The organism is Bradyrhizobium guangdongense (genome assembly GCF_004114975.1).
Classification (GTDB): Bacteria; Pseudomonadota; Alphaproteobacteria; order Rhizobiales; family Xanthobacteraceae; genus Bradyrhizobium; species Bradyrhizobium guangdongense.
In genome coordinates, this window is sequence record NZ_CP030051.1 from 3,641,207 (window position 1) to 4,083,300 (window position 442,094).

Annotated in this window: 454 protein-coding genes, 6 tRNA genes and 6 pseudogenes (2 of these 466 running past the window's edge); 256 read left to right on the forward strand and 210 right to left on the reverse strand. The window is 63.9% G+C overall.

What is annotated here, in order from left to right:
• Positions 1 to 44, reverse strand: partial view of a DUF2161 domain-containing phosphodiesterase gene (locus X265_RS17320; protein ID WP_128965898.1) — the 5' portion only. It extends 643 nt beyond the left edge of the window; the window shows 44 of its 687 coding nt (coding positions 1-44); the start codon lies at positions 42 to 44; the stop codon falls past the left edge of the window.
• A 127-nt stretch (positions 45 to 171) separates the two neighbouring features.
• Here X265_RS17320 and X265_RS17325 point away from each other — a divergent pair, with 127 nt between their 5' ends.
• On the forward strand, positions 172 to 519 hold the full coding sequence (locus X265_RS17325; RefSeq protein WP_128965899.1) for a GrlR family regulatory protein: 348 nt from the start codon (positions 172 to 174) through the stop codon (positions 517 to 519).
• On the opposite strand, the gene X265_RS17330 is transcribed toward X265_RS17325, so the two are convergent.
• Both X265_RS17330 and X265_RS17335 read right to left on the reverse strand, forming a co-directional pair.
• A complete protein-coding gene (locus X265_RS17330) occupies positions 520 to 1,200 on the reverse strand; it encodes an SDR family oxidoreductase (RefSeq protein ID WP_128969314.1) in 681 nt (226 codons plus the stop codon).
• A gap of 27 nt (positions 1,201 to 1,227) precedes the next feature.
• On the reverse strand, positions 1,228 to 1,971 hold the full coding sequence (locus X265_RS17335) for a tyrosine-protein phosphatase (RefSeq protein ID WP_128969315.1): 744 nt from the start codon (positions 1,969 to 1,971) through the stop codon (positions 1,228 to 1,230).
• Positions 1,972 to 2,057: 86 nt separating this feature from the next.
• Between X265_RS17335 and X265_RS17340 the strand changes: the two genes are divergently transcribed.
• Positions 2,058 to 2,366 carry an MliC family protein gene (locus X265_RS17340; RefSeq protein WP_128965900.1) on the forward strand — a complete coding sequence of 103 codons (309 nt, stop codon included), beginning with the start codon at positions 2,058 to 2,060 and terminating at the stop codon, positions 2,364 to 2,366.
• 113 nt (positions 2,367 to 2,479) lie between these two features.
• Here the strand turns inward: X265_RS17340 and X265_RS17345 are convergent, their stop codons facing one another.
• On the reverse strand, positions 2,480 to 2,683 hold the full coding sequence (locus X265_RS17345) for a DUF2735 domain-containing protein (RefSeq protein WP_128965901.1): 204 nt from the start codon (positions 2,681 to 2,683) through the stop codon (positions 2,480 to 2,482).
• A gap of 534 nt (positions 2,684 to 3,217) precedes the next feature.
• Here X265_RS17345 and X265_RS17355 point away from each other — a divergent pair.
• The 6 genes from X265_RS17355 to X265_RS17380 all read left to right on the forward strand — a co-directional run bounded on the left by X265_RS17355 (position 3,218) and on the right by X265_RS17380 (position 7,731).
• A complete protein-coding gene (locus tag X265_RS17355; RefSeq protein ID WP_128965902.1) occupies positions 3,218 to 4,252 on the forward strand; it encodes a glutamine synthetase beta-grasp domain-containing protein in 1,035 nt (344 codons plus the stop codon).
• Between the two features lie 196 nt (positions 4,253 to 4,448).
• Positions 4,449 to 5,132, forward strand: a complete 684-nt coding sequence (locus X265_RS17360; protein WP_128965903.1) for a substrate-binding domain-containing protein — start codon at positions 4,449 to 4,451, stop codon at positions 5,130 to 5,132.
• 32 nt (positions 5,133 to 5,164) lie between these two features.
• Positions 5,165 to 5,986, forward strand: a complete 822-nt coding sequence (locus X265_RS17365; RefSeq protein WP_164939015.1) for a tetratricopeptide repeat protein — start codon at positions 5,165 to 5,167, stop codon at positions 5,984 to 5,986.
• 87 nt (positions 5,987 to 6,073) lie between these two features.
• On the forward strand, positions 6,074 to 6,541 hold the full coding sequence (locus X265_RS17370; protein ID WP_128965904.1) for a hypothetical protein: 468 nt from the start codon (positions 6,074 to 6,076) through the stop codon (positions 6,539 to 6,541).
• 71 nt (positions 6,542 to 6,612) lie between these two features.
• Entirely contained in the window at positions 6,613 to 6,762 is a 150-nt protein-coding gene (locus tag X265_RS17375) for a hypothetical protein (RefSeq protein ID WP_007609497.1), read from the forward strand.
• A 267-nt stretch (positions 6,763 to 7,029) separates the two neighbouring features.
• The gene (locus X265_RS17380; protein ID WP_128969317.1) at positions 7,030 to 7,731 is read left to right on the forward strand and encodes a GrlR family regulatory protein; all 702 of its coding nucleotides are present in this window, start codon (positions 7,030 to 7,032) and stop codon (positions 7,729 to 7,731) included.
• A gap of 153 nt (positions 7,732 to 7,884) precedes the next feature.
• Here X265_RS17380 and X265_RS17385 read toward each other — a convergent pair whose 3' ends face one another.
• Both X265_RS17385 and X265_RS17390 read right to left on the reverse strand, forming a co-directional pair.
• Positions 7,885 to 8,850, reverse strand: a complete 966-nt coding sequence (locus tag X265_RS17385) for an alpha/beta hydrolase family protein (RefSeq protein WP_128965905.1) — start codon at positions 8,848 to 8,850, stop codon at positions 7,885 to 7,887.
• 156 nt (positions 8,851 to 9,006) lie between these two features.
• Entirely contained in the window at positions 9,007 to 9,894 is an 888-nt protein-coding gene (locus tag X265_RS17390; protein ID WP_128965906.1) for a dienelactone hydrolase family protein, read from the reverse strand.
• Between the two features lie 419 nt (positions 9,895 to 10,313).
• Between X265_RS17390 and X265_RS17395 the strand changes: the two genes are divergently transcribed.
• From X265_RS17395 to X265_RS17435, 9 genes and pseudogenes are all read left to right on the forward strand, one after another.
• The gene (locus X265_RS17395; RefSeq protein ID WP_128965907.1) at positions 10,314 to 12,089 is read left to right on the forward strand and encodes a thiamine pyrophosphate-requiring protein; all 1,776 of its coding nucleotides are present in this window, start codon (positions 10,314 to 10,316) and stop codon (positions 12,087 to 12,089) included.
• Positions 12,089 to 13,195, forward strand: a complete 1,107-nt coding sequence (locus tag X265_RS17400) for an enolase C-terminal domain-like protein (RefSeq protein ID WP_128965908.1) — start codon at positions 12,089 to 12,091, stop codon at positions 13,193 to 13,195. Before X265_RS17395 ends, X265_RS17400 begins: the two co-directional genes overlap by 1 nt.
• Complete coding sequence (locus X265_RS17405) at positions 13,192 to 14,157, forward strand: hypothetical protein (protein WP_128965909.1); 966 nt, start codon at positions 13,192 to 13,194, stop codon at positions 14,155 to 14,157. Before X265_RS17400 ends, X265_RS17405 begins: the two co-directional genes overlap by 4 nt.
• A complete protein-coding gene (locus X265_RS17410; RefSeq protein WP_128965910.1) occupies positions 14,150 to 14,800 on the forward strand; it encodes a gluconate 2-dehydrogenase subunit 3 family protein in 651 nt (216 codons plus the stop codon). The genes X265_RS17405 and X265_RS17410 overlap by 8 nt, the downstream gene beginning before the upstream one ends.
• A complete protein-coding gene (locus tag X265_RS17415; RefSeq protein ID WP_128965911.1) occupies positions 14,790 to 16,493 on the forward strand; it encodes a GMC family oxidoreductase in 1,704 nt (567 codons plus the stop codon). Before X265_RS17410 ends, X265_RS17415 begins: the two co-directional genes overlap by 11 nt.
• Positions 16,494 to 16,498: 5 nt before the next feature.
• Positions 16,499 to 17,581 (forward strand): SDR family oxidoreductase, encoded by a 1,083-nt coding sequence (locus X265_RS17420; RefSeq protein ID WP_373291665.1) that lies wholly within the window; start codon positions 16,499 to 16,501, stop codon positions 17,579 to 17,581.
• Between the two features lie 47 nt (positions 17,582 to 17,628).
• Positions 17,629 to 18,066: a hypothetical protein gene (locus X265_RS41410; RefSeq protein ID WP_244659369.1), complete on the forward strand. Its 438-nt coding sequence runs from the start codon at positions 17,629 to 17,631 to the stop codon at positions 18,064 to 18,066.
• A 258-nt stretch (positions 18,067 to 18,324) separates the two neighbouring features.
• Positions 18,325 to 19,728 (forward strand): annotated as a pseudogene (locus tag X265_RS41415) (outer membrane protein); the annotation flags it as partial.
• A 970-nt stretch (positions 19,729 to 20,698) separates the two neighbouring features.
• Positions 20,699 to 21,424 carry an outer membrane protein gene (locus X265_RS17435; protein WP_164938640.1) on the forward strand — a complete coding sequence of 242 codons (726 nt, stop codon included), beginning with the start codon at positions 20,699 to 20,701 and terminating at the stop codon, positions 21,422 to 21,424.
• A gap of 29 nt (positions 21,425 to 21,453) precedes the next feature.
• Here X265_RS17435 and X265_RS17440 read toward each other — a convergent pair.
• Positions 21,454 to 22,042, reverse strand: a pseudogene (locus X265_RS17440) (Isoquinoline 1-oxidoreductase subunit).
• Between the two features lie 34 nt (positions 22,043 to 22,076).
• Positions 22,077 to 22,401, reverse strand: a pseudogene (locus X265_RS17445) ((2Fe-2S)-binding protein); the annotation flags it as partial.
• Between the two features lie 169 nt (positions 22,402 to 22,570).
• Between X265_RS17445 and X265_RS17450 the strand changes: the two are divergent.
• Positions 22,571 to 22,933 carry a multicopper oxidase domain-containing protein gene (locus X265_RS17450; protein WP_308421696.1) on the forward strand — a complete coding sequence of 121 codons (363 nt, stop codon included), beginning with the start codon at positions 22,571 to 22,573 and terminating at the stop codon, positions 22,931 to 22,933.
• A gap of 146 nt (positions 22,934 to 23,079) precedes the next feature.
• On the opposite strand, the gene X265_RS17455 is transcribed toward X265_RS17450, so the two are convergent.
• Complete coding sequence (locus X265_RS17455) at positions 23,080 to 24,315, reverse strand: hypothetical protein (RefSeq protein WP_128965915.1); 1,236 nt, start codon at positions 24,313 to 24,315, stop codon at positions 23,080 to 23,082.
• Positions 24,316 to 24,414: 99 nt separating this feature from the next.
• Between X265_RS17455 and X265_RS17460 the strand changes: the two genes are divergently transcribed.
• The gene (locus X265_RS17460) at positions 24,415 to 24,615 is read left to right on the forward strand and encodes a hypothetical protein (protein WP_128965916.1); all 201 of its coding nucleotides are present in this window, start codon (positions 24,415 to 24,417) and stop codon (positions 24,613 to 24,615) included.
• On the opposite strand, the gene X265_RS17465 is transcribed toward X265_RS17460, so the two are convergent.
• A complete protein-coding gene (locus tag X265_RS17465) occupies positions 24,596 to 25,417 on the reverse strand; it encodes an LpxL/LpxP family acyltransferase (protein WP_128965917.1) in 822 nt (273 codons plus the stop codon). The two genes, X265_RS17460 and X265_RS17465, sit on opposite strands and share 20 nt — an antisense overlap.
• Before the next feature lie 224 nt (positions 25,418 to 25,641).
• On the opposite strand from X265_RS17465, the gene X265_RS17470 reads away from it, so the two are divergent.
• Complete coding sequence (locus tag X265_RS17470; RefSeq protein ID WP_128965918.1) at positions 25,642 to 27,264, forward strand: ABC-F family ATP-binding cassette domain-containing protein; 1,623 nt, start codon at positions 25,642 to 25,644, stop codon at positions 27,262 to 27,264.
• A 6-nt stretch (positions 27,265 to 27,270) separates the two neighbouring features.
• Here the strand turns inward: X265_RS17470 and X265_RS17475 are convergent, their stop codons facing one another.
• The 3 genes from X265_RS17475 to X265_RS17485 form a co-directional block, all read right to left on the reverse strand.
• Complete coding sequence (locus X265_RS17475; RefSeq protein WP_128965919.1) at positions 27,271 to 28,680, reverse strand: S8 family serine peptidase; 1,410 nt, start codon at positions 28,678 to 28,680, stop codon at positions 27,271 to 27,273.
• A gap of 37 nt (positions 28,681 to 28,717) precedes the next feature.
• Entirely contained in the window at positions 28,718 to 29,461 is a 744-nt protein-coding gene (locus X265_RS17480; protein WP_244659372.1) for a phosphatase PAP2 family protein, read from the reverse strand.
• Between the two features lie 140 nt (positions 29,462 to 29,601).
• A complete protein-coding gene (locus tag X265_RS17485) occupies positions 29,602 to 31,461 on the reverse strand; it encodes an adenylate/guanylate cyclase domain-containing protein (RefSeq protein ID WP_244659373.1) in 1,860 nt (619 codons plus the stop codon).
• Between the two features lie 596 nt (positions 31,462 to 32,057).
• On the opposite strand from X265_RS17485, the gene X265_RS17490 reads away from it, so the two are divergent.
• Positions 32,058 to 32,933, forward strand: a complete 876-nt coding sequence (locus X265_RS17490; RefSeq protein WP_128965921.1) for an MBL fold metallo-hydrolase — start codon at positions 32,058 to 32,060, stop codon at positions 32,931 to 32,933.
• Between the two features lie 21 nt (positions 32,934 to 32,954).
• Here X265_RS17490 and X265_RS17495 read toward each other — a convergent pair whose 3' ends face one another.
• The 3 genes from X265_RS17495 to X265_RS17505 all read right to left on the reverse strand — a co-directional run bounded on the left by X265_RS17495 (position 32,955) and on the right by X265_RS17505 (position 35,630).
• On the reverse strand, positions 32,955 to 34,007 hold the full coding sequence (locus X265_RS17495; protein WP_244659374.1) for a type II asparaginase: 1,053 nt from the start codon (positions 34,005 to 34,007) through the stop codon (positions 32,955 to 32,957).
• Between the two features lie 288 nt (positions 34,008 to 34,295).
• On the reverse strand, positions 34,296 to 34,544 hold the full coding sequence (locus X265_RS17500) for a hypothetical protein (RefSeq protein WP_128965923.1): 249 nt from the start codon (positions 34,542 to 34,544) through the stop codon (positions 34,296 to 34,298).
• Positions 34,545 to 34,667: 123 nt separating this feature from the next.
• Positions 34,668 to 35,630 (reverse strand): alpha/beta hydrolase, encoded by a 963-nt coding sequence (locus X265_RS17505; protein WP_128965924.1) that lies wholly within the window; start codon positions 35,628 to 35,630, stop codon positions 34,668 to 34,670.
• A gap of 125 nt (positions 35,631 to 35,755) precedes the next feature.
• On the opposite strand from X265_RS17505, the gene X265_RS17510 reads away from it, so the two are divergent.
• Both X265_RS17510 and X265_RS17515 read left to right on the forward strand, forming a co-directional pair.
• Positions 35,756 to 36,433: a nitroreductase gene (locus tag X265_RS17510; protein ID WP_128965925.1), complete on the forward strand. Its 678-nt coding sequence runs from the start codon at positions 35,756 to 35,758 to the stop codon at positions 36,431 to 36,433.
• 133 nt (positions 36,434 to 36,566) lie between these two features.
• A complete protein-coding gene (locus X265_RS17515) occupies positions 36,567 to 36,770 on the forward strand; it encodes a hypothetical protein (protein WP_128965926.1) in 204 nt (67 codons plus the stop codon).
• 61 nt (positions 36,771 to 36,831) lie between these two features.
• Here the strand turns inward: X265_RS17515 and X265_RS17520 are convergent, their stop codons facing one another.
• A complete protein-coding gene (locus X265_RS17520) occupies positions 36,832 to 37,146 on the reverse strand; it encodes a PilZ domain-containing protein (RefSeq protein ID WP_128969319.1) in 315 nt (104 codons plus the stop codon).
• The gene (locus tag X265_RS17525) at positions 37,143 to 38,240 is read right to left on the reverse strand and encodes a DUF2336 domain-containing protein (protein WP_128965927.1); all 1,098 of its coding nucleotides are present in this window, start codon (positions 38,238 to 38,240) and stop codon (positions 37,143 to 37,145) included. The genes X265_RS17520 and X265_RS17525 overlap by 4 nt, the downstream gene beginning before the upstream one ends.
• A gap of 299 nt (positions 38,241 to 38,539) precedes the next feature.
• Between X265_RS17525 and X265_RS17530 the strand changes: the two genes are divergently transcribed.
• Both X265_RS17530 and X265_RS17535 read left to right on the forward strand, forming a co-directional pair.
• Positions 38,540 to 39,487 (forward strand): AraC family transcriptional regulator, encoded by a 948-nt coding sequence (locus X265_RS17530; protein ID WP_128965928.1) that lies wholly within the window; start codon positions 38,540 to 38,542, stop codon positions 39,485 to 39,487.
• Positions 39,488 to 39,538: 51 nt separating this feature from the next.
• On the forward strand, positions 39,539 to 40,129 hold the full coding sequence (locus X265_RS17535) for an NADPH-dependent FMN reductase (protein ID WP_128965929.1): 591 nt from the start codon (positions 39,539 to 39,541) through the stop codon (positions 40,127 to 40,129).
• 121 nt (positions 40,130 to 40,250) lie between these two features.
• Here the strand turns inward: X265_RS17535 and X265_RS17540 are convergent, their stop codons facing one another.
• Both X265_RS17540 and X265_RS17545 read right to left on the reverse strand, forming a co-directional pair.
• A complete protein-coding gene (locus X265_RS17540; RefSeq protein WP_128965930.1) occupies positions 40,251 to 42,332 on the reverse strand; it encodes a methyl-accepting chemotaxis protein in 2,082 nt (693 codons plus the stop codon).
• Between the two features lie 96 nt (positions 42,333 to 42,428).
• Positions 42,429 to 42,869, reverse strand: coding sequence for a DUF1810 domain-containing protein (locus X265_RS17545; RefSeq protein WP_128965931.1), 441 nt, complete (start codon positions 42,867 to 42,869; stop codon positions 42,429 to 42,431).
• A gap of 189 nt (positions 42,870 to 43,058) precedes the next feature.
• Here X265_RS17545 and X265_RS17550 point away from each other — a divergent pair, with 189 nt between their 5' ends.
• The 3 genes from X265_RS17550 (at position 43,059) to X265_RS17560 (ending at position 45,686) form a co-directional block, all read left to right on the forward strand.
• Complete coding sequence (locus tag X265_RS17550) at positions 43,059 to 44,021, forward strand: DUF2778 domain-containing protein (protein ID WP_164939016.1); 963 nt, start codon at positions 43,059 to 43,061, stop codon at positions 44,019 to 44,021.
• A 78-nt stretch (positions 44,022 to 44,099) separates the two neighbouring features.
• Positions 44,100 to 44,357 carry a hypothetical protein gene (locus X265_RS17555; RefSeq protein WP_128965933.1) on the forward strand — a complete coding sequence of 86 codons (258 nt, stop codon included), beginning with the start codon at positions 44,100 to 44,102 and terminating at the stop codon, positions 44,355 to 44,357.
• 237 nt (positions 44,358 to 44,594) lie between these two features.
• The gene (locus tag X265_RS17560; protein WP_128965934.1) at positions 44,595 to 45,686 is read left to right on the forward strand and encodes a TRAP transporter substrate-binding protein; all 1,092 of its coding nucleotides are present in this window, start codon (positions 44,595 to 44,597) and stop codon (positions 45,684 to 45,686) included.
• A gap of 150 nt (positions 45,687 to 45,836) precedes the next feature.
• On the opposite strand, the gene X265_RS17565 is transcribed toward X265_RS17560, so the two are convergent.
• From X265_RS17565 to X265_RS17590, 6 genes are all read right to left on the reverse strand, one after another.
• Positions 45,837 to 46,619, reverse strand: coding sequence for an ABC transporter ATP-binding protein (locus X265_RS17565; protein ID WP_128965935.1), 783 nt, complete (start codon positions 46,617 to 46,619; stop codon positions 45,837 to 45,839).
• A complete protein-coding gene (locus tag X265_RS17570; RefSeq protein ID WP_128965936.1) occupies positions 46,607 to 47,662 on the reverse strand; it encodes a dihydrodipicolinate synthase family protein in 1,056 nt (351 codons plus the stop codon). Before X265_RS17570 ends, X265_RS17565 begins: the two co-directional genes overlap by 13 nt.
• Before the next feature lie 6 nt (positions 47,663 to 47,668).
• A complete protein-coding gene (locus X265_RS17575) occupies positions 47,669 to 48,490 on the reverse strand; it encodes a GNAT family N-acetyltransferase (RefSeq protein ID WP_128965937.1) in 822 nt (273 codons plus the stop codon).
• The gene (locus tag X265_RS17580) at positions 48,477 to 49,514 is read right to left on the reverse strand and encodes an NAD-dependent epimerase/dehydratase family protein (RefSeq protein ID WP_128965938.1); all 1,038 of its coding nucleotides are present in this window, start codon (positions 49,512 to 49,514) and stop codon (positions 48,477 to 48,479) included. The genes X265_RS17575 and X265_RS17580 overlap by 14 nt, the downstream gene beginning before the upstream one ends.
• Before the next feature lie 14 nt (positions 49,515 to 49,528).
• Entirely contained in the window at positions 49,529 to 50,299 is a 771-nt protein-coding gene (locus tag X265_RS17585) for an ABC transporter permease (RefSeq protein ID WP_128965939.1), read from the reverse strand.
• An 82-nt stretch (positions 50,300 to 50,381) separates the two neighbouring features.
• Entirely contained in the window at positions 50,382 to 51,029 is a 648-nt protein-coding gene (locus X265_RS17590; RefSeq protein ID WP_128965940.1) for a TetR/AcrR family transcriptional regulator, read from the reverse strand.
• Between the two features lie 100 nt (positions 51,030 to 51,129).
• Between X265_RS17590 and X265_RS17595 the strand changes: the two genes are divergently transcribed.
• From X265_RS17595 to X265_RS17615, 5 genes are all read left to right on the forward strand, one after another.
• Positions 51,130 to 52,134 (forward strand): ABC transporter substrate-binding protein, encoded by a 1,005-nt coding sequence (locus X265_RS17595; RefSeq protein ID WP_164938641.1) that lies wholly within the window; start codon positions 51,130 to 51,132, stop codon positions 52,132 to 52,134.
• A 374-nt stretch (positions 52,135 to 52,508) separates the two neighbouring features.
• Complete coding sequence (gene minC, locus X265_RS17600) at positions 52,509 to 53,207, forward strand: septum site-determining protein MinC (RefSeq protein ID WP_128965942.1); 699 nt, start codon at positions 52,509 to 52,511, stop codon at positions 53,205 to 53,207.
• A 19-nt stretch (positions 53,208 to 53,226) separates the two neighbouring features.
• Complete coding sequence (gene minD, locus X265_RS17605) at positions 53,227 to 54,042, forward strand: septum site-determining protein MinD (protein ID WP_128965943.1); 816 nt, start codon at positions 53,227 to 53,229, stop codon at positions 54,040 to 54,042.
• Positions 54,039 to 54,320: a cell division topological specificity factor MinE gene (gene minE / locus X265_RS17610; RefSeq protein WP_063683855.1), complete on the forward strand. Its 282-nt coding sequence runs from the start codon at positions 54,039 to 54,041 to the stop codon at positions 54,318 to 54,320. The genes minD and minE overlap by 4 nt, the downstream gene beginning before the upstream one ends.
• A gap of 173 nt (positions 54,321 to 54,493) precedes the next feature.
• Positions 54,494 to 54,679 (forward strand): hypothetical protein, encoded by a 186-nt coding sequence (locus X265_RS17615; RefSeq protein WP_128965944.1) that lies wholly within the window; start codon positions 54,494 to 54,496, stop codon positions 54,677 to 54,679.
• A gap of 18 nt (positions 54,680 to 54,697) precedes the next feature.
• Here X265_RS17615 and X265_RS17620 read toward each other — a convergent pair whose 3' ends face one another.
• Entirely contained in the window at positions 54,698 to 54,949 is a 252-nt protein-coding gene (locus X265_RS17620; RefSeq protein WP_128965945.1) for a hypothetical protein, read from the reverse strand.
• A 101-nt stretch (positions 54,950 to 55,050) separates the two neighbouring features.
• On the reverse strand, positions 55,051 to 55,443 hold the full coding sequence (locus X265_RS17625; RefSeq protein WP_128965946.1) for a hypothetical protein: 393 nt from the start codon (positions 55,441 to 55,443) through the stop codon (positions 55,051 to 55,053).
• Positions 55,444 to 55,564: 121 nt separating this feature from the next.
• Between X265_RS17625 and X265_RS17630 the strand changes: the two genes are divergently transcribed.
• On the forward strand, positions 55,565 to 56,350 hold the full coding sequence (locus tag X265_RS17630; protein WP_128965947.1) for an SDR family NAD(P)-dependent oxidoreductase: 786 nt from the start codon (positions 55,565 to 55,567) through the stop codon (positions 56,348 to 56,350).
• Here X265_RS17630 and X265_RS17635 read toward each other — a convergent pair whose 3' ends face one another.
• Together X265_RS17635 and X265_RS17640 are read right to left on the reverse strand one after the other, a co-directional pair.
• Positions 56,351 to 56,581 carry a DUF6894 family protein gene (locus tag X265_RS17635; RefSeq protein ID WP_128965948.1) on the reverse strand — a complete coding sequence of 77 codons (231 nt, stop codon included), beginning with the start codon at positions 56,579 to 56,581 and terminating at the stop codon, positions 56,351 to 56,353.
• A gap of 383 nt (positions 56,582 to 56,964) precedes the next feature.
• Complete coding sequence (locus X265_RS17640; protein ID WP_128965949.1) at positions 56,965 to 58,026, reverse strand: hypothetical protein; 1,062 nt, start codon at positions 58,024 to 58,026, stop codon at positions 56,965 to 56,967.
• A 337-nt stretch (positions 58,027 to 58,363) separates the two neighbouring features.
• Here X265_RS17640 and X265_RS17645 point away from each other — a divergent pair, with 337 nt between their 5' ends.
• On the forward strand, positions 58,364 to 58,960 hold the full coding sequence (locus tag X265_RS17645) for a L,D-transpeptidase (RefSeq protein WP_188637405.1): 597 nt from the start codon (positions 58,364 to 58,366) through the stop codon (positions 58,958 to 58,960).
• 82 nt (positions 58,961 to 59,042) lie between these two features.
• On the opposite strand, the gene X265_RS17650 is transcribed toward X265_RS17645, so the two are convergent.
• The gene (locus X265_RS17650) at positions 59,043 to 59,477 is read right to left on the reverse strand and encodes a COG4315 family predicted lipoprotein (RefSeq protein WP_128965951.1); all 435 of its coding nucleotides are present in this window, start codon (positions 59,475 to 59,477) and stop codon (positions 59,043 to 59,045) included.
• A 166-nt stretch (positions 59,478 to 59,643) separates the two neighbouring features.
• A complete protein-coding gene (locus X265_RS17655; protein ID WP_128969320.1) occupies positions 59,644 to 60,108 on the reverse strand; it encodes a MarR family winged helix-turn-helix transcriptional regulator in 465 nt (154 codons plus the stop codon).
• Between the two features lie 102 nt (positions 60,109 to 60,210).
• Here X265_RS17655 and X265_RS17660 point away from each other — a divergent pair, with 102 nt between their 5' ends.
• The 5 genes from X265_RS17660 to X265_RS17680 all read left to right on the forward strand — a co-directional run bounded on the left by X265_RS17660 (position 60,211) and on the right by X265_RS17680 (position 64,486).
• Entirely contained in the window at positions 60,211 to 62,133 is a 1,923-nt protein-coding gene (locus tag X265_RS17660; RefSeq protein ID WP_164938642.1) for an FAD-binding monooxygenase, read from the forward strand.
• 140 nt (positions 62,134 to 62,273) lie between these two features.
• Positions 62,274 to 63,236, forward strand: a complete 963-nt coding sequence (locus X265_RS17665) for an SH3 domain-containing protein (protein WP_128965953.1) — start codon at positions 62,274 to 62,276, stop codon at positions 63,234 to 63,236.
• 170 nt (positions 63,237 to 63,406) lie between these two features.
• Positions 63,407 to 63,685 carry a hypothetical protein gene (locus X265_RS17670; protein WP_128965954.1) on the forward strand — a complete coding sequence of 93 codons (279 nt, stop codon included), beginning with the start codon at positions 63,407 to 63,409 and terminating at the stop codon, positions 63,683 to 63,685.
• 221 nt (positions 63,686 to 63,906) lie between these two features.
• The gene (locus tag X265_RS17675; RefSeq protein WP_128965955.1) at positions 63,907 to 64,086 is read left to right on the forward strand and encodes a hypothetical protein; all 180 of its coding nucleotides are present in this window, start codon (positions 63,907 to 63,909) and stop codon (positions 64,084 to 64,086) included.
• Between the two features lie 70 nt (positions 64,087 to 64,156).
• Positions 64,157 to 64,486, forward strand: coding sequence for a hypothetical protein (locus X265_RS17680; RefSeq protein ID WP_128965956.1), 330 nt, complete (start codon positions 64,157 to 64,159; stop codon positions 64,484 to 64,486).
• Positions 64,487 to 64,531: 45 nt separating this feature from the next.
• Here X265_RS17680 and X265_RS17685 read toward each other — a convergent pair whose 3' ends face one another.
• Both X265_RS17685 and X265_RS17690 read right to left on the reverse strand, forming a co-directional pair.
• Positions 64,532 to 64,876: a DMT family transporter gene (locus tag X265_RS17685; RefSeq protein ID WP_128965957.1), complete on the reverse strand. Its 345-nt coding sequence runs from the start codon at positions 64,874 to 64,876 to the stop codon at positions 64,532 to 64,534.
• Between the two features lie 187 nt (positions 64,877 to 65,063).
• Positions 65,064 to 65,729 (reverse strand): O-methyltransferase, encoded by a 666-nt coding sequence (locus X265_RS17690; protein ID WP_128965958.1) that lies wholly within the window; start codon positions 65,727 to 65,729, stop codon positions 65,064 to 65,066.
• 91 nt (positions 65,730 to 65,820) lie between these two features.
• On the opposite strand from X265_RS17690, the gene X265_RS17695 reads away from it, so the two are divergent.
• The 3 genes from X265_RS17695 (at position 65,821) to pdxY (ending at position 68,057) form a co-directional block, all read left to right on the forward strand.
• The gene (locus X265_RS17695; protein WP_128965959.1) at positions 65,821 to 66,465 is read left to right on the forward strand and encodes a TetR/AcrR family transcriptional regulator; all 645 of its coding nucleotides are present in this window, start codon (positions 65,821 to 65,823) and stop codon (positions 66,463 to 66,465) included.
• A gap of 89 nt (positions 66,466 to 66,554) precedes the next feature.
• Complete coding sequence (locus tag X265_RS17700; RefSeq protein ID WP_128965960.1) at positions 66,555 to 67,196, forward strand: FMN-binding negative transcriptional regulator; 642 nt, start codon at positions 66,555 to 66,557, stop codon at positions 67,194 to 67,196.
• 48 nt (positions 67,197 to 67,244) lie between these two features.
• The gene (pdxY, locus tag X265_RS17705) at positions 67,245 to 68,057 is read left to right on the forward strand and encodes a pyridoxal kinase (RefSeq protein ID WP_128965961.1); all 813 of its coding nucleotides are present in this window, start codon (positions 67,245 to 67,247) and stop codon (positions 68,055 to 68,057) included.
• A 7-nt stretch (positions 68,058 to 68,064) separates the two neighbouring features.
• On the opposite strand, the gene X265_RS17710 is transcribed toward pdxY, so the two are convergent.
• A complete protein-coding gene (locus tag X265_RS17710; protein ID WP_128965962.1) occupies positions 68,065 to 69,369 on the reverse strand; it encodes a M15 family metallopeptidase domain-containing protein in 1,305 nt (434 codons plus the stop codon).
• Between the two features lie 212 nt (positions 69,370 to 69,581).
• Here X265_RS17710 and X265_RS17715 point away from each other — a divergent pair, with 212 nt between their 5' ends.
• Both X265_RS17715 and X265_RS17720 read left to right on the forward strand, forming a co-directional pair.
• A complete protein-coding gene (locus X265_RS17715) occupies positions 69,582 to 69,785 on the forward strand; it encodes a hypothetical protein (protein ID WP_128965963.1) in 204 nt (67 codons plus the stop codon).
• A 147-nt stretch (positions 69,786 to 69,932) separates the two neighbouring features.
• Entirely contained in the window at positions 69,933 to 70,187 is a 255-nt protein-coding gene (locus X265_RS17720; RefSeq protein ID WP_128965964.1) for a hypothetical protein, read from the forward strand.
• Positions 70,188 to 70,233: 46 nt separating this feature from the next.
• Here the strand turns inward: X265_RS17720 and X265_RS17725 are convergent, their stop codons facing one another.
• Positions 70,234 to 70,461: a hypothetical protein gene (locus tag X265_RS17725; RefSeq protein ID WP_128965965.1), complete on the reverse strand. Its 228-nt coding sequence runs from the start codon at positions 70,459 to 70,461 to the stop codon at positions 70,234 to 70,236.
• On the opposite strand from X265_RS17725, the gene X265_RS40525 reads away from it, so the two are divergent.
• Positions 70,460 to 70,606 (forward strand): hypothetical protein, encoded by a 147-nt coding sequence (locus X265_RS40525; protein ID WP_164938643.1) that lies wholly within the window; start codon positions 70,460 to 70,462, stop codon positions 70,604 to 70,606. The genes X265_RS17725 and X265_RS40525 overlap by 2 nt on opposite strands.
• Here the strand turns inward: X265_RS40525 and X265_RS17730 are convergent.
• Positions 70,587 to 71,174, reverse strand: a complete 588-nt coding sequence (locus X265_RS17730) for a bifunctional transcriptional activator/DNA repair enzyme AdaA (protein ID WP_164938644.1) — start codon at positions 71,172 to 71,174, stop codon at positions 70,587 to 70,589. The genes X265_RS40525 and X265_RS17730 overlap by 20 nt on opposite strands.
• Before the next feature lie 129 nt (positions 71,175 to 71,303).
• On the opposite strand from X265_RS17730, the gene X265_RS17735 reads away from it, so the two are divergent.
• Positions 71,304 to 71,720 carry a nuclear transport factor 2 family protein gene (locus X265_RS17735; RefSeq protein WP_128965967.1) on the forward strand — a complete coding sequence of 139 codons (417 nt, stop codon included), beginning with the start codon at positions 71,304 to 71,306 and terminating at the stop codon, positions 71,718 to 71,720.
• A 324-nt stretch (positions 71,721 to 72,044) separates the two neighbouring features.
• On the opposite strand, the gene X265_RS17740 is transcribed toward X265_RS17735, so the two are convergent.
• Both X265_RS17740 and X265_RS40530 read right to left on the reverse strand, forming a co-directional pair.
• Positions 72,045 to 72,395: a zinc ribbon domain-containing protein YjdM gene (locus tag X265_RS17740; protein WP_128965968.1), complete on the reverse strand. Its 351-nt coding sequence runs from the start codon at positions 72,393 to 72,395 to the stop codon at positions 72,045 to 72,047.
• 44 nt (positions 72,396 to 72,439) lie between these two features.
• Positions 72,440 to 72,613, reverse strand: coding sequence for a hypothetical protein (locus tag X265_RS40530; protein ID WP_164938645.1), 174 nt, complete (start codon positions 72,611 to 72,613; stop codon positions 72,440 to 72,442).
• Between the two features lie 135 nt (positions 72,614 to 72,748).
• On the opposite strand from X265_RS40530, the gene X265_RS17745 reads away from it, so the two are divergent.
• The gene (locus tag X265_RS17745; protein ID WP_164938646.1) at positions 72,749 to 73,108 is read left to right on the forward strand and encodes a c-type cytochrome; all 360 of its coding nucleotides are present in this window, start codon (positions 72,749 to 72,751) and stop codon (positions 73,106 to 73,108) included.
• Between the two features lie 217 nt (positions 73,109 to 73,325).
• Here the strand turns inward: X265_RS17745 and X265_RS17750 are convergent, their stop codons facing one another.
• Complete coding sequence (locus X265_RS17750; RefSeq protein ID WP_128963081.1) at positions 73,326 to 74,297, reverse strand: IS110 family RNA-guided transposase; 972 nt, start codon at positions 74,295 to 74,297, stop codon at positions 73,326 to 73,328.
• 411 nt (positions 74,298 to 74,708) lie between these two features.
• Here X265_RS17750 and X265_RS17755 point away from each other — a divergent pair, with 411 nt between their 5' ends.
• The 4 genes from X265_RS17755 to X265_RS17775 all read left to right on the forward strand — a co-directional run bounded on the left by X265_RS17755 (position 74,709) and on the right by X265_RS17775 (position 78,029).
• Entirely contained in the window at positions 74,709 to 75,527 is an 819-nt protein-coding gene (locus X265_RS17755) for an FkbM family methyltransferase (protein WP_128965970.1), read from the forward strand.
• A gap of 180 nt (positions 75,528 to 75,707) precedes the next feature.
• Complete coding sequence (locus tag X265_RS17760; protein WP_128965971.1) at positions 75,708 to 75,983, forward strand: hypothetical protein; 276 nt, start codon at positions 75,708 to 75,710, stop codon at positions 75,981 to 75,983.
• A 44-nt stretch (positions 75,984 to 76,027) separates the two neighbouring features.
• The gene (locus X265_RS17765) at positions 76,028 to 76,681 is read left to right on the forward strand and encodes a cell envelope biogenesis protein TolA (RefSeq protein ID WP_128965972.1); all 654 of its coding nucleotides are present in this window, start codon (positions 76,028 to 76,030) and stop codon (positions 76,679 to 76,681) included.
• A 391-nt stretch (positions 76,682 to 77,072) separates the two neighbouring features.
• Positions 77,073 to 78,029 carry an acyl-CoA desaturase gene (locus X265_RS17775; RefSeq protein ID WP_128965974.1) on the forward strand — a complete coding sequence of 319 codons (957 nt, stop codon included), beginning with the start codon at positions 77,073 to 77,075 and terminating at the stop codon, positions 78,027 to 78,029.
• 15 nt (positions 78,030 to 78,044) lie between these two features.
• Here X265_RS17775 and X265_RS17780 read toward each other — a convergent pair whose 3' ends face one another.
• Positions 78,045 to 78,560 carry a ParB N-terminal domain-containing protein gene (locus tag X265_RS17780; protein WP_128965975.1) on the reverse strand — a complete coding sequence of 172 codons (516 nt, stop codon included), beginning with the start codon at positions 78,558 to 78,560 and terminating at the stop codon, positions 78,045 to 78,047.
• A 149-nt stretch (positions 78,561 to 78,709) separates the two neighbouring features.
• Here X265_RS17780 and X265_RS17785 point away from each other — a divergent pair, with 149 nt between their 5' ends.
• Positions 78,710 to 79,978 (forward strand): cation:proton antiporter, encoded by a 1,269-nt coding sequence (locus tag X265_RS17785; protein WP_128965976.1) that lies wholly within the window; start codon positions 78,710 to 78,712, stop codon positions 79,976 to 79,978.
• A gap of 834 nt (positions 79,979 to 80,812) precedes the next feature.
• On the opposite strand, the gene X265_RS17795 is transcribed toward X265_RS17785, so the two are convergent.
• The 5 genes from X265_RS17795 to X265_RS17815 all read right to left on the reverse strand — a co-directional run bounded on the left by X265_RS17795 (position 80,813) and on the right by X265_RS17815 (position 86,904).
• On the reverse strand, positions 80,813 to 81,028 hold the full coding sequence (locus X265_RS17795; protein ID WP_128965978.1) for a hypothetical protein: 216 nt from the start codon (positions 81,026 to 81,028) through the stop codon (positions 80,813 to 80,815).
• A 136-nt stretch (positions 81,029 to 81,164) separates the two neighbouring features.
• Positions 81,165 to 81,380, reverse strand: a complete 216-nt coding sequence (locus X265_RS17800; RefSeq protein WP_128965979.1) for a hypothetical protein — start codon at positions 81,378 to 81,380, stop codon at positions 81,165 to 81,167.
• Between the two features lie 548 nt (positions 81,381 to 81,928).
• Positions 81,929 to 82,291, reverse strand: coding sequence for a hypothetical protein (locus X265_RS17805; RefSeq protein ID WP_188637440.1), 363 nt, complete (start codon positions 82,289 to 82,291; stop codon positions 81,929 to 81,931).
• A 135-nt stretch (positions 82,292 to 82,426) separates the two neighbouring features.
• The gene (locus tag X265_RS17810; RefSeq protein ID WP_164938647.1) at positions 82,427 to 82,963 is read right to left on the reverse strand and encodes an Abi-alpha family protein; all 537 of its coding nucleotides are present in this window, start codon (positions 82,961 to 82,963) and stop codon (positions 82,427 to 82,429) included.
• Between the two features lie 170 nt (positions 82,964 to 83,133).
• Positions 83,134 to 86,904: a vitamin B12-dependent ribonucleotide reductase gene (locus tag X265_RS17815; RefSeq protein WP_128965982.1), complete on the reverse strand. Its 3,771-nt coding sequence runs from the start codon at positions 86,902 to 86,904 to the stop codon at positions 83,134 to 83,136.
• A 766-nt stretch (positions 86,905 to 87,670) separates the two neighbouring features.
• Here X265_RS17815 and X265_RS17820 point away from each other — a divergent pair.
• Positions 87,671 to 88,567 carry a DMT family transporter gene (locus X265_RS17820; RefSeq protein WP_128965983.1) on the forward strand — a complete coding sequence of 299 codons (897 nt, stop codon included), beginning with the start codon at positions 87,671 to 87,673 and terminating at the stop codon, positions 88,565 to 88,567.
• On the opposite strand, the gene X265_RS17825 is transcribed toward X265_RS17820, so the two are convergent.
• The 3 genes from X265_RS17825 to X265_RS17835 form a co-directional block, all read right to left on the reverse strand.
• Entirely contained in the window at positions 88,533 to 90,809 is a 2,277-nt protein-coding gene (locus X265_RS17825) for a CHASE3 domain-containing protein (protein ID WP_128965984.1), read from the reverse strand. The genes X265_RS17820 and X265_RS17825 overlap by 35 nt on opposite strands.
• Complete coding sequence (locus X265_RS17830) at positions 90,806 to 91,225, reverse strand: response regulator (protein ID WP_128965985.1); 420 nt, start codon at positions 91,223 to 91,225, stop codon at positions 90,806 to 90,808. Before X265_RS17830 ends, X265_RS17825 begins: the two co-directional genes overlap by 4 nt.
• Before the next feature lie 338 nt (positions 91,226 to 91,563).
• Positions 91,564 to 92,178 (reverse strand): BA14K family protein, encoded by a 615-nt coding sequence (locus X265_RS17835; protein ID WP_128965986.1) that lies wholly within the window; start codon positions 92,176 to 92,178, stop codon positions 91,564 to 91,566.
• Positions 92,179 to 92,427: 249 nt separating this feature from the next.
• Between X265_RS17835 and X265_RS17840 the strand changes: the two genes are divergently transcribed.
• The gene (locus X265_RS17840) at positions 92,428 to 92,835 is read left to right on the forward strand and encodes an NADH:ubiquinone oxidoreductase subunit NDUFA12 (protein ID WP_128965987.1); all 408 of its coding nucleotides are present in this window, start codon (positions 92,428 to 92,430) and stop codon (positions 92,833 to 92,835) included.
• A gap of 514 nt (positions 92,836 to 93,349) precedes the next feature.
• Here X265_RS17840 and X265_RS17845 read toward each other — a convergent pair.
• Positions 93,350 to 94,036 (reverse strand): DJ-1/PfpI family protein, encoded by a 687-nt coding sequence (locus tag X265_RS17845; RefSeq protein ID WP_128965988.1) that lies wholly within the window; start codon positions 94,034 to 94,036, stop codon positions 93,350 to 93,352.
• A 91-nt stretch (positions 94,037 to 94,127) separates the two neighbouring features.
• On the opposite strand from X265_RS17845, the gene X265_RS17850 reads away from it, so the two are divergent.
• The gene (locus X265_RS17850) at positions 94,128 to 95,066 is read left to right on the forward strand and encodes a GlxA family transcriptional regulator (protein WP_128965989.1); all 939 of its coding nucleotides are present in this window, start codon (positions 94,128 to 94,130) and stop codon (positions 95,064 to 95,066) included.
• Between the two features lie 15 nt (positions 95,067 to 95,081).
• Here the strand turns inward: X265_RS17850 and bla are convergent, their stop codons facing one another.
• Positions 95,082 to 95,810, reverse strand: a complete 729-nt coding sequence (gene bla, locus X265_RS17855) for a class A beta-lactamase (protein WP_347339903.1) — start codon at positions 95,808 to 95,810, stop codon at positions 95,082 to 95,084.
• A gap of 257 nt (positions 95,811 to 96,067) precedes the next feature.
• Between bla and X265_RS17860 the strand changes: the two genes are divergently transcribed.
• Complete coding sequence (locus X265_RS17860; protein ID WP_128965991.1) at positions 96,068 to 96,970, forward strand: LysR family transcriptional regulator; 903 nt, start codon at positions 96,068 to 96,070, stop codon at positions 96,968 to 96,970.
• 42 nt (positions 96,971 to 97,012) lie between these two features.
• On the opposite strand, the gene X265_RS17865 is transcribed toward X265_RS17860, so the two are convergent.
• Positions 97,013 to 98,026 carry a Na+-dependent transporter gene (locus X265_RS17865; RefSeq protein WP_128965992.1) on the reverse strand — a complete coding sequence of 338 codons (1,014 nt, stop codon included), beginning with the start codon at positions 98,024 to 98,026 and terminating at the stop codon, positions 97,013 to 97,015.
• A gap of 191 nt (positions 98,027 to 98,217) precedes the next feature.
• Here X265_RS17865 and X265_RS17870 point away from each other — a divergent pair, with 191 nt between their 5' ends.
• Positions 98,218 to 99,258: a DUF2155 domain-containing protein gene (locus X265_RS17870; RefSeq protein ID WP_164938648.1), complete on the forward strand. Its 1,041-nt coding sequence runs from the start codon at positions 98,218 to 98,220 to the stop codon at positions 99,256 to 99,258.
• A gap of 37 nt (positions 99,259 to 99,295) precedes the next feature.
• Here the strand turns inward: X265_RS17870 and aat are convergent, their stop codons facing one another.
• The 10 genes from aat to X265_RS17920 all read right to left on the reverse strand — a co-directional run bounded on the left by aat (position 99,296) and on the right by X265_RS17920 (position 109,164).
• Positions 99,296 to 99,976 carry a leucyl/phenylalanyl-tRNA--protein transferase gene (gene aat / locus X265_RS17875; RefSeq protein ID WP_128965994.1) on the reverse strand — a complete coding sequence of 227 codons (681 nt, stop codon included), beginning with the start codon at positions 99,974 to 99,976 and terminating at the stop codon, positions 99,296 to 99,298.
• Between the two features lie 61 nt (positions 99,977 to 100,037).
• On the reverse strand, positions 100,038 to 101,141 hold the full coding sequence (locus X265_RS17880; RefSeq protein WP_128965995.1) for a sensor histidine kinase: 1,104 nt from the start codon (positions 101,139 to 101,141) through the stop codon (positions 100,038 to 100,040).
• A complete protein-coding gene (locus tag X265_RS17885) occupies positions 101,138 to 101,578 on the reverse strand; it encodes a response regulator (RefSeq protein ID WP_128965996.1) in 441 nt (146 codons plus the stop codon). Before X265_RS17885 ends, X265_RS17880 begins: the two co-directional genes overlap by 4 nt.
• Positions 101,575 to 103,101 (reverse strand): sensor histidine kinase, encoded by a 1,527-nt coding sequence (locus X265_RS17890; protein ID WP_128965997.1) that lies wholly within the window; start codon positions 103,099 to 103,101, stop codon positions 101,575 to 101,577. The genes X265_RS17885 and X265_RS17890 overlap by 4 nt, the downstream gene beginning before the upstream one ends.
• Before the next feature lie 104 nt (positions 103,102 to 103,205).
• On the reverse strand, positions 103,206 to 104,564 hold the full coding sequence (accC, locus tag X265_RS17895) for an acetyl-CoA carboxylase biotin carboxylase subunit (protein WP_128965998.1): 1,359 nt from the start codon (positions 104,562 to 104,564) through the stop codon (positions 103,206 to 103,208).
• Positions 104,565 to 104,595: 31 nt separating this feature from the next.
• On the reverse strand, positions 104,596 to 105,078 hold the full coding sequence (accB, locus tag X265_RS17900; RefSeq protein WP_128965999.1) for an acetyl-CoA carboxylase biotin carboxyl carrier protein: 483 nt from the start codon (positions 105,076 to 105,078) through the stop codon (positions 104,596 to 104,598).
• Between the two features lie 38 nt (positions 105,079 to 105,116).
• Positions 105,117 to 105,584 carry a type II 3-dehydroquinate dehydratase gene (gene aroQ, locus X265_RS17905; RefSeq protein ID WP_128966000.1) on the reverse strand — a complete coding sequence of 156 codons (468 nt, stop codon included), beginning with the start codon at positions 105,582 to 105,584 and terminating at the stop codon, positions 105,117 to 105,119.
• A 224-nt stretch (positions 105,585 to 105,808) separates the two neighbouring features.
• Entirely contained in the window at positions 105,809 to 106,657 is an 849-nt protein-coding gene (locus X265_RS17910; RefSeq protein ID WP_128966001.1) for a DUF1236 domain-containing protein, read from the reverse strand.
• A gap of 239 nt (positions 106,658 to 106,896) precedes the next feature.
• Positions 106,897 to 107,664 (reverse strand): DsbA family protein, encoded by a 768-nt coding sequence (locus tag X265_RS17915; RefSeq protein WP_128966002.1) that lies wholly within the window; start codon positions 107,662 to 107,664, stop codon positions 106,897 to 106,899.
• Between the two features lie 96 nt (positions 107,665 to 107,760).
• Positions 107,761 to 109,164, reverse strand: coding sequence for a M48 family metalloprotease (locus X265_RS17920; protein WP_128966003.1), 1,404 nt, complete (start codon positions 109,162 to 109,164; stop codon positions 107,761 to 107,763).
• A 174-nt stretch (positions 109,165 to 109,338) separates the two neighbouring features.
• On the opposite strand from X265_RS17920, the gene X265_RS17925 reads away from it, so the two are divergent.
• The 3 genes from X265_RS17925 to X265_RS17935 all read left to right on the forward strand — a co-directional run bounded on the left by X265_RS17925 (position 109,339) and on the right by X265_RS17935 (position 112,592).
• A complete protein-coding gene (locus tag X265_RS17925; protein ID WP_128966004.1) occupies positions 109,339 to 110,526 on the forward strand; it encodes a pyridoxal phosphate-dependent aminotransferase in 1,188 nt (395 codons plus the stop codon).
• Positions 110,527 to 110,616: 90 nt separating this feature from the next.
• Complete coding sequence (locus tag X265_RS17930; RefSeq protein WP_128969321.1) at positions 110,617 to 111,174, forward strand: biotin transporter BioY; 558 nt, start codon at positions 110,617 to 110,619, stop codon at positions 111,172 to 111,174.
• A gap of 83 nt (positions 111,175 to 111,257) precedes the next feature.
• Positions 111,258 to 112,592, forward strand: coding sequence for a dicarboxylate/amino acid:cation symporter (locus X265_RS17935; protein ID WP_128966005.1), 1,335 nt, complete (start codon positions 111,258 to 111,260; stop codon positions 112,590 to 112,592).
• A 28-nt stretch (positions 112,593 to 112,620) separates the two neighbouring features.
• Here the strand turns inward: X265_RS17935 and X265_RS17940 are convergent, their stop codons facing one another.
• Positions 112,621 to 113,505, reverse strand: a complete 885-nt coding sequence (locus X265_RS17940; RefSeq protein ID WP_128966006.1) for an SDR family oxidoreductase — start codon at positions 113,503 to 113,505, stop codon at positions 112,621 to 112,623.
• 91 nt (positions 113,506 to 113,596) lie between these two features.
• Between X265_RS17940 and X265_RS17945 the strand changes: the two genes are divergently transcribed.
• Both X265_RS17945 and X265_RS17950 read left to right on the forward strand, forming a co-directional pair.
• Positions 113,597 to 114,424, forward strand: coding sequence for a helix-turn-helix transcriptional regulator (locus X265_RS17945; protein ID WP_128966007.1), 828 nt, complete (start codon positions 113,597 to 113,599; stop codon positions 114,422 to 114,424).
• Positions 114,425 to 114,489: 65 nt separating this feature from the next.
• Positions 114,490 to 116,574 carry a tetratricopeptide repeat protein gene (locus X265_RS17950; protein ID WP_164938649.1) on the forward strand — a complete coding sequence of 695 codons (2,085 nt, stop codon included), beginning with the start codon at positions 114,490 to 114,492 and terminating at the stop codon, positions 116,572 to 116,574.
• Here the strand turns inward: X265_RS17950 and X265_RS17955 are convergent.
• From X265_RS17955 to X265_RS17965, 3 genes are read right to left on the reverse strand one after another with little or no spacing between them, the layout of a single operon-like run.
• Positions 116,571 to 117,803 carry an NAD(P)/FAD-dependent oxidoreductase gene (locus tag X265_RS17955; protein ID WP_128966008.1) on the reverse strand — a complete coding sequence of 411 codons (1,233 nt, stop codon included), beginning with the start codon at positions 117,801 to 117,803 and terminating at the stop codon, positions 116,571 to 116,573. The genes X265_RS17950 and X265_RS17955 overlap by 4 nt on opposite strands.
• Positions 117,804 to 117,818: 15 nt before the next feature.
• The gene (locus X265_RS17960; RefSeq protein WP_128966009.1) at positions 117,819 to 119,033 is read right to left on the reverse strand and encodes an MFS transporter; all 1,215 of its coding nucleotides are present in this window, start codon (positions 119,031 to 119,033) and stop codon (positions 117,819 to 117,821) included.
• A gap of 56 nt (positions 119,034 to 119,089) precedes the next feature.
• Positions 119,090 to 120,586, reverse strand: coding sequence for an amidase (locus X265_RS17965; RefSeq protein ID WP_128966010.1), 1,497 nt, complete (start codon positions 120,584 to 120,586; stop codon positions 119,090 to 119,092).
• 209 nt (positions 120,587 to 120,795) lie between these two features.
• Between X265_RS17965 and X265_RS17970 the strand changes: the two genes are divergently transcribed.
• Positions 120,796 to 121,476 (forward strand): helix-turn-helix domain-containing protein, encoded by a 681-nt coding sequence (locus X265_RS17970; RefSeq protein WP_128966011.1) that lies wholly within the window; start codon positions 120,796 to 120,798, stop codon positions 121,474 to 121,476.
• Between the two features lie 66 nt (positions 121,477 to 121,542).
• On the opposite strand, the gene X265_RS17975 is transcribed toward X265_RS17970, so the two are convergent.
• Positions 121,543 to 123,681: an Rne/Rng family ribonuclease gene (locus tag X265_RS17975; RefSeq protein WP_283815007.1), complete on the reverse strand. Its 2,139-nt coding sequence runs from the start codon at positions 123,679 to 123,681 to the stop codon at positions 121,543 to 121,545.
• On the opposite strand from X265_RS17975, the gene X265_RS41965 reads away from it, so the two are divergent.
• The 7 genes and pseudogenes from X265_RS41965 to X265_RS18005 all read left to right on the forward strand — a co-directional run bounded on the left by X265_RS41965 (position 123,604) and on the right by X265_RS18005 (position 133,156).
• Complete coding sequence (locus tag X265_RS41965) at positions 123,604 to 124,737, forward strand: hypothetical protein (protein WP_283815008.1); 1,134 nt, start codon at positions 123,604 to 123,606, stop codon at positions 124,735 to 124,737. The two genes, X265_RS17975 and X265_RS41965, sit on opposite strands and share 78 nt — an antisense overlap.
• A gap of 613 nt (positions 124,738 to 125,350) precedes the next feature.
• Positions 125,351 to 126,646: an N-acetylmuramoyl-L-alanine amidase gene (locus X265_RS17980; RefSeq protein ID WP_128966013.1), complete on the forward strand. Its 1,296-nt coding sequence runs from the start codon at positions 125,351 to 125,353 to the stop codon at positions 126,644 to 126,646.
• A gap of 227 nt (positions 126,647 to 126,873) precedes the next feature.
• A complete protein-coding gene (locus X265_RS17985; protein WP_128966014.1) occupies positions 126,874 to 129,384 on the forward strand; it encodes a penicillin-binding protein 1A in 2,511 nt (836 codons plus the stop codon).
• A 109-nt stretch (positions 129,385 to 129,493) separates the two neighbouring features.
• Positions 129,494 to 130,625 (forward strand): peptide chain release factor 2 gene (gene prfB / locus X265_RS17990; RefSeq protein WP_128966015.1). Its coding sequence is split into 2 segments (ribosomal slippage): positions 129,494 to 129,562 and positions 129,564 to 130,625, totalling 1,131 coding nucleotides; the frame shifts between segments, so codons are not numbered across the junction.
• Positions 130,626 to 130,671: 46 nt separating this feature from the next.
• Positions 130,672 to 131,048, forward strand: a pseudogene (locus X265_RS41420) (NAD(P)-dependent oxidoreductase); the annotation flags it as partial.
• A 105-nt stretch (positions 131,049 to 131,153) separates the two neighbouring features.
• The gene (locus X265_RS41425; protein WP_244659469.1) at positions 131,154 to 131,507 is read left to right on the forward strand and encodes an NAD-binding protein; all 354 of its coding nucleotides are present in this window, start codon (positions 131,154 to 131,156) and stop codon (positions 131,505 to 131,507) included.
• 416 nt (positions 131,508 to 131,923) lie between these two features.
• Positions 131,924 to 133,156: an ABC transporter substrate-binding protein gene (locus X265_RS18005; RefSeq protein WP_128966016.1), complete on the forward strand. Its 1,233-nt coding sequence runs from the start codon at positions 131,924 to 131,926 to the stop codon at positions 133,154 to 133,156.
• On the opposite strand, the gene X265_RS18010 is transcribed toward X265_RS18005, so the two are convergent.
• The 5 genes from X265_RS18010 to X265_RS40535 are packed head-to-tail and all read right to left on the reverse strand — an operon-like array spanning position 133,150 to position 138,632.
• Positions 133,150 to 134,409 carry an O-antigen ligase family protein gene (locus X265_RS18010; RefSeq protein WP_128966017.1) on the reverse strand — a complete coding sequence of 420 codons (1,260 nt, stop codon included), beginning with the start codon at positions 134,407 to 134,409 and terminating at the stop codon, positions 133,150 to 133,152. The two genes, X265_RS18005 and X265_RS18010, sit on opposite strands and share 7 nt — an antisense overlap.
• A gap of 11 nt (positions 134,410 to 134,420) precedes the next feature.
• Entirely contained in the window at positions 134,421 to 135,800 is a 1,380-nt protein-coding gene (locus X265_RS18015) for a glycosyltransferase family 4 protein (protein ID WP_164938650.1), read from the reverse strand.
• Positions 135,797 to 136,537, reverse strand: a complete 741-nt coding sequence (locus X265_RS18020; protein ID WP_128966018.1) for an ABC transporter ATP-binding protein — start codon at positions 136,535 to 136,537, stop codon at positions 135,797 to 135,799. The genes X265_RS18015 and X265_RS18020 overlap by 4 nt, the downstream gene beginning before the upstream one ends.
• 3 nt (positions 136,538 to 136,540) lie before the next feature.
• On the reverse strand, positions 136,541 to 138,463 hold the full coding sequence (locus X265_RS18025) for a glycosyltransferase (protein WP_128966019.1): 1,923 nt from the start codon (positions 138,461 to 138,463) through the stop codon (positions 136,541 to 136,543).
• A gap of 7 nt (positions 138,464 to 138,470) precedes the next feature.
• The gene (locus tag X265_RS40535; protein ID WP_164938651.1) at positions 138,471 to 138,632 is read right to left on the reverse strand and encodes a hypothetical protein; all 162 of its coding nucleotides are present in this window, start codon (positions 138,630 to 138,632) and stop codon (positions 138,471 to 138,473) included.
• Positions 138,633 to 138,757: 125 nt separating this feature from the next.
• On the opposite strand from X265_RS40535, the gene X265_RS18030 reads away from it, so the two are divergent.
• The gene (locus tag X265_RS18030; RefSeq protein WP_164938652.1) at positions 138,758 to 139,657 is read left to right on the forward strand and encodes a DUF6502 family protein; all 900 of its coding nucleotides are present in this window, start codon (positions 138,758 to 138,760) and stop codon (positions 139,655 to 139,657) included.
• The gene (locus tag X265_RS18035) at positions 139,657 to 140,817 is read left to right on the forward strand and encodes a DUF5666 domain-containing protein (RefSeq protein WP_128966020.1); all 1,161 of its coding nucleotides are present in this window, start codon (positions 139,657 to 139,659) and stop codon (positions 140,815 to 140,817) included. Before X265_RS18030 ends, X265_RS18035 begins: the two co-directional genes overlap by 1 nt.
• 4 nt (positions 140,818 to 140,821) lie before the next feature.
• On the opposite strand, the gene X265_RS18040 is transcribed toward X265_RS18035, so the two are convergent.
• On the reverse strand, positions 140,822 to 142,183 hold the full coding sequence (locus X265_RS18040) for a M23 family metallopeptidase (RefSeq protein WP_188637441.1): 1,362 nt from the start codon (positions 142,181 to 142,183) through the stop codon (positions 140,822 to 140,824).
• A gap of 111 nt (positions 142,184 to 142,294) precedes the next feature.
• Positions 142,295 to 142,996 (reverse strand): peroxiredoxin, encoded by a 702-nt coding sequence (locus X265_RS18045; protein ID WP_128966022.1) that lies wholly within the window; start codon positions 142,994 to 142,996, stop codon positions 142,295 to 142,297.
• A 204-nt stretch (positions 142,997 to 143,200) separates the two neighbouring features.
• Here X265_RS18045 and X265_RS18050 point away from each other — a divergent pair, with 204 nt between their 5' ends.
• Positions 143,201 to 147,001, forward strand: coding sequence for a YhdP family protein (locus tag X265_RS18050; RefSeq protein WP_164939017.1), 3,801 nt, complete (start codon positions 143,201 to 143,203; stop codon positions 146,999 to 147,001).
• 62 nt (positions 147,002 to 147,063) lie between these two features.
• Here X265_RS18050 and X265_RS18055 read toward each other — a convergent pair whose 3' ends face one another.
• From X265_RS18055 to tyrS, 4 genes are all read right to left on the reverse strand, one after another.
• Positions 147,064 to 148,758: a methyl-accepting chemotaxis protein gene (locus X265_RS18055; protein ID WP_128966024.1), complete on the reverse strand. Its 1,695-nt coding sequence runs from the start codon at positions 148,756 to 148,758 to the stop codon at positions 147,064 to 147,066.
• Positions 148,759 to 149,120: 362 nt separating this feature from the next.
• Positions 149,121 to 149,567 carry a DoxX family protein gene (locus X265_RS18060; protein WP_128966025.1) on the reverse strand — a complete coding sequence of 149 codons (447 nt, stop codon included), beginning with the start codon at positions 149,565 to 149,567 and terminating at the stop codon, positions 149,121 to 149,123.
• 219 nt (positions 149,568 to 149,786) lie between these two features.
• Entirely contained in the window at positions 149,787 to 151,031 is a 1,245-nt protein-coding gene (locus X265_RS18065; protein WP_128966026.1) for an MFS transporter, read from the reverse strand.
• A gap of 56 nt (positions 151,032 to 151,087) precedes the next feature.
• Positions 151,088 to 152,341, reverse strand: coding sequence for a tyrosine--tRNA ligase (tyrS, locus tag X265_RS18070; RefSeq protein WP_128966027.1), 1,254 nt, complete (start codon positions 152,339 to 152,341; stop codon positions 151,088 to 151,090).
• Between the two features lie 165 nt (positions 152,342 to 152,506).
• On the opposite strand from tyrS, the gene X265_RS18075 reads away from it, so the two are divergent.
• The 3 genes from X265_RS18075 (at position 152,507) to X265_RS18085 (ending at position 154,730) form a co-directional block, all read left to right on the forward strand.
• On the forward strand, positions 152,507 to 153,610 hold the full coding sequence (locus tag X265_RS18075; protein ID WP_128966028.1) for an anhydro-N-acetylmuramic acid kinase: 1,104 nt from the start codon (positions 152,507 to 152,509) through the stop codon (positions 153,608 to 153,610).
• 95 nt (positions 153,611 to 153,705) lie between these two features.
• Positions 153,706 to 154,401 (forward strand): glutathione S-transferase family protein, encoded by a 696-nt coding sequence (locus X265_RS18080; RefSeq protein ID WP_128966029.1) that lies wholly within the window; start codon positions 153,706 to 153,708, stop codon positions 154,399 to 154,401.
• 5 nt (positions 154,402 to 154,406) lie between these two features.
• Positions 154,407 to 154,730 (forward strand): DMT family transporter, encoded by a 324-nt coding sequence (locus tag X265_RS18085; RefSeq protein WP_128966030.1) that lies wholly within the window; start codon positions 154,407 to 154,409, stop codon positions 154,728 to 154,730.
• Here X265_RS18085 and X265_RS18090 read toward each other — a convergent pair.
• From X265_RS18090 to X265_RS18100, 3 genes are all read right to left on the reverse strand, one after another.
• The gene (locus tag X265_RS18090; protein ID WP_128966031.1) at positions 154,727 to 155,239 is read right to left on the reverse strand and encodes a DUF1697 domain-containing protein; all 513 of its coding nucleotides are present in this window, start codon (positions 155,237 to 155,239) and stop codon (positions 154,727 to 154,729) included. The two genes, X265_RS18085 and X265_RS18090, sit on opposite strands and share 4 nt — an antisense overlap.
• 7 nt (positions 155,240 to 155,246) lie before the next feature.
• Positions 155,247 to 155,894: an alpha/beta hydrolase gene (locus tag X265_RS18095; protein WP_024337874.1), complete on the reverse strand. Its 648-nt coding sequence runs from the start codon at positions 155,892 to 155,894 to the stop codon at positions 155,247 to 155,249.
• Positions 155,895 to 156,245: 351 nt separating this feature from the next.
• Positions 156,246 to 157,058, reverse strand: a complete 813-nt coding sequence (locus tag X265_RS18100; RefSeq protein ID WP_244659466.1) for a LytTR family DNA-binding domain-containing protein — start codon at positions 157,056 to 157,058, stop codon at positions 156,246 to 156,248.
• A 179-nt stretch (positions 157,059 to 157,237) separates the two neighbouring features.
• On the opposite strand from X265_RS18100, the gene X265_RS18105 reads away from it, so the two are divergent.
• The 9 genes from X265_RS18105 to X265_RS18145 all read left to right on the forward strand — a co-directional run bounded on the left by X265_RS18105 (position 157,238) and on the right by X265_RS18145 (position 166,057).
• Complete coding sequence (locus X265_RS18105) at positions 157,238 to 158,434, forward strand: acyltransferase family protein (RefSeq protein WP_128966033.1); 1,197 nt, start codon at positions 157,238 to 157,240, stop codon at positions 158,432 to 158,434.
• A 51-nt stretch (positions 158,435 to 158,485) separates the two neighbouring features.
• Positions 158,486 to 159,625 carry a cysteine desulfurase family protein gene (locus tag X265_RS18110; protein WP_128966034.1) on the forward strand — a complete coding sequence of 380 codons (1,140 nt, stop codon included), beginning with the start codon at positions 158,486 to 158,488 and terminating at the stop codon, positions 159,623 to 159,625.
• A 112-nt stretch (positions 159,626 to 159,737) separates the two neighbouring features.
• Positions 159,738 to 161,234, forward strand: coding sequence for a Fe-S cluster assembly protein SufB (gene sufB, locus X265_RS18115; protein WP_128966035.1), 1,497 nt, complete (start codon positions 159,738 to 159,740; stop codon positions 161,232 to 161,234).
• Between the two features lie 64 nt (positions 161,235 to 161,298).
• Complete coding sequence (gene sufC / locus X265_RS18120) at positions 161,299 to 162,048, forward strand: Fe-S cluster assembly ATPase SufC (RefSeq protein WP_128966036.1); 750 nt, start codon at positions 161,299 to 161,301, stop codon at positions 162,046 to 162,048.
• A gap of 12 nt (positions 162,049 to 162,060) precedes the next feature.
• On the forward strand, positions 162,061 to 163,383 hold the full coding sequence (gene sufD / locus X265_RS18125; RefSeq protein ID WP_128966037.1) for a Fe-S cluster assembly protein SufD: 1,323 nt from the start codon (positions 162,061 to 162,063) through the stop codon (positions 163,381 to 163,383).
• Complete coding sequence (locus tag X265_RS18130; protein ID WP_128966038.1) at positions 163,380 to 164,627, forward strand: cysteine desulfurase; 1,248 nt, start codon at positions 163,380 to 163,382, stop codon at positions 164,625 to 164,627. The genes sufD and X265_RS18130 overlap by 4 nt, the downstream gene beginning before the upstream one ends.
• Positions 164,624 to 164,995, forward strand: coding sequence for an SUF system Fe-S cluster assembly protein (locus tag X265_RS18135; RefSeq protein ID WP_092229105.1), 372 nt, complete (start codon positions 164,624 to 164,626; stop codon positions 164,993 to 164,995). The genes X265_RS18130 and X265_RS18135 overlap by 4 nt, the downstream gene beginning before the upstream one ends.
• A gap of 49 nt (positions 164,996 to 165,044) precedes the next feature.
• Complete coding sequence (locus X265_RS18140) at positions 165,045 to 165,443, forward strand: HesB/IscA family protein (RefSeq protein WP_083514086.1); 399 nt, start codon at positions 165,045 to 165,047, stop codon at positions 165,441 to 165,443.
• A 185-nt stretch (positions 165,444 to 165,628) separates the two neighbouring features.
• Complete coding sequence (locus X265_RS18145; protein WP_128966039.1) at positions 165,629 to 166,057, forward strand: TfoX/Sxy family protein; 429 nt, start codon at positions 165,629 to 165,631, stop codon at positions 166,055 to 166,057.
• A 55-nt stretch (positions 166,058 to 166,112) separates the two neighbouring features.
• Here the strand turns inward: X265_RS18145 and fabA are convergent, their stop codons facing one another.
• From fabA to X265_RS18165, 4 genes are all read right to left on the reverse strand, one after another.
• Positions 166,113 to 166,643 (reverse strand): bifunctional 3-hydroxydecanoyl-ACP dehydratase/trans-2-decenoyl-ACP isomerase, encoded by a 531-nt coding sequence (gene fabA, locus X265_RS18150; protein ID WP_128966040.1) that lies wholly within the window; start codon positions 166,641 to 166,643, stop codon positions 166,113 to 166,115.
• 84 nt (positions 166,644 to 166,727) lie between these two features.
• Positions 166,728 to 167,795, reverse strand: coding sequence for a GGDEF domain-containing protein (locus X265_RS18155; RefSeq protein ID WP_128966041.1), 1,068 nt, complete (start codon positions 167,793 to 167,795; stop codon positions 166,728 to 166,730).
• A gap of 131 nt (positions 167,796 to 167,926) precedes the next feature.
• The gene (locus tag X265_RS18160) at positions 167,927 to 169,411 is read right to left on the reverse strand and encodes a DEAD/DEAH box helicase (RefSeq protein ID WP_128966042.1); all 1,485 of its coding nucleotides are present in this window, start codon (positions 169,409 to 169,411) and stop codon (positions 167,927 to 167,929) included.
• Positions 169,412 to 169,693: 282 nt separating this feature from the next.
• Positions 169,694 to 170,656, reverse strand: a complete 963-nt coding sequence (locus X265_RS18165) for a helix-turn-helix transcriptional regulator (RefSeq protein ID WP_128966043.1) — start codon at positions 170,654 to 170,656, stop codon at positions 169,694 to 169,696.
• Between the two features lie 188 nt (positions 170,657 to 170,844).
• Here X265_RS18165 and X265_RS18170 point away from each other — a divergent pair, with 188 nt between their 5' ends.
• The gene (locus X265_RS18170) at positions 170,845 to 172,365 is read left to right on the forward strand and encodes a caspase family protein (RefSeq protein ID WP_128966044.1); all 1,521 of its coding nucleotides are present in this window, start codon (positions 170,845 to 170,847) and stop codon (positions 172,363 to 172,365) included.
• A gap of 37 nt (positions 172,366 to 172,402) precedes the next feature.
• Here X265_RS18170 and X265_RS18175 read toward each other — a convergent pair whose 3' ends face one another.
• A complete protein-coding gene (locus X265_RS18175) occupies positions 172,403 to 172,687 on the reverse strand; it encodes a hypothetical protein (RefSeq protein WP_128966045.1) in 285 nt (94 codons plus the stop codon).
• Positions 172,688 to 172,806: 119 nt separating this feature from the next.
• On the opposite strand from X265_RS18175, the gene X265_RS18180 reads away from it, so the two are divergent.
• Positions 172,807 to 174,075 carry an FAD-dependent oxidoreductase gene (locus X265_RS18180; RefSeq protein WP_128966046.1) on the forward strand — a complete coding sequence of 423 codons (1,269 nt, stop codon included), beginning with the start codon at positions 172,807 to 172,809 and terminating at the stop codon, positions 174,073 to 174,075.
• Between the two features lie 163 nt (positions 174,076 to 174,238).
• Positions 174,239 to 175,003, forward strand: a complete 765-nt coding sequence (locus tag X265_RS18185; protein WP_128966047.1) for an outer membrane protein — start codon at positions 174,239 to 174,241, stop codon at positions 175,001 to 175,003.
• Between the two features lie 92 nt (positions 175,004 to 175,095).
• On the opposite strand, the gene X265_RS18190 is transcribed toward X265_RS18185, so the two are convergent.
• The 5 genes from X265_RS18190 to parE all read right to left on the reverse strand — a co-directional run bounded on the left by X265_RS18190 (position 175,096) and on the right by parE (position 181,343).
• Positions 175,096 to 175,866, reverse strand: a complete 771-nt coding sequence (locus tag X265_RS18190; protein ID WP_128966048.1) for an SDR family NAD(P)-dependent oxidoreductase — start codon at positions 175,864 to 175,866, stop codon at positions 175,096 to 175,098.
• Between the two features lie 21 nt (positions 175,867 to 175,887).
• Positions 175,888 to 176,073 (reverse strand): hypothetical protein, encoded by a 186-nt coding sequence (locus X265_RS18195; protein ID WP_128966049.1) that lies wholly within the window; start codon positions 176,071 to 176,073, stop codon positions 175,888 to 175,890.
• A 198-nt stretch (positions 176,074 to 176,271) separates the two neighbouring features.
• Complete coding sequence (locus tag X265_RS18200; RefSeq protein WP_128966050.1) at positions 176,272 to 177,843, reverse strand: outer membrane protein; 1,572 nt, start codon at positions 177,841 to 177,843, stop codon at positions 176,272 to 176,274.
• 242 nt (positions 177,844 to 178,085) lie between these two features.
• Positions 178,086 to 178,868, reverse strand: a complete 783-nt coding sequence (locus X265_RS18205) for an outer membrane protein (RefSeq protein WP_164938653.1) — start codon at positions 178,866 to 178,868, stop codon at positions 178,086 to 178,088.
• 426 nt (positions 178,869 to 179,294) lie between these two features.
• Positions 179,295 to 181,343: a DNA topoisomerase IV subunit B gene (gene parE, locus X265_RS18210; protein WP_128966052.1), complete on the reverse strand. Its 2,049-nt coding sequence runs from the start codon at positions 181,341 to 181,343 to the stop codon at positions 179,295 to 179,297.
• A gap of 5 nt (positions 181,344 to 181,348) precedes the next feature.
• Between parE and X265_RS40540 the strand changes: the two genes are divergently transcribed.
• The 4 genes from X265_RS40540 to argC all read left to right on the forward strand — a co-directional run bounded on the left by X265_RS40540 (position 181,349) and on the right by argC (position 184,016).
• Entirely contained in the window at positions 181,349 to 181,504 is a 156-nt protein-coding gene (locus tag X265_RS40540) for a hypothetical protein (RefSeq protein ID WP_164938339.1), read from the forward strand.
• Positions 181,505 to 181,615: 111 nt separating this feature from the next.
• Entirely contained in the window at positions 181,616 to 182,146 is a 531-nt protein-coding gene (locus X265_RS18215; RefSeq protein ID WP_128966053.1) for a DedA family protein, read from the forward strand.
• Positions 182,147 to 182,370: 224 nt separating this feature from the next.
• A complete protein-coding gene (locus X265_RS18220; RefSeq protein WP_128966054.1) occupies positions 182,371 to 183,036 on the forward strand; it encodes an FMN-binding negative transcriptional regulator in 666 nt (221 codons plus the stop codon).
• Complete coding sequence (argC, locus tag X265_RS18225; protein WP_128966055.1) at positions 183,033 to 184,016, forward strand: N-acetyl-gamma-glutamyl-phosphate reductase; 984 nt, start codon at positions 183,033 to 183,035, stop codon at positions 184,014 to 184,016. Before X265_RS18220 ends, argC begins: the two co-directional genes overlap by 4 nt.
• 143 nt (positions 184,017 to 184,159) lie before the next feature.
• Here argC and X265_RS18230 read toward each other — a convergent pair whose 3' ends face one another.
• Together X265_RS18230 and X265_RS18235 are read right to left on the reverse strand one after the other, a co-directional pair.
• Positions 184,160 to 184,558 carry an MAPEG family protein gene (locus X265_RS18230; protein ID WP_128966056.1) on the reverse strand — a complete coding sequence of 133 codons (399 nt, stop codon included), beginning with the start codon at positions 184,556 to 184,558 and terminating at the stop codon, positions 184,160 to 184,162.
• A gap of 62 nt (positions 184,559 to 184,620) precedes the next feature.
• Entirely contained in the window at positions 184,621 to 186,363 is a 1,743-nt protein-coding gene (locus tag X265_RS18235) for a PHA/PHB synthase family protein (protein WP_244659467.1), read from the reverse strand.
• Between X265_RS18235 and X265_RS41430 the strand changes: the two genes are divergently transcribed.
• The 6 genes from X265_RS41430 (at position 186,329) to X265_RS18260 (ending at position 191,710) form a co-directional block, all read left to right on the forward strand.
• Positions 186,329 to 186,691 (forward strand): hypothetical protein, encoded by a 363-nt coding sequence (locus X265_RS41430; RefSeq protein ID WP_244659468.1) that lies wholly within the window; start codon positions 186,329 to 186,331, stop codon positions 186,689 to 186,691. The two genes, X265_RS18235 and X265_RS41430, sit on opposite strands and share 35 nt — an antisense overlap.
• Positions 186,692 to 186,703: 12 nt before the next feature.
• Complete coding sequence (locus X265_RS18240; RefSeq protein ID WP_128966058.1) at positions 186,704 to 186,979, forward strand: hypothetical protein; 276 nt, start codon at positions 186,704 to 186,706, stop codon at positions 186,977 to 186,979.
• Positions 186,980 to 187,195: 216 nt separating this feature from the next.
• Positions 187,196 to 188,416 (forward strand): LL-diaminopimelate aminotransferase, encoded by a 1,221-nt coding sequence (locus tag X265_RS18245; RefSeq protein WP_128966059.1) that lies wholly within the window; start codon positions 187,196 to 187,198, stop codon positions 188,414 to 188,416.
• Between the two features lie 29 nt (positions 188,417 to 188,445).
• Positions 188,446 to 189,762 (forward strand): homoserine dehydrogenase, encoded by a 1,317-nt coding sequence (locus tag X265_RS18250; protein ID WP_128966060.1) that lies wholly within the window; start codon positions 188,446 to 188,448, stop codon positions 189,760 to 189,762.
• A 98-nt stretch (positions 189,763 to 189,860) separates the two neighbouring features.
• Entirely contained in the window at positions 189,861 to 190,862 is a 1,002-nt protein-coding gene (glpX, locus tag X265_RS18255) for a class II fructose-bisphosphatase (protein ID WP_128966061.1), read from the forward strand.
• 128 nt (positions 190,863 to 190,990) lie between these two features.
• The gene (locus X265_RS18260; RefSeq protein ID WP_128966062.1) at positions 190,991 to 191,710 is read left to right on the forward strand and encodes a haloacid dehalogenase type II; all 720 of its coding nucleotides are present in this window, start codon (positions 190,991 to 190,993) and stop codon (positions 191,708 to 191,710) included.
• Between the two features lie 16 nt (positions 191,711 to 191,726).
• On the opposite strand, the gene X265_RS18265 is transcribed toward X265_RS18260, so the two are convergent.
• Complete coding sequence (locus X265_RS18265; RefSeq protein ID WP_164938654.1) at positions 191,727 to 192,602, reverse strand: ABC transporter substrate-binding protein; 876 nt, start codon at positions 192,600 to 192,602, stop codon at positions 191,727 to 191,729.
• A gap of 96 nt (positions 192,603 to 192,698) precedes the next feature.
• Here X265_RS18265 and X265_RS18270 point away from each other — a divergent pair, with 96 nt between their 5' ends.
• On the forward strand, positions 192,699 to 193,625 hold the full coding sequence (locus X265_RS18270) for a LysR family transcriptional regulator (protein ID WP_164938655.1): 927 nt from the start codon (positions 192,699 to 192,701) through the stop codon (positions 193,623 to 193,625).
• A gap of 17 nt (positions 193,626 to 193,642) precedes the next feature.
• Here the strand turns inward: X265_RS18270 and X265_RS18275 are convergent, their stop codons facing one another.
• Positions 193,643 to 194,308 carry a GntR family transcriptional regulator gene (locus tag X265_RS18275; protein ID WP_128966065.1) on the reverse strand — a complete coding sequence of 222 codons (666 nt, stop codon included), beginning with the start codon at positions 194,306 to 194,308 and terminating at the stop codon, positions 193,643 to 193,645.
• A 117-nt stretch (positions 194,309 to 194,425) separates the two neighbouring features.
• Here X265_RS18275 and X265_RS18280 point away from each other — a divergent pair, with 117 nt between their 5' ends.
• From X265_RS18280 to X265_RS18320, 9 genes are all read left to right on the forward strand, one after another.
• Positions 194,426 to 195,220 carry an enoyl-CoA hydratase/isomerase family protein gene (locus X265_RS18280; RefSeq protein WP_128966066.1) on the forward strand — a complete coding sequence of 265 codons (795 nt, stop codon included), beginning with the start codon at positions 194,426 to 194,428 and terminating at the stop codon, positions 195,218 to 195,220.
• 9 nt (positions 195,221 to 195,229) lie between these two features.
• Complete coding sequence (locus tag X265_RS18285) at positions 195,230 to 196,489, forward strand: CaiB/BaiF CoA transferase family protein (protein ID WP_128966067.1); 1,260 nt, start codon at positions 195,230 to 195,232, stop codon at positions 196,487 to 196,489.
• Positions 196,490 to 196,543: 54 nt separating this feature from the next.
• Positions 196,544 to 197,536 carry a Bug family tripartite tricarboxylate transporter substrate binding protein gene (locus X265_RS18290; protein WP_128966068.1) on the forward strand — a complete coding sequence of 331 codons (993 nt, stop codon included), beginning with the start codon at positions 196,544 to 196,546 and terminating at the stop codon, positions 197,534 to 197,536.
• A gap of 15 nt (positions 197,537 to 197,551) precedes the next feature.
• A complete protein-coding gene (locus X265_RS18295) occupies positions 197,552 to 198,034 on the forward strand; it encodes a tripartite tricarboxylate transporter TctB family protein (RefSeq protein ID WP_128966069.1) in 483 nt (160 codons plus the stop codon).
• 9 nt (positions 198,035 to 198,043) lie between these two features.
• A complete protein-coding gene (locus X265_RS18300) occupies positions 198,044 to 199,573 on the forward strand; it encodes a tripartite tricarboxylate transporter permease (RefSeq protein ID WP_128966070.1) in 1,530 nt (509 codons plus the stop codon).
• Positions 199,570 to 200,577: a 4-hydroxythreonine-4-phosphate dehydrogenase PdxA gene (locus tag X265_RS18305; RefSeq protein ID WP_128966071.1), complete on the forward strand. Its 1,008-nt coding sequence runs from the start codon at positions 199,570 to 199,572 to the stop codon at positions 200,575 to 200,577. The genes X265_RS18300 and X265_RS18305 overlap by 4 nt, the downstream gene beginning before the upstream one ends.
• Before the next feature lie 94 nt (positions 200,578 to 200,671).
• Positions 200,672 to 201,682 carry a L,D-transpeptidase family protein gene (locus X265_RS18310; protein ID WP_128966072.1) on the forward strand — a complete coding sequence of 337 codons (1,011 nt, stop codon included), beginning with the start codon at positions 200,672 to 200,674 and terminating at the stop codon, positions 201,680 to 201,682.
• 108 nt (positions 201,683 to 201,790) lie between these two features.
• Positions 201,791 to 202,012, forward strand: a complete 222-nt coding sequence (locus X265_RS18315) for a hypothetical protein (protein ID WP_128966073.1) — start codon at positions 201,791 to 201,793, stop codon at positions 202,010 to 202,012.
• Between the two features lie 166 nt (positions 202,013 to 202,178).
• Positions 202,179 to 202,406 (forward strand): DUF6894 family protein, encoded by a 228-nt coding sequence (locus X265_RS18320; protein WP_128966074.1) that lies wholly within the window; start codon positions 202,179 to 202,181, stop codon positions 202,404 to 202,406.
• A gap of 7 nt (positions 202,407 to 202,413) precedes the next feature.
• On the opposite strand, the gene X265_RS18325 is transcribed toward X265_RS18320, so the two are convergent.
• Positions 202,414 to 202,620: a hypothetical protein gene (locus X265_RS18325; protein WP_128966075.1), complete on the reverse strand. Its 207-nt coding sequence runs from the start codon at positions 202,618 to 202,620 to the stop codon at positions 202,414 to 202,416.
• Positions 202,621 to 202,789: 169 nt separating this feature from the next.
• Here X265_RS18325 and X265_RS18330 point away from each other — a divergent pair, with 169 nt between their 5' ends.
• Positions 202,790 to 203,131, forward strand: a complete 342-nt coding sequence (locus tag X265_RS18330; RefSeq protein ID WP_128966076.1) for a response regulator — start codon at positions 202,790 to 202,792, stop codon at positions 203,129 to 203,131.
• A gap of 47 nt (positions 203,132 to 203,178) precedes the next feature.
• Here X265_RS18330 and X265_RS18335 read toward each other — a convergent pair whose 3' ends face one another.
• The gene (locus X265_RS18335) at positions 203,179 to 203,391 is read right to left on the reverse strand and encodes a hypothetical protein (protein ID WP_128966077.1); all 213 of its coding nucleotides are present in this window, start codon (positions 203,389 to 203,391) and stop codon (positions 203,179 to 203,181) included.
• A gap of 311 nt (positions 203,392 to 203,702) precedes the next feature.
• Here X265_RS18335 and X265_RS18340 point away from each other — a divergent pair, with 311 nt between their 5' ends.
• Positions 203,703 to 205,067: an IS1182 family transposase gene (locus X265_RS18340; RefSeq protein ID WP_128966078.1), complete on the forward strand. Its 1,365-nt coding sequence runs from the start codon at positions 203,703 to 203,705 to the stop codon at positions 205,065 to 205,067.
• A gap of 87 nt (positions 205,068 to 205,154) precedes the next feature.
• Here X265_RS18340 and X265_RS40545 read toward each other — a convergent pair whose 3' ends face one another.
• Together X265_RS40545 and X265_RS18345 are read right to left on the reverse strand one after the other, a co-directional pair.
• Positions 205,155 to 205,310, reverse strand: a complete 156-nt coding sequence (locus tag X265_RS40545; protein ID WP_164938656.1) for a hypothetical protein — start codon at positions 205,308 to 205,310, stop codon at positions 205,155 to 205,157.
• A 166-nt stretch (positions 205,311 to 205,476) separates the two neighbouring features.
• Positions 205,477 to 206,868, reverse strand: coding sequence for a serine hydrolase domain-containing protein (locus X265_RS18345; protein ID WP_128966079.1), 1,392 nt, complete (start codon positions 206,866 to 206,868; stop codon positions 205,477 to 205,479).
• A 466-nt stretch (positions 206,869 to 207,334) separates the two neighbouring features.
• Between X265_RS18345 and X265_RS18350 the strand changes: the two genes are divergently transcribed.
• Positions 207,335 to 207,544, forward strand: a complete 210-nt coding sequence (locus X265_RS18350) for a hypothetical protein (protein WP_128966080.1) — start codon at positions 207,335 to 207,337, stop codon at positions 207,542 to 207,544.
• A 257-nt stretch (positions 207,545 to 207,801) separates the two neighbouring features.
• Here the strand turns inward: X265_RS18350 and X265_RS18355 are convergent, their stop codons facing one another.
• Positions 207,802 to 208,362 carry a serine hydrolase gene (locus X265_RS18355; protein ID WP_128966081.1) on the reverse strand — a complete coding sequence of 187 codons (561 nt, stop codon included), beginning with the start codon at positions 208,360 to 208,362 and terminating at the stop codon, positions 207,802 to 207,804.
• 516 nt (positions 208,363 to 208,878) lie between these two features.
• The gene (locus X265_RS18360) at positions 208,879 to 209,955 is read right to left on the reverse strand and encodes a methyl-accepting chemotaxis protein (RefSeq protein ID WP_128966082.1); all 1,077 of its coding nucleotides are present in this window, start codon (positions 209,953 to 209,955) and stop codon (positions 208,879 to 208,881) included.
• A 274-nt stretch (positions 209,956 to 210,229) separates the two neighbouring features.
• Between X265_RS18360 and recJ the strand changes: the two genes are divergently transcribed.
• The 3 genes from recJ (at position 210,230) to X265_RS18375 (ending at position 213,815) form a co-directional block, all read left to right on the forward strand.
• Positions 210,230 to 212,071, forward strand: a complete 1,842-nt coding sequence (gene recJ, locus X265_RS18365; protein WP_164938657.1) for a single-stranded-DNA-specific exonuclease RecJ — start codon at positions 210,230 to 210,232, stop codon at positions 212,069 to 212,071.
• Positions 212,072 to 212,114: 43 nt separating this feature from the next.
• Positions 212,115 to 212,924: an SDR family NAD(P)-dependent oxidoreductase gene (locus X265_RS18370; protein WP_164938658.1), complete on the forward strand. Its 810-nt coding sequence runs from the start codon at positions 212,115 to 212,117 to the stop codon at positions 212,922 to 212,924.
• A 96-nt stretch (positions 212,925 to 213,020) separates the two neighbouring features.
• Entirely contained in the window at positions 213,021 to 213,815 is a 795-nt protein-coding gene (locus X265_RS18375) for an aldolase (RefSeq protein ID WP_164938659.1), read from the forward strand.
• A gap of 6 nt (positions 213,816 to 213,821) precedes the next feature.
• Here the strand turns inward: X265_RS18375 and X265_RS18380 are convergent, their stop codons facing one another.
• Positions 213,822 to 215,051 carry a lytic murein transglycosylase gene (locus tag X265_RS18380; RefSeq protein ID WP_128966086.1) on the reverse strand — a complete coding sequence of 410 codons (1,230 nt, stop codon included), beginning with the start codon at positions 215,049 to 215,051 and terminating at the stop codon, positions 213,822 to 213,824.
• Between the two features lie 125 nt (positions 215,052 to 215,176).
• Here X265_RS18380 and X265_RS18385 point away from each other — a divergent pair, with 125 nt between their 5' ends.
• Both X265_RS18385 and X265_RS18390 read left to right on the forward strand, forming a co-directional pair.
• Positions 215,177 to 215,431: a hypothetical protein gene (locus X265_RS18385; protein WP_128966087.1), complete on the forward strand. Its 255-nt coding sequence runs from the start codon at positions 215,177 to 215,179 to the stop codon at positions 215,429 to 215,431.
• Between the two features lie 62 nt (positions 215,432 to 215,493).
• Positions 215,494 to 215,745, forward strand: coding sequence for a hypothetical protein (locus X265_RS18390; protein ID WP_128966088.1), 252 nt, complete (start codon positions 215,494 to 215,496; stop codon positions 215,743 to 215,745).
• Between the two features lie 16 nt (positions 215,746 to 215,761).
• On the opposite strand, the gene X265_RS18395 is transcribed toward X265_RS18390, so the two are convergent.
• The gene (locus X265_RS18395; RefSeq protein ID WP_128966089.1) at positions 215,762 to 216,292 is read right to left on the reverse strand and encodes a MarR family winged helix-turn-helix transcriptional regulator; all 531 of its coding nucleotides are present in this window, start codon (positions 216,290 to 216,292) and stop codon (positions 215,762 to 215,764) included.
• A 54-nt stretch (positions 216,293 to 216,346) separates the two neighbouring features.
• Between X265_RS18395 and X265_RS18400 the strand changes: the two genes are divergently transcribed.
• Positions 216,347 to 216,814, forward strand: coding sequence for a carboxymuconolactone decarboxylase family protein (locus X265_RS18400; RefSeq protein ID WP_128966090.1), 468 nt, complete (start codon positions 216,347 to 216,349; stop codon positions 216,812 to 216,814).
• Between the two features lie 21 nt (positions 216,815 to 216,835).
• A complete protein-coding gene (locus X265_RS18405) occupies positions 216,836 to 217,339 on the forward strand; it encodes a cupin domain-containing protein (RefSeq protein ID WP_128966091.1) in 504 nt (167 codons plus the stop codon).
• A 59-nt stretch (positions 217,340 to 217,398) separates the two neighbouring features.
• On the opposite strand, the gene X265_RS18410 is transcribed toward X265_RS18405, so the two are convergent.
• Positions 217,399 to 219,024: a M23 family metallopeptidase gene (locus X265_RS18410; RefSeq protein ID WP_128966092.1), complete on the reverse strand. Its 1,626-nt coding sequence runs from the start codon at positions 219,022 to 219,024 to the stop codon at positions 217,399 to 217,401.
• 17 nt (positions 219,025 to 219,041) lie between these two features.
• The gene (gene efp, locus X265_RS18415; RefSeq protein WP_092301496.1) at positions 219,042 to 219,608 is read right to left on the reverse strand and encodes an elongation factor P; all 567 of its coding nucleotides are present in this window, start codon (positions 219,606 to 219,608) and stop codon (positions 219,042 to 219,044) included.
• Between the two features lie 162 nt (positions 219,609 to 219,770).
• Between efp and epmA the strand changes: the two genes are divergently transcribed.
• Genes epmA through X265_RS18430 form a run of 3 tightly spaced genes read left to right on the forward strand, consistent with a single transcriptional unit; the run spans position 219,771 to position 222,208 of the window.
• The gene (gene epmA / locus X265_RS18420; RefSeq protein WP_128966093.1) at positions 219,771 to 220,823 is read left to right on the forward strand and encodes an EF-P lysine aminoacylase EpmA; all 1,053 of its coding nucleotides are present in this window, start codon (positions 219,771 to 219,773) and stop codon (positions 220,821 to 220,823) included.
• Positions 220,820 to 221,914, forward strand: coding sequence for a lysine-2,3-aminomutase-like protein (locus X265_RS18425; RefSeq protein WP_128966094.1), 1,095 nt, complete (start codon positions 220,820 to 220,822; stop codon positions 221,912 to 221,914). The genes epmA and X265_RS18425 overlap by 4 nt, the downstream gene beginning before the upstream one ends.
• Before the next feature lie 45 nt (positions 221,915 to 221,959).
• Positions 221,960 to 222,208: a hypothetical protein gene (locus X265_RS18430; protein ID WP_128966095.1), complete on the forward strand. Its 249-nt coding sequence runs from the start codon at positions 221,960 to 221,962 to the stop codon at positions 222,206 to 222,208.
• 64 nt (positions 222,209 to 222,272) lie between these two features.
• Here the strand turns inward: X265_RS18430 and X265_RS18435 are convergent, their stop codons facing one another.
• From X265_RS18435 to X265_RS18455, 5 genes are all read right to left on the reverse strand, one after another.
• Positions 222,273 to 223,358, reverse strand: a complete 1,086-nt coding sequence (locus tag X265_RS18435; RefSeq protein WP_128966096.1) for a 3-deoxy-7-phosphoheptulonate synthase — start codon at positions 223,356 to 223,358, stop codon at positions 222,273 to 222,275.
• Between the two features lie 235 nt (positions 223,359 to 223,593).
• Positions 223,594 to 224,172, reverse strand: a complete 579-nt coding sequence (locus X265_RS18440) for an HdeD family acid-resistance protein (RefSeq protein WP_128966097.1) — start codon at positions 224,170 to 224,172, stop codon at positions 223,594 to 223,596.
• Between the two features lie 71 nt (positions 224,173 to 224,243).
• Positions 224,244 to 225,284, reverse strand: a complete 1,041-nt coding sequence (locus X265_RS18445) for a PrsW family glutamic-type intramembrane protease (RefSeq protein WP_128966098.1) — start codon at positions 225,282 to 225,284, stop codon at positions 224,244 to 224,246.
• 250 nt (positions 225,285 to 225,534) lie between these two features.
• A complete protein-coding gene (locus tag X265_RS40550) occupies positions 225,535 to 225,777 on the reverse strand; it encodes a hypothetical protein (protein WP_164938660.1) in 243 nt (80 codons plus the stop codon).
• A gap of 102 nt (positions 225,778 to 225,879) precedes the next feature.
• Positions 225,880 to 226,506, reverse strand: a complete 627-nt coding sequence (locus tag X265_RS18455) for a PilZ domain-containing protein (protein ID WP_128966099.1) — start codon at positions 226,504 to 226,506, stop codon at positions 225,880 to 225,882.
• Between the two features lie 405 nt (positions 226,507 to 226,911).
• On the opposite strand from X265_RS18455, the gene X265_RS18460 reads away from it, so the two are divergent.
• The 15 genes from X265_RS18460 (at position 226,912) to X265_RS18525 (ending at position 237,455) form a co-directional block, all read left to right on the forward strand.
• Entirely contained in the window at positions 226,912 to 228,201 is a 1,290-nt protein-coding gene (locus X265_RS18460; protein ID WP_128966100.1) for a tyrosine-type recombinase/integrase, read from the forward strand.
• A gap of 19 nt (positions 228,202 to 228,220) precedes the next feature.
• Positions 228,221 to 228,814, forward strand: coding sequence for a hypothetical protein (locus tag X265_RS18465; protein ID WP_128966101.1), 594 nt, complete (start codon positions 228,221 to 228,223; stop codon positions 228,812 to 228,814).
• Between the two features lie 100 nt (positions 228,815 to 228,914).
• Positions 228,915 to 229,136 carry a DNA-binding protein gene (locus X265_RS18470; protein WP_208764252.1) on the forward strand — a complete coding sequence of 74 codons (222 nt, stop codon included), beginning with the start codon at positions 228,915 to 228,917 and terminating at the stop codon, positions 229,134 to 229,136.
• A gap of 2 nt (positions 229,137 to 229,138) precedes the next feature.
• Positions 229,139 to 229,426, forward strand: a complete 288-nt coding sequence (locus X265_RS18475; RefSeq protein WP_128966102.1) for a hypothetical protein — start codon at positions 229,139 to 229,141, stop codon at positions 229,424 to 229,426.
• Positions 229,423 to 229,977 (forward strand): hypothetical protein, encoded by a 555-nt coding sequence (locus X265_RS18480; protein ID WP_244659331.1) that lies wholly within the window; start codon positions 229,423 to 229,425, stop codon positions 229,975 to 229,977. The genes X265_RS18475 and X265_RS18480 overlap by 4 nt, the downstream gene beginning before the upstream one ends.
• Positions 229,974 to 231,413 (forward strand): phage/plasmid primase, P4 family, encoded by a 1,440-nt coding sequence (locus tag X265_RS18485; protein WP_128966103.1) that lies wholly within the window; start codon positions 229,974 to 229,976, stop codon positions 231,411 to 231,413. Before X265_RS18480 ends, X265_RS18485 begins: the two co-directional genes overlap by 4 nt.
• Before the next feature lie 576 nt (positions 231,414 to 231,989).
• Positions 231,990 to 232,625: a hypothetical protein gene (locus X265_RS18490; RefSeq protein ID WP_128966104.1), complete on the forward strand. Its 636-nt coding sequence runs from the start codon at positions 231,990 to 231,992 to the stop codon at positions 232,623 to 232,625.
• Positions 232,585 to 232,752 carry a hypothetical protein gene (locus X265_RS40555; RefSeq protein ID WP_164938661.1) on the forward strand — a complete coding sequence of 56 codons (168 nt, stop codon included), beginning with the start codon at positions 232,585 to 232,587 and terminating at the stop codon, positions 232,750 to 232,752. Before X265_RS18490 ends, X265_RS40555 begins: the two co-directional genes overlap by 41 nt.
• A 98-nt stretch (positions 232,753 to 232,850) precedes the next feature.
• Entirely contained in the window at positions 232,851 to 233,510 is a 660-nt protein-coding gene (locus X265_RS18495) for a hypothetical protein (protein ID WP_128966105.1), read from the forward strand.
• The gene (locus tag X265_RS18500; protein WP_128966106.1) at positions 233,507 to 233,944 is read left to right on the forward strand and encodes a hypothetical protein; all 438 of its coding nucleotides are present in this window, start codon (positions 233,507 to 233,509) and stop codon (positions 233,942 to 233,944) included. Before X265_RS18495 ends, X265_RS18500 begins: the two co-directional genes overlap by 4 nt.
• Positions 233,937 to 234,116, forward strand: coding sequence for a hypothetical protein (locus X265_RS18505; protein WP_128966107.1), 180 nt, complete (start codon positions 233,937 to 233,939; stop codon positions 234,114 to 234,116). The genes X265_RS18500 and X265_RS18505 overlap by 8 nt, the downstream gene beginning before the upstream one ends.
• 17 nt (positions 234,117 to 234,133) lie before the next feature.
• On the forward strand, positions 234,134 to 234,433 hold the full coding sequence (locus X265_RS18510; RefSeq protein ID WP_128966108.1) for a hypothetical protein: 300 nt from the start codon (positions 234,134 to 234,136) through the stop codon (positions 234,431 to 234,433).
• Positions 234,433 to 234,696, forward strand: coding sequence for a hypothetical protein (locus X265_RS18515; protein ID WP_128966109.1), 264 nt, complete (start codon positions 234,433 to 234,435; stop codon positions 234,694 to 234,696). The genes X265_RS18510 and X265_RS18515 overlap by 1 nt, the downstream gene beginning before the upstream one ends.
• A 2-nt stretch (positions 234,697 to 234,698) precedes the next feature.
• A complete protein-coding gene (locus tag X265_RS18520) occupies positions 234,699 to 234,890 on the forward strand; it encodes a hypothetical protein (RefSeq protein ID WP_128966110.1) in 192 nt (63 codons plus the stop codon).
• A gap of 387 nt (positions 234,891 to 235,277) precedes the next feature.
• Positions 235,278 to 237,455 (forward strand): glycosyl hydrolase family 28-related protein, encoded by a 2,178-nt coding sequence (locus X265_RS18525; RefSeq protein ID WP_164938662.1) that lies wholly within the window; start codon positions 235,278 to 235,280, stop codon positions 237,453 to 237,455.
• A 14-nt stretch (positions 237,456 to 237,469) separates the two neighbouring features.
• Here the strand turns inward: X265_RS18525 and X265_RS18530 are convergent, their stop codons facing one another.
• The gene (locus X265_RS18530) at positions 237,470 to 238,279 is read right to left on the reverse strand and encodes a hypothetical protein (RefSeq protein WP_128966112.1); all 810 of its coding nucleotides are present in this window, start codon (positions 238,277 to 238,279) and stop codon (positions 237,470 to 237,472) included.
• A 584-nt stretch (positions 238,280 to 238,863) separates the two neighbouring features.
• Here X265_RS18530 and X265_RS18535 point away from each other — a divergent pair.
• Together X265_RS18535 and X265_RS18540 are read left to right on the forward strand one after the other, a co-directional pair.
• Positions 238,864 to 239,817, forward strand: coding sequence for a hypothetical protein (locus tag X265_RS18535; protein ID WP_128966113.1), 954 nt, complete (start codon positions 238,864 to 238,866; stop codon positions 239,815 to 239,817).
• Between the two features lie 672 nt (positions 239,818 to 240,489).
• Positions 240,490 to 240,756: a hypothetical protein gene (locus X265_RS18540; RefSeq protein WP_128966114.1), complete on the forward strand. Its 267-nt coding sequence runs from the start codon at positions 240,490 to 240,492 to the stop codon at positions 240,754 to 240,756.
• Between the two features lie 247 nt (positions 240,757 to 241,003).
• Here the strand turns inward: X265_RS18540 and X265_RS18545 are convergent, their stop codons facing one another.
• The 6 genes from X265_RS18545 to X265_RS18565 all read right to left on the reverse strand — a co-directional run bounded on the left by X265_RS18545 (position 241,004) and on the right by X265_RS18565 (position 243,185).
• On the reverse strand, positions 241,004 to 241,288 hold the full coding sequence (locus X265_RS18545; RefSeq protein WP_128966115.1) for a hypothetical protein: 285 nt from the start codon (positions 241,286 to 241,288) through the stop codon (positions 241,004 to 241,006).
• A gap of 126 nt (positions 241,289 to 241,414) precedes the next feature.
• Positions 241,415 to 241,768, reverse strand: a complete 354-nt coding sequence (locus X265_RS18550) for a type II toxin-antitoxin system RelE/ParE family toxin (protein ID WP_128966116.1) — start codon at positions 241,766 to 241,768, stop codon at positions 241,415 to 241,417.
• Between the two features lie 3 nt (positions 241,769 to 241,771).
• On the reverse strand, positions 241,772 to 242,212 hold the full coding sequence (locus X265_RS18555; RefSeq protein WP_128966117.1) for a hypothetical protein: 441 nt from the start codon (positions 242,210 to 242,212) through the stop codon (positions 241,772 to 241,774).
• A gap of 3 nt (positions 242,213 to 242,215) precedes the next feature.
• Positions 242,216 to 242,542, reverse strand: a complete 327-nt coding sequence (locus X265_RS18560) for a hypothetical protein (protein WP_128966118.1) — start codon at positions 242,540 to 242,542, stop codon at positions 242,216 to 242,218.
• A 369-nt stretch (positions 242,543 to 242,911) separates the two neighbouring features.
• A complete protein-coding gene (locus tag X265_RS40560; protein ID WP_164938663.1) occupies positions 242,912 to 243,064 on the reverse strand; it encodes a hypothetical protein in 153 nt (50 codons plus the stop codon).
• A gap of 46 nt (positions 243,065 to 243,110) precedes the next feature.
• Positions 243,111 to 243,185: transfer RNA gene (locus tag X265_RS18565), tRNA-Glu, on the reverse strand.
• Positions 243,186 to 243,412: 227 nt separating this feature from the next.
• Between X265_RS18565 and X265_RS18570 the strand changes: the two genes are divergently transcribed.
• The gene (locus X265_RS18570; protein ID WP_128966119.1) at positions 243,413 to 243,667 is read left to right on the forward strand and encodes a PilZ domain-containing protein; all 255 of its coding nucleotides are present in this window, start codon (positions 243,413 to 243,415) and stop codon (positions 243,665 to 243,667) included.
• 53 nt (positions 243,668 to 243,720) lie between these two features.
• Positions 243,721 to 243,969 (forward strand): porin, encoded by a 249-nt coding sequence (locus X265_RS18575; RefSeq protein ID WP_128966120.1) that lies wholly within the window; start codon positions 243,721 to 243,723, stop codon positions 243,967 to 243,969.
• Between the two features lie 122 nt (positions 243,970 to 244,091).
• Here X265_RS18575 and X265_RS18580 read toward each other — a convergent pair whose 3' ends face one another.
• The 4 genes from X265_RS18580 to X265_RS18595 form a co-directional block, all read right to left on the reverse strand.
• Positions 244,092 to 244,730, reverse strand: coding sequence for a glutathione S-transferase family protein (locus tag X265_RS18580; RefSeq protein WP_128966121.1), 639 nt, complete (start codon positions 244,728 to 244,730; stop codon positions 244,092 to 244,094).
• Between the two features lie 191 nt (positions 244,731 to 244,921).
• Positions 244,922 to 245,107 carry a hypothetical protein gene (locus X265_RS41075; protein WP_128966122.1) on the reverse strand — a complete coding sequence of 62 codons (186 nt, stop codon included), beginning with the start codon at positions 245,105 to 245,107 and terminating at the stop codon, positions 244,922 to 244,924.
• Positions 245,074 to 245,526: a VOC family protein gene (locus tag X265_RS18590; protein WP_128966123.1), complete on the reverse strand. Its 453-nt coding sequence runs from the start codon at positions 245,524 to 245,526 to the stop codon at positions 245,074 to 245,076. Before X265_RS18590 ends, X265_RS41075 begins: the two co-directional genes overlap by 34 nt.
• A gap of 116 nt (positions 245,527 to 245,642) precedes the next feature.
• Positions 245,643 to 246,206: a hypothetical protein gene (locus X265_RS18595; protein ID WP_128966124.1), complete on the reverse strand. Its 564-nt coding sequence runs from the start codon at positions 246,204 to 246,206 to the stop codon at positions 245,643 to 245,645.
• A gap of 593 nt (positions 246,207 to 246,799) precedes the next feature.
• Between X265_RS18595 and X265_RS18600 the strand changes: the two genes are divergently transcribed.
• Together X265_RS18600 and X265_RS18605 are read left to right on the forward strand one after the other, a co-directional pair.
• The gene (locus X265_RS18600) at positions 246,800 to 247,303 is read left to right on the forward strand and encodes a hypothetical protein (protein ID WP_128966125.1); all 504 of its coding nucleotides are present in this window, start codon (positions 246,800 to 246,802) and stop codon (positions 247,301 to 247,303) included.
• On the forward strand, positions 247,304 to 247,882 hold the full coding sequence (locus tag X265_RS18605) for a hypothetical protein (protein WP_128966126.1): 579 nt from the start codon (positions 247,304 to 247,306) through the stop codon (positions 247,880 to 247,882).
• A 79-nt stretch (positions 247,883 to 247,961) separates the two neighbouring features.
• On the opposite strand, the gene X265_RS42315 is transcribed toward X265_RS18605, so the two are convergent.
• Positions 247,962 to 248,501, reverse strand: coding sequence for a tannase/feruloyl esterase family alpha/beta hydrolase (locus X265_RS42315; RefSeq protein ID WP_373291649.1), 540 nt, complete (start codon positions 248,499 to 248,501; stop codon positions 247,962 to 247,964).
• Between the two features lie 54 nt (positions 248,502 to 248,555).
• Positions 248,556 to 249,704 (reverse strand): annotated as a pseudogene (locus X265_RS42320) (tannase/feruloyl esterase family alpha/beta hydrolase); the annotation flags it as partial.
• On the opposite strand from X265_RS42320, the gene X265_RS18615 reads away from it, so the two are divergent.
• Positions 249,703 to 250,335 (forward strand): hypothetical protein, encoded by a 633-nt coding sequence (locus X265_RS18615; protein ID WP_128966127.1) that lies wholly within the window; start codon positions 249,703 to 249,705, stop codon positions 250,333 to 250,335. The pseudogene X265_RS42320 and the gene X265_RS18615 overlap by 2 nt on opposite strands.
• A 355-nt stretch (positions 250,336 to 250,690) precedes the next feature.
• Entirely contained in the window at positions 250,691 to 251,026 is a 336-nt protein-coding gene (locus tag X265_RS18620) for a GYD domain-containing protein (RefSeq protein WP_128966128.1), read from the forward strand.
• An 89-nt stretch (positions 251,027 to 251,115) separates the two neighbouring features.
• Here the strand turns inward: X265_RS18620 and X265_RS18625 are convergent, their stop codons facing one another.
• Both X265_RS18625 and X265_RS40565 read right to left on the reverse strand, forming a co-directional pair.
• Positions 251,116 to 251,433 (reverse strand): PilZ domain-containing protein, encoded by a 318-nt coding sequence (locus X265_RS18625; RefSeq protein ID WP_128966129.1) that lies wholly within the window; start codon positions 251,431 to 251,433, stop codon positions 251,116 to 251,118.
• Positions 251,426 to 251,566, reverse strand: a complete 141-nt coding sequence (locus X265_RS40565) for a hypothetical protein (RefSeq protein WP_164938665.1) — start codon at positions 251,564 to 251,566, stop codon at positions 251,426 to 251,428. The genes X265_RS18625 and X265_RS40565 overlap by 8 nt, the downstream gene beginning before the upstream one ends.
• An 86-nt stretch (positions 251,567 to 251,652) precedes the next feature.
• Between X265_RS40565 and X265_RS18630 the strand changes: the two genes are divergently transcribed.
• Positions 251,653 to 251,850: a hypothetical protein gene (locus X265_RS18630; RefSeq protein ID WP_128966130.1), complete on the forward strand. Its 198-nt coding sequence runs from the start codon at positions 251,653 to 251,655 to the stop codon at positions 251,848 to 251,850.
• A 169-nt stretch (positions 251,851 to 252,019) separates the two neighbouring features.
• Here X265_RS18630 and X265_RS40570 read toward each other — a convergent pair whose 3' ends face one another.
• Positions 252,020 to 252,196 (reverse strand): hypothetical protein, encoded by a 177-nt coding sequence (locus X265_RS40570; RefSeq protein WP_164938666.1) that lies wholly within the window; start codon positions 252,194 to 252,196, stop codon positions 252,020 to 252,022.
• Positions 252,193 to 252,423 carry a DUF3072 domain-containing protein gene (locus X265_RS18635; RefSeq protein WP_128966131.1) on the reverse strand — a complete coding sequence of 77 codons (231 nt, stop codon included), beginning with the start codon at positions 252,421 to 252,423 and terminating at the stop codon, positions 252,193 to 252,195. Before X265_RS18635 ends, X265_RS40570 begins: the two co-directional genes overlap by 4 nt.
• Positions 252,424 to 252,527: 104 nt before the next feature.
• Between X265_RS18635 and X265_RS18640 the strand changes: the two genes are divergently transcribed.
• The 3 genes from X265_RS18640 to X265_RS18650 all read left to right on the forward strand — a co-directional run bounded on the left by X265_RS18640 (position 252,528) and on the right by X265_RS18650 (position 253,426).
• Entirely contained in the window at positions 252,528 to 252,758 is a 231-nt protein-coding gene (locus X265_RS18640; protein ID WP_128966132.1) for a hypothetical protein, read from the forward strand.
• On the forward strand, positions 252,755 to 252,982 hold the full coding sequence (locus X265_RS18645; RefSeq protein ID WP_128966133.1) for a globin family protein: 228 nt from the start codon (positions 252,755 to 252,757) through the stop codon (positions 252,980 to 252,982). The genes X265_RS18640 and X265_RS18645 overlap by 4 nt, the downstream gene beginning before the upstream one ends.
• A 234-nt stretch (positions 252,983 to 253,216) precedes the next feature.
• Entirely contained in the window at positions 253,217 to 253,426 is a 210-nt protein-coding gene (locus tag X265_RS18650; RefSeq protein WP_128966134.1) for a hypothetical protein, read from the forward strand.
• 111 nt (positions 253,427 to 253,537) lie between these two features.
• Here X265_RS18650 and X265_RS18655 read toward each other — a convergent pair whose 3' ends face one another.
• Positions 253,538 to 253,765, reverse strand: a complete 228-nt coding sequence (locus X265_RS18655; RefSeq protein WP_128966135.1) for a hypothetical protein — start codon at positions 253,763 to 253,765, stop codon at positions 253,538 to 253,540.
• A 281-nt stretch (positions 253,766 to 254,046) separates the two neighbouring features.
• Between X265_RS18655 and X265_RS40575 the strand changes: the two genes are divergently transcribed.
• Positions 254,047 to 254,211 (forward strand): hypothetical protein, encoded by a 165-nt coding sequence (locus X265_RS40575; RefSeq protein WP_164938667.1) that lies wholly within the window; start codon positions 254,047 to 254,049, stop codon positions 254,209 to 254,211.
• Between the two features lie 45 nt (positions 254,212 to 254,256).
• Here the strand turns inward: X265_RS40575 and X265_RS18660 are convergent, their stop codons facing one another.
• Together X265_RS18660 and X265_RS18665 are read right to left on the reverse strand one after the other, a co-directional pair.
• Entirely contained in the window at positions 254,257 to 254,559 is a 303-nt protein-coding gene (locus X265_RS18660) for a hypothetical protein (RefSeq protein ID WP_128966136.1), read from the reverse strand.
• Positions 254,560 to 254,705: 146 nt separating this feature from the next.
• Positions 254,706 to 256,262: a carboxylesterase/lipase family protein gene (locus X265_RS18665; protein WP_128966137.1), complete on the reverse strand. Its 1,557-nt coding sequence runs from the start codon at positions 256,260 to 256,262 to the stop codon at positions 254,706 to 254,708.
• Between the two features lie 97 nt (positions 256,263 to 256,359).
• Between X265_RS18665 and X265_RS18670 the strand changes: the two genes are divergently transcribed.
• The 3 genes from X265_RS18670 to X265_RS40580 all read left to right on the forward strand — a co-directional run bounded on the left by X265_RS18670 (position 256,360) and on the right by X265_RS40580 (position 258,101).
• On the forward strand, positions 256,360 to 257,151 hold the full coding sequence (locus X265_RS18670) for an AraC family transcriptional regulator (protein WP_128969328.1): 792 nt from the start codon (positions 256,360 to 256,362) through the stop codon (positions 257,149 to 257,151).
• Between the two features lie 177 nt (positions 257,152 to 257,328).
• Entirely contained in the window at positions 257,329 to 257,625 is a 297-nt protein-coding gene (locus X265_RS18675; protein ID WP_057754729.1) for an HU family DNA-binding protein, read from the forward strand.
• 335 nt (positions 257,626 to 257,960) lie between these two features.
• Positions 257,961 to 258,101: a hypothetical protein gene (locus X265_RS40580; RefSeq protein WP_164938668.1), complete on the forward strand. Its 141-nt coding sequence runs from the start codon at positions 257,961 to 257,963 to the stop codon at positions 258,099 to 258,101.
• 232 nt (positions 258,102 to 258,333) lie between these two features.
• Here the strand turns inward: X265_RS40580 and X265_RS41970 are convergent, their stop codons facing one another.
• Together X265_RS41970 and X265_RS41435 are read right to left on the reverse strand one after the other, a co-directional pair.
• Positions 258,334 to 258,459: a hypothetical protein gene (locus X265_RS41970; RefSeq protein WP_283814992.1), complete on the reverse strand. Its 126-nt coding sequence runs from the start codon at positions 258,457 to 258,459 to the stop codon at positions 258,334 to 258,336.
• A 72-nt stretch (positions 258,460 to 258,531) separates the two neighbouring features.
• Positions 258,532 to 258,996: a hypothetical protein gene (locus tag X265_RS41435; RefSeq protein ID WP_244659332.1), complete on the reverse strand. Its 465-nt coding sequence runs from the start codon at positions 258,994 to 258,996 to the stop codon at positions 258,532 to 258,534.
• A 45-nt stretch (positions 258,997 to 259,041) separates the two neighbouring features.
• Here X265_RS41435 and X265_RS18685 point away from each other — a divergent pair, with 45 nt between their 5' ends.
• Positions 259,042 to 259,326, forward strand: a complete 285-nt coding sequence (locus X265_RS18685) for a hypothetical protein (protein ID WP_128966138.1) — start codon at positions 259,042 to 259,044, stop codon at positions 259,324 to 259,326.
• Positions 259,327 to 259,399: 73 nt separating this feature from the next.
• On the opposite strand, the gene X265_RS40585 is transcribed toward X265_RS18685, so the two are convergent.
• Positions 259,400 to 259,564 carry a hypothetical protein gene (locus X265_RS40585; protein ID WP_164933808.1) on the reverse strand — a complete coding sequence of 55 codons (165 nt, stop codon included), beginning with the start codon at positions 259,562 to 259,564 and terminating at the stop codon, positions 259,400 to 259,402.
• A 268-nt stretch (positions 259,565 to 259,832) separates the two neighbouring features.
• Here X265_RS40585 and X265_RS18690 point away from each other — a divergent pair, with 268 nt between their 5' ends.
• The 4 genes from X265_RS18690 (at position 259,833) to X265_RS18705 (ending at position 262,232) form a co-directional block, all read left to right on the forward strand.
• Complete coding sequence (locus tag X265_RS18690) at positions 259,833 to 260,594, forward strand: SIR2 family NAD-dependent protein deacylase (protein WP_164938669.1); 762 nt, start codon at positions 259,833 to 259,835, stop codon at positions 260,592 to 260,594.
• Positions 260,595 to 260,793: 199 nt separating this feature from the next.
• Positions 260,794 to 261,426, forward strand: a complete 633-nt coding sequence (locus X265_RS18695; protein ID WP_164938670.1) for a cold-shock protein — start codon at positions 260,794 to 260,796, stop codon at positions 261,424 to 261,426.
• Positions 261,427 to 261,577: 151 nt separating this feature from the next.
• On the forward strand, positions 261,578 to 262,063 hold the full coding sequence (locus tag X265_RS18700; protein WP_128966139.1) for a DUF192 domain-containing protein: 486 nt from the start codon (positions 261,578 to 261,580) through the stop codon (positions 262,061 to 262,063).
• Between the two features lie 92 nt (positions 262,064 to 262,155).
• Positions 262,156 to 262,232, forward strand: a tRNA-Pro gene (locus tag X265_RS18705).
• A 72-nt stretch (positions 262,233 to 262,304) separates the two neighbouring features.
• On the opposite strand, the gene X265_RS18710 is transcribed toward X265_RS18705, so the two are convergent.
• The 3 genes from X265_RS18710 to X265_RS40590 all read right to left on the reverse strand — a co-directional run bounded on the left by X265_RS18710 (position 262,305) and on the right by X265_RS40590 (position 263,720).
• A complete protein-coding gene (locus X265_RS18710) occupies positions 262,305 to 262,730 on the reverse strand; it encodes a hypothetical protein (RefSeq protein WP_128966140.1) in 426 nt (141 codons plus the stop codon).
• A 252-nt stretch (positions 262,731 to 262,982) separates the two neighbouring features.
• A complete protein-coding gene (locus X265_RS18715; RefSeq protein ID WP_128966141.1) occupies positions 262,983 to 263,204 on the reverse strand; it encodes an RNA-binding protein in 222 nt (73 codons plus the stop codon).
• A 15-nt stretch (positions 263,205 to 263,219) separates the two neighbouring features.
• Positions 263,220 to 263,720 carry a hypothetical protein gene (locus tag X265_RS40590; protein WP_164938671.1) on the reverse strand — a complete coding sequence of 167 codons (501 nt, stop codon included), beginning with the start codon at positions 263,718 to 263,720 and terminating at the stop codon, positions 263,220 to 263,222.
• Between the two features lie 881 nt (positions 263,721 to 264,601).
• Between X265_RS40590 and X265_RS18725 the strand changes: the two genes are divergently transcribed.
• Positions 264,602 to 264,796: a hypothetical protein gene (locus X265_RS18725; protein ID WP_128966143.1), complete on the forward strand. Its 195-nt coding sequence runs from the start codon at positions 264,602 to 264,604 to the stop codon at positions 264,794 to 264,796.
• Positions 264,797 to 264,812: 16 nt separating this feature from the next.
• On the opposite strand, the gene X265_RS18730 is transcribed toward X265_RS18725, so the two are convergent.
• Both X265_RS18730 and X265_RS18735 read right to left on the reverse strand, forming a co-directional pair.
• Positions 264,813 to 265,238, reverse strand: coding sequence for a translational machinery protein (locus X265_RS18730; RefSeq protein WP_164938672.1), 426 nt, complete (start codon positions 265,236 to 265,238; stop codon positions 264,813 to 264,815).
• 151 nt (positions 265,239 to 265,389) lie between these two features.
• Positions 265,390 to 266,568 carry an OpgC domain-containing protein gene (locus X265_RS18735; protein WP_128966145.1) on the reverse strand — a complete coding sequence of 393 codons (1,179 nt, stop codon included), beginning with the start codon at positions 266,566 to 266,568 and terminating at the stop codon, positions 265,390 to 265,392.
• A gap of 316 nt (positions 266,569 to 266,884) precedes the next feature.
• On the opposite strand from X265_RS18735, the gene X265_RS18740 reads away from it, so the two are divergent.
• The 3 genes from X265_RS18740 to X265_RS18750 all read left to right on the forward strand — a co-directional run bounded on the left by X265_RS18740 (position 266,885) and on the right by X265_RS18750 (position 268,292).
• Positions 266,885 to 267,190 carry an ETC complex I subunit gene (locus X265_RS18740; RefSeq protein WP_128966146.1) on the forward strand — a complete coding sequence of 102 codons (306 nt, stop codon included), beginning with the start codon at positions 266,885 to 266,887 and terminating at the stop codon, positions 267,188 to 267,190.
• A 97-nt stretch (positions 267,191 to 267,287) separates the two neighbouring features.
• Positions 267,288 to 267,782, forward strand: a complete 495-nt coding sequence (locus tag X265_RS18745; protein ID WP_128966147.1) for an Lrp/AsnC family transcriptional regulator — start codon at positions 267,288 to 267,290, stop codon at positions 267,780 to 267,782.
• Between the two features lie 213 nt (positions 267,783 to 267,995).
• Complete coding sequence (locus X265_RS18750) at positions 267,996 to 268,292, forward strand: DUF3551 domain-containing protein (RefSeq protein WP_128966148.1); 297 nt, start codon at positions 267,996 to 267,998, stop codon at positions 268,290 to 268,292.
• Between the two features lie 93 nt (positions 268,293 to 268,385).
• Here the strand turns inward: X265_RS18750 and X265_RS18755 are convergent, their stop codons facing one another.
• Entirely contained in the window at positions 268,386 to 269,423 is a 1,038-nt protein-coding gene (locus X265_RS18755; protein WP_128966149.1) for an AraC family transcriptional regulator, read from the reverse strand.
• Between the two features lie 169 nt (positions 269,424 to 269,592).
• Between X265_RS18755 and X265_RS18760 the strand changes: the two genes are divergently transcribed.
• From X265_RS18760 to X265_RS18775, 4 genes are read left to right on the forward strand one after another with little or no spacing between them, the layout of a single operon-like run.
• Positions 269,593 to 270,720 (forward strand): isovaleryl-CoA dehydrogenase, encoded by a 1,128-nt coding sequence (locus X265_RS18760; RefSeq protein WP_128969332.1) that lies wholly within the window; start codon positions 269,593 to 269,595, stop codon positions 270,718 to 270,720.
• Positions 270,721 to 270,744: 24 nt separating this feature from the next.
• Complete coding sequence (locus X265_RS18765; RefSeq protein ID WP_128966150.1) at positions 270,745 to 272,349, forward strand: carboxyl transferase domain-containing protein; 1,605 nt, start codon at positions 270,745 to 270,747, stop codon at positions 272,347 to 272,349.
• 4 nt (positions 272,350 to 272,353) lie between these two features.
• Positions 272,354 to 274,357 (forward strand): acetyl/propionyl/methylcrotonyl-CoA carboxylase subunit alpha, encoded by a 2,004-nt coding sequence (locus tag X265_RS18770; RefSeq protein ID WP_164938674.1) that lies wholly within the window; start codon positions 272,354 to 272,356, stop codon positions 274,355 to 274,357.
• Between the two features lies 1 nt (position 274,358).
• Entirely contained in the window at positions 274,359 to 275,270 is a 912-nt protein-coding gene (locus X265_RS18775) for a hydroxymethylglutaryl-CoA lyase (RefSeq protein WP_128966152.1), read from the forward strand.
• 96 nt (positions 275,271 to 275,366) lie between these two features.
• Here X265_RS18775 and X265_RS18780 read toward each other — a convergent pair whose 3' ends face one another.
• From X265_RS18780 to X265_RS18790, 3 genes are read right to left on the reverse strand one after another with little or no spacing between them, the layout of a single operon-like run.
• Positions 275,367 to 276,725 (reverse strand): TRAP transporter large permease, encoded by a 1,359-nt coding sequence (locus X265_RS18780; protein ID WP_128966153.1) that lies wholly within the window; start codon positions 276,723 to 276,725, stop codon positions 275,367 to 275,369.
• Entirely contained in the window at positions 276,722 to 277,276 is a 555-nt protein-coding gene (locus X265_RS18785) for a TRAP transporter small permease (protein WP_128966154.1), read from the reverse strand. The genes X265_RS18780 and X265_RS18785 overlap by 4 nt, the downstream gene beginning before the upstream one ends.
• A complete protein-coding gene (locus X265_RS18790) occupies positions 277,273 to 278,295 on the reverse strand; it encodes a TRAP transporter substrate-binding protein (protein WP_128966155.1) in 1,023 nt (340 codons plus the stop codon). The genes X265_RS18785 and X265_RS18790 overlap by 4 nt, the downstream gene beginning before the upstream one ends.
• A 324-nt stretch (positions 278,296 to 278,619) precedes the next feature.
• Between X265_RS18790 and X265_RS18795 the strand changes: the two genes are divergently transcribed.
• A complete protein-coding gene (locus X265_RS18795; RefSeq protein ID WP_128966156.1) occupies positions 278,620 to 278,862 on the forward strand; it encodes a pentapeptide MXKDX repeat protein in 243 nt (80 codons plus the stop codon).
• Between the two features lie 161 nt (positions 278,863 to 279,023).
• Here the strand turns inward: X265_RS18795 and X265_RS18800 are convergent, their stop codons facing one another.
• Positions 279,024 to 279,371: a DUF6481 family protein gene (locus tag X265_RS18800; protein ID WP_128966157.1), complete on the reverse strand. Its 348-nt coding sequence runs from the start codon at positions 279,369 to 279,371 to the stop codon at positions 279,024 to 279,026.
• A gap of 265 nt (positions 279,372 to 279,636) precedes the next feature.
• On the opposite strand from X265_RS18800, the gene X265_RS18805 reads away from it, so the two are divergent.
• The 5 genes from X265_RS18805 (at position 279,637) to X265_RS18825 (ending at position 283,479) form a co-directional block, all read left to right on the forward strand.
• A complete protein-coding gene (locus tag X265_RS18805) occupies positions 279,637 to 279,873 on the forward strand; it encodes a hypothetical protein (RefSeq protein WP_128966158.1) in 237 nt (78 codons plus the stop codon).
• Positions 279,874 to 279,941: 68 nt separating this feature from the next.
• Complete coding sequence (locus X265_RS18810) at positions 279,942 to 280,178, forward strand: DUF2273 domain-containing protein (RefSeq protein WP_128966159.1); 237 nt, start codon at positions 279,942 to 279,944, stop codon at positions 280,176 to 280,178.
• Between the two features lie 197 nt (positions 280,179 to 280,375).
• Complete coding sequence (locus X265_RS18815; RefSeq protein ID WP_164938675.1) at positions 280,376 to 281,158, forward strand: hypothetical protein; 783 nt, start codon at positions 280,376 to 280,378, stop codon at positions 281,156 to 281,158.
• 639 nt (positions 281,159 to 281,797) lie between these two features.
• Positions 281,798 to 282,016: a hypothetical protein gene (locus X265_RS18820; RefSeq protein ID WP_128966160.1), complete on the forward strand. Its 219-nt coding sequence runs from the start codon at positions 281,798 to 281,800 to the stop codon at positions 282,014 to 282,016.
• Positions 282,017 to 282,201: 185 nt separating this feature from the next.
• Entirely contained in the window at positions 282,202 to 283,479 is a 1,278-nt protein-coding gene (locus X265_RS18825; RefSeq protein ID WP_128966161.1) for a hypothetical protein, read from the forward strand.
• Positions 283,480 to 283,534: 55 nt separating this feature from the next.
• Here the strand turns inward: X265_RS18825 and X265_RS18830 are convergent, their stop codons facing one another.
• Positions 283,535 to 283,744, reverse strand: coding sequence for a hypothetical protein (locus X265_RS18830; protein ID WP_244659333.1), 210 nt, complete (start codon positions 283,742 to 283,744; stop codon positions 283,535 to 283,537).
• 207 nt (positions 283,745 to 283,951) lie between these two features.
• Positions 283,952 to 284,028: transfer RNA gene (locus tag X265_RS18835), tRNA-Arg, on the reverse strand.
• A 403-nt stretch (positions 284,029 to 284,431) separates the two neighbouring features.
• Here X265_RS18835 and X265_RS18840 point away from each other — a divergent pair.
• From X265_RS18840 to X265_RS18865, 6 genes are all read left to right on the forward strand, one after another.
• Complete coding sequence (locus X265_RS18840; RefSeq protein WP_128966163.1) at positions 284,432 to 289,636, forward strand: alpha-2-macroglobulin family protein; 5,205 nt, start codon at positions 284,432 to 284,434, stop codon at positions 289,634 to 289,636.
• An 8-nt stretch (positions 289,637 to 289,644) separates the two neighbouring features.
• Positions 289,645 to 291,777, forward strand: a complete 2,133-nt coding sequence (gene pbpC, locus X265_RS18845) for a penicillin-binding protein 1C (protein ID WP_244659334.1) — start codon at positions 289,645 to 289,647, stop codon at positions 291,775 to 291,777.
• Between the two features lie 50 nt (positions 291,778 to 291,827).
• Positions 291,828 to 293,570, forward strand: a complete 1,743-nt coding sequence (locus X265_RS18850) for an ArnT family glycosyltransferase (protein ID WP_128966164.1) — start codon at positions 291,828 to 291,830, stop codon at positions 293,568 to 293,570.
• Position 293,571: 1 nt separating this feature from the next.
• The gene (locus X265_RS18855; RefSeq protein ID WP_128966165.1) at positions 293,572 to 294,405 is read left to right on the forward strand and encodes a phosphatase PAP2 family protein; all 834 of its coding nucleotides are present in this window, start codon (positions 293,572 to 293,574) and stop codon (positions 294,403 to 294,405) included.
• A 66-nt stretch (positions 294,406 to 294,471) separates the two neighbouring features.
• On the forward strand, positions 294,472 to 295,206 hold the full coding sequence (locus tag X265_RS18860) for a glycosyltransferase family 2 protein (RefSeq protein ID WP_128966166.1): 735 nt from the start codon (positions 294,472 to 294,474) through the stop codon (positions 295,204 to 295,206).
• Positions 295,203 to 295,541, forward strand: coding sequence for a lipid-A-disaccharide synthase N-terminal domain-containing protein (locus X265_RS18865; RefSeq protein ID WP_128966167.1), 339 nt, complete (start codon positions 295,203 to 295,205; stop codon positions 295,539 to 295,541). Before X265_RS18860 ends, X265_RS18865 begins: the two co-directional genes overlap by 4 nt.
• 9 nt (positions 295,542 to 295,550) lie before the next feature.
• Here X265_RS18865 and X265_RS18870 read toward each other — a convergent pair whose 3' ends face one another.
• Together X265_RS18870 and metC are read right to left on the reverse strand one after the other, a co-directional pair.
• Complete coding sequence (locus X265_RS18870; RefSeq protein ID WP_128966168.1) at positions 295,551 to 297,239, reverse strand: Na/Pi cotransporter family protein; 1,689 nt, start codon at positions 297,237 to 297,239, stop codon at positions 295,551 to 295,553.
• Between the two features lie 133 nt (positions 297,240 to 297,372).
• On the reverse strand, positions 297,373 to 298,557 hold the full coding sequence (gene metC / locus X265_RS18875) for a cystathionine beta-lyase (RefSeq protein WP_128966169.1): 1,185 nt from the start codon (positions 298,555 to 298,557) through the stop codon (positions 297,373 to 297,375).
• A gap of 396 nt (positions 298,558 to 298,953) precedes the next feature.
• Between metC and X265_RS18880 the strand changes: the two genes are divergently transcribed.
• The 4 genes from X265_RS18880 to X265_RS18895 are packed head-to-tail and all read left to right on the forward strand — an operon-like array spanning position 298,954 to position 303,469.
• Positions 298,954 to 299,970, forward strand: a complete 1,017-nt coding sequence (locus X265_RS18880; protein WP_128966170.1) for an amino acid ABC transporter substrate-binding protein — start codon at positions 298,954 to 298,956, stop codon at positions 299,968 to 299,970.
• 24 nt (positions 299,971 to 299,994) lie between these two features.
• Positions 299,995 to 301,200, forward strand: coding sequence for an amino acid ABC transporter permease (locus tag X265_RS18885; RefSeq protein ID WP_128966171.1), 1,206 nt, complete (start codon positions 299,995 to 299,997; stop codon positions 301,198 to 301,200).
• Positions 301,197 to 302,720 (forward strand): amino acid ABC transporter permease, encoded by a 1,524-nt coding sequence (locus X265_RS18890; RefSeq protein ID WP_128966172.1) that lies wholly within the window; start codon positions 301,197 to 301,199, stop codon positions 302,718 to 302,720. Before X265_RS18885 ends, X265_RS18890 begins: the two co-directional genes overlap by 4 nt.
• An 11-nt stretch (positions 302,721 to 302,731) precedes the next feature.
• A complete protein-coding gene (locus tag X265_RS18895) occupies positions 302,732 to 303,469 on the forward strand; it encodes an amino acid ABC transporter ATP-binding protein (protein ID WP_128966173.1) in 738 nt (245 codons plus the stop codon).
• 54 nt (positions 303,470 to 303,523) lie between these two features.
• Here X265_RS18895 and X265_RS18900 read toward each other — a convergent pair whose 3' ends face one another.
• Positions 303,524 to 304,558: a cysteine synthase A gene (locus X265_RS18900; RefSeq protein ID WP_128966174.1), complete on the reverse strand. Its 1,035-nt coding sequence runs from the start codon at positions 304,556 to 304,558 to the stop codon at positions 303,524 to 303,526.
• Between the two features lie 83 nt (positions 304,559 to 304,641).
• Positions 304,642 to 305,871, reverse strand: a complete 1,230-nt coding sequence (locus tag X265_RS18905) for an SAM-dependent methyltransferase (RefSeq protein WP_128966175.1) — start codon at positions 305,869 to 305,871, stop codon at positions 304,642 to 304,644.
• 629 nt (positions 305,872 to 306,500) lie between these two features.
• On the opposite strand from X265_RS18905, the gene X265_RS18910 reads away from it, so the two are divergent.
• The 7 genes from X265_RS18910 (at position 306,501) to X265_RS40595 (ending at position 317,310) form a co-directional block, all read left to right on the forward strand.
• Complete coding sequence (locus X265_RS18910; protein ID WP_244659335.1) at positions 306,501 to 307,943, forward strand: efflux transporter outer membrane subunit; 1,443 nt, start codon at positions 306,501 to 306,503, stop codon at positions 307,941 to 307,943.
• Positions 307,933 to 309,351: an efflux RND transporter periplasmic adaptor subunit gene (locus X265_RS18915; RefSeq protein ID WP_128966177.1), complete on the forward strand. Its 1,419-nt coding sequence runs from the start codon at positions 307,933 to 307,935 to the stop codon at positions 309,349 to 309,351. Before X265_RS18910 ends, X265_RS18915 begins: the two co-directional genes overlap by 11 nt.
• Before the next feature lie 36 nt (positions 309,352 to 309,387).
• Positions 309,388 to 312,534 (forward strand): efflux RND transporter permease subunit, encoded by a 3,147-nt coding sequence (locus X265_RS18920; protein ID WP_128966178.1) that lies wholly within the window; start codon positions 309,388 to 309,390, stop codon positions 312,532 to 312,534.
• The gene (locus X265_RS18925; RefSeq protein ID WP_128966179.1) at positions 312,534 to 315,638 is read left to right on the forward strand and encodes an efflux RND transporter permease subunit; all 3,105 of its coding nucleotides are present in this window, start codon (positions 312,534 to 312,536) and stop codon (positions 315,636 to 315,638) included. Before X265_RS18920 ends, X265_RS18925 begins: the two co-directional genes overlap by 1 nt.
• A 38-nt stretch (positions 315,639 to 315,676) precedes the next feature.
• Positions 315,677 to 316,417: a tRNA-uridine aminocarboxypropyltransferase gene (locus X265_RS18930; protein WP_128966180.1), complete on the forward strand. Its 741-nt coding sequence runs from the start codon at positions 315,677 to 315,679 to the stop codon at positions 316,415 to 316,417.
• A 483-nt stretch (positions 316,418 to 316,900) separates the two neighbouring features.
• A tRNA-Cys gene (locus X265_RS18935) sits at positions 316,901 to 316,974 on the forward strand.
• A gap of 189 nt (positions 316,975 to 317,163) precedes the next feature.
• On the forward strand, positions 317,164 to 317,310 hold the full coding sequence (locus X265_RS40595) for a hypothetical protein (protein ID WP_164938676.1): 147 nt from the start codon (positions 317,164 to 317,166) through the stop codon (positions 317,308 to 317,310).
• Between the two features lie 50 nt (positions 317,311 to 317,360).
• Here X265_RS40595 and X265_RS18940 read toward each other — a convergent pair whose 3' ends face one another.
• Positions 317,361 to 317,552: a hypothetical protein gene (locus tag X265_RS18940; protein ID WP_128966181.1), complete on the reverse strand. Its 192-nt coding sequence runs from the start codon at positions 317,550 to 317,552 to the stop codon at positions 317,361 to 317,363.
• 255 nt (positions 317,553 to 317,807) lie between these two features.
• Between X265_RS18940 and X265_RS41440 the strand changes: the two are divergent.
• The 11 genes and pseudogenes from X265_RS41440 to X265_RS18995 form a co-directional block, all read left to right on the forward strand.
• Positions 317,808 to 318,062, forward strand: a pseudogene (locus tag X265_RS41440) (hypothetical protein); the annotation flags it as partial.
• Between the two features lie 400 nt (positions 318,063 to 318,462).
• The gene (locus X265_RS18950) at positions 318,463 to 319,626 is read left to right on the forward strand and encodes a PspA/IM30 family protein (RefSeq protein WP_128966182.1); all 1,164 of its coding nucleotides are present in this window, start codon (positions 318,463 to 318,465) and stop codon (positions 319,624 to 319,626) included.
• Between the two features lie 10 nt (positions 319,627 to 319,636).
• Positions 319,637 to 320,305 (forward strand): OB-fold-containig protein, encoded by a 669-nt coding sequence (locus tag X265_RS18955; protein ID WP_128966183.1) that lies wholly within the window; start codon positions 319,637 to 319,639, stop codon positions 320,303 to 320,305.
• 11 nt (positions 320,306 to 320,316) lie between these two features.
• Positions 320,317 to 322,014: a flotillin family protein gene (locus X265_RS18960; RefSeq protein ID WP_128966184.1), complete on the forward strand. Its 1,698-nt coding sequence runs from the start codon at positions 320,317 to 320,319 to the stop codon at positions 322,012 to 322,014.
• A 213-nt stretch (positions 322,015 to 322,227) separates the two neighbouring features.
• On the forward strand, positions 322,228 to 322,596 hold the full coding sequence (locus X265_RS18965; RefSeq protein WP_128966185.1) for a hypothetical protein: 369 nt from the start codon (positions 322,228 to 322,230) through the stop codon (positions 322,594 to 322,596).
• 135 nt (positions 322,597 to 322,731) lie between these two features.
• Positions 322,732 to 322,806 (forward strand) — tRNA-Asn (locus X265_RS18970).
• 193 nt (positions 322,807 to 322,999) lie between these two features.
• On the forward strand, positions 323,000 to 323,179 hold the full coding sequence (locus X265_RS18975) for a hypothetical protein (protein WP_128966186.1): 180 nt from the start codon (positions 323,000 to 323,002) through the stop codon (positions 323,177 to 323,179).
• A gap of 137 nt (positions 323,180 to 323,316) precedes the next feature.
• Positions 323,317 to 323,979, forward strand: coding sequence for a protein-L-isoaspartate O-methyltransferase family protein (locus X265_RS18980; protein ID WP_164938677.1), 663 nt, complete (start codon positions 323,317 to 323,319; stop codon positions 323,977 to 323,979).
• Between the two features lie 205 nt (positions 323,980 to 324,184).
• On the forward strand, positions 324,185 to 325,576 hold the full coding sequence (locus X265_RS18985; RefSeq protein ID WP_128966187.1) for a TolC family outer membrane protein: 1,392 nt from the start codon (positions 324,185 to 324,187) through the stop codon (positions 325,574 to 325,576).
• 303 nt (positions 325,577 to 325,879) lie between these two features.
• Positions 325,880 to 326,641 (forward strand): PopZ family protein, encoded by a 762-nt coding sequence (locus X265_RS18990; RefSeq protein ID WP_164938678.1) that lies wholly within the window; start codon positions 325,880 to 325,882, stop codon positions 326,639 to 326,641.
• Positions 326,642 to 326,768: 127 nt separating this feature from the next.
• The gene (locus X265_RS18995; RefSeq protein WP_128966189.1) at positions 326,769 to 329,645 is read left to right on the forward strand and encodes a valine--tRNA ligase; all 2,877 of its coding nucleotides are present in this window, start codon (positions 326,769 to 326,771) and stop codon (positions 329,643 to 329,645) included.
• A gap of 2 nt (positions 329,646 to 329,647) precedes the next feature.
• Here X265_RS18995 and X265_RS19000 read toward each other — a convergent pair whose 3' ends face one another.
• Positions 329,648 to 330,250 carry a DNA-3-methyladenine glycosylase gene (locus X265_RS19000; RefSeq protein WP_128966190.1) on the reverse strand — a complete coding sequence of 201 codons (603 nt, stop codon included), beginning with the start codon at positions 330,248 to 330,250 and terminating at the stop codon, positions 329,648 to 329,650.
• Positions 330,251 to 330,380: 130 nt separating this feature from the next.
• Here X265_RS19000 and lipA point away from each other — a divergent pair, with 130 nt between their 5' ends.
• Positions 330,381 to 331,337, forward strand: coding sequence for a lipoyl synthase (gene lipA, locus X265_RS19005; RefSeq protein WP_128966191.1), 957 nt, complete (start codon positions 330,381 to 330,383; stop codon positions 331,335 to 331,337).
• Between the two features lie 6 nt (positions 331,338 to 331,343).
• A complete protein-coding gene (locus X265_RS19010) occupies positions 331,344 to 331,814 on the forward strand; it encodes a type II toxin-antitoxin system RatA family toxin (RefSeq protein ID WP_128966192.1) in 471 nt (156 codons plus the stop codon).
• A 115-nt stretch (positions 331,815 to 331,929) separates the two neighbouring features.
• On the opposite strand, the gene X265_RS19015 is transcribed toward X265_RS19010, so the two are convergent.
• From X265_RS19015 to X265_RS19035, 6 genes are read right to left on the reverse strand one after another with little or no spacing between them, the layout of a single operon-like run.
• Positions 331,930 to 332,745 (reverse strand): c-type cytochrome, encoded by an 816-nt coding sequence (locus X265_RS19015; protein ID WP_164938679.1) that lies wholly within the window; start codon positions 332,743 to 332,745, stop codon positions 331,930 to 331,932.
• Positions 332,745 to 334,367, reverse strand: a complete 1,623-nt coding sequence (locus X265_RS19020; RefSeq protein ID WP_128966194.1) for a b(o/a)3-type cytochrome-c oxidase subunit 1 — start codon at positions 334,365 to 334,367, stop codon at positions 332,745 to 332,747. The genes X265_RS19015 and X265_RS19020 overlap by 1 nt, the downstream gene beginning before the upstream one ends.
• On the reverse strand, positions 334,354 to 334,920 hold the full coding sequence (locus X265_RS19025) for a cupredoxin domain-containing protein (RefSeq protein ID WP_128966195.1): 567 nt from the start codon (positions 334,918 to 334,920) through the stop codon (positions 334,354 to 334,356). The genes X265_RS19020 and X265_RS19025 overlap by 14 nt, the downstream gene beginning before the upstream one ends.
• Positions 334,917 to 335,093, reverse strand: coding sequence for a hypothetical protein (locus X265_RS40600; RefSeq protein ID WP_164938680.1), 177 nt, complete (start codon positions 335,091 to 335,093; stop codon positions 334,917 to 334,919). Before X265_RS40600 ends, X265_RS19025 begins: the two co-directional genes overlap by 4 nt.
• An 18-nt stretch (positions 335,094 to 335,111) precedes the next feature.
• Positions 335,112 to 336,386 (reverse strand): cytochrome c, encoded by a 1,275-nt coding sequence (locus X265_RS19030; RefSeq protein ID WP_244659336.1) that lies wholly within the window; start codon positions 336,384 to 336,386, stop codon positions 335,112 to 335,114.
• A 10-nt stretch (positions 336,387 to 336,396) separates the two neighbouring features.
• The gene (locus tag X265_RS19035; protein WP_128966196.1) at positions 336,397 to 337,104 is read right to left on the reverse strand and encodes a c-type cytochrome; all 708 of its coding nucleotides are present in this window, start codon (positions 337,102 to 337,104) and stop codon (positions 336,397 to 336,399) included.
• 272 nt (positions 337,105 to 337,376) lie between these two features.
• On the opposite strand from X265_RS19035, the gene X265_RS19040 reads away from it, so the two are divergent.
• Positions 337,377 to 338,156, forward strand: a complete 780-nt coding sequence (locus tag X265_RS19040; protein WP_128966197.1) for a mechanosensitive ion channel family protein — start codon at positions 337,377 to 337,379, stop codon at positions 338,154 to 338,156.
• Between the two features lie 77 nt (positions 338,157 to 338,233).
• A complete protein-coding gene (locus X265_RS19045) occupies positions 338,234 to 338,659 on the forward strand; it encodes a GFA family protein (protein ID WP_128969337.1) in 426 nt (141 codons plus the stop codon).
• A gap of 18 nt (positions 338,660 to 338,677) precedes the next feature.
• Here the strand turns inward: X265_RS19045 and X265_RS19050 are convergent, their stop codons facing one another.
• Complete coding sequence (locus tag X265_RS19050; RefSeq protein ID WP_128966198.1) at positions 338,678 to 339,289, reverse strand: CinA family protein; 612 nt, start codon at positions 339,287 to 339,289, stop codon at positions 338,678 to 338,680.
• Between the two features lie 3 nt (positions 339,290 to 339,292).
• Positions 339,293 to 340,474 carry a bifunctional 2-C-methyl-D-erythritol 4-phosphate cytidylyltransferase/2-C-methyl-D-erythritol 2,4-cyclodiphosphate synthase gene (locus X265_RS19055; RefSeq protein ID WP_128966199.1) on the reverse strand — a complete coding sequence of 394 codons (1,182 nt, stop codon included), beginning with the start codon at positions 340,472 to 340,474 and terminating at the stop codon, positions 339,293 to 339,295.
• A 280-nt stretch (positions 340,475 to 340,754) separates the two neighbouring features.
• Here X265_RS19055 and dusB point away from each other — a divergent pair, with 280 nt between their 5' ends.
• Genes dusB through ntrC form a run of 3 tightly spaced genes read left to right on the forward strand, consistent with a single transcriptional unit; the run spans position 340,755 to position 344,374 of the window.
• The gene (gene dusB / locus X265_RS19060; RefSeq protein WP_188637381.1) at positions 340,755 to 341,756 is read left to right on the forward strand and encodes a tRNA dihydrouridine synthase DusB; all 1,002 of its coding nucleotides are present in this window, start codon (positions 340,755 to 340,757) and stop codon (positions 341,754 to 341,756) included.
• A complete protein-coding gene (locus X265_RS19065) occupies positions 341,753 to 342,922 on the forward strand; it encodes a two-component system sensor histidine kinase NtrB (protein WP_128966200.1) in 1,170 nt (389 codons plus the stop codon). Before dusB ends, X265_RS19065 begins: the two co-directional genes overlap by 4 nt.
• A 9-nt stretch (positions 342,923 to 342,931) precedes the next feature.
• A complete protein-coding gene (ntrC, locus tag X265_RS19070) occupies positions 342,932 to 344,374 on the forward strand; it encodes a nitrogen regulation protein NR(I) (protein ID WP_128966201.1) in 1,443 nt (480 codons plus the stop codon).
• 190 nt (positions 344,375 to 344,564) lie between these two features.
• Here the strand turns inward: ntrC and X265_RS40605 are convergent, their stop codons facing one another.
• A complete protein-coding gene (locus X265_RS40605; RefSeq protein WP_164938681.1) occupies positions 344,565 to 344,711 on the reverse strand; it encodes a hypothetical protein in 147 nt (48 codons plus the stop codon).
• Positions 344,712 to 344,893: 182 nt separating this feature from the next.
• On the opposite strand from X265_RS40605, the gene X265_RS19075 reads away from it, so the two are divergent.
• The 4 genes from X265_RS19075 (at position 344,894) to hflX (ending at position 350,520) form a co-directional block, all read left to right on the forward strand.
• Positions 344,894 to 347,242, forward strand: coding sequence for a sensor histidine kinase (locus X265_RS19075; protein WP_128966202.1), 2,349 nt, complete (start codon positions 344,894 to 344,896; stop codon positions 347,240 to 347,242).
• Positions 347,243 to 347,259: 17 nt separating this feature from the next.
• Positions 347,260 to 348,630: a nitrogen assimilation response regulator NtrX gene (gene ntrX, locus X265_RS19080; protein WP_128966203.1), complete on the forward strand. Its 1,371-nt coding sequence runs from the start codon at positions 347,260 to 347,262 to the stop codon at positions 348,628 to 348,630.
• Positions 348,631 to 348,877: 247 nt separating this feature from the next.
• Positions 348,878 to 349,126: an RNA chaperone Hfq gene (gene hfq / locus X265_RS19085; RefSeq protein WP_007591126.1), complete on the forward strand. Its 249-nt coding sequence runs from the start codon at positions 348,878 to 348,880 to the stop codon at positions 349,124 to 349,126.
• 11 nt (positions 349,127 to 349,137) lie between these two features.
• The gene (gene hflX, locus X265_RS19090) at positions 349,138 to 350,520 is read left to right on the forward strand and encodes a GTPase HflX (RefSeq protein ID WP_164938682.1); all 1,383 of its coding nucleotides are present in this window, start codon (positions 349,138 to 349,140) and stop codon (positions 350,518 to 350,520) included.
• A 167-nt stretch (positions 350,521 to 350,687) separates the two neighbouring features.
• Here hflX and X265_RS19095 read toward each other — a convergent pair whose 3' ends face one another.
• A complete protein-coding gene (locus X265_RS19095; RefSeq protein WP_128966205.1) occupies positions 350,688 to 351,146 on the reverse strand; it encodes a GNAT family N-acetyltransferase in 459 nt (152 codons plus the stop codon).
• Between the two features lie 14 nt (positions 351,147 to 351,160).
• Positions 351,161 to 351,979 carry a nucleoside triphosphate pyrophosphohydrolase gene (gene mazG / locus X265_RS19100; RefSeq protein ID WP_128966206.1) on the reverse strand — a complete coding sequence of 273 codons (819 nt, stop codon included), beginning with the start codon at positions 351,977 to 351,979 and terminating at the stop codon, positions 351,161 to 351,163.
• A gap of 124 nt (positions 351,980 to 352,103) precedes the next feature.
• Here mazG and queC point away from each other — a divergent pair, with 124 nt between their 5' ends.
• Positions 352,104 to 352,817, forward strand: a complete 714-nt coding sequence (queC, locus tag X265_RS19105; protein WP_128966207.1) for a 7-cyano-7-deazaguanine synthase QueC — start codon at positions 352,104 to 352,106, stop codon at positions 352,815 to 352,817.
• Positions 352,818 to 352,958: 141 nt separating this feature from the next.
• Here queC and X265_RS19110 read toward each other — a convergent pair whose 3' ends face one another.
• From X265_RS19110 to nthA, 3 genes are read right to left on the reverse strand one after another with little or no spacing between them, the layout of a single operon-like run.
• A complete protein-coding gene (locus tag X265_RS19110) occupies positions 352,959 to 353,336 on the reverse strand; it encodes a nitrile hydratase accessory protein (protein WP_164938683.1) in 378 nt (125 codons plus the stop codon).
• Entirely contained in the window at positions 353,336 to 353,995 is a 660-nt protein-coding gene (gene nthB, locus X265_RS19115) for a nitrile hydratase subunit beta (RefSeq protein WP_128966209.1), read from the reverse strand. Before nthB ends, X265_RS19110 begins: the two co-directional genes overlap by 1 nt.
• Entirely contained in the window at positions 353,992 to 354,618 is a 627-nt protein-coding gene (nthA, locus tag X265_RS19120) for a nitrile hydratase subunit alpha (protein WP_128966210.1), read from the reverse strand. The genes nthB and nthA overlap by 4 nt, the downstream gene beginning before the upstream one ends.
• A 122-nt stretch (positions 354,619 to 354,740) precedes the next feature.
• Between nthA and X265_RS19125 the strand changes: the two genes are divergently transcribed.
• From X265_RS19125 to X265_RS19140, 4 genes are all read left to right on the forward strand, one after another.
• Positions 354,741 to 355,547: an enoyl-CoA hydratase/isomerase family protein gene (locus X265_RS19125; protein ID WP_128966211.1), complete on the forward strand. Its 807-nt coding sequence runs from the start codon at positions 354,741 to 354,743 to the stop codon at positions 355,545 to 355,547.
• A gap of 102 nt (positions 355,548 to 355,649) precedes the next feature.
• Positions 355,650 to 357,122 carry a DASS family sodium-coupled anion symporter gene (locus X265_RS19130; protein WP_128966212.1) on the forward strand — a complete coding sequence of 491 codons (1,473 nt, stop codon included), beginning with the start codon at positions 355,650 to 355,652 and terminating at the stop codon, positions 357,120 to 357,122.
• A gap of 232 nt (positions 357,123 to 357,354) precedes the next feature.
• Positions 357,355 to 358,476, forward strand: coding sequence for a methionine ABC transporter ATP-binding protein (locus X265_RS19135; protein ID WP_188637379.1), 1,122 nt, complete (start codon positions 357,355 to 357,357; stop codon positions 358,474 to 358,476).
• Complete coding sequence (locus tag X265_RS19140) at positions 358,466 to 359,131, forward strand: methionine ABC transporter permease (RefSeq protein ID WP_128966213.1); 666 nt, start codon at positions 358,466 to 358,468, stop codon at positions 359,129 to 359,131. Before X265_RS19135 ends, X265_RS19140 begins: the two co-directional genes overlap by 11 nt.
• On the opposite strand, the gene X265_RS19145 is transcribed toward X265_RS19140, so the two are convergent.
• On the reverse strand, positions 359,132 to 359,695 hold the full coding sequence (locus X265_RS19145) for a helix-turn-helix domain-containing protein (RefSeq protein ID WP_128966214.1): 564 nt from the start codon (positions 359,693 to 359,695) through the stop codon (positions 359,132 to 359,134).
• A 173-nt stretch (positions 359,696 to 359,868) separates the two neighbouring features.
• Here X265_RS19145 and X265_RS19150 point away from each other — a divergent pair, with 173 nt between their 5' ends.
• Both X265_RS19150 and ftsH read left to right on the forward strand, forming a co-directional pair.
• Positions 359,869 to 360,684, forward strand: a complete 816-nt coding sequence (locus X265_RS19150; RefSeq protein ID WP_128966215.1) for a hypothetical protein — start codon at positions 359,869 to 359,871, stop codon at positions 360,682 to 360,684.
• A 64-nt stretch (positions 360,685 to 360,748) separates the two neighbouring features.
• The gene (ftsH, locus tag X265_RS19155; protein WP_430648575.1) at positions 360,749 to 362,641 is read left to right on the forward strand and encodes an ATP-dependent zinc metalloprotease FtsH; all 1,893 of its coding nucleotides are present in this window, start codon (positions 360,749 to 360,751) and stop codon (positions 362,639 to 362,641) included.
• Between the two features lie 44 nt (positions 362,642 to 362,685).
• Here the strand turns inward: ftsH and X265_RS19160 are convergent, their stop codons facing one another.
• From X265_RS19160 to X265_RS19190, 7 genes are read right to left on the reverse strand one after another with little or no spacing between them, the layout of a single operon-like run.
• Positions 362,686 to 363,681 carry an FAD:protein FMN transferase gene (locus tag X265_RS19160; RefSeq protein WP_128966217.1) on the reverse strand — a complete coding sequence of 332 codons (996 nt, stop codon included), beginning with the start codon at positions 363,679 to 363,681 and terminating at the stop codon, positions 362,686 to 362,688.
• The gene (locus X265_RS19165) at positions 363,678 to 364,247 is read right to left on the reverse strand and encodes a nitrous oxide reductase accessory protein NosL (protein WP_128966218.1); all 570 of its coding nucleotides are present in this window, start codon (positions 364,245 to 364,247) and stop codon (positions 363,678 to 363,680) included. Before X265_RS19165 ends, X265_RS19160 begins: the two co-directional genes overlap by 4 nt.
• Positions 364,244 to 365,071 (reverse strand): ABC transporter permease, encoded by an 828-nt coding sequence (locus X265_RS19170; RefSeq protein ID WP_188637380.1) that lies wholly within the window; start codon positions 365,069 to 365,071, stop codon positions 364,244 to 364,246. Before X265_RS19170 ends, X265_RS19165 begins: the two co-directional genes overlap by 4 nt.
• Positions 365,068 to 365,988, reverse strand: a complete 921-nt coding sequence (locus X265_RS19175; protein WP_128966220.1) for an ABC transporter ATP-binding protein — start codon at positions 365,986 to 365,988, stop codon at positions 365,068 to 365,070. The genes X265_RS19170 and X265_RS19175 overlap by 4 nt, the downstream gene beginning before the upstream one ends.
• Complete coding sequence (locus X265_RS19180) at positions 365,985 to 367,343, reverse strand: nitrous oxide reductase family maturation protein NosD (RefSeq protein WP_128966221.1); 1,359 nt, start codon at positions 367,341 to 367,343, stop codon at positions 365,985 to 365,987. Before X265_RS19180 ends, X265_RS19175 begins: the two co-directional genes overlap by 4 nt.
• A 13-nt stretch (positions 367,344 to 367,356) precedes the next feature.
• Positions 367,357 to 369,300 carry a TAT-dependent nitrous-oxide reductase gene (gene nosZ / locus X265_RS19185; RefSeq protein ID WP_128966222.1) on the reverse strand — a complete coding sequence of 648 codons (1,944 nt, stop codon included), beginning with the start codon at positions 369,298 to 369,300 and terminating at the stop codon, positions 367,357 to 367,359.
• Positions 369,301 to 369,323: 23 nt separating this feature from the next.
• Positions 369,324 to 371,624 carry a NosR/NirI family protein gene (locus X265_RS19190; protein ID WP_128966223.1) on the reverse strand — a complete coding sequence of 767 codons (2,301 nt, stop codon included), beginning with the start codon at positions 371,622 to 371,624 and terminating at the stop codon, positions 369,324 to 369,326.
• 171 nt (positions 371,625 to 371,795) lie between these two features.
• On the opposite strand from X265_RS19190, the gene X265_RS19195 reads away from it, so the two are divergent.
• From X265_RS19195 to X265_RS19210, 4 genes are all read left to right on the forward strand, one after another.
• Positions 371,796 to 372,671: a ferritin-like domain-containing protein gene (locus tag X265_RS19195; protein WP_128966224.1), complete on the forward strand. Its 876-nt coding sequence runs from the start codon at positions 371,796 to 371,798 to the stop codon at positions 372,669 to 372,671.
• 562 nt (positions 372,672 to 373,233) lie between these two features.
• Positions 373,234 to 374,253 carry a TRAP transporter substrate-binding protein gene (locus tag X265_RS19200; RefSeq protein ID WP_128966225.1) on the forward strand — a complete coding sequence of 340 codons (1,020 nt, stop codon included), beginning with the start codon at positions 373,234 to 373,236 and terminating at the stop codon, positions 374,251 to 374,253.
• 45 nt (positions 374,254 to 374,298) lie between these two features.
• Positions 374,299 to 376,158, forward strand: coding sequence for a TRAP transporter large permease (locus X265_RS19205; protein WP_373291650.1), 1,860 nt, complete (start codon positions 374,299 to 374,301; stop codon positions 376,156 to 376,158).
• A 23-nt stretch (positions 376,159 to 376,181) separates the two neighbouring features.
• A complete protein-coding gene (locus X265_RS19210) occupies positions 376,182 to 377,831 on the forward strand; it encodes an acyl-CoA synthetase (protein ID WP_164938684.1) in 1,650 nt (549 codons plus the stop codon).
• A 55-nt stretch (positions 377,832 to 377,886) separates the two neighbouring features.
• On the opposite strand, the gene X265_RS19215 is transcribed toward X265_RS19210, so the two are convergent.
• The 9 genes from X265_RS19215 to X265_RS19255 all read right to left on the reverse strand — a co-directional run bounded on the left by X265_RS19215 (position 377,887) and on the right by X265_RS19255 (position 387,613).
• Positions 377,887 to 378,864 carry a TRAP transporter substrate-binding protein gene (locus X265_RS19215; protein ID WP_128966228.1) on the reverse strand — a complete coding sequence of 326 codons (978 nt, stop codon included), beginning with the start codon at positions 378,862 to 378,864 and terminating at the stop codon, positions 377,887 to 377,889.
• A 32-nt stretch (positions 378,865 to 378,896) separates the two neighbouring features.
• A complete protein-coding gene (locus X265_RS19220) occupies positions 378,897 to 380,210 on the reverse strand; it encodes a TRAP transporter large permease (protein ID WP_128966229.1) in 1,314 nt (437 codons plus the stop codon).
• A gap of 2 nt (positions 380,211 to 380,212) precedes the next feature.
• A complete protein-coding gene (locus X265_RS19225) occupies positions 380,213 to 380,809 on the reverse strand; it encodes a TRAP transporter small permease (RefSeq protein WP_128966230.1) in 597 nt (198 codons plus the stop codon).
• Positions 380,810 to 380,957: 148 nt separating this feature from the next.
• On the reverse strand, positions 380,958 to 381,755 hold the full coding sequence (locus X265_RS19230; protein ID WP_128966231.1) for an MBL fold metallo-hydrolase: 798 nt from the start codon (positions 381,753 to 381,755) through the stop codon (positions 380,958 to 380,960).
• A 13-nt stretch (positions 381,756 to 381,768) separates the two neighbouring features.
• A complete protein-coding gene (locus tag X265_RS19235) occupies positions 381,769 to 382,545 on the reverse strand; it encodes a TatD family hydrolase (protein WP_128966232.1) in 777 nt (258 codons plus the stop codon).
• A gap of 12 nt (positions 382,546 to 382,557) precedes the next feature.
• On the reverse strand, positions 382,558 to 384,513 hold the full coding sequence (gene metG, locus X265_RS19240; protein ID WP_128966233.1) for a methionine--tRNA ligase: 1,956 nt from the start codon (positions 384,511 to 384,513) through the stop codon (positions 382,558 to 382,560).
• Positions 384,514 to 384,618: 105 nt separating this feature from the next.
• Complete coding sequence (locus X265_RS19245) at positions 384,619 to 385,665, reverse strand: DNA polymerase III subunit delta' (protein ID WP_128966234.1); 1,047 nt, start codon at positions 385,663 to 385,665, stop codon at positions 384,619 to 384,621.
• Positions 385,662 to 386,348 carry a dTMP kinase gene (gene tmk, locus X265_RS19250; RefSeq protein WP_128966235.1) on the reverse strand — a complete coding sequence of 229 codons (687 nt, stop codon included), beginning with the start codon at positions 386,346 to 386,348 and terminating at the stop codon, positions 385,662 to 385,664. Before tmk ends, X265_RS19245 begins: the two co-directional genes overlap by 4 nt.
• 2 nt (positions 386,349 to 386,350) lie before the next feature.
• Entirely contained in the window at positions 386,351 to 387,613 is a 1,263-nt protein-coding gene (locus X265_RS19255; RefSeq protein WP_164938685.1) for a D-alanyl-D-alanine carboxypeptidase family protein, read from the reverse strand.
• 151 nt (positions 387,614 to 387,764) lie between these two features.
• On the opposite strand from X265_RS19255, the gene X265_RS19260 reads away from it, so the two are divergent.
• On the forward strand, positions 387,765 to 388,736 hold the full coding sequence (locus X265_RS19260; RefSeq protein ID WP_128966237.1) for an alpha/beta fold hydrolase: 972 nt from the start codon (positions 387,765 to 387,767) through the stop codon (positions 388,734 to 388,736).
• Positions 388,737 to 388,744: 8 nt separating this feature from the next.
• Here the strand turns inward: X265_RS19260 and X265_RS19265 are convergent, their stop codons facing one another.
• The 3 genes from X265_RS19265 to X265_RS19280 all read right to left on the reverse strand — a co-directional run bounded on the left by X265_RS19265 (position 388,745) and on the right by X265_RS19280 (position 391,044).
• Positions 388,745 to 389,671 carry a septal ring lytic transglycosylase RlpA family protein gene (locus X265_RS19265; protein WP_128966238.1) on the reverse strand — a complete coding sequence of 309 codons (927 nt, stop codon included), beginning with the start codon at positions 389,669 to 389,671 and terminating at the stop codon, positions 388,745 to 388,747.
• 695 nt (positions 389,672 to 390,366) lie between these two features.
• Positions 390,367 to 390,654 carry a hypothetical protein gene (locus X265_RS19275; protein WP_128966239.1) on the reverse strand — a complete coding sequence of 96 codons (288 nt, stop codon included), beginning with the start codon at positions 390,652 to 390,654 and terminating at the stop codon, positions 390,367 to 390,369.
• 60 nt (positions 390,655 to 390,714) lie between these two features.
• Entirely contained in the window at positions 390,715 to 391,044 is a 330-nt protein-coding gene (locus X265_RS19280; protein WP_164938686.1) for a DUF1476 domain-containing protein, read from the reverse strand.
• A 239-nt stretch (positions 391,045 to 391,283) separates the two neighbouring features.
• Here X265_RS19280 and X265_RS19285 point away from each other — a divergent pair, with 239 nt between their 5' ends.
• Positions 391,284 to 391,511 carry a hypothetical protein gene (locus X265_RS19285; RefSeq protein ID WP_128966241.1) on the forward strand — a complete coding sequence of 76 codons (228 nt, stop codon included), beginning with the start codon at positions 391,284 to 391,286 and terminating at the stop codon, positions 391,509 to 391,511.
• Between the two features lie 21 nt (positions 391,512 to 391,532).
• Here X265_RS19285 and X265_RS19290 read toward each other — a convergent pair whose 3' ends face one another.
• Together X265_RS19290 and X265_RS19295 are read right to left on the reverse strand one after the other, a co-directional pair.
• Positions 391,533 to 391,724 (reverse strand): hypothetical protein, encoded by a 192-nt coding sequence (locus tag X265_RS19290; RefSeq protein ID WP_092290343.1) that lies wholly within the window; start codon positions 391,722 to 391,724, stop codon positions 391,533 to 391,535.
• Between the two features lie 192 nt (positions 391,725 to 391,916).
• Positions 391,917 to 393,188 (reverse strand): hypothetical protein, encoded by a 1,272-nt coding sequence (locus X265_RS19295; RefSeq protein ID WP_128966242.1) that lies wholly within the window; start codon positions 393,186 to 393,188, stop codon positions 391,917 to 391,919.
• A gap of 704 nt (positions 393,189 to 393,892) precedes the next feature.
• On the opposite strand from X265_RS19295, the gene X265_RS19300 reads away from it, so the two are divergent.
• From X265_RS19300 to X265_RS19375, 16 genes are all read left to right on the forward strand, one after another.
• Positions 393,893 to 395,167: a tyrosine-type recombinase/integrase gene (locus X265_RS19300; RefSeq protein WP_128966243.1), complete on the forward strand. Its 1,275-nt coding sequence runs from the start codon at positions 393,893 to 393,895 to the stop codon at positions 395,165 to 395,167.
• Positions 395,164 to 395,700, forward strand: coding sequence for an alpha/beta hydrolase (locus tag X265_RS19305; RefSeq protein WP_128966244.1), 537 nt, complete (start codon positions 395,164 to 395,166; stop codon positions 395,698 to 395,700). Before X265_RS19300 ends, X265_RS19305 begins: the two co-directional genes overlap by 4 nt.
• 98 nt (positions 395,701 to 395,798) lie before the next feature.
• Positions 395,799 to 395,996: an AlpA family transcriptional regulator gene (locus tag X265_RS19310; protein WP_128966245.1), complete on the forward strand. Its 198-nt coding sequence runs from the start codon at positions 395,799 to 395,801 to the stop codon at positions 395,994 to 395,996.
• A gap of 3 nt (positions 395,997 to 395,999) precedes the next feature.
• Positions 396,000 to 396,317, forward strand: a complete 318-nt coding sequence (locus X265_RS19315) for a hypothetical protein (protein ID WP_128966246.1) — start codon at positions 396,000 to 396,002, stop codon at positions 396,315 to 396,317.
• A complete protein-coding gene (locus X265_RS19320; protein WP_128966247.1) occupies positions 396,314 to 396,628 on the forward strand; it encodes a TSCPD domain-containing protein in 315 nt (104 codons plus the stop codon). The genes X265_RS19315 and X265_RS19320 overlap by 4 nt, the downstream gene beginning before the upstream one ends.
• A gap of 14 nt (positions 396,629 to 396,642) precedes the next feature.
• Entirely contained in the window at positions 396,643 to 396,852 is a 210-nt protein-coding gene (locus X265_RS19325; protein ID WP_244659338.1) for a hypothetical protein, read from the forward strand.
• Positions 396,849 to 397,862, forward strand: a complete 1,014-nt coding sequence (locus tag X265_RS19330; protein WP_128966249.1) for an AAA family ATPase — start codon at positions 396,849 to 396,851, stop codon at positions 397,860 to 397,862. The genes X265_RS19325 and X265_RS19330 overlap by 4 nt, the downstream gene beginning before the upstream one ends.
• Positions 397,863 to 398,344: 482 nt before the next feature.
• A complete protein-coding gene (locus X265_RS19335; RefSeq protein ID WP_128966250.1) occupies positions 398,345 to 398,956 on the forward strand; it encodes a hypothetical protein in 612 nt (203 codons plus the stop codon).
• Positions 398,946 to 400,280, forward strand: a complete 1,335-nt coding sequence (locus X265_RS19340) for a DNA-packaging protein (protein ID WP_128966251.1) — start codon at positions 398,946 to 398,948, stop codon at positions 400,278 to 400,280. Before X265_RS19335 ends, X265_RS19340 begins: the two co-directional genes overlap by 11 nt.
• A gap of 19 nt (positions 400,281 to 400,299) precedes the next feature.
• Positions 400,300 to 400,566, forward strand: coding sequence for a hypothetical protein (locus X265_RS19345; protein WP_128966252.1), 267 nt, complete (start codon positions 400,300 to 400,302; stop codon positions 400,564 to 400,566).
• A 2-nt stretch (positions 400,567 to 400,568) separates the two neighbouring features.
• The gene (locus X265_RS19350) at positions 400,569 to 401,174 is read left to right on the forward strand and encodes a hypothetical protein (RefSeq protein ID WP_128966253.1); all 606 of its coding nucleotides are present in this window, start codon (positions 400,569 to 400,571) and stop codon (positions 401,172 to 401,174) included.
• Positions 401,175 to 401,184: 10 nt separating this feature from the next.
• On the forward strand, positions 401,185 to 401,610 hold the full coding sequence (locus X265_RS19355; protein WP_128966254.1) for a hypothetical protein: 426 nt from the start codon (positions 401,185 to 401,187) through the stop codon (positions 401,608 to 401,610).
• A 264-nt stretch (positions 401,611 to 401,874) separates the two neighbouring features.
• Complete coding sequence (locus X265_RS19360) at positions 401,875 to 402,117, forward strand: hypothetical protein (protein WP_128966255.1); 243 nt, start codon at positions 401,875 to 401,877, stop codon at positions 402,115 to 402,117.
• A gap of 38 nt (positions 402,118 to 402,155) precedes the next feature.
• On the forward strand, positions 402,156 to 404,096 hold the full coding sequence (locus X265_RS40970) for a hypothetical protein (RefSeq protein ID WP_167506282.1): 1,941 nt from the start codon (positions 402,156 to 402,158) through the stop codon (positions 404,094 to 404,096).
• Positions 404,097 to 404,109: 13 nt separating this feature from the next.
• Positions 404,110 to 404,727: a hypothetical protein gene (locus X265_RS19370; RefSeq protein ID WP_128966256.1), complete on the forward strand. Its 618-nt coding sequence runs from the start codon at positions 404,110 to 404,112 to the stop codon at positions 404,725 to 404,727.
• A gap of 17 nt (positions 404,728 to 404,744) precedes the next feature.
• Positions 404,745 to 405,695, forward strand: a complete 951-nt coding sequence (locus X265_RS19375; protein WP_128966257.1) for a hypothetical protein — start codon at positions 404,745 to 404,747, stop codon at positions 405,693 to 405,695.
• Here X265_RS19375 and X265_RS19380 read toward each other — a convergent pair.
• Together X265_RS19380 and X265_RS19385 are read right to left on the reverse strand one after the other, a co-directional pair.
• Positions 405,652 to 406,290: a PEPxxWA-CTERM sorting domain-containing protein gene (locus tag X265_RS19380; protein ID WP_164938687.1), complete on the reverse strand. Its 639-nt coding sequence runs from the start codon at positions 406,288 to 406,290 to the stop codon at positions 405,652 to 405,654. The genes X265_RS19375 and X265_RS19380 overlap by 44 nt on opposite strands.
• Before the next feature lie 298 nt (positions 406,291 to 406,588).
• The gene (locus tag X265_RS19385) at positions 406,589 to 407,179 is read right to left on the reverse strand and encodes a hypothetical protein (RefSeq protein ID WP_128966259.1); all 591 of its coding nucleotides are present in this window, start codon (positions 407,177 to 407,179) and stop codon (positions 406,589 to 406,591) included.
• Between the two features lie 486 nt (positions 407,180 to 407,665).
• Here X265_RS19385 and X265_RS19390 point away from each other — a divergent pair, with 486 nt between their 5' ends.
• Positions 407,666 to 407,965 carry a hypothetical protein gene (locus X265_RS19390; RefSeq protein ID WP_128966260.1) on the forward strand — a complete coding sequence of 100 codons (300 nt, stop codon included), beginning with the start codon at positions 407,666 to 407,668 and terminating at the stop codon, positions 407,963 to 407,965.
• Between the two features lie 143 nt (positions 407,966 to 408,108).
• Here the strand turns inward: X265_RS19390 and X265_RS19395 are convergent, their stop codons facing one another.
• Positions 408,109 to 408,657 carry a hypothetical protein gene (locus tag X265_RS19395; protein ID WP_128966261.1) on the reverse strand — a complete coding sequence of 183 codons (549 nt, stop codon included), beginning with the start codon at positions 408,655 to 408,657 and terminating at the stop codon, positions 408,109 to 408,111.
• 322 nt (positions 408,658 to 408,979) lie between these two features.
• Here X265_RS19395 and X265_RS19400 point away from each other — a divergent pair, with 322 nt between their 5' ends.
• Positions 408,980 to 409,534 (forward strand): hypothetical protein, encoded by a 555-nt coding sequence (locus tag X265_RS19400; RefSeq protein WP_128966262.1) that lies wholly within the window; start codon positions 408,980 to 408,982, stop codon positions 409,532 to 409,534.
• A gap of 402 nt (positions 409,535 to 409,936) precedes the next feature.
• The gene (locus tag X265_RS19405) at positions 409,937 to 410,167 is read left to right on the forward strand and encodes a DUF6894 family protein (RefSeq protein WP_128966263.1); all 231 of its coding nucleotides are present in this window, start codon (positions 409,937 to 409,939) and stop codon (positions 410,165 to 410,167) included.
• 817 nt (positions 410,168 to 410,984) lie between these two features.
• Here X265_RS19405 and X265_RS19415 read toward each other — a convergent pair.
• The 15 genes from X265_RS19415 to pncA form a co-directional block, all read right to left on the reverse strand.
• The gene (locus tag X265_RS19415; protein WP_128966264.1) at positions 410,985 to 411,821 is read right to left on the reverse strand and encodes a hypothetical protein; all 837 of its coding nucleotides are present in this window, start codon (positions 411,819 to 411,821) and stop codon (positions 410,985 to 410,987) included.
• Positions 411,822 to 412,058: 237 nt separating this feature from the next.
• Positions 412,059 to 412,148: transfer RNA gene (locus tag X265_RS19420), tRNA-Ser, on the reverse strand.
• Between the two features lie 581 nt (positions 412,149 to 412,729).
• The gene (locus X265_RS40610) at positions 412,730 to 413,053 is read right to left on the reverse strand and encodes a hypothetical protein (RefSeq protein WP_164938688.1); all 324 of its coding nucleotides are present in this window, start codon (positions 413,051 to 413,053) and stop codon (positions 412,730 to 412,732) included.
• A 224-nt stretch (positions 413,054 to 413,277) separates the two neighbouring features.
• On the reverse strand, positions 413,278 to 415,128 hold the full coding sequence (gene ilvD / locus X265_RS19430; protein ID WP_128966266.1) for a dihydroxy-acid dehydratase: 1,851 nt from the start codon (positions 415,126 to 415,128) through the stop codon (positions 413,278 to 413,280).
• Between the two features lie 159 nt (positions 415,129 to 415,287).
• Complete coding sequence (locus X265_RS19435; RefSeq protein ID WP_128966267.1) at positions 415,288 to 416,145, reverse strand: ABC transporter permease; 858 nt, start codon at positions 416,143 to 416,145, stop codon at positions 415,288 to 415,290.
• Positions 416,142 to 417,071, reverse strand: a complete 930-nt coding sequence (locus X265_RS19440; RefSeq protein WP_164938689.1) for an ABC transporter permease — start codon at positions 417,069 to 417,071, stop codon at positions 416,142 to 416,144. Before X265_RS19440 ends, X265_RS19435 begins: the two co-directional genes overlap by 4 nt.
• Positions 417,071 to 418,057, reverse strand: a complete 987-nt coding sequence (locus X265_RS19445) for an ABC transporter ATP-binding protein (RefSeq protein WP_128966269.1) — start codon at positions 418,055 to 418,057, stop codon at positions 417,071 to 417,073. Before X265_RS19445 ends, X265_RS19440 begins: the two co-directional genes overlap by 1 nt.
• Positions 418,054 to 419,037: an ABC transporter ATP-binding protein gene (locus tag X265_RS19450; protein WP_128966270.1), complete on the reverse strand. Its 984-nt coding sequence runs from the start codon at positions 419,035 to 419,037 to the stop codon at positions 418,054 to 418,056. The genes X265_RS19445 and X265_RS19450 overlap by 4 nt, the downstream gene beginning before the upstream one ends.
• A gap of 3 nt (positions 419,038 to 419,040) precedes the next feature.
• Positions 419,041 to 420,678: an ABC transporter substrate-binding protein gene (locus X265_RS19455; protein WP_128966271.1), complete on the reverse strand. Its 1,638-nt coding sequence runs from the start codon at positions 420,676 to 420,678 to the stop codon at positions 419,041 to 419,043.
• A gap of 30 nt (positions 420,679 to 420,708) precedes the next feature.
• The gene (locus X265_RS19460) at positions 420,709 to 421,524 is read right to left on the reverse strand and encodes a sugar phosphate isomerase/epimerase family protein (protein ID WP_128966272.1); all 816 of its coding nucleotides are present in this window, start codon (positions 421,522 to 421,524) and stop codon (positions 420,709 to 420,711) included.
• Between the two features lie 440 nt (positions 421,525 to 421,964).
• On the reverse strand, positions 421,965 to 423,251 hold the full coding sequence (locus X265_RS19465) for a DUF1236 domain-containing protein (RefSeq protein ID WP_128966273.1): 1,287 nt from the start codon (positions 423,249 to 423,251) through the stop codon (positions 421,965 to 421,967).
• Positions 423,252 to 423,357: 106 nt separating this feature from the next.
• Positions 423,358 to 423,741 carry a GrlR family regulatory protein gene (locus tag X265_RS19470; protein ID WP_128966274.1) on the reverse strand — a complete coding sequence of 128 codons (384 nt, stop codon included), beginning with the start codon at positions 423,739 to 423,741 and terminating at the stop codon, positions 423,358 to 423,360.
• Between the two features lie 36 nt (positions 423,742 to 423,777).
• Positions 423,778 to 425,811, reverse strand: a complete 2,034-nt coding sequence (locus tag X265_RS19475; RefSeq protein WP_128966275.1) for an NAD(+) synthase — start codon at positions 425,809 to 425,811, stop codon at positions 423,778 to 423,780.
• Between the two features lie 129 nt (positions 425,812 to 425,940).
• Positions 425,941 to 427,056 carry an alpha/beta fold hydrolase gene (locus X265_RS19480; RefSeq protein ID WP_128969340.1) on the reverse strand — a complete coding sequence of 372 codons (1,116 nt, stop codon included), beginning with the start codon at positions 427,054 to 427,056 and terminating at the stop codon, positions 425,941 to 425,943.
• A gap of 16 nt (positions 427,057 to 427,072) precedes the next feature.
• The gene (gene pncA / locus X265_RS19485; protein ID WP_128966276.1) at positions 427,073 to 427,711 is read right to left on the reverse strand and encodes a bifunctional nicotinamidase/pyrazinamidase; all 639 of its coding nucleotides are present in this window, start codon (positions 427,709 to 427,711) and stop codon (positions 427,073 to 427,075) included.
• Positions 427,712 to 427,948: 237 nt separating this feature from the next.
• Here pncA and glk point away from each other — a divergent pair, with 237 nt between their 5' ends.
• The 3 genes from glk (at position 427,949) to X265_RS40615 (ending at position 429,567) form a co-directional block, all read left to right on the forward strand.
• Entirely contained in the window at positions 427,949 to 428,917 is a 969-nt protein-coding gene (gene glk, locus X265_RS19490; RefSeq protein WP_128966277.1) for a glucokinase, read from the forward strand.
• A 143-nt stretch (positions 428,918 to 429,060) separates the two neighbouring features.
• The gene (locus tag X265_RS19495; protein ID WP_128966278.1) at positions 429,061 to 429,264 is read left to right on the forward strand and encodes a hypothetical protein; all 204 of its coding nucleotides are present in this window, start codon (positions 429,061 to 429,063) and stop codon (positions 429,262 to 429,264) included.
• 147 nt (positions 429,265 to 429,411) lie between these two features.
• Entirely contained in the window at positions 429,412 to 429,567 is a 156-nt protein-coding gene (locus tag X265_RS40615) for a hypothetical protein (RefSeq protein WP_164938690.1), read from the forward strand.
• A 62-nt stretch (positions 429,568 to 429,629) separates the two neighbouring features.
• On the opposite strand, the gene X265_RS19500 is transcribed toward X265_RS40615, so the two are convergent.
• Both X265_RS19500 and X265_RS19505 read right to left on the reverse strand, forming a co-directional pair.
• Entirely contained in the window at positions 429,630 to 430,007 is a 378-nt protein-coding gene (locus X265_RS19500) for a response regulator (protein WP_128966279.1), read from the reverse strand.
• A gap of 110 nt (positions 430,008 to 430,117) precedes the next feature.
• The gene (locus X265_RS19505; RefSeq protein ID WP_128966280.1) at positions 430,118 to 430,912 is read right to left on the reverse strand and encodes a Spy/CpxP family protein refolding chaperone; all 795 of its coding nucleotides are present in this window, start codon (positions 430,910 to 430,912) and stop codon (positions 430,118 to 430,120) included.
• Between the two features lie 482 nt (positions 430,913 to 431,394).
• Between X265_RS19505 and X265_RS19510 the strand changes: the two genes are divergently transcribed.
• From X265_RS19510 to X265_RS40620, 6 genes are all read left to right on the forward strand, one after another.
• Entirely contained in the window at positions 431,395 to 432,735 is a 1,341-nt protein-coding gene (locus tag X265_RS19510; RefSeq protein ID WP_128966281.1) for an ABC transporter substrate-binding protein, read from the forward strand.
• Positions 432,736 to 432,875: 140 nt separating this feature from the next.
• Positions 432,876 to 433,814 (forward strand): carbohydrate ABC transporter permease, encoded by a 939-nt coding sequence (locus X265_RS19515; protein ID WP_128966282.1) that lies wholly within the window; start codon positions 432,876 to 432,878, stop codon positions 433,812 to 433,814.
• Complete coding sequence (locus X265_RS19520; protein WP_128966283.1) at positions 433,814 to 434,719, forward strand: carbohydrate ABC transporter permease; 906 nt, start codon at positions 433,814 to 433,816, stop codon at positions 434,717 to 434,719. The genes X265_RS19515 and X265_RS19520 overlap by 1 nt, the downstream gene beginning before the upstream one ends.
• Before the next feature lie 20 nt (positions 434,720 to 434,739).
• Complete coding sequence (locus X265_RS19525) at positions 434,740 to 435,840, forward strand: ABC transporter ATP-binding protein (RefSeq protein ID WP_128966284.1); 1,101 nt, start codon at positions 434,740 to 434,742, stop codon at positions 435,838 to 435,840.
• 33 nt (positions 435,841 to 435,873) lie between these two features.
• Positions 435,874 to 436,863: a hydroxyacid dehydrogenase gene (locus X265_RS19530; protein ID WP_128966285.1), complete on the forward strand. Its 990-nt coding sequence runs from the start codon at positions 435,874 to 435,876 to the stop codon at positions 436,861 to 436,863.
• Positions 436,864 to 437,029: 166 nt separating this feature from the next.
• On the forward strand, positions 437,030 to 437,497 hold the full coding sequence (locus tag X265_RS40620; protein WP_164938691.1) for a hypothetical protein: 468 nt from the start codon (positions 437,030 to 437,032) through the stop codon (positions 437,495 to 437,497).
• Between the two features lie 59 nt (positions 437,498 to 437,556).
• Here X265_RS40620 and X265_RS19540 read toward each other — a convergent pair whose 3' ends face one another.
• Positions 437,557 to 438,054 (reverse strand): DUF1993 domain-containing protein, encoded by a 498-nt coding sequence (locus tag X265_RS19540; RefSeq protein ID WP_128969342.1) that lies wholly within the window; start codon positions 438,052 to 438,054, stop codon positions 437,557 to 437,559.
• Between the two features lie 124 nt (positions 438,055 to 438,178).
• Between X265_RS19540 and X265_RS19545 the strand changes: the two genes are divergently transcribed.
• From X265_RS19545 to X265_RS19560, 4 genes are all read left to right on the forward strand, one after another.
• Positions 438,179 to 438,961 (forward strand): transporter substrate-binding domain-containing protein, encoded by a 783-nt coding sequence (locus tag X265_RS19545; protein ID WP_128966286.1) that lies wholly within the window; start codon positions 438,179 to 438,181, stop codon positions 438,959 to 438,961.
• A gap of 10 nt (positions 438,962 to 438,971) precedes the next feature.
• Positions 438,972 to 439,463, forward strand: a complete 492-nt coding sequence (locus tag X265_RS19550) for a hypothetical protein (protein WP_128966287.1) — start codon at positions 438,972 to 438,974, stop codon at positions 439,461 to 439,463.
• A gap of 173 nt (positions 439,464 to 439,636) precedes the next feature.
• The gene (locus tag X265_RS19555) at positions 439,637 to 440,482 is read left to right on the forward strand and encodes a DUF2147 domain-containing protein (protein WP_128966288.1); all 846 of its coding nucleotides are present in this window, start codon (positions 439,637 to 439,639) and stop codon (positions 440,480 to 440,482) included.
• A 175-nt stretch (positions 440,483 to 440,657) separates the two neighbouring features.
• The gene (locus X265_RS19560; RefSeq protein ID WP_128966289.1) at positions 440,658 to 441,014 is read left to right on the forward strand and encodes a hypothetical protein; all 357 of its coding nucleotides are present in this window, start codon (positions 440,658 to 440,660) and stop codon (positions 441,012 to 441,014) included.
• A gap of 10 nt (positions 441,015 to 441,024) precedes the next feature.
• Here the strand turns inward: X265_RS19560 and X265_RS19565 are convergent, their stop codons facing one another.
• The gene (locus tag X265_RS19565; protein WP_128966290.1) at positions 441,025 to 441,429 is read right to left on the reverse strand and encodes a (R)-mandelonitrile lyase; all 405 of its coding nucleotides are present in this window, start codon (positions 441,427 to 441,429) and stop codon (positions 441,025 to 441,027) included.
• 17 nt (positions 441,430 to 441,446) lie between these two features.
• Positions 441,447 to 442,094, reverse strand: partial view of a ribonuclease activity regulator RraA gene (locus X265_RS19570; RefSeq protein WP_128966291.1) — the 3' portion only. 51 nt of this gene lie beyond the right edge of the window; 648 of the gene's 699 nt are visible here — the last part of the coding sequence; its start codon lies off the right edge, out of view; it ends in the stop codon at positions 441,447 to 441,449.

Genomic DNA, 442,094 nt, shown 5'->3' on the forward strand with positions numbered 1-442,094 from the left:
CCTTCGAGGAATCGTTTGACGGGGAGATAGAGAGCGGTTTCCACGGCGAGTGTCCGATCGGAGAATCAGTTGCGGGCAGTCTAGCCCGGATTGGACTCGGGGCTGATCGCATTTGCCCGCACGCGGCCAAGCCAGCTATATCTCCGCGTGGGGAACAGGGCGCTTGCGGCGATGACGATCAGGAACGGGCTTTATCATATCCGGATTGAGTTCCTGGATAGCGTCCAGGGCGGCAATCAGGGTGTCATGGTGCTGCGCGATGGCACCATGCGCGGCGGCGATTCCTTTTTCTTCGCCCACGGCAGCTACACGTCCGCCGATGGCAAGTGGAAGGGCGAGCTGACCAATGAGGAGCATTCGCCCTCGTTCGACGAGCGCCCGGTGTGGGGCCGCAAGGTCGTGACCATCGGCTTCAGCGGCACCTACACCGATGAGACCGCCTATGGCGAGGGCATTGCGCTCGCCGGCAAGCAGAGCATCCGCTTCAAGGGCAATTTGCGCCTGCTTGTGCCGGATTGATCACACCCGTCCGCTCACCGGAATCAGCGCACCGGTGACGCCGCTCGCGGCGTCGCTGACGAGGAACAGGATGACCTCGGCGAGCTCCTGCGGCGTCACCCATTTGGAGAAGTCGGCTTTCGGCATGTCGGCGCGGTTGGCCTTGGTGTCGATGATCGACGGCAGCACGGCGTTGACGGTGACCTTGCCCTTCCACTCGTTGGCGAGCGCCTCGGTGAGACGGTGCACGCCGGCTTTCGATGCCGCGTAAGGACCCATGCCGGACCCGGCCTGGAGCGCGCCCATCGCGCCGATATTGACGATGCGGCCTGCCTTCGACGCAGCAAGATGCGGCAATGCCGCGTGCGCGGTGTTGAGGGCGGTCAGTACGTTCAGCGCGTGCATGCGCTGCCACGTCGTGATGTCGCCGTCAGCAATGGTCTCGAAGGCAAAGCCGCCGGCGATGTTGACCACGGCATCGAGCCTGCCGAAATGCTTCACGGCGGCCTCGACCGCCGTCTTGGCTTGCACCGCAGCCGACAGGTCGACGCCTCCGATCTCGATCCGCTCGGCCGTCGCCGGCGTTTGAGAGGGGGCGTGATCGATGCCGGCGATGCGCGCGCCACGCGCCAGCGCGGCGTCGGAGACCACCTTGCCGAGCGCGCCGAGCGCACCGGTCACGATCAGAACCTTGCCTTGCATCATCGATCTCCTGAGCGGCGCGACCGCCTACGATTGCAGATAACGTTCCCTTAGCGCGGAGCGCTCCGCCGGCCCAAGCTTGAGGCCATCGCGCAAATAGGTTTCGACATCGCCATAGTCGCGGCTGACGGCATCAAAGGCGGCATCGAGAAACGATGCCTCGACCGAGCCGATGGCGTCGAGCACGTCGGCGGGCAGATCGGAGACGCTCGAGACGTCGCGCTTGTAGTGGCTGTTGGTCAGCAGATAATCTTCCGCAATCACGTCATCGGGTACGCCCAGCGCATGCAGGATCAGGGCGCTGGCAAAACCGGTGCGGTCCTTGCCGGCGGTGCAGTGAATCACGAGCGGCGCGCGGTCTTCCAGGAGATGGCCGAACAGCGCGCGAAAGCTGTGCGTGTTGTGGCGGACGTAGTTGCGGTAGGACTCGCGCATGAGCTCGAGCGCGACCGGTCCGGTCAGCGCGCCCCTGGCGAGTTCGGCGCGCAGCGCGGCAATAACCGTCGGCTCGATCGGCAGCGAATACACGGTGATCTCGCTCACGGCGCAGATGCCGGTCGCACGCTCCTCGACCCCGCGGAAGTCGAATGCGCTTCGGACGCCGAGCGCGCGGACGATCTCGACGTCCGCCGCGGTGAGCTGGCCGAGATGGTTGGAGCGGAAGATGTGGCGCCAGCGCGTGGTACGGCCGTCATGTGTGACGTAGCCGCCGAGATCGCGAAAGTTGCTGGCGCCTTGCAGAGCGAGGTGGCGGGCAGGGGAGTCGTTCAGGGAAGAGTCTTGCATGGGCTCAGCTTGGGTTATGGTTCCGCTAGACGCACGGAGGGCATCCTTCAAGTCTATTACAGGGGGCGAGCATGGACGGGCACAAGGCCATTCTTTTGGGGATCGCAATGCTGGCTGGGATGACCGGTGCACGGCAGGCCGATGCGCAGACATTCCGGAACTACCATTGTGCTGATGGTACGCAGTTCATCGTGGGATTTTATGACTACGACAACCGCGCCTTCCTCCAGATCGACGGCGGGCCGGTGACGCTCGCCAAACGGCTGACGGTCTCAGGCACGCGCTATTCGGGGGCGGGAATTACTCTCGTTATCGGCAAGAGCGGGGCCACCACGGTCAAGCATCTGAAGCGGCCGGTCACGGCCTGCAGCGTGATTTGATCATCGCAACGAGGTCGAGGAATCAAAAAGGATCGAAACGTCGTTGTTTCGACCCTTTTTCAAACTTCCGGCGGGCCCTTGCAAAAGCGCGGCGGCCTTAAACCGGACTGGCATCAGCGATCCCATTTCGGCTTTGCTTCGTCGACCGCATCCTGATGGTACCAGCTATCGCTGCAGATCGAGGCATTCGCAGGGAGCGAAGCATGATCGGCAGCGAGGCGGGTCTCACCGTAGCGACGTCCGCCGAGAGCCGCGCGGCCGCCGACGGGGAATTGGTAGATCGTTGCCGATCCTTGACTTAGACCATTGTACATCATTGCGATTGCTCCTTGGTCGAAGCGCCTTGGCCTCCATGGTGCGCCCGACTCGTTCGGATGTGGTTACTGGAGTCCCCATATCGGTCGGGCCTGCCGGATTGGAAAGTGCTGAAAAGGAAATCAGTTTCCGCCTATTTTTTGGGCAGGAGGCCTTCTGCATCCCTTTGGGCACGCCGCCGATGACCAACGTCTCGGCCATTCCAAAGGTTGCTAGGCAGGGGCGGGGTGCTTTGCGAAAGTTGCCGGACGTTGCTGCGCGTTTCATCGGCAACCTCCGGGAGGAGCCTGCCTGCTCCGGAATCAGGCGATTTCCGCGGGATTTTGCGGTGCAGCCTCACGGGAAGGTGCGCGGCTATGACGCATGTCCTTTTGGAGGTTTCCTTGGCTGCCGGCCGGACCCGGCGGCGGTGGAAAACCTCCCGCACTGCGGCTTTTTGGCACGCAAAATGCTTATAAAGCGCCGGCCGATGATGGCCGGGTACAAACGTGCGGGGCTCTCAACCCCACCTTTCGCATCATCTACAGAGAGGCTCAATGACCAAGTATAAGCTCGAGTACATCTGGCTCGACGGATATACGCCGACTCCGAATTTGCGCGGCAAAACTCAGATCAAGGAATTCGCGTCGTTCCCGACGCTCGAGCAGCTTCCGCTCTGGGGCTTCGATGGCTCCTCCACGCAGCAGGCCGAAGGCCACAGCTCGGATTGCGTGCTGAAGCCGGTTGCTGTGTTCCCGGACGGCGCCCGCACCAACGGCGTGCTCGTGATGTGCGAAGTCATGATGCCCGATGGCAAGACCCCGCATCCATCCAACAAGCGCGCCACCATCCTCGACGATGCCGGCGCCTGGTTCGGCTTCGAGCAGGAATACTTCTTCTACAAGGACGGCCGTCCGCTCGGCTTCCCCGAGTATGGCTATCCGGCGCCGCAGGGCCCGTACTACACCGGCGTCGGCTACAAGTTCGTCGGCGACGTCGCCCGCAAGATCGTCGAAGAGCATCTCGACCTGTGCCTCGCTGCCGGCATCAACCATGAAGGCATCAACGCGGAAGTCGCGAAGGGCCAGTGGGAATTCCAGATCTTCGGCAAGGGCTCCAAGACCGCTGCCGATCAGATGTGGATGGCCCGCTATCTGATGCTGCGCCTCACCGAGAAGTACGGCATCGACATCGAGTTCCACTGCAAGCCGCTCGGCGACACCGACTGGAACGGCTCGGGCATGCACGCCAACTTCTCCACCGAGTACATGCGCAACGTTGGTGGCAAGGAGTACTTCGAGGCGCTGATGGCCGCCTTCGACAAGAACCTGATGGACCACATCGCCGTCTACGGCCCGGACAATGACAAGCGTCTGACCGGCAAGCACGAGACCGCGCCGTGGAACAAGTTCAGCTACGGCGTGGCTGATCGTGGTGCCTCGATCCGCGTTCCGCACTCCTTCGTCAACAACGGCTACAAGGGTTATCTGGAAGACCGCCGTCCGAACTCGCAGGGCGACCCATACCAGATCGCTTCGCAGATCCTGAAGACGATCGCGTCCGTGCCGACCGACAAGAAGGCCGCGGCCTAAGATCCTCCCGGCCCGGGCTGGGGGCTGGCCCGGGTTGGCTTTCAAATCCGCCGGAGCTGCAAGGCTCCGGCGGATTTTTGCATCTGGATGGCAGCGGCCGTGCCGGAAGCAACCGTGCTGGCCGGCAAGCGCAACCCGCGCTTGACCGCCACGCTCAAACTGATGCATCGCGACTGATCGCAAGGGGACATCGCCCATGGAAAAAGTTCGCATGCTCTCGACGCTCGGTCTGTTGGGCGCGATGCGCAGCCTGTCCGCCGCCTTCGAGGCCGCAACAGGCATTCACGTCGAAGCCGACTTCGCGCCAACTCTGGCTCTGCTCAAGCGGCTGCGCGCCGGCGAGGCCGCCGATCTCGTGATCCTCACGCGCGAGGGGCTCGATGAGGTGATCGGCGAGGGTCGCGTGATCGCGGACAGCGCAGCGGACCTCGCGCGCTCCTATGTCGGACTTGCCGTGCGGAAAGGCGCACCGCTTCCCGACATCGCAACTCAGGCTGCGCTGCGCCAGACGCTGCTTGCGGCGCGATCGGTCGCCTATTCGCGGCTCGGTGCGAGCGGGGTGTACTTCGCCCAGCTGATCGTGCGGATGGGCGTTGCTGATGAGATCAACACCAAGGCCACCATCGTCGAGCAAGGCTTTACCGCGGAGCGGCTCGTCAGCGGCGAGGCCGACCTCGCCGTGCAGCAGATCAGCGAGCTGAAGCAGGTTGATGGCATCGAGGTGATCGGCCCGGTGCCGCACGACTTGCAGACAGCGGCCGTGTTCTCCGCGGGTCGCATGGCGAATGCGAAGCAGGCCGACGCCGCCGACCGGCTGTTGCGCTATCTGGCGTCGCCGGAAGTCGTGCCCGTGCTGCGGCAATCGGGACTCGAGCCTTGAAATCGCCGGGACGCGGACGCAACGTGATGTCCATGCGGACTTTCCTCTGTGCCATCTTCCTCGCGCTCACCTTGCCGGTTGCCGCGCATGCGCAATCGGCCGATCTCGTCCTGTGCGACCGTGTTGCCGCGGACCCGAGCGATCCCGACAAGCCGGCCGACGTGAAGGGCGTGCCTGACATCGCAGCCTCCGACATCGCGACCGCGATCAAATTCTGCAGGCAGGCGGCATCATCCTCGCGCCGCGCGATGTTCGCGCTCGGCCGCGCCTATGCGGCCAACCGGCAGACGGCGGAGGCGATCGCGGCCTGGCGCAAGGCGGCGGACAAGGGCTCGAGTGCGGCGATGGTCGAGCTCGGCGTCGCCTACGGCACCGGCTCAGGCGTCGCCCAGGACGAGGCGCAGGCGCGCAAATTGTTCGAGAAGGCGGCGCAGGCGGGCAATCCTCGTGGCGTCTCCAACCTTGCGGCAATCGGCAGTGCCGGCGGCGGTGCGCCCGCCGATCCCGCGCAGGCGCGCGCGCTGCTCGGCAAGGCCGCCGAGACCAACGCGGAAGCGCAGTACCAGCTCGGCCTGATGCTTTCCAATGGCAATGGCGGCGAGAAGGACGACGTTGCGGCGCGCGCGCTGTTCGAGAAGGCGGCCGCGCAAAACCATCCCGGCGCGCTGGAGCGGATGGGCGCCTTCGCGGAAGAAGGCCGCGGCGGCCCGAAGGACAAGGACGCAGCCAAGGCCTATTACGAGCGCGCTGCTGCGCTCGGCGACGAGGACGCCAAGAAGGCGCTGGAACGGCTGCGCTGCCCCTACGCGATCAAGGACAAGCAGGGCAAGCTCGTCACTACGCTGTGTTTCTAGCGCACCTGCGAGACCGGGCTTGATCGAGCGCAAGGTGGCTCGGCCCGGCCGGCCTAGATTGCGTCTCCATTGGAATGGAGACGTGCGATGACACTGCGGCATTGGATGATCGTGTTGGCCGGCCTGGGAGCAGCCACGGCGGTGGCGGCGCAGGATCTCAAATCGCCCTCGGCGGACCAGTACGTGCCCCGGCTCGGCGACATCATGACCGCCGCGCAGACGCGCCATCAGAAGCTGTCTCTAGCCGGCAAGGCGCAGAACTGGGAGCTCGCCGCCTACGAGCTGCGCCAGCTCAAGGCGAGCCTGGTCGAGGCCGCCTTGCTCTATTCGGGCATCCCCATCAGCAACGTCACGACGTTGGAGCCATCGCTGCAAGCGACGTCCGACGCGATCACGGCGAAGGACGGCCGCAGATTCACGAAAGCCGTGGGTGATCTGACCGAGGGCTGCAATTCATGCCACCGCTCGATGGGACGCAGCTTCGTCGTGATGAAGGTTCCCTCCGATCCGCAGCCTTTCGCCAATCAGCAGTTCGCGCCGCAGGCCAAGCCTTGACCGCCAAGCCCTGACGGAACGCGCCGCGTGGGAAGCGGGTTGACCTGCAAGGCACGACAGGAGGCGCAACCATGATCCGCAAGCTCGCATCCGGCGAATACCGGCTCTATTCGCGCAAGGTGAATCCCAAGACCGGCAAGCGCCGCAATCTCGGCACGTTCAAGAGCCGCGCGGCGGCCGAGAAGCACGAGCGCGAGGTACAGTACTTCAAGCGGCATTAATGTCTGGCGCATGTCGGCCAAGCCGACACGCCGAAAACAACCCCATGCACAGTAGCCAAGTGGTTGAAATTCAAAGCGGCGAGGGCGGCCGGCCCGCTACTGCGGATTTTGCGAAATTGACTTGACCCGTCGGGCAAAACAGGTGCATGCTGACATGATGGCACCATCGGCTCCGTAAGCGCCTCTGCGCGGATAAGCCGGATGGTCTTGATCCCGCGACGGTGCTATGTGGCCTGCGATTCTTTTTGAATTTGCGGGTTCATGACTTTGCTCGACGGACTCTACAGAGTTGAATACGGCATCAACGGCGCGTTCGGCCGCAGCATCATGTGCCTGCACGACGGCAAGATGCTCGGCGGCAATTCCGCCTTCGCGCATCTCGGCACCTATCGCGTCACGAACGGCGCCATCGAAGCCGAGGTCATCACCGAGCGCCACAATGACGATCCCAACTATCGGCCGTTGATGGGGGCCGACGTCACCTCGATCAAGGTGCGCGGCCGCACCGAGGGATCGACCATCCTGCTGGAGGGCAGGGCAGATGCGATGCCCGACCGCGTGTTCTGGGCCAATCTCGCGCCGCTCGACGAGGCGTTGCCGCCGCGCGGCGCGATCGGACAGGGCAGCATCGCTAACGGGCTCTATGCGATGCAGCTGCGCGCGCTCGACGGCGTCGAGGCCTCACTCTCCGGCGTGATGCTGTTGATCGACGGCCGCATCCTCGGTGGCGATGCGTTCTTCTACTATCTCGGCGCCTATTCCTCGGCGGACGGTCGCTGGAAGGGCGAGATGCTCAACCAGGAGCACACGCCGGCGAGGGGCGACAATCCCGTGTTCGGCGGCATCGAGGTGGGGATCGGCTTCTCCGGCACCTGCACGGAAGACAGCGGCGAGCTCGAAGGCATCGCGCTCGCCGGCAAGCGCAGCCTGCGGCTGGCGGCATCGCTGAAGCTGATGCGGCGGGCGTAGGGGCGGCGGGCTATGAGTTTGTTGTGCAATCGACCGCCTTGGTCAAAATCGGCGGTGGACGTGCAGCCTGCCGTTTGTCTGGTCTACCGCAAAGAGCAGAGGCGACGACAATCAGGCTCAAGGGCAGCAACGGGCAAGAAGGCGTGGTAGCCGTCAGTTGCCTTCAGTCAAATGCTCATGGAAGAATCGCGCAACGCTCCCGTTGAATTCGCGATGAAACGCCAACCTATCGAATTCGGCGGGCTTGTCGGTGCAGATGCGAGGCAGCACGGCTTTGAGCTCCGGCGAGCATGGTGCTACGAACGCAAAGTGACCGGCAGGCACGCTGTGAACCTCCGGCTTTCCCGGTAGCGCACGGGCGACCCGGGCCGTGCCTTCCGGGTCGATGATCCCGATTCCGATCTCCGCTCTCCAGAACTGCACCGGAATCCTGATCGCGGCCAGATTGGATTGCGTGAAGAAACCTGGTATCGGATCGGCGATCACAGCGGCGCGAATGCGCGCATCCTGCGCCACGGCGGGAATGTCGCCGCTTCTGAGTTGCTCGCACAATTTCGACGCATCGGTGCAACCGCGCGCATACCGGCCAAAGTCCGGTGCTGCCCCGATCAGCGCCAGTCCAGTGTACCCGCCCTTGGAGAATCCGAACAGTCCGATCTTCGCGGGATCGATGACGGCTCCATCTTTCCATTCTTGCAGCACAAAATCGAGTAGACGGACCATGTCTGTCGGACGCGACAAGAAGGAGGATAGATCGTCTTTTCTTGAGGAATCGTTCGCGTTGTCGCCTGGATGATTGATTGCCGCGACGACAAATCCGGCATCGGCTAATGCTGCTGCCGTGTCATGATGTCCACCGAACCAGCCGACATAACCGTGGGAGACGATGACCAGCGGCAGTTTCGTCCCGGTGACGGGGCAATCCTTCACACCGACGAGGCCATAGTCGACGCCCACTCCAAGCTCGCCGAGCTCCACGTCTTTCGGTTTGCCCTCGCATGGATACCAGATCGCGCCGGTCAAGTTGGGGCCATAGTTGATAAGCTGAATACCAGCGGCATTGACGGGAGAAGCCAAGCAAAAAAGCACGGCAATTGCAGACCAAAACGCCTTGCGCACGTAAGTCTTCCAAGCGTTGACGGAGGGAACAAGCGGAGAGACGCAGGCTAAATTATGTCGGCTTCGGGTCTTGGTTGTGCAAACGAAATAGGAGGCGCCTTGGCCGCGGTCGCCGGTCGATGTCCTCGCCGCAATCCACGGGCTGTTGCTCTCCGATCAGTTCTTCGCCTTCCTGGCCTCGTTCAACATATCGATGATCGCCTTGATCGTGCCTTCCGCAGCCGCGGCATTGTACCCGATGTGGTAGCCATGGAAGACGTGAATCGGCTCGTGATCTTCGAAGCTGTGGCTGGCGCCTTTCCACAGCACCGACGTCACGGGGATCGAGCGTTTGCTCTCGGCCATCTGGCCGCAGAGAACAGGACTGGTGGCCTCGTCCTTCTCCGCCAGGAAGAGATGAACCGGAGCGTAGAACTCGACGTTCTTCATCAAGTAGCAGGACGGCTGCATCGCGAAGCCGCCCGCGAACATGTGCTCGTGCAGGTCGCCGATCGCACGGTTCATGATCATCAAGGTCGTGGTCGTTCCGTTGCTGCGGCCGAGGACGTAGACCTGCTTGGGATCGGCGATCTTCTGGGCGATGAGCCAATCCAGCGCCGAATAGGCATCATCGGCGCGGCGTCGCGCCCAGGTCAGTTGGCTGGGATCGGCGCAGACCCCGTCGGGTCCCAAGCCGCGGCTGCCGAAGCTGTCGAGCAGCAGCACTCCATAGCCGGCGCCGACCAATCGGCCGCCGTAGTCGCGCCCCCACGCCTTCTCGACCCGGCCGAACCCGTCGCAGCCGTGCAGCATGATCACGAAGGGGATCAAACCTTTGGCGCCTTGCGGCCGCATCAAGTCGGCCTGCAGCTCGCCCTCGGCCTTGACCTTGCGCTTCTCCTCGACGGTGCCGTCCATGAAGTTCTTCGACCAGCCGTCGATGTAGTCGTTGCCGGGAATCCAGGGAGAGGATTGCGCCGGGGTATGCCAGGGTATCTTGACCACCTCGGCCTGTGCAGACGAGAACGACAAAACAGCGACGAGTGAGAAGATGATCATCCTCATTGAAAAATTGCGCCCCTTGCTTCCCTGATTCCAATCGACAGCATATCCGAGTTAGGGGCGCTGGCATGGCTCGCTCGCACCGGAGTGCTGCTCAAACGGTTGATCCTGCGGTGCTCTCGCGGCAGTGAAGGGGCAGGGCGCTTCTCGTATTCGACCTTTCTCCGATCCGGTTCATAGGAACATTCGCGCGCCTGCGCGGTAGGCGTCTCGCGAAGCTTCACGATGTTCCGCTTCGCCGAGGTTTCCAATCGATCCCGTCGCGCCGCGCAGGGAGAAGGTGCCGCACGTCCGTATCTTCGGCCGTCAATCGCGCCAGCTCTCAACCTAAACATTCATTAATCCTGCAACGTTCGACGTTCTTTCCTGTTGGATTCCGTACCAGCCGCACAACGTCACGAATGACATACGGGACGCTTCCGATGAATGTTAGCGAATATGTTTGGCATCGCCTGTCCGAATGGGGTTTGAAGCGCGTCTATGGTTATCCCGGCGACGGTGTCGGCGGCCTCGATGTCGCTCTCGAAAAAGCCAAGGACAGAATGGAGTACGTGCAGGTTCGCCACGAGGAGATGGCAGCCTTCATGGCCTCGGCCCATGCGAAGTTCACCGGCGAAGTCGGCCTTTGCTATGCCACCTCCGGTCCCGGTGCGATCCACCTCCTCAACGGGCTCTATGACGCGAAGATGGACCACGTTCCCGTAGTCGCGCTCGTCGGTCAGCAGGCACGAAGCGCGATCGGGGCAAGCTACCAGCAGGAGGTCGATCTCCAGACCTTGTTCCAGGGCGTGACCGAATATGTCGCGATGGCGAGTGTGCCCGAGCAGGTCCGTCATCTGATCGACCGGGCGGTTCGCATCGCACACACCAAGCGGGCCGTGACCTGCGTGATCCTGCCGAACGATCTGCAGGAACTCGATTACAAGGATCCGCCGCTCGCGCATGGCGCCACCCACACCGGCGTCGGCTATGCCGGACCGGCGAAGCTGCCGGATCAGGCCGCACTCCGCGCCGCCGCGGATGTCCTCAACGCGGGCAGCAAGGTTGCCATGCTCGTCGGTGCCGGTGCACTGGATGCAACGGATGAGGTGATCGAAGTTGCCCAGCGCCTGCAGGCCGGGGTCGCCAAGGCGCTGCTGGGCAAAGCGGCGGTGCCGGACGATTTGCCGTTCGTGACCGGTTCGATCGGCCTATTGGGAACGCGGCCAAGCTGGGACCTGATGAAGAACTGCGACACGTTTCTGATGGTGGGCTCCGCCTTTCCTTACAGCGAGTTCCTGCCAAAGCCGGGGGCCGCGCGCGGCGTCCAGATCGACATCGACGGCAGCCGCCTCAGCCTGCGCTATCCGATGGAAGTGAACATGGTCGGCGATAGCGCCACGACACTGCGCGCGCTGTTGCCGCTGCTCACGCAAAAGAAGGACTCATCCTGGCGGCGCGACATCGAGAAGGGCATGGCCGATTGGTGGGAGACGCTGAAGGAACGGGCGATGAATTCCGCCGAGCCGCTCAATCCGCAGCGGGTGTTCTGGGAGCTGTCGCCGCGTCTGCCCGACAACGCCATCGTCACCGCCGATTCCGGCTCGGTGGCGAACTGGTACGCGCGGGACCTCAAAATGAGGCGCGGCATGAAGGCGTCGCTGTCCGGCGGGCTTGCCTCGCTCGGCGCGGGCACGCCTTACGCGCTTGCGGGGAAGATGGCTTATCCCGATCGCACCGTGATCGCCTGCATGGGCGACGGCGCGATGCAGATGAACGGGCTCAACGTCATGATCACCATCTCCAAGTATTGGAAGCGGTGGTCGAATCCGCGGCTGGTCGTGCTGGTGCTCAACAATCGCGACCTCAACCAGGTGACGTGGGAGGAGCGCATCCAGCTCGGCGCGGGCAAGACCTTATCGACCCAAAGTATTCCTGATTTCCCCTATCACCGCTACGCCGAGCTGCTTGGCCTGAAGGGCATCTTCGTCGACAATCCCGACCGGGTCGGCGCGGCATGGGAAGAGGCGCTCGCGGCGGACCGGCCTGTCATCCTCGAGGCCTATACCGATCCCAACGTGCCGCCGCTGCCGCCGCACATCACTCTGAAGGAGGCCAAGAATTTCGTCAGCATGATCCCGTCCGAGCCGGAGCTGGGCAGCGTGCTCAAGAACAGCGCCAAGGAATTGCTGACGAGCGTTCTACCCGGGAAAGACTGATGCGGTGCGAGGTCCCAATCCGCAGCGTGCGCGCCGAGGCGTACACGGTGCCGACCGATCGCCCCGAGGCGGACGGCACAATCGCCTGGAATTCGACGACGATGGTGCTCGTCGAGGTCGAAGGTGGAGGCCGGGTCGGGCTGGGCTACACCTATGCGAGCGCCTGCCTCGTCGGGCTGATCCGGGACAAGCTCGCCGCGGTGATCAAGGGCAGAGACGCCATGGCGCCCCAGGCCTGTTTCGAGGCGATGCAGCGGGCCGTCCGCAATCTCGGACGTGAGGGCCTTGCGGCGACGGCGATCTCCGCCGTCGACACCGCCCTGCATGATCTCAAGGCGCGTCTGCTCGATTTGCCGCTCGTCGTCGTTCTCGGCGCGCGCCGGACCTCCATCCCGATTTACGGCAGCGGCGGCTTCACCACCTATTCGGATGCAGAGCTGGAGCAACAGCTCGGCGGCTGGGTCGCGCAGCAGGGCTGCGCCTATGTCAAGATGAAGATCGGCTCCGAGCCCGAGCGGGATCCTCATCGCGTCGCAGTGGCCAAGCGCGCAATCGGCGGTGCGGCCCTGTTCGTCGATGCCAACGGCGCCTGCAACGCCAGGCAAGCGATCCGGCTCGCCCATGTGTTCGCCGAGCAGGACGTCAGCTGGTTCGAGGAGCCGGTGTCGTCAGACAATCTACCTGGGCTCGCCATGGTGAGGCAGCATGCCCCTGATGGGATGGACGTGGCCGCGGGCGAATACGCCTATACGCTCGATTACGTGCGCGGCATGCTCGAGAGCGGTGCCACGGATGTGCAGCAGGCGGACGCGACGCGGTGCGGTGGCTTCACCGGCTTTCTGCAGATTGCGGCGCTGTGCGAGGCCTTTCACGTCGACCTCTCCGGGCATTGTGCGCCGGCGCTACATCTCGCCATCGCCTGCGCGGCGCCCCGCATGCGCCATCTCGAATGGTTTCACGACCATGTCCGCATCGAGCGCATGTTCTTCGACGGCGCGCCGCAGCCGCGCGAGGGGCGGATCGCGCCCGATCTGTCGGCGCCGGGACACGGGCTGGTCTTCAAACGGAGCGATGCCGCCGCTTACGCCGTGTCGGAGGCCGCATGACCAGGCCCGCCGAACGCGATCTGATTGCCTTGGCCGGGATCGCAGCATCGGGCCTGGCCCTGGTCTCAGTACTTTCGAACGTCCGGCGCGCGCGCCCCTCGCGATCGCGCCTTGCCGCGCCGATACGCAATCGCTCCGGCCAGACGGAAACGGTGACGACCGCGCGACGGCTCAACAGGGCCGCGGGAACGCTTGCGGCCTCGGTGCTCGCCGATTCCGGCGTCGAGCACTACCGCGGCTCGTTCAAGAACAAGGCCATGTACACTCCGCTGCTGGTTTCGGCGCTCACGCTGGCAACGAGCCTGCACGGCACCGCCGACATGCGTCCGCTGGCGCACAAGGCGCGCGATGCGACCTACCTGCTTGCGGCCGCCACCGGCCTCGTCGGCTCCGGATTCCATCTCTACAACGTCGGCAAGCGCGTCGGCGGCTTCAGCTGGCAGAACGTGTTTTACGGCGCGCCGATCGGCGCCCCCATGGCGATCCTGCTGTCCGGCTTGCTCGGCTTCTGTTCGGAACGGGTGCGCGAAGCGCACCGAACGCGCCCGCGCATTTTCGGTCTGCCGGCGGGACGCATGATCGCCGCGGTCACCGGTGCGGGCCTGCTCGGCACCACCGGCGAGGCCGGCCTGCTGCATTTCCGGGGCGCCTACCACAACCCGTTCATGCTTCTGCCGGTCACGCTGTCGCCTGTCGGCGCGGCGCTGCTGATGTCGGCGGCCGGAGGTGGTCCGGGCAGGGCGCATCGGTTCACCCGCTGGTGGATGCGCCTGCTGACCGTGATGGGCTTTGCCGGCGTCGGTTTCCACGCTTACGGCGTGTCGCGAAACATGGGGGGCTGGCGCAACTGGAGCCAGAACATTCTGAACGGACCGCCGATCCCTGCGCCGCCGAGCTTTGCCGGCCTCGCGCTGGCGGGTCTGGCTGCACTTGGTCTCATGAAGGCGCATCCCAATGCATGAACGAAGCGACCGCTACCCCGGATATGACGTGCTCGCCAAATGGTCGGGTCCGTCCTGGAACGACAAGACGCGCGAGGTCATCACGCGGCGGCTGTCGATCGCGCCCGAGCCGCGCTTCTTCACCGCGGACGAATACGAGACCGTCGTGGCGATCGCGGACCGTATCGTTCCGCAACCGGCCGACCGTCCGCCCGTGCCGATCGCCGCGCTGGTCGATCGCAAGCTGGACGACCAGATCATGGACGGGTTTCGCAGGCCCGGTGTGCCCAGGGACGGCGAGGCGTGGCGTCTCGGCCTGAAGGCGCTGAACGCCGAGGCCGCCGCAGCGTACGGCAAACGTTTTGCCGAATTGCCGGAAGCTTTGCAGGACAAGCTGCTGCGCGCCGCGCAGTCAGGTGAATTGGCATCAGGCGAATGGGGCGGCTTGCGCTGCGAGGTTTTCTTCAGGCATCGCCTGGGACGCGACATCGTGCTTGCCTATTACGCACACCCGACCGCCTGGAGCGAGATCGGCTGGGGCGGGCCCGCAAGCCCGCGCGGCTATGTGCGCCTTGGTCTTGACGAGCGCGATCCCTGGGAAGCCGCCGAGGCGACAGACGGCGGTGACGCGACAGCTTTCCGGAGCAATCGCCGTGTCCGATGATCCGCTGCATATGCCGCGCGCGTGCGATGGTCGGGCTCCCGACGTTTTCCGTCCGGGCGGCTGGGTGCCCATGCGGCAATATCGCGAGAGCGAGCCGGTCGATTTCGCCATCGTCGGAACGGGCGCGGGCGGCGGCACGCTCGCCTGCAAGCTCGCCGAACACGGTTTCTCCGTCGTCGCCTTCGACGCGGGCCCTTATTTCAGGCCGCTGGAGGATTTTGCCTCCGATGAATCCGAGCAGACCAAGCTCTATTGGACCGATGACCGCATCGTTGACGGCGACAATCCGCTCCAGCTCGGTAGCAACAACAGCGGCAAGGCGGTGGGCGGCTCGACGGTGCACTTTGCGATGGTCTCGCTGCGCTTCCGGCCCGAATGGTTCAAGTCGCGTAGCGTGCTCGGCTACGGCGCCGACTGGCCGCTCGACTGGCGCGAGATGTGGGACTACTACGCCGAAGTCGAGCAGGCGCTGAAAATAGCAGGTCCGGTGACCTATCCCTGGGGGCCGCGGCGTCCGCGCTACCCGTATCGTGCCCACCCGCTGAACGGCGCGGCGCGGGCGCTGGCGAAAGGCTGCGAGGCGCTGGGCATCAAATGGACCGAGACGCCGCTGGCGACGCTGTCCGCGCCGCGCGGACTGGCCCATCCTTGCGTCTATCGCGGCTTCTGCGTCACCGGCTGTTCGACCAATGCCAAGCAGAGCGCGCTCGTCACATGGATCCCGCGCGCGATCGCGGCGGGTGCGGAAATCCGCGATCTTGCGATGGTCGGGCGCGTCGAGGTCGAGCCCTCAGGCCTGGTGTCCGGCGTACACTATCACCGGGACGGTAGCTGGCGTTTTCAGCGCGCGCGCAACGTGGTCGTTGCAGGCTATGCGATCGAGACACCACGGCTCCTGCTCAACTCCGCGACAGCCCGCTTTCCCGACGGTCTTGCCAACAGCTCGGGCCTGGTCGGAAAGAACCTGATGGCGCAGTCCAATCAGGCGGTTTGGGGACGGTTGGAGCAGGAGGTCCGTTCCTACAAGGGGCCGCCCTCGCTCGCCATCACCGAGCACTGGAACTACGAAGACAAGGGCAAGGATTTCTTCGGCGGCTATTCCTACATGAGCCAGGGACCGTTGCCGCAGCTGTGGGCCAACACGCTGTTCAGCGCGCGCGGTCTGTGGGGGGAGAGCCTCGTCGAGGCCATGAAAGACTACAATCACGTGGTCGGCCTCAAGATCGTCGGCGAGATGCTGCCGCAGGAATCCAACCGGGTGACCCTGTCCGATGAGGTCGACCAGTACGGATTGCGGATTCCCCGGATCACCTATTCCTGGTGCGACAACGACAAGCGTCTGATCGATCACTCCCTCAAGTTCATGCGGCGTGCGCTGGAGGCGGTGGACGCAAGCGATATCTGGATCCAGGACGACGACACCTGTCATCTCAACGGAACCGCGCGCATGGGCAGCGATGCCCGCAGCAGCGTCGTCGATGCCGACTGCCGCAGCTGGGACATTCCGAACCTGTGGATCTGCGACGGCTCGGTCTTCCCGACGGTTGGAGGCGCCAATCCGTCGCTGACGATCCAGGCGATCGCGTGCCGGACCGCGGACCGCATTCGCGCTTTGGCAAGCCGAGGCGAACTCGAGGCCGGTTCATCACGGCCATCCATTCAGCGGCGATCAATCGAGGTGCAGAGATCATGAGCGTGGTGCCAATTCATTCAGGCGGGGTTGTCGTCATCACTGGAGCTTCGGCGGGCGTCGGGCGCGCCACCGCGCATCGCTTCGCCCGCGACGGCTGGCGTATCGGTCTGATCGCGCGCGACGCCGAGGCGCTGGAGGAGACCCGTCGCGAGGTCGAGCAGCTGGGTGGAACGGGGCTGGTGTTACCGGCCGATGTAGCCGATGCGGAGGCCATGTTCGCCGCGGCGGACCGCGTAATCAGAGACTTCGGCACGATCGATGTCTGGATCAACGATGCCATGGTCACGGTATTCTCGCCGGTGTGGAAAATGAGTGCCGAGGAGTTTCGCCGCGTGACCGAGGTGACCTATCTCGGCTTCGTGCACGGCACCATGGCGGCGCTGCGTCATATGCGTCCGGCCGATCGCGGCCACATCATCCAGATCGGGTCCGCGCTAGCCTATCGCGGCATCCCGCTGCAATCGGCTTATTGCGGCGCCAAGCATGCCATTCGCGGCTTCACCGATTCTCTGCGCACCGAGCTGATCCACGACAGGAGCCGCATCCATCTTACCATGATGGAGCTGCCGGCGGTCAACACGCCGCAATTCGATTGGGCCCGGACCCACATGCCGCGGCAACCGCGTCCGGTCGCCCCGGTGGTGCAGCCCGAGGTGATCGCGAATGCAGTGTATCAGGCTGTCCGCCGTCCCTGCCGCGAATCCTGGATCGGACTGAGTACGCTCAAGGTCATCCTGGGCAATGCCGTGCTTCCGGCCTGGCTCGATCACTATCTGGCCAAAGCGGCGTTCGCGGCGCAGGAGACGGCGGAGCCGGTGGGAGAAGAACGCGCCGACAATCTGATGAGCTCCGTGCGATCTCTGCATCGCACGCGCGGGCGTTTCGGCGCGGAGGCGGACGATCACGCCCTCGTCGTCGATGGACCCATGGCTCGTATCGTGCCGCTGGCCGTCGGCGCTCTCGCCGCTTTCGCAGCCGGCCTTCTGGTCGGCACACGGACCGGCGCATTTGCACACACGCGCCCCGTGCGGAGCCGAGCAGATCGCGCTAGAAAATTCCTAGGAACGATCGGCGCGGCACGACGATAACGCGTATCTCTCAACCCAGGAGAACGCTCATGAAACCAACTCTCGCCATGGCAACATTGCTGGCATTTCTCGGCTCGCCGGTGCTTGCGCAAACGTCCGCTCCCGTCAACAGCTCGCAGATGGACGCAGCATCGAGCAAGAACGACCAGGGCAGCCCGGCCGACGCTTCCCCGAGCGGCGGCCAAACGCAGGATACAGATGCAATCCAGAAAATCCGCCATGATCTGGAGAAGGCCGGCTTCACCGACGTGAAGGTGGTCGCCCGTTCGTTCGTCGTGCAGGCCAAATCGAGCGACGGCAATCCCGTGCTCATGACAATCGGTCCGCACGGGATGTCCGTGTTTGAAGCGATGAGCGGAGCAGGGAGCAATTCAGGGACGGTCGGCACGGGCTCAGGTTCGGCGGGATCCGAATCCAATCCATCCGCCTCTCCTCGTCAGAATAGCGGGGCTTCGGGCAATCAGCAGAGCGGATCTCAACAATAGCAAGGGGCGCGGGCCGGAGAGGAGAGTCGAGTGCCGCCGGCGCCGGGTGGTTGGTCCGGCAACGGCGGCCTCGCGAATCCGGCCGCGACGTATGTAAACCTGCGTTGATCTCGCAAGCGCTGCGCAAACTTGAACTTCCGCGATCGCAGGCTACTACTTCAGAGGGGGAACGACAGATTCCGCAAAGATGCAACGCCAGGCGACTCTCGCAGGCATCTTGCGGAAAACACGTCGGTCAGGTTGCGCTTCGCGGCTGCCATGGTCTGTCCCCGCCGCGGGGAATTTGGGGTTGGTCAATTGAAACGTCGAGCTCTTTACGCGACCGTCTCGCTGGTTGCGCTTGCATCGGGCATCTCCGCCGCACGTGCCGCTAATCTGTCGGTTAATCCGCCGTCGCCGCCGATCGCTTCCTGGACCGGCTGGTACGTGGGAACGCACCTTGGCAGTGGTTGGGGCTACGATGGCTGGCGCAGCGGTAGCGGCGCGCTGGCGCCCCTCACGCCGTTCTTCGGCGAAGCTTCGAGCGGCGGCACCATCGCTGGCGCCCAGATCGGCTATAACAAACAATTCGGCCGTTGGGTGCTCGGCGCCGAGGCGGACGCGAGCTTTGCGGATCTGCAGGGTATCGCCGAATGCGCGAATGGCCTGTGGCTGTGCCGGACCCGCACCAATGCGCTCGGCACCGCGACGGCGCGGCTTGGTTTGACGGTCGACCAGTTCCTGCTCTACGGCAAGGGCGGTCTTGGCTGGGCGCACGAGCAGTTCGCGATGTTGCCTTACCCGTCGTTCGGAATCCCGAACCAGTTTTCCGGGGATGCGATGCGCCTTGGCTGGACCGCCGGTCTCGGGCTCGAATATGCCTTCTCGCCCGCGCTGTCTGCCAAGGTCGAGTACGACTGGCTCGACTTCGGCAACAAGACCACGCGGATGACCGACCAGTTCGGCAATCAGTCCGATGTCGTGGTGGGGAGCCACGCGCAGCTCGTCAAACTTGGGCTGAACTATCATCTCGGCAACGGCCTTCCCGCGTTTGCAACCGGGGCCGGCCCAGCGTTCATGTCCGCGCCGGCGCCATCAGGCAATCGCAACTGGACCGGCTTCTATGTCGGCGTCCATGGCGGTGGCGGCTGGGGGCGCACCGACTGGAAGCAGGCCGATGGCGTGTTCAACACCTTCGCCGACAGCATCTTTGCCGGCAGTGGGGAAGCGGGCGGGATGATGGTCGGCGGCCAGGCCGGCTATGCCTGGCAATTCGGCCGCTGGGTGACGGGCATCGAGGGCGAAGCCAGCTGGGCTGATGTCGACAGCAACGCCAAATGCGCCGTGAGCGAGGTGGGGCCCACGAGCTTCAACTGCCACACCCGCATCGACGCGCTCGGTGTGCTGACCGGACGTCTCGGCACGACCTATGGCAATCTGCTCATCTACGGCAAAGCAGGCGCAGCCTGGGCCCACGAGACCCACGACGCCGTCAATCCGCAGGCTGCCTTTGGCGCTCTTCCGACCAACCGTTTCACGGCGGACGACACCCGCTGGGGCTACACGATCGGCACCGGCCTCGAATACGCCTTCTCGCCCGCCTGGTCGGCCAAGGTTGAATACGATTACGCGAACTTCGGCAGCAAGACCGTCGCCTTCACGGACCAGTTCGGCAACGTTTCGAATGTCGGGCTTTGGCAGGACCTGCACAGTGTGAAGATGGGCGTGAACTACAAGCTCGGCGCCGATCCGGCAGCCGCAGCCTACGCGTCGGCCGTGCCGTCGAAAGCGTATGTCAAGGCGCCGGAGCCCTTCGCCGACTGGAGCATCGAGGCGGGCGCGCGTGCATTCGTGAGCAGTGGCCGCAAGGCTCAGGATCTCGGCGCCATCCCAGGTCAGGACAATATCGTCTCGCGCCTCAGCTATCGCGGCATGACCGGCTATGCGGCCGAACTGTTCGCGCGGCTCGATCACCGCGACGGCATCTTCGTCAAAGGCAATCTCGGGCTCGGCGACTTCGCCGGCGGCACGATGAACGACGAGGATTTCGTGCCCGGCGTGACACCGTATTCGAACACGCGTCACCAACAACGAGACGGCCGTCTCCGCTATGGAGCGCTCGATGTCGGATATGACGTCATCAAGGGGCCGGCCGGAGAGCTCGGCCCCTATGTGGGCTATCGCTCGTTCTACGAAAGCGGCCCGACATTCGGCTGTGTCCAGGTCGCGAACGGCGGCATCTGCGCGCCGCCGACCACGCAGGACACGTCGCTGTTGGCTCTCAGCGAAACCGAGACATGGCGCGGCGTTGCAATCGGCTTGAATACGCGCGTTCCACTGAGCGATCGCTGGAAGCTCGAGCTCGATGCCGCCTATCTGCCCTATGTCAATTTCCAGGGGCATGACCAGCACTGGAACAGGCCCGATATCAACCCGGGCCCGGAGCACGGCGACGGCTGGGGCACAGATCGAGGCGATCGTCTCCTACGCGATGACCGATCGCTGGAATGTCGGTGTGGGCGGCCGTTACGTGTATCTCGCCACCAACAACGCCTACACGCAGTTTCCGGCCGTCTCGCCCAACCAGCTCGAGAAGTTTTATACCGAGCGTTGGGGTGGATTTGTGCAGACCTCGTATCGCTTCGGAGGGGACATGCGCGCGCAAGCGTCGGCCGCGTCGTCTCCGGCGGCACCGCGGGACTGGACCGGCGTTTATATCGGCGGGCATCTCGGCGCCGGTGCCGGGACCAGCGACTTTGCCGATCCGTATCCGTCGTTCGGCTTCGGCGATCGGGTGCGCACGGCCGGCGCGGTCGCCGGTGCGCAGATCGGCGTCAACTACCAGCGCGGGCACGCGGTCGTCGGGCTTGAAGCCGCCGGCTCATGGTCGCGGGTCGAAGGCACCTTCACGTGTTTCACCGGCTTCCCCGATCCCTTCGCCGCAGGAATGAACTGCGGCTCGACGTTGGACCGGCTCGCAACGTTCACCGGCCGCCTTGGCTACGCAGCCGACAGCACGCTCTATTACGTCAAGGCCGGCGCCGCCGTGGGCCACACCAACGTCATGCTCAATGCCGACCCGGTGCTCAATGCGATGGGGCTCGGCAACACCGGCGGGGTCCTCAACAGCAGCACGACTGCATGGGGCTGGACTGCGGGGGCAGGCATCGAGCACGCGCTGGATGCGCACTGGTCGGTCGTAGGCGATTACAAATATGTCGACCTCGGCAGCACCCCGGCCAGCTTCGCCAACGCGCCGGACCCGCTCGCCGCGGTTCAGTCGGAAACGATCAAGCAGCGCTATCACGTGATGACGCTCGGCGTGAACTACAAGCTCGACTGGACTCAGTTCGCTGGGCGAGGCGCGACAGCACATTAGGACCGCGGAGGGCGCGGCGCGTTCGCGCCTCACGGCGCAGGGCAGGCCGCTCCCGTCTTCACCCACGCTTCGACGAGCGCACCGGCCTGCGCTTGCGTGCCCGGGACGGGCGAGCGGCCGAAGCCGGGTTTCCAGGCCCAGCCGACCAGTGTGTCCTTGCCGATGTGATCGATGAGATATTCCACCTTGCGGCCGCCATTGCGCGCGGGGTCGCGGATCTGCTCGCAGATCTCGCCGATCGTCTTGCCTTCCCAGGCCATCTCGCGCGGGGCGAGATGCCATTCGGGATGGCCGGGAATGCGGCCGGGCTCGAAATTGGCCTTCTGGTGGCAGGAGTGGCAGCGCATCGCTTCAAGGCCATGGCCATCAGTGCCGCGCGTCACCGGCGGCTGATGCAGGCGGGGATTGTCGCCCTGGCGCGGGCTGTCGCAGGCCGGATGGCAGTTGGTGCGGCGCGGATGCGTCAGCACCTTGCCCAGCTCGGTGAATCGCGGCCGAGCGCTTCTCGGTGTCGGTGATGTCGGCAAAGCTCTCGGGCGAGGCAAGGCCGTGGCTCGTCGTGTCGGAGGCGGCGTAGCCGGCGCAAAGGCTGCTCGTCAGCGCTGCCATCACGGCCATGATCTGACGCGCGCGGTGATCATGACTGGCGCACTCATTTGGCGGCGACCAGATAGCGGCTGGAATCGGCCAGGATTACGTCGCGCACCGCGTCGTGGTACTTGATGTAGCCGGTGCAGCGGCAGAGATGGCCGTCGAGCGCATCGGCGATGGTCTGCTCCAGCGCTTCGCGGGTCACAGGGCTGCGCGCGAGGCGTTCGAGCAGCACCTGGCCTTCGCCAAGCCGGCAGTGCAATAGCCGCACTGGAAGGCGAAGTGATCGATAAAGGCCTGTTGCAGGCCGAGAGCTGGCCTTCCTTGGCATGGCCTTCGACGGTGCGGATCGAATTGCCGTCGAAATTGACGGCCGGTGCGGTGCAGACGCGGAAGCGGAAGCAGCTCCTGATCGCACCCGGCCAGCGCGCGGACATCCTGGTGAAGGCGGACGCGCCCGGAACTTATGCCTTCAACGCTGCGCCCTACGACCAGGGCCACCCGTCACCGGTCGGGCCGCTGGCGCGGGTCGTGGTGTCAGGCGCGCCGATGGAGATGAAGCTGCCGGCGCCGCCGCCCGCGAGCATCAAGGACAGCGAGATCACGGGGCGGCGCAAGGTGGTGCTGTCGGCGACTGCGCCGGACGCCGATGTGGAGGAGTGGACCATCGTCAATACGCATGAGCATGACGACCACGTATTCCACATCCAAACCAACCCTTTCGAGGTGGTCTCGGTCAACGGCAAGGCGCTGGCGACCCCGGAATGGCGGGATTCCGTCATCGTCGAGCGCAAGGGCGGCGAGCTCGTGTTCCGCTCGCGCTTCCTCGATTTCACTGGAATCTTCATGCTCCACTGCCACATGATGAACCATGAGGAGATGGGCATGATGCAGACGGTCGAGGTCTACAGGGGCTGACCAAATCAGCATCGCCGTGGAGGTGCAAAGCCGGGTGTCGCGATCAGCCGAGTGACTGCGACACCGGCGTTCTTCGAAGCATCTGGAGCGTCAACGCGATCCGAGGCTTACCGATCAGGAAATACCACGACCCATGCGTCCATGGACTATGGGGTAACGCGTATCGTGGGGGTAGCATTGAGATCGGAAGCGGAAATATTCGTCGCGAGAACCGCGCGCAGCAAAGTGAAGATCTGCTTTGTATTTTCAGCCCCCTCCATCGGTACGCAATAGTTTGCGCCGTGATACCAGGCTTCGGCGAAGCAGCTCGCTCCGGATCCCGAGATGATCGTCAAGACCTGGGCTCTTCCCGCATCATCATTGCCGCGCTCACGTCCCTTCAGCGCCACCCGATACTGAGATTCGCTCGCGACGATACGTCCGAGATACTGAAAGATCGCGAAGGGAGAGCGCATTCGCAGCTCCACCCCCTTCAGATTTCCGGGACCCATGATCGAGAAATGAGCAGCCTCAAGGGAAGCTTGGCTTCCGCAGACCCTCAATCCCGGAATGAATTTCTTGTGCGCATATTCCCGGAACCAGGCTGGATCGTAGCAAGTGACGACTTTCGAGATGGTCTTGGGTTCTGTCGTGCTGTCCTTGGTCCACTTGGGATTCGGCACGGCAATCGTTTCGGTGCGAAGGCCATACTTGACGGCGAGATCGATCAGGAATCTGAACTTCTCAAAACGGCAATCGTTTTCGTGAAGCCCGTACCAAATCGCGATGTCACTGTATTGCGTCGATCTACCGCGACCGCTGTTGGCTGGCATGCACATCGCGCTGTTGTGCTCCACCTCGCTTTGCGAACTGTGCCAGTCGTTGTCTTCCGGATCGTTGCGGTATTCATACACCGCTCCATCCATGCCGGTTGTTCGGATCGAGGCAATCAGGACGTAGAACACCAACTCGCGACTGAGACCTTGACTGAACCAGGTGTTGGTTTGAGTGGCGTCCATTCCCCTAAGCAGACCGGTGTAGAAGTCTTTCGTCTCAAGCACATTGAGGTCGAACGAGCCGCTGATCTGTCCATTGATGTTGTTTGGACCGAACTGGCTCGCTGGGTGCGTAACGTTGGCGACGTAAGTAAATTGACTTGCCTGAGATGTGAGCCCGAGCTGTCCCGACCCCGTATACTTGGCGATGGCGACGAAGTTCAGCGGTTCGGATTGTGACGCCCTCAGGATGTTCAGAAGTATGGTGTTGTTCAGGACCGCATCGGCCCCCTCGTTGACGGAGTACGTCCTCGGCGATAGGGCGTTGTCGACAAGGCCGCAGCCGCTGACCATGGTTAGGACGGCGAGGGCCGCGATGGCCCGCAATGAGCTAAGGTTGCAAAACATTCTTTCCCCCCTAGACGAAAATTGTCCGAGGGTAGTACGTTGACATGATTAGCGCTATGGTTGATTGCGCCGGAGCGCGGGGTCAGTGGGAGGGGCAATATGGCTACCTACAAGGATGCCTTCGAAGTCTTGAGAGCTGCCATCAATAATCCGGACGATCCTGAGAGGCTGCGGCACGCCAAGCAGCACCCAAAGCTCAAGAAGACTTTGGTCGGCTTCACTCAGAATGACCTTCAAGTTCTTGCGAAGGTGCTGAAGGCGGCGCCAGGCGCTAAGGCATTCAAGTGTGACGAGCAATAGTATGCCGCCATTCCAGTGCATCGAGAGCGAAGGAGAAGGCCCTCTCTCGCGCCGACAAATCCGATAGCAGGATGGAATTGCTCCAGGCGTATTGTTCCGGTTGGGCGAGAATGATGTCCTCCAGAAAGCCGAGGAGCGTTTGCGTGCAGTCTTTGGTGGACGGTTTTACAACATCGCCCATCGTGTAGCCGAGAAGAGCCCTGGACTCTACCCGGGTCGCAAGAGGCAGTAGCGATGCGCGGCTGTGCCGCGCATATAGCCAAGGCATCGACGACACCGCGACTTGGTAGCCCAGGAATGGATAACTCCGGCGCGAAGCGAACGGAGCGTCTATCATGAGCACGATGTATCGGCCGCTCATCCTCAATTCGTCGAACGCATCGAAAATCCTTCGTACGCTCGACACTTGGTCGAGATCGACGAGCGCGACGCCACTGCGACCCAGTGCATCAATGTAAGTCCTGGAAGCCGAGCGGTAGCATGCGGCCAAAGGTACGCCCGCGCGCGAAAAGGCGCTAAGGAATGCCACAAAATGTCCGTGATGAGCGGTGGCAATAGCCAGATCGCTCGGCGATGTGATCGAGAGCGTCCGAAGCAGATCGTCGAGCTCGGATATCCCAATGCGATCGCTTTGTGCGGCCAGTTGCTGATCGAGCCTCCTGCAATCGCTCTGGAACTTGGCTGCTCTCCCATAGAGGGTCATGATCTCTGCTTTGGGGCGAAGGTTCGCAAGGCCTGCGGAAAGCAGCACCGCTCGCTCCAGGAGCTTCGCGCCCTCCGAGGCTGGGTCCGGTATGGTCAAGTGAAGATCCCTTCATCGCCGCTGATGGCAAAGGGTCGATCCACATTTTGTGCAAGTCAAGGTTGCCGAGCTCCTCGTATGCGGCGGACGAGCCTGCCGGGGCCGGTGCTGACACGGGAAGGCAGCCCAGCTTGACTAGGACGGAATCCGTACCCCGCCGGGCTTCCCTTGGGCGTGGCCATGGCCTATTACGCTGCAACGCAAAATTCCCCCCAAAAGACCCCATGATCCGCCTCGACAACGTCAGCAAGCAAGCCGGCCACCAGATCCTGTTCATTGAAGCCTCCGCCGCCCTCAACAAGGGGGAGAAGATCGGCCTCGTCGGCCCGAACGGGGCCGGCAAGACCACTCTGTTCCGGATGATCGCCGGCGAGGAGCTGCCTGACGAAGGGCAGGTGTCGACCGATCGCGGCATCACCATCGGCTATTTCAACCAGGACGTCGGCGAGATGTCTGGCCACAGCGCCGTGGCCGAGGTGATGAACGGCGCAGGCCCCGTCAGCGAGGTCGCGGCCGAGCTGCGCCAGCTCGAGGCCGACATGGCCGACCCCGACAAGGCCGACCAGATGGACGAGATCATCGCGCGTTACGGCGAGGTGCAGCACGCCTTCGAGGAGCTCGACGGATATGCGCTCGACGGCCGCGCGCGCGAGGCGCTGTCGGGCCTCGGCTTCAGCCAGGAGATGATGGACGGCGACGTCGGCAAGCTCTCGGGCGGCTGGAAGATGCGCGTGGCACTGGCGCGCATTCTGCTGATGCGGCCCGACGTGATGCTGCTCGACGAGCCGAGCAACCATCTCGATCTCGAAAGCCTGATCTGGCTGGAGAAGTTCCTGCACGATTACGAAGGCACGCTGCTGATGACCTCGCATGACCGCGAGTTCATCAACCGCGTGATCTCGAAGGTGATCGAAATCGATTCCGGTTCGCTTACCACCTATACCGGTGATTACGAGTTCTACGAGCAGCAGCGCGCGATGGCCGAGAAGCAGCAGCAGGCGCAGTTCGAGCGCCAGCAGGCGATGCTCGCGAAGGAGATCAAGTTCATCGAGCGCTTCAAGGCGCGCGCCTCGCACGCCGCGCAGGTGCAGAGCCGGGTGAAGAAGCTCGACAAGATCGAGCGGGTCGAACCGCCGCGCCGCCGCCAGAGCATCGCCTTCGACTTTCCGCCGGCGCCGCGCTCGGGCGAGGACGTCGTCGCGCTCAAGAACGTGCACAAGGGCTATGGCAACAAGCGCATCTATGACGGGCTGGATTTCATGATCCGCCGCAAGGAGCGCTGGTGCGTGATGGGCGTCAACGGCGCCGGCAAGTCGACGCTGCTCAAGCTGGTGGCGGGCGCGAGCGAGCCCGATGAAGGCACCGTCGCGCTCGGCGGCAGCGTCAAGATGGGCTATTTCGCCCAGCATGCAATGGACCTGCTCGATGGCGAGCGTACCGTGTTCCAGTCGCTGGAAGACCAGTTTCCGACCGCGGGGCAGGGCAGCCTGCGTGCGCTCGCCGGCTGCTTCGGCTTCTCCGGCGACGACGTCGAGAAGCGCTGCCGCGTACTCTCAGGCGGCGAGAAGGCGCGCCTGGTGATGGCCAAGATGCTGTTCGATCCGCCGAACTTCCTGGTGCTGGACGAGCCGACCAACCATCTCGATCTCGCCACCAAGGAAATGCTGATCAACGCGTTGTCCGATTTCGAGGGCACCATGCTGTTCGTCTCGCATGACCGGCACTTTCTGGCGACGCTGTCCAACCGCGTGCTGGAGCTGACGCCTGATGGCATCCACCAGTATGGCGGCGGCTACACGGAATACGTCGCGCGCACCGGGCAGGAGGCACCGGGATTGCGGAGCTGAACGCGCTCACGGAATGATGCCCAGACTTTGCCCGGCCGCCACCGGCCTGATGATCCCGTAGCCGTAATCGTAGTTGGGCACCGCGCCGCCCATGAGGTGCGCTGTCGCCTGCAACACTCTAATCATGGCTGCAGGATCCGTCGCCGTGGGCGGCTGCGCGGTTCGCAGCGCGGCGACGCATCCGGATGCGACGGCACATGCGGCCGACGTTCCCGTGTCGGGCTCAAAGCCGCGCGGGCCGCGCAGGACCTTCGAGCCGAGAAACTGCGTATAGGCGGTGATGTCCGGTTTCTGCTGAGGCATTCCCGCGATCGACGGTCCTTGCGAGGAATAACAGACGCGCAAATCGTGGATGTCGCAGCCGGCGAGCGTCAGCACTTCGTCGTACGCGTTGGCGCCCATGATCATTCCCGTCGTCCGCTGCAGACACACGGCATTGGGGCAGCCGTCGCCGCAATTGCCTGCGGCGAAAAGGACGTCGGCTCCGAATGCCTTGAGCAGGGCGATGTAGAGTCTGAAGGGATGGCCGGGATTGTCGATGTAGCGCCGGGGATCACCAGGCGCAAAGTCGTCGAGGCTCGGATGGAAGATGCCCCAGCTGTTGTTGACCACGAGCGCGCTCTGCGGAATGACTGCAGTAAGCGCCCAGCGCCAGATCAGCACCAGGTAACCGCGCATCATTTCTCCGATCGTGGCGCTGACGGTGTGCTCCCCGGCCGGACGTCCAAGCAGCAAAGGATAGTCGAGCAGCGTCACGTTCGGGGCCACCGAAAGCACGCCATAGGCGCACATTGTACCGTGACCGATGCGATGAAGGCCCGGCATCGTCGCCACGGTCGGTGGCGTCCACGAATTGCTCACATCCAGGGCCGGATTGAAGCCGAGCCGCCTCGCCAGATGTGATCTGCAGATGCCGGTATCGACGATAGCGACGGCAATGTCCGTTCCATAGAGGCCGTTGTCCTGCAGCACCGAGGTGTTGAGGTCCTGCCGTACCGTTTCGGTATCGCCCGTTGCCTGGTTGGCAGGCGGCAGGGCAAGTAAACCGCGCACATCGGAATCCAGCCAGACCGGCTCCCCGTCATTGAAATCCGGCTTGGACAGAGTCGCTGGAGAAACGTATGCGCGGACGAGGAATTTCTTCGATTTCTCGAGCTCGAGAAGCGAGAACGCTTTTTCGCCTCTGTCCTTTGGCGAAACTGCAGGTCGCTGATCGACGCCATCCCAAATCGGTAAGGCGCCGAACTCGCCGTCGATCAAAAAGTCCGGCGCCGCGTTCTCGTGGACGTAATCGCGCATCGTGCCCACCGGACTATCGCCCTTGAGCAGGTCGTTCGCCGCCCCAATGAGCACGCTATTTTGATCACGCTGCACCAGCACTCGCACATAGCCGGTTGGCATTTCCCAAGGCGTCATCGCTGCCTCCGCTGCCGTGGTCAGGTTGCGCGCAAGCTCATTTCCATTCAGCCTGCGCGAGCTTGAATGTCGCCGCGTAGAACGGGCAAGCCGTCAGAAACGGCTTCAGCGCGACCGCGGCCTTGGCGCCCGCGTCAATGTCCTCGCGATAATGCAATCCTGCGATGACCCGGTTCATCGCGACTCGCGCGGCCAATGCCCGCAGCGGCTGCTTGTATTGGGGCAGCAGGTCGGCCAGGCACTCGGAGGTGAGCGTGCCAATGAGCGCGTGTCCGGCCGGATAGGACGGGTGGCCCGGAACCTGGACGGGCGGATACAGCGTCGGGCAGACCTGGCTTGGTCGCGGCTGGTACCAATAGGGTGGAGGCGCGGCGCCGCTCACGTTCGAATACTGGAGCTTGAGCGTGACCATCGCGAATTCGCCGACGCGGGCCACGATCTTCATCAGCAGGAACGTGTGCGGGTAGGCCGTGGCGCTCATGTTGAGAAGCTGCAGCCAGCGCAGTTGAAAATTCTGATCCTCCTCGACGATTTCGCCGAGCGCTTCCGGCCGCTCCGCAACTGCAAGCACCAGGACCTCGTCGACCATCTTCGCAGTGACAGGGTAGGTGGGCGGTGGCAGCGCGACGGCCGCCTGCCATTGCTTGCCCTTGATGGTCTGTGCCAGAAACTCCGGGAGGATCGTGACTGCGCGCAGATCCGGGTCCCACTCCGCGTCTCGGAACTTGGCGTCATAGGACCGCGTTATTGCGATCTCGGCGAGCGGCCGATCGGCCCGCATCGCGAACACGGGAGTGCCGCTGCCGCCCGACCCGCCTGCCCAGTTTCCTCCGAACCAATTGCCACCAAACCAGTTGCCTCCGAACCAATTTCCCCCCATGGCGGAATCCTCCTGTGGTTCGCTGCAAATGCAGCATGGTTTCAATCCGGCAGGCCAGCCTCTCGCAAATGGTCGATGAAGCGGTCCCGCAAACCCGCCTTGAACGGGCACCGCTCGCGATAGGCCGAAAGCTTGAATCGAGGCTGGATATCCGAAAGCATCCTGGTGACGCCCCGGGCCTCCTCGTGCTGGCCCTTTGCAACATAGGCAGCCGCCAGAACCCGCAGGTTGGCGGAGAGCCGACCGTTCAGAGCTGCGGTCTTGCGGGCCCACACGACCGCCTCATCGTAGTTACCATTGATGTAGTGGGCTTGGCCGAGGAACATCAGGTAAAAATAGGCCTGCGTGTCGGCTGGTGACAGACGCAATCCCTGTTCGGCGCGCGTAATCGCCGATTGGCCGTCCTCAAGATAGCCGTACACGCCACTGCTAAGGGTCCAAGCCATCGCATTGCCCGGCGATGCGCTCAAGGCTCTGTCAAACAAATCGAGCGCCGCGTTATAGTCCTTAAACAACAGCGCCTTGGTGTGTCCGAGAACGGCCAACGCGAAGCCGTCTGCCGGCGCCCGGTCGACCGCCGCGGTGGCAAGGCGCGCCGCTTCTGCCGCATCGGGCCCGCCCTCGGCGCCCCAACCTTGCGCGACATTGTGAATGTGCCACAGTGCCGCATAGGCATAGGGAGTTGCGTAGCTCGGATCCGAAGCGATTGCGGCCTGCAGCAGCTCGCCGGCTCGTCCGAAGTCGAAGAAATTCATGCGATACATGAAGTCGATCGCCTTCATGAGCAGCTCGTAAGCATTGAGGTTGTCCGAGCGTTTTTGTAGCGCACGCCTCAGTTCTGCCTCGCGGACCTGGGGGGCGATGCTCCATACGATGCGTGTCGCAATACGGCTCTGAAAATCAAATAGTTCCGAGACATCGCCATCGTAGTGATCTGCCCAGAGCACGACCCCCGCTTCGACGTCCTGCAATTCGACTCCAATTCGTAGCCGCTTGTCGGCTCGCCGGATGCTGCCGCTCAAGACGTATCGGACGCCGAGTTCTTGGCCGATCCTCTGGCTGTCGACCGGGCCGCTGCGATAGGGGGACGTCGACATGCTTGAAATAACGAACAGCCCACGGAGGTTCTGGAGCGCAACGACGATTTCGTCGGCCGTCCCATCGCCGAAGTAATCGTCTTCCGAGTTCGCGCCCTGCGTACGAAATGGCAATACCGCGATGTAAGGCACCTTGGCCTGACGGCTTGCTCTGCGGCCACCGCCCGACGGCAGCCGTTCGGCCTCTGGCAGCAGAAGAGAATAAGCGTGAACGGGGCGCGCAAGGTGCTTGAGCCGAAGGACGCCGAGGTCTTGGACGGGTACGTCGAGCCGATCCTTGATCTGCTGGAACATCTCGTCTGAAAGCACCACGCCGCCAGCCGGCGCGGACTGCTCGAGTCTCGCGGCTATGTTGACTCCCTTTCCGAAGATGTCCTCCGATTCGACGATGGTCTGCGCGACGTTCAGACCGATTCGGAATTGTATCTTCCGATCGTATCCTTCTCGGGTCTGTGCAGCGGAGACTTCGTGCTGCAAGGCGACCGCACAACGCGCCGCATCGAGCGAGGAATCGAAAGAGGCGAGAAAGCCGTCCCCCGTATTCTTCACGATCCTGCCGCGGAAGGAGACAATGCACGGGTTGATCACGCCGAAACGAAGCGCGCGCAGTCGCACGTGCGTTGCTTCCTCGGCCACCTCTGTCAGGCGAGCATAGCCCACGACGTCTGCAGCCAAGATCGCAAGTACGCGGCGCGCGGGCAGGGCTTCTGCAACATCGATCCCCGGATGATTCACCTCGGCCGCCCCGCTGTTTTGCAGAACAGGGGCAGGATAACATAACGCGAGGTCATTGATAGCGCCCACCGCGCACCTCCGACTCTGAACAAAGTCAGCCCCGCCTACGCGCGCCGACATTTTGGTGAACGAAGCGGCTCCCAAATCATATGCAGCAACCTCTCCAGGTGAGCGGCCGTGTCGGACGAGGCACAATTATCCCTTCCGCGAACCTGGGAAACTCGCTCCCCGCAGCGGATGGTCGGACTGATCGTTGCGGCCTTTTCGGCTCAATCTGCAAAGAGCTACAATCGATTTTCAGCAATTTGACTGCGAGACTGAAGGCCCGAGAGCCACAGTGTCGCGCGGCTGCATGTTACAGACGAACTGGAGGGGCGCTGTGAATTAGATCATACAGACGCGCAATTTCGTGTCACGAGCCCGGCGGTTGTACTTTGGTGATTTGCTCGCGTCGGTCGAGGGTGTTGAGGCCCCGCGGTCTACTGGAAATGAGGTGGCGAGCCGGAGCTTGGGATCGCGGCCGCGCGCGCGCCGTAGAAACCATGCGTCGACCGTGCCGCGGTGGCCGTCGTGAATGGCTCGTCGCCTCGGGCGGCAGGCCTGCGCCGACCCGCCTTGAACGCCGCATGTTCGCTCGTTACGCTCGAGAAAAACCGGAGATACGCATGAAACAACTTCGGATCGGCGATATCACCATCGATGCGGTGATCGAGCGGGAAGGGCCGTGGCGGCGGCCGCAGGATTTTTTCCATGGCTACGACGAGGGCGTGTTCAAGCAGCATCTGCCGACGATGGAGCCTGAGGTGTTCGACGCGGCCCGCGGCATGATGGTCATCACCTATCAGACGTTCGTCGTGCGTACGCCGCGCTACACCATTCTGGTCGACACCTGCACCGGCGAGCACAAGGGCCATCCGCCGCCGTTCGACTTTCCCGGCAAGGAGCGCTGGCGCAACGAATTGTTCGCGCTCGGCATCGGCTTCGAGCAGATCGACTACGTCTTCTGCACGCATCTGCACATCGACCACACCGGCTGGAACACGAGCTTGCGCGACGGCCGGTGGGTGCCGACGTTCCCCAACGCGAAATACGTCTTTCACAAAGGCGAGTACGCAGCCTGGGAGGCGGAGAATGCCAAAGGCAGCAACCCGCCCGGGACTGTGTTTCGCGACAACTGCCTGCCGATCGTCGAGGCGGGGCAGGCGCTGCTGGTCGACGACGACTATGCGCTGGACGATACCGTCACGCTGACGCCGACGCCGGGGCATTCGCCCTGTCATTGCTGCGTCAACATCTTCTCGAAGGGCCAGCGCGCGGTGGTCGCCGGCGATCTCATGCATCACCAGATCCAGTGCCGCGAGCCGGAGTGGTCGTCGAAGCCGGACTGGGATGCGAAGCAGTCAGCGGTGTCGCGGCGGAAGTTCTTCGCTTCCGTCGCCGACACCGACACGTTGATCCTGCCGATCCATTTTCCGGCGCCGACGGTCGGACTGATCAAACCGTTCGGCGCCGCGTTCGACTATCGCTTCAAACGGGAATAGGGCGACCGCCTCTCGGACGCTCTAATAGGTGTAGAACATCCGCTGGATTTCCTTGCTGTCGCTCGTCTTGGTCAGTGCCAGCATCAGCAGGATGCGCGCCTTCTGCGGATTGAGCGTATCCGAGACGATGAAGTCGTGTTCGTCGTCCTTGGCTTCGCCGTTGCGCGCCACAATGCCGTTGCCGACACGGCTGCTGCGAACGATGGCGACGCCTTTTTTGTGGGCCTCGTCGAGTGCCGGCTCGACCGCCGGCCGGGCCAGGCTGCCGTCACCCACGCCGGCATGTACGATCCCCTTGGCCCCGGCGGCGACGAACGCGTCGATCGCGACGCGGTTCATGTTGGCATAGCCGTAGACGATGTCGACTTGCGGCAGGGTATCGAGGTTGGACACGTCGAACTCGGAGTCCGCCGTATGCCGGCGGGTCGATTGACGATAGAAGTAGGGCTTGTTGCCCTGCATGTAGCCGAGAAAGCCGAGCTCGGGCGTGCGGAAAGTGTCGGCCGTCGAAGTGTTGTTCTTGGTGACGTCGCGCGCCGCATTGATCTGATCGTTGAGAGCGACGAGCACGCCCTTGCCGACCGCCTCTTCGCTGCCTGCGAGGATCACCGCATTGAAGAGGTTGATCGGGCCGTCCGCGCTGATCGCCGTCGAGGGGCGCATCGCGCCGACGACGACGACCGGTTTCCTGCTCTTGACCACCAGGTTCAGGAAATAGCTGGTTTCCTCGATCGTGTCGGTCCCGTGCGTGATGACGATCCCGTCCACGTCGTCCTGCGCGAGCAGCGTGTTGACGCGCTTGGCGAGCTTCAGCCAATAGTCATTGTTCATGTTCTCGCTGGCGATCTGGAAAACCTGCTCGCCCTTGACGTTGGCGACCGTCTTCAGCTCGGGGACGGCATTCAGGAGAGTCTCGATGCCAACCGTGGCTGCGGTGTAACCGACCACGGTGGTGCTGCTCGCGCCGCTGCCGGCGATCGTGCCGCCGGTGGCCAGAACCACGACATTGGGCAGACCGGGGCCCCTCGCATTTGCGACGTCAAGACTGATGAGCAACGCAAAGAGAACGCCCATTGTCGCCATCATGTGATCACGCACTCGGAACTGCCACATCTCGACCACCCTTTTCTACAAGCCTTGTCGATGTGCCCCGTTTCGCTCAGCGCTCTATGATCCGTCAGCGGCGGCGTTCTGTCTAGGGTGGCGTTGGCTGTTGTTTGCGCGCCCCGCGGGTGCGGACAGATGGCGATGGTCCTCCTTCTCTCGTGCTCAAACAACAAACGTCAATGCCCGGGACATGCCCGGGCACGACGAATTCGTGGAGCAATTGCTCGTTACAGAGGCAGCGAATCCGGAAGCCCCTTATGCGCCCATCTCGCACTTCTTCATGAAGCTGTTCTTGGCGGCGCCGGCCAGCGGCTTGCCATCGGAGCCGACAGCCTTGGGCGCGCAGGCGTCTTGCTTGCACTTCTTCATGAACGAGGTCTTGGCCGCGCCGGCAAGCGCCTTGCCATCCTTGCCGACCGCCTTGCTCTCGCAGGTGTCGTCCGCAAGCGCCGAGCCCGCTGCAAAGGTGGCAACGATCGCAGCCAGGAAAATCCGTTTCATCATTGGGTGTCTCCCTAAACCAAAATGGCGTTCCGGATTGGAGCCCGGAATCGTGGCGCATTCAAGCAGCGCCATCCGCGAGGGGCCAAATTTTCCGGCGGTTCAGCCGTCCCGGTTGCAATGCGATCAGACCCCGCGCGCCAGCAACGCCTTGAAATCGGCGCGCGCACGCTGCGCCTCGGCGCGGGCGACCTCGGAGGCCTCGCCCATGCCGAAATAGCCGTGGATCAGGCCGGCGCCCTCGTGATGCTTCACGCGCACGCCGGCGGCCTCCAGCGCTTTCGCGTAGGCCGCGCCTTCGTCGCGCAGCGGATCGAACCAGGCTGTGGTCACGATGGCGGGCGCGAGGCCTTTGAGCGACGCGGCCCGCAGCGGCGACACCCGCCAGTCGGAGGCATCGGCGGGATCGGCGAAATAGTGGCCGCAGAACCATTCCATCGTGGCGCGCGTGAGGAAATAGCCGTCGGCATTTTCCGAGCGCGAGGGAAAGCGCGCGTTCTCGCGCGCGTCCGCATAGAGGCCGACCGCGTCGGTGACGGGGTAGACCAGCAATTGTGCGGCGAGCCTGATGCCGGCATCGCGCGCCGCGATCGCGGTCGTGGCCGCAAGATTGCCGCCCGCACTGTCGCCGGCAACGCCAAGGCGTTTGGGATCGCCGCCAAATTCCGCGACGCGGTCGAAGATGTCGCTCGCGGCAGCAAACGCGTCCTCGAAGGCGCCGGGAAAGCGCGTCTCCGGCGGGCGGCGATAGTCGACGGAGACGACGACCGCGCCGGTCTCGATCGCGAGATTGCGCGCCTGTCTGTCGTGGGTCTCGAGATCGCCAGCTACCCAGCCGCCGCCATGGAAGAACACCACGGTCGGTGCGGGATCGGTGCCGACGCGATAGACGCGGGCATCGAGCGGGCCGGCGCCGCCCTTCACCTTGATGTCGAGCACGGCATCGACCGGCGGCGGCGGCACCGCGGCGCGCGCGGCAGCCAGTGCGCGCAAGGAATCGCGGGCGCTCTGTGGCGTCATCGTTGCGGGATCGCGCAGCGGCAGCAGCGGAATGATCTGGGCGACGACGGGATCGAGCGGCGCGGGCATCGGCGGGTCCTCACGGGGTTCTTGGTCTTGGTTGGCCGTTAGCATAGATTTGGCGCGCCGCATCGGCAACCGGCCGAGCGCTACAGTTGCAGTGCCGGCGAATGAACGGGCAGGGAGGCCTTGAGGTGGAATTCGAAACGCTGGTCCAGTCGCGCCGCAGCGTGCGCGGTTTCAAGACCGAGAAGGTGCCGCGCGCGGTGATCGAGGCGATCATCGAGAGCGCCAAGCGCGCGCCGTCGTCGATGAACACCCAGCCCTGGCATGTGCACGTGCTGACCGGCGCACCGCTCGAAGAGGTTCGCCGCCGCAACATGGAGGAGATGGCGGGCGGCGCCAAGGTCAAACGCGACATCGTCAGCCACGGCGAATACCAGGGCGTGCATCGCACCCGTCAGGTCGACATCGCCAAGAAGCTGTTCGGCGCGATGGGGATCGCGCGCGACGACAAGCCGATGCGGCAGGACTGGGTGCTGCGCGGCTTTCGCCAGTTCGACGCGCCGGTCTCGCTGGTGCTGACCTATGACCGCGTGCTCGATCCCGGCGCGGTCTGCCATTTCGATCTCGGCGCACTCTGCTACGGCATCGTGCTGGCGGCCTGGGACCGCGGGCTCGGCTCTGTCATCAACGGGCAGGGTATCATGCGGAGCGACATCGTGCGCGAGGTGGCGGGAATTCCCGAGGACGAGGTCATCATGACCTGCGTTGCGATGGGCTATCCCGACGACAATTTTGCCGCGAACGCCGTGCGCTCGGACCGCGAAGGTAACGAGGAGTTCGTCCGCTATGTCGGCTTCGCCGAGTGACTGAAGGAGGGAGAGGAGATTATTCCATCGCGAAATTTTTCGTGCGGACTCCTTACGACCCCTTGCAATCTTCACCGCGCAGGAGGAACAATATGCGGACTCGAAGGTTTGTTGCTGGCGCGAGGGAATTGACATGCGGCGGCTGGCTAGCCTGGTTCGATGGTTCTTCGGCCCGCGGATGCGGCGCCCGATCGATGACGATCCCACCCTTCCTTTTACTCCTGAAGAGTTCGGCAGATTGATCCGCAGCGGCAAGCGCGAGGACATGAAGCTGCTTGCCGAGGGGTTGAGCTGTCGCTCGATCCCGCACCGCATCAAGTACCGCGCGACGCACTAGGCGCGAGCGCACCACCATCGCGCAATTGCAGCGGGTGGGATGATGCCTGGGGCCGAGGTGCTTACTTGCTCTTCGCTGCGACTGCGCTAGCCGTTTTCTTTTTGCTGTCCGCGTTGACGAAGTGCACGCCGGCCGTGGTGCCGTCGATCCAGACCAGCTCGCAGCGCCGATAAGCCAGTCCGGTCGATGACAGCACCATAAAGAATTCCTTGGCCTGCAGCACGTCGAGTGTGCCTTCCACCTCGATCTTGGCGCCGGTGTTCGACACGTCGATCAGAACGCAGCTGCGCCGCCAGGTGCCGTCCGCTCCCATCAAATTCACGGGTTGCCGGTGATCCATTCTGACACGAGAGTCCTTGCGGCTGTCGAGCTTCATCGGCTGGTCCCCATTGCTGCGGTGCGATCGCGCGTGCCGGCGCTGGCCGCGATTTCCCCCCAGCGCACCGTCCATTGGCTGGTCGACAGGAGGAGCGTTTCGAACATCAGCTGCGCGCGTTCGCGTTGGGCGAAGGAGAGCCGTGCGCTGCTGCGGTTGCTCAGGATCGCAAGCGTCGTCGCCCAGTTCAGGCGTGACGCCCGGCAGGCCATCACCAGGCCTTCGCAATCGTCGTCGCTCATGACTTGCTCGATGATCTCGACCGGAGCCCCTGACAGCACCGACAGAGCGGTGAACAGATTGGCGGTCTCGCCGCGGATCGCGAAGCGGTTCACGGTGGAATCGCCGAGCTTGCCAATTCGGTTGAGCGCGACGATCTCGGGTCTTGCCTTGGCATAATCGGTCGAGGAGGGCCGGTTCCGCAGAGCCGGTAGTGCGTCCTGCGCGGGCGAAACGGAGGCTGCGTCGGGTTTGGCCGGCGCGGCCGTGCAGGAGGAAGTGGAGAGCAACTTGCGGACGACCAGGTCGGGTGTGTCGGGCCGGAGCGCCAGCGCCTTCGCGATCTCGCCGTCCTGGTCGGCCGTGGCGATCAGGGTGGCATAAGCCGTCTCGGAGAATTTTGTCCCGGGGTTCTTGATCAGCGCAAGGCAGATCCGCTCGCCGCGCTTGATCAGCGTCTCGGTCACTTCGGGCTCGATGCACTCGCGCGCTGCGATCGCGCGTTGATGCCGCTCGCCGCACGAGGCCGCCACCGACACGAGATCGGCCGTAGGGAGTGCCTGCGATTTGTGCAGGACAGGACACGCCACGTCCGGGTCGTCATGCATCGCAAGACGGCGCAATGTCTCGGGCGGAGCGACCGCAAGCGCGGCAAGCGCCGTGCTGAGCTGGATCAGCGCGCCGGCTGTTACCCGTTCGGTCAGGCGCAGCAAGACGCGGTCGGCCACGCCGGCCAGCAAATGCTGAGGCCGGTCGCGGTTGGCACTGAGCAGGTTGACGACGCCTTCGAGAATGCGTGCGCAGCGCTCCGGGGGGCACGCAGCGACCGCGTCTTCCAATTCGACAAGGCTGTCGGCAGGCGAATTTGCCATCATGGCAGGAGCCTGAACTGAAATAAATTGCAACGATCCAACGGTCGTCATTGCGCCTCGTAGGCGTTAATTTGGATTTTAGGCGTCACGCTTCCGGGTATCGGCGCACCGCTGGCGCTGCCGGAAACGATATCGAAATTTGGCAGGACACGAACCCTTGGCTTGTCCTTCGGACGAAATACTCGCCAATTGGTTGCGTGGGGCTAGTATGATTCTTTCGGTCTAACGGGCACCCGAAGGGACAGAAATCAGACCGGTATCGTGTCGGCGCGTCGCGTTGCGACGCGGCTTTTCAACTTGTCATGACCAGCATTGATGATGCGCCTGGGTTGGCGCCAAAGATATTTCGTTTTGCAGACGTCGATGAGTTTCGCTACGCGATCCGCGGCCTGAATTTCGATTTCACGCCGCTTGGACGGGGGATTGCGACCGAGCAGATCATTCTGCAATTACCCGGCTGCGACGTGAACATGACGCGGGCATTTCCGCGCGTGGTCGATGCGCAGCTGGGCGCGGATTGCACCGCCGTCGGCTTTGCGATGGACGACCTCGACGTGCCGATCCGCTTCAACGGCACGCGGCGGGACCGCGCGGCCATCGTTGTCGGCAGCAGCGGGGCGGCCTACAACACCATCCAGGAGGTGGAGCGGCAGATTGCTTCGGTCGTATTCCGGCCGGAGGTGAAGGATCGCGGCTGGCCCGAGACGAATTCCAGCTTCAAGATATTCGAGACCAGTCCGCCTGCGCTGCAATGGCTGCGAGCGGTGGTGAGGGAGGTGATGGCGGCCGCGTCCGAGCCGATCGATTCCGCGGAGGTGCCGCTGAAGGGGGCGGCGATGAAGGAATCGCTGCTCGGTGCGGTCGATGTCGTCTTCGCCAATGTCATGCCCGCGCGCTGGACGCTGCGGCCGAACGACGAGCGGCAGTTCAAGCTCTTCCAGGACATCCGCGCGCTGCTGTCCGAGGATCTCGGCCAGCCCATCTACAGCGAGGAGATTGCGCGCAAGCTCGGCCTGTCCGTCCGGACCATGCACGATGTCGTTCTCCGCTATCGCGGCATGAGCCTGCACCGCTATTTGCGCCTGCGGCGGCTCTGGCTGGTGCGCCAGCGGCTGCTCGCCGGCGCCGACAGCGTGAAGGCCGTCGCGCTCGCCTTCGGTTTCTGGCATCTCAGCGATTTCTCCCGCAGCTATCGCGACCAGTTCGGCGAGACGCCGTCGGAGACGCTGGAGCGCGGTCGGCGGCGATAGCGCGACAAAGCGATTGGGGCGGCGCTTCGGTTTCGTGCTAGTGTGCTGGCCATGAGCAATCGCATCCTCGTTCTCTACGGTTCCTACCGTTCCGACCGCATGGGCATCCGCCTTGCGAATTTCGTCATTGATCGTCTGCGTAGTCGCGGCGAGGAGGTCGAGTTGATCGACGCCAAGGCCATCGGCCTGCCGATGCTCGACCGCATGTACAAGGAATATCCCAAGGGTACGGCGCCCGAGGGGCTGGAGAAGCTGGCAGGCCAGATCCGCGGCGCCGATGGTTTTGTCTTCGTCACGGGCGAATATAATTGGGGCATTCAGCCCGGGCTGAAGAACCTCACCGACCATTTCCTGGAGGAATGGTTCTGGCGGCCGGCCGCGATCGTGAGCTATTCCGCCGGACGTCTGTCGGGCGCGCGGGCTTCAACCGCCTGGCACGGCACCCTGTCGGAAATGGGCATGGTGGTGATCTCGAGCACCATCGGCGTCGGACCGATCGCGCAGACGCTGTCGGTCGAAGCCGAGCCGATCGGCGAGGGCGGCAAGGCGCTGGAACGCTCGTTCCCGCGCTTTGCGGACGATCTCTCGTGGTGGATCGAGGCGGCCAAGGCGCAACGGGCGCGCAAGGTGCCGCCGTACTGATCTCATTCTCCGCGAATATGGTCCGCAGTCCGAATGCAGCGAAGCGCAATCCGGGGCGGTGCCGATGAGGTGCGAGATCCCGGATTTCGTTGTCGCTCCATCCGGGCTACGATGCCTCTGCCTAAGCAGCCCTGACTTCACCGAGGAAGCGGTCGAACTGGCCGGCGAGGTCGCGCGACTGGGTCGAGAGCTGCTCGGCGGCGCCGAGAACCTCTCTCGCGGCCGCACCGGTGTCGTCGGCGGCGCGCTGCACGCCGGATATGTTGGTGTTGACCTCCTGGGTGCCGCGGGCGGCTTCCTGGACGCTGCGGGCGATCTCCTTGGTCGCCGAGCCCTGTTCTTCGATCGCGGCCGCAATCGCGGTGCCGATCTGGTCGATCTCGCCGATGACGTCGGCGACGTTGCGGATCGCGGCCACGGTCTCGTCGCTCGCGGTCTGGATTGCGGTGATCTGCTCGGAGATTTCCGTCGTGGCCTTGGCGGTCTGGCCGGCCAGCGATTTCACCTCTGACGCGACCACGGCAAAGCCGCGACCGGCATCGCCGGCGCGGGCGGCCTCGATGGTCGCGTTGAGCGCGAGGAGGTTGGTCTGCTCGGCAATGCTCTGGATCAGCGTGACGACGTCGCCGATCTTCTGGGCACCCTCGGCCAGCGCGCGCGCGGTGTCGCCGGTGCGGCGGGCGTTGTCGACGGCGCGGGCCGCGATCTCGGTCGATTGTGCGACCTGGCGGCCGATCTCGGCGATCGAGGAGGTCAGCTCTTCCGTGGCGCTGGCCACGGTCTGAACGTTGGTCGAGGTCTGCTCGGAGGCGGCCGCGACGACCGCGGCCTGGCTGTTGGTCTGCGCCGCCGTCGAGGTCATCGACTGGGCCGTGCTCTCCATGGTAGCGGACGCCTGCGAGAGCCCGCCGACAAGCTTCGTGATCTTGGCTTCGAAGGAACGGGTCAGTTCGTCGAGCGCCTGGGCGCGCCGCATCTTGCCGTCGTTCTCGGCCTGCTTCTCGGCCGCGAGCCGGTCGGCCCGGATCATGTTGTCCTTGAACACCTGGACGGCTGCGGCCATCGCCCCGATCTCGTCGGAGCGTTCGGCGCCGGGGATGTCCTCGGCAACGTTGCCCTCGGCGAGTCGCGACATCCGGGTCGTCAGGTTGACGATCGGGGCGCAGACGCGGCGGCGGACCATCACGATGAGGCCGACGCTGGCGACCAGCACGGCGAGGAGGCCGACGAGCGCGATCGTGAAGCTGGTGCGTGCGGCGCTGGAGGCGCTGGCGAGAATCTGCTCGGCATTGTCGTAGAAAGCATCGCGGACGTCGATGATGGTGCCGAGGCCGCGCTGCGTGGCGGCGTAATAAGTCTCCATGTCGTGTTCGTACTTGCCGCTGACGGCACCGTCCTTGACCATCTTGAGCTCGCGGCCGAACTCCTCGACATAGATTGCGTTGAACTTCTCCAGCGCGGCGGCGACGTTCGCCGGTGTCGTCGGATTGCCGCGCAGTTCCTGCAGCGACATGACGAGCTGGTCGTTGCGGCCCTGGGAGCGGCTGATGTCGGCCTTCTCGGCGTCCGTTGCCGGTTTCTTGCCGCCGACGAGATTCTTGTGCAGGCTGGAGTTGAATCCGCCGACGTCGCGCAGCGTCATCGCGATGTTGGCATAGCTTGCTTGGCGATAGGCATCGCCATTGAGAATCGCCATGCGGCGGACCTGCTCGTTGAGCAGCGCGGTGACGCCGGCGTTGAGCACGGCGTTGTCGGCGACGATCTTCTTGGCCGCGTCCTTGCGCGCCTCTGCCGGCCCGGCCATCGCCTTGTCGATGGCCTCGCGCAGCGCGCTGAATTTCGAATTGATTCCGTCGATGTTGCTGCCGATGGTCGCGCCATCATCGAACGAGCCGGGCAGCTCCTTGCGCACCGCATTCATCTTCTCGCGCGCGCCGTCGGTCTGCTGGCGCAGTCTGCCTTGTTCGGCGAGCTGCGCCGGATCGATCGTCGCCGGCCCGTACAGGATGTTGGTGGAGAAGCCGCGCTCGGGATTGAGATAGCGCGGGATGTCGCTGACGGCGCGAACGATCGCGAGCCGGCCCTGTGCCTCGGTGACACGCTCGATCGTCTGGTATTTCGTCACGGCGACGTAGACGGCGAGACCGCCGCCGACAGTCGAGAGCGAGACGATGGCGGTGGTCAGGAGCGTACCGATTTTCATGATTTGTCCGGCATTGACGCTGGGAGAAAGATATTCTCCAAAAATAGAGGTGGCGTATTAATCCCGGGTTTACGCTGCCGGCCGCCGCTGTCGCGGTCACCCGGCCTGTTGATCGAGCGAGGCGAGAATCTCCAGCGTCGCGCCATCGGGCTCGCCTGCGAAATAGCGAGCAAGCGCCTCGTCGAAAACAGGCTCATCGGAGACCGCGCCGAACAGCGTCATCGACGAGCGGAATTTGGCGTCGTCGGGCGCGCCGAGGATCGCATTGATGCTCCGCCCCTGGACGGCAAGCACGAGGCGGGTGCATTCGATCAGGCGTGGACCGAGAATGGGGTGGGCCAGATAGGCCTTGGCCTCTGCCCGCGAGCCGATGGCGTAGCGCTGGGACATGGCGCTGAAGCCGAGGCCGGCGATCTGCGGGAAGACGAACCACATCCAGTGAGTCTGCTTCCGTCCTTGGGCGAGCTCCCCCAAAACGGCGCGAAAAACCGGCTCCTGGGCCCTGACGAAGCGCTTTAGATCGAAAGGATCGGTCATTGGATACCTCAGGCGGGCTTGCCGGCCGCGATTATGCCTAACTTTTGGCTCCCAATGTGGTAGCTGGTATAGAGTCTCCGGGTGGGGGTTGGGTCCCCCGGGGGTCGATTTGGGGATCTGATGGTTTCCGACCGCGCAAGCGCCGAGAGGCTATTGTCGCGCCGCCGTATTGGGCGAGCCGAGACGATATTGCTGTCGATGGCCGCCATCGCGCTGGCGCTGGGCGCCGCCGCATGGGTCGCTGATATCGGCGACTCGACCCCGCTCGTGTCAGCCGCGCTGCCGCCGGCCAATGCTCCCTCGTTCGAGGACCGTTTCGCCTCGCTGTCGGGTAATCCGTCCGCTCGCGATCTTGGCTTGCGGACGATGGAGCGGTCCGCGCTGAATGCGGTCCAGCTCAAGCTTCGCGATGCCAAGGCGATGCTCGCCCAAAAACTCCAGGGCGACGACTGGCGCTCGATCCTGACCGAAGATGACAACAACAAGCCCGCCGCCGAAGAGGCCAAGCCGACGCAGCGCGCCGATGCCGTCCCGATGCCGCGCTCGCGGCCGGTCCAGGCCGACTTCTCCGCGCAGATCGCCTCGAGCCAGGCCTATGCCGACACCAATCCCAGGGTCGACAATCGCAACTTCTTCGAAAAGTTCACCGACAAGATCAGGCTGGCTTCGCTGACGCCCGGCGACGGCCTGCTCGGCAGGGCGCCGGATCTCGCCGCGCTCGGTTACGATTCGAAGACGGCGGTCTATGATATCAAGGCCAAGGCGCTTTACTTACCGAGCGGCGTCGCGATCGAGGCTCATTCGGGCATGGGCGCGCTGATGGACGATCCTGATCATGTCGACCAGCGCATGGTCGGTGCGACCCCGCCTGCGACCTACGACCTCAAGCCGCGCGAAAAACTGTTCCACGGTGTTCGCGCCTTGCGCATGACGCCGACCGACGGCACCAGCGCGCTCGGCCGCGTCGGCCTGCTCACGCACACCTACATGCTCGGTCCGCGCGGCGATTCCAACGGTTGTGTCTCGATCAAGGACTATGACCGCTTCCTCAAGGCCTACGACAATGGCGAATTCAACCGCCTGGTCGTGGTGCGAAGCCTGGGCGAAGCGGCGACTGCCTCGCAGCGCACCGCCAATAACACCGATTCCTGAAACGCGACGTGACGTTTGCCTGCTGCGGCGGGGCTGCCGTTTTCCCTTCGTTAAGCCGTTGTCGTCCAGAAGCAGCCCATGAGTGATCCAGCAAGCTCCGAGACCCCGCTGCGCACGACGTTCAAGATCAAGCTGAACGGTGACACGCTGGCGATCGCGACCGTCGGCCAGGCCTATCAATTCCTCACCAACTTCAAATCGGTCGAGTGGATGGAATTCCGCTCGCTGCATGAGGAGGCGGTCCAAGCGCTTGAGGGTGCCGCCGGCAACGCCATGCTCGCCGTCCAGGCGACGAATGCGGTGCGGGCGCTGTTCGTGAGCGCGAAGCTGCTCTGAAGCAGGCGTTCTCCTGCTGCTCGCATCAACCGGCAATCCCTGGGGCCGCGACGAAGTCGTAGCGCGTGTCGGGGCGAGGCCCACACCTCGTCACCGCAACCTCGCGGCTGGCTGGCTCGGCGGCCGGACCCTCCTTTATCATGGCTTGAACTGCATGACAGGAACGGGCAAACGGTCCGCGAAGACCGTGGCTGACGCCACTCGTTTCAAGTCTGACGCCAAGAAAGGGAGCCCATCATGAAACGCCGTACATTCCTCAGGGGCGGCGCGATCGCCGGCGCGACGACGCTGGTTGCCGCCCCCGCGATCGCGCAGAGCGCGCCCGAGATCAAATGGCGCCTGACCTCGAGCTTCCCGAAGTCGCTCGACACCATCTACGGCACGGCGCAGACCTTTGCGAAATATGTTGCCGAAGCCACCGATAACAAATTCCAGATCCAGACCTTCGCGGCGGGCGAGATCGTCCCCGGTCTCCAGGCACTGGATGCCGTAAGCGTTGCGACCGTCGAGATGGCGCAGACGCCGCTCTATTTCTACATCGGCAAGGAGCCGGCACTGGCCTACGCCACGGGTGCTCCGTTCGGCATGAACCATCGTCACCAGGAGTCCTGGTGGTACTTCGGTGGTGGCGCCGACCTCGCCAACGAGGCGCTGAAGCCGTTCAAGGCGCACGCCATTCTCTGCGGCAATTCCGGTACCCAGATGGGCGGCTGGTTCCGCAAGGAGATCAAGACGGTCGACGATCTCAAGGGCCTCAAATTCCGCATCGCCGGCATGGGCGGTCATGTGCTGGCGCGGCTCGGCGTCGTCCCGCAGCAGATCGCGGGTGGCGACATCTATCCGGCGCTGGAGAAGGGCACGATCGACGCGGTCGAGTTCGTCGGCCCCTATGACGACGAGAAGCTCGGCTTCCACAAAGTCGCCAAGTACTACTACTTCCCCGGCTGGTGGGAAGGCGGCGCCATGCTGCACATGATCGTCAACGACGAGAAGTGGGCCAGCTTGCCGAAGCAGTACCAGGCGATCGTCAACCAGGCGGCCTCGGCCGCCGGGGCTTGGATGCTCGAGAAATACGACAGCGTGAATCCGGCGGCGTTGAAGCGGCTGATTGCAGGCGGCGCGGAGCTGAAGGCATTCCCGCAACCCGTGATGGAGGCCTGCTACAACGCGACCCAGGAACACCTGAACGAACTCGCCGCCAAGAGCGGCCTGTTCAAGCGCACCAAGGACAGCCACGACACGTACATGAAAGAGCTGCTGTTCTACACGCAGATCGCGGAGAATTTTTACGACAACTATCTGCTCAGCAAGATGCGCAACAAGAGCTGAGCCCGAGACGGGCGGGGCTGTCTTTGCAGCAGCCTCGCTCGCGTAGGGTGGGCAAAGGCGCTCTTGCGCCGTGCCCACGTTCTGCCGCTTCATCGGCAATGATGGGTACCGCTTGCGCTCTGCCCAGCCTACGTGGTCTGAGCGCGTGGCTCAGGCCGCGCCCAACCCCAGCTTCGCGTAAATCCGCCGCGCATATGCGCCAAACGCGTCCGTCGTCTTCAACGGCAGGTCGCGCGGGAAGGGCAGGTCGATGGGGAAGTAATCGGCCATCTTCGCGGGTCCCGCGGTCAGCACCGCGCAGTGCGACGACAGGAACACCGCCTCCTGGATCGAATGCGTGACGAAGACGATGGTCTTGCCGCTCTCGCGCCAGATCCGCAGCATCTCCAGATTCATCTGCTCCCGCGTCAGCGCATCCAGCGCGCCGAACGGCTCATCCATCAGGATCAGTTTTGGGTCGTGGATGAAGGCGCGCGCGATGGCGGTGCGCTGCTGCATGCCGCCGGAGAGCTCTCGCGGATATTTCTGCTCATAGCCGGCAAGTCCGACCAGCTTGAGCAGATCGTGCGCCCGCTCGCGTGCAGCCTTCATCGGCAGACCGACGATCTCGGCGGGCAGCAGCACGTTGTCCAGGATGGTGCGCCATTTCAAGAGCAGCGCCTGCTGGAACACCATGCCGATGTCGCGGCTCGGATCGAACGGACTTTTATCATTGCCGATTGTCACCGTGCCGCCGTCGGCGCCGTGCAGGCCGGCCAGGATCTTCATCACCGTGGTCTTGCCGCAGCCGGACGGGCCGACCAGCGAGACCAGCTCGCCTTCCTGCACGTCCATCGTGACGTCGGACACCGCCAGAAATTCGGCGCCGCCACTGCGATAGACCTTTCGGACGCCTTGCAGGCTGATGAAGGGTCTTGAGCTCATGAAAGCCATTTGCTCAAATTGGCGGCGACGAAGGCATCGTCGCTGAGGTCGGCGTGCTCGCGCGTGACGCGATCGATCTCGTCTTTCTGACCGGGGCTGAGGCCTTCGTTCGGATCGAGGCACCACAGGCCCTGCATCAAGCCCTGACGCCGCAGGATTTCGTGGCAGCCTGCGATGCAGCCATGGAAATTGTTGGCGACGTCGAAGAAGGCGCTGTTGCAATCGGTGATGCGGGCATCGAGCGCGAGCAGATCGGCCGGCACGCTGTCCTTGTGCCGCACTGCCTTGCAGCGCTCGAACTGCTTGACGGCGCTCGCCGTCCAGACCGACCAGTGGCCGAGCAGGCCACCTTTGAAATAGGTGCGCGTGGTGACGCCCTTGTCGCGAAGGTCAAACGGCAGCATGAGGTCGAGCAGGATGTGATCGTCGTTGCCGGTGTAGAGCGCGACCCGGTCGAGCGCGCCGGCGGCTGCGACGCCGCGCAGCACATCGAGCGTACGATAGCGGTTGAACGGGGCGATCTTGATCGCGATCACGTTGTCGATCGCGGCAAAGCGCTGCCAGAAGCCGCTCGACAGGAGGACGCCGCCGACGGCGGGCTGCAGGTAGAAGCCGACCAGCGGGATCTCGGCGGCGATCGCCGTACAATGCGCGATGATCTCGTCTTCGGAGGCACTCTTCATCGCGGCGAGGCTGAGCAGGCCGGCGTGATAGCCGATGTCGCGCGCGGTGCGCGCTTCAGCAAGGGCCTGCTTGGTCGGACCGGCAAGGCCCGCCACCATCGCCAGCGGACGCTTCGTCCAGTTCGCGGCGGTCTCCGCAGCAAGCTCCAGCACGGGACGATAGAGACCGACGTCGCGGATCGCGAACTGCGTGGTGTGGACGCCGACGGCAAGGCCGCCGGCGCCAGCATCGAGGTAATAGCGCGTGAGCGCACGCTGATGCGTCTTGTCGAGCTGCCGCTCGGCGGTGAGCGCGAGCGGATGCGCCGGCAGCACGGTGCCCTCGGCAATCAGCTTGCGGATGTCGCTGTCGATCTGGCTGTGGTGCATGGTGTCCTATCCGAATTCGGGGCCGGCGACGGCGAATGGCAATTCCTCGCCCGCTGAAGTGGCGGGGCCGAACCGCATGCGCTGGAACGGGCGCTCGATGGTCCAGCCAGATGCGGTCAATCCTTCGAGGAAGGCTTGCTGCGGGGCGACCGCGTCGAGCAGAAGAGGACCGGTCTCGGAGCGTACGATCGCATCGATCAGGGTCAGCGCTGCCGCGGCATTGTCGGCGAATAACGGGCCGACGTGACGGGCGGTCCGGCCATCGCGAACCAGCGCGATGGCTCCGTTCGCGGAGACGATGCGCGAGCCGGAGCGCTGAGCGAAAGCTGAGAGCAGAGCGGTGCGATCGAGCCCGGTGGCCCGCCGGTCGCGCGCGCGAAGCGCATCGATGCTCGCGGAGGACGATGGTGGCGCTTCGGCCCGCGCGGACTTCGCGAGCTTCAGCCGGCGCAACTGCAGCGTCGGCGTGAATCCGAGCGGGCCATAGACCGCGACGCCGTCAGGCGTCGCGTCGAGCCAGCTGGTCAGGCCGTTCTTGCGTGCCGTCTCCAGGCAGGCATCGACGAGGCGCGTCGCGAGGCCGCGCCGGCGGTGGCTTGATGTCACCAGCACCATGCTGATCCAGGCGTTGTTGCCGGAGTAGGGCAGCAGCGCGGCGGTTGCCACCAACAGCACGCCGGTGCGTATGCCGAAGACGATGCCGTCGCGCAGGAAGATGCGCCAATCCTCTTCGGTCTGGTTCCAGTGTGCTTCCGTCGACAGCACAAGCCCCGCCATCGCATCTTCGGGGCCGAGCTTGATGACGGCAGGTCGGTCAGTAGCGGCCATCGCGCACCTCGTATTTGGTCGGCTTGCCGAGGCTCGGCATGGCGCGGGAGACCCAGTCGGCGGTCCAGGCGATCAGCTGCTCGGTGTCCACCACGGGCAGACCGAATAGCTTCACGGCCTGCGAGGTATCCGTCAGCCACGCCGTCGGCTCTTCCTTGCCCGTCAGTACCGGCGCGCGGCCGAAGCGGTCGCCGAACTTTTGTGCGAGATCGCGAACGGCCAAAATCTCGTGGCCGCTGACATTGATCGGCGAAGTTGGCGCCGTGCAGTGCGCCAGACACCGCAGTGCCTGCGCGGACGCGTCGCCCTGCCAGATGAAATTGACATGGCCGAGGCTGACGTCGATCGGCGTGCCTGCGAGCACCTTTGTCGCGATGTCGTGCAGCACGCCGTAGCGCATGTCGATGGCGTAGTTGAGCCGGAACAGCCGGCCCGGCGTTCCGAACTTGTGCGAGAAATACTCGAACATGCGCTCGCGCCCCACGCAGGACTGGGCGTATTCGCCGGGCGGGTTCGGCGCCATCTCCTCGGGCGAGCCTGTGCCGTTGACCGGGACGAAAGGGTAGACGCAGCCGGTCGAGAACGCGACGATCCGCGACGATGGGAAGGCCTGGGCGACCAGCGCCGGCACATGCGCGTTCATCGCCCAGGTCAGCGACAGATCGCCCTCGGCGCCGAACTTGCGGCCGGCCATGAAGACGATGTTCGGCGCTTTCGGCAGCGTGTTGATCGCGGCCTCATCCAGCAGGTCGCAATTGATGGTCTCGATGCCACGCGCTTGCAGCCAGTGCTTGACGCTTGCGTCAGTGAAGCGGGCGACCCCGATGACGCGTCGTTGGGGCGCGGCCGCTTTCGCAAGACCTGCCAGCGTCGGGCCCATCTTGCCGGCGACGCCGAGGATCATGATGTCGCCCTCGACCTTGTTCAGACCGTCGATCAGCTCCTGCGTCGGCCGGCAGAGGAGATCGTCGAGGGCGGCGATGTCGGGGATGGTTTTCGGCAGCGTCTGGCGGGTGAGGAGCATCGATTGATCCTTGGTCAGGTTTGCCTGGCGTCGCCCACGACGAACATGCGTTCGAGGGCGAGCACCAGGCCGTAGAGGGCGACGCCCAGCAGGGTCAGCAGCACGACGGCCATCACCATCGCGGGCGTGTCGAGCGAGGATTGCACCTGGATCATGAGGTAGCCGAGCCCGCGTTCCGAGGCGATGAACTCGCCGACGATGGCGCCCGCGACCGCGAGGATGGCGCCGACCTTCATGCCGGAGAAGATGTAGGGCAGCGACCCCGGCAGCTGGATCTTGCGGAACAGGGTCCAGCGCGAGCCGCGCAACGATTTGACGAGATCGAGCAGATCGGGCTCGACCTCGCGCAGCCCCCGCGCGGTGGTGAGCAGGATCGGAAAAAAGCAGATGCTGAAGGCGATCAGGATGTTCGGCAGGATGCCGTAGGAGAACCAGACGATGAAGAGCGGGCCGAGCGCGACCTTCGGAATCATGTTCAAGGTCACGAACAGCGGCAGCAGGACGAGGCTGACGAGGGGGGCCCAGCTGAAGATCACCGCGAGCGCGACGCCGACGAAAGCGCCGAGCGCGAAGCCCCCGAGGATCTCGATTCCGGTCACCAGCGTATTGGCGCCCCAGGCATAGCTTGCGGTGCCCAGCGTCTGCACCGTCGCGAGCGGCGAGGGCAGGATGAATTTCGGCACGTGGAAGGCGTCAACCGCGACCTGCCAAAGCACGAGCACGGCGAGGTGCACGATCAGGACGATCGCAAAGCTGCGCGCCGGATTTGCTCCGCGAGCTGCCACCTGTTGCTCCTAATTGCCGCGGCTACCCTGCCACGTCGGCGAGCCTAACCGGCCTTGCGCCAAGTTTCAACCAGTTGGTTGATTACGGCCGGAGCGACTGCAGCACCAGATCGACGACATGGCGGCGGCGGGCGCGACGCGCGGTGCGGCTCGACAGGTCCTTGCCGAAGATTGCCGACAGCGTCGGCGTGTTGGAGAAGAAGAAATAACTGAGGCCCGCGATGGAGATGTAGAGCTGGACAGGGTCGATCCCGTTGCGGAACAGGCCCGAGCGCACGCCCTCGTGAAGGATGTGGGAGACGCTCTTGACCAGCGGCGAATGCATGGCCTCCAGCCGCGTCGAGCCGCGGACGTGGCGGGCACCGCCACGGTTCTCGTCGTTCAAAAGCACGATAAAATCAGGGTTCGCCGCCAGATGATCGAACGAGGCCTCGATCAGCCGGCGTATTGCCTTGTCGGGCGGCAGGCCCTCGAGATTGAGCCTGCGCTCCTGCTCGCGGATGTCCTCGTAGACCCATTCGAGCACGGCGAGGTAGAGCGCGTCCTTGTCGCCGAAATAGTGGTAGACCAACTGCTTGTTGACGCCGGCGCGCTCGGCGATCTCGTCTACGCGGGCGCCGGCAAAACCGTGCCGGGCAAATTCCAGGCGCGCCGCAGTGAGCAGTTTCTTGCGAGTAGCGACGGGGTCGCGCCGCTGCGGCGCGGTGTCGCCTGATCGTTTTGCCGACATTTCCAACCAAACAGTTGACAAGTTGAGGGCGGGCTTGTTGCATTGGTAGCCTCAGATGGGGAGAGCGACAAGCCGGGTCGCGGGATCGAGGAGAGATGCGATGAAGCATTTGCAGGCGGCTTTCGTGGCCCTGATGCTCGGTGTATCGGCACCGCCGGCGAGCGCGGGCGAGGCGGTCAACCTGATCCTGAACTGGACGCCGACGGCCGACCACTCTCCCTATTATTATGCCAAGGCGCAGGGCTGGTACGAGAAGGCCGGCATCGACCTCACCATCGAGACCGGCAAGGGCTCCGGCGTCTCCGCGGCCAAAGTGGGCTCGGGCGGCTCGCCATTCGGCGTCTCCGATCTCGCCACCATGCTGGTGGCGAGGGGCAAGGGCGCCGACGCGGTGGCTGTGATGAGCGTCTACGCCAACACCGGGCAGACGTTCTACTGGCTGAAGAGCTACGGCGTGAACGGCGTGAAGGATTTTGCCGGCCACAAGATAGGCAATCCGCCGGGCGACGCCTCGCGCGTGATGTGGCCAGCCTTTGCCAAGGCTGCAGGGCTTGCGCCTGACTCCGTCAGCTTCGTCAACATCGGGCCGACCGCGAAGATCGCCGCGCTGAAGAGCCACACCGTCGACATCATCAGCGACTTCTACAACGAGCATGATCTGAAGGTGATCGAGTTCGGGCAAGATCTCGGCTACATCAATTGGAAGGACATCGGCCTCAATCCTTACGGCAATTCGTTGATCGTCAACGGCGCCTATTTGCAGAAGAACCCGAAGCTGGTCGAGGCGTTCGTGCGCGTGACGCAGAAGGCCTTTGCGGCCTGCGTCGCCGACGTCACGCCCTGCCTGAAAGCGTTGCTCGACCAGGTCTCCGGCCTCGACAAGGAGAACCAGGAGCGCCAGTGGGAGCGCATCAAGGTCTTGATGACGGACGAGTTCACGACGACAAAGGCGCTGGGCTGGATCGACGGCGAGCGAATGAAGAAGGACTATGAGCTGGTCCAGACCTATCTAGGCATGGAGAAGCCGTTCGACGTGACGACGGCGTTCACGACAAACATGCTGGATCCCGCCATCAAGATGGATGCGAGCAAGGTGAAGAAGTAGGGGGCGCAACGCCACCGCTTCCTCATTCCGAGCGCAGCGAAGCAATCCAGAGTCTCTCCGCGGAGGCAGCCTGGATTGCTTCGCTGCGCTCGCAATGACGATTTGGATACAGCGAACACTTATCCATTCCCGTCAGCTTGAGGTGGCCGCTTCTTCAGCGGCCCTCGAAGGGCGACGGCCCGGCGGCAACTGGGCCGTACGTCCTCCGAGGTCCCCATCCGGCGCTTGGCGCCGGACGTCTCGCGCCTCAGGATGACAGGGCGAGAGAAGACTAGAGGCGGCCCATCCACGTAGCCCCACGGAGAAATTAACCGGCCATTAACCATATCGGCGCCATCGTTAACCATTCAATAACAGGGAACGAGTCGGCCGCCATGGAGGCCCTAGCAAAACCTCAACGCCAGATGGTGCGCCTGCGCGGTCGCTCCTATGTGGCTTTCGTGTTCGTGCCGACGGTCCCGATCCAGGACTGGCTGCTGGAGATCGACGCCACCATCGCCCGCTCGCCGGGCTTCTTTGCCGGCCGGCCCGTGGTGGTCGACCTGTCCTCGGTCGATCTCAGCCAGTCTGGCATCGGCCATCTGCTCACCAGCCTGCAGGACCGCAACATTCGCGTGCTCGGCATCGAGGGCGTGGAGGAGGGCCGGTTGACGCCATCCATGCCGCCGCTGCTCTCGGGCGGGCGGAGCTGCGTGGTCGAGCAGAGTGCCCCCAAGAAATCCGAGGCGAAGGCCGAGAGCAAGCCGACCTCGCTGCTGCTCGAGAGCCCCGTGCGCTCCGGGCAGACCGTGATCTTCCCCGACGGCGACGTCACCATTCTGGGCTCGGTCGGCTCCGGCGCCGAGGTCGTGGCCGGCGGCTCCATCCACATCTACGGCGCGCTCCGCGGCCGCGCCATGGCCGGTGTGAACGGTCACACGAGCGCGCGCATCTATTGCCAGAAGATCGAAGCCGAACTGCTTGCAATCGATGGGTTTTATCAGACTGCCGACGACATCGATTCCGCTCTTCGCGGCCGGCCGGCCCAGGCCTGGCTGCAGGGCAACACCATGCGAATTACCGCGCTGAACTGACCAGAAGGAGATATTTGAGATGGCCAAGGTACTGGTCGTGACATCAGGCAAGGGCGGGGTCGGCAAGACCACGACAACCGCCGCACTGGGAGCGGCGCTGGCGCAACGCGGCGACAAGGTCGTCGTCGTCGATTTCGACGTCGGCCTGCGCAATCTCGACCTCGTGATGGGCGCCGAACGCCGCGTGGTGTTCGACCTCATCAACGTGGTGCAGGGCGTGGCAAAGCTCCCGCAGGCGCTGATCAAGGACAAGCGTCTGGAGAATTTGTGGCTGCTGCCGGCCTCGCAAACCCGCGACAAGGACGCACTGACGGAAGAGGGCGTCGGCAAGGTCATCGCCGACCTGCGCAGCCGCTTCGACTGGGTGATCTGCGACAGCCCGGCCGGTATCGAGCGCGGCGCCTCGATGGCGATGCGCTTTGCGGACGAGGCCGTGATCGTCACCAATCCGGAAGTCTCCTCGGTGCGCGATTCCGACCGCATCATCGGCATGCTGGATTCCAAGACCGTGCGGGCCGAGAAGGGCGAACGGGTTGAAAAGCACATTCTCATCACCCGCTACGATCCCGCGCGCGCCGCTCGCGGCGAGATGCTGACCATCGACGACATCCTCGAAATCCTCGCAACGCCCTTGCTCGGGATCATCCCGGAGAGCCAGGACGTGCTGAAGGCCTCCAACGTCGGTACGCCGGTGACGCTGTCGAACGCCGAAGGCGCACCCGCCCGGGCCTATATCGACGCCGCTCGGCGGCTGTGCGGCGATACCGTGCCAATGCAGGTGCCGACCGAGCGTAAGGGCTTCATGGATCGTCTGCTGCGACGGAGGGCTGCATGAGCATGGGTCTGCTTCGGCTTCTCCGCGGCAACAAGGCCACTGCACCGGTCGCGCGCGAACGGTTGCAGATCCTGCTGGCCCATGAACGCGGAATGCGCGGTCAACCCGATCTGCTCGGGGTGCTGCGTGAGGAAATTCTCGCGGTCGTCTCCAAGCACGTCACGCTGGACCCGACCAAGGTCATCGTTCGGCTGGAACGGGGCGACGAAGTCTCGACCCTGGAGGTCGACATCGAGGTGCCAAACGACTTCGAGCGCAAGAAGGCGGCGGTGGCGTAGGAGACGCGGCCGACGATTTCAGTTTCGGGGTGGGTGAGAAGGCGGTCCGTTGGGCATGGCGGGCCGCCTTTGCATGTTGCCGTCTACGCCACGGAACGATATCCGGGGCTCAATCGTTGTGAGACACCCCGCGCGGGCGATGCCGCGCGGGAGCGTCAAACCGGAGAGCGCCCATGATGTCCGAGGTCCAGGTTCATACCGTCGCCCGGCAGATGCTGGAACAGCATGGTTTCGCTGCAATTGCGAGGGCCGCCGAGCAGGCTCAGCTCTGCGAGGGCCGCGGCGAGGCTGATGAGGCCAAGGAGTGGCGCCACATCGCCGACGCCATGAAGATCATGCGCGGGCCCGCCCATAGCTAGGGTGCGCTGGCAGACAACTTAGCGCTCCTCGTGATCGGTTCCCTGGGTGGCGGCCCGGTGCTGCGTTTGTGGCTGTGCACGCTCGCCAGTCTCCTTGCAGGGGAGCTGCTCCCACGAGCCGTCCGGGCCTTGCTGATAGGCGCTGCAGGATGGCGACGAGGTGGATTTGTCGTCGCTCCTCTGGGCGTCGTTGTTCCTCGCCACGGCCGGAGCGGTCAGCGCAGCACCGATCGCGAGAGCACCGGCGAAAACAAGATAGGCATTCCGCATGGGGTTCTCCTTTCAAAGAGGCCGCATGCTGGCGATGATTGTGACGATTATTTGCCGCCGCGCGGGTTCCGGCGCGGCAGCCTTAATGTCTGGAAAACCCGCTAGCCGCCCTTGCTGCGGATCAGGCCGGCGAGGCTGGTCTTCTGCTTTTCGCACCAATTGCTCATGCCGAGCCGGCGCTGGTCGAGATCGGTCATCTGGGTCGCGACCGCGACCTCTGCCATGATGTCGTCGGCCTGCTTCTCGCCCATCTTGCCGCCGGTGTGCATCCAGGCAATGGCCTTGCGCACCTGCTCGGTGGTGCCGTCGGGAAGCTGCATCTGCTGCGCCCTCTGCACCAGATCCTGGTAGGCGACGTCTGTACCAGGGCATTCGACCTTGGCGGCAAAGGCCTGCAAGACCATCGTCACATAGGTCGAGCGCGTGTGGTCGTCAGCCGCCTGGGCGGGAGCTGCGATCAGCAAAAGGCCTGCCATCAGCAAGGGGTAGCGCATCCTTGGGTCCTCCACGTTTTTTTGGGAGGCTAGCGCCCGGCGGGCCGCTCTGCAATGGTTGCCGGGGCGGATTGTCGCGCCTTCGTCGGGCGCGCCAAATTGAGCCTGGTCCGGAGGGGATATGAGCCTGTTCAGCATGCCATTCGATCCCGCGCGCGACAGGGCACTCGTCACCGGCGCCGGCAACGGTATCGGCCGCGCCATCGCGCTGGGTCTGGTCGGTGAGGGCGTGCGGACCTTGTTTGCCGATGTGAGTGCCGAGCGCGTCGCAGCGGCCGTCGCGGCGAGCAAGGCGCCCGAGTTGGCGCGGCCCTGGGTCGGCGATCTCGCCGGGCTGGATGGGTGTGACGCATTGCTTGCCGCCGCCGATGCCGAACTGGGCGAGGTCACGCATTTCGTGCACAGCGCCTCTCCGCCGCGGCGCGAGGCCGATCACGCGCTCGCGGTCGACCGCCGGACCTGGCAGGAGATGCATGCCGTCAATCTCGATGCCGGCTTTCATCTGGCGCGCGAGATCGCAAAACGGCTGATCGCAGCGAAGCGATCAGGCTCGTTCCTGTTTCTCACCTCGCTGCATGCGGGTACGCCGCGCAACCTGCCGCATTATTCGACGGCGAAGGCGGGGCTCGCGATGCTGGTGAAGGAGCTCGCGAAGACTTTCGGTCGTCACGGTATTCGCGTCAACGCGCTGGTGCCGGGCGCGATCGCGGCCGGCGGTTTCGTCGCGGATGCTTCGCTGGCGAAACACATTCCGCTCGGACGTCTCGGCGAGGCCAACGACCTCGTGCCGGTGGCACTCACCGTGCTGTCGAACAAGCTTTCAGGTTACGTCACCGGTGCGGCCTTCGTGGTCGACGGCGGATTGTCGCTGACGAACTGGTTCGAAGCGCCTGACCTGGACGATTAGCTAGCGCTGCCAGGCCGGCACGGGATCCAGCGGCGTGCGATAGACCTCGTTGTGATCGCGATCGGTGACGCGCACCGCGCAACCCTTCCGCTGCAACTCGGGCTTCACTTGCGACAGCTCGCTGGCCAGTTGGACGGCGCGATCGGAGGCAACCTCGATATCCTCGAGGATGATTCCGCCCTGGTTCTTGAACTCTTCACCAACCACGAGATCGAAGGAGTAGTAAGGCATCCGAATTCCCCCGGTGTGACGACCCAAAGTCTCGAAACAAGCCTTCAATGGAGTTCTTCAAGACATGATGGATCGTACCACTGAGTCGATCTCTATCCGATGAACGGACCGCGCAATCTCTGTGCTTATGGCGCAGAAATGATGTGCAACCGGAATGTGCTTTAAGATTTAATTAAACATATCGGCCTGATGATAAGGCATGGAATTGCAGCAGAACCGGGCTCCGGGAACCGGCAGCTGCAAGAGAAGGCCGGCGGCATAGATCCCGACGGCCTTTTCTCTTTGCGCGCGAGTTGCGCATCACCGTAGTTGCACGGACTCAACTGAACACATCGAGTCGGACAGCCTGCGTTCTCGCTTGATGCGAGTTTCTCGACGAAGCTCTAGTGCACCGGCATCGGCGGACGCACGACAGGTCCGTCATCATCGGCAACAGTTTGCGTCGTCGCAACCGGCGGCGCTGGCGGCGGCGGGACCGCAGTGGCTTGCGAAGGCGGCGGCGGAGGTGCGAGCGGCGGCGGCGAATAAGCCGGCATGTAGGTGTGCGACACGACCGGCTTCGGTTTGCGAACCGGCGGCGCCGGTGCCGGAGCGCGCGGCGACAGCGCAGACGCGCGTGCGGGCGAATTGACCGGTGGTCGCGCCTCAGCGACCGGCCTTGGCGCCGGCGGCTTCGCCATCTCGCGGATCATCTGCTCCTGACCGGCCTTCAACTCGGCGATGTTCGCCTTGAGCTGCTCGATCTGCTGCGCCATCGCGGCGATGTCGCGCGTCATGGCTTCCACCGCAGGCGCGGTATCGGTTTGTGTGGCTGTTGGCGACGCCGCGGCCGTGGTGACTGGCTCTGCGGGCGTGCCTGCAGTTTGAGGCGCGGCAGATTGATCGGCGATCTGATCCTGCGCGGCAGGCGGCGTGACCTGCGCGGCTGCGACGGGCGCGGTCTGTGACGTCGAAGGCAGCAGCGAGGCCAGGACCGGTGTCCATTCGGCGACCATCTGCTTGGCCGTGTCGCCGTGCTTCTCCCAGGCAATGGTGGCGGCGGCGCTGCCGCCGGCAAACAGGAAGGTGACGAATGCGCCACGCAGCCACTTGCCGGCGGCCGATCGCTTTGGCCGGCTGCGCTCATCGCTCGCAGTCACGCGCACGGCGGTGTCGACCGATGGCGCGGCAGCTTGCGGCTCTGCGACCGGAGTTAACTTCGGCTCGACCGGATTTAACTTCGGTTCGAAATGAGTTCTCGGCTCCGCTGCGAGTTTTGGCTCCGCTGCGAATTTCGGCTCCGGCCGCGCCGTGAGCTCCGGTGCGAGCGTTGGCGCCTCGCTACCGGCGCGCGAAGCCCTGATCACGTCGGGCGCAATCTGGATGGCGTCGTGCGGGTCGTTGTCCTTGACCGTGTCTTTCACGATCTCATCGACAATTTGCCGGCTGTTCAGCGTCGCGAGCATTGCAGCTCCCCTGAAGCATTGGTCGTTCGCATTGGCGCGAGCCGATCGGTTGAATGGCCCATCCAAGTCTGAGGCGGTTGGCCGATGGCGCACGAGTCCAGCCGGGTTTGACCAAAGCAAGGCGAGGCGATGGAGAGACTGCGACGTCTTCCGCCAGATGTGGTGATGGAACCGGATCGGCCGAACACGGGCACGTGTTCCACGCTGCCTTGTTTTAAGCACGATTTGGGCAGCATCTCGCGGTGCTGGGGGCGCTGCTATCCGCTATCGGGGGCCGGCGGTGCCAAGAGTTTCGATCGCAGTTTTCCTTGCCGCCTTGCTGCCGCTTGGCGGCTGCATGCAGGCGACGTTGTCGCCGTCGACCGACGCGAGCATGACGCCGCGCGATCGGCAATTGCTGGCCCATGCGCCTTACGCCCAGGCGAATGTGCCTGAGCAATATCTCCGTCACGTCGTCGATTATCCGCGCAAGGAGCAGCCGGGCACCATCCTGGTCGATACCGACGCGCGCTATCTCTACTACGTGCTGCCCGATGGCAAGGCGATCCGCTACGGCGTCGCGGTCGGCGAAGAGGCCATGGCCTTCTCGGGCGTTGCGCGCGTCGGCCGCATGGCGGAATGGCCGGATTGGGTGCCGACCGCCGAAATCCAGGCGCGGCTCGGGCCTTATCCGGCGCGCGTGCCCGGCGGCCCCGCCAATCCGCTGGGGGCGCGCGGCATCTATCTCTATGTCGGCAACAAGGACACGCTTTACCGCATCCACGGCACCAACCAGCCGGAATATATTGGCCAGGCGATCTCGTCGGGTTGCATCCGGATGCGTAACGAGGACGTCATCGACCTGTTCGACCGGGTGAAGCTCAACGCCACCGTCGTGGTCCTGCCGCCAGGGCAGAGCGCGCAGGTCGAGGCGGGACCGAGCTGGCGCGGGTGAAGCCCTTCGCGAGCGCTGCCGCTGCAGCCCAGGCCAAGCTCGCGGGTGCGCGCTACGGTGACGGACGCGCGCCGCTCCGGCCTTAATTTTCAGGTCGCGCGATGCGCCATTGCAGAGTTGTGGCGTTGCCATTGGCATCGCCGGGCGCCTTGTCGGCAGGCGATGTGTAGAGCGGCCGATAGCGGTACGCCCACATCTTGCTGCCATCGTTGCGGCTGATCACGGTGAAGTCGCCGACGGCCTTGGCGTCGACGGTCGCGGCCAGGGGAACCCAGCTCTCGGTGCACTTGCCGTTGCAGTTCGAGGTCTTGCCGTTGGTGTCGCGCTCGTAAGTGTAGAGCGTCATGCCTTTGAGATCGACCAGCTTGGGACCCTGCTTGGTCAGGACCACCTTCGCCGGCGCGGTCGTTGCCTCGGGCTTGGGCGGAGGAGGGGCGTCGCCGCCGCCATGGCCGTTGGCAAGCACAGGAACGGTCGAGAGCGCGATGGCCGCGGCCGCGATGGTGAACCTGAACATCCTGATCTCCCGAACCGGCAAAGTTAATGGCGCGTTAAGCGCAGAATGTTGCCGACCCTAACAGCCGAAGGTTAGCTCCAGGTTACGCGGATCCGCGACAAAATACCGATAGAAATACGGAGGCCGGCTTCTTGATGCGAAGCAGGACCCATATTCCCGAAGCGCTCTAAGCCTCCGCCTGGCGCAGCGGGGCACGGCTGAGCTCATTGCCGGCCGCGATCGCCTTGCGGAGCAGCCGCATCAATTCCTCGCCCTCCCTGGCATTGAGACCCCGCAGCATGATGCGCTGGGCGGACTCCACCGCCGGCGTGATGTTGCGCAGCGTGCGGCGGCCCTCGTCGGTGATTTCGAGCTCTCTTGCGCGCCGATCGCGCGGACTGGCGCGGCGCTCGATCAGACCTTTCTGCACCAGACGGTCGATCACGCCGGTGATGGTGGTGCGGTCGTAGGCGATCAGGCCTGCGAGGGTCACCTGGTCGAGTCCCGGATTGGCCTTGATGGTCGCAAGCGCTGCGTATTGCACCGGAGTGAGGTCGAAGCCGGCGTCGCCGACCTCGGCCAGGAACACTGCGACCGCGATCTGCTGGAAGCGCCGCGCCAGATGGCCGGGCATGTCGATGTTGTCTTTCACCGAATTCTCCTTCGCGATGCGGACGGTGCCGATCATTGACAAGTATACTGATAGTCAGCATACTGAGCAATATCGAACAACGCGTCAGCGGGGGAGGTGCTCATGCAATTCCATCTCAATGGATTCCAGCCGGGCGATCCCGAGATTGCCGATCCCGCCGAGCGCATTCCGGCGCCCGGTGCTTTGGGCGCTGTCCCCGACGAGGTCGACGTCCTCATCGTCGGCTGTGGCCCCGCCGGTTTGACGCTGGCCGCCCAGCTCGCGCAATTCGGCGACATCAAGACCTGCATTGTCGACCAGAAGCCGGGCCGTCTCCTGGTCGGCCAGGCCGACGGCATCGCCTGCCGCACCATGGAGATGTTCCACGCCTTTGGCTTCAGCGAGCGGGTGCTGAAGGAAGCCTATTGGGTCAACGAGACGACGTTCTGGAAGCCGGACGAGCGGGCGCCGGAGAAGATCGTCCGCAGCGGCAGGGTGCAGGACGTCGAGGACGGCCTGTCGGAATTTCCGCACGTCATCCTCAACCAGGCGCGCGTTCATGACGGCTTTCTCGACCTCATGCGCAAATCACCGGCCAAGCTCGAGCCCTATTACGGAAGGCGCCTGATCGACCTCCAGATCGATGCGGCCGCAGGTCCCGCCGATCACGCCGTGACCGTGCGCCTCGAACGCGTCGATGGCACTGATGAGGGCAAGGTCGAGACCATCAAGGCGCGCTATGTCGTCGGTTGCGACGGCGCGCGCAGCACGGTGCGCAAGTCGATCGGCCGCGAGCTGCACGGCGATTCCGCCAACCACGCCTGGGGCGTGATGGACGTGCTGGCGGTGACCGACTTTCCCGATATCCGCTTCAAGACGCTGATCCAGTCGGCGAAGGACGGCAGCCTTCTCATCATCCCGCGCGAAGGCGGCTACATGGTCCGCATCTATGTCGAGCTGGCCAAGCTCGACGTCGGCGAGCGCGTCGCCAACCGCAACATCACGGCCGACGACGTGATTGCGAAGGCGCAGCGGATCCTGAAGCCTTATACACTCGAGGTGAAGGAGATCGCCTGGTGGTCGGTCTACGAGATCGGTCAGCGCCTGACAGACAAGTTCGACGACGTGCCGGAATCCGAGATCGCAACGCGGCAGCCGCGCATCTTCATCGCCGGCGATGCCTGCCATACGCACAGTCCCAAGGCCGGGCAGGGCATGAACGTCTCGATGCAGGACGCCTTCAATCTCGGCTGGAAGCTCGCCGCCGTGCTGCGGAAGCAGTCTGCGCCGAGCCTGCTGCATTCCTATTCGGCGGAGCGGCAGGCGGTGGCGAAGGAGCTGATCGACTTCGATCGCGAATGGGCCGGCATCCTGGCCTCCGCGGCCAAGGCCGGCGGCGCCGACGCGGCGAAGACGCAGGACTATTTCGTCAGGCACGGCCGCTACACCGCGGGCACCGCGACGCATTACGCGCCGTCGATCCTGACCGGCGCGGCGTCGCATCAGCATCTCGCGCCAGGTTTCGTCATCGGCAAACGATTCCACTCCGCGCCCGTGATCCGGCTCGGAGATGCCAAGCCGGTGCATCTTGGCCACGCGGGGACGGCCGACGGGCGTTTCCGCATCTACGCGTTTTCGCCTGCCGAGAATCCCGCGTCGTCGAGCTCGGCCATTCGCGCCTTGTGCAATTTCCTCGCCGAAGCCAGGGAATCGCCGATCCTGCGATACACGCCTGCGAGCTCCGACATCGATAGTGTCATCGATCTGCGCGCGGTGTTTCAGCAGGATCATCGTGAGATCGAGCTCGAGAAGATGCCGTCTCTGCTGCTCCCGAGCAAGGGCCGCTACGGCTTGTCCGACTACGAGAAGATGTTTTGCCCGGATCTCAAGAGCGGCCACGACGTTTTCACGATGCGCGGTATCGATCGGAAGGTCGGCTGCATGGTCGTGGTGCGGCCGGATCAATATGTGGCCCAGGTGCTGCCGCTCGAGGATTTTACGGCGCTGACAGCCTATTTCGACGCCTTCATGCTGCGGGTGAAGTGAGCCTTTGCTCCGCCGATGAATGGCGGATGAATATTGAACCACGCGCCGCATCCTGTCTCAATCTTTAGGCTGAAGCGATGATCGTGAGCGGAACGCTTTATTCCGCTCGCGCGTTCCGCCTCCCAAAGGAGGACTTCGCCATGAGACTGAGAACCGCTTTAGTTGCAGCATTGCTGCTCACCCCGACGGCCGCATTGGCCGCGCCGGGTATCGTCACCGTCTCCACCGGTCTGCGCGCCGGGCCGGGACCGGGCTTTCCGCTGGTCGATCGCATTCCCGAGGGCGCTCGCGTCAACATTCATGGTTGCCTGCGCGGCGATGCCTGGTGCGATGTGAGCTTCTCCGATGATCGCGGCTGGGTGTCTTCGCAATACCTCGAATATCTCTATCGCAACCACTATGTCTACCTGCCCGACTATGCCGATGAGATCGACGTGCCGGTCGTTCCTTTCGTACTGAGCTCGTACTGGTCGAGCTATTACGAGGGCCGTCCCTGGTATCGTCGCCACGCCTACTGGAATAGCTACTGGACGTCCCACGAACGCTTCGCGACGCGGATGACGATCGACCCGCACGCTGCCCGGATCGGTCGTGCGGCCACGCGTGACGCGGCGGTCGCGCTCGACCGCGAAGGCATCCACGGCAAGGGCAATGTCACCGGCGCTGCCGCGATCTCCGGCCGAGATGCCACGGTTTCGCGGCGCGATGCGGCCATCGCAAAGCGCGACGCCGCAGCGACAGCCGACCGGACGGGAGCCCGGCCAGGCGAACGCATCGCGCATGAGCGTAGCGCCGTCCAGACGCGCAATCCCCGTGATGCGCAGGCGCGCATGATGCACGAGCCGACCTCGGCCCGGGCCGCGGTACACGCGCAGCCGATGGCACGGGCGCATGAGGCGCCACGAATGTCTGCCGCGCCGGCGGCCCGGCCTGCGATGCCGCATATGGCCCAGCCGAACGTCAGCCGTGGTGCGCCGATGAATGCGCATGCGCAGATGCCGGCACCGCGCGCGGCCGCACCTGCGATGCCGCATCCGGCGGGCGGTGGCGGCGCTCCGCACATCAACGCCGCCCCGCATGGCGGCGGGCCACAGAAGCACTAGCGACGCTGAAAAGCCCGGCCTTCGTGCCGGGCTTTTTGCTGGCAACTGGCTTCGGTTCCGTGCGCGTAAAATTTAAGAAGGTTCTTCGCTGGCAGATTTCATTGATCGTAAGATGTCTACCCAAAGCTGTAAGCATTCCACTCGGGGCAGCGGGGCACGGGAGGATGAAGATGAGACAGAGCCAGGCGGAGTCGCGCCGCCAGAATGTTGCGAAGCGTTCGATGACCAAAGAGGCCAAGCAGCTGGCCAGCCTGATTGCCGGCTTGCGCAAGTCTCTCGAGGGCATCCACAAGGAGCGGACGAGCAAGAAACTCTCCGGCGCCGAGATGGGCCTGCTCGATGAGCGTCGCAACAATTTGTTGCTCACCATTGCCGCTCTCGACGACCGCCTGTCGGCCGTGCAGGGCCTGATTGATCTCGGCCGGCCACATGTGATCCGCGTCCACTGAGCGGATCCCCCGAGCGCTATCGGTTCCGTCGCGGCGGCGATGGGCCGGAGCCCGGCTGGCGGTTTCTGCGCGGTCTTCGGATCTCTATCACATTCGGCGGTTCGTCCGGACGCTGCGCGGGTAGGCAGCGAACGGCACCAAATTGCCACGCTCCCGGCGAATTGCCGCCAAAGCCCGCTGCCACGACGAGAGCGGGTGCAGGGCAACGCAGGGGATGCGAATTGGCCTATAAAATGGTCGCAGAACGCGACAATGAGAAGTACAGTTTTGCCCGCGAGAGCCGGTTGCTCATCGTGGCGAAGGCGAAAGTTTGGGCCAGCGAAGGCTGGCGGGTCGTCATCACCGATCAGGACGGCAAGGCCTATGCGCCGCCGGAGTTCGATCAGTTGCTGGCGGCGTGATCGCAAGACGGGCTTGGGGACGATAGTGAGATCGCTTATCCGACGGGGGCACGAAGTTGTCGCGCCTCTGATGATTCTCGGGACCATTGCTGCAGCAGGCGTCGTACTGACGGCGCCGCCTGCCTCCGCGCAAAATCTCGACGCCGGCAAGTCGCCCGAAAAGCTCTTCGCGGATGGCTGCGCGAGTTGCCATCGCAGCCCGCGGGGGCTGGCGAAGGGGCGCTACAGCCTGACGCTGTCCTGGTTTCTCCAGGACCATTATTCGGCCGGCCCCGACACCGCCAAGGCACTCGCTGCGTACCTGGTGTCGGTCGATACGCCGCCGCCAAATGCTCCGGCGAAGTCTGGCGCAAAATCCAGATCCAAGCCGCATCCGCCCAAGCCGGTACAAGGTCAGTAGCACCGATTTCGGCTAGCCGCGTAGACGTGGCGAAGCTTGCCGACCTCAATGCGCCGTCGTTTGCGAGAACAGGTTGATGACCACGACGCCTGATACGATCAGGGCGATGCCGACGAAGGCCGCGGCGTCCAGCATCTGGCGGAACAGCACGAAGGAGACGGTGGCGGTCAGGATGATGCCGACGCCGCCCCAGATCGCATAGGCGATGCTCAGCGGGATGACGCGGATCGCGACCGACAGCGCATAGAACGAGGCGACATAGAACAGCACCATCGCCAGCGTCGGCCAGGGCCGGGTGAACTGGGCGGATTGCTGCAGGAAGGCGGACGCCGTCACCTCCAAGACGATGGCGAGGGCAAGCGCGGCATAAGAGGTGAAAGCGGACGGCATGGAGCTCTCGGGCGTGGCGCGCGAAAGAACCCGCGCGGTTCGTAGATTCAGCACGCGACATGGCCTTGCCGGCTATCACGCCCGAGTGACGACGCTGCGACAGGGGAGAACCCTGATCATTCCAGGGGCGAAACGGTGAAGCCGCCTCGCGGCGGCTCCGAAGGGTCGCGAGGGGTTCGACCTGGTCCTAATTGATCCGGACGGAAAGCTCGACGTCGTCGGCGAAGGGCGTGGACATGTAACCGGAGCCGGGATCGCGGACGCGCGCCAGGTAGTCGGGGCTGAAGTCCGCATTGTCGGCGACGATGATCGCGCCTGGCTTCAGGCGATCTTCGACCAGATCGAGGATATCAGGGTAGAGCGCCTTGGCGCCGTCGAGCAGGATGAGATCGATCTGATCCGGCAGAGCGGTGCTCAGCGTCTTCAGCGCATCGCCTTCGCGGATTTCGACGAGATCCATCAGCCCGCCGGCCGCCAGGTTTTCGCGGGCCCGCGCCGCCTTGGCCGGCTCGAACTCGCTGGTGATGAGGCGGCCACCGCCATTGTCGCGCAAGCCTGCGGCGAGGTGCAGGGTCGAGATACCGAAGGAGGTGCCGAACTCGACGATCGCCTTCGCGCGCGAGCTGCGCGCTAGCATGTAGAGCAACTGGCCGGTCTCGCGCGAGACCGCGAGCGGCGCGTCCTTCAGGCGTGCGTAGAGGTCGCGGTAATCGGTTTTGCTTCGCATCATCCGCGCGCGGTCAGCGTCGCTCAAATCGGCGACGGCAGCTTGCGTTGCGCCATCTGCTGCTTCGGCCTGGTCGAACAGGCGATCCAGCAGCGGCGCAAGCGAGGTGATTGTGGGGGTGATCATGGGCGTCTCCAGAGTCCAAAGCGCGTGCTTGCGCAGGAGCTGAAATACGACTAATTCGTCGCATTTCCTATTCGCATTCCCCGGACGCGCCATGGCCGATCGTCGAACTCGTTCAGTTTCCTCACGAAAACAGCCGCAGCAGGCCCGCTCCAACGAACTGGTGGCCGCCATTCTGGATGCGGCTGTTCAGGTCTTGGCGAAGGAGGGCGCGCAACGCTTCACCACCGCGCGCGTTGCGGAGCGAGCCGGGGTGAGCGTCGGATCGCTCTACCAATATTTTCCGAACAAGGCGGCGATCCTGTTCCGCCTGCAGAGCGATGAATGGCGCAGCACGAGCGAGCTCCTGCGCGGCATTCTCGCGGATCGAACGAAGCCACCGCCGGCGCGGCTGCGCGCGCTGGTTCACGCTTTCGTTCGCTCCGAATGTGAGGAAGCCGCGATCCGTGGCGCGCTGAGCGACGCGGCGCCGCTCTATCGTGACGCGCCCGAGGCGCAGGAGGCGCGGGCGGCCGGCGAGGGCATCATCGCAGTCTTCATGGGCGAGGCACTGCCGGAGGTCCCGGATGCGACACGCGAGCTTGCCGGCGAGCTGATCAAGACGACGTTGGCATCGGTGGGAAAACGGTTCTCCGAGACGCCGCGCAGCGAGGCGGAGATCATGCGCCACGCCGAGGGGCTAGCCGACATGTTCTGCGCCTATCTCGATGAGCTGGTCCGCCGCGGCGGGCATTCCTGACCTGTGCATTTGCGGCTCGATATCGTTTCGGAATCGGCGGCAGCATAGATTAGCATTGCATCGCCTTCGTCCGGATCGAGTACGGCACCATGCATATCCTTCGCCCCCAGTTTCGCATCGAGGAGCAGCGCGCGCTGGAATTTGCGCGCCGGCGCGGCTTCGGCGTGATCGTCACGGCAGATGCGACAGGCCCGCGCGCTTCGCACGTACCCTTCGTGCTGTCCGAGCGCGACGGGCATGCGATCGTGCAGATCCATTTCACGGCAAGAAATCCGCTGGTCGAGCTTGCCGACGGCGTCAGGCGGTTCCTGCTGGTCGTCGCGGGCGACGATGCCTACATCTCCAACGACTGGTACGCCTCGCCAGACAACGTCTCGACCTGGCTTTATGAAGCCGTGCATCTGTCGGGTGTGGCGCATCTGCGCGGTCACGAGGAGAATCGCGGCCATGGTGATGCGCTGCTTGCCGTCGCCGAGTCGCGGCTGCCGAAAGAGCCGTGGACTCTTGCGCAGATGGAGGCAGGCAAGCGCGAAAGCATGCTGGCCGCAATCCGCGTCGCCGAAATCGTGGTCGACCAGATCGAAGGGCAAGCCAAGCTCAATCAGCACAAGGGCGATGCCGACCATGTCGCGGTTGCAAATCAGCTGGCACGATCGGAGGAGACGGGACACCGGCGTTTGGCGCGGAAGATGCAGGCGCTGCGGCCGGGGCTCGGCTACGACATCTCGTGATCCCCGCTAGGCTTGCCCCGCGTCACGATTGGTTTTACGGACCTCTGCATGCTGGTCATCTCCATTCAAAGCCAGGTGGTCCACGGCCATGTCGGCAACAGCGCGGCGGTCCACGCCATTCAGGCGGAGGGCGTAAATGTCGCCGCTGTGCCCACCACACTGCTGTCGAACCATCCGCGCTACCCGACCTTGCGCGGGCGGGTGCTCGATGCCGGGTTCGTCGCGGATCTGCTTACCGGCGTCGAAGAGCGGGATCTTGTCGATGAAGCCGCTGTGCTCGTTACCGGCTATCTCGGCTCGCCTGACAACGCCGTCGTGGTCGCTGATTTCGTCGAGCGCGCGCTGTCGCGCAATTCGAAGCTCATCTATCTCTGCGATCCCGTCATCGGGGATGACGGCCGCATCTATGTCGCCGACGGCATTCTCGACCTGGTGCGGCACCGCCTGTTGCCGGCGGCACACCTGGTCACGCCGAACCAGTTCGAGCTCGAGATGCTCTCCGGCGTCACGATCGCGGACACGGACAGCTTGCGCGCCGCGGCGGCCGGGCTTGCTGGGCACCGGCGGATCGATGTCGTCGCCACCGGCTGCGCGCTGGCCGATACGCCGGCAGGGCAGGTGGAGACGATCCTGTGCGCGGATGGGCAATTGTCACGATTTGCAACGCCGCGGCTGCCGATCCGCCCCTACGGCACCGGCGACCTGCTCACCGCTCTGATTGCGGCGCATCTTGCCAAGGGGGCGGCGATCGAGGCGGCGGTGCGGCTTGCGGCCGAGACGATCTTCGCGGTGCTCGTTCGCACGCAGCAGGCTGGATCGGCCGAGATGTGCCTGGTGCCGTTGCCGGCATCGGGCAGGTAAGCCTGGATCAGGTCGTCCGCTTCGCAGCCGACTGCGCCGACTTCTGCGGCTTTGCCAAGCTCTTCTGCAGCCGGGCGGCCTGCGCCTTCGACGGCTTGGCGCTGGCGACTACGCGAGCCTTCTTTGGTTTGACGTTGGCGGCTTCCTTGCGGTCGGTCGCAAGGCCGCGCTTGGAGATGTATTCCTGGCCGTCGATGGGGCCGACATGCGGCGGATCCCGGCCGAGATAGGGCCGGCCGATGCCAAGCGCCTTGGCGTTGGCGTCCACCCATTTCCACAGCACTTCCGTGGAGGCCCAGCGCTGCGCGCGGTTATCGCCCTTGATGCTGACGATGTCGGCTGCCATGCCGTGACCGTAGCCGCCGCGAGAGCTGCCGCCATGATAGGAGCGATCGGAGGCCGCCTTCAAGCCGCTCGCGATCGACTGCCGGTAATCGTCGCGGAACGCGCTGGTGATGCCCGGCGACAGGCCGGCAGCCTCGGCGGCGAGCAGCGTGCGAAACAGCTTCTGCTTGAAGCTCTTGTCCATTCCGCCGATGACGTAGTCCATCAGCGGCATGTTGGCGTGCTCGGCCGCCTTCGGATCCTTCCAGGCAAAATCCTCGTCGACGAGTTTTGTGTAGCTGCGCATCACCGTGACCATCTTGCCCTTGCGCTTGATGGTGACGGCACGGCGGTCCTCGACCTTGATCGAGTCTTCCTTCGGCGTGCGCTGATAGAGTGTCCAGAGATAGCGGTCGATGCAGGCATCCATGGAGAAGCATTCGTCGAGCACGGCGACGGTGTCGGCGGGTGGCGATGCCTTGCTCTCGACCGCGGGGCCGGTTGCAAGCGCTGCGGGCGACAGCGTTTCCGACGGCACGACATCGCCGGGATCGGCGGACGCGAGCTTGACGGGAGGCGCGGGCGCGGGCTCAGCCTCGGCCTCGCTGGCCGCGGCTGCAGGTTCAGGTGCAATCTGAGGGGCGGGGGCGGCCGGCGGCACGATGTCGGTCGGATCCGCCGAGGCGAGCTGGACGGCGGGGACGGGCACTTCGGGCGGTGGCGCTTCGATGATCGCCACGCTCGGCGTCGCAGCCGCGGCGGCGGCGATGTCAGCGGTCAGCGCGATGCCATCGTCTATGGTCGCTGCGCGCGGGATGTCGGCGAGGTCGAGACGCGTGAGGTCTTTCGCGCGGGAGACCGCGGTTGCGTTGGCTCCGCTGTTTTCGATCAGAGCCGGGGCGTAGGCAGAGAGGGAGAGCGCCAGCCAGCCGACCATCACGGCCGAGGGGCATGAGACCGCCACAAGAAGAGACCGCCGATCATTCATGATCCCTGCCTCCAAGGTTCGCCAGCGAACCAGATTGCACAGCCAAGCACGCGGCGCGTCAATTGTTCGGAGGATGATATGGCGGCGCAATGGCGCAAATTCCCCGGAATGGGCTTTTCGAGCCAGTGTTGCCCCAATACAACGCCGGTTCCCGCTGGATAGCTGTACCGGCGCACGCGGCAACCTTGCCCGCGCTACTGCGTTGGTCGGCCATGACGCATTCCTCGCTCCGTCCCATGGACGCCTTCGATCCCACTGAGCCCGCCATTCTGCACGATCGCGTCTCCGGCACGATCATCACCTGGACTGCCGACCAGGCCGAGGATTATCGCCGGGCCAGCCGGTCACGCGGAGATGGGACCGTGGCCTGGAGGGCCTACGTCTTTGACGGCTGGGGCAACGTCATGGGCGGCTGACTCCCAGCGCTTGGCGATTCGTCCAAGTCTTTGGACACGTTAAATATATTGCCATGCGCGAGGCGCGTTATTGCGATGCAGCAATGCATGTCGCAATGCAGCAAATCGGGCTTACATTGGCTCCGAACTTCTCTTTGGAGCATCACCATGAACAAGAAGACTTTGTCGATCGCAGCCGCTGTCCTCGCCATCGCGAGCTCGACTGCCACCTTCGCGGCCGAGCTGCCGGCCTATGAGGCCAATGGCATTCCGGCCTCTCCTGTGCAGGTCCGCGTGCTCGGCGCCGCCCATGTCGAGCAGCAAGTGACGGCGCCCGCCACCAGCGTGACGGCGCTCCAGGCCAGTGTCCTGGCGCCGCGCAAGCTGAAGACCGCGACGGTGACCACGGGTTCCGCCCGTTAAGTTGCTGCCGCGCCGGGCTGAGCTCGGTGCGAAGCTTTTCACGACATCATGGCCGGGCTCGTCCCGGCCATTTTTTTGCATGGCCCGCAAAGCGTCTCGCCTTGATGCGCGGACTGAGAAATCCGTCGGCAGAAAATCCCTCGTGATGCGCGAGTTGTGTATCGCGGTTCAAAACGAGTGTGATCTCCTTAACAGTTGGTTTGCCGATCAACGTGCTTGATGCGGGCGCCGCATATTGGCGGCCAAGAATCGTTTTCATAATGGAGACTGTCATGCCCGTTGCGCAGAAAGCTGTTGTTGTCGTCACCTCGTCGCGTGCATTCATCCTGCGGCATCTCGTATTGTTCGCCGCCGCCGCGCTGTTCGTGTTCGTGCTGAGCCTGACCTATGGGCTCGATCTCAGTCCCGGGTTTTTCTGAGCGATGATGTCCTGCGCATCGCGCGCAGGCTCGACGGCGATCGGCCGTAGAGCTCGGCGAAGGCGGCGTTGAAGCGGCGCAGGCTGCCGAAGCCGGATTGGAATGCGATGTCCGTCATGGTGTGATCGCCGGCGTCGACCAGACGCTTGGCGCGCTGGACGCGCAAGGTCTTGGCGAGCTGCTGTGGCGTTGCGCCGACATGGCGCTCGAACAATCGCGCCAGATGACGCGACGAGATGCCGAGGCGCGCTGCGAGCGCCACCACGCTATCTTGGTCGAGCGCGCCCGCATTGATGAGCTTCACCGCGCGCGCGACCGTCGAGCGCGTGCCATTCCAGGCCGGGCAGAACGGCGCGGTCTCGGGACGGCAACGCAGACAGGGTCGAAATCCGGCCGCCTCCGCTGCGGCTGCCGTCGGATAATAGGTGACGTTGCGCGTCAGCGGATGCTTGGCCGGGCAGACCGGACGGCAATAGATCCCCGTCGTCTTCACCGCCGTGAAGAAGCGCCCGTCATAGCGGGGATCGCGGCGCAGTCGCGCGGCATTGCAGATCTCGAAGGTCAACATGGATGGATGATAGCGCATGCCTGCGGCGGTGGAACAGCCGTGGGATGACCGAGTCCGATTATGGCGAGCCGCATCGCGCGGCGGGGCCTAGAACGCCGCTTCAGATCTCGCAAGCCGAGGGAGCGCATCGTGATCAGCCCAAAGGACATCGTCCTCAACGCCTGGAAAACCTTCTCGTCACGCGATGTGGATCGCATTGCGGCGCTGTTCACGGACGATGCCGAATGGATCGCGCCGAAAGGCAACGCGACGGCGGTCGCGCTCGATCACACCGACCACATGGTCGGGGCGAGGCAGATCGCGCGCTTCATCGCGCAGGAGATGCACAAGATGTTTGGTGGGATCGATATCGCCTTTCGCGGGGTCTACGCCGACGGCGATACCGTGATCGTGGAAGAGCGGATGCGCGCGACTCTCCCCGGTGGCAAGCCCTATGAGAACGACTATTGCTTCGTGTTCACGGTTGCCGGCGACCGCATCCGCGAGGTCCGGGAATACATGGATACGCGCAAGGGATGGCGCATGGTGTTCGGCGAGGAAGCTTGATGTGCGCCTTCCGCATTCGCCGGCGCGCTTCAGACCTGCAAGCGCGTGGGGTGAGCTGATCTGGGCGCTGACCTCTGCGAGCCGCCGACGTCATTGCAGGCCGCAGGCCTCGTGACGGTGCTGTGCGGTTTCTACCTCGCACAAAGGCAGCGCTAGGAGAATCGCGAAAACAACCCCATGCACAGTAGAAATGCCTGCGCCTTTTTCGGATTTCGGCGATCCCGAATAGCGGTTGACCCGTCGGGCAAAACAGGCGCATGATGCCATGGTGAACGGCTGCGCGGATCAGCCCAGTGTCATCACCGGGGCCGCATCCGCTGCGCCTCACGCCTTCTTCACGAACTCCGATTTCAGGTTCATGGCGCCGATGCCGTCGATCTTGCAGGCGATGTTGTGGCCGTCGGTTGCGTCCTGGAGACGGATGTTGCGGACCTTGGTGCCGCCCTTGACCACGGAGGAGGAGCCCTTGACCTTGAGGTCTTTCATGACGATGACGCTGTCGCCGTCGCTGAGCAGATTGCCATGGGCGTCGCGCACGCCGGCCTCTTGTGGCACCGCGGCGGCCGCATCGCCGGCCGCGCTCCATTCATGGGCGCATTCCGGGCAAACCCAGAGATCGCGATCCTGGTAGGCGTGCTCCGATTGGCAGTTCGGACATTTGGTGGCGTCGGTCATAATGGTCTCGATCTCGAAGCTAGAGAGTGGAAAGCGGCGGAGCGTCAGCGAAACAGCGCGACGAAGATTACGTAGAGCCAGCCCAGGAGCCCGTGGATGATCGCCCACAGGATCGAGTGGTTGTTGGTGTAGGAGATCGCGATGGCGAGCGCGGAGCCGAAGCCCACGCCGTATTTCGCGCCTTCGACGCGGACGCCGTAGTAGCGATTGCCGTTCATGATCATCCTTTCCGAACGTTTGCGCTGCATCTCTTCCTACGCGCATCGCGCCGCCCACTTGATGCAGATCAATTGGCCGCCGCGCGCTCCGACTTACGCTTATCAAGTCATGCAAGCGAAGGCGAGGGCGGAGCGATGTCGCGCAGCATTCGAATTTACCTCGGCCTCGCCGTCCTGATCGCGCTGTCGATCCTGTTTCTCTTCGGCGTCATCCACACCGCGGCCGGCGCCTCCAGGCCTTCGCTGCGCAAGGTCTCGGAAGGACATCGCCTCGCGCAGGCCTGGTGTCAACCGTGCCACGCCATCGAGCCGGGCATGTCCGGCTTCTTCGACCTCGCTCCGAGCTTTCAGGCCGTCGCGGATCGCAACGGCACCACCGCGCTCTCGCTCAAGGTGTTCTGGCGAACCAGTCATCACGATATGCCGAACCTCGTGATCGCGCCCGATCAGGCCGATGCGCTGTCGGAGTACATCCTGAGCTTGCGGGGCAATTGACAGCGCCGTGTAGCCAGGGCTTTCGTAGCAACCATTAAGTCGCCCCCGATGGCCTTGATGGTGACGCCGCGCTTGCGCCCATCAAGGCGTGGCCTGGCAGCAGCTGATGTAAGGCGGGAGCAGAGCGACGGCCAGCCTTGACGGCCGCCGCGCGCGGCGTCTTTGTTGCGGCAGGTCGGGACGAAGAAACGGTCGCCTAGTCGAACAAAGAAACGGGTCAGGCGGCGGGCCGCTTGGCGAGTTGAGGCAGCTCTGCCACCCAGGGAGTTCCGCGGGCGACGACGGCGTTGATCGTGACGAGCAGCTTTCTGGCGCAGGCGATGAGCGCGCATTTGTGGCCTTTGCCGGCGGCGATCAGGCGGGCGTACAGAGCCTTGAGCTGCGGATTCCAGCGGAAGGATGCCGCAAGGGCCGCGGTGTAGAGCGCCCGGCGCAGGCGTTCGCGGCCACCCTCGATGTGACGGGCGCCGGCGCGATTGCCGCTGTCGTCGTCGTAAGGCGCCAGCCCGCCGAGAGCTGCAGCGGGCCCACGCGTGATGTTGCCGACCTCGGGCATCCTGACCAGGACGGCAACCGCGGTCGGCAGGCCGCAGCCGGCGACGCTATAGATCAGATCGAGCCGTGCGGCCAGATCAGGGTGCTTGCGGATCGTCGCCAGCAGCGCTTTGAGTTCAGCTCGTTTGGACTTGGTCAGGAGCGCGATCTGCGCCTTCCAAACCCCTTGAATCCGCGTGTCGCGGCAACTCTCAAGCCGGTTCTTCAGTCTTGCGATGTCCTCCGTGATCTGGTCGATCATCGTCAGATGCTCGGCAAAGGGCTGCAGACGCGGATCCGGAGCGGGATGGATCGTTTTGACCGCAGCAGTGCACATCGCGATCAGCGCCGCGTCGATCGTATCGTTCTTGGCCAGCAGCTGATGGAACGTGGCATAGGCACGGACCTGCTTGGGCTGAAACAGGACGACGACGAACCGCTTGCGTCGCAGCTCAGCGACGACAGCCCGCTCATAGCCTCCGCTTGCCTCGATCCCTATCCGCTTGACCTTGTGGCCCTTCAGCCACTCCACCAGCTCCTGGCGGCCTTCTACCGTATTGTCGACCTGCAATCGCTCCGAGCTGCCGTCGACCGCCACGTCGAGCTTGTCTTTGCCGGTATCGATCCCGGCACAGATCATGATATGCTTGGCCATCTTCCTCGACCCTCCCTTGTGAATGCGAACCTGAAGTTCGTTCAACCATGCGGGTCCCGCTGAAGTGCCGACCGCGATCTTGCTACGAAACGCAGCCCTTCAGGGCTTCGGTGGGCATCGATCCGATCGATCGGCGGCCCAGCTCGGGCGGCCACCCGGGCTGGGCCATTCCTCACGGAACGTGGCCATCCTAACCCGGCGCGCTAATACAAGGGTGGGCAAAGCGACTTGTCCGCCGTAGCTCGAAGGGCGAAGGCGGAAGCGTGCCCACGCATTGTTTGCCAACGGAGAGAGATGGTGGGCACGGCGCCTGGCGCCTTTGCGCACCCTACGGCCCTACGGGTCGGGCAAGCCTCGCATAAGCGCTCCCTGCGATATCTGCATCGACGCAAGGTGCGGGGAGATTCTGCAATGCCGATCGCGGGGCAAAAGCTGGCCTTTGTCATGACGTCGTCCAGCCATGGCACGATGATAGTCAATCGGTTCGACTATCGCATGGTCGGTCCTGATCGCGGCTACGGCGTCGGCTATCAGATCCTGGAGGCCGCCGCCTTCGATCCCGGCGAGGTCAAGATCGCGCTCGAACTGCTGGCCCTGCGGCGCAAGCACCATGGCGAGGGCGTGATCGCGATCGACTGCGGCGCCAATATCGGCGTCCACACGATCGAATGGGCATCGGTGATGACGGGCTGGGGCTCGGTGATCGCGATCGAGGCGCAGGAGCGCATCTACTACGCGCTCGCGGGCAACATCGCCATCAACAACTGCTTCAACGCGCTGGCGGTGCATGCGGCCGTATCTTCCGAATCAGGCACGATGCAGGTTCCAAATCCGGATTACTTCACGCCGTCGAGCTTCGGCAGCCTGGAGCTGCGTCCACGCCCCAGCAACGAATTCATCGGTCAACCGATCGACTACACCAATAACACCGTCATCGTGCGCAAGATGACGCTGGATGAGCTCAATCTGCCGCGGCTCGATTTCATCAAGATCGACGTCGAGGGCATGGAGCTGGAGGCTCTTGCGGGTGCGCGCGAGACCATCAAGACATACTGCCCGATGCTGCTGATCGAGAAGATCAAGACCGATCCGAGGCAGCTCGAGCAATGGCTGGTGGACAATGGCTACCAACTGATGACGCTCGGCATCAACATTCTCGCGATCCATCACAGCGATGTGTGCCTGAAGGATATCACCGCGCCGCAAGCCGCGGGCAAGCACGCGGCCTGAGCCGCAGCGAAGGTCTCGGAGGATGGGCAATAGCGGAGCGTGCCCACGGATTTCAGCAGCCGAGAGAGATGGGGCGCGGCGCAAACCCCACTGCACGGCGTGTCATTCAAGAAGTTGAAGGCGAAATCGCTTGCCTTGGCTGGCGTCCTCCCGCACTCTTGGCGGGAAGGAGACCATCGCATGAAGATCATGACTGTCGCCTGCGCGCTCGGAACGGCCCTTGTGCTGCTGGGGTCATCAGGCACTGAAGCCCGGACGCGGAAGGCTGTCGTCGTTCGCGCGCCGCAGGAGCGGCTCATCGTCACCGCGCCCGTGCTGAGGCCCACGCCGTGGGATTACAACGTCGTTCCCCGCTATCGGTATCGCCCCGAAGACGATCGCGTCGATCCTTACGGTCCGCCGCTGGTGCCGTCGTACATTCGCTATGAGGGATGGCGCTGGCCGTATTGGTGGTGAAGACCGCCGAGGGACACGAGATCGCTGCGGCCGCCTGAGGCGACATGCCGAAAAAGCCATCAAGGAAGCTGAAGACGTTTCAGACCTCGCTCGGCTTCTACGACCAGGCGGTCGCCGCACCCTCGATGAAGGCGGCGCTGGAGGCCTGGGGCGCCAAGTCCAACCTGTTCCATCAGGGCATCGCCAAGGAGACCGACGATCCTGACATCGTCGCCGCGACCATGGCGGCGCCCGGAATCGTGCTGAGGCGTCCGGTCGGAACGGACGGCCCGTTCACCGAGCATGCCCAACTGCCGACCGACCTCGCTGGCGACGAGGACACGGCGAGATCCAGGTCGAAGTCCAGATCGAAACCGAAGAAGCGCCCGGCCAAAAGCGCGACCAAGCGTGCCGCGAAGCCTGAGATCGACGCGGCGCAAGCGCGCAAAGCCGCCGCGGCCTTCGCCAGGGAAGAGCAGCGCCGCGAACGTGAGCGCCGCAAGGAAGAGGCCGCCCGCGCCAAGGCGCGCGAGCGCCGGGACAAAGCGGTCGCGGCCGCGCAAGCCGCGCTGGACAAGGCGCGGCAGGAGCATCAGGCGCGCCTGGACGAGATCGAAGCGGAGCTGGCCGCGCTCGACGAACGTGCGGCGGCGGAGGAGGCGCGCTGGGACAAGCAGCGGATCAAGCTGGAGGATGCGGTGCGCCGGGCGCGGGATTGAAGCGGGATGAATTTTTGGTCGAGTCGATGCTCCGGCAAGCCGACCAGCTAGAGCATGATGAGATCAGGTTCATCTGCTGCGACAAGAAAGGTGCGCTCCCTCCCCCGCTTGCGGGGGAGGGTCGGGGAGAGGGTTTTTCCGCAAGGGGACACTCCCCCAGAGGAGAGAACCCTCACCCGGCGCGTTCTGCCGACCTCTCCCGCAAGCGGGAGAGGTGTACCGAGGCCGCGGCGACTTGATTCAACCCCATCTCAAGCGCTTTAGCACGCGTCCCGATCGTTTCAGATCATGACTCCGCGCTTCTACGGCCGCCCGGGTCCTTGCGGGACGCTGGCGGCGTCTGTACCCTGCGTTGCAGCACAATGACTTTTCCATCCATGGACTGGCTGAAATGACCGTAATCGAGGGCGTGGTGCCGGAGCAGGGCGCGAGGCCGAAAATGCCGCCGGGCGTCCTTGTCGAAGGGCCCGTCGTCGACGCCAAGTTTCGCGATTCCTACATCTCCTTCGCGCTGATGATCGGAGGCTCGATCGGCGCGTTGGTCTGGGCTTTCACCCAAGGCATCGGGCGGGTGGAGATGTCCGTCTTCGCCGGCATGTTCGTGCTGAGCACGATCGGGATCGGCTTCATGCATCGTTATTTCGTGCATCGCAGCTTCCGCTGCGGTCCGGTGATGCGGACGATCCTGGCGGCGGTCGCCACGATGGCAGTGCAGGGCTCGATCCTGAAATGGGTCAGCAACCACCGCCGCCACCATCTTCACTCCGACAAGCCCGGTGACGTTCACAGTCCCTATTATGACGGCTTCGGCAGCCGCATCGCCTCCTTCGCCAAGGGGATGGGGCACGCACAGGGCGGCTGGGTGTGGGATCAGGCGACCACCGATGCCGAATACTATGCCAGGGATGTCCTGGCCGACCCGATCGCCATGTTCTTCACGCGGACGCGCTGGTACTGGTACGCGCTGTCGGCGCTGATCATTCCGGGCGGCATCGGCTACGCCTTCGGCGGCGTGCACACCATGATCGGCTGCGTGCTGTTCTCCGGCCTGTTCCGCAGCTACCTCATGACCATGGCCACCTCATTGGTCAACTCGGTCTGCCACAGCGACGGCCGATGGGGCTATCGCCGCTACCAGCTCGACGACGGCACCACCAACGAACTGGTCACGACGCTGCTGACCTTCGGCGAAGGCCTGCACAACAACCATCACCGCTTCCCGCGCGATGCTTATCTCTCGCACGCCTGGTACGAGATCGACATCAATGGGCTGATCATTCTGGGCTTGGGGAAGCTCGGGCTGGTGCATGATATCTTCATGCATCCTGACAACGAGCGGCGGCGATAGGCGGACGGCCCGCAATCAATAGCGGCCGCCGCTGCTCTTCTGCTCCGTGATCCAGTCCGACAATGTTTTCGGTGTCGATTTCACAGTCCGGCCCGCTGATGCCTTCGGATTGTCGCGGACGCCTTTCGCCGAACGGGTGCGCGGCGCGTCCATTGCGCCAGCGCGCTTTGTGGCCGCCATCGCGGCCTCCGCGGCTTCCTTCTCGAGGCGCAACTGTTTCAATCGCGCCATTTTGAGGCGCTCAGCCTCGACTTCGGGGCGTTCGGCGAGCTGCGGCTTGTGTTGCGCAAGCTCGGCCGTCACAAGGAGACCGAGAATGGTCGTCTCGCCGAGCGCCCTGCAGGCCTCTAACCGATGCAGTCCCTCGACCAGAACGAGGCGGTCTCCGTCGCGCCTGATGGAAATGGGTTCCTGCTGTCCGATCTCCATGATGCTTTCCGCGACCTCCGCGACGGTCTCGGGCCTGATGGCCTTCTTCTGCTTCGTGGGAACGAAGATCTTTTCGATCGGGAAGCTTTCCGGCTTGGACATAGCTTCTCCTCCGCGTCTAATGAGTTCCGCTGCAAGTCTGTGGGGTGGGGAATTGTAGGGGGAAAACGCACGGTCGCAAAGGCAATTTCGAGGGACTGCAGGAGACCCGCTCCAGCGTGGTAGGCTCGTGACCGGAACAAGGAGTTTTCGTGCTTTCGATCATGGATGTCGCGGCCGTGTTGCTGACGTTGTCGGCGCTGTTCGGCTGGCTCAATTACAAGTTCCTGCCGCTGTCGCACAGCGTCGGATTGCTGGTGATGAGCGTCGTCACGTCGCTGGTGCTGATCGGCGCGGATACGCTGTTTCCAGGACTGCGGCTGCTCGAGCAGCTCAGGGAGGGCATGCAGCAGATCGATTTCACCGAGATCGTCGTCAACGGCATGCTGGCCTTCCTGCTCTTTGCCGGTTCGCTGCACGTCGATCTGGATATGCTGCGCAGCCGGGCGGTGCCGGTTTTCCTGCTGGCGGTGTTCGGCACGATCATCTCCACTGCGGTTGTCGGCGTGCTGTTCTGGGGCGTCGCGGCGGTGGCCGGTTTCCACGTCCCGTTCGCATGGGCGCTGGTGTTCGGCGCCCTGATCAGCCCGACCGATCCGGTTGCGGTTCTCAGTACGTTGCGCAACGCGAACGTTCCGAAAGACCTGCAGGTCGAGACCGAAGGCGAGGCGCTCTTCAACGACGGCGTCGGCATCGTGCTGTTCACGCTGCTGCTGCGGTTCGCCTCGTCGGGCGAGGGCGCTTCGGTCTCGGTGGGCGACGTCGCCGAGCTGCTCTTGCGCGAAGCCGTCGGCGGCATCCTGCTCGGGATCGTCACCGGCTACGTCGCCTACCGCGCGATGCGCCTGATCGACGATTACGCGGTCGAGGTGCTGATCTCGGTGGCCCTGGTGACCGGGACCTACGCGTTGGCCTCGCACCTGCATGTCAGCGGCCCGCTGTCGATGGTCGCCGCCGGTCTTCTGATCGGCGATCGCGGACCGCGCTATGCGATGAGCGAGCGCACCCAGCGCTACGTGTTCGCACTCTGGACCGTGGTCGACGAGATCCTCAACTCGGTGCTGTTCCTCCTGATTGGCCTCGAAACGCTGGTGCTGCGCTTCGATCCCAGAACATTGCTTCTCGCCACGGCCGCCGTTCCGATCGTGCTGGTGGCAAGGTTCGTCTCGGTCGGCGTGCAGCCGCTGCTGTTCGCCTGGACAAAGATGCTCTCATGGGCGAACGCGCCGTTCCTGACCTGGGCCGGCGTCCGCGGCGGCATCTCGGTGGCGCTGGCGTTGTCCCTGCCGGATCATCCGGCGAAGCCGCTGATCCTGGCGGCCACTTACGCGGTGGTGCTGTTCAGCATCATCGTGCAGGGATCGACGCTGGGGTGGGTGGTGAAGCGGACGGTGGGGACGGGAAGCAAGTCGAATGCCTGAGAGGCAGCGCGAAGAATGAGGTGCGCCTGTGAGTGCCCATCCTGTCACCGGATGGGTTGAGCCGTTGCGGCCATCGCTTTGTTCAATGACGTTGACGGACGCTTCGCTCAATCGGCCCCAAAAAAGTCATACCGCAATGTGAATTGCGCCACAGACGGCGGCCGTCCGGTCTGTTTACCTGCCGCCATCAGGCCTCTCATGCGCGCGTTTGGCATTGCGCATCGGACGCCATCGCATTTCGAAATTTTGGAGTGATCGCTATGGGCGTTTTGCATCGCACGATCAGCATTTGCAGCTGGTTCATCGAGACCACCATGAGCGGGGGTACCGAGAGATTTCGCCTGCGCTGAACAAAGCGCATAGAGATTTTCCGGAAGGCCCCGCCGGTGACGGACGGGGCTTTTTCATGTTCGCAAATCAGCCCATTGCCGCCCGGCGGAGCCTTCGCGAGAAGGAGGCAGGGTCATGTGGGAATACTTTGGACCCGATTTCGCTTTCGACGTGATGAAAGGAATGGTCGCTGGAATAGCCTCTTTGGCATTCCAAGTCGTCGCGCCACGAACCTTTCGTGCCGCAAAGCAGTTTCGCGCGCGCTGGGCTGCGAGGCGGGCGGCGAGACGGGCTGCACGACAAGCGCGACGAAATGCGGTGGCGAATGATGAGCCTTCAGGAACTGATGGCTCGGATGCAACGGGTAGGGTGGGTTAGCGCAGCGTAACCCACCTCTTTGTTCTTCGCAGGCAAAAGTGGTGGGTTACGCCTTCGGTTAACCCACCCTATGCACTGGCTCAATGACGAGGGCACTGAATCCGGCCCCGGCCATGCGGTAGAAGCTCATCGTTTGGCTGGCAGGCGCGTCCGGCTCGCGGATTTGGGAGCGATCAGCCGCAACGCGATGCCATGCTGCCATGCGCGTGCCCTCACGGCCTTTTCGCTTCGCTTCAGCTTGCTGGCGATCTCGTCGGGGCGCAGGCCGGCCTCCGCCATCGACTTCAGCCGTTCGTGGTCCTCGGCCGTCCAAAGTCTGACCAACGGCCAGTTCGACTGCATCAGCCCGTCTCTCCCCCAATCGATTGCTTCGAATCGCGGTGCTGAAGAAGCGGATAGCGGCCGGCGGCCGGAGCGTATGTGCACTTGTGAACAGGATCTATCGGCAGCGCAAGTTCTCGGCGACCGTCGCCGGAATTCACTTCTGCACCATGGCTTGCGTACCTGAGGAGGCCGGGGCGGGCTCCCAGGGAGCCGGGAGGATCACGCGGACCGGGCGGGAGTCGCCTGCATGGTCGGTCGTGCCCGCGGCAATCCTCGCAGGCTGGTCCTGCGCGCCCTCGGCCGCAGCCACCGCGATGGATGCCAGCACGAGGCTCGCTGCAATCACCACGGCCCGCAAATCAAAGCTCATTTTCGTCGTCCTCCATGGGCACAGAGAACGGACGAGCATCGAAAAAGTTCAGGGGAGCGCGGGTTAGAGTGCGTAGGATGGGCTGAGCGACAGCGAAACCCATCCCGGGGGCTGCCACCGCACTTGAAATGCTCAACCCATCCTATGGGCTACGTGATAACTTTCCCACAACCAAAGGGAGGGTGTGGTGAGCAACGGCATAAGCAAGTCAGATGGCGGTGGCAACTCGGCCTATTTGCAAATGGGTGCTTGGTACGATCAAAAGACTAGGCACATACATCTAACGATCCCCGGAACCGGATGGTTTCACACCACGGTCACGGATGACCCGAAGAGTGTTCGGGGTAATCCAAACCTCTACGCGAAACTGGCTCGCGCACTTAAGGAAGCCGGTGTGCCGGGGCCTGACTTCGATGCATCCGAAGCCTCTGACTAGCGCGTAGGATGGGTTGAGCCCTTCCGAAATGCATCATCGTATTAGTTGTGGTCGATGGGTTTCGCTTCGCTCTACCCATCCTACAACCTACGGCCGTCACTGCAATTCCGGCTCAGTCCGCAAGAAGGGCTGCAATCTCATCTGCCTCGACTCGCTTTTTCTCGATAACTGTCTTTGCCAACCGATCAATCTTTCCTCGATGCAGTGAGATCAAATCAAAGGCGCGTTTGTGCCCTCGGTGCATCCATTCAATCTGTCTTTTTTCTTCTCGATTTGCCAGTAACACTACCATCTTGCCGTAATCGCCCCAGCCCGCTCCGTCATGCGTAGGAGCATCGAACAGCTTTTGAGCCTCCCGACCGGCAGCACAGATAGCGAGTCGATCGAGCAGATCGAGCGTCGGGTCGTCCTCAATTTCAGCGGCGCCTTTGGCATCATCAGAATCAACGGCTATCTCAACACGCCTGACAACCAATCCCAACGCCCAAGCTACGACAGCGTGCCCAGCCTCATGGTATGCAGCGCCTCGCTGATCTCTTTCTGACTCCCACATTTCAGGCAAACTGCTCACCATGTCAAAAATTGCGATGTTGCATTCAACTCATTCGAGCTAAGGGCTGAGAGCTTTCAGCAACGCGATTCCACGTGGCGAGGTCTTGTAGGCGGAAGTGCCACTAGGTGCCTGCTCTACACATTTGAGTTCGAGCAGATAGAGAATCGAAGTTGCCGTGTCATTGGTGTCTAGGTGATGGGCCTGTGCAAGTTGATGCGGGTTAATGAAATTGCCAGCCGCCGTAAGTCGCTGGAGGACCAGTGCGTCGAGCGGATTGAGTTGCTTCAATACTGCCACAAATTCTATGCGCACCATGCTTTGGGTGGTTCCATCCACCGCATTTGCCAGCAGTTGTGCCCAGAGTTCTCGCAGTTCATCACGGGTCTCGTCTTGAGCCGCTTCGAGGATTTCCAGTGCAATTCGTGGCGGTGCGCCCTTCAGCTTCTTTCCGTCGCGCTTCGCAAGGATTTCGTCGACGCGCCTGCTGTACCAGTCAAGAGATAGAGTGCGAACGAAACGCAGGGGGTCGCCTAAAGTAATTCCGACGACGTCAACAATGGGATTTCCGAGCACGCGGTTAAAAAAACAGGCCAATTCGCGCGTCGCATCAATCGCGTTATTCGCAGTTTTCGCTATTTCTTGAACAGCTTTGGCTGTCTCGCTGCGGAATGGCTCTGGCCGTCCATCTGGCGTGCTCCTGCAAAAGAGCCCGCACTTGGTGAGTGCGGGCTCTTGATGATGCCATTACTCTCGTAGGGTGGCTCTCACGAACACCCCGTCGTGCTTCCACACGTATCGCACTTCATGCAGGTGCCATTCCGCACCAGCGTGAAGTTGCCGCACTCGCTGCACATCTCACCCTCGTAGCCCTTGGCCTTGGCTTCGGCGCGGCGCTCGGCCTTGCTGGGGGCGGCAACCGCGGCGCTGCCGGCCTTGCTCCACTGCAGCGCCTCGAGCTTCTCGGTCGGCGAGAGGTCGTGCTGGGCTTCCTGCTTCAGGGCGACGGCGCCCTCCAGGGCGTCGCCGACGCGGGCACTGGCGCCGTGGGAGGCGAGCGCGGTGACCTTGCTGCCGCCTGATGGCGCGCTGTCGTTACCTTGGGCAACCGCGGTCGTGCCGCCGCGCATCACGACGAGGTTGTCCGTCCGCGAGCGGGTGAGGCCGCGCGAGACCAGCTTGGTCGCGTGGTGGCTCGGCTCGTCGTCCGGCTCCTTGCCTTCCTCGACGCCCTTGCCGAGCGCATCAAAACCCGTCTCGTTGGGATCGACATGGGCGAGGTCGAAGCGGGAGAGGTAGCTCACCGCCAGCTCGCGGAAGACGTAGTCGAGGATCGAGGTCGCGTATTTGATGCTGTCGTTGCCCTGCACGGGGCCCGCCGGCTCGAAGCGGGTGAAGGTGAAGGCGTCGACATATTCGTCCAGCGGCACGCCGTATTGCAGGCCGAGCGACACCGCGATGGCGAAGTTGTTGATGAAGGAGCGCAGCGCCGCGCCTTCCTTGTGCATGTCGATGAAGATCTCGCCGAGACGGCCGTCGTCATATTCGCCGGTCCGCAAGTACACCTTGTGGCCGCCGACGACCGCCTTCTGGGTGTAGCCCTTGCGGCGATCCGGCATCTTCTCGCGCTCGCGCATCACGATGATGCGCTCGACCAGCTTCTCGACGATCTTCTCCGAGACCTGGGCGGCGCGCGCCGCCATCGGCTTCTCGTAGAGATGGTCGACCGCATCGTCCTCGTCCTCATCGTCGCTGATGAGCTGCGAGTTGAGCGGCTGGCTGAGCTTCGAGCCGTCGCGATAGAGCGCGTTGGCTTTCAATGCGAGCTTCCACGACAGCATGTAGGCGGACTTGCAGTCCTCCACCGTGGCGTCGTTCGGCATGTTGATGGTCTTGGAGATCGCACCCGAGATGAAGGGCTGCGCCGCCGCCATCATGCGGATGTGGCTCTCGACCGACAGATAGCGCTTGCCGATCTTGCCGCAGGGATTGGCGCAGTCGAACACCGGATAGTGCTCGGCCTTGAGGTGCGGGGCACCTTCCACCGTCATCGCGCCGCAGATGTGGACGTTGGCCGCCTCGATCTCGCGCTTGGTGAAGCCGACGGCCTGGAGCAGGTCGAAGCCGGGGGCTGCGATCGCTTCGGCGCCGATGCCGAGCTGGTCGCGGATGAAGTCTTCGCCGAAGGTCCACTTGTTGAAGGCGAACTTGATGTCGAAGGCGGTCGGCAGGGCCTTCTCGACCTTGGCGATGGCTTCATCGGTGAAGCCTTTTGCCTTGAGGGTCGAGGCGTTGATGCCGGGCGCGTTGGACAGCGAGCCGTGGCCGACGGCGTAGGCCTCGATCTCGGCGATCTCGCTCTCGCGATAGCCGAGCGCGCGCAGCGCCGCGGGCACCGCACGGTTGATGATCTTGAAGTAGCCGCCGCCGGCGAGCTTCTTGAACTTCACCAGCGCGAAGTCGGGCTCGATGCCGGTGGTGTCGCAATCCATGACGAGGCCGATCGTGCCTGTGGGCGCGATCACCGTGGTCTGGGCGTTGCGATAGCCGTGCTTCTCGCCGAGCTCGAGCGCGGCGTCCCACGCCAGCTTGGCACGCTCGACGATGTCGGCCTGCGGGCAGGAGGCGTGGTCGAGCGGCACCGGGTTGACGGAGAGCGCCTCGTAGCCGCCAGGCTCGCCATGCGCGGCGCGGCGATGGTTGCGGATGACGCGCAGCATGTGCTGGGCGTTCTTCTTGTAGCCGGGGAAGGTGCCGAGCTCGGCCGCGATCTCGGCCGAGGTCTTGTAGGTGATGCCGGTCATGACAGCGGTCAGCGCGCCGCAGAGCGCACGGCCTTCCTTGCTGTCATAGGACAGGCCCATGGTCATCAGGAGGCCGCCGATATTGGCGTAGCCGAGGCCGAGCGTGCGGAACTCGTAGGAGAGCTCGGCGATCGCGCGGGACGGGAACTGCGCCATCATCACGGAGATTTCGAGCACGATGGTCCAGAGCTGGCAGAGGTGCTCATAGCCCCTGACGTCGAACTGCTTGGTCTCGGTGTTGTAGAAGGTCAGCAGGTTGGCGGAGGCGAGGTTGCACGCCGTGTCGTCCAGGAACATGTATTCCGAGCACGGATTGGACGCGCGGATGTCGCCGGAGGCCTTGCAGGTGTGCCAGTCATTCATGGTGGTGTTGAAATGCAGGCCCGGGTCGGCCGACGCCCAGGCGGCGTAGCCAATTTTTTCCCAGAGGTCGCGCGCCTTCAGCGTCTTCGTCACCTTCTTCGAGGTGCGGGCGTTCAGATTCCAGTCGCCGTCGGTCTCGACGGCGCGGAGGAAGTCGTCCTTCAACGAGACCGAGTTGTTGGAGTTCTGGCCCGAGACCGTGAGATAGGCTTCGCTATCCCAGTCGGTATCGTAGGTGTCGAACTGGATGTCCTTGTAGCCCTGCTTGGCGAACTGGATCACGCGCTTGATGTAGTTGTCAGGCACGAGGCTGCGGCGCGCGAGCTTGATCTCGCGGCGGAGCGCTGGGTTCTTCTCGGGGTCGAAGCAATCGTCGCCCGAGCCTTCGCAGTTGACGCAGGCCTTCAGCACCGCCTTGAGGTGCTTCTGGTTGATCTTGGAGCCGGTGACGAGAGCGGCGACCTTCTGCTCCTCCTTCACCTTCCAGTCGATGTAGGTCTCGATATCGGGGTGATCGACGTCGACCACGACCATCTTGGCGGCGCGGCGCGTGGTGCCGCCGCTCTTGATGGCGCCGGCGGCGCGGTCGCCGATCTTGAGGAAGCTCATCAGGCCGGACGAGCGGCCGCCGCCCGACAGCTTTTCGCCTTCGCCGCGCAGGCGCGAGAAGTTGGAGCCGGTGCCGGAGCCGTATTTGAACAGGCGGGCTTCGCGGACCCAGAGGTCCATGATGCCGCCTTCGTTGACGAGGTCGTCACCGACGCCCTGGATGAAGCAGGCGTGCGGCTGCGGATGCTCGTAGGCGGACTTCGACTTGGTCAGCTTGCCGGTGAACGGGTCGACGTAATAGTGGCCCTGGCCGGGGCCGTCGATGCCATAGGCCCAGTGCAGGCCGGTGTTGAACCATTGCGGCGAGTTCGGCGCGACCATCTGCATGGCGAGCATGTAGCGGAGCTCGTCATAGAAGGCCTGGGCGTCTTCGTCCGACGTGAAGTAGCCGCCCTTCCAGCCCCAATAGGTCCAGCAGCCGGCGAGACGGTCGAACACCTGCTTGGAGGAGAGCTCGCTGACATAGCGCTCTTTCTCGGGCAGCTGGCTGAGCGCCTCGGTGTCGGGCACGGAGCGCCACAGGAAGGAGGGGACGGATTCCTCCTCGACCTTCTTCAGGCGCGCGGCAACGCCGGCCTTGCGGAAATACTTCTGGGCGAGCACGTCGGAGGCGACCTGCGACCATTCGGCCGGGACCTCGACGCCGTCCATTTTGAACACGACCGAGCCGTCGGGATTCCTGATCTCCGACGTGGTCAGGCGGAATTCGATTCCCGCATAAGGTGACTGTCCCGAAGTGGTGTGGCGCCGCTCAATCCGCATGGTCTTGCCCCGTCCTTATCTTTGACCGGACTGCCTCCGTTCAGGCATCCGGGTCGTCATTGCATTTCGCGTTTCCCACCCAGGCCCTCATCAGGCCCCTGGGCACCGCAGTTCAGCCGGTGGATCCGGCCCAGTTTCTCCCGACGTGATCCATCGATGCGCGCACCGATCATCCGCCGGCATGCCCCTGGCACCATCCGCCCCCAAGGGGATGAGCCCGACATGCGTTCAACGCCCCACTGTCACAACGCCTAGCGATGCCATCCGAGCCTGTTGCCGGCCCGTTCTGGCGCCCGAAAAGTCCGCTTATCGCGGGCAGACAAGCCCTTATTCCGCTACCTCGGTCGGTTGGCGGAGTTAAGATTTGCGAGACCCTTTGGGGGAGTGCCGGCGGGACGCAAACTCACTCGCGCCGAACGGATCGAAAGCTAGGACTCTCCAAAGCGCCCGTCAAGAACTAGTGCGAGTTCCTGAATCAAATACTAAATATGGTGGATTGCGGGGGATAACAGGGGGCAAGCCCACACCTGTTGTGGAGGCAAGTATCAGTGAGTCCTCAGGGATTCCCAACCGAAAAAATTTGCATCCCGTGGGGATGGCGACCCTTCATCCCGCTGTTCACAGGGCAGGTATATTTTTCGGGACCGGGATTGCGTCAGGCAGACTCACGTAGTGGTACGGAAGGTGAGGGCAGGCATGCCTGCCGAGGTGGTGGTCGTATCGGCGAATCCGCGCCAAGCTGACCCCGATTTTGCCGGATACCCCCATGCTTGATTCGACCAGGCCGGTGCAGCGCCCGCGCATCGCCCCGGCCGGCCTGATGTTCCTCGCGATCACCTCGATCGGGTGGGGCTTCAACTGGCCGGTGACGAAATTCCTCCTCGGCGAGCTGCCGCCGCTCACCCTTCGCGGCGTCACCGGCGTGCTCGGGGCCGTGCTGCTGGCCGCGCTCGCGCTGCTGCGCGGCGACAGCCTGAAAATCCCCGACGCGATCTGGCCGCGGCTGATCACGGCCGCCGTGCTCAACGTCACCGGCTGGATGGTGCTGATGGGGCTGGCGCTGCTCTGGCTGCCGGCGAGCGAGGCGGCGTTGATCGCCTACACCATGCCGGTGTGGGCCTCGATCATCGCCTGGCCTGTTCTGGGGGAGCGGCCGACCGTGCTGCGCACGCTGGGTCTGGTGATGGCCTTTGCCGGTCTTGCCTCGATCATGGGCGGCAACGGCATTGCCGCCAGTGCCGAGAAGCTGCCCGGGATCATCATGGCGCTGTGCGGCGCGCTGGGCTTTGCGATCGGCACGGTATTCTCGAAGAAGTACCCGATCCATCTGCCGCCGATCACCGCCGCAGCCTGGCAGATCGGGATCGGCTGCCTGCCGATCTCGATCATCGGCCTCCTCGTCGAGACCTCGCATCTGGACAAGGTGACGCCAACAGGCTGGTGGCTGCTGGTCTATTCGACCGTGGTGCAGTTCTGCATCGCCTATGTCAGCTGGTTCGCCGCGCTCGCCCGGCTGCCGGCCTCGGTCGCGGCGATCGGCACCATGGCGGTGCCTGTGATCGGTGTCGTGGCGTCCGCGATCGCGCTGCACGAGCCGCTCGGGCCAGGCCAGATCGCCGCGCTGATCTTCACGTTGGCGGCGGTGGTGCTGGCGACGCGGTAGCCCCGCCGCCCAGCGCCTTCCTGATCATCTCGGCGAGCTGGTTGCGGCGGTAGGGCTTGGTCAGCAGCATCACGCCGTCGTCGAGCTTGCCGTGATGGACGATGGCGTTGTCGGTGTAGCCGGAGGTGTAGAGCACCTTGACCCCCGGCCGACGCTTGGCGATCTCGTCGGCGAGCTCGCGCCCGCTCATGCCGCCGGGGATGACGATGTCGGTGAAGAGCAGGTCGAAGGCCTGGCCGGCGTCGATCAATTCGAGTGCAGCCTTGCTGTCGGCGGCAGCGACGGTCTTGTAGCCGAGACTCTGGAGCTGCGCGGTGACGAAGTTGCGCACCAGCGCATCGTCCTCGACGATGAAAATGGTTTCGGCCCCGCCTTCGGCCTGGGGCGCCGCGGACGCCGTGGCCACGCCGGCGCCTTCGCCCGGCGGCAGATAGAGCTTGATCGTGGTGCCGTGGCCTTCCTCGCTGTAGATCTTGATGTGGCCGCCGGATTGCTTGACGAAGCCGTAGACCATGGAGAGGCCGAGACCGGAGCCCTTGCCGACCTCCTTGGTGGTGAAGAACGGCTCGAACGCCTTCTCCTGGACGCTCTGCTCCATGCCGGTGCCGGTATCGCTGACAGCGAGCATCACGTAGGGACCGGGCCGCACGTCGACATTGGCCTGCGCGTAGGCCTCGTCGAGCACGACCCGGTGAGTCTCGAGCAGGAGCTTGCCGCCGTTCGGCATCGCATCGCGGGCGTTGATCGCCATGTTGAGCACGGCATTGGCGAGGCGGGATGGATCGATATGCGCGGTCATCGGTCCCTGTTCCAGGACCGTCTCGATCTGGATCTGCTCGCCGAGGGTGGGACGCAGGAGCTTTGCGATGTCGGCGATGGCGGCGTTGATCTCGACGTCGTGCGGCTGCAGCGGCTGTTTTCGCGCGAAGGCGAGCAGGTGCTGAATCAATTCCGCACAGCGTTCGGCGGCATCGTCGATCAGGCGCGCCGTGCGCTGCAGCTCGGGCTGCTCCTTCAGGCTCGCCACCAGCGTCTCGGTGTTGCCCGAGATCACCGTCAGCATGTTGTTGAAGTCGTGCGCGACGCCGCCGGTCAGCTTGCCGATCGCATCGAGCTTCTGCGACTGCTGCAGCTGGCGCTCGGTTTCGCGCGAGGCGGTGGCATCGTGATAGACCAGCACGGCACCGGAGATGTTGCCTTGCCCGTCGCGCATCGGCCGGCCGCTGACCATCAGATGGCGCACGTCGTTGCCGCTGTGCGGGCGGACGATCATCTCCAGGTCCTCGAACTCATCGCCGCGCAGCACCCTGACGGATGGCAGCTCGTCGGCCTTGAGCGGCGTGACGCCGTCGCCGTGGAAGACGTCGGACAGCGCGCTGAGATTGCGCAGGTTCATGCCGGCGCGGTGCAGCAGCATGCGCTCCGCAGCCGGATTGGACAGCAGGACGTTGCCGTCGTCGTCGATCACCAGCACCGCTTCGGCCATGCTGCGGAACGTGCTCTGGAGCACGTTGATCGAAAGCCGCAGCTCGTCATGGGCGGCAACGAGATGCTCGGTGCGTTCAGCGACGGCGGCTTCCAGGGCTTTCTTGGCAGCCCGCGTCTCGTGCAGCGAACTCGTGAGTGCGACCTGGGCGCGCTGGCTTTCGCGCATCAACATCACGACCAGCAGCAGGATCACCAGGGCACCGACCACATCGATGCCGAGCAGCACGATGCCTGTCCGGCGGGAGTCCGATGTCCGCGCAGCCAGCAGGCTCTGCTCTTCCGCGGCCAGACGATCGAGATTGACCATCACCGTGTCCATCAGGCCGCGGCCTTCGGCCTTGCCCTGGAGCGCGGTGATGCCGGCCGGGTCTTTCTCGGCGCTTAGCCGCATCGCTTCGGCCGCGATCTCGATCCGGCGCATCGCCAGGGGTTCTGTGCCCTCCATGAGCGCAATCTGATCGGGGTTGTCGCGAACGGATCGCTTGAGATCGGCGAGCGCGGGCGCAAGCTCGGCGCGGGCCGTCTGGAACTCGTCGGTGAAGTTCGGGCTGCGATAGAGCTCGAACCCGCGCGCGGCGCTTTCGGCGCGGCGCATCAGAACGCGCAGATCCGAGATCTTCTTCAGCACTTCGACCGTGTGATTGACCCAGGCCGTATCCGACCGCGACTTGACATCGAGGCCGATCGAGGCGGCGGTGATGATCAGGAGGATTGCAAGTCCAGCACCGAGAATGACGCGCTGCGAGGGGATCAAGGGGCCTCTTTCTTGTCCTTCTCTGCGCTCTCGCCGGAACCGGCGAGGCATTCCCGGATCGTCGTCAACAATGCCTCGGGCGTGAACGGCTTGCGCAGGCAGCGCGTCGCGCCGAGCTCGAGTGCCATGCGAAGGAAGTCGGGAGAGGGCGAGGCGGCTGAGGCGAAGGCGTAACCCGACATGGCGATCAGCGGAATCGCCGGCGCGCGCTCGTGAAAGATGCGGATGGATTCGAAGCCGCGCATATGCGGCATGAAGATATCAACCAGCATCACGTCGAAAGTCTGCGCTTCAAGCGCAGCAAGCCCCGCTTCGCCGCCGTCAGTCAACGTGACGTCAAAGCCCTGACGCTGGAGGAGGACCTCGATAGTCGCGCCGACCATCGGATCGTCGTCTACCACGAGGATGCGCGGCATGACATTTCCCAGTAAATCGAAGTCCCCACAGTAGTTGGTGATATAGGCGAATCGTGTGCCGGGTCAATTTTGGATTGGGCCGGAAGAGATATGCACGGCGCAATGCATAGCGACCCTGTGAGTTCCGAACGTCAGGGGCGGAGACGGGGCGGTGATTTCCTCCGGGTTTCAATGACAGGTTGAGGCAAATCCGTGCGACCTACGAAATCCTCGCCGGGCCGTGCACGACCGGCGAGGAAGGCCATTCCCGTCCGACACCGACAGCAAACCCGAGGCAGCCAAATGAAAGGCGGCGCCCCTGGTCGGGCGCCGCCCAAGAAGATGGTCTTCAGGCCACGTTACGGGCAGGGATGGCGCAAGCCGTCATAGCCGAGATAGGTGCCGGACGCCGGGTCGTAGGACCGGTAGCGCTGGGCACAATAGGCCGACGAATCGCCGCCAGAGTCGGGCACCACGGCGACGGCTGCACCATCGTCGTAATAGCCGTCGTCATAGTAGGAATCGTCGTAGTACGGACCGCCGTAATAGGCATAGGAGCCGAGCCCGCCGATCGCGGCGCCCGCCGCGAATCCCGGCCAGAATCCGCCATGGTGATGGTGGTGCCAGCCGCCGTGCCAATTGCCGCCGTTCCAGGTGCCTGATGAGGCGGTCGAGAAGCTGCGGGTGCCGGGGCCGAAGGTTGGCGAGCTGCTGCCCAAGGTGCGCGTGCCGCTAAAGGTCGGTGCCGTGCCACCGGGGCGCATGGCTGCGCTGGAGGTGAAACTGCCGCCGCCCATGCGGGCGCCACCAAAGCTGCCGCCGCCGAAGTGGGCACCGCCTCCGCCGCCACCGCCGAAGTGGGCTCCGCCGCCACCGCCGGCATGGCCGGCGCCAGGCTGGGCAAAGCTCGGCGTCGCCATGGGCAGAGCCAATGCGAGTGCTGCAGCCGTGCTCAAAATTTTCAGACTTGTCATGATCAAACTCCTTTCCCGCGAGCCAACCCCAGGATGATGCGGTGGTTCCTGGGATCACGCCGGTTTGCGCATGAGGTGCAGACTTCCTCACCGACGCTGTACCCGTCATGAATGGATCACGTCGGATTTGGGGCGGCAGCTTCACATGCCCTTGGATCGTCGTTCGGGCGGGGTACCACCGCGCCCGCCGAACTGGACATTTGGCCGTCCGGATGGCATCAGGACCCCACGAAGCAGGGCCCTTGCCGCATGAAACAATTCTTCCTGAAGCTCTTCACCTGGTGGAATGGCCAGACCTTTGGCACCCAACTCTGGACCTCCAGGTTCGGCGAGTTGGTCGGCCAGGACGAGCAGGGCAACCGCTACTACCGCACCGCCGGCGGCAAGATCGACCCGACGCTCGGTTTCGAGCGGCGCTGGGTGATCTATAACGGCTATGCGGAAGCCAGCCGCATTCCGCCGGCCTGGCATGGCTGGATCCACCACGTCGTCGACGTGCCGCCGACCGAGCTCAACTATCAGCCGCGCGAATGGGAGAAGCCGCACCAGCCCAACCTCACCGGCACGGCGAAGGCCTACAGGCCCTCCGGCTCGACGCTCGCCAGCGGCAAGCGGCCGAAGGCGACCGGCGACTACCAGCCCTGGACGCCGGGTTAGTCGCGCACTTCGATCACCGGATTGGATGCATACGCATCTGCATCACGTCGCTGTGGACAACTGGAACAGCGGGGATGCCGGCTGCGTGGACGTTGCGCTTGCGCCAGCGATGCGGCTCAATGAACCCATCTTACGGAGATGGGAGACCATCGCGTTCGGTTCGGGCAACAGTTCGCGACTGTCCCGAAATGCAGCGGCTGCCGAGGAAGGACACTCGATCGGGAGATAGGCCCCCGGTCTGGAGCTCCGAAATCGCCCGATGAGAATGTGCGCCGCCGTGAGACAGGAAAGGCCGCTCGGGAAACCGAGCGGCCTTTTTCTGTTGGAGGCTTGATGAGCCGGAGGCTCCGTCATTGCGAGGAGCCCTTGCGACGAAGCAATCCAGAAATGTATCCGTGGAAAGATTCCTGGATTGCTTCGCTGCGCTCGCAATGACGCGCTGGATGGGGTTGTGCACCGAACTTCTGGCTCGTGTCTCGCACCCTGCAGCGCGTCCGGGACACGAGCGCCGCGTTTACATCACCCGCTCGGCCGCCAGCTTGGCGGCATCCAGGCGCCGGGCCTGCGATGGTGCGACCCGCTCTTTCATGAGCGCGAGCACCTCGGCTGGGGCGGTCTCCGGCGAGCCGGCATTGAAGGGCGGCGCGGGATTGTATTCGAGGCGGAGCTGAATGGCCTCTGCTGTGGTGCGATCGACCAGCAGCGAGACCAGCGTAAGTGCGAAATCGATTCCCGCGGTGACGCCGCCGCCGGTCACACGGTTGCGATCGATGCAGACGCGCGTCTTCGTCGGCGTCGCCCCGAACAGCGGCAGCATCTCCATCGCGCTCCAATGGGTGGCGGCATTGTAGCCCTTCAACAGCCCCGCCGCCCCCAGCACCAGCGATCCCGTGCAGACGGACGTGATGAACTTGGCGCCAGCAGCCTGCTTGCGCACGAAGTCGAGAGTCTCCTCATCGTTGAGGAGGGCATCGGTGCCGAAGCCGCCGGGAATGCAGATCACATCCAGCTGAGGGCAATCGGTAAAGGTCACGGTCGGCGTCAGCATCAGGACGGAATCGCTCGGCACCGGTTCCAGCGTCTTCCAAATCAGGTGCACCGTCGCGCCCGGGACGGATGAAAACACCTGCAGCGGCCCAGTGAAGTCGAGTTGGGTGACGCGCGGGAACACCAAAAGTCCGATCTGGAGCGATGCCGGCATGAGAGCCTCCGATGAAGAGCTTGACGGACGCAAGATGGCATGATGGCATCCTGTCCAAAATGGCGTATTTCCCTCACTTTCGGACATGAGCATGATCGGCATCCTGATCTTCCCCGATTTCCAGTTGCTCGATGCGGCGGGCCCGATCTCGGTGTTCGAGATCGCCGCACGCGCCAGCGGCAAGCCGCTTGCGCTGCGGGTGCTGGCATTGAACGCGGGCGCCGTGCCCTCGTCGTCGGGCGTCGAGATGATGGCGCGCGATTTCAAATCGGCGAACGCGATCACGACGCTGGTCGTGGCGGGCGGCGCGGGCGTATCGGCATCGGCGAGCTGTCCTGCAACGCTCGCCTTCGTGCAGCGGCTGGCGAGGCGCGGCGTGCGGATCGCCAGCGTCTGCTCGGGCGCCTATGTGCTTGCGGAGGCCGGCCTGCTCGATGGCCGCCGCGCCACCACGCATTGGGGCCGGACGCGCGATTTTGTCGCGCGCTATCCGCAGATCAAGTTCGAGCCGGACCAGATCTTCACCCGCGACGGCAATGTCTGGACGTCGGCCGGGATCAGTGCCGGCATCGACCTCGCGCTCGCGATGGTCACCGAGGACCATGGCGAGGAGATCGCGCAGGCGACCGCGCGCCAGCTCGTGCTCTACCACCGCCGCAGCGGCGGTCAGTCGCAGTTCTCGTCGTTGCTGGAATTGAAGACGCCGAACGGCCGCTTCGGTGCGCTGCTGTCATGGGCGCGGGAGAATCTCGACGCACGGCTGACGGTGGAAGACCTCGCCGATCGCGCCGGCATGAGCGCGCGGCACTTTGCCCGCGCCTTCGCCGCCGAGACCGGCACGACGCCGTCAAAGGCGATCGAGCGATTGCGGATCGAAGTTGCCCGCGAGCGCGTGCAGTCATCTCGGGAAGCCATCGAGCTCGTCGCCGAAACCACCGGCTTCGGCGACCCCGAGCGCATGCGCCGCGCCTTCATCCGCGCCTTCGGCCAACCGCCGCAGGCGCTGCGGCGCGCGGCAAGGGCGGGGTAGGACGAGCTACGGTTGTTAGGAGAACGCCTTGCCGACTTCCCGACCGACCGATGCGATCACATCATTTCGTCCATTCGGGTCGAGCGTTGCGCCGGTGAGGTAGACCGCGATGATGAGCGGCGAGCGCTCGCGCGGCCATACGATGGCGACGTCGTTGCAGGTTCCATGCTCACCTGCGCCGGTCTTGTCGCCGACACGCCAGCCTTGCGGCAGGCCGGCGCGCAAACGCGTATCCCCGGTCTTGTTGGCAATGAGCCATTTGCCGAGTTGATCGCGCCCTTCCGGGGGCAGGACGTCGCCGAGCAGCAAGCGCCGATAATTGGCGGCCATCGCATTCGGGGTCGTCGTGTCGCGGGGATCGTCCGGCGTGGCTTCGTTCAGCTCGGTTTCGGTCCGGTCCAATCTGGTGATGTCGTCGCCAAGGCTCCGCGCGAAGCTGGTCAAGCCGGCCGGACCGCCGATGTTTTTCAGAAGCGCGTTACCGGCGGTGTTGTCGCTCATGGTGATGGCGGCATCGCAAAGCTCGCGAAGCGTCATTCCGTCGCCGCCGACATGCTTGCTCGTGACGGGCGAGGAGGCGACGAGATCGGCCTGCTCGATACGAACGCGCCGTTCAAGGCCTTCCAACTTGCTGCCTACGTCTTTGAGGATTGCTGCCGCCGCAAGCACCTTGAATGTGCTACACATGGGAAAGCGTTCGTCTCCCTTGTGATGGATCGGAATGCCCGTCGTCGTGTCGAGCACGGAGACGCCCAGCCGGCCTCCGCTCTTCGATTCCAACTGTTTGAGGGCTTCAATGAGCGGTGCAGTTCCGCCCGAGGCAGCACGCGAAACGTTCGGCAGGACGAGACTTCCCGCGACCGCAAGTGCAGATGAACCGAATTGACGTCGTGTGAGCATGGAGCACTCCCGTGAATTGCGGGACGGTTTTTGCGTCGCGCTCCGGCAATTGACAAACGATGCTTCGTAAGGCCATCCATAAGTAAAACTTGGATCGGGAAATGGCCCGCCGCCCTGCCAATATTTCGAATCTGCCGCTGAACGCGCTCCGCTCGTTCGAAGCGGCCGCGCGCCATCTCAGCTTCACCAAGGCCGGTCTGGAACTTCGGGTGTCGCAGGCTGCCGTGAGCCAGCAGGTGCGGACTCTGGAAGAGAGTCTGCGCGTCAAGCTCTTCAAGCGGCTGACCCGCGGGCTTGCTCTCACGGAAGAGGGTGAGGCGCTCCAGCCCGTCATATCGAGCGCCTTCAGCCAGATCAATCAGGTCCTGGATCGGTTCGAGAATGGCCGCATGCGCGAGAGTCTGGCCATCGGCGTGGTCGGAACGTTCGCCTCCGGCTGGCTGCTTCCGCGCCTCGGCAGCTTCACCTCGAGCCATCCGCATATCGACGTCAGGATCTTCGCGAACAACAACCGCGTGGATCTCGGCGGCGAAGGATTGGACTACGCCATTCGATTTGGCGACGGCGCGTGGCACGGAACGAGCGCCGAGCCCTTGGTCGAGGCTCACTTCACACCGATGTGCGCGCCCAACGTCGCCAAGCGCCTTAAAGCTCCAATCGATCTCCATAAGGAGGTGCTGTTGCGCTCGTATCGGCCGGGCGAATGGGCGCATTGGTTCGACGAGGTCAAATGCAGGCAACCGCGGATGACGGGCCCGACCTTCGATTCATCGGTTTCCCTGGCGCATGCGGCGGCGCAAGGCGCTGGCGTGGCGCTGCTGCCCGTCGCGTTGTTTGCTGACGATCTGTCGCGCAAGCGGCTGGTTTGCCCCTATGACCGTCAGGTCTTTCTGGGATCCTATTGGCTCACGTCTCTGAAATCAAAACGGCTCTCGCATGCGATGAAAGCGTTTCGCGACTGGATTTTGGAAGAGTGCAAGAAGAAGAGATCGCGTAACGCGTAGCCTGCGTCTGCTCGCCGACGGGTATTGGCGAGGTCCATGCGGCTAGCCTGGACTGGCCCTGCCAGCGGTCGCTTTGGTGGAGGTTTCCGCCCGCGCCGTCAGGCGCCGTGCGATCGGCGTCAGCAGGTATGGCGACAGATGGATCGGAAACTGCGTCATCGCGAAGTACAGCCAGGTGGTGGGTGGCAGCGCGCCTGATGTCGCGGCCAGCATCAGCCCGAGATTGCGTTGCGACACCATCAGCCCGAGCGCCAGCGCGCGCTCGGTGCCGATGCGGCGAAACAGCAAGGTGGTGACGGCGAGCAGTGTGAAATAGACCGCAAAGGCAAGGAGGGCGAGGCTGATGGTGAAGACCGGCTGTGCCATCAGATCGGTTACGACGTCGCCCATGATGGCCGATGCGAAGATGAAGAGGATGACGATGTTGAAGCCGTCGATCGGCTGCTTGTGGCGCTGGATGGCGTCCGCGCCGAACAGCCAGCGGATGACCGTTGCAGCCAGCAGCGACGCGGCGAGGATGCCTGATAGCTTCAGGCCGAGCGTAAGCGGCGATATGCTGAGCAAGCCATCGAGAAAAAAGCTCGCGAACAGCGACGCGGTAAAGGGCACGATCGCGGTTGCGGTGACCAGCGTGACCAGCACGAGCGTGGCGTCGAGACCCATCAGCGCCGCGAGAGCGGGCGAGGCCATCATCGGCGAGGCCATGCTCTGGAGCATCAGCGCCAGCATCAGGCCGGGCGCGCGGTCGGTCAGCCCGGTCGCGTGCGCGATCAATCCGACGATGACGGGCACGCCGATCGTGGTCCAGGCCGTCGCCGTCGCCACCAGCGCCGGCCGGCGCAAATGGCCGTACAGCGCCACGAGGTCCACCCGCATGAAGGAGATGCAGAGCAGAACGAGGATCGCCTCGGTGACATAGGGCCGCAAGAGCGCACCAAGGGGCGGCACGGCGGCAGCGATGAAAACCACCGATGCCACCGCACGCGTGCCCTGGCCGCCAAGCCAGGTCAGGCCGCGGAGCGGAAGGGCGAACATGGTTCGGAGAGCGGGCGGCATTGGGATAGGGGCGACGCTAAACAGGGCGGCCGGCGTCCTGGAACGCCTTGGGAGGGAGAAGAACCCCTGGGACTATTCCATCCGCGGCCCGCTCTGGCCAGCCGGCGCCGGGCAGGGCAGGAATGCCGCCCTTTCCCCGCCGTATTCGGCGTGTTAACCGGGGGCCTGCGAGCGGCGGTATCCCCTGTAGAATGTCCAACAAGCCCGATTCGCTGTTGAAGCCGCGCGAGATGTTCAAAACCTTTACCCTGACAGGCCTTGCGGCGCTGCTGGCCGCCACCGCGCTGACGGTTGCGACGCCCGCGCAGGCGCAGATCGGGACGATCTTCTCCGATCCGCCGCCGCTGCGGCCGCCGGGGACCATCCCCCGTGGCGGGCAGCCGATGCCCCAGCCGACGCCCGACGACGACGAAGAGGTGCCCGAGCTGCCGCCGCAGGGACGGGTGCTGCCGTCACGTCCGATGCCGCCGCCAGGTCGCCAGGGCAACGTCATGCCGGGGCCGGTCGAGAGCCAGCCGCTGGCGCCGCCGCCGGGCTCCACCGTTGCGCCGCAGAACCAGCCGCCGGCCGTCGCCGTTGCGCCGCCGGGTGGGCCCGCCCAACCTGGTGCTGTCCCTGGCCAGCGCCAGCCCCAGCAGAAGGGCGCCCCGCAGCCGGGCGCCGTGCCGCAGGCCCCCGCGAGCCTCCAACCCGGCGATGAGGTCGTCACCGAGCCGCCGGCGCAGAAGATCGTGAACAAGAAGGCGACCTTCTCCGGCCTCGACAAGATCACCGGGCGCATCATCAATTTCGACGAGGATATCGGCGAGACAGTGCAGTTCGGCGCGCTGCGGGTGAAGACCGACGCCTGCTACACGCGGCCGGCGACGGAAGCGGCCAACACCGATGCTTTCGTCGAAGTCGACGAGATCACCTTGCAGGGCGAGGTGAAGCGGATCTTCTCCGGCTGGATGTTTGCCGCAAGCCCCGGTCTGCACGGCGTCGAGCACCCGATCTACGATATCTGGCTCACCGACTGCAAAGAGCCGCAGCAGACCATTGCGACCGCAGCTCCGGATCCTGCGAGCAAACCCGCGCCGCCACCGCCGCCTGCGGCACAGAAGAGGGCGGCCCCAAAGCAGGTGCAGCAGCGTCCGCCGCAGCCTCTGCCGCCGCCGCCACAGCCGCAGGCCGCCCCGCCGCCACCCGAGCAGCGGCCGGGTCTGTTCGGTATCCCCGGGTTTGGCCGCTAGGCCAAATCCCGCGGGATTTGGCAGCCGGTAAACCCGGCTATTGCCGCGAGGCGATGATCTTGAGCGCGCGTGCGCCGGGGATCGCTTCACCATTGGACAGGCGCAGGAAATCGCCGGGCTCGCCGGCGAGCGCCTTGTCGAGCAGCGCGGTGTAGCGCCGCCGCGAGATCTCGGTCGCACCAAAGCTCTTCAGATGCTCGGTGACATATTGCGTGTCGAGCAGCTCGAAGCCGCCATGGATCAGCCGGGCGACCAGATGCACCAGCGCCACCTTGGAGGCATCGCGCGCGGTGTGAAACATGCTCTCGCCGAAGAAGGCGCGCCCCAAGCTGACGCCATAGAGGCCGCCGACGAGGTCGTCGCCCTGCCAGGCCTCGACGCTGTGGCAATGGCCGAGCTCGTAGAGGCCGCCATAGAGGTCGCGGATGCGCTTGTTGATCCAGGTGTCCTCGCGTCCCGGCTGCGGCGCCGCGCAGCCGGCGATGGTGGCCTTGAACGCGGTGTTGACGGTGACGCGAAACACGTCCGAGCGCACGGTGCGGGCCAGCCGCGAAGCGACGCGAAAACCGTCGAGCGGGATCACGCCGCGCATTTCCGGCTCGACCCAGAACAGGGTCGGGTCGTCTGCGCTCTCGGCCATCGGAAAGATGCCGCAGGCGTAAGCGCGCAGCAGCACGGCCGGTGTGATTTCAGATGAAGCGGAGTCGCGCGAAGTCATGGCGTCCGATCATAGCAGGATCGCAATGCGCGTGCGATGGGGGCAATTTCCGGATGCGGGATCAACCCGCTGCAGCGCTGTTCGTCTTGCCGGGCGCGGCCGGGGTGCAGGGGAACCGCAGGATGATGCGGGTTCCGGAATGCGCGGGATCGCGCTCCACACAGGCTTCGAGCTTGGAGGCCATGGCCGCGACGATACGCTGGCCCATGCCGGTGGAGCGCGGATCGGCCTTGGCGTTGTCGCCGACGCCGTTGTCGGTGATCGACAGCAGCAGATCGTCTCCCTTCGAGATCAGCTCGACGTGAATGGGGCCGGCACCATCAGGATAGGCGTACTTCACCGCGTTCATCACCAGCTCGTTGACGATGATACCGACGGCGACGGCCCGGTCCGGGTCGATCTCGATCGGCTCGGCTTTCACCGTCAGGCGCGACATCCGGTTGCCTTCGGCGGAGCGGCGCAGATCCTCGAGCAGGGAGTCCAGATATTGGTTGAGCACCACGCTCTTCAGGTCCTGCGAGGTATAGAGGCGGCGGTGCACCTGCGCGACGGCGGCGACGCGGCCCATCGCGTTGGTCAGTGCGGCCTTGACCTCCTCCTGGGCGGCTGAGCTCGCCTGCAAATGCAGGAGCGAAGCGATGATCTGGAGCGAATTGCCGACGCGGTGATTGACCTCGCGCAGCAACAGCTCGCGTTCGGCGGCAAGCGCAGCGTAGCGATCGCGCGAGGCATGGATCTCGGCCTCGGCTTCCTCGCGCGCCCGCTGCAATTCGGCCTGGCGCAGCGCGCCTTCGGCCGCGACGTGCAGCAGCGGGATGAAGTCGCCCTTGACGTCCTTGACCAGGTAGTCGGCCGCGCCTGCCTTCAGCGCGGTGACGGCAATGCTGGAATCCTGCGAGGCCGTGACGAAGACCACCGGCGGCGCGTCCGGAATCGCCATGATCTGCTCGAGCGTCTCCAGCCCGTCGAGCCCGGCCATATATTGATCGAGCGCCACCACATCGATGCAGCCCGCAGCTCCGGCATTGCGGATGCGCTCGAGGCCTTCCTCGCCGCTCGCGGCGTGAATGACCTTGTAGCCGCGCCGCGTCAGGCCGCGGTCGACAAGGCGCGCCAGCGCATCGTCGTCATCGATGTAGAGCAATGTCGGCGTGTGCTGTGTCATGGGGCGGCGGGCGGGACCTGAATGACGGAGAAGAACAGGCCGAGTTGCCGGATGGCATTGGCGAAATTCTCGTAGTTGACCGGCTTGGTGATGTAGACGTTGCAGCCGAGCTCGTAGCAGCGCTTGATTTCCTGGCTGTCGTCGGTGGTCGTCAGCACGACCACCGGCGAAGCCTTCAGGTATTTGTTTTCCTTGATCTGCTTCAGAATGTCGATCCCGGTCATGTCGGGCAGATTGAGGTCGAGCAGGATCAGGAGCGCATTGCCCTTCTGCACGAGGCCGCTGCCGTCGGCGCCGAACAGGTGCTTCATCGCATCGGTGCCGTTGGCGAAGGCGACGATCTCGTTGTTGACGCCCGACCTGCGGATATTGCGCTCGATCAGGCGGGCGTGGCCCTCGTCGTCCTCGATCATGATGATGCTGACAGGCTGGGTCATTTGTCCGCGTTCCGGTTGCTCACATTCCAGGCGATCGGCAGCGTGATGGTGAAGGTGCTGCCCGCGTTCAGTTCCGATGATACCGACATGGTGCCGCCGAGGCGACGCACAAGTGCGCGCACGTGCGCAAGACCGATGCCCTGGCCGGGCTTGTCCTGGGTTCCCGCGCGGCGAAACAGGTCGAAAATGCGCTGATGGTCCTTGGGATCGATGCCACGGCCATTGTCGCTGACCTCGAAAATGGCGTAGCCGAGCTTGGTGCGCCCGCGAATTCTGATTTCGCCGGCGACGCCGTTCTTCAAATATTTGATCGCGTTATCGATCAGATTGGAGAAAATCTGTTCCAGCGCAAGGCGGTCGCTGACGATATCGGGCAGCGCCTCGACATGGATCTCCGCCTGAGCCTCGACGGCCTGATGCGCCAGCGTCGAGACGATGGCCTCGACGAAGGCGCGGGTGTCGATCTTCTCCGGCTGAAATTCGCGTCGGCCTTCGCGGGTGAGGTTGAGGATCGCCGAGATCAGGCGGTCCATCTTCGCGATCGAAGACTTGATGAAGCCGAGCGCCTCGGAAAAATCGGCTGACAATTGCCGGTCGGCGTCTTCCAACGCGATCTCGCCGGGGGGGCCGGGCACCAAAGAGGGCCCGTCGGCCGGAACGTGGGTGAGGCTGCTGATGCGGCGGAAGATGTCGCCGCCAAGCTCTTCGAGTTCGCTGGTGAAGCCCATGATGTTGACGAGCGGCGAGCGCAGATCGTGGCTTACGATATAGGCAAAGCGCTGGATTTCGTCGTTGGCTTCGCGCAGGTCTGAGGTACGTTCGTCGACCAAGGCCTCCAGATTGACGTTGGTATCGCGCAGGCGCGCTTCGGCCTCGTCGCGGGCCAGCGATGAGCGCCGCACCAGCCAGATCGAGATCAGGGCCAGCAGCACGACGAAGCCTGAGCCGATGCCGGTCATCGACGCCGACAGGGTCTGGCTGCGGTCGGAGTTCTCGGAGCGGATCCGGAACAGCCGCTCCTCTTCGCGCATCATCGCGTTGGCGAAATTGCTGATCGTCGTGGTGGTGTTGCCGGCGGCCGCCTCGCGGACGAGCGCCTTCGCCTGGTCGAGCTCGTTTTGCTTGACGAAGTTCATCTCGCGCGAGAACTGGTCGAGCCGGGCCTCGATCGCCGCGCTCAGTTTCTCGATGTTCTCACGTTGCGCCGGATTGTCGCCGATCTGGCGCGTGAGCTTGTCGAGCGCCGGGATGATCGCCGCGACGGCCTTCTCGTGATCCGATTGAAAATCGGGGCCCCCCGTCAGGAGAAAGCCCCGGGCGCTGCTCTCGGCCCGTCGGATTTCGAGGAGGAGAGAGTTGATCTCGTTCTCCGTCTCGATTGTATGGACGACCCATTTGCTGTCGTCCCGCGCCTTGTTGACGAGGTAGACCGAGCCTGCGCTGATCACGGTCAGCACCAGCAGACCCGCTGAAAGCAGCAGGATCTGCCAAAATACGCGCCGCCGCTGCGACACGGCCGTCACCACGGTCTCGCGCTGTCAGGCTGAGTGGAATTCAAAACGCCCCCTTGGAACTGGCCCCATCGGCAGAACGCGACTGGGGCCAACGGGTTCCGCAGGCGAAACGATTATTTTGCGCCGGGTTCCGCCTTGCCGGCCAGGTACTGCTCCAGCCAGTGGATGTGGTAGTCGCCGTTGATGATGTCGTCCTGGCGCACCAGGTCGCGGAACAAGGGCAGCGTGGTCTCGATGCCCTCGACCACCATCTCGTCCAGCGCCCGGCGCAGCCGCATCAGGCATTCGGCGCGGGTCTTGCCGTGGACGATCAGCTTGCCGACCAGAGAATCGTAATAGGGCGGGATCTGGTAGCCCTGATAGACCGCGGAATCGATGCGCACGCCGAGGCCGCCGGGCGGGTGGTATTGCTGGATGCGACCGGGCGAGGGGCGGAAGGTCTGCGGGTTCTCCGCATTGATGCGGCACTCGATCGCGTGCCCGATGATCTGGACCTCGTTCTGCTTCGCCGGCAATTCGCCGCCGGCGGCGATACGGATCTGCTCCAGCACGAGGTCGATGTCGGTGATGCTCTCGGTGACGGGATGCTCGACCTGGATTCGAGTGTTCATCTCGATGAAGTAGAACTCGCCGTCCTCGTAGAGGAATTCGATGGTGCCGACGCCGAGATATTTCATCTCGCGCATCGCCTTCGCGCAGGTCTCGCCGATCTTGGCGCGCGCAGCGGCGGCCAGCACGGGCGAGGGGCCTTCCTCCCAGACCTTCTGGTGGCGGCGCTGCAGCGAGCAGTCGCGCTCGCCGAGATGGATCGCGCCGCCGCGGCCGTCGCCGAGGATCTGGATCTCGATATGGCGCGGCTTCTGAAGGTACTTTTCCAGATAGACGGAGGCGTCGCCGAATGCCGACTTCGCCTCGTTAGCCGCCGTCGACAGCGCCACCTGCAGATCCGCCTCGCTTTGCGCGACCTTCATGCCGCGGCCGCCGCCGCCGGCCGCCGCCTTCACCAGCACGGGGAAGCCGATCTTCTTCGCGATCGCCATCGCGTCGTCATTGGGGCCGACCGCGCCGTCCGAGCCGGGCACCACGGGGATGCCGAGTCGCTTGGCGGTCTTCTTGGCCTCGATCTTGTCGCCCATCAGGCGGATGTGCTCGGCCTTGGGGCCGATGAATTGCAGGTTGTGCTCGCTGAGGATCTCGGCGAAGCGTGCGTTCTCCGACAGGAAGCCGTAGCCGGGATGAACGGCATCGGCGCCGGTGATCTCGCAGGCCGCGAGCAGCGCCGGAATGTTGAGATAGCTGTCCTTGGACGGCGGCGGTCCGATGCAGACGCTCTCGTCCGACAGGCGCACGTGCATGGCGTCGGCGTCGGCGGTGGAGTGTACGGCGACGGTCGCGATTCCGAGCTCCTTGCAGGCGCGCAGGATGCGAAGGGCGATCTCGCCGCGATTGGCTATGAGGATCTTGTCGAACATGTTGCCTCAGCGGGCGAAATTCGCCACTCGCTTATTCAATGATGACCAGCGGCTCGCCGAACTCGACCGGCTGGCCGTCTTCGACCAGGATCTGCGTCACCGTGCCTGCGCGAGGCGAGGGGATCTGGTTCATCGTCTTCATGGCTTCGATGATCAGGAGGGTCTGGCCGACCGAGACCTTCGCGCCGACTTCGATGAACGGCTTGGCGCCAGGCTCCGGCGCCCAATAGGCGGTGCCGACCATCGGAGAAGTCACCGCGCCCGGATGCTTGGAGACGTCCGACGCGGCTGCGGCCGCGGGCGCTGCGACCACCGGGGGGGCTGCGGTTGCGACCGGCATGGGCATGGTTGCGGCGACGCTGACGTTGCGGGCTACGCGAAGACGCAGGCCGGCGCGTTCGATCTCGATCTCGGTGAGGCTGGTCTCGTCGAGCAGCAGAGCGAGCTCGCGGACAAGCGCGGAATCGTCGCTGGAAAATTTTGCGGCTGCTTTGTCGTCTGGCTGGCGCGCCATTGTTCTTTGATCCGAATGTTCTGGGTGAAGAGGGAGCGTCAGGCTTTGGGCTTGATGCCGAGCTTGGCGGCAAGGCCCTGGATGGCGAGGCGGTAGCCCTCGATGCCGAAACCGCAGAGCGAGGCGAAGGCCGCGCGCGCGGTGTAGGAGTGGTGGCGGAAGCTCTCGCGGGCGTGGATGTTGGTCACGTGCACTTCGACGGTCGGGATCTGCACCGCGAGTAGCGCGTCGTGCAGGGCGATTGAGGTATGCGAATAGCCGCCGGCGTTGATGATGATGCCCTTCATCTTGCGGGCATGCGCCTCGTGGATGAAATCGATCAGCTCGCCCTCGCGGTTGGACTGGCGGCAGTCAGCCTTGAGGCCAAAAGTCGCCGCCGCGTCCCGGCACAGCGCCTCGACGTCGGCCAGCGTCGCATGGCCATACTTCTCGGGCTCGCGCGTCCCCAGCATGTTGAGGTTCGGTCCGTTGAGAACGAGGATCGTGTCGGTTGCTGGTTCGGCCATTCCTGTCCCGGAAGGTGTTTCGGCGTGGCGGGGTTATAGGTAACAAAGCGCGTAAGGGGAAGCCTGAAGGACCTCCGGGTGGGCTTCAGGTACCTCATCCGGTGTGCAAAAACCTGTGCGGAAGCTACGGAAATTGCTTGTTAACCAGTCCAAATCATGGCTTCCGGCCCAACGCGAAGGGGCGGGCATCGCTGCCCGCCCCCTGAAGCCTGCCGGATATCGCCTTAGGTGTTCAGGACAGCCACGATCTCATAGGTGTCCGGATTGATGATCACGATCTCGTCCTTGACCAGGACGTAGCGGTAGGTCCGCCATTCCGGATAGATCGTCACGACCCGGGACGGCAGGGCGTGCAGCTCGATACCTTCGCGCGGAATACGGGTACCGACCGCGATCGAGAAGTTCACGTTGGTCACCGGACGCACGTGCTCCTCGCGGATCACCGAGGTGATCTGGGTGCGCTGCTCGGTCGAGAGCTTGGCGCCGGCGCCGGCCTGTCCGACGGTCGTGTTGGTGTTGGTCTGACCCTGCGCGCTCTGGTTGGTGCTGGTTCCGGGCTGGCCCTGCGCGTTCTGGTTGGTGCGCGTCTCGGTGCCCTTCTGGTTCTCGGCATTGTTGGTCGGGGCGCCGTTCTTGCTGCCCTCAGCCTTCATGTCCTTTTGGTCCTTGGCGCCGGACTTGCTGGTGTCCTGGCTCATGCTCTTGGACTTGTCCTGCTGACCCTGCGCGCGTTCGTCAGTGCGCTGGCCCTTGGTGGCGCCGGACTTCTCCTCAGCCGCGTTCTTGTTCATCTCGCGGCCGGAATGTTCGTCCTTGCCCGAGGACTTTTCCTCGGCCGACGTGCCGGACTTCATGGTGCTGGAGCCGCCGGCCTGGCCAACGGTGCCCTTCTCACGGGTGGATTCCTTGCCCATCGCGCCGCCGCGCTCGGCAGCGCCGCCGGAGGACTGCGAGTGCTGCGTCGGCTGCGCGCCGGCGCCGCTCTCGTTCTTCATCGTGCCTTGTGCGTTGGCCAGACCGGTGCCTGCGACGAGTGCGAGTGCGGCAACCGAGACCATAAAGCGGTTCAACATCGTATTCTCCTCACGTGTTTCTTTGCGTCATTGCCCGCGCCACCAACGAAAGGAGATTTGAGTTGTTCCGGAACATCTGATGTTCCCGGGCATTTGTTTCTTAAACGCGCGATGAACGCGCGCGCCGGATTCGCGCCCCAGTTCTTGGCCAACGAAAAAGGCCGGCATTTCAGCCGGCCCTGTTGCGAGTGTGAGTTGCAAAAGTCTGATCAGCAAGTCGCTTGTCGGCAAGTCGCCTGTCAGCAGGTCGCCTTGCCGCAGCGGGCAACGCCGATCTTTTCCTTCAGGCCGTCGAGACCGACGGCGCCGACCACGATCTGTTTGCCGATCACGTAGCTCGGCGTGCCGTTCATGCCCATCGCTTCGGCGAGCTTGAAGTTTTCCTCGATGGTGGCGCGGACCTCCGGGCTTCCGATGTCCTTCTCGATCTTGGCGACGTCGAGCCCGGCTTCCTTGGCCGCCTGGAGCGCGCGTGCCTTGTCGGCGGCGCCACGGCCGCCGAGCAGCCTCTGGTGGAAGTCGAGATATTTTTTCCCGGAGGGATCCTGCATGCGCACGGCGACCGCCACCTGGGCGGCCTCGACCGAGCCCTGGCTCAGCACCGGAAACTCCTTCAGCACGACCTTCAGCTTGGGATCGGATTTCAGGAGGTCGAGCATGTCGCTCATCGCGCGCTTGCAGTAGCCGCAATTGTAATCGAAGAACTCGACGAAGGTGACGTCGCCGTCCTTGTTGCCGAGCACGACCTGGCGCGGCGAATTGAAGATCGCATCCGAGTTCTGCGTAACGCTGGCTTCGTGCTTCTTCGCTTCCGCATCAGCCTGGCGCTTGCTGAGCTCGGTCATGGCTTCCTCGAGCACCTCGGGATGGGCGACGAGGTAGTTCTTGATGATCGCCTCGATATCGGTGCGCTGGGCATCCGAGAAGCTGTCGGCCGAAGCCGGTCCCGTTGCGCCGAAAATGGCGAGCGCAAACAGCGCGGGAGCAAGCAGGCGCAGCGAAGGCATTGGCAAATCCTCTATCCAGAGCAAGTTTCAAAAAACGTCGCGGCGGACTTAAGCAGGTGTCGTGACGTCAAAGTGGCGGTCGTCAAGTTCAGGCGTCTAGTTGCGCGGCGGCTTAGACGCCACGATGTCGTCGGCCTTGACCCATCCGGGCGTGCCGACTGCGAAACGGGTTTTCGCGCGCGTGGCGAGCTCGCGAGCGGTCTTGTTGTCGCCGCGCAGATACGCGGCCTGGGCGGAGGCGAGATCCGCCTCGGCATAGTCTCCCTTCCGGCCATAGGCCATCGCGAGCTGGGTGTAGCCGATCGGCGCCTCGGGCTCGCGTGCCACTGCGGCACGGAGAATCCTGATCGCGTCGTCCGTGTAGGCCTTATTATCGGTTCCAACCAGAGCCTGCCCAAGTAACATCTCGATGAGGGCGGCATTGTTCGAGAGTGCGACAGCCTTGCGCAGGGGAGCGATCGCCTCGGCAGGCTTGCCGCTCTCCAGCAGGGCCTGGCCGCGGACCTCGTAGAAATACGGGTTGTTCGGCTGGACCGCGATCAGCGCGTCGATCTGGGCCAGCGCGCTGCGCAAATCGCCGTGCAGATAGGTGCTGATGGCGCGGGCATAGCGTGCCGGCAGGCTGTCATTGGTCAGGGGATAGCGGCGGTAGACCGTCTCCGGCCGCTCCATGAAGGCCGAGATCTTGGCGCGGACCATGTCGTGACGGAGCTGGAGCGCGGGATCGTCCTTCTTGTCCCAATAGGGACTGGTGCTGGCGAATTCCTGGAGCGCGGCGACGCGCTCGGCGGGCATCGGGTGCGATTGGAGATAGGGATCGGCGCCGCGCGAGGCGAACAGGCTCTCGCTGGTGAAGCGCTTGAAGGTCTCGTACATGCCCTTCGGCGACTGCTGGGTCGCGGTCAGGAATTTCACGCCCGCACGGTCGGCGTTTTCCTCCTGCTGGCGCTGGTAGGAGAGCAGCGAACGACGGATCATCTCCTGCGGCCCCGTGAGCGCCGCCGCACCGGCATTGGCGAGGCCGTTGTTGCCGCTGTTGCCGCCGCGGCTGGCACCTGCGGCGAGCGCGCCTGCGCCGAGCAGCATGGCGATGATCATCTGGGTCTGGGCGTTGGCGAGCTGCTCGCGCAGCTTGGACAGATGGCCACCGGCGAGATGCCCGGTCTCGTGCGCGAGCACGCCGATCAGCTGGTTCGGCGTCTCCGATTGCAGGATCGCGCCGTAATTGACGAAGATGCGGCGGCCATCGGCGACGAACGCGTTGAACGAGCTGTCGTTGATGATGACCATGTTGATGTTCTGCTTCTCCAGACCGGCGACGCGCAGGATCGGGCGCGTATATTCGCGCAAGAGCTGCTCGGTTTCGGTGTCGCGCAGGATCGGCGGCCCTTTGCCCTCCTGCGCCCGTGCCGTGGAGAACGGTGCCAGCGCCATCGCCGCTGCCGTGACGAGGGCGGTCAGCGCCGAGGCTTTCTTGCGCAATGCGATCTGGAGCGACATCAAACGGTCTGGGTCAAACGGGCTTTGAAGCAGTGTTGTGATTGGTTTTGGCGATTGGCGGCGGACCGGATAAGCGATATGCCCTTATGAGCCGTATATTGCGGCTAGTCTGGGGCGCAAGCGCCCTGTTTCCGGACCGCACAGGCCGGTCCACCAGCGAAATAGCAGAAATCGATGCACGATGCGACATTGAGGAACCGGGTAGGGCAGTGGCTCGAGCCCTCCCGCCGCAGCGATGTTCCCCCGTTCATGGTGATGGACGTCATGGCGGCGGCGGCCCGAATCGAGGCGGCCGGCGGCCATGTCATTCACATGGAGGTCGGCCAGCCCGCGGCCGGGGCGCCGAAGACCGCGATTGCTGCGGCGCAGGCCGCGCTTTCTGCGAGCCGGATCGACTACACCTCGGCGCTGGGCATTCCGTCCTTGCGCGAGCGCATCGCACGGCATTATCGCGATGCGTATGGCTGCGCCGTCAGCCCGGACAGGATCGTGGTGACCACGGGCTCCTCCGGCGGGTTCGTCCTGGCGTTCCTGTCGATGTTCGAGCCGGGCGCTCGCGTTGCCGTCACGGTGCCCGGCTATCCGCCATACCGTCACATCCTCACCGCGCTCGGCTGCGAGCCGGTGCTGATCGAGACCAGCAACGAGACGCGCCATGCGCTGACCGGGGAGGCGCTGCTTTCCGCCCACCGCAAGGCGCCGCTGAAGGGCGTGCTGGTCGGCAGCCCGGCCAATCCGACCGGAACGATGATGTCCCGCGAAGCGCTCGCCGGCCTCATCACGGCTGCGGAAGATGCGGGCATCCGCTTCATCTCCGACGAGATCTATCACGGGCTCGACTACGCGTTTCCGGCGGTGACGGCGACGGCGTTGTCCGAGCACGCAGTCGTGATCAACTCGTTCTCCAAGTATTTTTGCATGACGGGCTGGCGCGTCGGATGGATGGTGGTGCCCGAGATTTTGGTGCGGCCCATCGAACGGCTGCAACAGAATCTCTCCATCTCCGTGCCGTCGCTGTCGCAGATCGCTGCAGAGGCCGCGTTCGACGGTGCGGCCGAGATGGAGGAGATCAAGCACGGCTATCAGGAGAACCGGCGCATCCTGATCGAGGGATTGCCTCGGGCGGGCCTGGGCAAGTTCTTGCCTGCGGACGGTGCATTTTATCTCTATGCCGACGTCTCGGATTTCACCGCCGACAGTTACGACTTCGCCAAGCAAATGCTGGAGCAGGCCCATGTTGCGGCAACGCCGGGCGTTGATTTCGATCCGATCCATGGCCGCTCGTTCATCCGCTTCTCCTATGCGCGATCGGCCGCGGAGATGCGGGAGGCAGTTGACCGGATCGCTCACTGGCTTAAATAGCCGCCAGTTTTCGCCAGCCTTCCGGAGTGCATCTTGTCTGACCCAATCGTCCAGTCTGCCGCCACATCGCGTTCTCCTCTTGCCGCAGTGATGTGGCCGACCCGGCCGGGCGAAGCCGTCGGCGCGTTGCGCGCGTTCGTGCTCATCGCGCTCGGCTCCGCATTGATGGCGCTATCAGCCAAGGTGAACCTGCCGCTGCCTTACGTGCCCATGACGTTGCAGACGCTGGTCGTGCTGACGATCGGCGCGGCCTATGGCTGGCGCCTTGGCAGCGCAACCATGATTGCCTACCTCGCCGAGGGCGCGATGGGGCTTCCGGTCTTCGCCGGCCCTGTCGGTGGAATTGCACCGCTGGTCGGGCCGACCGCTGGCTATCTCTATGGCTTCGTGGCGGCTGCCTTCATCACCGGCTGGCTGGCGGAGCGCGGCTGGGATCGCAATGTCGTGCTGCTGTTTGCGGCCATGGCGTTCGGCCATGTCGTCATTTTCATCGCCGGCTTCGGCTGGCTGGCGTACGGCATCGGGCTTGGTGGAACCAAGGCTTGGGCGGTCGGCGTCGCACCGTTCATCGCGGCCTCCGTCATCAAGAACGCGCTCGGCGCTGTCCTGATGCCGGCGATGCGCCGGATCGTCGACCGGCGCGGCTAGATTTCACTGTACGGAATGTTCCAATTGACAGAGCCGGCCAAGTTGCTCTTGGCTGGCTCTGAGTTTTGAGGGGGAGTGAAACAATGACGACGACAACGATGGCCGGGGTGCCGGCTGCACCGGCTGCGGCCAAGCCGTGGTATAAAATTCTCTACGTCCAGGTGCTGATCGCCATCGTGCTCGGTGCAATCGTCGGCTCGTTCTGGCCGTCCGTCGCCACCAACGATTGGATCAAGGCGCTCGGCGACGGCTTCGTCAAGCTGATCAAGATGGTGATCGCCCCGATCATCTTCTGCACCGTGGTCTCCGGCATCGCCCACATCCAGGATGCCAAGAAGGTCGGACGCATCGGCGTCAAGGCTCTGGTCTATTTCGAGATCGTCTCCACCTTCGCGCTCGTCATCGGTCTCATCATCGGCAACGTCGTGAAGCCGGGCGCGGGCTTCGGCAGCGCGGCTGCCAACGCGCAGGCCGTCGCCAACTATGCCAAGCAGGCCGAAGGCCAGAAGTCGGTCGACTTCATCCTGCACATTATTCCCGACACCGTGGTCGGCGCGTTCGCCCAGGGCGAGATCCTGCAGGTGCTGTTGTTCTCAGTGCTGTTCGGCTTCGCCATCATGAGCTTGGGCGAGCGCGGCCACACCATCCGCAGCTTCATCGACGATGCCGCCCATGCCGTGTTCGGCGTCATCTCCATCGTGATGCGCGCGGCGCCGGTTGGTGCGTTCGGCGCGATGGCCTTTACGATCGGCAAGTTCGGCACCGGCGCGATTCTCAATCTGATGGGCCTGATCGCGACGTTCTACCTCACCGCGGCGCTGTTCGTCTTCGTCGTGCTCGGCATCATCGCGCGCCTCGCCGGCTTCTCGATCTTCAAGTTCCTGGCCTATATCAAGGACGAACTGCTGATCGTGCTCGGCACCTCGTCCTCCGAGAGCGCGCTGCCGTCCTTGATGGAAAAGCTGGAACGGCTCGGCTGCTCCAAATCGGTGGTCGGCCTCGTGGTGCCCACGGGTTATTCCTTCAACCTCGACGGCACCAACATCTACATGACCCTGGCGACGCTCTTCATCGCCCAGGCGCTTGGCTTCGATCTGACCTTCGGCCAGCAACTCACCATTCTGGTGGTGGCGATGCTGACCTCGAAGGGCGCCTCCGGCATCACCGGCGCCGGCTTCATCACGCTGGCGGCGACCCTTGCGGTGGTCGATCCGCGACTCGTGCCGGGCATGGCGATCGTGCTCGGCATCGACAAGTTCATGAGCGAGTGCCGCGCCCTGACCAACCTCTGCGGCAACGGCGTCGCCTGCGTGATCGTCGCCTGGTGGGAGGGCGAGCTCGATCGTGACAAGCTCAACGCGCGGCTGAGCCGGCAGATCGATCCGACCGACATGGAAACGGCGATCACGACGGACTGATCAGGATTTGACAGCGCGACGCGCGCTGTCAAACCTTGAAGTAATAGGGCTGGTCGAGATCCTCGATCAGCCCTTTTTCTTTCGGCTCCCAGCCGAGCAGGGCGCGGGTCTTCGCGCTCGATGTCGGCACGTCGATGCCGGTAAATTGCGCGAACCAGCCGAAATGGCCGGCCGCTTCCTCCGGTGATTTCGAGACCACGGGCACGCCGAGCCTTTTGCCGATCACCTCGGCAATGGCCTTGAACGGCACGCCTTCCTCGGCGATCGCATGATAGCGCGGTGCATTTGCGCCTTGCTCGAGCGCCAGCCGATAGACACGCGCGGCATCGAAGCGGTGCCCGGCAGGCCAGCGGTTCATCCCGTCGCCGATATAGGCCGACACGCCTTTCTCGCGCGCGATGTTGATCAGGATGGGGACGAAGCCGTGGTCGCCTTCACCGTGGGTCGACGGCGGCAGACGCACCACCGCCGTGCGCAGGCCCTGCGCAGCCAGGTCCTCCGCGACGGCTTCCGATACGCGCGGAAAGCGACGCGCGGATGGGTCGTCTTCGGTCGCAAGGCGCCCGGGCGCGAGCAGCGCGACGCCGCCTGTAACGATCAATGGACGGTCGGATCCCCTAAGCTCCTCGCCGAGCGCGAGAATGGCGCGGCGGTCGAGCTCGCAATTCTCCAGGAATTTCGAGAAATCGTGGTTGAAGCCGAGATGCAGCACGCCATCGGAGCCGGCCGCGCCGCTGCGCAAGGACGCGTGGTCCTCGAGCGAGCCGCGCTGAACCTCGGCACCCATGGCAGCGAGTGCTGCAGCACCTGACTCGGAGCGGGCAAGTCCGAGCACGCTGTGGCCGGCCGCGATCAGATCCCGAACGACGGCGGAGCCGACGAAGCCGGTGGCGCCAGTGACGAAGACACGCATGAGCAATTCTCCAGGGTTGGTGGAGACGACCATCTGCGCTAGAATTATCCGGGTAAAGTTGTGAGTTTATCAGGGTATAATGGCTAACAGGATGGCTGCCACCGCCAGCGAGAATCCGCTCGGGACCTATTTGAAAGACCGCAGAACCCGGCTTGACGCGGCCGCGTTCGGCTTTGGCGGCAGCCGCAGGCGCACGCCGGGGCTGCGACGCGAGGAGGTGGCGCAGCGGGCCAATATCAGCCCGACTTGGTACACTTGGCTGGAGCAGGGGCGGGGCGGTGCGCCCTCGGCCGACGTGCTCGACCGGATCGCGCGCGCACTGATGCTCACCGACGTCGAGCGCGAGCATCTGTTCCTGATCGGTCTCGGCCGTCTGCCCGAGGTCCGTTACCAGGCAAGCGAGGGCGTCTCGCCGCGCCTCCAGCGCGTGCTCGACGCGCTCGAGACCAGTCCGGCCATCATCAGGACCATGACGTGGGATGTCGTGGCGTGGAATCGTGCGGCCACGATCGTGCTGACCGACTACTCGAAACTACCGCCGGAACGGCGCAACATCCTGCGTTTGATGTTCTGCGAGCCGCATGTGCGGGCCGCGCAACATGATTGGAACAGCGTGGCTCGCTTCGTCGTGGCAGCCTTTCGCGCGGACGCGGCGCGTGCCGGCGCGGTCTCGCACGTCGCTGAATTTGTCAACGAGCTCTGTCGCCTCAGCCCGGAGTTCGCGAAGCTGTGGGCCGACAACGACGTCCGCTCCCATGGCGAAGGCGTCAAGCATCTGCGCCATCCCGTGCTCGGCCCGATCGCGTTCGAATATTCCGCCTTCGCGGTCGACGGCCGGCCCGATCTCGGCATGGTCGTCTACAACCCGGCGACACCCGAGGACGCTCAGCGCATCAAGGCTGTGCTCGCCAAAGGCTGACTGACGGATTTCGCAGCTTCGCCCGTTTAACCCGCATCTCTGACGTTGAAGAGCGGGGCGCTATCTTGGGCAATGCGGCAGTAGATCGGATCGTACGGGAGGCGGCGGAGTATTTTGCGGCGGGTCGGCCGGATCAGGCGGAGGTCCTCTGCACGGAGCTCTTGAAGGCAAAGCCGGATCATGTGCCGGCGCTGCATCTGGCCGCCGTTGCGGCTTTCGTCAGCGACCGTGCCGCCGACGGCGCGGCGCTGCTCAATCGGGTCTTCAACATCGATCCCGACCACGCGCCTGCGCTGATGACGCTCGGCGATGCGCTTGCCGTGAAAGGCGAGCACGAGGGCGCCGTGGCAGCGTTCCGGCGCGCGCTACGCGGGCGGCCCGATGATGCCGGCCTGTACAACAAGCTCGGCGTGGCGCTGGGCGAGCTTGCGCGTTTCGGCGAAGCCGAGACGGCCTATCGCCGCGCGATCGCGCTCGACGCTCATCTGACGCGCGCGTGCTTCAATCTCGCCGTCGCGCTTGCGGAGCAGGGACGGCTGATCGAGGCTGAGGAGGCGTATCGCGCGGTGCTCGCGCGCGACCCCGTCTTTCGAGGGGCCTGGCTCAATCTCGGCAACGTCCTTGCGGACCAGAACAGGCTTGACGAAGCCGCGGCCGCGTACCGCCGCGGGCTCCAGCTGGATCCTGACGATGTCGGTTTGATCTGCAATCTCGGCGCGGTGCTGTATCGGCAAGGATTGCTCGAGGGAGCCATCGCACAATACCGCTGCGCCATCGCGCTCGCGCCCGGCAATGCCGCGACGCTGCGCCTGCTTGGTCTGGTCCTGCATGAAGCCGGTCATTTGCAGGAGGCCGCGGAGATCTACCGGCAGACATTCGCGCTTCAGCCTGGCGATCACATGATTGCCACCAATCTCGGCGCCTGCCTCTCAGATCTCGGCGAACTCGACGACGCCGTTGCGGCCTGTGAGCACGCCTTGCGGCTCAAGCCCGATCACGCGCCGGCCCATACCAACCTCGGCATCATCTTCGAGAAGCAGCAGCGCATCGCCGATGCGGTGGCCGCGCATCGCCGTGCGGTCGCAGCCGATCCATCCTATGCCAAGGGGCACGCCAATCTCGCGGTCGCATTGCGCAATGCCGGCGAGATCGACGAGGCGCTTGCAGTCTCGGCGCATGCGGTCGCGCTCGATCCGGAGCAGCCGCTCGCGCAATATAATCACGCGCATTTCCTGCTGATGAACGGCCATTTTGCCGAGGGTTTCGAAGCCTACAGATGGCGCCGCAAATGCAAGACGCTGTCGGACGGTGATCCCAGTTTCAGCGAGCCGGAATGGCACGGCGATCCGCTCGAAGGCCGCACCTTGCTGGTGTTCGCCGAATACGGCCTCGGCGATGCCCTGCATTTCGCGCGTTATCTGCCAATGGTGACGGCCATGGGCGGCAGGATCATTCTCCAGGTACAGCCTGCGCTCGCCTCGCTGCTGCGGCAATTGCCCGATGTCACCGTGATGTCGCGCGGTGAAGCGTTGCCGCCATTTGATTTGCAAGTGCCGTTGATGAGCCTGCCGCGCCTGTTCGGCACCACGCTCGCTAATTTGCCCGCTGACGTTCCTTATCTGCGTCCGGATCCCGAGAGAGTGTCGCGCTGGCAGACCGCACTCGGCCGCGAGACGCGGCTGAAGGTCGGCGTGATCTGGGCCGGCAATCCCAGGCACAAGGGCGACGGGCAGCGTTCGCTGTCAGCCGAGGCCTTGCTGCCGCGGCTCGTGATGCCCGATGTGCAGCTCTATAGCCTGCAAAAGGAACCACGAACGGAGGACGGCGCCGTGCTCGCGGCACTTGGCGACGCGGTCATCGACCTCGCGCCTGCGCTCGGTGATTTTGCCGATACTGCGGCGGCGGTGGCGGCGCTTGATCTCGTCATCGCCGTCGACACGTCGGTTGCGCATCTTGCCGGCGCTCTCGGCCGCCCGGTATGGATGCTCACGCCATACGCGCTCGACTGGCGTTGGCTGCGCGATCGCGAGGACAGCCCGTGGTATCCGACCATGCGGTTGTTTCGTCAGCGTAGGCCCCGCGAATGGAGCGACCCGCTGATGCGCTTGACCGCAGCGCTTGCGGTTCTCGCGGCGAAGAGCACGAGCTAGAACCGCTCCGGCCGGTACGGCGTCGGGTCGATAGACGGCGTATCGCCGTTCATCATCTCCGCGAGCAGTCGTCCCGTGGCGGGGCCGAGCGTAAAGCCCTGGTGACCGTGGCCGAAATTCATCCAGAGGCCGGGATGGCGTGGGGCGCGGCCGAGCACAGGCACCATGTCGGGCGTGCAGGGCCGGGTGCCGAACCACGGCTCCGGTTCGGCGCGCTTGCCGAGATCGATCAGCTCGCGCGCGGAGGCTTCGGCGCTGGCGAGCTGCACCGGCGTTGCCAGCGCATCCGGTGCCGTCAGCTCGGCGCCGGTGGTGATGCGGATCCCCTTGGTCATGGGACCCATGGCGTAGCCGCCGCCCTTGTCGACCAGCGGCAGATCGAGCGAGGCGCCTCCGGTGTAGTGCATGTGGTAGCCGCGCTTGCGCACCAGCGGAATCCGATAGCCGAACTTGTGCAACAGATCCGGCGACCACGGCCCGAGCGTGACGACGGCGTTGGCGGCATCGATGCGGCCATTGTCGGTCTCGACCGACCATCCGGTCGCGGTCTGCTGAAGCGACTGCGCATCGCCGAGCACGATTCTGCCGCCCGATCGTTCGAACAGATCGGCGTAGGCCGTGACCAGGGCGCCGGGATCCGACACCGTCCAGGTGTCGAGCCAATGGATCGCGCCGGGAAGGTCGTCGCGCAGGATCGGCTCGGCCTTGGTCAGCTCGCTGCCGGAGAGCACGCAAAAATTCACGCCGAACTCGCGGCGGTCGTCCTCCGCCGTCTTGACCGCCTGGTCGAAGGAGGCGGCGTCACGATGCAGCACGCGATAGCCGGCGCGGCGGATCAGATTGTCGGCATGGGCCTCGCGGATGAGGATATCGTGCTCGGGCGTCGCATAGGCGATCAGGCGCGCCCAGGCCTCGATCGCTTCGCGATGCCGCTTCGGCGCCGAATGCCACCAATAGCGGAGCAGGGGCTCGACGTGACGATGCAGCGACGAAAGGCTGTATCGCACGTCGTTGGTGCGGCCGGTCGCGATATTCACGAGCGACGTGAGGTCGCGCGGCATCGGGTAGGGCCGCACCGCCTCCGCCTGGATCATGCCGGCGTTGCCGTAGCTGGTCTCGCGGCCCGGCTCCCTGCGGTCGACGAGCGTCACGCTCCAGCCGCGCTGCTTCAAATGCAAGGCGGCGCTCACGCCCACCATGCCACCGCCGAGAACGATTGCGCTTTGCATCGCAGATCTCTCCTGTCAGGCCGGCTCTAGCGCGAGCTTGGGCTGCGCCGTGTTGATGGTCGTCGCGACGACCACGGACAGCGCCGTCATCGCGACCAGGAATCCGAAGGCCGCGTCGAATGATCCGGTCCCGGTCACGATGAATCCCATGAGGGCCGGCGCAACGAAGCCCGCGCTCTGGCCGCCGAGATTGACCATGCCGACGCCCGATCCGATCTGATCGTCGCGGAGCAGCTTGGTCGGGAGCGCAACCACCGCAGCCAGCACGAAGGATTTGAAGAAATAGACCAGCGACTGAAACACGATCAGCACCGTGATCGTCTGCGCCTTGTACATGGCGTAGAGGAAGATGCCGGTCAATGTCGAGCTGCCAATCAGCAGATATTTTTCGCGTTCGGCAAAGAAGGTCGTCATCACCCAGCCGCCGATCGCGGTCGCGATCGTCGCCATCACGAACGGGATCGGCGCCACGATGCCGACGGTCTTGAGGTCAAGTCCGCGCTGCTGCAGCAGATAGAGCGGCATCCAGGAATCCAGGCCCTTGTTGACGCAGCTCAGGCCGAACCACACCACCATCAACTGCCAGAGCAGCGGATTCTTCATCAGCTCGCGCATCGGCGCCCGCGGCTTCGCCGTCACGGGTCCGACGCCGATACGCGAAAGATGCGGAACGAAGACGAAGTAGACCACCGCGAACACGACGCCGGCGATGCCGATGGTATTGAAGGCATGACGCCAGCCCAGCCAGAGGATCAGGGGCGCCATGATCAGCGGCGCGATCATGCTGCCGGCATAGTTCGACGAGAGCAGCAGCGCCGACATCTTTGGCCGGCTGTCCTTCTTGAACAGTTCCGCGATGGCGCGGATGCTCGCCGGCGGAAAGCCGCCCTCGGCGATGCCGAAGATGAAGCGGATCGCGATCAGCGAGGTCAGCGACCAGGCCAGGCTGGTGAAGGCCGTGAAAATCGACCACATCACGATCGTGATGATCACCACATATTTCGAACCGAAGCGATCGGACAGCCATCCGCCCGGCACTTGCATCGCGGCATAGCCCAGGAAAAATGCGCTGATGACGATGCCGAGGTCGGCGGCCTGGAGATTGAAGTCCTTCCCGATCTGCGCCAGCGCCAGCGAGATCGCCGCGCGGTCGATGTAGGAGATGCAGTAGGCAATGTAGAGCAGGACGAACGCGACGATTCCGGTTTTCCGCTGCGACAGTTCAGTCATGCTCGTCTCCGGTTTGCCGGCGATCACGCCTGCTCGTGGTGGTCTGATTCCGAGGTCTATTCCCAGGTCAGGAAGCCGGGGGTCGACGACAGCGGCGGCGCCGTTGCAAGTTTGGCCAAATCAGGCACCGGCCGGCACATCTGCGGGTCGCCCGCAAATGCAGCCTCGAGGCTCGCTGCGACCGAAAGCACGATCGCGTCGCCGCCGCGGGGGCCGACGATCTGGAGGCCGAAGGGCAGGCCGGCTTCGTCGCGGCCGAGGGGAATGCTGATCGCGGGATGCCCGGGGAGTGTCACGGCGTAAGCGAGCGCGAGCCAGTGGAAGTAGGATTTCGTCGGCACGCCATCGATCTCCGCAGGATAGAGCTCTGACCACGGCCGCGGGCTGAGCGTTATGGTCGGGCTGATCAACACGTCGCAATTTTCGAAGAAGCTCTGATAGGCACGATAGATCCGCGTTTGCGTCGTCGCCGCGCGGACGTGGTCTTCGAGCGAATAGGTGAGTCCTTCCTCGACATTGGCGCGGACATTGGGGCCGAGCATCTCGGGCCGTTCCTTGTAGTTCTTGCCGTGCATCGCCAGGAAGAGGCCGGCGCGCAGCACGGCGAAGGCATCGTCCGCACCGGTGCAGTCGGGGGTCGCCTCGCGACATTCGGCGAACAGCGGCGCAAGCCTCGCTACACGATCGCGGAAGACGCGGCGGATAGCCTGCTCCGTCGGCGCAAAGCCGAAGTCCTCGGTGAAAGCGAGGCGCAGCTTGCCGAGCTTCGCCGGGCGCGGCGCGGCCCAACGCTCGGCGCGTGCGCGCACGGGCTCGCTTGGCAGCGTGTAGGCGAGCGGATCGCGGGCATCGTCGCTCGCCATCACGGACAGCATCAGTGCGGTATCGGCGACGTTGCGCGCCATCGGTCCGTCGGTCGACAGGTTGGACCAGCCGAAGGCGCGCTTCTCACTCGCAATGAGGCCATAGGAGGGACGCATGCCGACGATGCCGGCATAGCCCGCGGGATTGCGCAGAGATCCCCCGGTGTCCGAGCCCGAGGCAAGCGGAGCCATGCCGCAAGCGAGCGCGACCGCCGAGCCGCCGGACGAGCCGGCCGCGGAGCGCGAAGGCTCAAAGGGATTGCCGGTCGCGCCGAACACGGGATTGCGGGTGTTACCGCCTGCGGCCCATTCCGGCGTGTTGGTCTTGCCGAAGATGATGGCGCCGGCCGCGCGCAACCGGGCGACCGAGCCCTGGTCCGCGACCGGTACATGGTCGCGCAACACCGGGCTGCCATAGGTGGAGCGCATCCCGGCGGTGTCCTGGGTATCCTTGATCAGGACGGGAAGTCCGTGCAGCGCGCCGCGATCCTCTCCGCGCAGGATAGCGGCCTCCGCCTCGTTCGCGGCGGCGCGCGCCCCGGCCTCGTCAAGTGTCACGACGGCGTTGACGGCGGCATTGGTGGTGGTGATGCGTGACAGGCAGGCATCGAGTAGTTCGACAGGGGAGATCGCCCGCGCGGCCAGCAGCCGGCGCAGCTCGACGGCATCAGTGTCACAAAGCTCGGGCAACGCCAGTCCCTTTCAGATTATGAAAACGATTTAGCATATCGGAAACTAAGACCCGCGCACCAATATTCGTCAGACAGGGACGATTCTTGCACAAATCTTGGCTTTTTTGACCCGGAAAGGCCCCCGAGAGGCGATCCGCGGGCGCCTTTCGCCGAAACGATTAGATGGATAGGCCAACAACTTTTCTGCAGTCATGGTAGGATTGCTGCATGAGCGAAACCACCACGCCCGAAGGCGCCAACTCCCAGCTCGGCCAATGCCTCAAGGCCGCGCGCCAGGCGCGTGGCCTGACGCTCAAGCAGGTGGCGGAACGGACCGGCATGGCGCTGTCGACCCTCTCGAAGGTCGAGAACGGCCTGATGTCGCTCACCTACGACAAGCTGCTTCAGCTCACCTCGGGCCTGAAGATGGAAATCGCGGAGCTGTTCAATCCGGCGGTCGCGGCGCCCGCGCAGGGCCGTCCGGTCACCGCGCGGCGGAGCATCAGCCGGGCCGGGCAGGGGCAGCTGATCAATACGAAATTCTACACCTATACCTATCAATGCACCGATCTGATCGGCAAACGGATGGTGCCGATCGTGGCAGAAGTCCGCGCGCGCTCGCTGGATGAATTCGGTCCGCTGCTGCGCCACGCCGGCGAAGAGTACTTCCTGGTGACGAGCGGGCGAGTCGCTGTCCATACCGAGTTCTACGCGCCGGAGATCCTTGGCGAGGGCGACGGCATCTATCTCGACAGCACCATGGGCCATGCCTACCTCAACGCCGGCGAGGCAGCATCGGCGAAGGGCGTCTGCCTCTGCACCAGCGAGGCGCCGGATCTCTACGACCAACTTCGCCAGATCGCATCGCGCGAGGAGGCGCCGCTCGGCGCTGACGAGTCGTCGCCGTAGCATTCGGCAAGGCATGAAGCGAAAAACGCCCGGCTTTTGCCGGACGTTTTCATTTTGTGCGTTTGCTTATTCGCCGCCGCCGAAACGGCGGGACCACCAGCCGGCCCGACGCTGGGCTGCCGGCGTCTCCGCTGCCGCGTCCGGCGCGGGTTCCGGCGCAGGCGCGGGCGCTGCAACGGGTTCAGCTGCAACCGGGGGCGCAGGCTCGCTCGGGCTGCTCGTCAGGAAGCTCACCTTCTCGCGAACGGTCGAGCGACGGCGTGTGGCCCTGTCATCGGCCGCGGGCTCTTCTTCCGCGACAGCAACGGGCGCAGGCTGAACTGGCGTTTGAACGGGTGCCTGAGGCTCGGCCTGCGACGTTTCAGCGGAGGGCATGTGCTTCGCATGCGCAATCGACGGAGCGGACTCGCTGGCAGACGAGCCGTCGAAGTCGGCCACTGCCTCGGTTGCTTCCGGCGGTGGATTGCTGCCGCCAATTTCGTCGCCGATGGATCCGGCGAGGCCTTCCTCATTGCCGCCGCGCCGACGACGTCCACCCCTGCGACCGCGCCGGCGCCGGCGCTCGCCGCCACCCTGCTGCTCGCCACGGGCGGCCTGTTCCTCGCCTTCCTCACCGTCTTGCTCGGACTCGGCATCCTCGTCGCCTTCGCCGGCGGTCATTGCCGGCTCGGGAAGCGTGGCTGGGCTGTCCTCGCGAAGCTCGCCGTCGCGCTGACCGCCGCGACCTCGACGACGGCGGCGGCGCTTGCGGCGCTGCCCGTCACCTTCGGACGCGGCTTCACCTGAGGCCTGCTCATCGCCGAGACCCTCAGTTTCGTCGGTCTCGACCTCGGATTCGGTCTCGAGGTCGAAAAGGTCCTCGTCGTCATAGGCCTCTTCGGGCAGTGGCGGCGGGCTTGCGGCAGCCTGGGCTGCGAGCAGCGCCTTGGCGGCTTCCAGCGTGTGGACCTGCTCGCCGCGGTCGATGACGTAGGCCTGCGGGCCGCTGACGGACTGATCGGCGATGACCGACAGCGTGACCTTGAAGCCGTTTTCGAGGTCGCGCAAATGGCCGCGCTTGTGGTTCAGCACATAGAGCGCGACGTCGGTGCGGGTACGGACCACGAGATTGTGGGTGGCGCCCTTCATCAGGATCTCTTCCAGCCCGCGCAGCAGTTGCAGCGCCACCGAGGACACCGACCGGACATGACCGGTGCCGCCGCAGTGCGGGCAGGGGTCGGTCGAACTCTCCAGCACGCTGGCGCGGATACGCTGGCGCGACATCTCCAAGAGGCCGAAATGCGAGATGCGCCCGACCTGGATGCGCGCGCGATCCTGCCGCAGGCAATCGGACAGCTTGCGCTCGACCGAACGGTTGTTGCGCTTCTCGTCCATGTCGATGAAGTCGATGACGATCAGGCCAGCGAGGTCGCGCAGGCGAAGCTGGCGGGCGACCTCTTCGGCCGCTTCCAGATTGGTCTTGAGCGCAGTGTCCTCGATGTGGTGCTCGCGGGTCGATCGTCCGGAGTTGACGTCGATCGAGACCAGCGCCTCCGTCTGATTGATGACGATATAACCGCCCGACCGCAGCTGCACGGTCGGCGAGAACATCGCATCGAGCTGGCTTTCGACGCCCATCCGCGAGAACAGCGGCTGGCCGTCCCGATATTGCTTCACCGCGCTGACATTGGCGGGCATCAGCATCTTCATGAAATCGCGTGCTTCGCGGTAGCCGGCTTCGCCGGCAACCTGGATCTCGTCGATCTCCTTGTTGTAGAGGTCGCGCAGCGAGCGCTTGATCAGCGAGCCCTCTTCGTAGACCAGGGTCGGAGCCTGCGACTTCAGCGTCAGGTCGCGCACCGTCTCCCACATCCGGATCAGGTATTCGAAGTCGCGCTTGATCTCGGGCTTGGTGCGGGCCGCGCCCGCGGTGCGCAGGATGATGCCCATGCCCTCGGGCACGTCGAGATCCTGCACCACTTCCTTCAGGCGCGAGCGATCCTGCGCCGAGGTGATCTTGCGGCTGATGCCGCCGCCGCGCGCGGTGTTCGGCATCAAGACGGCGTAGCGGCCGGCGAGCGACAGATAGGTCGTCAGCGCCGCGCCCTTGTTGCCGCGCTCTTCCTTGACCACCTGCACCAGCATCACTTGGCGGCGCTTGATGACTTCCTGGATCTTGTACTGGCGGCGCGGCCGGAAGGTGCGCTCCGGCACTTCTTCCAGCACGTCGTCACCGCCCACGGATTCGACGACTTCCTCTTCGGCTTCCTCGCCGTCTTCTTCGTCCTCGTCGTCTTCACCGGCAGCTTCCGCGGCCTCGCCATGTGGCGCCTCCGTCGGCTCCCCAGCGGCGTAGACGGCATCGGCCGGCTCGGCGGCCGAGGTCACGACTTCGGCAAAGTCCTCGCCATGCGCTTCAACGGACGGAGCCTCCTGAGGCTCGGCAACGGTCTCGGCCGCAACTACGGGCTCCGCGCCGATCGCCGCGACGGGCGCGGGCGCCTCGTCGGCGTGATGATCATCGCCATGATGATCGTGTTCGTGATCATCGCCATGGTCGTCATGATCATGATCGTGCGCGTGCTCGTCATGGGTGCGAGGATGATCATCGTGCTCATGATTGTCATGGCCGTGATCGTCGTGGTCGTGATGATCGTGGTCTTCGTGCTCGCCGTGGTGTTCGGCGTCGGCGTGCAGGTGCTCGCCCTCATGCGACGTGGCGTCGGCGAACTCCGGCTGAACGTCGCCCTCGACCGGCTGGGCCGCGGGATCGGCGCCGGCCTCGAGACCTTCGACGATGTCGCTGCGGACGCGCTCGCCATGGCCACGCCGGCGGGCGTTGCGGTGGCGCGAGCGACGACGGCCGTGGGAGCGGTTCTCGCTCTCTTCCTCGGCTTCGCGATGGGCCTGCTCCTCGGCCTCGATCAGCGCCTGCCGGTCGGCGACCGGGATCTGGTAGTAGTCGGGATGGATTTCGCTGAAGGCGAGGAAGCCGTGGCGGTTGCCGCCATATTCGACGAAGGCGGCCTGGAGCGAGGGTTCGACCCTGGTGACCTTGGCGAGGTAGATATTCCCGCGCAGTTGCTTGCGTTGCGCGGTCTCGAAGTCAAACTCTTCGACGCGATTGCCGCGGACCACGACGACCCGGGTCTCTTCCGGGTGGGTGGCATCGATCAACATCTTGTTGGGCATGTCTTAACTCTTGGCGGCGGCGGGCGCGGTTCACCGTGGGCGCGAAGAGCGCTGCCGGGTGACGCGACGGTCCACCTGATTCGGGGGTGAGGGGAAGGCCGAAACGCCGTCTCTCGCGCCTTGCCGGACCGGAAGCTTCAGGACCGAAGCGGCGTGCGGGATTTTCACTCCGCAGCGTCGCGAATGATCCTTCAGAATTGGTCGGCACAGTCTGGCGCATCAAGCGTCGGCCCGTATGAAACATTGGGCGGCGGGGCCGCCCCTAATCAGTTGCTGCTGGCCAGGCATGGCGCGTGTGCGCTCGCCCTGGATCGAGAACCGCCCCCTTTGGATTAAGGGGATGGGTAACTGGCTGCGTCGCTGTCAAAAACTGTCCCGGAAACAGTGTGGTAACCGGAAACCGTCCGCCGCCGGGGCTTGCCCCGTTCCGCCTCGCTGCCGCGCACCGCGCTGGCCGTTGGGGGAACAGAAAAACGCTGGAATTCCCAAACCTTGGGAGCTCCGGCGCTGCACCGGGAGGCTGAATGCGACACAACCGGAAATCATTGGCCGTCAGCAATCCGTACATACGAGGAATGGGCCACCGGTGCAAGGGAGCGTCGCACGCCGGTCACAGTCGGAGAGTTTCGCGTCCCTGTCATTAAGGATCGATTAACCCTGTGGTTCTATTGCGTTAAAGAGGCTGCTCGGAGGCACGGATTCGGTGGCGAGCCGCACAAATCAACGGGTTCTGCTGGGATTTGCGCTGCTGTGCGCTGCAGCATTGCCGTGCGCCGATTCCTCGCGCCTGATCGCCGCCGAAAGCCCATCGCCACCAGCTGCCGCAGCGGCGAGTTTCCCGGTGGCCACCGCCGCGCGCCTGGCCGGTGACAGCAAGCAGACTCGCTTCATTCTCGATCTCGACCAGACCGTCAGCTTCCGCACCACGACGCTTGCCGATCCCTATCGAGTCGTGGTCGATGTGCCCCAGGTGAATTTTCAACTGGCGCCGGGCACCGGGGCCGGGCGAGGGCTGGTCAAGGCCTTCCGCTACGGGCTGGTGATGCCCGGCGGCTCCCGAATCGTGTTCGATCTCACCGGACCGGCCAAGGTCGCCAATTCCTATGTGCTCGAGGCGGCCAATGGTCAGCCGGCCCGGCTGGTGCTCGAGCTGGAGGAAGTCGATCGCGCGGCGTTCGCGCAGACGCCCGCGCCGGAGATTCGACCCGAGCTGCGTTCGACGATTGCGGCAGTGCCGCCGGCAACGGTTCCTGCCTCTGAACCGTCGGCGCCAAAGCCGGGAACGCCGTCCGATGGGCGTCCGGTCGTGGTGATCGATCCCGGCCATGGCGGTATCGACAACGGCACCCAGTCGAGCGGCGAGAGCGAGAAGAGCCTGGTTTTGGCCTTCGGCCTGGCGCTGCGCGATCGGCTGGAAAAATCAGGCAAATACCGGGTGGTCATGACCCGCGACGACGATACCTTCATTCCGCTCAACGATCGCGCCAAGGTCGCCCGCAATCTGAACGCAGCGCTGTTCATCTCCATCCATGCCGATGCACTGCCGAAGGCCGAGGGCGATGCGCAGGGTGCGACCATCTACACGCTCTCGGACAAGGCCTCCGACGCCGAGGCCCAGCGCCTGGCTGATGCCGAAAACCGTGCGGACGCCATTGCCGGCTTTAATTTGTCGGAGGAGCCGACCGATGTGGCCGATATCCTGATCGACCTGACGCAGCGGGAAACCCGCACCTTTTCAAACCGTTTCGCCCATCTGCTGATGGGCGAAATGAAGTCGACGGTGCGGATGCACAAGCATCCCCTGAAGTCGGCCGGGTTCAGGGTGCTGAAGGCGCCCGACGTGCCCTCGGTGCTGGTCGAGATCGGCTACGTCTCCAACAAGGGCGACCTCGAGCATCTCGTCTCCGAGGGCTGGCGGTCCAAGGCTGTGGGCTCGATGGCCCAGGCGATCGACACGTTCCTGGCCAAGCGGATGGCGACGGCGGGACCTGGGAATTGAGAAGGGAATGCCGTATCGGCTGTTAAGCCCTAGTTTGGCCACAGCGGGCGCTTTATAAAAACTCCGCAGGGGGTTCCGGAATCGACGAGAATCCCGTTCGGCAAGCGTCTTTTGGTCCGGCATTGATGGTATTGAGTAGGCCGGTGAATTCGCGACGTGAGGACGGCGCCTCTTTTTCTGGTTTGGGCGCCTTGGGCTGATCCTGGGATTGAACGGATAAATACATAATGCGCTTGCTTGTGCGGTTCATGGGCTTCCTGTTCGCCGCGGGAACGGTGGTGTTCCTTGTCGGTGTCGGCGCCGTGGCAGGCCTGATCTGGCATTTCTCCAAGGACTTGCCCGATTACTCTCAGCTTCAGGATTACGAGCCGCCGGTGATGACCCGCGTGCACGCGGTCGACGGCTCGCTGCTCGGCGAATACGCCAAGGAGCGCCGGCTCTATCTGCCGATCCAGGCGGTGCCGAAGCTCGTGATCAACGCGTTCCTGGCTGCCGAAGACAAGAACTTCTACGAGCATGGCGGCATCGACTACACCGGCATGGCCCGCGCGGGTCTGCTCTATCTGCAGAACTACGGCTCCAACCGTCGTCCGCAAGGCGCCTCCACCATCACCCAGCAGGTTGCCAAGAACTTCCTCTTGACCAACGAAGTCTCGTTCGCGCGCAAGATCAAGGAAGCCTTGCTGGCGATGCGCATCGAGAAGACCTATTCGAAGGACAAGATCCTCGAGCTGTATCTGAACGAAATCTACCTCGGCCTCGGCGCCTACGGCATCGCCGCCGCTTCGCTGGTCTATTTCGACAAGTCGGTGAACGAGCTCACCGTGGCGGAAGCCGCCTATCTGGCGGCGCTGCCGAAGATGCCGGCGACGCTGCATCCGGTGCGCAACCGCGACCGTGCCATCGAGCGCCGCAACTATGTGATCGACCGTCTCCAGGAGAACGGCTGGATCAAGCAGGCCGACGCCGAGAAGGCGCGCAAGGAGCCGCTGGTCGTCACCAACCGGTCCAACGGTGCCCACACCTTCGCCGGCGAATATTTCGCCGAGGAAGTCCGCCGCGACATCTTCGAGCGCTATGGCGAGAAGAAGCTGTACGAGGGCGGTCTTTCGGTTCGCACCACGCTCGATCCGAAGATCCAGGTCATGGCGCGCAAGACCATGGTCGCAGGCCTCGTGAACTATGACGAGCAGCAGGGCTATCGCGGCGCCATCAGCAAGCTCGATATTTCGGGCGATTGGGGCGTGAAGCTCGCCGAGATCAAGTCGCTCTCGGACATCTCGCCGTGGCGCATGGCGGTGGTGCTGGAGACCAGCGACCAGTCGGCACGGATCGGCTTCCAGCCGAACCGCGAGCTCGGCGGCGCCGTCAGCAAGCAGCGTGAGACCGGCCTCGTCACGCTCGACGGCGTGCGCTGGGCGAGGGCGGCGCAGGGCAACGCCAAGGGCAAGACGCCGACGTCGGTAGCGCAGGTGCTGCAGCCCGGCGACGTGATCTATGCCGACCCGCTCTACACCAAGGAGGGACAACCGGTCGAAGGTCAGTACCGGCTGCGCCAGATTCCCGAAGTGTCGGGCGCGATGGTGGTGATGGACCCCTGGACCGGCCGCGTGCTGGCGATGGTCGGCGGCTTCTCGTTCGACCAGAGCCAGTTCAACCGCGCCACGCAGGCTTATCGGCAGCCGGGATCGTCGTTCAAGCCGATCGTCTACTCGGCCGCGCTCGACAACGGCTATACGCCCTCGACCGTCGTGCTCGACGCCCCGATCGAAATCGACCAGGGCCAGGGCGCCGGCGTATGGCGGCCTGAAAACTTCTCGGCGAACAAATATCAGGGTCCGGTGACGCTGCGGAACGCGCTGCGGCAGTCGCTCAACACGGTGACGGTGCGCCTCGCGCAGGACATCGGCATGCCCCTGATCGGCGAATATGCCCGTCGCTTCGGCGTCTATGACGAGCTGCCGAACTATCTCTCCTACGCACTCGGCGCCGGCGAAACCACGGCGATGCGCATGGTCACGGCCTATTCGATGCTCGCCAACGGCGGGCGCCGGGTGAAGCCGACCTTGATCGACCGTATCCAGGACCGCTACGGCCACACCATCTTCAAGCACGACCAGCGCGAATGCCGCGGCTGCGACGCGCCCGGCGGCTGGAAGAACCAGCCCGAGCCCCAGCTGATCGACCGCCGCGAGCAGGTGCTGGATTCCATGACCGCCTATCAGATCACCGAGCTGATGGAAGGTGTGGTCCAGGCCGGTACCGCGACCGTGGTGAGGGAAGTCGGCAAGCCGATCGCCGGCAAGACCGGCACGACCAACGAGGCCAAGGACGCCTGGTTCGTCGGCTTCTCGCCTGACATCGCCGTCGCCATCTACATGGGCTACGACAAGCCGCGCCCGCTCGGCAAAGGCAACGCCGCGACGGGCGGCCATCTGGCCGCGCCCATCGCACGCGATTTCCTCAAGCTCGCGCTCGCCGACAAACCCGCCGTTCCGTTCAAGGTGCCTGCCGGCATCAAGCTGATCCGCGTCGTCGCCAAGACCGGCATGCGGGCCGGCCCGGGCGAGACCGGTGGAACCATCTTGGAAGCCTTCAAGCCGGGCACGGCACCGCCGGATAATTACTCCGTAATCGGCGTCGCCGACGCCGACGGGCGCATGGGCGTGCCGGCCTCGCAGCAGCAGCAGCCGGATTCCGGCTTCTTCATGCGGCCGGGCACCGGCGGGCTGTACTAAGGTTTAGGACAAGACAGACGTTCTTCGCGGCGGCGGTTGCGCTTTGCAGCCGCCGCCGCTACATCCCCATCACAATCGCACGCGGGATTCCGCGAGATCAGAGAACGACATGCGCGCCGAAATCGAACGGTTGGTAGAAGAGATCAAGCAGTCAGTCGGGCTGCTGAGGAGGCATCTTTGACGTCGAGAAATCGACGGCGCGCCTCGCCGAGCTGAACAAGCTCGCAGAAGATCCCAATCTCTGGAACGATCCCCAGAAAGCCCAGAAGCTGATGCAGGAGCGAACCTCGCTGGAGGATTCGCTCTCGGGCATCGGCAAGGTCGAGCAGGAGCTCGAAGACGACATCGGCATGATCGAGCTCGGCGAGGCCGAGGGCGATACCGGTGTCGTGGTCGAGGCTGAAGCGGCGCTGAAGAACCTCAAGAAGGAAGTGGCGCGGCGCGAGCTCGAGGCGCTGCTGTCGGGTGAAGCCGATCGCTTCGATTCCTATCTCGAGGTCCATGCCGGCGCCGGCGGCACCGAGAGCCAGGACTGGGCGCAGATGCTGCTGCGCATGTACACGCGCTGGGCCGAAACGCACGGTTTCAAGGTCGAATTCCTCGAAGAGTCCGAGGGCGAAGAGGCCGGCATCAAGTCCGCAACCATCCAGGTCTCCGGGCACAACGCCTATGGCTGGCTGAAGACGGAGGCCGGCGTGCACCGCCTCGTGCGCATCTCGCCGTTCGATTCCAACGCGCGGCGACACACCTCGTTCTCGAGTGTGCAGGTGTTTCCCGTCATCGACGATAGCATCAAGATCGACATCAAGGAATCCGACGTCCGCACCGACACCATGCGGTCGGGCGGCGCCGGCGGCCAGCACGTCAACAAGACCGAATCCGCGGTTCGCCTGACGCACATTCCGACCGGCGTTGCGGTGGTCTGCCAGGCCGGCCGTTCCCAGCATAAGAACCGGGCGCAGGCCTGGGACATGCTGCGCGCGCGCCTGTACGAGATCGAACTGAAGAAGCGCGAGGAAAAGGCCGCCGCCGACCAGGCCGCCAAGACCGATATCGGCTGGGGCCACCAGATCCGCTCCTACGTGCTGCAGCCCTATCAGATGGTGAAGGACCTGCGCACGGGCGTGCAGACCTCCGATACATCGGGCGTGCTCAACGGCGAACTCGACGAGTTCATGGCGGCGACCCTGGCGCAGCGCGCCTTCGGCACCACCGCCGGTGACGTCGAGGACGTCGACTAGCATGCCCCGCGTTGCCTTCATCGGATTGGGGCGCATGGGCCATGGCATGGCCGGCCGTTATCTCGATGCCGGCTTTACGGTGACGCTATGGAATCGCAGCAAGGCGAAAGCGGAAGACCTGATCGCGCGCGGCGCGACATGGGCGACCTCGCCTGAGGATGCCGCGATCGATGCCGACGCCGTCGTGACCATGGTCGCCGATGACGGGGCCTCGCGCGCGGTCTGGCTCGGTCCCAAAGGGGCGGCCAAGACGGCGAAAGCAGGCACCATCGCGATCGAATGCTCGACCGTCTCCTATGACCACGTCCGCGAGATGGGGCGCGAGCTCAATGCACGCGGGCTCATCTATGTCGATTGCCCGTGACGGGATTGCCGGATGCAGCGGCCGCCGGGAAGCTGACGCTGCTCGCCGGCGCGGATCCGGCCGACCTCGAGCGCGCACGGCCGTTCCTCGAACCGATCGGTTCGACCATCCGCCATTTCGGCGCGGTCGGCTCCGGCACGGTCTACAAGCTCATCAACAACCTCATGGGCGCAATCCAGATCGCAGGTCTCGCCGAGGGCCTCGCCATCGCGGAGCAGGCCGGACTCGACATGAAGCTGGTGCTGGAATCGATCCAGACCGGCGTGGCCGCAAGTCCGCAGGTGCTACGGCACTCCAAGCGCATGGTCGCCCGCGATTTCAGCGGTGCGACGTTTACGACGGCGCTTCGGCACAAGGATGCCGCCTATGCCGTGAGGCTCGCGGAGAGCCTGCTGGCGGAGAAGCCGCGGGTCTCGCGCGCCGCCGTCGATGCTTATGCGCAAGCCAAGGCCGCGATGCCCGACGAGGACGAAGGTCGGATGATCGAGCTGGTGTCGCGACCGAAGACGCCGTCTTAGCCGGGAAGTTCGACTTAACCAGAATTTTCATGGGGCGGCCTCGATCGGAACGCGGTCTCGGCATTGCCCTCGTTGCTGCAGCGGCGACGGCTTAGCACGGCGCCGTTCGTCACGCGTCTCTTGCCGTCAGGGCAAGCCTCCCTGATCGCCACGCTGGAGACGCCGCTGATGGCGTTCTGGATTTGGCTAGGATTCGGCGAAGTGCCGGCCGTGCATGCGCTGGTTGGTGGGGCGCTGGTAATTGGGGCAGTCGTAGCCGATGTTGTCGGGGAGGCCAGGTCGCGCGAGCGGTCGTGATCCTGCCTATCCTGCCTTGGTTCCGTTTCACTTCGCGGAAAATCCTGCCGCTTGCCAGCGACCGGCGGCCGCGCGACACTCTCCTCAAAACAAGAACGACAAAGATAGGGGAGAGACCAATGCCGGGTCGTCGCGGACACCTTGCCCTCGCCATGCTTGCTGCCGGCGTGCTCGCCACGACACCGGCTTCGGCGCAGAAGAAATACGATCCCGGCGCCAGCGACACTGAAATCAAGATCGGCAACATCATGCCCTATAGCGGACCGGCATCGTCCTACGGCGTGATCGGCAGGACCGAAGCCGCATTCTTCAAAATGATCAACGACCAGGGCGGCATCAACGGGCGCAAGATCAATTTCATCAGCTATGACGATGCCTATTCGCCGCCGAAGGCGATCGAGCAGGCGCGCAAGCTGGTGGAGAGCGACGAGGTGCTGTTGATCTTCCAGTCCCTCGGCACACCCTCGAATTCCGCGATCATGAAGTACATGAACGCCAAGAAGGTGCCGCAGCTGTTCGTTGCCTCCGGCGGCACCAAGTTCGGTGACCCCAAGAACTTTCCCTGGACCATGGGTTTCCAGCCGAACTACCAGAGCGAGGGGCGGATCTACGCAAAATACATTCGCGATAATTTCCCTGATGGCAAGATCGCGGTGTTTTGGCAGAACGACGACGCCGGAAAAGACCAGTTCAAGGGCCTGAAGGACGGCCTCGGCGATAAGGCCAACATGATCATCGCCGACAAGTCCTACGAGGTCAGCGATCCCTCGATCGACTCGCAGATCGTCGCCTTGCATGATTCCGGCGCCGACATCTTCTTCTCATGGGCCGCGCCGAAAGGCTCGGCGCAGGCGATCCGCAAAGTGGGCGAGCTCGGCTGGAAGCCGAAATTCTTCCTGGCCAACACTGCGACCTCCATCGCATCGGTGCTCAAGCCGGCTGGTCTCGACTATTCCAAGGATATCATCTCGACCGCGTATCTGAAGGATCCGACCGATCCGACCTGGGACAAGGATCCGGCGGTGATCGCATGGCGCGCTTTCATGGACAAATATTACCCCGAGGGTGACAAGGCCAATGCCAACAATGTCTATGGCTATGTGCAGGCCGAAGCGATGGCGCAGGTCTTGAAGCAGTGCGGCGACAATCTCACGCGCGACAACGTCATGAAACAGGCCGCTAACCTGAAGAACTTCCACACGGACCTGATGCTGCCCGGCATCATGGTCAACACCTCGCCGGACGATTACTTTCCGATCGAGCAGATGCAGCTGATGCGCTTCAATGGACAGGCTTGGGAGCTGTTCGGCGACGTCATAACCGGCGAGGTCGGCCACGAGCACAGTCAGTAGTCGGGGCTGGCCTTGGTTTTCAGAGCCATGCCGCCGGCGACGCCGACGCCGAGCACATAGATCCAGCCCTCGTGGAAATCGGTGAGATGCGAGTTCAGGAGTGAACTCGCGATGTTCTGCACGACGACCACGAGGCCGATCCAGGCGGCAAGACCATCGTCCATGAACAGGCGAAGGTGGGCGATCCACAGGGCGTAGAGCAGGGCGACGCCCAACAGTCCCCATTGCACCGCAACGTGCAGGGTCTGGTTATGCGGATTGCTGACGATCTCGGCGTCGAGACTGCTCTCCTGGGAAGCGGCGCGCTCGAACTGCCGCTTGATCGACCCCGTGCCGTGGCCGAACAGCGGCGCCTTGGCAAAGGCGGTCGCCGCTTTGCGCCAATACGTCAGGCGCTGTGCGGTCGAGGCGCGACTGATGTCCTCGCGCCCGTGCTGATATTCGACGACGATATCGGTGATGCGCTGGCGCAGATAGGGTGACGACGTCCAGGCCAGTGCGCTTGCGGCGATAACGCCTGCGAGCAACAGCAGCGCTGCGCGCCGGCTCAGGTGCCGCCAGGCGAACAACGTCAGCAGGACGGCGATGCAGAGCAGCGCCGTCCGAGCGAAGGCGACGAAGACCATGTTGGTCAGGAACAGTCCGATCAGCGCGAGGCAAGCGATCGTCGCGATGGTGCTTCCGCCGCGCCAGAAGCTGAGCGCCGGCAATGCGAGCGCAAAGACGCACAGCGTGAACTCCTGGCTCTGGTCGATGTAGTTCTTGACGGGAACGCCTGACGATGCCGTCGCGGTCAGCTTGAGGGTGGGATCGAACAGCACGATCCAAGAGTACACCGCAAGCAGCGCGCAGGACACGAGGAAGGCGAGACAAACCTGATAGCCGCGTACCGATCGACTGAAATGATAGAGGAGCGGCGGAATCAGCACGAGCTTTGCGACCGGCTTGACCGCATGCAGCCGGTCGGCCCAATCACCGTCCGACCAGAGCATGCCCATAACCGCTAGCAGCAGCATGAGGAAGGGCAGGGCATAAGCCGGCTGCGTGAGGCGGCGCCCATAATCCCGCCAGTCGATGGTCGGCGTCACCGCGAGCAGCCAGAGCCCAACGAAGACCGAGGGCGCCGTGGTCGACCACGGCAGTGATGCTGCGATCAGTGCAGCGAGAACATCGGCGGCCCGCATCAAGATGGCCGAGCCTTGTCTCGCCGGAGCGGCGGGGGCACCTGCGCACGCGAGGGATTCGGTTTTCATGCTCACGCAGCCTATTGCGCCGCGACCAGCCGTTCCGGTGGTGCGGCCAGCCCGAGGAAATCGCGGGCCTGGGTCTGATAACCGAAGCGCTCCGAAAGCTCTCGGCGGCGGGCGCGGATTTTGCCGCGGCATTCCTCCTGTCGCGCCAATACGCGCGTGACGGAGGCGACGATCGACTCTGGTGTGAAGGGGTCGAAATAATCCGCGAGCTCGCCGGCGACTTCGCGGAACACGGCGATGTCCGAGCACAGCACGGGCGTATTGGCGGCGAGCGCTTCGATGATCGGGATGCCGAACCCCTCCGCCAGGCTCGGCATGATCAGGCCGTGCGCCTCCGCGATCAGGGCGGCCTTCTCCTGCTCGTCGACATAGCCGACGAAACGGACGTTCCCGGGAATGTCGCGCATCCGGCTGATCTGTCCGGCATAGCCGATCACCACGAGATCGGCCTGTGGGAGGTTGCGGAAGGCGCGAAGGACGGTAGTGACGTTCTTGCGCGGTTCGTTCGACACGATGACGACGAAGTTCGGCCGCCCCGGAGGCCCTGACGGGGCTGGTAGGTGCAGGACATCCGGAGCGTCGAACCGGGTGCGGGGATATACGACCCGCGCCGGTAGGTGTGCAAATTGCGGCAGCAATTCCCTGAACCGCATCATGCTATAGTGTGAAACGAAGGCGAGTTCGTCGGCATGACGCAGACTGGTGCGCATTCGCGCCAGGAACTGCCGCGTGGAGATGTCGCTGAGCTTGAGATCGGTAAGCGGCAACAAATCGTGGATCACGCAGATCACCTTGGCGCCCGGCCTCCGCCTGATCGCCACCCTCGTCGGGGTATCCACGACGATGAGGTCGTAGTCGCGGGCGTCGATCCGTGGCGGCGGCAGCAGAAAGAAGGCCGAGGAGTCCTGATAATTGAAAAAGCCGGGCTCGAGCTGAAAGTCGCGGAACAGTTCGAGATGGCGGAGATCCGGCGGAATGTATTCGAGTGCGGCGGTCCGGTTCTCGATCAGCTCGGCGCCAAGGCCGCGCAAGCCGATGGCACGCAGGAGGCAGAGGAGGTTATCGCGCGACAGCAACATACTGCCCCTGCGGCGAAGCCAGTCGAGCTTCTGGCGAGTGCCGCTGAACGTCACCGGCCCGCCGACATTGACTTCGTCCAGAAAGCGATAAAGCGCGAGCAATCCGATGGTGCGTGACTGCGTCGGGAACAACTTTGTGCGCTGCTCGCGCCGGCACAGTTTGCGATAGCGTTTCGAGGTCTCCACGAGAAGCGTGAGCTGATGGCCTTCCGAGGCGAGCGAACGCGTCAATTCCCGGGTGAAGTGGAAGATGCCCCGCTTGTGGTTGGGTTGTCCGAGCGACTCGGACACGACGAGGATGTTCAGCTTCATGCGCTGATCTCGCGGAGCTCGAAGGGAAGAGCCGAAGGTTGCTCGACGGTGACGGTCGAGGCGATGCGGCCGTGATCCAGATGGATGATGCTGGTGCAGGTGCGACGCAGGAGCGGCTGGTCGTGCGAGGCGATGATCACGATCGCGGCTTGCGAGACCAGATTTTGCAGCCTCCGCTCAGCCTTCTCTGCAAACTGTTCGTCGACCACGCTCAGCCATTCGTCGAGCAGGAGGATGTCGGCCGGAAAGGCGGTCGCAGTCGCGAACAGCACGCGCATCAACATGCCCGAGGAGAACATCCGCAACGGCAGCCGCTGCATCCGGGCTTCGAGCTCGGTAAAGGCCCAGATCTCGTCGATGACGGCACGGGTCGGCTTGCGGCCGCTGATCCGTAGCAGCAGCGCAATGTTGTCCTCGGCGACGAAGTCGAGGTTCACGCCGGCATTGAGGCCGAGCAGAGGGACGACTTTGCCACGGATCGAGAGCTGGCCGCTGCTTGGCGGGTAGACTCCTGCGATCAGCCGCAGCAGCGTCGACTTGCCGGATCCGTTGGGGCCGGCAAGCCCGATGCGCGCGCCGGCCTCGGCCATGATGGTGATGTCGTCGACGGCGCGGATGACCCGCGTCTCGCCCTTCTCGCGGATGAGGTGGCCAATCAGACGCCGCTTCAGCGAGAAGTCGTAGGCGCCGTAGAGGGGATAGTCGAGACAGACATTACGCAAGGAGATGAATGCCATCGGTCAGATCCAGAAGGCGGCTTTGCGCAAATGGCCCAGGGTCAGCACGCTGGCACCAAGCAGCAGCGCCAGCATCACCAGGACATAGGTGATGCTGGTCGCCCCGACATGGCCGCCAGTCAGCGGCTCTCTCCACACTGCAAACAGATGCGTCAGCGGATTGAGCCGCATCACGGTCGAGCGATGATTGACCATATCGGCGGACCAGATCACGGGCGAAGCGAGGAAGGCGAGCATCAGCGTGGATTCGATGATTGGCTTGAGGTCGCGATACCGGGTCGCCAGCGCGCCGAGGACGAGGCTGAGGGCGAAAGTGCAGACCACGAAGAGCGACAGGCCGGGTAACGCTGCGAGTGCTCCAGAGAGATTGTGCGGTGTGAGCAATAGCCAGAGCGCGAGCGGCACGCAGGCGTTATGCAACGCGAACAGCCCCTGACGGAACGTGCATTGCAGAAGGAAGATCACCGGCGGCAGCGCACGGTCGCGGATCAGGCTTGCGGAGTTCTGGAGCGCGGTGGTTGCATCGAGCACGACGCTGTTGAGAAAGGTCCAGGCCGTCATCGAGAGAGCCAGCATGGGCAGGCGCGCCAGCATGTCGCCATTCGACATCTGCCCGATCACCGAGCCGAGCACCGCAACCACGATCGCCATCTGCAGCGACATCCAGAATGGACCGAGCAGCGAGCGCACATAGCGGTGGCGCATGTCGGACCAGGCGAGTATGGCGGCGATCCCGATGCTGTCGAACCAGCCGGTTTCCTTCTGATGATCGTCCGCGGGCTGGTCGCGGGAGGCGGCGAGGGCCGCGCGGTAGACCGATTCCATGCCGTCCTTGAAAGTCGCGGTGGAATAGCGGCTCACGGCTCGCGTCCGCGCGGACAGTCCCATGCGGCGGCGCCGCCCGGGATCGCTGATCAGGGTGTCGATGGCCTCACCGAGCGCCTCGGCGTCGCCGGGCGGAACGGTGAGTGCTTCCATGCCGTGGCGCGCCACGCGCGGCACCGCGGTGTCGAGCGCGGTATTTACCACGCGACGGCCCGCTGCCATGGCCTCGAGTTGGACGAGGCCGAAGGTCTCGGCATTGGTGACTGACGGCATCACGAAGACGTCGGCAAGGCACATCAACTTGATGCGCTCGCAATCACTGACGGAGCCGAGCAGGCGGACGCGCTCGCCGAGGCCGAGCTCGCCGATCAACTGCTCGAGCCGGGTGCGTTCGACGCCTTCGCCGATGATCCAGACCTCGAACGCACGGTTGACGGCGGCGCGGATCAGCACGTCGAAGCCCTTGTACGGCACCAGCCGGCCGCAGGCGAGCACGAGGCGGCCGCGATCGTTGACATGGTGAGGCTCGATCTTCGGCCAGTCATAGACGTCAGTATCGATGCCGAACGGCACGACGTGACATTTGTCTTCGAATTCCCGCAGCAGCGGCGTCTTATCGACCAGCACGCGATCGGACACGATGATCGCCTTGGCCTGGCGCAGCGTCCGCCGCATCAAGGGCTCGATGAACCAGCGCAGGCCCGCATGAGTAACGATGTCGGCGTGCCAGTGGACCACCATCGGCCTCCTGCGGCCGAGTCCAAAGGCGAACACGAGGTCAGCGAGCGGGAAGGGCGCATGCAGCGCTAACAGGTCGTGGTCGGCGATCTTCTGCCACAGCCGCCAGGGGTAGGTTGGGGCGGCGGGCAGCGACAGCACATCGCCGAACGAGCGGACCCGCTCGACCGGCACATCGTCGACGACGATCTCCCGCTGCTCGGCCGATTGCGAGCAGACCAGCACGGCGGAGGCGAAGGCGTCCTTTAGGCTGGCGCAGATATCCCGGATTACGGTGAGCGTGCCGCCGAACAGGTCGGGGTAGTAGATCTTGAAGATGTGCAGCACCGACGGGCGGCGCGGAGAGTGGCAGGTGTGATGCATAGTGGCTTCAGCCCGCGATCAGTGCTGCGACGAAAGGCGCTGCGAGTACCGCGATGAAGATCACGCCGCGCAGCAGGGCCGGCAGCATCGGCATTGTCCCTCCGTGTTCCCAACGGGGAATCGCCACCGCGCGCGGTGAAGTGGAAATGCGGACCAAGCGGTCTGCCATGGGTCAAGTCCCTTTACGTCGCGCCCTCAGTAGCGCGTCGTATATGTGGGAAAATTTACCACGTCAATCGCGAGCTGCGAAATTGTGGGATTGTGTCCCACATGTTTCCCGCATACAATTCAGACATGAATGCCAAGTCCGGGCCCAAAGCGGCGGCTCCGCAGCCGAATGCCGCAGCAAAGCTGCATGCGCCGCTGGCGCGGCTGCTGCGCCCGCTCGTGCGGCTCTGCATTCGCAGCGGCATGACTTTTCCGGCCCTGGCGCAATTGCTCCGCGAGCTCTTCGTCAATGTCGCCGAGCATGATTTCGCGCTTGAGGGCAAAGAGCAGACCGACAGCCGCGTAAGCCTGCTCACCGGCATCCACCGCAAGGAGGTGGCACGGCTGCGCGGTGCCGGCGCGCCGGTACACGAAACGCCGGCTGCGGTCTCGCTGACGAGCGCGGTGATCGCGCGCTGGCTCGCCGCGCCCGAGTTCACCGATGCGAAAGGCGAGCCGCTGGCTTTGCCGCGCACGGCCGAGGGCGATACGCCGTCATTCGAACAACTCGTCGCCTCCGTCACCAAGGACGTGCGCCCGCGTGCGGTGCTCGACGAATGGATCGACCGCAAGCTCGTCACCATCAACGCGGCCGATGAGATCGAGCTGGTCGAGGCGGCGTTCGTTCCCAGTGGCGCGGACGACAGCAAATGGCATTATCTCGGCCGCAATCTGCACGACCATATCGCCGCGGCCGCGGCAAACGTATCAGGACCGGCACCGCGCTTCCTCGAGCGAGCGGTCCATTACAACAATATCTCCCCCAAGCTTGCGCGGCGTCTCGAGGCGCGCTCGCGCGAGCTCGCGATGGATGCGCTGAAGACCGCCAACCGCGAGGCCAACCGCGCGCTTGCCAAGGACAAGGGCGGCGACGCCCGCTGGAATTTCGGCATCTACATTTACAGCGAGGCTGCCGATGAAGAGGGCGAGGCCAAGGAGGTCGGCAAGGAAAACAGCAAGGAAAACGGCAAGGAAGGCAGCTCCTGATGAGCCGACTGCCGCTAATCTCACGTCGCCTGCTGTTGACCGGAATCTGGCTCGCTGGCACCGCGATCGCACGCGCGCAGGTCAAGCGCGGCACGGATCAAGGCATCGGCGGCACCGGCATCACGCGGGGTGACGATCATGGCATCGGGGGCACCGGCATCGTCGGCGTGATCCAGCGATTTGGCAGTATCTACGTCAATGGCGAGCGCATCACCTATGCGAGCGACGTGCCGGTGCGCATCGACGGTCGGGCGGCGACCTCGAGAGATCTGCGCATCGGCCATCTCGCACGCGTGGTCGCAACGCGGCAGGCCGACGGCACGCTGGTCACCCCCTACATTTCGATCGCGAGCGAGGTCTCCGGTCCGGTCGAACAGGTGAAGGGCAACGAGTTGACGGTGCTCGGCCAGAAGGTGGTGACGGGCGGCAAGGACAGCAAGCTCCGCGCCGGCACCCAGGTGGCGGTCTATGGCCTGCGCCGGACCGACGGCGTGATCGTCGCGAGCCTGGTCGAACCGCGCAAGGAGGCAATTGAACATGTCACGGGTCTGGTCGAGCGCAACTCCGACGGTCTGCATATCGGGGCCTTGAAGCTGAACGGCGTCGATCCCTTGCTGGTCGGCCAGCGCGTCCAGATCGAGGGCCGTGCGAGCCAGGGCGCGATGCAGGCCACGCGCACGCGCATCGAGGATTTCTCGGATCTCGTCGGCGCGAGCCGCCTGTCGATCGAGGCCTACGTGCAGCGCGCGGGCTCTGGCCTCCGGCTCGGCTCGGGGCTCGTCGCCCACGATGGCTCGCGCTTCGGGCCCGCGGCGGGCGAAGCGCGCATGGTCGTCAACGGGGTGTTCGATGGCTCGCACGGGCTCCAGGTGGAGTCGACCCGGGCGATCGGTCCAGGACCGGGTGCGCCTCCATCCGACGGGGGTGGTCCCGGCAAATCACGCGGCGGTTCGATCATGCATCCCGATCGCCCCACACCGAGCCCGAGCAACAATCAGCCGGGTAGGCCGGGTGCGCTTGGACCTGACCCCGGTGGTCATTCCGGCTTCCCGCCGCCTGAACCAGGCGGCGCGCCGGGCGGAGGTCCGATGGGTCCCGGCGGCGGAATGGGCGGCGGCTTTGGAGGTCCCGGAGGCAGGATGGGCGGTGGCCGGCGCTGACGGCTTAGCCTGCGCTGAGGCGCACGCCCGCGCGCAAGAATTTCTGCGGGTCGACGGCCTCGCCATCGATCCGGGTTTCGTAATGCAGATGAGGGCCGGTCGAACGGCCGGTCGAGCCGACGAGGCCGATGACCTGGCCGATCCTGACGATCTCGCCGACCTTCACGTTGATCTCCGAAAGATGGCCGTAGCGGGTCGACAGGCCATTGCCGTGATCGACCTCGACCATGCGGCCGTAACCACCGGACCAGCCGGCCGAAACCACCTTGCCGTTGGCAGTGACGCGCGCGGGATCGCCGGTCGCGGCACGGAAGTCGAGACCGGTGTGCATCGCCGGCCGGCCGAGGAACGGGTCGCTGCGCACGCCGAAGCCCGAAGTGAACTCGACCTCGCCGACGACGGGCTTGCGATAGGGGACCTGCGCCAGCGTGCGGTTGAGCCGGTCCATCTCGGCGCGCGTGACATTGATGCGATAGAGCTGCTTCTCGAACGGCCCCGCATTCGCGGTGAGCTTGACCGGCACGAACGGACCGCCCATCGCGGCGCGGGGCACGGCGGCCTCCAGGCTGGCGAGGTTCAGGCCAAGGTCGCTGACCACCCCGCGCATCCGCCGCATCCGCGAATCCATGCCTTCCTCGACGGCATTGAGCGCCGCAACCTGGCGGCGCTCAACCTGGTCGAGTGAATTTGTCAGCCGGACCAGAACATTGTCGAAACCCTGGTTCTTGGCGAACTGATTGGCCGGCGGCGCCATCACGGCCGGCGCGCGCGATTCGAGCCGCGCTTCGCGATCGGGCGGGGCCACGAAGATGACGGTGTCGCTGATCGGCGACGGCTTGGGCGTGCCTTGCGTTGTCGTCTGTGGCGCCTCGCCACGTTGCGGCGCTGCGCGGGGAATCGATCCCGTAATGTCGGGCATGGCGCCGAGCGCCGTCGCCCGGGACTCCAACGCCGTCTGGCGCTTCATGATCTGGTCGAGCTTCTGGTCGAACTGCTCCTGGTCGAGCAGCTGCCGGCTCGTCGCGCGGTCGACCTTGGCGCGCAGCTCGGCGATGCGGTCCTCGTAGGCGTATTGCATCTCGGCCTGGCGCGCGATCAACCGGGTCAGGACGTCGTCGCGGAATGCGAAATAGGTGGCCGTCGCCGCCGACCACAGGCCGAGCAGAACGACGGTGCCAACCACGATCCAGAACACCACCGGCCCCAAGCGGACCTGCTTGCCGTGATGCTGGATGGTGTAGGCGTGGTCGCTATCGGGGAGTGGGATCGCCGCCGCTGCTGCAGTGGGACGACGATGGAAGGCACGTCCGCGGTCGTGGGGGTGATGCTGGGGGTACTGCGAATATTGGGCAGAACTTTTCGACATCGGCACTCCCGCGCCGGTCGGAACGGTTCCTTGCGGCCTAATTGCCGCGGCAATCTGGGCCGGTCATGGTTAATTTTCAGGAAACGGGAACGCTCGATTTTGACGGGCTGGTTAAAGACTTCTTGCAGCTTCCAGCACCTCGTCGGCATGACCATCGACCCGGACATTGCGCCAGAGCTTGGCCACTTTGCCGTCGCTACCGATCAGCACCGTCGTGCGAAGAATTCCAAGGAAGCTTCTGCCATACATGGATTTTTCGCCCCAGGCGCCATACGCCTCCAGCATCTCATGCGCTTCATCCGAGATCAGCGGAATACCGAGGCTGTGCTTGTCGCGGAACTTCTCCTGGGCCCTTAACGGGTCGGCCGAGATGCCGAGCACCGCGGTGCCCGCAGCGGCAAAGGCGTCCTTGAGCCGGGTGAAGTCGATCGCCTCGCGCGTGCAGCCCGGCGTATCGGCGCGCGGATAGAAGAACAGGACCAGCTTCTGGTCGGTATAATCCGACAGGGTGACCACCTTGCCGCCATCGCGGGGCAGGCGGAACGCCGGGGCCTTCTGCCCCTCGCCCAGGGCGGATTTGGCGCCGGACGGCGAGGGGGCGGGCTTGGTGGTCTTTTCAGAAGATTTTAACCGTTTCGATGCGGCCTTATGCGATGCTGTCTGCGCCCCCGGCTGGCCTGATTTGGCAGCCGACGCCGGCTGTGTTTTCGCGCTGCGTGTTTGAGTCGATGCCCGTGTTTTCAGGGTCTTCTTTTTAGCGGTCGGACTGCCGGAGGGCGTTTTGGACGATTTCTTTCGGGATTTCTTGGACATACGCCTTCCTTTCGTCGCTTTCGGCGGGTCAACCAAAGCGGTATTGCAGCTCTCGTCCGGTGTGCCGGATTCGCGCCCTCGGCTGGGCAAGTTTGGCGGCGACCCGGTATGGTTACAAGGAATTCCACGCACCACCCCACTGCTCGTTGAACGCGCTCCCGGGGCGAAATGACGAACAGCAGGAACATCAGAGGTATGGCGGCAATGCCGGGGCGGGGTGCGTCGATCCCTGTCGATGGCTGCGGTCCCGGCGGCGCCAAGTCGTACGACGGGCGCCTGTATCGAGAGGCAATGGCAAGGAATACGTCGCCCCAGGACCACATCAAGGATTTCGATCGGCACGGCGGCTATCACGAGCAGCCGGAATGGGACGAGGCCGACTGGGATCAAGATCAGGAGGAGGAGGCGGGCCATCGCGCGCGCCGCCTGTTGTCGCGCTCCGGCTCGCGCTTCCGGCTCGGCGGCGGCTTCTCGGCGCTGCGGCGGGCGCTGCCGAGCGGACGCTGGGTTCGCCGGATGTCCATCGTCCTCGGCGCCTTGATCGTCATCTTCGTCGGCTGCTTTGGAGCGCTGTGGTGGCGGCTCGGTGCCGGTCCCATCAATCTCGATATGGCAACGCCCTGGCTCGCGGCCGCGATCGAGGACAATATCGGACACGGCAACACCGTGGAGGTCGGTGGCACCCAGATCGAGCGCGCCGGCCGGATCGGAATTGCCGTGCGCATCCGCGACATCATCGTTCGCGATCATGAGCACGCCATCGTCGCCAGTGCACCGAAGGCCGAAGTGAGGCTGTCCGGGGTCGCGCTCCTCACCGGGCATCTGCGCGCCGAAAGCCTCAACCTCGTCGATGCCGAACTCGCGATCCGGATCGCACCTGACGGGACCGTCACGGTGTCCGCCGGTGACACGGCGAAGCCGCTCGCAACCGGCGTCGCATCCAAGAAGGAAGCGGGCCTGCCACCGACGTTCCCGCGTAACGGCGTGCCGCCGCCGCCTTTCGGGATGGCGCCCGCGACCCCGGATGCGCCTCAGGCCGCACCTCAGCCCGTCGCGCAGAGCGGAATCCTTCAGGGGCTCGACTGGCTCGACAGCCTGAGCATGACCGGCCTCGACGGCCAGAACCTCAACGAGATCGGTCTCAAGAACGGCAACCTGATCGTCGACGACCAGCAGCGCGGCAGCAAATGGACGTTTGAGAACATCACGCTCGGTCTGCGTCGGCCGAGCCATGGTGGCGTGACGCTCAGTCTCGGCGAGGAGGGCGCCCATCCGTGGTCACTGCGCGCCACGATCGGACCCGCCGAGAATGGCGTGCGGTCGGTCGATATCCGCGCGGACAAGGTCTCGACCTCCAACATCCTGCTGGCGCTACGCGTCAAGGACCTGACCTATACGGCTGACCTGCCTCTGACCGGCGAGCTGAAGGGCGAGCTCGGCCGCGATGGCGTGCCGACGTTCTTCCGCGGCAAGATCGCGGTCGGCGCGGGCAACATCATCGACACCGATACGCCCGATTATCCGATGGCGATCGACTCGGCCGAGATCAATGTCGAGTGGGATGCGGGACGCCGGGTGCTGGTGGCGCCGTTCAAGATTCTCTCGGGCGCCAATCGCATGACGCTGCTGGCCCATCTCGAGCCGCCAAACGGCACTATCAATGACTGGCAGCTCGGCTTCAGCGGCGGTTCGATCCTGCTCGGCGGCATCGACAACGAGCCGCCGCTGGTCTTCAACCGCATCGCGATCGGCTTCCGCTTCGACACCGACCACAAGCGCCTGCTGCTGACGCAGGCGGATATCAGCAATGGCGAGATCGGCGTCGCCGGCACGGGCGCGATCGACTATTCGGGCGAGCCGCGCCTGACGCTCGGCTTTGCGGGGACGCCGATGTCGGCCTCCGCCCTGAAGCGGATGTGGCCGACGCTGGTCGTGCCGGAATTGCGCCAATGGGTCATCGAGCGGATCGAGCGCGGCACGCTCCAGCGCATCGAGGTCGGCATCAATTCGCCGACCCGTAACCTGCCGCGCAAGGGGCCGCCGATTCCCGATGACGGCCTGTCGGTCAACATCGTGGCGAGCGGCGTCGCGGTCCGGCCCGTGGACGGCATGCCGGTCGTGCACGATGCCGACCTCAAGGCGCACGTAACCGGTCGCACCGCCACCGTGAATATCGGCCAGGGCATTGCCGACACGCCCGCGGGCCGCAAGATTACCATCTCGGACTTTACCTTCGAGGTGCCTGACATGGCGCCCAAGCCGTCGCCGTCGCGGACCCGATTCCGTGTCGACGGTCCGGTGCCCGCGGCGGCCGAAATGCTCTCCAACGATCGGTTGAGCGATCTGTCGTCCACCGTCGTCGATCCCAACACCAGCAAGGGAACGTTCACGGCCAGCATCCAGCTCGGCATGCCGGTCAAGGGCGAACTGACCAAGGCGGACACGACGTACGCCGTCACCGCCGATCTCAACGGCTTTGCCGCCGACAAGCTGGTGATGAACCAGAAGCTCGAGGCCAACAACCTCAAGATCGTCGCCAACAACGGGGGTTACCAGGTCAAGGGCGACGTCAAGATCAACGGGCAGGCGGCCTCGCTTGACTACCGTAAGGCCACCGATGGCGATGCCGACGTCAAATTGCAGACGACGCTGGACGATGCCAGCCGTGCACGCCTCGGCTTCGATCTCAGTCCGGCCGTTAGCGGTTCAGTCCCGGTCAAGGTCTCGGGCAAGATTGCCGGCGGTCCTGACGCGACGACGAAGCTTGGCATCGAGGCAGACCTGACCTCGGTCAAGCTCGACAACATCCTTCCCGGCTGGGTCAAGCTGCCGGGCAAGTCGAGCAAGGCGACGTTCAAGGTGGTGCCGACGGCACAATCGACGCGGCTCGAGGACATCGTCATCGAAGGCGGCGGCGCTTCGATCAAGGGCTCGCTCGAAGTCGATCCGAACGGCGACCTCATGAACGCGAACTTCCCGACCTATGCGCCGTCCGACGGCGACAAGACGTCGTTGAAGGTCGAGCGCGGTCAGGACGGGGTGGTCCGAGGCACGATGCGCGGCGACGTGTTCGACGGCCGCGGCTTCCTGAAGTCGGCCATCTCCGGCAATTCCAAGGACGACAGCAAGAGCAAGCTGAAGAACGTCGATTTCGACATCGACGTGAAGCTCGGCGCCGTCATGGGTTTCAACGGCGAGGCGATGCGCAGCGTCGACGCCAAGATGTCGAAGCGAAGCGGGGCGATCAAGGCGTTCTCGCTGAGCGGAAGGATCGGTCAGAATACGCCTGTTGCGGCGGACTTGCGCGGCGGGCGTGCGCAGGGCAGCCGAGAGGTGATCTATCTCCAGACCAACGATGCCGGCGCGCTGCTGCGTTTCACCGACACCTATACCAAGGCGGTCGGCGGCCAGATGGTGGTTGCCATGGAGCCGCCGACCTCAGAGCCGAATACGGCTCGCGAGGGCCTCATCAACGTGCGCGACTTCACGGTGAAGGGCGAGGCCCAGCTCGAGCGCGTTGCAGCCGGCGCTCCGAATGGCACCGGCAATGGCGTCTCCTTCAGCGCGCTCCGCGCCGAGTTCATCCGTCAGAACGGCGCGCTGACGGTCCGTGACGGCGTGGTCAAGGGCCCGATGATCGGCGCCACCATCGAGGGCTCGATCGACTATCCCGGCAACCAGGTGTGCATGAGTGGCACCTTCGTGCCGATGTACGGGTTGAACAACATGTTCGGACAAATTCCGGTGCTCGGGTTGTTCCTGGGGGCCGGCGACAAGGAGGGACTGATCGGCGTGACCTACGAGGTCGTCGGCACACCGGCGGCGCCCGTGATGCGCGTCAATCCGATCTCGGCGATCTTTCCCGGCGTGACCCGGAAGATCATGGAGTTCAACACCGGCAAGCAGAACACGCCGATCGACGAGCTGCCGTCGTCGCAGTCCGGTGACAGCCCCACGGGTACGGCGAGACAATTGTCGAATGGTTGCAGCCTCGCGCGGCGTTAGCCGCGGCGTCCTTGCCCGGATGTACCCGGCATGACCCTTTCCCGCTGAAACTCCCGTACCGCTTAAGCTGCGCGCACGCCCGCCAGGAATGTGCCGACCTCGCCCGAGAGCTGTTCGGCCTGCTTGGAGAGGTTCGAGGCGGCCGCGAGCACCATGCCGGCGGCGTTGCCGGTCTCGTTGGCGGCGGTGCTGACGCCGCCGATATTGGTGGTGACCTCCTTGGTGGCCTCGGCGGTCTGCGAGACGCTGCGGGCGATCTCGGCGGTAGCGGCGCCTTGCTCCTCGATTGCGGCGCCGATCGAGGTGGCGATCCGGCTGACCTCCTCGATGGTGGTGGTGATGCCGCCGATGGCGTCGACGGCCTCCTTCGTCGCGCCCTGGATCTGGGCGATCTTGTCGCCGATCTCACGGGTTGCTTCCGCGGTCTGGCTCGCCAGCGACTTTACCTCGGAGGCGACGACGGCAAAGCCGCGGCCGGCTTCACCGGCGCGGGCAGCCTCGATGGTGGCGTTGAGCGCGAGCAGGTTGGTCTGCGCCGCGATACTGGAGATCAGCTCCGCGACATGCTCGATCTGCTGGGCCCCGTCCGAGAGTGCGCGCACGATGGTGTCGGTGCGGCGAGCGCTCTCCACGGCGCGCCCTGTCACTTCGGCCGATTGCGCGACCTGGCGGCTGATTTCGGTGATGGAGGAAGAGAGCTCCTCTGCGGCTGCCGCCACCGTCTGGACGCGCTGGCTGGCTTCGATTGCGGCGGAGCCGACCACGGTGGCTCGCTGGTTTGTGCCCGTCGCGGTCGAGGACATCGACTTGGCCGTGGCTTCCAGCTCGCCGGAGCCCGAAGCCATCATGCCCACGAGCTGACCGACCGACGCATCGAAGCGATCGGCGAGCGAGATCAGGGCGTCGCGCTTCTCCTGCTCGCTGCGCGCCTTGGCTGCGACTTGCTCTGCCTCCAGGCTACGGGCCGTCAGGGCGGTTTGCCTGAGCACTTCGAGTGTCTCGGCCATGCGGCCGATCTCGTCACCGCGATCGGTCTCCTCGACCTTGATGTCGATGGCCCCGTTGGCGATGTCCTGCATGCGGGTCTTCTGGCGGTCGAGTGCGCCAAGCACGTCGCGGGCGATCAGCCAGGACAGCGTCGCCATCAGCAGCATCAGGCCGGCGCCGATCGCGGCGAGCTCGAGCGTGAGTGCACGAACGTCCGCGTCGATGTCGTCGACATAGAGGCCGTAGCTGATCGTGGCGTTCCAGGGCGTGAACTGGCGGACGAACACGGTCTTGCGGACCGGCTCGGTCTGGCCGGGGCGCGGGTAGAGATAGGATGTGATGCCGCCCTGGGGCGCCTGCCGGGCGGCGTTCAGCTGTGCATCGGCGATCAAGACGCCATTCGAATCCGTGGCGCCTGTGATCTTGCCTTCGAGCTGCGGATTGGCGCCATTGACCAGGATGGAGGTATCGGGGTTGTAGACGACGGGATAGCCCTGGCCGCCGCCGAACTTCATGGTGCGGGCACGCTGGCGAAACTGGAGCTTGGCGTCGTCCAGGCTCATCTTGCCGGCGGCGACGTCATCCTGGAAAGTCTGTGCGAGGCCGTGGAGCAGATCGACCGCGGCCTTCATCTGCTGGACCCGATCGTTCATCATGCGGTTCTTGCTGAGCACGGCCGATACCGCGATGATGGCGGTGACTGTGAGGGCCGCAAGGCAGACCATGCTTGTGAGCTTGGTGCGGATCTTCAGATGGCTCAGCAGCTTCATCACAGCCCCTACGACATGTTTGTTATTGCTCCCATCGCTAGCATGAAGTTCTTACCAATCATGAAGATAGCCGTGCGGGCACCTGCCGTGCGCGGGCAGTTTCGCGGCTCCATGCGCACAAGAGCAGGCAAGCGCCGATGTGCAGACGCGGGCCGGTACTCTTGTGCCGGGAGGTGGAAATTGAAATTTGGCGGCTATCGCGCCTGGCCGGACCTGCAATGAACCGATTCGTTCACCGCCTCATCATGTCCGTGCTGCTTGCAGCGGCCCTCGTCCTGATCTGGAACGTGCTGGGCTCTCGCTGAGGCGGCGCCGGCAAATTGCCGACGCCGTCCCGTGACTCAATGTCGATTGCGTGTGCGTCAGCGCCGCGCGAAAGCACCGCTCGTCGCCTCGCTCTCCTTGCCCATCAGCGCATCGACGCTGACCGCGCCGCCGCCCGCTGCCGCGAGATAGAGGCAGGCGAAGCAGAACAGGATGGCGGCGGTGCCGCCATTGAGCAGCGGCAGGAACACCGGCGGGCCTTCCTTGGAAATGTGGAAGACGTGGCCAAGGAAGTAGGCGAAGGCCATTTCGCCGGAGAGGACGAAGGCCGAGAGGCGGGTGAACAATCCGAGCATGAGTGCCGCGCCAAGCACGAGTTCGATCAGGCCGGCCGTCCAGATCAGCGGCGGAGGATTGGCGAACATGGCCACTTGCGGAATGTGGAAGAGCTTGGTCATGCCGTACTGGAACAGCAGCAACCCGGTGATGAAGCGAAACAGGCTCAAGAGAACCGGTTGATAGCGAGAGAGATAAGGAAAGTTCATTGGTTTGTGCCCTCCATCCGATGCTGCGACTAGGACCGCATTCGGTTCCGTCTCGCAAGCTGCGCCAGGTCAATTCACGCTGACATTTTTGTCATGTCGGACAAAACACCGCAGGCCGTGATTTCAGCCGCGAGTCATCCGGATTTTTTTAGCACATAAGCGCCGTGCCCGCCGTAGTTTCCCGGTGACACGAATGAGATCAGGTTACCTCCGGGAGACCTATCGCCGCAAGGCGGGCACGATCAGGAACGGGATCATTCCAAGCACCACGCTCGCAAGTGCGAACACGAGCAGCGCATTATAGCCGTGAGTCGCGTCGTGGATCAGGCCACCGCTCCAGGAGCCGAACGCCGAACCCAGCCCGCTGCCGATGGAGATGGTGCCGTAGATGGTTCCGACCCGCTTGCCCCGGAAGATCTTCATCGCAGTCGCCGTGATCAGCGGTCCGCGCGAACCCATCATGCTGCCGAAGCAAACGACGAAGCCGGTGAGCAGGATGAGGTTGGGGGAGTACTGCAATAGCCAGAGCAGGGCGATGCCGAGGATCGAGATCGCGTAGCTCAGCAGCACCGATGGCCGTCGTCCGATCAGCCCGTCGAGCGCGGAGACGCCCAGCATCCCGAACACCAGTACCACGCCGGAAAAACCCCAAGCGGTCGCGGCCTGGAGCGGCGGGAAGCCCGCATCGATCAGGTAAGCGACGATCTGGGCTGCGATCGCATACATGCCGACCGCGGTAAAGAAGAACGTGGAGAACAGCGCCCAGAAGGCGTGATGGCGCATCGCGCTGGGAAGCGTCCACCCGTCGTCGATGAAATCAGGATCGGTCTTCTTCACCACGTGCGGCGAGCCGGCCGCGAACAGCCGCCATGGCAGCAGCATCAGCGGCACCAGCAGGCCCAATGCGGCGAAGCCGTAGACCTGATAGGTCGCGCGCCAGCCGAGATGATCGATCAGGAGCTGCGAAGCCGGCAGCAGCGCCAGCACGCCGCCGCCCATGGCGGAATAGACCACCGCCATCGCGGTCGGCAGCTTTGGACCGAACCAGCGGCCGAGCAGGATCGAGTTCGGCACGTTCCCGATGAAGGCGACGCCGATGCCGACGCAGAGTCCGATCGAGAGCTGGAATTGCCAGAGCGCCTGCGCGTGGCCTGCGATCAGGAACGCCGAGCCCAGCAGCAACAGGCCGAGCGCATAGACGATGCGTGGTCCGGAATGATCGAACAGCCGGCCGACCAGCGGCGCCGTCAGTCCGCTGATGAGCCAGGTCAGCGAATAGATCGAGACGACTTGCGCGCGGTCCCAGTGAAAAGTTTCGGAGATCGGCTTGAGAAAGACGGTGAAGCTTTCACTTAAGCCCCGGCCGAGGACGGCCAGCGTGAAGCACAGCGCGAGCACGACAAGCGCGGTGCGCACCGCGCCTTGCTGTGTGCCGTCACGTTCCCTGGCCGTCTTCTGATCCATTGCTCATCAGGGAGCGCGCTTCGGTGCGATCTGACAAGCATCAAAAGCTCATACGCCTATGCAGGCCGGATGAGGACGTGCTTCTTCTTGCCGAAGGACAACTTGATCACGCCCTCGGGCGTCAGATTGGCCGGCGTGAGCGCCATCTTTTCGTCAGTCACTGGCTCGTCGTTGACGCGCAGCCCGCCGCCCTTGATCTGGCGCCGCGCCTCGCCGTTGGAGGCGACGAGACCGGCCTTGACGAAGGCGTTGAGCACGCCGAGACCGGTCTCCAGTTCGCCGCGCGGAATTTCCACGGTCGGCAGGCTCTCGGCGAGTGCGCCTTCCTCAAAGGTGCGGCGCGCGGTCTCGGCGGCTTCGTTCGCAGCCTCGCGGCCGTGCAGGAGCGCGGTCGCTTCTGTTGCGAGCACCTTCTTGGCTTCGTTGATCTCCGAGCCACCGAGCGCCTCGAGCTTCTTGATCTCGGCCATCGGCAGCGTCGTGAACAGTTTCAGGAACTTGCCGACATCGGCGTCCTCGGTGTTGCGCCAGTACTGCCAGAAGTCGTAAGGGCTGAACTGGTCGGCGTTGAGCCACACTGCGCCTTGTGCGGTCTTGCCCATCTTGGCGCCCGATGCGGTCGTCAGCAGCGGCGTCGTCAGCGCGAACAGCTGATGCGTGCCCATGCGGCGGCCGAGATCGACCCCCATGATGATGTTGCCCCACTGGTCCGAGCCGCCCATCTGCAATTTGCATCCGGTGCGCTTGGCCAGTTCGACGAAGTCGTAAGCCTGGCAGATCATGTAGTTGAACTCGATGAAGCTCATCTCCTGCTCGCGCTCGAGGCGCAGGCGCACGGAGTCCATCGTCAGCATGCGGTTGACCGAGAAATGCTTGCCGACATCGCGCAGCATCTCGATCCAATTCAGCCTGGTCAGCCATTCTGCGTTATCGAGCATGATGGCGTCGCTCTTGCCTTCGCCATAGCGCAGCACCTTCGCGAACACGCCGCGGATCGAAGCCTTGTTGGCCTCGATCTCGGCGACGGTGCGGATCGCGCGCGTCTCGTCCTTGCCGGAGGGATCTCCGACCATGGTGGTACCGCCACCCATCAGCGTGATCGGCTTGTTGCCGGACTGCTGCAGCCAGTGCAGCATCATCATGGTCAAATAGTTGCCGATGTGGAGCGAGGGAGCGGTACAGTCGTAGCCGACATAGGCGGTTGCCTCGCCCTTGGCGGCGAGCGCGTCCAGCCCCTCGAAATCGGAGCATTGGTGGATGAATCCACGTTCCTGCAGGGTGTTGAGGAAATCCGATTTAAATGCAGTCATCTGTCGGCGTGCCTGACAATTCTTGGTTTACTGTTTCGGGAGCAATTTAAGAGTCTTGGGTGGGAACCCGATTGCTGCCCGCCACTTGGCGCTGTGGCATTATAAGATGTGTCCCTCTGGCACAAGATCGGCATGCCGGAGCGGGTCTTTGAGGATGCTGATCCCATGATGTTGACGGCACTCGGCTTGATGAGCGGCACCTCGCTGGACGGGGTGGACGTTGCGCTGATCGAAACCGACGGCAAGCAGGTGAAGGCGTTCGGACCCTCCGGCTACCGGCCCTACAGCCCGGCCGAGCGTAGCCTTTTGCGCCAGGCGTTGTCGGAGGCCGTGAACCTGTCGCAACGCGACGCCCGGCCGGGAATCCTGGCCGAGGCCGAGCGCGCGGTGACGCAGGCGCATGCTGAGGCGGTGGCCGCCTTCGTCGCCCAGAACCGGATGAAGCCGGAGGAGATCGACATCGTCGGCTTCCACGGCCAGACCGTGCTGCACCGGCCCGAGCGGCGGCTGACGGTCCAGATCGGGGATGCGCCGGCGCTGGCAAAGGCGATCCATATCCCCGTCATGTACGACTTCCGCGCCGCCGACGTCGAGGCCGGCGGGCAGGGGGCGCCCTTCGTGCCGGTCTACCACCGGGCGCTCGCCAATTCGCTCGCGCGCGAGGGGCCGATCGTCGTGGTCAATATCGGCGGCGTCTCCAACATCACCTATATCGACGGCAACGACACGCTGATCGCCTGCGACACCGGCCCCGGCAACGCGCTGCTCGACGATTTCATGTACCGCACCATGAACCAGGCGTTCGATGCGGAGGGCAAGTTCGCAGCCCTCGGCAAGGCCGACGAGGCCTGGATCGCGCGGGCGCTGGAATTGCCGTTCTTTGCAGCCCCGCCGCCGAAATCGCTCGACCGCAACGACTTTGCGGCCTTGAAGCTTGGCGACGTCGCACCGGCCGACGGCGCGGCCACACTCACGGCCTTCACCGCAAGCGCGATCGCTCGCGTCATTCCGCTGCTGCCGCGGCGGCCGCGCAGCTGGATCGTCTGTGGCGGCGGCGCCCGCAACCTCACCATGCTGCGGATGCTGCGCGAGCGGGTGGGATCGGCCACCGTCGAAGCCGCCGAGACGCTCGGCTGGGCGTCCGACGCCATCGAGGCCCAGGCCTTCGGCTTCCTCGCCGCGCGGGGCCTGAAGGGCTTGCCGCTGTCCTATCCGACCACCACGGGCGTGCCGATGCCGATGACCGGGGGCGTGATCGCGCGACCCTGAATGTCCCGCTCGGTCAATGCAGACGCATCGACTTGACTGATGCATGCAAATGCATCTATCTTGGATGCAGTTGCATCAAACAGCCGGATCGCGCCATGACGTCTTCGCTTGAAACGCCCGCCTCACTCAAACTGATCAGCCACAAGCTTTGTCCCTACGTGCAGCGGGCCGTGATCGCGCTGAAGGAAAAGGGCGTGCCGTTCGAGCGTATCGATATCGATCTCGCCAACAAGCCGGACTGGTTTCTCAAACTGTCGCCGCTCGGCAAGGTGCCGGTGCTGGTGGTGACGACCGACAAGGGCGAGGTCGCGCTGTTCGAAAGCAACGTGATCTGCGAGTACATCGAGGAGACCCAAAGCGGGACGAAGCTGCATCCGAGCGATCCGCTGAAGCGTGCCGAGCATCGCGCCTGGATGGAGTTCGGCTCGGCGATCCTCGGCGATCTCTGGGGCTTGGAGACCACGACCGACGCGGCGATATTCGAAAGCAAGAGACAGGCGCTCGCAGCGAAGTTCACGCGCGTGGAAGGGGCCCTCGGTACCGGCCCGTTCTTCGCAGGCAACCCGTTCAGCCTCGTCGATTCCGTATTTGCGCCGGTCTTCCGCTATTTCGACCTGTTCGACGATCTGACCGATCACGGCATCTTCCGCGACGTGCCGAAGGTCCGCGCCTGGCGCGCGGAGCTTGCGAAGCGTCCGAGCGTTCGCACCGCTGTCGGCGCCGACTATCCGCAATTGCTGCATGCCTTTCTCGTGCGCCACGACGCGCATCTGCTCAAGCTCGCGGCCTGACTCTGATGTCGCAATCCTTGGCCTGGCTGATGCTGATGATCGCCGGCGCGCTCGATGTCGGCTGGGCGATCTCGATGAAATATGCGGAGGGCTACACGCGCGCGGGGTGGAGCATCGCTTCGCTCGTGCTGCTGGCGGCGTTCGTGTTCCTGCTCGGACGCGCATTGAAGGTGCTGGAGGTCGGCGTTGCCTATTCGGTCTGGACCGGCATCGGTGCCGCCGGCACCTTCGTCATGGGCGTCGTGCTGTTCGGCGAGACCTTGAGCGCGATGAAGCTTGCCGGGATCGCGCTCGTGCTGATGGGAATTATCGCGTTGAAACTGGCCTAGAGCTCGGCGGCCATCTTCGCCAACGTCGCGATCGTATTGATATTGCGCGCGGTGCCGGTCTTTGCGGCGGGGATCACGAGTTTTGACGTTCCCATGCCGTCGCCATAATGCACGTAGATCTCGCGGCGCCCGAGGCGCACTTCTTCGTTCTTCTGGCCGCGGATGCCGGCGAGCGCGTCGGTCGGCGGCGGCTTGTCGAGGAAAATCGCGACTGTGCGATTGGGCGCGGCCTTCGGGAACGGATTGTCGGCCAGAACCTCCGCCATCTCGGCAGCGCTGCGCACGAGGACACCGACCGGTGCGCCGGCATAGGCGTGCAGACGCTTTTCCAGCGCCACCCTGATTGCTGATTCTGATTTGCGGCTGGTGAAGACGACATTGCCGCTGGCGATGTAGGTGCGCACGGCGGCAAAGCCGAGCTCCTCGCACATCGCCTTGAGCTCGGTCATCGGCAGCTTGCCGGTGCCTCCGACATTGACGGCTCGCAGCAAGGCTACGAACGCGGCCATGTCATCCTTACCGCACGTTGGCCAGACGCATGTCCAGATACGCCGTGATGGTCTCCATCAGGGGCTCGAGCTTGGCGTCGAAGAAATGGTTGGCGCCGGGGATGATCTGCTGGTCGATCACGATACCCTTCTGGGTCTTCAGCTTCTCGACCAGCGTGTTGACGTCCTTGGGCGGCACCACGGCGTCCTTCTCGCCATGCACGATCAGGCCCGAGGAGGGGCAGGGCGCCAGGAACGAGAAGTCGTAGAGATTGGCCGGCGGCGCGATCGAGATGAAACCCTCGACTTCGGGGCGGCGCATCAAGAGCTGCATGCCGATCCAGGCACCGAAGGAGAAGCCGGCGACCCAGCAGGCGCGCGCCTCGGGATTGATGGTCTGCGCCCAGTCGAGCGCGGCCGCCGCATCCGACAATTCGCCGGTGCCGTGGTCGAACGAGCCCTGGCTGCGGCCGACGCCGCGGAAATTGAAGCGCAGCACCGAGAAGCCGCGATGCGCAAAGGCGTAGTAGCACTGGTACACGATCTGGTGGTTCATCGTGCCGTGAAACTGCGGATGCGGATGCAGGATCATCGCGATCGGCGCGTTCTTCTGCTTGGCCGGGTGATAGCGGCCTTCGAGACGGCCGGCGGGGCCGGTGAAAATAACTTCAGGCATCGATGATCTCTTGATTGATGTGCTGGAGAGCTGGTCCTGGGCAATCAACCGATTGTGGCCTCGCCGGCGGATGCCGACGAAAGCGCGAATGGAAGGGTGAGAAGGCGTGCGCCTCGCGGTGATGCGCTGATGGCGCGCGGTGACTTGACGGTGCGCGTTCTAACATAGGCGGCGGGGCAAAAAGCAAGCATCTTCGACATCTATCAATGCGCTCAAGAGCTTAGCCGGCCAGCCCGGCGTCCGGCCGATCGTGGGTGGGATCAAGGCGGGGATGATCCGGGGGCGGTGCCGGGTCCGCAAGCGATTGGAATCACGATCGTTTATCCGCCGCCGGGTCATCCGGAGAGCGATTCACACGGGCGCGGCGCTGCCTCCGAGGGAGGCGACCGCGGGCCGGTAGCGGCGGCTGCCTCCCAGCGTCTTGCCGTTGTCGAAGGTAAGCTCGAAATCTCCCGACGGCTTGAAATCCACGCCGCTCACCCGGTCGAGATTGGCAAGCCGGGTGCGGTGAACGCGCACGATGGCGAAGCGGGCGAGCTCGCTTTCGGTCGCAGCCAGCGTGCCCCGAACGAGGTGCTGGGTGCCGTTGGCGAGGCTGTATTCGATGTAGTTGCCGGCGGAGGCCACCCAAAGGATATCACGCGGTACGACGCGGATGCGGCTGGTGCCGTCCCGGAGCCAGATCAGATCGGGCGATTGCTCCGGCGGGGCGGCCGGCATGGACTGGGCGGCGCGCGCCGCATTGCGCAGCTCGCGACGGCTTTCGATCAGCCAGAGCGTTGCGCCGATCAGCGAGGCCGTCACCACGTCCTTGCGGAACTCGTAGAGAATTGTCGTCAGCGAAAAATGGAAGTCGTAGGCGCCGCCTGCGAGCCAGAGCATCGACTTCCGCAGCCCCACCATTCCGGCGATGTGGAGGGCCGAGAAACCGAGGAGGGCGGCTGCGCCTATACCGGTCCGTGCCCCGAGGCCAGTCGTCCGGCGCATGCGCCGGACCGCGAGCATCAGCAGCGGCACCAGCAGCAGGATGACGATGATGCTTGTCGTCTCCCAGAACAGCCGCAGGCCGACCTCGGCATGCTCGCCACGCCAGGTGGCATCCTGTGCGCCGGAGAGGGCGTTGACGACGCCGATGCCGAGCGCGACGGCCGCGATGATGGCCAATGTCGTCCGGTCGCCGCTGATCCCACCACGCCAACCGCTTGTCCCTAACGCCGACGCTTCGTCCCCTCGCGGTCGATCCCGATCCCAAACCGTCTCGACGCGCTCCGTCTCCGGCGCATTTTGGCCGTCAGCCATGGCCCGAAAACCACTGATGTCGTCCCGTTACGGAGCAGAAACCCATGTCAACACCACAGCAAGCATCAAACCAGGAACGACGTATCGATCTGGACTGGGTGCGGATTTTAGCCTTTGGACTGCTGATCTTCTACCACGTCGGCATGCTCTACGTGTCCTGGGGATTTCACATCAAGAGCGCGCACCGGCTGACCTGGCTCGAGCCGGTGATGCTGGTGCTCAATCCCTGGCGGCTGTCGTTGCTGTTCCTGGTCTCCGGCGTCGCGAGCCGCTTCATGCTGGGCACGGTCCGGCTCGGCGCCTTCGCGCGGGCGCGGTCGGTGCGCCTGTTGATACCCCTGATGTTTGGCATGCTCGTGATCGTGCCGCCGCAATCTTATCTCCAGATTGTCGAGGCGCTCGGCTATCCCGCCGGTTTCGCCGATTATTACCTTCACCATTATCTGCTGTTCAGCGCGCAATTCTGTCCGAATCCCTGCATCGTGCAACCAACCTGGAACCATCTCTGGTTCGTGGTCTATCTCTGGGTCTACACGATGGCCCTGACTGGCGTGCTATTGCTCTGGCCAGCGGCCGCCGACTGGATCGGTGAGCGGTTGGCGGCCGTCCTTACCGGGCGATGGCTGCTGGTGCTGCCGTGCCTGTTGTTCGCGGCCTGGCGGCTCTTCCTCGCGCCGATCTTCCCCTCGACACACGCACTGTTCGGTGACTGGTACAACCACGCGGACTATGCAAGCGCGTTCCTGATCGGCTTCCTGCTCGCGCGCCAGGAGGGCTTTTGGCACGACGTCGAGCGGCAGCGGTGGCTGGCGCTGACAATCGCGGCCGCTTGTTTCGGCATCTTCGTCCTCGTCTATGCCGGCTTGCTCGCGCCGTCGTCGGTGCCGAAATGGTTCGCCGGCTCGGCCTATGGCTCTTACCAATGGCTGGCGATGGTCGCGGTGCTCGGCGTTGCGCGGCGCCATCTGACGGCCGATGATGGCCCCGTGCGCCGCTATCTGACCGATGCGATCTTTCCCTATTACATCGTGCACCAGACCGCGATCATCATGATCGCGCATGCTCTGCAGGGCAGCGGGCTCTCCGCCGCAAGCGAGGCCGCGATCGTGATCTCAGGCACCGCGCTGACCTGTGCGGCGACTTACGAGATCGTGCGGCGGATCGGCTGGCTGCGTCCGCTGTTCGGGCTACGGATGGTGTTGCGTTCCCCGGCAGGGATTGCGCAGCAACAGCCGGCCTGACGTGCAGCGGCGCGCGATTGGCGCGGGGGCAAAAGGTGCTAAGAGGGCGCCATGTCAAGCCGCGTCTATCTCGACTGGAATGCGACCACACCGCTGCGCGCCGAAGCACGCGCGGCGATGCTGGCCGCCTACGAGCTGATCGGCAATCCGTCCTCGGTCCATGCCGAGGGACGGGAGGCGCGGCGGTGGGTCGAGGAGGCCCGCGCTACGCTGGCAGCGGCGGTCGGCGCGCGGCCGCGGAACGTCGTCTTCACGTCCTCCGGAACCGAGGCCAATGCGCTGGCGCTGTCGCCCGGCCTGCGCGGCCGGTCGGGCGAGCCGGTGCAGCGGCTCCTGGTTTCTGCAATCGAGCATGCCTCCGTGCTGGCAGGCGGCCGGTTTCCCGCAGAGAGCATCAACCAAATCCGGGTCACACGCGCCGGCGTGGTCGATCTGGATCACCTGCGGGAACTGCTCGCGGGCGGCTCTCCGGCACTCGTCTCGATCATGGCCGCCAACAACGAAACCGGAGCGCTCCAGCCGGTGGCGGACGCTGCGCTGGTTGTCCACGAGGCCGGAGGCCTCCTGCACGTCGATTCGATCCAGGCACTCGGCAAAATTGCGTTCAATATTAACCAGGTGGGCGCGGACCTTGCGAGCTTCTCTGCGCACAAGATCGGCGGCCCCAAGGGCGTGGGCGCGTTGGTGGTCAGCGAAGGGCTCGCCGGGTTGGAGCCGATCCTGCGCGGCGGCGGGCAGGAGCTCAATCGGCGCGCCGGAACCGAGAATGTTGCCGGGATTGCAGCCTTCGGCGCGGCGGTGAAAGCTGCCCTTCAGGCTCTGCCGGAGGATGCGAAACGGATGTCAAGCCTAAGATATGACTTGGAAAAAGGCCTTTGCGCGATCGCTGGCGCAACGATCTTGTCAAAGGACGTGGATCGGTTGCCAAATTCCGTTCTGTTCACGGCTCCCGGCCTGAAGGCCGAAACCGCCGTGATCGGCTTCGACCTCGAAGGCGTGGCGGTGTCGTCCGGGTCGGCCTGTTCCTCCGGAAAGGTCCAGCCATCCCACGTGCTCTCGGCGATGGGATTTGACCCCGCCGTGGCCCAGGGAGCGGTGCGTCTCAGTCTGGGCTGGTCCACGGAACCTGAGGACATCAATAGGGCGTTAGAGGCTTGGCGAAAGCTCGGTAATAGCCTACTTAAGCCCTAAGCGACGAAACACGGCTTGAACGGTTCTAAGCCGTGCTTTCCGCACAGAAACATCGTAATATTAGTCCGAGTTTGATCCACCGCGGTCCTTGAAACCGCGAGCGGAGGATGGAATGCCAGCCGTACAAGAGACGGTCGAGCGCGTGAAGCGCATCGACGTCGACCAGTATCGTTATGGGTTTGAGACCCTGATCGACTCCGAGAAGGCCCCCAAGGGGCTGTCGGAAGAGATCGTCAAGTTCATCTCGCAGAAGAAGAACGAACCCGACTGGATGCTCCAGTGGCGGCTGGAGGCTTACAGGCGCTGGCTGACCATGCAGGAGCCGACCTGGGCCCGCGTCGACTATCCCAAGATCGATTTCCAGGATCTCTACTATTACGCGGCGCCGAAGCCGAAGAAGACGGTCTCGTCACTGGATGAGATCGACCCGGAGATCCTGAAGACCTACGAGAAGCTCGGCATTCCCTTGCGGGAAGTCGCCATGCTCGAAGGCATCGAGCCCAAGGTGGGCGAGGAAGACCCGGCCCGTCGCAAGATCGCGGTCGATGCCGTGTTCGATTCGGTCTCGGTTGCGACCACCTTCAAGGCCGAGCTGAAGAAAGCCGGCGTGATCTTCATGCCGATCTCGGAAGCCATCCGCGAGCATCCTGAACTCGTGCAGAAATATCTGGGTTCGGTGGTGCCGACCTCTGACAATTTCTACGCGACGCTGAACTCGGCGGTGTTCTCCGACGGCTCGTTCGTCTACGTGCCGCCGGGCGTGCGCTGCCCGATGGAGCTGTCGACCTATTTCCGCATCAACGAGCGCAACACCGGCCAGTTCGAACGCACGCTGATCATCGCCGACAAGGGCGCCTACGTCTCCTATCTCGAAGGCTGCACCGCGCCGCAGCGCGACGAGAACCAGCTGCACGCCGCCGTGGTCGAGCTCGTCGCCCATGACGATGCCGAGATCAAATATTCGACGGTGCAGAACTGGTATCCCGGCAATTCGGAAGGCAAGGGCGGCATCTACAATTTCGTCACCAAGCGTGGCGATTGCCGCGGTGCCAATTCCAAGATCTCCTGGACCCAGGTCGAGACGGGGTCGGCGATCACCTGGAAATATCCGAGCTGCATCCTGCGCGGCGATAATTCACGTGGCGAGTTCTACTCGATCGCGATCTCGAACGGCTTCCAGCAGGTCGATTCGGGCACCAAGATGATCCATCTCGGCAAGAACACGTCGAGCCGCATCATCTCCAAGGGCATCGCCGCCGGGAAGTCGCAGAACACCTATCGCGGTCTCGTCACCGCGCACCGCAAGGCGCTAGGGGCGCGCAACTTCACCGCCTGCGACTCGCTGCTGATCGGCGACAAATGCGGCGCACACACCGTGCCCTACATCGAGGCCAAGAACTCCTCGGCGACGTTCGAGCACGAGGCGACGACCTCCAAGATCTCCGAGGACGTGCTGTTCTACTGCATCCAGCGCGGGCTCAGCCAGGAAGAGGCCGTCGGCCTCGTCGTCAACGGCTTCGTCAAGGACGTGCTGCAGCAACTGCCGATGGAGTTCGCGGTGGAAGCGCAGAAGCTGATCTCGATTTCGCTTGAAGGGTCGGTCGGCTGATTGCCGACCACCCGGCGGCGCGCGCCTCGCGCTCCAACATCATCTGAATAAACTGGATACCAAGATGGCTTTGCTTGAAGTGAAAGACCTCAAGGTTCGTGTCGAGGAGCGTGAGATCCTCCACGGACTGACGCTGACCGTGAACGAAGGCGAGGTGCACGCGATCATGGGGCCGAACGGCTCCGGCAAGTCGACGCTCTCGCACGTCATCGCCGGCAAGCCTGGTTATGAAGTCACCGACGGCCAGATCCTGTTCAAGGGCGAAGACCTCCTGGAGATGTCGCCGGACGAGCGCGCCGCCAAGGGCGTGTTCCTGGCGTTCCAGTATCCGGTCGAGATTCCCGGCGTCGCCACCATGAATTTCCTGCGCACGGCGCTGAACGCCCAGCGCAAGGCGCGCGGGGAGGATGAATACTCCACCCCGGACTTCCTCAAGAAGGTCCGCGAGGTCTCGAAGTCGCTGAACATCCCGCAGGACATGCTCAAGCGCGGCGTCAATGTCGGCTTCTCCGGCGGCGAAAAGAAGCGCAACGAGGTGTTGCAGATGGCGCTGTTCGAGCCGAGCCTGTGCATCCTCGACGAGATGGATTCGGGCCTCGACATCGACGCGCTGCGCATCGCGGCCGACGGCGTCAACGCGCTGCGCTCGCCAAAGCGCGCGATGGTCGTCATCACCCACTATCAGCGGCTGCTCAACTACATCGTGCCCGACGTGGTGCACGTGATGTCCAAGGGGCGGGTCGTGAAGAGCGGCGCCAAGGATCTGGCGCTGGAGCTGGAAGCGTCCGGCTACGCCCAGTTCGAGGACGCGTAAGGATTGGTTGCAATGAACGTTGCTGTGGCAAAGACCGGAAAGGGCCGCGCCGTGAGCGATTTCTTCGCCAGCGCCGAAGGCCGCCTGCCGGGTTCGCCGGGAGTGGCAGCAGTGCGCCGCGAGGCGTTCGAGACCTATGAGCGTCTCGGTCTGCCGCATCGCCGAATCGAGGAATGGAAATACACCGACCTGCGCGCGCTGGTCGGCGAGGTGCTGCCGCTGGCAGCGGTGCCGGATACAGCCGCGCTGAAGCTCGCCACTGAGGCCGTGAAGGCGCATGCGATTGCCGGCGCCCGCAAGCTGGTGCTGGTCGACGGCGTGTTCGCAGCCGATCTGTCTGACGTCAGGGCGCTCGCATCCGAGGTCAGCCTCAAGACGCTGCGCGAGATGCTCGCGAATGAGGCCAATCCCTCCGCCGGCGATCTCCTCCGGACCACGTCGACCGATGCGATGATTTCGCTCAATGCGGCCATGGCGACCGACGGCGTCGTGGTCTCGGTGGCCGACGGCACCCGTCTATCGGCGCCGATCCAGCTCATGCATATCGCGACGGCGGCGGGCGCGTCCGCCTTCACCCGCTCGCATCTGCGGATTGGCAAGGGCGCCCGCGCCACTGTTGTCGAGACCTTCGTCGCGGCCGGCAAGGCGAGCGGCTACCAGGTCAACGACGCGGTGATCCTCTGGATCGGCGACGATGCCGACGTCGCGCATATCCGCCTGATGGATGATGCGCCTGACGCGGTGAATGTCTCCTCGCACTTCGTCACCGTCGGCGCCGCCGTGAAGCTGAACTTCTTCAACATGACGACGGGCGCAGCCGTCAGCCGCCTGCAGGGCTTCATCACGCTGGCGGGCGAGGGCAGCGAGCTCTCGGCCAACGGCGTCAACCTTCTGCAGAAGACCGAGCATGGCGACACCACGCTGGTGGTCGATCACGCCGTGCCGAACTGCGTCAGCCGCGAGACTTTCCGCGCTGTCATCGACGATCGCGCCCATTCGGTGTTCCAGGGCCGCATCATCGTCCGTCCCGATGCGCAGAAGACCGACGGCAAAATGATGACCCGGGCGCTTCTGCTCTCGGACGAAGCCGAGGCCGACAACAAGCCCGAACTCGAGATCTTTGCCGACGACGTCTCCTGCGGCCACGGCGCCACCGCCGGCGCGCTGGACGACAGTCTGCTGTTCTACCTCAAGGCTCGCGGCCTGCCGGAGAAGCAGGCCCAGGCGCTGCTGATCCAGGCCTTCGTCGGTGAGGCGATCGAGCAGATCGCGGACGATGGCCTCCGTGAGCACGTGATCGGCATCGCCGAGCGCTGGCTGGAGCGGCGGTCATGAGCACGCATCCTGCGGTCGAGAACGGGGCCTATGACGTCGCGCGCGTGCGCCAGGATTTTCCGGCGCTCGCCATGCAGGTCTACGGCAAGAAGCTGGTCTATCTCGACAACGCCGCCTCCGCGCAAAAGCCGAGCGCCGTGCTCGAGCGCATGACGCAGGCCTATACGAGCGAATACGCCAACGTGCATCGCGGCCTGCATTACCTCGCCAATGCCGCGACGGAAGCCTATGAGGGTGGTCGCACCAAGGTGGCGCAGTTCATCAACGCGCCCCGTACGGAAGAAGTGATCTTCACCCGCAATGCCACCGAGGCGATCAACCTGGTCGCCTCGTCCTGGGGCGGGCCGAACATCGGGAAGGGCGACGAGATCGTCCTTTCGATCATGGAGCACCACTCCAACATCGTGCCCTGGCATTTCCTCAGGGAGCGCCAGGGCGCCGTGATCAAGTGGGCGCCCGTCGACGACGAGGGCAATTTCCTCATCGACGAGTTCGAGAAGCTGCTGACCTTGAAGACGAAGCTGGTCGCGATCACGCAGATGTCGAACGCGCTCGGCACCATCGTCCCGGTCAAGGATGTCGTGAAGATCGCCCACGCGCGCGGCATTCCCGTGCTGGTCGACGGCAGCCAGGGTGCGGTGCATCTGCCGGTCGATGTCCAGGACATCGGCTGCGACTTCTACGTCTTCACCGGGCACAAGGTGTACGGTCCGACCGGCATCGGCGTGCTCTGGGCCAAGTACGATCACCTCGTCGCAATGCGCCCCTATAATGGCGGCGGCGAGATGATCCGCGAGGTCTCGCGCGAGATTGTCACCTATGGCGATCCTCCGCACAAATTCGAGGCGGGCACGCCCGCGATCGTCGAAGCGGTAGGTCTTGGTGCCGCCATCGACTACGTCAATTCGATCGGCAAGGAGCGCATCGCCGCGCACGAGCACGATCTCACGGCCTATGCCCAGGATCGCCTGCGCGAGATCAATTCGCTGCGGCTGATCGGCACGGCCCGCGGCAAGGGACCGGTGATCTCCTTCGAGCTCAAGGGCGCGCACGCCCATGACGTCGCGACCGTGATCGATCGTCAGGGTATCGCTGTTCGCGCCGGCACCCATTGCGTGATGCCGCTTTTAGAACGGTTCAACGTGACCGCGACCTGCCGGGCCTCGTTCGGCATGTATAATACGCGGGAAGAAGTCGATCATCTGGCACAGGCGCTGCTCAAGGCGCGGGATTTGTTCGCATGAGTGACACGGCCGAAATCAAAGCCAATCCGATGGAAACCCATTCGGCGTTGCCGCCGGAGGAGACCGAGCGGCTGACGCGTGAGATCATCGCCGGGCTCAAGACCGTTTTCGACCCGGAAATCCCGGCGGACATCTACGAGCTCGGCCTGATCTACAAGGTCGAGATCAAGGACGATCGTTCCGTCGACGTGCAGATGACGCTGACGACGCCGAACTGTCCGGCTGCCGGCGAGCTGCCGACCATGGTCGAGAATGCGGTCGCCAGCGTCCCCGGCGTCGGCGTGGTCGACGTCAAGGTCGTCTGGGAGCCGGCCTGGACGCCGGAGCGCATGAGCGACGAGGCCCGCCTCGTACTCAACATGTGGTGACGGTCTCTGCTCGCATTGAATTCGCTTCGGAACGGACCAAATAAATAACATGACCCAGGCGACACCAGCTTCGACACCAAAGCCCCGGCGTCCGCGCCCTCAGGTGATGCGGCTAACGGACGCCGCAGCCCAGCGCATCAGCGAGCTGACGCAGCGTGCGGACTCCGAGATCGTCGGCCTGCGCGTCGGCGTGAAGAACGGCGGCTGTGCCGGCCAGTCCTACACGGTCGAATATGCCCACGAGATCCGCCCGACCGACGAGGTCGTCGAGGACAAGGGCGTCAAGATCCTGGTCGATCCCAAGGCCGTGCTGTTTCTGCTCGGCACCGAGATGGACTACAAGGCCGACAAGATGCAGGCCCAGTTCGTCTTCAACAACCCCAACCAGATCTCCGCCTGCGGCTGCGGCGAGTCTGTCGAACTGCGTCCCGCCAAGATCGACGGGTAGGCCTCGTCTCACGCTTCTTCGCTCCGCCGTCGTCCCTGCGAACGCAGGGACCCATTACCGCGTGGTCTCTCCGTGACATGCGGTGTGAGCACTATGCTGGCGCGACTACCAGTCTTCGCTAAACTGCTCCCTGTGGTTATGGGTCCCTGCGTTCGCAGGGACGACGATGGGGGGAGAGTTGGGCCATGGACCGCGAATTCCTGATCGACCTGTTCGCCGATTTTGGCCCGGTTACAATCCGCAAGATGTTTTCCGGTTACGGCATCTCCGCCGACGGCATCAATTTCGCGCTGTCCCTGCGTGCCGGCCTGTTCCTCCGCGCCGACGAGCAGACGATCCCCGACTTTGAAGCGGAAGGCTCAAAGCCGTTCCAGTATTCGACCCGCGCCAAGACCGTGCTGGTGAATTCCTATTGGGAGCTGCCGGCGCGTCTGTTCGACGATTCCCAGGAGCTGGCGCAATGGGCGAGGGCGGCGCTTGCCGCCGCCCAGCGCGCCAAGGTGAAGAAGCGGCCGAAGAAGAAAGCTGCGGCGAAGAAGTCCTTAGCGAAGAAGGCTGCCAAGAAGACGGTGCGTAGGGTGGGTAAAGCGAAACGTGCGCACGGTTCGAAATAATCAGGTCGAGATCGCGGGCACGGCGCTTGCGCGCCTTTGCCAACGCTACGAGATCTCAATCCGCGGCCTTGGTCAGGCCAACACGCATGTCCTTTGCGACGAAGACGCAGACACCGTCCGCAACCACGCGACCGTCGGCAATTCCGAGCACGAGCTTGCCGCGCCGGACCATGCGCATGGCGACCTCGTAGCGCACTGATCGTGTTTCCGGCGTGACCGCTCCCGTCACCTCGACCTCGCCGACGCCGATGGCGCGGCCCTTGCCCGGCGAACCCGACCAGCCGAGCCAATAGCCGATCATCTGCCACATCGCGTCCAGGCCCAGACTTCCCGGCATCATCGCGTCACCGCGATAGTGGCAGTCGAAGAACCAATGATCCGGCACGATGTCGAGCTCGCCGACGATGTGGCCCTTGCCGAATTCGCCGCCATTCAGGCTGATCTCGGTGATCCGGTCCATCATGAGCATCGGCGGCGCCGGCAATTGCGCGTTGCCCGGCCCGAAATAGCCGCCTTCGCTCGATCTCAGCAGCTCGTCCTTGCTGTAGGACGGCTGCGGCGTGTGAAAATCATGGGGATTGGGCACGACGATGGTCCTCGCTGCGCAGGCGGCGAGGAAGATGTTGCTCGTCAGGTTGCAATGTCAAGCGGCGGCGGTGCGCCGCGCGCGTCATGCCACCTGGTTATGCGTCTCGACCGCGTATTCCGGATCGGCTTCGCAGATCACGCGGTTGCGGCCATTGCGCTTGGCCGCGTAGAGGCAGGCATCGGCGCGCTCGATCAGCGCGTCGGTGTCGTCGCCCTGCTTCAGCATCGATACGCCAACGGAAATGGTGACGCGGCCGAGGATCTCGCCGGTCGACTTCTTCTTCAACTCCTTCGCCATTACGGCGCGGCGGATGTGGTCGGCGACGGTGAGAGCCTGGCGCAGCGCGGTGTTGGGCAGCACCACCGCGAACTCCTCGCCGCCGTAGCGCGCCGTGATGTCCTGGCCCTTGATGGTCTGCTTCAGCGACAGGCCGACCAGCCGCAGCACCTGATCGCCGGTGAGGTGGCCATAGGAATCGTTGAACGACTTGAAATGGTCGATGTCGAGCAGCAGCAGCGAGAGCGGCTCGTCGCCGGCAAGCGCGCTCTGCACGGCCATGCCGATCATGCGGTCGAAATATTTACGGTTGCCGAGACCGGTCAAGGGATCGGTCAGGCTCTCGGCGCGGATCGCTTCCAGGCTCTGCTGGAGATTGCTGATCTCGTTCTTCGACAGGGTCAGCCGGTCTTCCAGCGCCTTGTTGGTCTCGCGCATTTCGCCGGTCGAGCGCAACAGCGCTTCGACGATCGCCTTGATCTGCTCGCGGCTGCTCGCCGAGGAGAGTTGCTCGCTGGCGCCCGACAGGCTGGCGTCGTAGGTGCCGGTCATGCCGAGTGCGTTGCTTAACACCGTCATGACGTCGTCGATCTCGCCGATCACGCGCGCGCCGACCTTGTCGATACGGTCGGTCGTTTTGATATGGGAGAGATAGGTGTCGTAGATCTGCTCGAGATCGGCTTCGGTCAGCTTGCCGTGGCGCGCGAGCGTCTCGTTGATGATCTTGTTGAGCGGTGCGTTGTAGCCGGTCGCGTAGACGTACCAGATCTCGTAATTGCGGGGAATTGCGGTCTGCTTCAGCGACCGGATCTGACCGAGCGCCACCTCGGCGAACGCCATCGTGCGTTCGTGTTCATCGAGCACTTTGACCACAGAACATACCCCACGGCGGTCGATGCGCCCATCGACCGCAGCAATGCTTTTAAATTATGTTCGTAGGCTAACGGACGATGATGAACGGTCGGTAAACGTTCGGCCGTTCAACTCAGGCGTGTATCGCGGTGTCAGGCGCCGGCCGGGGAGCGGACCGGGCGCAGCAGAAACGCGGGGAGATGCGAATGATCGCCGGGCTCGGTGTCGGCCTCGCGTTGGCGGCGCGGCTCGGGGCGACCGATCGACGGCACATGCGAATGATTGCCCTGGGGGCGGGAGCCGTGACGTGGCTCCGACGACGGCCTCGCCTCGCGTGCCGGCCGCGCTTCGGTTGAAGACCGGGTCTCGCCGCGCGGCTCGTGGCTGCGTTCACGATCGTGGCCGCGCTGGCCGCGTTCACGGGGCGACTTGCCGCGTCCGCCGCGGGAACGCTCACGGCCGCGCTGCTCGCGCGGGCGCTCGGCCGAATCGCCGGCTTCCGCGTGGATTTCGTAGTCGCCCTCGGCGCGCGGGATGCTCTGGCCGATCAGCTTCTCGATCGCGGCCATGGACTTCTGGTCGAGCGGCGTCACGATCGAGATCGCGGTGCCGGTACGGCCGGCGCGGCCGGTGCGGCCGATCCGGTGCACATAGTCGTCCGCATGATGAGGGACGTCGAAATTGAAGACGTGGCTGACCTCGGGAATGTCGAGGCCGCGGGCGGCGACGTCGGAGGCGACGAGGAGGGGCAGCTCGCCCTTGCGGAACTGGTCGAGCGCGGCCATGCGGGCGGGCTGGTCCATGTCGCCGTGCAGCGCGCCGACGCTGAAGCCGTGCTTCTGAAGCGATTTGTGAACGATCGCGACCTCGCGCTTGCGATTGCAGAAGATAATCGCGTTCTTGAGATCCTTGGCCTCGCGCAAGAGGCGGCGCAGCAGCTCCCGCTTCTCATGCGCCTCGCGGCCGGCGGGCACCTGCGACTGCGTCACGGTGACGGCGGTGGTGGCGGGCTTGGAGACCTCGACCTTCTGCGGATTGTGCAGGAAGGCCTCGGTGATGCGCCGGATTTCCGGCGGCATGGTCGCGGTGAAGAACAGGGTCTGCCGCGTGAACGGGACGAGCTTGCAGATGCGCTCGATGTCGGGGATGAAGCCCATGTCCAGCATCCGGTCCGCTTCGTCGATGACGAGCAGCTCGACGCCGGTGAGCAGCAGGCCGCCGCGCTCGGTATGGTCGAGCAGACGGCCCGGGGTGGCGATCAGCACGTCGACGCCGCGCGTCAGCTTGGCATCCTGGTCGCCGAAGGAGACGCCGCCGATCAGCAGGGCGACGTTGAGTTTCTGGCCTGCGCCGTAGCGGTCGAAGTTTTCCTTCACCTGCGCCGCAAGCTCGCGGGTCGGCTCCAGGATCAGCGTGCGCGGCATACGCGCGCGGGCGCGACCCTTCTCGAGGATGGTGAGCATCGGCAGCACGAAGGCTGCGGTCTTGCCGGTGCCGGTCTGGGCGATGCCGAGCACGTCCTTGCGTGCGAGGACGTGAGGGATCGCCTGTTCCTGAATAGGGGTGGGGTTGGTGTAACCGGTGGCCGCCACTGCGGCGAGGACTTTTTCGGACAGTCCGAGATTGGAAAAGGACATTGAGCCTCTGGTCGAAACCGCCGTTCGGAATCGAGGGTAAAAAGGCTGTCGCGTTCCACCCCGAAACGGCGCGCTCTCAAAGAAGCTGGGGGTGCTGACTCACGCGAACAAAGCGCAAGGCTCAGGAATCGCTCTTCGATCTGAGCCGCGTCGACCCGGAACATAGGGAGGAATCCGCCAAAGTCAATGGAGCGGGCGCGGGAAGACCCTAAAAACCCTAAGGTTTTCGCTCAAATCACGGGCGCGGCTTGGCTTTTCGGCAGCAAGCGGCCGGGCGGGTGGTTAACGCAACCCTGCGGCCTTGGTCCGAAAATCGCCGGGCGCCATGCCATAGGCGGCGTTGAAGACCCGGTAATACGTCGCCAGGCTCTCGAAGCCGCAGGCGGCGGCGATGTCGGCGATCAGCCGCTCCGGCGCTTCGCGCATCAAGAGGCGGCTTCGCTTCAGCCGCTCCTCGGTCACCGTCTGGGAGAAGCTGCGCTCCGCCGCCTCGAACAGCATGTGCAAATGGCGCACGGAAACGCCGAGCAGATCGGCCACTCGCGTCGGCGCCAGATCGGGGTCCTGCAAATGGCGGGCGATCAGGCGCCGCGCCAGCGACAAGCGGGCGGTCCGGAGCGCGGCCTGTCCGCGCCGGCTGCCCGGCCTGACGATGCCGCGCTCGATCAGCGCCAAATGTCCCAGCGCCTGCACCAGCGGCGCGGAGTCGGAGGAGGCTTCGTTCGCGGCCGCCTCGCCGAGATCGGCAAAGCAGGCATCGAGCAGGGCGTGCAGAGCGGGATCGCTAAAAGGTTTTGGTGCAAGCTCGCGCATGCGCTTGTCCTGGGTTGCAAGGCCGCGGACGGGGATCTTCAGGATGCGCAGGTGGAAGCCTGAAGCGCCCAACGGCCTGGTGCGGTAGGGCAGGTCGGTGTGGCTGGTTGCGAAGCTGCCATTGGCGATCGCGAAATCGCTGGAGCGCATGCCGCCGAACCAGCCGCCGCCACCGAGCTGCTGGTAGACGCAGATGCTGTCACCCGGCGCGCGGTCGATGTCGGCATGGCTCCGTTCGACCGCGTATGACGAGGCTTTCAGCTCGACCAGTCCGCCGCCGCCGACCTGGCTCAGCGAGAACTCACCATGGAAGTCGCCGCGCCGTTCGCGATCGAGTTCCGCCGTAACCCCGAACAGCCCCTTGGCGCGAACCTCGCGCCAATAATCGAAGCGTTCGAGCGGCTCGACCTCGTCGGTGCACCAGCGATACACGGTAGCCCCTCGTCCCCAATGGAATGCCCGCAAGAATGAGCAGATTCCGCGGGAATCTGCCATAGGCGAGATGGCGAATGGACAAGCTCCGCGCGGTTGAACCCTCGATGCAATTGGACCGACTATCACATCGACGGCGCAGGGTTCCGCCGGGAAGCGGGCGAGCCGTTCTGAAGGGGAATGTCACGATGACGCGGCGGTTTTTGAGGACTCTGGCAGTGCTCGGCCTGGCGGCGAGCCTCAGCGGTGTCACAGGCGCCGCACATGCCGAAAAGCGCGTCGCGCTCGTCGTCGGCAACAACGACTACAAGAACGTTCCAAAACTCCTGAAGGCCGTGAACGACGCCCGCACCATGGGCGACACGCTGAAGCAGCTCGGCTTCCAGGTGATGGTCGCCGAAAACCAGAACCGTCAGCAATTTACCGAGACGCTGCTTGCCTTCGACCGGGCCATCGAGCCCGGCGACACCGCGTTCTTCTTCTATGCCGGCCACGGCTTCGAGATCGCGGGCCAGAACTATCTGCTGCCGACCGACGTGCCGGCGGCGACCGAAGGCCAGGAAGAGCTGGTGCGCGATGCCTCCATTCTGGCGGATCGCGTGGTGGAGCGTCTCCAGAACAAGAAGGCACGCACCTCGATCCTGGTGTTCGATGCCTGCCGCAACAATCCGTTCGAACGATCGGGTACGCGCGCGGTCGCCGGCGGCGGCGGGCTTGCGCCGATGACGCAATTGCCCGAGGGCGTGTTCTCGGTGTTCTCCGCCGGCCCGCGCCAGACCGCGCTCGATCGGCTTTCCAACGACGATTCAAATCCCAATTCGGTGTTCACGCGCACCTTCGCCAAGGAGCTGCTGCAGCCCGGCGAAAACCTCGTGCAGGTCGCGCAGCACACGCGCCGCCTGGTCAGCGAGATGGCCGACACCGTCAAGCACAAGCAGGTGCCGGTTTATTTCGACCAGATGGTCGACGACGTTTTCCTCAGCGGTGCGGCCAAGGACGCAGCAACCGCTGCGCGACCGGCCGATTCGCCGCCGCAGAAGGTCGCCGCGCTGCCGCCGGTCTCGGTGCCGCGCGTGCCGCGGGAGGAGACCACCAACGCGCCGATCGCGAGCTTCTCGCGCCACAACGGCGGCTGGAGCGTGACGTTCTCCTTCGCCGATCCCACGGTCGGCATTTCCTGGCGCATGGCAGGCAATAGCGATTTCCGCGAGACCGGTTTCATGGACACCCTCGATCCGCGCACACGCAAGCGGATGCCGAACCCCTCGATCGAGCTGCCTGCGGATGCGCAGGCCGGCACCATCGAGGTTCGCTACGTCGACGCCGCCGGCGACATGCAGGGCCCGTTCCCGATCAAGTTCGACCCTGAAGCCGCGCTGATCCGCGATCAGCGCAAGATCCTCGACATGACCGCCACGAGCTGGCTCTCGTTCCGCCAGTTCAACGGCCTGCTGGTCTATTATTCCCATCTGCTGTCGTATCGCTGCGCGATCCGCGAAGCGCGGATCGGCATCGACACGGCGGTGCCTGACAAGGTGCTGAAACTGCCGCCCTGCGATCTGCGCGATCCGTCTGCCATCACTGCCGGCATGCAGCTCTATGAGAAGCTGCCAGCAGCGACGCAGTTCATGTCCGTCGAACTGACTTATCGGGACGGCAGCGTATCCGAGGTCAAGACGTTCCGGACCGCGAACCGCAGCAACAATTGAGCCGTGCCTGGAACCCGGGCAGGCGGATGCCGCCCCGTTATGCGCGAGGCTTGCGCAAGAAGCGCTTGAGCCAGTCGAAGGCCTCGATCAAAGGCGGCGCGAGCGAGAAAAACGCTCCCATGGCGATCGAGATGATGACGTGGCTGAGCAGGAACTTCTCCTGTTCCTCAAAGGGAGAGCCGCGCTGATCGATCGGCACCGGCGCAAGCGCGCCGGTTTTGCGCGGATACGGACCGCGCGACCTGCGCGGCGGCAGCATGATCACGACAAAAAGCACGTTGATCAGCAACCAGATGCCAAGCACTATGAGCAGGGTGCGCACTGCAAGATCATCCTCAAGTCAGCCGAAACTGTCGACGACGGGACGGTCACTCGGAAACCCAGTCAACCAGCTCGGACTTGTTCTATCGCAGGCGGACAAGGGTCGTAGGCGAGGATCGGATGGAAGCAGATACGCCACAGCGGACCCCGCGTCACTCCGTGAGAACCCGGTGTTGCATCGTTGGCGGGGGCCCCGCCGGCATGATGCTCGGCTATCTCCTCGGACGGGCCGGCATCGATGTCGTGGTGCTGGAGAAGCACGCCGATTTCTTCCGCGACTTTCGCGGCGACACCGTGCATCCTTCGACGCTTCAGGTGATGGACGAACTCGGCTTGATCGACGGCTTTCTCAGGCTGCCGCATCAGCGCCTGCAGACCTTGGACGGCCTGATCGGCGGCAGCAAGGTACGGATCGCCGATTTGCGCCGGCTACATACGAAGTACCCGTTCATCGCCTTCATGCCGCAATGGGATTTCCTGAATTTCCTGCGCGAGGCCGGTAAGCGCTTCACCTCGCTCAAGGTGCTGATGAACACGGAAGCCGTCGACCTGATCCTCCACGGCGAGGTCATCGCCGGCGTGCGCGCCACGACGCCCGATGGCATCGTCGACATCGAGGCCGATCTCACCATCGCCTGTGACGGCCGGCACTCGACGGTGCGCGAGCGTGCGGGGCTCAGCGTGGAGGAGATCGGCGCGCCGATGGATGTATTGTGGTTCCGGGTGGGACGAACGCCCGACCAGAGCGAGAATTTGTTCGCGCGTGTCGAAACCGGCAAGATGATGGTCACCTTCGATCGCGGCGACTATTGGCAATGCGCCTATGTCATCGCCAAGGGGCAATATGATGCGGTGAAGGCGAGGGGGTTGCCGGCGCTGCTCGACGACGTCGTGCGCATGGCGCCGATCCTCAAGCAGGGCATCGCCGAGGTGAAGAGTTTTGACGACGTCAAATTGCTGACGGTCGCCATCAATCGCTTGAAACGCTGGACGCGACCCGGATTGCTTCTGATCGGCGATGCCGCGCATGCGATGTCGCCGGTCGGCGGCGTCGGCGTCAATCTGGCTGTGCAGGACGCGGTCGCGACCGCGAACCTGCTTGCGGACAAATTGAGCCGCGGTTGCCCCACCGAGGATGAGCTCGATGCCGTCAGGCGACGCCGCGCGTTCCCCGTGAAGATGACGCAGGCCATGCAGGTGGTCGTGCAGAACAACATCATCAGCGGCGCGCTGAAGGGTGGCGATCGGCCGCTCAAGGTGCCGCTGATCGTGCGGCTGATCACCGCCCTGCCGTGGCTTCAGCGTATCCCGGCGCGCTTCATTGCGATCGGCGTCCGGCCCGAGCACGTGCATTCGCCGCGCCGCAATCCCAGCGCAGGGATCCGGTAGGGATAATGTCGCGTTAAATTGCGCTTTCCGCGTTGCGCGCGAGCAACAGCGCAGACGGATTCTAGGAACGTCCCCGGCCAATCCGGCGCCTTAACTTTCTTGATTCAAATTTGAGTAAGAACTGCGTGTGAGCGTGCGCCCATCAAAGGACACGGGGTGTACCATGCGTAACAAATTGATTGCCGCCTTCGCCTGCACGACCGCTCTGGTTACGACCGGTGCTGCTTCCGCCGCCGATCTCGCCGCGCGTCCCTACACCAAGGCTCCCGCCTATATCGAGCCGCTGTTCAACTGGACCGGCTTCTATGTCGGCGGCCATATCGGCGGCGCCTGGACCAACGAGCAGTTCATCAACAACGGCACGGGTGCGGCGTTCGGCGATCTGACGCCGGGCCAGGGCTATCGCCAGCGCAACTCGGGTGTCATGGGCGGCGCCCAGATCGGCTACAATTGGCAGGCCAACAACTACGTGTTCGGCATGGAAGGGACGATCTCCGGCCTCGACAACAAGGGTTCGTTCAGGAACACTGCTTTCGGCCCCGCCAACGATGTCTTCTCCTGGCGCGCCAACGTTCTTGCCACCGTCGTCGGTCGCGCCGGCTTCGCGGTTCAGAACAACCTCTTCTACATCAAGGGCGGCTACGCCGGCGTGAACAACAGGCTCTCGGTGACCGACCCCGTCGTGACGGGCACCGGCGGTCAGACTCACTGGGCCAATGGCTGGACCGTGGGCGCCGGCTGGGAGTACGGCATCACCCGCAACTGGATCGTCGGCCTCGAGTACAATTACGCGGCGTTCGGCAGCCAGACCTATCAGCTCGGCGGCACCGCGGGTAACTACACCTTCGATGCCAAGCCGCGCGATATCCAATGGGCCGTCGTGCGCGCCAGCTACAAGTTCGACGCGCCAGTGATCGCGCGCTACTGAGCAACAAACGACCAATCGAAGAAAAGTCACGACCACATTAAAAGCCCCGGCTTCCACCGGGGCTTCTTTTTTGTGTGCGGCGCGGTTGCGCCTCAGGCCATGATCGAGAAGCCGCCATCGACGGGGATCGCGGTCCCCGTGACGAAGTTCGAGGCTGGGGAGGCGAGGAACACGGCGATGCCGGCGAAATCGTCGATGTCGCCCCAGCGCCCCGCGGGCGTGCGCGCCAGCACGCGCTCGTGCAAGCCCGACACCTGCTTGCGCGCGCCCCGGGTGAGATCGGTGTCGATCCAGCCCGGCAGGATGGCATTGACCTGGATGTTATCGGGTGCCCAGGCATTGGCACAGGCGCGCGTGTACTGCACGATGCCGCCCTTGCTCGCGGCATAGGCGGTCGCAAAGCTCGCACCGAAGATCGACATCATCGAGCCGATATTGATCACCTTGCCGTTGCCGGATGCCTTGAGCGCCGGATACGCCAGTTTCGAGCAGACGAAAGCGCTGGTGAGGTTGGTGTCGATCACCTTGTTCCACTCGTCGAGCTCGAGCTCGTGCGGCGGCTTGCGGATGCTCATGCCGGCGTTGTTGATCAGAACGTCGATGCGGCCGAGCTCCCTGACGACGCGGTCGATCATGGCGGCGACCGCCGCCTTGTCGGTGACGTCGGTGGTGACCGATATCGCCTTCACACCGCGTGCCCTGAGATCGGCGACGGCTGCCGCCGATTTGGCTTCATTGCGTCCGATCACGGCGATATCGGCGCCGGCGTCGGCCAGCCCATGCGCGAGCCCGAGCCCAATGCCGCCATTGCCGCCTGTGACGATCGCGACTTTGCCGCGGAGATCGAACCGGTTGGATGTCATGCTTTCACGTCCTGGTTTCTTCTATTGGTTGCTTTGCCAGATCAGCACCAGCCCGAAGCCTGCCATGGCGGCGCCGTAGCCGGCCCATTGCAGCTGGTTGATCATGAAGCTCGATCGCGGCCAGGCGATGGTGCCGGTGCCCTGTCCGATCCAGAGCAGCCCGACGGCGAGGGCAAACAGGCCTGCGACAAGCAGAAATCTGCGCATGCATTCCTCCCCATTGGACGGCTTCTGTCGCGGCCTGCGGCAAGCGATCGCCGCAGGTCACGAAAACTTCCGCAAGACTAGCCGTAGCTTCGGTGCAGATACAATGCTGGACCTAGGGCCGCGAAAGGCAGTGTGGCCGATCGAGTCAAGAAAAAGCCCCGGACCGGGCCGGGGCTTCCGCTGTTCAGGCTGACCGGCTCAATACTTCGCGACCACTGGCCCGGCGTTGAAGCGATACACAAGCGAGGTGCTGATGGTCTGCACCCAGGGTTTGAAGGTGACGGACATGCCGCTCGGAGCGCCGCCGAAGTTGGGTGTGAACGTCAGTGGCAGCGAAGTGCGATCATAATAGGCGCTCCGGTACTCCGTCTTCATGAACCAGCCCGGCGTGGCTATGCCGAAGATGTTCAGGCTGTTCTCCACGCCGCCGCCGACGAACCAGCCGTCGCGATGGAACGAAGGAGCCGTGTACAAGGGCGTGGTGGGCAGGAACAGCGAGTTCAGCGTGGTGCCCGACCACTCCGAGCCCGTATAGCCCGCATTGACGTAGGACAGGACGTTCGGAGCGGCGAGATAGCCGAGCCGCAGGCCGGCTGCGTAGCTGGTGCGAAGCTTCTCGGTCCCCTCTGCATTGGCCATGAAGGTTTGGGTGAGGGAGCCTCTGATGTCGCCGAACTGGCCGTCCGCAAACGCGCCCGCGACCCAATTGCCGGCGAATTGCCAATCGTAACCGGCGCCGACCGTTCCGAACCAGCCGCTGCCGCCGAGGCGTTGATCGCGCATGATCTGCATCACGGGCGGCGCGGTGGTCTCGATGCTGCTGTCCGCCGCCCAGAGTCCGCCGCCGGCGCCGCCGAAGATGTAGAACCCGGTCCAGTTCGGGCCGGCAAAGGTCGCGGGAGCCTTGGCGTAGAGACGCGGAGCGAGGTCTTCTGCAGTCGCAGGCATGCCCTTGTCGTTGAAGCGGTAGACCAGCGACGTGCTGATCGTTTGCACCCACGGTTTGAAGGTGAGGGCAGCGCCCGCTGGCGCCCCGGCAACCCCGCCTCCGCAGCCGAGCGCAGCGCCGGCGGCCGTGCAGGTCTCCGCCAACGTGGTGCGGTCGTAGAAGGCGGATCGATATTCAGTTTTCATGAACCAACCCGGCGCATTGATGCCCAGGATGTTGAGATTGTTCTCGACGCCGCCGCCGACGAAGAAGCCATTGCGATGGAACGAGGGGGTGGAGGTGAGCGGGTCGGTCGTGGTTCCCGGGAGGACGGACAGAGACGACAAGCCCACGCCGGACCATTCAGAGCCGGAATAGCCGGCGTTCACATAGGACAAGACGTTCGGGGCCACGAGGTAGCCGAGTCGCGCGCCTGCGGCGTAGCTCGTGCGGAGCTTCTCGCGGCCTTCGAAGACCCCGTTGGTATCAGACAGCGAGCCGCGGATCTCTCCGAACTGGCCGTCAGCGAACACGCCGGCGACCCAGCGGCTGCCAAATTGCCAATCGTAACCGAGGCCGACGGTGCCGAACCAACCGCTGCCACCGAGCCGCTCATCACGGGTCAGCGGCGTTCCGATACCAAACCCGGCTCCGTTGTCGACCACATTGCTGTCGGCATTCCAGAGACCGCCGCCACCGCCGCCGAAGACGTAGAAGCCGGTCCACGCGGTCGGAGACGCGATGGGAGCCTTCACATAGGGCCTGGCCGCGAGATCGGCCGCCTCGGCGGATCCTGAACAAGCCGCGATTGCCGCGAGTGCGACGACGAACTTCTGTCTCATTTCCAATTCCCTGCCTTCCACAGCCGATGTGCGGGAACCATAGGAAGATTCCGTCGAAATGGCTGTTACCGGCCGGCAACAAGACGAGAAGCGGGGTAGGGGCTGTTGCGACGTCTTTCGACTTTGCCCGCCGGTGTCACCATGGGGGCGCGAGGGCGCGTTTCGGTGTCGATGCCCGCAACAACGCAAAAGCCCCGGGCGATGCCCGGGGCTTTGACGTCTGAAGTGAAATTCAGTTCAGCTCAGTACTTGGCGACGACCGGACCGGTCCAGTTGAAGCGATAGACCAGCGAGGTCGAGATCGTCTGGTTCCAGCTGTTGGCGCGGATGTCGCGACCGACCAGGGCGTTGGTGCCGTCGACCAGCTCGTTCGAGGTCTTGGCGTTGTAGAAGGCCGAACGATACTCGGTCTTCATGAACCAGCCGGGCGAGGTGATGCCGAAGATGTTCAGGCTGTTCTCGACGCCGCCGCCGATGAACCAGCCGTTGCGGTTGTAGCCGTTCAGGTGGATGCCGGCCGGAACGCCAGCCAGGGTCATGAAGCTGGTGCTGCCGAAGTGAGCGCCAGAGTAACCGCCGTTGACGTAGGAGAGAACGTTCGGGGCGACCAGCCAGCCGAGGCGCACACCGGCGGCCCAGGAGTCTTCCAGCTTCTGGTTGCCGGTGATGCCGACGGTCGGATCCTGGATGGTGGCGCGGATGCTGCCGAACTGACCGTCAGCGAACACGCCGGCGACCCAAGTGCTGTTGAACTGCCAGTCGTAACCGAGACCGACGGTGCCGAACCAGCCCGAACCACCCTGGCGCTGGTCGATGGTCAGCGCGGTGTTGGTGCCGGTGGTCTGGACATGCTGGTCGGCGTTCGAGAGACCGCCGCCGCCGCCGCCGAAGATGTAGAAGCCGGTCCAGTTGGCGACGGGAGCCGCCATCGGAGCCTTCACGTACGGACGGGCCGCAAGGTCAGCCGCCGAGGCCGAACCGGTCAGCGCAGCAACCGCGGTCAGTGCGAGCACAATCTTCTTCATGATGAAATCCCCAACCTTGGTTCGTAGCAGGCGCGAGCGCACTGAAGTCCGTGTGATCTGATGCCTGAACTATAGACGGTTCTCGCCGAAATGCTGTTGCAGGGCAGGCACAGTCGCCGGAAAACGCCCGCCGGCCGGGTTTGGCGACGCTGTGGCGTCACCCTGTAAATTGCACGAAATTTCAATGACTTGTGCAATTTCTCGACTCCCTTGTCCGGGTAAGTCTTCGTTAGGAAGTCGCCCTTGTTCGAAACGGAGGCAATCCGGCTTCAGCCCATTCTCCGAGGTCGATCCCGTGAGTCGTTGGCCGAGTCGCGCCAGAGAGCGGATCATTTGCGGATCAGAATTACCCGCAAGCGGCAGTCTCGGCCCTCAAACGAAAAAGCCCCGGACGCGGGCCGGGGCTCTTGAGCGCAAATCCTGCCTTCAGACGTCCAGTAATTCCTCGCTGGCAAATTCAGCCTTGTCGGAGATGAAGGCAAAGCGCGCCTCGGCCTTGGTGCCCATCAACCGCTCGACCGAATCCGCGGTGGTGTCACGGTCATCCGCAAGCAGCACCACCTTGAGCAGCGTCCGCTTGGACGGATCCATGGTGGTTTCCTTCAGCTGCGCCGGCATCATCTCGCCGAGGCCTTTGAAGCGGTTCACCTCGACCTTGGCGTTGGCGTTGAAGGCGCTCTTGATCAACTCGTCCTTGTGCTTGTCGTCGCGCGCGTAGACCGATTTGGTGCCGTGGGTCAGCTTGTAGAGCGGCGGCACCGCGAGGAAGAGGTGGCCCTCGTCGATCAGGCGCGGCATCTGACGGTAGAAGAAGGTGATCAGCAGCGAAGCGATATGCGCGCCGTCGACGTCGGCATCCGTCATGATGATGATGCGCTGATAGCGCAGATCCTCCTCACGATACTGCGCGAGCGTACCGCAGCCGATGGCCTGCACGAGATCGGAGAGCTGGGCGTTCGCCGTCAGCTTGTCCTTGCCCGCGGAAGCGACGTTGAGAATCTTGCCGCGCAGCGGCAGCACGGCCTGGGTCTTGCGGTCGCGCGCCTGCTTGGCGCTGCCGCCGGCCGAGTCGCCCTCGACAATGAAGAGCTCGGAGCCTTCGGTGCCGGCATCGGTGCAATCGGCGAGCTTGCCGGGCAGGCGCAGCTTCTTGCCGGCGGTCTTGCGCGCGGTTTCCTTTTCCTGGCGCCGGCGCAGCCGCTCCTCGGCGCGGTCGATCACGAAGTCGAGCAGCCGGTTGGCCATGTTCGGATTGCCCGACAGCCAGTGGTCGAACGGATCCTTCATCGCCTGTTCGACGATGCGCTGTGCTTCGGCGGTGGCGAGGCGATCCTTGGTCTGACCCTGGAATTCAGGCTCGCGCACGAACACCGAGAGCATCACGGCCGCGCCCACCATCACGTCTTCGGAGGTGATCGACGAAGCGCGCTTGCCCTGGCCGACGCGTTCGGCGTGGTCTTTCAGGCCACGCAACAGCGCGCTGCGCAGGCCGGATTCGTGCGTGCCGCCATCCGGCGTCGGCACCGTGTTGGTGTAGGAGGAGAGGAAGCCGTCTGCGTCCGCGGTCCAGGCCACGGCCCATTCGCAGGCGCCGTGCGCGCCGTTGCGGCCGGACTTGCCGGAGAAGATATCGGGATGCACCAGCGTGTCGGCGTGGATTGCGGCGGCCAGATAGTCCTTGAGGCCGCCGGGGAAGTGGAACGTGGCTTCCGCCGGCACGTCCTCGATGCCCTTGAGCAGCTCGGGTGCGCAGTTCCAGCGAATTTCGACGCCGCCGAACAGATACGCCTTGGAGCGCGTCATCTTGAACAGGCGCTGCGGCTTGAACACGGCCTTCGCGCCGAAGATGTCGGTGTCGGGCTTGAAGCGGACGCGGGTGCCGCGGCGGTTGTTGACCTTGCCGAGATCCTCGAGCTTGCCCTTCGGGTGCCCACGCTCGAACGACATGCGGTAGAGCTTCTGGCTGCGCGCGACCTCGACCTCGAGGCGCGAGGAGAGGGCGTTCACCACGGAGATGCCGACGCCGTGCAGACCACCCGAGGTCTCGTAGACCTTGCTGTCGAACTTGCCGCCCGAATGCAGCGTGCACATGATGACTTCGAGCGCCGACTTCTTCGGGAACTTCGGGTGCGGATCGACAGGAATGCCGCGGCCGTTGTCGGTGACGGTCAGGAAGCCGTCTGCGGAGAGCTCGACACTGATGAAGGTCGCATGTCCGGCCAGCGCCTCGTCCATCGAGTTGTCGATCACTTCCGCGAAGAGGTGATGCAGCGCCTTTTCGTCGGTGCCGCCGATATACATGCCGGGACGGCGCCGCACCGGTTCCAGGCCCTCGAGCACCTCAATGTCGGCTGCGGTGTAGTCGGCTTCTCCGCCGCTCGCGCGCGGCGCCGCCTTCGCGCTGCTGGCGCGCCCCTTCGGCTCATTGCCGTCGAATAAATCGTCTTTAGCCTTGGTTTTCAACCGCTTGGACATATATCTTGATGCGTTTTGAGGGCCGCGCGGGCGGCGAATCGGTTCGCGCGACTATGCCATGGCTGGCCGGCAAAGGTCACCGCCGGGCCGCCACCGGGGCGTCGTTGGGAGCCAATGCCGGCGATTTTACGCTGCTGGCCGAGCTATTCCCGGCAATTTGACGTCCTGGTCCGGCCCGGGCCGGATTTTGTGACTTGATGTCACACAAGTGCTTGGCTTACCAGTCCTTTTTATCGCAGCACCTTGGGACAGGGCGGGAAGGCTAATTCGGAATGGAGCAGTTTGCGCACGCCCTGGCCGACTTCGTGCGTGCTCACCAGGCCTGGGCAGCTCCGATCGTGTTCCTGCTCGCCTTCGGGGAGTCGCTCGCCTTCATCTCGCTGCTGATCCCGGCCTGGGGCGCCCTGGTCGCCATCGGCGCGCTGATCGGGGCAAGCGGCATCAGCTTCTATCCCGTCTGGATCGCCGGCGGCCTCGGCGCGGCGCTGGGCGACTGGGTCTCGTACTGGTTCGGCTTTCGCTACAAGGAGCGGGTCGCCCAGATGTGGCCGCTCTCGCGCTATCCGGAACTGTTGCCCAAGGGCGAGGCTTTCGTGCGGAGCTGGGGCGTACCCAGCATCTTCATCGGCCGCTTCTTCGGCCCCTTGCGCGCCTCGGTGCCGCTGGCAGCCGGCATCTTCGAGATGCCTTATTGGACCTTCCAGGCCGCCAATTTCGTCTCGGCGCTGGTCTGGTCGGCGGCGCTCCTCGTGTTCGGCGACGTGATCGCGAAGATCACGGAATGGATCTGGCGGGTGATCTGACGCCAAAACTTGACGGGAACCGCCACTGGCCTTATCACCCCACGCCATGATCAACGCCGCGACCATCCTGTTCGCCCGTCGCCGCCGCCGCAGTCTTGCGGTTTGGGCGGTCGATCGCGTTTGAGATCATCGTCTTTGCCGCTGGATCCGATCCGCGGCATTCTCTCTCCTGTCAGCGCGATCTGATCCGGCGGCTCCCCAAGGAGGCCCAGCAGGAGACCACGATGTACACGCCACCCCATTTCAAGCAGGACCGCGCCGCGAGCCTGAAATTCGCCGACGAGCGCGGCTTCGGCACCATGTGTGCCTTTGACGGCAGGAAGCCGGTCGCATCGTCGCTGCCGTTCTATCTGAGCTATGCCGATGACGGCACGCCGCACGCGGCCTTTCATGTCGCCCGTCACAATCCGCTGATAAAGCTGGCGGACGGCGCGACGTCCTGGCTGCTCGCGGTCAACGGCCCCGATGCCTATGTCTCGCCGGACTGGTACGTCTCGCCGGATCAGGTGCCGACCTGGCTCTACCAGTCGGTGCATTTGACCGGGCCGGTGCGGCTGTTGTCGGACCAGGAGCTGTCGGCGCAGGTCGACACGCTCAGCGACAAGTTCGAGAACTGGCTGCTGCCGAAGAAACCCTGGACGTCGGGCAAAATGACCGCGGGCCGGCTCGAGGCGATGAAGAAGGGAATCGTGGGTCTGGTGATGACGGTTGAAGAGGTCGAAGGCAGCTTCAAGCTCAACCAGCACAAATCCGATGCCGACTATGCAGCGATCGCGAATGCGCTCGGCGATGGCGATGCCGACGCGAAGCAGATCTCGAGCTTGATGCGGCAGATCCGGCCGCAGGTTTTTGCAGACGACACGAACACGCTCGAAAGGAGCGCACCATGAGCCTCACGGAAACCATGAAAGCCCCGACATCAGGCGCGGGCGCCAAGCCCGCCACCGTCTTCGTCGACGGCGGCTCCGGCACCACCGGTCTCGGCATCAACGAGCGGCTGAAGCTCCAGAGCGACGTCGTCGTGAAGACGATTGCCGACGACAAGCGCAAGGATCCCGCGGCGAAGAAGGCACTGATGGAGGAGGTCGATCTCGTGATCCTCTGCCTGCCCGACGATGCCGCCAGGGAAACGGTTGCCCTGGTCGACAGCATGGGCGCCTCCGCGCCGAAAGTGCTGGACGCCTCGACCGCCTACCGGGTTGCGCCCGACTGGGCCTATGGCTTTCCCGAGCTGACCCCGGACCAGGCCGGCAAGATCAAGGCCGCCAAAAAGGTCTCAAATCCCGGTTGCTATCCGACCGGTGCGATCGCGCTGTTGCGTCCGATCGTGGATGCCGGCCTGCTGCCGCACGACTATCCCGTCACCGTCAATGCGGTGAGCGGCTATTCCGGCGGCGGCAAGTCGATGATCGCGAGCTTTGAAGACGGCAGCGCGCCGTCGTTCGAACTCTACGGCCTCGGCTTCGAGCACAAGCATTTGCCGGAGATGCAGCTCTATTCGAACCTGACGCGACGGCCGATCTTCATTCCCTCGGTCGGCAACTACCGGCAGGGCATGCTGGTCTCGGTGCCGCTCCAGCTGGACACGCTGCCGGGGAAGCCTGATGGTGCCGATCTGCAAGCCGCAATGGCAAAGCGCTACGCCGGCTCGAAATACGTCTCGGTGATGCCGCTTCAGAACGAAGCGGCCAAGGGCGGCCGGCTCGAGCCGGAAGCACTCAACGAGACCAACATGCTCGAGCTCTATGTCTTCGCCAGCGACAAATATCACCAGGCCGTCCTGGTCGCCCGGCTCGACAATCTCGGCAAGGGCGCCTCCGGCGCGGCCGTGCAGAACATGCGCCTGATGCTGGGATTGCCGGAAGAGTAGGGCGAGCGTCTATCCTCCGTCATCGCGAGCGAAGCGAAGCAATCCAGAATTCCCACTGCGGAGACAGTCCTGGATTGCTTCGTCGCATCAGCGCAAGCTTGGCAACTTTGTCGCGAACTCCTCGCGAGACGGTGAAACTTACGTCAAAACACCCCGAAGATCGCCAGCGCCAGAACGGCCTGCGCCAGGAATCCGACGGTGAAGGCGAGGGTGCGGAACACGGGAATGCCGAGCGCATAGACGATCAGATGCGCGACGCGCGCCCAGAAATAGACCGCGCAGGCGAGCACCGTCCATTTCGAGGAATATTCGATCGCATTGAGGATCAGCACCAGCGGCGCGAACAGCACGAGGTTCTCGACCGCGTTGTCATGGGCGAACATCAGACGGTTGGCCCAATCGGCCTGGGGCTTGTCGCCGCGCGAAGGGTTGGCCATCGCGCCGCTGAGGCCCCGAACCTGGCAGCGATTGATGGTGTAGGGAATCCAGAGGATCCCGGTCAGGATCACCGTGCACGTCAGCCAGAACAATTCACGCGTCATAACCCGATCCCCTCTGTCGTCGCTGCCTTGAGAGTGAGCTTATACAAGCGCGGGAGATTCCGCTACGCGCGAACCCTGACATAGCTGCCGGGTGCGTCCTCGATCGGAGGCAGCGCCTCGGTGCCGACGCTGCGCGCAGGCACTTCCTCCGGATCCAGGCTGCCCAGCCATTCGCGCCAATCCGGCCACCAAGAGCCCTTGTGCTCCACCGCGCCCTTCATCCACTCGGCGACATTGGCGGCCTTGATGTTGTCGTTGGTCCAGTACTGGTATTTGTTCGAGGCAGGCGGATTGACGACGCCGGCGATGTGGCCGGAGCCGGACAACACGTATTTCACGGGGCCGCCGAAGAACTGCGAGCCGTACAGCACCGATTCCGCCGGCGCGATGTGGTCTTCGCGCGTTGCGAGATTGTAGACCGGCACCTTGACCTTGGAGAGGTCGAGCAGGGTGTTGTCGAGCACCATTGTGCCCGTCGACAGCCGGTTCTCCAGATAGCAGTTGCGCAAATAATAGGAATGGTTCGCCTGCGTCATCCGTGTCGCGTCGGAATTCCAGTGCAACAGGTCGAACGCGCTGGGCTGCTGGCCCTTGAGATAGTTGCTGACGACGTAGGACCAGATCAGATCGTTCGAGCGCAGCATGTTGAAGGCCATCGCCATCTTGGAGCCTTCGAGCACGCCTGAGGCCTTCATGTCCTGCTCGAGCGCCGCGATCTGTTCCTCGTCGACGAAGACCAAGAGATCGCCGGCATGGGTAAAGTCGACCTGGGCGGCAAAGAACGTTGCCGAGCTCACGCGCTGGCGCCGCTTCTCGGCGAGCCAGGCCAGCGTGGTCGCGAGCATGGTGCCGCCGACGCAATAGCCGGCGGTGTGCACCTTCATCTCGCCGGTGACCTTCTCGATCACGTCCATCGCCGTGAGCGGGCCTTCCTTCATGTAGTCTTCCCAGCTCTTGGCGCCCAGGCGCTTGTCGGGATTGACCCATGAGATCACGAACACGGTGATGCCCTGGTCGACGCACCACTTGATGTAGGATTTCTCCGGCTTGAGATCGAGAATGTAGAACTTGTTGATCCAGGGCGGCACGATCAGGAGGGGGGTGCGCAGCACCTTCTCCGTGGTCGGAGCATACTGGATCAGCTGCATCATCTCGTTCTGGTAGATCACCTTGCCGGGCGTGGTCGCCATGTTGACGCCGACGACGAGGTTGTCAGGGTTGGACTGGCGGATCTTCAGCATGCCCTTGCCGGCAGCGATGTCCTCCGCCAGCATCGTCAGGCCGCGCGCGAGGTTCTCGCCGCTGCTTGCGACGGTCTCGCGCAGCACCTCCGGATTGGTCAGCACGAAGTTCGACGGCGAGATCGCGTTGGTGATCTGCTGGATATAGAATTCGGCCTTGCGGCGCGTGTGGACATCGAGCTCGGCGTCGCGCACGAGTTCCTGCGCCCATTTGGTCGTGAGCAGATAGAGCTGCATCATGAAGTCGAAGAACTGGTTCGACTTCCATTCCGGATCGGCAAAGCGCTTGTCGCGCGGCGAGGGCGCGATTGCGGGCGCGGCGTCTTGTCCGGCCATGCGGCGCGCCGCCGAGCCCCAGAGATCGAGATAGTCCTTGGCGAGCTTGGTCTGGAGGTCGGACGATCGCGACTGGTCGGACAGCCAGTATTCGGCGACCGAGGTGAACGTCTTGACGACTTCGGTGAGTTCGGTCGGAGGACGGTCCTGCACCTCGCCGCTCTCGCGCGGCTTCAGGAACGCGGCGAGCGCCTTGCCGCCGCTCTCCATCGCCCGCGCGACGTTCATCGCGAAGGCTTCCGCATCGAACTTCGTTTCAGACTTTGTCCCGGACGTTGTCCCGGGCGTGCGCGTGTCGGTCGTGACGGTACTCATGAAGAGGACAGTAACGATTCATTCCGTATTCGTCACCGCGAAGCTCGCTGGTTTCGCGTTAAACAGGCGCGAAGATGTGCTGCACTGCGACAAGGCTTCTTGCTTTTGTCACAATCGACGTGCACCTCTCGTGCTGTGGGCCTCGGAAGATTTCTCGCTCGTGCCATTTGTGGGCAGCAATGGTTTGAGCTTGGGCAGGTTGTTGATTAAGCTATCGGCAGCCTTGCGTTGGGACGAGTAGGGGATTTCCCAAGTGTTGGCGTTATGGGACCTGCAAAAGACGCGGCTTGCGTGCTGCGTGCTGCTGATGGCGGCATTTGCGTTGGGCGGCTGCTCGAGCCAGCTCGCGGACATGTCGGCCGCCGATACGCCGGCCCATCCCAAGGAGCCCGCCGGCTACCTGCCGGTGCACGATTTGCCGCCCGATCGTGACCAGGCAATTATCCCGCCCGACCAGCGTGCCAAGATCGAGGCGGAGCTGGCCGCCGCGCGCGACCGCCAGGCCATTGCCGCCAAGGACGCGAAATAGCGCAGCGCAAGGTAATCGCTGGCGCCCTCGTCTTGCCGTGCTAAAAGACCTCAGTTCAGCCGAGAGTCAGGGCGAACGACTTCAGCCGCCGCCGTCGCAGATTGCTCTAAGTATCTGATTTTGAGCGATTTTGATGCGTGGGGCCGATGCCTGTCGGAATGGCCCAATTGGCCAGGTCGATTCTGTCCTGACCGGTTGCCCGGAGCCCAGAGAGCCATGGAAGAATTTTACCGCATCCGCCGCCTTCCGCCTTACGTGTTCGAACAGGTCAACCGGGCCAAGGCGGCCGCGCGGAACGCCGGCGCCGACATCATCGATCTCGGCATGGGCAATCCGGATCTGCCGGCCCCGCCGCATGTGCTGGAGAAGCTGAAGGAGACGCTCGGCAAGCCGCGCACCGACCGCTACTCGGCGTCCCGCGGCATCCCCGGCCTGCGCCGGGCCCAGGCCGGCTACTACGCGCGCCGCTTCGGCGTGAAGCTCAACCCTGACACGCAAGTGGTGGCGACGCTCGGCTCCAAGGAGGGCTTTGCCAACGTGGCGCAGGCGATCACCGCGCCCGGCGACGTCATCCTCTGCCCGAACCCGAGCTACCCCATTCACGCCTTCGGCTTCCTGATGGCGGGCGGGGTGATCCGCTCGGTGCCGTCGGAGCCGACGCCGCAATTCTTCGAGGCGGTGGAGCGGGCGATCGTGCACTCGATCCCGAAGCCGCTGGCGCTCGTCGTTTGCTATCCGTCGAATCCGACCGCCTATGTCGCGAGCCTCGACTTCTACAAGGACCTCGTTGCCTTCGCGAAGAAGCACGAGATCCTGATCCTGTCGGATCTCGCCTATGCGGAAGTCTATTTCGACGAGCATAATCCGCCGCCCTCGGTGCTTCAGGTGCCCGGCGCGATGGACGTCACCGTCGAGTTCACCTCGATGTCCAAGACCTATTCGATGGCCGGCTGGCGCATGGGCTTTGCCGTCGGCAACGAGCGCGTGATCGCCGCGCTCGCCCGTGTCAAATCCTACCTCGATTACGGCGCCTTCACGCCGGTGCAGGTCGCAGCCACCGCCGCGCTGAATGGCCCCAACGACTGCATCAAGGAGATGCGCGACACCTATCGCAAGCGCCGCGACGCGCTGGTGGAATCGTTCGGCCGGGCGGGGTGGGAGATTCCGCCGCCGGAAGCCTCGATGTTCGCATGGGTGCCGCTGCCGGAAGCATTCCGCAGCGTCGGCAGCATGCAGTTCGCGACCCTGATGGTAGAAAAATCCGGCGTCGCGGTCTCGCCTGGCGTCGGCTTCGGCGAGCATGGTGAAGGATATGTCCGCATCGCCATGGTGGAAAACGAGCAACGGATCAGGCAGGCCGCGCGCGGCGTGCGCCGCTTCCTTGAAAGCGGCATCGAAACGTTGCACAACGTCGTTCCGCTCGCCAACAGGCGCTGATTTCTCTTCGACAGGTTCTCTCAAGCATCATGGTTGCACCCCTGAAAGTGGGCATAGCGGGGCTCGGCACCGTGGGCGCCGAAGTTGTCCGTTTGATCGAAACGCAGGCGCGCGTGCTCGCGGGTCGCAGCGGCCGCGGCATCCGCGTCGTCGCCGTCACCGCGCGTTCGAAAGCGAAGAAGCGTGGCATCGATCTGCGCGGCGTCGAATGGGCTAGGGATCCGATGGCGCTCGCCACGCACCCCGAGGTCGACTGTTTCGTCGAACTGATGGGCGGCGCCGGCGATCCCGCGCTCTCCGCCGTCGAGGCGGCGCTGAATGCCGGCAAGTCGGTCGTTACCGCCAACAAGGCGCTGCTCGCCAAGCACGGCATCAAGCTGGCCAAAGCAGCCGAAAAGCACGGCGGTGCGCTGAATTTCGAGGCAGCCGTCGGCGCGGCGATCCCCGTCATCAAGACGTTACGCGAAGGACTTGCCGGAACCGGCATCGACCGCGTCTACGGCATTCTCAACGGCACCTGCAATTACATCCTGACCCGGATGGAGCAGGAGGGCTTGTCGTTCGCCGAGTGCCTCAAGGATGCGCAGCGGCTCGGTTATGCCGAGGCCAATCCGTCCTTCGACGTCGATGGCCACGACACGGCACAGAAGCTCGCCATTCTCGCCAGCCTCGCTTTCGGCACGAAAGTTGCTCAAAGCGCGGTGTATGTCGAAGGCATCTCCTCCATCGCGCCGGAAGATCTGCGCGCAGCCGCGGATCTCGGCTACCGCGTCAAGTTGCTCGGCGTTGCCGTTCGCACTGCCAAGGGCATCGAGCAGCGCGTGCATCCGACCATGGTTCCCAAAACCTCTTCGATCGCGCAGGTGATGGGTGTCACCAACGCAGTCACGATCGATGGCGAAGGCATTCCGCCGATCACGCTGGTCGGCCCCGGTGCAGGCGGTGCTGCGACGGCATCCGCCGTCGTCGCCGATATCGCCGACGTCGCGCGCGGCATTCGCGCCAATCCGTTCGGCCGGCCGATCGCGCAACTCCGCGACACCAAGAAGGCGCCGATGGAGCGGCACGAAGGCGGATATTACATCCGCCTGCTGGCGCGCGATTTCCCGGGCACCGCGGCTGCGATCGCGACGCGGCTTGCCGAGCAGAAGATTTCGATCGAGTCGATCGTGCAGCGCCATCCCAATGGCGGCGTTGCGCCGGCAAGCGGCAAGGCGGTGCCCGTGCCCGTCATCCTGATCACCTATGCCACACACGAGGACGCCGTGCGTCGCGCGCTCGCCGCCGTGCAGAAGGACAAGGTCATCAGCGGACGGCCGCAGGTCATCAGAATCGAGAAGAACTAGCGCATGCTTAAACAATGACACGGTTCGAACGAACTGTGGGTGTTACGAGTTGATGCGGACGGAGATGTCCGTCCCAAACGTTTCGAAGGAGTTAGCCGATGTCGACCCATATTTCAGTGCCGCCGCAAGCATTGCTCGAGCGCATTCTCACGCTGGAGATCGTGCGCGTGACGGAGCGGGCGGCGGTGTCGTCGGCGCGCTTGCGTGGGCACGGAAATGAGAAAGCGGCCGACCAGGCCGCCGTCGACGCCATGCGCCGCGAGCTCAACAAGCTGCCGATCCAGGGCACCATCGTGATCGGCGAGGGCGAACGCGACGAAGCGCCGATGCTCTTCATCGGAGAGAAGGTCGGTGTCAACGCCGGCCCCGAGGTCGACATCGCGGTCGACCCGCTCGAGGGGACCACGCTGTGCGCCAAGAACATGCCGGGCTCGATCGCCACCATGGCGATGGCCGACGGCGGCACGCTGCTGCACGCGCCCGACGTCTACATGCAGAAGCTCGCGATCGGTCCCGGCTACGACAAGGGCGTCGTCGAGCTCGATGCCAGCCCCGCCGACAACGTCCGCCGCCTGGCCAAGGCCAAGGGCGTCAAGCCCGAGGGCATCACCGTGCTCGTGCTCGATCGTCCGCGCCATGCCAGCATCATCGAGAGCGTGCGTTCGACCGGCGCCGCGGTGCGTCTCATCACCGACGGCGACGTCGCCGGCGTGATTCACTGCGCCGATCCCGACAACACGGGTGTCGACATGTATCTCGGCACCGGCGGCGCGCCGGAAGGCGTGCTCGCCGCGGTGGCGCTGCGCTGCATCGGCGGGCAGATGCAGTGCCGGCTGATCCTCGATTCCGGCGAGAAGGTCGAGCGCGCCGCCAAGATGGGGGTCAACGATCCCAAGATGATCTACGGCATCGAGGACATGGCGCGCGGCGACTGCCTGTTCGCCGCCACCGGCGTCACCACGGGCTCGCTGCTGTCGGGCGTGAAGTTTCGCAAGGACGGCGTGATCGAGACCGAGACGGTGGTGATGCGCTCCGTCACCGGCACTGTGCGCTACATCAAGGCCGAGCACCGCGAGCTCGCGAAGTTCCATCTGGACTAAGTCACGGGTGTCGTTCCGGGGCTCGCGAAGCGAGAGCCCGGAATCCGCTTCGCCTTGGACTCTGCCGCCCAATGGATTCCGGGTTCGCGCTCCGCGCGCCCCGGAATGACAACAAGAGGGAAGCGCCCATGTCCGATCTCACAGCCGTCAAAGCCCTGATCTTCGACGTGTTCGGCACCGTCGTCGACTGGCGCACCAGCCTCATCACCGACTTCATGTGGTGGGGGAAGGGCCGAGGCATCAGTGCCGACTGGACAGCCTTGGTGGACGGTTGGCGCGGCATGTACATGGCCTCGATGGACGATGTGCGCAAACATCCCGAGCGCGGCTATGTCATGCTCGACGATCTGCATCGCCGCTCGCTGGAGAAGCTGGTCGAGCAGTTCGCGATCAAAGGCCTGTCCGAGGCCGATCTCGACTACCTGACCAAGGGCTGGCACCGCCTCAATCCCTGGCCCGACAGCGTCGCCGGCCTGACCCGGCTCAAGACCAAATTCGTGATCTCGCCCCTCTCGAACGGCAACGTCGCGCTGCTTACCAACATGGCGAAGTTTGCCGGGCTGCCCTGGGATCTCATCATGTCGGCCGAGCTGTTCGAGCACTACAAGCCCGATCCCGAAACCTATCTCGGCGCCGCCAAGCTGCTGTGCCTCAAGCCGGAAGAGGTGATGATGGTCGCCGCCCATAACGGCGACCTCGCCGCCGCGCAGAAGAACGGTCTGAAGACCGCCTTCGTGGCGCGGCCGACCGAGTACGGCCCGCTGCAGAAGGTCGACTTCGAAGCCACCGGCGCCTGGGACATCGTCGCCAAGGATTTCGGCGGCATCGCCGACAGGCTGGGGTGCTAGCGCGGCTTCACCGAGCTCAAATCCTTCCGAATGCGACCGTCGCCTTGTCGTAGGCGCCGTCACCCATCGTGCCGGCCTTGAAGATGCCGTGCTTCTCGATCCACTCGAACGACTGCTCGTAGACCTCGCGCGAATAGGGTTCGAACACGATCCGCTCGCCGGGGCCCCAGCGCCTGGTGTCCATGGCCTCATGGAAGCGATCCGGAAATTCGTTCTTGTAGTAGTGCGTGAAAAGCTCCGGACGCAGGTCGATATCGCGCTGGGCCTTCTTCAGCGCCCGGAAGTAGCGCTTGATGTCCTCTGGCGCCGGATCGCCGTTGATCATGGAGGCGATCATGAAAGTGGTGTCGATGATCTTGCGGTAGCCGAGCTGCTCGGCGAAATAGTAGGGGCCATTGAACAGCGAAGCTGCCTCGCTCTTGCCTTCGAACAGCAGCTCCATCCGGCGGAACAGCATGCCGTCCTCGAAGGTGAGGTTGATCTGGCTCGGCGCCAGATAGGGCTCGAGCGCCTGGATGGTCGAATAATGGCTGCCTGACTGGAAGCCGACCGAGATCGGCACTCCGGCAAGATCGGCAGGCGTGCGGATATTCGAATCCGCCGGAACGAAGATGCCCGACGGCGCGACCGAGTAGACGTCGGCGTAGAGCTTGGCGTGCCCGTTCGAAGCGGCGATGTTGACGGTCCAGTGGCAGGCGCAGCTGACGTCGGCTTTGCGCCCCTTTTCGATGCTCTGGAAGGCGCCTTCATTGACCTTGTTGTGGTGCTGGCCCCCGCTCGAGCGGATCAGCTCGCGAAACTCGTAGTCGAGCCCTTCGTCGCGGAAGTAGCCCTTCTCCTCGGCCACCCATTCCTGCAGGCGAAAATGCGGTTCGATCGCGAATTTCGTCATGGCGTCCTCCGTATCCGCGTGGCCGTTCGGCCGTTCGATTGACGACACGATAGCAAAGGACGAAGCTCGATCCATGGCCACGCGGGAATGTTTCACATGCCCAGGATGGAATCTTCCGGGATCGACTTGCGCGATCTCCGCGTGCTCGACGCGCTGATCCGCGAGGGCAGTATCACGCGGGCAGCCGTGAGCCTCGAGACCACGCAGCCGGCGATCAGCAAGCTGCTGGCGCGCTTGCGGCTGCGCTTCGACGATCCGCTGTTCGTGCGGCGCGGCAGCGGCGTTCAGCCCACCGCGCGCGCCGTCGAAATGGCGGCGCAAGTCCGCGCGCTGCTCGAAATGGCCGACCGGCTATGGCAGGAGCGGTTGCCGTTCGACCCCACGAAGTCAGAGAAGACCTTCAGTCTGCTCTTGACCGACGTCGGCATGGTGCGGTTCCTGCCGCCTTTGGTCGCGCGCCTCGCCGAGCTCGCACCGCGCATTCAATTGCGCGCGATCCCGCTCGACTCCCGGCATTTCGCGGTCAAGCTGGAGTCGGGCGAGGCGGACCTTGCGCTCGGTGCGCTGCCGCGTGCGGCGGGGCATCTTCGCCGCCAGCGGCTTTATTCGGACGGCTACACCAGCGTTGTGAGACGGAACCATCCAAGGCCGGCAGCGGTGCGGACCCGGCGGGGATTTGTCGAGGAGAAGCATGTCCTGGTCACGGCGTCCGAGACCGGTCACGCGGCCCATCTGGAAACCCAGCGCGTGCTGACTCGCGCGATTGCGCGCACAAACATCCTGTTGCAGGTGCCGAGCTTCATCGCGGGCGCGATCGTGGCCTCTCAAACCGATGGCGTCGCGACCTTGCCCGCCAACCTCGCTGCCATCGTCGCCGAACCGCTCGGAATGACGGTGTTCAGGACGCCGGTGATATTGCCGCGGATCGAGATCGCGCAATATTGGCATGAGCGCTACCATCGCGATCCCGCCCACCGCTGGCTGCGATCGATCACGGTCGATCTGTTCGGCAGTCGTGCCTAGCCTGCGGGAGAGCCCGCTCACGCGCTCTTCAATGTAAGCTCGCTTCCTTCCGTCTCCGCAAAGCCTGCCTGCAACACCTCTTCGCGCTTGTGGCGCAGATGCGCGCGCAGTATGTGGGCGAGGCCGGTGCCGTCGCGGCGCTGCAGCGCGTTCAGGATGGCCTCGTGCTCGCTGACGGCGAGCGCCCAGCGCTGCGGCGTCATCGGCGTGACGTAGCGCGCGCGGCGGATGCGCGCGGTCACGGAGGCGTAGAGCCCTGACAACACGGGATTGCCGGCGGCGTTGACGATCCCCTCGTGAATGGCGCGGTTGCCGCGATAATACTGGATCAGATCGCCCTCGCGATAATGCTGCACCATCGCGGCGTGGGCCGCGGCGATCTCAGCGATCTCAACGTCGCTGATGCGCTCGCAGGCGAGCTCGCCGGCCAAAGCCTCGAGACCCTGGCAGACCTCGAACAGGTCGCGCATGTCCTTGTCAGTCAGCTTTGCCGCGCGCGAGCCGCGATGGGGCAGGAGCTGCACCAGGCCTTCCGCGGCCAGCACCTTGAGCGCTTCACGCAGCGGCGTGCGCGAGATGTCGAGCCGTTCGCACAGCTCGCGCTCGGGAATCCGCGCGCCCGGCGGGATCTCACCATCGAGCAGAATGTCGCGGATGCGGCCGACGACCTCCTCATGCAGCATGGGCGCTCTCAGTTTTTGAATGCAAAAATGGCTCAATAGACGAAAGTTCGGTATTTATATCTTGAAAATCTCACATTTTGCATTCAAAAAAGCAAAAAACAGACAGGGATCGAGGAAATGGATCAGGCCGTAGCGGCGGACGACCTTGTTTTTGAATGCAAGGACGGGATCGGGCGGATCACTTTCAACCGTCCGCAGGCGCGCAACGCCTTCACCTTCACCATGTATGAGCGGCTCGCCGCCATCTGCGAACAGGCTAATCACGACCTGTCGATCAAGGTGCTGGTGCTGCGCGGGGCCGGGGATAAGGCCTTTGCCTCCGGCACCGACATCAACCAGTTCCGCGCTTTCAGGACGCCGCAGGACGCGATCGACTACGAGAACCGCATCGACCGGGTGCTGACCACGCTCGAACAATGCCGGGTGCCGACGATTGCGGCGATCAACGGCTTTTGTACCGGCGGCGGAGCGGGCATTGCGGCGGCCTGCGACCTGCGCATCGGCACGCGTAGTGCGAAAATCGGATTTCCCATCGCGCGGACGCTCGGCAATTGCCTGTCGATGTCCAATGTCAGCCGTCTCACGGCGCTGATCGGGGCGGCCCGGGTCAAGGACCTCATCTTCACCGCGCGCCTCGTCGATGCCGCGGAGGCTGCCAGCGTCGGCTTGCTCGGTGAGGTCGTGGACGATCTCGCTGCGCTCGACCGGCGCGCTGACGAGATCGCGCGCCTCGTCGCCAGCCACGCGCCGCTGACGCTGACCGCGACCAAGCAGGCCGTGGCCCGGCTGCAACGGCGGCTGACGCGGGACGAGGGCGAAGACCTCATCCTGATGTGCTACACGAGCCAGGATTTTCGCGAAGGGCTCGATGCTTTCCTCAGCAAGCGCGCCCCGCAGTGGCGCGGTCAATAGGACGCTCCGATGCCAAGCGATCGATCGCAATCCACCTCGCGCCGCTCCGGTCCGCTCGCCGGCCTCAAGGTCGTCGATCTCACCCATGTCATGGCGGGGCCGACCTGCACCTTGATGCTGGCCGACATGGGCGCCGACGTCATCAAGATCGAGAAATGGCCAAACGGCGATGACACCCGCCATTCGGTGCCGCCGAAGATCGGCGATGAGGCCGCGTCGTTCCTGATGATGAACCGCAACAAGCGCGGCATCGTGCTGGATCTCAAGACCGACGGCGGCAAGGAGGTGCTGCGTCGCCTGATCGCGGACGCCGACGTGCTGGTCGAGAACTTTGCGCCGGGCGCGATGGAACGTCTCGGCTTCGGCTACGAGGAGCTGCACAAGCAGTTTCCATCGCTGATCTACTGCTCGCTGTCGGGTTTCGGCCGCACCGGACCCTACAAGCACCGTCGCGGTTTCGACCTCGTCGCGCAGGCCATGAGCGGCATCATGAGCTTTACCGGCGAGCGCCCCGATGGACCACCGGTGAAATGCGGCCCGCCGCTGTCCGACATCACCGCCGGCCTGCTCGCGAGCATGGGCATTCTCGCCGCCTACACGCACCGTCTCAAGACCGGGGAGGGGCAGTGGGTCGAGACCTCGCTCTACGAGGCCGCCCTGGTGCAGACCTATTGGCAGTCGACCATCGCGCTGGCCGCGGGCACCGCGCCGCGCGCGATGGGCTCGGCCCATCCGCTCAACGCGCCGTACCAGGCGTTCGAAGCCTCCGACGGCTGGCTCGTGGTCGGCGGTGCCAACAAGAAGCACTGGCTGTTGATGCTGGAAGCGCTCGGCGCGAGCGAGCTTGCCGCCGATCCGCGCTTCGTCACCGGCGCCGACCGCATGGCCAATCTGAAGGAGCTCGAAGCCGTCCTGAGCGAACGCTTCCGCACCCAGACGCGCGCGCATTGGCTCGCCGCGCTTGACGAGAAGGGCGTGCCGTGCGGCCCCGTGCACAACATGCTGGAGGCGCTGAGCGATCCGCAGACGCTGGCGCGCGAGATGGTCGTCGAGGTCGAGCATTCCACGCTGGGCCCGGTCAAGACGATCGGCCTGCCGATCAAGTTCTCGGAAACGCCGGGCAAGGTCGCATCAGGCGCGCCGGTCTACGGCGAGCATACGCGCGAGGTGCTGGCCGAGCACGGCTTCGACCAGAAGCAAATCGAAGCGCTCGAACAAGAAGGCGCCATCGTCTCGGCATCGGGGACGCGCGAGGAGCGCGTGGCCTGAACGGACTTCGGCACGACTGATCAAGCAAAACAGAAAAATCGATCGGAGGAAATCATGCGTGGGACATCTCTCTTCCTGTTGTCGGTCAGCCTCGCAGCGCTCGCAGGCAGTGCGCCGGCATTCGCGGCCTGGCAGCCGCAGAAGCCGATCGAGTTCGTGGCAACCGCGGGGCCGGGCGGCGGCACCGACAATCTCGCCCGCGCGGTGCAGAACGTCATCACCAAGCACAAGCTGACCGATCAGCCGATCGTCGTCGTCAACAAGGGCGGCGGCAGCGGCGCCGAAGGCTATGTCTACGGCAAGGCCTCCGCCGGCGATCCCTACAAGGTGATCTTCGGCACCTCGAACGCCTGGCAGCAGCCGCTCGTCTCCAAGGTCGCCTTCAACTACACCGATCTCACCCCGATTGCGGCGATGGCGCAGGACGAATTCCTGCTCTGGGTCAAGCAAGACGCGCCCTACAAGACCGCCGGCGATTATCTCAAGGCGGCCGCATCGGGCCAGTTCAAGATGGGCGGCGCGCAGTCCAAGGACACCGACGAGGTGCTGACGCGCATGATCGAGAAGGTCGGCCACGTCAAGCTGACCTACATCCCGTTCAAGAGCGGCGCCGAGGCCGCCGTGCAGCTCGCCGGCGGGCATATCGACTCCCACGTCAACAATCCCAGCGAAAGCCTCGGGCAATGGCGTGGCGGCACGCAGCGCCCGCTCTGCGTCTTCAGTCCGAAGCGGCTGCCTGAAGGACCGAAGATCACGGCGACCGAAGGCTGGAGCGACGTTCCGACCTGCGTCGAGCAGGGCCTCGACATCAAGCAATACGAGCAGCCGCGCACGGTCTGGCTGCCCGGCAAGATCACGCCGGAGCAGGCCGCCTACTACGTCGACCTGATGAAGAAGGTGCAGGCGACGCCGGAATGGAAGGACTACATCGAGAAGAGCTCGCAGGTCGACACCTTCCTGACCGGTGCCGAGTTCGACAAGTTCATCAAGCAGGATCTCGAGCACGTCAAGCAGGTCGCGAGCGAGCAGGGCTGGCTGGTCAAGTAGGGCGGGCACCACGCCATGATCTCACGCCGCGCCCTCGAGCTTGCCACCGCCGTCCTCACCGGCGGATTCGGCGTCGCGGTGGTGGTCCAGAGCCTGGACAACGGCATCGGCTGGTCGAGCGAGGGCGTCGATGCCGGCACCTTCCCGTTCCTGACCGGCATCATCATCATCGCCGGAAGTCTCTACAACCTCGCTCGCGGAATTGTGCCGGCCACATCGCTGGCAAGCGTTCCCATCGCGATTACGTCCATCGAGCTGCGGCGGCTGGCTGGCCTGTTCGTGCCGGCTGCGATTTTCGTGGCGGTGATCCCGCTGCTCGGGATGTACGTTGCCTCCGCGGCCTATGTCTTCGCGGTGCTCGCGATCCCCCGGCATCAATCCGTGCCGTGGTCGGCGGCCACGGCCGCGGCAACGGCGCTGGCGCTCTATGTCGTGTTCGAACGCATGTTCCAGGTCAGCCTGCCGCATGGCGCGCTCGCAGCAGCGCTCGGGTACTGAGGAGGAGCGATGGACAATCTCGCAGAGCTCCTGCACGGCTTCAGCATCGCGGTCACCGTGCCGCATCTGGTGCTGATGGCGATTGGCGTGCTGCTCGGCATTCTCGTCGGCGTGCTGCCGGGCCTCGGCGCGCCGAACGGGGTGTCGCTGCTGCTGCCGCTGACCTTCGGCATGCAGCCGGTCTCGGCGATCATCCTGCTCTCCAGCATGTATTGGGGCGCGCTGTTCGGCGGCTCGGTCACCTCGATCCTGTTCAACATCCCGGGCGAGCCGTCTTCGGTGGCGACCACCTTCGACGGCTATCCGATGGCGCGTGACGGACGGCCGACCACGGCGCTCGCCACTGCCTTCGGCTCGGCGGCCTTCGGCGCGCTCGTCGGCGTCATCCTGATCACCTTCCTGGCGTCCTGGGTGGCGCAGGTCGCGCTCGCCTTCGGCCCGCCGGAATATTTCGCGGTCTATTTCCTGGCCTTCGCGAGCTTCGTCGGCATGGGCGGCGCGGCGCCGATCAAGACCGTGGTGGCGCTCGCGATCGGCTTTGCGATCGCTGCGATCGGCATCGACACGGTCTCCGGCAGCGTGCGCCTCACCATGGGGATCGACGAGCTGGTCAAGGGCGTGAACTTCGTCGTCGCGGTCATGGGCCTGTTCGGCATCGGCGAGCTGCTGGTCGCGGTCGAAGAGGAGTTTCACGCCCGCGCCGTCTCCTCGAAGATCGATTGGGCCGAGGTATTTCGTGCGGTCGGCCGCCTGCCTCGCCATGGCGTGGCACTGCTGCGGAGCGCCGCGATCGGTTGCTGGATGGGGATCACGCCGGGCGGTCCGACCGCGGCGTCCTTCATGAGCTACGGCATCGCCCGCCGCTTTTCGCGCCGCGGCCGCTATTTCGGCACCGGCGAGGTCGAAGGCATCATCTCGCCCGAAACCGCCGACCATGCCGCCGGCACCAGCGCGCTGCTGCCGATGCTCTCGCTCGGCATTCCCGGCTCGGCGACCGCCGCCGTGATGATGGGCGGGCTGATGATCTGGGGTCTCAATCCGGGACCGATGCTGTTCGTCGACCAGAAGGATTTCGTCTGGGGCCTGATCGCCTCGATGTATGTCGGCAACATCGTCGCAGTCGCGCTGGTGCTGCTCACCGTTCCCGTGTTTGCCGCCTTGATGCGGATCCCGTTCGTGGTGATCGCGCCGCTGATCGTGATCATCTGCGTCGTCGGCGCCTATTCGGTCTCGAACTCCTATCTCGACGTGGTGATGATGCTCGGCTTCGGCATCGTCGGCTATCTCTTCAAGAAGCTGTTCTATCCGTTGGCGCCCTTGGTGCTCGCGATCGTCATCGGCGACAAGGCGGAGGACGCGTTCCGGCAATCGATGCTGATGTCGAAGGGATCGCTCGGGATATTCTTCGCCAACAAGCTGGTGACGTGCCTGGTGATCGCAGGCATCGCGCTGTTGCTGCTTCCGCTCGTGCTGCAGCTTGCGCGGCCCTTCCGCAAATCCACCGCCGAGACGCCGGAGAAGGAAAAGGTGATCATATGACCGCAAAGCCGCTCATTGCGCTTGCGATGGGAGATCCCGCCGGCATCAGCCCGGAGCTGACGGCAAAGCTCGTGTCGCTGGATGAAATCCGCGCCCGCGCCCGCCTCGTCGTGATCGGCGACCGCCGTGTCTTCGAGGCGGGGGCGAAGATCGCGCGTGTCACGCCGGATCTGACGGCGGTGGAGCAGGGCGCCGATTTCGATGAGCTGACTGATGATGCGCTGTTCCTCGATCTCGGTCACCTCGATCCCGCACGGGTCGAGCGTGGCGTGGCGAGCCTTGCGGGCGGGCAATTTGCGCTCGCCAATTACAGGCGGGCGCTCGAATTCGGCAGGGATGGCCGGGTCGATGCGGTCTGCTTCACGCCCTTCAACAAAGCCGCCATGCGCCTTGCGCGCGCCGATTATGACGACGAGATCGCCTTCTCCGCGGAGGTCGCGGGGCTGAAGACGCCGGCCAGCGAATTCAACGTGCTCGGCGAGCTCTGGAATGCGCGCGTCACCTCGCACATTCCGCTGAGGGATGTTGCCGCCAAACTGTCCGGCGAGCGTATCCGCCGCGCGCTCATGCTGACCGATGCCTGCATGCGCAAGGCGGGCTTTGCGCGGCCTCGCATTGCCGTGGCGGGCCTCAACCCGCATGCCGGCGACGGCGGCAATTTCGGCCGTGAGGAGATTGATGTCATCGCGCCCGTGGTCGAAGCCGGCAAGCGCGAGGGCATGGCCGTGGAGGGCCCGTTTCCCGCCGACACCGTGTTTCTGCGCGCCAAGGCGGGCGCCTTCGATGCGGTGCTGACCATGTATCACGACCAGGGCCAGATCGCGATGAAGCTGATGGGCTTCGATCGCGGCGTGACCCTGCTCGGCGGCTTCCCGTTCCCGATCTGCACGCCCGCCCACGGCACGGCCTACGACATCGCCGGCCAGGGGATCGCATCGGTCGGCGCCAGTCGCACCGCCGTGCTGCTCGCGGCAGACATGGCCGCGCGTCGGGCCGCCTGGTAGGTCGCCCGGCTTTCGCCTTCAGGAAAAACTGGAAACTTCCGCCGCCGAGCCGAGTTGCCACTCAGACGAACGTTTCCGACGTCGGAGCTGGACCATGGCCGAGGCGAGGCCGCTGCGCGCGGCCGCGAAGATTGCATTTGCCGTCACGCTGCTCGCCTTGACGGCCACCCCGGGGCTCGCCGCCGGGATGGATCCGGCCGCCATCGCGTCAGCCCAGCCATCGAAGAAGACCCTCTCGAAGGACAAGCCGACCCCGGCGGGGGTGCACCTGCAGGTTCTGCTGGACCGGGCCCATTTCTCGCCGGGCGAGATCGACGGCAAGTTCGGCGAGAACGCCAGGAAAGCGCTACGCGCTTTTGCGGAAGCGCGGCAATTGGCGGCTTCCGACGAGGTCACCGATGATCTCTGGAAGGCGCTGCAGACGGACGATCGGCCGCCGACGACCACCTACACCATCACCGACAAGGACGTCGCAGGTCCGTTCCTGCGCAAGCTTCCGGCCAAGATGGAGGACATGAAGGACATTCCGAAACTCGGCTACACCAGCCCGCGCGAGGCATTGGCCGAGAAGTTTCACATGAGCGAGCAGCTGCTGGCAGCGCTCAATCCGGGGCGCCATTTCGATCGCGCCGGTGAGACCATTGCCGTGGTCGATACCAGCGACGGCGGCACCGCTCCCGTCAAGGGCGAACGGGTCGAGGTCGACAAGGTCAGGCAGACCGTCAAGCTGTTCGACAAGTCGAACGCGCTGATCGGCTTCTATCCGGCGAGCGTCGGCAGCGAGGAGAAGCCGTCGCCATCGGGCACGCTGAAGGTCACCGAGATCGATCAAAACCCGACCTACCGCTACAATCCCGCCTATCATTTCAAGGGCGTTCATGCCCGCAAACCCTTCAAGATCATGCCCGGCCCGAACAATCCCGTCGGGACGGTGTGGATCAACCTCTCCGCCGACGGCTACGGCATCCACGGCACACCGTCCCCGCAAAATATCTCCAAGGGCCAATCGCACGGCTGCGTGCGACTGACGAATTGGGATGCGCAGCGCGTGGCCGCGAGCGTCTCGAAGGGCACGCCGGTCGTCTTCGTCGAGGGCACAAGTTGAGGCTCAGGCGAGAACGCGGGCGGCTGAGCTATTCATCGCAACAGATGTCGTGGAACAGAGCGGGAAAGGCGACGTTTTCTGTTCCGACGGTTTGGGTGGGCAACATCAATGGATGACTATCGTGACCTCGTGACGGTCAGCCTTGCGCTGTTCTGCGCCGGCATCATGCTGGTGGCGGGCCAGCTCACCATCGAGCATCGTGCGCGGAACTTCGCACGCAAGGCGATCGAGACTCCGATGAAGCCGCCAACGCCACCCATGGTCTCGCACGCGCCGCAACGGGACATCGGCGAGCCTGCTCAGGGTCTCGCCGGAAAGCAGCCGACGTGAGCCGCAAGCAAAGGCGCTCGATGGGCCGGGGCCGCGAGCCAGCTCGGCGCCAAGCCAGCCGATTCAAACGACAGTGTTATGTTGAAGGTCCCTGGGCGATCAGAATGGAAACGCCAGTTCAATCCCTCTCGTCGAAACCCGGTTGCGGTGTTCACGTTGTAGACGCATGCCGAGGTACTTCTTCAATGTCCGCAATGTGCAGCCCAGCTTCGATTGCGAAGGCGAGGAGTTGCCCGACGACGAGGCTGCCTGGCGCGAGGCCACCTCTTATGCTGGCGAACTATTCAAGGACATAGACGGCCGGTTCCGCCCAGGTCAGGAATGGAGCCTGGAAGTGACTGATGCTTCCCGCAAGCCGATCTATCGGATCGAAATCAGTGCCAAGCAGAGTTAGGTGATCTTCAGAAGACCGCCGAGCGAGGCGGGGGAGCGTTTGGCTTGGCAAGCCAATCGCTGATCTGCGCTGCTTTCTCGGCTTGGTAAACCCGCCTCATCAGGAGTTCCCGCTCGGTGCCCGGTTCCAGGCGTTCGGCGGCCTCGCGGTATCGCGCCGCCTCGTCCAGTAGGCGTTCCCTGAAACTCTTGGTGTGCTTAACACGCCGACGCATGCGAAGTCCTCCCACGCTGAGTCCCGCCCGTACGTGGGGTCATACCCTGACAAGGGAACATCTGAGGTGCTCTTAAGTTCCGCTGGCGGAACGAGCTCAGTCGAAATGACCCTTGGGGGAGGCGTCGCACCGCCCGTCCTGAACAGGATCTCGGTTGTGGACCAGTGCCATGGCTTCGGTGCTCTTGGTTGAAGACGAGCCCCTTATCCGCATGATGGTTGCCGATATGCTGGTGGAGCTCGGTCATTCCGTGGCGGGTGAGGCCAGCGATCTCGCAACTGGTCTGATGCTTGCGTCTGCATCCGGCATCGAAGCGGCCATCCTGGACGTGAAGCTTGGCGAGGACAGCTCTGAAATTATCGCCGAGGCACTGCAAAGCAGGCGTATTCCGTTTGTGTTCGCCAGCGGATACGGTGCGGACGGAATACCGGCGGCGTTCAAAGATCATCCCGTTCTGCGAAAGCCATTCCCGATTGAAGAGCTTGAGAGCTTGGCCGCGCTGTTGTCGTAAGCGTCTCGACGCAATTGCCAGCGTAGCAGAGCCGATTTCGTTCGCAGTCACTGCTTCGGCAGGCCGATTTCCCTGATTGTAAGCTCGGCCAACGCAATGGCGTTGGTGACGCCGCGACTGTGAATGTCGACCATCTTCTTCGCCACAAGTTCACAGATCGGATCGTTCCGGTCGACCAGGTCGAGCTTGCGCAAGGCCTGGCGAAAGGCCAGTTCGAGAACGTGTTGCTGTTCGTGGGTGAGGTCGATGTTCGCGATCAAACATGAAATCGGCATCGGCGTTGCTCCGCGCGTTAAGGAGGCGGGAGCACAACGGTCTCTCTGTCACCGAAAGAAGCCACGGGCAGGGCGATGATGTAAATACATTTCTATCTTTACGGTTGGCAGTCAACGGACTCCGAGTGCCAAATCGTCACGCCCTCGGTTTTTTCACTCTGGCGTACCATGCTAGGGTAGTCGTGCGTGAATGCTCTTCCGCCATTGCAAATCCAAAGAAGAGGCCGCCAAGTGAGGCGGCCCCAGACCGCTGACAAAGTCCTCGCCATTGGCGGGGACTTTTGATTCATTGAGGGATGCTTCGCAAACCCTCGCCGCAACAGACCGAGCTGGAGATGGTCAGTCTCGACGGTCTGGTTCTGAAGGATCACCTGCTTCGCAAGATCGATGCGGTGATCGATTTTTCCTTTATCCACGATCGGGTTGCAGGGCTTTATTGCCCGGACAATGGCCGCCCACCGCTGGATCCGACCTTGATGTTCAAGGCGCTGTTCATTGGTTACCTGTTCGGCATTCGCTCCGAACGGCAGCTCGTACGAGAGATCGAGGTCAACGTCGCCTACCGCTGGTTTTTGGGGCTGAAGCTGACCGATCCGGTGTTCGACGCCTCAACGCTGAGCCAGAACCGGCGGCGGCGCTACAACGACACGGCCGTTGCGCAGGACATCTTTGATGCCGTCGTGGAGCAGGCGATCACCAAGGGGCTGGTCGATGGCACAGTGCTGTATACCGACTCGACCCACCTCAAGGCCAACGCCAACAAGAACCGCTACGATACAGCGGTGGTTGCCAAATCGCGCGCCGATTACTGGGATGCGCTCGACGCGGCGATCGAGGAAGATCGGCTAGCCCACGGCAAAAAGCCCCTGCAAGAGAAGGCGCGCCAGCCAGTCGAGAAAGAGACCAAGGTCTCCCGAACTGATCCGGATGCCGGCTACATGGTGCGCGAGGGCAAGCCGAAGGGCTTCTTCTATCTCGACCATCGCACCGTCGACGGCCGGCTCGGCATCATCACAGATACCTATGCCACGCCTGCCAATGTGCACGACTCGATCGTCTATCTGGGCAGGCTTGACCGCCAGCGAGAGCGCTTTGACTTTGACGTCGGCGCCGTCGGGCTCGATGCTGGCTACGCTACCTCAGGCATCGCTCAGGGCCTGGAGCAACGCGGCATTCTCGGGGTCACCGGCTATCGCCGCCCAACCCCGCCGCGCTCAGGCATGATGGCGAGCAGCCAATTCCACTACGACGCGGCTGTGGACGGCTACCGCTGCCCGAAAGGTCAACTGCTGGCCTATGCCACAACCGACCGCACAGGCTACCGCCACTACAAGAGCGAGCCGGCGATCTGCCGGGCTTGTCCGTTGCTGGCCTCCTGCACATCGAGCAGCAATGCCACCCGTCTGATCATCCGCCATGTCTGGGCCGACGCGCGCGAACGCACCGATGCCCATCGGCTCACCCCCTGGGGTAAACGCATCTACAAACGCCGCAAAGAGACCGTCGAGCGTTCCTTCGCCGACGCCAAGCAGCTTCACGGTCACCGCTACGCCCGCTTCCGGGGCCTGCTTGCCGTCACCGGCCAATGCTTGCTCGCCGCCGCCGCCCAGAACATCAAAAAAATCGCCCTCGCTCTCACCCCTCGGCATGCTCCGGCCTAAACCGGCCTCAAGCCTTCTCCAAACAAAAAACCCGCCGAAAAATCGACGGGGTTTGTCAGCGGTCTGAGGCCGCCAAGTGAGGCGGCCCTACTCTTTCCAGTACAGCCGCTTGCAGGTCGGGCAGTCGTAGATCCTGACGTGACCGTTTTTGCGAGGATCGAACAGGCTTGCCCGAAAGCGCATCGCGGTTTGGCAATCCTCGCACCGAGGAGCGGGCTTCAGCGTCTCGTCTGAATTACTCATCGTAGTCGCTCCCGCGGGTAGCGAAGACTACAACAAATGTTAGACGGGCCGCATTAAGCCAAGTTAGGTCGCAACGAGTTCATCTCGCGGCGCAGCTTTTCCAGCAACTTGCGCTGCCCCGCGATGTCCTTGTGGAACGCATCGCGAGCCGACCCCTGCATGCAGATCACTGACGCAGCGCCACCCCGTCGATTTGCATGACTCCAAGCTGATCGAACAACTCGACCCGTTCACCGTTCAGCACTGGAAGGTAGCAGCGACGTCTGGCATCCGGGTTCAGGATACAGAGCTTATCGTCCGCGGCCGTCCATGTCCCGGCGGCAGGTCCGAAGGCCTCGTCCCAGTGCGGATAAGTCATCCGGCCGTCGGGCTCGAACTGCATTGTGAGCGGACCATTCCTGAGCTTGGGACCGAAGCTGATCGTCTTGCCCCGGAATTTTGCGGCCAGGGTCTCGCCTGTCGGTCGTTCGCCGGTCGCCGCGGTGAGCGAGGCATCGGGTCCCGGATCATAACCCTCGGCCTTCAGGATCAGCCAGAACAGCCTGCCGATACTCCGAAAAGAAGGTTCGGTGAAGGGCGTGTCGCGGTCGACGCGATGGACCACGATGAGGTCGAGCGCGGGCACGACCAAGGCGTACTGGCCGCCGGCACCTTGGGCCAAAAAGCTGCCCTCCGGCAAAGCGACCGTAGGCGCAACGGCACCGCCCAGAAAACCGATCCACCAGAGATAGCCATAGCCCGGCAGGGGGGACGCTTTCGAATGGCTGCGCGTGCTCTCTTCTACCCATTCCTGCGGCACGATCTGGTGTCCGGCCCAATTGCCTTTGTGCAGATAGAGAAGCGCAAAGCGCGCCAGGTCCCGTGCGCTCATGCGGATCTCATAGGCGGGGTGGATAGACGCTTCGCCGCGGATGTAGCTGCCGTCCTGTGGCCGGTAGTCCTGCATGCCGATTGGCTTTGCGATCTTCTGGTCGAGCGCCTGGAAGATGCCGGTGCCGGTTGCGTGCTCGTAGATCGTGCCGAGCGCGTTGAAGTCCCAGTTGTTGTAGTACCAGAAGCTGCCGGGCAGGTGGCTGCCGCGCGGCGGTCGCATCTTGGCATTGCCCGGCGTCTCATAGAGCGCCGCGTGGTAGACCCCGGAACGAGCTTCGAGCAGTTCGCGCACCGTCGCGCCCTTCTCGATCTCGGTCAGGCCTGGCGGATTATCGTCGATGCCGAGTTTGCCAAGCGTGCTGTCGAGGTCGATCAGGTGATCCGACACGGCGATGCCGATCAGCGCGCCGAGCAGGCTCTTGCGGATTGAAGCGACTTCCATTGGCTTCGTCGTATTGCCCCACTCGGCCACCACCTTTCCGTGCTGAACGATCACGACCGCGCTCGAGCGAATCTGATCCGAAAAAGATCGCGCCTGGGCCAATTCGGTCCCTGACCAGCCCAATTCCGCAGGGCTGACGCGCTGCCACTCCGCTGCTGGAAAGCCATCTTCAGCCGTGGCGGGCCCGAACCGAACCAAAGCGCCGAGCAGCACGACGGCGAAAACAATCTGGCGAATATGCATTGGATCCCCACGCGCTGCGAGCTCGACCTGATCGCAGCATGATACGCATGAACGGAGCTGGGCAGAACGCATATTGAAGTATTTTCCTTGATTCCGGCCGACGGATTCTCATAGTGAGGTCTCTTGTTGGCCCTTCGCGACCGTCCGCGACATTTGCTCGAATGCCGGCTGTCAGACGATGGCGACTTCCCGACTGATGTGGCCGCTGCCGACCGAGGTGGAACACGGATTGAGATCACCAGGTCATCAAAGGCATGCTCGGCATCCGTGACATGAAACACAGATGAACGCGTTTTCGGAACGCAAGATAGCGCTCATCCGGTCCTAGCCGGAACACCCGTTCCCTAGCCAAGGATAAGTACTCATGACTCATGCAGGATATGCGGCCGGCCACATCGGAAGCTAGGCGGACATATCGGTGAATCGAAGTCAGGTCCGGGCATATCTTCGACCAAGGAGTTGAACGATGAAGAAGCTAAGTCACGATGAACTTGCGGCTGTTTGCGGTGGTATGAAGAACATCGATAATCCTGGCGTCGCCGCCGCGATGAGCGCGTTCTACGGCGTCCTCTTCTGCGGTGGCACCTCGCAGCTTCCTCCAAGCACGATTGCTCATCCGGATGGTTCGGTGGGCAAGTCCGGAGGCGGCTCTTACTCGAACTGCTCTCCGGCCTAGGGTCACGTCACGAGGCGGGAGCGCTAGGCGTCGAAGTGAATCGGGCCTTCCGCACTGAACAAGACGAAGCGTCGGAACTCCCGGATCTCACGATCCGGGAGTTTTCTGCTTTTCGCACGTCCGTCAGATATCGCGACGCAGACAGGACCGCCAGGTCATCGCCGGCAGTCGGAGGCACGACCGGCCGTTGTCGGGCGGTGCTCCCACGACAGAGGTTCACCCGAAGCGGTCGATGTCGAGCTTGTCCTGAGCTATTATCAGCCCAGCTGATCGACCAGTGCCGACCACAGAGCCCATGGTTCGCCTCGATGGACCGGGTCCTCAATTGCAGTGTGCACCATGACGACTTTAGAGGTCGGATCAACGCAAATATACTGGCCCTTGAATCCCAACAACGCGAACTGCCGCCTCTCACCGGGAAACAGCCACACGAGGTAACCGTAGCCAAATCTGTTCGTCGCCACGCTGGGTCGCAGATAGTCATCCGAAGCGCGAACGGTGGTCGCATCGATCATCCATTGCGTCGGTACGATCTGCTTGCCATCCCATGCGCCATCATGCGCCAGCAAGCGTCCTAGCCGGGCGTAGTCGCGCAGAACGGCGTTGAAGCCAAAGTGCCCCAGTTCGAATCCCTCTGCGTCTACCAGCCAGTTGGCATCCGCTTCCGCGCCGATCGGTTCCCATACTTTCTCGCGCAGATAGTCAGACGCTGACTTGTTGACCGCACCGTGAAGCACCATGCCGAGCACGTCGGCTTCTATGCTCGTAGCAGCCAGCGATGACACAGCCTTGCGACGGGAATATTGCGGCGCCGACACGACGTCCCCTCAGAGATTGCCGTAAGTAGATCTCCTATTTCGCCCATCTTGGGCAGACCGGCTGGTCAGCCAAGCCGTCGCCGGCTGAGCAAAAGACCGCACGCTTGGGCTCGCCATTTTTCGTCACGCTCACAAGCTCGTATTCGGTCGTATGACCGCTCGCCCATTCCTTAGAGACGACGGGGCGACTCCGGAAAATCATCGGCTTGCACAGGCTTGGTTTCAAGGGAGCGGCGAGGGATCATTCGCGCCCGAGGCGCCGTCGGTGCAGGCTCTCTCGGCGGTGCACCGACGTTGCTCTCACACATGGCGCGATGATGCTAGTTTGCCAGTGTTTTGCCCGACGTGTCAAACGTCCCGCCGGCGGGATCTTGTCGCATCAGGTCGTCGCCATCAGCTAAGGCTTGCTGCGCCTTGTGCCGACGTGTTCAACGACGGCGCTCGAAAAAGCTTGTCGCCGCAACGGTCCGGCTACTGTGCATGGGGTTGTTTTCGTAAAGCGCGGCCGGCGCGGGCTCACGCCCCGCAAACGATCACGCCGTACCAGCCGAGCCCGCGATAGGTCTCGTAGCCCGGCGTTGCATGGAAGGCGATCATCGTGCCTGACCTGTCGTGGTAGAAGCCGGAGCGCTGGCCGTTCAGCGACAGCGCGATGCGCTCGCTCAAAATGCCCTGGCCGTCGGAGGCAGCGATCACGCGAAAATTCGAGTCGACCAGGAGCACGCGGGCTTTGTCATTGTCGCCGACGCGGACGCCTTGCACGATGGCGCGCGCCTGCGGCTCCCAGTCGAAATGGATGGCGAGCACGCCGATCGGGGCGCCGTGGGCCTCGCCGCCCGCACGGACGCTGGCGCAGTAGGTCGCGACCTGCGCGTTGCCGAGCAGCGGCTGGTTCTCAACGTCGCCGGCGACATAGTCGTCGCCGGAACGCAAGCTCTTCGCCTCGCGAAACCATTTGGTTTGGGCGACGTTCTGGCCGACGACCCGAAAACGATCCGCGCGGCCGTTGGCGATGACGTTGCCGTCGAGGTCGCAGAGCCAGAGGTCGAGATAGACCGTGTAGGCGCCGAGGATGACGCCGAGCCGCTGCGAGGCATAGCTGACAGCCGCCGGCACCGGCGAGGCCGCGCAATCGACCACTGCGGAATCCGTCGCCCACCAGCGCACGTCGCAGGTGCGCTCATAGAGATTGCGGTCGATCAACTCGACGGCGTTCAGGGACAGGTCCATCATGCGCTCGCCGCGCGAGCGTTGGCTCATCCGCTCGATCGAGGCGACGAGATCGCCGGTGCGTTTCGTCAGCTGGGTCTCGAGCTCCCGCGCGATGGTCTCGACCTGCTGGCCGACGCCGCGCACCTCCTGCGCCACCACGGCGAAGCCCGCGCCTTGTGCGCCGGCCCGCGAGCTCTCGATCAGCGCGTTCAGCGCCAGCATCTTCATCTGGTTGGTGATCTGCTGGATCGATTTCGTCTTGTCGACCGCGATCTGGTTGACCTCCGCGGTCAGGCGGTTGATCAGCGCGGAAACGTCGGAATCATCGTCCGCCGGTTCGGTGGTAACAGGTTTGGTTTTCAGACCCAGCGCAGCAGACATCGGGGACTTCCCTTGGCAATGAGGTCTGATCTGCAATGAACTGGGAACAAGGGCTTACAGATCGAATACGACTCGTTTTCGAAGATTCCGGCTAACGCCCACTTAATTTGCTGTCCGCCCAGCTGCTCAAATGGTAGTCAATTCGCTCGGCATTTCGGCAATCCACCGCTTTCTGGGCCAGTGACATTGCAAATGGCCGAGGATTCCCGCCGAATCCCGCGGGATGCGGCCATCGCGCCGCCGGCACGCCCCGGATCACTTGAACCCTCGAATCATGACGCCACCCGCCACCGCCTTGCCCGTCGAAATGCCCCAGGCTTTCCTGGGCGTGGCGCGCTCGCTGACCGACAAGCTCTGGCGCGACCGGCTGGACGGGCGCGGCGCCGCCACGGCGCTCGCCATCGTGCAGCGTCACCAATTACCCGAATTGCTGGCGCGGGTGCTGGCCGGCCGCGGGGTCGACATCGATGCCGTGCCTGATTTCCTCGATCCGACGATCCGCAAGCTGATGCCGGATCCGTTCACGGTCACGGAGATGGAGACCGCCGCAAAGCGCATCGCCGATGCGGCCGCCAAGGGCGAGAAGGTCGCGATCTTCGGCGACTACGACGTCGACGGCGCCACCTCGGCGGCGCTGCTCGCCTGGCACCTGCGCCATTGCGGACTCGATCCGCTGATCCACATTCCCGATCGCATTTTCGAGGGCTACGGCCCCAACGTCGAAGCCGTGCGCGGGCTGGCGGCCAAGGGCGCCACGCTGCTCGTCACGGTCGATTGCGGCACCACCAGCATCGAGCCGCTGGCCGAGGCCAAGCGTCTCGGCATGTCCGTGGTTGTGATCGACCATCACCAGGCCGGTACCGACCTGCCGGAGGTGGACGCACTGGTCAATCCGAACCGGCTCGACGATCTCTCCGGACTCGGTCATCTCGCCGCCGTCGGTCTCGTGCTGGTAACGCTGGTCGCGGTCAACAGAGAGCTGCGCCAGCGCGGCTTCTGGACCGCGGAAATGCCCGAGCCCGATTTGCTCGGCATGCTCCATCACGTCGCCCTCGGCACCGTCGCGGATGTCGCGCCTCTGATCGGCCTGAACCGCGCTTTCGTCGCCAAAGGGCTGATCGCGATGCGGCGGCGCGACCATGTCGGCCACACCGCGCTGATGGATGTGGCGCGATTGAACGGACCGCCGGAGGCCTGGCATCTTGGCTTCATGCTGGGGCCACGCGTCAATGCCGGCGGCCGTATCGGCCGGGCCGATCTCGGCGTGCGGCTGCTGCTGGAAGGCGACAGCGTCGAGGCTGCCCGCATCGCGGCTGAGCTCGACCGCCTCAACAGCGAACGCCGCGTGATCGAGCAGGCGGCCGAAGCGCAGGCCGAAGCCGAGGCACTGGCTTCGATCGGGCTAGAGGACAAGCTCAGTGTCATCGTCACCGCGTCCGAAGGCTGGCATCCCGGCGTGGTCGGCCTCGTCGCCTCGCGGCTAAAAGAGAAGTTCTCACGGCCGGCTTTTGCGATTGCGCTGGAGCCCGGCGGCATCGGCACCGGATCGGGCCGCTCCATCGCCGGCGTCGATCTCGGCAGGGTGGTTCGGCAAGCGGTCGCCGACGGGATTCTGCTCAAGGGCGGCGGACACGCGATGGCCGCGGGCGTGACGCTGCGGAAAGAGAAGCTCGCAGAATTTCGCGCCTATCTCGAGAACGCCCTGGCGCAGGATGTCGCCGAGGCACGCCATGTCAACGAGCTCTACATCGACGGTGCAGTTTCGGCGCGTGCGGTCACGACGGAGCTTGCGGCCACGCTCAATCGCGCCGGTCCCTTCGGCAGCGGTAATCCCGAGCCGGTGCTGGCGCTGCCGGCGCATCAACTGGTCTTCGCCGACGAGGTCGGGCAGGCGCATTTGCGCCTTCGCTTCAAGTCTGGCGACGGCGCCATCGTCAATGGCATCGCGTTCCGTTCGGTCGGGCAAAAGCTCGGCAATGCATTGCTCGCCAATCGCGGGCAGCAACTGCATGTCGCGGGCTCCCTGTCGGTCGATCGCTATCAGGGTGCCGAGCGCGTGCAGTTTCGCGTCATCGACGTCGCGCTTCCGGACCAAGGGCCATCCGTGATTAGATGACGACCTGGAACAGCTGAAACAAGAAAAAAGAAAGGGAGTGAACATGGCAGGGCAGGTTGAAGGCAAGATCGCGCTGGTTACGGGCGGCGCCTCTGGCATCGGCGAGGCTATCGTCGAGTTGTTCGCGCGCGAAGGCGCGACCGTCGTCATCACCGACATCGACGAATTGCGCGGGCCCGAACTCGCCGCGCGCGTCACAAAAGCCGGCGGCAACGCGGTCTTCCTGGAGCAGGACGTCACCAGCGAGGAGCGCTGGATCGAGATCGTTGCCGAGATCGGCAAGCGCTACGGCCGGCTCGACATCATGGTCTCCAATGCCGGCATCGGCATTGCGGTGCCCTCGATCACCGAGATGGCGCTCTCCGACTGGCGCAAGCAGAATGCGATCAATCTGGATGGCGTGTTTCTCTCGGTGAAACATTGCCTGCCTTTGATGCGCAAGCATGGCGGCGGTTCGATCGTCATGATGTCCTCGCTCGCGGGGCTGCGCGGCGCGCCCGGCCTGTCGGCCTACTCGGCCACCAAGGGTGGCGTCCGGCTGTTCGCCAAATCGATCGCGATGGAGTGCGCAGCTGTCGGCGACGGTATCCGCGTCAATTCGGTCCATCCCGGCATCATCGATACGCCGATCTGGGGCAAGATCCCCACGGGCGCCGCCGGCGCAGGTCAGAACGCTCCGATCGATCCCGAGGAGCGGGCCAGGATTGCAACCCCACTCGGCCGCGCCGGGCAGGCGGCGGAGATTGCCTCCGGCGTGCTGTATCTGGCCTCCGATGCCTCTCGCTATGTGACCGGCAGCGAGCTCGTCATCGATGGCGGCATGAACGCCGGCGGCGTGCCGCGGCGCGCGTGAGCTGCGCAAGGCAGGGTGGCAGCCGCAGGGGCTGACGCGCAGGCGCAGCCCCTGTACAACGTCGGTAATCTCCGACCGACAAAGGTGTCCTTCGCCATGGCGCACAGTCTTCATTCTTCCTCGGCAGCCGCGCCATTCCGCTCGAACCGGCCGGACCTCGCCACGGAAGCGATCCGCACCGCGCGCGAGGATCTCGCCGCCTGTTTCCGTATGGCCGCGCGCAACGGTTTTGAGGAGGGCATCTGCAACCACTTCTCGGCGGTGGTGCCAGGTCATGACGATCTTTTTCTCGTCAACCCTTACGGCTACGCCTTCCGCGAGTTGACGGCGTCGAAGCTCCTGATCTGCGACTTCCATGGCAACGTGCTCGATGGCGAGGGCGTGCCCGAAGCGACCGCCTTTTACATCCATGCCGAGATGCACAAGCGCCTGCCGCGCGCGAAGGTCGCCTTTCACACCCACATGCCCTACGCGACGGCGTTATCGATGACCGAGGGCGATCCCTTGATCTGGGCCGGCCAGACCGCATTGAAATTCTACGGCCGCACCGCAGTCGACCGCGATTACAACGGTCTCGCGCTCGATGCCAGCGAAGGCGCGCGGATTGCTTCCGCCGTGGGCGATGCCGACATCGTCTTCATGAAGCATCACGGCGTCATGGTGCTGGCGCCGACGATCGCGGAAGCCTGGGACGATCTCTATTATCTCGAACGCGCCGCCGAAGTGCAGGTGCTGGCGATGTCGACGGGACGGAAAGTGCTGCCGGTCGACCCTGCCATTGCCGCCGCAACCTACAAGCAGATGCGCGAGGGCGATTCCGAATCCGCGCGGCTGCATCTCGCCGCGATCCGCCGCCAGCTCGACGCGGACGAGCCGCAGTATCGGCACTGAAGCCGCTCAAGATCCCTGACGCAGCTTGGCCAGCACCTTTAGCCCGCCATAGCCGTCGGCGGGCGTGATCCCGGCCCGCAGCTGAAAATCCTTGATCGCTTTCATCGTGTCGTTGCCGACGCGGCCGTCGGTGCCGCCGGTGTCGAACCCGGCCTTGGTCAGCCGCGTCTGCATCTCCTGGACCTCGGCGAGCGTCAGCACGCGCTCGGAGCCGGGGAACGGCTGGATGAAAGGCGGCGCGCCCCGGCAGCGATCGCCGAGATGGCAGATCGCGAGCGCATAATTCATCGAGGGATTGTAGCTCTTCACCGAGTAGAAATTCGGGCCCAGCAGCAACGTCGGCCCACCTGCGACCGGCGTCCACATCTGTGCGGATGCGTTCGGCTGCGGAAAGGGCTGGCCGTCGGCGCGGGTGACACCAGCCGCTTGCCACGCCGCATAGGTTCGGCTGCCGCTCATCTCGCTTGGCGCGCGCACCTCGTAGCCCCAATGCTCGCCGCGATGCCATTTGCCGCGGTTGACGAGATATTTTGCGGTGGAGCCGAGCGCGTCGTCGGGCTTGCCGAACGGCGAGACCTTGCCGTCGCCGTCGTAGTCGATGCCGACATTGAGCCAGACCTCCGGCATCCATTGCGAATGTCCCATCGCGCCGGCCCAGGAGCCGCGCATCTCCTCGGGCGTGCTCCAGCCCTTGTCGACAATGCGCAACGCGTTGATCAGCTCGGCTTCCCAATAGGCCTTGCGGCGCGGCTCGTTCCAGGCGAGGGCGGCCAGCGAAGGAAATACCGGCGTCATGTGGTTCTGCTGCACGAGAGGATCGCCGTAGGCCGACTCCACGCCCCATAACGCCAGCAGCGTGCCGCGCTCGACGCCGAAATCGCGCTCGATGCGTGCGAACAATGCCTCGTTGTTCTTCAGCGCGATCTTGCCGTTGATGATGCGCCAGTCCGAGACGCGGCGATTGATGTACTGCCAGACCTGCTCGTGGAATTCGGGCTGGTTGCGCATCTGCTTGAACACGCTCATGTCAGGTTCGACCCGCGCCATCGCGCGCTGCCAGGTCGCAGCTGAAATGCCCTTGGCCATCGCGCGTGCGCGAAAACCCTCGCGCCATTCGTCGAAGCCGGGAGGCGAGGCGAGGACGCGTGTCGGGAGGGTCAGCAGCGCGGCTGCACCGAGCGCGGATTGAAGCAGGGCACGGCGGGTGCGACGGGTCGAGGAATCAACGTGTCTCATGCAGCCATTCTAGCGGGAAACACGGCGCTTGGGAGCCGGTTCCTGGAACGCGCGGAACAGCTGTTCCCCCGGAACAAAGTGTCGCACTGCTGCATTCCCTTCGCACGAGATTGGAGGAGAACGAGATGAGGAAATATCTGTTTGCCGCTGCCATGATCACAGCTATCGCCGCGCCGGCGTTGGCCGACGAAGTTGGTGTCCATGTCGGTCCGGTCGGCGCCGGCGTCACGGTCGGAGAGTCCCACGAGTATCGTGACCGGGATCGCGACCGGACCACTGTCATCAAGGAGCGCCAGCCCGCCGACCGCACCACTGTGATCAAGAAGGAAGATGAGTTCGGTAACCGCAGCAAGACCGTGATTCATCACGACAACGACTGAATGAGCAGGGTCCCGGCCATGCATGCCGGGGCCCGCCTTCTTCGGTAAGACTTCGGGGTTGAATGAAGATACGCACGCATGCGGAAAGCCATGTCGTCGAACTCGACGACGGATCGTGCTGGCGGATTTTCCCTGGCGATCTCGCAGCAACCCTAAGCTGGAAGCCTGAAACGGATTTGTACCTGGAGTCGAGCGGCGACCGGGTGAGTTCGCATGTGCTGATCAATGCTATGGACAGCAGCCGCGTCCGCGTGATCGCCGCCGGCGAAAGCTGGCCCGATGGCGAAGTCAAGAACGTCTTGAAGGAGGGGTAGGGAGGACGGGGCTCGCCTAGTCTTCCTGTAACTCCGTCGCAACATTGGCAAGCCAGCGGCGAATGCTTGCCTCCGCTTTGGCATCGAGGCCGCTGGCCAGACGCTTCTCCAATGCGATCACGCGTTCCCGGCAGGTTTTCAGCAGCGCCGCGCCGCGCGGTGTCAGCGTCCATTGCTGAATGCGACCGTGGACAGGATGGGGCGTCATCAGGATCGCACCGTCGCGCGCAAGATTGCGGATGATCACCCCGACGGTCTGCGGGGTCAGGAAGGTGAGCCGGGCGACGTCGGCACCCGATAGTCCAGGATAAGCATTCAGCATGGTCAGCACGGCAAATTGCGGCGAGGTGACGCCGAGATCGGCCAGTGCGCGTTCCATCTTCAGCCGAACCGCGGCATGGGCCTGGCGCAAAAGATAGCCGAGATAACCCTGCTCGCCGCGCTTGCCTTCGCCGGGGGCGGGAACATGCACCGGGCCGTCGTTTGCAGGGCCAGGCGTTTTCCGCTGCGGTTGCGATCTTGTGATGCTGGCGGGCTTGCGTGTCATATAAGAGCTCTTATAAGATATAAGCAGTCTTATAATAGCACGAGGTGAACGGCAATGTCACATGCCCGCAGCGAATACGAAGATTTCAAGAGGATCGCGCCGGATGCGTATGATCTGGTGCTGGCGCTGGGGCAGGTCGCGGCCAAAGCCGGTCTCGACAAGCAGCTCCTCGAGCTTGTGAAGCTGCGCGCCTCCCAGATCAATGGCTGCGCCTTTTGCGTGCAGCACCACGTCCTGCTCTCCGAGCGGCTCGGGGTTCCGGTCGACAAGCTCCATCTTGTGGCAGTGTGGCGCGAGGCGCCGATTTACTCGGCGCGGGAGCGCGCGGCGCTGGCTTGGGCCGAGGCTCTGACGCTGCTCCCTGACGGTTTCGGCGATGAGGTGTATGCGGAAGTACAGCGCGAGTTCTCCGAGACCGAGCTGATGTACCTGACGTCAGCAATTGCCTCGATCAACGTTTGGAACCGGTTTGGCGCAGCCTTCCAATGGACGCCGGCGAAGCGACCGCCCGTGGCGTCCTGATCTAAACAAGGGGAGGTTGTGATGACCGCCACGAATTTGGCTACGCCGCTGCGCCCAATGCCGTTGCGCTCCGTCGCGCTTGCCGTCGTCGGCGGGCTGGCCTGCGCGATCGCGATCGGCAAGGCGCTGCCTGTGACGATGGACACCGTCACAGGCGCACTCGCGCCGCTCTGTGCCACGGCCGCGGAGAGCTCGCCGCTCGACAAGGTCGAGCCGATCGCTTCCTACCCGCTGCCGAATGTGCCGGGGAAGCGCGTCACCATCGTGCGCGTGTTCTATGGCCCGGGCGGGTTCTCGCGGCCGCACCGGCATGCCGGCTCGGTGACTGCTTACATCACAAAAGGCGAGATCCGCTCTCAGCTGGGGGGCGGGCCCGTCGAGACGTTTGGTGTCGGTCAGTCCTTTTTCGAGCCGCCAAGTGCGACACATCTGGTCTCGGCCAACGCGAGCACCACGGAGCCCGCAGAATTGATCGCGGTGTTCGTGGCCGATGAGGGCGCGCAGCTGACGACCTACCTGGAATAGTCGGCAACGGTATCCCGGATATTGCGTCGATCAGCCGGGATACCCATCGCACTGTGTTCTCAATTGCCTTCGCTGCTCGATCCCTCGCGCAGGTCGGGCTTGATCACGTCCTCAGGCAGCGCATGGGCGACCGGCTGCGGGGTGCTTGCGATCTCCGGGCCAATCTCGCGGCCACGGGCCCGGATCAGACGCTCATAGGCTGAGATCAGGGTGGCATAGGGGTTGACCCAGATCCAGCCGTCCCGGGTGAACACCTGGACGTCGAAATGCAGATGCATCGACGTGCCGGCGGGATGATCGAGGTAGTTCGAGACCACGCCGATCTTTTCGCCTTCGTTGACGATGCGGCCATTGAGCACGCCGCTGTCGTTCAACGCGTGCGGGTTCATGTGCATATAGCGGAAGCGGATGTGCTCGGTCCGGCTGTTGACCTCCAGCGTCGCGGCCTGGTCGCTGGGCGCGCGGATCACGACGGCGTCGCGTACTGCAACGACGCTGCGCTGCCTGGGATCGCAGGGCTCGTGATTGTCTCCGGAGGAGGGGCAGTTGGCGGCGCGGATGTCCTCGCCCTGGTGGCCATAGCCGCCGGCGCACTGCCACACTTCGAAGCTGCGCGACTCACAGAAATTGTCACGCCAGGGATAGGCGGTCGGCCCATCGGCCTTGTCGCGCTTGGCGTAGGATTGCGAATGCACGAAGGCCGGCGCTTTCTCGAGGGGAAAGCGGATCTGGGCGTAGGCCATCACATCGGGGTGGCCGCCCTGCTTGCGATAGCCGGTGTTCGGGATGATGTCGCCGCTCGGCCTGTAGCTGAAATCCGTCGACCGGTCGGCAGGACGATCGATCAAGTCGGAGGAGACGTCCATGAGCGGCCGCATGCGCTGGCCGCCAGCCACGTGCAGCGCCTTCAGGAAGCGCTCGGCAACGGGATAGGCCTCCTTGCAGGCAAGTCGCCGCGGCTTTGCGACGCTGTCCAGGCACTGGATCGACACGACATAAGCGGCGCCGAACCGCGTGAAGGCGTAGCGCAAAAAGCCTTCGCGGATGAACTTGCGCAGGTCGGGATAGGTGGTCGCAAGCGATTTGACGGGCTCTCCCTTGCCGCCAGCGGGATCGGCAATGTCGTAGACCAGCGCTGATCCCGTGATCTGGACTTCGACCGGTTTGGCAAAGGTTCGTGTCGGCATGCCGTCGCCGGCGCCAGGCTCGAGCGAAAACGTCGCGCTGTAGCCGGCAGGGCCGGCGTCGAACATGTCAACGGGATCGAAATCGGCCTGGTAGCGGGACACCGCGAGCTTCGTGCCGGGAGCGCTGCTGCGTTGCGCTTCGAGATAGGCGGCGGGATCGAACGGTAGCAATACGGGAATCGGGCTGCGGGTAATGCCGGTGAAGAATTGGGAGGAAACCGCGTTGAGCTGTACCAGTGCCGGCATCGCGCGGGGATCGAAGCGCGCCACCGAACGGCGCGGCACGAAGGTGAAATCGGCTGCGACCTGAGGGCGACTGTTGATCTCGGTACGGAGCTGGTCGAGCGCCGCGCGCCAATCGACGCGCAGAGCCGTGAGCGACGGGCTGCGGATTTCGTCCGCAGCCAGCGGTGTGACGGTCAAGAGCGACAGCGACGCCAGAAGCAGCGAGACGAAGCGGAACCTGTTCCCAACCACTGTCTCGCCCCCCGGCGGCACCTGCTTTGATTTCTCGCTTAGTCCTTGGCGCGCTCGGAGTAGGAGCCGTCTTCGGTCATCACCACGATCCGGGTGCCGACGGAGATGTGCGGCGGCACGGTGGTGCGGACGCCGTTCGAGAGCACGGCCGGCTTGTAGGAGGAAGAGGCGGTCTGACCCTTGGTCACAGGCTCAGTCTCGACCACTTCCAGTGTCACGCGCTGCGGCAGCGCGAGCGAGACGACGTTGACGTCGTGCAACGACAGCTTGACGGTCATGTCTGGCTGAAGATAGGCGGCCGCGTCGCCGACGACGTCCTTGGAAACCTGGACCTGATCGTAGGTCTCGGGGTTCATGAAGTGGAAGCCGTCGCCGTCTTCATACAGGAACGTGTAGTTGCGCTCTTCGATCGTGGCCTTTTCGACCTGGTCGGTGGTCTTGTAGCGTTCGGAGATCTTTACCCCGTCCGAGATTCGGCGCATTTCGATCTGGCTGACCGGAGTGCCCTTGCCGGGGTGGATGTTCTCGGCGCTCACGACGACATAGAGCTTGCCGTCTTGCTCGATCACGTTGCCTTTGCGAATAGAACTTGCGATGACTCTCAAAGCTATATTTCCTGCTTGCTTGGCCCGGCACCGGCCAGGACGTGGTCAAATCGATGGGGGACTTGGGGCCTCAAATCAGACCTCGGCGCCCGTTTCGGGCCGCAACATACTGATTTTGCCGTTGGATGCCAGCACTTTGCTGGCTCGCGGGGCGGTCGGTTAATGGCTGGGGACAAGCCAATCTCGCCGTTCTGGTCGTCCGGGAGGCACCTCGACCGGCGGCCTTTCCTCCAGGCCAGGGGCGCCATCACCGGGGCAATCAGGGGCTTTTTCGCCGAGCAGGGGTTCGTCGAGGTCGAAACCTCCGTCCTCCAGGTCTCTCCCGGCAACGAGACCCATCTGCACGCGCCCCGGACCGAGATCATGCGGCCAGACGGCAGCCGTGCCAGCCGGTATTTGCGGACCTCGCCGGAATTCGCCTGCAAGAAGCTGCTGGCAGCCGGGGAAGAGCGGATTTTCGAATTCGCCCGGGTATTCCGCGACCGTGAGCGCGGCGACCTGCATCTGCCCGAATTCACGATGCTGGAGTGGTACCGGGCCGACACCCCCTATGATGCCATCATGGCCGATACGGTGGTCGTCATCGCCACGGCCGCGCAGGCAACCGGCATCGGGACTTTCTCGTTCCGAGGCCGCACCGCCGACCCCTTCGCCGAACCGGAACTGCTGACGGTTGCGGGCGCTTTCGGCCGGTTCGCCGGGATCGACCTGCTGTCGACAATCTCGGGCAACGAGGGTAACCGTGCCGCGCTCGCCCAGGCGGCCGGCGGCAAAGTCCGCATCGCCGAGGATGACACCTGGTCGGACATTTTCAGCAAGGTCCTGGTCGAGCATGTCGAGCCGCATCTCGGGCAGGGGCGTTTGACCATTTTGTTCGAATACCCATCTCCCGAGGCGGCGCTGGCGCGGGTGAAGGCTGGCGATCCCAGGGTCGCCGAGCGGTTTGAGGTCTATGCCTGCGGAGTCGAGCTCGCCAACGGCTTTGGCGAACTCACCGACGCCGAGGAGCAGCGCAAGCGCTTCATGGAGGCCATGACGGAGAAGCAGCGCCGTTACGGCGAGACCTATCCGCTGGACGAGGACTTTTTGGCCGCGGTCGCCGCCATGCCGGAGGCGAGCGGCGTCGCGCTCGGGTTCGACCGACTGGTGATGCTGGCAAGCGGCGCAACACGGATCGATCAGGTGGTGTGGACGCCGCCTGCGGGTGAGAGATGACGAAAGCCGATCTTGCACGAACATTGCGTGAGCCGGCCGAGCTCGTAGCCGCGGACCTCGCGCCCGCGACGTTACTGCCCTCGCTCGAGAGAGTCGCTGCGCGCTACGCGGTTGCGATCACACCTGCGCTGGTCGAACTCATCGACACCTCTGATCCCGACGACCCTATCGCCCGTCAGTTCGTTCCGACGGCCGCGGAGCTGGAAATGCAACCGGGCGAGGACGCCGATCCGATCGGAGATCATCCACATTCGCCGGTTCCAGGGATCGTGCATCGTTACCCCGATCGCGTGCTGTTCAAGCTCGTTCACGTCTGCGCGGTCTATTGCCGTTTCTGCTTCCGCCGCGAGATGGTGGGGCCGGGCAAGGAGAACGCACTCTCGGACAGCGCCTATCGCGCGGCGGTCGACTATATCCGTGCGCATAGCGAGATCTGGGAGGTGATCCTGACCGGGGGGGATCCCCTGATGCTGTCGCCACGTCGGATGAGCGAGATCATGGCTGATCTCGCTGCGATCGATCACGTCAAGATCATCCGTCTTCACACGCGCGTGCCTGTCGCTGAACCCTTGCGCATCTCTGACGAGATGGTGGCTGCGTTGAAAGTCGAGGGCGCCACCACCTGGGTTGCGCTGCATGCCAACCATGCGCGCGAGCTGACGGAGTCGGCCCGCGCCGCCTGCGCGCGGCTGATCGATGCCGGCATTCCCATAGTGAGCCAGTCCGTGCTTTTGAGCGGCGTCAACGACAACGTCGCTGCTCTGTCGGATTTGATGCGGGCCTTCGTCGAGTGCCGGATCAAGCCGTACTACCTGCATCATGGCGATCTGGCGCCCGGCACCGCGCATCTGCGAACGACGCTGGCGCGTGGACAGGACTTGATGCGGGAGCTGCGCGGACGGGTGTCAGGACTGTGTCAGCCGGAATACGTGATCGATATCCCCGGGGGCGCCGGCAAATCGCCCGTGGGGCCAAATTATGTGTCGGCGGCGCAAAATACCGCAGCCGATGCGGGTGATGCGGTGACGGAAACGCGCTATCGTATCATCGACTATTGCGGCGACGTTCATTTCTATCCGCCCGAGACCTGAGTGGTCGCGGAGGAGACGTCGGGCTTGAGGAATGGAGGATCGAAGATGAAGAAGATCATGATGGCAGCATCGCTCGTGGTCTTGCTCGGCGGTATGGCGATTGCCCAACCCGCCACCAAGGGATCGCCCTCGGGCGGGGCCACGTCGGGAACGTTGCCGCAGGCCCCTGTCGGTCATCGCCAGCCGCGCGCGGGCGATGTGCCGAGCGAGAAGACTCTGGATCCAAACAATCCAGTGAACAAGGAAGACGCTCTGCTCGACAAGAAGATCAAGAGCATCTGCCGCGGCTGCTAGAGCGATAATTCGCAGCGGCGGGCAGGGCGCGAACAGCATCGCCCCGCCCGCCTTACACCGCGTTCTATGCGGAGCGCTCGTGTCGTCCGGCGCGCGCAGCGTTGCGGCGGATTTCGACCGCATCGGCGAGCTGATCGAGTACGCCTGCCGTGGTCGCCCAATCGATGCATCCGTCGGTGATGCTCTGGCCGTACAAAAGCGGCTTGCCCGCCACGACGTCCTGGCGGCCGGCGACCAGGTTGCTCTCGATCATCACCCCCATGATGCGGCTCTCGCCGCCGGAGATCTGGCCCGCGATGTCGGTCATGACCAGCGGCTGGTTCTCCGGCTTCTTGCTCGAATTGGCGTGGCTCGCATCCACCATCACCAGCGGCGCGACGCCGGATTTCGCCAGCTCGTTGCAGGCCGCCGCGACGCTCGCCGCGTCGAAGTTCGGCTTAGCTCCGCCGCGCAGGATGATGTGACAGTCCTCGTTGCCCGCGGTCGAGGCGATCGCCGAGCGGCCGAGTTTTGTGACGGCCATGAAATGATGCGGATGCGAGGCCGATTTCACCGCGTCCGCGGCAATACGAACATTACCATCAGTGCCGTTCTTGAAGCCGACCGGGCAGGACAGGCCCGAAGCCAGCTCGCGGTGAATCTGGCTCTCGGTCGTGCGTGCGCCGATCGCGGCCCAGGAGACGAGATCCGCAATGTATTGCGGCGTCGTCATGTCGAGGAATTCGGTGCCGGCGGGCAGGCCGAGATTGTTGATGGCCGACAGCACGTTGCGCGCGAGCCGCAGGCCCTTGTTGATGTCGAAGCTGCCATCGAGATCGGGATCGTTGATGAGTCCCTTCCAGCCGACCGTGGTGCGCGGCTTCTCGAAATAGACCCGCATCACGATCTCGAGTTGATCGGCGAGGTCCTCACGCAGTTTGGCAAGACGCTCGGCGTAGTCGAGCGCAGCCATGGGATCATGCACCGAGCAGGGGCCGACCACGACCAGAAGCCGGTCGTCCTGGCCATTGAGAATGGCGTGAATGGCGTTACGGGCTGCCATCACCACGCGGGTGGCCGTGAGGGTGCGCGGGACTTCCCGCATCACATCCTCCGGCGTGCTCAGCTCTTTCAGTTCGCGGATACGAAGATCGTCGGTCGTGCTCAGCACGGCGGGCTCCTGTCTGTTTCGAGAACCTGCCGGCAATAAAAAAGCCGCCAGGTCTGGCGGCTGTTCGGACGTTTGCTTCAATATTTCAGATTGAGCGCGATCCTCCTGCCGCCAGCGAGCTGTCGTAGCTAAAGTACCAAAAGTAGCTGGTGGCGATGGTGATCATGAAAGGCCATATAGCGCGCCGTTGGCGCCTTGTCACCCCCCCACTCGGCGCGAGGGACTTCGAGGCAGCTCAACTGTTGCTTTTGCGCGCCGCCAGAGCCATGCCGATCAGGGTGGCGCCGCCGAACAGCAGATTGATACCGACGAGCACGCCGACGGCCCATTCCGCCGAGCTCGGCAATCCCGTGATCACCATGAACGCGATCGCGATGTCGACCAGGCCAGAGACCAGGAGCCACGACCAGCGGCCGCTGAGCTCGCGACGGTGCTCGAGCGCATACATGATGGTGGTGACGCCCTCGGCGAGGAAGTAGGCGCCGAGCACGATGGTGAGTGTCAGCACGGCCTGCATCGGGCGGGCCAGGAGGAGCATGCCCGTCAGCGTTGCGAGGGCCGCCGAGATCAGCGACCACCAGAAGCCCGGTGCGTGGCGCGCCCAATAGGTTGCGATCAGTCCGCCGATGCCGCTGATCAGGAACATCCAGCCGAGGAAGATCGCGGTCGCAAGGCTTGCGAGCGGCGGCAGGACCAGTGCGGCAACACCGAGGATGGCGAGCAGGATGCCCTCGAACAGAAATGCTTTCCAATGCGCCTTGACTGCCTCGCTCATCGCGGATTGCAATCGTGAAAATTCGTCGGGCGATGTCATTGGCAGGCTCCAAGATCGACGGGCGTGTGCTCAATCTAGTATGCGCGCGGTGCGCTCGCCATCCCGCGAGCTTACCCGCCGCCGGGTGCCGAGGAAAAGCCTTCCGCGCTGGTCCGGATACGGTTGCGGCCAAGAATGTAGATCGCCGTTGTGACAATCAGAAGGGCAAGGCCGAGCAGGATGGAGGTGAGCCCGATCGGGATCAAGGCCAATGTCAGATTGCGCTCGGGGTTGACTAGCCAGTGATGGATCGAGGTCAGCACGAAGGCCAGGCCGAGGAAGCCGACGCCGCCGCCGGCGAGCAGCAGTGCCCACATCCGCCGCAACTGGCTGAGCCGCTCCCGTGCGACGTCGGTCCGGGGCGCGTGATGGCGAGCGACGCGCCGGACCAGGCGAATTGCGAAAGCGATCGAGCTGAAGCCGATCAGCAGGCTCGCGCCGCCCAGCCACATCCGCAGTGTCGGATCGAGATCCGGCATCTGTTGCAGGGTGAGCAGCGGGAAGTCGAAGGCCGAATGCAACGCCAGCGGGCCTGCCAGCATCAACAGCCGACTGGAGAGACGGGCCCAGTCGCGATGGCGGCGGTTCGCGCCCAGTGCGGTGCCGGCACGCGCGATCGTGAGGTAAGCGCCGGCAATGATGCCGAGTGCACCATGGAACGGCACAGTGAGCACGCTGCGCAAGGCCGCCAGCGAGCGCCACATCTCGGCATGCTGCACGAGATAAGCGAGATTCTCGTAGGCGGCGAAGCCAAGCCCGACGGCGGCGCCGTAGACCACGGTATCCATCGGATTGGCGAAGGTCCGCCGCTTGGTCGAGGAGACCAGCACGATGGCGATGACCTTGACCGCTTCCTCCGGTAACGCGACGCCGAAGATCGAATGCATGGCCAGCGCCGCCCATGGGTTATCGGGCGAGGCGACCATCTTGGCGAAGGGGGCGCGTGCAAGGCCCAGCAGCGAGATGCTGGCCGCACCGAGCAGGAACGCAGTCCAAACCTGCGTCGGCGGCCCCGGCCGTTCCTCGGCGGCGATGACGAGCCACAGCATCAGCAGCGCCGGGGCGATGGCGGCCGTTCCGATGACAGTGGGTAACGCTTCAATCAGGTACATCGGCGCCGAAAATAGGTTCCCCTGGTCTGCTTATCTACGTCTCCCGATGCGACCATCTGTCATGCGCTCGCTGTCCCGTCGATTAACAAGCGGGACAGCCAGCGTTCATCAATCCCGGTCATTCGGGCAGAATGCAAGCGCAATCAAGTGCGTGACGGAGCCTTTTCGTCATCCATGGCAGCAATCGCCGCCACGCTGACGGGAAGCGATTGCCGAGTTGGATCAACGAATTACGGGGGGCTTTTTGGATTCAATGGGTAGAAAGGGGCGGCGGGGCGTCGGGCGCGATGTCGAAAGCGCCGAGATGGAATTCCTCGCCGACGGTCGCGTCGGGCTCGGGATGGTGCGCAAGCAAAGTGAATGCGGCTTGCGGGTACTGCTTCCAGATATCGAGGTCGCCGGCTGTGATGGTGAGCCAGCCGAACGTGTACATGTAGCGCCCGGGCTCGGTGACCCGGCCGACCCTGTCCCAGGTAATTTTGTTGACTGCCATTCGGTCCCCCGATCGCAAGTCAGCTAGAGCGCCCGGCTGCGGCGCGAACGTTTCAAGGCTGATCCTGCAATGGGGCGGCGGTAGGGCGGCGTTGGGTGGGGCTCAAGCCGGTTGCGGCACGGCCGAGCGGACGATCAAGCGCACGAGCTCGTCGCGCTGCTGCTTCTCGGCGAACTTCACGGCAAAGCCATTGTCGAATTTGCGGATGACGCGCCCGACGCAGGCCCCGACCGCCAGAGCCGTTCCGATCGGCGGATCGTATTCGCAGGAGATCGCGACGCCGGCCGTGGAGACGTCGATGATGAAGCAGGAATGGCTGCTGCCGTCGGCGAGTGTCAGGACGGTGTGCGAGGCCTGGGGGACGAAGCGCGCGTCGCGCCGCAGCTCCCGGATGCTGTCGTCCTTCTGCTTCTTTTCGAGCCAGGTCAGTTTTTCCGACATCCAGGCGCGTCGCGCTCGCGTCATGTCGAGCTCCATCAGGAAACCCGACTTGAGCGTCGCGCTGATGGTGCATTGGAATTCGCCGAAGTCCTGGAAATAGGAGGTCACGCGCTCGCCGATCTTGCCGACGACCGGCACGTCCACGATCATGCGGAACGGCGAAACGCGCTTGGTGCGGCACGCGAAATTTCGCAGCTTTCCCTCGCAATCGTACCAGCGATGCAGCGAATAGCTGCCGTCCACGCTGACTTCCACTGCGCGCTGCCTCAGGAACTCTGCGACGGACATGGGCGCTAAATTGTGCTTCTGATTGTTTCCGTAATTCCACGGTAGCAATCAAATTCTAAGCAAATGATACCGGGACTCAGGAGCAGGGGTAAATTTCTGGTAAATGGACAGGGCGGTGGTGTGCCGGGAGGGCGGCGACAAAACGTCCCGGTGTGCGCGGCGGCTTCCCGGGCGAAACGGTGAGGGAATGAGAGGGACTGCTTGGCGCTCCCTAGCGGAATCGAACCGCTCTCTCCACCGTGAAAGAGATGAGAATAGGTCCATAGCCATCCACTCCTGTCCAAATAGCCAAATTTAATCAACAGAATCTGCCACATAAGGACATGCCAGTCCATTGACGTCTAGCCATGGATATTGGACAAGTGTTGGACACGAAGCGTTCTCAACCTTGTCAGGGTGGATGCGATGGCCCGCACAGTGCGCGACGCGAACCTCGAAAAGCGAGAAGCCCGCAGGCGCCTGGAGGCGCGCGGCAAGCCCTATTACCGAGTGATGGAGGAGGGCGTTCACCTCGGCTACCGGCGGCTGAAGGCCGGCGCCGGCAACTGGGTCGTGCGCAGCTACGTCGGTGATCAGAAATACGAGGTCGAGACCATCGGCCCGGCCGACGATCTGTCCGACGCCGACGGCGTGAAGATCCTCAGCTTCTCGCAGGCGCAGGCGAAGGCGCGCGAGCTGATGGTCGACCGCGCCCACAAAGCCGCCGGCAAGGCTGGCCCGCTCACCGTGAGGGCCGCGGTCGACGCTTACATCGAATTCCTTGAAGCCAAGCGCAAGTCAGCGAAGTTCAGCCGCTACGCCGCGGACGCGTTCATCCTGCCGGTGCTCGGCGAGATCGAGGCGAAAGACCTCACGAAGGATCGGATCGAGACCTGGCACCACGGCCTCGCCAAGGTTGGCGCGCGCATCCGGGTGAAGAAGGGGGACGAGCAACGCTTCAGGGAGGTCGATGACCCGGAGGAGCACCAGCGGCGCCGCCGGTCGACCGCCAACCGCATTTTGACCGTTCTCAAGGCTGCGCTGAACAAGGCTTGGCGCGAGGAGAAGGTCCCCAGCGATGCCGCGTGGCGCGCCGTCGAGCCGTTCAAGGGCGTGGACGCGGCCCGGGTGCGATATCTCGAGCTCGCCGAGGTGACGCGGCTGCTCAACGCCTCAGACGCGGATTTCCGCCGCTTGGCTCGCGGCGCCGTCGAGACCGGCGCGCGCTATGGCGAACTCACGCGGTTGAAGGTCGTCGACTTCAGCCACAACAGCGGCACGGTTTCCATTCGGAAATCCAAGTCGAGCAAGGCGCGGCATATCCACCTCACCGAGGACGGCGTCGCGTTCTTCCGTTCGATCACCGCCGGCCGCGCAGGGACCGCCTTCCTGTTCCTCAAGGACAATGGCCAACCCTGGCTGAAGGACCACCAGAAGGATCCCATGCGCGATGCCTGTGCGCGGGCGAAGATCGATCCGCCGATGGGCTTCCATGGTCTGCGGCACACGTGGGCCTCGCATGCTGTGATGAACGGCGTGCCGCTGATGGTCGTGGCGAAAAACCTCGGGCACAGCGACACCCGCATGGTGGAGAAACACTACGGGCATCTCGCGCCGTCCTATGTCGCTGACGCAATCCGCGCGGGTGCGCCGCGGTTCGGCGTGATTGAAGATGGAAACGTGGCGCCGATGCAACCAGTGGCCACGGCTTCGTGATGGTCGCGGGGGCGTCTCGATGGATGACGATACTGTCAAATACATAGCTGACTTTCTCAAGCCATGGAGGATTCAGCAGAAGCAACTGCCGACGGGGCATCTGGTGGAGAAGTCAAAAGCCGAACTGCTTGCCGAAATCTCCGCCGCTGTACAGCGAGAGATCGATCGCCTTCGCGAACTCGCTCCTGACTACTTTAGCCGCAGCGCAATTCAAAATACGCGCCAGCAGGCTCGCGAGATCGTAGCAGCGATTGATCAGCTAACTTTGTTATTGTCCGCAAAAACACTGTCACCGGAGCTTCGATTGCGCCTCGGGTTGGATCTGCCTTCTCCCAGGGCGCTCGACGCGCTTCATGAGGTGCGCAGGCTGTGTCAGGCAGCGGATGACGATCAGCCGGGCGCTGACCAAGTCAAATTCTGGTGCGTGACCGTCGCGCTAAATCTGATGCTTCGTTTTTCGCAGAAAAGGCCGACCGCGGGATCGATCAAAACGCCATTCTGCGCCATTGCCGGCCTACTGTACCAGAGCGTCACCGGCGACGAGGAAAACCTCCGGAGCATCTGTCAGGCGGTGCTTCGGCCATACCAAGAAATAGACATCCTCCCAACCTAGCAGATTTCATGGCCGGATTTTCTCGCGCCGTCTGCTAAGGCCAGAAAGCAACCAGTCCACCGTCATCCCAAGGTTCACCAGTCACCTTGGATGGAAGGCAATGGACAAGACCCCTAACACGGCCCTGAAACGATCCTTTCGGGTGGAGGAATTCGCCGCCCGGAATTCGATCTCGAGATCGCAAGTCTACATCGAGCTGAAAGAAGGTCGCCTCAACGCGCGAAAAGTTGGTAGTGCAACCCTCATCACGATTGAGGACGAAACCGCTTGGCTGGCCTCCCTGCCGCAAGCGAATCCGAGCCACGGCGAGCGGGTGGCGTGACGATGGCAAAACGTCCTGAGCTCGCCGAGGCAATCCCGTTCCGGTTTTTCAAGAACCGCCGAAAGGATGTGGTCGCCGTCACGCTCCAGCCGTTCACGCCGGCAGGCAAGGAAACAATCAACGTCGTCGATGTTCGACTGTTCGCGATGGACAGGTCGGGGGCTAACGTGCCGACGCCCAAGGGCGTTTCGATGTCCGTGAACCGGCTGCCCGACCTGCATGAGGCCGTAACCAAGGCGCTTAAGAAAGCGCAAGAGCTTGGTCTGCTCGACGGTGGGGATGATGAATGAGCGGTCCGGCAAAACCAACCGCGGACATCGTGAACCTCGTCGACGTGTTGCATGATCTCGCCGACAGCAAAGCGTATCGCTATGCGCACCATCAGATCGAATTGCCCGATGCCGTCGACGAGTTGCAGCGGTTAGCCGAGCGCACCGGGCTGACCGCCGATCAAGATCTCGTGCAGAATGTGATTGCAGGCCCCTTCGCGTGGGTGCGCGGTCACCTCCAGGACAACGCCGCGCAAGATTGCGACCTTCCTGAGCCGCACGGCGAAAATCTCCCGCCGGATTACGCCTCGCAGTTAGTGAAGCGGTTCGAGTTGGATGACCCGCGCGACGCGTGGAAACACACGGGCGAGTTGCCGCCTACCGCTGACTTCCGCAATGGTCCGATTGGGCCAGAGCGAGCAGGCAAGCCGCACTCCTACAAACCAGCCGACAGCACGGTCGATGCTTTTCTTAACCTTGTCCGTCTCGGTGATCGCGAGCGCTTGCGGATCTGGCTCGACGATCATCGCCGCGATGCACCGTACCTGCTCGAATATCTGAGGGCCGTATGATCGCGCCAGCCACCAAAGCTATCGCATTCGAGGCGTTTGCCGACCTTGGTCTCGGTGGACCTCAGCAACAGCGGGAATCCCATGTCGTCGACCGCGACGACAACGCGCCGCGGCCGCCGGCCTTCACCGACGAGGCTATCGCGCTGCGTTTTGCCGAGCAGCACCGAAATGACCTGCGCTACGTCGCCACGTGGGGCAGGTGGATGATTTGGGACGGACGCAAATGGGGGGCGGACGAGACGCTCGCCGGCTTCGATTATGCCCGCATGATCTGTCGCGCGGCCGCGGCCGAATGCAACAAGCCGAAGGTCGCCGCCAATCTAGCCAGTGCAAAGACTGTCGCGGCCGTCGAAAGGTTGGCGAAGGCGGATCGCGCTATCGCCGCGACGGCTACGCAGTGGGACGCGGATAACTGGCTGTTGAACACTCCCGATTGCGTCATCGATCTCAGAACAGGTGCGAGGCGCGCACACTGTGCGGACGACTACCTCACCAGCATCACGTCAGTCTCGCCGGGTGGCTCCTGTCCGCTGTTCCAGCGGTTTCTGACCAGGGTCACTGACGGCGATGCTGAGCTCCAGGCGTTTCTCAAACGAGTCGCCGGGTACGCCCTGACGGGCTCGACGAGCGCCCAGGCGCTGTTCTTCTGCTACGGCACTGGCGGCAACGGCAAGGGCGTGTTCATCAACGCGGTCTCCGGCATCCTGAATGACTATCACAAGACATCGCCTATCGAGACTTTCACCGCCTCGTCCTTTGCTCAGCACCCGACCGAGCTCGCCGGCCTGCGCGGCGCGCGACTGGTGACGGCAAACGAGACTGAAGAAAATCGCCGCTGGGCCGAGGCCCGGATCAAAGCGCTCACCGGTGGCGATCGTATCTCAGCTCGCTTCATGCGGCAGGACTTCTTTGAGTTCACGCCACAATTCAAGCTGCTCATTGCCGGCAACCACAAACCCGGCCTCCGGTCGGTCGATGAAGCCATGAGGCGCCGCTTCCACCTCATACCTTTCACGGTGACCATCCCGAAGGAGGAGCGGGACCCGGACCTGACCGACAAGATCCGTGCCGAGTGGCCCGGCATTCTGTCGTGGATGATCGAGGGCTGTCTGGAGTGGCAACGCATCGGCCTGGCACCGCCGGCGGCAGTCACAAAGGCGACGGCCGAATATCTCAGCTCCGAGGACATCGTCGGGAGTTGGATCGACGACCGCTGCAAACGCGAGCCCAATGCATGGACCTCGTCAGCCGCGCTCTACAGTGATTGGAAGGCTTGGGCCGATGCCTCCAGCGAACAGGCTGGCAGCACCAAGACGTTCACACAGAAGCTCGTCGATCGAGGATTTGTGCCTCACCGCCTCAATTCAGGACGTGGCTTCTACGGTCTCCGGCTGCTGTCAGATATGCCCGAAACCACGGGAGACTACGGAAAGTGACACATGTGACACGAGATCAGTTTATCCACGTTACACGCGCGCGCGTGACGGCGATAAGTAGGCGTCCCGTCACATGTGTCACCGATGGGGTTGAAGGAGCTCCTCATCGGTGCAGTGCGCGTAACCAGGCAGCTCGCATGCTTTGGTCCGACAGTATGCCGGCGATCGGCGAGGGTGATAACAGTTACCCCAGCCGGTCATCTTCACTTCGGCAGGGTGGAGTAGCGATGCAAAAAGCGCCGCGATCTACGCAAGTTCACTCGGTCGTGTCCAACAAGCGTCCAATATGTGCGGTGGCGGAAGGGATTTCGCGCGCGGGTGCCAACTCAGTCTTTCACTCTGTTGAAGCAGTCCAGGCGCGCGCGAGGCTGCCGATCACTGGTGAACCGTCTCATTTTTCTAACTGCCTGATTTTGCTACAAAAAAGACCTGGGTGGGGTGCCGGTAGGGGGAAAACGCTCGGCCCGCCCATTTCGCGACATCGCTTCAAACTTTCGCGGCGGCTCCAAAAATTCGGCGGCGGCCCTCTGCAACACTCGTCCACAATAGCGGCGCTGTGCGGCTCATGGAGGCTGCATGACCGGACAGCTTGACCTGGACCTCCTGGAGGACCTGACCGAGCAGAGCTCCGTGGTGGTGAATGTCGGCTCGGGATCTCGGAAGGGTCGGCGCCGACCGCGCAGTGTGTCTCTACCGTTCCAGCGCATCGCGAGGGTGGCGCGTGAGCAGGAGGAAGCCCCGCCGGCACCAGACTCACCAGCGGCCGCCGCAAGCCCGCCTGAGGCCTGTCCGGACGTGTTGGCGACACCGGCCGGCCCATTTATGCGGCTTGCCCGGACGAAGTCCGAGCTGGTGGCAGTGCTGAGGGCGCGCAAGGAAGCCCTGAACCTGAGCCACGAGAAAATCGATCAGCTGGTCGGCTGGGCCGATCGCCTGTCGACCAAGGCGCTGGCGCCGGTACCGAAGAAGGGAATGAGCGGCGACATGCTGCAGGCGGTCCTGGACGCCCTAGGGCTGGGCGTAGCCGCGGTGGTGCTGGTCGAGGATCCCGAGCAGTCCGAGCAGATGCGCCCAAGGTGGACACCTCGCGGCCCGACTGGCCCGAGGCCTGATGGTGCGTTGTTAGACCTGCGCGGCGAAGCGATGCTCCAGTCCACAACGGAGGACCACGATGGCGAACAAGCCCCACATCAGTTTCCGGCCGAGCGTTGAGCTCGATGCTGCGATCCGTGCCGCGGCGTCGAAAGACCGCCGGCCGGTCTCGTCCTTTGTCGCCAACCTCGTCGAGGACGCGCTTGCCGCCAAGCAGGCAAACCATCAGCACAGCGAGGCGGCGTGAGGCTTATGTCGATGCTCCGAAAGAAGGCAGAAGCCCCAGCGCCTGCGGCGCCTGGCCGCGCTGCTGAGATCGCGGCCAAGGTCGATGGCGCGCGCGCGGTGCTCGCCTCGCTGGAGGCTGAGCTCGAGCATTTGATCTTGGACGCGGTCGACCGCAAGGCCGGTGCCGCCGAAAAGCTTTCCACGCACCGTGGCAAGGTGGAAGCCGCAAGGACGGCCGTCGACGAGCTGAAAGTCGCCCAGCGCCTGGCCGCTCGCCTCGAGCGCGAGGACACGGCAGAACGGGATGCGCAGGCGCGCTCGGGTCAACTGGCAGAGCTACGCTCTCGTATGGCCGACCGCGGCAAAGCGATGGCCACCGTGCTGGAAGCCGCGGCAACGATGGCGAAGGCCTATGGGGAGTTCATCGTCGCTTCGGAGCAGGCCCGAGCGGCCGCCCCCGACGGCACGGCGCTGCCCGACATCGGGGTAGGACCGAATGGACTCTGCGGCCGGAGCTTCGGCCCGCTGGATCGGCTCATTGCTGCAGAGCTTTGGCGCCTCGCGCCGCAGCGAGCCCCCGACTCCAACGCCTACATTGCGCTGCCGTTTGCGGCGCCCATCACCGAGATGCACCGGCTCAAGCCCGCCTTGACGCCCCCGGCGCTCGCCGAATTTGAGGCGGCCGACGCGGCCGTGCTCGCCGACATCGAAAAGCAGGTGAAGCAGCTTCACGCCGCGGACCTGACCGCAATCGAAACAACGGAGGTCGCGGCATGATCGATCCATCTTCCCTCACCAGCGAACAGGCCGGTGAGAAACTTGCCGCGATGGCAAAGGAATACGCGGCGGCGTCCGCGACCAACTCCGCCGCGCCCCAGCCGACGGCCGAAGAATTGGTCGCCCAGCAGCGGGCGGCCGCGGAGAAGCGCGACGCCGAAAACGTGCTCGACCACCTGGTCAAGGCAGGCCTCTCTCCTGAAATCACGGAGGCCGGCGCGGAGGTGCAGCAGTACATCGACGGAAAACGTTCAATCACCCCGGCTCTGCGCGCTGCGGTCGACGCGAAGATCGAGAGTTGGAAGCGTGACAGCGAATTCCAGAAGAAGCTTTTCAGTGGAGAACCCGAAGCAATTCGTCTGCTCAATATCGCCAGCGCGATGCGCATTGCGCCCGTGAAAGAAGCACCCAAAACGGAGAGCCAAAATGCATGACTACGTCGTCACGTGTGTGAACCCCAGAACCGGAGAATTCAAGCCGGCGACCTTGGCGCTCAACGACCTTCAACTCGCTCGCGCGAAGCGCTTTGAACTCGTGTTCGAACCGAGCATGACCCGCGCGATCCCAGAAGGCTTCATGCCCTGCGAAACCTTCGCTACGCCATAGACAAGGAAAGATTTGACATGACCAACGTGACGCACACGTCTCTGAGTTCTCACTCGGCGGTATTTCAGTTAGCCGGCTCGACCGTTTCAGCTTTCGTCACCGGAACGATTGCCGATCTCATCGATCAGCCCGAGCTCCTACAGCTGGTTGGCGGGCAGTGGCGGAGTTTGGACCCGCCCATGAAGTTCTCGGCCGCAGACCGAGGTGGCGTTAAGCAAGCCAAGTTCAATTCTGCCGCTACAGGGTTTCGTTGGAATATCCCGCAAGCCGGCGCCGCGGGCGCGCACGTCGTCTCGACCAGCGTAACGAGCTCGTGATGGGCGCAATCGAAACCTTCATCGAGGAGTTGCGCGCTGAGCCCGCCTTGTCCGGCCATGCCAACCAGTTCGAGGCGGCTTTCAAGGCAAGCCGCATAGAGGCCGCGAAGAACAAGCACGCCAACAACTTTCTTGCCGCGCTGCGATTGATCGTCCAGCGCCAGGATAAGTCGCTCGTCGAGCGCTTCGATGCAATCCTGAAGCTCACCGCGTTCAAGGGCCCGGTGGTTGGGTCGGTGAGCAAGCTGGTTGGATGGGCCTAAGCATGGATGCCAACATCAAAATTGAGCTTACCCCAGACATGGTGATCGCGATTGTTCGCGCTCAGGATCGCTGGCCGCCCAGCGAGCCGACGCCGCCGGGTTTCTTCGACGTGCAGGCGCGGATCAGCGAGGCTCTCGACGCGAATCCAGCGGCAAAGGAAGCCGTCAAGCTGGCTGAGGGCGATGGGCGATAGGGAAACGTCTGCGATCCTTGGGCTCAAGCGTGAGCTGAAGGCAGCCCGCGGGAGAGCCCGCGATCTCGCTGTGCAGAACGAAAGCTGGCGCGCTGTTGCTCAGACGCTGCGGAAGCTCGCCGGCATCGATGATAGCCAATTTGCGAACGTGTTGAAATCGGAGTCATTGACTGAGTAGGTAGCGCGCACCTCAAGCGCGTTGCGGCCTGGGCAAGCCGGAATCAGCCCCGCCTTTGGACATCGGCGCAAACGTCTTTCGGAGCTCCGCCGGATCGGAGCTGGCCCGATCCGAAAGCTCGTCCCATGTTCTCCTGCTATTTGCGCCGGTTCGCTCTTGCGGCAATTGTATTCGCCGCGTCTTGCCCTGCGATCGCGCAGCAATTCCCCGTGGTACCTGACCGGTCAGTGATCGGCCGCACCGGCACCGGCACCGGCTCGGGGCCCTCGCAAGCAATTCCTTTTGCGACGCTACAGGCCCAGATGGGCATCGCGAGCCAGCCGGAGTTCTACGCGACCGCATACGGCGTGAAATGCGATGGTGTCACCGACGACTCGGCTGCCGCGCAATCAGCGATCACGGCCGCCGCCGGCGCGCCCGTCGTCTTCCCCTCCGGCACCTGCGTCATCACCGCGACGCTCAACTATACGACCTCGGCCTCGTCCTTCTTCGCGCAGGGCCTGCAGATCCGTGGGCAGGGACGCGAGAAGACGATCTTCGATAGCCGGATCGCCAATGGCTACCTGTTCTCGGTCGATACGCAGGCCGATGGCAAATTCCACTCCGGGTCGATCTTCAAGGACTTCAAGATCACGACGCTGGCCGGCTCGCCTCCGGCCGCATCGAGCGGCATCAAGCTGCACCGTGCCGCTTATGCATCGTTCGAAAACATCCAGATCACCGGCATTTCCGGTGACGGCATCGACATCCCGGCGAGTGCGGGTGATCCGGACGCTTCTTTCGTCGTCTCTTTGGATCACATCCGGATGGACAGTGTCGCGGGCTGGTGCGTCAACCTGAATGCGCCAAGCGGTGGCTACTTCGGCTCGAACCTGCGGGTCACCAATTCGTCGTTCCAGTCGTGCGGAACGGCCAGCGCGAGCGTGCCCCCGACGTCGGGCGCCTTCCAGATCAAGGGATTGATCGCGCAATTCGAGAACATGGGGTTCACGACGAACAACAACGTCGACCTCTATGTGCAGGGCGCCGATTCTTCGCTCCAGATCACGATCGACGGCGTCGACTTCGAAAACCTGAAGTCCTCCGTGCTTCCTCACATCTACGTCGATGGCGGCCTGCGCGGCTTCATCATGCAGAATTCGGAGTGTTTGAACAACGACCTGTTCGTTGCGCAGGGCTGCGTCTGGTTCAACTCCGCGGCCGCGCCGATTGGCAACATCAAGATTGACAAGGTCGAGGTGCGCGCGACCACAAACAACAATAGCTATACGGCGTTCAAGGCGACCGGCGCGAACACGCTGACGGACACCATCCGCATCAGCGACATTTATTGGCAGACCTTCGACCTAACCGGGCAGACACGCTTCTCGGGTTTCAATTTCGCGCCGATTAGTGGGCAAATTCGGCTTGCCGTCGCCGGCACAAACAGCATCACTCTGACGCCGGTCGGATTTGGCGCGTCCTTGCCGATCAAATTGGCCTCCACCGGCGAATGGGTCAACGTTCAGCTGACGACCGGCATTACCCAGGCGATCGGTCCGCTAAGTGCAAACACGACTTATGATTTTTATGCCTACAATTCGGCATCGGCTAATGCGCCGTACTCGATCGTGCTTGAGGCCAACACTACTGCGCCGACCGTCGACGCGTCGGGTGGCTACAACGTCAAGACGGGCGACAGCACGCGCACGTTCGTCGGCACCATCACCACGGACGGCAGTGGCAACTTCACGACGTCATCTGCCGCTTCGAGCTGGTACGCGCCTCAGAGTCCCGTCACGCTGAGCGATGACACGACCACGAATGCGACCATGTTTCCGCTGTGGGCGGCAGCGACGGGCGGCGCATATCCGATCAAGACCAGCACGACGAAGCTGGCGTTCAACCCGTCGAGCGGCACTCTGGCCGCAACAGTGTTCTCCGGCTCTGGTGCAAGCCTGACAGCGCTGAATGCGTCGAATCTAGGTAGCGGAACGGTGCCATCGGCCCGTCTCGGCTATGCCGCCAAGACGGACATGCAGACCCCGAGCTCGAGCACATTGCTCGTACCTCCGGCGCAGGTTCAGAACCACCCTGGGACCGCGAAGTTCTTCGCCCGGTTTGACGGCAAGACCGGATCGACCTGCACTTTGAAGGACAGCTACAACGTCGCAAGCTGCACGCGAAACGGCACCGGTGATTACACGTTGACCTTCACCACGGCCTTTGCGGATGCGAACTATGCCGTGACGGGGACCGCAACAAACACCGGCACGAATCTCGGCTTCGTTTATGTGAGCAGCCTGGCGAACGTCACGGCTGGCTCGGTGCGGTTTCTGTGTGTGAGCCCGAGCATTGTGGGGCAGGATTGCGACTTCGTCAGCGTGGCTGGCTATGGGCCGCAGTAAGCAGCGGAGCTGGCCTAGGGCGAATCCGATCGAATAATGACAAGGGTCCCCGCGTCGCCCAATTGCTCGACGGTGTTGTCGATGAACGTCAATAGGTGTTTTTTAAGCGCTGGATCCTCGATCTCTTTCAACAAGTGATGGGCGAGGCTGTTCGCCAGCAAGAGCGAGTGCGAATTGAAATCGTCCAGAATTCCTGAGGCGTCTTTGCCCCGCATTAAATTGCGAAGCATTGTTTGTTCGTCGGCGCTCCCACCGAGCTGCGGCGGGGCCGTCATGACGTGGAGGAGATCTCCATTGCGATGAGGAGGAAGGGTTAGATAGTGTGATAGGACGACGAGTGTAAAATTGGCGAACTTATATTCGATCACGCCCATGTTTGGCTTCGGGCCGAAACTCGATTTTGCGCCGCCGATTGCCACGCAATACACAAGAGCAAGGTTCGCATCGACCCCCGATCCTCCAAGTCGAATTTTTGTGTGTTTATCGTCGTTGCTTAGGTATCGATCCGAAGCGAGATCGGGAGGACGCCGAGAAAAGACGACAAAGAACCCGCCCTTCTTAGGAGCGTCCGTGAGAGCGCTTGTTGTAGTTTCGGTGTCGTCTTGAAGGAGAAGGGTTTGCTTTAGCGTTGAGAATTCTGCGCTGTTTGGGCTCACATGAACAGAGTACTTCTGCGTTCGGATCTCGGAGCCACATGCATCATAACCAAATCGCTCGGCATGTTCGAAGAAGATCAAAAGATCGCCATTTGGCCTCTCAGCGACCGAGAATAGGCTCCGGTCGCGGCCGTTCACCTCCACCACAAACTCGGTTCTTTCGGCCATGAGATGTCCTTATCTTGCGTCGAGTGGTCGAGAGCAAAGGCGCTAGCGTAGGAGGGCCCAAATGATGGCTCCACCAGGGCCAGCATGCAGACTGTGGTGCGACGCCCAATGCGGTTCATTTGTCAGGCCATACAATCGCTCTTACTCTGCTGTCAGCCGGCAGTAGAGGGTCTGACTGCTGCGATCTCCGAGCTCGATGCCTCGCGGCATCCCCGGTACGCTCGCTGCAATCCCGCCGCTCGCCGGTAATTCTGCTACTCCAGTGACGAACAAATATTGGCAGGTTCTGTAGAAGAGTCCTGCATTATTGACGCCCGAGCGTGAGCCGACCAAAATTCCGTGGTTCAAAAGCCAAACCGCGATCAAAGCCGCAGCTGCGCCCGCGACCGCTGAAAAAAGTAGTCCGAAACGCCGCCCTTGCACCCTCATCTCCCGGCCGACCGGTCGCATGTTTTCGCAACTGCAGGGCGAGCGCAAGGGGCGTCTCCCGATTCTCGGAGTTTCGATGGCGGTCGCCGCCATCCGGCCGCCTCGACTCAGGCGCGCCCTTCTGCGGCGCAATACTGCGCTTTGTGGAGGCGAGAATGTCCCGTGTCCAAAAATTCCGATCGCATGAGGAACGCAGCGAGGCCAGACGCAAGTGGATGAACGTTCCTCCCGGCATGACCGAAGATCTTGCCGCTGAGTTTATGAGGAGATTGACTGCAGGCGATACGCTGCGGAAGATCACATCTGGGGATAAACGATGCGGTCCGGCTCTGGTCACCCCACAACGCTTCAAAAAGCACTGCGAATTGCATCCTGAGTGGGCGGTCGAAGCAAGGCGGCTTGCGCATGTGAATGAACAGGTCGCGGCACGTGTCCGGGCAACCGTCACGTGGAGGCTCGCGATAGACCGATCGGCTGAAAAACGCCGAACGGCAGAGAGATGCAAGAATGGCCACATTCGAACGCTCGAAAATACATTCTACGAGCAGCATCTGGGCTATCTCGTTCGGCGCTGCAAGGACTGCATTAAGAACCGAAGGCAGTTGCTTATGCCAAGCGCCGATCAAGTAAGGGCTTCGATCGCATCGCTTCACGAGGGCGCGACGTTGAGTTCTGCAGCGTCGCACGTGCAGCAATCCATGAGAAATTTCATACGGGCGAACCCGAAATTGGGCGCTCGGCTGCGATATATCTCCGACAAGAATGCGCACGCGCATCGGAGCGCTGCGCAGAGAGCCAGGCGCCAGTTTGCGGCCTCATCACTGACCCGCAACGACGGCCAAGATGCCTACGAAGCAGTTCGACAAGCGACTGCGCACGTTCCTGAAGATGAGCGCGAGGATGTTATGTCCAGAATGTTCGTCGCTATAGGCGAAGGCCGTTTGAAACTACCTGACGTTCGGTCTCGCGTTGGGGAGTTTCTCGCCGAGCAGCGACGGCGGCCGCGGGTGTATGGCGAGGCGCGATTTAGCCTCAACAATCCGCTGGGTGACGACAGCGACATGACGTGGCTCGATACAAAAACGGATGCTGACCGGCTTTGGGCATAGGCGCGCCGAGGCGCCCCGAAAGGGGATGGATTTCTTAACGCAAATCAGGTGTGATGCTCAGCGGAGCGTGAGAACTCCCGCCAAAGGCCCTTGCCGGGGCCCGTTTGGCACCAGGGCGTTGGCAGGGCGATCCTTGCCGGGATCAAACTCGCCAACGATTAGGACGCGCTGGTTAGCCGCCAGCGTGAACGGCACCACTATGCCGGGAGAGCGGCGGCTATACAAGACCCGAAAGGGGAAGGCCGTCGCGCATCGTCTCTGGCGATGTTCTCACCCTCCCGGCGCCAGTGCTGTCCGCTGGCACCCGGCCGTGAGAAGCCGGCTTATCCAGAGCACCACCATGTCTAACGTCATCACCTTCCCGGGGCGAAATCCCACGCCGCTGGGTAATCCATCGTTTGCGGGCAGGCATCTGCCACCTGAGAACATCCGGCCTGTCGAATTCCGCGTCTCAGGGCGCCAAAAGGCCGGCCGCGCACGCAACATCCTTCGGCACCCCTGCAATCGGGTATCTCTTGCAGTGACGATCGCTGGCAGGATCCAGCGAGGCGAGGAAATTGGGTGCTGGGGCGCCGATCCAGTCGACGAGCTAAGGAAGGGCGCCGCGGCAGCCCGGGAGGTCGCCCGGGCCCTCGACATCATCGCCGATGAATTCGCGCGGGAGGCTCAGCAATGAGCCAAATTGCCAACTTTCCGATGACTAGTCGCCACGCTCATCATGCGAAGGTGTTCAGCCGCATGGAGAGTGACGTTTGCGATCTGGAGCGCATGGGTCATATCGCTCTGTCGCAAATTCAGGAATGTCGCTCGCCGGATGACCGTGCGGCGAGTCGCGAACTCGAGCTCGCAGTGTTTGCCGTAGCTCAGCTGTTCGCCATGGCGAGCGCCTTCCGCATGAACTATGAGGCGGCCTATCGCGGCGAGGAGTGGCCCGAATGACGCGCCGGCGCCGGCGGCAGATGACGCACCGCAGGCGGCTGATGCGATAGGAGCCTGAGGCCCGCCATAACCGGCGGGCCTTGAGCACCAACGCCCGGACCTCTGAGGCGCTCTTGTGCGGAGAGACGGCCCCGGCTTCAGGGGGGCTTTTGGGGGGAGGCCGGGGCCGCTCCGCTTGCCCGTCGCCGGGCTAGCGAGACTCAGAAGCCACGGGGGCAGCCTTCGTTCCTGAAATTACGGGTGCCTCTCACCGGCTGCCGGCGTGGCCCATGATCGCAACGCGCGCGTCCCCGCGCTCGAAGTCGGGCCGAACGTCAGCGCCCCGGCTGCCGCAGCCCTGACAGACGAAGCGCGGCTCGAGGTCGGACAGCCGTATGTCGTCGGCCCAGAGATCTGCATCGAGCGCAATGTGATGACCGCAATGGCAATAGACCAGGACGCCGCGCAGGCCCATGGCGCGCATCTCGCCGAAGGTGATCTTCATCGGGCGGCCGTCGGCGTGCGTTGGCGAGTGGCGTCGAGGACGAGGCATGTCGCTATCGGAGCGACGCGCTGCCGAGAGTCAAATTGTCGATTACTGGTGGCTCGGAACGCGCCCGAGCTACTGCGCGTCGTGGGTGTGGAAAAGTGAATCCCGTAGCCCTCACTTTTCTTGGGCTCACTCCTCTTTGAATGTCTTACCCAGCGTCTGACCGCGGGGCCCCCTTATCTCATCGTGGGTGCACACCCTCATAAGTTTGATCGCACCAGCCGGAAGTTGCTTGTAAACTAGGAGTACGTCGCCTTCGAGGTGGCATTCTCTGTATTCTTTGAGGGGACCTTCGAGCTTGTGGTCCTTCATTCCGCGCGGTAGTGGTTTAGGCGGATTTGAGCGCTTGAACTCGTTGAACGCTTTCATTGCTTCCTTCAATGAATCAGTCTTGTAGCGCTCCCACGACTCCCTGAATCCTTTCGCAACCTCCCACTTTACTTCTTTCGTTGGCTTTTCGTCGGAGCTTGGCTTTCTGGCCATAGCTCAGTCACGATCAAGCCAAGCCAGCAAATCTACGACATTATCGAACTCGGCTTCGGGCTTTTCGGCATCGGCAGCGAGCACTGCGTCTACGAAATCTTTGCTGTAGCTGGCCGACGCGGGCCCGGTCACACCCGTAGTGCAGCCGGTGTTGGCCGTGAACGTTACGTTGTTGATGGCGCCCGCCGACACGCTAAAACTGCAACTGTAAAACTCGCCGGTGCCAGCGCTGCCCACGTATACGAGCGTGCCTCCGCTGGGCCCGGCATGATGGTGCTGGATGGTCGCCTCGACATCACCACCACAAACATAATTCACCGGCGCGCCGGTAAAGCCAGTCAGCAGCTGCGTCCCTTCAAATCCCTGAACAGTTTTCCTGATCGGCAGGAGGCGATCCAGCACGGCGCCAGTAAACCTATCATCAGCCTCGGCAGCTCGGGTCATGTTCTAGCCCTTCTTCTTCAATTCTTCGGGGACGCGGGCTTGGTTGACCATAGTCATCTGCATTTCGTAGACCGGCTCGCCATCTTGGTTGTATTGACCAACCATCTTACGCACATCCAACACGACAGCTTTGGCGCGTAACACCGTGCCATCTGAGAGGGTAAACTCGCTCCAACCTTCTTTGGACGAAACAATGTCTACGGGCTCCCTCGGGCCCGCAGGGTTGTAACCAAAGGCTACTTGTGGCGTCACGGCGGGCGGGGTCGGAGGAAGCGGCGGCGCCGCTTGGCGGTTGGGGATTGGCTGTTGTCTCTGCTTGCTCTTCGCCATCTACTCGCCCGCTGTCAGATGTAAGGAACCGGTATCACAAGAACAACTCCAAGGGAGGCCCAAATCTGCAACACGGCTGATGAATTTCGCGTAACGGGATCGGGATCAAAGTGAGACAATTTCGGCCTTGGACGTGGGCGACGGACCTGCCGTGCGCCAGCGGAAACACAAAATCCACCGCGTGAAGCCTCACGGGTGGGTGATCATCTCGGCGCCGTGTCCTCGGAGGAGGGGGCATCTGTCGGCCGTACCCGGTACCGGGGGCCTCGCATTCCTGCCTGGGAGCGTGTCCTTGCGGGGCTCTTTGATCCAGACTGCGAGAGGTTGCCAGCAACGCGCCGCGGCAACAATGCACCGCTCGGGTCTACGTCATCGCTGGTCGCATCCCGCAACGACCAGAGCTTGGCCGATAGCAAGATCGCGTCCCGGCCGGCAGGGCTGCGCGAGCGCGATGATCAGGAGCACCAGGCCGACCACTGCCGACGCGAATGCCAGCGCCGTCCACACGCGTTTATTGGCCATGTGTTGGACACGGCGGTGGAAGAAACGTCTAAGTGGCTGATTTTGTTGGCGCTCCCTAGCGGAATCGAACCGCTCTCTCCACCGTGAAAGGGTGGCGTCCTAACCGATAGACGAAGGGAGCAAACGCAAGGCCTGATCGCATCTGGCGACAGGCCCGCTAGCCGTCCGAGTCGAGCCCGGCGGCTTGCAGCGGGCGAACGTATAGTGACCTTTCGGCCCGTGGGCAAGGCCGTTCCGGAACGCTGTTCTGGCGGCGGTGGATAGCCGGCCCCGGGACTGTTCGGGCCGCGATTTCAACGGTTTCTTAGGGTTCCCCAGGCTAGCGCTGGCGGGGGAGATTTTTCGCCGATGCCACCGCCCAAGAAGCGCGCAGCCCGCAAGCTGCTGTCGCGGCACGCCTGGATCACGCTCGACGGCGGATTCGCGGCGCGGCATTGTCTGGTCCAGGACATCTCGGACTCGGGCGCCAAGATCACCATGGACGAGGATGCGAGCCAGCTTCCGGGCGTGATCCGGATGGCCTTTGCGCGGGACGCGCGGACCGGGCGGAGCTGCCAGGTGATCTGGCGCCGCGGCAAGTCGGCCGGCGTCCGGTTCCTCTAAACTCCAGGCCAGCCGGATGGCGCCTACGGGCGGTCCGGGCTACAAGGCGGGGCATGCGCCTTGCCGTCCTCGCCCTGATCTCCCTCACACTGACCGCCGCGGCCGGGGCCGAGACCCTGCGCCTGCCAGCGACCGAGCAGCCGCAGTCCGGCAAGACGCTGCCGCTGAAGGGGGCCGCCCCGGGGACGGCGAAGGCGACCAGCTGTGCCGCCTATGGCCGCGGCTTCTACATGGTCGAGGCCACCGGGACCTGCGTGAAGATCGGCGGCTCGATCAGTGTCGACACGGCGATCCGGCGCTGAGACAGGGCCCACCCCAAAAACACGAAAACAACCCCATGCACAGTAGAAGCGGGGTGCGGCCGAACCAGCGCGGCCAACGCAATTCCGTGCGCTCCCACCGCACCTTGGGCCGCCTCGGCGGCTCACGACATCGGCGGCGCCACGTGCTGGGCGAATCCCACCCGCTTGCCGAGCTCGGCGAGCCAGCGCGTCAGGTTCGGCTGCGCCGGCCTAGTGATGCCCTCGACCCCTAACCAGCGCCGCGCATAGGCGCCGACGGCAATATCGGCGAGCGTGAACGCATCGCCCTCCATGAAGGGGCGCGTGGCGAGCTGGCGGTCGGCGATCGCCCAGACCTCGGCCGCCGCATCGGCATCCTGCTGCACCTTGATCATGTCGCGCTCGGCGGGCGCGGTGCGCACGATGCCCCAGAACACCGGGCGGTCGACCGGCTGCACCGTCGACAGCGTCCAGTCGAGCCAGCGGTCGACGCCGGCTCTGCTCTTCGGCGCTTCCGGATAGATCGGCGTGCCGCGCCCATGCGCCAGACACAGATAGCGCATGATCGAATTCGACTCCCACAGCACGAAGTCGCCCTCGACCAGCGTCGGGATCCGCGCATTCGGGTTCATCGCAAGATAGTCAGGCTCACGCGTCTTGCCGTATTGCATGCCGGCGTCGATGCGCTGATAGGGCAGGCCGAGCTCGGCGAGGCACCACAGCACTTTCTGCACGTTGACCGAATTGGCGCGGCCCCAGATCGTCAGCTGTGTGTCCGGCATCGAGCGTCTCCCGCAGCATTTATTTGCCGCGGGTGATAGCGGAAATCGCCGCGAGCAGGCATGTACCTTGCCGCGCCCCTCTCATGCAAAAAGCTCCGCTTCGGGAAGCGGAGCTTTCATTGCAGCGCATCAGGCGCGACATCAAGCGTTTGCGCTGGCGCGACAAACGCGAAGACGCGTTTGCGCTGATATCAGTGGCCGAAGAACAGCCACAACAGAATGATCACCGGGATCGGCACACCCAGCAGCCACAACAAAATTCCGCGTCCCATCGCGTTCTCCTCCATCGCATTTGTCGGAGGGACAACACGGGCGGGGCGGCCTTGTTCCTGCGGCCCGGCCTTTACCAATGGCCGGTGTTGGGCATCGAAGCCCACGGCTCCTGCGGCGGCTTCGGCTCGCCCTTCTGCAACAGCTCGATCGAGTGCAGGTCGGGCGAGCGGACGAAGGCCATGTTGCCGTCGCGTGGCGGCCGGTTGATGGTGACGCCGGCCTTCTGCAGCTTCTCGCAGGTGGCATAGATGTCGTCGACCTCATAGGCGAGGTGGCCGAAGAAGCGGTCCTCGCCGTATGTCTCCTCGTCCCAGTTATAGGTGAGCTCGACCAGCGGCGCGCCGCGCGTCGGCGGCTGCTTCTTCAGCGCCTCGAGATCGTCAGACGAACACAGGAACACCAGCGTGAAGCGCCCCTTGTCGTTCTCGATCCGCCGCACCTCCTTCAGCCCCAGCGCATCCTGGTAGAACTTCAGCGCGACATCGAGATTGCGCACGCGCAGCATGGTGTGGAGATAACGCATGGTTGTTGCTCCCTTGGGGTGGGGTTTTGCTTTGGGCCGGGATGGCGAGGGAGAGATAGCAGGAAAGTCGCGGGAGGGGCAGGGGGGCTGGAAAACGACAAAGACGGGACTCGTCTTTAGAAACGCCGCTCCGCCGGGACGCACTGAAATTGCGCCTCGTTCGTAACGCCTAGGTTCTTGAGCCTAGGGCACGAAAACTCGTTGATCACGAAGTTGCATTCGGCTGGTTTCCCACCTCTAATCATGGGCATCCGGCCGTTGCACGCGCTCCATGGAATGCGTTGTTCGCACATATCCAAAAGAAGAGCTTTCGAGCTGTTGGACGGGTGGTTGGAGTAACTCATCTCGCCCGTCACTCGATTCAAAACGAGTTGATCGAATCCATTGTCCTCTCGCCGCGCAACAGCGACATAGGTGACGGTGTCAATCTGCTCAACCGCGTAGTTGTCCTGGCCGGTCCAGTCCATGACCAGGGTCTTAGCGACACCGTTCACGCTTTTAATTACGAGGGGACGTTCCTTTGTGAATTTTGTGGAGCAGATGTAGAACGCATCATCGGTGGTTACAGGTTGCTTATCGGCCTTCGAAGTGCCGCCACTGTTCTGCCACAGCGGATAGACGAAGATGGAGGCCCCAAGGCCAACAGCTAATCCAATGAGGAGACCAACAATCAAACGCATGGATTTCCTCGCAAGCTTCGATGTCTTTAGCTACTGAAGGACAACAGTACCAGCTCGTGTTATGTCGGTTTCAAGCTCAAACTTCTTACTCCGCGTGGATGGAGTTGCCGTTTCAAGATTCTCTGAGGACTCCAGACGTGGCACGATCCATTGAAGCCCCGCGGAAGAGGATCTTTGGTAAGCAACTCTTCGGCGTGATCCTAGTCTACCTTACGATTCGGGAGCGATTGGGTAGTCGGCAACGCAAGGTAGCATAACTTCCGAAGTCGAGTAGAATGGCGCCTTTCCTGACGCTTTCTATTTGAGGCCACAATAGCTTTCGATACTGCTTACCTCGGTCGATCTCTCGATAACAGGCTTCCTGACTTGTACGACACCGTGACTCGTGAAGTGAAGGCGCTTCAGAATAAGCACGCCGCCGCAGGGCGATTGAAAAGCGGAGCGACCCTCATTGCCTTCGAAGACATCGCCACCACCCTATTTATATCGACCGTGGCTGAGGCGTGTAGGTTCACTTTCGAGTTTGCCGGGGGCATGAGCCCGAAGCCCTCGCTTACCTTCAGAATTTCACCAACCGCGTCCAGCAGATCGTGATGGCTGAGATAACGGAGAAAGCCGATCGGCTGGGGCTCGGAGCGGTCACGGCCAATCACATCCACAAAGTGCGAACGAAGTTGGATCGGCTTAAAGAGCAAGCCATGGCCGACTTCTCGCACGGTATGCAAGGGAGCGAGCGCTTGAAAAAGGACCCGGTGGTGAGCGTCATCAACCACCAGACCAACAGTCCTGGAGCGATTCAGCAAGTCGGGATCGGTGATATTTTCTCACAGACCGCCTTTACGCAAAATCATAACGAACTTGCCGCCACGATTGACCGTGCCCTGGTCTCGCAGGAGTTTGCCCAGCTCTCACCAGAACAGAAGGAAGCCTTCAGCGATACTGCCGCGGTTGTGAAGGAGGAGGCCGTCAAGGCCGAACCGGACGTTGGGAAGCTCAAGCGCTGGGGCAGGCGGCTTGTTGACCTAGGGAAGGACTTAGGGATGAAAGTTGCCACGGCTGAGATCGCCCATCTCCTCGCAAAAATGTTTGGTGCCTAGATGGCTGACTCGTTCGAGGAACTGCTCGACTTGTCAGAATTCGATGGGCATTCTCAGGTCGCACGGTTCATCCACAAGGACAGTGACATCAACACGTACACCAGCACGTGGGAGTTTGTTTCCTACGCGTATCAGCGGGCCTTCGATGAGCTGGCAAGGAAAGTCTTTGAGGTGGGACGTCACAGGGCGAGCAACCTGGCTTACCCGCTGTTCTTCCTCGCGAGGCACTCAATCGAGCTTGAGCTCAAGAGCACTATCGCGGAGTATGCAAAAACCGACGAAGTCGAGCCTGACCTCGCGGGTCATCACCTATTGAACCTGTGGGACCAGCTTGGTGGCTACATGGAACGTTGGGGACTGCCCGCGGACGATGACTGGGGGCGGCTAGTCAGGCGTCTGCTTTCAGAGATTCAGGAAGCGGACCCGCGCGGCGACCGGTTCCGATACCCGCTTGATATCAAGGGGCGGCCGTTCGAGCGTACGTGGGTCGAGATTGAAGGTCTGATCCGCGCTCATAACAGCATCACGACGTACTTGGACGGTGGTGCGAACATGCACGCTGAGAAGTACAGAGGGTGAGAATAGCGTGGGTAAAGGTCAATTCCAAGATTACGGTGACAGTGCTGGACTGTCACCGTACCTCCGATCGCGTCCATCCCTACTTGCACTCAAAACTCCCCGCGCTCTCCGGATCGCCCTGGCCCTTGTACTGCGCGTGTTGCGGATAGGCGCAGAGCGGCCGGCTGCGGCCGGGAAAGGCGGGTCCCGTCGCGACCACCGCATCGGGCGCCTTGCCGTCTTCCACCCAGTTCACGACGGCGCTGAGGAGATCGAAATGGTCGAGCGTTGCGCCGCTCGAGCAGTGACCCATGCCGGGCACCAGGAAGGCCCGGCTCGATGTCTCCCGCACGCTCTCCATGCCGCCGGACTCTGCCGCCATGCGCTCGTAGTAATTCACGGTGTCGTTGGCCGAGAACCAGGGATCGCTCACGCCGTGGTAGAACAGCAGCTTGCCGCCATGGCCGAAATAGCTCGAAAGGTTGGTCCAGTAGGCGGTGTTGGCGAGGCGATCCAACCCGCTCGCGTTGACGCGGTCTTCGAGTTGATCGACGTTGATGCTTTCCCAGACAGGCGGTCCGACCGGACTGCGCGCGCCCGTGGTCAGGATGCCGGGAATGGCAACGCCTTCGGCGGCCACGCCGCTGTCCCACGGGTACGGCGGATAGACCTGCGTGCCGCGTGAATTCTTCGGTCCGGCAAAAGCTTTCCTGAGGGCATCGACCTGCGGTGGCGCCAGGCAGGTGTCGGTCTTGTCGCCCTTGCAGGTGAGGACCTCAGGATCGAATTGACAGGCCTTGGCGTCGAAGATCAGGCCATCCCTAACGCCGTCCTTGGCGTCGCAGGCCTCGAGGATCGCGTTCGTGATCAGCTTGCGCTCGGCGGCCGAAAAAGTCCTGGCGGGCTCCGGCTTGCCGGACGCATTTTTCGGCGCGATCTGGCTGAAGGCCGCGTTCGCCCAGGCGAGACCGATATTGGAATTGCCGGTGCGCATCGCAGGCGCGCCTGAAACGATGCCGTCGAATTGTTCGGGATAGCGCGCCGATGCCAGCATGCCTTCGCGACCGCCGGTCGAGCACCCCGTGAAGTAGGAATGCTTTGCGGGCTGGCCATAGTAGTGCGCGACGATCGCCTTGGCGGCCATCGTCACCTTGCCGACGGAGGCAGTGGCGAAGTTGAGCGCGGCTTCCTGGTCTTTCAGGAACGAGGCATCGAACACCGCGCCCTGATGACCGCTATCGGTCGAGACGACGGCAAAGCCGCGCGCCAGCGCCGGCACCTCGCCGGCCGCCTGGTAACCCAGCGGCGGCCGGATCGTGCCGTTCAAGCCGCCGCCGCCCTGAAACAAGAAACGGCCGTTCCAGCGATCGGGCAGGGCGACGGCAAAGCCGATCGCGTAAGGTTTGCCCTCGACGCCCACGCGCTGATCGATCACGCCATCCACGCGGCAGTTCGGCGGCAGCGCCATCGACACGGTGGCCGGGGCCGGCGGCGACGGCTGCACGGTCCCCGGCGGGGCCTCCGGCACTTCCTCGGCCTTGGTGACTGTCGCCGTCGATCCCGGCATCTTCCAGCCGGTCAAGTCGGCGCATTTGAGCGCAGGCGGTATGTTGGCGGAATCGTCGGCGCTTGCCGGCGAGATCGCGATGAGCATGATGGCCGCGATGAGAGCCGGGAAGGCCATCGCGCCATCAAGCGCCACGTTTCTTTTTCTCCGCATCGTTCTTCCCTGACGTTTCCGGATTTTATTATGGTGCACCTGACGAACGGCTGGCCGCCGACGATCATCGTGAATGGTGAAAGCCGTCTGAACCCTTGTCAAGCCAGCGCGACTAAGCTGCATGATCAGGACAAAGACGCGCGTCTGGCTGCTGCTTCTCCTTTTCGCGATCCCTGCGAACGACTGCTCCGCGCAGACTGCGCCGCCGCCACTCGACGAACATGCATTCGAGCGCGCGCCGCCGACGGTCGTGAAGGGATTGGCGACCCGCTTTTCGCTGGGCGCATTCGCCGGCCGCTTCGAGGAGACGCGGCTCGGTGAGGTCCGCGATGCCGTGGGCCAAGGAACCATCCAACATCAGGGCGACGCTGGAGATAGCATCTATTGGCTGTGTTATCGGCGCGCGAAGGATCGATTGTGGGTCGTCTCCAGCGGAGAGATGGGCGGCCCGGATCATCTCGTCACGGAGATCGTCGAAGAGCTCACCGAGAAAGACGGGAGGACGTCGACGGATTGCGCCATCATACCGGACAAGTTCTCGCCCGTCGTCGTCGACGACAAGCTGCATTTGGGCATGTCGCGTCAGGAGGTCATCACGGCGCTCGGACCACCGTCGAAGTCGGAAGCTGCTCAGATGGTGTATTCTCACGAGGGAAAGCTCGCACACGGCTTCGACGAAACCGCCTGGCTCATTCTCGGATTTCGTGAGGACAAGCTCGTGTCCATGCGCGGCGGCAAGACCACGACGAATTGAAGTGGTTGCGAGCAGCGCTCCTGCTTCACAGCGCGATGCTGGCGACAAGCGCTCGCTCCCGCACCAGCCCCATTACATACCCCAGCTTCTCAACCACCTTCGAAACGACAGTGCATCCGCAAACTCAACCCATCCTATGCGCTTGCGGCGTATGCACGCGAAAGCATCTTTCTTACCTGTTCGGGCTGATGTATCGTCAGGTCGAGCCGCCAACGAGGTGTGCCGAAATCTCGTCGGTTACCGGCGGCCTTTATGCCCACGGCGGGCAAGACCTTCATCATTATTCGCAAGCCCGGCGTCGTGACGACCAGCTCGTCGCGGCCGGATATTTCATGATTTCAGAAGGAATTCAGCCATGCATTTCTGTCTCACAGGGCAATACACGCCGCGTGCTCTCAGTGCGATCCTGGAAAACCCCGCGACCAATCGCCAGGAAGCGGCAGCAAAGTTGATCGAAGCCGCCGGTGGAAAGCTGGTGTCGATGTACAGCGTTGCCGCTGACGGGCCCGGCGTTCTCGTGATCTTCGACGTACCTGACCCGAGCGCAGCACCGGCGATCTCGGGGCTGACCGTCACCACAGGTGCGCTGCAGAACGTGAAGCTGACGCGGCTGTTCACTCAGGACGAGATCAAGCAGGTGCGGCAGAATGCAGTCAAGCTGCGCGGGTCCTACAAGCCGCCGGGCAGCTGATTTCTGTCGTCATTCCGGCAGCCTTGTCGAGCGGCCGCACATCCCTCGAAAGGCCCGTCGCCGGCAGGCCTTTCAGGAGGGAAAAGGCGTTATTTCACCAGCGTCTCGCCTCGGCGCGCTCGCTTCGCGGCCCTGCCGCGATTGATGAACTGAACGCCGATGAACTCGCCATTGATCCAGGCGAGCTCGCAGTGCCGGTAGGCGAGGCCAATGGGGGACAGCACCAGGAAAAACTCCTTCTGGCCGATATCCGTCACCGCGCCGTCGATCACCAGCTTCGCGCCCATTTCGGAGACGTCGTGGATCCGGCAGGCGCGCTGCCATGTACCGTCGATCGCCATGACGCGCGCGTCGATGGGCCGCTCGAACGCGACGCGCCTGTCCTTGCGTTGTTCTCCCTCACTCATCAAGCCCCCGCTGATGATCCCAGGCAGCACTCCAGCCTAGGGCAAGAAGCTTGAACTTCGGTGAACGGTCGCCCCTGGGAACGAGATCGACATTGGCTCCGGCCGCATCGGCGAGCCTTAGCTTCTGCAGCATCGATTTCCTCGCGCGCGTTAACCAATGTGAATGCCGGAATCCTGTGCCGCCGGGACCATGCGGCTTTCAAGTCGAGGGGCGTTCCCATGTTTGATGCCGATACCAGAGCCTTGCTGCGCAGCATTTTGGACGAGGTCTGCGGACAGATCGACCAATATCAGATCGCCACGCGAGCTCACGTCGCGGCGCAGATCCTCGCGGCCGCCGGTCGCGATGCGACGCCTGATCATATCAGGGAAGCGGGGATCGATGCGTTGAAGAGCGCGCCCACGATGTGGCGATAAGCGGCAACACCACGTCGCTTGTCATCCGAATGCGAACCACGCGAGCACCGCGAACACCGGAATAATGGCGATGCCGAACAGCACCAGCGGCGCGGGCTCGTTTCCGGTGCGGTCGTCTCTCATGTCGGCTTCCTCGCGATAGCTCCGCTTCGCCCTGCGGCGCGGCGGGTCAGGAAATCTCTTTCGGCAGATCCCATTCCGCCTTCGGCTCGAACGGCTCCGACTTGAGCCGGCGTCGGTATTCGCGCGCCGCCGCGAGAAGGTTTTGCTTGACCTCCTCGTCGGCGGTTTGTGCGGCGAGGGCTTCGGCCCGGTCGGCCTGGTGCTCGAGGGATTCTCTCGTCATGCACGGCCAACTCTGCGGCGGGGCGTGCGTTCCAGACCGGCTTCGTGCTTCATCTTGTCGATCAGTTCGGAAGCCTCGGCTTTCGTCAGCTTGTGCTTCAGCTTGTCCTTGGGAACAGGCTTGTGAGCCTGCTCGGCGAGGGTGGTGAGATAGGATTCCTGCGCGCCGGTCATCGGATCATCGCCGGACACCCAGTCCTTCGGATCCTTCTGCGTGTTGTCAGCCATGACCTCTCCTTTCCTGACAAATCTGCTTTTCCGACCAACGTCGGACTCGACTCTTCGTTCCGTTTTTGTTCTCATGCGATCATCTTCACAGGACGGGGCAAACCATGCCGGACCTGAACCAGCTCAGGCGCGAGATCGAGACCATGCGGGGCCAGCTCGGGCGGCAACGGAAAGACATCCTGACGCTGCAGCGGGCGGGGATCGGGACGGCTTCGGCCGAAGCGTTGCTGTCGCGGATGCACGCCGGGATCGAGACCCTCTGTGCGCAGCGAGACGCGCTGAACGGCGCGGAGCCGCCTCGCAAGGGCAGGGTGTTCGGAGGACGGAATCGGTGAAGGAGCCTCTCAGGTATTTCAGCGACGAGCCTGAACTTTCGCCCTTCCTCGCGGCGCTCCACGATGTCCGGCTCAAGGCGACGCGTGAAGGATGGTGCTATGCGCACGTCCAGGCCATCATCGTTGCCATCGACCAGTACGCCGAAGCCGCAACGGGCAATCGCGATTATTTTCTGAACAAGCCGCACTCCATCGGCCGGCCGCATCGGAGCGATGTGCCTTAGCGTCGACCAGCGTTATATCGCCGTCATCATTGCAACAGGCGCGGACGCGCGTGCAGGTGCGCGCGCGATTACAAATCCGTAAAAGCGATTGAAACATGAGGCGCCCGAACTATCTCTGCACCAGGCGGCAGCGTTACAAGCCGCCCTTCAACTGACCCGGCCAACAGCCCCGGACCGGGCCCTTCTTATTCCCCACGCGTTGGCCCTGCCTCACTGGCCTCAGAGGCGCTGAACATGGCTGCCCGCACCTATCACCACGAACGCTGGTCGGACGACGACGACCGGCTGCTTCGCAGCATGTGTGAAACCGGAAAGAGCCTGACCTTGATGATCGTCAAGCTGAAGCGGCCGATCGCGTCGATCAGGTCGCGCGCCATCGAGCTCGGACTACGTCTTCCCGGCACGCGCATCGGACTGCGGCGGAAGCACAAGCCGCCGGCGTGATCGGTCCCCAACTCGCGCCAGTGTCGCCGCGCGGCAAAAACAGCTCGCCAAGCAAAGAGGCCGCCAACGCGGCGGCCTCCAATTGTCGTGGCGATGCCAGAAAGAACGACATCACAGCGGCGGCAGGCCCGGTCCCGACCCCGGACCGAACGGACCGGGAAAACAGCCCGGACCCCGCAAGCCGCCGGCGATGACGCCGCCGACCCACTCGACGGCATGGACGATGGCGTTGCCGATGGCGCGGAAGGCATCGCCCAGCCAGTTGCCGCCGACAATCGACTCGAGCTCGGCATCCGTCAGCTCGATCATTCCCTCACGTGCGTGATCACTGTTCTGCATGGTTCTCTCCTGATGAGATCGGGCGGCGGACCATTCCGCCGTCGACGGGGAGCGCTCTCCCCTTGCACCTGTGATCGCAGGAGTACGTCGAATGAGGGCTGGCCTGCTGTGACCGTCGTCACAAAGCAAATGGCCGGGTCCGAACCCGATCGAGGCTCGCGGCGACCAACGGTTGAAAACAGGGGTCCTTCGCCGTGAGCTGGTTCAAAAGATATCTGGTGGGCGGCACGACCGGCGAGGCGGTACACGGCATGATCTCAGGCAAGGCGGAGTGAGCGGCCATGCTCGACGCCTTGCTCGGCTTCGTCTTCGAACTGGTCCTCAATCTGGTCGGGACCGCCATCGTCAAACTGTTCGGCGTGGACAACGCCGCTGAAGTTGCGAGCGTCATCATCGGCTTCGGCATTCTCGCGATCGGCTTCGCCGTCGCCGTGTGGGGGCATTGAAGAGCGACCGCCAGCGACGATCGCTCGCTGTCGCGCGCTTGCCGGTTAGGCCGCGATCCGCTGCTCGGCCGGCGCCGTCAGATACTTCAGCACTTCGGCATGCTCGAGATCTGGAACCGCGATCGCCGTGTGGCTGTAGGTCGCGTGGCTGCGCGACTTTGCGATTCCGTCCAGGATCTCTTTGCCCTTGATGACGTGCAGGCCCATGCCGTCTCCGGACGGGAAGATCGCCAGCACGACATCGTAGGCCGCGATGACGGTTTTGAGGGCCGCGGCCTTGTCTTCGGCGACATCGACAAATACGCGAACATCGGCTGCGAGTTCACGCAGCTCGTCAAAATTCAGCACTTTTTGGGTACTCCAACGCAACAGGACTGCAGGGAGAGTGGCGGCGTTGGGTTACCAGAGTCTGAACAACATCGATCGAGATGAAAGTTTCACGATGAGGTGACGCCTCATGTGGAAAACTCCGGCTGCGGAACAGGCCGGCCCTGTCAGCACGCCAGGTCGGCTCGCCACCGCATCGGCAGGACGCCGTTTTCCCTGAAGCTGCCGAGGAAGCGGAAGCGCCTCGCGTGCGGATTGGGCCGGGCTTCGATGCTGTTTCCGAGGATCTGCACGACGTCGCTCTCGTCATAGGCCGGCCAGGGCGGCAGGCCCGATCCATTGGGGTCGCCTGATCGCGCGAAGTTCACCCAATAGCGCATCATGCTCCGCGCCAGCGCGCGGTCGGCCTCATCAGGCGGCGCAGCGCAGCCGATCACGCGCTGCGGCGTCAGTGTGCCGAAGACGAAGGGGATCTCGGTCACGTGCGAGGCGATCGGTGTGTAGGGCGAGGTGTGGACGAAGTGGTAGCCGTAGACCGGCGCGCGCGTGCGGCTGCGATGCAGACTCAGCGCCTGCCAGCACTGCTCGCCGATCACCATGTCGCCGGCGAGCGCGGCGGCGGACGCGTTGGCCTGCGCGTCGGTGTCGGCGGGATAGAGCTTGAGAAACTCCGCCAGCCGGTCCGTGCCGAACAGCGCTTCGGCCGCCGCGCGAAACGCCTGCGCCTCATGATGGGGAAGCGCTTGCGACATGAAGGGGAATTCTTCCGCGCCGTTCCAGCCCGCAAGCAGAGGGATGTGCATCTGCTCGCCGCGCAGAAAGCGGCGCGCGGGCGCGTTCGGCACCAGATGATGATCGATGCTGGGCGAGAACGCCTGCGTGACGTGATCGCGCGCAAAATTCCAGAGTGCGGCTGCATTCAACTGTTCGGCCGGCATGCTGCGCAGGGCTGCGATCGACGCACCGCCCTGCCGCCGCGCAAAGGCGAGGCCACGCGCGCGGGCTTCGTCATAGGTTTGCAGCGGCCCATGCCTGCCATCCCAGAACGCGCCGCTCTGGGCGATGGCCTTGTGGAACAGCCCGCGCGCGAGCGGCGATGCCATCAAGAGGCCGACGGCCATGGCGCCGGCGGATTCACCGAACAGGGTGACGTTGTCGGGGTCACCGCCGAACGCGGCGATATTGGCCTTCACCCAGCGCAGCGCCGCGAGCTGGTCCTGCAAGCCGTAATTGCCCGATGGCGCGTCCGCGTCGAGCTCGGGATGGGCGAGGAAGCCGAAGATGCCGAGGCGGTAATTGAAGCTGACCACGACGACGCCCTGCGCCGCCAGCAGGCGGCCGTCGGTGGCGGGATTGGCCGACGAGCCGAATTGAAAGCCGCCGCCGTGGATCCAGGCCATCACCGGACGCTTCTCGTCGGCGTGTTGCGCTGATGTCCACACATTGAGCGTGAGGCAATCCTCGGCGCGCGGTCCCGGGCGGGAGTCGTTTTCGAGCGAGGACAGACTTGCAGCGCCAAAGGCGAGCGCATCGCGCACCCCGCGCCACGGCTCTGGTGGCTGCGGCGCGCGCCAGCGCAGCGGGCCGACCGGAGGGGCGGCGTAGGGGATACCCTTGAATGCGAGCACGCCGGTCTCGTCGCGCGGCTGGCCGCGCACCTCGCCGGCTTGCGTGCGGATGGTTCGGCCCAGCCGGCCTATGTGTGAGCTTATCGAGCCATGCACGGTCGCTTCTCCCTGGGTGCGGCGAGCCCAAAAATATCGACTTTGCACTTGGATGAATTTGCATATAATCTCAACCGATAGCTAAAAACGGTCAATGATCAGGCAAAAGCTCCGCTATCCCTGGGTTGATCTGGATGTGGACGACCGGTCCGCGCCCGTCATTGCCGTGCGCGTCGATGCCGACGGGACGAAGGAGGAGGTGCCCGAGCACAGCCATCGCAAGGGACAGCTCGTCATGTCGCTTGGAGGCGGCGTGACGTGTCGCATTCCCAGCGGCTTGTGGATGGTGCCGCCGCATTGCGCGGTCTGGATTCCGAGCCGCATGCCGCACAGCAACCGCGCCACTGCGAATGCGCGGCTGTTCTTCGTCTATGTCGAGGCGGAGCTGGTCGATCTGCCGGATCGCTGCTGCACCATCTCGATCTCGCCGCTGCTGCGCGAATTGATCGTCGAGTTGTCCGACGGCACGCAGCATGACGAGGCGAGGCGGCAACGCCTGATCGGCGTGCTGCTCGGCGAGTTGCCGCGCATGCCCGTGCAGCAATTGCATCTGCCGCTGTCGCGCGAGCCGCGCTTGAAGCGTATTGCTGCAAGCCTTGCGGACAATCCCGCGGACCGCCGCACGCTGGCGCAATGGGCCGATCACGTCGCGCTCAGCGAAAGCAGCCTTGCACGTCTGATCGCGAAAGAGACCGGGCTGACCTTCGGGCGCTGGCGTCAGCAATTGCATCTGATCGTTGCGATCCGCGAGCTCGCATCGGGCGCCAGCGTGCAGCAGGTCTCCGCCGAACTCGGCTATGAATCGGTCACGGCCTTCATCACGATGTTCAGGAAGGCGCTGGGAAAACCGCCGGCCAGATATCTCGCCGGTATGGCCCAGGAGAAATAGCCGAACCTGACGGAACTCGCGTCGAACTGCTGCTTGCGTTTTCGGCCTCAATGGGTTCTAAGCCCGGCTGCTTCATGGCCACCGGCCTGAACCGACGCGCAGCCCACGTAGTTTTACCGCTTGCCGGACAAAGCTACACCACGGCTCGCGCGCACCCAATTCAGAGGAAGTCCAGACATGGCGAAGATGACCAAGACCCAATTGATTGATGCAATTGCGGAAGGCACGCAGCTTGCGAAGAACGACGTGAAGTCGGTCATCGAGTACATGGCGACGGTCGGTTACAAGGAGCTCAACGAGTCCGGCGAGTTCGTCATTCCCGGCTTCGTGAAGATGTCGGTGGTCAACAAGCCCGCGACCGAAGCCCGCATGGGCATCAATCCCTTCACCAAGGAGCCGATGCAGTTCGCGGCGAAGCCGGCGAGCAAGTCGGTGAAGGCCTCGCCGCTGAAGGTGGCCAAAGACGCCGTCTGATACGGCCCTGGCGCGCGGCCTGTGCGATCTCCCAAAAGAAAAACCCCGCGCTTGCGCACGGGGCTCTCTTGCCGACGGCGATGGGATTTCAGCGCCTCTCCGTCGGCGATGACTTTAACGTAAGGTTGAAAATCCAAAAAGCAACAGCGCCGCGGTGACGGAATATGTTCGTCCCCGCGGCGCCGCCGTATTGACTGGGCGCTGAAATCCCCCAGCTTCCATGGGTCTGCGGCGCGCCGAAAAGGTTCAACGCGACATGCACGGGAAATCCGGTGCGGGGGCTGGACTTTTTGTTCTCATTTTGTTCTAGTGAGTCATCCGCTTGGAGGTGACTCATGACGATCGAGAAACAACGCGAAGTGATCCGGCTCTGGAATCAACTCCGGAAGGTCGAGGGCCCGGCCGCAGAAGAGCTCCGCATCCAGATCCTGGAATGCTTTTCAGAGAAGGGCAACGCCAAGCGCGCCGCGGCTTGAGCGCCTTCGGCGCGCGACGGTGCAGGCGTTGCGGCGCGCCTTCCAGCGATGGCGCGACGTGATGGTCGCTTGCGGCATCCCGACACTCATTCGCACGCAAACGATTTGTTAAGACGTGCTGCGCGTTGATTTCGCCGATTCCGATTCGTTCTTTGCGAACGAAACGGAGGCAAAGCTGGAACACACGAAGGCAGGAGCGAACAAGCCGAGGGAGCCGAGCCGCGCAAGAGACTTAACGTTGGCCGTCGGAGACTTCGTCGTCGATGGACTCCCGAGGGCATGCGACGCCGCTGCTTGCGAGCGCCACGAAGCCGGCATAGCCGGACAGGTTTAGCAAGACTTCGAGCCAGGCGGGCATGACAAGCCTCTTCGCACGGAAAAGTAGCAACGCGCGCGAGAGATGCTTGTTCCCTTCGGAACAGGATCGCGCTCAAAGCGGCGAGGTGGGATCGAGCCGCCGGCCCAGCGCCGCAACCGATTCCGTCGAGGGCGAATCCTTGAGGAACTCGGCGATGGCGCGCGCGAGTTCGCCGTCACTCATTGGAGTGGGCGGCGGGCGCAACGCACCGACGCCGAAACTGCGGACGATCTCGTTGTAATGCTGGGCGTTCTTCTTGGGAACAAGCTTGCGGATGCGGGCCAGTAAAGCGGATATCGGCACTCTTTCCTCCTCGATCTCCGCCCCTTGGCAGCAATGCAAGCCCGCTGCCAATTTTGTCGCTCGAAAACTGAAAACCCCGCCAGCACCGCGGAGATGCTGACGGGGCTTCGCGCTGTCGCCTCGAGCCGGATGGCGGAGGTGACCGCACTTGCCAATCCAATCCGCGGTTCCGGGCTTTGTTCCTTCCGCGGCGAGATTCTTTCTGCGGCGCAGGTTCCAGGAGACGAGAACCATTGCGGAGGGGCTGCGTTGTCTCCGCAGGATGCGAAGGAGGAGATCATGAGGAAGACACTCGCAGTTCTGGCCACCGTCGCGGCCGTCGGCGCCACCGCTGTCGCGGCGCCCGCACCTGCGCAGGCGCGCGGGATCGGTCCGGGCTTGGCGTTCGGTCTCGCCGCCGGCGCGATCACGGCGGGCGCAGTCGCTGCGTCCCATCCGTACGGCTATTACGGTCCGGGCTACGGCTACTACGGCGGCCCGGCCTATTATGATTACGGACCTGGCCCGTACGCCTATTATGGTGGACCCTATTATCGGCACCACCATTACTATCGGCGCTGGTAACAGCCGACGAATCGAAAAGCCCGGAGCGATGCTCCGGGCATTTTTTCGTGCGCACGAATGTCGGTGCGGTGTCTTACGGCCAGAGCGACGGCCGTTCCACCTTGCGTGCGTTCTCGAGCGTCGAGACGAAGTACTCTTCGCGCTCGCGCTTGAATTTTTCCTGCGTGGCACGGAAGGCGGCGACACGCGCGGCGATCTCTTCACGTTCGCGGATTTTGCGTTGTTCGTCTTCGGTCATGTCAAATCCCCACTACACCTGAGTATTCTTGCTCTTCTGAACTCAAGCACTGCCGCCGCAATCACGTTGAGTCGCGTCAACACATGCATTGGCGCTTCTGATTGGGGCGTCAATGGGGAGGAGGCATTGCAGGATTGTGATATGCGAGGGGGGAAAAAATTGCCGCCCATTGTCGGATGCGACTTGCACGGCGGTGGATAAGAGCGTCAACAATCTTGTCGCTTGAATCTGGTGCAGCTGGCGCGACATTGAATCGGGGAGGCGGCGCGTGATTGCAAAGGACCTTCAGAGCGGCGTCGAACAACTCGGCGACATGATCGCAAGAGCCAAGATCATCGTGCCGTTCACCGGCGCCGGCATCTCGACCGAATGCGGTATCCCGGACTTCCGCTCACCGGGCGGAATTTGGACACGCAATCGCCCGATCGAGTTCGGCGAGTTCGTCGCCAGCCAGTCCGCGCGCGACGAATCCTGGCGCCGCCGTTTTGCAATGGAAGAGGTGTTCGCCGCAGCCAGGCCCGGCCGCGGCCATCGCGCACTGGCTTCGTTACATCGCGCCGGCAAGATCCCCGCGGTCATCACCCAGAACATCGACAATCTTCATCAGGTCTCCGGCTTCGCTCCCGAGCGGGTGATTGAACTTCATGGCAACACCACTTACGCGCGCTGCATCGGATGCGGGCAGGTCTATCAGCTCGACTGGGTGAAGCGCCGGTTCGACGCCGACGGTGCCGCGCCCAATTGCAGCGCATGCGACGAGCCGGTGAAAACCGCAACGATCTCATTCGGTCAGGCCATGCCGGAGGATGAAATGCAGCGCGCGACCGAGCTGTCACGGGCCTGCGATCTCTTCATCGCCATCGGTTCCTCGCTCGTGGTGTGGCCGGCGGCGGGCTTTCCGATGATGGCGAAGGAGGCCGGTGCGCGTTTGGTGATCATCAATCGCGAGCCGACCGAGCAGGACGAGATCGCCGATCTCGTCATCCGCCACGACATCGGCGAAACGCTCGGACCGTTTGTCGGCAATTGAGGCGTTAGTTTGATTCGCGGCTGTGCAAGCTGTTCATAGGTTCCGGCGAATCTCTTTTTTGTCTATGCGCCGCAACCCGGAGTGTTATCTTTTGAGTCGAAAGATTCGCGTCGCGTCGAAGTGAGAAGATTCTCTTAAGACGCGTGATTCGAGCGCCGCCAATGTGGCGGGTTGCATGGCATGTGTGGGGTCCGGGGTTATGGGGTCGTCGGACGGATTTGAGTCCAAGAAGCTGGGAGTTCCTGCGGCGGGCGAGCACGGCGCCGGTCGCGATAGCGCGCTCAGTCCGTTCACCGGGTTAGGTGAGGGCAGTGCCAACCTCGTCGAGGTTCATGGCGTCATCAAATGGTTTGATGCCTCAAAGGGCTACGGCTTCATCGTTCCCGACAATGGCTGGCCCGACGTTCTCCTGCACGTTACCGTGCTTAGGCGCGACGGCTTCCAGACTGCCTATGAGGGGGCCCGCATCGTCGTCGAGTGCATCCAGCGCGCCAAGGGCTATCAGGCCTTCCGCGTGGTCTCGATGGACGAGTCGACTGCGATCCATCCAGCGCAGATGCTGCCGCCGCGGACCCACGTCACGGTCACCGCGACCAGCGGGCTCGAGCGGGCCCAGGTCAAATGGTTCAATCGGCTGCGCGGCTTCGGCTTCCTGACATGCGGCGAGGGCACTCCCGACATCTTCGTGCACATGGAGACGCTGCGTCGCTTCGGCATGACCGAGCTGCGGCCGGGCCAATATGTGCTGGTCCGGTTCGGACCGGGCTCCAAGGGCATGATGGCGGCAGAGATCCATCCCGAGACCGGTTCGCCGGGCCTGCAGTCGCACTAGCGGCTTCAAATTATCGTATTCGTGAGCAGAAGCGCGCGACCGGGGTCGCGCGCTTCTGGCTTTTCGGACGGTGGCCGCGTAAGGATGTCGCAGTCCGAAGCCGTTAGGCCAGTCCTTGTCGTTCAGAATTTCCCTGCCGAGTTTCCCGCCCATGCACTTTGATCGAAAGGTCGCCTGGTCCCGCGCCCAGGGCTGGCTTGCCGCCGTTCTCGTTCTTGTCGGCTTGGCGGTCGCTGGCGCGCCTGCTCGCGCCGCCAGCTTCCAGCCGCTCGAGATCGTCACCAAGAACGGCGTACAGGTGTTCTCGGTGGAAATGGCGACCACGGAGGAGGAGAAGCAGACCGGGCTGATGTACCGGAAGGAATTGGCCGACGGCAAAGGCATGCTGTTCGACTTCAATCCCGAGCAGGAAGTGTCGATGTGGATGAAGAACACCTACGTCTCGCTCGACATGATCTTCATTCGCGCCGACGGCCGCATCCTGCGCATCGCGGAAAATACCGAGCCGCTCTCGACCAAGATCATCTCGTCACGGGGCCCCGCCCGGGCCGTGCTGGAGGTGGTGGCGGGAACTGCGCAGAAATACGGCATCCGTGTCGGCGATCGGGTCGGCCACCCGCTGTTCGGCAATAAATAGGTCCTGATGGTGCCGACTTGGCCGTCCCGGCTGGCGGCTGGACGCTTGCTGGCTCTTCTGGAAGCGTGTATCGACGGGGCTCGCCGGACATTCGGGGTATAGCGCAGCCTGGTAGCGCGGCAGTTTTGGGTACTGCAGGTCGTTGGTTCGAATCCAGCTGCCCCGACCACGCCGGGTCCGGCAGTGACAATCCGGAGCTTTCCAAACAAAGAAGCCGGCCGAGAGGGAAAGCCGGATCCGCTCAGCGCCGGCGGGCGTCCGAATAGGGCTCATGCGCAGCGGGATCGACGATGCGGTATGTACGGCCGTTGGTGTTGGGGTCGGAATTGTCCGAGGTGGAGAACACCAGGATTCGCCCCTCCTGCGGGCTGCTCCAGTAGCGATAGCGGCCAGAGCCGTTGTATGTGATCTCGCTGAGTTCGGTGTGGCCGGGCCCGAGGGGATGTCCATCCTCGAGGACGACAAGCGTCGCAGCACGCGGCGCGTCCGGACTGTCCGTCAGCGAGCCCGGCACCAGCGGGCGCGCGAGCCATGAATACAGCCCTTGATGCGGGAACGGGCGCTGCAGCAGCCCCTCATCCTGGACGACGGGTTGTCTCGCAAAATACAACGCAAACGGCACGTAGACCGCCAGTACGGCAGTGACCGCCAACACCCGAAACTTCACGATTTCTTCCCAGACCCCACACCCAGCGCCAGCATAATAGTTGCGCGGAGCGCGGGGATCAATCGCAGGTAAACCAATCGGGCGAGGACTTCGTCGCCGCAGTTAATGCAGCGATGCCCCTCGCGACGCGGGCGGCTTTGTCGGCCGGCTGCGCCCATCTCCAGGACACGATCCATGCTGCGACGATCGGCGTGAACTACCACTATTGATGTGATCGCGGCGGCCGGCGCGCCACGCCGGCCAGCGCAGACTTCAGAACAGAGCCCAATTCGCGAGGCGCCAGGCCAGCCAGCCCAGGGCGCAAATCCAACCCAACATCGCGATCGCCGCGATCCCGAGCCAGCAGATTGCAAACAGCGACGTCCGGGGCTGCTCCCCCTCGGACAATTTCTCGGTCGTCTCAACTTGGCTCACAGCGTCCCCTTGGCCAGCGGCCCGTTCTTCATTGGTCTCGCCTTGCTCGCGAAAATTCACCGGCCACGCTCCAGGTCACACGGACGTGAGACGGAATGACTGTCCATTCATGGCGCCCGGAAAGCGGAGGGAGCTGCGCGCGGACCATTTGGGCAGGCGGGAAAAACCTGCAACGCGCGGCGGAAGGATTGGTTGCCTCTCCGAAAGCGCAGATGCGCCTCGTCGCTTTTTTTGCTGCGTGCGGCGCCTGCTTCCCGCGCGTCCGCCGTTGAAGGGGAAGAAGAGGTCACGCCAACGTTGTGCCCTTAAGGTCCCTTCAGACGAGGTTTTCATGTCGATCAGTGCGATTGCATCTTCCACCGCCGCTGTAACGGCGACGCCGTCGAGCGCCGCGACATCGTCCTCGGCGACGTCCGCGACGTCATCAACATCATCGACCTCGTCGGCCGCGGCGACATCGTCAACCGCGTCGTCGCAATCGGCCGGCGGCAGCTCGGGGTCCGGCGGCGGTGCTTCCAAGTCCATCGTCAGCGAGGTCTCCACCACCATCAACGGGATCACGACGACGACGATCACCTATTCCGACGGGACCACCGAAGTGGAGACCTCCGCGGCCAGCTCGCAAGCCAGTCAGGGCAGCCAGGCGGGACAGACCTATAATGCGCAGGGGACTCTCAGCACCAACGGCGCGTCCGCGGCCAGCGGCTCCTGAACGGCTGCCCATCGCCGCGGTCCCGGATGAGGATGAAGCGGCGGCCCCGAGGCGGTCAAGCGCGACATCAAACCCCGACCGCCTGTCCTTTCGTCGCACGAGTCTTGCGCGATTCACCCAAGGATTCACGCGGGTTGACGGGCGCAGGATTACCAAAACTTCATCGAACCTTTGGGTGTCGCCATAGACACATGAGTGTTGGGGATTTCAGCGCCCAATGCCTAAACGGACGCCGCCAAGCGATGATACTCCGCTTGCGCGGCGTTGCGCCTTCTCCAATTTAGTTCGAGGCGTGCCAGCCCGCCGGAAACGGGATCAGCGGCCAGACCGGACAATTGTCGTTGGCAGCCTTTGTTCGCCAGTCCGGGATTGGCTTTGCATGGGGCGTCGGGGGCTGCGACGTCATCGCCAGACGCAAATAGGCACAGTGGAAATCCATAGACGTCAACCAGCGCTATGCGCTTCTCGAAATTCAGTCCGAGTTCGAAATCACCAGGCAAGCCTCGCAAAGCGGCATGCCAATTCTCAAATGCGCAAGCATCTTAGGAAATATAGGCAAGCCTTTCAACCGGCAACGCAGCTGCATGCCGGCGGGTAAGGTTGATCGGTTAGGTTAAGTGCGGGCTGTCGTTGCGGCCGTGTCGATGATTGCTATCAAAGCGTCCCGGCACGCGACGACGCCCTATCTGCGGCTCAGGCGAGATCACATTCGTCGCGGCGTTTCGTTTCGCGCGAGTTGTCCGTCATGGCTTTCGATCTCACCTCGAAAACTCTCCGTCAGCGGCCGAATTGGACCGGGATCTGGCACCTCTGGACCGTCATCGTGCCGCGCCGCTCGATCAACGGGCAGCTCGTCTACGGCAAGGTCTGGCGCCGTCACGACGGCCGCGACTGGATCTACAAGAAATTCACCGAATACGACGGCGAGGCGGCGGCCTGAGCCGGAGGTTTTGCCCTCAACCCGCGTGTCGCTCGCCCGCGGCTGCTCCCGGGGCCTGAATGCGTGGCAGCGGCAATTTGAAATGGCGCTTCGCGTAAGCGACGATTTCGTTGTCTGAGGGATGATCGGCTGCTTCCACCGCGGCAATCCGTTTGGCGACCTCGGGCGCATGAGCACGGATGTGGCTGGCGAGTTCCGTCTTCGCGCCTGCCGGACCGATGATGAGGATCTCGCCGGCATCGGTGATCGCCTTGGTCACCTCGGCATAGAAGGTCTTGTCGGGTGCGGCATGACCGCTGCCGATGGCATTGGCTTTGTGATGGAGATGCCGCGTCGCCAGCTGCGGGTGCAAGGTGACTTCATCGGAACCGCTCAGGCCGAGATGGAAGATCCGGGCCTGCGAATGATCGATCCAGACGACGGCGTGAAAATGAGAGGGCATGTGCTTGGGCCTTGTCCGAGAGGAGACCGCCGACATCGCGGCGGCGTGTGTCCGACAGACACTAGGCCCACCGGCATCGCCCCCGGTTGACGCAGGTCAAACCGATCCCGGACAAGCCTGGCTTCGACGCTCGCTCGGAACAGCGGGCGTTTCAGGCCGCCTTGGCCGCGGGGCTCGCTGCAGGCTTCGCCGGCGGCGGCTTCAGCGGCTTGTCCTGCCGCTTCGACCAGGAGATGTAATAGGCGACCGTCGTCATGATCGCGATGCCCGCGATGGAGACGAAGAGCTGCGCAAACAGCGAGCCCGAGCTCATCGACAGCTCGAAATGGCCGACGAAGGACAGGAACACGCCGACGCAGAACACGGCGAGCGATTGCTGGCCGCAAACGATCACCGGATCGAAGATCTTCCACTCGAGGCCCGGCCAGTCCTTCGGCACGAAGCGGATCACCAGGATCACGATCACGACGAAATGGATGAAACGGTAGGGCGCGAGGTTGGTCTTGTCGTTCGGATTGAACGTCGAGAACAGCCATTCCGGGAACATGCCGCCGAGGGTGGGGAAGCGGCCGGCCATGGTCATGACCAGTGCGAAGAGGAGATAGCCGAGGCAGAGCCACAGCGTCACGGGCGCATTGATCAGCGTCATCGAGCGGCGCGCACCGCCCATCGCGCACCAGGCGCCGAACACGAACAGCACCTGCCAGCAATAGGGGTTGAAGTACCATTGGCCGGCCGGATAGGCGGTCAGGTTCAGGCTGAAATGACGCGCTGTCAGCCAGAGAATGATGGAGAGCACCATCGTCAGATCGGGCTTGCGCAGCATGAACCACAGCACCGGCGGAAACAGGCCCATCAGCACGATGTAGAGCGGCAGCACGTCGAGATTGAGCGGCTTGAAGCGCAGGAACAGGCCCTGGCGCAGCGTCTCCGTGGCGTTGTCGACGAGACCGGCGACGTTGAACTCGTTGATCATCTCGGAATCGCCGAAGCGCAGCGCCAGATAGCTGATCGAGGCGATGTAGATCACGAACAGGATGATGTGGGCGACGTAGAGCTGCCAGACCCGCTTGGTGAGGCGGGTGGCGCCGACGATGAAGCCGCGCTCCAGCATCATGCGCGCATAGACGAACGATGCCGTATAGCCCGAGATGAAGACGAACAGGTCGGCGGCGTCGGAAAAGCCGTAGTTGCGTGTCGTGATCCAATTCACGATGTTGTCGGGGATGTGATCGAGAAAGATCGCCCAATTGGCGATGCCGCGGAACAGGTCGAGCCTGAGGTCACGACCCTTTTCGGGCAGCGTGGCGTTGATGTTCAGAAAGGCCATGCGACGGAAGCTCTCGAAGGGGACGGATGTGCTGGTGTCGGCGAGGCAAATGTTGGCAAGGCAGATTTTGGCAAGGCAAATTTTGGCAAGGCAAATTTTGGCAAGGCTTGGCCGCCGGGCGGGATTCCCGGGCGGACGGCGGGTACGCAATTGTCACAGTGCAGCATAATGACTATACCCGTCGGTGAGGGACCCCGGAGGGCCGGAATCACCGATCAGTTCCCCAAAGGTGTCTCTATACTATGCCGACGGTTTCCACCAATCGCTACCGTGACGCATTAAAATCGAACGAAAGACCAAGAGGCCGGACCCGCCAATGACCGCACGCATTTTCAAGCCCGCCAAGAACGCGATGCAATCCGGCCGGTTCAAGACCAAGGAATGGCAGCTCGATTACGAGCCGGAGCAGCCGCGTGCCGTCGAGCCGCTGATGGGCTGGACCTCGTCCGGCGACATGAAGCAGCAGATCACGCTGCGCTTCCACACCAAGGAGGAGGCGGTCGCCTATTGCGAGCGCAAGGGCATCGCCTACCAGGTGATCGAGCCCAAGGAATCGGCGCATCGGCAGATCGCCTACGCCGACAATTTCTCCTTCCGCCGCGGCGAGCCCTGGACGCACTGAGGGTCCCCCTTCGGCAGTCCCGCTGAACAGCCCCTTGGCACTCCTTGTCCCACGTGCTTCGCTGCCTCGCATGACACGACCATGACGAGGACAGGGGATGGCCGGGCGTGACCAGCTCGACGGCGTCGATCTGAAGATAATCTCCGAACTGCAGCAGGACAGACGGGTTCGCAACAACGAGCTGGCGCTGCGCGTCGGCGTGTCCGCACCGAACTGCCTGCGGCGGCTCAAATCACTGTTCAGTCGCGGCGTGATCCGCGCGGTGCGCGCCGTCATCGACGAGCGGCTGCTCGGCTACGAGGTTGTGTCGTTCGTCTCGATCCAGCTCGGCAGCCAGGCGCAGCCGGTGCTGGAGGCGTTCGAGATGGCGATATCGGCGATCCCGCGGATCCAGCAGTGCTGGCGAATTTCGGGCGACACCGACTATCTGCTCAAATGCGTCGCGCCGAGCGTCGAGAGCATGCGCCGGCAGCTTTTGCATTTCGCGGCCATGCCGAACGTAAAGAACGTCCGCAGCTTTCCGGTGCTGGGCGTTGCGAAAGACGTGCCGCTGCCCGTGCCTGACGTCGTGGCTGCAGCATCTGCAGGTTAGGGATTTCGCGCTTCACGACAGGAATTATACAGCTTCGTGGCATTATATAGCTTACTAGATCACATAACAAAGACATGTGATTTGCGAAGTGCTGCAATGCGCTGGGCCGTGATTGTCGGCTCATGGGCGCGGCCTACATCCGAGGTGTGAACCCTCAGCCTGCGTCGCATGCCGAGGATTGTTTTGTGGGACTCCTTAAGCAGGAAAGACAACATGACCTCGATTTCGAAGACGTTCGCAGCTTCCGCTGCGACGCTGGCTGCATCTGCGTTTCTGGTTTTGACGGCGCCGACCGCGAAGGCTGACGACTACTGCATTACCAACGGCGCCCAGGCCGCTCACGGTTGCGGCTATCCGACCATGGAAGCCTGCCGGTCCGCAGCCGGCGGCATCGGCGGTACCTGCTCGCAGAGCGGCGGCGCGAAGACCGCCAGCGACGCGCTCGCCTTCCAGCCGAAGCAGACCAGGCACCCGAAGCTCCGTCCGGGCGCCCAGACCAACTCGAACTAACGCAGAGCGTTAGAAGCCGTTTCGAGCTTTGCGGCCTCCGAGGTGATCTCGGGGGCCGTAAATTTGTGACAAGCACGCGACATCGCTCGCGCCTCAGCGATAGCGGCCGCGAAACTCGCGCGGGCTGGCGCCGGTCCAGTTGCGGAAAGCGCGCGAGAAGCTCTTCTCGTTTCTGAAGCCGGCGATCTCCGCGATCCGCTTGATCGGGGTGCGGCCGCGCATCAGTTCCAGCTTGGCGAGTTCGAGCTTTGCCTCCTCCTTGAGCTCGCGCAACGAGGTTGCCTCCTCGCGCAGACGGCGATGCATGGTGCGGGTGGAGAGCGCGAGCTCGCTGGCGACATCCTCGGCGCCGAGACTGCGTCCGCGCGCCGCGCGCAGCACGCGCCGGACACGCTCGACCAGGAGGCGGTCGCGTCGATAGGGCCGATAGGGCAGCACGGTCAGGCGCAGCGCGCCCTTGAGCATGCTGTCGAGATCGGCCGCGCTGCGCGTCAGCGGCAGCGAGAGATAGTGCCGGTCGAAGCAGATGCTGGCGCGGCCCGCGTCGAAGCGGACGGTCTTGCAGAAGATCGTCGGGTACACCGAGACGTGGCCGGGCTCGGCATAAGGAAATTCCGCCGCTCGCAAAGCGATCGTGGAATCGATCGACCAGCAGGAGAAGCCGAGCACGTAGCGGAGCAGGGTGACGAGGCAGAACTCGCGCAGATCGCCGAGCTCGCGCTGCTCGCGGATCGAGATGGTCGCGGTCTCCTCGCCGGTGGCCAGCTCGAACAACACGTCTTCGGTCAGCAGGCGATGATGCCGGCACCAGCGCTTGAGCGCGACTTCGAGCGTCGGTGCGGTGATCGAGGCGCGGCACAGCATGCCATAGCTGCCCCAGGGCAGCCGGCGCGAGAACCAGCCGAGCGCCTCGTCGTCGAGCTCGCGCATGGCATGGCCGGCGAGCGCCTCGAACTGGGCGGCCGTCACCCGCCCATCCCGGGATCCCAGGAGATCGGGGAGGACCTGACCCTTGCTCAGCGCCTCGGCCGGATCCCTGCCATAACGGGCATAGGCGGCGACCACACCCCGGACAAAGGCGGCAGGGGTCATGGCGCGGCGGGGTGTGGCGGTTGCGGCCTGAAAGGTCATCGAAATCCCTTGGAAAATCCTCGCCAAACTTGGCGGAAAATGCAACCTTTTCGACCGCCCCGGTGCCCAGGCGGCAGTAGGGTCGGGGCCGACAAGACCTTGCAAGATCCCAGGAGGAATCGCCTTGAACATCCCGAGCATCGATTTCGATCTGGGCGAAGACATCAGCATGCTGCGCGACACCGTGCGCGCCTTTGTCGAGGCGGAGGTGGCCCCGCGCGCGGCCGAGGTCGAGAAGGCCAATCTGTTCCCGGCCGACCTCTGGAAGCGCTTCGGCGACCTCGGGCTGCTCGGCATGACCGCACCGGAGCAATATGGCGGCTCCAACATGGGCTATCTCGCCCATATCGTCGCCATGGAGGAGATTTCCCGCGGCTCGGCCGCGATCGGACTGTCCTACGGAGCCCACTCCAACCTCTGCGTCAACCAGATCCGCCGCAACGGCAATGACGCACAGCGGCAGCGCTATCTGCCGAAGCTGATCTCCGGCGACTATGTCGGCGCGCTCGCGATGTCCGAGCCGGGCGCCGGCTCCGACGTCGTCTCGATGAAGCTGCGCGCCGACAAGCGCGGCGACCGTTATGTGCTCAACGGCTCGAAGATGTGGATCACCAATGGCGGCGACGCCGACGTGCTCGTGGTCTACGCCAAGACCGATCCTGAAGCCGGTCCGCGCGGCATGACCGCCTTCCTGATCGAGAAAGGCTTCAAGGGTTTTACGCACGGCCAGCATCTCGACAAGCTCGGCATGCGTGGCTCCAACACCTACCCGCTGTTCTTCGACGAATGCGAGGTGCCGGAAGAGAACGTGCTGGGCAAGGTGGGTGAGGGCGTCAAGGTGCTGATGTCCGGCCTCGACTATGAGCGCGCGGTGCTGTCCGGCGGCCCGCTCGGCATCATGGCGGCGTGCATGGATGCCGTGGTGCCCTACATGCACGAACGCAAGCAGTTCGGTCAGCCGATCGGCGATTTCCAGCTGATGCAGGGCAAGCTCGCCGACATGTACGCGACCTGGCAGGCCACACGCGCCTATGTCTACGCCGTCGGCAAGGCGTGCGACCGGGCCAATCACGCACGCACGCTGCGCAAGGATGCCGCAGCCGCGATCCTTTATTCCGCGGAGAAGGCGACGTGGATGGCCGGCGAGGCGATCCAGGCGCTCGGCGGCGTCGGCTACACGTCCGAGTTTCCGGTCGGCCGGCTCTGGCGGGATGCCAAGCTCTATGAGATCGGCGCGGGGACGTCAGAGGTCCGCCGCATGCTGATCGGCCGCGAGCTGATGTCCGAGACGGCTTAAAACCTTCACCTCATTGGAATCAACATGCCGCTCCATTCCAGCATCGATCCCTCGTCGTCAGATTTTGCGCGCAATGCGGACGCCATGCGCGCGCTCGTCGCGGACTTGCGCGAGAAGCTCGCCCAGGTCGCCGGCGGCGGCGGCGAGGCCTCACGCAACCGCCATACCGCGCGCGGCAAGATGCTGGCGCGCGAGCGCGTCGATCTGCTGCTCGACCCCGGCACCTCGTTCCTGGAGCTGTCGCCGCTGGCGGCTCATGGCCTCTATGGCGGTGATGTGCATTCGGCGAGCATCGTCACCGGGGTGGGGCGGATTTCGGGCCGCGAATGCGTCGTGGTCGCCAACGACGCCACCATCAAGGGTGGCACCTATTATCCGATGACCGTGAAGAAGCATCTGCGCGCGCAGGACATCGCGCGGCAGAACAATCTCCCTTGCGTCTACATGGTCGATTCCGGCGGCGCCTTCCTGCCGCTGCAGGACGAGATCTTTCCGGATGAGCGGCATTTCGGTCGCATCTTCTACAACCAGGCGCAGATGTCCTCGCAAGGCATTCCGCAGCTCGCGATCGTGATGGGTTCGTGCACGGCCGGCGGCGCCTATGTGCCGGCGATGTCGGACGAGAGCATTATCGTGCGGAATCAAGGCACGATCTTTCTCGGCGGCCCGCCGCTGGTGAAGGCCGCGACCGGCGAGGTCGTCAGCGCCGAAGAGCTCGGCGGCGCCGACGTGCATTCGCGGCAGTCGGGCGTGACCGACCACTATGCCCAGAACGATGCGCATGCGATCGGCATTGCCCGCCGCATCGTCGGTACGCTCAAACCTGCGGCGCGGCCGAACCTCAACATGCATCCACCGCGCGATCCGCTGTTTGCCGCGGAGGAGATTTACGGCGTGGTGCCGGTCGATGGCAGGAAGCCGTTCGACGTGCGCGACATCATCGCCCGCGTTGTCGACGGCTCGGAATTCGACGAATTCAAGAAACTCTACGGCACGACGCTGGTGTGCGGCTTTGCCCATATCTGGGGCTATCCGGTCGGCATCGTCGCCAACAACGGCATTCTGTTCAGCGAGAGCTCGCTGAAGGGTGCGCATTTCATCGAGCTGTGCTGCCAGCGCGGCATTCCCCTGGTGTTCCTGCAGAACATCACCGGCTTCATGGTCGGCAAGAAATACGAGGCCGGCGGCATCGCGCGCGATGGCGCCAAGCTGGTGACCGCGGTTGCGACCGCCTCGGTGCCGAAATTCACCGTGGTGATCGGCGGCTCCTACGGCGCCGGCAATTACGGCATGTGTGGCCGTGCCTATTCGCCGCGCTTCCTCTGGATGTGGCCGAATGCGCGCATCTCGGTGATGGGCGGTGAGCAGGCCTCGATGGTGCTGAGCCAGGTCCGCCGCGACAATATCGAGGCCAAGGGCGAGAGCTGGTCCAAAGAAGAGGAAGACAAATTCCGCGAGCCGATCCGCGCACAATATGAGAGCCAGGGACATCCATATTATGCGACCGCGCGCCTGTGGGACGACGGCGTGATCGATCCCGCCGACACGCGCCTCGTGCTCGGCCTCGGCCTCTCGGCGGCGTCGAATGCGCCGATCGAACCGACGAAATTCGGCCTGTTCAGGATGTGATGCGATGGACCGTTCAAAACTCTACCGTCGTTTTCGCACGCTCCTGATCGCCAACCGCGGCGAGATCGCCTGCCGCGTCATCCGCACCGCCCGTGCCATGGGCCTGCGCACCGTCGCGGTTTATTCCGAGGCCGACCGCGATGCGATGCATGTCGCGCTCGCGGACGAGGCCGTGCTGCTCGGGCCCGCGCGCGCCCGCGACAGCTATCTCAACGTCGAGCGGCTGATCGAGGCCGCCAAGAAGACCGGCGCTGAAGCCGTGCATCCCGGCTACGGCTTCCTTTCAGAGAATGCCGGATTCGCACAGGCCTGCCTCGATGCCGGTCTCGTCTTCGTCGGCCCGACAGCCGAGATGATGAATGCGATGGGTTCGAAGTCGGGCTCCAAAGCGCTGATGGAGAAGGCCGGGGTGCCGCTGGTGCCAGGCTATCACGGCGAGGCCCAGGACGATGCGACGCTGGCGAAGGCCGCGGACAAGATCGGCTTCCCCATCCTGGTGAAGGCCTCCGCCGGCGGCGGCGGCCGCGGCATGCGCATTGTGCGTTCGGCGGAGGAGCTTGCGCCGGCGATCGTCAGCGCCAAGCGCGAGGCCAAGGCCGCGTTCGGCGATGATCGCATGCTGATCGAGAAATATGTCGACAATCCCCGGCATATCGAGGTGCAGATCATCGGCGACGGCCACGGCAATCTCCTGTCGCTGTTCGAGCGCGAATGTACCTTGCAGCGCCGGCACCAGAAGGTGATCGAGGAAGCGCCGTCGCCGACACTCAACGCTGCCCAGCGAGAGACCGTCTGCGCGGCCGCGCGAAAGGCCGCGGGTGCGGTGAGTTATGTCGGCGCCGGCACCATCGAGTTCGTCTCCGATGGCAAAGACGTGTTCTTCATCGAGATGAACACGCGTCTCCAGGTCGAACATCCCGTGACCGAGCTGATCACGGGCATCGATCTCGTCGAATGGCAATTGCGCGTGGCCTTCGGCGAGGCGCTGCCCCTCAAGCAGGACGAGATCAAGCTCAACGGCCACGCCGTTGAAGCGCGCGTCTACGCGGAAAATCCGACCAAGAACTTCATGCCGTCGGTCGGCAGGATCTCGACCTGGCGGCTGCCGGCCGAGACCGGCGGCCTGCGCATCGACGCCGGCTACCGCGAGGGCGACAGTGTATCGCCGTATTACGACGCCATGCTGGCGAAAATGATCGCATGGGCGCCGACGCGCGATGTCGCGATCGATCGACTCAACCGCGCCCTGGAGGACTCCGACGCCCGCGGCATCGTGACCAACATCCCGTTTCTGTCGGCCCTGGTGACGCACGCGAAGGTGCGGGCGAACGCGATCGACACCGGCTTCATCGAGCGCGAGCTCGCGGTCTTGACGCAGACCTCGCCAGCACCCGGCGAGCTCGAGCTTTGCGCCGCGGTGGCTGCGATCGTCAATGATGAGCGTTTAGCTGCACAAAGCGAGGCAAATTCACCTTGGAAGACCTTCGGCTGGCAGCCGGTCGGCCGCCGCCAGCGCAGCTTTGCCTTCCGCGTCGGGCATGGGCCGGAGCAAAAGATCACGCTCAATTACGGCAGCGGACCGTCGACGCTGGTGGTCGGCGAGCGCGAGCTGGCGTTCGCGGTCGCGCCGAAGGACGGCGGTTTCGACCTGACGCTCGATGGCATCAAATCCTCGGTTGCCGCCGTGATCGCCGGCCATGAGCTCTATTTGCGCACACGCAACGGCCGCTTCGACCTGCATTGGGTCGACCCGTTCGGCGGCGAGAGCGAGGAGCATGTCGGCGAGGACAAGATCGCGGCGCCATTGCCCGGCACGGTCGTCGCCGTGCTGGCCGAGGAGGGGGCGAAGCTCGAGAAGGGCGCGCCGATTCTCACCCTGGAAGTCATGAAGATGGAGCAGACGCTGCGCGCGCCGTTTGCGGGCGTACTGAAATCCATCAGGTGCATGGTCGGCGACATCGTGCAGGAAGGGGTCGAGCTTGCCGTGGTCGAGCCCTCGGGAGAGTGATATGGGCAATCCCGTCCGCATCATCGAAATGGGGCCGCGCGACGGCCTCCAGAACGAGAAGACGTCAGTCAGCGTCGAGGCCCGCATCTCATTCATCGAGGCGCTGGTCGGAGCCGGCCTCAACACGGTCGAGGTTGGAGCCTTCGTCTCGCCCAAGGCGATCCCGCAGATGGCGAGCTCCGAGGCCGTGTTGCGTGGCGTCGCCCATTTGAGCGGGGCCGAATTCCACGTGCTCGTGCCGAACGAGAAGGGCTACGATGCCGCGCGCGCGGCCGGCGCAAAAGTCGTATCGGTGTTCGCCGCAGCATCCGAAGGGTTTTCCCGCGCCAACATCAATTGCACGGTCGCGGAGTCCATCGAGCGGTTCAAGCCGGTTCTGGCACGCGCCAAGGCCGACGGTGTCAAGGTGCGCGGCTACATCTCCTGCGTGCTCGGCTGCCCGTTCGACGGCGAGATCAAGCCGAAGGCGGTTGCCGAGCTCGCTGGCACGCTGTGGGAGCTCGGCTGCTACGAGATCTCGCTAGGCGACACCATCGGCGTCGGCACGCCTGACAAGGCGAAGGAGATGCTGCGCGCCGTGGTCGCTAACGTCCCCGCCGCAAAGCTCGCAATGCATTTCCACGATACCTACGGTCAGGCGCTGGCCAATCTCTATGCCGGGATGGAAGAGGGCGTCCGAGTCATCGATGCCGCCGCCGGCGGTCTCGGCGGCTGTCCTTATGCACCGGGCGCCACCGGCAATGTCGCGACCGAGGACGTCGTATACATGCTCGAAGGCATGGGAGTGAAGACCGGCGTAGACATGGAGAAGCTGCTGGCGGCGACGAACGCAATGAGCGCCGTGCTGGGCAAGCCGCCCGTGAGCCGGGTTGCGACCGCGCTGAATGCCAAGAGGAAGCGGGCTGCGTCCTAACTCTCCGTCACTGCGGGCGTAGCGAAGCAATCCAGAGTCTTTCCGCGAGAATTCTGGATTGCTTCGCTGTGCTCGCAATGACGATGGAGAATGTCGCTACCTGCTCGCATCCGGCCCCATCACCAGGTCCGGCAGCCAAGTCGAGATCTCCGGCACGAGGCAGAGCAGCAGCACCGCGCCCATCATCAACAGCACGAAGGGCAGCGTGCCCCAAATCACCTCGCTGAGCGAGATGTCTGGCGCGACATTGCGGATGACGAAGATGTTGAGGCCAACAGGGGGATGGATCAACCCCATCTCCATGACGATGGTCATGACCACGCCGAACCAAATGATGTCGAAATTGGCGGCGCGGAGCGGCGGCAGGATGATCGGCGCCGTCATCAGGATGATCGAGACCGGCGGCAGGAAGAAACCGAGCACGACGACCATGACGAGGATCGCGAACAGCAGTCCCCAACGCGGCAGGTGCATGGCGACGACGGATTCGGCCGCCGATTGCGAGATGTGCAGATAGCTCATCACGTAGGAATAGAGCAGCGACATGCCGATGATCATCATCAGCATGGTGGATTCCCGGATCGTCGATTTCATGATCGGGCCAAGATCGCTCGGCCGCCACACGCCATAGATCGCCGCAATCAGGCCCAGCGCCAGCAGGCCGCCGAGCCCGGCCGTCTCCGACGGCGTGGCATAGCCGCCATAGAGCGCCGCCATCACGCCTGTCAGCAGCAGCACGAACGGGATGACGCGCGGCAGCACGCTGAAGCGTTCGGCGAGCGTATATTCGTCGCGGGTCAGGATGGCAGCTTCCGGGCCGCCTTTCTTGTAGGCGGCTTCAGCCGCGGCGTATTCCTGGCGGAAACGGATCACGGCGTAGCCGCCGAACAGCGTGACCAGCAGCAATCCGGGGCCGATGCCGGCGAGGAACAGGCGTCCCAGCGACTTCTCCGCGGCCACCGCGAACAGGATCATGGTGATGGAGGGGGGCAGCAGAATGCCAAGCGTGCCGCCGGCGGCGATGATGCCGGCCGCGAAACCGCCGGAATAGCCGCGCTTGCGCATCTCCGGAATGCCGGCCGAGCCGATCGCCGAGCAGGTGGCAGGGCTCGAGCCCGCCATCGCCGCGAACAGCGCGCAGGCGAAGACGTTGGCAACGCCGAGGCCGCCGGGCACGCGATGCAGCCAGGCATGCAGGGCCGAATAGAGATCCTGGCCGGCCCGCGACTTGCCGATCGCCGCGCCCTTCAGGATGAACAGCGGGATCGACAGCAGCGTGATCGAGGCCATCTCCTCGTAGACGTTCTGCGTCACCGTATCGAGCGATGCCGAGGGCATGTAGATGCCCATGAACACGACCGCGACCGCGCCGAGCGCGAATGCGATCGGCATGCCCGAAAACATCACGAGCAGCGTCGCGACTCCGTAAGCTATACCGATACCGAAGACGCTCATGGACGCCGGGCTCCTGCGAAAGGCAGCGCCAGCTGCACGAGGATCTGGACGCAGAGCAGGCTCATGCCGAGCGCCATCAGTGAATAGGGAATGGCGAGGGGCGGCGACCACATCGAATTCGAGACCTGGCCGTCGACATAGGCCTCATGCGCCAGCGTCCAGGACTTCCAGGTGAAAAACGCGCAGAACAGGAACGTCACGACGTCGACGCACCAGAGCCGGATCCTGTTCGCCAGCGGCGACAGGAGCCCGACGAAAGCCTCGATGCCGATGTGGCCGCGGTTCTGCTGCACATAGGCCGCCGTCATGAAGGTGGCGCCGACCAGCAGGAACACGGCGGCTTCATCCTGCCAGTAATTGGCGGCCTTGAACAACGCGCGGCTCAGCACGCTGTAGCTCAGGATTGCACAGGCCGCGACCAGCGCCAGCGACGCAAACACGACGATGACGCGATTGAGGATGGCGAGGCCGCGATCGAGCGCTGCCGCAAGGCCGGTCCTTGCGGCAGAATTCATCTGATCGTCCCGATCCGGAAGCGGACCGTGGCTCATGCAGCGACGTCGGAGGCGAGCTTGAGCAGGTTCGCAGCTGTCGCGGTCTTGGCGCCGTAATCCTTCCACGCGGTGTCGCGGGCGATGTCGCGCCACTTGCCGACGGTCGCGGCATCGAGCGCCGAGACCTTGGCGCCGGCCTTCTCGTAGACCTTGGCGACCTCGACGTCGTCATCCTGCGCGCCCTTGCGGCCGAAGGCTTCGAGCTCTGCGCCGACGGCGACGAGGATGTCCTGCTGGTTCTTAGGCAGCTTGTCGAAGATCGCCTTCGACATCATCAGGGGCTCGAGCATGAACCAGTAGGACGCGCCCGCACCCGAGGTCAGCGATTTCGCGACCTCTTCGAGGCGGAACGAGATCAGGCTGGTGGAGGAGGTGATGCCTGCGTCGCAGGCGCCGGTCTGCATCGCCGCGTAGATTTCGTTGGAGGGGACCGACAGCACCGAGGCGCCGGCGGTCTGCAGCACCATGTCCATCTCGCGCGAGCCGCCGCGCACCTTCATGCCCTTGGCGTCCTCCGGCGCCACGATCGGCTTGGAGCGGCTGGCTACGCCGCCGGCTTGCCATACCCAGCTCAGGAGGATGATGCCCTTGTCGGCAAGGAAGTCGGTCAGCGCCTTGCCGACCGGCTCCTTTTTCCAGCGCATGCCCTGGTCATAGGTGGTAACGAGGCCGGGCATCAGGCCGATATTCGTCTCGGGCAATTCGCCGCCGGCATAGGGCATCGGATAGAGAGAGATGTCGAGCGCGCCCTTGCGCATGGCCGAGAACTGCGCGTTGGTCTTGATCAGCGAGGAGTTCGGATAGATTTCGGCGGCGATGTCGCCGTTGCTGCGTTTGCTGACTTCGGCCGCGAACATGCGGCAGAGCCGGTCGCGGAAATCGCCCTTGTCGATGGTGCCGCCGGGGAATTGGTGCGAGATCTTCAGCGTGGTTGCGGCGTGCGCGGTGCCAATGCCGAAACGGAGAATGGCGGGTGCGGCGACGGCGGTCGCGAGCAGATGGCGGCGCGTGAACATGGTGTGATCCCCTTGGACGGTTCTTCTTTGAAGTGATCTGAATGGGTGATGAGACCGGTGCGGAGGCCCATCCTAGCCGGTCTTCGACCTCGAATTCTCTCATCTGATAGTTCGAGACGTAATGCCGCGGCAAGGGTTGGCCTTGCTGCGCTGCACGCGCCGGCGTCACCGTGCCATCGTTAACGCTGCGACGATCGCGCGAGGCGCGCCCGACGACACGCAAAAAGATCTAAGGTCCGACGTAACAAGCACGGGCGTCGATCCGTCGAGACTCGGTAGCGGCACACGTCGCTGACAAACACCATCTCGAAGGGATTATTTCTCATGACCATTCGCACCCGCATCGTGCTCGGCGTCTCGGCTGCCGCTCTCTCGCTCGGCCTTGCGCTGTCGCCGGCTGCCTTTGCTCAGGACAAAATGGGCAAGGACGACGGCATGATGAAAAAGGAAACGATGTCCAAAGACAGCATGAAGAAGGACACCATGTCCAAGGACGACGGCATGAAGAAGGATCACATGTCCAAGGACGGCATGAAGAAGGACGACGGGATGATGAAGAAGAACTGATCGTCTGCCGGCGCCCGGTCGTCCAACAAGACGAGCCCGGCATGCACCCTGCGGGGCTTGGCCCACGCTCCATCATCGGGTCCGCGCATTCGCGGGGACCCGGCTGATCCATCATGATTTGACCTGAAGCAGGTGCGCTTCAGGTCAAATTTTGTTGACGCTTACTTCCGCTTGGCCTTGCGGGCGGCGTAACGCGCGTCGCGCTTGGCCTTCTGCTCGGCTTCGAGCGCTGCGGCCTTGGCAGCCGCTTCCTCGGCCTCCCGCGCAAGGCGTGCCGCTTCGGCAGCCTTGGCTTCTTCCTCGATGCGCTTCTGCTCGGCCTTTTCAGCCTCGCGCGCAGCCTTTGCTTCAGCGCGCTTAGCCGCGAGCGCCTCCCGCTCGGCGCGCTTTGCCACCACAGCAGGATCGTCAGGGCCCGGCTGCGACTTGAATTTGTTCAAAAGATTTTTGCGGGCTTCCAGCGCCGCCTTTTGCCGGTCTGCGAAGCCGGGTTCCCTAAATCCACTCATTCGACGAGCCTTGTCATCCTCGCTTTCGATCCTACATCACTGCCTGTTGGTACGTCGGCTGGGCACAAGCAGGCGCCACACGACGCAGAAGCGTGTACATCGCCGCGCGTCGTGAAGCCACCCATAATCGCAGCCGATCAGGTCAACGAAATCGCTTACCCAGCCGATCCTTCGTAGCCCGGAAAAACTGCCGAATTGTGATGTCCCTCATAAGGGCACCCAGCGGCGGCGCTTAGCGTCCGCCCCAACGAGACGGAGCACGGGCATGATCTTTTTCCGGCTGAGCCCGAAGGCCCTTGCAATCACGGCCGCCGCGGTGGCTGTCGCCGGTGCGCTGCTGTTGGCTGGACGCCCGCAACCCATCGAGAGCACCGTTTTGGGAGCCAATTGGGAGTGCACCCAGACCGCGTTCATCCTCACGAGTTGCGCACCGCGCGCGCAGCACGCGATCCCGGCGGTTGAGACCTCGCGCAAAGAGGCGCTGAAGCCGACCAGGGGGTGAGGGCTGCGTGGATGTGACGGGACGTCGCAGAGGTGCTACAGGGCCTCACCGGAGCGACAAGACCTCCCATGCCCAAGCCTGAATCCAATCCTGCCTCCAAGTCTGATCCGATCGAGAAGCCCAGCGGGCCGCCAAAGCCCCCATCCGGGGACAGCCGCCGCGGCGCCATCGCGGGACTGATCATCGCGGCCGTCATCCTCGGGATCGGCCTGTGGCTCGCCCGCGACCTCACGGCGGCGAGCAAGATGCAGGACTGCCTGATGTCCGGGCGCAGCAATTGCAATGTGATCGAGCCGGCCCGCTAGACTGGTTTGGTGAGTCGTCGCCGAACGAAAAATTGCCGTGATCTTAATCATTTGTAACGGGACACGGCCGGATGGGCGGGTCAATTTTGACCGGTCGCTTCGGCAGGTTAGCTTTGTCAGCCGGCATCAGCCAGGTGCGATCAGAATCGTCTATCGCGCGTGGACCACGGCAATTTCTGAAAGTAGGGGGTAGCACAATGAGTGCGTCCGGCCGCATGAAGATCATCATTCCCATGGTTTCGGCCATGTCGTTGCTGGCGCTGTCAGCGCAAGCGCAGGACGCGGGTCCGCCGAAGGCCGCTGCCCAGCCGCCGGGGCAGGGTGCCGGCACGCCGCCCCAGACCAACCAGAATACGCGCAAGGGACCTCCGCCGCAGCAGGCCGCGAGACCCGCGCCGCAGCCCGGTGGCCAGGCCCATACGGCACCAGCCCCAGGCCACCACGCAGCCGGTGGTCCGGCTCCGAGACCCGGACGCACCATGGCGCGCGGCCCCGCGCCGACGCGCGACTGGGGCGGACACGCCTATCGTGGCAATCTTGCCTGGGAAGGCGGACGCTGGCGGCATGAAGTCCACAACGGCCGCTCCGGCTGGTGGTGGGACGTCGGTGGCGTCTGGTACTATTATCCGGAGCGGATGGATGGTCCGCCCGCTTACATCTCCGAAGAGTATATCGACGACGTGCCGGTGGCTTACGCACCGCCCGGTCCGCCGGTCGCCTATGAACCGCCGCCCCCACCGCCGCCGGCCGATCCGGGTGCGAGCGCGCTCGGCGGCGCCATCGTCGGCGGGGTGCTCGGTGGCTTGCTGTCCGGCAGCGCCACGGGCGCAGCCGCTGGCGCCGTCATCGGCGGCGCGACCGGTGCAATCGCGGGCGCTACGGCCGCTTCGCGCCCGGGCTACTATTGGGCCGAGGGCATTTGCTACTACCGCTATCCGAGCGGCCAGTATGTCCAGGCCGATCCGCGCGCTTGCTACTGAAGCTTGAGCGCGCAATCCAACGTGAGCGAGGCGGGCCCGGTGCCCGCCTCGTTTTCGTCGAGAGGCCGGGATCGCTCCGGAATGAGGAAAACACGAACATCGCCGGCGCCGTGATCTCGCGCCGGTCGCTCGCAAAACTCGTCGCGGTAATATCGTGCGGAAGCGCAGCGATGCCACTTTTGCCCTCCGCAATCATACGGACGAATTTGCCACGCACTTGTCCATATCGGGCGGCTAGAATCTCCGTCGATGTGCACGAAGTACGACCCGCAGCTTGAAGCCGAGGCAGCGATGAAGCGTGCGGCGGCGTCCGAAGGCGCCGACCGGCAACGACTCATCGAGCTGGCGCTGGCTTGGCATCAGCTCGCCCGCGATCGTCGCGACGACGAGCGGAGAGACTGATTTCTATCTTGATGGTCTGCCCGGTCCGGGCGTTGTGACGAGCCATGAGAAAGCCCCGTGCTCGGGGGGACAAGCACGGGGCCCTTCAAAGCCGACCGGGGCTGGCGGGTCGGCACCACTCTATTTCATCGCAGACAACACGCCCGTCGCGATTCCGTTCCGCGTGGCGGCTGGCGGTTGTTTCGCTCGGCTGAAGCTCGCAAAGGAACATCTGTTCCCGGCCGACGTTGGCCCGACATGACCGACCTTGAATTGCGCGCACAGTCTTTCGAGATCGCCTGGAAATATCTCGACCAGTCCGGTCTGCTCACGGGCGAGCGCAAGGATGCGGCCCGCTTCATCCTGAACAGGATCGATCGCATGATGATTCGCGGCGAGCGGCGCAGATTGCTGCTCTCGAATGCCGCGATCGATGCGTATCGGATGCGGCCTGCGCTCGTGCCGCTCGAGGCTTGATAAACTCAAGCTGCAGAAACGCGGCGTTAAGACTCCTCGATACGCCGATTTCGCGGTCTCGATTCGTGCTCGGGGAACGAAGCGGAGTCGGATCGTGAACGAACAAAAAGCCGCCGTTGGACCTCCTGCACACGCCAAGCGTTGAAGAGCGATGGAAGCTTTCCGATCGTTGCATCAAGACGCGCATGGAGACCATTGAAGCCTATCTCGATCGCAAGCACAGGGAAATCGGGCTGCTGAACGATTGCCTGAAGAACCCGCGACGCTTGCCCCGTCCGCGATCGGTGGATGAGGTCATCAAGACAAAATTCCAGCTCACCGCCATGCTGCATGCGGAGCATGCGCTGCAGGACTGGAAAGCGACGGAGACGGCGTGGTCGGCATCGGCCTGTCCCACCAGCGGTCCGTTCGCTTTCAGTTATGACTACCAGCGGGCAGATCTCACTGTCACCGGCCCTTCGTTCTATGAACTCGAGCACGGCTGCATCAGCGAGACGATCTATTCCGCTTCGGGCATGGCCGCGATCTCGACGCTGCTGCTGGCATCCGCATTGACTTTCGCCCATGGAGATATTCTGGTGCTGCCGGGCTCCTACGGTGAGACGTTGGAGCTGATCGAGCGCTTTGTTCCGAGCTTGCGTCTCGTTCCCCTGAAACTGCCGCTGGCGGATGCCTTTGGCCGAACCGGCACGCCGCGCATCTTGCTGCTGGATTCGTGCATCTCTGCCGGCGCGTTCGAAGCCGTTCTGCACTGCGACGGGGCTGGCCTCGATCTTCTGGTGTTCGACACGACGTGCTTTGCCGGCCGCTCAGGGCGCATCCGGCGCGTGCTGCGCTGGGCGAAGCGATGCAGGCTTCCGGTGGTGATGGTGCGAAGTCATAACAAGCTGGATTCGCTCGGTGCGGAATACGGCAGGCTCGGTTCTGCGGTTTTCGTCAGCTGGAGCGAGCAGGGCGCTGAGCAACGCCGTTCGATGATCAAACGGCTTGCCGTGGATACAAGCAATGCGGTTCGGCTTCTCGGCGGCGCGGCGCTGCCGGCGCACTTCCCGCCTTTTGTCGGCAGTGATGCGTATTGGGCGTTAACGAAGACCCGTGTCGCAGCCATCCTGCGCAATGGTCGCCATGCCGCTTGCTTGTTCGCGCGCGAGCTTGCTTCGCTCGCGGCCGAACTCCACTTCACCCATGGCCTCTACGTCACGCTCCGCGCCGGTCGTCCCCTCGACGAGGCAAGTGCGCGGCGAGCCGCCGAGGCCATGAGTCACGATCTGAGCCGAAAGGGACATCCCATCCGCCACGCCGGCAGCTTCGGCTTCGACTTTGCCGCGACCGAATGGTTTCACGACGCGACCACGGACCGGTACAGCGTCCGGGTCGCGGTCCCGGATCTGCCGACCAGGCCGTGGAATGACCTTGCAGCGGCGATCGCGGAGTGGTGGCGGTCGAATCAATGCCGGCTATGATCGTCACGACCGGCCTATCGTCGATTTGCCCGGCCGACTTGTTGCCGCGCAGGCATTATTCGATCGCCGATGGCTGCTTCTCATGGTCGCGATGCGTCCAGGCCTGGACGGCGGAGGCGAGGTCATGAGGGCTCATGGCAACATGGACAATGGAAGCCTGCGCCGTTTCGATGCGCTGCTTGATTGCGCCGGAGTTGACGTCGACGACTGCGTCGAGCGCCAGAAACGACATTGCAACGACCGCCACCGCAAGGGCGATTCCCATTCTCGTTAGTTCAGTTCGCGGCATCGACGGTCCTTCTCGGGCAAAGCTAGCCCGCCGCGCATAGATAGGGCGCGTCCGTCCGGTTCAAAGACCGGAGAAAGCCAACCCACGCGTTCGTGAAAGACATGGGATCGGCAAGGAAGGGATCGGGTGGCGCGTTTCGCGTTTCATGATGAACGCCGTCGCACGTCGACAAGGCTGAGGTTTTGGCGATCCCGGCAGGAATCGAACCTGCAACCCTCAGAGTAGAAATCTGATGCTCTATCCAGTTGAGCTACGGGACCGTCCTGAACCGCCCCGCGCTGGGGCCGGCTGTTCATATAGCATGCCAATAGGAAAAATCCGGCGTTTCGCCAAGTCTGAACCGAACCGTTTTCCTCTGTGGCGCGACAAAACGGAACGGTGAAGTGTCAGGGTGCCGGGTTGAGCGGCAGCGGACTGGACGACGGATCACGTCGCCGGCAACGCTGGCCAGCTTCCGGGACACGGTCGCCGGCCGACTGGTCGGGTATTGGCTGCGCCACAGGACGGCGCGCGCGGCGGTATCTTGATCGGTCTCCTCTGGGCGTGACTTGCCATGGCGAATGCGACGTTTTGCACCTCTGGTTCCATCGCCTTGAGTCTGTCACCTTTCCGCGCACTTCATCGCCGCCGCGGCGCTCGTCCGCGATTTCCGGGAGTCCAATCATGATCGGTCTGGTTCGCGCCGTCACCCTCTGCGCCGCGCTGGCGTTGGGCCTGAGCGCCGCGCACGCCGCTGAAAAAGCCTTCAAGCGCGACGATCTCGCCGATTCCGCGATCAAGCTGGAGGCGCAGATCAAGAGCGAGGCGGGGCCAGTCGCCAAGACCAATGCGACGCTGCGCACCGACGCCGACGCCGCTTTCAAGCGCTTCGATTTCCGCACGGGCCTGTCGGTGCTCGGCCAGATCGCCGCGACCACCCCGGAGGATGCTGGCAACTGGTTGCGGCTCGCCAGGGCCATCTTCCAGATCATGCCGAAGAGCTCGAGCGAACAGACGTTCCTGCTGGAGCGTGCCTCGACCGCGGCCTACATCGCCTATATGCGCGCCGGCAATCCGGGCGAGGAGGCCGATGCGCTCGCCGTGCTCGGCAGGGCGCTGGCTGAACGGCATTTGTTCCGGCCGGCGCTGGATTCGCTGCGGCTGTCGCTCGATACCAAGGAGGTCGCCGACGTCCGCGGCCAATACGAGAAGCTGCGCGACGAGCACGGCTTCCGGCTGCTCGACTACACCGTGGACTCGGATTCGGCGAGCCCGCGCGCCTGCTTCCAGTTCTCCGAGGAGCTCGCCAAGCGCACCGACTTCGCGCCCTTCCTGGCGCTGGCGGGTCAGGACAAGCCGGCGCTGTCGGCCGAAGGCAAGCAGCTCTGCGTCGACGGGCTGAAGCACGGGGAGCGCTACAACATCAATCTGCGCGCCGGCCTGCCGTCCACGGTGAAGGAAGGCTTGCCGAAATCGGCCGAGTTCAACATCTATGTGCGCGACCGCAAACCGTTCGTGCGCTTCACCAGCCGCGCCTATGTGCTGCCGCGCACCGGCCAGCGCGGCATTCCCGTCGTCAGCGTCAACACGCCCGCGGTGAACATCAACGTCTTCCGCATCGGGGACCGCAACCTGATCAACACGGTGGTCGACAGCGACTTCCAGAAGACCTTGTCGAAATATCAGCTCTCGGATCTCGGCAACGAGCGGGGCGTCAAAGTCTGGTCCGGCGAACTGGCGACGGCGATGACGCTGAACCAGGACGTCACCACGGCATTTCCGGTCGACGAAGCGCTTGGCGAGCTCCAGCCCGGCGTCTACGTGATGACGGCCGCAGCCAAGGGGCCGGGCTCGGACGACGATTACCAGCTCGCAACGCAATGGTTCATCGTCTCTGACCTTGGCGTCACGGCCTATTCCGGCAATGACGGCATCCACGTCTTCGTCAACTCGCTGGCTTCGACCGACCCGGTCGGCAAGGCCGAGGTGCGGCTGGTTGCCCGCAACAATGAGATTTTGGCGACGCGCAAGACCGACGAAGCGGGCCACGTTCTGTTCGAGGCGGGGCTCGCGCGCGGTGAGGGCGGCCTGTCGCCGGCCATGCTGACGGTCACCGGCGAGAAGGCCGACTATGCCTTCCTCAGCCTCAAGACCTCCGCCTTCGACCTGTCCGACCGCGGCGTTGCCGGCCGCGCGGTGCCCGCGGGCGCCGACGCCTTCGTCTATGCTGAGCGCGGCGTCTACCGCTCCAGCGAGACCGTCTATCTCACCGCGCTGCTGCGCGACGGCCAGGGCAATGCCGTCAATGGCGGGCCGCTGACGCTCGTGATCGAGCGCCCCGACGGCGTCGAATTCCGCCGCGCCGTGCTGTCCGACCAGGGCGCCGGTGGCCGCACGCTTGCCGTGCCGCTCAACTCCGCCGTCCCGACCGGCACCTGGCGGGTGCGCGCGTTCACCGATCCGAAGGGCTCTTCGGTCGGCGAGACCACCTTCATGGTCGAGGACTATGTCCCGGATCGGATCGAATTCGACTTGTCCGCCAAGGACAAGCTGATCAAAGCTAATACTCCTGTGGAGCTTAAGGCGGACGGCCATTTCCTGTACGGCGCGCCGGCGTCGGGCCTCCAGCTCGAGGGCGACATGCTGATTGCGCCGGCTGCCGAGCGGCCCGGATTTGCCGGCTACCAGTTCGGCGTCGCCGACGAGGAGACCACCTCGAATGAGCGTACGCCGCTGGAGAACCTTCCCGAGGCCGACGCCAACGGCGTTGCCACATTCCCGGTGACACTCGACAAGCAGCCGGCCTCGACCCGCCCGCAGGAAGCGCAGATCTTCGTCCGCATGGTCGAGACGGGGGGACGCGCCGTCGAGCGCAAGCTGGTGCTGCCCGTTGCGCCCGCAACCGCCCTGATCGGCATCAAGCCGTTGTTCGCAGACAAGAACGTCGCGGAAGGCGACAAGGCCGATTTCGACGTCGTGTTCGTCTCGCCCGAGGGCAAGACCCTGGCCCGCGACGGCCTGCGCTATGAGCTCCTGAAGATGGAGTCGCGCTACCAATGGTATCGCCAGAACAATTACTGGGAGTACGAGCCGGTCAAGTCGACGTCGCGCGTTGCTGACGGCGACGTCACGATTGCAGCCGACAAGCCCACCCGCATCTCGCTGGCGCCGCGCCCCGGCCGCTACCGGCTCGAGGTGAAGTCGAACGATGCCGACGGCCCGGTGACGTCGGTGCAATTCGACGTCGGCTGGTATTCCGACGGCAGCGCCGACACGCCGGACCTGCTGGAAACCTCGATTGACAAGCCGCAATACGCTTCAGGCGACACCATGACGGTGTCGGTCAATGCCCGCACCGCCGGCAAGCTCACCATCAACGTGCTCGGCGATCGCCTGCTGACGACGCAAACCATCGACGTCAAGGAAGGCACTGCGCAGGTGAAGATCCCGGTCGGCAACGACTGGGGCACCGGAGCCTATGTGGTGGCGACGCTGCGCCGTCCGCTCGATGCGGCCGCCCAGCGCATGCCGGGCCGTGCGATCGGCCTGAAATGGTTCGGGATCGACAAGCAGGCCCGTACGCTCCAGGTGAAGCTGACGCCGCCGACGCTGATCCGGCCGAATTCGATGCTGAAGATCCCGGTCAAGCTCGACGGCCTCAATCCAGGCGAGGATGCCAAGGTGGTCATCGCCGCCGTCGACGTTGGCATCCTCAATCTCACCAATTACAAGCCGCCGGCGCCGGACGATTATTATCTCGGCCAGCGCCAGCTCTCAGCGGAGATCCGCGATCTCTATGGGCAGCTGATCGACGGCATGTCGGGTACGCGCGGCCAGATCAAATCCGGCGGCGACGCCGGCGCGGCCGAGTTGCAGGGCTCACCGCCCGCGCAGAAGCCGCTGGCGCTCTATTCGGGCATCGTCACTGTCGGCGCCGACGGCAGCGCCGAGGTGAGCTTCGACATACCCGAGTTCGCCGGCACAGCCCGCGTGATGGCGGTGGCATGGACCGCGACCAAGCTCGGCCGCGCCAACACCGACGTCGTGATCCGTGATCCTGTGGTGCTGACGACGACGCTGCCGCGCTTCCTGCTCAACGGCGACCACGGCACGGTCAACCTCGAGGTCGACAATGTCGAGGGCCAGGCCGGCGACTACGTGATCAAGGTGAAGACGGGCGGCCCGGTGAAAATGACCGGCAATCCCGCCACCACCGTCAAGCTCGCCGCCAAGCAGCGCAACTCGTTCTCGCTCGCGCTCGATGCGACCGCGGCGGGGCAGGCGACGCTCGATGTCGACATCAAGGGGCCGAACGGCCTGGCGCTGGCGCGTCACTACGCGTTCGACGTCAAGGCGGCGACGCAGGTGCTGGCGCGGCGCTCGATCCGGACGCTGGCGAAGGGCGAGAGCCTGACGCTGACCTCGGACATGTTCTCCGACCTCGTGCCGGGCACCGGCAGCGTCTCAGTCTCGGCGAGCCTGTCGACGGCGCTCGATGCGGCGACGATCCTGAAGGCGCTCGACCGCTATCCCTATGGCTGCTCGGAGCAGATCACGAGCCGCGCGATGCCCCTGCTTTACGTCAACGACCTCGCGGCCGGGGCGCATCTCGCCATGGACACCGAGGTCGACCAGCGCATCCGCGACGCCATCGAGCGGCTGTTGGCCCGTCAGGGCTCCAACGGCTCGTTCGGCCTGTGGTCGGCCGGCGGCGATGATGCCTGGCTGGATGCCTACGTGACGGATTTCCTCACCCGCGCCCGTGAAAAGGGGTTTGTGGTGCCGGACATCCTGTTCAAGAACGCGCTGGATCGTATCCGCAACTCGGTCGTCAACGGCAACGAGCCGGAGAAGGACGGCGGCCGCGATCTCGCCTATGGCCTCTACGTGCTCGCCCGCAACGGCGCAGCGCCGATCGGTGATCTCCGCTATCTCGCCGACACCAAGCTGAACAACCTCGCAACCCCGATTGCGAAGTCTCAGCTAGCGGCCGCGTTGGCGCTGGTCGGCGACCGCAACCGCGCAGAGCGGGTCTATGGCGCGGCGCTCGACAGCCTCGCGCCAAAGCCGGTGCTCGAGTTCGGCCGCACCGACTACGGCTCGCAGCTGCGCGATGCGGCAGCGCTGGTCTCGCTCGCGAGCGAGGGCAACGCGCCGAAGGCGACGCTGACGCAAGCCGTGGCGCGGGTCGAGACCGCGCGCGGGCTCACGCCCTACACCTCCACGCAGGAGAATGCGTGGCTCGTGCTGGCGGCGCGCGCGCTCGCCAAGGAGAACCTCTCGATCGAGGTCGACGGCCAGGCGGTCAAGACCGCGCTCTACCGCAGCTACAAATCGGACACGCTGAGCGGCAAACCGCTGAAGATCACCAACACCGGCGATGCGCCCGTGCAGGCGGTGGTTTCGGTGTCCGGCTCGCCGGTGACGCCGGAGCCGGCGGCTTCGAACGGCTTCAAGATCGAGAGGAACTATTTCACGCTCGACGGCAAACCCGCCGATATCAGCAAGGTCAAGCAGAACGATCGCTTCGCCGTGGTGTTGAAGGTTACGGAAGCCAAGCCTGAGTACGGCCACATCATGGTGTCCGACTATCTGCCGGCAGGCCTCGAGATCGACAACCCGAAGCTGGTCTCGTCGGGCGACAGCGGCACGCTGGACTGGATCGAGGACGGTGCGGAGCCCGAGAATACCGAGTTCCGCGATGACCGCTTCACGGCGGCCATCGATCGCGCCTCGGATTCCAAGGCAGTATTCACTGTCGCCTACGTGGTGCGCGTGGTCTCGCCCGGCAAATACGTGCTGCCGCAAGCCTATGTCGAGGACATGTACAATCCCTCGCGCTACGGCCGCACCGGCACGGGCACCGTCGAGGTGCGGGCGGCGAAGTGAGTGATGGAATGAACAAGCCGCTGAACGATGGCGTGGATGGCCGGGACAAGCCCGGCCATGACGGAATGCGGAGTAGGGGCTATCGCGTCCTCTCTGCCCTCGCGCTCGCATTCATCCTCGCGATTATCGGATTCGTCTGCTGGGTCTATTCCCTCGGCCCGCTGCCGCTCGAGGAAGCGCGCCGTGTTTCCACCACGGTCATCGACCGCAGCGGCAAGCTGCTGCGTGCCTACGCCATGGCGGACGGACGCTGGCGGCTGCCGGTCGATGCCAAAGCCAGTGTCGATCCGACGTATCTCAAGCTGCTGTTCGCCTATGAGGACCAGCGCTTCTATGCCCATGACGGCATCGATCCCCTGGCGCTGGGCCGCGCCGCGATCCAGCTTGCGACGCGTGGGCACATCGTGTCCGGCGGCTCGACCATCTCGATGCAGCTCGCCCGTCTGATGGAGCCGCGGCGGCAGCGCTCGCTCTACGCAAAACTGCATCAGATCGTCCGCGCGATCGAGCTGGAGCGCAGCTTGAGCAAGGACGAGATTCTCAACCTCTACCTCGCGCTCGCGCCCTATGGCGGCAATCTCGAAGGTATCCGCGCCGCATCGATCGCCTATCTCGGCAAGGAGCCGAAGCGGCTGTCGCTGGCCGAGGCTGCGTTGCTGGTGGCGCTGCCGCAATCGCCGGAGACGCGCCGGCTCGACCGCCATCCCGATATCGCGCGTACCGCGCGCGATCGTGTGCTCGACCGCATGGTCGAGGACCATGTGGTGAGTGCGGAGGACGCCAGGCAGGCGAGGGCAGTTCCCGTTCCGAAGCTGCGCAAGCCGATGCCGATCCTGGCGCCGCATGCCTCAGACACTGCGCTGGCGACTTTCAAGGATGCGCCGGTCATCAGCCTGACCCTGGACGCTAATCTCCAGAAGGTGCTGGAGCCGCTGGCGCGCGACCGCGCCATCGCGCTGGGACCGAACGTCTCGGTCGGCATCATCGTGATCGACAACGACAGCGGCGACGTGCTCGCCCGCGTCGGCTCGGCGGATTATTTCGACGAGAGCCGGGCAGGGCAGGTCGACATGACGCGCGCTATCCGCTCGCCGGGCTCGACGCTGAAACCGTTCATCTACGGCCTCGCCTTCGAAGACGGTTTTGTTCACCCCGACAGCCTGATCGACGACCGCCCGGTGCGCTTCGGCTCCTACGCGCCGGAAAATTTCGACATGACCTTCCAGGGCACGGTGCCGGTGAAGAAGGCGCTGCAGATGTCGCTGAACGTGCCGGCGATCGTGCTGCTCGACCGGGTCGGCTCGAGCCGTTTGGCCTCGCGGCTGCGACAGGCCGGCGCCAATCTGGTTCTGCCCAAAGACGAGGCACCGGGGCTCGCCATGGGGCTAGGCGGCGTCGGCGTCACGCTCCAGGATCTCGTGCAGCTCTATGCAGGATTCCCCCGGCTCGGCACCACCAAGCCGCTGCGCGAGGTCATGACGGCCAAGGACGATCGCGAGCCGCTGCGGCTGCTGGATCAGGTCGCAGCCTGGCAGGTCGGCAACGTGCTGCTGGGAACCCCGCCGCCGGAAAACGCCGTCCATAACCGCATCGCCTTCAAGACCGGCACCTCCTATGGCTATCGGGACGCTTGGTCGGTCGGCTTCGACGGCCGGATGACCATCGGCGTCTGGGTCGGCAGGCCCGACGGTGCGCCGGTTCCCGGTCTGATCGGCCGCGTCGCCGCGGCGCCCATCCTGTTCGATGCCTTCGCACGCAGCGGAAAAACTCTGGTTCCGCTGCCGAAGCCGCCGCGGGGAACCCTGGTGGCCAGCAACGCCAAGTTGCCGTTGCCGTTGCGACGGTTCCGACCCGTCGGGGAACTGGTCCGGACCGGCGGCGAGCAGGCCCTCCACATCCAGTTCCCGTTGAATGGCACAAGGATCGACGTGGATCGCTCAGGCGGCACTGAAGGCGCGGCCATGCCCGTGAAGGTCGCCGGCGGGGTATTGCCGATGACCGTGATGGTCAACGGCACCGCGCGCGGCGAGATCGACGGACGGCGCCAGCGCTTGATCGATCCGCCCGGCCCGGGCTTTGCCAGGCTGACCGTGATCGACGCCACGGGCGCCGCGGACACAGTTGTCATTCGAATTCAATGACGGTGGCTTAAGCGGTTGTGGCGATGGCGGTTTCAGCGTAAGCGGAACCAATGGCCGAGACCTACCCGACTCCCCGTTTTGGAGCGCCCCGAGAGCCGAAAACGCCCGTGAATCCGGGCAGTGGGCTCGTGCGGATGCTCGACTTCGTCACTGCCAGCCACGCCCGCGCCGTGGGCTTCCTGGTGCTGAGCGCGCTCCTGCTGTTTCTGCCGGGATTCTTCACCATCCCGCCGGTCGATCGCGATGAGGCCCGCTTCGCGCAGGCCACCAAGCAGATGGTCGAGAGCGGCGATTATGTCGATATCCGCTTCCAGGAGGACGTGCGCTACAAGAAACCGGTCGGCATCTACTGGTTGCAATCCGCGGCCGTCGAGGTCGCGACGGCGCTGAAGCTGCCAAAGGCTGAATTGCGGATCTGGGTCTATCGGCTGCCGTCGCTCGCCGGGGCGATCGGCGCGGTGCTGATGACCTATTGGACGGCGCTCGGCTTCGTGACGCGGCGAGCCGCAGTGCTTGCTGCCCTGCTGATGTCCGCCTCCGTGCTGCTCGGTGTCGAAGCGCGTCTGGCCAAGACCGACGCCGTGCTGCTGTTCTCGGTGGTCGCTGCGATGGGCGCGATGGCGCGGGCCTATCTGTCCTGGCAGCGCGCCGAGGACGAGACCCATCCGCCGTGGAGCTGGCCCGCGATCTTCTGGACCGCGCTCGCTGTCGGCATCCTGATCAAGGGCCCATTGATCCTGATGTTCGCGGGCCTGACCATCGTCGCGCTCGCGATCCAGGACCGCGATGCCTCCTGGCTGTGGCGCTTGCGTCCGGTCTGGGGCCTGATGTGGATGCTGGTGCTGGTGTTGCCCTGGTTCGTCGCCATCTTCTGGCGCGCGGGCGATGCCTTCTTCGCCGATTCCGTCGGCGGCGACATGCTGAGCAAGCTCGCTGCGCAGGAATCCCATGGGGCGCCGCCCGGACTTTACCTGGCGCTGTTCTGGATCACGTTCTGGCCCGGTGCTCCGCTCGCGGCGATGGCGGCACCCGCGGTATGGCGGGCGCGGCGCGAGCCCGGCGCGCAGTTCCTGCTGGCCTGGCTGATCCCGTCCTGGATCGTATTCGAGGCGGTCCTGACCAAGCTGCCGCACTACGTGCTGCCGCTCTATCCTGCGATTGCGATCCTCACCGCCGGAGCGCTGGAGCGTAACGTGCTCTCGCGCTCCTGGCTGGCGCGCGGCTCGGCCTGGTGGTTCGCGGTTCCTGCCGCCGGCTCGATCATTGCGGTGATCGGCGCCGTGATGCTGACCCGGCAGCCGGCTTTCGTGGCTTGGCCTTTCATCGCGGCCTCGCTGATCTTCGGCCTGTTCGCCTGGTGGCTTTACGACAATAACCGCGCGGAGCGCTCGTTGCTCAACGCCCTGGCCGCCGCGCTGATGCTGGCCGTCGTGGTTTACGGCATCGTGCTGCCGTCGCTGACACCGCTGTTTCCGAGCATCGAGATCGCGCGCGCCTTGCGCAACGTGACCTGCGTCGGCCCCAGGGCGGCAGCTGCCGGCTATCACGAGCCGAGCCTCGTCTTCCTGACGGGAACGCAGACGCTGCTGACCGACGGATCTGGCGCCGCCGATTTCCTCCGGCAGGGAAGTTGTCGGTTTGCGCTGATCGAGCAGCGTTCGGAGCGCAGCTTCGCGCAGCGCGCCGAGGCGATCGGGCTTCGCTACAAGGTCGGCGCGCGCATCGACGGCTATAATTTCTCGCAAGGACGCGCGATCTCGATCTCGATCTTCCGCTCCGAGGGCACCGAATAGGATGTCGGGCTCCCCCTCCATCGCGCCGCGTGCGAGTTACCCGCTGCAGCTGCTCACCGTCACCGGGCACGCGCTGGCGCAGCTCGTGCGCGCCCCCACGCATTCGCGCCGCGCCGCGGCTGCGCGAAAACTGGCGCGGCATTCGCTTTGGCTCAGCGCGGCGGGCGCAGCGCTGATCATCGTGCTGATGCTCGCCTTTGACCGGACCGAGATCCAGCTGATGCCGGCGCGCGGCACGCCGGCGCTCTGGCCGATCCGGATCCTCACCGATTTCGGCAAGGACGTGAATGTGCTCTCCGTGCTGGGCATTGCGCTGGTGATCGTGGCGCTCGTGACCGCTGGGATGCACGGCACGCGCCGCGCGCTGCTGCTCGGCCTTGGCACGAGGCTGCAATATCTGTTTCTGTCCGTTGCCGTCTCGGTGTTCGTCGCCGAGATCCTGAAATATCTCATCGGCCGCGGGCGGCCGTTCGTCGGCGGCAAGGCCGATCCTTTCAACTTCATCCCCTTCGAGGGGACGGGGGCTTATACCAGCCTGCCGTCGGGCCACGCGGTGACGGCGTGCGCGTTGGCGTTTGCGGTCGCGGCACTTTGGCCGCGCCTGCGCGCCGTCATGTTCACTTACGCAATCGTGATCTTGCTGACGCGCCTCGTCCTGCTCGCACACCACCCGAGCGACGTCACGGCGGGCGCGCTGGTCGGCATGGTCGGCGCCATGGCGGTCCGCTACTGGTTTGCGGCCCGCCGGCTCGCTTTTGCCATCCAGGCGGACGGCACCATCGTGCCGCTTCCGGGGCGCTTCAAAAGGGTTGCCCGTAGCCCGTCAGCCCCATAAAAGCGGCTGCCTGCCGGGGCCGTCGGTTCCAGAGGTCGCAGGCCAATCCAACCACGAGCGCTCGATTTGTCGTCGTCCCAGCCTTCGGTTTCCATCGTTGTCCCCGTGCGCAACGAAGCCGACAACATTGCGCCCCTGATCGAGGAGATCACGGCCGCGCTCGATGGCCGCTGGGCCTACGAGATCATCTATGTCAATGACGGCTCGACCGATGCGACCGGCGAGCGGCTCGCGGCGATCATGGCGCAACGGGACAATCTGCGGCAGTTGCGCCACACGAAATCGGGCGGCCAGTCGGCGGCAGTGCGCAGCGGCGTGCGCGCGGCGCGCGGTTCGATCGTGGCGACGCTCGACGGTGACGGCCAGAACAATCCCGCCTTCCTGCCCGATCTGATCGCGGCGGTGGAGAAGGGCGCCCATGTCGGGCTCGCCGCGGGTCAGCGCGTCGGGCGCAAGGACACCGGCTTCAAGAAATTCCAGTCGCGCGTCGCCAACAAGGTCCGCAACGCGATCCTGAAGGATGGCACGCGCGATACCGGTTGCGGGCTGAAGGCGTTCCGGCGCGAAGTCTTCCTGATGATGCCCTATTTCGACGGGCTGCACCGCTTCCTGCCGGCGCTGATCCGCCGCGAAGGTTTTGACATCGCCTATGTCGATGTGATCGACCGGCCGCGCCATTCCGGCGTATCCAACTACGGATTCTTCGACCGGCTATGGATCGGGATCATGGATCTCGCCGGGGTGTGGTGGCTGATCCGCCGCAAGAAACCGACGCCTGAAGTGACCGAGGTGAAGGCATGATCATCCAGTACGGCCAGGCGCTGAGCAATTATCTCTACGACGTCTTCGTCGCCAAGTTCGATTTCTGGCTGGCTTTCGGCCTTGTTGCACAGCTGTTCTTCACCGCGCGCTTCCTGGTGCAGTGGATCGCGAGCGAGCGCGCCGGCAACAGCGTGGTGCCGATGGCGTTCTGGTTCTGCTCGATGGGCGGCGGCCTGATGACGCTGGTCTACGGCGTCGTGAAGCGCGAGCCCGTCATCATCCTCGGGCAGGCGCTGGCGACCGTCATCTATGTCCGCAACATCATGCTGATCATCAAGAACCGCGGCCGCACGTCGAAGACGCTGGAGCGGTGATCGGAAGCTCTAACGCGGCAGCGCCGTCGCGCCTGAAGCGGGCAGGGCTGATGTCTCCGCCTCGGTCCGGCGGTAGGGCTCTCCTGCTGCATCCAGCACGGGATAGGCGACCGAGCAGATATGCGAGTGGATGCGCCTGAGATCGCGCAGCACGTCCAGATGCAGCGAGGTGGTCTCGATGGTCTCCGGGCGCCCCTCGCGCAGGCGGTCGAGATGGCGTTCGACGGCGGCAAGCTCGGTGTTCTTCAGCGCGGTCTTTTCCACCAGCAGCTTGCGGGCCTCGTTGGCATCGCCCGACATGAACACGCCGAACGCGATCCGCAATGACTCCATCGTGCGCTTGTGGAAGGCGGCGAGCTCGTCCGCGCCCTCGGGCGAGAACTGGAAGCGCCGCTTGATCTTCTTGGTGGCGAGCTCGCTCAGATTCTTGTCGATGATGTCGCCGATATGTTCGAGGTTGATGGCGAAGGAGATGATCTCCATTGCACGCCGGCCCTCGCTCTCGTCGAGACTGCCGCGGGTCAGCTTCGTGACGTAGAGCTTGATGGCCTCGTCGAGGCTGTCGACGACATTGTCCGTCTTCGAGACCTGGTCGACCAGCGAGCGATCGCCCGTCATCATCGCAGCCATCACCTTGCGCAGCATGGTTTCGACGAGATCGCCCATGCGCAACGTCTCGCGGGCAGCATCGGCGAGCGCGAGCGAGGGTGTCTCCAGCGCGCTTTCATCGAGATAGCGGGGCCGAGCCGGATCGGTCTCCTGCACACGATCGGGCAGCAGGCGGGTCAGCAGGCGCGACATGCCATCGAGCAGGCCGATGAAGATGACGGCCGTGCCGACGTTGAAAGCGATGTGAAACGCCGCGATCATCTTGGCGAGGTCGGGCTGCCAGGCGTGCATGTGGCTCGCGATCGTGCCCAGGAACGGCAGGACCAGTGCAATGCCGATGACGCGATTGACGAGATTGCCCACCGGCAGACGATAGCTAGCGGGATCGTCGCGCCTTGCGCCTTCAAACACAGGATTGACGGCACTGCCGAGATTGGCACCCAACACCAGCGCCAGCGCCGCATCGGGCGTGATGAACTGCGAATAAGCCAGCGACATGATCAGCAGCACGCTGGCGACGCTCGAATGCACGGCCCATGTGAGCACTGCGGCGACAATGATGCACAGGATGGGGTCGCCCGTGATCGCCGACATCACGACGCGCACACCCGGCGCGTTCTCCGCCGGCGCCAGTGTATCGAGCAGGATGTGCAGCGACAGCAGCATCAAGCCGAGGCCGATGCAAAGCCGGCCGATATCCTTGATCCGCGAGCGCGGGCCGGAACGAAAGGCGACGAGGCCTAGCACGAACAGTACGGGCGCAATGGCTGCGATATTGAACGACAGCGCCTGCACGATGAGCGTCGTGCCGACATTGGCTCCCAACATGATAGCAAGCGCGGCCACGAGGCTGAGCAGGCCCTCGGCGGCAAAGGAGCTGGTCAGCAGCGCGGTCGCCGTGCTGCTCTGAAGCAGTGCGGTGAGGCCGAGGCCCGCGGCAAATGCGCTGAAGCGGTTGCCGAGCGCCTTGCCAAGCAGGCGTCGCAGATCGGGGCCGAAGGCGCGCAGGATGCCGCTCTGGACCATGTGCAGGCCCCACAGCAGCAACGCCACGCCGCCCATCAGATCGAGCAGAACCAACGTTCCCATGCTCCGTGTCCGGATGAGAGTCGATTGGTGAGGCTAGCGCCAAATGCTTGAGGTTCAAACCATTTGTTGGCGCAGCCGCGTTAACGTCTGCGCCAGTTGTACGTTCCGCAGGCGCATTGCCTTGTGAGCAGGCTCACATTGCCGCTTTGAGGGCAGCGAAGCCGCGATCGAGATCGGCCTTGAGATCGTCGACGCTCTCGAGCCCGATGTGAAGGCGCAGTGTCGGACCGCCCGGCGCCCATTTGGTCGCGGTGCGATAGGCGTCGCAGTCGAAGGGAATCGCAAGGCTCTCGAAGCCGCCCCAGGAAAAGCCCATGCCGAACAGCTTGAGCGTGTTGAGCATGGTGTCGACGGACTGCTGCGGAGCCGGCTTCAGCACGATGCTGAAAAGGCCCGAGGCGCCGGTGAAGTCGCGCTTCCAGATCGCATGACCCGGATCGGTCTCGAGCCCCGGATGCAGCACGCGCGCGACCTCGGGTCTGGCGGCGAGCCAGCGCGCCATGTCGAGGCCGGAGCGATGATGCTGCGCGAGCCGCACTGATAGCGTGCGAAGGCCACGCAGCGCCAGGAAGACGTCATCAGGTCCGGCGCAGACGCCGAGCAGGCGGATGCCTTCCGTGATCTGCGGCCAGGCCTTGGCGTTGGCCGAGATAGTGCCGAACATGATGTCGGAATGGCCGCCGATATATTTGGTGGCGGCCTGCATGGAGATGTCGACGCCTTGCTCCAGCGAGCGGTGGTAGAGCGGCGTTGCCCACGTGTTGTCGTCGATGACGAGCGCGTCCTTCGCATGCGCGACCTCGGCGATGGCGCGAATATCAGGCATCTCGAACGATTGCGAGCCCGGCGCCTCGACCAGCACGGCACGGGTGTTGGGCTTGAACAGCTTTTCGATGCCCGCACCGATCAGTGGATCGAAATAGGTGGTCTCGACGCCGTAGCGGGCGAGCATGCCGTTGCAAAAATTGCGTGAGGGCCGGTAGATGTTGTCGACGACCAGAAGATGGTCGCCGGTCTTCAGCACCGAGAGCAGGGTGGTGGAGATCGCCGAAAGCCCCGACGGCACGATGCCGACGCCGGCGCATTGCGGGCCCTCCAGCGCCATCAGCGTGTCCTGGAAGGCGCGCGTGGTCGGGGTGCCGTGGCGGCCATAGGTGAACTCGCCGCGATGGGCATGTAGGTCCTCGGCGGTCGGATAGAGCACGGTCGAGCCGTGGAACACCGGCGGATTGACGAACCCCTTCTGTGCCTTGGTGTCGCGGCCGGAGGTGACCAGCCGGGTTTCGGCCTGCTGCTGGAGGGGGTGCGAGGAATCCATGCGTCTGCTTTCAAAAAGCGCGTTACCGCCGGCGCGGATCGCACGGTCGGGACGGCCCGAAGGCCGCGGACGTTAATAACAGAACACAGAAGAGTCCCGTCAACCCCTTGACCCGGCTCGCCAGTCGTTCTGTGATGCGCAGGTGCTATTCAGTCGCCGCATGTTGAGGGGCAGCCGCGACCTTCGATCCATCGTCTGACCGGACCTTGCGCCACAGCCACAAAGGCGGGCGCCTGCGGCGGGGATTAGGGTATGGCCTCTCAGGATGGGCGAGTGTTCGGCAAGGTTTTCCAGCATGACTCTTGCAAGGCAGGTCTTTCCTAGGATTTGCCCCGGCAGAGACGATCCTGAGACAACATTCCTGACGTTGAGACGATCTTGAAAGGCCTTCAGCCCATGAAACGCGTAACCCTGGCTCTCTCTCTTGCTCTCGCCGCCGGCCTCTCTGCCCAGGCCGCCGACGCGCAAACGCTCAAGACCATCAAGGACCGCGGCATGCTGTCCTGCGGCGTCAGCCAGGGCCTGCCCGGCTTCTCCTCGCCCGACGACAAGGGCAACTGGACCGGTATCGATGTCGACCTCTGCCGCGCGATCGCGGCGGCGGTCTTGAACGATCCGACCAAGATCAAGTTCGTGCCGCTGTCGGCCAAGGACCGCTTCACGGCGCTGCAATCCGGCGAGATCGACGTCTTGTCGCGCAACACCACCTGGACGGTATCGCGCGACACCTCGCTCGGGGCCAATTTCACCGGCGTCACCTATTATGACGGGCAGGGCTTCATGGTGAAGAAGTCGCTCAAGGTCAATTCCGCGCTGGAGCTCAACAGCGCCTCAGTTTGCGTCCAGACCGGCACCACCACCGAGCTGAACCTCGCCGACTACTTCAAGGCCAACAACATGAAGTACGAGGTGATCGCGTTCGGCACGATCGACGAAGCGATCAAGGCCTACGAGTCCGGGCGCTGCGACGTTTTCACCGACGATTCATCCGGACTCTATGCCAGCCGCCTGAAGCTGACGAACCCTGCCGATCATGTCGTGCTCCCCGAGATCATTTCGAAGGAACCGCTGGGACCGATGGTGCGCCACGGCGACGATCAATGGTTCGACATCGTGAAATGGACGCTGTTCGCGATGGTCACGGCCGAGGAACTCGGTATCACCCAGAAGAACGTCGACGAGATGGCGAAGTCCGACAAGCCGGAGCTGAAGCGGGTGCTCGGCACCGACGGCAATCTCGGCGAACAGCTTGGCCTCACCAAGGACTGGGTGATCCGGATCGTGAAGGCGGTCGGCAATTACGGCGAGTCGTTCGATCGCAATGTCGGGGCCGGTTCGCCGCTCAAGATCAGCCGTGGTCTCAACAATCTCTGGACCAAGGGCGGCCTGCAATACGCGCCGCCGATCCGCTGATCGGTCGACGCGCAGGCTGCGCCGATGGGCGTCGAGGCCCGGAAACCGCCACCGCAACTCGCGCTGAAGCTGAAGCGCGCGCTCGGCGGCAAGGCAGGCTGGAACGGCGTTGCCGTCCAGCTCGTCTTTGGCGCGATCCTGGCCTGGATCGCCTATGAGGTCATCTCGAACGCCCGCACCAACCTGGAAACCCAGCACATCGCCGCGGGGTTCGGGTTCCTCAACAACAGCGCCAGCTTCGACGTCAATCAGACCCTGATCTCCTATTCGGGGTCCAACACCTACTTCCGCGTCTTCCTGGTCGGCATCCTGAACACGTTGCTGGTCTCGGTGGTCGGCATCTTCTTTGCGACCTTGATCGGTTTCGTCGTTGCACTCTGCCGTTTGTCGCCGAACTGGCTGGTATCGCGCGTCGGCGGCCTCTATGTCGAGGCCATCCGCAACCTGCCGCTCTTGTTCCAGATCCTGTTCTGGTATCTCGCCGTGCTCGCCGCATTACCGGCGCCGCGGCAGAGCCTGTCGATCTTCAATGCGATCTTCCTCAACAATCGGGGCGTGATCGTGCCGTCCCCGGAGGGGCAGCCCGGCCTCGTTCCGTTCCTCGCCGTGGTGGCGCTCGGCATCGTCGCCTCGCTGGTTTTGCGCAGCTATGCGCGGCGGGCGCTGTTTGCTCAAGGTCGCGCGATCCGGATCTGGCCGTACGTGCTGACATTGCTCGTCGGATTGCCTGTTGTCACGATGCTTGCGTTCGGTCCACCTGTCACGTTCGAATTTCCGCAGCTGAAGGGATTCAATTTCGCCGGTGGCGCGCGGATCATTCCGGAGCTCGTCGCATTGACGGTCGGATTGTCGACCTACACGGCGGCCTTCATCGCCGAGATCGTCCGCGCCGGCATCCTGTCGGTCCATAAGGGGCAGATGGAGGCAGGCTCGTCGCTGGGCCTCAGCCGAGGCGCGACCTTGCGGTTGATCGTGGTGCCGCAGGCCATGCGCGTGATCGTGCCGCCGCTCACCAACCAATACCTCAACCTGACGAAGAACTCGTCGCTTGCGGTCGCGATCGGCTATCCCGACCTGGTCTCGGTGTTCGCCGGCACGGCATTAAGCCAGACCGGACAGGCGATCGAGATCCTTGTCATGACGATGGGCGTTTATCTCCTGATCTCGCTCGCCACCAGCGCCATCATGAGCATCTACGGCTGGCGCCTCAGCCGGAGCCTGAGTGCATGAGCGATCTGGCCGCCTCGTCCTCCTTTGTCCGGCAGGATCTGGTTGCCGAGCGCCCCGCGCCGGTGACGACCACCGGTTTCGTCGGCTTTGTGCGCACGCGCCTGTTGAACTCGCCGACCAATATCCTGCTGACGATCCTCGGCCTCTTGCTGGTCTGGTACACCGTCGTTCCCACCATCAAGTTCCTGCTGGTCGATGCGGTCTGGAGCGGCAAGGATCGCACGGCCTGCCTCGCCGAGAATGCCGGCCATCCGGTCGGCGCCTGCTGGCCCTTTATCCAGGCCAAGTCCACGCAGCTCTTCTACGGCTTCTATCCGGAGGCCGAACTCTGGCGGGTCAACCTGACCTTCGCGCTCGGCGCAGTGCTGCTGTTGCCGCTGCTCATTCCGAAGTTGCCGGCCAAGGGCTTGAATGCCGGGCTGTTCTTCTTCGCCTTTCCGGTGGTGGCATTCTTCCTGCTGCATGGCGGCGGCATCACCGGCTTCGGCGTGAGCTGGGTGGCGGGCCTGCTGCAATTGTTCGCCGACAGCATCAGCGGCGTCGGCGAGGTTCTGGTTGGTCTGAGCAAGAGTTCGGCCGCCGGCCCGCTGCTCTGGGCGATCGGCAGCATCATCGGGCTGGTCGGCACGTTGCTGCACTGGGTGATCTTTCCATTGACCTGGCTGCGCGACCAGATGCAGGCGGCAGGACAGGGGCCCTGGCTCGACTTCCTGATCACGGCCGTGATCGTATCGGCGATCCTGTTCGTGCTCGGTGGCGGCGCGCGCACCGGTTCCCGACCGCTGATCGCCGGCCTCGCCACGTTCGCCGCGATGGCCGCGGTGATCAAGCTGATGGGGCTCGATCACGGCGGCTTGCCGATCGTCGACACGCGGCTGTGGGGCGGGCTGCTGGTGACGCTGGTGATCGCGATCACCGGCATCGTGGCGTCATTGCCGATCGGCGTTGCGCTGGCGCTCGGCCGGCGATCGACCATTCCCCTGATCCGGATCTTCTCGATTATCTATATCGAATTCTGGCGCGGCGTGCCGTTGATCACCGTGCTGTTTTTTGCAACCTACATGCTGCCTCTGTTCCTGCCGGGCAATTTCACCGTCGACGGCTTGGTGCGCGCACTGATCGGCGTGTCGCTGTTCACCGGCGCCTATCAGGCCGAGAATCTGCGTGGCGGTCTGGCGGCGGTGCCGCGCGGGCAGGGCGAGGCGGCCTCCGCGCTCGGCCTGTCCTGGTGGAAGACCACTTCGCTGATCGTGCTGCCGCAGGCACTGCGCCACGTCATCCCCGCCATCGTCAACAGCTTCATCTCGCTGTTCAAGGACACCTCGCTGGTCTCGATCGTCGCGCTGTTCGATCTGCTCGGCTCGCTGCGCGCCTCTTTCGCCGATCCGGTCTGGACCACGCCCTCGACCGCCTTCACCGGCTTCGCCTTCACCGGCATCATCTACTTTAGCTTCTGCTTCGGCATGTCGCGCTACTCGCTCTTCGGCGAGCGCCGTCTGAACGCCCACCGTCGCAACTGATGGAGCTCACCATGTCCGACCCCATCGTCAAGATTTCCGGCCTGAACAAATGGTACGGCGACTTTCATGTGCTGCGCGACATCGACCTCGAGGTCGAGAAGGGCGAGCGCATCGTGATCTGCGGTCCGTCCGGTTCGGGCAAGTCGACGCTGATCCGCTGCATCAACGCGCTGGAGGAATTCCAGGAGGGCGAGATCGTCGTTGATGGCATCGAGCTCGGGCCGAACCTCAAGCATGTCGATGCGGTGCGCCGCGAAGTCGGCATGGTGTTCCAGAGTTTCAATCTGTTTCCGCATCTCACCGTGCTGGACAATTGCACGCTGGCGCCGATCTGGGTGCGCAACATTCCCAAGAAGGATGCCGAGGAGACCGCGATGAAATTCCTGGAGCGGGTCAAGATCCCGCACCAGGCCAATAAGTTTCCCGGTCAGATGTCGGGCGGTCAGCAGCAGCGGGTCGCGATCGCGCGCGCCCTGACGATGAACCCGAAGGTGATGCTGTTCGACGAGCCGACCTCGGCGCTCGACCCCGAAATGGTCAAGGAGGTTCTCGACACCATGGTCGACCTCGCCAAGGAGGGCATGACCATGCTGGTCGTGACCCACGAGATGGGCTTTGCCCGGGAGGTCGCCAACCGCGTCGTGTTCATGGATGCCGGCCAGATCATCGAGGCCAACACGCCGAACGAGTTTTTCGCCACGCCCCAGCACGCCCGCACGAAACTGTTCCTGAGCCAGATCCTGCGCTGAAGTCCGGGAGCGCGTCCGATCTGGTGTGAGCGGCTTGGCGTCGACCGCCTGGCGCTAGACGAACGGCAGCTTGATGTTGCTGCGCTTCTCCAGCCATTCCGGCACCGGCAGGTTCTTGGCGCGCATGAAGTCGGCGTTGAACAGCTTGGACTGGTAGCGGCTGCCGGAATCGCAGAGCACGGTGACGATGGTCTTGCCCGGCCCAAGCTGCTTTGCCAGCCGCATCGCGCCGACAATGTTGATGCCGGACGAGCCGCCGAGGCACAGGCCTTCGTGCTGGAGCAACTCGTAGATGACAGTGACAGCTTCGGCATCGGGAACGAGGAACGCATCATCGACCTTCGCACTCTCGACGATCGCGGTCTTGCGGCCGAGCCCGATGCCCTCAGTGATGGAGTCACCGGGCGTCGCCTTGGCTTCACCGGTCCTGAAATATTCGAACATGCCGGCGCCATGCGGATCGGCGCAGGCAATCCGGATGTTCTTGTTCTTCTCTTTCAGATAGCGGCTGGTGCCGGCCAGCGTGCCGCCGCTGCCGACCGAGCAGACGAAGCCGTCGATGTTGCCGCCGGTCTGCTCCCAGATCTCGGGACCGGTCGAGTCGTAATGCGCCTTGGCATTGTCGAGGTTGTTCCACTGATCCGCGAACAGCACGCCGTTCGGTTCGGTCTTACGCAGCTCGTCGGCCAAGCGGCGCCCGACATGCTGGTAGTTGTTCGGATTGGAGTAGGGCAGTGCCGGCGATTCCAGGAGCTCGGCGCCGCACAGCTTCAGGAAGTCCTTTTTCTCCTGGCTCTGAGTCTCCGGAATCACGATCAGCGTGCGATAGCCTCGCGCGCTGGCCACCACCGCAAGGCCGATTCCGGTGTTGCCGGCGGTCGCTTCCACCACAAGGCCGCCCGGCTTCAGCTCGCCGCGCTTCTCGGCTTCCAGGATCATCCATTTGCCGGCGCGATCCTTGACCGACTGACCGGGATTCATGAACTCGGCCTTGCCGAGGATGGTGCAGCCGGTCAGTTCGGAGGCGCGCTTGAGCTTGATGAGCGGAGTGTTGCCGATGGCGTCGACAACGTCGTTTTTGATGGTCATGTCAGGCAATTACCGGCTGGTTCACGATATGGGCGCGACCCTAAAGTAGGGTCGCCGGCCACACAAGGCGAGGGCGCAAACTCTTATTGCTGCTTTGCGAAGATGACCTGCCGGACGTCGATGTTGCCGGAGAGGAATCCGGCCTCGCAATAGGCGAGATAGTACTCCCACAGCCGCCGGAACCGGTCGTCGAAACCGAGCGGCACGAGACCTGGCCAAGCCGCACGGAAATTATTTCGCCAGGTGGCGAGCGTCTTGGCATAATCTTGTCCAAAGATGCGCTCGCGGATAACAGGAACGCCAAACCGCTCTCCCAGCGACTTCAAGATCGCCGGCGAGGGCAGCATGCCCCCAGGAAAGACATAGCGCTGGATGAAGTCGACCTCGCGCCGGTAGCCCTGGAAAAGCGTGTCCTGGATCGTGATGGCCTGGATGCCGGCCAACCCGCCGGGCAGCAGCCGGTCACGTAACTGGGCGAAATAGCGCGGCCAGAACTGCTCGCCGACCGCCTCGATCATCTCGATCGAAGCGATCCGGTCGTAACGATCGCGCTCGTCGCGATAGTCCTGGAGCCGGATCTCGACCTTCTCGGCGAGGCCCGCCTCAAAGATGCGCTTTTGCGCAAAGTCGCGCTGCTCGGTCGAGATCGTCAACCCAACCACGCGCGCGCCAAAAGTCTTGGCCGCAAATTCGGCGAAGCCGCCCCAGCCACAGCCGATCTCGAGCAGCTTCTGGCCTGGCTTCAGATCGATCGCCTCGGCGAGGCGGCGATATTTGTTGGTCTGCGCGGCCGTGAGATCTGCGGTCGATTCCTCGAACAAGGCGGACGAATAGGTCATGCTCGGATCGAGCCAGGCCGCGTAGAACGCGTTGCCGATGTCGTAGTGGGCGTGGATGTTGCGCCTTGCCTGACGAGGGGTGTTGCGGTTGAACCAGTGCTGCACCATCTGCACGAACCGCATCAAGGGCTTGTCGCGCAGCATGGCCTGGATCAGGTCGTGGTTGACGCAGAACAGGTAGAGAAATTGCGTGAGATCAGGCGTATCCCAGTCGCCGGCGAGATAGGCTTCGGCAATGCCGATGTCGCCGCCGTTGATCAGGCGCGAGGCGAAGCCGTAATTGTGCAGGCGCATGACCGCGTTTGGACCCGGCTCAACTCCGCCGAGCCTGATCACGCGCCCATCGGGCAGAGTGACATCGAGGGTGCCCCGCCGCAGTCGCGAGCCGAAGGTGAGCGCAAGGCGCACGATGCGCGGCAGGTCCGCGAGCACTGTTTCGACGTCATCAGGTGTCACCGAGATAGCATTCGGCATCGGCAGATCCACGACTCCAACGGATACTGTCCGAGCGCGCCCATCCCGCTCCTATCGCTGCACCCGAGCGCGCCCCGGCAAACGGTCAGCGATCAATAATATAGGGACGTGTTTTGCCGCGTGCCAAGGACCGTTAGTGGATCGCGCCGGGAAAGCGTGCAGGCTGCCGCATTGCCGGCAATTCCCGTTCCGACGACCCCGATGCGCATTGTGGAAGTGGCCTGCCTCGCGTGACGCAGCTAAGGTGCGTTGCGGTGCAGGTTTCGTTGGAGCCAGCTCCGGTTCGGCGGCTTCGGGGCAAGTGTGGCTGCAATATCACATGAAATCTTGGTAAGCTTGATCGCGTTTCCGGATATTTCGGAAATGGAAGAAGTGATTGCGAGACGGGGACATCTTTCATTCCAATGACCCCGGCATCGCCTCATCGAGCCGTGCGCTTCGCAAGTGCGGGACTGTCCCGCAGTTCCGCGCCCGGCTAATATGGGTTTCAGGTTGCGCAGAAAGCATCACGCTGTGAACGAGTTACAGAGAGGCCTCCGGCCGTCCGCCCGCGAATCGGCGATCCGGCCGCGCGGCGGTGGCACGATCAGCCCGGTGGAGGGTTGGACGTGACACAGCGGATTCCAGCCATGCGGCAGTTGATCGGATCGGCATCCCGGACGCTGCGTGCGGTCGCGGTGGTGTGCCTTGCGTCGAGCTCGGGTGCCTGCGTGCTGACCCAGGACCTGCCCGATCCCGCACTGGATGTGCCCGCGCAATACAAATACGCCGGGAAGGTCGATGCGCCGCCATCGCTGGATTGGTGGCGCGGCTTCCGCTCGGCGGAGCTGACGCAGCTGATGGAGGAGGCGCAAACCGTCAATCTCGACATCGCCGCCGCCGTCTCGCGCATCGTCGAGGCCGACGCGCAGGCGCGGCAGGCAGGCGCAGCGTTGTTGCCGAGCCTGTCGGGGACGGGACAAGAGGCTTATTCGCGCACCTCCGGCTCCTCGGCCTCGGGACTGACCAATGGCGGCCGCGAGGTCGTCAATTACCAGGCTTCGCTGAGCGCCAGCTACCAGCTCGACTTCTGGGGGCAGAACCGCGACGCGCTGCAAACGGCGGAGGAGACCGCCCATGCCAGCCGCTTCGATCGCGACACCGTCGCGCTGACGACGCTTGCCGCCGTTGCCAATGCCTATTTCCAGGTGCTCGTCTCGCAGGACCGGCTGCGCACGGCCCAGCGCAACATCGCCAGTGCCCAGCGCATTCTCGATGCCATTCGCGAGCGCCGCAAGGCGGGGACGGGAACCGATCTCGACGTCGCCCAGCAGGAGAGCGTGCTGGCGAACCAGAAGGCGCTGGTGCCGCCGCTGCGCCAGACCCTCGACCAGAATACCAATGCACTGGCGGTGCTGGTGTCGCGCCCGCCGGAGAGCGTGCGCCTCGCGGGCGGCTCGCTGGACAGGATTGCGATCCCACGCGTCACGCCTGGCTTGCCGTCGGAGCTGTTGACGCAGCGACCCGACATCCGCCGGCAAGAAGCCCAGCTTGCCTCAGCCACCGCCAATATCGGCAATGCCCGCGCGCAGTTCTTCCCGACCATCCAGCTCACCGGCAATGGCGGCTATCAGAGCTCGGCGCTGGTCTCCCTGTTCCAGCCGCACGCGGCCTTCTTCCAGCTGGTCGGCAGCGCGACGCAGCCGATCTTCGACGGCGGCAAGATCCTCGGCAATTTCGAATATGCCAAGGCACGGCAGGACGAGTTGCTGCAGACCTACCGCAAGACCATCGTCCAGGCCTTCACCGACGTGGACAATGCGCTGTTTTCGATCAAGCAGACCACGATCAAGCTGCAATTGCAGCGTGATGTCCTCAACGCCTCGCGCCGAGCCTTCGACCTGTCGGAGCAGCAATTGCGCGCCGGCACCGCCGACATCGTCACCGTGCTCAACACCCAGCTGACCCTGTTCACGGCGGAAGACGCCCTGTCACAGGCGCAACTCGCGCGCCTTCTTGCCATTGTCAGCCTGTATCAGGCGCTTGGCGGCGGCTGGGAGCCGCGAATGGAGAAGCCGGTCAATGCTCTTTAAGCCGGATACGAAGCAAGGCGCTCAAGAAGGCGCGAAAGGCGGGGCGGCGAAAAAATCGCGCGGCCGCGGCTTCCTCATGACGCTGATCACGCTCGCGATCCTCGGCGGCCTCGGTTATCTCGGCTGGACCGTGTGGCACCAGCAGCCGCAGCAGCAAGCCGGCTTCGGTCGTGGCCAGCAGCGCCCGGATCTGCCGGTGCCGGTGCTGGCGGCAATGCCCAGGGTCCAGGATGTTCCTGTTTATCTCGACGGCGTCGGCGCGATCCGGGCGCTCAACACGGTCACGGTGCGCTCGCAGGTCGACGGCAAGCTGATCGCGGTGAAGTTCACCGAAGGCCAGGACGTCAAGAAAGGCGACGTGCTCGGCGAGATCGATCCGGCGCTTTATCAGGCGACCTATGACCAGGCCGTCGCCAAGAAGGCGCAGGACGAAGCCCAGCTCGCCAACCAGCGGATCGACCTGACGCGCTATGAGCAGCTCGCCGCGTCCAACGCCGGCTCCAAGCAGCAGGCCGACACCCAGCGCGCCGCGGTCGCGCAGACGGAGGCGCTGGTCAAGGCGGACCAGGCGGCGATCGACAATGCGGCGGCGACGCTGAGCTACACCAAGATCGTCGCGCCGATCTCGGGCCGCGTCGGTCTGCGCCAGGTCGATCAGGGCAACATCATCCACGCGGCCGACACCACCGGCCTCGTCGTCATCACGCAATTGCAGCCGATCGCGGTGTGGTTCAGTCTGCCGCAGCAGCAGATCATGCGCGTCAATGCGGCCGCCGCGAAAGGCGCGCTGTCGGTCGACGTGTTCGGCAACGACGGCGTCACGGTGATCGACACCGGCAAGCTCACCGGCATCGACAACCAGGTGGACCAGACCACCGGCACGCTCAAGCTCAAGGCCGAATTCCCCAATGCCGATTACCAGCTCTGGCCGGGCCAGTTCGTCAATGTCCGCCTCAAGGTCGAGACCTTGACGCATGCGCTGGTGGTGCCGACATCGGCGGTGCAGCGCGGACCGATCGGCACCTTCAGCTACGTCATCGGCGAGGGTGACATCGTCTCGGCCAAACCCGTGACGGTGACTCAGCAGAACGAGCACGACGCGGTGATCGCGAGCGGTCTGACGGCGAACGACAAGGTCGTCACCACGGGCTTTGCCAATCTGTCCGACGGCTCCAAGGTCATCATCGGCCGTGACGAGCAGACGCCGTCGGCCGATCTCGCCCCGCGCAAGCGCACGCGTGCGCCGGATGCTCAGAAAAAGGACGGCCAGAAGGACGGCCAGAGCAAGGACAGCGAGTTCCGTGCCAAGCGGAAGAGCAGCGAAGGCGACCAGAAGGGCCAGACTGGACCTGCACCGGGGCCAGGGGCAAGTCCGAGTGCATCGGGACCTGGAGCCAAGCAGCCATGATCCCGACAACAGCCGCTTGAGCAGCAGGCGTAACCCATGGGTGTCTCCGAACCCTTCATTCGCCGGCCCATCGCGACCTCGCTGCTCGGCATTGCGCTGCTCATCGGCGGGCTGCTGGGCTATTTCGCGCTGCCGGTCTCCGCCCTGCCGCAGGTCGACTTCCCGACGGTGCAGGTGACGACGCAGCTGCCGGGCGCGAGCCCGGACGTGATCGCCTCGCTGATCACGGCGCCCCTGGAGCGGCAGCTCGGCCAGATCCCGTCGCTGACGGCGATGAATTCGACGAGTTCGTTCGGCGTCAGCCAGATCTCGCTCCAGTTCGACCTCAACCGCGACATCGACGGCGCCACCCAAGACGTGCAGGCCGCGATCAACGCCGCCGCCGGCGTCCTGCCCAAGACGCTGCCTTATCCGCCGACCTACGCCAAGGTGAATCCGGCGGACGCGCCCGTGATGACGCTCGCGCTGCGCTCGGACACGATCTCGCTGCGGGCGATGAGCGACATCGCCGACACGCTGCTGGCACAGCGCCTCAGCCAGATCTCCGGCGTCGGCCGTGTCTCGGTGCTCGGCGGGTTGAAGCCGGCCGTACGCATCCAGGCCGATCTGGCGCGCCTTGCGGCCTACGGCATCGCGATGGAGGATCTGCGCACCGCGATCGCCAATGCCAACGTCTCCGGGCCCAAGGGCTCGCTCGACGGCGCCCAGCAATCCTACATCATCGCCGCCAACGACCAGATCGCCGCCGCCGACGCCTACAGGCCGATCATCATCGCCTATCGCAACGGCTCGCCGGTGACGATCAGCGACGTCGCGCAGATCGTCGATGGGCTTGAGAACGACCGCACCGGCGGCTGGTACCAGGGCACGCCGGCCGTCATCATCGACATCCAGCGACAGCCTGGCGCCAATGTGATCGACGTCGTCAAACAGATCCGAGCCGAAATCCCGAGGGTTCAGCGCGGCATTCCGGCGGGCGTGAATCTCACCATCGTCTCCGACCGCACTGTCACCATTCGCGCTTCGGTCCACGATGTGCAGTTCACGCTGGTCCTCAGCGTGGTGCTGGTGACGCTGGTGGTGCTTCTGTTTCTGCGCTCGTTGCGCGCCACGCTGATCGCGGGCGTAGCGCTGCCGCTGTCGCTGATCACGAGCTTCGGCATCATGTATTTTGCCGGCTTCAGCCTCGACAATCTGTCGCTGATGGCGCTCACGATCGGCACCGGTTTCGTCGTCGACGATGCCATCGTCATGATCGAGAACATCGTCCGCCACATGGAGAATGGCGACAGCGCGATGCAGGCGTCGCTGAAGGGCGCCAGCGAAATCGGATTCACCGTGATCTCGCTGACGGTGTCGCTGATCGCGGTGTTCATCCCGCTCTTGTTCATGTCGGGCCTTGTCGGACGCATGTTCCGCGAATTCGCGCTGACGCTGACCATCGCGGTCGTGACCTCCGCCGTGGTCTCGCTGACGCTGACGCCGATGATGTGCTCGCGGCTGCTTCGGCACGCTCATCAGGAGCTTGCGGTGCCGGGGCTTGCCGCCGTCAGCCGCTTCATCGACCGCACCGTCGAATTCTACCACCGCACACTGCTCTGGGTGCTGGAGCGCCAGCGCGCCACGCTGGCGGTAACCTTTGCGACGCTGGTCGCAACCCTTGTCCTCTATGTCGTCGCGCCCAAGGGGTTCCTGCCGCTTCAGGACACCGCCTCGATCACGGCGGTGACAGAGGCGGGGCCTGATGTCTCCTTTGCGGAGATGCAGAAGCGGCAGGCTGAGGCCGCCGACGCCATCAAGGCCGATCCTGACGTGACAGGTGTGGTCTCGGTCATCGGTGCGGGGTCGGTCAATCCGACCACCAATGTCGGGCGCCTCGTCATGACGCTGAAGCCGCGCGGCGAGCGGCGTGACGATGTCGCCGTGGTCGTGACCCGGCTGAAAGAGCGGGTTTCCGGCATTCCCGGCATGACCGTCTACTTCCAGCCGGTGCAGGATGTGCAGATTTCGACCCAGTCGAGCCGCTCGCAATACCAGTACACGTTGACCGGCACCGATGCGACGTCGGTCTCCGAATGGGCGCGAAAGCTCGTCGACGAGATGCGGCGCGAACCCTTGTTCCGCGATGTCTCTTCTGAAGCCCAGGAAGGTGGCCTGCGCGCGCAGCTCGATGTCGATCGCACCCGTGCCGGCCAGCTCGGGGTCAGCCTGCAGACCATCACTGACACGCTGAACGATGCGTTTGCCCAGCGGCAGATCTCGACCATCTACGGCCAGGCCAACCAGTATCGCGTGGTGCTGGAAGCGCTGCCGATGTACCAGCGCGATCCCTCGATCCTGTCGAAGCTCTATCTGCCGGGCGGGGCGAGTGCCACGGTCGGCGCGCCGAACGCCCAGGTGCCGCTCTCCGCTGTGGCGACGCTGAAGCGCACCACGGCGCCGCTCGCGATTTCGCACCAGGCGCAATTCCCGGCGATCTCGCTCAGCTTCAACCTCGCGCCGGGCGCGGCGCTCGGCGATGCCGTCGAAGCGGTAAAGACGATCGAGACCCGCATCGGCATGCCCAACAGCATCGTCGGCGTCTACGCAGGCGATGCCGCCGAATTCGCCAAGGCGCTCGCCGGCCAGCCCTGGCTGCTGCTCGCCGCCGTGATCACGATCTACATCGTGCTGGGCGTGCTCTATGAGAGCTACATCCACCCGATCACCATCCTCTCGACGCTGCCCTCGGCCGGCGTCGGCGCCATCTTGGCGCTGATCCTGTGCGGGCAGGACCTCTCGGTGATCGGCCTGATCGGCATCATCCTGTTGATGGGCATCGTCAAGAAGAACGCGATCATGATGATCGACTTCGCGCTCGAGGCCGAGCGCGGGCAGGGCATGCCGGCGCATGAGGCGATCGTGCAGGCGTGCCTGTTGCGCTTCCGCCCGATCATGATGACGACGCTGGCCGCGCTGTTCGGCGCACTGCCGCTGGCGATCGAGAGCGGCACCGGCGCCGAGCTGCGCTTTCCGCTCGGCATCTCCATCATCGGCGGCCTGCTGCTGAGCCAGCTGCTGACGCTCTACACCACCCCGGTGATCTACCTCGCGCTCGATCGCATCAACCGCCGCCTCGAGCAGGCCTTGCCGCCGCCGGAGCCCGACGCGCCCACGGCCGGCGCGACCGAGGGGATGCAGTGATGGCATCGATCTCGGAGCCGTTCATTCGCCGCCCGGTCGCAACCACGCTGCTGTCGATCGGGCTGTTCCTGCTGGGCGGCGTCGCCTACGAGTTCCTGCCGGTCGCGTCCGTTCCGAACGTCGACTTCCCCGCGATCTTCGTCTCGGCCAGCCGTCCCGGCGCCGATCCGTCGGTGATGGCCGCAACCGTCGCTGCGCCATTGGAACGGCGGCTCGGCGAGATCGCAGGGATCAACCAGATCACGTCGACGAGCTCGCTCGGCACGTCGAACATCCAGCTCCAGTTCGACATCGGCCGCAACATCGACAAGGCGGCGCGCGACGTGCAGGCCGCCATCAACGCCGCGCTGGTGGATTTACCAAGCGATCTGCCAGCGCTGCCGCGCTTTCGCAAAGCGAACACGGCCGGCGCGCCCGTCTTTGTGCTGGCGCTGACCTCGAAGACGTTGTCCGCCAGCGCCATCTACGACGTCGCCGATACCGTGCTGGCGCAGCGCATCTCGCAGGTACCTGGCGTCGGTGACGTGACTGTGTCAGGCGCCGACCAGCCGGCGGTGCGGATCCAGCTCAACCCGGTGGCGCTGTCGAATGCGGGCATCGCCACCGACGACGTCCGGACCGCGATCGTCAACGCCAACCCGCTCGGTCCCGTCGGCATCTTCAACGGCGAGCGTCAGAGCGAGACGCTCGCGCTCAACCGGCAGATGCGCACGGCGAAAGAATTCCGCGACATCGTCGTCAAGAGTGCGAACGGCAATTTCGTCCGGCTCTCCGATGTCGCCGACATCGAGGACAGCGTCCGCAACGCGCGCTCGATCGCCTGGTTCAACAAGCAGCCGGCGGTGCTGATCCAGATCACCAAGCAGGGCGACGCAAACGTCATCGACACCGTCGACCGGGTCAAGGCGCTGATTCCCGCCCTGAAGCAGTGGATCCCGGCCGGCGTCGATGTCTCCACCCTGGTCGACCGCACTTCGACGATCCGCGCGAGCGTCATGGACATGCAGTGGACATTGCTCGCAACCGCCATCCTGGTGATGGTCGTGGTGTTCGTGTTCCTGCGCCGCGTGACGCCGACCATCGCCGCCGGCATCTCGGTGCCGCTGGCGCTGGCCGGCACCTGCGCCGGGATGTGGGTCGCCGGCTTCTCGATCGACAATCTGTCGCTGATGGCGCTGGCGATCTCGGTCGGCTTCGTGGTCGACGACGCCATCGTGATGATCGAGAACATGTTCCGCAATCTCGAGCACGGCATGCGGCCGATGCGGGCCGCGCTGGAAGGGGCCAGGCAGATCGGCTTCACCGTGGTCTCGATCAGCCTGTCGCTGATCGCCGCGTTCACCCCGCTGATCTTCATGGACGGCATTGTCGGTCGGCTGCTGCGCGAGTTCTCGCTGACGCTGACCTTCGCGATCGTCGTTTCGACGCTGGTCTCGCTGACGGTCACGCCGATGATCTGCGCCCATTACATCAGGCAGACGCCGTCGGGATCTGCCACGCTGTTCGACCGCCTGATCGAAGGCTCGCTGTCGCGCATCGTCTCCTTTTACGCCCGCACCTTGCGCGCGGTGCTCGAGTTCCCGCTGCTGACGCTGTTGGTGTTCTTCGCCACCATCGGCCTGACGGTGCTGCTCTACGCCAAGGTGCCCAAGGGCTATTTCCCGACGGATGATTCCGGCTTCGTCATCGGCGCGACGCGCGCCTCGGCCGATATCTCGTTCCAGTCGATGCTGACGCTCCAGCAGCGCCTCGCCGATATCGTGATGCAGGATCCGGCGGTGGCCGGCATCGGGTCGACCGTCGGCGGCGGAGGCGGGCCGGGGGGCGCGACCTCGAACCGCGGCGTCATGTTCATCAGCCTGAAGCCGCCGGAGGAGCGGGATCACGTCTCGACCCAGGTGGTGATTGATCGGCTGCGGAAGGCACTGTTTCCGGTCCCCGGCATCCGCCTCTTCATGTTCGCCGCGCAGGACGTTCGCGCCGGCGGCCGACAGAGCGATTCAAACTACCAGTACACGCTCTCCAGCACCGATCTCGATCTGCTGCAGAAATGGGCGCCGATCGTGGCCAAGCGCATGGAGACGGTCGAGGGCATCACGGATGTTTCCAGCGACCGTGATCCCGGCGGCCTTCAGCTTACATTGAACATCGACCGTCAGAAGGCCGCGAGCCTCGGCGTCAAGGTCCAGGACATCGACAATGCGCTGAACAACGCCTTCTCGCAGCGTCAGATATCGATCATCTATACCCAGCGCAACCAGTACATGACGGTGCTGGAGATCGATCCGAAATTCCAGGTCGATCCGTCCAACCTCGATCGCATCTATGTCGCGGGCGCCGGCGATGTGCAGGTGCCGCTCTCCGCGGTGGTGCATGCGACGCGCGGGCTTGCCGCGCTCGCGGTCTACCATTCGCAGTCGGTGCCTTCGACCACCGTGTCGTTCAACACGTTGCCGGACGTGCAGCTCCAGGCGGCAACGCAGAACATCCAGCGCGCGGTCGACGAGCTGCATATGCCCGAGGGCATTCGCGGCAGCTTTGACGGCAATGCCGGCGACTTCGCCAAGACCAGCGGCCGGCAGCCGCTGCTGATCCTCGGCGCGCTGGTGGCGATGTATATCGTGCTCGGGGTGCTCTACGAGAGCCTCGCCCATCCGCTCACGATCATCTCGACGTTGCCGTCAGCCGGCCTCGGCGCGCTGCTTGCGCTGCAGATCACCAACACGCCGCTGACGGTGATCGCATTCGTCGGCATCATCCTGTTGATCGGCATCGTCAAGAAGAACGGCATCATGATGGTCGACTTCGCGCTCGATGCCGAGCGCCAGCGCGGCCTGTCCTCGGCGGAAGCGATCTTCGAGGCGTGCCAGGCACGTTTCCGCCCGATCCTGATGACGACCATGGCCGCGCTGTTCGCCGGCCTTCCGCTGGTGGTCGCGACCGGGCCGGGCACGGAGCTGCGCCGCCCGCTCGGTATCACCATCATCGGTGGCCTGTTCGTGTCGCAGATCCTGACGCTCTACACGACGCCGGTGATCTACCTGCTGATCGATCGCCTGCGACGGCGCTCCGAGCCGCGCGCGCTGGCGGCACCGGCGGAATAGGTTGTTGAACCGCCATGCGAAGCGTATACGCGGCGGTCATGTCGAAACCTGCTGAGATCACGGCCGCAGCCCCCGAGCCGATCCCCGAATGTCCGCACTGCCAGAAGCCGATGCCGCTCTGCGTCTGCGACAGTGTCACGCCGATCGAGAACAAGCTGTCGCTCCTGATCCTCCAGCATCCGCAGGAGCAGGACAGGGCGCTGGGTACCGCACGGCTGCTCGCCAGACATTTCCCCGATGCGACGTTGCGGGTTGGACTGTCCTGGCCGAGCCTGTCCAAGGCGCTGGGCCATCCGATCGAGAACGCCTCGCATTGGGCCGTGCTCTATCTTGGCTCGGCCCGCGCGGCCGATCTCGAGGCGGAGGGCGAGATCGTCGCGCTCAATCGCAAGGGCGAGATCGCAGACAACCAGCGCACCGCCTTGGGAAAGCTCGAAGGCGTGGTGCTGCTCGACGGCACCTGGAGCCAGGCCAAGGCTCTGTGGTGGCGCAATCCGTGGATGCTGAAGTGCCAGCGCGTCATCCTCAACCCGGCGCATCCGTCGCGCTACGGGCGCTTGCGCCGCGAGCCGCGCAAGGACGGGCTGTCGACCATCGAAGCCGCGGCCATGCTGCTGGCCGGACTGGAGAAGCGCCCGGATATCGCCGAGACGCTGAATGCGAGCTTCGAACGGATGCTGGCGCGCTATCGCGAAGTTCAGGCCGAGATGCCGAAACTGGCGCCAAAGCCGGCAGCAAAGGGCCGCCGGCGCGATTTTCGCCGCGGCAAACGGTCCTGAATACGCCGAGGACGCGCGGGCAACGAGGCACGCCGAACGTCTTAGGGTGACAGCGGGATCGTCTCGACGCGCAGACAGGGGCGACACTGGAAGGCGTGCACTGCGGGCAGATCGAGGATGGCCGGGAGGGTCGCCAAGAACGTCATCGGACGCCGGCAGCGCGAGCAGATCAGAATCGGTGGGTCGGCTTTGACCGGGGCGGACATCATGCCCGGCAGGGTACGGCCACCGGCGACAGAGATCATGCCGGGTCAACTACTGGAACGCTATCGGAAGTCGGCAGCTTGGCCAGACTTTCGCACGCTGGGTTGACCGGCCGGACGCGGCCCTATATTCGAGTGGCACCTTCGGACCGCTCCGAGGGCGTGGGGACTTCTCGGGGAACTTGTACCGTTTTCGTCAGTGTTTGTGCGTTTCGCGCAGACCATTGAGAATGGCCCAGGTCATCCTTGCCCACTGACAAACTCGTCCTTTCGACAATGGGGCCACGTGGCGGAGTGGTTACGCAACGGTCTGCAAAACCGTGTACACCAGTTCAATTCTGGTCGTGGCCTCCATCGCAACTCATTGATATATAGGCAAAAAATCGGCTTGCGGACGTGCTGTCTCGCTTGTGGATGACGCCTGCGCGCGGAGCGCGGCCACCGGGTTCGCCCGGGGGTGGTTGGAAACCCCCGATTCAGGTCGGTTGGCATAGGGTTCGCATCAACTGGGTGATGCAGTCCCAACAACGAGCTGGAGAGCACGTGGGCGAGATCGTCCGATTTATCCCGAAGTCCGAGCTGGAGAGGGCTCGCCTCATTCGCGAGGCGCGCGCGATCTATGACAGCATCTTTCCGCCTGCCGCCCCCGATCGGGCGACCCAGAGCGGCGAGGAAAGCGTCAAGAGTTGATCGCAGGATCCGGTCGTGCGCGGCCGGGTTTTAAGGCTTGGCCAGAGGACTCAGGAGGCCGCGTACCAGCCGTCCGGGAAGGGCAGCAGCGGCCAGGCGCCCTCATTGTCGTTGGCGGCTTTGGGCGTCGCATCGAAGGTCCATGTATGGGGCACGAACTCCTCCGGCGCGGGCGCGAATTCTTCATGAGTCATGGCGTCACGGACCGCATCCAGCATCAAATTGAATTCGGCTTCGCTCATCACACCCTCCGGACCACGGATGGCGCACTGTCGCAAAGCCGGTTTGTTTCCCGATTGACCCGATCGTTCGCATTTTAACGATCGGGCGATCGGGATCCGATTGGTTAGCGATTCCTGAAAATCCCCTGGGGAACTCTAGGTTCCTACGCGACCGCGCCAGTGTGAAAGGGATCACATCTCCCCGGATTTATTCCTCTTACGTCTTTACCCACACCGGCCAAGGCAGGCTGTGTGCAGGCAGACAGGAGACCGGTCATGAAGGCGAGGTTCTTGCGGTTTGCGGGTGTGAGAAGCCGGGCGCGCCGCGCCTCGACGGTGGGGCTGTTCCTGGCTCTGTTTTCGCCTACAGCCCATGGCCAACAGGGCACGCCGGAGCCACGGCGGGCGTGCAGGGCTGACGTCTATCGACTCTGCGCTGGCGAAATCCCTGATGTCCGGCCATCACGGCGTGCCTGCAGCGCAAACTCTCCAGCCTGAGGGAGCCGTGCGGTGTTCGATCAGGCCGGGGGAGCCGCCCTGTGGATTTGTGCGCAGCAAGTGCTTTGCGATCCGATGCAAATCCGTCTTACACCTGACGTGGATATGCTGCGGATAAGCTGTGGATCTGTGCGTATCCGACGCAGATGTAGTGGTCCTGAGAATCATATCTGACAGAGTCATGACCCAGTTGAACCTGCCGGCCAAACTCACTGGTCGGGGCCACCGTCGCGCGATGAGCGAAGCCGAATTCGCCTGCGGCACTTAAGCCAACTGCAACTCCTGCGTGCAATAAGTCTTGATCGGCGGTGATCTAGAGTGACGGGCCCGCCTTGAACGCGGCCACAGGCGACAGCGACTAACCTTGGAGTGCCTCAGGATCAGTGGAACGTGATCAAGCCTCCCTCTTGTAAAGCACCAAAATTGTGCTTTAGTGCTTTCCATGAGCCCGTCCCCCCGGAATGCGCCATCGGCGCTTCGCTACAGGCTTGCCCCTGACCCGGCCGCCAAGGCCGCCATGGAGGCGACGTTCAGGGCGTATGACCGCATGATGGAGATCCTGGATGAGGTCGCGCGGACCCATAATGTGGGCTCCAACGTCGTGCTGCTGCATGCCCATGCCTATGAGCCGATCCGGAAAGAAACCGCACTGCCGTCCCGCCTGGTAACGCTGGGCCTGCGCGACCGCGCCGATTATCGCGCGGCGCAGGGCCGGCGGCTGCCGCTCGACGACAAGCTCGCCAAGATCAAGGGCCCGGCGACCATTTCGATTGCAACCGTGCAAGGGCGTTTCAGCGTGCCCTTCGACTATGCCGGCTACGCGGAGGGCTGGGGCCAGAGCGTGCCCGCGCATCTGATCCGCACCGACGATGGTTTCGAGGTTCACTACGGCGTCACGCCGAACAGTCTGCCAGAGGAGGAGAACGCCATGGATACCATCGCAGCCGCTCCCGAGAATTTCCTGTCCCGGGTCGGACGTCTGATCGCCGGCATCGCCTATGACGCGATCGAGCAGGCGGAAGGCAACAACAAGCTGAAAGTGGTCGGCCAGGCCATCCGCGAGATCGAGCGCGCCGAGAGCGAGGCGCGTGATGCGCTCGCGGCTGCGCGCGCGGAGGAATACCGCCTCAACGCGCGTCGCACCGAAATCGAACGCGAGATGACCGATCTCGCCGCCAAGATCGAGGGTGCGGTCGCCGACAGCCGCGACGATCTCGCCCGTGCCGGCATCGCCCGGCAGATGGATCTGGAGGCGCAGTTCGAGGTGCTTTCCCGCGCCATCGACGAGAACAACGAGAAGATCGAGCAATGCGTGACCTCACTGCGTGCCGTGCTCTCGGCGCTCCAGGATGCCGAGCAGCGCCGCGTTGATCTGGAAAAGAGCGAGGCGGCCGCGAGCCACCAGGCTTCGAATTCGCCGCGCAAGCGCAGCGGCGGCTCCGCGGCGGCGAAAGCGTTGCGCGCGGGCAGGGCGGTCGCGCGCGTCACCGGCGTGCCACCGGGCATTCCGTATTCGAGCGACATCGACGAACTGAGCGCGCTCCATCGCGACAAGGAGATTGCGGCGAGGCTCGCGCGGTTGAAGTCGCGCTCCTGAGGTTCGTGTCATGAGCGCGTTGCTCGAACACGTCATGTCGCCGGAGGTCCGGCCGTTCGCGATCGCGGCGGCCATGATCCTCATCGTCGGCACGCTCGAAGTGGTCACGATGCTGGTCGGCGCGTCGCTCAGCGAGATGCTCGGGACCAGCATCGATTTCAGCCATCCCAGTGATAACGGCGTGATCAATGCCATCTCCTGGGTCAATGTCGGCGGCGTGCCGCTGCTGATCTTCCTGCTCCTGGCGCTCGGCGCCTTCTCGATCACCGGCTTCCTGATCCAGGACGTCGCGCGGATGGTGGCCGGTCCCTTGCCCGCCTCGATCGCCTCGCTCGCTGCGATCGTCGTCTCGGTGCCGCTGGTCCGCGCCGCCAGCGGCGGCATCGCGCGGGTCATTCCCAAGGACGAGAGCTACGCGGTCGGTCTCGGCGATCTCGTCGGCCGGGTCGGGGAGGTCGTCGTCGGCCCGCTCGACCAGGGGCCGCCGGGCCGCGTCAGCGTCGCCGACATCCACGGCAACAGGCATTTCGTCCTGGCCGTGGCTGCGCCCGACTCAGCGCCGTTGCCGCAGGGGACCCTCGTGCTCCTGGTCGATCGCGTCGACACCCGTTTCGTCGCGGTGAAGGCCGATGATGAACTCAAACCGTCCAAAGCCAGTCTAAGCCAGCAAGTCCATTAGCGGAGAAAGTCATGTTCGACATCGCAGTCCCGGCCATGATCGGCGTCGCGCTGATCGTTGTCCTCGGGATCGTCTTCACTATCCTCTACAAGCGCGCGACGCGCGACGAGGCCTTCGTCCGTACCGGCCTCGGCGGCAAGAAAGTCGTCCTCGACGGCGGCGCCATGATCCTGCCGATCTTCCACTCCTACGCCAGCGTCAATCTGAAGACGCTGCGGCTCACCGTCGAACGCAAGGAGCGGGAATCCCTCATCACCAAGGATCGTTTGCGCGTCGATATCGTCGCCGAATTCTACGTGCGCGTCCGCCCCGATGAGGAGAGCATCGCGCTCGCGAGCCAGACCCTGGGTGCATTGACCAACGATGCGGAAGCGCTGCGCAACCAGGTCGAAGCCAAGTTCGTCGACGGCCTGCGCTCGGTGGCCGCGACTATGACCATCCTGGAGCTCCAGGAGAAGCGCTCGGATTTCGTCAAGCATGTGCAGTCCACGGTCGAGTCCGACGTCAAATCGAACGGCCTCGAACTCGAGTCGGTGTCCCTGACCAAGCTCGACCAGACCGACGTCAAGTTCTTCAACCCCGAAAACTTCTTCGACGCCGAAGGTCTCACCCAGCTCAAGACCATCACCGAGACTCGCCGGCGCGACCGCAACGCTATCGTCCGAGACAACGAGGTCGCGATCGCCCAGAAGGATCTGGAGGCGCGGCAGCAGACGCTCGGGATCGAACGGACCAAGAAGGAAGCGGAGCTGTCGCAGGAGCGCGATATTGCCAACAAGACCGCGAGCACCCGCGCCGAAGTCGCAACCGCGACGCAGACCGCGCGCCTGACTGAGGAGAACGCCCGCATCGACACCGACCGTGCCGTCGCCGAGAAGGAGGCCGGCGCCAAACAGGTCAAGGAAACCGCGGTCATCGAGTCGGACCTTGCGATCAACAAACGCAAGACCGACGCCCAGCGCGAGATCCAGATCGCGACGCAGGAGAACGAAATCCAGATCGCGGCCAAGAGCAAGCAGACCTCGGAGGCCGTTGCCGAGGCCAAGGCTGCCGAAGCGCTCGCCGTCTCCGCGGAAGAAAAGGTGGTGACCGCACGCGCCGTCGAAGTCGCCGACCGTGCTCGTCTGACGCAGGTGCTGGCTGCCCGCACCGAAGCCGAGCGCAAATCGACCGAGCTGATCGTCGCCGCCGAAGCCGAGAAGAGGGCCTCGCTCGACCGCGCCGAGGCCGTCAAGACGCTGGCCACGGCGGAAGCCGAGTCCAACAAGATCAAGGCGGTCGGCGTCAGGAACATCGGTGAGGCAGAAGCCGCCGTCATCACCATGAAAAACGAGGCGCAGAACAAGCTCGGCAGCAACGTCATCGATTTCGAGATCGCCAAGAAGCGCATCGAGACGATGCCGTCGGCGCTGGCCGAGATGGTGAGGCCGATTGCCAATCTGAAAGACGTTCGTATCCTGCACACCGGCGGCGCGTTTGGCGGCAACGCCAACGGAGCCGCGGGCGTCGGCTTCGGCGAAGGGCTTGCCGGCGAATTGCTCAAGGTGCACGCCCTGCGCCCGATGATCGACGAGATCCTGCGCCAGAGCGGTTTTGCGCCGGGCGACGATCCCGTGAAAGCTTTGGTCGGCGAAGTGACAGGGAAAAGCAATGGGGCCGCGGTGCCTGCGCCCACACCGCCGGATAAAACAAACTCCGCCGATCTATGAATGCCGGTTCATTGCTGCGGAGAATTCGAAACGTTATGAACTGGCTCGTTGCGCGTCTCGCGTCGCGCAACGAGCCGGGGTGCGGATCGAGGGCGTTTCGAACCTCTCGATCGCTCTCCGGACGATTTCTTCAAGGCAACGCCGTTGGTTGCCGCGGCGCCTGCGCCGATCAAGGTCAGGCGCCGGGGCCTGTTTCGATCCAGAGAATTTCACATGAAGTATTTTCTGTCTGGACTGATCGCGATCGGATTTACGATCGCCGCCGCACCATCGATCGCCGCCGACGCCCGCAACGTCACCGTGGTCAACGAGACCGGCTACGCCATCAAGTTCCTGGGCTTCAACGCACCGGACGACGGTCTGGACGAATGGGACAACGAGCTCGACAAGGTTTTGCAGAATCAGGCCAGCACCTATGTCGAGTTCGACGAGGATGACGAAGGCTGTGTCTGGAACATCCGCGTCGACTGGCAGAACTATGACGAAGCCGTGCTCTGGAAGAACGTCAATCTCTGCAAGATGACGGCGCTTCGGCTGCGCTACGACCCCGGCACGAAGACCACGTCTTTCATCGCCGAGTAGCGCGATCTGACCTGAGCGCGGGGAGGGCGCGATAAGTCCTTCCCCGTTGCTTTGCGAATGACGGTGAATTCGTCCTTTGCAAGCGCAATCGGCTTTGTTATACGCAGCCGCGCGCGAACGACGGGTTCGCCTTTTTCCTCGGTAGCTCAGCGGTAGAGCATCCGACTGTTAATCGGATGGTCGCTGGTTCGAATCCAGCCCGGGGAGCCAAATTTCGCCTTGTATTCAATTGGTTGTGAGTGTCCGCTAAAGCGGCGCGCGAGGCTATTCGATCGATTTTTCAGGGCAGTCAGGGCCGAAATCGAGCCAGAATCGCGTTCAAACGGATGTGCGCGGCAGGGCACCAAATCGACTCAATTGAAATCGACTTTGTCAGGGCCGGACTCTCACGGAGCTGATTCCCATGCCCGACATCAAGATCGACCGTGCCCCCGGGGCCCCCTCGATTCTACCGGCGGATATTCCAGAGTTGAGCGATGACGAGTGCCTCGCCTGTCTCGCCCGTGCGGTCGAGACCCCCGATTCGGCGCGGCTGGACGAAGTAGCGGCCCTGATCGGGCGCCTGGCTGTCCCGATCGAATAGGCCATCTCGTCCCCGATTTTCGCATTGGCACTGGGGTTGGCTGTCTGGCCAACGGACGTGTTGCGTTTTCGCGGAGCCTGTTCCAAAGATGCCGCCAATTCACCTCCGCGGCATCGTCCGCCTTGCAGGGTCCGCAAATGTCCGGTTTCTCGACCGCGCGCCAAAAAATGGTCGATGGCCAGGTGCGCACCAATGACGTCACCGATCGCCGCATTCTCGATGCCATGCTCACGGTTCCGCGTGAGGTATTCGTGCCGGCGAGCCGGCAGGCCTTGGCCTATCTCGACCTCGATCTCGACGTGAGCGAGGGTGGCGTCAAGCGTTGCCTGATCAAGCCGCAGTTGACCGGCAAGCTGCTCCAAGCCGCCGAGATCGGCGAGGGCGACAACGTGCTGGTCGTCGGCTGCGCAACGGGCTATCTCGCCGCGCTGATCGCCAAGCTTGCTCGCCAGGTCACCGCAACGGAAAGCGATTCGGCTCTGGTCGCGAAAGCCAAGGACGCCTTCGTCGGACTCGGGCTCACCAACGTGACCTGCAAAGCTGCTGCGTGTGCCGAAGGTGACCCCTCCGCCGCGCCCTATGATGTGATCGTGCTCAACGGCGCGACTGAAGTGACGCCGGAACGGCTGTTCGGCCAGTTGCGGGAAGGCGGGCGCCTTGTGGGCGTCTCGGCCGAATCCCGTCCGGCGCGGGCCATGATCGTGACCCGTTCCCACGGCGAATTCGGCCATCGGCCGCTGTTCGATGCGGCAGCCCCGGTGCTCCCCGGTTTGGAACGGGCCGCCGCGTTCGTCTTCTGACCGCCGAAACCCCGTTAAAATCCCGTTCTGAATCAGAAGTGTGGCCGGGATGCTGCACGTGAAGAGTTTCCACTGAGAAATACCCGGAGGTAGTTCCGTCGCGCTCGACCGCGTCCTATGTTGCTGCGGGGCAACGACTCCACTCGGATACGGTAACCCGGCTCGCGGGCACGAGCCTGGCGTGAGAATGAACGGAATTTCAGGGATGCATGGGGTGAAGCTCTTCACCGGAGCAGCGGTTTCGGTCCTGTTGCTGGCGCTTGCCGGGCCGACGCCCGCCTTGGCGGATACGATCGAGGCTGCGCTGGTGCGCGCCTATCAGAACAATCCGCAGCTGAACGCACAGCGCGCCCAGGTGCGCTCGACCGACGAGAACGTGCCGCAGGCCCTGTCAGGCTATCGTCCCAAGGTTAATTTGAGCCTCAGCACCGGATATCAGTATCAGGACATCCAGGCGGTCCAGAAGGGCCTGCCGATCCACAGCGACCCGCCCCTTCAGCCCAACAGTGCCAGTCTGACCGTCAACCAGACGCTCTACAATGGCAACCGGACCGCCAACCAGACTCGTGTGGCAGAGAGCCAAGTCTCCGGAGCGCGCGAGGCATTGCGCGTGCTCGAGCAGACGGTTCTGCTACAGGCCGCGACGGCCTACATGGACTACCTGCGCGACGCGGCAACGCTCGAGGTTCAACGCAGCAACGTGCGTGTGCTCGAGCAGACGCTCAAGCAGACGCGCGATCGTTTCAACGTCGGCGAGGTCACGCGCACGGACGTGGCGCAATCCGAAGCTCAGTTGGCCGCCGGCAGAACCCAGGCCCTGACCGCCGAATCAAATCTGACGACGACCCGCGCGAACTTCCGCCGGATCATCGGGAATGAGCCGTCGAATCTTGCTCCGGGCTCGCCGGTCGATCGCTTCCTGCCCAATTCGATCGCCTCCGCCGTCAACCTCAGCTTGGTGGAGAACCCCAACGTCACGGCCGCGATGTACGGCATCGACGTCAACTATCTCCAGGTCAAGATCAACGAGGGCGCGTTGCTGCCGACCGTCACGGTCCAGGCTGGTGTCAGCACGGCCTACCAGCAGACCCTAACGGTTTTCCGCACCAATACCGCCTCCGCGATCGCGACGGCCTCCGTGCCGATCTTTCAGGGCGGCGCTGAATATGCGCTGATCCGCCAATCCAAGGAAAATCTGGCGCAACAGCGCCTCAACCTCGAAACCACCCGCGATCAGACCCGAGCCAATGTCGTGCAGGCCTGGGGCCAGCTGGAAGCCGGCAAGGCGCAGGTGCAGTCCGCTCAGGCGCAGGTGACGGCCTCCGAGATCGCGCTGAATGGTGTGCGTGAAGAGGCCAAGGCAGGTCAGCGCACCACGCTGGACGTGCTCAATGCGCAGCAGGCACTGGTCAACGCGCGCGTTGCGCTCGTCACTGCACAGCACGACCGGGTGGTGGCGTCCTATTCCGTGTTGAACGCGGTCGGTCGTCTCGCACCGCAAGTGCTCGGCCTCAGCACCACCGTCTACGATCCGAGCGTGCACTATCAGCAGGTCCGCGACAGCTGGGCCGGCGTGCGCACGCCTGACGGACGCTGAGTCCCGTTGTTCTCCGGTCGACCTGGCTAATAGCCGAGGCCGACCGGGGCTTTGCTTGCAATCGTCAAAATCCCTGACATAGCCTTGCCAAGAAGCTGCGGGTCGATTCGCTCCGCATCCGATGTTGCATGCGTAATGCTTGAGTGACGGGGCAGGGGCGCACCGCCTCACGTAGAGCTGTGATCTGGGGACAAGTCTGGCTGTCGCGACGAAAATGTCGGGGCGCATATCCGGAACCGGCCAATCCTGCCGTGCTTGGTGTAAAACAACGCATGCGAGGGCGTTGATGATGTGGAGTCGGAGATGACGCAGCCTGCAAAGGTCACAGAACCCTCCATGGAGGAGATTCTGGCCTCGATCCGGCGCATCATTGCCGACGATGAGGCCAAGCCGCCGCCGGCGGAAGCCGCCAAGCCCGCACCGGCGCCCGCCGCACCCGCAGCGAAGCCACAGATGGCCGACGCTCCAGTATCCAAGGTCGCGCCTGCAAAACCTGCCGCGGAAAAGCCTGTGCCACCGCCGGCCGCAAAGCCCGCGCCAGCTCCTGCGCCTGCAGCGGACGCCGGCCCCAACAGCCAGGACGACATCGACGCGCTGCTAGCGGGGCTCGACGAGGCCACGCCCGCGCCCGAGGTGCGTGCGCCGGAACCCGAGCCTGAGCCCGAACCCGACGTACTCGAGCTGACCGACGAGATGGCGATGGATCCGGAGCCGACACCGGCGCCGTCGCCGCCAAGCTTCCGAAAGGTCGAGCCGCGCGACGATCTGGAATTCGCCGAATCGCCGCCCCCGCGTCCGGCACCCTCCTATGCGCCGGTGGACTTCGATGCGCCGCCGCTGCCCCCGCAACAACCGATCCTGGCGCAATCGACGGTCTCGGCCGTCGAATCCGCCTTCAACTCCCTGGCCCATACCGTGCTCAGCAGCAATGCGCGGACGCTGGAGGATCTGGTCAAGGAGATGCTGCGCCCGATGCTGAAATCCTGGCTCGACGATAATTTGCCGGGCCTCGTCGAACGCATCGTAAAGGCCGAGATTGAGCGGGTTTCGCGCGGCGGCCGCTGAACAGGCGCCGCAGCCCCGATAAAGCCCTGCTCCTGTGCCCTACTTGACCTGCTGGTCGGGCCGGAAGGCTCCTTTGCCGCTGAGCTTTCCGTTGACTTGAACCCCGCGCGCGGCTTTCTAACAGCCCATGATCGAGAAAAACTACCAGCCCGCCGATATCGAAGCCCGCATGTCCGTGGTGTGGGAGGACAGCCTTGCCTTCAAGGCCGGTCGTCCCGATCGCCGCGACGCAGTGCCCTTTACCATCGTGATCCCGCCGCCAAACGTGACGGGCTCGCTCCACATGGGCCACGCGCTCAACAACACGCTCCAGGACATCCTGTGCCGGTTCGAGCGCATGCGCGGCCGCGACGTGCTGTGGCAGCCCGGTACCGATCATGCCGGCATCGCCACCCAGATGGTCGTCGAGCGGCAGCTGATGGAGCGCCAGCAGCCCGGCCGCCGGGAGATGGGCCGCGACAAGTTTCTGGAGCGGGTCTGGCGGTGGAAGGCCGAGAGCGGCGACACCATCATCAACCAGCTCAAACGCCTGGGCGCCTCCTGCGACTGGTCGCGCGAGCGCTTCACCATGGACGAGGGTCTGTCGAAGGCCGTGGTCAAGGTGTTCGTCGAGCTGCATCGCGACGGCCTGATCTACAAGGACAAGCGGCTGGTGAATTGGGACACCAAGCTGCTCACCGCGATCTCCGATCTCGAAGTGCAGCAGACCGAGGTGAAGGGCCACCTCTGGTATCTGCGGTATCCGATCGAAGGCAAGACCTTCAGCCCCGAGGATCCCTCGAGCTTCATCGTGGTCGCCACGACGCGGCCGGAGACCATGCTCGGCGACACCGGCGTTGCCGTGCATCCCGAGGACGAGCGCTATCGCAAGCTGGTCGGCAAGAACGTCGTGTTGCCGCTGGTCGGCCGCAAGATCAGGATCGTTGCCGACGAATATTCCGATCCGGAGAAGGGCTCGGGCGCGGTCAAGGTGACGCCGGCGCACGACTTCAACGACTTCGAGGTCGGCAATCGCCACGGCCTGCGACGGATCAGCGTGCTCGACAAGGAAGGCTGCCTCGACCTCGTCGATAACGAGGACTATCTGCACGACCTGCCGGAAGGTGCCTCGCAATTCGCCGAGGAGTTTCACAAGGTCGATCGCTTCGCGGCGCGCAAGCTCATCGTTGAGCGGCTGGAAGCGTTCGGCTTCGTCGAGCGGATCGAGCCGCACACTCACATGGTCCCGCACGGCGATCGCTCGAACAGCGTGATCGAGCCATACCTGACCGACCAGTGGTACGTCGACGCCAAGACGCTCGCAAAACCCGCGATCGCGGCGGTGCGTTCGGGTGAGACCAGCTTCGTGCCGAAGAACTGGGAAAAGACCTATTTCGAGTGGATGGAGAACATCCAGCCGTGGTGCATCTCGCGCCAGCTCTGGTGGGGCCATCAGATCCCGGCCTGGTACGGACCGGACGGCAAGGTTTTCGTCGCGGAGACCGAGGAGGAGGCGATCAGCCACGCGCTCGGCTACTACGTCGAGCAGGAAGTCATCACGGCCGAGCAGGGCCGCGAGATGGCGCTCGACCGCAACAAGCGCGAAGGCTTCATCACGCGCGACGACGACGTGCTCGACACCTGGTTCTCCTCGGCGCTGTGGCCGTTCTCGACGCTCGGCTGGCCCGAAGATGCCCCCGAGGTGCAGCGCTATTACCCGACCAACGCGCTGGTCACCGGCTTCGACATCATCTTCTTCTGGGTCGCCCGCATGATGATGATGGGCCTGCACTTCATGAAGGAGGTGCCGTTCTCGACCGTCTACATCCACGCCCTCGTCCGCGACGAGAAGGGCGCCAAGATGTCGAAGTCCAAGGGCAACGTCATCGACCCCTTGCACCTGATCGACGAATACGGTGCTGACGCGCTGCGCTTCACCCTGGCCGCGATGGCGGCGCAGGGGCGCGACATCAAGCTCGCCACCAGCCGTGTCGAGGGCTACCGCAATTTCGCGACCAAGCTCTGGAACGCCTGCCGCTTCGCCGAGATGAACCAGTGCATCGTGCCCGATGGCTTCGAACCGGCAAAGGCCAAGGAGACGCTGAGTCGCTGGATCGCGCATGAGACCGCGCACACCACGCGTGAGGTGACGGAGGCGATCGAGGCCTATCGCTTCAACGATGCGGCCGGCGCGATCTACCGCTTCGTCTGGAACGTCTACTGCGACTGGTATGTCGAGCTCGCCAAGCCCGTGCTGCTTGGGCCGGACGGTCCGGCCAAGGACGAGACCCGCGCCATGGTCGCCTGGGCGCGCGACGAGATCCTGAAGCTGCTGCACCCCTTCATGCCCTTCATTACCGAAGAGCTTTGGGAGGTGACGGCCAAGCGCGAGGGCCTGCTCGCACTGGCACCATGGCCGCTGAAGCCGGCTGGGCCGACCGCGGAGCAGCTCGCGATGCTGGCCGCCGCGGCAGGCCCGACCGATCCGCTGGTCTCGCCGGCGTTCGTGATGCCGATCTTCGACCATGCCGACTTCACCGATCCCAGAGCGGAAGCCGAGATCGGCTGGGTGATCGACCTCGTCACGCAGATACGCTCGGTGCGCGCCGAGATGAACATCCCGCCGGCAACGCTGACGGCACTGGTGCTCGCGGGCGTTTCCGCCGAGACCAGGGAACGTGCGCCGCGCTGGACCGACGTCATCAAGCGCATGGCGCGTCTATCCGAGATCTCGTTTGCCGATCGTGCGCCTGACGGCGCAGTCCAGCTCCTCGTGCGTGGCGAGGTGGCTGCACTGCCGCTCAAGGGCGTGATCGACGTCGCCGCCGAGCGTATGCGTCTCGACAAGGAGATCGCGAAGGCCGACGCCGACATCAAGCGTGCCGAGTCGAAGCTGGCGAACGAGAAATTCGTCGCCAACGCGGCCGAAGAGGTCGTCGAGGAGGAGCGCGAAAAGCGCGAGGCGGCGCTGGCCCGCAAGGCCAAGCTGCTCGAGGCGCTGGAGCGGCTCAAGCAGGCCTCGTAGGCCTATCTCGGAAACGGCTTGCTGAGGAATTTCGAGCCCCTGACGCCATAGCGCCAGGGTAGCTCGACGGCCTTGGTGATGCCGATCCGGATGCCGGTCGCCACCTCGACATCTTCCGTCCGCGCATGCAGCGCAATCGGCGGCCGGTCCAGGGGCAGGGTGTTGTGCGCGATGGTGATGCCGAGCGCCTCGGTCAGCTTGCCCGGGCCCGAGCACAGCGCGTGCACATCCTGGAGATGGCGGCGGCGCCGCATGGTGGCGAGGCCATGGGTCGGCTCCAGCGCGCGGATCAAGACAGCGCTGGCCGAGCCTTCCTCCTCGCAAACGAAGTTCACGCACCAGTGGATGCCGTAGGAACGGTAGACATAGGCAAAGCCGGGCGGACCGAACATGATCCGGTTCCGCGGCGTCGGGCCGTTGTAGGAGTGTGCGGCGGGTTCGGTATGATGATAGGCCTCGACCTCGACAATGATCCCGCCAACGCCATCGACCAGCATGGTGGCACCGATCAGATCGTGGGCGACGTCGCGGACGTCGCGGTCGAAAAAGGCCCGCTTCAGAGCCTTGTCCAGCCGTGGTGTGGAAGGTTTCGACACTGGAGCCATTCGAGGTGAGAATCGCCTGAGAACTGAGCAAGATATTGCCCATATCTGCCATGTTCCCTGAAGCGGCGCGAGCCGGGTTGCGGCAGGGAGCCAGACCGACTAGGTAGGACCTGAACAGACCGGACAGATCATGGTCGTTATTGTCGATACCGTCACGAACCCGCTGCGCCCGCGCCACCCCGAAAAGGTGAACCGCCCCGATTCCGCTTCGCCACCGAAGCCGGACTGGATCCGCGTCCGCGCGCCCAACACCCGCGGCTACGCCGATACCCGCAACATCGTGAAGTCGAACGGGCTGCACACGGTGTGCGAGGAGGCGGGCTGCCCGAATATCGGCGAGTGCTGGGACAAGAAGCACGCGACCTTCATGATCATGGGTGACACCTGCACCCGGGCCTGCGCCTTCTGCAACGTCAAGACCGGGCTGCCGAATGCCCTCGATGCGGCTGAGCCGCTGCATGTTGCCGAGGCGACCGCCAAGCTGGGCCTCGCCCACGTCGTCATCACTTCCGTGGACCGGGACGATCTCGCCGACGGCGGCGCCGAGCACTTTGCCCAGACCATCCGTGCGATCAGGGCCGCGTGTCCCGCGACCACGATCGAGATCCTGACGCCCGACTTCCTGCGCAAGGAGGGGGCGCTCGAGGTCGTCGTTGCGGCAAAGCCTGATGTCTTCAACCATAATCTCGAGACCGTGCCGTCGCGCTATCTCACGGTGCGGCCCGGCGCGCGCTATTTCCACTCGATCCGGCTGCTGCAGCGGGTCAAGGAGCTCGACCCCACCATCTTCACCAAGTCCGGCATCATGGTCGGCCTGGGCGAGGAGCGCCACGAGGTGCAGCAGGTGATGGACGATCTGCGCTCCGCCGATGTCGATTTCCTGACCATCGGCCAATATCTCCAGCCGACGCGCAAGCATCACGCCGTAATGCGTTACGTGCCGCCGGACGAGTTCAGCTCCTATGAAAAGGTCGCCTACACCAAGGGCTTCCTGATGGTGTCGGCCAGCCCGCTCACCCGTTCGTCGCATCACGCCGGCGAGGATTTCGCGAGACTGAAAGCTGCGCGGGCCGCGACGGCCCGCTGAACGGATATGCCCCGATTTTCGAGCAAGCGCCGTGTCAATCACAGCGCATCCGAGATGTTCGATCTGGTCGCCGACGTCGAGCGCTACCCGGAATTCGTGCCGCTGTGCAGCGCGCTGAAGATCCGCCAGCGTATGGCCAAGCCCGATGGCACCGAGGTGCTGGTTGCCGACATGACGGTGTCGTTCAAGCTGGTGAGGGAATCCTTCACCAGCCGCGTCACGCTCGACCGTGCCAATCTGAAGATCCTGGTCGAATATCTGCAAGGCCCGTTCAGCAATCTGGAAAACCGCTGGACCTTCGAGCCCAAAGGCGACGATGTCTGCGATGTCGGTTTCTTCCTCGCCTACGAGTTCAAGAGCCGCATGCTGGCGATGCTGATGGGGTCGATGTTCGACGCGGCGTTTGCGCGGTTCTCCACCGCGTTTGAAAAGCGCGCCGATGCGATCTATGGCCGGCCGAAGCTGGCGTCGTCGTAGTTACGCGGGCACCGGCAGCCTCACCGTCATTGCGAGGAGCGCTTGCGACGAAGCAATCCAGAATCCCTCGGCGGAAGGATTCTGGATTGCTCGCAATGACGTGGAGCGACCTCCTTCAATCCACCGCCTTCACCACGTCAGGCGGCTGGGAGGCGTAATACGCCGCCGCCGCCTCGATCTCCTGCGGCGTCATGGCACGGGCGATGTTGCGCATCTGTTGGCTGATGTCATTGCGCCGCTCGTCCGACGCGAAGGCCTGGAGTTGCGCCTTCATGTAGGCCTCGGATTGCCCCTCGAGCCACGGGCTGCCGGTCTTGTTGTCGAGGCTGCCATGGCAGGAGCCGCAGGGGGCGATGCCGCGCATCGGCGCGCCGTAAATGACGATATTCGGCTTGGGCAGCTGCGGCGTCGGGTGATAGGCCGGAAGCCGCGGCAGGTAGGCGTAATAGTTTGAGAGATCCGCGATTTCCTGGTCGGTCAGGTTGACGGCGAACGGTGACATCACCGCATTGGTCCGCGCGCCTGAGCGGAAATCGTGCAGCTCCTTGTAGATCACGGCGGCGTATTGGCCGGCGAGGTTGGGGGAATCGGCGCGGCTGATGCCGGTCGGGCCGTGGCAGATGGCGCAGCGCTGCGCCAGCGTGGCGCCGCGGCCGATCGCCTCCTGGCTCGGGCGCGGGAGCGTGTGCGACGTAAGTACGACATCGGACAGATGCTTGCTCTGCTCGGGAGTCGCAACGTTTGGCGCGCGCTGCGGCAGGCCGGCGGCGCTGCAGATCGCATCCCAGACATTGGCGAACTGGACCCAGGGCTGCGCGAACGGCAGCACGATGAATCCCGCAATGGCCGTCACGATCAGAATAGCGGCAGTAACGCCGACACCGATCCTGAAATGGCGGTTGCTGAAGGTGAAGAGGTCGCGGGTGCTCATCACTGCGCTCCCACGTAAACCGCCGGCACCGACGTTCCCGCCGTGGTCGCGAGGTTGAGGATCGGATAGCCGTAATTGGTGATGGTCAGCGCGATCATCAGCGCCACCCACAGGGCGTGCGTGTTGAGTGCGACCGGCACGGTCGTTGGCTGGTGCACGGCCAGCGCGAAACGATAAGCGCCGGCATCAGCCTGCGGCGCACGCATGCCGCGTGCCAGGATGACGATGAACATGATGCCGGACGCCAGCAGGATGAATCCACCGATCGCGGAGAAGGTGACCGAGAGCGCCTGCGGCGCGATCGCGGGATCGCTGAAGTCGAAATAGGCCATGCGGCGCGGCATGCCCAGAATGCCGACCCAGTGCCACGGGAAGGTGGTGACGATCATGCCGATGAACCACAGCCAGAGCTGGGTGCGGATCAAGCGGAGATCGATCAGTTCGCGCCCGGTCAGATGCGGCCAGAGGTCATAGGCGATCGCAAAATACATGATCACGATGGCGCCGCCGAAGATCAGGTGGAAATGGCCGGTGATCCACTGCGTGTTGTGGATCGTGGTGTCGAACTGATAGCTCATGTTGATGAGGCCGCCGGCGCCGCCGAAGCCGAGCATGACGAACGAAAATGCCAGCGCCAGCATCATCGGATTGTCCCAGGGCAAGGCCCTGATCCAGCCGAACATCCCTCGGCCACCGCGCAGACGCGCCGCGATTTCGACCGAGGCGCAGATCGTGAAGACGGTGAGCAGCGTCGGCAGTGCCACCAGCGCCGTGAAGGTCGAATGGATGAATTTGAAGCCGGCGCCGACTTGCGGATCGGCGAAGGTGTGGTGCATGCCGATCGGCATCGCCACCACCAGGAACAGAATGAAGGAGATCCGCGCCATGGTGTCGGAATAGACCCGGCCGCCGATCGCGCGCGGCACGATGGTATAATAGGCGATGTAAGTCGGCATCAGCCAGAAATAGACGATGGCGTGCAGCGTCCAGGAGAAGAAGATGCGGGCGAGGCCGGCGTCGATGGTGTTTTTCAGCCCGGCCGCGACGGGGATGATCTGGAGCAGCAGCTCGAGCGCGGCACCGACCGCGGTCCAGCCCCAGAGATACGAGCCCGCGACATTGGCGAACATCGCGAGCGGCACCGGCGCACCGGGATGAGCCCTGCGCCAGACTCGCAGGTTGATCGACATCAGCGCGACCCAGATCCATGAGCCGACGACGACCAGCACGACGCCGAGATAATAGAATAAATTGCCGATCAGCGGCGGATAGAATGTGTAGAGCACCGAGGCCCGGCCAAGTGCGATCGGGACCACCGCCATGACGCTGCCGCCGACGATCAGCCAGAACCCGGTCCAGGCCCAGCACACACCGACCAGGCGCTGCTCCAGCGCGGATTCAGCTATGGCATAACCAAAGCCCATCGCGACCAGGGTCGGGAACACGTAACCCATCACCGTGCCATGCGCGGTCAGCGAGCGGTAATAGAGTTCGGGGTTGGACAACCACGTCCCGATCGGGCTGCGGATGAACATCTGCCAGGCGCCGAGCGTCAGCGCGATGCCGAACACGGCAAAGGCCAGCCAGAAATGGGCGAGAATGAGCTTCCTATTGACCAACACAGCTCAGCCTCCCACCAGCCTTTGCCCGGTTCGCAAAGTCGGTCTTGTCGATCACCTTGACCTTGCCCCACATGCCTTCATGGCCGAAGGAGCAGAACTCCTGGCAGGGCATCAGATAGTCGCCGGTCCTGCCAAAGCGCATCAGTTGCTCGGAGATGTAGCCCGGCACCAGCATGGTGTTGACGTTGGTGCCCTGGATCAGGATGCCGTGCACGACATCGGCGCTGGTGGCGCGCAACGTGATCGGCGTGTCCACGGGCACCACGATGCAGGCCGGCGTGAAGGAATATTGCTGGCCGATGGCGCGCACGGTCACACTGCCGTTGGATTCCAGCATGCTGCCGAGATTGCTCTCGACGAATTCACCAGACAGATGCAGCCGGGAGGGATCGGTGGTCTCGACGCGCGGCTGCGGCATGGTTGCGCGGTGGATGCCGGCGAAGGCCGCCAGCAGCGCCATGCCCACGATGATGATCACGGCAATGGTGGCCCAACGTCGCTCGACGCGGGCCGCGACCTCGACGCTGCTGCCATGGGTATCTTCGGCACTCATTGCAGCGATCCGCGCGGCAGGAAGACGAACAGATAGAACGCGAGCCACAGCGCAACGACGCAGGCCGTAGCGATGCCGGCGAGCGCGATTGCACCTGAAGGGCCCTGCGAGACGACCTCTTCGACGGCCTGATCGGCGGTGGCTGGGCTGGTTGGCGGGTCTGAGTTGAACATGACGGATCCCTGGCGCTCTCAGTTCAGCGGTGCGGAGCGCAGCTCGTTGGCTTCGCGCGCCGAGACCGGCGTGCCGCGATTGCCCCAGGCCGTGCGGATGTAGGAGACGACGGCGGCGACCTCGTTGTCCGAGAGCAGGCCTGCGAAGGGCGGCATGCCGTAGGGCATCGGATTGCCCTTGGTCCCGGGCGGGTAGCCGCCGTTGAGCACCATGCGGATCGGATTGACGGCCGATTGCATCTCGATCGACTGGTTGTTGGCAAGCGGCGGCCAATGCGGTGGCTTGCCTTCGCCCTGTGCGCCGTGACAGCTCGCGCAATTCTTGTCGTAGACGGTCTTGCCCAGGCTGATCAGCAGGCTGCTTTCCGCGGTCGGCAGCGCCGAGCTTGCCGCTGGCGGGGACGATCCCTCGGCTATGCCCTTGAGGTACACCGCCATGGCGCGCGTGTCCTCGTCATTGAGATATTGCAGACTGTTGTGCACCACTTCGGCCATCGGCCCGTAGACGACGCCGCGCATCGAGACTCCGGTCTGGAGCAGGTCGGTGATGTCCTTGATGCTCCAGTCGCCCAGGCCCGCCTCGCGGTTCGAGGTGAGCGAGGGCGCGTACCAGTTCTGCATCGGGATCAGTCCGCCCTTGAAGGCGTCCGACTGCGAGGTGCCGCCGAGCGCGTTGATCGGCGAGTGGCACATGCCGCAATGGCCGAGGCCTTCGACCAGATAGGCGCCGCGATTCCATTCGGCCGACTTGCTCGGATCAGGCTTGAACTCGCCCTCGCTGAAGAACAGCGTGCGCCAGCCGAGGATGAGCTGGCGGTTGTCATAGGGGAAGCGCAGATCGTGCTCGCGGTTTCGTTGGTTCACGGGCGGAATCGATTTCAGATAGGCGAAAATCGCATCGGTATCGGCGCGTGTGACCTTGGTGTAGGACGCGAACGGCATTGCCGGATACATCAACCCACCGTCCGGAAAACGGCCGTAATGCATCGACTTGTAAAAGTCCTCCGCGGTCCATTTGCCGATCCCGGTCTCCCGGTCCGGCGTGATGTTGGACGAATACAGAGTCCCGAACGGGGTCGGCATCGCGCGACCACCGGCGAACGTTCGGCCCTCGGGCGCAGTGTGGCAAGCGATACAATCGCCGGCGCGCGCCAGATATTCGCCGCGCGCGACGATATTGCTGGCGGCAGGGGCGGCCTGCTGCGCCTCGACGATCGATCCAGTCAGGAGCAGCAGCCATACGCCAAGGACTGCGCCAAGGATTGCGCCAAGGATTGGTGAGCACCAACGCATCCCCATCTCCTCAATCCCCTTCACTGCCGCAGGCGAATGGCAGCACGTAGGTGCCCTTGGGCACCGGAGCCAGATTCACCGGGGCCTGACGGCTCGCGAGCCATGCCGCGACCGCCGTGACGTCCTCCTCGGTCAGCCGGGCGGCGACCTGCTGCATGCAATCAGGCGCCTTTGCGGTGCGGGTGCCGTAGCGCCATGCTCCCAATTGCGCGCTGATGTAGTTCGGCCGCAGTCCAAGCAGGCCCGGAATTCCCGGCTCCATCCCGGTCAGGGCCGGACCGTGGCAGCTGCCGCAGGCCGGTATCTGGCGCTGAGGATCGCCACGTGACACCAGTAACTGGCCACGCTGCAGCACCTCCTGGCTAGCATCGTTCGCTGCGACGGGCGGCAAAGGCGGATGCTGCTCGGCGAAATAGTCCGCCATTTGCTGCAAATACGGTTCGGTCAGGAACTCGAGCAGATAGTTCATCGGCGGGTATTTCCGCCGGCCACTCTTGAAAGCGAGCAGCTGATTGTAGAGATAACCAGCGGGTTTGCCGGCAAGGCGCGGGAAATAAACATCGCTGGTGCCTTCGCCCTTGTTGCCGTGACAGGGCGTGCACGCCTCCACCCGCGCCGCCATCGTATCCGGCGGCTGGTTGGGCGCTTGTGCGGCCGCCCCATCCATGGCGGCCAAGGTGATCAGGACGACGGCTGTAGCCGTCACGCGAGCGAACAATTCCGTCGCCCTCCACAATGCTGGCCCGGTTGATTCCGGATCACAACCTACACCGGCATTATTGCGACGATATTCTTCGGCGCAAGCTCAGACCCGCACAATGAGGCGGCTTTCGTGGTTGCATTTATGTCGCAATCCGATCGAATCGCAGGCTTTCGACGTCTTGAAAAACCAGACATAACGCTGGAGCTTCGCGACAGTTCCTGCCCGTTCGGTTCAGGATCATTTCATCCCGTTCGGCGTTCTCTTCGATCTTTCGGGTTGGAGCCTCGATGACCATCAATTTCGACACCCTCAGGGCCTCGCTCGTCCTGTGTGGACTGAACGCGGTCTATGCGATCCTGCTGCTGGCCATTGGCTGGTATCTGTCCGGCGCCATGCAGCGCTTCGTCACCCGGGTCCTGAGTGTCACGCACCGGGTCGATCCGCTCGTGACCTTGTTCGTCGGCAGCCTTGCGCGTTATGGCGTGCTGGCTGTCGTCGGCATTGCCGTGCTTCAGCTGTTCGGCATTCAGACCGCGAGCCTCGTCGCCGTGCTCGGCGCCACGTCGCTGGCGATTGGTCTTGCGCTCCAGGGCACGCTGTCCAATCTTGCCGCCGGCGTGATGCTGCTGCTGTTTCGCCCGTTTCACATCGGCCATGAGGTCGAAGTAGCCGGGAAGTCCGGCAAGGTCAGGTCGCTGTCACTGTTCATGACCGAGCTGGTCGCGCCCGACAACACGCAGATCCTCCTGCCGAACGGACAGGTTTGGGGCGCGGCCATCGTCAACCACAGCGCCTATCCCGGCACAGGCGAAGTCAAGGTGGCTTTTCCAGTGCCGGCAGGCGCCGCCAATACGCTGGCCGATCAAATCCTGAAGGAACTGCGCCGCGACTCCCGCATCGACGACCAGGCGCAACCAGTGGTCTCCGTGACCAAGGTCCTCGATGTCGCCAATCCCGCGGCGCCGATTCTTGAATTGACCGTCAGCGCGAAGGCGAAGCCGTCCGAGGCCGATGCGGTCAAGCAGTGCGTGCTCGACCATGCGAGCGCGCTGCTCGCGGCGGCTTGAAGGGGACTTGGGGATCGTGCGCGGGATATCGTAATAGTCACTCGAACAGCAGAGTCCGAACAGGAGACTTGGGTGTGATTGTGGGCGACACAAACGTTCGGGCGGGCCAGTGCCATTGCGTTACGGTGCGTTTCGAGGCGACTCTCAGCGATGGTTTCAATTCGGTCCGCCGCTGCACCTGCTCCTATTGCCGCATGCGAGGTGCCGTCGTCGTCATGGTGGAATTGGGCGGGATCAGGTTCCTCCAGGGCGAAGGCACGCTTACAAGCTACCGCTTCCATACCGGATCAGCGCAGCACTTCTTCTGCTCGCGGTGCGGAATCTACACCCACCACCAGCGACGATCCGACCAATCGCTCTATGCCGTCAACGTCGCCTGCCTGGACGGGGTGAGCCCGTTCGATTTCCCGGAGGTGCCGGTCATGGACGGCGTCAATCACACCAACGATACCGGCAAGCCGACGCGGCGGGCCGGAACGCTGCGCTTCATTCCGGCTGACTGACGACCGCGGTCGCCTGGCTCAGCCGCGCGGCGACCGCGGCGGCCTGCGTTTCACCGCGTGCCGTCGCGGTGAGCGTGTCACGCGCGGACGAAGCCGCGTCGCTGCTGCCGCTCGGCGCGGCTTGGCCGCTACTTGCGGGCCGCGGGCGAGCTCCATCAGCATGCGCAGCGCTTCGACCACTGAGCGCGCGCGTACGGCGCTACGACCGATCGCGCCGAAACGCTGCTCGCGGTGGATGATGCGGCCATCGCGCGCGGCAGCCGCAAAATGAACGAGGCCGACGGGCTTGCCCGGAGTCGCGCCGCCGGGACCGGCAATGCCCGTGATCGCGACGGCAAGATCGACATCGGCCCGCTCGAGCGCGCCGATCGCCATCGCGGTTGCGGTTTCCTTGCTGACGGCGCCGAAAGTGGCAAGCGTGCCAGCCTCGACACCGAGCATCGCGCGCTTGGCGTCGTTGGAATAGGTGACGAAGCCGCGGTCGATCACGTCAGAGGAGCCGGGGATATCGGTCAACGCGCCAGCAACGAGGCCGCCGGTGCAGGACTCGGCGGTCGCGATCGTCAGCTTACGCATCCGGCACAGATCGAGCAGCGAGCGGGAGAGGGCGCGTGCGTCGCTGCCGCCCATGGCCTAGACGCTCCAGGGGAGGCGGATGGTGGCACTCGCGGTGGCCGCGATGCCTTCCTCGCGGCCGGTGAAGCCGAGCCTCTCGCTGGTGGTCGCTTTCACGGCGACCCGGGAGATGTCGACACCCGAGATCTCGGCGATGCGCGCGCGCATGGCGTCACGGAGCGGGCCGATCTTGGGGCGCTCGCAGATCATCGTGACCTCGAGATTGGCGATGCGGCCGCCGCGCGCCGTGACGCGCTCGATGGCGTAATTCAGGAACTGGTCGGAAGAGGCGCCCTTCCACTTCGCGTCGCTCGGCGGGAAATGCGAGCCGATGTCTCCGTCGGCCAGCGCGCCGAGGATGGCATCGACCAGCGCATGCAAGCCGACGTCGCCGTCTGAATGAGCCAGGAAGCCCTTGGTATGCGGCACGCGGACGCCGCAGAGCATGAGATGATCGCCCTCGCCGAAGGCGTGCACATCGTAGCCCGTGCCGGTTCTGATGTCGCCGAGCAGGCTGGCCAGGCGCGCTTCCTCGCGCACGAAATCTTCGGGAGTGGTGAGCTTCATATTGGCAACATCGCCTTCAAAGGTCGCAACCGTCAATCCCGCCCATTCGGCGATCGCGGCATCATCGGTGAAATCGCTGCGTCCATCCTTGGCCGCGCGACGATGCGCTTCGAGGATGACATCGAAACGAAAGGATTGCGGCGTCTGCGCGATTCGCAAGCGCGCCCTATCAGGCGTGTCCTCGACATCTCCGCTCGCGCCGGTGACTTTGATGGTGTCGGTGACGGGGACGACAGGGATCGCAGCACCTGTGCGGCTCGCCGCCTCGATCGCGCGCGAGATCACGCCTGAAGAGACGAAGGGACGGGCGGCGTCGTGGATCAGGACGATGTCGGGCTCGTGCCTGGCGAGCGCTTCGAGGCCTGCGAGTACCGAAGCCTGGCGGGTTGCGCCGCCATTGGCCGGCGCCTCGTGCTTGAGCCCTGCGACTGCGGCCGCGAACATGGCGCTGTCGTCGGGGTTCACCACCGGCTGCACGGCGAAGACATCGGGGTGGGTGCTGAAGGCTTCCATGGCGCGGTAGATCACGGGCACGCCGCCGATCTCCCGATATTGCTTGGGCCCACCGGCGCCTGCGCGCAGGCCACGTCCGGCCGCGACAAGAACGACTGCAATGCGCTGTGATTTCGCCATAGGACTCAAATATTCGACTGTTAAGGGGTGTATTGGGCGTGGGTGAGTGCCGGCATGCCTCTAGCACGGCAGGCCCGCAAAAAAAGGGGGTTTCCCGGGATTGTAGGATTCAGCATTTTGCTGCACTGCACTTGAAAGCTTTGCAGAACTGTCTAAACTGTAGGCATGACGCTTGACTGCACAAGAATTGTGCGCAAGATAGACCATGGCAGGCGCGATGAGGCGCTGCCCACGTAACGAGACCCCAGTGACCGGCTCGGCAGTATCAGGCTCTAAGCCGTTGAAGATAGGCGATATTGAGGTCGCCACCCCGGTCTTCCTGGCACCGATGTCGGGCGTGACCGACTCGCCCGTCCGCAAGCTCGCCGCCGAGCTGGGGGCGGGTCTGGTCGTCTCCGAAATGACCGCCAGCGATGAGCTCGCCAACGGCCACCGCATGTCGCGGTTGCGCTGCGAAGCGACCGGCGTCGGACCGCATGTGGTCCAGCTCGCCGGCTGCGAGCCGCATTGGATGGCGGAAGGCGCCCGGATCGCCGAGGCCGAGGGTGCCGACATCATCGACATCAACATGGGCTGTCCCGCCCGCCACGTCACCGGGGGCCAGTCGGGTTCGGCCCTGATGCGCGACCTCGACCACGCCGTCAGCTTGATCGAGGCGACGATATCGGCCGTGAAGGTCCCGGTGACGCTGAAGATGCGGCTCGGCTGGGACGATCGTAGCCGCAACGCGCCAGAGCTGGCGCGGCGCGCTGAGGCCGCTGGTATCAAGCTCGTCACGGTGCACGGCCGCACCCGCTGCCAGTTCTACAAGGGCGAGGCCGATTGGGATGCGATCCGCGCGGTGCGGGAGGCTATTTCCATTCCGCTCGTCGTCAATGGTGACATCACCAGCTACGAGAAGGCGCTCGCAGCGCTCGAGGCCTCCGGAGCCGATGCCGTGATGATCGGCCGCGGCGCGCAGGGCCAGCCCTGGCTTCCCGGCGAGATCGGCCGTCGTCTCAACGGCGGAGCGGCTGAAGCCACGCCGGGGCTTGCAACGCAGCTGCACTACGTCCGCACGCTGTACGAAGGCGTCTGCGCGCTCTACGGCCTGCGGGTCGGCCTCAAGCATGCACGAAAGCATCTCGGCTGGGCGCTCGATGTCGCCGCGGAAGCGAGCGGTGCGCCGGTCGAGACGCTGAAGGCCTGGCGCCGCAAGATACTCACCTCCGAGGATCCGAATCTCGTTCACCGGTCGCTGCAGGATGCCTTCGACGATTTCGCATGGAGCGCCGCTGCATGACCTCGGCCGCTGAACATCGCAAGCCGTCCGACAGCGACGCGATCCTCGATGCCTTGCCGAATCCCGTGCTGATGATCGGGCCGGACGGGAAGATCGTCGCCGCCAATATCGCGACCGAAGCCTTCTTCGATATCTCGACGCAGTTCTTGAAGCGGCAGTCGCTCAAGGAGCTGGTGCCGTTCGGCAGTCCCTTGCTGGCGCTGATCGACCAGGTGCGCTCTTCGAACTCGCCCGTGAACGAATACAAGGTCGATCTCGGCACGCCGCGCATGGGCGGCGATCGCCAGGTCGATCTGCACGTCGCGCCGCTCACCGAGCGGCCCGGTCATATCGTGGTGATGCTCCAGGAGCGCTCCATCGCGGACAAGATGGACCGGCAGCTCACCCACCGCAGCGCCGCGCGTTCGGTGATCGCGCTGGCCGCGATGCTGGCGCACGAGATCAAGAATCCGCTCTCGGGCATCCGCGGCGCGGCGCAATTGCTGGAGCAGCAGGCGTCATCCGAAGACCGCATGCTGACCCGCCTGATCTGCGACGAAGCCGACCGCATCGTGACGCTGGTCGACCGCATGGAGGTGTTCGGCGACGAACGCCCGGTAGTGCGCGGCCCCGTCAACATCCACTCCGTCCTCGACCACGTGAAGAGGCTGGCGCAGTCCGGCTTTGCCCGCAACATCCGCTTCATCGAAGACTACGATCCGTCGCTGCCGCCGGTGCTGGCAAACCAGGATCAGTTGATCCAGGTGTTCCTCAATCTGGTGAAGAACGCCGCCGAAGCGCTGATCGACGTTCCCGACGCCGAGATCCAGCTCACCACCGCATTCCGCCCCGGCGTGCGCCTGTCAGTCCCCGGTCAAAAATCCCGGGTATCCCTGCCGCTCGAATTCTGCGTGAGGGACAATGGACCAGGCGTGCCGGACGATCTTCTGCCCAACCTGTTCGATCCGTTCGTGACCACGAAGCAGACCGGCTCTGGCCTAGGTCTTGCTCTGGTCGCCAAGATCGTCGGCGATCACGGGGGCATCATCGAATGCGAGTCTCAGCCGCGCAAGACCACCTTTCGCGTGCTGATGCCGATGTACTCCACATCGGCCAGGACCGCCGATCACAGCAGTCGCGACGGCTCTGCCGGGAAGTCGTCGTCTGCATCACAGGGGGCAAAATGAGGATTAACGATGCCCGCAGGTAGCATTCTCGTAGCTGATGACGACACCGCCATCCGCACGGTTCTCAACCAGGCACTTTCCCGGGCCGGGTACGAAGTCAGGCTGACCGGCAATGCCGCGACGCTGTGGCGCTGGGTCAGCCAGGGGGAGGGCGATCTCGTCATCACCGACGTGGTGATGCCGGACGAAAACGCCTTCGACCTGCTGCCGCGGATCAAGAAGATGCGGCCGAACTTGCCCGTCATCGTCATGAGCGCGCAAAACACCTTCATGACGGCGATCCGTGCCTCCGAGCGCGGGGCCTATGAATATCTGCCGAAGCCCTTCGACCTGAAGGAGCTGATCGCCATCGTCGGTCGCGCGCTCGCCGAGCCGAAGGAGCGGGTCGCGACGCCGGACGAGGACGCCGAGATGGAGGCGATCCCGCTGGTTGGCCGCTCGCCGGCGATGCAGGAAATCTACCGCGTGCTGGCCCGCCTGATGCAGACCGACCTCACCGTGATGATCACGGGCGAGTCCGGCACCGGCAAGGAGCTGGTGGCGCGCGCGTTGCACGATTACGGCAAGCGCCGCAACGGCCCATTCGTCGCGGTCAACATGGCGGCGATCCCGCGCGACCTCATCGAGTCCGAATTGTTCGGCCATGAGCGCGGCGCCTTCACCGGCGCCAACACCCGCGCCTCCGGCCGGTTCGAGCAGGCCGAGGGCGGCACGCTGTTCCTCGACGAGATCGGCGACATGCCGATGGAGGCGCAGACCCGTCTGCTGCGCGTCTTGCAGCAGGGCGAATACACCACCGTCGGTGGCCGCACCCCGATCAAGACCGATGTGCGCATCGTCGCGGCCTCGAACAAGGATCTGCGCGTCCTGATCCAGCAGGGCCTGTTCCGCGAAGATCTGTTCTTCCGCCTCAACGTCGTGCCGCTGCGCCTGCCTCCCTTGCGCGAGCGCATCGAGGATTTGCCGGATCTCATCCGTCACTTCTTCGCGCTCGCCGAGAAGGACGGATTGCCGCCGAAGAAGCTCGATGCGCTGGCGCTGGAGCGGCTGAAGCAGCATCGCTGGCCCGGCAACGTGCGCGAGCTGGAAAATCTCGCGCGCCGTCTCGCCGCGCTCTATCCGCAGGACGTGATCACGGCCTCCGTCATCGACGGCGAGCTGGCGCCGCCCTCGGTCAGTCCGGGTGCTGCGGTTCAGCAGGGCGTCGACAATCTCGGGGGCGCGGTGGAGGCCTATCTCTCATCGCACTTCCAGGGCTTCCCGAATGGCGTGCCGCCGCCGGGCCTCTATCACCGCATCCTCAAGGAGATCGAGGTGCCGCTGCTCACGGCCGCACTCGCCGCCACCCGCGGCAACCAGATCCGCGCCGCCGACCTGCTCGGCCTCAACCGCAACACGCTGCGGAAGAAGATCCGGGATCTCGATATCCAGGTGTACAGGAGCGGGGGCTAGTCCTCGCGACACATGCCAGACGCGCTTCGCGCGGAAGGTGGCTCAGCTCCCCTACCAAAGCGGAGCTGAGCCTGTCCGGATCGCGCTGGCCGTTGCGGCTGACGCGGTGAGCAGAAGTCCTGATCGGGCTGAAACGTTCCGCGGGAACATACAAATTGTGCCGGCGGTCGCAGGCCGCCAACCGTCGCGCCTACCTGATCAGGCGCGCCGCGACCGGCTGAATATTGGCCATCTGCGCCGTCTCCTCCTGCCTGCTCGGGCCGTTGACCAGAAGGTCGGAGGCGACGATCAGCAGGAGCACGGCCGACACCATTACTGCGAGAAAGATCCTGTCCATGCCGGATCAAGCCGGAATGGCCGGATTCCGTTCCCGCGCAGCGGGAATTGAACTGCTATCCCTGTGGATGCGCTGCTCGGCCGCGGGATAGACGCCGCGGAATTGTCGCAATTCGGCAACAATGTGGTACGAATACATCAGTATCCGCCCCGCGGATCCGTTTTCAGCACCCCATTGCCGGAATGACCAGCGCAGATACCTCGGCCGCAGCCTTTGACACGGCCCCAGAAGAGCCCCGGCGCTGGTCGGTGCGACGCTGGTTGGGCCCGTTTGCCGTTGCTCTGGCGCTGCTGTCGGCACTTCTGACCTTCCTGGTCCTGACCGGCCTGACCCGAATCGAGCCGACCCCGGAGGTCGTCAGCTCGTTCCTGGCGATCAACGCCGGCACCGTCCTGCTCCTGATCGGGATCATCGTCCGCGAGGTCTGGCAGATGATCCAGGCCCGCCGGCGGGGACGGGCAGCGGCGCGGCTGCACGTGCAGATCGTCGGTCTGTTCTCGATCGTTGCCGTGCTGCCGGCGGTGCTGGTGGCCGTCGTCGCCAATGTCACGATCGAGCGCGGCCTCGACCGCCTGTTCTCGGGACCGACCAAGGAGGTGATCCAGAATTCGCTGATCATCGCGCGCGCCTATGTGCAGGAGCACGCGCAGGTCATTCGCGGCGACATCCTCGGCATGGCCAACGACGTCTCGCGCGCCCCGCTGTTGTTTGATCAGGACCGGCAGTCGTTCCTGCAGCTTTTGACCTCGAGCGCGGCGGCACGCAATCTCCCGGGCGCGATGCTGATGGGCAAGGACGCCAATCCGATCCTGTCGGCAGAGACCGGGGGCGTCCCGCTCGCCTTCGCGCCACCTGCGCCGGAGTTTCTTCAGAACGTCAACGAGAACGAGCCCGAGATCGCGGTCTTGCCCGACCAAAACCTTGTCGCTGCCGTGATCCGGCTCAGGGGCTTCACCAATACGTTCCTCTACGTCGCCCGCCCGCTTGATCCAAGGGTCGTGGCCCAGCTGAGGCAGACCGAGCTGAGCGTCGCCGAATACGCCCAGATCGAATCGCGCAAGCTCGGCATCCAGGTCGCGTTCGCGCTGATGTTCGCGGTGATCGCGCTGACCATTTTGATGGCCTCGGTGCTGATCGGGCTCAACTTCGCCAACTCCCTGGTGGCGCCGATCAGGCGTTTGATGAACGCGGCCAACACCGTCTCGACCGGTGATCTGCACGTCCAGGTGCCGGTGCACAAATCGGAAGGCGATCTCGCCCAGCTGGGCGAGACCTTCAACAAGATGACGCAGGAGTTGCGCAGCCAGCGCGACGAGCTCGTCAATGCCAGCGATCTCATCGACAGCCGCCGCCGCTTCATCGAGGCCGTGCTGTCGTCGGCAAGCGCCGGCATCATCGGTGTCGACAGCTCGGGCAGCGTCGGCATCCTCAACCGTTCCGCCGAGAAGCTGATCGGACATTCCGAGGCCGAGACGCTCGGCCATCCGCTTTCCGACGTGCTGCCCGAACTCGACGAGATGATGAAGACGTCGCGGGAAGGCACCCAGCGCCTGGTGCAGGGCCAGATCACCATCACCCGCGACGGCACCGAGCGTAACCTGTCGGTGCGTGTCAGCGCCGAGAAGAACCAGCCGCACGACAGCTACATCATCACGCTCGACGACATCACCGAGCTGGTCTCGGCGCAGCGCACCTCGGCCTGGGGCGACGTCGCCCGCCGCATCGCCCACGAGATCAAGAACCCGCTGACACCGATCCAGCTCTCGGCCGAGCGCATCCGCCGCAAGTTCGGCAAGGACATCACCGAGGCCAAGGACAAGCAGATCTTCGACCAGTGCACCGACACCATCGTGCGCCAGGTCGACGACATCAGGCGCATGGTCGACGAGTTCTCGCGCTTTGCGCGGATGCCAAAACCCGTGATGGAGGGCGAGGACGTCGCCGACACCGTGCGGCAGGCGGTGTTCCTGATGAAGGTCGCCCATCCCGAGCTCGATATCGAAGCCGAGTTCAGGGAGGACCCGCTGCGCGCCCAGTTCGACCGGCGGCTGATCTCTCAGGCAGTTACCAACATCGTCAAGAACGCCACCGAAGCGATCGAGCAGGTCCCGCCGGAAGAACTCGGCAAAGGCCGCATCGATGTCGTGGTGTCGCGCGAGGGCGAGGACGTGCTGATCGACGTCATCGACAACGGCATCGGCCTGCCTAAGGTCGCGCGCTCGCGGCTGCTCGAGCCCTATGTGACGACGCGCGCCAAGGGCACCGGCCTCGGCCTTGCGATCGTCGGCCGCGTGCTGGAAGACCACGGCGGCCGCATCGAGCTGAAGGACGCCTCCGACTTCCGCGAAGGCCAGCGCGGCGCCTGGATGCGGATGCGCTTTGCGATCTCCGGTCAGGCCAAGAAGGCCGACGGAGCCGGGCAGGGACCAGTCGTCACGGCGCAGGAAACAAAAGAGCCGGCGGCCGAAACCAAAGAGCCGGCTGAACAGACCAATGATTCACCGAAAATCGAAGCCTCAACAGGCAGCTGACAAGACAGGCGCGACCCATGGCAAGTGAAATTCTGATTGTCGATGATGAGGCCGATATTCGGGATCTCGTTGCGGGCATCCTCGAAGACGAGGGTTTTGTCACCAGGACCGCACGCGACAGCGATTCCGCGTTGGCCGAAATCGCCAACCGCCGGCCGCACCTGGTGTTCCTCGACATCTGGCTGCAGGGATCCAAGCTCGACGGCTTGCAGCTCCTGGAGCAGGTCAAGAAGGATAATGCCGATCTGCCTGTCGTGATGATCTCCGGCCACGGCAACATCGAGACCGCGGTCGCCGCGATCAAGCGCGGCGCCTACGACTTCATCGAGAAGCCGTTCAAGGCCGACCGGCTGATCCTGGTCGCGACCAGGGCGCTGGAGAACTCGCGGCTCAAGCGCGAGGTCAAGGAGTTGAAGCAGCTCGCGCCGAGCGCCAGCCAGCTGGTCGGCCGCTCGCCCAGCATGAACCAGCTGCGCCAGACCATCGAGCGCGCGGCCAAGGCCAACAGCCGCATCCTGATCGTCGGTCCCGCGGGCGCCGGCAAGGAACTGACGGCGCGCACGTTGCACGCGGCCTCCGGCCGCGCCGACGGCCCCTTCGTCGTCATCAACGCTGCCGCGATCACGCCGGAGCGGATGGAGCATGAGCTGTTCGGCGTCGAGCAGTCCAACGGCGAGCAGCCGCGCAAGCCCGGCGCGCTGGAGGAAGCCCATGGCGGCACGCTGTTCATCGACGAGATCGCGGACATGCCGCGCGAGACCCAGAACAAGATCTTGCGCGTGCTGGTCGAGCAGTCGTTCCAGCGCGTCGGCGGCACCGCCAAGGTGCAGGTCGATGTCCGCATCATCTCCTCGACCGCGCGCAATCTCGAAGAGGAGATCGCGGCCGGCCATTTCCGCGAGGACCTCTATCACCGGCTCTCGGTGGTGCCGATCCGCGTGCCCGCGCTCTCGGAGCGGCGCGAGGACATTCCGGAACTGATCGACTATTTCATGGAGCAGATCTCGGCCGGTAGTGGCCTGCCCAAGCGGCAGATCGGCCAGGACGCGATGGCGGTGCTGCAATCGCATGTCTGGCCGGGCAATGTGCGCCAGCTCCGCAACAACGTTGAACGGGTCATGATTCTCGCCGCGGGCGGCCCGGAGGTGATCATCACCGCCGACATGCTGCCCCAGGACGTCGGCTCGATGGTGCCGGCGATGCCGACCAGCAACAACGGTGAGCACATCATGGGCCTGCCGCTGCGCGAGGCGCGTGAAGTGTTCGAGCGCGACTATTTGATTGCCCAGATCAGCCGTTTTTCAGGAAATATTTCTCGTACGGCCGAGTTTGTTGGCATGGAACGTTCGGCACTACACCGGAAGTTGAAGGCATTGGGTGTTGGTTGAGGCCCGCGCACGCTGCGGGCACCGGCAATACCCGGGAAAAATCATCGATTTCCGTAGTTTTTCGGGCCGATAGTGTGCGCCCTGCCGCGTGAAGCGGCTTGCCTAATAGGTCCGCCTGCCTTCTAATCAACCTGCTGTTCCCTAGAGGGGGATCTCATGAGGGACGGCAACCGGACGAAGGCCCCAAATTTTCAAAACAGGGCCGCGACCGGCGCAATAAAAAGAAACTCAAAGCGAGAAAAAAACAATGGCGGCAGACCGCGCACAAAACCTACAGGACACCTTCCTCAACCACGTTCGCAAAACCAAAACGCCACTGACGATCTTTCTGGTCAACGGAGTGAAGCTCCAGGGCATCGTGACCTGGTTCGACAATTTCTGTTTGCTGCTTCGGCGCGACGGTCACTCGCAGCTCGTCTACAAGCATGCGATCTCGACCATCATGCCGGGCGCTCCGATCCAGCTGTTCGAAGGCGGCGAGGACCAGCCGGCTTGAGAGTGATCTGATTGGAACCCCGGAATTTCGACGGGGATGCCGACCGTCCGCGGCCGGCAGGGGCTAAGCAAACGGGGCGGGTGCTTGTCATCGGCCCCTATTTGCGGGCGCGCGCGGGAAGTGCCGACGCGCAATCGGAAGGTCATGTCCAGCGAGACGCCGAGGCCCGGCTCGACGAAGCCGCGGGCCTTGCGCGTGCGATCGACCTCGTCATTGCCGACGCCATCATCGCGCCCATCAGCCAGATCCGGCCTGCGACCTATATTGGCAAGGGCAAGGTCGAGGAGATCGCCGCACTGGCCAAGTCTCTCGACGTCGAGCTCGTGGTGATGGATTGCGCGCTGGCGCCGATCCAGCAGCGCAATCTCGAGAAGGAATTGCACACCAAGGTGCTCGACCGCACCGGGCTCATCCTCGAAATTTTCGGCCGCCGCGCCAAGACCAAGGAAGGCGCGCTCCAGGTCGAGCTTGCTCATCTCAACTACCAGCGCTCGCGCCTGGTGCGTTCGTGGACCCATCTCGAACGCCAGCGCGGCGGTTTCGGCTTCATGGGCGGTCCCGGCGAGACGCAGATCGAGGCCGACCGCCGCCTGATCCAGGAGCGCATCACCAAGCTCGAGGGCGAGCTGAAGAAAGTACAGGCAACGCGCCGTTTGCATCGCGCCGGCCGCCAGCGCGTGCCGTATCGCGTGGTCGCGCTGGTGGGCTACACCAATGCCGGGAAGTCGACGCTGTTCAACCGCCTGACGCGCGCCGACGTCCAGGCCGCCGACATGCTGTTCGCCACACTCGATCCGACCCTGCGCGCGCTCAACTTGCCGCATGGTGGCAAGGCGATGCTGTCGGACACGGTCGGCTTCATCTCCAATCTGCCGACCCAGCTCGTCGCGGCCTTCCGCGCCACGCTGGAGGAGGTGCTGGAAGCCGATGTCATCCTGCATGTCCGCGACATCTCGCACGAGGACGCCGAGGCCCAGCAGAGCGACGTCGACGCCGTGCTGCGCCAGCTTGGCATCAATCCTGATGATTCAGGCCGCATCATCGAGGTCTGGAACAAGATCGACCGCTACGAGCCTGAAAAGCGGGAAGAGCTTCTGAACATCGCGGCGCGCCGGCCCGAGGACCATCCGGCGATGCTGGTCTCTGCCGTATCAGGCGAGGGCATCGATGCGCTGCTCGCTGCGATCGAAGAGCGCCTTGCCGCCAAACGCACCACGCTCGACCTCTCCATCGACGCCGCCGACGGCGCCGGCATCAGCTGGTTGCATCGCAATGCCGAGGTGCTGGCGAAAGAGCTGCACGACGGACGGTTCGACATGACCGTGCGGGTGGACGAGACCAAGCGGGATATCGTGGTGAACAGGTTCGACGCCGTGCCGCATCTGCCGGCGTGAGCGGCACGGCGTAGCTCGGGATGGAGCGTAGGTTCTCGCCTCTGGACTGACTGCTCGCGGATTTCGGCAGGTCCGGATCAGACGCCGGAACTTATCGTCAACTCGTTCGCGGATTGGCTCCGCCAGCTGATCGCAGCTGAGGAGAAAACAATTAGCAGATAGGCAGCTCAATCGGACAGCTCGAGACACATGAACTGGTTGTGCGGGCTCGCCTGATAGTCGGCGAACGCCTCACAAGAGACGAAGCCTGCGCTGCGATAGAGCGAGACGGCGGGCGCGTGCAGCGGTGCTGTGCCGGTCTCCAGGCTGAGACGCGCGTAGCCGCGTTTGCGGGCTTCGGTAATGATGTGCTGCAGGATCGCGCGGCCAACGCCGGTTCCGCGCGCGGCAGGGGCGGCGCGCATCGATTTCACCTCTGCATGCACGTCGTCCAGTTGCTTGAGAGCGCCAAATCCAGCTAGGGCATCGCCGTGCCAGACGGTCCAGAAAGTGACGGCCGGATCCGAGAGACCACTCGCATCCAATGCCTGCGCGTGCTCGCCCATGACGCTGCGCAACTCTTCCAAATGATGCTTCAACAGATCGGCGACGTGAGGCGCCTTCGGGTCGTCCTGCCTGATGTCCACTGCGTGTCCTTGTATCAGCCGGCGGTCTTCGCCTCGGTCCACAGCGCGTCCATCTCCGCCAGCGAGGCCTGCTCCAGCGTGCGGCCCTGCGCTTGCAGCGTCCGCTCGATATAGGCAAAGCGTCGCTCGAACTTCGCATTGGTCGCGCGCAGCGCGGCTTCCGGATCGGCCTCGACATGGCGGGCGAGGTTAACGAGCGCAAACATGAGGTCGCCGGTCTCTTCGGCGATCTCCTGCTTGTCATTGCGGTCGAGCGCGGCCTCGATCTCGTCGGCTTCCTCGCGGATCTTTTGCAGCACCGCGCGCGGATCGTTCCAGTCGAAGCCGACGGTAGAGGCCTTGCGCTGCAGCTCCATGGCGCGCGTCAGCGCGGGCTGGCCCGCCTTCACGCCCGACAGCAGCGATTTGTGCGGCGGCTCTGCCTCGGGCGGCCGGCGCGCGGCGCGCTCGGCTTTCTCCTCGGCCTTGATGCGGTCCCAGACTTCCTTGACGTGGGAGGAGGCGAGATTGCCGTCCTTGTCCGCAAAGACATGGGGATGCCGCCGGATCATTTTTCGCGTGATGGCTTCGACGACATCTCCAAAAGCGAAAGCGTTTTGCTCCGAAGCCATCTGGGCGTGGAACACCACCTGCAACAGCAGATCGCCGAGCTCTTCGCGGAGATCGTCGAGATCGCCGCGCTCGATGGCGTCGACCACCTCATAGGCCTCCTCGATCGTGTAGGGTGCGATCGTCGCGAAATCCTGCTCGAGGTCCCAGGGGCAGCCGGTCACTGGCGTGCGCAGCGCCGCCATGATCTCGATGAGGCGGGAAATGTCGCGGGAAGGGGTCATTGCGGCCGGTCTCCTGGGTCCCAAACCTTATGCCAAAAGCGGCTGGCCAATCCCAGCCGGGCGCGGCGCAACAGATCGATTTCCACCGATTGGCGGGCGAGGCCTGCAGTGCTAAAGCGCGGCCATGAGTGAAGCATTTTCATCACAAACCGCGCTGGTGCTGTTCTCCGGCGGCCAGGATTCCACCACCTGCCTCACCTGGGCGCTGAGCCGCTTCGCGCGCGTCGAGACCTTGGGCTTCGAGTACGGCCAACGCCACGCCGTCGAGCTCGATTGCCGCCAGCGGCTGTTCGACGGCATCAAAACCTTGCGCTCTGACTGGGCGGCAAAGCTCGGCGAGAGCCACACGCTGTCTATCCCCACGTTGGCCGCGGTGTCGGAGACCGCGCTGACTCGCGATGTCGCGATTGCGATGGGCGCCGACGGGTTGCCGAACACCTTCGTGCCCGGCCGCAATCTGGTGTTCCTGACCTTTGCGGCGGCACTCGCCTATAGGCGTGGCATCACCCACATCGTGGGCGGTATGTGCGAGACCGACTATTCCGGCTATCCAGACTGTCGCGACGAGACCATTCGCGCCATGCAATCAGCACTCTCGCTCGGGATGGCGAGAGAATTCGAGCTGCATACACCGCTGATGTGGATCGACAAGGCCGCGACGTGGAAGCTCGCGCATGACCTCGGCGGCGAGGGACTGGTCGACCTCATTCGCGACCAGTCGCACACCTGCTATCTCGGCGAACGCGGCGCCCGCCATGACTGGGGTTATGGGTGCGGCGAATGCCCGGCGTGCAGCCTGCGGGCGAAGGGGTGGCGGGAGTATGTGGCGGGACGGTAGCGCCACCGTCATTGCGAGGAGCTCAGCGACAAAATTGCGAAGCAATTTTGCGCAGATGCGACGAAGCAATCCAGACTGCTGCCTAGGAACGATTCTGGATTGCTTCGCTACGCTCGCAATGACGGTGTATGCGGCGCCAGCTTACCGAAAATCCTCCGCCTTAAGCTCGATCGGCTTGCCGTGCGGCGTGCGATCAGCGGCATGGTCCCAGGCATCGCGATAGCGATGCAGCGTGTCCATTGAGGCTACGCCCTTGCGCGCGACGAGGCCTTCCAGCGTGGCGAGCCAGTGCAGATAATAGGTCTCGCCCGTATCAGGATCGCCGGCGGCCTGCGCGCGCTTGATCTGGTCGGCGAGTGCGGCGGCCCATTCCGGCCAGGTGAACACGCCGCGATCGTGCAGGCTCAAGGCCATCGCGAAGGCGTGCGCTTCCCAGGGCGCGCGGAACACCGGACCGTCGTCATCGCGCGGGATGCTCGGAATCGCCGCGGTGGCCGCGGCCGCAGCAGCGCTGCTCATCACGCCGGATCCAGGTAAGGCTCGAACGCATCGATCGAGACCTTCAGGGTCGGATCACCGTCCGCACCCCAGAGGTCGCGGCCTTCGAACACCACCGTGTAGAGCCATTGCGGATTCTCGCCGCGCTCCATCGCCGCGGTGTCAGGAAACACGTGGCAGCCGTGGTTCAGCTCGACCACGCCGACATGGCCGCGCACGTAGCGCGGCAGCCGCGTATGCGTGGCCGGGTGAATGTTTTTCGCCCGCACGCGATCGCCGATCTTGAATTTGGCGGGCGCAGGGGCAGGGCGGGCAAACTTGCCGCGCACCATGACGCGCTCGACATTGGCGAGATCGAACTTGCCGTGCTTGAGGGCCTTGCCAGGCTGCATGGCATGACCGGCGGCGACCTCCTCGCGGGTGAGATAGCCCTTGTCGATCAGCATCTCCTCCAGGCCGAGGAACCACTTTTTGTAGTAGGAGCTCGACAGGTAGACGTCCGGCGGCAGCGTCTCGCGATAGTAACGCGAGGTGTCGATGTTGAAGGCGCCGGCCGCGCCCATCGCCCGGACCATTGCCAGGACGCGGGATTCCCACGCCTCGTGAAACATCGGCTCGTTCGGCTCCGGCTCGACCTTGCCGAACCCATCCATGCCGCCCATGTCATGCACGCCGTTCACGACGCCGCTCCGGGCGTTTTGGGGAAACCGGTGCCAATCATGGAGTCGCGCGTGACGAGCTCGGCGAGCTGCTCCTCGCTCCAGCTTTCGGTGCCCGCTGGGCGCATCGGCAGCACCAGGAAGCGCGTCTCGGCGGTCGAGTCCCAGACTCGAATCTCAGTGTCTTTGGGCACACTCACGCCGAAATCGGCGAGCACGCCGCGCGGGTCCTTCACCGCGCGCGAGCGATAGGGCGAGGCCTTGTACCAGACCGGCGGCAATCCCAGCATTTCCCAGGGGTAGCAGGAGCACAGCGTGCACACGACCATGTTGTGACGTTTGGGCGTGTTCTCGACCACGACGAGATGATCGCCCACGCGGCTGACATGGCCGAGCGTGCCGATCGCCTTGCTGCCGTCCTCCAGCAACGCCTTCTTGAAATCAGGATCGACCCAGGCCTTGGCGACGACGCGCGCGCCGTTATGCGGGCCGATCTTGGTTTCATAGGCCTGGATGATGGCGTCGAGCGCGGCCGGCTCGACATAGCCCTTTTCGCTCAGAATTGTCTCGAGCGCGCGCACGCGCAGCTCGGTTTCCGACAATTCCGAATGATCGTGATCGTGATGATGGTGGTCGTGGCTCATGGGCGAAAGATTAAGCGCAATGGTCCTGTCCTGTCGAGCATTCGTTGCGGCGCGCTTGGTCCCATATTCGTGACGCCGTTTACGCGCTACGATCAGGCAAAAATCAGCTTTGGAGATTCCCCATGAAGGACTTCATCAAGATCGAGAGAGGCCTCGGGCCAGAGGGGCGGATCGCCGTGGTGCGGTTCGATCGGCATGACGGCATCAATGCGTTGTCGCCCGAGGCGCTGCGCCAGCTCACCGCGGCGGCGCGCAGCTTCGAGGATGACTCGGCGACATCAGTCGTGGTGCTGACAGGCAATTCGGGTGCCTTCAGCGCCGGATTCGATTTGAAAGACGCCGAAGGACGATCGCGCAAGGAAATGGATCTCGGCACGCTCAGGCGGCATCTCAAGCTCGGGCCGCGCCTGACGCACGCCTGGCAGGAGATGGAGCAGATCACCATCGCTGCGATCGAAGGCTTTTGCATTGGGGGCGGCGTGGCGCTTGCGGTCGCGCTCGACTTCCGCGTGATGGGGAGCGATGCGCATTTTCGGGTGCCTGAAATCGGGCTCGGCATGAACATGAGCTGGCAGAGCATTCCACGCATGCTGCATCTGATGGGACCGGCCCGGACCAAGCAGGCGGTGATCCTGGCCGATGAGCGCATCTCGGCCGACGAGGCCTATGAATGGGGCCTGGTCGAGCAGGTCGTCGACCCCGGCCATGCCTTCGATGCCGCCATGGAACTGGCTCGCAAGGTGGCCGTACAGCCGCCGCTCTCGGTCGCAATGACCAAGCTGACCGTCAACCGGCTCGCGCATGCGCTGGACGATCTCGCCAGCCACATGGACGTCGACCAGTTCGCGCTGGCGAGCCTCAGCGAGGACCACAAGGAGAGCGTCGAGGCGTTCCTGGGCCGCCGCAAGCCGCGGTTCAGGGGACGGTAGATCCGGGCCCATTGATCCCGGCACGGACAATCCGTATACGCCGCGCGGGGGACGGCCCGGCTCACGGGCCGCGCGAAACCGGGACGATCGAGGGGAGGGCGCATGACCGCCAGTTCGCAGGCAGCTGAGGCGAAGGGCGTTCGCTGGAAACTTGTCGCGCCGCTGGCGGTGTGGTTGGCGATCTATCTGGTGCCGGTGCCGGCGGGCCTCAACGTCAACCAGTGGCACTACTTCGCCGTGTTCGCGGCCGTCATCACCGGGCTGATCCTGGAATCGATGCCGGTCGGCGCGGTCGGCCTGATCGGGCTCACGGTCGCGGGCGTTGGCGGCTATATTGATGCCGATCCCAACAAATCATTGCGCTGGATGCTGGCGGGCTTTGCCGAGAGCACGGTGTGGCTGATCGTCGGCGCCTTCGTGTTTTCGATCGGCTATCGCAAGAGCCAGCTCGGCCGGCGCATTGCGTTGGTGCTGGTGCGACGCCTGGGGCGAAACACGCTCGGGCTCGGTTATGCGGTGGCGATGTCCGACTTCCTGCTCGCGCCGGCAACGCCCTCCAACACCGCGCGCAGCGGCGGCATCGTCTATCCCATCATCAGCAACATCCCGCGTATCTACGGCTCCGAGCCGGGGCCGACCGCGGGCAAGATCGGCACTTACGTGATGTGGACCGCCTTCGCGGCCACTGCGATCACGAGCTCGCTGTTCTTCACCGCGCTGGCGCCGAACGCGGCCGCGCTCGCGATCGCCAAGAAGACGGTCGGGGTCGATGTGAGCTGGGGCCAGTGGTTCGTCGGCTTCGCACCGCTCGGCATTTTGCTGATGATTCTCGTTCCGCTGCTCAGCTACGCGATCTGCCGTCCCGAGGTGAAGCGCAGTCCGGAAATTTCCGAATGGGCCGCCAAGGAGCTCGGCGCGATGGGCCCGATGTCGCGCAACGAATGGATCATGCTGGCGCTGATCGTGCTGGCGATGTTTCTGTGGATCGCGGGCTCGAGCCCGGACATCCATGTGCCGGTCCTCGGCTCCAACTTCGTCAACGCCACCACCGTGGTGTTCATCGTGATCTCGCTGATGCTGATCACCGGAGTAATCGAGTTCGCCGACATCGTCAGCGAGAAGAGCGCCTGGGAGGTGTTCTTCTATTTCACGTCGCTGCTGACGCTAGCCTCCGGCCTCAACGAGATCGGTTTCATCAAATGGTTCGCCAATGAATTTGCAAAGCCGTTGACGGGGCTTGCGCCGTCGACCGCGATGATCCTGCTGGTCGCGCTGTTCTTCTGGATCCACTATTTCTTCTCGAGCATCACCTCGCATGCCGCGGCCGTGCTGCCGGTCGTGCTCGCGGTCGGATCCGGCATCCCCGATCTGCCCGTGGCGACGCTGGCGATGCTGTGCATGTATTCGCTCGGCCTGATGGGCGTGATCTCGCCTTACGCGACCGGGCCGGCGCCGATGTATTACGGCAGCGGCTATATCGGGAAGGGCCAGTTCTGGGGCTTCGGTCTGATGTTCGGGGCGCTCTATTTCGCCGGGTTGCTGCTGATCGTGCTGCCCTGGCTGCAAATGCGATGAGCCGGACAGGGGACTGATACCCCCGCAGACGAATTTTCTTTCCCGAGGAGGGATTGGGAAAACTTGGCCTAATCCTCCGCAAATATCTGACATTGCAAGGAAGACTGGAAAAGGCAAAGGTGTGCTGCATTGCAGCGCCGCCATCGAGCGCCTGCCTTCGTTCCATCCTCCGTCGCCTGGATAGCGACCTGGTTCGCGTGCGCCTGTCGGGCGGGCGCGCTAGATGTCGTGCATGAAAGCCCTTTCCATGAATGCGCACCCATCGCTCGTGATCGGAGAACCGATCGAGACCCAACACGCCGCGGCTGAGCCCGAGGCGATGGTCCGCTTCGAGAACATCGCGAAAACCTACCCGGCCTATCGTGGCAAGCCGGGCGTCAAGGCGCTGCAGAATGTCGATTTTGCCATTCCCCGCGGATCCATCACCGGCGTCATCGGCCGCTCCGGCGCCGGCAAGTCGAGCCTGGTCCGCCTCATCAACGGCCTGGAGAAGCCCAGCGCGGGCCGCGTGATCGTCGATAACAGGGATATCTCCGCGCTGACCGGACGCGAGTTGCGGCTGGCGCAGCGCTCGATCGGCATGATCTTCCAGCATTTCAATCTGCTGTCATCGCGCACGGCCGCTGACAATATCGCGCTGCCGCTCGAGATCGCCGGCTGGTCCAAGGCCGACATTCGCGCGCGCGTGACCGAGCTGCTTGCGCTCGTCGGCATCGCCGACAAGCACGACCGCTATCCGTCCGAGCTCTCCGGCGGGCAGAAACAGCGCGTCGGCATTGCTCGCGCGCTGGCAACGCGGCCGAGCGTGCTGCTGTCGGACGAGGCGACCTCCGCGCTCGACCCGCAGACGACGCGCGCGATCCTCGATCTGCTTGCGAATATCAACCGCGAGCTTGGTGTGACCATCGTGCTGATCACCCATGAAATGTCCGTGGTGCGCCAGCTCGCCAGGGAAGTCGTGGTGCTCGATGCCGGCCGCGTCGTCGAGAGCGGGCATGTCGCCGACATCTTCACCCACCCCAAGCACCCGATCACGCAGTCATTCCTGTCGGAGGTGACCGGCGACAGCCTGCCGGTCTCCCTGGCGAGCCGGATCGTACAGGAGCCTGGTCGGCATGCCGTGATCCGCGTCCAGGTGCGCGGGGCAGGGGCCGGCGACACGCTGGTTGCGCGGCTTGCCCGCGAGCTGGGCCTCGACGTCTCGCTGCTGTCGGCGCGCATCGACGAGATCGGCGGCCAGCATGTCGGCGCGCTGGTGCTCGGCATTCCCGGCGGGGACGGCGCCGCGGCGCGCGCGCTGGCCTGGCTGTCTCAACATCAACTCTCCGCGGAGCGTCTCGGCTATGTCGCCTGAACTGATCAACCTGATCCTCCAGGCGACGTTCGAGAGCCTGTACATGGTCGGCATCGCCGCGCTGCTCGGCACCGCCATCGGCCTGCCGCTCGGCGTCTTCCTCGCCACCAGCCGCAAGGGCGAGCTGTTTGCGGCGCCCATCGTCAACCGCGTGCTCGGCGCCGTCGTGAATGCGACGCGCTCGACGCCTTTCATCATTCTGGTGGTCGCCATCATCCCGTTCACGCGGCTGATTGCCGGCACCTCGATCGGCTCGACGGCGGCGATCGTACCGCTGACCATCGCCTCGGCGCCGTTCATCGCGCGGCTGGTCGAGGCGGCGATCCGCGAGGTCGATGCCGGCCTGATCGAGACCGCGTCCTCGTTCGGCGCATCGCCGATCCAGATCGTGTTCAAGGTGCTGATCCCCGAGGCGCTGCCGGGCCTGGTGCTGGCGCTCACTCTCGCGACCGTGAGCCTGCTCGGCTACTCCGCCATGGTCGGCGCGGTCGGCGGCGGCGGGCTTGGCGATCTCGGCATCCGCTACGGCTACCAGCGCTTCATGCCGGAAATGATGCTGGCCGTCGTCGTCGTGCTGATCGCGCTGGTGCAGCTCGTGCAGAGCGCAGGCGACCATCTGGCGCGCCGGCTCAATCGCCGGCTGCGGCACCCCTGATCAAGGCGAAGGGGCGGCGAGAGAGGCCGGCTCGTGCGGTGGCTCCGTAATCGACACCGCGCCTGCAACGATGCTGTCGAGATCCACCAGCAACAGATCGGCCATGTGGGTGAGCTGGTGCAGCGGGATGCTGATCTCGCCGCTCTCGGCGCGTGAGATGAACTCGGGCGAGACGCCGACGAGATTGGCAATTTGAGCCTCGGTATAGCCGCGCGCCTCGCGCGCGCCTCTGACCTGCGCGCCGATGTGGCGCCTGTGCAAAGCCTGCTCTTCCTCGGTCATCATGAGGGCCTGCTCTTCCGCGCTCGCGACGCCATCGGCGAAGGCGACGCCGAGCAGCCGCCGCTTCTGCCAGGCGATGCGGCAGGTCTTGCGCAAGCCGTCCGCGAAGATCAGCGTGGCCTGTTTCGGAAACGCCAGCGACCAGTCGAGCTTCAGCCGCGCGCCCGTGCCCGAAACGTCCGCGATCGTGCAGGGGATGCTCACGATGCCCCTCGCGCCATCGAACTCGATGATCCCCGTCCTGGCCGTGGATTGCCTGGTCGCAGCGCGCAATTCGCTCATGGACGTCGCCCCCGGATATCAGGCCCTATGGAAAATTCCCCAGACGTTCTTACCGTTGGGTTTCCCAGGGCTCAATCGAACCCGCAAGCCATGGTGAAGGATTGGTTCTGAACCTTCCGGCCCGGCAACGCCACAAAGACTGGAGATCACTCCCAGCCTTCCGGACGGTCGCGATGAGATCGCTTGCCTTGCTCTGCCTGCTCGCCTTCGCCATGCCCGCGCACGCGGCATCTCCCGAGCAGCACTATCTCGACCTGCGCGATCGCTACATCGCCAAGTTCTCGAAGGCCAAGGAGGGCGACGAGACCTATAAGCAGCACGAGGCGGCGCTCAATGAGCTGACAGGGCTCCTGCGCGGCCTCGTCGGTCCGGTCACGATCAAGGGGCTGCCGGCCGACGGCAAGTCGAACGTCGACACGCTGTTTCGGGACGACATCGGCTTCGGCCATCTCGACGGGCTCGGCTTCGCCACCGAAGGCGACAAGCAGCAGGCCGTGGTGACCACGACCTCGCTGCTCAAGCACTGGCTGCGCGAACACGGCAAGGACGGCCTGCCGCAGGAGATCGACGCGGCATTCCGGTCGGACCGATTCTACTATCAGGCGATCCAGGACGCCGCCTTCGCCAAATATGCGGAGTTGCCGATCACCAAGCCCTCATCTGCAAGTCTGGCGATGGCCGTGCTCGGCCTCCGCGGCAATGGCGACCTGAAGGGGCCGCCGCATGAAATCGACGTCGTCGCGGTCCAGGGCGAGAAAGTCTACTTCCTCGCCGTCACGGACGCCGTCAAGACGTCAGAGATTCCAACTTGCGAGAAGGTCTGGAAGCAGATGATGGCAAGAAAGACCCCGCAGGATTCGATGGCGAGGGAAGACCAGGCGATGGACGCCTACACCAAATGTTTTGCCAGGGAAGCGCCGACCCAGAGCTGGTTCGCCGCGGCCGTCAAGAAGGCGCAGAGCCAGCTCGAGCTGCTGCCGTTGCGTTGACTTGGGTCAAGTGTAAGTCACCGCTGCGCCGGTAACTTTCGACTGCGGCCGACGTCGACGGGAGATGCAGGTGGATTCCGAACAAATATCGCGCAAGCAGACCATTGCGATGGCCATCATTTTTCTGGGCGGCATGCTGCTCGTGGCGTTTCAGTTCGTCTCGACGGCGTACAATTCGATCGAGACCATCCCCTACAGCCAGTTCGAGCAATTGCTTGCCCAGGACAAGCTCGCCGAGGTGTCGGTCGGGACCGACACGATCCAGGGAAAATTGAAGGATCCGCTTCCGAGCGGAAAATCGGCATTCGTCACCGCACGGGTTGATCTGGCTTTGGCCGAGAAGCTCGCGGCCAAGGGCGTGAGCGTGACCGGCATTCCATCCGGCGGCGGACTGCAAAGCCTGCTGTCCTGGATTTTCCCTGTCATCGTCTTCTTCCTGATCTGGTTCTGGCTTGGTCGCGGTGTGGCCGGCGGCCAAGGCTTCGGGGGACTGATGGCGATCGGCAAGTCCCGCGCCAAGGTCTATGTCGAGAAGGACATCAAGGTCACCTTCGCCGACGTCGCCGGCGTCGACGAGGCGAAGTTCGAGCTGCAGGAGGTCGTTTCGTTTCTGAAGGACCCCAAGAGTTACGGCCGTTTGGGCGCTCACGTGCCGAAGGGAATCCTGCTGGTCGGGCCGCCCGGCACGGGAAAGACCTTGCTGGCGCGCGCGGTGGCAGGCGAGGCCGCTGTCCCGTTCTTTTCGATCTCCGGCTCGGAATTCGTCGAGATGTTCGTCGGCGTTGGCGCTGCGCGCGTTCGCGACCTGTTCGAGCAGGCCCGCAAGGCCGCGCCCTGCATCATCTTCGTGGATGAGCTCGACGCGCTGGGACGCAGCCGCGGCCCATTATCGGTCGGCGGCTACGACGAGAAGGAGCAGACTCTCAACCAGCTCCTGTCGGAGCTCGACGGGTTCGATCCAAGCGCGGGCGTCATCCTGCTCGCCGCCACCAATCGCCCCGAGATCCTGGATCCCGCGCTGCTGCGCGCCGGCAGGTTCGATCGGCAGGTCCTGGTCGACCGGCCGGACAAGAACGGTCGCGTGGCCATTCTCAAGGTGCACGTCAGCAAGATCCACACGGGGGAGGATGTCGACCTCGAGAAGGTCGCCGCCCTCACCACGGGCTTCACCGGAGCTGATCTCGCCAACCTGATCAACGAGGCTGCGATCGCGGCGACCAGGCGGAATGGCGAGGAGGTCTCGTTCGCGGATTTTGTCACGGCGATCGAGCGGATCGTGGCCGGCATCGAGAAGAAGAGCAGGGTGCTCGGCAAGAACGAACGGCGCAGGGTCGCGTATCACGAGATGGGACATGCCCTCGTCGCCGCCAGCCTGCCGGGCGTCGATCCCGTGCAGAAGGTGTCGATCATCCCACGCGGAATTGGTGCGCTGGGATACACCATTCAGCGCCCGACCGAGGACAGGTTCTTGCTCACGATCGAGGAGCTGAAGAACCGCATTGCCGTGCTGATGGGAGGACGCGCATCCGAGCGCCTGATTTTTGACGGGGCCATTTCGACCGGCGCCGCCGATGATCTTCAACGGGCCACCGAAGTCGCCATCGAGATGGTGACAAAATACGGCATGGACGAGACGGTCGGGCAACGCACCTATGCGCCAAAACCGCAGGCCTTCATGGCTGCCACCCAGGATACCATCGTTGCGGCGGCGGAAGCGACCGGCCGCGAGATCGATGTTGCGGTGCGCAACCTGGTCGAGGAGGGCGACCGTCGTGCGCGCGACATTCTGCAACGGAAGCGAGCAGACCTGGATGCCGGCGTCGAGATGCTGATCGCGAATGAAACGGTCACGGCGGAGCAGTTTGCGCCGCTGCTCGGCAAGAACATCGAGACGGCAGACCGAACATCGCCGCGGAGTGCAAGAGCGATGTCGGTTTCGGCCACTTCCACGAGTTAGGGTGCGCCGCGCTCCGTTCTCCGCGCCGCATGATCCAAGAGCCGCTACGCGGCGAGCTCGGTGGATTGGCCGGCGTCATCGATGAGGTGCACGCGATCGATATCGACACGCGGCAGCAACGATCGAATCTTCTCTTCCGGCATGAAGCTGAAGGCCGTCGACAAGGCGTCTGCCGCGGTCGCACTGCGCGACACTGTCGTCACGCTGCGATAGCGGTGAGCGCATCCGCCGGTTCGCGGATCGAATAAATGGTTGAACTGCGCCCTGGGATCGAAGCTGAAGCCGTAATTGCCCGAGGTGGACACGGCGCGGTCGACGATCGGTAGCACCGCTTTGGTCTGGCCCGAGACGTCAGGATCGGCGATGCCGACCTCCCACGGTCGTCCGTCGGGTCGCGCGCCAATCGCGCGAGCTTCCCCCATATCGACCAGGCTGTGGGAGACGCCGTGGGCCCGCAGCAAGTCCACCACCTTGTCCGTGACATAGCCTTGCGCGATCCCGTTCAACGTGACCGTCGTGCCCCGGGGCATGACGACGCGGTCGCGGCCGACCGTGATGCGGTCGCTCCCGACGCGCGCGAGCGCGGCCTGGATCGCCGCCGCTGCCGGACCCGCCGGATCCGCGTCCTCTTGCGCGAAGTGGCTGGCATAGAGCTCCCACAGCGGCTGCACGGTCACATCGAACAGTCCGCCCGTCAGCCCTGAGTAGTGCTGCGAGGCCGATAGCAGATCGACCATCTCGGCGGCGGGATCAACCAGAATACCGGTGCGATTCAATTCGACCAGGGCGGAGTCCTTCAGGTACAGGCTGAACAGTTGCTCGAGCCGGCGCGCTTCGGCGCAAGCCACCGCGATCAATCGCTCCGCCCGGCTGCGGTCCTCGGCGTGAATCTCTAGGGTTGCGACCGCACCCAGCATCGTGCCTCGCCAGACGGTCGGCGCGACCTCGGCGCGAACGGAGCGTCCGGCGGACAGCAGGCCGAGGCCCGCCGCTGCGGCACTGATCCGGATGAAGCGTCGGCGTGTCGGCATCTGCATCATGGTTGCCCTTTCGGTCGCTCGCCCGGCAGCCCTTCGGTTGCTTCGGGGGCCGCGTCAATGTTGGCCGTCGCCGACGCCAAGACATAGTCGCGGGGCACATCGTCGAAGCTGACGATCTTGCCGCCATTTTCGCCGACGAACCTCTCGGCTGCGCCGCGGTCGGAGAACGGAACGGCTTCATCGCCGCCCATGCCGCTTCTGATCCGGCTTTCGATCACGAACAGCGCCTTGTGGGCCTCGACCCAGTTGTCGGGGCCGGGCTTGTCCCAGCTCGGCGCTTTGGCCATGTCGGAGACGTAGATCGCCTGAATGTCCTTCGGTTCATCCGGCAGACGGGTGAACGCGAGCGTGTCGCGCACCGACGAGAACCAGACGGGCTCCATCAGGCTGGCGACGAAGATATGCCCCTTCGGCCCGGGGTGCTCGAGCACGTTCATGCCGCAATAATGGCCGATGTCCTCCGCGGTCATCCGCTGCGGCGGCGGAATTGTCGCGGCCTGTTTCTCGTTGCAGCCCGCAAGCACGAGCGGCAGCAACATCGCGCAAGCGATCGCCCAATGCCTCATAGCTCTCTCCGCGAAAAAGCGAGCGCGGCCAGCGCCAGCGGAACCATGGTCCAGCAGAGCAGGGCGGCCAGAAGAACCGGCACCGTCAGCGACGCGCTCTGCGCGAGGCCGGCCATGCCGGCAAAGGTGCTGACATTGGCGAACCCGGTGAGATTGATCAGCCGGTAGGCATCGGTCGGATTCGACAGCAGCATGGCGTTGAGCGCTGTCGCGGAGATGTTGCGTCCCTGGTCGAGCGCAAGCACGCCCAGCAGCGCCATGTCGTAGATCAGCACCAGCAGCAGCCACAGCCCGATGCAGATGCCGGCCGCGGTTCCCCGGTCGCGCACGAGCGCGCTGACCAGATATCCGATCGCCACGAAAGCTGCGCCCAGCAGCACGGAGGAGCCGATCATCGCCATGAAGGCCAGCAGGCTGTCGCTATCGACGTGGCTGCCCGTCGCCGCCAATGCCCCGACGGCAAGCCCATAGCCGAGACAGGTCGCGAAGGCGAGAACGGCGAGATGACCCAGGAACTTGCCGAGCAATACCTGCCATCGCGCGACCGGATAGCTTAGCAGCAACAGCATCGTTCCGCGCTCCATCTCGCCGACGATCGCGTCGTGAGAGATCAGAAGCGCGATCAGCGGAACCAGAAAGATGGTCAGGCTCGACAGGCTGACGACGACAACGTCGAGCGCGCGAACGCCGACGTTCCCGGTTGGCGCGCTGCCGAGGAAGCTCAGCGACAGCGCAAGCCCGGCGAGCAGCAGCGTCGCCGCGAGCACCCAGCGATTGCGAATCGCCTGGTGGATCTCCTTGGCTGCGACGATCAGGACATTCATGATGCCTGCTCCGATTGCCTGAGGAAGTGTGCGTAGAGCTCATCCAGGGACGGGGGGACCACATCGACGTCCTCGACCGAATTGCCCGAGGCGGTCGCGCGGTGCAGTAGCTCGATCTTCCGCTCCGGCGCGGCGTCGATCTCGACGATGTGACCATTCAGCCGGCGGCAGGTCACATCCTGCGGGGCCCAGCGCGGCAGCTCGCTCGGGGCGAGACCCGAAACCTTGAGGCGGATCCTGGTGGGGAGCTGGGCGAGGCGGCGCAGCTCTGCAATCGATCCGTCCGCGACCTTGATGCCTCGGTTCATGATGATGACCCGGCCGGCGCACTCCTCGAGCTCGGTGAGCGCGTGAGATGACAGCAGCACGGTCGCACCGTCCGCGGCAAGCCGCTGGATGACATCGTAGAAGGTCTGACGCAGCTCTGGATCGAGTCCGGTGGTCGGCTCGTCCAGCAGCAGCACCCGCGGGCGCCCGATCAACGCCTGCGCAAGCCCCAGGCGCTGGCGCATGCCCTTCGAATAGGTGCCGACCCTGCGGCGGCTGGCGGCTCCCAGTCCGACGGTGTCGAGCAGATCGAGCGCCCTCGCCACCGGCTCGCGCTTGAGCCTGGCGTAGAACGCCTGCGTTTCGCGGGCGGTCAGAGCGGCATCGAATGAGACGTTCTCAGGCAAGTAACCGAGCTGGCGGCGGCCGGCGAATTGGCCGGCGGCGGGATTGTCGCCGAGGACCTCGATGGAGCCGCTGGTCGGCCGTATCAGCCCCAGCATCAGTTTCATGAGCGTGGTCTTGCCGGCACCGTTGTGGCCGATCAGGGCCACCAGCTCGCCCTGGCTGAGCTCGAACGAGGCGCCGCGGACGGCTTTGACGCTGCCGTAGTCTTTCGTGACGTCGGAGATGCGCACCGTCTTGGTCATCGTGCCTCCTTGGCCGTGCGGCGCGGAGGCGGGGAGATGAGAGGGTGGGTATCGATGACGCCTCCCGGCAGCAGGGCCGGGAACTGTGCCTGCGCCCAGCGGATCACCTGGACCGCGGGGCTGTTGATGAGGACTTTTGCCGCAGGCGCGGTCCACAGCACGCGATCGATGAGGTCGTTCGGCCGGTATGCGGTATCGGCGATTCCATCGCCGTTGAGGTCGAACGCCGGATTGTCGCTCCAGTAATTGCCGCGCCCGCCGGTCGACCAATCCAGGTTGCGGGTGCCGACATATTTCACCTGGTTGGCGTTGTTCACGAAGGCGTTGCCCGTGATCTCGTTGCCTTCGGAGCCGGCGGTGAAGTGCACGCCGATGGCGCAGTTCTCGAACAGGTTGTTGCGGAACTTGTTGTGATTGGCGTTGTAGATGAACACGCATTTTTCCGGGCCGTTCCGAAGCGGGCCCGCCCGCACCGCGGCCGGAAGCATGCCTCGTTCGTCGTCAGGACCGTTGTCCGTCGCGTCCATTGTCGAGCTCAACGGGCCGCCTGTGACACGGTTGCCGTCGATCTCGGCGTAGTTCGCATAGTTGAACAGGAATCCGTGGTCGCGATCGTGATCGGAGATGTTGCCGCGGATCACCAGCCGGTTCGAATACATGATGGCGTATCCGACATGGTTGCCGATCGAGACGTTGCCACTGACTTCGCTGTCATTGGTGTACATGTAATGGATCGCGAAGCGGACCTGGTCGAAACGATTGTTGATGAAGCGGTCCTTGCTGCTGGAGACCGAGAAGATGCCGTCGCGGCCGTAGCGGAAAGTGTTGTCATCGATGGTGACGTCGGGAGCATTCCAAAGCGAGATGCCGTTGCCGGCCTCGCTGAGACGCCCGCCGCGCAGACCCTCGATGTCGTTGCGAGTGACCCGTGAACCGCGGGCACCGTGCACGTAGACGCCGAACAGGTTTTCCACCAGCCGGTTGTCTTCGATGGTGGCGCGTTCGGCCGTCTTCTGCAGGAAAATTCCGGAGTTCATGGCCTGCAGATCGCGGCCGGACCCCCGGATGGTCACGCCGCGAACCGTGACGTCCGGCGCGGTGACCGTGACGACGTTGTCGGCGCCGTCACCGTCGAGCACCGCGCCCTGTCTGCCGACCAGCTGCAACGGACGATCGATGCGAACCGAGCCGTGATAGTCGCCGGGGGAGAGCTCGACGACGTCGCCGGCGCGCGCGTTATCCAGCAACGCCTGCAACGGCTGCCCCGGCGTAGCCGTCAGGGTCTCCGCGCTGGCGAAGCCAGACACCCCGGCGGCGACCAGCGCCGCCGGGAACATGCGCAACAAGACGTTCACGAGCTCGCTCCTGTCAGACCGACTTCGGCTCGACCAACATCCGGCCCTTCATCTCCATGTGCATGGCGTGGCAGAACCAGGAGCAATAATACCAGTAAACTCCCGGCTTGTTGGCCGTGAACGTAACAGATGCGGTGGCCATCGGCCCAATTTCCATCTGGATACCGTAGTTCACGATGCAGAAGCCGTGGGTGAGATCCTCGACCGCATCGATATTGGTAATGTAGACGGTGACCTCGTCACCCTGCTTGACATCGAACTTCTCGAGGCCGAACGCCGGCGCGGTCGAGGTCATGTAGACGCGCACCTTGTTGCCGTCGCGAATGACCTTCGAGTCCGCCTCCAGATTGACGCCGTCCGCCTTGGCCTGCTTGACCGCATCCGCAAACATCGGATCCGCGCGGTCCCAGATCGAGATCGGGTTGATCTTGGAACGGTGGACGATGGTCGCGTCATGCGGCTCGGCGAAGCTCGGGCCGTCGTGCACCAGCTTCATCTGGTCGCCCGAGATGTCAATCAGCTGATCGTTTTCCGGCTTCAGCGGTCCGACGTTCAGGAACCGGTCCTTGGAGAACTTGTTCAGCGAGATCAGCCATTTCCCGTCCGCCTCCTTGGTCTGGCCCATGGAGCTGTGGTTGTGGCCGGGCTGATAATGCACGTCGAGCTTCTGAAGGATGGGATTGACCTTTTCTCCCTTGAAGGCGCGCTTGGCCAGGTCGATGTTCCATTTGACGACCTGGCTATCGAGGAACAGGGTGGTATAGGCGTTGCCCTTGCCGTCATAGGCCGTATGCAGAGGCCCGAGGCCGAGTTCGGGCTCGGCGACGACGACGTCGCGCGGTTTGATCTTGTCGTCAAACAACTGGTCGAACAGCCGCACGTCCATCACTGTCACGGTCGGGGAGAGCTTACCGGCGGCGACGATGTGGATGCCGTCTGGCGCCGTGTTCATGCCGTGCGGATTGTTCGAGACCGGAACGTAACGGGTATAGGCCGACCCCTTGCGGCCGTCGATCACGGGCACGCCGTTCATTTCCTTGAAGTCGCCTTTCTTGACGGCTTCCTCAATTCGCTTGATGTTGAAGATGACGACCCAATCCTGTTCGTTGGCCGTCATTTCGGCCAAGGTGACGCCTTCCTCGCCGTTGTAGCAGGTCGAGAAGGCATACTTGCCCTGGTAGTCAGCGTCGACGTTGTCGAGGTTGCCGCTGACGATCACCTGCCAGGCGACCTTCATCGTGTCGCCGTCGATCGCACTGAAGATCGACCGATATTGCTTGGGATCGTCCAGGACCTTGCCGTCGTTGGGCAGGGGCACACCATCCTCGCCGTTGGCGAACACATAACCGGTGCGCGGATATTTCTGCACCCTCAGGCCGTGGACCGTATGCTGGTTGGGCAGCTCGATGATCTTGTCGCACTTCATGACGTCGAGCCGCACCCGCGCGACGCGCGTGTTGGCCTTGTCGTTCATGAAGGCATAGCGGCCGTCATAAGTGCCATCCGTGAAGGAGATGTGGGGATGGTGGAGATCGCCGTTCATGAACGTGCCGCCGCGAGTCTTGAGGAATTCGCGGGTGGCCGGCTGCAGGCCCTCGGTCAGAACCTTCAGGCTTTCATTGGTCAGGCCCCAGCCGGTCGCGCTGCAGCGATTGAACACCGGAACGCGCATCAGCTCGCGCATCGAGGGGAGGCCGAGGATTCGCATCTCGCCGGACTGTCCGCTCGAGAAGAACACATAATATTCGTCGAGCTCGCCGGGCGCCACTTCGGCCTTTTGGAGTCCCGATCGCGCCGGCGGCGCCGCGGGGGTCTTCGTCTGAGCATCGGCGGGCGAGATCAATCCGCCGCCGTCCTTCATCGCGACGCCGCCCGCCAGGCCGACGCCCGCCGCAGCCGCCGTCGTTCCCAGTATCGTTCGCCGGCTGACGCCCTTGACTTTGTCGTTCTCGCTCATGATTGCCTCCTCGGCTTTCGGTTTCAGGTTTCGGGTGGAGAGGTGACGGGTGATGCGCTGACAGGTTTTCCGCCGGCGGTGATGACGGTCGCGGGACCCTTGCCGCCGGCGCGCATTGAGGGCGACGACAAGGCCTGACGCTTCTCGCGCTTCAGCCGCACCTGGATCATGTGCGGGCAGCGATGGTCGTCGTAGTAGAGCTCCTGGCAATGCATGCAGTAGATGCATTCATTGACGTTGATATGTCCTTCCGGATGGATCGACTGCACCGGACATTCCTTGGCGCAGCGCTGGCACGGCGAGCCGCATTCCTGCCAGCGGCGAAGCCATTCGAACGTCCTCATGCGTCCGGGAATCGCAAGCGCCGCACCGAGCGGACAGAGGTAGCGGCAGAAGAAGCGCTCGATGAATAGGCCGATCACGAGCAGCGCGACCGCGTAGAGGACGAACGGCCATTGTCGCGCGAACTTCAGGATGATGGCCGTCTTGAACGGTTCGATCTCGGCGAACCGTTCGGCCATATCGACGGAGTAGAGCGACAAGCCGAACAGACCCAGGAAGACGATATATTTGATGGGCCAGAGCCGCTCGTGCAGGCCCCATGGCACCGTGATTTGAGGCACCTTCAACCACTTGGCGACTTGGTTGGTCAGCTCCTGCAGCGCGCCAAAGGGGCATAGCCAGCCGCAGAACGGACCGCGCCCCCAGAAGAGAAGACCTCCGGCCGTCGCAGCCCACAGGATGAAGATCAGCGGAGCGGCGAGAAAGAACTCCCAATGGAAGCCGGTCACCAGCGCGTTGGTGAAGGTGACGACGTTGACCACCGAGAGCTGGGCGTTGGCGTACCAGCCGAGCCAGACCACGACGAAGGCGAGATAGCCTCGCCGAACCCAGTTGTAGAGCACCGGACGGCGCACCAGCAGGTTTTGGAAGAAGAAGATGCCGGTGAGGGCGGCCAGCATGAACGCTGTAATGCCGACAGAGACCGCGTTGGCACGCCATATCCGCATCCAGAGCGGCTCGTCCGTCTCCGCCGGCGGGGCTGCTGCCGGCGCCTCCGCTGCAGGGGCCGCGGCGCTCTCCGGCACGGTCACCGCGCGCTGCTCGCGGCGCATGTACTGATCGGGCAGGGCGTAATTGATGTCGAATGTCAGGAACGCCTTGTCGCGTCCGCCCAGGCTTCGCTGCACGAGCAATTGCAGTTGCCAGGGCTGCGTCGGATCGAGCGTGAACTCGGGCGGCGTGACGAACAGGGCGATTTCCTTGAACTCGGGCGCGCCAGCAGCGGCCAGAGCGCCCAGCCGCGTATGGTTGCGGTCGCGAAAGCGCGTGCTGTTGCCGTCCTGCAAGATCTCGATGCGATCGAAAATGCCGCCGCGAACGTAGGCCGAGCCCTTGAAAGAGTAGGCGCCGTTGCCGGCCACGATGATGGCCTGCTGTCCCGGCTTCAGCCTGTCCTTCAGCCGTTGATAGCCGTCATCGCCGAGCAGGCTGCGCCCGATCGTCGGCGCGGTGACGAGCGCCGCATACAGGTCGATGAAGCTGTCGCTCGCATCGCCCGGCTCGGGATACTGGCTCGCCGCCGCGTTGCCGGACTTTGCGAAGGCCTCGTTGATGTCGCCGATCCCGAGATGAAGCCGGCGCACCGAGCCGTCGCCGACGAGGCTGTCCCAGTCGCGCACTTCGCTATGTTCGAGATCGAGGGTCTTGATGACCGGGGGCAGGGCTGCCGATGCCGCTGCGCCGTCTCCGCCACCGACGCGACCGCTCCGGATCAGCTTGGACGCGGCGCGGACGATGCTGTCGCTCATCACCAGCACCGTGACGGTTGCGCCGCTGACGATATCAACCTGCGGCGGATTCTCGGCCCCGCTTGCGACCGGCTTCATGTCCTTGCCGATCAGAGAATTCATGGCCGCGACGATTCGGGCCTCGGGAATGCCGACCAGCACGATCGGTTCCTTATGGTCGACGAGCTTGATGCCGGTGATGACGCCTTTCGGATCGATCCCTGCCAGGATGTGGATCGGCTTGCCCGAGTATCCGACCGCGTTGGCGAAGTCGGAGTTCAGGAAGACAAATCCCTGCAGTTGGTCGCCGCGGTAGACCGGAACAATGGGCGGATCGCCCTGCGGCGTGCCAAAACGATCCGCACCGGGGAAAAACTCCGCGGGCGTGAGCTTCGGCAGGTATGTCTGAAAATCGCCGGCGGCGGATGCGGGCGAGATGCACGCAAGACACAGCAAGAGCAAGAATAGTGAGCTCGCGAGCGCGCGTGCTGCACGCCTCGCGAGGCCGTTTTTGTCATGCGGCTGTTGCGACATTTCGATTCAAACGCGATCTGCGCGGCCGAGAGGGCCGCGTGTGCTGAAAGATACTTCGTCGATGATTTGTCGCCGCTGACGTGTCACACTCATCGTCAGCGACCGCATCTGTCAACTCCGCAAAACCCCTTATGCGGAACCGAATAGTCGTCTGCATCTGGAGCCATCGTTATGCCATTCCTGCGCACGTCATTGCTGAGTGCCGAGCCCGGTCGTGTACCGAAGTCTCTCGACGAGCTCTTTGCGCTAGCGCACGCAATGGAGCAGGAGGCGGCAAATCGTTACGACGATTTGGCCAAAGAGATGCGCAAGCAGGGGAAGAATGATCTCGCCGATGTCTTTGCGCGACTAAGTTCCGCCGAGCGCGAGCACGTCGACAGCGTCGCGCGCTGGTCACAATCGCGTCGCGGCAAGGTTCCGGATCCCGTGCTGGTGCGCTGGCAGACGCCCGAAGCGATCGATGCGGAAGTCGCCGCGGACGCGAAGACATCCCGCTTGATGACGCCCTATCGCGCGCTCGCAATGGCCGTCCGCAATGAGGAGCGCGCCTTCGCTTTCTGGTCCTATCTCGCGGCTTATTCCGATGATCCCGAGATCAAGAGGGCGTCTGAGGCCATGGCGAGCGAAGAGCTTGGCCATGTTGCCGCGCTGCGAAAGGAGAGGCGTCGCGCTTACCATCGCGAACACGATCAGGACTCTGCCGGTGCATCGGGAACCGCAGCATTGCAGATTGATGCGCGGAAGCTGGAGCTTCGCCTGGCAGACCAGCTCGCTGATCTCGAGCGACACATGAGCGGGCCGGCCGCAGTCCGGACACGAGAGCTTCGCGACGAGACGGTCAGGATGGCCGACGCTGCCGCCGATGTCGGCCGCTTTCCGGTCTCCCTGGCAGGAAAGGGTTCGCTGGAGATCGCCGAGGCGCTGGTCGACACTTATCTCGACGGGGCCGAGCGCTCGAATGACGCTGCTCGCACCGAAGTCCTGCAACAGATGGCGGAGAGGGCAATCGCACGACTGGCCTGGCTCCGGTCGCTTTCGGCGGATTAGCGCTTGCGCTGACCCGGGCGAGGCTGGCTTCCGTCCAACCCAGGCTTCCGTCCAACCTAGGCTTCCGCCGACCCCGCACGCTGCGCTGACACCCTTGGCATGTCCTGCCAGTGGGTTCGCCTCGGTCGGTTTCGGAGCTTGCACTGGGCGCGAGCTGCCGTCGCGCGTCGGTCTTCTGACGGGGCAAGGATGGGGCAAGGGGCCAATTTGGGGGAGCCATCATCCGGGTCGTCCTGATCCGCCTCGCATATCCGTAATTCGCATAAGGTATATTATGGAATATATTTATATACAATCAGATCAGATGTTTAGCCGAAATTGCTATCACTGGGCTTTCGCTTCCCTGCGATTTCCGGCCCCGGGTTGGTTCAGCTCGTCAGGACTTGACCGCTACTGTGCATGGGGTTGTTTTTCAGATTTTGAATTGGGCCGATGTCTTATTGCCGCGACCTTGTCGGGCTGCAATAAGCGAGCTCCGCGAGATCGCAGATGACCTTCAGGCCCGACGTCCGTATGGTCTGCGTCTCACAACAAGAACAATCTTCTGAGGAAGCACAGACCCATGAGTTTTTCCCGCCGCACGCTTCTAAAGGCCTCCGCCGCGACCGCCGTTTTTGGCGGCGTCAGCGCAACCTATGTGGCCCGTGCCCAGGCTGCCGAGTTCACCTACAAATACGCCAATAACCTGCCCGACACGCACCCGCTCAACATCCGCGCCAAGGAGATGGCTGCGGCGATCAAGAGCGAGACTGGCGGCAAGTTCGACCTCCAGATCTTCCCCAATAACCAGCTTGGCTCGGACACCGACATGCTGAGCCAGATCCGTTCCGGCGGCGTCGAGTTCTTCACGCTGTCCGGCCTGATTCTGTCGACCCTGGTGCCGGCGGCATCCATCAACGGCATCGGCTTCGCATTTCCGGATTACGACACGGTCTGGAAGGCCATGGACGGTGACCTCGGCGCTTATGTCCGCGGCGAGATCAAGAAGGCCGGCCTCGAGGTCATGGACAAGATCTGGGACAACGGCTTCCGCCAGACCACGTCGTCGACCAAGCCCATCAACGGTCCTGACGACTTCAAGGGTTTCAAGATCCGCGTGCCGGTATCGCCACTGTGGACCTCGATGTTCAAGGCCTTCGACGCCGCGCCCGCCTCGATCAATTTCGCCGAAGTCTATTCCGCGCTCCAGACCAAGATCGTCGAGGGCCAGGAGAACCCGCTGGCGATCATCTCGACCGCCAAGCTCTACGAGGTTCAGAAATACTGCTCGCTGACCAACCACATGTGGGACGGCTTCTGGTTCCTGGCCAATCGGAGAGCCTGGGAGAAACTCCCACAGGACGTGCGCACCATCGTCGCCAAGAACATCAACGCCGCCGCCATCAAGGAACGTGAGGATACGGCCAAGCTGAACGCTGGTCTCCAGCAGGAGCTCGCGGGCAAGGGCCTGACCTTCAACCAGCCCGCGGTCGCGCCCTTCCGCGACAAGCTGCGCACCGCCGGCTTCTACGCCGAGTGGAAGGGCAAGTATGGCGAGCAGGCCTGGGAGCTCTTGGAAAAGGCCGTCGGCAAACTGTCGTAACGCGTTGGGGCCGTCATGGCTCATACCGGGGTTCAGGTGAGCGAAATGATGGGCGAGGCGACCGTTCAGTCCCCTCGCCGATCCTCCGTGCTGGCCTCGCTCGAGCGCATCCTCGGCCTCGCCGTCGAAATCCCGGCGGCCATTCTGGTGGTCGTCGAGATCGCGATCCTGTTTGCCGGCGTCGTCGCGCGCTACGGCTTGCATCGGCCGCTGATCTGGTCCGATGAGCTCGCTTCGATCCTGTTCCTGTGGCTGGCGATGCTGGGCGCGGCAGTCGCATTTCGCCGCTCTGAGCACATGCGCATGACCGCGGTTGTCGCGCGTGCGCGGCCGGCCACGCGCGCTTATCTCGACCTCGTCGCCACCTGCGCAGCGTTGGCCTTCCTCGTGCTGATCATCTGGCCGGCCTGGGACTACGCCTACGAGGAAAGTTTCATCACCACGCCGGCGCTGCAGATCTCGAACATGTGGCGCGCCGTCGCGCTGCCGGTCGGGATCTGCCTGATGGCGGCGTTCGCGCTGGTCCGGCTGTTCCGCACTGCCGATTATCGCATGGTGCTGACGGCCGTGATCTCCGTTGTCGTCGTGGTCGGTTTGTTCTGGCTGGCACAGCCTTATTTGCGGCCTCTCGGCAATCTCAATCTCGTTATCTTCTTCGTCGGCGTCGCCGGCTTCTGCGTCTTCGCCGGCGTTCCCATCGCGTTCGGCTTTGGCCTCGCGATCTTCGGCTATCTGGCGCTCACCACGCCCACGCCGGTCATGGTGCTGGTCGGGCGGATGGACGAGGGCATGAGCCATCTGATCCTGCTGTCGGTGCCGCTGTTCGTCTTCCTGGGGCTTCTGATCGAGATGACCGGCATGGCCCGGGCGATGGTGGCGTTCCTGGGAAGCCTGCTCGGCCACGTCCGCGGCGGGCTGCACTACGTGCTGGTAGGCGCGATGTACCTGGTCTCCGGCATATCAGGCGCCAAGGCCGCCGACATGGCCGCGGTCGCGCCCGTGCTGTTTCCTGAAATGAAGCAGCGTGGTGCCAAGCCCGGCGATCTCGTCGCGCTGCTGGCGGCGACCGGCGCCCAAACCGAGACCATCCCGCCGAGCCTCGTGCTGATCACGATCGGCTCGGTCACCGGCGTCTCGATCGCGGCGCTGTTCACCGGCGGCCTGCTGCCTGGTGTCGTGCTCGCGATCACGCTGTGCATGCTGGTGCGCTGGCGTTACCGCCACGAGGACATGAGCCATGTCCGCCGCGCCACGGCCTCCGAGATCGGCAAGACCTTCATCGTCGCCCTGCCCGCGCTCGCGCTGCCTTTCGTGATCCGCTACGCCGTGGTCGAGGGCATCGCGACCGCAACCGAAGTCTCCACCATCGGCATCGTCTATGGCGCCCTGGTCGGCCTGTTGATCTATCGCCGCTTCGACTGGCGGCGGCTGTTTCCGATGCTGGTCGAAACGGCTGCGCTGTCGGGCGCGATCCTGCTGATCATCGGCACCGCCACCGGCATGGCCTGGGGCCTGACCCAATCAGGCTTCTCGCGCTCGCTAGCGGCAGCCATGACCGGATTGCCCGGGGGAGCTGCGACCTTCATCGCCGTATCCATCCTGGCCTTCACGATCCTCGGCAGCGTTCTGGAGGGCATCCCCGCGATCGTGCTGTTCGGACCCTTGCTATTTCCGATCGCCCGCGCCGTCGGCGTGCACGAGGTGCACTACGCCATGGTGATCATTCTGGCGATGGGTATCGGGCTATTCGCGCCGCCCTTCGGCGTCGGCTATTATGCGGCCTGCGCCATTGGACGCGTCGATCCAGCCGACGGCATCAGACCGATCTGGGGCTATCTGGTGGCGCTGCTGGTGGGATTGATCATCGTCGCGGTCTTCCCCTGGATTTCGATTGGATTCCTGTAAGCGCGGCGTCACGGAGGGTGTCGATGAGTGATCGGCAGAACCAGTACAATATCGGCCTCGACAAGACCCCTGCCAACTACGTGCCGCTATCGCCGCTGAGCTTCCTTGCGCGCAGCGCTGCGGTGTACCCGGATCACGTCAGCACGGTCTATGAGGGCCGCAGCTTCACCTGGGCGCAGACGCATGAGCGCTGTAAGCGCTTTGCGTCATATCTCGCCGGCAAGGGCATCGGCGTCGGCGACACCGTCGCGGCGATGCTGCCGAACATCCCGGCGATGAACGAAGCACATTTCGCGGTCCCGATGACGGGCGCCGTGCTCAACGCTCTCAACATCCGGCTCGATGCGCCCTCGATCGCGTTCCAGCTCGATCACGGCGGCGCCAGAATCATCCTGGTCGATCCCGAATTTTCCGGCGTGATCACCGATGCGCTGGCCCAGATGACCGGGCCAAAGCCGTTCGTGATCGACGTTGACGATGCCGCCTTCACGGGCGCCAAGCGCATCGGCGAGATCGAATATGAAGCGGCCGTCGCGCAAGGCGATCCGAATTTTGCAGCGATCGCGCCGGGCGATGAATGGGATGCGATCGCGCTGAGCTATACCTCGGGCACGACGGGCAATCCCAAGGGCGTCGTGACCCATCATCGCGGCGCCTATCTGAACGCCGTCAGCAACATCCTCGCCGGCAATCTCGGCCAGCATCCGGTCTATCTGTGGACCCTGCCGATGTTTCACTGCAATGGCTGGTGCTTCCCCTGGACCATGGCGGCAGCTGCCGGAATCAATGTCTGCCTGCGCAAGGTCGAGCCGACCAGGATCTTCGAGCTGATCAGGCAGCACGGCGTCACCCATATGTGCGGCGCGCCGATCGTCTACAACACGCTGATCAACGCACCCGATGCACCGAAAGGAAATGCGGCTCGCCGCGTGGTCGGCCTGATCGCCGGCGCGGCCCCGCCGGTCGCAGTCCTCGAAGGCGCCGAGCGCATCGGCATCAAGCTCACGCACGTCTATGGCCTGACCGAGGTCTACGGCCCCGCCTCCGTCTGCGCCGAGCAGCCCGGCTGGGACGATCTTCCCGCCGCCGAGCGCGCGCGCATGAAGCGCCGGCAGGGCGTGCCCTACCCGCTCGAGGAAAGCGTCACCGTCATCGATCCCAACACCATGCAGCAGGTCCCGCGCGACGGCGAGACGATCGGCGAGGTCATGTTTCGCGGCAACATCGTGATGAAGGGCTACCTCAAGAACGAGAAGGCGACCAAGGAAGCCTTCGAGGGCGGCTGGTTTCACACCGGCGATCTCGGCGTGCTCGACGAGCACGGCTACGTCACGATCAAGGACCGGTCCAAGGACATCATCATCTCGGGCGGCGAGAACGTCTCGTCCGTCGAAGTCGAGGATATCCTCTACAAGCACCCGGCCGTGCTGTTCGCCGCGGTGGTTGCCAAGCCTGATCCCAAATGGGGCGAAGTGCCTTGCGCCTTCGTCGAGCTGAAGGACGGCGCCAGCGCGACCGAAGCCGACATCATCGCCTTCTGCCGCACGCATATGAGCGGCTTCAAGACACCGAAGGCCGTCGTCTTCGGGCCGATCCCGAAGACGTCGACCGGCAAGATCCAGAAATTCCTGCTGCGCAACGAAGTCGGCTCGGCCAAAGCCATTTCGGCGTGAGAGAGACCGCATAACCTTCCGCCTGAGAGATTCAGGCGGAAGATCTCGTTCGCCGTCACATCTTCTTGTAGGCGTCGATGACGGCCTGGCCGTCCGCGCCGGCCTTCTTGAGCCAGTCGGCCGTGAGCTGCTCACCGATCTTCTCGAAACCGGCCTTCAGCGCCGGGCTTGGCGGCTCAACCGTCATGCCCTTGGCCTTGAGCTGCTCGATGTACCAATTGGCCTTGTCTTCCCAGGCCTTCCAGCCGCGCGTTTCCGCGGTAGCCGCGGCCTTGAGGACGGCCTCCTGGGTCGGCTTGTCGAGAGCCTCGAATGCCGCCTTGTTGACGAAGGTGTAGTCCTTCGGGATCCAGGCTTGCACATCGTAGAAATACTTGAGCGACTCCCAGGCCTTGGAATCGTAGCCCGTGCCGCCGGACGACATGAAGGAATTCACGACGCCCGTTGCGAGCGCTTGCGGAAGCTCTGCGGCCTGGATCGTGACGGCCTGGGCGCCGACCAACTCGCCGATACGCGCGGTGCCGACGTTATAGGCACGCCACTTCAGGCCCTTCATGTCCTCGATCGAGGCAAGCGGCTTGTTGGCGTACACGCCCTGCGGCGCCCACGGCACCGCGAACAGGAGCTTCAGGCCTTGCGCGTCCAGCTTCTTGGCGATCAGCGGCTTCGACGCCTGGTACAGCTTCATCGCCTGAGGGAAGCTCGTCGCAAGGAACGGCACGACGTCGATCCCGAACACAGGGTCTTCGTTCTCATGGATCGAGAGCAACAATTCGCCCATTTGCGCCTGCCCCGTCACGACCGCACGCTTGATGTCCGGGGCCTTGAACAGCGAGGCGTTCGGATGAACTGTGATGAGCAGCTTTCCGGAGGTCGCAGCTTCGACGTCCTTGGCGAAAGCGACCAGGTTTTCCGAGTGCGGATTGTCGATTGGATATGCCGCCGGCAGATTCCATTTGGTCTGGGCCATGACGGGCGGCGCGGCCAGCAACGCACCAGCGATTAGACCTGAGAGCAACAAGCGAGACGTCATCGAACTTCTCCTCACGGTAAAACGCAAAACCCTCAGTCGGGGAACGCGAGCTTGGGCAGAAACAGCACGATTTGCGGATATTCGGTGATGATGAACACGGCAGCCAGCAGCAGCACGAAGAACGGGAACGCGGCCCGCGCGACGGTCAGGGTGTCGCGGCCGCTCATGTTCTGCAGCACGAACAGGTTGAAGCCGACCGGCGGAGTGATCTGCGCCATCTCGACATGGATGATGAGGTAGACGCCGAACCAGACCAGATCGAGCCCGGCCTGCTTGACCATCGGCAGCACGATGACGGCCGTCAACACGATCATCGAGATGCCGTCGATCAGGCAACCGAGGATGATGTACATGATGCTCAGATACAGCGCGAGCATGCCCGGCGTGAGCTGTTGCCCCTGGACCCAGGTGGCGAGGGCCGCCGGAATGCCGGTATAGGCCATCGCGGCCGTGGTGTACGCGGCCCCCGCGAGAATGAGCATGATCATGCAGGTCAGACGCGTCGCGCTCATGACGCTCTCGACGAAGTTCTTGCGCGTGAGCGTTCCGCTCCACCATGCCAGCAGCAGCGCGCCGGCGACGCCCCACGCCGCGCATTCGGTCGCGGTCGCAAAGCCAAGCACGAGTGAGAGGAAGACCGCGAGGATCAGCAGCAGGCACGGCACGAGCTTGGCCGATTCCTTCAGCTTCTGCCGGAACGGCATGGGAGGATCGCGCGGCGGAATCTTCTTCGGGTTGAGCAGCGACCAGATGATGATGTAACCGGAGTAAAGCACCATCACGAGCGCACCCGGCAGGAAGCCGCCCAGGAACACCTGCAGGACCGAGACGTTGGCCGTGACCGCATAGACGACCATCGGGATCGACGGCGGGATCAGCAAGCCGAGCGTTCCGGAGCCAGCCAGAGAGCCGAGGCTGAGGCCCTTGTCGTAGCCGCGTCCGTCGAGCTCGGGGAGCGCGATCTTGCCGATCGTCGCGCAGGTCGCAGCCGAGGAGCCCGACACGGCCGCAAAGATGCCGCAGCCGATGACGTTCACATGCGTCAGCCGCCCCGGCAGCCATTGCACCCAGGGCGACAAGCCGCGGAACATCTCTTCCGATAACTTCGTCCTGAACAGGATTTCTCCCATCCAGATAAACAGCGGCAATGCGGCCAGCGTCCAGGACGAGCTCGCGCTCCAGGTGGTGGTGGCCAGCACGGAGCCGAGTGGCAGGCTCGTGGTCAGCGCCATCGCCACGAAACCGACCAGCCCAAGCGATACGGCGATCCAGACCCCGCTCCCCAGCAGCAGGATCATCACGCCGAGCAGGATGAACGAGAGTTCGATCATACCGAGATTGGCCATGATCAACCCCCGCCGCCCTGCGATATTCGCTCGATGAATTCGTCCGGCGTTTCGTCGGGCGAGCCCTGCTCGTAGCTTGGCCGGCCGCCACGCAGCACATTGACCATCTCGTCAATCACCGCGATCGACAGGATCGCGAGGCCACCGGCAAAGCCGATTTGGGGAATCCAGAGAGGAACGGCGACGACGCCCTGGGCCACGTCGTTGAAGCGCCAGGAATCGTAAGCCATCTGCGCGGCATACCGGGTAAAATAGAGAATGAAGACGGTGGCGATTCCGAGTGCGATAATCTCGGCGGCCTGCCGGGTCCGGCCGTGCAGACGCTCCAGCAGGAGTCCGACCCGGATCATCTCACCGCGCTTGAAGGTGTGAGCGAGGCCGAGAAACGCCATCGCGGCCATGCACCAGGACGCGAAATCGTCGCCGGCGGGGATGTTGATGGCAAATTGCCTGCCGACCGACATGACCATCATGATCGCGAAGATCGCGACCATGAAAATGCCGGCTGCGTAGCCTGCGCCGAGATAGAGAAGGTCAAGGGCGCGCCGCAGCAGCCCCGGTGCCTCGATGTCCTCATGCTCCGCCAATGCGGCCCCCAATCCTCACGCGTCCCGTCTTCAGCGCGTTACCGGTTCCGGCTGATTATCGCCGCCGTCCCCCGCCTGTCTTTCAGACGTTAGACCAACACGATCAGCGCCTTGCAGGCAAGGAACATGCCGGTCTGCTCCGGATTTTCCCCAACCGGGCTTACACCGTCTCCAGCCGCAATCCGTCATAGGCGGGCACCACGCCCGCCGGCAGTGTCTGCCGGATCACCTCGTAATCGACGTCGGCCGTCATGTTGGTGATGACGGCGCGCTTCGGCTTGAAACGCTCGATCCAGGACAGCGCATCGTTAATGCTGAAGTGACTAGGGTGGCCGGTATAGCGCAGGCCGTCGACGATCCAGAGATCGAGATTTTCCAAGGCGCCCCAGCTCTCGCGCGGGATGTCGTTGAGGTCGGGCGTGTAGGCGGCGTTGCCGATGCGGTAGCCGAGCGCGGGAATGTTGCCGTGCTGGACCAGGAAAGCCGTCATCGTCACCGCGCCCCCCTTCCCCAGAATGGCCTGGGTTTCGCCCGCCTCGATCGAATGCCGGGTGAGGATCGGCGGATAGTCGCTGCCCTCCGGCGAGATGAAGCAATAGGAGAACCGCGCCATGATGTCCTTGGCGGTCGACTGATTGAAGTAGGTCGGAATGCGCTTGCGCATGTGCAGGACGACGGAGCGCAGATCGTCCATGCCGTGGGTCTGGTCGGCATGCTCATGGGTCAGGAACACCGCGTCGATATGATCGACATTGGCATCAATGAGCTGCTCGCGCAGGTCGGGCGAGGTGTCGATCACGATACGCGTGGTGCCGTGGCTCGAAGTCTTTTCGACCAGCAGCGAGCAGCGGCGACGCCGGTTCTTGGGATTGTTGGGATCGCAGGCACCCCAGCCGAGCGCCGGGCGCGGCACGCCGGCGGAGGAGCCGCAACCCAGGATCGTCAGCGTCAGCATCATGCGGCTCAGAACCTCAGGCTTTTACCTTGGAGAACAAACGGAAGAAGTTTTCGCTGGTCTGGCGCGAAATCTCCTCGAGCGAAACGCCGCGTGTTTCAGCGAGCACCTTGGCGACCTCGACCACATAGGCCGGCTCGTTGCGCTTGCCTCGAAACTTGCCCGGCGCAAGATAGGGCGAGTCCGTTTCAACCAGGATACGATCGGACGGCAATTCGGCCGCCAGCGCGCGCAAGCTATCCGACTTCTTGAAGGTCAGGATGCCCGTGAAGCCGATGTAAAGCCCGAGCGACACCGCCTTCAGCGCCAGCTCGCGCCCGCCGGTGTAACAATGCAGCACCGCGCGGAACGATCCCTTCTCCGCCTCCTCTTCGAGAATGCGGGCGCAATCCCCGTCGGCCTCGCGGGTATGGATCACCAGCGGTAGGCCGGTTGCGCGCGCGGCGGCGATGTGGGCCCGAAAGCCCCTCGCCTGCGCTTCCGGCGAGCCGTTGTCGTAGAAATAGTCGAGCCCGGCTTCGCCGAGCGCGACCACCTTGGAGTGCTGCGTCAGCGCGATCAGCTCGTCCGGCGTGATGCCGTCTTCCTCGTCCGCATGGTGCGGATGGGTGCCGACCGAGCAATAGACGTCGTCGTAGCGCTCGGCGATCGCCAGAAGCTGATCGAGCTTTCGTACGCGCGTCGAGATCGTGACCATGCGGCCGATGCCAGCTGCGCGGGCACGTGAGACGATGCCGTCGAGATCTTCCGCGAAATCGGGAAAATCCAGATGGCAGTGACTATCGACCAGCATCGTGCGCGTGTCCTACGCCGCCGGCTCGACGTAACGTGGGAACGCCGGCGTCGGCGCGGGCAGCGTCGAGCCGGGCGCGATGCGCCTATCTCCGCCCAGCACGGCAAAGTTGCGCTCGCCTTCGGGGATGCCGAGGCTGTCGAGCAGCTTGCCGCAGGCAACCGGCATCGCCGGCTGCGCCAGGATCGCGATCTGGCGCACGACTTCGGCAGTGACATAGAGCACCGTCTTCTGCCTGACAGGATCGGTCTTGGCCAGAGCCCATGGCGCCTCGCCCGCGAAATAGCGGTTGGCCTCCGCGACCACGGCCCACACGGCATTGAGCCAGTGATGGATCTGCTGGGTCGACATGGCCTCGCGCGAGGTCGCGATCATGCCGTCGGCCATCGCCAGGATGGCCTTGTCGTTGTCGCTGAACGCGCCCGGCTCCGGCAGCACGCCGCCGAGCTGCTTGGCGATCATCGACAACGAGCGCTGCGCGAGATTGCCGAGGTCGTTGGCAAGATCGGCATTGATGCGCGCGACAATGGCTTCATGGTTGTAGTTGCCGTCCTGGCCGTAGGAGACCTCGCGCAGGAAGAAATAGCGCATCTGGTCGACGCCGTATTGGTCGGCGAGATTGAAGGGGTCGACGACGTTACCGACCGACTTCGACATCTTCTCGCCCCTGTTGAACAGGAAGCCATGGGCATAGATCCGCTTGGGCAATGCGATGCCAGCCGACAACAGGAACGCAGGCCAGTACACGGCGTGGAAGCGGATGATGTCCTTGCCGATGATATGCACATCGGCCGGCCAGTAACGCCAGTTCTTGTCGCTCTCGTCAGGAAAGCCGACCCCGGTGATGTAATTGGTCAGGGCGTCAACCCAAACATACATCACATGCTCCTCGTCGCCGGGCACCTTGACGCCCCAGTCGAATGTCGTGCGCGAGATCGAGAGATCGCGCAGACCGCCCTTGACGAAGCTCACCACCTCGTTGCGGCGCGAGTCCGGGCCGATGAAATCCGGATTGTCCGTGTACAGCTTCAGCAGCTTGTCCTGGTAAGCGGACAGGCGGAAGAAATAGCTCTTCTCCTCGACCCACTCGACCGGCGTGCCCTGCGGTCCCAGCCGTACGCCGTCGTCGTTCAGACGCGTCTCGTCCTCTGCGTAATAGGCCTCGTCACGCACCGAGTACCAGCCGGAATAACTGTCGAGATAGATGTCGCCATTCGCCTCCATGCGCCGCCAGATCTCCTGGCTCGATCGATGGTGCTGTTCCTCGGTCGTGCGAATGAACCGGTCGAAGGAGACGTTCAGACGCTCGTCCATCTCCTTGAAGCGGCCGGCGTTGCGGGTTGCCAGCGCAGACGGGGTCAGGCTTTCGTTCTGCGCCGTCTGAACCATCTTCTGGCCGTGCTCGTCGGTGCCGGTGAGAAAGAACACGTCCTTGCCGTCGAGCCGCGCGAACCGCGCCAGCACGTCGGCCGAGATCGCCTCATAAGCATGCCCGATATGCGGGGCGCCATTGGGATAGGCAATAGCAGTAGAGATGTAGAAGACGTTGTCGCGGGCGGACGCAGCCGGTTTCGGGGCCGTCACGGGCTTCGGCGCAGGCGGCGTCTTGGCCTTCGCGACCTTGGGCTTCACGACTTTCGACGGAGCGACCGCGGGAGGTGGTGCAGACACCCTCGCCTTCTTGGCCGTCGTTTTCGCCGGTGCCTTCGCGGATTTTTTGACGGCCTTCTTGGCCGCTGTCTTCTTGGTGACCGCCTGCTTCTTCGCCGCCTTCTTCGTCGGCTTCGCGGCGCTCGTCTTCACGCCCTTCTTGGCGGCAGCCTTCTTGCTCTTCTTGACCTTGTTGACCTTCTTGGCCGCTTTGGACACGCGCGCCTTTACGGCCCTCTTAGCGGTCTTCTTGGTGGACTTCTTCGCAGCCTTCTTGCCGCTCTTGCCCTTGACGGTCTTCTTAGCTCGTGTTGCCACGACGAATTCCTTTACCGGCTTCCCGAAATCTGGAAACGAATTTGCGTTTGGTCATTGTTCGAGCATGATTTCTTGGAAAGCCGCTCCGCACTCTTCCGTCATGCTCTAGCGCGTTGCGTCCGCCAGCCAGCCGAACACCGAGAAAACCAAGGGCTTTCGCTCCAGATTGTAGGTTTCGGTGTCGCGCGCGGCGCGGACGATCTTTTCCCATACCTCGCTCAAGCGCGCAAGGCGCGGCAGGTTCTGGTTGGCATTGGCCTCGTCCGCGTGCAGGCGTTCCGCAATCCAGCGATCGATGCCGTCGACGAAGGCTGCAAGCGCGACGCGATCGCTGCTGCCGAGCGAATCGCCAAGCGTGTGCAATTCGCGCGGATCGACCTCCGGCAGTCGAGCCAGCAGCGCCGCGGTGCGCTGCTGGAGTTTGAGCGCATCGCCGCCGAGCAGGGTCAGCGCGCGTGCGACACTGCCCTCGGAGGCATCGGCCGCCTCGCGCAGCGCCTGATCTGATGGAGCAAGGCCTGCAGCCGCCGCGGCCGCGCCAATCACCTCATCGGTCGTCAGCGACCGCAGGCGCAGCTTGCGGCAACGCGACTGAATCGTGGCGAGGACGCGTGCGGGCGCGTGGCTCACCAGCAGAAACAGTGACCGCTGCGGCGGCTCCTCTAGGATCTTCAGCAGCGCATTTGCCGCATTCGGATTGAGCTCGTCGACGGTGTCGACGATGCAAACGCGCCAGCCTTCCGCTGCGGCCGTCGAGCCGAAGAACGCGATGGTCTCGCGCGTCTCGTCCACGGTGATCACCGTGCGCATCACGCCGCGATCGTTGGCGGTGCGCTCGAGCGTCAGCAGACCGCCATGGGAGCCCGCGGCGACCTGTCGCGCTACTGCATCATCAGGGTCGAGCGCGAGATCTCTGGCATCCTGCACGACAGGTGATAGCGGTTGGCCGTGGGCGAGCACGAACCGCGCCGCCCGATAGGCCAGCGTCGCCTTGCCGATGCCTTGCGGGCCGCCGATCAGCCAGGCATGCGGGATGCGCCCGCTGCGATAGGCAGTCAGCAGCGCGCTTTCGGCCTCGCGATGGCCGAACAGAAGGCTGGTCTCGCGCGGATGCGGTATGGCGCTCTCGCGCTCGGTCCGGCGAGGGCTCATACGGACACCACCGATGCTGGCGTCGGCAGGAGGCGCTCACGGAGTGCAGTCCAGACGCGGCCGGCGACCGTATCAGGATCCGAATTGGCATCGATCAGCACGCAGCGTGCCGGATCGTCCGTGGCGATTTTGCGATACGCCTCGCGCAGGCCCTGATGGAAGCTGAGCTTCTCGCTTTCGAACCGGTCAGGCGTGCCGCTGCCGCGCCGTGCCGCCGCGCGCGCCAGACCGATCTCCACGGGCAGATCGAGGATGATGGTGAGATCAGGCTTGAGATCGCCGATCGTGACCCGCTGCATGGCGTTGATCAACCCGACAGGGACGCTGCCGAGGCTGCCCTGGTAGGCGCGTGTCGAGTCGGCGAAACGGTCGCACAGCACCCAAATGCCCTGATTGAGCGCGGGCGCGATCCTGGTGCGGACATGGTCGTCGCGAGCGGCCGCAAACAGCAGCGTCTCGGCCTCGGGGCCGAGCAGCTTGCCCATCCCCGACAGCACCAGATGGCGCATGATCTCGGCGCCCGGCGAGCCGCCCGGCTCGCGGGTGACGATCGTACGGAGCCTGGCCGCATTGAGCCGATCGGCGAGCTTCTTGATCTGGGTCGACTTGCCCGTCCCCTCGCCGCCTTCAAAGGTGATGAAACGCCCGCGCCCGGACGACCGCTGTCCCTTGCTCTCACTCATGATCAGAGCTTCTCGGCACCTGCGCGGAACATGCCGATCACGAGTTCGCTGGCGCCGTCGATCGCGCGGCGCACGGTCGAGCCGGTGCCGATCGCTTCGGCTGTATAGACCGGCGTCTCCACAGCGATGGCCCCGCTGCGCCAGACCCTGACCACACCGACCTTCTGCCCTGCTTCAATCGGAGCGCGCACCGGACCGCTATAGACGATACGTGCGATCAGCTTGTCGCTGCCGTTCTTGTGCACCATCACCTTCACAGGCTCTTTCGCAACGAGCTTCACGGAGCGGCTATCGCCGCCGAACACCTTGGCATAGCCGACCGGCTGGTCAGCCGCGATCAGCGTGCGGCTCTCGAAATTGCGAAACCCCCATTCCAGCATCTTCTTGGCTTCGGTGGCCCGATCCTCGGAGTCTTCCAGGCCGTTGACAACAACGATCAATCGCGTGCCGTTCTGCACGGCCGAGCCGACCATGCCGTAACCGCCCTCCTTGGTGTAGCCGGTTTTCAGCCCGTCAGCGCCTTCCATCGAATTGAGCAGCGGATTGCGGTTCGGCTGCCGGATCTTGTTCCAGGTAAATTCCTTCTCGCCGAACAGTTTGTAGAATTCGGGGAAGTCCAGGATGATGTGACGGGCGAGCATGCCGAGTTCGCGCACCGTCATCTTGTTGCCGGGATCAGGCAAGCCGTTGGAATTGGCGAAGGTCGACTTGGTCATGCCGAGTTCGCGGGCGCGCTTGGTCATGAAGTCGGAAGCAAAGATCCGCTCGTTGCCGGCGATGCCTTCGGCGAGCGCGATGCAGGCATCATTACCGCTCTGGATGATGGCACCATGCAGCAGGTCGTCGACCGAAACCTTGCTGTTGATGGCCGCAAACATGGTCGAGGTGCCCGAGGGGGCCCCGCCCTTGCGCCAGGCGTTCTCGCTGATCCGGTATTCGTCGGTCAGCTTGACGTCGCCCTTCTTGATCGCATTGAACACCACCTCCGCCGTCATCAGCTTCATCATGCTGGAGGGCGCACGCAGCTCGTCGGCGTTCTTCTCGAACAGCACGCTGCCGCTGGAGGCCTCGATCAGGATCGCGGTGGGAGCATCGCCGTCGAAACCGACATCCTCGGTCTTCTTGGCGCCCTGGACGCTCTGGTTGGCGGCGTAGAGTCCTCCGCCCCAGCTCAGACTCGCCACAAGCGCTGCCGCGATCATCCCGCGCACCAGTACCCCGGCTGTAAACCCGGTATAACGGAGCGAGATGAGACGAAATGCCATGGCGAAGCCCTGAGAGCTGCGTTCTAACAGTCGGAACCGGTGCGAACAATACGAGTAGGCGCTTGCCACGGAGATTGCACGATTCGCGGCGCGTCTCTATCGTGGCACCTCATGTTTTTCGACTAAACCTCTGAAACAAGGCGGAAAAGCGATGTCCACCACCCGGGTGATCAAGGCCAATGGAATCGACCTGTTCATCCGCGAGGCGGGTCAAGGGCCGCTGTTGGTGCTGTGCCATGGCTGGCCGGAATTGTCCTATTCCTGGCGGCACCAGATCCCGGCGCTCGCGGCTGCCGGATTTCACGTCGTCGCGCCGGACATGCGCGGCTACGGCCAGAGCGCGGCGCCCCCTGACGCGGCGGCCTATTCGATCTTCGACCTTGTCGGCGACGTCGTCGGCCTGGTCCAGGCGCTCGGCGCGACCAAGGCGATGGTGGTCGGCCACGATTGGGGGGCGCCGGTCGCCTGGCACGCCGCGCTATTCCGACCTGACATTTTCACGGCCGTCGCGGGCCTGAGCGTGCCACCGCCGTTCCGCGGGCGCGGCAGGCCGCTTGAGCTGCTCCGCCAAGGCGGCATCACCAATTTCTACTGGCAGTACTTTCAGACGCCTGGCATCGCAGAGGCCGAGTTCGAGCATGACGTCGCCCGCACCATGCGCATCGTGCTTGGCGGGCGCGGATTGGCCGATCCCACTGCCGCGATGTTCGTACAGGAGGGCAAGGGCTTTCTCGGTCACGCGACTGTCGAGGAGCCGCTACCGACGTGGCTGAGCGAGGACGACCTCGCTCATTTCATCGAGAGCTTCCGCGCGTCCGGATTCCGCGGCGGCCTGAATTGGTACCGCAACATCGATCGCAATTGGGAGCTGACCGCGCCCTGGCAAGATGCGCAAATCCACCAGCCCTCGCTCTTCATCGCCGGCGCGCAGGACGCCGTCATCACCGGCCTGATCGGCGCCAAGCGCGTCAACGAGCTGGAGCGCGTGCTGCCCAATCTCACGCGAAAGCTGATCATCGAGGGCGCCGGCCACTGGGTGCAGCAGGAACGGCCGGAGGATGTGAATATTGCGCTGCTCAGATTCCTGCGCGAGGCGGCTCCACAGCTGAGCGGCACTGCGTAGTCCGGGGATCAGTACAGACCGCGGCCAGTCAGGATGCTGCGCGCTTCGGCTGCGCCGTCGTCGGATCCGGCAGGAGAATTGCCGGCATAGCGGCCGTCCTCGTCATAGGACACCTGCCGGGCATTCTGCAGCGCCCGCCCCCGGCCGCGGCTTGAGGCCGACAGTTCCGAGGTTGCGTTGATCGAGGCGACGTCCGCCGAGGTATTACCGAGGCTGTAGGGCCGCCCCTCCGGCATCGGGACTTCGCCCCGGATGGCGCCACGGCTAGAGGACGGCAGCTCCGGCACGAAGGGCCTTGCCGAGGCGACCCGGACCATCGAAGGCGACGGGGCCGGAACGCCGGTGCGCAGGGTCGCCATCAACTGGCGGTCGTCGGAGCCTTCGAGCGGCGCCCGGCCGACATATTCGACCCGGACCTTCGCAACGCCATTGCCTTTGAATTCAAGTAGTTCGGCGGCTTTGTTCGAGACGTCGATGAGACGGTTGCCGTGATAGGGGCCACGATCATTGACGCGGACGATCAGCGACTTACCGTTGGAGAGGTTGGTCACGCGCGCATAGGACGGCATCGGCAGGGTCGGATGCGCCGCCGTCAGGGAGCCCATGTCGAACACTTCGCCATTGGCGGTCAGACGGCCGTGGAAATCGTCGCCGTACCAGGACGCCATACCCTCGGCCCGGTAGTTGACGTCCTCCTCCGGCACATAGGTCCGGCCTCCCACCACATAGGGCTTGCCGACGCGATAGGTGCCGCCGCCCTTGGGGACGGGATCGCCCCAGGCCACGACGCGCGGGCTCGACGACACGCCGTATTTGGGATCGACCCGGCTGGCGAACTTGTTGGAGGAAGCGCAATTGGCGAGCGCGAGGCAAGTGCCGACCACCGCAACGCTGCGCGCGGCCCGCACCACCGAATCTGACCGTCGGATCCCCATTCGCCCCAAATACCATTTCGCCGGAGACGGCCCCAATCCGCTTGGCTGCGGAGAGCATCGTCCGGTCCTCAAGCTCCGCGGCGGCCCACCACCGTCCCAGAGGTGGTAACGATAACGCAACCCGAACACGGCGGAAATGGGGAGCTCACAGCGTTCGCGCCGGGATGGTAAACAGGACGTCTAGCATTCTCCGTTGATCTACGGGGCGCGAGGGCCTCCGCACCGCCTCCTCTGTGCCAGTCCCGCACAAGCTGTTGCGCCAAAAGCTCACTCGACCCCTGATATCACGCGCTTCACCGGAATTCTTTTGACTGTGCAAGGTCGCCCGCGTCTTCTCGCGTGCAGGGGCGGGATTGGAATTTAACGATGATCGAGACGGTTTCGGCACTGATGGGTCTGGTAAGCGCGGGGATCTTCCTGGCCCATGCGTTTGAAGGCTACCGCACGAGGGCCTGACGGCACTCGCGCGGGCGACATTGCATCACCTCTTCAAGACGGCGCGTTCGGACAATTTTAATCAATCCGATCGAGCATCGAAGACGAGAGCAGCAGGTGTCCCATGCGCAAACATGACCTCGTATCCGATGGCTTTCTGGCTTTGACCGCTGGCGGTCTGGTCCTGCTCTGCTCGAGCCTCGTGGCCTTGGCCTTCGGCTGATCCATCGAACCCAAGAATGCCGCGGCGTGCGCGCCGCTCAGCGCAACCCCAGCGGCGATCTGCGATAGAGGCTGCCGCGCGCTTCACCGAGGCAAACGAAGCTGCCGTCGAAGCCTTGGGCATAGAGCTTCTGCCCCTTGCGGTAGTAGACGCCCTTCCTGAAATCCAGCCATACCACGACGTCGCCGGGGCAATGCCGCTGGGCCTGCGCCTCAAAGCGGAACGGCGTCAGCGGTGTCGCGGAGACCTTGCCGGCGCCGAGAACAATCGCTGCGCTCGCGAGCGCGAGCCTGCCAATCCATTTGCCAAAGCCGCCGCGCAGCACGGCCCGTCTCCCCTCAGCTCCCTGCGGTACGCCACGATAGCACGAAGATCGTACGCCGAACTAACCGGCCTGCCGCGATGCGGCCTCGAGCTGCGCCAGCGCCTGATGCAGGCACTCCTGGAGTTTCTGCGCGACCTGCTCGCGGGAAATCCCCTTGGCAGCGAGGTCGGCCGAGACCTTGTTCAGGGTCTCGTCCATCGTCTGGCTCGCCAGATTCTCCGTGACCAGCGCAGTCGCGTAAGCCGCCGCCGCGTCGCCCTCGAGTCCGAGCTGGCCGGCGGCCCACAGCCCGAGCAGCTTGTTCGACCGCGCCGCGGCCTTGAACATGAGCTCCTCCTCGTGGGCGAATTTGGCCTCAAAGCCCTGCTCGCGCTTGTCGAACGTGGTCATGGTCAGCTCCATTTGCGTTGTGCCGAGGGGATCCCGATGGGGAGTGAAATTCTCCGTGGTTCTCGTCAATTGAGGATCATTTGAAGCTTCCGACCGAAGGCAGGCGCCGTCAAGCCGCCGGTCGGACCGGGGCGGCGGCAGCGTCACGTTCGGACCAGCTCCAGCGCCTAAATGATATATTTACGATTCGTTAAGCAGACTCACGGCCGCATGATCCCGGGAAAATCGAGAGCCGATGCATGAACAGAGAGCTTCGGGAATTTCGACGGCTTGAGCGCGTGTGCCTGGAGCAGGCCGCGCTGTCGACCATGGACCTCGCGCGGTCGGGCCTGCTCAAGGTTGCCGATGATTGCCGCCTCGCGGCCGAAGCCATCGAGTCACAGCCGGTGCATCGCGGGGCCATCGGCCTCGCCGTCGAGGCCCTCAGGCTGGTGCTGACGGTCGCCCGCCCTCCCCGCCGGCACTGACGCCTGGCCGGGCAAGTCCGATCAGCCTTTCGCTGCAGCCGCCTCTCGCGCCAGCCGCTCGGCCTTCAGCCGCTCGCGATTGGCGTGAAATGCCTTCTGCGCCTCCTCATGGTCGCGCATGGCCTTCTCGGCCTCTATCCGGCGAGCCGCATCGCGGGCCTGGCGCTGTTCGGGAGTCAGGGGTTTGCGTCGGAAGGAAAGGTCTTCAGTCATGCCGAGGCAACGCGGCGGTGAGGAAAAGGTTCCACTTCGCCCAAATCCCGAAAACAACCCCATGCACAGTAGGTGGTGCACGTCGGAGCAAGGACTTACCGGCCCAACCGACCCGCCCCAGCAAAAACCCTTTGACGCGTCGGGCAAAACAGGAGCATAATGCTATTATTCCGAATTTTGAGGAACAAGGTTCTAGTCGAAATAAGTCGTATAGATCGGGTCGGTGCTCGCCTGGAATACGGAAAGCCCCTGCGGCATCGGCAGCGCCGCGTGTTGCGACAGGCTCAACAGCTGATCCTCAGCTTGTTTGATCGGCAAGAACTGCCATGGCGCGTCCACGCAGGCAAACATGCCCGACGATCGCTGCAGCAAGCGGAAACCCGATATCGTACCGTCGAAAAAGGTGGCTTGGTTGGCGTGGAATGGGCGCCATTTCTGGCGCTCGGAGTCGGTCCAGTCTGCCTGGACGATGGCACCGGAAGCTGAACCCGTCAGGTACCGGTTGGTCGCAGTGAAGCGCATGCGGAAGCAGCCGCACTGGTCGCCGGACAACCGCTCGAACGCCACACTCTGCCCGGCGTCCTTGCCGAATCCGACCGTCTCGCCCGGACCGGCCTGCAATCGATAATCGAGGGTCTCGTCATTCGCATCCGCGACGGCCACCCTCATCCAGCCAAGGTCGGTCGTGGTTGGCGTAACGTCGAAACGTCGAGCCGGAAGAGCTCGTGCTGCGCTCGCCGCCAGATCCTGCCACTCGGTTTGTGCTTCGGTGAGGCCCAGTTGGGCGATGAATTCCGGAGCGTATTCCACGTCCTGGCTCAAGGCGCGCGCGACACTGGCGGCATCGTCACCGAACGCCCTCCAGGCGCCTTCGACCTGCTCGAACACCGTGGTGGACTGAAGCATCGCCTGCTCCATCGGTCCCTGCGACTCGTAGGGGTCGACGTCCCAGATATTGTATTGTCGGTCGTATTGGACGATCCGCTGCACGATGACCTGAATCTGGGATGACAGCTGGTCGACGAGGACGGCGAGCGCCGCCCAGGTCTGCCTCTGCTCGCGAGCCTGCGAAACCAGGGCGTCGATGATCGAGACGGCTTGCTGCCGACTCTCGGGCTTGACGTCCGCGTTCGCGAGCAAGGCGCGCAGCGTTTGGCACGACGCCGAGGCGAGCGTGGAATAGCGCTGCAGGGCATTGATCGCTGCGATGGCCTGAGGCCGGACGGTGCCGAACCATCGTGCCGCCATCTGATGGGCGTCGGCACAGCAGCGTACCAGTGCCGCATCGGAGCCGCGTCCCGCAAGACGCATGTAGATGTTGACCCCCGACTGAGTGTCGGGAAGATCAAACAGCTTGAACATGATCCCGTCAGGTGCGCCGACATTGGCGAACGAGGCGACAAGTTCGGTGATGCGGGCCGGTCGCAGGCTTGAACCGGGTTGCTTGACGCCTACGTCACTCATCTCCAATCCTCCTGCTCAATCCGATCATGAAAGGGATCACGCCCCCGATCGGCTGCGGCCGCCGGGCCTTCGCTGGCCGGGTAGGCCACCTGATTTGCTGCTTCATCAGCCGGGCGTCCGGATGGGAACGACGTTTGCACCCTTTGCAGCGCTAACTGCGTATGCGGCCCAGGCCTCCATCAGCTCGCGACGCTTCGATAAGTCTTGCCAACGCCCCAAGGGCCACTCAGCAACACGGCATAATCGAAATCGCTGCCTTGATCGCAATAGTCCCTCCGCACACATTGAATCCGGGCGACACTACACAACTCATTCGCGCTTTTATGCTTCTTTCGCGGCGAGCCCTTTTTGACGATGGGCTTTGAGGGGTGCTGCACGTCCTTTGCCTGGTCACCGCCGCGACAGTTCGAATGTACCTGCCCCGTTCGGGCGAATCTTAAATTGCTAGACGCGTTTCAGAGGGCTGCTCTGGTTAGTCGACGCTGGTGAGTCAAAAGTTGAAAATGTTGAAATAAATGGATTTTTCGGCCTTGACTGGCGGAAGGGGTGGGATTCAAAACAGTCTCCGCAGACATCCGAAGATGTACAAAAAGGCCTTATTTTCTCGAAGAAATTGCAAATTCGTCGTCTAGACACATCCGAAATTGTCCTCTATGTTCCAGCGCTAGTTTGTACGTAGAATTGTACAAAGCCGGAGCATCACCGTGGCACGCGGCACAAATAAGCTCTCAGCGAAATTTATTGAACGCAAGGATCTGAAGCCCGGCCTCTACGGCGACGGCAACGGGCTCTATTTGCAAGTCAGCCCGTCCTACACAGAGGGAGATAAGCCGACCAAGAGCTGGGTCTTCCGATTCATGATCCGCGGCCGGGCTCGGAAGATGGGGCTCGGCGACATCGATCAAGTCAGCCTCAAGGACGCTCGCAAGCTGGCGCAGGCAAAGCGCCTGCTTGTTGTTGACGGCATCGACCCCATCGAGGACCGGAACGCCCGTAAGACCGCGCTGGTAGCCGAGCACGAGGCTCAGAAGGCCAAGGCAACAACCTTCCGCCAAATGGCTGAGTCCTACATCAAGGCCAACCAGGCCGGCTGGAAGAGCGCCAAACATGGTGCTCAATGGGTGGCGACGCTGGAGACCTACGCCTATCCTACGATCGGCAACCTGCCCGTTGCTCTGGTTGATAAGAACCACGTCTTGAAAATCCTGGAGCCGATCTGGACAACCAAGACCGAAACGGCCAGCCGCGTTCGCGGACGCATCGAGAAGGTGCTCGACCGCGCCAAAGCGATGGGCCTCCGCGACGGCGAGAACCCTGCTCGGTGGACCGGCCACCTAGACCAGCTATTGCCCCGCAAATCTCAGGTGTCCCCCGTGGAGCACTTCGCTGCCCTGCCCTACAAGCAATTGCCGGCGTTCATGGCGAAGCTTCGCAAGCGCGACGGCGTCAGCGCCCGCGCGCTTGAGTTCACCATTCTCAACGTCACGCGGACCGCCAACACGATCGGCGCCAAGTGGTCGCAGATCGACACCGAGGGAAAAACCTGGACGATTCCAGGCGAGCTGATGAAGGGCAAGAAGGGCAAGCGCCGGCCGGATCATGTAATCCCCCTGTCTGATCGCGCCGTCGAGATCCTCGAAAACCTTCCTCGTGAGAAGGTTTTCGTTTTCCCTGGCGCCAAGGAAGGCGCTGGCATCAGCAACATGGCGATGGCGGAAACCCTCAAGGAAATGAAGGTTGATGTGACCGTGCACGGCTTCCGCTCCACGTTCAAGGATTGGGCCTCTGAGCAGACATCCTACGCTAACGAGCTGACCGAAATGGCGATGGCTCACATTGTCAGCGACAAGACCGAGCGGGCTTATCGCCGGGGCGATCAGCGGGAGAAGCGCGTTCGTCTGATGCAGGACTGGGCGGACTACTGTGCGAGCGGCAGTTCCGTGCAGGATAACGTTGTGCCGATCAGGGTCCCGGCATGAGCAAAGAGATGATTGCCGAGATCGAGCGGTGGCGTGACAACCTGAGGGATGCCGCTAGCAGCACACTGAATGGCGGCGACGCCAGGACCGTCCGCGGTCTCTCGAAAATGCAGCGGCGCAATCCGCGCGATATTCCCGAGGCGGAACGGAGGATAATCGAGCGTGCGCGAAATCAGCTCTCCTCGCTCGACGAGTTGCTTAAGATCGCACAGTCGCTGCCGCACGATCATCAGCGTGAGCACATGCTGCACTCATTATGGACCGCGGTCGGCGCGACGTTCGTGATCGCCAACCGAGCGCACGTAAATCCCATCGAGCAGGAGATCGTGCACAAAAGAACGGAGAAATCTCGTCAAGTTAAGAAAGTAAAAACCCATGATCCGCAAGCGGAGCGCATTAAGGCCGCGATAGCGAAGGCAGAAGAGGAAGACAAGAACAAGCCCGCTTGGGGCAAAAAGACCCGGATCGAAAATTCTGTTTCGAAGAAACTGAATATCTCCAGCAGGACCGTCCGCAGCTATTTCGGAAAATAGCTCGGAAGCTCTGGATAGAAGGTGGCTCGATTGGCCGCCGGACATAAGCGAAACCTCTGCGAACGCCGAAATTGTTCGGTTCAACGCAGAGGACCAAAATGTCAAAGCGATTTCTCCGCCTGCCCCAGGTCATGGAGGCAACCGGCATGCGCCGCTCGGCCATCTATGCAGGTATGGAGCATGGCGACTTCCCCAAGTCATTCCAGATCGGTACTCGGGCAGTCGCTTGGGCCGAAGACGATATTGATGCTTGGAAGCGCGCGAAACTCGAGGCCGCCGGCAAGGAGTTTGCGTAACCCATGCCCTTCAAAATGCGAAACCCGGCGCTGGCGGGCACCGGGGATCGCGAGAAACTTGACCAACGGCGATCGGTCACTCGCGAAAATAGCCCCCACGAAGTTTGTCCGCAAGATGTAATTGCGCGCATCCCGAAAAGCCGTCGTGAAGAGATTTGGCTCGCGGTTCGCCTGTTTAATGGCGTCGCCAAGCTCGAAGTTCGAATCTATAAGCTCGACGGCGAGCGCAATTGGCGACCGACCGAGCGACAGTTCGCAATCCCGAAGTCTGCTCTGCTTCCGCTGAGGGACTCACTCCTCCTGGCGGAGGCCCATCTATGAGCCGAGAACACCTCCCCAACCGCCGCCAGAACCAAACTCTCGAATTCGAGCGCGACGGCATTGGCATTCGGCTGACACTTGGCTTCAGAGAGAACGGCGAAATCGGCGAACTCTTCTTGAACAGCGGACGGTCGGACTCGATGCTCGACGTGTTGCTGAGTGATGCCGCAATTATCGCATCACTTGCTCTGCAATTTGGCGTCCCCCTTCGGCAGATTGTGCACGCAATCAAGCGTGATCACCTCGGAGTCGCCTCCTCTCCTATCGGCGCTGCTCTTGACCGCATTTGCCCACCAGAGGTGCCGAAATGAGCAGGGCTCACTTGATGGTGTCGGATCCGAACGTCCGCACTCAGCTGCAGTTGGCCGGGCTGCGCTTCATGTGGAGTCGAGCTCGCTGGTTGGCGAGCGAGGCACATAGCATGGGCGTGGGACTGAAAAGCGGGCGGCTGACGTCCAGAGACGTCGACGCTCGGCTCGAGCAGATGGGCGCCCTCGATCTGGTGTACCCCGAACTGATGCGGGGTTACGAATGAATGTGGAAGAGCCGGAGTGTAAGCGCCCGTTCGTCCTGTACGCGGACCTAAACGCCACAGAGAGCAAGGGCTGGTTGGTTCACAAGATGCTCGGGTCCGGCGAGCTGAGTGCCTTCTACGGTCCTCCAGGATGCGGCAAGGGCGTTATCATCCAGGATATGGCTCTCCACATCGCTGCAGGCCACGAGTGGCACGGCCGACCCGTGACGCGGGGGGCTGTGGTCTACGTCGCGCTGGAGCGCAAAAAGCTGGTCGAGCGGCGCGCGATTGCGTTTCGCAATCGGTACGGATTTGAAGATCTTCCCTTCGCTGTCGTCGGCGGCGTCTATGATTTCCGATTGCCGGCCACTGCCAGGCATCTGGCCGACATCTGCCGTCAGGTGGAAGAATTCACGACGGAGCGCGTTGTGCTGGTCATAATCGACACGGTGTCCCGCGCCCTCGCCGGGGGAGATGAAAACAGTTCCAAGGACATAGGCGGCGTGATTACTACTGTTGCACGCCTCCAAGAGCTTACCGAAGCTGCCGTACTGCTGGTCCATCACATGCCTCATGAGGTAGAGCGCATGCGCGGCCACGGCGCCCTGCTCGGAGCCGTCGACACCACCGTCGCCGTTGCAAGATCTGGAGCGGTACGCACCGCGAAGGTCATCAAGAGCAATGATGGAGAAGAAGGCGAAGGCATAGCTTTCACAGTTGGGAGCGTACAAATCAGCCCCGACGGCACGACAGCAGCTATTGCTGTCCCGCAAGTCACAACGACCGTGGGACGCGCAACAAAGATCAGCGGCAACCCGCGGGAGCGGAGAGCCCTTCAGGCGTTGAGCGAAGCGGTGATCACCAACGGCCGGCCTGCTCCTCAGAGTTTCGGGCTGCCCGTGACCACGAACTGTGTGAGTCTGGATGAGTGGCGGCAAGAGCTACATCTCCGAGACATCATCGAAAGCACAGATAAAAACCCGCGAGCATCCTTCAAGCGCATAAAGAACGGCATGGCCGCGAAGGCATGATCGGGATCCGGGAAGACATGGTTTGGGCAGCGTAGGCCGTAGCATGCGTAGCACCCCTAAAGGGGTGTGCTACGCTACGCTACGTAGCCCCCGTAGCAATGCTACAGAATGCTACGCTTTGCTACAGGCTACAGAGGTGTCGGGGGACGGGACCACTGCCCTGCTCCCGCGACGCATCGGCGGGCCCATCGCGACCGGAGGGCTCGCCCGCGGGGACGGCACCCGCGCCGTCCAGCGCGCGGCGTGTGATGCCAGGATCGAGATGTTCTGCATCGCGCAGGCGGATACATCATCCGCCATGGCTACCGGATTTCCTTGGACAAAACGCATTCACGAACTAGTTACGCGCAAGCCTACGTACAAAAGAATGCTTGAGCGCAACGGTTTTTCGCGCTAGGTTCTGATCGTCGGCCATCGTGCCGGCGTGCCCATGGCGGTCGCTGACCGAGCGGGCTTCCAACGAATGTACTGGAAGCTGAACCATGGGCCGTCGTTCCCACAACTCACGCTGCAAGCTCTGCACTCATCCGGAACGCGCCCGGATCGAGATGACGCGCCTTGCTGGCGTCGGCCTTGATGCCATCGCGGCCCAGTTCGATGTGAGCAGGGACAGCATCTGGCGACACATGAAGGACCATGTGTCCGAGGACGACAAGGCCGCGTACCTGGCCGATATCCCGCTGCAAGAACTGCTGGCCAAGGCCGCCGATGAGGGCCTCAGCCTGCTGGATTTCTTCAAGATCGTGCGGGCCACGCTGATGAAGCAATTCCAGCTGGCCGCATCGGTCAACGATCGACGGGCTGTTGCGTCTCTGGCCGGCCGGCTGAACGAGGTCTTAGTCTCGATCGGAGGCGTAACCGGTGAGATGCTGAGGCTCGCGCCCTCCTCCATCACGAATAACACCGCCGTCTTCGTTAATTCCCCCGTCTTCGCAGACCTGCAGGCCATGCTCGTAAGCAAGCTGGCTGGCCATCCTGAGGCTCTGAGCCGCGTTGTGGAGGGGCTTCAGGAGCTGGAGGCGAAGACTGCACCCGTCCCAGGCGGCGCAATGTTGATCGACGCCAAGTCCCTGGAGGCAGCCCATGCAGCCTAGCTCGGTGTATGGGCAGCTTGCCGCGGCGCTCCAGGAAAGCTGGCGCATGAAAGCGCGCCCTGAGCAGCTGCCACCTAAGGATTGGACGGGCGATGGCCGAGCTACAGGCTGGCTGGCCCTCCCCGGCAGAGGTTGGGGCAAAACTTGGGTCGGTGCGAACGTCGTCAATGAGATGGCGAATACCGTGAGCCGAATTGCCTTGATCGGCGCGACCGCGAGCGACGTGCGTGACACGATGATCGAGGGCGAATCCGGTGTCCTGCGAACGGCACCGAACTGGTTCAGGCCGAGCTACGAGCCCTCAAAGAGGAAGCTTGAGTGGCCGAATGGCGCGACCGCCCTCGCCTTCAGCGCCGAAGAGTCAGAACGCCTCAGAGGACCGCAGTTTTCGTTCCTTTGGGGTGACGAGGCGTGCGCATGGGAAAACGCGCAGCAAACTTGGGATATGGCGCAATTTGGCTTGCGCATCGGATCGCGTCCTCGTTGGTTGATCACAAGCACACCGCGGCCAACCAAATTCCTGCGCGATCTGCTGGCTCGTGAAGGTCACGACGTTGTCGTCAGCCGCGGAAGCACATTCGCTAACGCGAAAAACCTCGCCCCGTCCTTCCTCGAGGCCATCGAAGCGAGGTATGGCGGCACGCGCCTTGGCCGGCAGGAGATCGAGGGCGAAGTTCTCACCGACACGCCTGGTGCGTTGTGGCAGATGGACTGGCTTGATCGTGACAGGGTGTCCCGAGCACCTGAGCTTAGGCGCATCGTGGTCGCAATTGATCCAGCTATCTCAACGAACGAGGGTTCGGACGAGACTGGCATCATCGTGGTTGGTATCGGTGGCGACCGTCATGGCTACGTCCTTGAGGACCTCTCAGGCCGTTATCAACCGCACGAGTGGGCGACCATCGCAGTTGCTGCCTACAGCCGGCACAAAGCTGACCGCATCGTCGGTGAGAAGAATCAAGGCGGCGATATGGTCCAGTCGACCATACGCATGGTGGATCCAAACGTCAGCTTCAAGCCTGTGCACGCAAGCAAGGGCAAGTTCGTCCGAGCCGAACCGGTGAGCGCTCTATATGAGCAGCGGAAGGTGCACCACGTCGGCTCGTTCCCGCAGCTCGAAGATCAGCTCTGCACCTTCACGTCGGACTTCGACCGCGGCCGGTCCGGCTACTCGCCCGACCGGCTCGATGCGTTGGTTTGGGGATTGTCCGAACTGATGGTCACGAGCCCGCCTCCGATGACTTTCGCGCCGCCAATAGTCTTCACCAGGCCGCGCGATCCGTTTGCCGCCCCGCACCTTGCGGGCGGCCCCGAGTACAACTGAATCTTTAAGGAAAAACCCAATGGCAACATTCGCAACAAACCTCACGACCCCGGCGAACGCGATCGTCAGCGCCCTCGCAACCGCATCGAGCAACGCCCAGACGCTGGCAACCAACATCGCGCAGGGTCTTCCCGGAACTACTCTTGTCGGTCTAGCCAGCAAGAACTTGTCGCAGCTTTTCGATCAGCGTGTGGCACTCGCCAACGCCATGCAAGACTTGGCCCGCGCTCAGCAGGAATTCGTGACGATCGCAAGCAACATCGCGGCGCTCGGGACGCTGGATTGATCATGAACGCGATCGAAAAACAGCAGCAAGTTGCTCGGGACCTTCGCGAAAAGCTCCATGAGGCGGAGAAGCGTCAGACCGAACTCGTGGCCGAGCGCGACAAAATCTCCTATCTGGCATTGACCGGCGATGCCCCAGCCCGGAAGCGCCTGTCCGTCGTGAATGCCGAGCTCTCCGGCCTTACCGGTGAACTCGCCAGCATCGAGGCTGCGCTGGTCGAAGCCGCAAAGCGGGAGAAGGCCGCTGAAGAGGCGCAGTTCGCCAAGCGCCGAAGCGATGATGCGCTCGCGGCGGAAGTGCTGCTGTCCGAAGCTGAGGCGTTCGCCTCGGCGCTGGACGATGCGTTGAAAACGGTACGTCAGACCGCGAGCGAGCTCGAAGCCAAGCTCAACCAGATCAGACGTTCGATTGGGGCTGGTCCGACGGCGGATAGCATCAGAACAAACCTACGCCGCGCGCTGGTATCGGCTGCGATGGGCGGCCCGATGCATATCGTTCATCTCGCTCCCGGCGAGCGCGTGACGCTGGCCGAGCTTGCCGCGCCGTGGGCGCGCTCCATCCGCAACCGCATTCAGGCTTTAACGGGAAACGCGGCGAACGCCGCCTGAGGACAACAGCATGCACGCACTTCATGAAGACAAGGCTGGCCGCGAGATCATCGAGCTCGCCAAGGCGATCAACGCCGGCACCAGCGGAAATCACAGATCAAAAAGCGAATGGTACAAAGTGATAAAGAGCCTTGCTGAACGCCAGCGGCAGACCGACGAGACCCCTGAACAGGCATTCACCAGGTTCGTCACCGCGAGCGAAGATGGCAAGGCGTTGTTCAAGGCCATGCGCAGCGCAGGAGGTCCGGACTGGGATCCTCCGGCGCCGAAGCTGATGGTGATCAAGTCCGACTCCGCATACGCCGAGCTGCGGCGCATTGCCGAGCGGATTCAGAAGGATGAGCCAGCACTGACGCGCGAGCAGGCATTTGTAAAAGCGTACAACAGCAATCCGGATCTCGCTCAACGCGCCAAGTCGGAGCGGTCAGTCGCGTGAGCCGGGCCCTGGAGCGATTCCGAGAGCTGGTCCGGGAGCAGCGTGCTGCGTTACCACGGAAAGAGCGGAACGCGAGCTCCGTTTACGAGGTCGCGTCACTACGGCAGGTAATGGAGCAGACCCGATTGGAGCTCGCCGCTGGAATAAAACACGACGAGCGCGAACTAGCTGGGGTGATCGCTCTCGCTAACGAGAAAGTCGCGGCGGCTCCGGTCAACAAGCCCGGCAAGGCACGCTTTCGGGGCTTAGGCAGATAGGTGATGCATGAGCATCGAATCTGACGGCTTCAAGGTGCTCGAACAAGCGGCGCTGACGATGCTTGACGCGGTCGATGAAGAAGCTGTCATCGAGTTTTACCGCGAACAACTGGAACGCGCGTTGCGTGCAAACCTCGGCGATGATCGCGGCAAGTCGTCTTCTCTTGCTGACCAGTTCGTCGAGATCATCCGCAGCCGGCGACTCGAAATTGAGCGCGCCCGCGGCTCTAATCCGACTGGGGTGCAGTGATGGTTCCATCGTTCGAAGTAGGCGCGATTTTCAGGGTCTTGGACGAGGCGTCCCCGACCCTGAAAAGGATCCTGGCGCAGGTGCGCGAGCTCACCAAGGCAGTCGAGAGCGCGAAAAAGAGCATCGCCGGTATCGGTGCCATGCCGGCACTTGGCGCGGCGATCGGCGAGGCACAGCGGCTTGCTACCGCATGGGGCGAAGTCTCCAAGGCGGCATCATCAGCCAATCGTGCAATCGGTCGCGCCACGAAGCGAAGCGGCGCGCTGGCTGCGGCCGGTCCTAACGCGATCAATGATACCAATGCCCTCGCGGGAGCCTATGCCAATCTCGCCACACAGATGGCGGCGGCTCGCGCGGCTGGAGGTGGCTGGCGTGCTGGCTTGCCACCGCCGCCACGTGCGGGGGGCGGTGGCGCAAGCACGGCTGCGGCCGCGCGGGGGCGTAGGCTCGCGCATGGTGGCGGCGCCGGAGCCCACATCGGCGGCCCATCGGTCGCCATTCCCGGCGGAAGCCACGTCAACTTGCGCGGAGGCGCAGCAGCTGCCCTCGGATTGGCCGGCTACGGCGCCTATGAAGCCGCCCAGATGGAAGATGCCGTCTTCCAGCTGATCTACCACTCTGGGCTGGAGCAGAACGACACCAACCGGAGCAAGTTTCGCAACATCCTGCAGGACTCGATGGCGGAGAGCGGCTACTCGCTCCATGACATCGCCGAATCTGCCAAGCAGGAAATCCGCATGTTCCAGGGCACGCCTGGCGGCGGGATTGACGTTCTGCCGGAGATGCTGCGGGCGGCCACCATCGAGTCGCGGCTGAAGGGCGAGAGCCCCGAAGAGTCGATGAAGGCGCTGATCGGCTTGGCGCATATGACCAAGCAGTACAGCCCCGAGGCCATCAAGAAGCTGGCACCGGCATTCGCGTTCCTGTCGACGGCCAATCCTGGCTCGCTTGGCTCGATCGAGCGGGCGGCCGGCTATGCCGTCCCGCTGCTGCAGTCGGGTCTCGAGATCGACCCGATGCAGTCGCTTTTGCTCGGCACCGCGCTGACCCGCGCCGGCGCCACGTCGACCAAGTCAGGCACATGGCTGCGCGAAATGGCGCTGCGGGCCATGCCTGGTACGTCGATGATGAGCAAGATGGCCTTCAAGAAGCACGAGGAGTCGCTTCGCGAGCTCGGCCTGGTTGACGAGAACCACAAGCCCACGTGGTTCACCGACGGCAAGCCAGACCTCCTCAAGATGCTGGACATCGCCGGGGCCAACGCGCCAAAGATCCCGTTGGAGCGCCGTGCGGGCCTTGAGCGGCAACTGTTCGGGGCCCAGGGCGGCGGCGGCTTTGCTCTGCTGGCGGACCCCGCCGTGCGCGAGCAGGTGCTGGCACTGCAGAAAGAGATGAACTCGCCTGAGTTCAAGAACCGCTATGCTGGTTTTGCCGAAGCCTACAAGCAGGGCTCGACGGTCCAGAACGCGCGCACCGCCATCGCCGAGTTCAACAACACGATGATGGATATCGGTGCCCATGTGCTGCCGCCTCTGAATCATGCGTTGCGCGATTTTAAGTCGGTGCTGGAAGGCATTCGCGGCCTCTTGCCGAAGCCGCCCGCTGGCGGCGACTCTACGCTGCTCGGCGCTCGCGCGATGGAAGGCGCGGCGCTCGGTGCGGGCGTTGGGCTCGTTACAGGCGGTCCAGCCGGTGCGGCCATAGGCGCTGCAGGCGGCGGCGTGCTCGGTACTGCTGCTGGCTTCATCGAGCAGTACAACGACAAGTTCAAGCTGGGCTTCGACAAGGGCGGCACCTACACATCCCCGGGGAAGACCGGGAAGCCAGCCGAGAAGATCGTGGTCACGCCGCCGGTCAACCTCTCGATCAATCTCGACGGCCGCACGGTGGCGCAGGTCATCGCGGACAAGCTTGCCGAGTTCGGCCGTTATCAAACTGACACAGCCGCAGCCAATGGCGGCGTTGTATTCGGACCATAGGAGTTTGAGCCGCGTGACGAAAACAAAGCGCACGGCTCGCGCAGAGACTGGCGGTGCCGCGGATGTACCGGAGCCGCTGGTCTGCGCACCTAAACGAGCTCGGGGTCGTCCACAGAAAACTGCCGAGCCTGGCCTACCGGAACGATGGGAACGGGACGATGTCGTTCAGGCGGTGCAGGAGGTCCTAGACGCGCTAGAGGCGCCGCCCATCGACCCAGAGGCCAGGATAGCGCTTCAGCGCTACTACGTCCGCTGCGAGATGCTGCGGAAGGTCGACAAGCGGTACTCGGAGGACGGTCGGTCCCGCATCACGCTGTTGGTTCGAACGATCATTGAGTCCGAGGGCAACGAAAACGCCCTGGTCGAGCCCGTCCTCGTGGCCGTGAATTCCGTCCTGCGCCCAGGCTGGACCGGCAAGGGGCTCGCCTTCATCGAGGCATTCGACGGCTTCCCGTTTGTGACGACGCTCGAGACTATGCGCGGCCTCAATCTGTTCAAGGAAGAGAACCTGGGCCAGTACCTCGGCATGGTTCTGCACAACCGACTCCTTTCGCTTCTCGGTCCGCCAGAAGCTTTGTCGGCCGAAAAGCCAAAACGTAAACCTGCGCGGCCACTCCGGCGCGCTGCATAAATCGAAGGATTGTTTCTATGCGAAAGCTTCTCTTTTTAGTCGTTGCTCTAGCCGCGCTGATCGGAGGTTCGGTAAGCTCGTTCGGCGGGATGATGATGCTGGGGGTGGGCACATCATCCACGTATCAAGGACCTGGAGATATCGTTGGCGGCGCGCTGATTTGGGGAAGTTGCGCACGAGTCTACAGAGCATCACTGGCGGGTACGAGCACGTCGCTTTGCGATCTTGTGGACACGTCCACGGGAACCACGGCCGTTTGCACACTGCGCGGGTCAGCCGGCGGCTTTGTTGATCTCACGAATGCCTATTGCCCAGGATCGCTCACCCCAGCAGCTGCCTGTGCAGCGGCGGCTGGTGGCGCTTGCCGCGTCTCAAAAATCTACGATCAGATCGGTGGTACGCCGGGTTGGGCTAATGCAATAAATTCGCAGCGACCGACACTTGCATTCTCGGCGCTCAACGGTCTGCCTGGGTGGACATGCACTTCTGTGGCAAATTGTTCGTTGTCTCAGGCAAGCGTGGGTATTACGGCATCTCCGCCGTGGACGATGGTCGCGGTCGGAAAGAGAACAGCCAATTTCACTACGCTCCAACAGCTGATGGGCTTCGCCTCCGCACCAAACACGGCTCTCGGGTTTGCCGCTTCCGCCAATACGATCACGTTTACTGAGAATGGTGCGAATACGATAACCCTGGGCTCGGTAGCTGATAGCTCGTTTCATGCCGTTCAAGCCTATGGGGATACAGGTACCGCGAGCCTTATTTCGGTGGACGGCGTTGACGGGACTCCGGGAAATGCCGGTACGCAAAGCTTTACATCTAATCTTCCTAGGCTTTCGCGCGCTGCGGGCGGCAGCAGCCTCGACGGAACGATGATGGAAGCTGGAATTTGGCCCTCTGCATTCGGGTCCACCAATCGCGGGCTCATGAACGGCAATATTCACGGCACCAACGGGTATAATTTCTGACTCGTAGTTTGCGCCGGTGACGCGCCGTCCCCAATGCAACGAAACCAAAAATCATCATCACCCAAGTGGAAGGCTCAGGGACTGGTGCAGCAATGGAAAGGCCGCTGCCCTGAAAAAAGAACTGCACTCCATTTACGTCGGCAGGAAGCGTAAACAAGAGACGTATCGGAATCGCCGGACAAACCAAGCCAGGACACAGTTCCTCATTATTATAAATGAGGTTAAGCAACGGGGGTAACGTTCCGAGCTCAGAAATATCGAACGGCGGTGTCGCCAGGCCCCCAGTCCCGTTCGTCAGCGAAAATGCTAGGGCCGTGTCTTGGTCGGTGAAGCAGCTATCGTGCTCCACACAGGGGTTAAAAGAGCGAAGGTCAAGATAGTCTGGCGACAGGTAGGCCGTTCCGAAATCGACGGTGTCACCGAATCCGACGGTATATTTTGGACTGAGAAATACAATGCCGTTGCCTCCGGTTCCGGCAACTCCATTCTGCTGAAATCCAGAGAGGGAGCTTATGTCGAAGTGCAGACTTGCAGCCTGCGCTGCGTCCGAAGAAAGGCCAAATGCGAAAGCGACGGCATAAAGAAAGAAACGCATGACACCCCCCTTCGAAAAGGGCATTCCACCTTCCCGCCGTGGTTGAGTCAATTCGCCTGAAGTACGATTAAGAGGTTGACTCGCTCGGCTGAGCGCCCGCAGAAAGAACTCATATGAGCTCAGAGATCATCACCACGTGCATCAACTGCGTCGCGCCGGGAAGCCTCTGAGCAACTCTCATTGTGGTGGCGATGGGAGCAGTGGCAGCGGTCCAATACGAGCGCCGACAGACTCGCAACTAGCCCAGCGCAAGTAGAACCTCAGAGCACATAACGTTGCTGCGAACCGCACCCTGCCGTCACCACTGAATCCGCCGCTTACCGTGCGCAATGGGCCGGGGATCCTCCCACGCGATGGCCTCTTGAATTTTTGCCGATAAGGCGGCCAAGTTCCTCAGGTCCTGACCGAGCTGATTTTGGGTGACCTCTTGTCGGTTCATCTCATCAAAGCGAAGTGCATCCGTCGTGACCTTCGTCTTGAACACGCGGCCGCTCTCGTGCGTGTACCAGAGCGCGTGAGCGTACTCATTTCGCTTTGCATTGATCTTCTCATATCGATCGATCACCTCGTCGAAGATGGCAGGCTTTTCGGCATGCACATGCGAGTTTTGCAGAACGGCTCGCATCGCCTGGATCTTGCTTTCAGCCATACGCATCGACCGAAATGCTTGCCGAGCAACGTCGTCTGACCTACTCGGTAGCAGGATTAGACGACCATAGAAGATCGCTAGATGCTCTTCGACGTGGACAATCGCTGCAACGAACTGTCCTACCAGCGCGGCTATTTCTGGATTTTCGATGCCGAGCGCCCAATCACCAGCTGGAAGCTTGTCATTGTGCGGCCGCTCGCGGCCCACGCGCACGGAACCTCTAGTGCGAGGAATATTCATGGCTTAGATCCGAACCTCGGTGTGGCGTCATCGGATAGAAGGAGAAGGGGCTTCATACTGCCGGGCCTCGCTTCTGCCAGCTTTTCTCCTTGTTTCTTTTCCAGCGTCCCTGGCATTCTATCTGTGATCAGCGCATCGGAATATATTGGCCCGACGGCTTTGCTTGGGGCTCGGACTTCGGGGAATTGTCCGGCGCGGCCACCGTAGCTTGCAGTATGCGCGCCGCAATCAAACTCCCGTATTAAGCTTGATGCCTGCGCTCCGGGTTTAATCTGGAACCGACACGTCGACAAACCTCTTGCCGACTTAGGCGACGAAGCTATATTTCGGGCAGACGCCGAATCGACCCAATCTGAGATTTGGCGCCCCCGTCCTTTTACTGTTGGGGATGGGTAGCGCGGCACCGCTTGAGGTTCGAAGACCGAGCGTGATTGGGGGCTCTTCGGACCACTCATTCCCCTATTGTCAAAAGAGGAGAAGCTCGCGATGCGCATCGCAGCTTATAGCGGTCACGCGCCCGGTCACGTCCGCAAGACTTTTCAAGATGCATTCTTTGCAATGCTGGATTGGAGAGGCGAAGGCCCGGTGCCAATGGTCCAATTCGAAGTCGACTACCAGCCGGAGCTCATCAGCATTGATGAGGCATGCACGCTCGTTTCGCGTTGCAGCGACATCATGCCCGGGATGATGGTCGATGAATTGGCGGAGTACGGCGGCTTGAAGAGCCGAACGTATGCCGCTGGTGCTCAGGCCATGAGGCGCTGGTTGAAGAGCTGGCAGTCTTGACGCATCTCAAGGCGCAGCAGCTGAGCTCGGGCACAATCAGCGTGTAGCCGAGACAGTTTGCCGACCATGCTGTCGACGCTATGGGCTCGGGCTCGCAAGAGTCCGGGCCCTTTCGAGCACATCTAATCGATAGCCCAGTTGGATCAGTCCGAGTTGCTGTCCGCATCGGCTTCTCCAGCCAGCGGCTCTTCGCTAAGCGCCTGCTCGTATATAATTCGATCCACCCGCGCTTTCATGGCGTTGATGCAGTCAAGGGCAGCGTCTCGATATCGAGTCTGGTTATCAGTCGCAGATCTCCAGCTCGACAGTTGCCGACACAGTTTCGCGATGTGTTCCGAGTTAAAATAGACAAAGCGGGTAGTATGAGCGAACGCGTTCCTTATGTCGGCGATCGTACGCAGGTCATTTCGAACCTCTGGTTCAATAAGGCCGAACATGTAGGCCACGTCGATTTTCGGTTTAAAGTATTTTAAGGGCCCGCCAAGTACTCGCTTGGCTTCGTTGTCAGTCAAAGGGCGCCCGCCAGCGAGCAACAGCTTTTCAAGCCAGTCCTCAACCAGCCCAGCAGTAACTAATGCGTTTCCAGCTTCCGTTTGCCGGCTGAGAATTTGGAGCAGGTCGTCTTTCGTAAACGAAGCGGAAGATCCAGTAGAGCTGTATTTCCCGGTTTCAGCCGACAACTTCTTCGTCATCAAACCCTCGCTGAAAAACTAGATTATTTCCCCCTCGCCTTCAGCCCCAGCTCCACGAGGCGGCGGATGGCTTCGGAGCGACCGGGAGCGTCTTCTTGCTTTGCTGCCCAATCGTCTACGGCCTTCCTCATCTCGGCCGACAAGCGGATGGCCGTAACCGGATCCTGGCCTGTAGCCGGCCGACCTGGGCGTTTTCGTACTACGTTTTTCTTTGACGCTACCATAAAAACGTATTACACTTATGGGGCTTGAAAAACAAGCGGCCCGCACGGCTGCGCTAACAGCAATGCAGGCCTAACCCGACCATCAGGAGTCTAATCAAATGGCCAAGGCTACCGAGCGTGTTAGCACGCCACCCACAAGCGCGTCCGGAATTTCACACAACAGCAGAGACAGGGCGCTCGTAGAGGCGTTCAAACATATCGTCGTCTGTGATGACGCAATCGACGAACTCATGCGTCGTTATGGCGATGACCACGGAGATCGCGAAGATTCCAAGAGCTGGGAGGCCCAGCGCAACGAGGACATCGAGACGCTCGTGAACACGCCAGCATCAACGGCTGAGGGGTTACGAGCGAAGGCCTCGGCGATGCAGATCCGGACGATTGCCGACAGTTACGAGGATCATGGCGGCATCGGGACTTCGCTGGCTGCAGACGTCCTGCGGACCGCACTGTTGAAGGACGGCGCCTTTGCCCTCTCTTCCGACATCTACGAGGACGTTCTGCATCTCATCGCCTTTGGCGCCGCCATCGATCGAATGGCCAGCTCGTTCCCTGCGGAAGACGACAACACGTTATTTTACACGCTCGGTGCGAAGATCATGGAGCACGCCAAGGCGATCCAAAACCGTCTGCACGCTGCCCACGAAGAGTGAACCTGCCACAGAGCAAGGTAGGTTTCCGATTCAATTCCTGAAGTGGCTTATGCACGGTGACAGCAAAAGGCCCGCCGCTTGGCGGGCCTAAGCACTCCCAGCGCTCGAATCCGCAATTGGATCGGCAGCCGGGAGCATTGGGGGCTGGAAAGCGAGCCGTGCCATGTTCCGCCACTAATGACAATGCGTGAAACCCCGGAGTCCGGTAGTTCTCCGGAGTCCATTTTCGGAACGGGGTGTTCTACCGTGCGAACACCGGCGAGATTTAAGTACCCTCCAATTTCAAGTTGCCCGGGATGGCCGTAGCAGGGCTCGAACCACTCTGCGGCCTTTCCCTATTCTCGCTTCTCTGCTGCACAACCAATCTAGGACACGGCGGCTCCCGCCGATTGATAATCCGACATGACAAAGTATTTCTTTGACATCCATGACCCCCAAGGGGACATCGTCGACGATGAAGGTGTTGAACTTTCTAGCTTGGATGATGCACGCAGGGAGGCCCGGCAAACCATTGGAGAGGCGGGGCGAACCTTGATGGCGAAGGGAGTCGACGGGCGAGTAGTGGTGCAAGTTAGGGTCCAAACAGGCCCAGTGCTGACCGTGACGGCGGCGTTCGAAACGATCGACAACTAATGACCCCTTAGAGCACGGTGCGGGACTTCGCCATATGCCGCTTAGATGGGCTCGCCAAAACGCCTCATCTCGCATAGGTTTCTGGCGCGCTCGGTCTGCCGGGCGCAACCTACAGTCCAAACAAACTTACCCGCCAATTCCCCAAGTTCGGCGGGTTTTTCTTTGGGGGGCGCCGGTTCACGCTGGCGGGCCTAAGGCGAATCAAGCCCCCGCACGCGGTACGAAGGCCGGAGAGACGGCCCCGGCTCGCAGGGGCTTGGGGGTATGGGCCGGTGCCGCTCAGGAAACAAAAGGCCCCAGCTCCCGGGCAATGGGGAGAGCTAGGGCCCGCCTGCTCTGTGCGCTTTGTTGGAATGAAACGCGTCGGGGAAACGTGGAAACATCGGCAAAGTTCCCTTCATGAAGAAGGGCTTTTCGGCTCCCTAGGATTGCCTGTTCGGTGCCATTGCTGCCGGCGACAATGCAGGACCCGCGCATGCCGCAGGCTGTGCAGACGAACCGCGGCTCGAGCTGCGAGATCCTGATCTCGTCCGGCCACCGGTCGACGTACTCGGCTGGCAGCTTGACGTTGTGGCTGCAGCGATAGTCCTGGCAGAACACCATCAGATCGCGCACACCCGTCGATCGCAGATCGCCTAGCGTGATCTTGAGCGGGCGGCCATCGGGTTCGGTGCGGTCCTTGTGTCGAGGGCGTGGCACGACGCCATCGAAGCGCGGTGCTGGCGAGAGTCAAATTGTCGATCTGTAGCGGGTCGAAGTTAGCTTAAGCTACTGCCGCTCGTGGGGGGTGGAAAGCGGCGGTTCGCGCTGGCGGCTTTCAATCTTCTCCCGTCAACTCGTTCCATCGTCCAACTTGTACGTCAATGTAACCGGTTGGATAGGAGCGGCCTATGAGATCGAATGCTGTGTCACCCGCGGTGTGTACGGCCAGTACTGCGGCTGCCGGCAGGGGTGAAGTCACGCGCAAGTCGAAAGCATTCTTATCGGGGATAGCCCCACGCGAGCGGGCAAAGGTCGCGATCACCGCGCGAGCGGCACTATAACCGGCATCCGCCAGCTTTACTGGTACCGCCAATTCGACAACTCGCGGTCGGCCAATGAGCGCCAAACGCGCCAACATGGCTTCATCGCGCACGAACATCGAGGCCACCTCACCTCCCCAATACTTCGTGAGCGGATCTACACCACCATCGCGGACGTCTACCGGATGGGAAGTCATCCAAAACCGGTTAATCCTGATCTCGCGCTGCTCGCTTTGGAACGGGCTCCGCGAGTAGAGATCGCTCGCCAAGTCGTTCGTGATCGCTCCCGATGCGACAATGGCCGCCAACCTTCGCTGAAGCGATTCTGGTGTCGAGAGATGCACACCATCGCACCGCAGAGTTTCAACCTCGACGTCCGTTAGCCTGGTATAGTGCCAAGCGCGGATCGTGCGCTGCTCCATAGTCCTCGCGAGAGCTTCAGCGAACTGCACGAAATTCTGAGCGTGTGGGTTGCCCGGGCGAACTAGCGACCGGTTACGGCCCAAATCGTGATCTAAAAAGACACACCGTTCAGATTCGAAATAGCTCAGCATCAAATCAGCATTGGCCCCGAGTCCTTGAATGAGCCTCGAATCGAAAGTGTCGGCATTCCAAACGTCGACAACTGTCATCTATCCGATCCAGAAGAGGACTTCGCGAACCACGAAAAGAGCTCCGCCGAACGAATCTTGGCAAGCCCCTTCGTTGTTCCTCGCGACGGCGGGGTCACAGGATGGTGTAGGCGATGAGGCCCAGCATCATCCCCAAAATAAAACCGTGTAACGCGGCCACAGGCGTCTGCGCATTGTACGTTCGTTTGTGCGCTGAAGGGCGCGAACAGAGATAACCTATTGATGTTATTGGAGAACTGGCGGAAGGGGTGGGATTCGAACCCACGGTACCCTTGCGGGCACGCCGGTTTTCAAGACCGGTGCCTTAAACCACTCGGCCACCCTTCCCTCGCGGAGCGATCAGGCACTTAGCCTAGAGGACGAACCAACGCAACGCGAACTTGGACCCAGATAGGACCCGAATGGTTCAGGACCCGGGAAACCAGTAGCGAAGGCCGGAGAGCGTCGAGGTCAGCGCCTCATCCGTCGGCTTCGCAGGCGTTCCAACTCTTTCTCCAGGCAAACGCGTCACGTCCATTCGCGGTGCCCCTCGCCTGCCGCTTCGCATGACCGCGTGATCCGCACTTTCCCGGGGGTGCGCCAGTCGCTCCATTCAGTGGAGGTTCAGGGCGGAACACCTATTCACCCCTTCAGTTGCAGGGCGGTCCGCAACGTTGTTCGCGAGGATTGAAGTGAGACGGAGTGATCCATCCTATATCGTCATCGGCGCGACGATCGTGGTCGTGCTGACGACCTGGTACGGCTGGATCGCAAGAGCAGCGGCGGGCTGAACCCGCCGACCAAACTCGGAGTCAACGTTCCCAGGAACCTCTACCGAGGTCCGTCCGCCGAGCGTCGCATCTTTCCACCCAAAGAAAACGCGGCGCTCCAAAGGGCGCCGCGCAAGACCGTTCGTCGGCTACGTCGGCTCAGTAGCCGCAGGACGCGCAGTTCATCTGCACCGGGGCGTAGTAGGAATAACCCGGCGAGACCATCTCGACGCGTTGGCGCGTGGCGTATTGCGGCGGGATGCGCTCGTACTGAACGCTCGGCGGCGCCACCATCACGGTCTGCGGCACCATCACGGTACGGTACTGCGCCGGCGTGCGATGCGCGACGGTCGCGCCTGGCGACACCATCACGGTCTCGTCGACGGTGCGGTATTGCGGCGGGACGTATTGCTGCTGATAGCAGGTCTGGCACGGCGGCGGCGCGTAGCAATTGTAGCAGCCGGCCGAGGCTGCGCCGGTCATCGAAATCGCGGCGATGGCTGTTGAGAAAACGACAGCGAGAGTACGAGACATTGTGGTGGTGCCCCAATTGCCCAAAATGGATTTGCGAAGGTCGCGCGCAATATACGCCGCAAATTCCGGGGCTGCCGAACTTCGTCGAGGCATCCTTAATGCGAACGGCCGGCTCTCGCCGGCCGCTAACAGCTTGTTGACCATCCGCACTGCCGCCCGAAGCGGGGCAGCGCTCAGTTCGGGCGGCGCTTCACCTCGCGCACGGCGCCGCGCGCCGCGCTGGTGGTGAGCGCGGCATAGGCCTGCAGCGCGGTCGAGACCTGGCGCTTGCGGGCGGCGGGCTGCCAGGCGGCATCGCCCTTCGCCTCCTCCGCGGCACGGCGGCTCGCGAGCTCCTCGTCGGAGATCTCGAGATTGATGCTGCGGTTCGGAATGTCGATGGCGATGCGGTCGCCGGTGCGCACCAGAGCGATGTTGCCGCCTTCCGCCGCTTCCGGCGACAGATGGCCGATCGACAGGCCGGACGAGCCGCCGGAGAAACGGCCATCGGTGACGAGGGCGCAGGCTTTGCCGAGGCCCATCGATTTCAGATAGCTGGTCGGATACAGCATCTCCTGCATGCCGGGGCCGCCGCGCGGGCCTTCATAGATGATGACGACGACTTCGCCGGCGAGAACCTTGCCGCCGAGGATTCCTTCGACGGCCGCGTCCTGGCTTTCGAACACGCGCGCGGGGCCGGAGAATTTCAGGATGGAGGAATCGACACCGGCAGTCTTCACGATGCAGCCGTCCTGCGCGAGGTTGCCGTAGAGCACGGCAAGGCCGCCGTCCTTGCTGAAGGCGTGCGCGAGATCGCGCACGGCGCCCTTCTCGCGGTCGGTATCGAGCTCGTCGTAGCGGCGCTCCTGGCTGAACGCGACCTGGGTCGGGATGCCGCCGGGCGAAGCGCGATAGAAGGTGCGCACCGTCTCGCTCTTGGTCCGCTTGATGTCCCAGCGCTCCAGCGCCTCTTTCATGGTCGGCGCATGCACGGTCGTCACGGAGGTGTCGATCAGGCCGGCGCGGTCGAGCTCGCCGAGAATGCCGAGGATGCCGCCGGCGCGATGCACGTCCTCGACATGCACGTCGGCGACCGAGGGAGCGACCTTGCAGAGCACGGGCACCCGGCGCGACAGACGGTCGATGTCCTGCATGGTGAAGGCGACCTGCCCTTCATGCGCGGCGGCGAGCAGATGCAGCACGGTGTTGGTCGAGCCGCCCATCGCGATGTCCAGCGTCATCGCATTCTCGAACGCCTTGAAATTCGCGATGTTGCGCGGCAGCACGGAGGCATCGTCCTGCTCGTAATAGCGGCGGACGAGATCGACGATGGTGTGGCCGGCCTCGACGAACAGGCGCTTGCGATCGGCATGGGTCGCGACCACGGTGCCGTTGCCGGGCAGCGCGAGGCCGAGCGCCTCGGTCAGGCAGTTCATCGAGTTGGCGGTGAACATGCCCGAGCAGGAGCCGCAGGTCGGGCACGCCGAGCGCTCGATCACCTTGACGTCTTCATCGCTGACCTTGGAATCGGCCGCGGCGACCATGGCATCGATCAGGTCGACGGCCTTGGTCTTGCCCTGCAGCTTGACCTTGCCGGCCTCCATCGGGCCGCCCGAGACGAACACGGCGGGAATGTTGAGCCGCAGCGCTGCCATCAGCATGCCGGGCGTGATCTTGTCGCAATTGGAGATGCAGACGAGGCCGTCGGCGCAATGCGCGTTGGCCATGTACTCGACGCTGTCGGCGATCAACTCGCGCGACGGCAGGCTGTAGAGCATGCCGTCATGGCCCATCGCAATGCCGTCGTCGACCGCGATGGTGTTGAACTCCTTGGCGACGCCGCCGGCCTGCTCGATCTCGCGGGCGACGAGCTGGCCGAGGTCCTTCAGGTGGACGTGACCGGGCACGAACTGGGTGAAGGAGTTGACCACCGCGATGATCGGCTTGCCGAAATCGCCGTCCTTCATGCCCGTCGCGCGCCAGAGGCCGCGCGCGCCCGCCATGTTGCGGCCGTGGGTGGTGGTGCGGGAGCGATAGGCTGGCATGGCGGTTTCCGTCCTCGGGTTGACCCGGCCGGGCGAAAAAATGGAAGCCGCCTCAGGCCTTTCCGGCCGGATAGCGCACGGGCCGGGCGGGCGCAACGGGAACTTGGGCCGGACAGGGCTCCCCTGCTCCCTGCGCGGGCTCTTCGTGGCTTGGATGCCCTACTGCAAGGTCGGATCCAGACGGTCGCGCAGCCAGTCGCCGATCACCGAGACCGCCAGCGTGGTCACGACGATGGTGGTGGCCGGCGCCAGCATGATCCAGGGCGCCCGGGTCAGGTATTCGCGGCCGTAGCCGACCATGTTACCGAGGCTGGTCATCGGCGGCTGCACGCCGAGGCCGAGGAAGGACAGGCCCGACTCCATCAGGATCACCTCGGGAAAGACCAGCGTGGTCGAGACGATCAGGGTAGAGGCGATGTTGGGCAGGATGTGGCGCAGGTAAATCCGCGACGGCGTCGCGCCGAGCTGGCGGACCGCGGCCGCGTAGCCCTGCGCATTGGCGGAGATGGCAAGACCGCGAGCGATGCGAGCATAGCGCTCCCAGCCGAACAGGCCCATCAGGCCGATCAGAAGCAGCAGCGAGTTGCCGAAGAAGGCGAGCACGGCAAGCGCCATGATCAGGAACGGCATGCTGGCCTGGAAGTCGGTCAGCATCAGCACGAACTGCTCGACGGCCCCGCGAAAATGCGCCGCGAGGAAGCCGAGCGTGGTGCCCACCACGGCCGAGATCGCGGTCGCGCCGAAGGCGATCAGCAGCGAGATTCGGATCGAGACGAGCAATCGCGACAGCACGTCGCGGCCGAGCTCGTCGGTGCCGAGCCAGTGCGCGACATTGCCGGGCGCCGCGAGCCGGTTGCGCAGGTCGAACTGGGTGTAGCCATAGGGCGCGATCTTCTCGGCAAGCGCCGCGATCACCAGCATCGCGACGATCCAGGCGATCGCCAGCACGACGGACACCGGAATGGCCGGCAGGCGGATGCGGCGGATCGTCGTGTCTCGCAGCGTGGCGTCGGTCATGCATGCGCTCCTTTGGCGCGCAGCCGCGGGTCGAGGAAGCCGTAGAGGAAATCGACGACCAGGTTCGAGGTGACCATGGTCAGCGCCACCAGCAAGAGAATGCATTGCACGACCGCGAGGTCGCGGTTGGCGACGGCAACGACGAGCAGGCGCCCGACCCCCGGCCACGAAAACACGCTTTCGACCACGACCGCGCCGGCGATCAGCGTGCCCACCATGAAGCCCAGAATGGTGACGGTCGGGATCGCCGCGTTCGGCAGCGCGTGCGAGGTCACGACCTTGCGCCACGGCACGCCCTTGGCCGAGGCCGTGCGGATATAGGGCTGGCCCAGCACCTCCAGCATGGCGCTGCGGGTGAAGCGCGCCAGCACGGCGGCGCCGCCGAGGCTGAGCGTCGCGATCGGGAGGATGGCGTGACGCCAGCTGTCCTGCCCGCCGGACGGCAGCCAGCCGAGCTGCACCGCGAAAACGAGGACGAGCAGCAGCGCAAGCACGAAACTCGGCACGGTGAAGCCGGCGACCGCTGTCATCATCACCGCACGATCGATCGCCGACCCCCGATGCAGCGCGGCGTAGATGCCGGCGGGAATGCCGAGCGCGACCTTGAAGACGAAGGCCGGCAGCGTCAGCGCCAGCGTCGCCGGAATGCGCTCCAGCACCAGCTCGATCGCGGGGCGCCCGTCGCGCATGGAGCGGCCGAGCTCGCCCTTGGCGATGGCGCCGAAGTAGTCGAGATATTGAAACCAGATGGGATCATCGAGGCCCCAGGCCTTGCGGAAGGCGGCGAGCACCTCCGGCGGCGCCTCCGGTCCCAGGATCATCAGCGCCGGATCGCCCGACAGGCGCAGCACGACGAAGGCGAAGGTGACGACGAGCACGATCGTCAAGGCCGCGCGTCCGATGCGAATGGCCAGATATCGTCCCATCAGGCCGCATCCCGCGTTTGCGCGCCTGTCACGAGATGGCAGGCCACCTGACGGTCACTGCCGACGGCGGAGAGAACAGGCACCTCCCTCGCACAACGCGCGATGGCGCGCGGGCAGCGCGGATGAAAGGCGCAGCCTTGGGGGCGCGCCGCCGGGTTCGGCGGATCGCCTGCCAGCACGATGCGGCCGGCGCTGCGTCGACCGGGCGCGGGCGAGGCCGAGACCAGCGCCTGCGTGTAAGGATGCTCCGGGCGCGCAAACAGGTCGTCGGCGCTACCGATCTCGACGATGCGGCCGAGATACATCACAGCGACCACATTGCTGATCTGCCTGACGACGCGCAGATCGTGGCTGATGAACAGCAGCGTGAGCCCAAGCTGTGCCTGGAGATCGCAGAGCAGGTTCACCACCTGCGCCTGGATCGAGACGTCGAGCGCGCTGACCGGCTCGTCGCAGACGAGGAAATCCGGCTTCGTTGCCAGCGCCCGCGCCAGCACGATGCGCTGGCGCTGGCCGCCGGAGAGCGCGCCGGGATAGCGCGCGCCATGCGCCGGCGTGAGCTCGACGGACTGCAGCAATTCACGGACGCGCTCCTCGCGCTCGGGCGGTGTGCCGAGACCATGAATGTCGAGGGGCTCGCGGATTTGCGTCGCGACCGGCAAGCGCCGGTCCAGTGCGCCGAGCGGGTCCTGAAAGATCATCTGCATGCGCGCCCGCTGCGCCCGCCACGCCTGTGTTCCCAGCACGGCCATCGGCTTGCCGTCGAACCTGACATCGCCACGATCAGGCGCCTCGAGGCCGAGCACCATACGGCCCGTGGTCGATTTGCCCGAACCGGACTCGCCGACGAGGCCGAGCGTTTCCCCCTTGCGGATGCTGAGCGAGACGCCGTCGACGGCATGAACGGCCGCGGCTCGGCCGAACATTCCGGAGCGCATGGCGTAGCTGCGCGAGATCGCGGACACCTCGACGAGCGGCGGGCTCATTCGGCAGCGATCCCGAGCAGTGCATGGCGTGAGGCTTCGGCACGGATGCAGGCGACGGCGCGATGGTCCGCGATCGGCGCGAGCGTCGGAGCCGCAGCGCCGCAAGCTTCAGCAGCAAACGTACAACGCGGCGCAAAGGCGCAGCCATCAGGCATGTGCGCGGGATCGGGCACGGTGCCTGGGATCGCGGTGAGACGGCGGCGTGGTCCGTCGAGCGGCGGCAGCGCGCCGATCAGCCCCTGCGCATAGGGATGCACGGGGTCGGCGAAGAGCTGGTTGCTGGGCGCCTGCTCCACGATGCGGCCGGCATACATTACAGCGACGCGGTCGCAGTTCTCGGCGACGACGCCGAGATCGTGGCTGATCAGCACCATCGCCATGCTCATCTCACGGCGGATGCTGGAGAGCAGCTCCAGAATTTGCGCCTGGATGGTGGCATCGAGCGCCGTGGTCGGCTCGTCCGCGATCAGCACGTCAGGATTTCCAGCGAGCGCCATCGCGATCATGATGCGCTGGACCTGGCCGCCGGAGAACTCGTGCGGATAGGCCGACAGCCGCCGGCCTGCATCGGGAATGCCGACAAGGTTCAGCAGCCGCAGCGCTTCGGCCTTCACCGCCTCGCCAGAGAGATCGCGATGCAACGCCAGCGCCTCGCAGAGCTGCTTTCTGATGGTCAGCACGGGATTGAGCGCGCTTGCCGGGTCCTGGAAGATCATGGCGATCCGCCCGCCCCTGATCCGGTCGAGCTCGGAGGTCGGCGCGTCAACAAGTTCGCGCCCATCGAGCCGGACAGAGCCCGTGACCTTCGCATGCCGCGGCAACAGGCCGAGCGCGGCAAGCCATGTCACCGATTTGCCGGAACCGGACTCCCCGACGAGGCCGAGAGCCTCGCCCTTGCTCAGAGCGAGATCGACGCCGCGCAGGACGGCCACGCCGTTGAAGGCGACGCTCAGGCCCTGGATGCTGACCAGCGGCGCCACGGCCTAAGCCTCGAAATTGCCGGCGCGGAAATCCATCGCGAACGCCGGCGAGGCCTTCCACTTGATGGACCCCGGCTTGGCCGTGAAGGTCGCGTTCTGGTGCAGCACCGTGTAGGCGGGGTCTTCGCGCTCGGCGATCTCCAGCATGCGGCGGAACGCCTTCTTGCGCGCCGGACGATCGGTCGAGGTCTCCAGGAATTCGGAGAGCTGGTTCAGCTCGGCGTTGGTCCACTCCCCGATCTGCTGCTGCTGGCCGTTCGGGCCATGCTGGGCGACCAGCGACGACACCGGATCGTTGAAGGCGGCCGAGTTCGACCAGTCCCGCACCGCCCGGGTCGGCGCGCGCTCCATGATCTGCGACCAGTTTTCCTTGGTCTCGATTTGGACATTGAGACCGACCGATTTCCACATCTCGACCAGCACCTGAGCGGTCGCGACCTGGTTGGTATAGTAGTTGTTGAGCAGGCGGTACGGGATCGGATCGCCCTTGTAATTGGCCTGCTTCAACAGATCCTGCGCGAGCTTGGGATCGTAAGCCGGCACGTCCCAATCGGCGTTGAACATGTCGCCGTAGAATTCCCACTGCAGGCCCTTCGGCACGCGGGTGCGGCCGGCCCACAGGCTGTCGACGATGGCCTGGCGATCGATCGCGTGGGTGAAGGCACGGCGCACCAGCGGGTTGGCGAGCACGGCGTGGTTCTTGTCGAACACCGTCAGGCGGTGATTGAGGATGGTGCCGCCCTGCACTTCGAACGCGGAGTTCTTCTCGATGCCGGCGATCTGATCCGGCGGGATGTCGCAGGCGAACTGGTATTCGCCCGACAGCAGTCCGTTGATGCGACTCGCAACCTCGGGCACCTCGAGGAAGCGGATGCGCTTGAGCGGCGGACGGCCGCCCCAATATTCGTCGTGGGCCTCCAGCGTCAGCGACACGTCGGGCTTGAGCTCGACGACCTTGTAGGGGCCGGTGGTCACAGGCTTGCGGGCCCAGTCGAGATAGCTTGCGGATTCATCCCAGGCGCGGCGGTTCATGATGTCGGAGCCGTAGCGCGACAGCCGGCCCTCAATGGTGACGTCGGGCGTCGCGTTGTAGAAGCGCACCGTGTACTTGTCGACGGCGTCGACGCGGACGAGGTCCGGCCAGATGCGGCGGGCAACGGCCGGCACATCAGGCGGCAGCTCCTTGCCCGGACGTGGCGTCGGGATTTTCTCGAAGGCCTGGATGGTCGAGCGGCTCTTTGCCTCGGTCTCGCCGAACATGCGCTCGCGGCTGAAGGTGAAGACGACGTCTTCGGCGGTGAGCTCGTCGCCATTGTGGAATTTGACACCCTTGCGCAGCTTCACTTCCACGGTCTGGTCGTCGATGCGGCGCCATTCGGTGGCGAGACCCGGCACGGCTTCGAGGTTGCCGCGCCAGTTCTTGGAGATCAGCCCTTCCCAGATCGAGGAGAAGAACACGCGCTCGCCGACATTGGACTGCTCGCGCAACACGTCGAGCACGTTGGCATTGGTGACCTTCTGCACCGCGATCGTCACCGACGGACGATTGTCCCCTTGCGCCATGGCAAAGCGCGGCAGCAGCAGCATGCCGGCGGCAGCGCCGCCGGATTTCAGGATGGTGCGACGGGTGAACTTGCTCATGAGAATGACCCCAGCCCTCTGCGGTATCTGTTATTCAGCGAGACCGAGCGCGGCGAGATGGGAAGCGCCCTTGCGAACGTCGTCATGATTGCGCAGTTCGAGAATCAGCCGCGGATCGGAATTCAGCCGGCCCAGTGCACGGAACACCGCGACCCACGGGATATTGCCCTCGCCCGGTGCCCAATGCCGGTCGGCGAAGCCGTCGGTGTCCTGCAAGTGCACATGCGTCAGCATGTCGCCGGCGGTCTCGACGTAATAGTCGACCGGCGGCGCACCCGTGGAGACATGGGCATAATTCGCATGACCGGTGTCGAGCGAGACGCGGACCTTCCCGCTTTCGAGCGCCTTGGCGAGGCGCACGCGGTCGCGCGGATCCTTGTCCTCGATGTTCTCGATGACGATCTCGCAGCCGATCGTCTCGGCGCGCGCGATCACCTCGGCCAGTGTCGCCTTGACGCGCTCGACGATGTTGGCGCGGTTATCAGGATAGAGATCGAGATTGTTGTGATCCCAGGTCGTGAACGGCGAGTGCACCACCATCTGCGTCGCGCCGAGAAATTCAGCTGCCTCGAGACCCTGAAGCAGGCGCTTGGTCACCGCCTGGCGGATCATCGGATCATGGCTGTCGATCTTGAAGCCCCAGAACGGGCCGTGAATGCCGAGCCGCCCGGTATGCCCGGAGAGCATCTGCTTGATGTTGCTGGCCGCACTGCGCCAGTCTCCGTCGAGCAGATCGGCGCGGAAGAAATCCTGGATTTCGAGATCGCGCTGCCGTTCGAGAAGCCAGTCACGGTGGGCGGGGATCGATTTGATGGACAGTGCGGCGCCCAACACCGGCTTCGACATGGCTTGCTCCTTCAACGTCGACGATGACGGGAGCAGCGCTAGACCAGTTCAATGACAGGGCGGTGAAATGGCGGTTCCGCGCACCACGCAAGATGTGGACATCGTGTCGCGCGCATGCATCGTTCCGCGCGTGCAGACGCACGCATTCGCGCGCCGATCAAGCACGATTCAGTCCGTAGTGATCCGGAATGGAATCCTAACCATCCTTCGCGTACATCGCACGACATCGATCGGCGGCCACTTCCACGGGCATCACCCTCTGATCGCGCAACATGGGGTTGGGGGACCACATGGGGCGGGGGATTGAAGGCTGGGGCAAGGTGACGAGGTCCGGACTCCTAGGCACTCCGGACCTCGGAACTTTCATGATTGAACGCAATTTCGCGCCGCCGGCTTTGAGCCGCGCGGCGCGAAGTCGTTTCAGTACCTCGTTTACACGCCTAGCGCGTTTGCGGCTCGAGCGTCACGGTGCAGTCGCCCTGCCCTTGCGTCGCGACCACGATATCGCCGGCCGCTGCGCCGAGCGGGATCGGAGCGGATGAGCCGCCGCCGGGCATCTGAACCGTCACGCTCAGCGAATCCGTACGTGCGCTCGAGCCCACCGTCGACGGTTCGACTTCGGTCACGTTGCCCGAGGCGTCGCGACGCATGATCCTGCAATTCACATTGCTGCCGCCGGCCGCAGCCATGCTCGAGGATGCGCCGCTGCTCATCTGCGCACGGGCCCGAGACGGATCCCGCGGCACCTCGCTGACGATGCGATGCGTCCGCGGCTCCACGATGACGACGTCATCATCCGTGGCGAAATACTCGTAGTCGCGATATTCGGGCTCGATCGAGACGATCTCGGGCGGCAGCCGATAGAGACGCACGCGCGGGGGAATCGTCTCGCCGACCCGGATCGAGATGTTCAGGTTGCGCTCCGGCTCGGCCAGATGCTCGCGGCTCAATCGTTCCGAGATTTGCACCTGCTTCTCCGACGTCACCCGGGCCTGCTGATTGACCTGCGTGTTGGTCTGAGTGGTCTGGTTGGCTTGATTGGTTTGCGTGCCCGTCGCGGGCGGTGCGCTCTGCGCGTTGTTGGTCGGGGCCGTCCGGCTGGTGTCGGTTGCGGTGGCCGGCCGGTTGCCTTGCTGCGCGGGCTGTTGCTCCGCAGCGTTCCGCGGCGGCTGGCTCTGGTTGCGCTCGTTCTGGTTGGTCGCAGCTCCCGTGCGCTCGTTCTGCTGGCCGGCGGGACCGCTCTTGGATTTCTCGGACTCGGCCGTCGATTTCTGCGGTGCAGACTTGTCCTGCTTCGTCTCGGCGCGGTTCTTGTCGGCGTCATGGCCCGGTTTTGCGCTCTCGGCCTCCCGGTTGCGATCCTTCGACGGCTCGCGGGATTCCTGTGCCTGCTCCTTCGCATTCGGCGCGTTGCGCTCGGCGGCATTGGTCGGCTGACGCTTGTCCTCGCTGGCCTCATGCTTGGCGCCGCCCTTCTCCTCGCGGCCCGGACCCTGCAGTTTCTCCTGGGCACCCTGCGCGTGCTCTTGAACACGCTCTTGGGCTCGTTCTTGGCCGCGCTCCTGGACACGCTCCTGGGCCGCACCGCCATGCTGCGGCGCCGCGCCTTTTGCCGGTTCCTCGGTCCGTTTCGGCTCGTCCTTCCGCTCCGGCGCCTGCGCATAGGCAATGCCGGATGCGAGCATAAGGCCGATGGCCGCGGTCGATAACATCAAGTGCTTACGCATGGTCCCTCTCCTCGACAATTCGCAACAACAGACGCGAACGTTCTGTTGCAGCGAATGTTCCTGAGTAGGAACGCCGCTATCCGTTCATGAGAAGTTCAGGTTGCGCTTACATTGCGTCCTTCAGCGTCAGCTTCGCGGTGAAGGTCACGCTGGTCTTGCCGACAAGCGCCATGCCGTCGACCTCGGCGCCCCCCGCCGAGTAGTCACCCGAGAAGCCGCAGGTGACCTCCCTGCCGCCAAAGGCCAGCGTCTTACCGACGGCTTCGGTATGCTGATTGACGATCATGTCGCCGCGCCACTTGCCGTTCCGGAACGTGTAGCTGCCGGTGTAGTAGAAATAGCTGTCGCCGCCCATGATGCGCCCGTCGCAGAGCACGACCACGCCGCGCGCCTGTCCGCGCTTGCCGTCACGCATCTCGATGTCGAAGATGTAGAGGCCGTTGACGACCTCCGTCTCTTCGCCAGCTTCCGACCCGCCCCCGCCGGACATCAGATCATCTCCCGACAATCGCGATCGCCCATACCATCAGCCCGGCACGTTCCGCTCGAGATCCTCGAGCCAGGCCGCCGCGCTGGAGTCCGACGGCGCACGCCAGTCGCCGCGCGGCGAGAGCGAGCCGCCGGCGGAGACCTTCGGTCCGTTCGGCATCGCCGAGCGCTTGAACTGGCTGAAGGCGAAGAAGCGACGCAGGAACACCTCGAGCCAGCGGCGGATCTCGGCCAGATTATATGCCTTGCGCTTGTCCGCCGGGAACGCCGGCGGCCATTCACCGCTGGCGATGTCCTTCCAGGCATGCAGCGCCATGAAGGCGATCTTGGACGGCCTTAAGCCGAAGCGCAGCGTGTAGAACAGATTGAAGTCCTGCAGCTCATAGGGCCCGACCGAGGCCTCCGTGCTCTGCGGCTTCTCGCCCGGCTCGGCCGGAACCAGCTCCGGCGAGATCTCCGCCGACAGGATCGAGGCCAGCGTCCCGTTCACGTCGCCGCTGAACTGCTTTGAGGCGATCACCCAGCGGATCAGGTGCTGGATCAGCGTCTTCGGCACGCCCGCATTGACATTGTAGTGCGCCATCTGGTCGCCCACGCCGTAGGTGCACCAGCCGAGCGCGAGCTCGGAGAGATCGCCGGTGCCGATGACGATGCCGCCATGATGATTGGCCAGCCGAAACAGATAGTCCGTGCGCAGGCCCGCCTGCACGTTCTCGAAGGTGACGTCGTAGACCTTCTCGCCCGTGCCGAAGGGATGGCCGATGTCCTTCAGCATCTGCGTCGCGGTGGTGCGGATGTCGAGCTCCTGACCGGTCGTCTTGAGCGCCTTCATCAGCGCGAGCGCGTTGGTCTTGCTCTCGCTGCCGGTGGCAAAGCCCGGCATGGTGTAGGCAAGGATGTTCTCGCGCGGCAGGCCGAGCAGATCGACGGCCTTGGCGGCGACGATCAGCGCGTGGGTGGAATCGAGGCCGCCGGAGACGCCGATCACGACACGCTTGGTGCCGGTCGCGCGCATGCGCTGCACGAGGCCGGCGACCTGGATGTTGTAGGCTTCGTAGCAATCCTGCTCGAGCAGGCTTTCATCGCTCGGCACGAACGGAAAGCGCTCGATCTTGCGCAGGAAACCGATGTCGGTGGCCGGCGGCTTCAGCGCGAAGCTGATCTTGCGGAAATTGCCTTCGCGCTGCCGGCGATTGTCGTCGAACGTGCCCATCAGGGCGCGCTCCTGCCGGAGCAGGTCGAGATCGACGTCGGCATAGGTGACCTGACCGCCCTGGCGGAACCGCTCGCCCTCGGCGAGGAGCACGCCGTTCTCATAGATCGAGGTCTGGCCGTCCCAGGCGAGATCGGTGGTGGATTCGCCCGCGCCGGCAGCCGAATAGACATAGGCCGCGAGGCAGCGCGCCGAGCTCGACTGGCACAGCAGCGCACGCGAGCGCGCCCGGCCGATCGTGATCGGACTGCCCGACAGGTTGATCAGCACAGTGGCGCCGGCGAGCGCGAGCTCCGAGGCCGGCGTCACAGGGATCCACATGTCCTCGCAGATCTCGACGCCAATGGTCAGGCCAGGGACGTCGTCGGCTGCGAACAGCAAGTCGGTCCCGAACGGCGCGTTGAACTTGCCGATGCGGATGGCCTCGCCCGCAATGCCGGCGCCTGAGGCGAAATGGCGTCCTTCGTAGAATTCACGATAGGTCGGCAGATAGCTCTTGGGCACGACGCCGAGCACGTTGCCGCGATGGATGACGACGGCACAATTGTAGATCCTGACGCCGAAGCGCAGCGGCGCGCCGACGATCAGGACGGTCATGAGCGCCGCGGAGGCCTCAGTGATCGTGACAAGGGCCCGCTCGACCGCGTCGAGCAGCGGGTCCTGCTTCACCAGATCCTCGATCGCGTAGCCGGACAGGCACAGCTCCGGAAATACGGCAACCGCCACCGCCTGGTCATGGCAGGCGCCCGCCGCCGCCAGAACGGCCTTCGCATTGGCAGTAGGATCGGCCACATGAGACGTGGTGACGCAGGCCGCGACGCGCGCAAATCCGTGGGCGTAGATCGAGTGGAAACTCATCGAGCAGAGGACCCTTAAATTCTGTTGGAGCTGCCGGCTCCGGACTCTATTTAGCCCATCGCCATGGCCACGTGCAGGCCATCCGCGATCATGCATAACGGATTTGCAGCCTCGCCGGTCCTTTCGACCTCAGGCGCTGCGCGCCAGCACGCTGGGCTGGTCGTCGCGCAGCCATTCGGCGATCCGGGGCCATGCGTGGGCGTGCGTCCTCGCACCCATGAACAAGCCGAGATGGTTGCTGGGTTCGGATGCCGCGGCAACGAGGGCCGACGGCGTGCCGAGAAGGCTGGCCGTCGCAAGCGCCTGCGTGGCCGGCACGACGTCGTCGTCGAGCCCGGCCAGCAGGAAGACCGGCGCCTTGACATCTTTCAGGTCGATCACGCGGCCGAGCGCCGTGAAATTGCCGGAGGCGATGCGGTTCTCCCGGAAGATCCAGTTGACGATCTGGAGATAGTAGGTGCCGGGCAGATTGAGCGTCTCGGCGTTCCAGCGGTCGAATCGCGCGAGCAGGGCCGCGCCCTCCTCGTCCGACAGGTCTCTCTGCAGCGCCACGGCGATGTCATCGCGGTCAGGCGCCTTCGACCAGACATGCAGCATCTCGTCGCCGCTGACATTGCCGCCGCCGCGCGCGACGAGCTGATCGTAGACCATCTCGGGCGCGCTGCGGGCAAGTTGCGACAGCCGCGACTCGACCGAGAGATCGACGGGTGCCCCGACCAGAACCAGCCGCCGCACCTTGGCCGGAAACCGCGCCGCATACAGCAGTGACAGCCAGCCGCCCTGGCACAGGCCGACCAGATCGACGGGAGCGCCGATCTCGTCGACGGCGACATTGAGATCGCCGAGATAGCTGTCGATCGAGAGATGACGCATCTCGGGCGAGGCCGAGCGCCAATCCGTGAGATAGATCCGGTCGATGCCGCCACGTTGCAGCGACTGCACCACGCTGTGGCCGGGTGCGAAATCGGCGATCTGGGCCCGATGCAGCGCATAGGGCGCGCAGACCAGCGCCGGCTGGCCGGTTCGCGCCCGCGAGCAATCGCGCAGACGCATGGTGGCCAGCTCGAGGGCTACGCTGGCGGGCGTGGTCCAGGGGAGCTCGCCCTCGCCCTGCTCTTTGGAGCCGCGTTCCAGCCACCAGAAGCAGGCGTCCATGGCAAGCCGTGCCGCTGCAAACGGCCACAACAAGGGGGCCTCGGGCGCATGCCCCTTTTCACCTGGCGGCTTTCCGGTCTTCTCCGCCATCATGACCGCATCATCCTCATAGGAATGCCTCCAGGCTGACGGCGGAAATGTCGAGCTCCCTGAAGCTGCGATGGGTCGCCGCGACCGAGCCGTCGAGATCGATCCCACGACAGGCGTCCTCGATCACGGCAACCTCGAAGCCCGCCTTGCGCGCATCCTCCGCGGAAAAGCGGACGCAAAAATCGAGCGCGAGGCCGGCGACGAAAACGGTGTTCAATTCGCGTTCGCGCAGATAACCCAGCAGGCCTGTCGGCGTTCTCTTGTCATTCTCGAACAGCGCCGAATAGGAATCGATGCCGCGACGAAACCCTTTGCGCACCACAAGGCTCGCCCGCCTGACGTCCAGATCCCTATGGAATTCGGCCCCGGCCGTGCCCTGGACGCAATGGGTCGGCCAGAGCACCTGGGTGCCGTAACCGAGCTCGATGGTCTGGAACGGCTGCTTGCCCGCATGGTTCGACGCGAATGAGACGTGGTCGCCCGGATGCCAGTCCTGCGTCAGCACCACATTGGCGAATTTTTGGGCGATCCGGTTGATCGCGGGGACGACCTTCTCGCCGCCGGGAACGGCAAGCGCCCCACCTGTGCAAAAATCGTTCTGCACGTCGATCACCAGCAGCACGTCGCGGTCGGATATCTTCATTGCAGGGTCCATGTCATCCGCGCGGCGCACCCGCGGCAGGCCGCTCTTGCCAGTGTCGATCTTCCGGCGCCGCTTCGCAACCGCCCGCGATCCAGGCCGGCCAATCCCTCCATGCAACGCTTTGGACTGGTCCGTGTTGACTAGCCGCACCCAAGGACGGATTCTCCGATGCCCGTATCGTACGGATCGGGGCGAAGGAGTGGAGGATAAGGGTTCCCGTGACTGCGTGGCCACGGTGACCCATTGGTCATGAATATCGGCAAGACAGGAAACATTCTTCTCGCCGATATCGGCGGCACCAATGCGCGGTTCGCCCTGAGCAATGGCGAGCAGATCGGGCGCATCGACTATGTCAAGGTCGCCGATCATCCGACGGTCCGAGAAGCCATCGCCGACGTGCTGCGGCGGGCCGACAGCGAGAAGCCGGTGCGGGCCGTGCTGGCTGTGGCTGGTCCCGTCACCAACAACCGCTGCGTCATGACCAACAGCCCATGGGTGATCGACGGGAACGAGCTTCAGCCGGCGCTCGGCTTCGACAGCGTCCACGTGCTAAATGATTTCGAGGTGGTGGCCTGGTCCCTGCCCGCCTTGCAGCCGGCCGACCTGATCCCGCTCGGCGGCCAGGACGGCATGCAAGGAGAACCGCTGCTCGTCGTCGGGCCGGGGACCGGTTTTGGCGTCTCCTGCCTGGTCGAGCGCCATGGCTCCCGGCTCGCCGTCGTCACGGAGGCCGGTCACGCGACCCTTCCGGCGGAGAACGAACGCGAGGAGCGCGTGATCGCATCGATGCGCCGGCGCTTCGGCCACGTCTCCATCGAGCGCGGCGCCCTCTCCGGCTCCGGGCTGCAATCGCTCTACGAAGCGCTGGCCGAAGTCGATGAAGCCCAGGTGCCGCAACGCGATGCGGCGGGTATCACCAAGGCGGCGCTGGACGGGAGTTGCGAACTCAGCCGCGCGACGCTGGAGATGTTTTGCGCCATCCTCGGCTCGGTCGCCGGCAATCTCGCAGTAACCTTCGGTGCCAGAGGCGGCGTCTACATCGCCGGCGGGATCGTGCCGCGCTTTCCGGAATTCCTCGCCGCCTCCGCGTTTCGCGCGCGGTTCGAGGCCAAGGGACGCTTCCAGGATTATCTGCGCAACATTCCGACGCGTCTCGTCACCAAGCCGGACGCGAGCTTCGTCGGCCTGAAGATGTTTGCCGACCACATTGCGGATTGAGCGCCTTCCGCCCCTCGCAGCACCCGGCCGGCGAATTCACAGTGATCGCGGCCAATCCGCGGTTCCATGAACAATCGCGCTTGCCCGCCGGCCTGCAATGGGAAACAATTCGCGCGTGTGTGGCGTGAGTACGGGGGCGTGACATGCGTAAGCAGGATGTGGGCTTCGATTATCATCGCTATCACCGGCTATTGACCGAGGCGGACGACGACGACAAGCGCATGGCGCTGATCGAGCTCTTGATCGAGGAAAAGGCCCGGGACCGGCTGGCTGCCCAGCGTGCCTCGGACCGCGCGGCCATGACCGCCCACACCATCGCGACGGTGCTGCGAGCCGGCCGCAACTAAGACTTGCAGAGTCTCTCGCTCGGCGCCGCCAATCGGCTACGATTGCGGTTCCGTTAAGGATCCCTGGCAATCCTGTGTCAAACTTTTTGCACTAAGAGTTCCCCTCACCTGATGCAATTCAGGATCAACACAAAGGGGGGAATGAACATGAGCACGATTTCGCTCGCCGAAATGCCGGCGGCCGTCAGCACCAAGTCGGGCGACTATTCTTTCAAAGCCATTGTCATCTTCTGCAGCATGGGGCTTCTCGCCTCGATCAGCCTGATGGCGCACGGCATCGATCTCAGCGCCGGCCTGATGTAAGACACGGACCGATCTTTCGTCCCAAATGGCCGCCCCTTTTCGGGCGGCCATTTTCGTTGATGTCAGTGCGGCACCTTGGCGGCCGCATCGGGAAACAGCGAGTCGATCATGGTCTTGAGCTGGTCGAGCGCGATCGGCTTGCGCAGGATCGGCCGGCGACGGAGCAAGGACGGCAGCAATTCCGGCCCGTAGCCGGTCGCGAAAAGGAACGGCTTGCCGCGTCGCTCGATCAGATCGGCGACGGGATCGACGTAAACACCCATCAGATTGATGTCGAGGATCGCGAAATCGTACTGCGCCGTCATCGCGAAGGCACTCGCATCGCGCACATTGTCCGCTTCTGCAACGACATGGTGGCCCAGCTCCTCCACCATCTCGGCGATCATCATCCGGATCAACGCCTCGTCTTCGACCAGGAAAACGGAGAGTCCGTCCGCCATTTCAACCTCGCAGCCACCTTGCGAAGCTAAGCATACCCGATTGCAGAAAGCATTCACGAATTCGTGGCAGGCGCCGTTAATTTCAGCGCGCACAATCCGATCCAACTTGATCAATCCAGGCCGCGCTCATGGCTGAGGCGAACCATCTCCTGGATGAACACCTCCTTCTGCTTGTCGTCGAGGCTCGAATACAACGGTTCGGCGGCATCGGCGACATTGCGCTGGTCTGCGGCGCGATCGATCAGGAACTGCGCCTCGTTGCGCATCTGCTCGATGATGTCGTCGGGGGGATCGCGCTTGGCGCGCGCAATGCGCAGGTTGAGCCGCTCCGCGCCGTTATGCCCGAGGTAGTGCATCGCGCTGGAGAAGCCGAACCAGTGCTTCTCCTGCTCCGGCGTCAAGTTGAGCTCGGTCTTGATGCGTTCGATATAGGAATCGCTGTTGGCGACGATCTGCTCAGCGGTCAGCTGGGGCGCGCCGGTCTGGGTCAGGACCGTGACGTCCTTGTTGTCCTTGTTGTCCTGCGGAGCGTTCTTGGCTTCCTTGGTCGCCTTGCCAGCCTTGCCGCCTTTCGCGCTCTTGGCATCCTTGTCCTTGGCGCCGGGCTGCTTGGAGTCCTTGGACGCGTCCTTGTTCGCATCCTTCGGAGCCGGCGCCTGATTGCCGTTATTATTGTTGACGCCGAGCACGCCGGTGAAGACGCCGACCACGCCGCCAATGGCGCCGCCGAGGACGCCCCCAACGGGACCTGCCGCCTTGTTGCCGGCTGCGGCCCCGTCCTGGACGCCCTTGACCAAACCTTGTGCATTGGCAACGGCAGCCGCACCGATCAGCAAGGTCAGGACGGAACCGAGCGCGAGCCATCGTCGCAGGCCAAGCCGCGCAGGCGGCGCCGGGTTGATCATTTGGGTCTCCATGTCGATTTGCCTGCTCCTTATGAAGCGGCAGGCCTCCTGCCGGTTGCAACTCTACCGTTTTCGCCACGCGGAGGTCTAGGCGCGGACAATCTCTGTCCCCGTCTGGAAGACCATTCCTTGAAAGATCTTGGCCCCGACGCTGTTATGCAGGCTTATCAGGAACTGCGGCGTAATTGCGCACCGACCTCTAGCGCACGATTCACCCGATGTGTGCGTCGCAAAAAGCGGCGGTGGCGGGCGGTCGACGCGTGCCGCGGCCTTGCCGGACACAACGTTAGTACTAGAGCGCGGAGCGTCCGGCTTTCTCGACAGACGCAATCAATCATGATCTGATCGCGCTACCAATTCTTCCCGCGTCTCTCCGTGACTTGCGGATGGCGCCAATAAGAAACTCCAACAACGAAATGAGAGACTCGGAAGAGTCAGAGGAAACGACAGAACAATAAAACACACCAAGGCGAGGAAACGAGATGTCACGCAAGAGACTGACGCGACGTCAATTTGTGGCTGCCACTGCAATGTCCTCCGCGGCGCTGATCACGGCGCCCTATGTCCGGGGCGCTTACGCCGCCGGCAAACTCTCGATCGGCTTCTGGGACCATTGGGTGCCAGGCGCCAACCAGGCTTCGACCGATCTCGTCAACGAATGGGCGGCGAAGGAGAAGGTCGAGGTTTCCATCGACTACATCACCAGCAACAACAAGAAGATCGAATTGACGGCGGCGGCCGAAGCGCAGGCCAAGTCCGGTCACGACATTCTTCAGATGCCGAGCTGGTGGCCGCATGCCTATTCGGAGAATCTCGAGCCGCTCAACGACGTGATGGAGCCGCTCATCAAGCAGAATGGCGAGGTGAACGGCACCGTTAAATATCTCGCGCAATCGGGCGGCAAATGGCTCGCGGTGCCCGCCACGCCGGGCAGCCAGATCAAAGGCCCCTGCTCGCGCATCGACCTGATGAAGAAGTACGCCAATATCGACGTGCAGGAAATGTATCCGGCCGGCGGCCCGCCCAAGGCTGACAACTGGACCATGGATACCTTCCTCAAGGCTGCGGAAGCCTGCCAGAAGGGCGGCTTCCCCTTCGGCATCGGCCTCGGCGAAACCACCGACAGCGTCGATACCGCCGGCGCGATCTTCCAGGCGTTCGGCGCCGAGCTCGTCAATGCCAAGGGCGACATCACGGTCAAGACCGACCAGGTCCGCCAGGCCATGGAGTACTACAAGAAGCTGATCGCGTTCCTGCCCGCCGACGCGCCGTCCTGGGACGACGCCTCGAACAACAAATGGCTGATCTCCGGGCGCGGCGCGCTGATCATGAACCCGCCGAGCGCCTGGGCCGTCGCCAAGCGCGATGCACCGCAGGTGGCGGAGCAGTGCTGGACCCACGGCTTCCCGGCCGGCCCGAAGGGACGTTTCGCGCCTTTCCTGCCGTACTTCTGGGGCGTCTGGAGCTTCGGCAAGAACAAGGAAGCGGCCAAGAGCCTGCTGGTTCATTTGTCCTCGCCGGCAGCGATCGAGAAGTTCGTCTCGGTGAGCGGCGGCTATGACCTGCCGGCCTATGCGAACCTGACGAAGCTGAAGACGTGGGCCGAGGAAGGCCCGCCGAAGGGGACGCTCTTCCACTATCCGGACCCCTACCACCAGCAGACGCTGTCGATCGCAGCATCACCGGCGCCGCCGAAGATCGCACAGCAGATCTACTTCCAGGCAACGCTGACCAAGATGGGATTGCGATTTGCCCGCGGTGAAACCCTGGAACAGGCGCTCGCCTGGGCCGAGGGCGAGTGCGAAGGCTTCATGCGGAGCTGAACGGCGAACGAGCGTGGCTTGCGCGACCCGCGCAGGCCCGCCCCAACCGCTGCACTCTCCTCCTCATGACGGCGAAGCCGATTCTGAAGGACCGGCTCCGCCGTTCGACCGTTGACCAGGAATGATCCAAGGAAGCTGATATGGCCGATGTCGTCGTTGAGCGAGGTCGCGTCGCCCGTGCGACGGGCGCGCGGAAGGGATCGAGCCTGCGCAATGCGCTCGGGCGCAAATCGACGGTCGCGTTTTTCCTGACGCTGCCGCTGATCCTGCTGATCGTGTTGCTCGTGCTCTATCCCGCCTTTTATTCGCTCTATCTGGCGACATTGAACAAGGCCATGACGAAATTCGTGGGCCTCGGCAACTTCACCTTCCTGTTCAAGCGCGAGACGTTCTGGATGGTGGTGAAGCAGTCCTGCATCTTCGCCATAACCGCCGTGATCTTCAAGGCGTTGATCGGCTTCATCGTCGCGCATTTCGTCCACAACATTCCCGGCAGGAAGCAGCGCAAATGGCGCGGCATGCTGCTGGTGCCCTGGGTGATTCCGCCGGCGATGAGCACGCTGGCCTGGCTTTGGCTGTTCGACCCCTCCTACAGCGCCTTCAACTACACCCTCTCCTTCTTCGGTGTCGGCCCGATCCCCTGGCTCGGCGAAACCTTCTGGGCGCGCTTCTCCGTCATCCTCGTCAACGTCTGGTACGGCGCGCCGTTCTTCCTGATCATGTATCTCGCCGCGCTGAAATCCGTGCCCGACCAGCTCTATGAGGCTGCGGCGATCGACGGCGCCAATTGGTGGCAGAAGATCTGGTACGTCACGCTGCCGATGATGCGCAACATCATCGCCATCACGACGCTGTTCTCGCTGATCGTGACCTTCGCCAATTTCGACATCGTGCGCATTCTGACCTCCGGTGGCCCACTGGATACGACGCATCTGTTCGCGACCTGGGCATTCCAGGTCGGCATCCAGAGCAGCGACATCCCCCTCGGCGCCTGCGTCTCGCTGTTCATGGTGCCGATCCTCGCCGTCGCAGCGATCTTCATCCTGCGCGATGTCTCCAAACGCGGGAACGAAGCCTGATGAGCACGATGGCAATCGACAAGGCCGGGCCTACCCGCAAGCTCGGCAGCATGAGCCGCGACCGCGCCTGGGCGCTGCGCTGGTCCTATTTCTTCCTGGTGCTGTTTGCGATCTTCTTCCTGACACCGCCGGTCTACATGCTGATCACCTCGCTGAAGAGCAGCGCGGAGATTTCGGCGGCGACCAATCCGTGGTGGGTGTTTCATCCCACCCTGTCGAACTATGTCGAGCTCCTGAGCTCGAACCAGTTCCTGCGCTTCTTCTGGAACTCGTCGATCATCTCCATCGCGGTGGTGATCGTCACGATGATCATCAGCATCCCCGCGGCGTTCGCGCTGGCGCGGATGAAGTTCTGGGGCTCGGCGACGCTCGCCACCGGCGTCTTCCTCACCTATCTGATCCCGGACAGCCTTCTGTTCATTCCACTGTTCAAGATGCTCGGCGTCATGCAGGACCTGACCGGCATCACGCTGCTGAACCGCTGGTATGTGCTGGTGTTCATCTATCCGACGCTGACTGTGCCGTTCTGCACCTGGATCATGATCGGTTATTTCGCATCGATCCCGAAGGAGCTCGACGAGGCCGCGATCATCGACGGCGCGTCCTGGCTGCAGACCTTGCTGCGGATATTCATCCCCGTCGCGCTGCCCGGGCTGATCGCCGCGACAATCTTCGCCTTCACCGTCTCGTGGGCCCAGTTCCTCTATCCCCTGGTGTTCACGACATCGATCGACCAGCTCGTGCTGCCGGTCGGCATCACCACGACACTGATCAAGGGCGATGTCTTCAACTGGGGCCAGATCATGACCGGCGCGCTGCTCGGCGCGGCGCCACCGCTGATCATCTACGCCTTCCTGATGGACTACTACATTGCCGGCCTGACCGCCGGCGCGACGAAGGGTTGAAATCGAGAGGTTCAAGTTCAATGGCGGACGTTTCTCTGCGCAAGGTGATCAAGCGGTATGACGATGTCGAAGCGGTGCGCGGCATCGACCTTGATATCGCCGACCATGAATTCATCGTCCTGGTCGGCCCCTCCGGCTGCGGCAAGTCGACCACGCTCCGCATGATCGCCGGCCTCGAGGACATCAGCGACGGCGACATCATGATCGGCGGCGACGTCGTCAACGACGTGCCGCCGAAGGACCGCGACATCGCGATGGTGTTCCAGAACTACGCGCTGTATCCGCACATGACGGTCGCCGAGAACATGTCGTTCGGGCTGCGGCTGAAGCACTATCCCAAGGCCGAGATCAAGGCGCGGGTGACCGAAGCGGCGCGCCTGCTCGACATCACCGATCTGATCGATCGCAAGCCGAAGCAGCTCTCCGGCGGGCAGCGCCAGCGCGTGGCGATGGGACGCGCGATCGTGCGCAACCCGAAGGTCTTCCTGTTTGACGAACCGCTGTCCAATCTCGACGCCAAGCTGCGCGTGCAGATGCGGATCGAGATCAAGAAAGTGCACCAGAAGGTGCGCACCACGACCGTCTACGTCACCCACGACCAGGTCGAGGCGATGACGCTGGCCGATCGCGTCGTGGTCATGAACAAGGGCCGCATCGAGCAGATCGGCACGCCGAACGAGCTCTATCACAAGCCGGCGACGCGCTTTGTCGCGGGCTTCATCGGGTCGCCCGCGATGAACTTCATTCCGTGCCGGCTCGAGGATGCCGCCGGCACGCTGCAGGTCCGCCTGACCGACCGCATTGCCTTTGCGCTGCCGCCGGCCCGCGCCGCCCGCTACAACGCGCTGCCGCGCACCGACAAGCTCCTGCTCGGCATCCGCCCCGAGCATCTCACCGAGTCGCACGCGCATCTGGATCCCGGTGTCGAGACCTTCGATACAGTGCTCGATGTCACCGAGCCGATGGGGATGGAGACGCTGGTCTATTTCGGGCTCGACGGCACGCCGGTGTGCGGCCGCGTCAATCCCAACGCCGGCGCCAAGGACGGAGCAACCATGCGTTTGGCGATGGACCTCAACAATATGCACCTGCTAAACGAGGAGACCGGCGTCGTGCTGTGACGCCGGCCGAAGAATGCGAGCAGGCGGGGAGCGATGACGACCAACAAGAAGAAGATTTTCGTTACACAAACTTTGTCGCAAGGGGCACGCGCTCTCCTCACCCAGCGGGACGATATCGAGCTCATCGAGTTTCCGAACCTGATCTCCGCCAAGGACTTCGAAGCCCTGCTGAAAAGCCATGCCCCTGTTCATGGCGTGGCGCTCGGCGCTACCGCCTTCGGCGAGACCGAACTCGAGGCGGCCCGCGACATGAAGGTGGTGACGCGGATCGGTGTCGGCTACGACGCCGTCGACGTGCCCGCCCTGTCCCGCCGCAAGGTGCCGCTGATGGTCGCAGGCAGCGCCAACTCGCCCTCGGTGGCCGAGCAGGCGCTTTTCATGATGCTGACGCTGGCCAAGCGCGCCAATGAGATGCATTCCTGCGTCAAGGACGGCAGATGGGCCGAGCGCCTCGGCATGCTTCCCTTCGACCTCTACGGCAAGACCGTGCTGATCGTCGGCTTTGGCCGCATCGGCACGCGCACCGCCAAGCGGTGCCTCGCAATGGAAATGAACGTGCAGGTCTACGATCCCTACAAGCCTGCGGCGGAGATCAAGGCCGCCGGCTGCGAGCCGGTCCCTGACCTCGACGCCGCCCTGCCCAACGCCGATTTCGTCACCATCCATTGCCCGAAGACGCCGGAGACCATCGGCCTGTTCGACGCTGACAGGATCGGCCGGATGAAGCCGAAATCCTATCTCATCAACACCGCGCGCGGCGGCATCGTGAAGGAAGCCGCGCTGTACCACGCGCTCGTCTCAGGCAAGCTTGCCGGCGCCGGCATCGACGTGTTCGAGGTTGAGCCGCCGCCGGTCAGCAACGCGCTGTTCGCGCTGCCCAACGTCATCATGGCCCCGCATGTCGCCGGTGTGACCGTTGAGGCTGTCAGCCGCATGAGCGAGCAGACCGCGCGCAATATCCTGAGCGTGCTGGACGGCGATCCCATCAGGCAGAACATCATCAATCCCGACGTTCTTGCCTGAGGACAATCCGAAGGCGGCCAATCTACCCGCCTTCGGACAGCCAGAATGCGTCCCATTTTGGTGCAGATCGGGCCCCAACTCAGCCTTAATCAAACCCGCGTAATGTACCCGGCCGCGGCGGCAGTGGGACAGACTTTGCCGGCCGCGTCGAGCTGGAGGATGGACCTTGTCAGAGATCGACCCGACCGACCACGCGCTGGCGACCATCGCGAGCATTTTGGAGCACCCCGAGCCCGTTCTCGTCGTCCGCGACCGCGAGACGGAAACGGCGGCTGCCGATGATCATGTGGTCGCAGACGAGCATCATGCCTCCGACGAGCATCCGGTGGTCGAGGAGCAGCCGCTGGTGCCTGAGCACACCGACGCTGAAGGCTACTCCAAGGTCGGTCCCGGCCCCATGGCGGCGATCCGCCTGAAATGGACGGTCCATCGCGGCGATGACGGCGAGTATTACGTGCACGAGACCATCGGCGAGCAGTCCGCGCCCGTGGTCAGCGGCCCGATGACCAGCGAGGCCGCCGTACGCTTCGTCGACGAACACGAGGATGAAGCACATCGGCGCTTCGAGCTGCTGCGCAGCGAGATCGCCGGCCGCAGCTCGCTCGCCGACTACGAGCGCAAGGGCGAAGCGTAACACACGCGAGAGGCCTCCGTTCACCTCTCCCCGTCGGGGAGAGGTAAAACACCCAGCCCTTACTTCCTGCCCAAAAAGTCCTTCTTCGCGAGCTCGACGCCGGCGTGCCGCAACAGGTCGTAGGCCGTCGTGAGGTGAAAGAAGAACTGCGGGACGCTGTTGGTGAGCAGCAGCGTCCGTCCGGTGAAGGGCAGCTCGGTCCCGTTCTTCAGCCTGAAGAAGACCTTCAGCTCCGCGGCCGCATCGATCTCGGCGCGCGGCAGACTCTCGATGAATTCGATCGACGTCGCAATGCGCGCCTGAAGCCCGGCCATGTCGTGCTCCAGCGGCGGCAGCGCGACCGGCTCACACTGCGCCAGCAAGGCCGGCGCAACGGTGGCGTGGCGGCAGGCCTCGCCGACCTGCTGCGCCAGATCGTACATGTTCGGCGCCAGCCGCATCCCAAGCAAGACAGCCGGATTGAACTTGCGCGTCTCGGCATACGCAACGCCCTTGTCGAGGAGGACGGACAGGTTGCGCAGGTAAGGCACGAACAGGCCGACCGAGGCCTCGTACATCGAAATCGTCACGCCAATATTCCTTTCAATTCCGCCTCGCCAGACACCGGCATCTGGTTTAAATCGACCTCGCGGGCTGCACAATGACAGCTTGGGCATGGGTGGAAAAGAGATGACCGTTCGAATGACTGTTCGAATTCTGGCGGCTTTGGCCGTGACGTTGCTGGCTAACCTCTCAGCTTACGCGCAGCAGCCGGCTCCCTCGCGCCTCGACGAGATCATCAAGCGCGGCACGTTGCGCGTCGGCATGACCGGCGACTACAAGCCCTTCACCTATCTGGACAAAGCCACGCAGCAGTTCTCCGGCTTCGACGTCGACATGGCGGAGGCGCTCGGCAAGGCGCTCGGCGTCAAGGTCGAGTTCGTGCCAACCGCCTGGCCGAAGCTGATGAAGGATTTCGAGGCCGATCAGTTCGACATCGCCATGGGCGGCGTCTCCGTGACCCTTGATCGGCAGAAGAAGGGCTTGTTCTCGACGCCGATCATGCGCGAGGGCAAGACCCCGATCGCGCGCTGCGCCGACACGGCCAAATACCAGACGCTTGCCGACATCGACAAGAAAGGCACCCGCGTCATCGTCAATCCCGGCGGCACCAATGAGCGTTTTGCGCGCGCCAACGTCAAGGACGCCGACATTACGGTCTTTCCCGACAACACCAAGATCTTCGACCAGATCGCCAAGGGCAATGCCGATCTGATGATGACGGATGCCTCCGAGACGCGTTACCAGCAGAAGCAGCATGCCGGCGTGCTCTGCGCGGTCCATCCCGACAAGCCGTTCGACTTCTCCGAGAAGGCCTATTGGCTCCAGCGCGATATGGCGCTGAAGGCCTTTGTCGACCAGTGGCTGCACATCTCCATGGAGGACGGCAGCTACAAGAAGATCTATGCCGCCTGGTTCGACTAGCATGCGGCTGATGATCGCGTTCGTGGCCGCGCTCGCGCTGGCCGCGCCTGGCACCGCATCGGGCCAGACGCCGTTCACACCGGCGAAAGGTCCGGCGTGCAAGGACCAATCCAAGGAGTTCGTCGGGGCGTGGACCTGCCCCGGGCCGGCCGGCTACGTCGTACATTTCTTCGACGAGGGCAACGTCGTCTCGCTGACGATCGCGCCCAGGCGCTCGATCGACAAGGTGCAGGAGCCGACCGCGCAATGGCGCGGCGCCGGCAAGGTGTTCGGCGACAAGGTCCAGTGGATCATGCGCGCGGGTGTGCCGAAGGCCGCCGTGATCCGCACCTGGAGCCGGGTCGGTGACGACGAGCGGGAAGTCCAGGAGTTCTCGGTGTTCGCGATCAACGGCGAGAAGGCCTGCCTGTTCGGCGCGGTCGAGGTCCACACCGACAAGGCCAACGACGTTGCGCTGGCTCGCGCCGAGCAGGCCGCGGATTCCCGCTGTCCGGAGAAATAACTCCCGGTCGCGGCGGCCGGTCGCATCGGGACGTCAACTCCGGACCGCGTTCGGCGTTATTGAACCCGAAACCGCCGCAGGGCGACTCATAGCGTGACCGTGATCTGGATCACTTTTCGCGGTTGGACCGGGGCGTAACCCTCGGTGCGGGACCACCTGTTCGGGAGATGCAAATGAGGAAGCTGTTGGCCACGGCCGCATTCCTTTTGGCGAGCACCGCCGCGCAAGCGCAGTACACGTTCGAGTATGGCGGCCGCACCATCCGGATCGATCCCGACCGTGGCACCGTGTCCATCCCCGGCGTCTACGACAACACCGGCCAGGGCAAGGCCAAGAAAGCCAAGAAGAACGACACCAAGCCGGACCAGCAGCCCCCGCAGCAAGCCAAGGTCGATCCACAGACGCCGGCCGCGCCCGCTCCGCCGCCAGCGGCCGCCGCAGTCGAGCCGGCCCCGGCGCCTGTGGCCGCGGTGCCGGTCCCCGCTCCACCGGCTCCGCCTCCCGCGACCGCAGTCAATCCTGCGCCCGCCGACGCCGCAGCACTCGTTCCACCCCCGCCCCCTGCTCCGGTCGAACTACAGACCACTCCCGCCGCGCCGTCACCACAGGCGCCAGCTGCGGCTGCCGCACCGCCAGCACCACCTCCGCCCGCGCCCCCTCCCGTTCAGGCCGCTGCCGTCGCGCCGCCGCCACCCGCCGCTGCGGCTACGCGTGATCTCAACTCGCCGCTCGGCGTTTGGCTCACCGAGGAGAAGGAGGGCAAGGTCCGCATCGAGCAATGCGGCACCAACCTCTGCGGCTATTCGGTCGACAGCAAGACGAACCAGAACGGCGAGCAGGTCCTGATCAACATGAAGCCCGGAAGGGACCAGAAATGGTCCGGCCGCATCCTCGATCCCAACAGCGGCTCGACCTACGATTCGACGATCTCGCTGAAGGGCACGGACCGACTGCTCGTGCAGGGCTGCGCTTTCGGCGGCATGTTCTGCGGCGGCCAGACCTGGACCCGTGTGAACTGATCAACCGCGACGTGGCGAGACACGCCAAGGGCCCGCGAGCCGGGCCCTTTGCTTGCGCGCAATATTGATGCGATGTGCGCCAGCTCACACGGAGCTTTGCGCGCGTGACAGCGCTCACATCGCCGCTTCCGCGCCCGTGACACGATCCCTGCACGGTCAACCCAAGGGGCGTGTCATGAACGGAATTCGCAAAGGTCTCTTCGCCACCATCGTCGCCATCGCCTTCCCCCTCGGGCAAGCGAATGCGGCCGGCTCCGCTTTCGACGGCACCTGGAATGTGCGCATCGCGTCGTCGAGCGAGACCTGCGGCAACGGCGCAACCGTCGCGATCGGCATCAGCAACGGTCAGATCGCCTCGAGCAGCGCAGCCGTGACGGCGTCCGGTAAGGTCGCCGACGCCGGCAGCATCAACGTCACCTTGGGCGCGGGCATCAAGCACGCGGTCGGATCCGGCCGGCTGAGCGGCACCTCAGGCTCCGGCACATGGCGCGGGGCCATGTGCTCGGGCACGTGGACGGCGGAGCGGATGTAACCGGCCGCCGTCAGCCGAGCGGCGCCGAATACTCGGCGTCCGTGACCGGCTCGAGCCACGTCGAGAACACGCCGTCGAGCGCCTCCTGCATGGCGATGTGGCACATGCTGTTACCAGGCGTGGCGCCGTGCCAGTGCACTTCCCCCGGCGGGATCCAGACGGTGTCGCCGGGGCGGATTTCCTTGACCGGGCCACCCTTGGTCTGGACGCGGCCCACGCCGGAAATGACGTAGAGCGTCTGCCCGAGCGGATGATGGTGCCAATTGGTGCGGGCCCCGGGCTCGAACGAGACGCGCGAGACGTTCAGCCGCGCCGGCGCGGGCGCCATGTTGATGGGATCCTGCAGCACGGTGCCGGTGAAGTGTTCCTTGGGCGCGCGGCGGGTCGGCCGCGCACCTGCGAGCGTGATGTCCATGGGGTCCTCGTTTCCTGTTACTTCTTGCTGGCGGCGTAGCGCGCCTTGGTTTCGGCGTTCATGGGATAGAGGCCCGGCAGCACAGTGCCGCTGTTTACCTCGTTGACGATCCAGGCTTCCATCCGCTCCTGCTCGACGCCCTCGTTGAGGACGTGATCGAGCATGGCCTGCGGAATCAGCACGCAGCCATCCTGGTCGGCGACCACGATGTCGTTCGGAAACACCGCAACGCCGCCGCAACCGATCGGCTCACCCCAGCCGACGAATGTGAGGCCTGCAACCGACGGCGGCGCGGCGTAGCCGTCGCACCAGACCGGCAGGTTGGTGCCGAGCACGCCCTCGACGTCACGCACCACGCCATCGGTGACGAGCGCGGTCACGCCGCGCTTGACCATGCGGGCGCAGAGGATGTCGCCGAAGATACCTGCGTCGGTGATGCCCATGGCGTCGACCACGGCGATGCAGCCCTCCGGCATCGCCTCGATCGCGGTGCGGGTCGAGATCGGTGACGACCAGGATTCCGGCGTCGCCAGATCCTCGCGCGCCGGCACGAAGCGCAGCGTGAAGGCAGGTCCCACCAGGCGCGGCAGGCCCGGGCGCAACGGACGTGCGCCGCGCATCCACACATTGCGCAGGCCCTTTTTCAGCAGGACCGTGGTGATGGT

What these genes read in the sequence shown, in the direction of transcription:
- X265_RS17325 (WP_128965899.1), top strand. Translation starts at nt 172, where the DNA reads ATGACGATCAGGAACGGGCTTTATCATATCCGGATTGAGTTCCTGGAT.
- X265_RS17330 (WP_128969314.1), bottom strand. Translation starts at nt 1,200, where the DNA reads ATGCAAGGCAAGGTTCTGATCGTGACCGGTGCGCTCGGCGCGCTCGGC.
- X265_RS17340 (WP_128965900.1), top strand. Translation starts at nt 2,058, where the DNA reads ATGGACGGGCACAAGGCCATTCTTTTGGGGATCGCAATGCTGGCTGGG.
- X265_RS17345 (WP_128965901.1), bottom strand. Translation starts at nt 2,683, where the DNA reads ATGATGTACAATGGTCTAAGTCAAGGATCGGCAACGATCTACCAATTC.
- X265_RS17355 (WP_128965902.1), top strand. Translation starts at nt 3,218, where the DNA reads ATGACCAAGTATAAGCTCGAGTACATCTGGCTCGACGGATATACGCCG.
- X265_RS17360 (WP_128965903.1), top strand. Translation starts at nt 4,449, where the DNA reads ATGGAAAAAGTTCGCATGCTCTCGACGCTCGGTCTGTTGGGCGCGATG.
- X265_RS17365 (WP_164939015.1), top strand. Translation starts at nt 5,165, where the DNA reads ATGCGGACTTTCCTCTGTGCCATCTTCCTCGCGCTCACCTTGCCGGTT.
- X265_RS17370 (WP_128965904.1), top strand. Translation starts at nt 6,074, where the DNA reads ATGACACTGCGGCATTGGATGATCGTGTTGGCCGGCCTGGGAGCAGCC.
- X265_RS17375 (WP_007609497.1), top strand. Translation starts at nt 6,613, where the DNA reads ATGATCCGCAAGCTCGCATCCGGCGAATACCGGCTCTATTCGCGCAAG.
- X265_RS17390 (WP_128965906.1), bottom strand. Translation starts at nt 9,894, where the DNA reads ATGAGGATGATCATCTTCTCACTCGTCGCTGTTTTGTCGTTCTCGTCT.
- X265_RS17395 (WP_128965907.1), top strand. Translation starts at nt 10,314, where the DNA reads ATGAATGTTAGCGAATATGTTTGGCATCGCCTGTCCGAATGGGGTTTG.
- X265_RS17400 (WP_128965908.1), top strand. Translation starts at nt 12,089, where the DNA reads ATGCGGTGCGAGGTCCCAATCCGCAGCGTGCGCGCCGAGGCGTACACG.
- X265_RS17405 (WP_128965909.1), top strand. Translation starts at nt 13,192, where the DNA reads ATGACCAGGCCCGCCGAACGCGATCTGATTGCCTTGGCCGGGATCGCA.
- X265_RS17410 (WP_128965910.1), top strand. Translation starts at nt 14,150, where the DNA reads ATGCATGAACGAAGCGACCGCTACCCCGGATATGACGTGCTCGCCAAA.
- X265_RS41410 (WP_244659369.1), top strand. Translation starts at nt 17,629, where the DNA reads ATGGCAACATTGCTGGCATTTCTCGGCTCGCCGGTGCTTGCGCAAACG.
- X265_RS17435 (WP_164938640.1), top strand. Translation starts at nt 20,699, where the DNA reads ATGCGCGCGCAAGCGTCGGCCGCGTCGTCTCCGGCGGCACCGCGGGAC.
- X265_RS17450 (WP_308421696.1), top strand. Translation starts at nt 22,571, where the DNA reads ATGAAGCTGCCGGCGCCGCCGCCCGCGAGCATCAAGGACAGCGAGATC.
- X265_RS17455 (WP_128965915.1), bottom strand. Translation starts at nt 24,315, where the DNA reads ATGTTTTGCAACCTTAGCTCATTGCGGGCCATCGCGGCCCTCGCCGTC.
- X265_RS17460 (WP_128965916.1), top strand. Translation starts at nt 24,415, where the DNA reads ATGGCTACCTACAAGGATGCCTTCGAAGTCTTGAGAGCTGCCATCAAT.
- X265_RS17470 (WP_128965918.1), top strand. Translation starts at nt 25,642, where the DNA reads ATGATCCGCCTCGACAACGTCAGCAAGCAAGCCGGCCACCAGATCCTG.
- X265_RS17475 (WP_128965919.1), bottom strand. Translation starts at nt 28,680, where the DNA reads ATGACGCCTTGGGAAATGCCAACCGGCTATGTGCGAGTGCTGGTGCAG.
- X265_RS17480 (WP_244659372.1), bottom strand. Translation starts at nt 29,461, where the DNA reads ATGCGGGCCGATCGGCCGCTCGCCGAGATCGCAATAACGCGGTCCTAT.
- X265_RS17490 (WP_128965921.1), top strand. Translation starts at nt 32,058, where the DNA reads ATGAAACAACTTCGGATCGGCGATATCACCATCGATGCGGTGATCGAG.
- X265_RS17495 (WP_244659374.1), bottom strand. Translation starts at nt 34,007, where the DNA reads ATGGGCGTTCTCTTTGCGTTGCTCATCAGTCTTGACGTCGCAAATGCG.
- X265_RS17500 (WP_128965923.1), bottom strand. Translation starts at nt 34,544, where the DNA reads ATGATGAAACGGATTTTCCTGGCTGCGATCGTTGCCACCTTTGCAGCG.
- X265_RS17505 (WP_128965924.1), bottom strand. Translation starts at nt 35,630, where the DNA reads ATGCCCGCGCCGCTCGATCCCGTCGTCGCCCAGATCATTCCGCTGCTG.
- X265_RS17515 (WP_128965926.1), top strand. Translation starts at nt 36,567, where the DNA reads ATGCGGCGGCTGGCTAGCCTGGTTCGATGGTTCTTCGGCCCGCGGATG.
- X265_RS17520 (WP_128969319.1), bottom strand. Translation starts at nt 37,146, where the DNA reads ATGAAGCTCGACAGCCGCAAGGACTCTCGTGTCAGAATGGATCACCGG.
- X265_RS17525 (WP_128965927.1), bottom strand. Translation starts at nt 38,240, where the DNA reads ATGATGGCAAATTCGCCTGCCGACAGCCTTGTCGAATTGGAAGACGCG.
- X265_RS17530 (WP_128965928.1), top strand. Translation starts at nt 38,540, where the DNA reads ATGACCAGCATTGATGATGCGCCTGGGTTGGCGCCAAAGATATTTCGT.
- X265_RS17535 (WP_128965929.1), top strand. Translation starts at nt 39,539, where the DNA reads ATGAGCAATCGCATCCTCGTTCTCTACGGTTCCTACCGTTCCGACCGC.
- X265_RS17540 (WP_128965930.1), bottom strand. Translation starts at nt 42,332, where the DNA reads ATGAAAATCGGTACGCTCCTGACCACCGCCATCGTCTCGCTCTCGACT.
- X265_RS17545 (WP_128965931.1), bottom strand. Translation starts at nt 42,869, where the DNA reads ATGACCGATCCTTTCGATCTAAAGCGCTTCGTCAGGGCCCAGGAGCCG.
- X265_RS17555 (WP_128965933.1), top strand. Translation starts at nt 44,100, where the DNA reads ATGAGTGATCCAGCAAGCTCCGAGACCCCGCTGCGCACGACGTTCAAG.
- X265_RS17560 (WP_128965934.1), top strand. Translation starts at nt 44,595, where the DNA reads ATGAAACGCCGTACATTCCTCAGGGGCGGCGCGATCGCCGGCGCGACG.
- X265_RS17565 (WP_128965935.1), bottom strand. Translation starts at nt 46,619, where the DNA reads ATGGCTTTCATGAGCTCAAGACCCTTCATCAGCCTGCAAGGCGTCCGA.
- X265_RS17570 (WP_128965936.1), bottom strand. Translation starts at nt 47,662, where the DNA reads ATGCACCACAGCCAGATCGACAGCGACATCCGCAAGCTGATTGCCGAG.
- X265_RS17575 (WP_128965937.1), bottom strand. Translation starts at nt 48,490, where the DNA reads ATGGCCGCTACTGACCGACCTGCCGTCATCAAGCTCGGCCCCGAAGAT.
- X265_RS17580 (WP_128965938.1), bottom strand. Translation starts at nt 49,514, where the DNA reads ATGCTCCTCACCCGCCAGACGCTGCCGAAAACCATCCCCGACATCGCC.
- X265_RS17590 (WP_128965940.1), bottom strand. Translation starts at nt 51,029, where the DNA reads ATGTCGGCAAAACGATCAGGCGACACCGCGCCGCAGCGGCGCGACCCC.
- X265_RS17595 (WP_164938641.1), top strand. Translation starts at nt 51,130, where the DNA reads ATGAAGCATTTGCAGGCGGCTTTCGTGGCCCTGATGCTCGGTGTATCG.
- minC (WP_128965942.1), top strand. Translation starts at nt 52,509, where the DNA reads ATGGAGGCCCTAGCAAAACCTCAACGCCAGATGGTGCGCCTGCGCGGT.
- minD (WP_128965943.1), top strand. Translation starts at nt 53,227, where the DNA reads ATGGCCAAGGTACTGGTCGTGACATCAGGCAAGGGCGGGGTCGGCAAG.
- minE (WP_063683855.1), top strand. Translation starts at nt 54,039, where the DNA reads ATGAGCATGGGTCTGCTTCGGCTTCTCCGCGGCAACAAGGCCACTGCA.
- X265_RS17615 (WP_128965944.1), top strand. Translation starts at nt 54,494, where the DNA reads ATGATGTCCGAGGTCCAGGTTCATACCGTCGCCCGGCAGATGCTGGAA.
- X265_RS17620 (WP_128965945.1), bottom strand. Translation starts at nt 54,949, where the DNA reads ATGCGGAATGCCTATCTTGTTTTCGCCGGTGCTCTCGCGATCGGTGCT.
- X265_RS17625 (WP_128965946.1), bottom strand. Translation starts at nt 55,443, where the DNA reads ATGCGCTACCCCTTGCTGATGGCAGGCCTTTTGCTGATCGCAGCTCCC.
- X265_RS17630 (WP_128965947.1), top strand. Translation starts at nt 55,565, where the DNA reads ATGAGCCTGTTCAGCATGCCATTCGATCCCGCGCGCGACAGGGCACTC.
- X265_RS17635 (WP_128965948.1), bottom strand. Translation starts at nt 56,581, where the DNA reads ATGCCTTACTACTCCTTCGATCTCGTGGTTGGTGAAGAGTTCAAGAAC.
- X265_RS17640 (WP_128965949.1), bottom strand. Translation starts at nt 58,026, where the DNA reads ATGCTCGCGACGCTGAACAGCCGGCAAATTGTCGATGAGATCGTGAAA.
- X265_RS17645 (WP_188637405.1), top strand. Translation starts at nt 58,364, where the DNA reads ATGCAGGCGACGTTGTCGCCGTCGACCGACGCGAGCATGACGCCGCGC.
- X265_RS17650 (WP_128965951.1), bottom strand. Translation starts at nt 59,477, where the DNA reads ATGTTCAGGTTCACCATCGCGGCCGCGGCCATCGCGCTCTCGACCGTT.
- X265_RS17660 (WP_164938642.1), top strand. Translation starts at nt 60,211, where the DNA reads ATGCAATTCCATCTCAATGGATTCCAGCCGGGCGATCCCGAGATTGCC.
- X265_RS17665 (WP_128965953.1), top strand. Translation starts at nt 62,274, where the DNA reads ATGAGACTGAGAACCGCTTTAGTTGCAGCATTGCTGCTCACCCCGACG.
- X265_RS17670 (WP_128965954.1), top strand. Translation starts at nt 63,407, where the DNA reads ATGAGACAGAGCCAGGCGGAGTCGCGCCGCCAGAATGTTGCGAAGCGT.
- X265_RS17680 (WP_128965956.1), top strand. Translation starts at nt 64,157, where the DNA reads ATGATTCTCGGGACCATTGCTGCAGCAGGCGTCGTACTGACGGCGCCG.
- X265_RS17685 (WP_128965957.1), bottom strand. Translation starts at nt 64,876, where the DNA reads ATGCCGTCCGCTTTCACCTCTTATGCCGCGCTTGCCCTCGCCATCGTC.
- X265_RS17690 (WP_128965958.1), bottom strand. Translation starts at nt 65,729, where the DNA reads ATGATCACCCCCACAATCACCTCGCTTGCGCCGCTGCTGGATCGCCTG.
- X265_RS17695 (WP_128965959.1), top strand. Translation starts at nt 65,821, where the DNA reads ATGGCCGATCGTCGAACTCGTTCAGTTTCCTCACGAAAACAGCCGCAG.
- X265_RS17700 (WP_128965960.1), top strand. Translation starts at nt 66,555, where the DNA reads ATGCATATCCTTCGCCCCCAGTTTCGCATCGAGGAGCAGCGCGCGCTG.
- pdxY (WP_128965961.1), top strand. Translation starts at nt 67,245, where the DNA reads ATGCTGGTCATCTCCATTCAAAGCCAGGTGGTCCACGGCCATGTCGGC.
- X265_RS17710 (WP_128965962.1), bottom strand. Translation starts at nt 69,369, where the DNA reads ATGAATGATCGGCGGTCTCTTCTTGTGGCGGTCTCATGCCCCTCGGCC.
- X265_RS17715 (WP_128965963.1), top strand. Translation starts at nt 69,582, where the DNA reads ATGACGCATTCCTCGCTCCGTCCCATGGACGCCTTCGATCCCACTGAG.
- X265_RS17720 (WP_128965964.1), top strand. Translation starts at nt 69,933, where the DNA reads ATGAACAAGAAGACTTTGTCGATCGCAGCCGCTGTCCTCGCCATCGCG.
- X265_RS40525 (WP_164938643.1), top strand. Translation starts at nt 70,460, where the DNA reads ATGCCCGTTGCGCAGAAAGCTGTTGTTGTCGTCACCTCGTCGCGTGCA.
- X265_RS17725 (WP_128965965.1), bottom strand. Translation starts at nt 70,461, where the DNA reads ATGACAGTCTCCATTATGAAAACGATTCTTGGCCGCCAATATGCGGCG.
- X265_RS17730 (WP_164938644.1), bottom strand. Translation starts at nt 71,174, where the DNA reads ATGTTGACCTTCGAGATCTGCAATGCCGCGCGACTGCGCCGCGATCCC.
- X265_RS17740 (WP_128965968.1), bottom strand. Translation starts at nt 72,395, where the DNA reads ATGACCGACGCCACCAAATGTCCGAACTGCCAATCGGAGCACGCCTAC.
- X265_RS40530 (WP_164938645.1), bottom strand. Translation starts at nt 72,613, where the DNA reads ATGAACGGCAATCGCTACTACGGCGTCCGCGTCGAAGGCGCGAAATAC.
- X265_RS17745 (WP_164938646.1), top strand. Translation starts at nt 72,749, where the DNA reads ATGTCGCGCAGCATTCGAATTTACCTCGGCCTCGCCGTCCTGATCGCG.
- X265_RS17750 (WP_128963081.1), bottom strand. Translation starts at nt 74,297, where the DNA reads ATGGCCAAGCATATCATGATCTGTGCCGGGATCGATACCGGCAAAGAC.
- X265_RS17755 (WP_128965970.1), top strand. Translation starts at nt 74,709, where the DNA reads ATGCCGATCGCGGGGCAAAAGCTGGCCTTTGTCATGACGTCGTCCAGC.
- X265_RS17760 (WP_128965971.1), top strand. Translation starts at nt 75,708, where the DNA reads ATGAAGATCATGACTGTCGCCTGCGCGCTCGGAACGGCCCTTGTGCTG.
- X265_RS17765 (WP_128965972.1), top strand. Translation starts at nt 76,028, where the DNA reads ATGCCGAAAAAGCCATCAAGGAAGCTGAAGACGTTTCAGACCTCGCTC.
- X265_RS17775 (WP_128965974.1), top strand. Translation starts at nt 77,073, where the DNA reads ATGACCGTAATCGAGGGCGTGGTGCCGGAGCAGGGCGCGAGGCCGAAA.
- X265_RS17780 (WP_128965975.1), bottom strand. Translation starts at nt 78,560, where the DNA reads ATGTCCAAGCCGGAAAGCTTCCCGATCGAAAAGATCTTCGTTCCCACG.
- X265_RS17795 (WP_128965978.1), bottom strand. Translation starts at nt 81,028, where the DNA reads ATGCAGTCGAACTGGCCGTTGGTCAGACTTTGGACGGCCGAGGACCAC.
- X265_RS17800 (WP_128965979.1), bottom strand. Translation starts at nt 81,380, where the DNA reads ATGAGCTTTGATTTGCGGGCCGTGGTGATTGCAGCGAGCCTCGTGCTG.
- X265_RS17815 (WP_128965982.1), bottom strand. Translation starts at nt 86,904, where the DNA reads ATGCGGATTGAGCGGCGCCACACCACTTCGGGACAGTCACCTTATGCG.
- X265_RS17820 (WP_128965983.1), top strand. Translation starts at nt 87,671, where the DNA reads ATGCTTGATTCGACCAGGCCGGTGCAGCGCCCGCGCATCGCCCCGGCC.
- X265_RS17830 (WP_128965985.1), bottom strand. Translation starts at nt 91,225, where the DNA reads ATGCCGCGCATCCTCGTGGTAGACGACGATCCGATGGTCGGCGCGACT.
- X265_RS17835 (WP_128965986.1), bottom strand. Translation starts at nt 92,178, where the DNA reads ATGACAAGTCTGAAAATTTTGAGCACGGCTGCAGCACTCGCATTGGCT.
- X265_RS17840 (WP_128965987.1), top strand. Translation starts at nt 92,428, where the DNA reads ATGAAACAATTCTTCCTGAAGCTCTTCACCTGGTGGAATGGCCAGACC.
- X265_RS17845 (WP_128965988.1), bottom strand. Translation starts at nt 94,036, where the DNA reads ATGCCGGCATCGCTCCAGATCGGACTTTTGGTGTTCCCGCGCGTCACC.
- X265_RS17850 (WP_128965989.1), top strand. Translation starts at nt 94,128, where the DNA reads ATGATCGGCATCCTGATCTTCCCCGATTTCCAGTTGCTCGATGCGGCG.
- X265_RS17860 (WP_128965991.1), top strand. Translation starts at nt 96,068, where the DNA reads ATGGCCCGCCGCCCTGCCAATATTTCGAATCTGCCGCTGAACGCGCTC.
- X265_RS17865 (WP_128965992.1), bottom strand. Translation starts at nt 98,026, where the DNA reads ATGCCGCCCGCTCTCCGAACCATGTTCGCCCTTCCGCTCCGCGGCCTG.
- X265_RS17870 (WP_164938648.1), top strand. Translation starts at nt 98,218, where the DNA reads ATGTCCAACAAGCCCGATTCGCTGTTGAAGCCGCGCGAGATGTTCAAA.
- aat (WP_128965994.1), bottom strand. Translation starts at nt 99,976, where the DNA reads ATGACTTCGCGCGACTCCGCTTCATCTGAAATCACACCGGCCGTGCTG.
- X265_RS17880 (WP_128965995.1), bottom strand. Translation starts at nt 101,141, where the DNA reads ATGACACAGCACACGCCGACATTGCTCTACATCGATGACGACGATGCG.
- X265_RS17885 (WP_128965996.1), bottom strand. Translation starts at nt 101,578, where the DNA reads ATGACCCAGCCTGTCAGCATCATCATGATCGAGGACGACGAGGGCCAC.
- accC (WP_128965998.1), bottom strand. Translation starts at nt 104,564, where the DNA reads ATGTTCGACAAGATCCTCATAGCCAATCGCGGCGAGATCGCCCTTCGC.
- accB (WP_128965999.1), bottom strand. Translation starts at nt 105,078, where the DNA reads ATGGCGCGCCAGCCAGACGACAAAGCAGCCGCAAAATTTTCCAGCGAC.
- aroQ (WP_128966000.1), bottom strand. Translation starts at nt 105,584, where the DNA reads ATGGCCGAACCAGCAACCGACACGATCCTCGTTCTCAACGGACCGAAC.
- X265_RS17910 (WP_128966001.1), bottom strand. Translation starts at nt 106,657, where the DNA reads ATGTTGAACCGCTTTATGGTCTCGGTTGCCGCACTCGCACTCGTCGCA.
- X265_RS17915 (WP_128966002.1), bottom strand. Translation starts at nt 107,664, where the DNA reads ATGCCTTCGCTGCGCCTGCTTGCTCCCGCGCTGTTTGCGCTCGCCATT.
- X265_RS17920 (WP_128966003.1), bottom strand. Translation starts at nt 109,164, where the DNA reads ATGTCGCTCCAGATCGCATTGCGCAAGAAAGCCTCGGCGCTGACCGCC.
- X265_RS17925 (WP_128966004.1), top strand. Translation starts at nt 109,339, where the DNA reads ATGCACGATGCGACATTGAGGAACCGGGTAGGGCAGTGGCTCGAGCCC.
- X265_RS17930 (WP_128969321.1), top strand. Translation starts at nt 110,617, where the DNA reads ATGTGGCCGACCCGGCCGGGCGAAGCCGTCGGCGCGTTGCGCGCGTTC.
- X265_RS17935 (WP_128966005.1), top strand. Translation starts at nt 111,258, where the DNA reads ATGACGACGACAACGATGGCCGGGGTGCCGGCTGCACCGGCTGCGGCC.
- X265_RS17940 (WP_128966006.1), bottom strand. Translation starts at nt 113,505, where the DNA reads ATGCGTGTCTTCGTCACTGGCGCCACCGGCTTCGTCGGCTCCGCCGTC.
- X265_RS17945 (WP_128966007.1), top strand. Translation starts at nt 113,597, where the DNA reads ATGGCTGCCACCGCCAGCGAGAATCCGCTCGGGACCTATTTGAAAGAC.
- X265_RS17955 (WP_128966008.1), bottom strand. Translation starts at nt 117,803, where the DNA reads ATGCAAAGCGCAATCGTTCTCGGCGGTGGCATGGTGGGCGTGAGCGCC.
- X265_RS17960 (WP_128966009.1), bottom strand. Translation starts at nt 119,033, where the DNA reads ATGACTGAACTGTCGCAGCGGAAAACCGGAATCGTCGCGTTCGTCCTG.
- X265_RS17970 (WP_128966011.1), top strand. Translation starts at nt 120,796, where the DNA reads ATGAGCGAAACCACCACGCCCGAAGGCGCCAACTCCCAGCTCGGCCAA.
- X265_RS17985 (WP_128966014.1), top strand. Translation starts at nt 126,874, where the DNA reads ATGCGCTTGCTTGTGCGGTTCATGGGCTTCCTGTTCGCCGCGGGAACG.
- X265_RS41425 (WP_244659469.1), top strand. Translation starts at nt 131,154, where the DNA reads ATGGGCGCAATCCAGATCGCAGGTCTCGCCGAGGGCCTCGCCATCGCG.
- X265_RS18005 (WP_128966016.1), top strand. Translation starts at nt 131,924, where the DNA reads ATGCCGGGTCGTCGCGGACACCTTGCCCTCGCCATGCTTGCTGCCGGC.
- X265_RS18010 (WP_128966017.1), bottom strand. Translation starts at nt 134,409, where the DNA reads ATGAAAACCGAATCCCTCGCGTGCGCAGGTGCCCCCGCCGCTCCGGCG.
- X265_RS18015 (WP_164938650.1), bottom strand. Translation starts at nt 135,800, where the DNA reads ATGAAGCTGAACATCCTCGTCGTGTCCGAGTCGCTCGGACAACCCAAC.
- X265_RS18020 (WP_128966018.1), bottom strand. Translation starts at nt 136,537, where the DNA reads ATGGCATTCATCTCCTTGCGTAATGTCTGTCTCGACTATCCCCTCTAC.
- X265_RS18025 (WP_128966019.1), bottom strand. Translation starts at nt 138,463, where the DNA reads ATGCATCACACCTGCCACTCTCCGCGCCGCCCGTCGGTGCTGCACATC.
- X265_RS40535 (WP_164938651.1), bottom strand. Translation starts at nt 138,632, where the DNA reads ATGGCAGACCGCTTGGTCCGCATTTCCACTTCACCGCGCGCGGTGGCG.
- X265_RS18030 (WP_164938652.1), top strand. Translation starts at nt 138,758, where the DNA reads ATGAATGCCAAGTCCGGGCCCAAAGCGGCGGCTCCGCAGCCGAATGCC.
- X265_RS18035 (WP_128966020.1), top strand. Translation starts at nt 139,657, where the DNA reads ATGAGCCGACTGCCGCTAATCTCACGTCGCCTGCTGTTGACCGGAATC.
- X265_RS18040 (WP_188637441.1), bottom strand. Translation starts at nt 142,183, where the DNA reads ATGTCGAAAAGTTCTGCCCAATATTCGCAGTACCCCCAGCATCACCCC.
- X265_RS18045 (WP_128966022.1), bottom strand. Translation starts at nt 142,996, where the DNA reads ATGTCCAAGAAATCCCGAAAGAAATCGTCCAAAACGCCCTCCGGCAGT.
- X265_RS18050 (WP_164939017.1), top strand. Translation starts at nt 143,201, where the DNA reads ATGCCGGGGCGGGGTGCGTCGATCCCTGTCGATGGCTGCGGTCCCGGC.
- X265_RS18055 (WP_128966024.1), bottom strand. Translation starts at nt 148,758, where the DNA reads ATGAAGCTGCTGAGCCATCTGAAGATCCGCACCAAGCTCACAAGCATG.
- X265_RS18060 (WP_128966025.1), bottom strand. Translation starts at nt 149,567, where the DNA reads ATGAACTTTCCTTATCTCTCTCGCTATCAACCGGTTCTCTTGAGCCTG.
- X265_RS18065 (WP_128966026.1), bottom strand. Translation starts at nt 151,031, where the DNA reads ATGGATCAGAAGACGGCCAGGGAACGTGACGGCACACAGCAAGGCGCG.
- tyrS (WP_128966027.1), bottom strand. Translation starts at nt 152,341, where the DNA reads ATGACTGCATTTAAATCGGATTTCCTCAACACCCTGCAGGAACGTGGA.
- X265_RS18075 (WP_128966028.1), top strand. Translation starts at nt 152,507, where the DNA reads ATGATGTTGACGGCACTCGGCTTGATGAGCGGCACCTCGCTGGACGGG.
- X265_RS18080 (WP_128966029.1), top strand. Translation starts at nt 153,706, where the DNA reads ATGACGTCTTCGCTTGAAACGCCCGCCTCACTCAAACTGATCAGCCAC.
- X265_RS18085 (WP_128966030.1), top strand. Translation starts at nt 154,407, where the DNA reads ATGTCGCAATCCTTGGCCTGGCTGATGCTGATGATCGCCGGCGCGCTC.
- X265_RS18090 (WP_128966031.1), bottom strand. Translation starts at nt 155,239, where the DNA reads ATGGCCGCGTTCGTAGCCTTGCTGCGAGCCGTCAATGTCGGAGGCACC.
- X265_RS18095 (WP_024337874.1), bottom strand. Translation starts at nt 155,894, where the DNA reads ATGCCTGAAGTTATTTTCACCGGCCCCGCCGGCCGTCTCGAAGGCCGC.
- X265_RS18105 (WP_128966033.1), top strand. Translation starts at nt 157,238, where the DNA reads ATGTCAACACCACAGCAAGCATCAAACCAGGAACGACGTATCGATCTG.
- X265_RS18110 (WP_128966034.1), top strand. Translation starts at nt 158,486, where the DNA reads ATGTCAAGCCGCGTCTATCTCGACTGGAATGCGACCACACCGCTGCGC.
- sufB (WP_128966035.1), top strand. Translation starts at nt 159,738, where the DNA reads ATGCCAGCCGTACAAGAGACGGTCGAGCGCGTGAAGCGCATCGACGTC.
- sufC (WP_128966036.1), top strand. Translation starts at nt 161,299, where the DNA reads ATGGCTTTGCTTGAAGTGAAAGACCTCAAGGTTCGTGTCGAGGAGCGT.
- sufD (WP_128966037.1), top strand. Translation starts at nt 162,061, where the DNA reads ATGAACGTTGCTGTGGCAAAGACCGGAAAGGGCCGCGCCGTGAGCGAT.
- X265_RS18130 (WP_128966038.1), top strand. Translation starts at nt 163,380, where the DNA reads ATGAGCACGCATCCTGCGGTCGAGAACGGGGCCTATGACGTCGCGCGC.
- X265_RS18135 (WP_092229105.1), top strand. Translation starts at nt 164,624, where the DNA reads ATGAGTGACACGGCCGAAATCAAAGCCAATCCGATGGAAACCCATTCG.
- X265_RS18140 (WP_083514086.1), top strand. Translation starts at nt 165,045, where the DNA reads ATGACCCAGGCGACACCAGCTTCGACACCAAAGCCCCGGCGTCCGCGC.
- X265_RS18145 (WP_128966039.1), top strand. Translation starts at nt 165,629, where the DNA reads ATGGACCGCGAATTCCTGATCGACCTGTTCGCCGATTTTGGCCCGGTT.
- X265_RS18160 (WP_128966042.1), bottom strand. Translation starts at nt 169,411, where the DNA reads ATGTCCTTTTCCAATCTCGGACTGTCCGAAAAAGTCCTCGCCGCAGTG.
- X265_RS18170 (WP_128966044.1), top strand. Translation starts at nt 170,845, where the DNA reads ATGACGCGGCGGTTTTTGAGGACTCTGGCAGTGCTCGGCCTGGCGGCG.
- X265_RS18180 (WP_128966046.1), top strand. Translation starts at nt 172,807, where the DNA reads ATGGAAGCAGATACGCCACAGCGGACCCCGCGTCACTCCGTGAGAACC.
- X265_RS18185 (WP_128966047.1), top strand. Translation starts at nt 174,239, where the DNA reads ATGCGTAACAAATTGATTGCCGCCTTCGCCTGCACGACCGCTCTGGTT.
- X265_RS18190 (WP_128966048.1), bottom strand. Translation starts at nt 175,866, where the DNA reads ATGACATCCAACCGGTTCGATCTCCGCGGCAAAGTCGCGATCGTCACA.
- X265_RS18195 (WP_128966049.1), bottom strand. Translation starts at nt 176,073, where the DNA reads ATGCGCAGATTTCTGCTTGTCGCAGGCCTGTTTGCCCTCGCCGTCGGG.
- X265_RS18200 (WP_128966050.1), bottom strand. Translation starts at nt 177,843, where the DNA reads ATGAGACAGAAGTTCGTCGTCGCACTCGCGGCAATCGCGGCTTGTTCA.
- X265_RS18205 (WP_164938653.1), bottom strand. Translation starts at nt 178,868, where the DNA reads ATGAAGAAGATTGTGCTCGCACTGACCGCGGTTGCTGCGCTGACCGGT.
- parE (WP_128966052.1), bottom strand. Translation starts at nt 181,343, where the DNA reads ATGTCCAAGCGGTTGAAAACCAAGGCTAAAGACGATTTATTCGACGGC.
- X265_RS18215 (WP_128966053.1), top strand. Translation starts at nt 181,616, where the DNA reads ATGGAGCAGTTTGCGCACGCCCTGGCCGACTTCGTGCGTGCTCACCAG.
- X265_RS18220 (WP_128966054.1), top strand. Translation starts at nt 182,371, where the DNA reads ATGTACACGCCACCCCATTTCAAGCAGGACCGCGCCGCGAGCCTGAAA.
- argC (WP_128966055.1), top strand. Translation starts at nt 183,033, where the DNA reads ATGAGCCTCACGGAAACCATGAAAGCCCCGACATCAGGCGCGGGCGCC.
- X265_RS18230 (WP_128966056.1), bottom strand. Translation starts at nt 184,558, where the DNA reads ATGACGCGTGAATTGTTCTGGCTGACGTGCACGGTGATCCTGACCGGG.
- X265_RS18235 (WP_244659467.1), bottom strand. Translation starts at nt 186,363, where the DNA reads ATGAACGTCGCGCGGGCGATGGAGAGCGGCGGCAAGGCGCTCGCCGCG.
- X265_RS18245 (WP_128966059.1), top strand. Translation starts at nt 187,196, where the DNA reads ATGGAAGAATTTTACCGCATCCGCCGCCTTCCGCCTTACGTGTTCGAA.
- X265_RS18250 (WP_128966060.1), top strand. Translation starts at nt 188,446, where the DNA reads ATGGTTGCACCCCTGAAAGTGGGCATAGCGGGGCTCGGCACCGTGGGC.
- glpX (WP_128966061.1), top strand. Translation starts at nt 189,861, where the DNA reads ATGTCGACCCATATTTCAGTGCCGCCGCAAGCATTGCTCGAGCGCATT.
- X265_RS18260 (WP_128966062.1), top strand. Translation starts at nt 190,991, where the DNA reads ATGTCCGATCTCACAGCCGTCAAAGCCCTGATCTTCGACGTGTTCGGC.
- X265_RS18265 (WP_164938654.1), bottom strand. Translation starts at nt 192,602, where the DNA reads ATGACGAAATTCGCGATCGAACCGCATTTTCGCCTGCAGGAATGGGTG.
- X265_RS18270 (WP_164938655.1), top strand. Translation starts at nt 192,699, where the DNA reads ATGCCCAGGATGGAATCTTCCGGGATCGACTTGCGCGATCTCCGCGTG.
- X265_RS18275 (WP_128966065.1), bottom strand. Translation starts at nt 194,308, where the DNA reads ATGCTGCATGAGGAGGTCGTCGGCCGCATCCGCGACATTCTGCTCGAT.
- X265_RS18280 (WP_128966066.1), top strand. Translation starts at nt 194,426, where the DNA reads ATGGATCAGGCCGTAGCGGCGGACGACCTTGTTTTTGAATGCAAGGAC.
- X265_RS18285 (WP_128966067.1), top strand. Translation starts at nt 195,230, where the DNA reads ATGCCAAGCGATCGATCGCAATCCACCTCGCGCCGCTCCGGTCCGCTC.
- X265_RS18290 (WP_128966068.1), top strand. Translation starts at nt 196,544, where the DNA reads ATGCGTGGGACATCTCTCTTCCTGTTGTCGGTCAGCCTCGCAGCGCTC.
- X265_RS18295 (WP_128966069.1), top strand. Translation starts at nt 197,552, where the DNA reads ATGATCTCACGCCGCGCCCTCGAGCTTGCCACCGCCGTCCTCACCGGC.
- X265_RS18300 (WP_128966070.1), top strand. Translation starts at nt 198,044, where the DNA reads ATGGACAATCTCGCAGAGCTCCTGCACGGCTTCAGCATCGCGGTCACC.
- X265_RS18305 (WP_128966071.1), top strand. Translation starts at nt 199,570, where the DNA reads ATGACCGCAAAGCCGCTCATTGCGCTTGCGATGGGAGATCCCGCCGGC.
- X265_RS18310 (WP_128966072.1), top strand. Translation starts at nt 200,672, where the DNA reads ATGGCCGAGGCGAGGCCGCTGCGCGCGGCCGCGAAGATTGCATTTGCC.
- X265_RS18315 (WP_128966073.1), top strand. Translation starts at nt 201,791, where the DNA reads ATGGATGACTATCGTGACCTCGTGACGGTCAGCCTTGCGCTGTTCTGC.
- X265_RS18320 (WP_128966074.1), top strand. Translation starts at nt 202,179, where the DNA reads ATGCCGAGGTACTTCTTCAATGTCCGCAATGTGCAGCCCAGCTTCGAT.
- X265_RS18325 (WP_128966075.1), bottom strand. Translation starts at nt 202,620, where the DNA reads ATGCGTCGGCGTGTTAAGCACACCAAGAGTTTCAGGGAACGCCTACTG.
- X265_RS18330 (WP_128966076.1), top strand. Translation starts at nt 202,790, where the DNA reads ATGGCTTCGGTGCTCTTGGTTGAAGACGAGCCCCTTATCCGCATGATG.
- X265_RS18340 (WP_128966078.1), top strand. Translation starts at nt 203,703, where the DNA reads ATGCTTCGCAAACCCTCGCCGCAACAGACCGAGCTGGAGATGGTCAGT.
- X265_RS40545 (WP_164938656.1), bottom strand. Translation starts at nt 205,310, where the DNA reads ATGAGTAATTCAGACGAGACGCTGAAGCCCGCTCCTCGGTGCGAGGAT.
- X265_RS18345 (WP_128966079.1), bottom strand. Translation starts at nt 206,868, where the DNA reads ATGCATATTCGCCAGATTGTTTTCGCCGTCGTGCTGCTCGGCGCTTTG.
- X265_RS18350 (WP_128966080.1), top strand. Translation starts at nt 207,335, where the DNA reads ATGAAGAAGCTAAGTCACGATGAACTTGCGGCTGTTTGCGGTGGTATG.
- X265_RS18360 (WP_128966082.1), bottom strand. Translation starts at nt 209,955, where the DNA reads ATGTCTGCTGCGCTGGGTCTGAAAACCAAACCTGTTACCACCGAACCG.
- recJ (WP_164938657.1), top strand. Translation starts at nt 210,230, where the DNA reads ATGACGCCACCCGCCACCGCCTTGCCCGTCGAAATGCCCCAGGCTTTC.
- X265_RS18370 (WP_164938658.1), top strand. Translation starts at nt 212,115, where the DNA reads ATGGCAGGGCAGGTTGAAGGCAAGATCGCGCTGGTTACGGGCGGCGCC.
- X265_RS18375 (WP_164938659.1), top strand. Translation starts at nt 213,021, where the DNA reads ATGGCGCACAGTCTTCATTCTTCCTCGGCAGCCGCGCCATTCCGCTCG.
- X265_RS18380 (WP_128966086.1), bottom strand. Translation starts at nt 215,051, where the DNA reads ATGAGACACGTTGATTCCTCGACCCGTCGCACCCGCCGTGCCCTGCTT.
- X265_RS18385 (WP_128966087.1), top strand. Translation starts at nt 215,177, where the DNA reads ATGAGGAAATATCTGTTTGCCGCTGCCATGATCACAGCTATCGCCGCG.
- X265_RS18390 (WP_128966088.1), top strand. Translation starts at nt 215,494, where the DNA reads ATGAAGATACGCACGCATGCGGAAAGCCATGTCGTCGAACTCGACGAC.
- X265_RS18395 (WP_128966089.1), bottom strand. Translation starts at nt 216,292, where the DNA reads ATGACACGCAAGCCCGCCAGCATCACAAGATCGCAACCGCAGCGGAAA.
- X265_RS18400 (WP_128966090.1), top strand. Translation starts at nt 216,347, where the DNA reads ATGTCACATGCCCGCAGCGAATACGAAGATTTCAAGAGGATCGCGCCG.
- X265_RS18405 (WP_128966091.1), top strand. Translation starts at nt 216,836, where the DNA reads ATGACCGCCACGAATTTGGCTACGCCGCTGCGCCCAATGCCGTTGCGC.
- epmA (WP_128966093.1), top strand. Translation starts at nt 219,771, where the DNA reads ATGGCTGGGGACAAGCCAATCTCGCCGTTCTGGTCGTCCGGGAGGCAC.
- X265_RS18425 (WP_128966094.1), top strand. Translation starts at nt 220,820, where the DNA reads ATGACGAAAGCCGATCTTGCACGAACATTGCGTGAGCCGGCCGAGCTC.
- X265_RS18430 (WP_128966095.1), top strand. Translation starts at nt 221,960, where the DNA reads ATGAAGAAGATCATGATGGCAGCATCGCTCGTGGTCTTGCTCGGCGGT.
- X265_RS18440 (WP_128966097.1), bottom strand. Translation starts at nt 224,172, where the DNA reads ATGACATCGCCCGACGAATTTTCACGATTGCAATCCGCGATGAGCGAG.
- X265_RS18445 (WP_128966098.1), bottom strand. Translation starts at nt 225,284, where the DNA reads ATGTACCTGATTGAAGCGTTACCCACTGTCATCGGAACGGCCGCCATC.
- X265_RS40550 (WP_164938660.1), bottom strand. Translation starts at nt 225,777, where the DNA reads ATGGCAGTCAACAAAATTACCTGGGACAGGGTCGGCCGGGTCACCGAG.
- X265_RS18455 (WP_128966099.1), bottom strand. Translation starts at nt 226,506, where the DNA reads ATGTCCGTCGCAGAGTTCCTGAGGCAGCGCGCAGTGGAAGTCAGCGTG.
- X265_RS18460 (WP_128966100.1), top strand. Translation starts at nt 226,912, where the DNA reads ATGGCCCGCACAGTGCGCGACGCGAACCTCGAAAAGCGAGAAGCCCGC.
- X265_RS18465 (WP_128966101.1), top strand. Translation starts at nt 228,221, where the DNA reads ATGGATGACGATACTGTCAAATACATAGCTGACTTTCTCAAGCCATGG.
- X265_RS18470 (WP_208764252.1), top strand. Translation starts at nt 228,915, where the DNA reads ATGGACAAGACCCCTAACACGGCCCTGAAACGATCCTTTCGGGTGGAG.
- X265_RS18475 (WP_128966102.1), top strand. Translation starts at nt 229,139, where the DNA reads ATGGCAAAACGTCCTGAGCTCGCCGAGGCAATCCCGTTCCGGTTTTTC.
- X265_RS18480 (WP_244659331.1), top strand. Translation starts at nt 229,423, where the DNA reads ATGAGCGGTCCGGCAAAACCAACCGCGGACATCGTGAACCTCGTCGAC.
- X265_RS18485 (WP_128966103.1), top strand. Translation starts at nt 229,974, where the DNA reads ATGATCGCGCCAGCCACCAAAGCTATCGCATTCGAGGCGTTTGCCGAC.
- X265_RS18490 (WP_128966104.1), top strand. Translation starts at nt 231,990, where the DNA reads ATGACCGGACAGCTTGACCTGGACCTCCTGGAGGACCTGACCGAGCAG.
- X265_RS40555 (WP_164938661.1), top strand. Translation starts at nt 232,585, where the DNA reads ATGGCGAACAAGCCCCACATCAGTTTCCGGCCGAGCGTTGAGCTCGAT.
- X265_RS18500 (WP_128966106.1), top strand. Translation starts at nt 233,507, where the DNA reads ATGATCGATCCATCTTCCCTCACCAGCGAACAGGCCGGTGAGAAACTT.
- X265_RS18505 (WP_128966107.1), top strand. Translation starts at nt 233,937, where the DNA reads ATGCATGACTACGTCGTCACGTGTGTGAACCCCAGAACCGGAGAATTC.
- X265_RS18510 (WP_128966108.1), top strand. Translation starts at nt 234,134, where the DNA reads ATGACCAACGTGACGCACACGTCTCTGAGTTCTCACTCGGCGGTATTT.
- X265_RS18515 (WP_128966109.1), top strand. Translation starts at nt 234,433, where the DNA reads ATGGGCGCAATCGAAACCTTCATCGAGGAGTTGCGCGCTGAGCCCGCC.
- X265_RS18520 (WP_128966110.1), top strand. Translation starts at nt 234,699, where the DNA reads ATGGATGCCAACATCAAAATTGAGCTTACCCCAGACATGGTGATCGCG.
- X265_RS18530 (WP_128966112.1), bottom strand. Translation starts at nt 238,279, where the DNA reads ATGGCCGAAAGAACCGAGTTTGTGGTGGAGGTGAACGGCCGCGACCGG.
- X265_RS18535 (WP_128966113.1), top strand. Translation starts at nt 238,864, where the DNA reads ATGTCCCGTGTCCAAAAATTCCGATCGCATGAGGAACGCAGCGAGGCC.
- X265_RS18540 (WP_128966114.1), top strand. Translation starts at nt 240,490, where the DNA reads ATGAGCCAAATTGCCAACTTTCCGATGACTAGTCGCCACGCTCATCAT.
- X265_RS18545 (WP_128966115.1), bottom strand. Translation starts at nt 241,288, where the DNA reads ATGCCTCGTCCTCGACGCCACTCGCCAACGCACGCCGACGGCCGCCCG.
- X265_RS18550 (WP_128966116.1), bottom strand. Translation starts at nt 241,768, where the DNA reads ATGGCCAGAAAGCCAAGCTCCGACGAAAAGCCAACGAAAGAAGTAAAG.
- X265_RS18555 (WP_128966117.1), bottom strand. Translation starts at nt 242,212, where the DNA reads ATGACCCGAGCTGCCGAGGCTGATGATAGGTTTACTGGCGCCGTGCTG.
- X265_RS18560 (WP_128966118.1), bottom strand. Translation starts at nt 242,542, where the DNA reads ATGGCGAAGAGCAAGCAGAGACAACAGCCAATCCCCAACCGCCAAGCG.
- X265_RS40560 (WP_164938663.1), bottom strand. Translation starts at nt 243,064, where the DNA reads ATGGCCAATAAACGCGTGTGGACGGCGCTGGCATTCGCGTCGGCAGTG.
- X265_RS18570 (WP_128966119.1), top strand. Translation starts at nt 243,413, where the DNA reads ATGCCACCGCCCAAGAAGCGCGCAGCCCGCAAGCTGCTGTCGCGGCAC.
- X265_RS18575 (WP_128966120.1), top strand. Translation starts at nt 243,721, where the DNA reads ATGCGCCTTGCCGTCCTCGCCCTGATCTCCCTCACACTGACCGCCGCG.
- X265_RS18580 (WP_128966121.1), bottom strand. Translation starts at nt 244,730, where the DNA reads ATGCCGGACACACAGCTGACGATCTGGGGCCGCGCCAATTCGGTCAAC.
- X265_RS18590 (WP_128966123.1), bottom strand. Translation starts at nt 245,526, where the DNA reads ATGCGTTATCTCCACACCATGCTGCGCGTGCGCAATCTCGATGTCGCG.
- X265_RS18595 (WP_128966124.1), bottom strand. Translation starts at nt 246,206, where the DNA reads ATGCGTTTGATTGTTGGTCTCCTCATTGGATTAGCTGTTGGCCTTGGG.
- X265_RS18600 (WP_128966125.1), top strand. Translation starts at nt 246,800, where the DNA reads ATGGCTGAGATAACGGAGAAAGCCGATCGGCTGGGGCTCGGAGCGGTC.
- X265_RS18605 (WP_128966126.1), top strand. Translation starts at nt 247,304, where the DNA reads ATGGCTGACTCGTTCGAGGAACTGCTCGACTTGTCAGAATTCGATGGG.
- X265_RS18615 (WP_128966127.1), top strand. Translation starts at nt 249,703, where the DNA reads ATGATCAGGACAAAGACGCGCGTCTGGCTGCTGCTTCTCCTTTTCGCG.
- X265_RS18620 (WP_128966128.1), top strand. Translation starts at nt 250,691, where the DNA reads ATGCATTTCTGTCTCACAGGGCAATACACGCCGCGTGCTCTCAGTGCG.
- X265_RS18625 (WP_128966129.1), bottom strand. Translation starts at nt 251,433, where the DNA reads ATGAGTGAGGGAGAACAACGCAAGGACAGGCGCGTCGCGTTCGAGCGG.
- X265_RS40565 (WP_164938665.1), bottom strand. Translation starts at nt 251,566, where the DNA reads ATGCTGCAGAAGCTAAGGCTCGCCGATGCGGCCGGAGCCAATGTCGAT.
- X265_RS18630 (WP_128966130.1), top strand. Translation starts at nt 251,653, where the DNA reads ATGTTTGATGCCGATACCAGAGCCTTGCTGCGCAGCATTTTGGACGAG.
- X265_RS40570 (WP_164938666.1), bottom strand. Translation starts at nt 252,196, where the DNA reads ATGACGAGAGAATCCCTCGAGCACCAGGCCGACCGGGCCGAAGCCCTC.
- X265_RS18635 (WP_128966131.1), bottom strand. Translation starts at nt 252,423, where the DNA reads ATGGCTGACAACACGCAGAAGGATCCGAAGGACTGGGTGTCCGGCGAT.
- X265_RS18640 (WP_128966132.1), top strand. Translation starts at nt 252,528, where the DNA reads ATGCCGGACCTGAACCAGCTCAGGCGCGAGATCGAGACCATGCGGGGC.
- X265_RS18650 (WP_128966134.1), top strand. Translation starts at nt 253,217, where the DNA reads ATGGCTGCCCGCACCTATCACCACGAACGCTGGTCGGACGACGACGAC.
- X265_RS18655 (WP_128966135.1), bottom strand. Translation starts at nt 253,765, where the DNA reads ATGCAGAACAGTGATCACGCACGTGAGGGAATGATCGAGCTGACGGAT.
- X265_RS40575 (WP_164938667.1), top strand. Translation starts at nt 254,047, where the DNA reads ATGCTCGACGCCTTGCTCGGCTTCGTCTTCGAACTGGTCCTCAATCTG.
- X265_RS18675 (WP_057754729.1), top strand. Translation starts at nt 257,329, where the DNA reads ATGGCGAAGATGACCAAGACCCAATTGATTGATGCAATTGCGGAAGGC.
- X265_RS40580 (WP_164938668.1), top strand. Translation starts at nt 257,961, where the DNA reads ATGACGATCGAGAAACAACGCGAAGTGATCCGGCTCTGGAATCAACTC.
- X265_RS41970 (WP_283814992.1), bottom strand. Translation starts at nt 258,459, where the DNA reads ATGCCCGCCTGGCTCGAAGTCTTGCTAAACCTGTCCGGCTATGCCGGC.
- X265_RS41435 (WP_244659332.1), bottom strand. Translation starts at nt 258,996, where the DNA reads ATGGTTCTCGTCTCCTGGAACCTGCGCCGCAGAAAGAATCTCGCCGCG.
- X265_RS18685 (WP_128966138.1), top strand. Translation starts at nt 259,042, where the DNA reads ATGAGGAAGACACTCGCAGTTCTGGCCACCGTCGCGGCCGTCGGCGCC.
- X265_RS40585 (WP_164933808.1), bottom strand. Translation starts at nt 259,564, where the DNA reads ATGACCGAAGACGAACAACGCAAAATCCGCGAACGTGAAGAGATCGCC.
- X265_RS18695 (WP_164938670.1), top strand. Translation starts at nt 260,794, where the DNA reads ATGGGGTCGTCGGACGGATTTGAGTCCAAGAAGCTGGGAGTTCCTGCG.
- X265_RS18700 (WP_128966139.1), top strand. Translation starts at nt 261,578, where the DNA reads ATGCACTTTGATCGAAAGGTCGCCTGGTCCCGCGCCCAGGGCTGGCTT.
- X265_RS18725 (WP_128966143.1), top strand. Translation starts at nt 264,602, where the DNA reads ATGGCTTTCGATCTCACCTCGAAAACTCTCCGTCAGCGGCCGAATTGG.
- X265_RS18730 (WP_164938672.1), bottom strand. Translation starts at nt 265,238, where the DNA reads ATGCCCTCTCATTTTCACGCCGTCGTCTGGATCGATCATTCGCAGGCC.
- X265_RS18735 (WP_128966145.1), bottom strand. Translation starts at nt 266,568, where the DNA reads ATGGCCTTTCTGAACATCAACGCCACGCTGCCCGAAAAGGGTCGTGAC.
- X265_RS18740 (WP_128966146.1), top strand. Translation starts at nt 266,885, where the DNA reads ATGACCGCACGCATTTTCAAGCCCGCCAAGAACGCGATGCAATCCGGC.
- X265_RS18745 (WP_128966147.1), top strand. Translation starts at nt 267,288, where the DNA reads ATGGCCGGGCGTGACCAGCTCGACGGCGTCGATCTGAAGATAATCTCC.
- X265_RS18750 (WP_128966148.1), top strand. Translation starts at nt 267,996, where the DNA reads ATGACCTCGATTTCGAAGACGTTCGCAGCTTCCGCTGCGACGCTGGCT.
- X265_RS18755 (WP_128966149.1), bottom strand. Translation starts at nt 269,423, where the DNA reads ATGACCTTTCAGGCCGCAACCGCCACACCCCGCCGCGCCATGACCCCT.
- X265_RS18760 (WP_128969332.1), top strand. Translation starts at nt 269,593, where the DNA reads ATGCTGCGCGACACCGTGCGCGCCTTTGTCGAGGCGGAGGTGGCCCCG.
- X265_RS18765 (WP_128966150.1), top strand. Translation starts at nt 270,745, where the DNA reads ATGCCGCTCCATTCCAGCATCGATCCCTCGTCGTCAGATTTTGCGCGC.
- X265_RS18770 (WP_164938674.1), top strand. Translation starts at nt 272,354, where the DNA reads ATGGACCGTTCAAAACTCTACCGTCGTTTTCGCACGCTCCTGATCGCC.
- X265_RS18775 (WP_128966152.1), top strand. Translation starts at nt 274,359, where the DNA reads ATGGGCAATCCCGTCCGCATCATCGAAATGGGGCCGCGCGACGGCCTC.
- X265_RS18780 (WP_128966153.1), bottom strand. Translation starts at nt 276,725, where the DNA reads ATGAGCGTCTTCGGTATCGGTATAGCTTACGGAGTCGCGACGCTGCTC.
- X265_RS18785 (WP_128966154.1), bottom strand. Translation starts at nt 277,276, where the DNA reads ATGAGCCACGGTCCGCTTCCGGATCGGGACGATCAGATGAATTCTGCC.
- X265_RS18790 (WP_128966155.1), bottom strand. Translation starts at nt 278,295, where the DNA reads ATGTTCACGCGCCGCCATCTGCTCGCGACCGCCGTCGCCGCACCCGCC.
- X265_RS18795 (WP_128966156.1), top strand. Translation starts at nt 278,620, where the DNA reads ATGACCATTCGCACCCGCATCGTGCTCGGCGTCTCGGCTGCCGCTCTC.
- X265_RS18800 (WP_128966157.1), bottom strand. Translation starts at nt 279,371, where the DNA reads ATGAGTGGATTTAGGGAACCCGGCTTCGCAGACCGGCAAAAGGCGGCG.
- X265_RS18805 (WP_128966158.1), top strand. Translation starts at nt 279,637, where the DNA reads ATGATCTTTTTCCGGCTGAGCCCGAAGGCCCTTGCAATCACGGCCGCC.
- X265_RS18810 (WP_128966159.1), top strand. Translation starts at nt 279,942, where the DNA reads ATGCCCAAGCCTGAATCCAATCCTGCCTCCAAGTCTGATCCGATCGAG.
- X265_RS18815 (WP_164938675.1), top strand. Translation starts at nt 280,376, where the DNA reads ATGAGTGCGTCCGGCCGCATGAAGATCATCATTCCCATGGTTTCGGCC.
- X265_RS18820 (WP_128966160.1), top strand. Translation starts at nt 281,798, where the DNA reads ATGACCGACCTTGAATTGCGCGCACAGTCTTTCGAGATCGCCTGGAAA.
- X265_RS18825 (WP_128966161.1), top strand. Translation starts at nt 282,202, where the DNA reads ATGGAGACCATTGAAGCCTATCTCGATCGCAAGCACAGGGAAATCGGG.
- X265_RS18830 (WP_244659333.1), bottom strand. Translation starts at nt 283,744, where the DNA reads ATGGGAATCGCCCTTGCGGTGGCGGTCGTTGCAATGTCGTTTCTGGCG.
- X265_RS18840 (WP_128966163.1), top strand. Translation starts at nt 284,432, where the DNA reads ATGATCGGTCTGGTTCGCGCCGTCACCCTCTGCGCCGCGCTGGCGTTG.
- pbpC (WP_244659334.1), top strand. Translation starts at nt 289,645, where the DNA reads ATGAACAAGCCGCTGAACGATGGCGTGGATGGCCGGGACAAGCCCGGC.
- X265_RS18850 (WP_128966164.1), top strand. Translation starts at nt 291,828, where the DNA reads ATGGCCGAGACCTACCCGACTCCCCGTTTTGGAGCGCCCCGAGAGCCG.
- X265_RS18855 (WP_128966165.1), top strand. Translation starts at nt 293,572, where the DNA reads ATGTCGGGCTCCCCCTCCATCGCGCCGCGTGCGAGTTACCCGCTGCAG.
- X265_RS18865 (WP_128966167.1), top strand. Translation starts at nt 295,203, where the DNA reads ATGATCATCCAGTACGGCCAGGCGCTGAGCAATTATCTCTACGACGTC.
- X265_RS18870 (WP_128966168.1), bottom strand. Translation starts at nt 297,239, where the DNA reads ATGGGAACGTTGGTTCTGCTCGATCTGATGGGCGGCGTGGCGTTGCTG.
- metC (WP_128966169.1), bottom strand. Translation starts at nt 298,557, where the DNA reads ATGGATTCCTCGCACCCCCTCCAGCAGCAGGCCGAAACCCGGCTGGTC.
- X265_RS18880 (WP_128966170.1), top strand. Translation starts at nt 298,954, where the DNA reads ATGAAACGCGTAACCCTGGCTCTCTCTCTTGCTCTCGCCGCCGGCCTC.
- X265_RS18885 (WP_128966171.1), top strand. Translation starts at nt 299,995, where the DNA reads ATGGGCGTCGAGGCCCGGAAACCGCCACCGCAACTCGCGCTGAAGCTG.
- X265_RS18890 (WP_128966172.1), top strand. Translation starts at nt 301,197, where the DNA reads ATGAGCGATCTGGCCGCCTCGTCCTCCTTTGTCCGGCAGGATCTGGTT.
- X265_RS18895 (WP_128966173.1), top strand. Translation starts at nt 302,732, where the DNA reads ATGTCCGACCCCATCGTCAAGATTTCCGGCCTGAACAAATGGTACGGC.
- X265_RS18900 (WP_128966174.1), bottom strand. Translation starts at nt 304,558, where the DNA reads ATGACCATCAAAAACGACGTTGTCGACGCCATCGGCAACACTCCGCTC.
- X265_RS18905 (WP_128966175.1), bottom strand. Translation starts at nt 305,871, where the DNA reads ATGCCGAATGCTATCTCGGTGACACCTGATGACGTCGAAACAGTGCTC.
- X265_RS18910 (WP_244659335.1), top strand. Translation starts at nt 306,501, where the DNA reads ATGCGGCAGTTGATCGGATCGGCATCCCGGACGCTGCGTGCGGTCGCG.
- X265_RS18915 (WP_128966177.1), top strand. Translation starts at nt 307,933, where the DNA reads ATGCTCTTTAAGCCGGATACGAAGCAAGGCGCTCAAGAAGGCGCGAAA.
- X265_RS18920 (WP_128966178.1), top strand. Translation starts at nt 309,388, where the DNA reads ATGGGTGTCTCCGAACCCTTCATTCGCCGGCCCATCGCGACCTCGCTG.
- X265_RS18925 (WP_128966179.1), top strand. Translation starts at nt 312,534, where the DNA reads ATGGCATCGATCTCGGAGCCGTTCATTCGCCGCCCGGTCGCAACCACG.
- X265_RS18930 (WP_128966180.1), top strand. Translation starts at nt 315,677, where the DNA reads ATGTCGAAACCTGCTGAGATCACGGCCGCAGCCCCCGAGCCGATCCCC.
- X265_RS18940 (WP_128966181.1), bottom strand. Translation starts at nt 317,552, where the DNA reads ATGAGCGAAGCCGAATTCAATTTGATGCTGGATGCGGTCCGTGACGCC.
- X265_RS18955 (WP_128966183.1), top strand. Translation starts at nt 319,637, where the DNA reads ATGAGCGCGTTGCTCGAACACGTCATGTCGCCGGAGGTCCGGCCGTTC.
- X265_RS18960 (WP_128966184.1), top strand. Translation starts at nt 320,317, where the DNA reads ATGTTCGACATCGCAGTCCCGGCCATGATCGGCGTCGCGCTGATCGTT.
- X265_RS18965 (WP_128966185.1), top strand. Translation starts at nt 322,228, where the DNA reads ATGAAGTATTTTCTGTCTGGACTGATCGCGATCGGATTTACGATCGCC.
- X265_RS18975 (WP_128966186.1), top strand. Translation starts at nt 323,000, where the DNA reads ATGCCCGACATCAAGATCGACCGTGCCCCCGGGGCCCCCTCGATTCTA.
- X265_RS18980 (WP_164938677.1), top strand. Translation starts at nt 323,317, where the DNA reads ATGTCCGGTTTCTCGACCGCGCGCCAAAAAATGGTCGATGGCCAGGTG.
- X265_RS18985 (WP_128966187.1), top strand. Translation starts at nt 324,185, where the DNA reads ATGCATGGGGTGAAGCTCTTCACCGGAGCAGCGGTTTCGGTCCTGTTG.
- X265_RS18990 (WP_164938678.1), top strand. Translation starts at nt 325,880, where the DNA reads ATGACGCAGCCTGCAAAGGTCACAGAACCCTCCATGGAGGAGATTCTG.
- X265_RS18995 (WP_128966189.1), top strand. Translation starts at nt 326,769, where the DNA reads ATGATCGAGAAAAACTACCAGCCCGCCGATATCGAAGCCCGCATGTCC.
- X265_RS19000 (WP_128966190.1), bottom strand. Translation starts at nt 330,250, where the DNA reads ATGGCTCCAGTGTCGAAACCTTCCACACCACGGCTGGACAAGGCTCTG.
- lipA (WP_128966191.1), top strand. Translation starts at nt 330,381, where the DNA reads ATGGTCGTTATTGTCGATACCGTCACGAACCCGCTGCGCCCGCGCCAC.
- X265_RS19010 (WP_128966192.1), top strand. Translation starts at nt 331,344, where the DNA reads ATGCCCCGATTTTCGAGCAAGCGCCGTGTCAATCACAGCGCATCCGAG.
- X265_RS19015 (WP_164938679.1), bottom strand. Translation starts at nt 332,745, where the DNA reads ATGAGCACCCGCGACCTCTTCACCTTCAGCAACCGCCATTTCAGGATC.
- X265_RS19025 (WP_128966195.1), bottom strand. Translation starts at nt 334,920, where the DNA reads ATGAGTGCCGAAGATACCCATGGCAGCAGCGTCGAGGTCGCGGCCCGC.
- X265_RS40600 (WP_164938680.1), bottom strand. Translation starts at nt 335,093, where the DNA reads ATGTTCAACTCAGACCCGCCAACCAGCCCAGCCACCGCCGATCAGGCC.
- X265_RS19030 (WP_244659336.1), bottom strand. Translation starts at nt 336,386, where the DNA reads ATGCGTTGGTGCTCACCAATCCTTGGCGCAATCCTTGGCGCAGTCCTT.
- X265_RS19040 (WP_128966197.1), top strand. Translation starts at nt 337,377, where the DNA reads ATGACCATCAATTTCGACACCCTCAGGGCCTCGCTCGTCCTGTGTGGA.
- X265_RS19050 (WP_128966198.1), bottom strand. Translation starts at nt 339,289, where the DNA reads ATGGGCGGCAGCGACGCACGCGCCCTCTCCCGCTCGCTGCTCGATCTG.
- X265_RS19055 (WP_128966199.1), bottom strand. Translation starts at nt 340,474, where the DNA reads ATGGCGAAATCACAGCGCATTGCAGTCGTTCTTGTCGCGGCCGGACGT.
- X265_RS19065 (WP_128966200.1), top strand. Translation starts at nt 341,753, where the DNA reads ATGACCTCGGCCGCTGAACATCGCAAGCCGTCCGACAGCGACGCGATC.
- ntrC (WP_128966201.1), top strand. Translation starts at nt 342,932, where the DNA reads ATGCCCGCAGGTAGCATTCTCGTAGCTGATGACGACACCGCCATCCGC.
- X265_RS40605 (WP_164938681.1), bottom strand. Translation starts at nt 344,711, where the DNA reads ATGGACAGGATCTTTCTCGCAGTAATGGTGTCGGCCGTGCTCCTGCTG.
- X265_RS19075 (WP_128966202.1), top strand. Translation starts at nt 344,894, where the DNA reads ATGACCAGCGCAGATACCTCGGCCGCAGCCTTTGACACGGCCCCAGAA.
- ntrX (WP_128966203.1), top strand. Translation starts at nt 347,260, where the DNA reads ATGGCAAGTGAAATTCTGATTGTCGATGATGAGGCCGATATTCGGGAT.
- hfq (WP_007591126.1), top strand. Translation starts at nt 348,878, where the DNA reads ATGGCGGCAGACCGCGCACAAAACCTACAGGACACCTTCCTCAACCAC.
- mazG (WP_128966206.1), bottom strand. Translation starts at nt 351,979, where the DNA reads ATGACCCCTTCCCGCGACATTTCCCGCCTCATCGAGATCATGGCGGCG.
- queC (WP_128966207.1), top strand. Translation starts at nt 352,104, where the DNA reads ATGAGTGAAGCATTTTCATCACAAACCGCGCTGGTGCTGTTCTCCGGC.
- X265_RS19110 (WP_164938683.1), bottom strand. Translation starts at nt 353,336, where the DNA reads ATGAGCAGCGCTGCTGCGGCCGCGGCCACCGCGGCGATTCCGAGCATC.
- nthA (WP_128966210.1), bottom strand. Translation starts at nt 354,618, where the DNA reads ATGAGCCACGACCACCATCATCACGATCACGATCATTCGGAATTGTCG.
- X265_RS19125 (WP_128966211.1), top strand. Translation starts at nt 354,741, where the DNA reads ATGAAGGACTTCATCAAGATCGAGAGAGGCCTCGGGCCAGAGGGGCGG.
- X265_RS19130 (WP_128966212.1), top strand. Translation starts at nt 355,650, where the DNA reads ATGACCGCCAGTTCGCAGGCAGCTGAGGCGAAGGGCGTTCGCTGGAAA.
- X265_RS19135 (WP_188637379.1), top strand. Translation starts at nt 357,355, where the DNA reads ATGAAAGCCCTTTCCATGAATGCGCACCCATCGCTCGTGATCGGAGAA.
- X265_RS19140 (WP_128966213.1), top strand. Translation starts at nt 358,466, where the DNA reads ATGTCGCCTGAACTGATCAACCTGATCCTCCAGGCGACGTTCGAGAGC.
- X265_RS19145 (WP_128966214.1), bottom strand. Translation starts at nt 359,695, where the DNA reads ATGAGCGAATTGCGCGCTGCGACCAGGCAATCCACGGCCAGGACGGGG.
- X265_RS19150 (WP_128966215.1), top strand. Translation starts at nt 359,869, where the DNA reads ATGAGATCGCTTGCCTTGCTCTGCCTGCTCGCCTTCGCCATGCCCGCG.
- ftsH (WP_430648575.1), top strand. Translation starts at nt 360,749, where the DNA reads ATGCAGGTGGATTCCGAACAAATATCGCGCAAGCAGACCATTGCGATG.
- X265_RS19160 (WP_128966217.1), bottom strand. Translation starts at nt 363,681, where the DNA reads ATGATGCAGATGCCGACACGCCGACGCTTCATCCGGATCAGTGCCGCA.
- X265_RS19165 (WP_128966218.1), bottom strand. Translation starts at nt 364,247, where the DNA reads ATGAGGCATTGGGCGATCGCTTGCGCGATGTTGCTGCCGCTCGTGCTT.
- X265_RS19170 (WP_188637380.1), bottom strand. Translation starts at nt 365,071, where the DNA reads ATGAATGTCCTGATCGTCGCAGCCAAGGAGATCCACCAGGCGATTCGC.
- X265_RS19175 (WP_128966220.1), bottom strand. Translation starts at nt 365,988, where the DNA reads ATGACCAAGACGGTGCGCATCTCCGACGTCACGAAAGACTACGGCAGC.
- nosZ (WP_128966222.1), bottom strand. Translation starts at nt 369,300, where the DNA reads ATGAGCGAGAACGACAAAGTCAAGGGCGTCAGCCGGCGAACGATACTG.
- X265_RS19190 (WP_128966223.1), bottom strand. Translation starts at nt 371,624, where the DNA reads ATGTCGCAACAGCCGCATGACAAAAACGGCCTCGCGAGGCGTGCAGCA.
- X265_RS19195 (WP_128966224.1), top strand. Translation starts at nt 371,796, where the DNA reads ATGCCATTCCTGCGCACGTCATTGCTGAGTGCCGAGCCCGGTCGTGTA.
- X265_RS19200 (WP_128966225.1), top strand. Translation starts at nt 373,234, where the DNA reads ATGAGTTTTTCCCGCCGCACGCTTCTAAAGGCCTCCGCCGCGACCGCC.
- X265_RS19205 (WP_373291650.1), top strand. Translation starts at nt 374,299, where the DNA reads ATGATGGGCGAGGCGACCGTTCAGTCCCCTCGCCGATCCTCCGTGCTG.
- X265_RS19210 (WP_164938684.1), top strand. Translation starts at nt 376,182, where the DNA reads ATGAGTGATCGGCAGAACCAGTACAATATCGGCCTCGACAAGACCCCT.
- X265_RS19215 (WP_128966228.1), bottom strand. Translation starts at nt 378,864, where the DNA reads ATGACGTCTCGCTTGTTGCTCTCAGGTCTAATCGCTGGTGCGTTGCTG.
- X265_RS19220 (WP_128966229.1), bottom strand. Translation starts at nt 380,210, where the DNA reads ATGGCCAATCTCGGTATGATCGAACTCTCGTTCATCCTGCTCGGCGTG.
- X265_RS19230 (WP_128966231.1), bottom strand. Translation starts at nt 381,755, where the DNA reads ATGATGCTGACGCTGACGATCCTGGGTTGCGGCTCCTCCGCCGGCGTG.
- X265_RS19235 (WP_128966232.1), bottom strand. Translation starts at nt 382,545, where the DNA reads ATGCTGGTCGATAGTCACTGCCATCTGGATTTTCCCGATTTCGCGGAA.
- X265_RS19245 (WP_128966234.1), bottom strand. Translation starts at nt 385,665, where the DNA reads ATGAGCCCTCGCCGGACCGAGCGCGAGAGCGCCATACCGCATCCGCGC.
- tmk (WP_128966235.1), bottom strand. Translation starts at nt 386,348, where the DNA reads ATGAGTGAGAGCAAGGGACAGCGGTCGTCCGGGCGCGGGCGTTTCATC.
- X265_RS19255 (WP_164938685.1), bottom strand. Translation starts at nt 387,613, where the DNA reads ATGGCATTTCGTCTCATCTCGCTCCGTTATACCGGGTTTACAGCCGGG.
- X265_RS19260 (WP_128966237.1), top strand. Translation starts at nt 387,765, where the DNA reads ATGTCCACCACCCGGGTGATCAAGGCCAATGGAATCGACCTGTTCATC.
- X265_RS19265 (WP_128966238.1), bottom strand. Translation starts at nt 389,671, where the DNA reads ATGGGGATCCGACGGTCAGATTCGGTGGTGCGGGCCGCGCGCAGCGTT.
- X265_RS19280 (WP_164938686.1), bottom strand. Translation starts at nt 391,044, where the DNA reads ATGACCACGTTCGACAAGCGCGAGCAGGGCTTTGAGGCCAAATTCGCC.
- X265_RS19285 (WP_128966241.1), top strand. Translation starts at nt 391,284, where the DNA reads ATGAACAGAGAGCTTCGGGAATTTCGACGGCTTGAGCGCGTGTGCCTG.
- X265_RS19290 (WP_092290343.1), bottom strand. Translation starts at nt 391,724, where the DNA reads ATGACTGAAGACCTTTCCTTCCGACGCAAACCCCTGACTCCCGAACAG.
- X265_RS19295 (WP_128966242.1), bottom strand. Translation starts at nt 393,188, where the DNA reads ATGAGTGACGTAGGCGTCAAGCAACCCGGTTCAAGCCTGCGACCGGCC.
- X265_RS19305 (WP_128966244.1), top strand. Translation starts at nt 395,164, where the DNA reads ATGAGCAAAGAGATGATTGCCGAGATCGAGCGGTGGCGTGACAACCTG.
- X265_RS19310 (WP_128966245.1), top strand. Translation starts at nt 395,799, where the DNA reads ATGTCAAAGCGATTTCTCCGCCTGCCCCAGGTCATGGAGGCAACCGGC.
- X265_RS19315 (WP_128966246.1), top strand. Translation starts at nt 396,000, where the DNA reads ATGCCCTTCAAAATGCGAAACCCGGCGCTGGCGGGCACCGGGGATCGC.
- X265_RS19320 (WP_128966247.1), top strand. Translation starts at nt 396,314, where the DNA reads ATGAGCCGAGAACACCTCCCCAACCGCCGCCAGAACCAAACTCTCGAA.
- X265_RS19325 (WP_244659338.1), top strand. Translation starts at nt 396,643, where the DNA reads ATGGTGTCGGATCCGAACGTCCGCACTCAGCTGCAGTTGGCCGGGCTG.
- X265_RS19330 (WP_128966249.1), top strand. Translation starts at nt 396,849, where the DNA reads ATGAATGTGGAAGAGCCGGAGTGTAAGCGCCCGTTCGTCCTGTACGCG.
- X265_RS19335 (WP_128966250.1), top strand. Translation starts at nt 398,345, where the DNA reads ATGGGCCGTCGTTCCCACAACTCACGCTGCAAGCTCTGCACTCATCCG.
- X265_RS19340 (WP_128966251.1), top strand. Translation starts at nt 398,946, where the DNA reads ATGCAGCCTAGCTCGGTGTATGGGCAGCTTGCCGCGGCGCTCCAGGAA.
- X265_RS19345 (WP_128966252.1), top strand. Translation starts at nt 400,300, where the DNA reads ATGGCAACATTCGCAACAAACCTCACGACCCCGGCGAACGCGATCGTC.
- X265_RS19350 (WP_128966253.1), top strand. Translation starts at nt 400,569, where the DNA reads ATGAACGCGATCGAAAAACAGCAGCAAGTTGCTCGGGACCTTCGCGAA.
- X265_RS19355 (WP_128966254.1), top strand. Translation starts at nt 401,185, where the DNA reads ATGCACGCACTTCATGAAGACAAGGCTGGCCGCGAGATCATCGAGCTC.
- X265_RS19360 (WP_128966255.1), top strand. Translation starts at nt 401,875, where the DNA reads ATGAGCATCGAATCTGACGGCTTCAAGGTGCTCGAACAAGCGGCGCTG.
- X265_RS19375 (WP_128966257.1), top strand. Translation starts at nt 404,745, where the DNA reads ATGCGAAAGCTTCTCTTTTTAGTCGTTGCTCTAGCCGCGCTGATCGGA.
- X265_RS19380 (WP_164938687.1), bottom strand. Translation starts at nt 406,290, where the DNA reads ATGCGTTTCTTTCTTTATGCCGTCGCTTTCGCATTTGGCCTTTCTTCG.
- X265_RS19385 (WP_128966259.1), bottom strand. Translation starts at nt 407,179, where the DNA reads ATGAATATTCCTCGCACTAGAGGTTCCGTGCGCGTGGGCCGCGAGCGG.
- X265_RS19390 (WP_128966260.1), top strand. Translation starts at nt 407,666, where the DNA reads ATGCGCATCGCAGCTTATAGCGGTCACGCGCCCGGTCACGTCCGCAAG.
- X265_RS19395 (WP_128966261.1), bottom strand. Translation starts at nt 408,657, where the DNA reads ATGACGAAGAAGTTGTCGGCTGAAACCGGGAAATACAGCTCTACTGGA.
- X265_RS19400 (WP_128966262.1), top strand. Translation starts at nt 408,980, where the DNA reads ATGGCCAAGGCTACCGAGCGTGTTAGCACGCCACCCACAAGCGCGTCC.
- X265_RS19405 (WP_128966263.1), top strand. Translation starts at nt 409,937, where the DNA reads ATGACAAAGTATTTCTTTGACATCCATGACCCCCAAGGGGACATCGTC.
- X265_RS19415 (WP_128966264.1), bottom strand. Translation starts at nt 411,821, where the DNA reads ATGACAGTTGTCGACGTTTGGAATGCCGACACTTTCGATTCGAGGCTC.
- X265_RS40610 (WP_164938688.1), bottom strand. Translation starts at nt 413,053, where the DNA reads ATGACCGGCGCAGCCTCGGCCGGCTGCTACAATTGCTACGCGCCGCCG.
- ilvD (WP_128966266.1), bottom strand. Translation starts at nt 415,128, where the DNA reads ATGCCAGCCTATCGCTCCCGCACCACCACCCACGGCCGCAACATGGCG.
- X265_RS19435 (WP_128966267.1), bottom strand. Translation starts at nt 416,145, where the DNA reads ATGACCGACGCCACGCTGCGAGACACGACGATCCGCCGCATCCGCCTG.
- X265_RS19440 (WP_164938689.1), bottom strand. Translation starts at nt 417,071, where the DNA reads ATGGGACGATATCTGGCCATTCGCATCGGACGCGCGGCCTTGACGATC.
- X265_RS19445 (WP_128966269.1), bottom strand. Translation starts at nt 418,057, where the DNA reads ATGAGCCCGCCGCTCGTCGAGGTGTCCGCGATCTCGCGCAGCTACGCC.
- X265_RS19455 (WP_128966271.1), bottom strand. Translation starts at nt 420,678, where the DNA reads ATGAGCAAGTTCACCCGTCGCACCATCCTGAAATCCGGCGGCGCTGCC.
- X265_RS19460 (WP_128966272.1), bottom strand. Translation starts at nt 421,524, where the DNA reads ATGTCGAAGCCGGTGTTGGGCGCCGCACTGTCCATCAAATCGATCCCC.
- X265_RS19465 (WP_128966273.1), bottom strand. Translation starts at nt 423,251, where the DNA reads ATGCGTAAGCACTTGATGTTATCGACCGCGGCCATCGGCCTTATGCTC.
- X265_RS19470 (WP_128966274.1), bottom strand. Translation starts at nt 423,741, where the DNA reads ATGTCCGGCGGGGGCGGGTCGGAAGCTGGCGAAGAGACGGAGGTCGTC.
- X265_RS19475 (WP_128966275.1), bottom strand. Translation starts at nt 425,811, where the DNA reads ATGAGTTTCCACTCGATCTACGCCCACGGATTTGCGCGCGTCGCGGCC.
- X265_RS19480 (WP_128969340.1), bottom strand. Translation starts at nt 427,056, where the DNA reads ATGGCGGAGAAGACCGGAAAGCCGCCAGGTGAAAAGGGGCATGCGCCC.
- pncA (WP_128966276.1), bottom strand. Translation starts at nt 427,711, where the DNA reads ATGGACCCTGCAATGAAGATATCCGACCGCGACGTGCTGCTGGTGATC.
- glk (WP_128966277.1), top strand. Translation starts at nt 427,949, where the DNA reads ATGAATATCGGCAAGACAGGAAACATTCTTCTCGCCGATATCGGCGGC.
- X265_RS19495 (WP_128966278.1), top strand. Translation starts at nt 429,061, where the DNA reads ATGCGTAAGCAGGATGTGGGCTTCGATTATCATCGCTATCACCGGCTA.
- X265_RS40615 (WP_164938690.1), top strand. Translation starts at nt 429,412, where the DNA reads ATGAGCACGATTTCGCTCGCCGAAATGCCGGCGGCCGTCAGCACCAAG.
- X265_RS19500 (WP_128966279.1), bottom strand. Translation starts at nt 430,007, where the DNA reads ATGGCGGACGGACTCTCCGTTTTCCTGGTCGAAGACGAGGCGTTGATC.
- X265_RS19505 (WP_128966280.1), bottom strand. Translation starts at nt 430,912, where the DNA reads ATGATCAACCCGGCGCCGCCTGCGCGGCTTGGCCTGCGACGATGGCTC.
- X265_RS19510 (WP_128966281.1), top strand. Translation starts at nt 431,395, where the DNA reads ATGTCACGCAAGAGACTGACGCGACGTCAATTTGTGGCTGCCACTGCA.
- X265_RS19515 (WP_128966282.1), top strand. Translation starts at nt 432,876, where the DNA reads ATGGCCGATGTCGTCGTTGAGCGAGGTCGCGTCGCCCGTGCGACGGGC.
- X265_RS19520 (WP_128966283.1), top strand. Translation starts at nt 433,814, where the DNA reads ATGAGCACGATGGCAATCGACAAGGCCGGGCCTACCCGCAAGCTCGGC.
- X265_RS19525 (WP_128966284.1), top strand. Translation starts at nt 434,740, where the DNA reads ATGGCGGACGTTTCTCTGCGCAAGGTGATCAAGCGGTATGACGATGTC.
- X265_RS19530 (WP_128966285.1), top strand. Translation starts at nt 435,874, where the DNA reads ATGACGACCAACAAGAAGAAGATTTTCGTTACACAAACTTTGTCGCAA.
- X265_RS19540 (WP_128969342.1), bottom strand. Translation starts at nt 438,054, where the DNA reads ATGTACGAGGCCTCGGTCGGCCTGTTCGTGCCTTACCTGCGCAACCTG.
- X265_RS19545 (WP_128966286.1), top strand. Translation starts at nt 438,179, where the DNA reads ATGACTGTTCGAATTCTGGCGGCTTTGGCCGTGACGTTGCTGGCTAAC.
- X265_RS19550 (WP_128966287.1), top strand. Translation starts at nt 438,972, where the DNA reads ATGATCGCGTTCGTGGCCGCGCTCGCGCTGGCCGCGCCTGGCACCGCA.
- X265_RS19555 (WP_128966288.1), top strand. Translation starts at nt 439,637, where the DNA reads ATGAGGAAGCTGTTGGCCACGGCCGCATTCCTTTTGGCGAGCACCGCC.
- X265_RS19560 (WP_128966289.1), top strand. Translation starts at nt 440,658, where the DNA reads ATGAACGGAATTCGCAAAGGTCTCTTCGCCACCATCGTCGCCATCGCC.
- X265_RS19565 (WP_128966290.1), bottom strand. Translation starts at nt 441,429, where the DNA reads ATGGACATCACGCTCGCAGGTGCGCGGCCGACCCGCCGCGCGCCCAAG.